This window comes from Cognatundibacterium griseum, assembly GCF_014284195.1.
Taxonomy (GTDB): domain Bacteria; phylum Pseudomonadota; class Gammaproteobacteria; order Burkholderiales; family Burkholderiaceae_D; genus Undibacterium; species Undibacterium griseum.
The window spans coordinates 518,862-864,262 of the sequence record NZ_JACOGC010000002.1 but is presented as its reverse complement, the minus strand read 5'-3'; the positions used below and the strand labels follow the sequence as shown (position 1 = coordinate 864,262).

At 51.3% G+C, this 345,401-nt stretch carries 299 protein-coding genes, 5 tRNA genes and 2 pseudogenes (1 of these 306 only partly in view); 123 read left to right on the top strand and 183 right to left on the bottom strand.

Annotated elements, in window-relative coordinates:
- Positions 1-115: 115 nt before the first annotated feature.
- From H8K27_RS08295 to H8K27_RS08280, 4 genes and pseudogenes are all read right to left on the bottom strand, one after another.
- A pseudogene (locus tag H8K27_RS08295) lies at positions 116-199 on the bottom strand (chromate resistance protein ChrB domain-containing protein); the annotation flags it as partial.
- Between the two features lie 44 nt (positions 200-243).
- Entirely contained in the window at positions 244-987 is a 744-nt protein-coding gene (locus H8K27_RS08290) for a superoxide dismutase (RefSeq protein ID WP_329604363.1), read from the bottom strand.
- Between the two features lie 11 nt (positions 988-998).
- Positions 999-2,162, bottom strand: coding sequence for a chromate transporter (locus H8K27_RS08285; RefSeq protein ID WP_186862660.1), 1,164 nt, complete (start codon positions 2,160-2,162; stop codon positions 999-1,001).
- Entirely contained in the window at positions 2,159-3,115 is a 957-nt protein-coding gene (locus H8K27_RS08280; RefSeq protein WP_186862659.1) for a chromate resistance protein ChrB domain-containing protein, read from the bottom strand. The genes H8K27_RS08285 and H8K27_RS08280 overlap by 4 nt, the downstream gene beginning before the upstream one ends.
- Positions 3,116-3,249: 134 nt before the next feature.
- On the opposite strand from H8K27_RS08280, the gene H8K27_RS08275 reads away from it, so the two are divergent.
- Entirely contained in the window at positions 3,250-4,296 is a 1,047-nt protein-coding gene (locus tag H8K27_RS08275) for a DMT family transporter (RefSeq protein WP_186862658.1), read from the top strand.
- A 97-nt stretch (positions 4,297-4,393) separates the two neighbouring features.
- Entirely contained in the window at positions 4,394-5,374 is a 981-nt protein-coding gene (locus H8K27_RS08270; protein WP_186862657.1) for a site-specific integrase, read from the top strand.
- 66 nt (positions 5,375-5,440) lie between these two features.
- Here the strand turns inward: H8K27_RS08270 and H8K27_RS08265 are convergent, their stop codons facing one another.
- The 8 genes and pseudogenes from H8K27_RS08265 to H8K27_RS08230 all read right to left on the bottom strand — a co-directional run bounded on the left by H8K27_RS08265 (position 5,441) and on the right by H8K27_RS08230 (position 14,682).
- Positions 5,441-6,301: a CopD family protein gene (locus H8K27_RS08265; RefSeq protein ID WP_186862656.1), complete on the bottom strand. Its 861-nt coding sequence runs from the start codon at positions 6,299-6,301 to the stop codon at positions 5,441-5,443.
- 59 nt (positions 6,302-6,360) lie between these two features.
- Positions 6,361-6,711, bottom strand: coding sequence for a copper resistance CopC family protein (locus tag H8K27_RS08260; protein WP_186862655.1), 351 nt, complete (start codon positions 6,709-6,711; stop codon positions 6,361-6,363).
- Between the two features lie 60 nt (positions 6,712-6,771).
- Positions 6,772-9,921, bottom strand: a complete 3,150-nt coding sequence (locus H8K27_RS08255; protein WP_186862654.1) for an efflux RND transporter permease subunit — start codon at positions 9,919-9,921, stop codon at positions 6,772-6,774.
- Positions 9,918-11,441 carry an efflux RND transporter periplasmic adaptor subunit gene (locus H8K27_RS08250; RefSeq protein ID WP_186862653.1) on the bottom strand — a complete coding sequence of 508 codons (1,524 nt, stop codon included), beginning with the start codon at positions 11,439-11,441 and terminating at the stop codon, positions 9,918-9,920. Before H8K27_RS08250 ends, H8K27_RS08255 begins: the two co-directional genes overlap by 4 nt.
- A 2-nt stretch (positions 11,442-11,443) precedes the next feature.
- A complete protein-coding gene (locus H8K27_RS08245) occupies positions 11,444-12,784 on the bottom strand; it encodes a TolC family protein (protein ID WP_186862652.1) in 1,341 nt (446 codons plus the stop codon).
- 66 nt (positions 12,785-12,850) lie between these two features.
- Positions 12,851-13,270, bottom strand: a complete 420-nt coding sequence (locus tag H8K27_RS08240) for a hypothetical protein (protein WP_186862651.1) — start codon at positions 13,268-13,270, stop codon at positions 12,851-12,853.
- 346 nt (positions 13,271-13,616) lie between these two features.
- A pseudogene (locus tag H8K27_RS08235) lies at positions 13,617-13,946 on the bottom strand (Tn3 family transposase); the annotation flags it as partial.
- A 43-nt stretch (positions 13,947-13,989) separates the two neighbouring features.
- Positions 13,990-14,682, bottom strand: a complete 693-nt coding sequence (locus H8K27_RS08230; protein WP_186862650.1) for a hypothetical protein — start codon at positions 14,680-14,682, stop codon at positions 13,990-13,992.
- A gap of 199 nt (positions 14,683-14,881) precedes the next feature.
- Here H8K27_RS08230 and H8K27_RS08225 point away from each other — a divergent pair, with 199 nt between their 5' ends.
- From H8K27_RS08225 to H8K27_RS08205, 5 genes are all read left to right on the top strand, one after another.
- Entirely contained in the window at positions 14,882-15,325 is a 444-nt protein-coding gene (locus H8K27_RS08225) for an MFS transporter (RefSeq protein ID WP_186862649.1), read from the top strand.
- 112 nt (positions 15,326-15,437) lie between these two features.
- Complete coding sequence (locus H8K27_RS08220; RefSeq protein ID WP_186862648.1) at positions 15,438-16,400, top strand: MBL fold metallo-hydrolase; 963 nt, start codon at positions 15,438-15,440, stop codon at positions 16,398-16,400.
- A gap of 283 nt (positions 16,401-16,683) precedes the next feature.
- On the top strand, positions 16,684-16,842 hold the full coding sequence (locus tag H8K27_RS08215; protein ID WP_186862647.1) for a DUF2256 domain-containing protein: 159 nt from the start codon (positions 16,684-16,686) through the stop codon (positions 16,840-16,842).
- Between the two features lie 83 nt (positions 16,843-16,925).
- The gene (locus H8K27_RS08210; protein WP_186862646.1) at positions 16,926-18,455 is read left to right on the top strand and encodes a cryptochrome/photolyase family protein; all 1,530 of its coding nucleotides are present in this window, start codon (positions 16,926-16,928) and stop codon (positions 18,453-18,455) included.
- Between the two features lie 69 nt (positions 18,456-18,524).
- The gene (locus H8K27_RS08205) at positions 18,525-19,076 is read left to right on the top strand and encodes a lipocalin family protein (RefSeq protein WP_186862645.1); all 552 of its coding nucleotides are present in this window, start codon (positions 18,525-18,527) and stop codon (positions 19,074-19,076) included.
- 81 nt (positions 19,077-19,157) lie between these two features.
- Here H8K27_RS08205 and H8K27_RS08200 read toward each other — a convergent pair whose 3' ends face one another.
- Positions 19,158-20,330 carry a CmpA/NrtA family ABC transporter substrate-binding protein gene (locus tag H8K27_RS08200; protein WP_230419016.1) on the bottom strand — a complete coding sequence of 391 codons (1,173 nt, stop codon included), beginning with the start codon at positions 20,328-20,330 and terminating at the stop codon, positions 19,158-19,160.
- Between the two features lie 433 nt (positions 20,331-20,763).
- Positions 20,764-21,420, bottom strand: a complete 657-nt coding sequence (locus H8K27_RS08195) for an ANTAR domain-containing response regulator (protein WP_186862643.1) — start codon at positions 21,418-21,420, stop codon at positions 20,764-20,766.
- A gap of 221 nt (positions 21,421-21,641) precedes the next feature.
- Between H8K27_RS08195 and H8K27_RS08190 the strand changes: the two genes are divergently transcribed.
- The 4 genes from H8K27_RS08190 to H8K27_RS08175 all read left to right on the top strand — a co-directional run bounded on the left by H8K27_RS08190 (position 21,642) and on the right by H8K27_RS08175 (position 24,811).
- Positions 21,642-21,938, top strand: coding sequence for a FeoA family protein (locus tag H8K27_RS08190; RefSeq protein ID WP_186862642.1), 297 nt, complete (start codon positions 21,642-21,644; stop codon positions 21,936-21,938).
- Positions 21,935-23,821 (top strand): ferrous iron transporter B, encoded by a 1,887-nt coding sequence (gene feoB, locus H8K27_RS08185; RefSeq protein WP_186862641.1) that lies wholly within the window; start codon positions 21,935-21,937, stop codon positions 23,819-23,821. Before H8K27_RS08190 ends, feoB begins: the two co-directional genes overlap by 4 nt.
- A gap of 2 nt (positions 23,822-23,823) precedes the next feature.
- Positions 23,824-24,081: a hypothetical protein gene (locus H8K27_RS08180; protein WP_186862640.1), complete on the top strand. Its 258-nt coding sequence runs from the start codon at positions 23,824-23,826 to the stop codon at positions 24,079-24,081.
- Positions 24,082-24,205: 124 nt separating this feature from the next.
- Positions 24,206-24,811, top strand: coding sequence for a hypothetical protein (locus H8K27_RS08175; protein ID WP_186862639.1), 606 nt, complete (start codon positions 24,206-24,208; stop codon positions 24,809-24,811).
- 70 nt (positions 24,812-24,881) lie between these two features.
- On the opposite strand, the gene H8K27_RS08170 is transcribed toward H8K27_RS08175, so the two are convergent.
- Positions 24,882-26,483: an ABC-F family ATPase gene (locus H8K27_RS08170; RefSeq protein WP_186862638.1), complete on the bottom strand. Its 1,602-nt coding sequence runs from the start codon at positions 26,481-26,483 to the stop codon at positions 24,882-24,884.
- 314 nt (positions 26,484-26,797) lie between these two features.
- Between H8K27_RS08170 and H8K27_RS08165 the strand changes: the two genes are divergently transcribed.
- Complete coding sequence (locus H8K27_RS08165) at positions 26,798-28,480, top strand: sensor domain-containing diguanylate cyclase (RefSeq protein ID WP_186862637.1); 1,683 nt, start codon at positions 26,798-26,800, stop codon at positions 28,478-28,480.
- A 160-nt stretch (positions 28,481-28,640) separates the two neighbouring features.
- Here H8K27_RS08165 and H8K27_RS08160 read toward each other — a convergent pair whose 3' ends face one another.
- From H8K27_RS08160 to mltG, 13 genes are all read right to left on the bottom strand, one after another.
- The gene (locus tag H8K27_RS08160) at positions 28,641-30,719 is read right to left on the bottom strand and encodes a 3-hydroxyacyl-CoA dehydrogenase NAD-binding domain-containing protein (RefSeq protein WP_186862636.1); all 2,079 of its coding nucleotides are present in this window, start codon (positions 30,717-30,719) and stop codon (positions 28,641-28,643) included.
- Between the two features lie 151 nt (positions 30,720-30,870).
- A complete protein-coding gene (locus H8K27_RS08155) occupies positions 30,871-31,578 on the bottom strand; it encodes an ABC transporter ATP-binding protein (RefSeq protein ID WP_176801866.1) in 708 nt (235 codons plus the stop codon).
- Positions 31,575-32,342, bottom strand: coding sequence for an ABC transporter ATP-binding protein (locus H8K27_RS08150; protein ID WP_186862635.1), 768 nt, complete (start codon positions 32,340-32,342; stop codon positions 31,575-31,577). Before H8K27_RS08150 ends, H8K27_RS08155 begins: the two co-directional genes overlap by 4 nt.
- Positions 32,339-33,625, bottom strand: a complete 1,287-nt coding sequence (locus tag H8K27_RS08145) for a branched-chain amino acid ABC transporter permease (protein WP_186862634.1) — start codon at positions 33,623-33,625, stop codon at positions 32,339-32,341. Before H8K27_RS08145 ends, H8K27_RS08150 begins: the two co-directional genes overlap by 4 nt.
- 3 nt (positions 33,626-33,628) lie before the next feature.
- On the bottom strand, positions 33,629-34,576 hold the full coding sequence (locus H8K27_RS08140) for a branched-chain amino acid ABC transporter permease (RefSeq protein ID WP_186862633.1): 948 nt from the start codon (positions 34,574-34,576) through the stop codon (positions 33,629-33,631).
- A 95-nt stretch (positions 34,577-34,671) separates the two neighbouring features.
- The gene (locus H8K27_RS08135) at positions 34,672-35,931 is read right to left on the bottom strand and encodes a branched-chain amino acid ABC transporter substrate-binding protein (RefSeq protein WP_186862632.1); all 1,260 of its coding nucleotides are present in this window, start codon (positions 35,929-35,931) and stop codon (positions 34,672-34,674) included.
- A gap of 97 nt (positions 35,932-36,028) precedes the next feature.
- Entirely contained in the window at positions 36,029-37,687 is a 1,659-nt protein-coding gene (locus tag H8K27_RS08130; RefSeq protein ID WP_186862631.1) for a 3-(methylthio)propionyl-CoA ligase, read from the bottom strand.
- A 315-nt stretch (positions 37,688-38,002) separates the two neighbouring features.
- Positions 38,003-38,923, bottom strand: a complete 921-nt coding sequence (locus H8K27_RS08125) for a 23S rRNA (adenine(2030)-N(6))-methyltransferase RlmJ (protein ID WP_186862630.1) — start codon at positions 38,921-38,923, stop codon at positions 38,003-38,005.
- Between the two features lie 79 nt (positions 38,924-39,002).
- On the bottom strand, positions 39,003-39,506 hold the full coding sequence (locus H8K27_RS08120) for a GNAT family N-acetyltransferase (protein WP_186862629.1): 504 nt from the start codon (positions 39,504-39,506) through the stop codon (positions 39,003-39,005).
- Positions 39,507-39,509: 3 nt separating this feature from the next.
- A complete protein-coding gene (locus tag H8K27_RS08115; RefSeq protein WP_408058425.1) occupies positions 39,510-39,890 on the bottom strand; it encodes a PilZ domain-containing protein in 381 nt (126 codons plus the stop codon).
- An 18-nt stretch (positions 39,891-39,908) separates the two neighbouring features.
- Positions 39,909-40,958, bottom strand: a complete 1,050-nt coding sequence (gene holB, locus H8K27_RS08110; RefSeq protein WP_186862627.1) for a DNA polymerase III subunit delta' — start codon at positions 40,956-40,958, stop codon at positions 39,909-39,911.
- Entirely contained in the window at positions 40,955-41,605 is a 651-nt protein-coding gene (gene tmk / locus H8K27_RS08105) for a dTMP kinase (protein ID WP_186862626.1), read from the bottom strand. Before tmk ends, holB begins: the two co-directional genes overlap by 4 nt.
- A gap of 20 nt (positions 41,606-41,625) precedes the next feature.
- Positions 41,626-42,612 (bottom strand): endolytic transglycosylase MltG, encoded by a 987-nt coding sequence (gene mltG / locus H8K27_RS08100; protein ID WP_186862625.1) that lies wholly within the window; start codon positions 42,610-42,612, stop codon positions 41,626-41,628.
- A gap of 249 nt (positions 42,613-42,861) precedes the next feature.
- Here mltG and ygfZ point away from each other — a divergent pair, with 249 nt between their 5' ends.
- From ygfZ to H8K27_RS08085, 3 genes are all read left to right on the top strand, one after another.
- A complete protein-coding gene (gene ygfZ / locus H8K27_RS08095) occupies positions 42,862-43,899 on the top strand; it encodes a CAF17-like 4Fe-4S cluster assembly/insertion protein YgfZ (RefSeq protein ID WP_186862624.1) in 1,038 nt (345 codons plus the stop codon).
- Between the two features lie 113 nt (positions 43,900-44,012).
- Positions 44,013-44,303: a DUF4936 family protein gene (locus tag H8K27_RS08090; RefSeq protein ID WP_186862623.1), complete on the top strand. Its 291-nt coding sequence runs from the start codon at positions 44,013-44,015 to the stop codon at positions 44,301-44,303.
- Positions 44,294-45,040, top strand: coding sequence for an NRDE family protein (locus H8K27_RS08085; protein ID WP_186862622.1), 747 nt, complete (start codon positions 44,294-44,296; stop codon positions 45,038-45,040). Before H8K27_RS08090 ends, H8K27_RS08085 begins: the two co-directional genes overlap by 10 nt.
- A gap of 179 nt (positions 45,041-45,219) precedes the next feature.
- Here H8K27_RS08085 and H8K27_RS08080 read toward each other — a convergent pair whose 3' ends face one another.
- Both H8K27_RS08080 and H8K27_RS08075 read right to left on the bottom strand, forming a co-directional pair.
- Positions 45,220-46,530: a homoserine dehydrogenase gene (locus H8K27_RS08080; RefSeq protein ID WP_186862621.1), complete on the bottom strand. Its 1,311-nt coding sequence runs from the start codon at positions 46,528-46,530 to the stop codon at positions 45,220-45,222.
- A gap of 24 nt (positions 46,531-46,554) precedes the next feature.
- Entirely contained in the window at positions 46,555-47,784 is a 1,230-nt protein-coding gene (locus tag H8K27_RS08075) for a pyridoxal phosphate-dependent aminotransferase (RefSeq protein WP_186862620.1), read from the bottom strand.
- Between the two features lie 341 nt (positions 47,785-48,125).
- On the opposite strand from H8K27_RS08075, the gene H8K27_RS08070 reads away from it, so the two are divergent.
- From H8K27_RS08070 to H8K27_RS08000, 15 genes are all read left to right on the top strand, one after another.
- Positions 48,126-49,877 carry a methyl-accepting chemotaxis protein gene (locus H8K27_RS08070; RefSeq protein ID WP_186862619.1) on the top strand — a complete coding sequence of 584 codons (1,752 nt, stop codon included), beginning with the start codon at positions 48,126-48,128 and terminating at the stop codon, positions 49,875-49,877.
- A gap of 185 nt (positions 49,878-50,062) precedes the next feature.
- Positions 50,063-50,440, top strand: coding sequence for an Mth938-like domain-containing protein (locus H8K27_RS08065; protein WP_186862618.1), 378 nt, complete (start codon positions 50,063-50,065; stop codon positions 50,438-50,440).
- 2 nt (positions 50,441-50,442) lie between these two features.
- A complete protein-coding gene (locus H8K27_RS08060) occupies positions 50,443-52,134 on the top strand; it encodes a glycosyltransferase family 39 protein (protein ID WP_186862617.1) in 1,692 nt (563 codons plus the stop codon).
- Positions 52,135-52,156: 22 nt separating this feature from the next.
- Entirely contained in the window at positions 52,157-52,528 is a 372-nt protein-coding gene (locus tag H8K27_RS08055) for an EamA family transporter (protein WP_186862616.1), read from the top strand.
- Positions 52,529-52,668: 140 nt separating this feature from the next.
- Positions 52,669-53,796, top strand: a complete 1,128-nt coding sequence (locus H8K27_RS08050; RefSeq protein ID WP_186862615.1) for a DegT/DnrJ/EryC1/StrS family aminotransferase — start codon at positions 52,669-52,671, stop codon at positions 53,794-53,796.
- Positions 53,797-53,815: 19 nt separating this feature from the next.
- Complete coding sequence (locus H8K27_RS08045) at positions 53,816-54,781, top strand: glycosyltransferase (protein WP_186862614.1); 966 nt, start codon at positions 53,816-53,818, stop codon at positions 54,779-54,781.
- Between the two features lies 1 nt (position 54,782).
- Positions 54,783-55,691, top strand: a complete 909-nt coding sequence (locus tag H8K27_RS08040) for a formyltransferase (protein ID WP_186862613.1) — start codon at positions 54,783-54,785, stop codon at positions 55,689-55,691.
- A gap of 60 nt (positions 55,692-55,751) precedes the next feature.
- Positions 55,752-56,792, top strand: coding sequence for a bifunctional UDP-4-keto-pentose/UDP-xylose synthase (locus tag H8K27_RS08035; protein WP_186862612.1), 1,041 nt, complete (start codon positions 55,752-55,754; stop codon positions 56,790-56,792).
- A gap of 8 nt (positions 56,793-56,800) precedes the next feature.
- Positions 56,801-57,724 carry a polysaccharide deacetylase family protein gene (locus H8K27_RS08030; RefSeq protein WP_186862611.1) on the top strand — a complete coding sequence of 308 codons (924 nt, stop codon included), beginning with the start codon at positions 56,801-56,803 and terminating at the stop codon, positions 57,722-57,724.
- A 47-nt stretch (positions 57,725-57,771) separates the two neighbouring features.
- On the top strand, positions 57,772-58,248 hold the full coding sequence (locus H8K27_RS08025; protein ID WP_329604360.1) for a peroxiredoxin: 477 nt from the start codon (positions 57,772-57,774) through the stop codon (positions 58,246-58,248).
- A gap of 241 nt (positions 58,249-58,489) precedes the next feature.
- Positions 58,490-60,088, top strand: coding sequence for a PhoH family protein (locus H8K27_RS08020; RefSeq protein WP_408058421.1), 1,599 nt, complete (start codon positions 58,490-58,492; stop codon positions 60,086-60,088).
- A 112-nt stretch (positions 60,089-60,200) separates the two neighbouring features.
- Positions 60,201-60,692, top strand: coding sequence for a MarR family winged helix-turn-helix transcriptional regulator (locus tag H8K27_RS08015; protein WP_186862608.1), 492 nt, complete (start codon positions 60,201-60,203; stop codon positions 60,690-60,692).
- 38 nt (positions 60,693-60,730) lie between these two features.
- The gene (locus tag H8K27_RS08010) at positions 60,731-62,248 is read left to right on the top strand and encodes an efflux transporter outer membrane subunit (RefSeq protein ID WP_186862607.1); all 1,518 of its coding nucleotides are present in this window, start codon (positions 60,731-60,733) and stop codon (positions 62,246-62,248) included.
- Positions 62,248-63,492 carry an HlyD family secretion protein gene (locus H8K27_RS08005; protein ID WP_186862606.1) on the top strand — a complete coding sequence of 415 codons (1,245 nt, stop codon included), beginning with the start codon at positions 62,248-62,250 and terminating at the stop codon, positions 63,490-63,492. Before H8K27_RS08010 ends, H8K27_RS08005 begins: the two co-directional genes overlap by 1 nt.
- A complete protein-coding gene (locus tag H8K27_RS08000; protein WP_186862605.1) occupies positions 63,492-65,045 on the top strand; it encodes a DHA2 family efflux MFS transporter permease subunit in 1,554 nt (517 codons plus the stop codon). The genes H8K27_RS08005 and H8K27_RS08000 overlap by 1 nt, the downstream gene beginning before the upstream one ends.
- Positions 65,046-65,116: 71 nt before the next feature.
- Here H8K27_RS08000 and H8K27_RS07995 read toward each other — a convergent pair whose 3' ends face one another.
- The 5 genes from H8K27_RS07995 to H8K27_RS07975 form a co-directional block, all read right to left on the bottom strand.
- The gene (locus H8K27_RS07995) at positions 65,117-67,003 is read right to left on the bottom strand and encodes an MFS transporter (protein ID WP_186862604.1); all 1,887 of its coding nucleotides are present in this window, start codon (positions 67,001-67,003) and stop codon (positions 65,117-65,119) included.
- Between the two features lie 90 nt (positions 67,004-67,093).
- Positions 67,094-67,840: a polysaccharide deacetylase family protein gene (locus H8K27_RS07990; protein ID WP_186862603.1), complete on the bottom strand. Its 747-nt coding sequence runs from the start codon at positions 67,838-67,840 to the stop codon at positions 67,094-67,096.
- A 7-nt stretch (positions 67,841-67,847) separates the two neighbouring features.
- Positions 67,848-69,164, bottom strand: a complete 1,317-nt coding sequence (locus H8K27_RS07985; protein WP_186862602.1) for a hypothetical protein — start codon at positions 69,162-69,164, stop codon at positions 67,848-67,850.
- 7 nt (positions 69,165-69,171) lie between these two features.
- Positions 69,172-69,870 carry a lipoprotein-releasing ABC transporter ATP-binding protein LolD gene (gene lolD, locus H8K27_RS07980; protein ID WP_186862601.1) on the bottom strand — a complete coding sequence of 233 codons (699 nt, stop codon included), beginning with the start codon at positions 69,868-69,870 and terminating at the stop codon, positions 69,172-69,174.
- A gap of 4 nt (positions 69,871-69,874) precedes the next feature.
- On the bottom strand, positions 69,875-71,131 hold the full coding sequence (locus H8K27_RS07975; RefSeq protein ID WP_186862600.1) for a lipoprotein-releasing ABC transporter permease subunit: 1,257 nt from the start codon (positions 71,129-71,131) through the stop codon (positions 69,875-69,877).
- Between the two features lie 67 nt (positions 71,132-71,198).
- Between H8K27_RS07975 and H8K27_RS07970 the strand changes: the two genes are divergently transcribed.
- From H8K27_RS07970 to H8K27_RS07955, 4 genes are all read left to right on the top strand, one after another.
- Complete coding sequence (locus H8K27_RS07970; protein ID WP_186862599.1) at positions 71,199-72,191, top strand: hypothetical protein; 993 nt, start codon at positions 71,199-71,201, stop codon at positions 72,189-72,191.
- Positions 72,188-73,882, top strand: coding sequence for a single-stranded-DNA-specific exonuclease RecJ (gene recJ / locus H8K27_RS07965; protein WP_186862598.1), 1,695 nt, complete (start codon positions 72,188-72,190; stop codon positions 73,880-73,882). The genes H8K27_RS07970 and recJ overlap by 4 nt, the downstream gene beginning before the upstream one ends.
- A 104-nt stretch (positions 73,883-73,986) precedes the next feature.
- Positions 73,987-75,909 (top strand): M61 family metallopeptidase, encoded by a 1,923-nt coding sequence (locus tag H8K27_RS07960; protein ID WP_186862597.1) that lies wholly within the window; start codon positions 73,987-73,989, stop codon positions 75,907-75,909.
- 219 nt (positions 75,910-76,128) lie between these two features.
- Positions 76,129-78,189, top strand: a complete 2,061-nt coding sequence (locus tag H8K27_RS07955; RefSeq protein ID WP_408058420.1) for a M13 family metallopeptidase — start codon at positions 76,129-76,131, stop codon at positions 78,187-78,189.
- A 251-nt stretch (positions 78,190-78,440) separates the two neighbouring features.
- Here H8K27_RS07955 and H8K27_RS07950 read toward each other — a convergent pair whose 3' ends face one another.
- Together H8K27_RS07950 and H8K27_RS07945 are read right to left on the bottom strand one after the other, a co-directional pair.
- Positions 78,441-80,456, bottom strand: coding sequence for an ATP-dependent DNA helicase (locus H8K27_RS07950; RefSeq protein ID WP_222610619.1), 2,016 nt, complete (start codon positions 80,454-80,456; stop codon positions 78,441-78,443).
- Positions 80,457-80,501: 45 nt separating this feature from the next.
- Complete coding sequence (locus tag H8K27_RS07945; protein WP_186862596.1) at positions 80,502-80,702, bottom strand: YdcH family protein; 201 nt, start codon at positions 80,700-80,702, stop codon at positions 80,502-80,504.
- A gap of 84 nt (positions 80,703-80,786) precedes the next feature.
- On the opposite strand from H8K27_RS07945, the gene H8K27_RS07940 reads away from it, so the two are divergent.
- The gene (locus H8K27_RS07940; protein WP_186862595.1) at positions 80,787-81,587 is read left to right on the top strand and encodes a PP2C family protein-serine/threonine phosphatase; all 801 of its coding nucleotides are present in this window, start codon (positions 80,787-80,789) and stop codon (positions 81,585-81,587) included.
- Positions 81,588-81,639: 52 nt separating this feature from the next.
- Here the strand turns inward: H8K27_RS07940 and H8K27_RS07935 are convergent, their stop codons facing one another.
- From H8K27_RS07935 to H8K27_RS07925, 3 genes are all read right to left on the bottom strand, one after another.
- Positions 81,640-82,287, bottom strand: a complete 648-nt coding sequence (locus tag H8K27_RS07935; RefSeq protein WP_186862594.1) for a glutathione S-transferase family protein — start codon at positions 82,285-82,287, stop codon at positions 81,640-81,642.
- Between the two features lie 74 nt (positions 82,288-82,361).
- Positions 82,362-84,203, bottom strand: coding sequence for a type IV pilus assembly protein FimV (locus H8K27_RS07930; RefSeq protein WP_456243319.1), 1,842 nt, complete (start codon positions 84,201-84,203; stop codon positions 82,362-82,364).
- Between the two features lie 262 nt (positions 84,204-84,465).
- A complete protein-coding gene (locus tag H8K27_RS07925; RefSeq protein WP_186862592.1) occupies positions 84,466-85,233 on the bottom strand; it encodes an RNA methyltransferase in 768 nt (255 codons plus the stop codon).
- Between the two features lie 158 nt (positions 85,234-85,391).
- Here H8K27_RS07925 and H8K27_RS07920 point away from each other — a divergent pair, with 158 nt between their 5' ends.
- Positions 85,392-86,186, top strand: coding sequence for an inositol monophosphatase family protein (locus H8K27_RS07920; protein WP_186862733.1), 795 nt, complete (start codon positions 85,392-85,394; stop codon positions 86,184-86,186).
- An 89-nt stretch (positions 86,187-86,275) separates the two neighbouring features.
- A complete protein-coding gene (locus H8K27_RS07915) occupies positions 86,276-87,631 on the top strand; it encodes a DEAD/DEAH box helicase (RefSeq protein WP_186862591.1) in 1,356 nt (451 codons plus the stop codon).
- A gap of 162 nt (positions 87,632-87,793) precedes the next feature.
- Here H8K27_RS07915 and H8K27_RS07910 read toward each other — a convergent pair.
- Positions 87,794-87,883 (bottom strand) — tRNA-Ser (locus H8K27_RS07910).
- Positions 87,884-88,235: 352 nt separating this feature from the next.
- On the opposite strand from H8K27_RS07910, the gene H8K27_RS07905 reads away from it, so the two are divergent.
- On the top strand, positions 88,236-90,005 hold the full coding sequence (locus H8K27_RS07905) for a GGDEF domain-containing protein (RefSeq protein WP_230419084.1): 1,770 nt from the start codon (positions 88,236-88,238) through the stop codon (positions 90,003-90,005).
- A 90-nt stretch (positions 90,006-90,095) separates the two neighbouring features.
- Here H8K27_RS07905 and serS read toward each other — a convergent pair whose 3' ends face one another.
- The 4 genes from serS to H8K27_RS07885 form a co-directional block, all read right to left on the bottom strand.
- Entirely contained in the window at positions 90,096-91,391 is a 1,296-nt protein-coding gene (serS, locus tag H8K27_RS07900) for a serine--tRNA ligase (RefSeq protein ID WP_186862590.1), read from the bottom strand.
- Positions 91,392-91,548: 157 nt separating this feature from the next.
- Entirely contained in the window at positions 91,549-92,859 is a 1,311-nt protein-coding gene (locus H8K27_RS07895) for a replication-associated recombination protein A (RefSeq protein ID WP_186862589.1), read from the bottom strand.
- Positions 92,860-93,537: an outer membrane lipoprotein chaperone LolA gene (gene lolA / locus H8K27_RS07890; protein WP_186862588.1), complete on the bottom strand. Its 678-nt coding sequence runs from the start codon at positions 93,535-93,537 to the stop codon at positions 92,860-92,862.
- Positions 93,527-95,866, bottom strand: coding sequence for a DNA translocase FtsK (locus tag H8K27_RS07885; RefSeq protein WP_186862587.1), 2,340 nt, complete (start codon positions 95,864-95,866; stop codon positions 93,527-93,529). The genes lolA and H8K27_RS07885 overlap by 11 nt, the downstream gene beginning before the upstream one ends.
- A gap of 236 nt (positions 95,867-96,102) precedes the next feature.
- Between H8K27_RS07885 and trxB the strand changes: the two genes are divergently transcribed.
- Together trxB and H8K27_RS07875 are read left to right on the top strand one after the other, a co-directional pair.
- A complete protein-coding gene (gene trxB, locus H8K27_RS07880) occupies positions 96,103-97,047 on the top strand; it encodes a thioredoxin-disulfide reductase (RefSeq protein ID WP_186862586.1) in 945 nt (314 codons plus the stop codon).
- Between the two features lie 21 nt (positions 97,048-97,068).
- On the top strand, positions 97,069-97,695 hold the full coding sequence (locus H8K27_RS07875; protein ID WP_186862585.1) for a Smr/MutS family protein: 627 nt from the start codon (positions 97,069-97,071) through the stop codon (positions 97,693-97,695).
- Positions 97,696-97,759: 64 nt separating this feature from the next.
- Here the strand turns inward: H8K27_RS07875 and H8K27_RS07870 are convergent, their stop codons facing one another.
- From H8K27_RS07870 to H8K27_RS07860, 3 genes are read right to left on the bottom strand one after another with little or no spacing between them, the layout of a single operon-like run.
- The gene (locus tag H8K27_RS07870) at positions 97,760-98,950 is read right to left on the bottom strand and encodes an ABC transporter substrate-binding protein (RefSeq protein WP_230419014.1); all 1,191 of its coding nucleotides are present in this window, start codon (positions 98,948-98,950) and stop codon (positions 97,760-97,762) included.
- On the bottom strand, positions 98,940-99,278 hold the full coding sequence (locus tag H8K27_RS07865; protein WP_176803902.1) for a P-II family nitrogen regulator: 339 nt from the start codon (positions 99,276-99,278) through the stop codon (positions 98,940-98,942). The genes H8K27_RS07870 and H8K27_RS07865 overlap by 11 nt, the downstream gene beginning before the upstream one ends.
- A 14-nt stretch (positions 99,279-99,292) precedes the next feature.
- On the bottom strand, positions 99,293-100,906 hold the full coding sequence (locus tag H8K27_RS07860) for an NAD+ synthase (protein ID WP_186862584.1): 1,614 nt from the start codon (positions 100,904-100,906) through the stop codon (positions 99,293-99,295).
- Positions 100,907-100,933: 27 nt separating this feature from the next.
- Here H8K27_RS07860 and H8K27_RS07855 point away from each other — a divergent pair, with 27 nt between their 5' ends.
- A complete protein-coding gene (locus tag H8K27_RS07855) occupies positions 100,934-102,130 on the top strand; it encodes a GNAT family N-acetyltransferase (protein WP_186862583.1) in 1,197 nt (398 codons plus the stop codon).
- Positions 102,131-102,202: 72 nt separating this feature from the next.
- Positions 102,203-103,195 (top strand): serine/threonine protein kinase, encoded by a 993-nt coding sequence (locus H8K27_RS07850; protein ID WP_186862582.1) that lies wholly within the window; start codon positions 102,203-102,205, stop codon positions 103,193-103,195.
- Positions 103,196-103,321: 126 nt separating this feature from the next.
- Here the strand turns inward: H8K27_RS07850 and ppa are convergent, their stop codons facing one another.
- The 5 genes from ppa to hemC all read right to left on the bottom strand — a co-directional run bounded on the left by ppa (position 103,322) and on the right by hemC (position 108,040).
- Positions 103,322-103,858 carry an inorganic diphosphatase gene (gene ppa, locus H8K27_RS07845; protein WP_186862581.1) on the bottom strand — a complete coding sequence of 179 codons (537 nt, stop codon included), beginning with the start codon at positions 103,856-103,858 and terminating at the stop codon, positions 103,322-103,324.
- Positions 103,859-103,956: 98 nt separating this feature from the next.
- The gene (locus H8K27_RS07840; RefSeq protein WP_186862580.1) at positions 103,957-105,153 is read right to left on the bottom strand and encodes a heme biosynthesis HemY N-terminal domain-containing protein; all 1,197 of its coding nucleotides are present in this window, start codon (positions 105,151-105,153) and stop codon (positions 103,957-103,959) included.
- Position 105,154: 1 nt separating this feature from the next.
- Positions 105,155-106,318 (bottom strand): uroporphyrinogen-III C-methyltransferase, encoded by a 1,164-nt coding sequence (locus tag H8K27_RS07835; RefSeq protein ID WP_186862579.1) that lies wholly within the window; start codon positions 106,316-106,318, stop codon positions 105,155-105,157.
- On the bottom strand, positions 106,315-107,073 hold the full coding sequence (locus tag H8K27_RS07830; RefSeq protein WP_329604358.1) for a uroporphyrinogen-III synthase: 759 nt from the start codon (positions 107,071-107,073) through the stop codon (positions 106,315-106,317). The genes H8K27_RS07835 and H8K27_RS07830 overlap by 4 nt, the downstream gene beginning before the upstream one ends.
- Before the next feature lie 25 nt (positions 107,074-107,098).
- The gene (gene hemC, locus H8K27_RS07825) at positions 107,099-108,040 is read right to left on the bottom strand and encodes a hydroxymethylbilane synthase (protein ID WP_329604357.1); all 942 of its coding nucleotides are present in this window, start codon (positions 108,038-108,040) and stop codon (positions 107,099-107,101) included.
- A gap of 249 nt (positions 108,041-108,289) precedes the next feature.
- On the opposite strand from hemC, the gene trpS reads away from it, so the two are divergent.
- The 7 genes from trpS to H8K27_RS07790 all read left to right on the top strand — a co-directional run bounded on the left by trpS (position 108,290) and on the right by H8K27_RS07790 (position 114,410).
- The gene (trpS, locus tag H8K27_RS07820) at positions 108,290-109,312 is read left to right on the top strand and encodes a tryptophan--tRNA ligase (protein ID WP_186862577.1); all 1,023 of its coding nucleotides are present in this window, start codon (positions 108,290-108,292) and stop codon (positions 109,310-109,312) included.
- An 87-nt stretch (positions 109,313-109,399) separates the two neighbouring features.
- Positions 109,400-110,620 (top strand): winged helix-turn-helix domain-containing protein, encoded by a 1,221-nt coding sequence (locus H8K27_RS07815; RefSeq protein WP_186862576.1) that lies wholly within the window; start codon positions 109,400-109,402, stop codon positions 110,618-110,620.
- A gap of 145 nt (positions 110,621-110,765) precedes the next feature.
- The gene (locus tag H8K27_RS07810; RefSeq protein ID WP_186862575.1) at positions 110,766-111,221 is read left to right on the top strand and encodes a universal stress protein; all 456 of its coding nucleotides are present in this window, start codon (positions 110,766-110,768) and stop codon (positions 111,219-111,221) included.
- Between the two features lie 104 nt (positions 111,222-111,325).
- Positions 111,326-111,967, top strand: a complete 642-nt coding sequence (locus tag H8K27_RS07805; RefSeq protein ID WP_186862574.1) for a response regulator — start codon at positions 111,326-111,328, stop codon at positions 111,965-111,967.
- Positions 111,968-112,139: 172 nt separating this feature from the next.
- A complete protein-coding gene (locus H8K27_RS07800; protein ID WP_186862573.1) occupies positions 112,140-112,523 on the top strand; it encodes a response regulator in 384 nt (127 codons plus the stop codon).
- Between the two features lie 68 nt (positions 112,524-112,591).
- On the top strand, positions 112,592-113,440 hold the full coding sequence (locus H8K27_RS07795; protein ID WP_186862729.1) for a Crp/Fnr family transcriptional regulator: 849 nt from the start codon (positions 112,592-112,594) through the stop codon (positions 113,438-113,440).
- A 130-nt stretch (positions 113,441-113,570) separates the two neighbouring features.
- Positions 113,571-114,410, top strand: coding sequence for a universal stress protein (locus H8K27_RS07790; RefSeq protein ID WP_186862572.1), 840 nt, complete (start codon positions 113,571-113,573; stop codon positions 114,408-114,410).
- A 227-nt stretch (positions 114,411-114,637) separates the two neighbouring features.
- On the opposite strand, the gene H8K27_RS07785 is transcribed toward H8K27_RS07790, so the two are convergent.
- From H8K27_RS07785 to rpsB, 17 genes are all read right to left on the bottom strand, one after another.
- Positions 114,638-115,939, bottom strand: coding sequence for an ABC transporter ATP-binding protein (locus H8K27_RS07785; protein ID WP_186862571.1), 1,302 nt, complete (start codon positions 115,937-115,939; stop codon positions 114,638-114,640).
- Between the two features lie 95 nt (positions 115,940-116,034).
- Positions 116,035-117,768, bottom strand: coding sequence for an ABC transporter permease (locus H8K27_RS07780; protein WP_186862570.1), 1,734 nt, complete (start codon positions 117,766-117,768; stop codon positions 116,035-116,037).
- Positions 117,769-118,185: 417 nt separating this feature from the next.
- Entirely contained in the window at positions 118,186-118,845 is a 660-nt protein-coding gene (locus H8K27_RS07775) for an ankyrin repeat domain-containing protein (protein WP_186862569.1), read from the bottom strand.
- On the bottom strand, positions 118,845-119,633 hold the full coding sequence (locus H8K27_RS07770) for a TatD family hydrolase (protein ID WP_186862568.1): 789 nt from the start codon (positions 119,631-119,633) through the stop codon (positions 118,845-118,847). The genes H8K27_RS07775 and H8K27_RS07770 overlap by 1 nt, the downstream gene beginning before the upstream one ends.
- A 91-nt stretch (positions 119,634-119,724) precedes the next feature.
- On the bottom strand, positions 119,725-120,882 hold the full coding sequence (gene lpxB / locus H8K27_RS07765) for a lipid-A-disaccharide synthase (protein WP_230419011.1): 1,158 nt from the start codon (positions 120,880-120,882) through the stop codon (positions 119,725-119,727).
- 25 nt (positions 120,883-120,907) lie between these two features.
- Positions 120,908-121,699 (bottom strand): acyl-ACP--UDP-N-acetylglucosamine O-acyltransferase, encoded by a 792-nt coding sequence (lpxA, locus tag H8K27_RS07760; RefSeq protein ID WP_186862727.1) that lies wholly within the window; start codon positions 121,697-121,699, stop codon positions 120,908-120,910.
- Complete coding sequence (gene fabZ / locus H8K27_RS07755) at positions 121,696-122,157, bottom strand: 3-hydroxyacyl-ACP dehydratase FabZ (protein ID WP_176803884.1); 462 nt, start codon at positions 122,155-122,157, stop codon at positions 121,696-121,698. The genes lpxA and fabZ overlap by 4 nt, the downstream gene beginning before the upstream one ends.
- Positions 122,154-123,215, bottom strand: coding sequence for a UDP-3-O-(3-hydroxymyristoyl)glucosamine N-acyltransferase (gene lpxD / locus H8K27_RS07750; RefSeq protein ID WP_186862567.1), 1,062 nt, complete (start codon positions 123,213-123,215; stop codon positions 122,154-122,156). Before lpxD ends, fabZ begins: the two co-directional genes overlap by 4 nt.
- A 3-nt stretch (positions 123,216-123,218) precedes the next feature.
- The gene (locus tag H8K27_RS07745) at positions 123,219-123,743 is read right to left on the bottom strand and encodes an OmpH/Skp family outer membrane protein (RefSeq protein WP_408058424.1); all 525 of its coding nucleotides are present in this window, start codon (positions 123,741-123,743) and stop codon (positions 123,219-123,221) included.
- A gap of 26 nt (positions 123,744-123,769) precedes the next feature.
- Complete coding sequence (bamA, locus tag H8K27_RS07740) at positions 123,770-126,121, bottom strand: outer membrane protein assembly factor BamA (protein WP_186862566.1); 2,352 nt, start codon at positions 126,119-126,121, stop codon at positions 123,770-123,772.
- A 69-nt stretch (positions 126,122-126,190) separates the two neighbouring features.
- On the bottom strand, positions 126,191-127,561 hold the full coding sequence (gene rseP / locus H8K27_RS07735) for an RIP metalloprotease RseP (protein ID WP_186862565.1): 1,371 nt from the start codon (positions 127,559-127,561) through the stop codon (positions 126,191-126,193).
- Positions 127,558-128,736 (bottom strand): 1-deoxy-D-xylulose-5-phosphate reductoisomerase, encoded by a 1,179-nt coding sequence (gene ispC / locus H8K27_RS07730; RefSeq protein WP_186862564.1) that lies wholly within the window; start codon positions 128,734-128,736, stop codon positions 127,558-127,560. Before ispC ends, rseP begins: the two co-directional genes overlap by 4 nt.
- A gap of 29 nt (positions 128,737-128,765) precedes the next feature.
- Complete coding sequence (locus H8K27_RS07725; RefSeq protein ID WP_186862563.1) at positions 128,766-129,581, bottom strand: phosphatidate cytidylyltransferase; 816 nt, start codon at positions 129,579-129,581, stop codon at positions 128,766-128,768.
- Between the two features lie 242 nt (positions 129,582-129,823).
- The gene (gene frr, locus H8K27_RS07720; protein ID WP_186862562.1) at positions 129,824-130,384 is read right to left on the bottom strand and encodes a ribosome recycling factor; all 561 of its coding nucleotides are present in this window, start codon (positions 130,382-130,384) and stop codon (positions 129,824-129,826) included.
- An 83-nt stretch (positions 130,385-130,467) separates the two neighbouring features.
- The gene (gene pyrH, locus H8K27_RS07715) at positions 130,468-131,184 is read right to left on the bottom strand and encodes a UMP kinase (RefSeq protein WP_186862561.1); all 717 of its coding nucleotides are present in this window, start codon (positions 131,182-131,184) and stop codon (positions 130,468-130,470) included.
- Positions 131,185-131,343: 159 nt separating this feature from the next.
- The gene (gene tsf, locus H8K27_RS07710) at positions 131,344-132,225 is read right to left on the bottom strand and encodes a translation elongation factor Ts (RefSeq protein WP_186862560.1); all 882 of its coding nucleotides are present in this window, start codon (positions 132,223-132,225) and stop codon (positions 131,344-131,346) included.
- Positions 132,226-132,356: 131 nt separating this feature from the next.
- Complete coding sequence (gene rpsB / locus H8K27_RS07705; RefSeq protein ID WP_186862559.1) at positions 132,357-133,103, bottom strand: 30S ribosomal protein S2; 747 nt, start codon at positions 133,101-133,103, stop codon at positions 132,357-132,359.
- A gap of 317 nt (positions 133,104-133,420) precedes the next feature.
- Here rpsB and map point away from each other — a divergent pair, with 317 nt between their 5' ends.
- The 3 genes from map to H8K27_RS07690 all read left to right on the top strand — a co-directional run bounded on the left by map (position 133,421) and on the right by H8K27_RS07690 (position 137,612).
- The gene (gene map, locus H8K27_RS07700; protein ID WP_176803875.1) at positions 133,421-134,230 is read left to right on the top strand and encodes a type I methionyl aminopeptidase; all 810 of its coding nucleotides are present in this window, start codon (positions 133,421-133,423) and stop codon (positions 134,228-134,230) included.
- 11 nt (positions 134,231-134,241) lie between these two features.
- Positions 134,242-136,797 (top strand): [protein-PII] uridylyltransferase, encoded by a 2,556-nt coding sequence (locus H8K27_RS07695; RefSeq protein ID WP_186862558.1) that lies wholly within the window; start codon positions 134,242-134,244, stop codon positions 136,795-136,797.
- Between the two features lie 68 nt (positions 136,798-136,865).
- A complete protein-coding gene (locus H8K27_RS07690) occupies positions 136,866-137,612 on the top strand; it encodes a pseudouridine synthase (RefSeq protein WP_186862557.1) in 747 nt (248 codons plus the stop codon).
- Between the two features lie 167 nt (positions 137,613-137,779).
- On the opposite strand, the gene def is transcribed toward H8K27_RS07690, so the two are convergent.
- The 5 genes from def to smc all read right to left on the bottom strand — a co-directional run bounded on the left by def (position 137,780) and on the right by smc (position 146,364).
- Complete coding sequence (def, locus tag H8K27_RS07685; RefSeq protein ID WP_186862556.1) at positions 137,780-138,313, bottom strand: peptide deformylase; 534 nt, start codon at positions 138,311-138,313, stop codon at positions 137,780-137,782.
- Between the two features lie 149 nt (positions 138,314-138,462).
- Positions 138,463-139,338: a UTP--glucose-1-phosphate uridylyltransferase GalU gene (gene galU / locus H8K27_RS07680; RefSeq protein ID WP_186862555.1), complete on the bottom strand. Its 876-nt coding sequence runs from the start codon at positions 139,336-139,338 to the stop codon at positions 138,463-138,465.
- Between the two features lies 1 nt (position 139,339).
- The gene (ligA, locus tag H8K27_RS07675) at positions 139,340-141,727 is read right to left on the bottom strand and encodes an NAD-dependent DNA ligase LigA (protein WP_186862554.1); all 2,388 of its coding nucleotides are present in this window, start codon (positions 141,725-141,727) and stop codon (positions 139,340-139,342) included.
- Positions 141,728-141,742: 15 nt separating this feature from the next.
- Positions 141,743-142,843, bottom strand: a complete 1,101-nt coding sequence (locus H8K27_RS07670) for a cell division protein ZipA C-terminal FtsZ-binding domain-containing protein (RefSeq protein WP_186862553.1) — start codon at positions 142,841-142,843, stop codon at positions 141,743-141,745.
- Positions 142,840-146,364 (bottom strand): chromosome segregation protein SMC, encoded by a 3,525-nt coding sequence (gene smc / locus H8K27_RS07665; protein ID WP_186862552.1) that lies wholly within the window; start codon positions 146,362-146,364, stop codon positions 142,840-142,842. Before smc ends, H8K27_RS07670 begins: the two co-directional genes overlap by 4 nt.
- A gap of 350 nt (positions 146,365-146,714) precedes the next feature.
- Between smc and dapC the strand changes: the two genes are divergently transcribed.
- The 9 genes from dapC (at position 146,715) to H8K27_RS07620 (ending at position 156,850) form a co-directional block, all read left to right on the top strand.
- On the top strand, positions 146,715-147,938 hold the full coding sequence (gene dapC, locus H8K27_RS07660) for a succinyldiaminopimelate transaminase (RefSeq protein ID WP_186862551.1): 1,224 nt from the start codon (positions 146,715-146,717) through the stop codon (positions 147,936-147,938).
- A 72-nt stretch (positions 147,939-148,010) separates the two neighbouring features.
- Positions 148,011-148,838 (top strand): 2,3,4,5-tetrahydropyridine-2,6-dicarboxylate N-succinyltransferase, encoded by an 828-nt coding sequence (gene dapD / locus H8K27_RS07655; RefSeq protein WP_186862550.1) that lies wholly within the window; start codon positions 148,011-148,013, stop codon positions 148,836-148,838.
- Positions 148,839-148,922: 84 nt separating this feature from the next.
- A complete protein-coding gene (locus H8K27_RS07650) occupies positions 148,923-150,065 on the top strand; it encodes a PilT/PilU family type 4a pilus ATPase (RefSeq protein ID WP_230419009.1) in 1,143 nt (380 codons plus the stop codon).
- A 15-nt stretch (positions 150,066-150,080) separates the two neighbouring features.
- Entirely contained in the window at positions 150,081-150,467 is a 387-nt protein-coding gene (locus tag H8K27_RS07645; RefSeq protein ID WP_186862549.1) for an arsenate reductase, read from the top strand.
- 5 nt (positions 150,468-150,472) lie between these two features.
- A complete protein-coding gene (dapE, locus tag H8K27_RS07640; protein ID WP_186862724.1) occupies positions 150,473-151,600 on the top strand; it encodes a succinyl-diaminopimelate desuccinylase in 1,128 nt (375 codons plus the stop codon).
- 45 nt (positions 151,601-151,645) lie between these two features.
- A complete protein-coding gene (gene prmB / locus H8K27_RS07635) occupies positions 151,646-152,548 on the top strand; it encodes a 50S ribosomal protein L3 N(5)-glutamine methyltransferase (protein ID WP_186862548.1) in 903 nt (300 codons plus the stop codon).
- Positions 152,549-152,709: 161 nt separating this feature from the next.
- Positions 152,710-154,692 (top strand): ATP-binding cassette domain-containing protein, encoded by a 1,983-nt coding sequence (locus H8K27_RS07630; protein ID WP_186862547.1) that lies wholly within the window; start codon positions 152,710-152,712, stop codon positions 154,690-154,692.
- A 165-nt stretch (positions 154,693-154,857) separates the two neighbouring features.
- Positions 154,858-155,580, top strand: coding sequence for a polysaccharide deacetylase family protein (locus tag H8K27_RS07625; RefSeq protein WP_186862546.1), 723 nt, complete (start codon positions 154,858-154,860; stop codon positions 155,578-155,580).
- Between the two features lie 157 nt (positions 155,581-155,737).
- A complete protein-coding gene (locus H8K27_RS07620) occupies positions 155,738-156,850 on the top strand; it encodes an NADH:flavin oxidoreductase/NADH oxidase (RefSeq protein WP_186862545.1) in 1,113 nt (370 codons plus the stop codon).
- 92 nt (positions 156,851-156,942) lie between these two features.
- On the opposite strand, the gene H8K27_RS07615 is transcribed toward H8K27_RS07620, so the two are convergent.
- Positions 156,943-157,866 (bottom strand): SPFH domain-containing protein, encoded by a 924-nt coding sequence (locus tag H8K27_RS07615; RefSeq protein WP_186862544.1) that lies wholly within the window; start codon positions 157,864-157,866, stop codon positions 156,943-156,945.
- Between the two features lie 63 nt (positions 157,867-157,929).
- Positions 157,930-158,391 (bottom strand): NfeD family protein, encoded by a 462-nt coding sequence (locus tag H8K27_RS07610; protein WP_230419007.1) that lies wholly within the window; start codon positions 158,389-158,391, stop codon positions 157,930-157,932.
- A 420-nt stretch (positions 158,392-158,811) separates the two neighbouring features.
- Here H8K27_RS07610 and H8K27_RS07605 point away from each other — a divergent pair, with 420 nt between their 5' ends.
- The gene (locus H8K27_RS07605) at positions 158,812-160,908 is read left to right on the top strand and encodes an alkaline phosphatase family protein (protein WP_230419005.1); all 2,097 of its coding nucleotides are present in this window, start codon (positions 158,812-158,814) and stop codon (positions 160,906-160,908) included.
- A 1-nt stretch (position 160,909) separates the two neighbouring features.
- A complete protein-coding gene (locus tag H8K27_RS07600) occupies positions 160,910-161,554 on the top strand; it encodes a hypothetical protein (protein WP_186862543.1) in 645 nt (214 codons plus the stop codon).
- 93 nt (positions 161,555-161,647) lie between these two features.
- On the opposite strand, the gene H8K27_RS07595 is transcribed toward H8K27_RS07600, so the two are convergent.
- Positions 161,648-161,724 (bottom strand) — tRNA-Pro (locus H8K27_RS07595).
- 56 nt (positions 161,725-161,780) lie between these two features.
- Positions 161,781-162,728 (bottom strand): 2-hydroxyacid dehydrogenase, encoded by a 948-nt coding sequence (locus tag H8K27_RS07590; RefSeq protein ID WP_186862542.1) that lies wholly within the window; start codon positions 162,726-162,728, stop codon positions 161,781-161,783.
- A 173-nt stretch (positions 162,729-162,901) separates the two neighbouring features.
- Between H8K27_RS07590 and H8K27_RS07585 the strand changes: the two genes are divergently transcribed.
- The 6 genes from H8K27_RS07585 to H8K27_RS07560 all read left to right on the top strand — a co-directional run bounded on the left by H8K27_RS07585 (position 162,902) and on the right by H8K27_RS07560 (position 170,927).
- Positions 162,902-163,357 carry a ribonuclease HI family protein gene (locus tag H8K27_RS07585; protein ID WP_186862541.1) on the top strand — a complete coding sequence of 152 codons (456 nt, stop codon included), beginning with the start codon at positions 162,902-162,904 and terminating at the stop codon, positions 163,355-163,357.
- Positions 163,358-163,491: 134 nt separating this feature from the next.
- Positions 163,492-165,699 (top strand): YgiQ family radical SAM protein, encoded by a 2,208-nt coding sequence (locus tag H8K27_RS07580; RefSeq protein WP_222610631.1) that lies wholly within the window; start codon positions 163,492-163,494, stop codon positions 165,697-165,699.
- Positions 165,700-165,864: 165 nt separating this feature from the next.
- On the top strand, positions 165,865-166,155 hold the full coding sequence (locus tag H8K27_RS07575; protein ID WP_186862539.1) for a hypothetical protein: 291 nt from the start codon (positions 165,865-165,867) through the stop codon (positions 166,153-166,155).
- 143 nt (positions 166,156-166,298) lie between these two features.
- Positions 166,299-167,403, top strand: a protein-coding gene (gene prfB / locus H8K27_RS07570; protein ID WP_186862538.1) for a peptide chain release factor 2 whose coding sequence is annotated in 2 segments (ribosomal slippage) — positions 166,299-166,379 and positions 166,381-167,403 — 1,104 coding nt in all. Because the reading frame shifts where the segments join, the coding sequence is not laid out codon by codon here.
- A gap of 120 nt (positions 167,404-167,523) precedes the next feature.
- Positions 167,524-169,062: a lysine--tRNA ligase gene (lysS, locus tag H8K27_RS07565; protein WP_186862537.1), complete on the top strand. Its 1,539-nt coding sequence runs from the start codon at positions 167,524-167,526 to the stop codon at positions 169,060-169,062.
- Positions 169,063-169,148: 86 nt separating this feature from the next.
- Positions 169,149-170,927 carry an ABC transporter ATP-binding protein gene (locus H8K27_RS07560; protein WP_222610615.1) on the top strand — a complete coding sequence of 593 codons (1,779 nt, stop codon included), beginning with the start codon at positions 169,149-169,151 and terminating at the stop codon, positions 170,925-170,927.
- Between the two features lie 128 nt (positions 170,928-171,055).
- On the opposite strand, the gene H8K27_RS07555 is transcribed toward H8K27_RS07560, so the two are convergent.
- Both H8K27_RS07555 and H8K27_RS07550 read right to left on the bottom strand, forming a co-directional pair.
- The gene (locus H8K27_RS07555; RefSeq protein WP_186862536.1) at positions 171,056-172,051 is read right to left on the bottom strand and encodes an NAD(P)/FAD-dependent oxidoreductase; all 996 of its coding nucleotides are present in this window, start codon (positions 172,049-172,051) and stop codon (positions 171,056-171,058) included.
- A 76-nt stretch (positions 172,052-172,127) separates the two neighbouring features.
- Positions 172,128-172,577, bottom strand: a complete 450-nt coding sequence (locus H8K27_RS07550; protein ID WP_186862535.1) for a CBS domain-containing protein — start codon at positions 172,575-172,577, stop codon at positions 172,128-172,130.
- 161 nt (positions 172,578-172,738) lie between these two features.
- Between H8K27_RS07550 and H8K27_RS07545 the strand changes: the two genes are divergently transcribed.
- From H8K27_RS07545 to H8K27_RS07535, 3 genes are read left to right on the top strand one after another with little or no spacing between them, the layout of a single operon-like run.
- Entirely contained in the window at positions 172,739-174,049 is a 1,311-nt protein-coding gene (locus tag H8K27_RS07545; RefSeq protein ID WP_186862534.1) for an O-acetylhomoserine aminocarboxypropyltransferase, read from the top strand.
- Position 174,050: 1 nt separating this feature from the next.
- Positions 174,051-174,857 carry an alpha/beta fold hydrolase gene (locus tag H8K27_RS07540; RefSeq protein ID WP_186862533.1) on the top strand — a complete coding sequence of 269 codons (807 nt, stop codon included), beginning with the start codon at positions 174,051-174,053 and terminating at the stop codon, positions 174,855-174,857.
- 57 nt (positions 174,858-174,914) lie between these two features.
- Positions 174,915-175,487 (top strand): LysE family translocator, encoded by a 573-nt coding sequence (locus H8K27_RS07535; protein ID WP_186862532.1) that lies wholly within the window; start codon positions 174,915-174,917, stop codon positions 175,485-175,487.
- A 39-nt stretch (positions 175,488-175,526) separates the two neighbouring features.
- Here the strand turns inward: H8K27_RS07535 and H8K27_RS07530 are convergent, their stop codons facing one another.
- The 4 genes from H8K27_RS07530 to H8K27_RS07515 all read right to left on the bottom strand — a co-directional run bounded on the left by H8K27_RS07530 (position 175,527) and on the right by H8K27_RS07515 (position 180,152).
- A complete protein-coding gene (locus H8K27_RS07530) occupies positions 175,527-176,588 on the bottom strand; it encodes a sulfotransferase family protein (protein ID WP_186862531.1) in 1,062 nt (353 codons plus the stop codon).
- Between the two features lie 69 nt (positions 176,589-176,657).
- A complete protein-coding gene (locus H8K27_RS07525; protein ID WP_186862530.1) occupies positions 176,658-177,653 on the bottom strand; it encodes a DHH family phosphoesterase in 996 nt (331 codons plus the stop codon).
- Between the two features lie 8 nt (positions 177,654-177,661).
- Positions 177,662-178,246 (bottom strand): adenylyl-sulfate kinase, encoded by a 585-nt coding sequence (gene cysC / locus H8K27_RS07520; protein WP_230419059.1) that lies wholly within the window; start codon positions 178,244-178,246, stop codon positions 177,662-177,664.
- A 163-nt stretch (positions 178,247-178,409) separates the two neighbouring features.
- On the bottom strand, positions 178,410-180,152 hold the full coding sequence (locus H8K27_RS07515; protein WP_186862529.1) for a methyl-accepting chemotaxis protein: 1,743 nt from the start codon (positions 180,150-180,152) through the stop codon (positions 178,410-178,412).
- 213 nt (positions 180,153-180,365) lie between these two features.
- Between H8K27_RS07515 and H8K27_RS07510 the strand changes: the two genes are divergently transcribed.
- Positions 180,366-180,593, top strand: coding sequence for a hypothetical protein (locus H8K27_RS07510; protein ID WP_186862528.1), 228 nt, complete (start codon positions 180,366-180,368; stop codon positions 180,591-180,593).
- A gap of 288 nt (positions 180,594-180,881) precedes the next feature.
- Here the strand turns inward: H8K27_RS07510 and H8K27_RS07505 are convergent, their stop codons facing one another.
- The 10 genes from H8K27_RS07505 to H8K27_RS07460 form a co-directional block, all read right to left on the bottom strand.
- Positions 180,882-181,304 (bottom strand): GNAT family N-acetyltransferase, encoded by a 423-nt coding sequence (locus H8K27_RS07505; protein WP_186862719.1) that lies wholly within the window; start codon positions 181,302-181,304, stop codon positions 180,882-180,884.
- 6 nt (positions 181,305-181,310) lie between these two features.
- Positions 181,311-181,745: an acyl-CoA thioesterase gene (locus H8K27_RS07500; RefSeq protein ID WP_186862527.1), complete on the bottom strand. Its 435-nt coding sequence runs from the start codon at positions 181,743-181,745 to the stop codon at positions 181,311-181,313.
- A gap of 6 nt (positions 181,746-181,751) precedes the next feature.
- Complete coding sequence (locus H8K27_RS07495; protein WP_186862526.1) at positions 181,752-182,648, bottom strand: alpha/beta fold hydrolase; 897 nt, start codon at positions 182,646-182,648, stop codon at positions 181,752-181,754.
- A 56-nt stretch (positions 182,649-182,704) separates the two neighbouring features.
- The gene (locus H8K27_RS07490) at positions 182,705-183,604 is read right to left on the bottom strand and encodes an SDR family oxidoreductase (protein WP_186862525.1); all 900 of its coding nucleotides are present in this window, start codon (positions 183,602-183,604) and stop codon (positions 182,705-182,707) included.
- 42 nt (positions 183,605-183,646) lie between these two features.
- A complete protein-coding gene (locus H8K27_RS07485; protein WP_186862718.1) occupies positions 183,647-184,645 on the bottom strand; it encodes an NADP-dependent oxidoreductase in 999 nt (332 codons plus the stop codon).
- Positions 184,646-184,653: 8 nt separating this feature from the next.
- Entirely contained in the window at positions 184,654-185,904 is a 1,251-nt protein-coding gene (locus tag H8K27_RS07480; protein ID WP_230419003.1) for a serine hydrolase domain-containing protein, read from the bottom strand.
- A 100-nt stretch (positions 185,905-186,004) separates the two neighbouring features.
- Positions 186,005-186,466, bottom strand: coding sequence for a PaaI family thioesterase (locus H8K27_RS07475; protein ID WP_186862523.1), 462 nt, complete (start codon positions 186,464-186,466; stop codon positions 186,005-186,007).
- An 8-nt stretch (positions 186,467-186,474) separates the two neighbouring features.
- Positions 186,475-187,266 (bottom strand): SDR family oxidoreductase, encoded by a 792-nt coding sequence (locus H8K27_RS07470; protein WP_186862522.1) that lies wholly within the window; start codon positions 187,264-187,266, stop codon positions 186,475-186,477.
- Positions 187,267-187,431: 165 nt separating this feature from the next.
- Complete coding sequence (locus H8K27_RS07465; RefSeq protein ID WP_186862521.1) at positions 187,432-189,249, bottom strand: acyl-CoA dehydrogenase; 1,818 nt, start codon at positions 189,247-189,249, stop codon at positions 187,432-187,434.
- A gap of 87 nt (positions 189,250-189,336) precedes the next feature.
- Complete coding sequence (locus tag H8K27_RS07460) at positions 189,337-190,515, bottom strand: acetyl-CoA C-acyltransferase (protein WP_186862520.1); 1,179 nt, start codon at positions 190,513-190,515, stop codon at positions 189,337-189,339.
- A 412-nt stretch (positions 190,516-190,927) separates the two neighbouring features.
- On the opposite strand from H8K27_RS07460, the gene H8K27_RS07455 reads away from it, so the two are divergent.
- On the top strand, positions 190,928-192,592 hold the full coding sequence (locus H8K27_RS07455; RefSeq protein ID WP_186862519.1) for an MFS transporter: 1,665 nt from the start codon (positions 190,928-190,930) through the stop codon (positions 192,590-192,592).
- Positions 192,593-192,694: 102 nt separating this feature from the next.
- Here the strand turns inward: H8K27_RS07455 and H8K27_RS07450 are convergent, their stop codons facing one another.
- The 28 genes from H8K27_RS07450 to H8K27_RS07315 all read right to left on the bottom strand — a co-directional run bounded on the left by H8K27_RS07450 (position 192,695) and on the right by H8K27_RS07315 (position 225,855).
- Complete coding sequence (locus H8K27_RS07450) at positions 192,695-193,606, bottom strand: LD-carboxypeptidase (protein WP_408058419.1); 912 nt, start codon at positions 193,604-193,606, stop codon at positions 192,695-192,697.
- Between the two features lie 27 nt (positions 193,607-193,633).
- Positions 193,634-194,164 carry a tRNA adenosine(34) deaminase TadA gene (tadA, locus tag H8K27_RS07445; RefSeq protein WP_230419001.1) on the bottom strand — a complete coding sequence of 177 codons (531 nt, stop codon included), beginning with the start codon at positions 194,162-194,164 and terminating at the stop codon, positions 193,634-193,636.
- Between the two features lie 21 nt (positions 194,165-194,185).
- A complete protein-coding gene (gene queD / locus H8K27_RS07440) occupies positions 194,186-194,629 on the bottom strand; it encodes a 6-carboxytetrahydropterin synthase QueD (protein WP_186862517.1) in 444 nt (147 codons plus the stop codon).
- 7 nt (positions 194,630-194,636) lie between these two features.
- Positions 194,637-195,272 (bottom strand): 7-carboxy-7-deazaguanine synthase, encoded by a 636-nt coding sequence (gene queE / locus H8K27_RS07435; protein ID WP_186862516.1) that lies wholly within the window; start codon positions 195,270-195,272, stop codon positions 194,637-194,639.
- A 392-nt stretch (positions 195,273-195,664) separates the two neighbouring features.
- Positions 195,665-196,033, bottom strand: coding sequence for a hypothetical protein (locus tag H8K27_RS07430; protein WP_186862515.1), 369 nt, complete (start codon positions 196,031-196,033; stop codon positions 195,665-195,667).
- Positions 196,034-196,092: 59 nt separating this feature from the next.
- Positions 196,093-196,935, bottom strand: coding sequence for a hypothetical protein (locus tag H8K27_RS07425; RefSeq protein WP_186862514.1), 843 nt, complete (start codon positions 196,933-196,935; stop codon positions 196,093-196,095).
- Entirely contained in the window at positions 196,926-197,900 is a 975-nt protein-coding gene (locus H8K27_RS07420; RefSeq protein WP_186862513.1) for a hypothetical protein, read from the bottom strand. The genes H8K27_RS07425 and H8K27_RS07420 overlap by 10 nt, the downstream gene beginning before the upstream one ends.
- Positions 197,888-202,624: an AAA domain-containing protein gene (locus H8K27_RS16675; protein ID WP_186862512.1), complete on the bottom strand. Its 4,737-nt coding sequence runs from the start codon at positions 202,622-202,624 to the stop codon at positions 197,888-197,890. Before H8K27_RS16675 ends, H8K27_RS07420 begins: the two co-directional genes overlap by 13 nt.
- A 76-nt stretch (positions 202,625-202,700) precedes the next feature.
- Complete coding sequence (locus H8K27_RS07410; protein ID WP_186862511.1) at positions 202,701-203,840, bottom strand: hypothetical protein; 1,140 nt, start codon at positions 203,838-203,840, stop codon at positions 202,701-202,703.
- A 253-nt stretch (positions 203,841-204,093) separates the two neighbouring features.
- Entirely contained in the window at positions 204,094-205,953 is a 1,860-nt protein-coding gene (locus H8K27_RS07405) for an ATP-dependent helicase (RefSeq protein WP_186862510.1), read from the bottom strand.
- Entirely contained in the window at positions 205,950-207,824 is a 1,875-nt protein-coding gene (locus H8K27_RS07400) for an ATP-dependent nuclease (protein WP_186862509.1), read from the bottom strand. Before H8K27_RS07400 ends, H8K27_RS07405 begins: the two co-directional genes overlap by 4 nt.
- 43 nt (positions 207,825-207,867) lie before the next feature.
- Complete coding sequence (locus H8K27_RS07395; RefSeq protein ID WP_186862508.1) at positions 207,868-209,052, bottom strand: GIY-YIG nuclease family protein; 1,185 nt, start codon at positions 209,050-209,052, stop codon at positions 207,868-207,870.
- Positions 209,045-211,168 carry a DEAD/DEAH box helicase gene (locus H8K27_RS07390; RefSeq protein ID WP_186862507.1) on the bottom strand — a complete coding sequence of 708 codons (2,124 nt, stop codon included), beginning with the start codon at positions 211,166-211,168 and terminating at the stop codon, positions 209,045-209,047. The genes H8K27_RS07395 and H8K27_RS07390 overlap by 8 nt, the downstream gene beginning before the upstream one ends.
- Positions 211,168-213,933 carry a class I SAM-dependent DNA methyltransferase gene (locus tag H8K27_RS07385; protein WP_186862506.1) on the bottom strand — a complete coding sequence of 922 codons (2,766 nt, stop codon included), beginning with the start codon at positions 213,931-213,933 and terminating at the stop codon, positions 211,168-211,170. Before H8K27_RS07385 ends, H8K27_RS07390 begins: the two co-directional genes overlap by 1 nt.
- Positions 213,934-214,090: 157 nt before the next feature.
- The gene (locus tag H8K27_RS07380) at positions 214,091-216,688 is read right to left on the bottom strand and encodes a S8 family peptidase (protein WP_186862505.1); all 2,598 of its coding nucleotides are present in this window, start codon (positions 216,686-216,688) and stop codon (positions 214,091-214,093) included.
- 27 nt (positions 216,689-216,715) lie between these two features.
- Positions 216,716-217,690 carry an AAA family ATPase gene (locus H8K27_RS07375; RefSeq protein WP_186862504.1) on the bottom strand — a complete coding sequence of 325 codons (975 nt, stop codon included), beginning with the start codon at positions 217,688-217,690 and terminating at the stop codon, positions 216,716-216,718.
- Positions 217,691-217,735: 45 nt separating this feature from the next.
- Positions 217,736-218,128, bottom strand: a complete 393-nt coding sequence (locus tag H8K27_RS07370) for a helix-turn-helix domain-containing protein (RefSeq protein WP_186862503.1) — start codon at positions 218,126-218,128, stop codon at positions 217,736-217,738.
- A gap of 84 nt (positions 218,129-218,212) precedes the next feature.
- Positions 218,213-219,439, bottom strand: coding sequence for a nitrilase-related carbon-nitrogen hydrolase (locus H8K27_RS07365; RefSeq protein WP_186862502.1), 1,227 nt, complete (start codon positions 219,437-219,439; stop codon positions 218,213-218,215).
- A complete protein-coding gene (locus tag H8K27_RS07360; RefSeq protein WP_186862501.1) occupies positions 219,436-219,738 on the bottom strand; it encodes a hypothetical protein in 303 nt (100 codons plus the stop codon). Before H8K27_RS07360 ends, H8K27_RS07365 begins: the two co-directional genes overlap by 4 nt.
- A 51-nt stretch (positions 219,739-219,789) precedes the next feature.
- The gene (locus tag H8K27_RS07355; protein WP_186862500.1) at positions 219,790-220,125 is read right to left on the bottom strand and encodes a hypothetical protein; all 336 of its coding nucleotides are present in this window, start codon (positions 220,123-220,125) and stop codon (positions 219,790-219,792) included.
- A gap of 32 nt (positions 220,126-220,157) precedes the next feature.
- Complete coding sequence (locus H8K27_RS07350; RefSeq protein ID WP_186862499.1) at positions 220,158-220,910, bottom strand: ribbon-helix-helix domain-containing protein; 753 nt, start codon at positions 220,908-220,910, stop codon at positions 220,158-220,160.
- 232 nt (positions 220,911-221,142) lie between these two features.
- Entirely contained in the window at positions 221,143-221,430 is a 288-nt protein-coding gene (locus H8K27_RS07345) for a hypothetical protein (RefSeq protein ID WP_186862498.1), read from the bottom strand.
- An 11-nt stretch (positions 221,431-221,441) separates the two neighbouring features.
- Entirely contained in the window at positions 221,442-223,181 is a 1,740-nt protein-coding gene (gene trbL, locus H8K27_RS07340; protein ID WP_186862497.1) for a P-type conjugative transfer protein TrbL, read from the bottom strand.
- Between the two features lie 20 nt (positions 223,182-223,201).
- Complete coding sequence (locus tag H8K27_RS07335) at positions 223,202-223,438, bottom strand: hypothetical protein (protein ID WP_186862496.1); 237 nt, start codon at positions 223,436-223,438, stop codon at positions 223,202-223,204.
- Positions 223,439-223,441: 3 nt separating this feature from the next.
- A complete protein-coding gene (locus tag H8K27_RS07330; RefSeq protein ID WP_186862495.1) occupies positions 223,442-223,693 on the bottom strand; it encodes a hypothetical protein in 252 nt (83 codons plus the stop codon).
- Positions 223,694-223,704: 11 nt separating this feature from the next.
- A complete protein-coding gene (gene trbJ / locus H8K27_RS07325; RefSeq protein WP_186862494.1) occupies positions 223,705-224,631 on the bottom strand; it encodes a P-type conjugative transfer protein TrbJ in 927 nt (308 codons plus the stop codon).
- Positions 224,632-224,744: 113 nt separating this feature from the next.
- Entirely contained in the window at positions 224,745-225,632 is an 888-nt protein-coding gene (gene trfA / locus H8K27_RS07320) for a plasmid replication initiator TrfA (RefSeq protein ID WP_230089629.1), read from the bottom strand.
- Positions 225,633-225,642: 10 nt separating this feature from the next.
- On the bottom strand, positions 225,643-225,855 hold the full coding sequence (locus H8K27_RS07315; protein WP_186862493.1) for a DNA-binding protein: 213 nt from the start codon (positions 225,853-225,855) through the stop codon (positions 225,643-225,645).
- Between the two features lie 93 nt (positions 225,856-225,948).
- On the opposite strand from H8K27_RS07315, the gene H8K27_RS07310 reads away from it, so the two are divergent.
- Positions 225,949-226,872: a MarR family transcriptional regulator gene (locus tag H8K27_RS07310; RefSeq protein WP_186862492.1), complete on the top strand. Its 924-nt coding sequence runs from the start codon at positions 225,949-225,951 to the stop codon at positions 226,870-226,872.
- Between the two features lie 217 nt (positions 226,873-227,089).
- Positions 227,090-227,320: a helix-turn-helix transcriptional regulator gene (locus tag H8K27_RS07305; protein WP_329604355.1), complete on the top strand. Its 231-nt coding sequence runs from the start codon at positions 227,090-227,092 to the stop codon at positions 227,318-227,320.
- On the opposite strand, the gene H8K27_RS07300 is transcribed toward H8K27_RS07305, so the two are convergent.
- The 4 genes from H8K27_RS07300 to guaB form a co-directional block, all read right to left on the bottom strand.
- Positions 227,295-228,503, bottom strand: a complete 1,209-nt coding sequence (locus tag H8K27_RS07300; RefSeq protein WP_186862491.1) for a tyrosine-type recombinase/integrase — start codon at positions 228,501-228,503, stop codon at positions 227,295-227,297. The two genes, H8K27_RS07305 and H8K27_RS07300, sit on opposite strands and share 26 nt — an antisense overlap.
- 308 nt (positions 228,504-228,811) lie before the next feature.
- Positions 228,812-230,404 (bottom strand): glutamine-hydrolyzing GMP synthase, encoded by a 1,593-nt coding sequence (gene guaA, locus H8K27_RS07295; protein WP_186862490.1) that lies wholly within the window; start codon positions 230,402-230,404, stop codon positions 228,812-228,814.
- Between the two features lie 3 nt (positions 230,405-230,407).
- Positions 230,408-231,454 carry a GGDEF domain-containing protein gene (locus tag H8K27_RS07290; protein ID WP_186862489.1) on the bottom strand — a complete coding sequence of 349 codons (1,047 nt, stop codon included), beginning with the start codon at positions 231,452-231,454 and terminating at the stop codon, positions 230,408-230,410.
- Between the two features lie 28 nt (positions 231,455-231,482).
- Positions 231,483-232,943 carry an IMP dehydrogenase gene (gene guaB, locus H8K27_RS07285; RefSeq protein ID WP_186862488.1) on the bottom strand — a complete coding sequence of 487 codons (1,461 nt, stop codon included), beginning with the start codon at positions 232,941-232,943 and terminating at the stop codon, positions 231,483-231,485.
- A gap of 101 nt (positions 232,944-233,044) precedes the next feature.
- Between guaB and H8K27_RS07280 the strand changes: the two genes are divergently transcribed.
- On the top strand, positions 233,045-233,533 hold the full coding sequence (locus H8K27_RS07280) for a DUF4124 domain-containing protein (protein ID WP_186862487.1): 489 nt from the start codon (positions 233,045-233,047) through the stop codon (positions 233,531-233,533).
- A gap of 13 nt (positions 233,534-233,546) precedes the next feature.
- Here H8K27_RS07280 and H8K27_RS07275 read toward each other — a convergent pair whose 3' ends face one another.
- Positions 233,547-233,840, bottom strand: a complete 294-nt coding sequence (locus H8K27_RS07275; RefSeq protein WP_186862486.1) for an RnfH family protein — start codon at positions 233,838-233,840, stop codon at positions 233,547-233,549.
- Positions 233,833-234,264, bottom strand: a complete 432-nt coding sequence (locus tag H8K27_RS07270) for a type II toxin-antitoxin system RatA family toxin (protein WP_186862714.1) — start codon at positions 234,262-234,264, stop codon at positions 233,833-233,835. Before H8K27_RS07270 ends, H8K27_RS07275 begins: the two co-directional genes overlap by 8 nt.
- A 114-nt stretch (positions 234,265-234,378) precedes the next feature.
- Between H8K27_RS07270 and smpB the strand changes: the two genes are divergently transcribed.
- Positions 234,379-234,828 carry an SsrA-binding protein SmpB gene (gene smpB / locus H8K27_RS07265; RefSeq protein ID WP_186862485.1) on the top strand — a complete coding sequence of 150 codons (450 nt, stop codon included), beginning with the start codon at positions 234,379-234,381 and terminating at the stop codon, positions 234,826-234,828.
- A gap of 30 nt (positions 234,829-234,858) precedes the next feature.
- Here the strand turns inward: smpB and H8K27_RS07260 are convergent, their stop codons facing one another.
- On the bottom strand, positions 234,859-235,224 hold the full coding sequence (locus H8K27_RS07260; protein ID WP_186862484.1) for a hypothetical protein: 366 nt from the start codon (positions 235,222-235,224) through the stop codon (positions 234,859-234,861).
- 242 nt (positions 235,225-235,466) lie between these two features.
- Here H8K27_RS07260 and ompR point away from each other — a divergent pair, with 242 nt between their 5' ends.
- On the top strand, positions 235,467-236,234 hold the full coding sequence (gene ompR / locus H8K27_RS07255; RefSeq protein WP_186862483.1) for an osmolarity response regulator transcription factor OmpR: 768 nt from the start codon (positions 235,467-235,469) through the stop codon (positions 236,232-236,234).
- Between the two features lie 17 nt (positions 236,235-236,251).
- Positions 236,252-237,613, top strand: a complete 1,362-nt coding sequence (locus tag H8K27_RS07250; RefSeq protein ID WP_186862482.1) for an ATP-binding protein — start codon at positions 236,252-236,254, stop codon at positions 237,611-237,613.
- Positions 237,614-237,681: 68 nt separating this feature from the next.
- On the opposite strand, the gene H8K27_RS07245 is transcribed toward H8K27_RS07250, so the two are convergent.
- On the bottom strand, positions 237,682-243,114 hold the full coding sequence (locus tag H8K27_RS07245) for a hypothetical protein (RefSeq protein ID WP_186862481.1): 5,433 nt from the start codon (positions 243,112-243,114) through the stop codon (positions 237,682-237,684).
- A 213-nt stretch (positions 243,115-243,327) separates the two neighbouring features.
- On the opposite strand from H8K27_RS07245, the gene upp reads away from it, so the two are divergent.
- Both upp and H8K27_RS07235 read left to right on the top strand, forming a co-directional pair.
- Complete coding sequence (gene upp, locus H8K27_RS07240) at positions 243,328-243,960, top strand: uracil phosphoribosyltransferase (protein WP_186862480.1); 633 nt, start codon at positions 243,328-243,330, stop codon at positions 243,958-243,960.
- A 77-nt stretch (positions 243,961-244,037) separates the two neighbouring features.
- Positions 244,038-245,198 (top strand): pyridoxal phosphate-dependent aminotransferase, encoded by a 1,161-nt coding sequence (locus H8K27_RS07235; RefSeq protein ID WP_186862479.1) that lies wholly within the window; start codon positions 244,038-244,040, stop codon positions 245,196-245,198.
- 122 nt (positions 245,199-245,320) lie between these two features.
- Here H8K27_RS07235 and H8K27_RS07230 read toward each other — a convergent pair whose 3' ends face one another.
- The 13 genes from H8K27_RS07230 to H8K27_RS07170 form a co-directional block, all read right to left on the bottom strand.
- Complete coding sequence (locus tag H8K27_RS07230; protein WP_186862478.1) at positions 245,321-245,728, bottom strand: hypothetical protein; 408 nt, start codon at positions 245,726-245,728, stop codon at positions 245,321-245,323.
- Positions 245,728-246,825 (bottom strand): cell division protein ZapE, encoded by a 1,098-nt coding sequence (zapE, locus tag H8K27_RS07225; RefSeq protein ID WP_186862713.1) that lies wholly within the window; start codon positions 246,823-246,825, stop codon positions 245,728-245,730. The genes H8K27_RS07230 and zapE overlap by 1 nt, the downstream gene beginning before the upstream one ends.
- Before the next feature lie 179 nt (positions 246,826-247,004).
- Positions 247,005-248,432 (bottom strand): dihydrolipoyl dehydrogenase, encoded by a 1,428-nt coding sequence (gene lpdA / locus H8K27_RS07220; protein ID WP_186862477.1) that lies wholly within the window; start codon positions 248,430-248,432, stop codon positions 247,005-247,007.
- A gap of 71 nt (positions 248,433-248,503) precedes the next feature.
- Positions 248,504-248,851 (bottom strand): PspC domain-containing protein, encoded by a 348-nt coding sequence (locus H8K27_RS07215; protein ID WP_186862476.1) that lies wholly within the window; start codon positions 248,849-248,851, stop codon positions 248,504-248,506.
- Between the two features lie 12 nt (positions 248,852-248,863).
- Positions 248,864-250,117 carry a 2-oxoglutarate dehydrogenase complex dihydrolipoyllysine-residue succinyltransferase gene (gene odhB / locus H8K27_RS07210; protein WP_186862475.1) on the bottom strand — a complete coding sequence of 418 codons (1,254 nt, stop codon included), beginning with the start codon at positions 250,115-250,117 and terminating at the stop codon, positions 248,864-248,866.
- Between the two features lie 61 nt (positions 250,118-250,178).
- On the bottom strand, positions 250,179-253,034 hold the full coding sequence (locus tag H8K27_RS07205) for a 2-oxoglutarate dehydrogenase E1 component (RefSeq protein ID WP_186862474.1): 2,856 nt from the start codon (positions 253,032-253,034) through the stop codon (positions 250,179-250,181).
- A 297-nt stretch (positions 253,035-253,331) separates the two neighbouring features.
- Positions 253,332-254,636, bottom strand: a complete 1,305-nt coding sequence (gene gltA / locus H8K27_RS07200) for a citrate synthase (RefSeq protein WP_176801989.1) — start codon at positions 254,634-254,636, stop codon at positions 253,332-253,334.
- Between the two features lie 64 nt (positions 254,637-254,700).
- On the bottom strand, positions 254,701-254,982 hold the full coding sequence (locus H8K27_RS07195) for an FAD assembly factor SdhE (protein WP_186862473.1): 282 nt from the start codon (positions 254,980-254,982) through the stop codon (positions 254,701-254,703).
- A gap of 104 nt (positions 254,983-255,086) precedes the next feature.
- Positions 255,087-255,797 (bottom strand): succinate dehydrogenase iron-sulfur subunit, encoded by a 711-nt coding sequence (locus tag H8K27_RS07190; protein WP_186862472.1) that lies wholly within the window; start codon positions 255,795-255,797, stop codon positions 255,087-255,089.
- A 12-nt stretch (positions 255,798-255,809) separates the two neighbouring features.
- Entirely contained in the window at positions 255,810-257,585 is a 1,776-nt protein-coding gene (sdhA, locus tag H8K27_RS07185) for a succinate dehydrogenase flavoprotein subunit (RefSeq protein ID WP_186862471.1), read from the bottom strand.
- A gap of 2 nt (positions 257,586-257,587) precedes the next feature.
- Positions 257,588-257,956, bottom strand: a complete 369-nt coding sequence (sdhD, locus tag H8K27_RS07180) for a succinate dehydrogenase, hydrophobic membrane anchor protein (RefSeq protein ID WP_186862470.1) — start codon at positions 257,954-257,956, stop codon at positions 257,588-257,590.
- Entirely contained in the window at positions 257,957-258,364 is a 408-nt protein-coding gene (gene sdhC / locus H8K27_RS07175) for a succinate dehydrogenase, cytochrome b556 subunit (protein ID WP_186862469.1), read from the bottom strand.
- Positions 258,365-258,548: 184 nt separating this feature from the next.
- Entirely contained in the window at positions 258,549-259,352 is an 804-nt protein-coding gene (locus H8K27_RS07170; RefSeq protein WP_186862468.1) for a GntR family transcriptional regulator, read from the bottom strand.
- Between the two features lie 322 nt (positions 259,353-259,674).
- Here H8K27_RS07170 and H8K27_RS07165 point away from each other — a divergent pair, with 322 nt between their 5' ends.
- The 5 genes from H8K27_RS07165 to H8K27_RS07145 all read left to right on the top strand — a co-directional run bounded on the left by H8K27_RS07165 (position 259,675) and on the right by H8K27_RS07145 (position 265,502).
- Positions 259,675-260,664 carry a malate dehydrogenase gene (locus H8K27_RS07165; protein ID WP_186862467.1) on the top strand — a complete coding sequence of 330 codons (990 nt, stop codon included), beginning with the start codon at positions 259,675-259,677 and terminating at the stop codon, positions 260,662-260,664.
- A gap of 67 nt (positions 260,665-260,731) precedes the next feature.
- Positions 260,732-261,718 carry an HpcH/HpaI aldolase/citrate lyase family protein gene (locus tag H8K27_RS07160; RefSeq protein WP_186862466.1) on the top strand — a complete coding sequence of 329 codons (987 nt, stop codon included), beginning with the start codon at positions 260,732-260,734 and terminating at the stop codon, positions 261,716-261,718.
- Complete coding sequence (locus H8K27_RS07155; RefSeq protein WP_186862465.1) at positions 261,715-262,188, top strand: hypothetical protein; 474 nt, start codon at positions 261,715-261,717, stop codon at positions 262,186-262,188. Before H8K27_RS07160 ends, H8K27_RS07155 begins: the two co-directional genes overlap by 4 nt.
- A 152-nt stretch (positions 262,189-262,340) precedes the next feature.
- Positions 262,341-265,076 carry an aconitate hydratase AcnA gene (gene acnA, locus H8K27_RS07150; protein WP_186862464.1) on the top strand — a complete coding sequence of 912 codons (2,736 nt, stop codon included), beginning with the start codon at positions 262,341-262,343 and terminating at the stop codon, positions 265,074-265,076.
- Between the two features lie 222 nt (positions 265,077-265,298).
- Complete coding sequence (locus tag H8K27_RS07145; RefSeq protein ID WP_408058418.1) at positions 265,299-265,502, top strand: hypothetical protein; 204 nt, start codon at positions 265,299-265,301, stop codon at positions 265,500-265,502.
- A 50-nt stretch (positions 265,503-265,552) separates the two neighbouring features.
- Here the strand turns inward: H8K27_RS07145 and H8K27_RS07140 are convergent, their stop codons facing one another.
- On the bottom strand, positions 265,553-266,743 hold the full coding sequence (locus H8K27_RS07140; RefSeq protein ID WP_186862463.1) for a cystathionine beta-lyase: 1,191 nt from the start codon (positions 266,741-266,743) through the stop codon (positions 265,553-265,555).
- 412 nt (positions 266,744-267,155) lie between these two features.
- Here H8K27_RS07140 and H8K27_RS07135 point away from each other — a divergent pair, with 412 nt between their 5' ends.
- The gene (locus H8K27_RS07135; protein ID WP_186862462.1) at positions 267,156-268,040 is read left to right on the top strand and encodes a type 2 periplasmic-binding domain-containing protein; all 885 of its coding nucleotides are present in this window, start codon (positions 267,156-267,158) and stop codon (positions 268,038-268,040) included.
- A 29-nt stretch (positions 268,041-268,069) separates the two neighbouring features.
- Here H8K27_RS07135 and H8K27_RS07130 read toward each other — a convergent pair whose 3' ends face one another.
- The 5 genes from H8K27_RS07130 to phaC all read right to left on the bottom strand — a co-directional run bounded on the left by H8K27_RS07130 (position 268,070) and on the right by phaC (position 273,356).
- Positions 268,070-268,492 (bottom strand): hypothetical protein, encoded by a 423-nt coding sequence (locus tag H8K27_RS07130; RefSeq protein WP_186862461.1) that lies wholly within the window; start codon positions 268,490-268,492, stop codon positions 268,070-268,072.
- A gap of 35 nt (positions 268,493-268,527) precedes the next feature.
- Positions 268,528-269,910 (bottom strand): 30S ribosomal protein S12 methylthiotransferase RimO, encoded by a 1,383-nt coding sequence (gene rimO / locus H8K27_RS07125; RefSeq protein ID WP_186862460.1) that lies wholly within the window; start codon positions 269,908-269,910, stop codon positions 268,528-268,530.
- Positions 269,911-270,032: 122 nt separating this feature from the next.
- Entirely contained in the window at positions 270,033-270,590 is a 558-nt protein-coding gene (gene phaR / locus H8K27_RS07120; RefSeq protein WP_186862459.1) for a polyhydroxyalkanoate synthesis repressor PhaR, read from the bottom strand.
- A 263-nt stretch (positions 270,591-270,853) separates the two neighbouring features.
- The gene (locus tag H8K27_RS07115; protein WP_176802005.1) at positions 270,854-271,594 is read right to left on the bottom strand and encodes a 3-ketoacyl-ACP reductase; all 741 of its coding nucleotides are present in this window, start codon (positions 271,592-271,594) and stop codon (positions 270,854-270,856) included.
- Between the two features lie 43 nt (positions 271,595-271,637).
- On the bottom strand, positions 271,638-273,356 hold the full coding sequence (gene phaC / locus H8K27_RS07110; RefSeq protein WP_186862458.1) for a class I poly(R)-hydroxyalkanoic acid synthase: 1,719 nt from the start codon (positions 273,354-273,356) through the stop codon (positions 271,638-271,640).
- Between the two features lie 98 nt (positions 273,357-273,454).
- Here phaC and H8K27_RS07105 point away from each other — a divergent pair, with 98 nt between their 5' ends.
- The gene (locus tag H8K27_RS07105; protein WP_186862457.1) at positions 273,455-273,697 is read left to right on the top strand and encodes a hypothetical protein; all 243 of its coding nucleotides are present in this window, start codon (positions 273,455-273,457) and stop codon (positions 273,695-273,697) included.
- On the opposite strand, the gene pgeF is transcribed toward H8K27_RS07105, so the two are convergent.
- Together pgeF and H8K27_RS07095 are read right to left on the bottom strand one after the other, a co-directional pair.
- Positions 273,691-274,485: a peptidoglycan editing factor PgeF gene (pgeF, locus tag H8K27_RS07100; protein WP_186862456.1), complete on the bottom strand. Its 795-nt coding sequence runs from the start codon at positions 274,483-274,485 to the stop codon at positions 273,691-273,693. The genes H8K27_RS07105 and pgeF overlap by 7 nt on opposite strands.
- Positions 274,482-275,522: an RluA family pseudouridine synthase gene (locus tag H8K27_RS07095; RefSeq protein ID WP_186862455.1), complete on the bottom strand. Its 1,041-nt coding sequence runs from the start codon at positions 275,520-275,522 to the stop codon at positions 274,482-274,484. The genes pgeF and H8K27_RS07095 overlap by 4 nt, the downstream gene beginning before the upstream one ends.
- A 43-nt stretch (positions 275,523-275,565) precedes the next feature.
- On the opposite strand from H8K27_RS07095, the gene H8K27_RS07090 reads away from it, so the two are divergent.
- The gene (locus tag H8K27_RS07090; protein WP_186862454.1) at positions 275,566-276,372 is read left to right on the top strand and encodes an outer membrane protein assembly factor BamD; all 807 of its coding nucleotides are present in this window, start codon (positions 275,566-275,568) and stop codon (positions 276,370-276,372) included.
- 56 nt (positions 276,373-276,428) lie between these two features.
- Here the strand turns inward: H8K27_RS07090 and yaaA are convergent, their stop codons facing one another.
- Positions 276,429-277,208 (bottom strand): peroxide stress protein YaaA, encoded by a 780-nt coding sequence (gene yaaA, locus H8K27_RS07085; protein ID WP_186862453.1) that lies wholly within the window; start codon positions 277,206-277,208, stop codon positions 276,429-276,431.
- Positions 277,209-277,234: 26 nt separating this feature from the next.
- Between yaaA and H8K27_RS07080 the strand changes: the two genes are divergently transcribed.
- The 10 genes from H8K27_RS07080 (at position 277,235) to H8K27_RS07035 (ending at position 286,936) form a co-directional block, all read left to right on the top strand.
- Positions 277,235-277,702, top strand: a complete 468-nt coding sequence (locus H8K27_RS07080; protein ID WP_186862452.1) for a putative toxin-antitoxin system toxin component, PIN family — start codon at positions 277,235-277,237, stop codon at positions 277,700-277,702.
- Positions 277,703-277,981: 279 nt separating this feature from the next.
- Positions 277,982-278,740 carry a protein phosphatase CheZ gene (locus H8K27_RS07075; protein ID WP_186862451.1) on the top strand — a complete coding sequence of 253 codons (759 nt, stop codon included), beginning with the start codon at positions 277,982-277,984 and terminating at the stop codon, positions 278,738-278,740.
- Entirely contained in the window at positions 278,740-280,566 is a 1,827-nt protein-coding gene (locus H8K27_RS07070; RefSeq protein ID WP_186862450.1) for a chemotaxis protein CheA, read from the top strand. Before H8K27_RS07075 ends, H8K27_RS07070 begins: the two co-directional genes overlap by 1 nt.
- Positions 280,567-280,741: 175 nt before the next feature.
- Positions 280,742-282,217: a protein adenylyltransferase SelO gene (locus H8K27_RS07065; RefSeq protein ID WP_186862449.1), complete on the top strand. Its 1,476-nt coding sequence runs from the start codon at positions 280,742-280,744 to the stop codon at positions 282,215-282,217.
- 12 nt (positions 282,218-282,229) lie between these two features.
- Complete coding sequence (gene msrB, locus H8K27_RS07060; protein WP_176802014.1) at positions 282,230-282,628, top strand: peptide-methionine (R)-S-oxide reductase MsrB; 399 nt, start codon at positions 282,230-282,232, stop codon at positions 282,626-282,628.
- An 8-nt stretch (positions 282,629-282,636) separates the two neighbouring features.
- A complete protein-coding gene (locus tag H8K27_RS07055; protein ID WP_186862448.1) occupies positions 282,637-283,257 on the top strand; it encodes a septation protein A in 621 nt (206 codons plus the stop codon).
- Positions 283,257-283,529 carry a BolA family protein gene (locus H8K27_RS07050; protein WP_186862447.1) on the top strand — a complete coding sequence of 91 codons (273 nt, stop codon included), beginning with the start codon at positions 283,257-283,259 and terminating at the stop codon, positions 283,527-283,529. Before H8K27_RS07055 ends, H8K27_RS07050 begins: the two co-directional genes overlap by 1 nt.
- Positions 283,530-283,581: 52 nt before the next feature.
- Complete coding sequence (locus tag H8K27_RS07045; RefSeq protein WP_186862446.1) at positions 283,582-284,355, top strand: peptidylprolyl isomerase; 774 nt, start codon at positions 283,582-283,584, stop codon at positions 284,353-284,355.
- 229 nt (positions 284,356-284,584) lie between these two features.
- The gene (locus H8K27_RS07040) at positions 284,585-286,537 is read left to right on the top strand and encodes an MASE3 domain-containing protein (RefSeq protein WP_186862445.1); all 1,953 of its coding nucleotides are present in this window, start codon (positions 284,585-284,587) and stop codon (positions 286,535-286,537) included.
- A 78-nt stretch (positions 286,538-286,615) separates the two neighbouring features.
- Positions 286,616-286,936 carry a flagellar basal body rod C-terminal domain-containing protein gene (locus H8K27_RS07035; RefSeq protein WP_230418999.1) on the top strand — a complete coding sequence of 107 codons (321 nt, stop codon included), beginning with the start codon at positions 286,616-286,618 and terminating at the stop codon, positions 286,934-286,936.
- Between the two features lie 5 nt (positions 286,937-286,941).
- Here the strand turns inward: H8K27_RS07035 and H8K27_RS07030 are convergent, their stop codons facing one another.
- From H8K27_RS07030 to H8K27_RS06975, 12 genes are all read right to left on the bottom strand, one after another.
- Positions 286,942-287,712 carry a sulfite exporter TauE/SafE family protein gene (locus H8K27_RS07030; protein ID WP_186862444.1) on the bottom strand — a complete coding sequence of 257 codons (771 nt, stop codon included), beginning with the start codon at positions 287,710-287,712 and terminating at the stop codon, positions 286,942-286,944.
- A 92-nt stretch (positions 287,713-287,804) separates the two neighbouring features.
- Positions 287,805-287,984 carry a hypothetical protein gene (locus H8K27_RS07025; RefSeq protein ID WP_223827120.1) on the bottom strand — a complete coding sequence of 60 codons (180 nt, stop codon included), beginning with the start codon at positions 287,982-287,984 and terminating at the stop codon, positions 287,805-287,807.
- A 144-nt stretch (positions 287,985-288,128) separates the two neighbouring features.
- Positions 288,129-288,671, bottom strand: coding sequence for a FixH family protein (locus H8K27_RS07020; protein WP_186862443.1), 543 nt, complete (start codon positions 288,669-288,671; stop codon positions 288,129-288,131).
- Positions 288,672-288,677: 6 nt separating this feature from the next.
- The gene (ccoG, locus tag H8K27_RS07015; protein ID WP_186862442.1) at positions 288,678-290,090 is read right to left on the bottom strand and encodes a cytochrome c oxidase accessory protein CcoG; all 1,413 of its coding nucleotides are present in this window, start codon (positions 290,088-290,090) and stop codon (positions 288,678-288,680) included.
- 73 nt (positions 290,091-290,163) lie between these two features.
- Complete coding sequence (ccoP, locus tag H8K27_RS07010; RefSeq protein WP_186862441.1) at positions 290,164-291,171, bottom strand: cytochrome-c oxidase, cbb3-type subunit III; 1,008 nt, start codon at positions 291,169-291,171, stop codon at positions 290,164-290,166.
- Between the two features lie 2 nt (positions 291,172-291,173).
- Complete coding sequence (locus H8K27_RS07005) at positions 291,174-291,320, bottom strand: cbb3-type cytochrome oxidase subunit 3 (RefSeq protein ID WP_176802025.1); 147 nt, start codon at positions 291,318-291,320, stop codon at positions 291,174-291,176.
- A gap of 42 nt (positions 291,321-291,362) precedes the next feature.
- Positions 291,363-291,980, bottom strand: coding sequence for a cytochrome-c oxidase, cbb3-type subunit II (gene ccoO / locus H8K27_RS07000; RefSeq protein ID WP_176802026.1), 618 nt, complete (start codon positions 291,978-291,980; stop codon positions 291,363-291,365).
- Between the two features lie 26 nt (positions 291,981-292,006).
- Entirely contained in the window at positions 292,007-293,446 is a 1,440-nt protein-coding gene (gene ccoN / locus H8K27_RS06995) for a cytochrome-c oxidase, cbb3-type subunit I (protein ID WP_186862440.1), read from the bottom strand.
- Between the two features lie 197 nt (positions 293,447-293,643).
- Positions 293,644-295,566, bottom strand: coding sequence for a SurA N-terminal domain-containing protein (locus tag H8K27_RS06990; RefSeq protein WP_186862439.1), 1,923 nt, complete (start codon positions 295,564-295,566; stop codon positions 293,644-293,646).
- A gap of 93 nt (positions 295,567-295,659) precedes the next feature.
- Positions 295,660-295,736 (bottom strand) — tRNA-Asp (locus H8K27_RS06985).
- Positions 295,737-295,749: 13 nt separating this feature from the next.
- Positions 295,750-295,825: transfer RNA gene (locus tag H8K27_RS06980), tRNA-Val, on the bottom strand.
- A gap of 51 nt (positions 295,826-295,876) precedes the next feature.
- Positions 295,877-296,149: an HU family DNA-binding protein gene (locus tag H8K27_RS06975; protein ID WP_162018311.1), complete on the bottom strand. Its 273-nt coding sequence runs from the start codon at positions 296,147-296,149 to the stop codon at positions 295,877-295,879.
- Positions 296,150-296,445: 296 nt separating this feature from the next.
- On the opposite strand from H8K27_RS06975, the gene purT reads away from it, so the two are divergent.
- Together purT and nadB are read left to right on the top strand one after the other, a co-directional pair.
- Positions 296,446-297,657 (top strand): formate-dependent phosphoribosylglycinamide formyltransferase, encoded by a 1,212-nt coding sequence (gene purT / locus H8K27_RS06970; protein WP_186862438.1) that lies wholly within the window; start codon positions 296,446-296,448, stop codon positions 297,655-297,657.
- Positions 297,658-297,759: 102 nt separating this feature from the next.
- Positions 297,760-299,367 carry an L-aspartate oxidase gene (nadB, locus tag H8K27_RS06965; RefSeq protein ID WP_186862437.1) on the top strand — a complete coding sequence of 536 codons (1,608 nt, stop codon included), beginning with the start codon at positions 297,760-297,762 and terminating at the stop codon, positions 299,365-299,367.
- A gap of 94 nt (positions 299,368-299,461) precedes the next feature.
- On the opposite strand, the gene nadC is transcribed toward nadB, so the two are convergent.
- The 4 genes from nadC to H8K27_RS06945 form a co-directional block, all read right to left on the bottom strand.
- Entirely contained in the window at positions 299,462-300,328 is an 867-nt protein-coding gene (gene nadC / locus H8K27_RS06960) for a carboxylating nicotinate-nucleotide diphosphorylase (RefSeq protein ID WP_186862436.1), read from the bottom strand.
- Positions 300,329-300,438: 110 nt separating this feature from the next.
- Complete coding sequence (nadA, locus tag H8K27_RS06955) at positions 300,439-301,572, bottom strand: quinolinate synthase NadA (RefSeq protein WP_186862435.1); 1,134 nt, start codon at positions 301,570-301,572, stop codon at positions 300,439-300,441.
- 236 nt (positions 301,573-301,808) lie between these two features.
- Positions 301,809-303,863, bottom strand: a complete 2,055-nt coding sequence (locus H8K27_RS06950; protein WP_186862434.1) for a M13 family metallopeptidase — start codon at positions 303,861-303,863, stop codon at positions 301,809-301,811.
- Between the two features lie 119 nt (positions 303,864-303,982).
- A complete protein-coding gene (locus H8K27_RS06945; RefSeq protein ID WP_186862433.1) occupies positions 303,983-305,929 on the bottom strand; it encodes a CocE/NonD family hydrolase in 1,947 nt (648 codons plus the stop codon).
- Between the two features lie 253 nt (positions 305,930-306,182).
- On the opposite strand from H8K27_RS06945, the gene H8K27_RS06940 reads away from it, so the two are divergent.
- Positions 306,183-306,686, top strand: a complete 504-nt coding sequence (locus H8K27_RS06940; RefSeq protein ID WP_186862432.1) for a hypothetical protein — start codon at positions 306,183-306,185, stop codon at positions 306,684-306,686.
- Positions 306,687-306,803: 117 nt separating this feature from the next.
- Here the strand turns inward: H8K27_RS06940 and H8K27_RS06935 are convergent, their stop codons facing one another.
- Both H8K27_RS06935 and ppnN read right to left on the bottom strand, forming a co-directional pair.
- On the bottom strand, positions 306,804-307,760 hold the full coding sequence (locus H8K27_RS06935) for a chemotaxis protein (protein ID WP_186862431.1): 957 nt from the start codon (positions 307,758-307,760) through the stop codon (positions 306,804-306,806).
- Between the two features lie 161 nt (positions 307,761-307,921).
- On the bottom strand, positions 307,922-309,292 hold the full coding sequence (ppnN, locus tag H8K27_RS06930; protein WP_329604352.1) for a nucleotide 5'-monophosphate nucleosidase PpnN: 1,371 nt from the start codon (positions 309,290-309,292) through the stop codon (positions 307,922-307,924).
- 204 nt (positions 309,293-309,496) lie between these two features.
- Between ppnN and H8K27_RS06925 the strand changes: the two genes are divergently transcribed.
- A tRNA-Met gene (locus tag H8K27_RS06925) sits at positions 309,497-309,573 on the top strand.
- A gap of 133 nt (positions 309,574-309,706) precedes the next feature.
- Complete coding sequence (locus H8K27_RS06920) at positions 309,707-309,934, top strand: hypothetical protein (protein WP_186862430.1); 228 nt, start codon at positions 309,707-309,709, stop codon at positions 309,932-309,934.
- A gap of 69 nt (positions 309,935-310,003) precedes the next feature.
- On the opposite strand, the gene H8K27_RS06915 is transcribed toward H8K27_RS06920, so the two are convergent.
- Complete coding sequence (locus H8K27_RS06915; protein ID WP_186862429.1) at positions 310,004-310,807, bottom strand: LytR/AlgR family response regulator transcription factor; 804 nt, start codon at positions 310,805-310,807, stop codon at positions 310,004-310,006.
- A 5-nt stretch (positions 310,808-310,812) separates the two neighbouring features.
- A complete protein-coding gene (locus H8K27_RS06910; RefSeq protein WP_230418997.1) occupies positions 310,813-311,850 on the bottom strand; it encodes a sensor histidine kinase in 1,038 nt (345 codons plus the stop codon).
- A gap of 101 nt (positions 311,851-311,951) precedes the next feature.
- Between H8K27_RS06910 and argH the strand changes: the two genes are divergently transcribed.
- Entirely contained in the window at positions 311,952-313,349 is a 1,398-nt protein-coding gene (gene argH, locus H8K27_RS06905) for an argininosuccinate lyase (protein WP_186862427.1), read from the top strand.
- 158 nt (positions 313,350-313,507) lie between these two features.
- Here the strand turns inward: argH and H8K27_RS06900 are convergent, their stop codons facing one another.
- Positions 313,508-313,909 (bottom strand): cupin domain-containing protein, encoded by a 402-nt coding sequence (locus H8K27_RS06900; RefSeq protein ID WP_186862426.1) that lies wholly within the window; start codon positions 313,907-313,909, stop codon positions 313,508-313,510.
- Between the two features lie 239 nt (positions 313,910-314,148).
- Here H8K27_RS06900 and H8K27_RS06895 point away from each other — a divergent pair, with 239 nt between their 5' ends.
- The 5 genes from H8K27_RS06895 (at position 314,149) to H8K27_RS06875 (ending at position 318,702) form a co-directional block, all read left to right on the top strand.
- On the top strand, positions 314,149-315,297 hold the full coding sequence (locus tag H8K27_RS06895) for an ABC transporter substrate-binding protein (RefSeq protein ID WP_186862425.1): 1,149 nt from the start codon (positions 314,149-314,151) through the stop codon (positions 315,295-315,297).
- Positions 315,298-315,465: 168 nt separating this feature from the next.
- A complete protein-coding gene (locus H8K27_RS06890) occupies positions 315,466-316,347 on the top strand; it encodes a branched-chain amino acid ABC transporter permease (protein ID WP_186862424.1) in 882 nt (293 codons plus the stop codon).
- Positions 316,348-316,351: 4 nt separating this feature from the next.
- The gene (locus H8K27_RS06885) at positions 316,352-317,230 is read left to right on the top strand and encodes a branched-chain amino acid ABC transporter permease (protein WP_186862423.1); all 879 of its coding nucleotides are present in this window, start codon (positions 316,352-316,354) and stop codon (positions 317,228-317,230) included.
- Positions 317,231-317,992 carry an ABC transporter ATP-binding protein gene (locus H8K27_RS06880; RefSeq protein WP_186862422.1) on the top strand — a complete coding sequence of 254 codons (762 nt, stop codon included), beginning with the start codon at positions 317,231-317,233 and terminating at the stop codon, positions 317,990-317,992. It abuts the gene before it with no gap.
- Positions 317,989-318,702, top strand: coding sequence for an ABC transporter ATP-binding protein (locus H8K27_RS06875; RefSeq protein ID WP_186862421.1), 714 nt, complete (start codon positions 317,989-317,991; stop codon positions 318,700-318,702). Before H8K27_RS06880 ends, H8K27_RS06875 begins: the two co-directional genes overlap by 4 nt.
- Positions 318,703-318,792: 90 nt before the next feature.
- Here H8K27_RS06875 and pmbA read toward each other — a convergent pair whose 3' ends face one another.
- Positions 318,793-320,145: a metalloprotease PmbA gene (pmbA, locus tag H8K27_RS06870; protein ID WP_186862420.1), complete on the bottom strand. Its 1,353-nt coding sequence runs from the start codon at positions 320,143-320,145 to the stop codon at positions 318,793-318,795.
- Between the two features lie 955 nt (positions 320,146-321,100).
- On the opposite strand from pmbA, the gene ltrA reads away from it, so the two are divergent.
- The 5 genes from ltrA (at position 321,101) to cysK (ending at position 326,058) form a co-directional block, all read left to right on the top strand.
- Complete coding sequence (ltrA, locus tag H8K27_RS06865; RefSeq protein ID WP_186862419.1) at positions 321,101-322,801, top strand: group II intron reverse transcriptase/maturase; 1,701 nt, start codon at positions 321,101-321,103, stop codon at positions 322,799-322,801.
- 161 nt (positions 322,802-322,962) lie between these two features.
- Positions 322,963-323,568 carry a ribosome biogenesis factor YjgA gene (gene yjgA / locus H8K27_RS06860; protein WP_186862418.1) on the top strand — a complete coding sequence of 202 codons (606 nt, stop codon included), beginning with the start codon at positions 322,963-322,965 and terminating at the stop codon, positions 323,566-323,568.
- Positions 323,561-324,178 carry a molybdopterin adenylyltransferase gene (mog, locus tag H8K27_RS06855; RefSeq protein WP_186862709.1) on the top strand — a complete coding sequence of 206 codons (618 nt, stop codon included), beginning with the start codon at positions 323,561-323,563 and terminating at the stop codon, positions 324,176-324,178. The genes yjgA and mog overlap by 8 nt, the downstream gene beginning before the upstream one ends.
- A gap of 162 nt (positions 324,179-324,340) precedes the next feature.
- A complete protein-coding gene (locus H8K27_RS06850; RefSeq protein ID WP_186862708.1) occupies positions 324,341-325,021 on the top strand; it encodes an alpha/beta hydrolase in 681 nt (226 codons plus the stop codon).
- A gap of 65 nt (positions 325,022-325,086) precedes the next feature.
- Positions 325,087-326,058: a cysteine synthase A gene (gene cysK, locus H8K27_RS06845; protein WP_186862417.1), complete on the top strand. Its 972-nt coding sequence runs from the start codon at positions 325,087-325,089 to the stop codon at positions 326,056-326,058.
- Positions 326,059-326,153: 95 nt separating this feature from the next.
- Here cysK and H8K27_RS06840 read toward each other — a convergent pair whose 3' ends face one another.
- Together H8K27_RS06840 and purU are read right to left on the bottom strand one after the other, a co-directional pair.
- On the bottom strand, positions 326,154-326,696 hold the full coding sequence (locus tag H8K27_RS06840) for a YaeQ family protein (RefSeq protein WP_186862416.1): 543 nt from the start codon (positions 326,694-326,696) through the stop codon (positions 326,154-326,156).
- On the bottom strand, positions 326,696-327,568 hold the full coding sequence (purU, locus tag H8K27_RS06835; RefSeq protein ID WP_186862415.1) for a formyltetrahydrofolate deformylase: 873 nt from the start codon (positions 327,566-327,568) through the stop codon (positions 326,696-326,698). The genes H8K27_RS06840 and purU overlap by 1 nt, the downstream gene beginning before the upstream one ends.
- Before the next feature lie 250 nt (positions 327,569-327,818).
- Between purU and H8K27_RS06830 the strand changes: the two genes are divergently transcribed.
- On the top strand, positions 327,819-328,193 hold the full coding sequence (locus tag H8K27_RS06830; protein WP_186862414.1) for a nuclear transport factor 2 family protein: 375 nt from the start codon (positions 327,819-327,821) through the stop codon (positions 328,191-328,193).
- 159 nt (positions 328,194-328,352) lie between these two features.
- Entirely contained in the window at positions 328,353-329,378 is a 1,026-nt protein-coding gene (locus H8K27_RS06825) for an NADP-dependent oxidoreductase (protein WP_186862413.1), read from the top strand.
- 85 nt (positions 329,379-329,463) lie between these two features.
- Here the strand turns inward: H8K27_RS06825 and otnI are convergent, their stop codons facing one another.
- The 3 genes from otnI to H8K27_RS06810 all read right to left on the bottom strand — a co-directional run bounded on the left by otnI (position 329,464) and on the right by H8K27_RS06810 (position 333,585).
- On the bottom strand, positions 329,464-330,252 hold the full coding sequence (otnI, locus tag H8K27_RS06820; protein WP_186862707.1) for a 2-oxo-tetronate isomerase: 789 nt from the start codon (positions 330,250-330,252) through the stop codon (positions 329,464-329,466).
- Between the two features lie 9 nt (positions 330,253-330,261).
- Entirely contained in the window at positions 330,262-331,221 is a 960-nt protein-coding gene (locus tag H8K27_RS06815) for a bile acid:sodium symporter family protein (RefSeq protein ID WP_186862412.1), read from the bottom strand.
- 258 nt (positions 331,222-331,479) lie between these two features.
- Entirely contained in the window at positions 331,480-333,585 is a 2,106-nt protein-coding gene (locus H8K27_RS06810; protein ID WP_186862411.1) for a TonB-dependent receptor, read from the bottom strand.
- 277 nt (positions 333,586-333,862) lie between these two features.
- Here H8K27_RS06810 and pepF point away from each other — a divergent pair, with 277 nt between their 5' ends.
- A complete protein-coding gene (gene pepF, locus H8K27_RS06805; RefSeq protein ID WP_186862410.1) occupies positions 333,863-335,725 on the top strand; it encodes an oligoendopeptidase F in 1,863 nt (620 codons plus the stop codon).
- A gap of 181 nt (positions 335,726-335,906) precedes the next feature.
- Complete coding sequence (locus H8K27_RS06800; RefSeq protein ID WP_186862409.1) at positions 335,907-336,506, top strand: hemerythrin domain-containing protein; 600 nt, start codon at positions 335,907-335,909, stop codon at positions 336,504-336,506.
- Between the two features lie 20 nt (positions 336,507-336,526).
- Here the strand turns inward: H8K27_RS06800 and H8K27_RS06795 are convergent, their stop codons facing one another.
- Complete coding sequence (locus tag H8K27_RS06795) at positions 336,527-337,426, bottom strand: DMT family transporter (protein WP_186862408.1); 900 nt, start codon at positions 337,424-337,426, stop codon at positions 336,527-336,529.
- A 29-nt stretch (positions 337,427-337,455) separates the two neighbouring features.
- The gene (gene hrpA, locus H8K27_RS06790) at positions 337,456-341,565 is read right to left on the bottom strand and encodes an ATP-dependent RNA helicase HrpA (RefSeq protein WP_186862407.1); all 4,110 of its coding nucleotides are present in this window, start codon (positions 341,563-341,565) and stop codon (positions 337,456-337,458) included.
- 144 nt (positions 341,566-341,709) lie between these two features.
- Between hrpA and H8K27_RS06785 the strand changes: the two genes are divergently transcribed.
- From H8K27_RS06785 to H8K27_RS06775, 3 genes are all read left to right on the top strand, one after another.
- Complete coding sequence (locus H8K27_RS06785) at positions 341,710-342,882, top strand: tetratricopeptide repeat protein (protein WP_186862406.1); 1,173 nt, start codon at positions 341,710-341,712, stop codon at positions 342,880-342,882.
- Positions 342,883-342,986: 104 nt separating this feature from the next.
- Entirely contained in the window at positions 342,987-344,297 is a 1,311-nt protein-coding gene (gene argA / locus H8K27_RS06780) for an amino-acid N-acetyltransferase (protein ID WP_186862405.1), read from the top strand.
- A gap of 92 nt (positions 344,298-344,389) precedes the next feature.
- Positions 344,390-344,662 (top strand): oxidative damage protection protein, encoded by a 273-nt coding sequence (locus tag H8K27_RS06775; protein WP_186862404.1) that lies wholly within the window; start codon positions 344,390-344,392, stop codon positions 344,660-344,662.
- 262 nt (positions 344,663-344,924) lie between these two features.
- Here the strand turns inward: H8K27_RS06775 and rpiA are convergent, their stop codons facing one another.
- On the bottom strand, positions 344,925-345,401 hold the 3' portion of the coding sequence (gene rpiA, locus H8K27_RS06770) for a ribose-5-phosphate isomerase RpiA (RefSeq protein ID WP_186862403.1). The gene runs 195 nt beyond the window's last position; 477 of the gene's 672 nt are visible here — the last part of the coding sequence; the start codon falls outside the window, past its right edge; it ends in the stop codon at positions 344,925-344,927.

Sequence of the window (345,401 nt, the reverse complement as noted above, 5' to 3'; positions counted from 1 at the left end):
GCAACCGCATCTCGAAGTGCTTGAGCGACTGGCGCCTAGAAACTAACTTCGGTTTTTGCATAAGAGGATCGATCTATATGACTAAATCGCTTATGTGTCATTTCCACCTTTATCCCGGCACACCCTCGATGAAGCGCGCAATCAGCCAAGGGCAAGCGATACGGTCTATCTTCGGGCGTTCGCGGGTGATCCATTGCATGGCGGTCTCCTGATATCTACTTGAAAGGCGTTCGGGCACCCAAACTATGACTTCTTGTCGGCTGCCTCTAACCGGGCTGCCACGGCATCCCATTGGATGTTTTTGAAGAAGGCGTCGATGTACTTGGCTGCTGCTGCACCGTAATCCATCTGGTAAGAGTGCTCGTACATATCCATGACCAAAATGGGTAAGGTCGCTGCGGGGCCATGGGCATGATCGGCCAACCAGTAGTTTTCCAGCTGTCGGGTGTGCGTGTTATAGCCGAGCATAACCCAGCCCGAACCGCCACCCAAGCCAGCACCGATGCGGCGGAACTCGGTTTCCCAGGTGTCGAAGCTGCCGAAAGCATCGGCAATGGTCTTGCGCTCTTTGGCACCAGCTTGGCCATTGCCGCCGAGGTTGTCGAAATAAAATTCGTGAAATACGACAGAGCCGGTGCGCAGTAATTGCTCGCGCTTTAAGTCGTTATAGATGAAGGGCGGCGTGTCCTTATTGGCCAACGCTTCTGCAAGTTGCTTCTTGGCGACGCCCAATGCCTTGACCGAGCCGCCGTAATTGTTTTCCCAATGAGAACGGAGCATGCGCTCTGATAGCCCTGGCAATTTTGCAGGGTCGAAGGAAAGTGGTTTGAGTGAAGATTGACTCTCAAAGGCGGGAATGATGCTCATAATCGTTTTCTCCTGATCCTGAGATGGTTGGGCCAATGCCGCGCCGGAGGCCGCAACAGCAGTCGCAGCAATGGCTGCCTGCAATGCAGAACGACGAGACAAGTCGACGGATTGAGTCATTGGGGGCGTCCTTATACGTGATGCATCAAGGGATACATCGCCAGTCCAATCAGCGCAGCACCGGCAACGATGTAGGGTTCTTGGAGTTTCTTGAACTTCCACAGCAATACTGCCGTTATCAGAGCCAGCGCGGCGGTTGGCACATCCGTGATCGAGCGTTGTGCGAGCACGACCACCGAGCCGGCAATCGCTCCCACTGCGGCGGCCGTAATACCATCGACAAAAGCGATCAACGCGGGTCGCTTACCGTATTTTTTGAAATGTGGCGCCGCAATGACAGTGATCAGGTAACAAGGCAAGAAGGTCGCTCCCGCTGCCATGACTGCACCGGGGAAGCCAGCCACCAAGTAGCCGATGAAGCCCGTCGTGATCACCACCGGCCCCGGCGTAATCATCGCCACGGCTACGGCATCGACGAATTGTTTGTCCGTGAGCCAATGGTGTTCGGTGACGACGCCACCGTACAGAAAAGGAACAACGGCCAGACCCGACCCGAACACGAAGGCGCCGGCCTTGGTGAAGAACAGTAGGATTTGCCACAGCAAGTTCGGATCCCCCCCTAGCCAGCCCGCCAGCGGTAGCGGTGCAAGGCACAGATTCGTCGTCGTGCCCAGGCGCGGCTTTATGCGCACCACCCAGACCAGCACGCCAGCCGCGATGAACAGCCAGGCAATTTCAGATTGAGTGATGATGGTGACTGCAGCTAATGCAACAAAGATCACCCACAAGAGCTTGTCGCTTCCCACGTTTTTGGTAGATAACTTGTGCGCACTGATGGCCATGATACCAATCACGGCCGCACCTACGCCGTAGAACACAGCCTGCATCCAAGCCAAGCCGCCGTAAGAGACATAGGCCCAGCCCAGCCCGACCACCATCAAGAAGGACGGTATGACAAACGCGAAACCGGCCACGGTTGCGCCCCATATGCGGTAGTGCACGTAACCCAGGTAGATGGCCAGCTGCGCCGCCAGCGGTCCTGGAGCGATCTGTGCCAAGGCCAGCCCTTCTTTGTAGTCAGCTTCAGCAATCCAGCCGCGTTGTTCAACCAAATCACGATGCATGTAGCCAACCAGGGCCACCGGACCACCAAAACCTAAGGTGCCCAGACGCAGGAAATACAACAGCAATTGCCACAGGCTGTACCTGGGAGCGGACGATATTGCAGTATTCACTTGGTGTTCTCCACTGGTTTAGATACTAACTCACCTTGAAAGCTGAGCAGGAGGCTGTCAAATACCGCATTAGCCGCTGTGAGCAGTTGGTCATCGTCTTGGATCGCATTACGCAAGCCGGCCAAAATGCTTTCGACACCGACCGCTTCCGGCGGCTGCACTCCGCCCACATCCAGATAGTGAACAAGTTGACCTAGTCGCTGCAGACCGGGCTGTTCCAGTACAAAACTGGTCAGCAACACTTCGAAACTGACCCGGCTGCCGACGTGGCTGAAGGTCGCACCATCAAAATCGAAACCCAACGCATCCATCGGACAATCGGCTGGGCTGGCTAACCACAGAATGTCTGCGTTGGAGTCGATGAAACGACGGATCAGCCAAGCACATGCCAGTCTGTCCACCCAAGGGCGGCGACGCGTAGCCCAGGTACGGCCTTGATAGTCGGCAACCGACAATCGGCCTATCACATGGGAAATCGCATGCGGCTCATCCGGGGCCGAAACGCGGGCGCAGGCCAGCTCCAGCTCCTCTAGCGCCTGATCGGTCTGACGCTGTGCTTCGCCGGGATAAAAATCGATTTCTATCATGCCGCTAAAGGTCTTGCGTAGGCGACGCACCTGTTTGAGTATGTCGGGCAGGCTAGCTTCGGTTAGTTGCGTACGCGCCTGTACCACTTCGACCATCAGTGCTGCATAGTCGTCGCTGCGGTCGAACAGCCGACTGAAGTCGGCACCATTAGTGGGTTCGGCAAGCAACACGTAAGAACTGCCGCCGCTGCCGATTAAGTCAGCAGCGATCGCTTCCAAAGCGCTGCGACAGCCAGGCCGGTCCGGCATCAAGTAAACGCCATCGCGCAGCACTGCAGCACCGGACGCCTTCAAGGCGCGCCAGGCGCGCATGCGTGTTGCAGCATTTTCGGTGGGAAGGGAAAGAATCAGTAGTAGTATGCTCATGGAAGTAAAGATTAATACAAGAAAGTAGTAAACGCTACATAATTTATTGAGCTTATTTCAAAAATTTGATTTGCAGCCGCTACAATGCTGTAACCCCACTCTTTTTATTTACCCTTCCGTTAGAAATCGACACGATGTCGCAATTCCACTCTCATAACACCGGCGTTTCTGCAGCTTTAGGCGCCGCCCTCTTATTTGGTGCCGGCACGCCACTCGCCAAACTTTTACTGGCTGGTATCAACCCCTGGATGTTGGCAGGCTTACTGTATCTGGGTTCAGGCTTGGGCTTGACGCTGTATCGGTTATTCACAGGTGCAGAATCGGCCAAGCTGACCGGTAGCGAAGCATGGTGGTTCGGCGGAGCAGTCGTCAGTGGCGGAGTCATCGCTCCTGTTTTACTGATGATAGGTCTGAGCGGCATGCCTGCTTCGGGTGCATCTCTGTTACTGAATGCTGAAGGCGTCTTTACCGCTTTGTTGGCTTGGTTCGCTTTCAAGGAAAACTTCGACCGGCGCATTGCCTTGGGTATGCTGGTGATTGTGCTTGGGGCGGCAGTACTAAGTTGGCCTGGCCAGGTGGAGTTTTCCAGTATCTGGCCGGCGTTGGCCGTGTTAGGTGCTTGCCTGGCTTGGGGCATCGATAATAATTTGACGCGCAAGGTATCCTTGTCTGATGCTACTTGGATCGCCTCAGTCAAGGGTTTGGTAGCGGGTTCGGTCAATCTGACGCTGGCTTTTTTGGTTGGGGCGGCATGGCCGCACTGGCCTTATGGTCTCGGTGCAATGGTGGTTGGTTTCTTGGCCTATGGCGTGAGCTTGACCTTGTTTGTGGTCGGTTTGCGCCACCTGGGTACCGCACGCACCGGTGCTTATTTTTCAATCGCCCCATTCATCGGTGCCACGCTGGCTGTTCTCCTTGGCGACCCCGTCACGGCCCCCTTACTGTTGGCAGGCTCACTCATGGCGCTCGGCATCTGGCTGCATTTGACCGAACACCACGAACACGAGCATACACATGAGGAAATGGAGCATGAGCACGAACACGTGCATGACGAGCACCATCTTCACGATCATGAATTTCCCGTCGCTGCCGGCACCAAGCATAGCCATCCACACCGACATGAAGCGATCACGCATAGTCACAAGCATTTCCCCGATGCGCATCATCGGCATGAACATTAGGTCGATGAGAGCTTGAATCAATGAGAGACTTCGGTTTGCCTACATAAAATCAAGATAGCATTGTGTATGATCAGGGGAAGGTAGTCCAAAAATCATCATGAACAAACTCGATCAATACGTTCACGCAGCGACCAGGGATAACACGCGCAGCAGCTATCAGTCTGCTGTGCGTCATTTTGAGGTTGAATGGGGTGGCTTTCTGCCGGCAACGGCAGACAGTGTAGCGCGCTATCTGGCAGATCATGCCGAGTCGCTTTCCATCAACACACTGCGTCAACGTCTGGCGGCACTCGCACAGTGGCATATCGCCCAAGGATTCCCTGACCCTACCAAGGCTCCTATTGTGCGCAAAGTGTTTCGCGGTATTCAGGCACTACATCCCGCACAAGAAAAACGCGCCAAACCGCTGCAAATGGAGCAGTTGACCCGAGTCGTCGACTGGCTGGACCAAGCCATCGAGACGTCGCACCTAACCGGCAAGCGTGCCGACGAACTACGCCATGTTCGGAACAAAGCGATTTTGTTGCTGGGCTTCTGGCGCGGTTTTCGCGGTGACGAACTCACTCGAATGCGGATCGAGCACGTCGACGTCGTGTCTGGTGAAGGAATGAGTTGCTACTTTCCGCAAACCAAAGCCGACCGGCAATTCAAGGGCAGCAGCTTCAAGGTACCGGCATTGTCCCAATTATGCCCAGTATCTGCCTATCTGGATTGGATCGAATTGGCCGACCTGAAGGCTGGACCGGTATTTCGCGCAATTGATCGCTGGGGTCATGTCAGCCAGGACGGATTGCATGCGGACAGCTTGATCCCTTTGTTGCGATCGTTGTTTCACCATGCCGGCATTGAATCGCCGACGCAATACAGCGCGCACTCCTTGCGGCGAGGATTTGCAAATTGGGCAACGGCCAATGGCTGGGACATCAAAACACTGATGGAATATGTTGGCTGGAAAAACGTGCAATCTGCTATGCGCTATGTTGAAGGTGCCGACCCGTTCGCTCGGCTTCGTATCGAAACCAGCTTGACCGAACAAGCCGCTATGCCAGCGTGTAAAATCCTACGGAGTACACCGTAGACAACGTACGATTCCTCATCCTGGCTGTAACTAAATCGACGTTTTTGCTATTACCACCATGTGCCGTTATGCCAGCATCGGCGGCCCGGTCAACGTCGTGAAACAAGCTGTCATCAATAAAATCAGTCCAGCTACGACGACCTCGGCGGCAATCGAGCGCCGTAGACGAACTACTGCAGAGGATTCGCCTCGCTGCAACGCTGGCGTCAGGCGCCATTTATTCAGTGCAGCCAATCCCAGCAGCATGCACACCGCCACGAGCTTCACCATCATTAATTGCGCATAATCCGATTGCCACGCACCCGCAGAAAACCCCAGCAGCAGCCATAATAACGACAGCCCGGCAAAAAACAGGAGCGCGACAACGTAGGCAGCCAATTGTCCGAACCGGACAGCGATTCTTGCAATTTTGAGCGTATTGCTTTCGTCGCAGATTTGATAGAGAGGCCAAAGCGCTCCCAACCAGAATGCGACCGCCAATAAATGCAACACGATCAGACATTGTGCAGCGACAGCGCGCAGGCCATTTAATTCGTGCACATGTCCGACCAGTCCAAACGATGCACTCACCAGCACAGATCCAGTCGACACCAGTACAGTGAACTGATCGCTGGTGCGTCGGCCGACCCAACCCCATATCAGTAGCAAGCCCAGCACGCGCAAGCCGAGCGCCGTACCTTCGCTGGAGATCAGCTGCATGCGCAATATTTGAACATCGAACATGCCGCGCCAGTCGTCGCTCAACATACCGCTGGATATGAATATTCGAATCGCAGTCAGCATCAGCGCGAACAGCGCCGCTTTGCCGATGAAGCGACGACTACCAGCCAAATCCGCAGCATCCGACCATCGCCTGAAAAGAAAACTAAAAAATACGCCGCCGCTGGCCGCAAAACATGCGCCATAGGTCAGCGTCTTTGCCAGCACAGCGGCAAGCTGCCAGCCGTCTGCATTCAGCCATAAAGAATACAGCGCATGATTCACGCTTATTTTCCGGTCAAGGTAAAGGTGATGGTTCCCTTCATCGGATGACCGTCGTCGGACAGCGTGCTCCAGGTCGCTGCATATTTACCTGGCCCTAGTGAAGGCAAAGGAATAGAAAATCCTTTCGCGCCGTGCTCACTATCGACGCGCAGCAGAATGACCTCCTCGCCTTTGACGAGTTTGAGCATGATCAATTTGGTTGGATGACCAAAAGTCAAAGAGAAATTTTTGGGCGCAGTCGCCAGCACCGCGTTATTTGCCGGCGACGAGTTTTCCAGCATCGCATGGGCATGCGCCTGTCCGATGAATAGGATGCAGAGAATACCTGCTACCGATAGCATACGTTTGAACATATCTGTTTTCCTTTGAGCTCCAAAAAATTGTCGGTGAATTCTATCGTACGACCAGCGATCTCAGTTGCTTGATTCTTTTGACTTCCCCGGGATTTTCCGTCGCCGCAGCAACAGATACACCGCCGGTACTACGAACATCGAAAGTAAAGGCGCGGTCAGCATCCCGCCGACCATCGGTGCCGCTATTCTCTGCATTACTTCGGATCCGGTCCCGGTACCCAGCATAATGGGTAGCAGGCCAGCGATGATGACGGCGACCGTCATCGCCTTCGGTCGCACGCGCAGCACAGCGCCTTCACGGATCGCCTCCAGCAAGTCATATTCCGTTACTATGCCAGTATTCAGGCGTGCTTCCCACGCATGCTTCAAATACAGCAGCATGATGACACCGAATTCGGCGGACACGCCGGCCAAGGCAATGAAACCGACTCCGCTGGCGACCGACAGATTATGGCCGAGCGCCCACAATAACCACACCCCGCCAGCCAGTGCGAAAGGCAAGGTTGCCATGATCAGTGCCGCTTCATCGATGCGTTTAAAAGTCATGTACAGTAAGACAAAGATGATGAACAAGGTTGCCGGCACCACTATTGTCAATTTAGCGGTTGCACGCTCCAGATATTCAAATTGGCCGGACCAGGTCAGCGAATATGCGGCCGGTAAACGAACTTCCTTCGCAACGCTAATCTGCATATCTTTCACGACCGAGTTCAAGTCTCGGTCGCGAATATCGACATAAATCCACCCAGATAAACGAGCATTTTCGCTTTTCAGCATCGGCGGCCCATCGTTGATACGGATCGTGGCGATGTCGCCCAAACGGATTTGTGCACCGCGCTCGGTCAGCAGCGGCAACTGCCGCAATTTTTCGAGAGAATCGCGCAGTTCGCGCGGATAGCGAACGTTGATGGGGAAACGCTGCAAACCTTCGACCGTCTCGCCGATGTTGTCGCCGGCTATGGCTGCCGAGACGATGCTTTGCACATCGGCGATATTCATGCCATAACGCGCGGCAATGTCACGATTGATGTCGACGTCGATATAGCGCCCGCCATTCAAACGTTCAGCCAATGCCGAAGAAACGCCGGGCACTTGTTTAACGACGTGTTCGATCTGGCTGGCAATGCGGTCGATTTCCTTCAGATCGGTACCAGACACTTTTATCCCTACCGGGCTTTTGATGCCGGTTGCCAGCATGTCGATACGATTCCTGATCGGCGGCACCCAGATATTCGCCAGTCCCGGAACCTTGACGATACGGTCGAGTTCGGCGATCAGTTTTTCGGTCGTCATACCGGCCCGCCATTGCGTACGAGGTTTGAATTGTATGGTCGTTTCAAACATTTCCAACGGTGCCGGATCGGTTGCCGATTCGGCCCGCCCTGCTTTGCCGAACACGCTTTGCACTTCCGGCACGGTTTTGATCAGCCGGTCGGTTTGCTGCAGCAACTCGGAAACCTTACCGGCTGCGATACCAGGCAATGCCGACGGCATATACAGCAAATCGCCTTCATCCAATGGCGGCATGAATTCGCCGCCCAGCCGCGTCATCGGCCACACGGACATCACCGCAACCAATGCGGCTGCCAACAGCGTCAGCTTGGGGAAGCGCAGCACCCAATCGAGTAAAGGGCGATACAGCGCGATCAGAAATCGGTTCAGCGGATTTTTTTGCTCGTCCGGTATCTTGCCGCGTATCAGATAACCCATCAATATCGGAATCAGCGTGACCGCCAACGCTGCGGCTGCCGCCATTGCATAGGTTTTGGTGAATGCCAGCGGAGAAAACAAGCGTCCTTCCTGCGCCTCCAGCGTAAACACCGGAATAAAAGACAGTACGATGATCAGCAGCGAAAAAAACAATGCCGGTCCGACCTCACTGGCCGCATCGCCGATCACTCGCCAATGCGCATCGCCTTGCAAAGCTGCGCCGGGATGGCGATGTTTCCAGGCCTCGATATGCTTGTGCGCGTTTTCTATCATCACCACCGCCGCATCGACCATGGCCCCGACGGCGATCGCTATGCCGCCCAGCGACATGATGTTGGCATTGACGCCTTGATAGTACATCACAGTAAAGGCCATCAAAATGCCGACAGGCAAAGTGATGATCGCGACCAGCGCTGAACGTAAATGGAATAAGAAAATCGCACAGACAATCGCCACGACGATAAATTCCTCAATCAGCTTGTCTTGCAGATTACTCACCGCGCGTTTGATCAGATTCGAGCGATCGTAGGTAGTAATGATTTCTACACCGGGCGGCAGGCTGGATTGAAGCTTTTCCAGTTTTGCCTTGACGGCACCGATCGCTTCCAGCGCATTTTTACCTGAACGCATCACGATGACACCGCCGGCCACTTCCCCTTCGCCATTCAGATCCGCGATGCCGCGCCGCATTTCCGGACCGACCTGGATGCGGGCGACATCGCCCAGTCGCACGCTAATGCCGGCATCGGTCGCCATTAACGGTATTTGGCGGAAATCGTCCAGTGATTTCAGATAGCCGGACGCACGCACCATGTATTCGGCTTCGCCCAGTTCCAGCACCGAGCCGCCGCTCTCCTGATTCGCTTTTTGCACGGCCTCGATAATCTTACTATGCGAAATATTGTATGCACGCAGCTTATCGGGATCGAGCTGAATCTGGTATTGGCGCACCATGCCGCCTATGCTGGCAACCTCAGCGACATTCGGCACCGATTTTAATTCGAACTTCAAAAACCAGTCCTGTAGGGTGCGCAATTGCGACAAATCCATCTTGCCGCTACGGTCCACCAGCGCATACTCATAGACCCAGCCGACGCCGGTCGCATCCGGCCCCAACGAAGTCTTGGCCTGCGGTGGCAAGCGCGACTGCACCTGATTCAGGTATTCGAGCACGCGCGAGCGCGCCCAGTACAGATCGGTGCCGTCTTCAAACAACACATACACAAACGAATCGCCGAAAAAAGAATAGCCGCGTACGGTCTTTGCCCCCGGCACCGACAGCATGGTAGTGGTGAGCGGATAGGTGATCTGGTTTTCGACGATCTGCGGCGCCTGGCCTGGATAACTGGTGCGGATAATCACCTGCACATCGGAGAGATCGGGAATCGCATCGAGCGGCGTACGCGACAACGACCAGATGCCCCAGGTGGCCAGCATCAGCGTCGCTAACAGCACCAGAAAACGGTTAGCGATCGACCAGCGTATCAGTTTGGCGATCATCGCTTGCCTCCAGCTGCATTTTCGGCAGGAACGATCTCCGTGATCTGGAATGCGCCGCCTCTGGTTTGCTGGATTTCGAAATGCACGCTGCTGCCTACCCGAATCGATTGGGGGAGCCCGGCCGGCGGCAGTTTGAAATTCATGGTCATCGCATCCCAATGCAGGCTGGCGATCGCGTCGTGAGAAATTGTGATCTCATCTTGCGCTATCTTTTCCACGATACCGCTAGCATAGTGCAAGACCGGCATGCTTTTCACTGGTTGTGCAGCCGGTTTGCCGGAGACGTCCTGCGTGTCGTTACCTAATCTCGCACTGGTCCCTTTCAGGCTGGCTTCGGAATCGATCAGGAACTGGCCTGAAACGACCACCTTTTGCCCAACGTCGAGCCCCTTCGTGACTTCGGTCCGGCCCTTGCTTTCCATGCCAGTTTCTATTTCAGCCGGAGTGAATCGACCATTTCCCTTATCCAGCATGACCAGCGTGCGCGTACCTGTTTGTATGACGGCTTCGCTAGGGATCAGCAACATGTCTTGACGAGCGAAGGTATTGAAGTTGAGCTTGACGAACATGCCCGGCAACAATTGACGATTGACATTGCGTAGTTCGATGCGCGCTTTCAAAGTACGCGTGCCCGCATCGATTTGCGGTAACACAGCGTCGATTTTTCCTTTGAACAGAACACCGGGTAAGGATGCCGTGCTCGCTTCGACAGCATTCCCGACATGTACTTGCTCCGCCTGGTTTTCTGGAATCTCGGCGTTGACCCAGATCGTTTCCAGTCCATTGATCCGGAACATAGGCGTACCGGTCGCGACGGCCATTCCTTCGCGCACCGCTAATTCAGAAATCACGCCGGCAACCGGCGCTACCACGGTGAGACGGGGATGCACTTTTCCGCTGCTTTCGACCAGGCGAATCTGTTCATCCGTCATGCCGACCAAACGCATTCTTTGTTTTGCCCCATCGAGCAGGCCGTCAATGCCGCCACTTTGCAAGCGTTTTACCGTTAAGAACTCTTCCTGTGCCGCGACCCACTCCGGCATATACAGTTCGGCCAACGCCTGCCCCTTTCGAACCGTATCCAAAGGTGTGCGCACGAAAAGCTTTTCGAGATAGCCGTTATTTCGCGCCTGGACGAACACCATCTCTCGTTCGTTGTAAGCGACATTACCCACCGCGCTGAGTGTGCCGCCCAGACTGCCACGTACCACCTCGGCCGTCCGCATGCCGAGATTCTGCTGGATGCGCGGACTGACCGCAACGGAACCTTCGTCAACCGCGTCGGCATACACCGGCACCAGCGGCATGTCCATGAACGGCGATTTGCCCGGCTTATCGAATTTCTGCGTCGGTACCATTGGATCTTGCCAATACAGGACTTTTTTGTCCGCTTTAACAAGCGGATTCTGGCTCGCCGCTGCTTGCGTACCTTGACGAATTCCCAGTTGATAGAGCGCGTAAGCGCCGCCGGCCAGCAAGCCAGTCGCCACCAGCATTGCGATGATTTTTGTGTTTTTCATGCTTAGTCCTTGTGCTGTGAATTCACGTTGACGGCGGATTGCGTGTCGCTGGGGATCATGAAATTGAGCTGTGCCCAGAGGCGCGCCGTATCGGCGCGCAGTTGCAAGGCTTGCAAACGGGTATCGATCTCATTGCGCCGGGCAGCCAATACCTCGCTGAGGTTCGCCTTGCCGCCGCGATAGGCGCCGAGACTTGCCTGGGTACGTTCTCCCGCCAAAGGGATCAGCTCGCTTTGATACCGGGTGAGCCGTTGCAGGTCGCTTTGCCACTCTTCCGCAACGGCCTGGGTTTCAGCGTTATGCGCTCGCAGAGCTTCATCGCGTTCGGCCTTCGCTTGCTCCAGCAAAGCCAATTTTGCCGATAATTCACGGTCCTGGCGATGTGCTTGATCCCATTGGAAAGGGAGCGAAAAACCGATCGATACCATATTCGAATAAGCAGGACCTCGCTGCTGATAGGCGACTTCAACGCTCCAGTCGGTTTTCTTGTTCGCCTCGGCCAATCTGGCATCGGCTTGCGCTATGTCGATTTGCCGCGTCAATGCCGCTATTTGCGGATGATGCGGCAATGCACTTTCCAGAACAGTCGTCGCCAATGGGATCTGGTCGATACGCGGTTCTTCCGCCAGGCGCTTGTCGTCTGAGCTTCCCGTCCAGCGACGCAATAAAATCTTTGCGTTAGCCAGCTTGCGTTGCGCTTCGCTCATGCGATCGTCGACCATGGCTAAAGCGCTGCGAGCGGCGAAGATGTCCGCCTGCGTACCGCGACCGGCGCGATAGCTGCCTTCGGCAGCTTCGGCTTCCAGCCTGGCCTGCGCCGCTTGCTCTGCAACGATGGCTACCATCCGTTCGGCGTACAGACGATCGAGCCAGGCAATTGCCGTATCGCGTTGCAGCGCCGCAAGTAACACACTTTTTTCGGCGAGCGACCTATCGGCATTGCGATCGTAAATCTCGGCGCGTAATCGACGTTTTTCGCTGCGGGTCAATTCCTGCATGATGCCGACCCGGCGCATGGTCATGAAGTCGCTGGTGAGGCTGCCACGGTCAGGGCCGTTGAGCGGCAAATTATCGACACCGATTTTAAGCACGGGATCCGGTAGTTGGGCAGCGGCGACCGCCATCTCGCGTGCAGCGTTGACGGCCATGTCCTGCGCCGGTAATTGGCGCGAATGCGCAACGGCCAGTTGCAGCGCCTGATTCAAGCTCAGCGCGCTATCTTGCGCATGTGCTGAAAATGAGCCGACAGCCGAAGCGAGAGCGACCGCAAGCAAACTGCCGCGTTTAAATGCAGTATAAGGATGGCGCCCAGTAACAATGGGCGTGCAGAGTGAAAAAGACATAGTGACTCCAGATAGCAAGATGAACTGCCGTCAAAATTTGACGGGAACAGAGAGCAATCTGGAGTATTAAATGCGGAAACAGCAGTGAAGAATGGCGAGCGGCGGAGCTGCAGTGGCAAGATGAAAGCTGAGACCTGACAAGAGGGATTCGTTCAGTTGCACAGGTTCGATCATTTCAACCGTTCGTAAAATCCCGGCGCCAACGAAAGCCGGCACGTCCGGCAATTGCGGCTTATCGAAAGACTGTTTGCTCAACGGATCTTGTGCATGCGTATGACATAGTACCGGTTGTGCCATGTCCATTCCTTCGCAATCGGACATAGCAGCCATCGTCATGCCTTCCATCGACGGATCTGGCGTGCCAACGCTATGGCTCTGAATCTCGCTCGTGCCACGACAGACGTACGAAGCCATCGCAAGCTGCATGAATAACATGCTGAAGAGAGCGAGACTAACGGTAATCAGTTTGGAAAGGCGAAATTTCATCGGCAAATCAAATCAACATGGTCTTTGCAATACCTGAAACGGAACAGAATTCATTATGGCAGAATTGAATTTTCTATTCTACAAAAAAGACTTTCCCAGTCAGTCGCATTTTATTCTCAGTCCGTTAGTGCTTTTTTGAGGCGTATCAAGTTCATTTAAGTGATTATCTCTTTACAAGGCAACTGTTCATGTCGTTTAAAATCACATTGTCATGTCGCCTACTTAGATGCGCAATCGGAGTGCATTACCAATGACGGATACAGAGCTCAAGCTCATCGCGAGTGCTGCAATCAACGGCGACAACAACCACCCGGTTAGCGGATATAAAACACCTGCCGCGATCGGTATTCACAATAATCATGTTCGCCACCAAATGATTATATTTCATTACTTTACGCTGCTCATGGCCCAAATTTCGATAATAATGCTTTCATTGCCAAAGAACGATCATTGTGCAAAATTGTTGAACTGCTCAGATTTATTAGTTGCTGTATGTATCGTTCTTCTCAGTTGAGGATCTCCCACGTAACGAAGCAAGAAAATGGTGCGAATCACTCGTCCGAGTTCCCAAAATGCAAAATAGAGTTTATTTTTACGAATATTTTTACGAATTACTGTCCAGACGGCGCAGGAGTGTCGATGGCACGATTTTTCCGGCTTTTATTGAAACGGCTAAGGGCCGGAATGCAGAAACAAGGAGCGCTTCTCTGCGCATGATTTCAGAAAGCCCAACTGGAAAGCCATCTGAACCCTTCATATTCTTTTGGCTCAAATGATTGTGATCCTGTCCTCGGCCAGTAGGAGCAAGCGGCCTGCATAAGTCGTGCAAGCGCTTCGTAGCGACGAACTTGGACTGTTGTAGCTTTATAAGGAGCATGAATAATTTTTAAAGGCGTGGAGTGGAAGGGGCAACGGGCCAACCAATGATATTCATGTAGGTAGCTGTGATAGCCGATAGACGCACATCGCTCGCAATACCGTACTGAGTCGCCCACCTTCTCTGGCACAATCGAGAGGTCATGCCCCAGCCCCAAATTGATTGTTTCACCGAGGACGCCTTGTACAGTGGTTAAATCTTCATCGAGAGTAGTTGCCAGTCGGTCGATATCCACCCCACTCGGGGTGGAAGTATTCCCTAAAATGTGCTGGAAATACGACTCGCACTCTCGCAACTTTATGCCGTTCAGGTGAGCAAATCGGGTAATCAGTGATAGGCTCGTAATGCGTTTTACATGCTCGGCCGGAAAGCCTTGCAAAAAGAGGGTAACAGCAGATTTTCGAGCGAAATAAAGAACCCGAAGATCACCGCTCAGGGCACCCTCATCCGGGGTTGGCCACGTCGAGACGTCAATGCTACTGCCGCCAATGACACGATTTGAATATTGTGAATGAACATCCGGGCCTTCTTGCATAGTGGCTCCTCAGAACTATATTCATTTAGCAACACTATCATGTCCTTTGATGCGATACAAGTACGCAAAAAAGGAGTTTCGGAATATCTACAATTTGCTGCAAATCGTTCGAGAAAGAGACAATTTTCTGCAATCAAATTTTGCACAAAATTGTACTTTTTAGGAGTATTCCCACAGTGAAACGTTGGAGAACAGTTTTATGCAATCAGACGTCATTGGCGCTCTGATATTTGCAGCCCTGTCGACCGTCATGCGGCCTCGCCTGGCGACGGCATTGATCATGTTCGCGGGCGCCGTTTCGTACGTTCTGTACGCGAATTATTTCCATACGCTGACGCTGGCCTTATCCCTCGCCGTCCTTGTTGGCATTTGCGCCAACGGCGGCATGGCGGCCTTCTATGCGATCAGCCCAAGCATCTATCCTGTCGCAGCGCGCGGCACTGGTGTCGGCCTCATGATTGGCTTCGGCAGGGGTGTAGCAATTCTGGCGCCGATTTTCACGGGATATCTGCTCAAGGCAGGCGCTACCCCGCAATTCGCGTACCAGTTGTTTGGCGGGGTACTGCTGTGCTCGGGCATTCTCACCGTCCTGCTTGACCGGACTTACGCCAAGGATGCCCAAGGTCTGCTGGCCACCGCGTAGCGTAATGCACTGCGATCTGGCGGTTGCTCAAGCTCAGTGAAACCGCAAGTTTTTTTTCCGCCAGCTTCCTCTCGACGCCAGTTCTCGTGGCTTTTTAACCTTTAGGAAAACCATGAACAAGACCTTCACTTCCCTGCTTGCCAGCTGTCTGCTCGTGCTGACGTTCACAGCGCATGCGCAAACCGATTTCAAGGTGACCCTTCTCGGTACTGGCTCACCGAATCCCGATTCGCAGCGATTTGGACCGGCTACGCTCGTTCAGACAGGCAGCCAAACGTTGCTGATCGACGCTGGTCGCGGTGCCTCGATCCGCATGTGGCAGCTCGGTGTACCGCTCAGTCGTCTCAACGCGGTGCTGCTGACGCATTTCCATTCCGACCATACCAGTGGGATTGCCGATATCTGGCTGACCGGTTGGGTTGACACACCGTATGGGCGGCGCAAAACGCCGTTCCAGGTCATTGGGCCGATTGGCACGAAGCGCCTGATGCAGGGCTTGGAGCAGGCCTACGCCGACGACGTAAACATCCGTCTGAAAGATGAGAAAAATCCGCCGGCGGGTATCAAGGTGGCGGTGAAGGAATTCAAATCGGAGGGCGTGGTATACCAGCAGGATGGCGTGGTCGTCACGGCGTTTGAAGTCGATCACGGAGATGCCATCAAACCGGCCTATGGCTATCGCATCGATTACAAGGGCCATTCCGTCGTGGTCTCGGGCGACACCCGTTGTACGGAAAATGTTGTGAAATATGGCAAGAATACCGACCTGCTAATCCATGAAGTAGCAATTGCCAACCTTGACGCCCTTAACGGCAACGAGGGGTTCAGGCGCATCTTCGCGCATCACACTTCACCGCAGCAGGCTGGACGGATTTTCAGTCAGGCTAGGCCTCGCATGGCCGCCTACACCCATCTGGTATTCCTGCCCGACCCGCGCTTTCCGGTGCCATCCGTGGACGATGTCATGCATCAGACCCGCGAAACCTATGACGGTCCCCTGCAGATAGGGGCCGATCTCATGACGTTCAGTATCGGGGAAACCATCGATGTCAAACCGTTTAGTCCTAAGCAATAAGGTCATTCCAAAGCGGTGCGCTTGAATGTAAGGTAAGCAGCAATTTAGGAAACCGCCTTCTCCCCTTCTCTAATAAACGTAATACCCGGGATTGTGCAGATTTATGTCTGAGCCACCTCAATCCTGGCAATACAAAAGTAGGAATTGTTTTAAAATATGACTTTGTAGTCATTTTTCGCACTTTTCGGTCATTTTTTATCGAGGCGATTTTGTCGATCTGGATCGTCAAATGAGTAGTCATGCTATTTGAACGATCAGCTGGCGCATTTTCAGGAGGCAAACGATGCAAGGCAAATTTAAGGGTAATAAATCTTATTTGCCATCCAAGCCTTGTCAAGCTTGCGGCAGAACCATGAGCTGGCGCAAAAAATGGGCGCAGAATTGGGGGCAGGTAAAGTTCTGTTCTGATCGCTGTCGTCAGCAAAGGGAGAGTTCGCAATGAAAATCGATCACCACCTATCAGCCGGGCTCTTCAGCCGTTCCCGGTGCTACCGGATTGTTACTGCTCTTTAAAGGTGTCGACCCATGACAGAATTGCGTTTGATCCTGGGCGACCAGCTGAATCCGCGTCATAGCTGGTTTTCCGAAGTCCGGCCGGATGTGGTCTATCTGCTGCTGGAACTGCATCAGGAAACCAGCTATGTGTTGCATCATGCTCAAAAAATCCTTGGTATTTTTGCAGCCATGCGCAATTTCGCGACAGAACTGCGTCAGGCCGGACACCGGGTTCGTTACGTAAAAATCGATGAGACCAGCAACCGGCCGAGTTTGTGCGCGAATCTGGATGCCCTGATTGCACACTATCAGGCAGATCGTCTGCTGTGGCAGGAGCCAGACGAGTTCCGGCTGGATCAGGCCTTACATCAATGGGCCAGTCAACTGAGTATCCCTGCCGCTGCGGTCGACAGCGAACATTTTTTTACTCAAAGGCAGGATGCGGCGGAATTTTTCAAAGGCAAACGGCAATGGCGGATGGAGTATTTTTACCGTGCGATGCGCCAAAAGCATGCCGTACTGATGACTGCCGATAATAAGCCTGCTGGTGGTCAGTGGAATTTTGACGCGGATAATCGCCGGACATGGAAGGGCCAGCCGCTACCTGCACCGGATCTGCGCCCCTTGCATGACCATAGCGCATTATGGCAAACCATTTGCAATGCGGGCGTGACAAGTTTCGGTGAGGCCTGTGCGAAGAATTTTCGCTGGCCATTGAACCGGGTTGAAGCGCTGCAGCAGCTTGACTATTTTATCGAACACCAACTGCCGTTTTTTGGTGATTATCAGGATGCAATGCATAGCCAACAGCCGTTTCTGTTTCATTCCCTGTTGTCCTTTGGCTTGAATCTGAAAATGCTTGATCCAGCTGAAGTCGTGCAGGCGGCTGCCGCGGCATGGCATGCCGGACGAGTACCGCTGGCGGCAGCGGAGGGATTCATTCGCCAGATACTGGGTTGGCGCGAATATATACGCGGCATTTACTGGGCCAGCATGCCGGAATACGTCAGTCAAAATAGCTTGCAACACCAGTTGCCACTGCCGCCCTGGTTCTGGAACGGCCAAACCCGTATGCGCTGCCTGTCGGCGGTGATCGGACAATCGCTGCAAACTGCTTACGCACATCACATACAGCGCCTGATGGTCACCGGAAATTTTTCCCTGTTGGCCGGGCTTGATCCGCAACAGCTACATGAATGGTATTTGGGTATCTATATCGATGCTTTCGAATGGGTCGAGCTACCCAATACGCTCGGCATGAGTCAGTTCGCCGATGGCGGCAAGCTGGCCAGCAAGCCGTATGTGTCCTCGGCGGCCTATCTGCAGCGCATGAGCAATTACTGCAGTGATTGCGTCTACCAACCCAAACAGCGTACCGGCGAGCATGCCTGCCCGTTCAATGCACTTTACTGGGATTTTTTTGCGCGTCACTTTGAGCGTTTTGAACGTAATCCAAGATTGGCTTTCGTCTACAAGCAGCTCAAGCAATTCAGTCAAACCGAACTGGACGCGATAAAAGAACGTGCGGACTATCTCAAGCAGAATCTGAATACGCTATGAAGCGGCATGTCTGTTAAGTGCTGCGCGGCACCGTGAATCCGACTGACCTATCTACAAAGGAGAAATCAAATGCCCATATTGCGCCGACTGTTTTGTCTGAGCCTGCTAATCGGGCTCGCCGCCTGCTCGACCAACCCTCCTCCCGGCATACATGTCGTGGGTAATTTCGACATTCAGCGTTATGCCGGACGCTGGTATGAAATCGCAAGGCTGGATCATAGCTTTGAACGCGGCATGAGCGATGTCAGTGCCACCTATACCTTGCAACAGGACGGTAGCGTCCAGGTGCTGAATCGTGGCTATCAGGAGTCTGAGTCGAAATGGAAAGAGGCGGTTGGCCGCGCCTTATTCAACAGCACGCCCGATGTGGCTTCGCTCAAGGTATCCTTCTTTGGCCCATTTTATGGTGGCTATCATGTTATTGCGCTGGATCCGGATTATCGCTGGGCGCTGGTGGCCGGTAATGACAATAGCTATTTATGGATACTGGCGCGCGACAAGCAACTGCCGCAGACTACCATAGACCATCTGCTCGACCAGGCCAGACAAGCCGGCTTTGATACTCAGGCTTTGATTTGGATAAAACAAAACAGACAGCAGCCGGTGGAGCGGTCGCAATGAGCATTAAGTCCGTTTTCAGCTGATTCTATAGTTGATCACAGGAGAGCATCGATCAGTTCAGGGGATCGTGTCTGGATGGGATTATCCGGCTCTGATTTTGAAAGAAGCTGCATAGTCTGCTGGATTTTTTCCGTCCCATATCGTGCCATCCATCAGTTTACTGCTGCGCATTTCGTCTTTTGGCACATCCACTTTCGCCATCGCTGCGGCATCTTTATAAATATCGATCCTGTTGACTGATTTGGCAACGGCCAGATAATCCGGATCAGTTTTCAATAAACCCCAGCGTTTATGCTGAGTCAGAAACCACATGCCATCAGACAGGTAAGGGAAATTTACGGCTCCATCGTTGAAAAATTTTATGTGATCAGAGTCATCCCAGACTTTACCCAGTCCATTCTGATAGCGTCCCATGATGCGCTGCCTAATCACCTCCACTGAGGTATTGACATAGGCGTTGTCAGAGATCGTCTCAGCCATTTTGGCTTTATTGGAGAGTGAAGCATCGATCCAGCGCCCCGCCTCGAGAACCGCAGCAGTAACGGCGCGCGCAGTATGGGGATATTTGTGGATAAAATCGGCCGTTGTGCCAAGCACTTTTTCCGGATGGTCATTCCAGATTTCCTGAGATGTTGCTGCAGTAATGCCGATGCCATCGGTAATGGCACGATGATTCCAGGGTTCCCCGGCGCAGTAGCCATCTATATTGCCAACGCGCATATTGGCAACCATCTGCGGCGGCGGAATGGTGGTGACTTTCGCTTCTTTCATAGGGTGAATTCCATGTGCAGCCAGCCAGTAGTAAAGCCACATCGCATGCGTGCCGGTTGGAAAAGTTTGGGCAAAAGTGTATTCACGTTTCTCACTGGCCATCAATTTTGCCAGTCCTGCACCATCGGTAGCCCCCTGCTCTGCCAGTTTCCGGGATAAGGTAATGGCCTGCCCGTTATTGTTGAGCGTCATCAGTACCGACATATCTTTTTTTGCACCACTCACACCCATTTGCACGCCATACAGCAAACCGTACAGCACATGAGCTGCATCCAGTTCTTCGTTGATGAGTTTATCGCGGATACTTGCCCAGGATGATTCTTTGGTCGGGACGATTTTGATGCCGTATTTTTTATCAAATCCCAGCACGGAAGCCATCACCACCGAGGCGCAATCCGTCAATGGAATAAAGCCTATCCTTACCTCTTCTTTTTCGGGTTTATCAGAGCCAGCTACCCATACGCCACCACCTGATAATCCCATGATCCCGGTTCCTGCCAGTGCTCCAGCACTATGAATTATGCTGTGATGCTGCTGATCAATATCCGACAGGTTTGACTGAATATCACTCTGAACAGGATGCTGTGGAGGTAATTTGGGCTTTTTCATTTCTGTACTCTATTTGGATATGCTTTCGAAATACAAAAATGTATTTGTTGATCTGGCATCACCGGTAAACAGACACCTTTGTCTGAATCAGGCTGCCACCGTTAGTCGCGCTGCACATTGACACCATTATTAAGATCAATCCGAGTACTGCAATTGACGTGCCAGCTTCGGGGTGTGAATTTCGAGGCTGACATACCGTGTTTTGTGAGAATCGATTCGGTAATGCGCACCGGAATTGTGCGATGCACTAAATTGCATGCGTTCAGAGTGCGCCCAAAAATGGTGGAGATTTGAGGAGGTAAGCGAATCAACCGAGTAAGTCTGCAATATCCAGAATTCTTTCGGCTACCTGAACCAGTTTCAGGTTTTTTTCCATAGCCTGTTTGCGAAGCCGTTGATAAGCCTCATTTTCAGAGAGCTGATGACGCTCCATCAGGTAGCCTTTGGCGCGCTCAATGGTTTTGCGCTCAGCAAGACGCGCTTTGGTGTCAGATAATTCGTTGCGCAGCTTCTGTTCTGCTTCAAAGCGGGCGATTGCAACGTCTAATACCGGCTTAATGCGTTCAGACTGCAGGCCTGCAACCACATATGCTGAGACACCAGCCCGCATGGCAACAGCCAGTTGTGATGGATTGCCATCTTCGGTAAATAAAACAATAGGACGCGGCGCTTCGCTGGTAATCAGGACCATATGTTCCAGCACATCCCGTGCGTCGGATTCGGCGTCAATAATGATCATGTCGGGCTGCAGTTGTGCAATCCGATCTATCAGATAGATATCTCCGGGAATCGATGCAATGATGTTGTATCCGGCTTCCAGTAAACCAATACGCAATGCCCTTGAACGAGCCAGTTGAGCCTGAACGCTGGAATCATGCTCGTCCTCTTGCGGTGGCAGTGTATTGACGACGACAATCCTCAGGTTTGATGAAGATGATGGCGTCCCTTCTGGTGGTGGTTTCATGTTAGCTACGGTCATTGAGATTGCAATGCACAGACACTGCCAAACATAAGCAAGAATTACACCAGAAGCAGGAATATTATCCTTCAGTGCCTATAGTTTAATCGAGATCAAGAATCCTCTCTCTTACTGATGAGCATTGCTGGTAATGATTGAATCATAATCGATATTGATATATATTCTCATTATCATTCAAGATTCTCTCTTTCACGCATCCATATACTATGTCAGATCTATCCAATCATGCCGACGGATGTACTACGCTGGATCGCCTTCAGGTCGGGGACTCTGCCGAGGTGACTGACGTATCCGGGCGCGGACAGTCTGTTCCCGGCGCCATGGCGGATATCACACGTCGCCTGAAGGAACTCGGGTTTGTGCATGGTGAGAAAATTAAAATACTGCACAAAGGTTACTTTGGCGGCGAACCGGTCGCAGTGCGGGTCGGGCAATCTACTTTTGCTCTCAGGAATTTTGAAGCCGCACTCGTGGGCGTAATCAAGCATGGACGTATCGGATGACTTCGCATTTATCAGTATCCCCAAGAATCGCGCTGGTTGGCAATCCAAACTGCGGGAAAACGGCGCTGTTTAATCGTTTGACAGGGGCAAGGCAGAAAGTTGCTAACTATGCCGGCGTCACCATTGAGCGCAAAGAAGGAAAATTCACCGCGCCGAATGGACGTCACTGGCATGTTCTTGATTTACCCGGAACCTATAGCCTGCATGCGATTACCCCTGATGAAAAAATCACCGAAGAAGTCATTACCGGGCAGCGTGCAGATGAATCCTTACCAGATGCTGTCTTGTGTGTGGTTGATGCCACCAACCTGAAGCGTGGCCTGCGTCTGGTTTTCGAGTTAAAGCAGCTTGATTTACCTGTGATCCTGGCCGTGAACATGATGGATGTTGCCAGGAAGCGCCATATTCACATTGATATCGCCGCCTTGCATCGCCTGTTAGGCATTCCGGTAGTTGAGACAATTGCGGTGGACAGCAAAGGTGTTGATGCTCTGCTGGTGCAACTGGAAAGTCTGGCGCAATCGCTTCCAGTATCGACAGCGCCACAAAAGCGGATGCCGGTGCAGTCTCCGGAAGCAATCCAGACTGCAGTGAATCAGGTTCTGGATGTCTGTGTTACCACGGAAACTCAAGAGACAGTGGAAGCGCTCCCATTAAGTTACCGGATCGACCGCTGGATTTTGCATCCTATATTAGGTCCTGTAATTTTTGCGGCGCTGATGTTCCTGGTATTTCAGGCTGTTTTCGCCTGGGCTCAGCTCCCGATGGAAATCATCAAATCCACGATGGAGCAGCTGGGCAGCCTGGTGGAAGCCAATATGTCGGAAGGTATGCTTCAGGGTTTGCTGGTGAAGGGCGTGATTGGAGGCGCCGGCAGCGTACTGGTATTTTTGCCTCAGATCGTGATTTTATTCTTCTTTATCCTCGTGATGGAAGATTCCGGTTATTTACCGCGTGCAGCGTTTCTGCTTGACCGCATTATGGGCAAAGTAGGTTTATCCGGACGGGCTTTTATTCCTCTGTTATCCAGTTTCGCCTGTGCCATTCCTGGCATTATGGCAACGCGGACGATACAGAATCCCCGGGATCGTCTGGTGACGATCATGATTGCGCCTTTGATGACCTGCTCCGCCAGATTGCCTGTATATGCGCTGGTGATTGCCGCATTTATTCCCGAAAAAACTGTGCTCGGCATACTGAGCCTGCAAGGACTGGTGCTGTTCGCTTTATACATTGCCGGGATCGTTTCTGCGATGCTGGTAGCACTGGTTTTCAAACAAAAATGGGGAAAAGCGGAGCAGCATCCGTTAATGCTCGAATTGCCTGATTATCGCCTGCCAAATTCCAGAAATTTAGTGCTGGGATTATGGGAGCGGGTTAAGATTTTTACGACACGCGTTGGCACCATCATTCTGGCGCTAATGGTCCTGCTTTGGTTCCTCAGCAGTTTTCCGGGCGCCCCGGACAACGCGACGCAACCTGCAATCTATTACAGTATTGCTGGCAGACTGGGGCGCTTATTGGAGGTAATTTTTGCACCTATCGGCTTTAACTGGCAGATCTGTATTGCACTAGTGCCAGGGCTGGCAGCGCGGGAAGTTGCCGTAGCGGCGCTTGGCACTGTCTATGCACTATCGCAATCGGGAGAAGAACTTAATCGCGCACTGGAGCCATTGATTGCGCAGTCCTGGAGTTTACCAACCGCGTTATCCCTGCTGGCCTGGTATGTGTTTGCACCACAGTGTATTGCAACGCTGAGTGTAGTCCGGCGCGAAACCAACACCTTGCGTTACCCTCTGCTGATGGCGGGATATCTGTTCAGTCTTGCTTACCTGGCTTCGTTGCTGACCTATCATCTGGCACGCTATTTTATAGGGAATTAATTATGCAAACAGCTTTCACCCTGATGTTATTGCTGATAGCAGCCGGCTACCTCTTGCTGAAGTGGATGCCGTCGTCTGTTCAGCAAGGCATCATGCACAAGGTGGGACAAAAATACCCGGTCATCGCAGCTCATCTTGCCAGCGCGACCAAAGCGTGCGGCAGCTCATGTTCTTCATCATGCCATGGCTGCGATACGCAAAAAACATCCGAGCAGACAACGGATCAGAAGCCTGTAATATTTATCAGGAAAATGAAATAAATCAATTCCAACGCAACGCTTCCTGTGAATAATTCTAGGCAGCCAGGTAACGGTGATGTATCCTCCAGAGAAAGAATAGTCAGTTTTAATGACATCAAAAATCGTCCGGAGACTCACGCGTAATATGTTGAACAGTATTTATGATAAAACGGATAAAGGCCGGGAAGAAATAGCAACCCGCAAATATCATTTGCCCAGCAGATTGCGCAGCTTGCTGGTAATGGTGGATGGGAAGCAAACGGCCGCAGATCTGCTGAAAAAAGTAGCCACTCTGGGGCTCGATGAAAACAGCATCCAGGATCTGATCGATCAGGAATTAATCGGCATAACTGTCAGCGCAGAGCTCCCCCCTGCGCCATTGGCTGATGCACCGACAGCAGATGCCGCTGTCTCCGTCGCACCTACCAACGATACAGTTTCTGCAACAAATACCAGCCTAGGTATATCTGCATCTGATGCAGAAAAATTTCAGGCGATCTATCACTTCTTTAACGAGACCATCAAAAGCACATTGGGATTACGCGGCTTTGCACTTCAGATGAAAGTGGAGCGCGCTACCACATTAGATGATTTCAAAAACCTCAGACAAGCCTATGTTGAGGCGGTGTTGAAACACAAAGGACGTGAGATGGCGCGCAGTTTGCGCGACCGGCTGGATTTTTTACTCTATGAGGGTAAGCAGCAAACGGATACATTGCTGAATAACAGTGATCTCAATCTGAGTGAGTAAAGCATAGCATCACAATCATTTTATAAAAAAGCCAGGAAAATTCCTGGCTTTTTTATTATGCAGTCTGATTTTATTCGATACCCTGACTGGTCAGGTACTCTTCGTAGCTGCCATGGAAATCAATAATTTCATTTTCTTTGATCTCCAGCACACGGGTCGCCAGCGAAGAGACGAATTCCCGGTCGTGAGATACGAAAATCAAGGTGCCGGCGTACTTTTCGAGCGCGATATTCAGGGATTCAATCGATTCCATATCCATATGATTTGTTGGCTCATCCATCAGCAGTACATTATGCCGCCCCAGCATGAGTTTGCCGTACATCATGCGTCCTTTTTCACCGCCCGACAGGACTTTCACCGATTTTTTCACATCGTCGCCGCCAAACAATAAACGTCCGAGAATCGAACGTACTGCCTGATCGTCATCTCCCTCCTGCGTCCATTGCCCCATCCAGTCAGTCAGATTTTTATCGGCGGAAAATTCTTCCGTCGGATCTTGTGGCATGTAACCGACATTCGCATTTTCCGCCCATTTAACGATGCCGTGATCAGCCTGCAGGTGACAGACATCATTACCGCCAATACAGCGCAGCAAGGTAGTTTTACCGATACCGTTTGCACCGATAATCGCAATCTTTTCACCAGCTTCCACCATCAGATCGATATTCTTGAACAAAGTACGATCATAGGCTTTGGTCAGTCCCTGCACTTCGACAGCAAGACGATGCAACTTCTTTTCACCATCAAAACGAATGAACGGATTCTGCCGGCTTGATGGTTTGAATTCTTCAATCTTGATCTTGTCGATCTGCTTCGCACGGGACGTTGCCTGACGTGCCTTGGATTTATTGGCAGAAAAGCGGCGCACAAAATCCTGCAACTCAGCTACTTTTTCCTTTGCCTTGGCATTATTCGCCATTTGCTGAGCCCGGGCCTGAGAGGATGCCAACATATAGTCATCATAGTTGCCCGGATAAATTTTCAGAGTTCCATAATCCATATCTGCCATGTGGGTGCATACCTGATTCAGGAAATGGCGATCATGAGAGATGATAATCATGGTTGAATTTCGCTGATTCAGAATATCTTCCAGCCAGCGGATGGTATTAATGTCGAGGTTATTCGTCGGCTCATCCAGAAGCAAAATATCCGGATTCGAGAACAATGCCTGCGCCAGAAGGACACGCAGTTTCCAGCCTGGTGCGACAGCACTCATCGTCCCCTGATGCTGATCAATAGGAATGCCGACACCCAACAAGAGTTCACCAGCCCGGGCCTCTGCCGTATAGCCATCATATTCTGCAAACCGGGCTTCCAGATCTGCAGCCTTCATATAATCTTCGTCGGTCGCTTCCGGATTGGCATAAATGGCATCGCGCTCGGACATGGCTGCCCACATCTCGGTATGTCCCATCATGACGACGTCGAGTACACGCATGTCCTCATAGGCAAACTGATCCTGGCGTAATTTACCGAGCCGTTCATTCTGATCCAGCATGACGGTACCGGATGATTGTTCCAGATCGCCGCCCAGAATTTTCATGAAGGTCGATTTGCCGCAACCATTAGCACCAATCAGGCCATAACGATTGCTTTCGCCAAACTTGACAGAGATGTTTTCAAACAGCGGCTTGGGGCCGAACTGCATGGTGATATTTGCGGTCGATAACACTGTGAACCTTTTGTGAAGAGAAATGAATAATTAACCGCACATTATACCATTCAGCACAAACTGAAAAATGACTTACTCAGTCGCCCAGGCAGACAACCTAAGTATTGCAATCAGGGGGATACCGATGAAAAATCAGTTCGGCAGCAAACAATGTGCTTTTTTAAAAAAAAGTTAACCGAAAGATATTTATAAATAAAAAAGAAAGCCGACTTTCCGACCCGACCCATTAATTTTGTTGCAAAATATTAATGTAGTGAAATTTAAATCATATTTTTCGACTATCATAAGACGAGAAAACCATCAGGAGAAATCTGGTGAAGCTGAAGCCGCGCCCTCTGCATACCATCATCGTCAGCTCGTTTATTGCCTTGGTTTTATTGCTTGGCTTTCCGACCTATCTCTATATCAACAAAATTCATACCGATCAGCTGATCAGTGATCGTGGTGCCGTATTGCGCACGCTGGCCAAAGGTACGGCTACCGTTTTGGCGAAAAACATGAAAGAACGCCGCCGGGAAGTCGAACTATTGGCGCAAACCCCATTGTTTGTCCAGGCGTCGCTGGATAGCAAAGAGTTTGATGCCAGTCTGGCACGGCTGCATCGTTCTTACGCCCATTATTCCTGGATCGGGCTGACCGATACGCACGGTAAAGTCTTGCATGCAACGAATGATCATTTACTCGGTACGGACGTCAGTGCAAGGCCCTGGTTTCAGCATGCCAGCCAGGAAGTTTATGTGGGTGATTTACACGAAGCAAAATTGCTTGCAGGCTTACTGCCCAATAAAACCCATGAGTGGCCTGTTCGTTTCATTGACTTCGCCTCTCCGGTTTACGATGAAAGTGGAAAATTGCGGGCAGTGTTGGGGGCTCATGCACATTGGCGCTGGACCGCCGAAGCCGTCAGTGAAGTCATGCCAGAGGGTGCCGCCAAGCGGAAAATAGAGATCTTCATCGTCAATGGCAATAACGAAATCATCTATCCAGATCATCCTGAAAAAATGCCTGGCAATCCAATGGCACCCAAAGAATTGAAAGGTGATGACTCCACTTTTGATAACTGGGGCGGAAAGGATAGTTACCTGACGACTGTTGCAAACGTCGGTGAGCCAGTGGCCGATGGAAAATGGCCTCTAGGCTGGAAAGTCATGGTGCGTCAACCACGGAGCCAGGTCTTGTCTGAGGTGGATAATCTGGAAAAAGATATCACTCTGGGTCTTGTTGCCGTTGGGCTGATATTCATTTCACTGGCTTGGTTACTTGGTCACTTCATCAGCCGTCCAATTATTCAGCTGGCAAAAATAGCCAAGCAAGTATCCGGTGGCGACGAAACAATTCAGTTCAATGTTTCTGCAAACAGTCGTGAACTGAAGGAATTAAATTCTGCCATTGAAAATATGGCCGTCACGCTCCTGGCGCGGAAGCATGCCCTGGAAGATGCCAATCGCGATCTGATGTCGACTGTTGCAGAGCGAACGGCAGAACTGGAAGCCGCTAACAATGAGCTGAGGCAACTAGCCCGGCGCGATACGCTGACTGGTTTGCCGAACCGACTGGCCGCAAAGGAACAGCTCTTGCATGAATTCAACCGGATGATACGCAGTCAGGAGCCTTATGCTGTACTGATGATGGATATCGATTTTTTTAAGCGGGTGAATGATACTTACGGACATGCGACCGGCGATGCCGTGCTGACGCATGTCGCAACGCACATCCAGGCATCGCTGCGTAAAACAGACTTCGTCGGGCGGATTGGCGGGGAGGAATTTCTGGTGATCCTCCCTATGACGAATCATGCCGGCGCAATGAGTATTGCGGAGAAAGTGCGCGCTCATATTGAATCGAGTCCTGTTGATCCGGTAGGCAAGGTCACCGTCAGTATCGGTGTTTCAGTTGCAGCACTGGATCAGTCAGACGCCGAAATGGCAGTCAGACAGGCCGATCAGTACTTGTACAAGGCAAAGCAAGCGGGCAGGAATCAGGTCGCATCGGTGTGAAAATAAAAAAAGCGCAATACTAAATTGCGCTTTTTGACCACACGTTTTTTTATTTTTTGCGTAACGTTCTTATCAGACTAAGCCAATATTCCGCCACTGATTATGATGAATCATCAATAACGGAATATTACTTTGCCCATTTCGTTTGCGAACCCTGCTGTTAGTTAAACGTTTTTCCTTCTGCGGCCAGTTTAGCCAGCAATGGCGCAGGTTTCCAGGCATCGCCATGACGACCCTTGGCATATTTTTCCATTGCCATGACAACGTTAGGAAGCCCGACAGTATCGGCATAGAACATCGGACCGCCAGTGTGCAGTGGGAATCCGTAGCCAGTCAGATAGACCATATCGATATCCGAAGCCCGGGTTGCAATGCCTTCTTCGAGGATATAAGCCGCTTCGTTGACCAAAGCATAAATCAGACGCTCAACAATTTCTTGGTCAGAAATTTTGCGACGTGTGATTCCGAGATCTGCAGAATGCTTCACGATCATATCGTTCACCACGTCAGATGGATAAGCCTTACGATCGCCCGGTTTATAGTCGTACCAGCCTGCACCGGTTTTCTGGCCAAAACGCCCCATTTCACACAGTAAATCGGCTGTTTTGGAGTAAGTGATATGTGGCTTTTCAACATAGCGACGCTTACGGATATACCAGCCAATGTCATTACCTGCCAGATCACCCATCCGGAATGGCCCCATGGCGAAGCCGAGTTTCTCTACCGCTTTATCTACTTGTTCCGGTGTGCAACCCTCTTCCAGCAGGAAACCTGCCTGGCGGCTGTATTGTTCAATCATCCGGTTACCGATGAATCCATCACACACTCCGGAAACCACGCCGGTCTTTTTGATTTTTTTAGAAATCGCCAATACTGTTGCCAGTACATCCTTGGCAGTTTTTTTGCCGCGGACGATTTCCAGCAATTTCATCACATTTGCCGGGCTGAAGAAGTGCATCCCGACGACATCCTGAGGGCGTTGCGTAAATGCGGCAATTTTGTCGACATCCAGTGTCGACGTGTTTGATGCAAGGATCGCGCCCTGCTTCATCACGGAATCCAGTTTTTTAAATACCTGTTCTTTAACGCCCATGTCTTCAAAAACGGCTTCAATCACCAGATCCGCCTGGGCGATATCGTCATAGCTCAGGGAGCCAGTGATCAGGCTGACACGCTGATCAAATTTCTCCTGCGTCAGCTTGCCCTTTTTAAAGGTATTCTCGTAATTTTTACGAATGGTTGCGAGCCCTTTATCCAGCGCTTCCTGTTTCATTTCAAGGATTTTGACGGGAATGCCCGCATTGGCAAAATTCATCGCAATACCACCACCCATCGTACCCGCACCGATCACGGCAACGGATTTAACCGGACGAACTGGCGTATCTTCCGGAACATCCGGCAATTTGCTGGCTGCGCGCTCTCCAAAGAAGGCGTGGCGCAATGCTTTTGATTCGGTGGTTTGCACCAGATTTAAAAACAGGTCGCGCTCAAAACGGATGCCATCATCAAATTTTTTGGTGACTGCTGCAGCAACTGCTTCCACGCATTTCAACGGCGCCGGGAATGGACCAGCCATTGCTGTGACCGTATTCCGGCTGAACTGCAGAAAAGCCTCGTAATTTGGATAATCAATTTTGATATCGCGTACTTTAGGCAAAGGCCGGACATCTGCAACCTGATTTGCAAACGCAATAGCGGCTGTCATCAAGTCACCTTCTGCAAGGTTGTTGAACAGAGCCGTTTTAGCAAGCTTTTCTGATGCCACCGGCGTGCCGGAAACAATCATATTGAGCGCCAGTTCCAGTCCGACGACACGAGGCAGGCGTTGTGTACCGCCGGCACCAGGAAGGATTCCAAGTTTTACTTCAGGCAAAGCGATGTGCGCACCAGGACTAGCAATACGGTAATGGCAGCCCAGCGCCAGTTCAAGTCCGCCGCCCATACAGACAGTGTGAATCGCCGCGATGACTGGCTTGTCTGCCGATTCAATCACATTAATCACCGTGTGCAGACTTGGTTCCGCAAAAGCTTTCGGAGAATTGAATTCTTTGATATCGGCACCACCGGAAAACGCTTTCCCTGCGCCAGTGATGACAATCGCTTTAACTGCCGGATCATTCAATGCCTGCCTGACACCTTCAACGATTGCATGTCTTGTGGCGTGCCCCAAACCGTTAACGGGAGGGTTATTCATGGTAATGACGGCGATACTGCCATCAACTTTGTATTCTGCGCTCATGTCTCTTCCTAAGGTTGAAATACGGATGGAATGATTGTCCGACGCCAGGCGTCAGCCGAGTGGGCGATGTCACACACAAACCTGACTATAACTCAAAAATAGTACGATCGTATTATTTTTTTGAGTTTTCTTGAAAAACCCAACAGCTTCTCTACACCTCCAGCCATTCCTGCCGGATTTTTTCGTTGGCGCGCAAATCGTCCGGCGTACCTTCAAACACGATACTGCCATGTCCCATCACATAAACACGCTGAGAAATTTCAAGTGCAATCGCCAGTTTCTGCTCTACGAGCAAAACCGAAACGCCACGGTTTTTCAGTTCTTTCAGATACTCGCCCACCAGCTCGACGATTTTTGGGGCAAGTCCTTCAGTCGGTTCGTCAATCATGATCAGATCAGGATCTCCCATCAGCGTCCTGCACAGCGTCAGCATTTGCTGTTCCCCTCCTGACATCACTCCTGCCGGAGTATTCCGCCGCTCTTTCAGTCTCGGGAACATCTGGTACATATCCTCCATGCTCCAGCGCGGTGTTCTGTTCTGACCAGACTTTTCTCCGAGAATCAGGTTTTGTTCCACAGTCAACGTGGGGAAAATATCCCTGTTTTCAGGCACGTAACCCAGTCCTTTATGGGCAATCTGGAACGCCTTCAGTCCGATCATTTGCTCACCTTTGAACAAGACAGAGCCGGTTGCATGCACCTGCCCCATTGTTGCCTTAACCGTGGTGGAACGACCAACACCATTGCGTCCGAGCAGACTGACTATCTCACTCTGGTTGACGTGCAAATCCACACCGTGCAACACGTGGCTCTTGCCGTAGAAAGCATTTAAATCCTTAATCTCCAGTAATGCGGTCATGCATTCACCTCCACCGGCGCGTGGCCGCCCAGATAAGCGTCTTTCACTTTTTGATTGTTCCGTATGTTTTGTGGCGTGTCGCAAGCAATGACTTCTCCGTACACGACGACAGCAATTTTATCGGCGAGCCCAAAAACTACGCTCATATCATGTTCAACCATCAGTAAGGTTTTCCCTACAGTCACTTTACGGATCAGTTCAACAGCAGCATCGGACTCCGATCTGCTCATACCGGCAGTCGGCTCATCCAGCAAAATGACATCTGCACCGCCAGCGATCGTGATACCGATTTCCAGTGCCCGTTGTTCCGCATAAGTCAGCAGCCCTGCTGTAACATCCCGGCGACGTTTCAGCCCGATTTGCTCCAATACCGCTTCTGCGCGTTCGTGCGCATCCTTCAGTCCATTGAGTCTCTGCCAGAAGGAGTATTGATATCCGAGAGACCAGAGTACAGCACAACGCAGATTTTCATAGACGCTGAGGCGGTGGAAAATATTCGTAATCTGAAAGCTGCGCGATAATCCACGACGATTAATCACATAGGGGGGGAGATTTCTGATACTTGCGCCATTCAGCAGGATATCGCCTGAGCTGATGCCGAATCGTCCCGAGATCAGATTGAACAAAGTGGATTTTCCGGCGCCGTTCGGACCAATGATCGCAAAGCGCTCGCCTTTCGGAACTTGCAGATTAGCGCCGCGAATAATTTCAGCACTGCCAAAACTTTTTCGGACGTCTTGTAACTCAAGAGAAAAATCACTCATGCCTGCGCCCTCCGCATTGCTTCCTCAATTTCCGTGTTGACTTCACCGGATATTTTTTGAAACGGTGCCTTAAACAGGATAAAACCAATCGCTCCAACCAAAATACATGACAGGGAAATACCCCATGACGCTGGCGCAGCTGAGTTCACCTGGAAACCAAGCAATGTTATCACTGGATTCTGCATCGATTCGAGAGAGAGCTGGTACAACATTTCTATCGACATAATCAATCCCGCCAGAGCAATCAGCGTCGACAGCAACAATTTCCAGAGTGCTGGCCAGACGCGACCAAACTTGGAAAATTTGACCAACCGCACATTCAACATCAGGATGCTGGCAATACCGCCCGGCGCATACATGACGATCAAGATGAAAAAGATTCCCAGATAAAGTTGCCAGGCCTTCGTGAAATCGGACAACATCACGGTCAGGAAAACACCGAGGACCGCACCGATCAGTGGTCCAAAAAAGAACCCGATTCCACCGATAAATGTGAATAGCAATACGGCTCCTGAGCGAATTGCACTGACATTTTCTGCCGTCACAATTTCAAAATTAATCGCCGACAGTCCACCGGAAATGCCGGCAAAAAATGCAGACAGAATCAGTGTCAGATAACGCACCCATTGTGTGTCATAGCCAACGAATTCAGCACGTTCCGGATTGTCGCGCACCGCATTAATCATGCGCCCCAGCGGGGTCTGGGTAAACGCAAACATCGCTGCAGCACTGATAAAAAGCCAGAACGCAATCAGGTAATAAACCTGAATTTGCGGACCATAGCTAATGCCCATGACAGCTTGTCCGATCACGCGATTGGTCGATATGCCACCCTCCCCTCCAAAAAATTTGGGAAACATCAGGGAACAGGCAAACACCAACTCCACCATGCCCAGCGTAATCATTGAAAAGGTTGTTCCTGATTTTTTGGTGGTGACATAACCAAACAGAATGCCAAAACCCATGCCTGCGAGTCCGCCGACCAGTGGAATCAATGTGACAGGAATCGGAAGACTACCATCCGCCGCCAGATTCATCGCATGGATCGCAAAAAAGGCTCCCAGGCCTGAATAAACAGCATGACCAAAAGACAGCATCCCCCCCTGTCCGAGCAGCATATTGAAAGACAGCCCGAATATCATCAGCGTACCCATTTGTGACAACAGGGATAGCGCTGCACCTTCATGAAAAATAACCGGAGCCATGATCAACACCAGAGCAAAACTGCTCCAGACTAACCAGCGGCCAAGATGAAGAGGTTTGTAGTGAAGCGTGTTATTCATTGTTTAGCCCTCACGTGTTCCGAGTAAACCACGAGGTCTGAAAATCAGGATCAGAACCAGCAGCAGATATGGCATGACTGGCGCAATTTGCGCAATCGTGAGCGTCAACAGCGCATACAGTGGTGACGTGGCACTTACCAGCACCCCGAATTGGGACAGCAGGCTGGCAAACGAATAATCCAGTGCAACGGCAAATGTCTGCAAAATGCCAATCAGCAACGAAGCGACGAAAGCGCCGGCCAGAGACCCCATTCCTCCGACAACGACGACGACAAAAATAATGCTGCCTAATGTTGCGGCCATACCCGGTTCAGTGACAAATGCATTCCCTCCCACAACGCCAGCCAGGCCTGCGAGGGCACAGCCACCGCCAAACACCAGCATGAAGACCCGCGGGACATTGTGTCCCAGAGCCTCTACGGCATCCGGATGCGTGAGTGCTGCCTGAATTACCAGCCCAATGCGCGTGCGGGTCAATACCAGATAAATTGACAGGAGCATGATCAGTGCCACCAGCATCATGAATCCCCGGTAAATCGGAAAGGTCGTTGTGTAGAGTGTGAACAGCGGTCCGTCCAGTGACGCAGGTATGGCATACGGTACGCCGGCCCGCCCCCAGATCAGCTGAACCACTTCCACAATCACGTATGACAATCCGAATGTGAAAAGCAGTTCTGGAATATGCCCATATTTATGCACCGAACGCAGACCATATCGCTCGACCAGTGCGCCCAGTATGCCGACCAGCAGTGGTGCCAGGACAAGAGCCGCCCAGAAACCTAAAACACTGCTCAGCATATAGGCGAAATAAGCACCAAGCATATAAAAACTGGCATGAGCAAAATTGAGTACGCCCATCATGCTGAAAATCAGGGTAAGCCCCGATGACAGCATAAACAGCAGCAACCCGTAGCTGACGCCATTCAACAAGGTAATGAGGGTAAATTCCACAGCGAGATCCTTTTCAGCGATTTCTATGAACGACCGTACTATTTTCAGACAAAAAAAGAGAGTCAGTGCAGATTGACTCTCTTTTTAAATACCGATTAACCAGGGCGTTTCATCTGACATGAAGATGGCTGAGAGGCGACAAACGCATCAATTTTTTGATTTGTTTTCCAGCCCAGGCCTGTATTTTCCTGATCGTATTTCACATCTTTACCGTTGACCTTGACCCAGGTTGCGATATACAAAGGTTGCTGCAACTGGTGATCAAGTTTACGCATGACGACCTCGCCGTTCAGGCTCTTGAAGGTGGCGCCTTCGAGTACCGGTGCCACTTTCACGGGGTCTGTCGACTGTGCTTTTTTGACTGCCTGCGACATGGCGGTAATGATGGAATAAGTCGCCATGGAGTAATAATCGTCTTTATATTTGGCTTTAAATCCTTCGACAATATCTTTTCCGGCGAAGGTTTCGTTATTGACATTCCAGTAGCCAACATACTTCACATGATCGATACCGGCACCACCCATTGCCGTCGGGACACCAGTTGTGGAAGCGTAATAAGTATAGAAATTGGCTTTCAGATCGGCATCTTTGGCAGCCTTAATCAATAAAGCAAGATCAGCGCCCCAGTTTCCGGTGATGACCGTATCCGCTCCGGAAGATTTGATTTTCGCGATGTATGGGGAGAAATCTTTAACCTGGCCGATAGGATGCAAATCATCGCCCACGATCTGGATATCAGGACGCTTGCGCGCCAGGTATTCTTTGGCGGCGCGTGTTACCTGATGGCCAAAGGAATAATTCTGCCCAATGATATAGACCTTCTTGATATTCTTATCCGCTGCCATATAGGTGGTCAGCGCTTCCATTTTCATATCCGAATTGGAGTCAAACCGGAAATGCCAGTAGCTGCATTTGCTGTTGGTCATATCCGGGTCTACGGCAGCGTGATTCAGATAAATAATTTCTTTACCGGGGTTGCGCTCATTGTGTTTATTGACCGCGTCCAGCAATGCCAGGCCAACGCCGGACCCATTTCCTTGGGTGATATAACGAAATCCCTTATCAATCACGGTTTTCAATACATTCAGCGATTCCTGTGGACTGCCTTTATTGTCGAACCCCACAACTTCAAATGTATTATTGCCGGCCCATTTTTCATTATTTGCTTTTTCGGCGATATATTGAAATGAATTCAGAATATTTTGCCCAACCGGAGCGAATGGTCCGGACAACGGGTCAATATAAGCAATTTTGATCGTATCCGCCATGGATGCCTGAGCTGTCAGCACGAATGGAATGGCGGATAATGCGGCTGCGACGAAAGATGCACGTAGTGGGGATGATTGGAATTTCATTGTCTCTCTCCATTTTTTGAGTTGGAAATTATGTACCCTGCGAACTTGTCTGGCATTGACCGTCTTATGCGGTCTTCATCATGATCTTGCTGAGTTTTTAGAGCTGGGCTGTCGGCAGTTTGTGCTCCTTAAATTGTTCTCTGAGTTTGTTTTTTAAAATTTTACCTGTCGCCCCTAATGGTAAAGCGTCGATAAACACCACATCATCAGGCAGCCACCACTTAGCTACTTTACCTTCAAAAAAATGTAAAAGCTCTTCTTTTGTGACTTCAGCTCCCTGTTTTTTGACAATCAATAATAATGGGCGCTCATCCCATTTCGGATGGTAGATACCGATACATGCGGCCTGCAACACGGCCGGATGCGATACGGCGACATTCTCCAGATCAATCGTGCCGATCCATTCACCGCCAGACTTAATCACGTCTTTGCTGCGATCAGTGATCTGCATATAACCATCCGCATCAATCGTCGCCACATCTCCGGTTGGAAACCAGCCGTCTTCCAGCACATCGCCGCCCTCACCTTTAAAGTAGGAGCTAATGATCCACGGCCCTTTGACCAGCAAATTCCCGTAGGTGGTGCCATCCCAAGGCAATTCTTTGCCGGAATCATCGACAATTTTCATGTCAACGCCGTACAGTACATGACCTTGCTTGGTCAGGATTTTTTCCCGATCTTCCTCACTCAGCGCATTGTGCCTCGATAACAATGTACAGGCCGTGCCCAGCGGCGACATTTCGGTCATTCCCCAGGCATGTACGACCTCGACGTTGTAGGTATGACGGAAGGTCCGCATCATCGCTGGCGGGCAGGCAGAACCGCCAATCACCGTGCGCCTGAAGCTGGAAAACTTCAGATTGTTCTGCCCTACGTAGGTCAGCAGACCGAGCCAGACAGTTGGGACTCCGGCTGAAAAAGTTACCTGTTCCTGTTCAAATAATTCGTACAAGGATTTACCATCCAGATGAGGGCCGGGAAAAACCAGTTTTGCGCCAGTCAGCGGTGCGGAATACGGTAATCCCCAGGCATTCACATGGAACATCGGCACCACCGGAAGCACTGAATCACGGGCTGAAACATTTAATCCGTCCGGCATAGCCGAAGCATAAGAATGAAGAATCGTAGATCGATGGGAGTACAGGGCGCCTTTCGGATGTCCGGTGGTACCGGATGTGTAGCACAGGCTGGAGGCGGAATTCTCATCAAATTCCGGCCAGATAAACTGATCGGAATTACCTTCAATCAGGTCTTCATAGCACAACAGGTTCGGAATGCCGGAATCAGCAGGAAAATGATCACGACCGCACATCATGATGAATGCTTTGACGGTCGGACAATGTGTTGCGATCGCCTGGATAATTGGCAGGAAAGTGATATCGAACAACAGGTACTGGTCTTCTGCGTGATTGACGATATAGCTGATCTGCTCGGGATGCAACCTGGGGTTGATGGTATGCAGCACAGCCCCGGAACCCGATACGGCGTAATAGGCTTCCAGATGACGGTAACCGTTCCATGCCAGCGTCGCGATCCGGTCACCGATCTGAATACCAAAACCAGCAAATGCATTGGCCAGTTTTTTAGCGCGCCGGTGGCACTCGGTATAGTTGTAGCGGTGAATATCGCCTTCAACACGTCGCGAAACGATTTCATTTTTTCCGAAATAACGATCCGCATGCTGAATAATGCTGGAGATCAGCAAAGGCTTATGCATCATTTGGCCCATTAACGGACTCATCGGGTAAGCTGACATTTGTTCTCCTGAAATTAACTGCCTAGTGATTTATTTGTTTTTTTCAGAGTTTGCTGAATTTTATTCTTGAACGATTTTTGTACGACCGTACTAATCCGTCAATCACTATTTTTCTTGCGGCGCAACATAACGCATTCAAAAAAAGGATTGTCATGACATTTAAGCAGAATGATTAAGGAAAATAAGCGTTATTGCGATGCGCAAAAATGACGTTATGAATGAAGCAACAGAAAGCAAAAAACGGAAACTGGCAGTGTGATTACTATCCAATTCCCGTTCTTTAAAGGGTGACCAACTATCAGGATGATGCCGGGATCAGGACCTTGCCGGTCGACTTCCTCCGGAAGAAACCGGCACACCGGCTTCCAGCGTAAAATGCGCTCCCTTGTCCTTGCCCAATGCGGCAACCAGATAAGGCATCACTTCTTTCAGTGTCGCAGCCAGTGTCCAGGGTGGATTCAGGATGAACATGCCGCTGCTATGCAGGCCAAATCCGTCTGGTGATGGTCCGCTGATTGATAACGTGACATTTAACCAGTCATTACAGTCAATGCGCTTCAACTTTTCTGGCAGTTGGCGTGACTCGGGGCGTTGCAATACCGGATACCAGATTGCATAGGTTCCTGTAGAAAAACGTTTAACTGCGTCTTCCAGCGCCACCCTGACGCGGCGATAATCATCTTTCACCTCATATGGCGGATCGATCAGCACGATTCCCCGACGTGAAGGTGGCGGCAATAAGGCTTTCATACTCTCAAAGCCGTCAGCATCAGAAATGATGATGCGCTTTCCCCGTACTGCCGGCCGGTGCCCCTGCTCGGCTGCATGGGCATCCATTTTCCGGAAATTCTCACTTAAGACCTTAATTTCACTGGGATGCAACTCAAACAGGCGCAAACGATCCTGCTCCCGCATGATTTTGCTGGCGCAATATGGGGAGCCGGGGTAGTAGCGCATCTTTCCACTCGGATTTAACTCTTTGACGAGCGCCATATAATCAGCCAGCGCCGGTGGCAAGTCTTTCTTTTCCCAGAGCGGCCCAATCCCGGTTTCAAATTCGGCGTTTTTGGTGGCATAGCCGCTGTCAAGAGCGTACAAACCGGCACCGGCATGGGTATCGATGTAGGTGTAAGCGGTATCCTTCTGGTTCAGGTACTGGAGCAGCTGGACCAGGACAAAGTGTTTTAATACATCGGCGTGATTGCCTGCGTGAAAACCGTGACGGTAACTCAGCATAGTGAAATTCCTAAAAAATGAAAGGCAACCTGTTTGAGCAGGTTGCCATGTAGATCTGATACCGGACTGTTTGCCGGGTTCAGGCGACGCGTTTGCCGAGAATAATCAGATCGCGCTCTATACCGTCCAGTGTTGCAACTCTGGGCAGATTGGCCCAGGTTTCAAAACCGAAATGCTCGAATAATTTCAGGCTTGGCGTATTGTGCCCAAAGATAAAGCCTAACAGTGTATGCACCTGAATTACCGGGGCATGTACCATTGCCAGCCTCAGAAACTGCTTGCCCAATCCCTTGCCTCTGGCATTTTCATGCAGATAAATCGACAGCTCCGCTGTTCCTGCATATGCCGGACGTCCGTAAAAGTTGGAGAATGACAGCCAGCCAGTGATTTCGCCATCCTGTTCGCTGACCCATAAAGGCCGGCGATCAGGCGTGTGCTCGTGAAACCAGGTGTGACGTGATTCGACGCTGACCGGTTCCGTATCCGCCGTGACCTCACGTGACGCAATGGTCGAATTATAAATCGCCACAATCTGTGGCAAATCTTCAAAACGTGCAAACCGGTATGAAAAATTTTCTGACATAAATTAAATAGTGTGAGTCGCCCGGTTAGAGCGAATTGCAGCACCCAGCGCTTCCTCAATCCGCAAGCGGATGCGGGTGCCGCTTTCATCATCGGGAAAATGAACGCCGATGCCCTGAGATTTGTTATTGCCGGCACCGGGAGGCGTTATCCATGCGACTTTCCCCGCAACCGGATATTTGGCCGGATCATCCAGTAGTGTCAGGATCAGGTAAATTTCTTCTCCCAACCGGTAATTTTTATTCGTAGGAACAAAAATTCCGCCATTTCTTAAGAATGGCATGTACGCAGCAAACAAGGCTGCTTTTTCTTTAATCGCCAGCGACAGAACTGACGGGCGATTGGGGGCGGCAGGAATACCGGATTCGGATGATAACTCTGACATAGTCATGCTTTCGCTGGTTCAGGCGAAGACGGCAGCATACTCAAGCAACATATCTTCTAAGAATAATTTTGGCGATAAAGGATGGCTCGCGACTGCCTGGCGTTCACTCATATTTTTTAACAAGTTTAGCAAGGCATCTGTTCCGATGCGTGCGGCCAGACTCTTCATCTCTTTTTCGTAGCGGGGATAATACCGGATTCTCTGGCTTTGTTTGTAAGAGAATATATCGTATAACCAGCGCTGCATCCAGCCAATTAAGGCGGGCATTTCCATTTTCTGCATTTTGTCAGCCAGTTTCAGACTGCCATCGACTCCTGGCATACTGAGGTGCCGGAGGAAATCCTCCAGATCAGCATGTGTGTCTGATTGAGCCATCATCAGTGCCGCTAATGGCGCCCCTCCCTGTTGTGCCAGCCAGGTTTCTGCATCGCGGATACCTTGCTTTTTCAGCCAATCCAGTGCAATCCGGTACTCCGGCATCCCGAGTGGAAACTTATGACACCGCGACAAAATAGTCGGCAACAACCGGTCCAGACTGTCAGACACAAGAATAAAAACTGTATCTGCTGCAGGCTCCTCCAGCGACTTCAGCAAGGCATTGGCGGCAGGAATATTCAGGGCTTCTGCCGGATATAAGACAATGACTCTTTTACCTTGCCGGTGCGTTGAAATATTCATGAAGTCAGACAGGGCGCGGATCTGCTGAATCACGATTTCTTTCGACGGCGCCTTACTCGCTTTCGATGTTTTCCCAGTACCTGCAGTTGCGTCAGGGGCATTACCGTCTGCTTCTGTGGTGGCATCTTCTTCATCCATCAATTCGGGCCTGACCCGACGATAGTCAGGGTGACTGTACTGGACAAACCATCCGCATGAAGCGCATTGCTGACAAGCGTGGCCATGCGCATCCGGCTGCTCGCATAACAGTGATTGCGCCATATGTTCTGCAAATACTGTTTTTCCGATACCGCGCGGACCATGGATCAGAAATGCATGTGGCATGCGTGTGCGCAGCGCGCGGAATGCCTGCCATGCCTGATCCTGCCAGTCGAACAAAGGATGTGTCATTGAGCAGGTACTCCACCGTTACTCAGCAAGGCATCAATCAGCATATCAATCTGCACGCGTATTTCGTCTATAGAGCGGGTGGAGTCAATGATGCGGAAACGTTGTGGAAATTCAGCGGCGCGACGCAGATATTCATTACGCGTATCTGCGAAAAAAGTGGCTTTTTCCTGTTCGAATTTATCGAGATCGCGGGTTGCATCCAGACGGGCGCGCGCAACTTCCAGCGGCACGTCAAATAACAGTGTGAGATCTGGCTGCAAGTGCGGATGCACCCATTGCTCCAGCACATTGAGTTTTTCCAGCGACAGATGACGCCCTCCGCCCTGATAAGCGAAACTGGCGTCGGTGAAACGGTCCGAAATCACCCAGTCACCGCGCTTTAAGGCAGGCTCAATCACTTGTGCAATATGCTCGCGGCGCACAGCAAACATCAGCAATGCTTCGGTTTCCAGGTGCATTTTCTGTTGCAGTAAAATCTGACGTAAAGTTTCTCCCAGCGGGGTTCCTCCCGGTTCGCGGGAGCAGATGACTTGTTTGTTTTGCGCCGTCAGTGCCGCCTGCAAACGCTCTGCCACATAATCGATATGGGTCGATTTTCCGGCACCGTCGATGCCCTCAAAGCTGATAAATTTTCCTGAAAATGTCATTGTGTTCTGATCTGGCCGTTTTAGCGCTGGAATTGATTGACGGCACGGTTATGCGCATCGAGATTGTCGGAAAAATGGCTGGTACCATCCCCTTTGGCAACAAAATACAAGGCATCGCTTTGTGCCGGATTTAAAGCAGCGGACAGGGACGCCTGTCCAGGCAAAGCAATCGGAGTTGGCGGCAAACCTGCCCGTGTATAGGTGTTGTAAGGCGTATCTGTCTGAAGGTCGCGTTTGTGAATTTTTCCCTGATACTGCTCGCCCATCCCATAAATCACCGTTGGGTCTGTCTGCAGCAACATGCCGGCTTTCAGACGATTCGAAAATACTGCAGCAATCATTGGCCGCTCTGATTTCTGGCCGGTTTCCTTCTCAATGATAGATGCCATAATCAGTGCTTCATACGGATTCTTATACGGAAGATGTCCGGCGCGACCGCTCCAGCTATCCTGCAGGCGCTTTAGTTGCGCAGCATGCGCTTGCTGATAGATCAGCAGATCGCTGCTGCCTTTAGGGAACAGATACGTATCAGGGAAAAACAGACCTTCGGGATTGCTGTAGTCTGATCCGATTTTTTTCATCAGCGCTGCATTACTGAGGTTCTGACTGTCGTGTTTCAACGCAGGTTGCGCGTCAATTGCCTTGCGCATCTGGGAAAAATTCCACCCTTCGATGATAACTACCGATCCCATCGAAAACTCACCGTTGACGACTTTATCCAGCAGCTGCAGGGGTGTTTTCCCCTGCTCCAGTGCGTAAGAGCCGGCCTTGATTTTATTGGCTTTACCGGACAGACGTGCCAATAATTCCATGAGTAAAGGCTGCACCGGAAGTCCGGCATCATGCATCTGCTTCATGGCGCTTCTGACGCTGCTGCCGGGGCGGATGGTAAATTCAACCGGCGTCTCCCCGACTTCAATCACCTGCCCGGTCCAAAATTGAAACCCTGCGCCGGCAGCAACTACCGCCAAAACCAGCAGGACGAATACCAATCGGATGAATCTCATAATGCAGCAAATAAAAAGTCAGTCAGTGATGCGAGCGTCACATCGGCCGAAAAAGACGTAGTGTAGCGCAAGTCGCTGCGTTCCTGACACGCCATGTTGGGCAGAAAACCTGTTCCACACCAGAATCTTCAGAGGCTACTATAATTCTGAACCATTCAGAGGCCATTCCAAAGAACGCATATCCGGCGTCGAATGAAATACGCTTCCCATGATCATCCGGATTAACTGAACCAACAGAAAGTCAGAATTATGTGGCAACAATTTGCAGAGCAGCAGAAACTCACGGTCACACACCATAAACTCAGCGGTTACCCCTCAGCGTGGAACAATGCTGCCTGGGAAAACGGTTACCTCACACTATTGCCGGATGCAGGACTGGCGCTTGCGGATGGTGAGGATGCAGCTCATTTTCTGCATAATCAGCTCAGCAATGACGTGGAAAAACTGAGTGCCAGCGAAGTCAGACGTGCTGCGTACTGCACTCCCAAAGGCCGCATGCTGGCAAGCCTTGAATACTGGAGGACGGACGCAGGAATTTACCTGATGATGTCCGGTTCAATTGAGGCGGTGGTACTGAAGCGGCTCAGTATGTTTATTTTGCGCGCTAAAGCGAAATTGCATGATGTGACCTCGCAATTTGTCGTGTTTGGCCTTGGCGGGCAACAGGCTGGAAAGGCGCTTGCCGCCTGGTTTCCAGAGTTGCCTGCGGCAGCCGGAATGCAGATCAGCAATGCAGCGGGAACCTTAATCCGTTGCAGCGATGTGCGTTCGTCTCCCCGCTATCAGTGGGTCTGCCCGCAAGAACTCGCCGCTCAGACATGGCCGGTCCTCAGTGCGCAATTGCAACTGACGAATACAGCGGACTGGAATCTGGGTGAAATCGAAGCCGGTATCGCGCATATCCACCTTGCAACACAGGAAAAATTTGTGCCGCAAATGATTAATTTTGAACTGATCGGTGGAGTCAACTTTAAAAAGGGGTGTTATCCCGGTCAGGAAATCGTCGCACGCAGCCAGTATCTTGGGAAGCTGAAACGCCGCACTTTTCTGGCATCTATTCCTGCAACGGGAATGGAGGCTGGCATGGATGTCTACCGGGCGGACGATCAGGCGCAGCCATGCGGCGTGATCGTGAATGCGGAGCCTGTCAACGCTGCCAGCAGTCTGGCATTGATCGAAATGACTATTGCCGATCAGGAGCATGGCGTCATTCATTGTGGAGCGCCAGACGGACCGGTTGCACAACTGCTGCCTTTGCCATACCCGATCACCGACATTACTGCCTGATGATCAGATATGCCAATCCCCGGCAGGTTTACGGCTGTATGCGCTTTGGCATACTTTTACAATGATTGATCACGGTCATACGGACTGAAAAAGAGGATGTTTCCCTTACTTAAATGATGAATTGTTATATTTATTTCAAAGCAGACTCAGGCCTGGAAGCGGATATCCTGAAAGCAGAAAAGCAACTGCAGCAATTGCTGATGTCACGGCATCAGATCTGTGGACGGGTGCAGCGTCGTCCGGCCGTGGCAGGTGTGCCGCACACATGGATGGAGGTTTATCATAATGTCCCTTCTGGTTTTGACATCCTGCTGAATCGCGTGCTTGAGCAAACGCTGTTTGCCGATTTGCAGTACAGTGAACGACATATTGAATATTTTCTGGATGTGGATGTATGTGTCTGATTGTTTTTGCCTGGAAGCTGATCCCCGGAACACCTCTGCTGGCGGCCGCTAACCGCGACGAATTTTACGACCGGCCGGCGGCTCCAGCCAGCTGGTGGCCGGAAGCCCCCAGTGTCTATGCAGGGCGGGATTTGCAGTCTGGTGGCACCTGGCTTGGTATTCAGGCAGGAAAAAATACTGACGCACCAGCCAGAAAATTTGCGGCAATCACCAATGTTCGCGCCCCTGGCGACAAGCGGGATGCAGCGCCTTCACGTGGTGAGCTGGTTGCCAATTATCTGCAAAGCGATGTGTCTGCCCAGGACTATATTGCTGGTTTGCGGGATGCTGTCGGTGATTACAACGGCTTTAATCTGCTGGTAGGAGATCAGCAGGATTTGATCTGGTTTTCTAATCGCCATCAGGACAATCCACTCAATGGCGTCTCGCTTCCCGCCGGAATTTATGGATTATCAAATGCCGCACTCGATACCTGCTGGCATAAAGTCGTGAAAACCAAGGCGGAATTTGCCAGCCTGTTGTGCCAGCTGGCACCTGAAGACGCTTTTTTTGAAATGCTGGCGAATACGAATCAGGCACCTGATTGCCGCTTGCCCGATACCGGTGTTTCTTTTGAAATGGAACGGCTGCTGTCATCACCGTGCATTGTTTCCAGCGATTACGGGACAAGAGTTTCAACGCTGGTCAAAGTTCACCAGCATCATGCGGCAGAATTAAAAGAAAAAATATTGCGTTAGACAATTTCCCGACCTCTCCGGAACTGTTGCTGTGTCTATATTCAGCATGTGTTCCCTCGGTCTTTCACCAGTCTCCATTCCCCAAATAGCTGAAATAAAAAACGCGATCAATCAATGATCGCGTTTTTATATTCCTCACGGATCATCCGGCATCGAAATGTCAGATGACAATGCTTCGTTCAGTTCAGATCTTCCAGGCGCAATTTGGTGACATCGCCAGATACCGCATTCAGTGCCTCAATTTTCTGGATTGCGGCAACGATATTTTTTTCTTTCGTCTGATGGGTCAGGATGATGATATCTGTCTGCGTTTCACCCTCACCAGGTTCTTTTTGCAGCATTGCATCAATGGAGATCGAAAAATCAGCCAGAATCCGGGTGACATCAGCCAGTACACCCGGCTTGTCTTCGACATGCATACGCAGATAATAGCTGGTCACGATCTCTGTCATCGGCAGAATCGGCAGGTCGCTGATGGAGCCGGGCTGGAAAGCCAGATGTGGCACACGGTGCTCAGGATCCGCTGTTGCCAGCCGTGTAATATCAACCAGATCGGCAATCACGGCAGACGCCGTCGGCTCGGAACCAGCGCCTTTTCCATAATATAGCGTCGCACCTACAGCATCACCTTGCACCAGTACGGCATTCATGGCACCTTCAACGTTCGCGATCAGGCGTTTTTCGGGAATCAGGGTCGGATGTACGCGCAGCTCAATGCCTTCCGGGGTGCGCTTGGTAATGCCCAGCAATTTTATTCTATAACCCAACTCTTCTGCATAGCGGATGTCGCTGGCTTCCAGACGGGTAATACCCTCGACATAGGCTTTATCGAACTGCATAGGGATACCATAGGCAATCGATGCCATGATCGTCGCCTTATGCGCCGCATCAATACCTTCAATATCAAAAGTCGGATCGGCTTCGGCATAACCCAGTTCCTGCGCCTGTTTCAGCGCGGTACCGAAATCCAGTCCTTTTTCACGCATCTCTGACAAGATAAAATTAGTGGTGCCGTTGATGATGCCGGCAATCCATTGAATCCGGTTAGCGGTCAACCCTTCACGCAGCGCCTTGATAATCGGAATGCCGCCGGCGACAGCAGCTTCAAACGCCACCATCACGCCTTTTTCCTGCGCCGCTTTGAAGATTTCATTTCCATGCGTTGCGAGCAACGCCTTGTTTGCAGTAACGACGTGCTTGCCATTGGCAATCGCTTTTAAAACCAGCTCTCTGGCAATACCGTAACCGCCGATCAGTTCAATCACGATATCGATGTCCGGGTGACTCACCACCAGGTTCGCATCGCTGACGACTTCTACTTCGCCATGCGTTAATTCACGCGCCCGCTCAACATTCAGATCTGCCACCATGGCAATTTCAATAGAGCGGCCCGCACGGCGCGTAATCTCTTCCTGATTGCGCTTTAATACATTGAAAGTGCCGGAACCGACAGTACCTATGCCTAACAGACCTACTTTGATGGGTTTCATATGATTTTTAAACAGTAATTTGGATTAATTGGTGCCGTGACGTTTTCGGTACGCTTCGAGGAAGCGGGAAATCCGTCCGAATGCTTCGGTTAAATCATCCGTATTAGGCAGGAACACCACGCGGAAATGGTCAGGTCTGATCCAGTTAAAACCAGTCCCCTGCACTAACAAAACGCGCTGCTCGGTCAGCAGCTCGTGAATAAATTGCTGGTCGTCCGCGATCGGGTAAATCTTGGGGTCCAGCTTCGGAAACATGTACAGTGCTGCTTTGGGTTTGACGCAGGTCACCCCGGGTATCTCGGTCAGCAGCTGATGGGCCAGATTGCGCTGTTTCAGCAAACGTCCACCGGGACCGACCAGATCCTGAATACTCTGATAGCCCCCCAGTGCGGTCTGAATCGCAAACTGTCCCGGCGCATTGGCGCACAGACGCATGGATGCCAGCATATTCAGACCTTCAATGTAATCTTTAGCATGCCGCTTTTCGCCGGAAACCACCATCCAGCCTGCGCGATAACCGCAGGAGCGGTAATTTTTTGACAGCCCATTCAGTGTCAGAAACAGCACATCATCCGCCAGCGACGCAATCGAGGTATGTTCGGCTTCGTCATACAGGGTTTTGTCGTAGATCTCATCAGCAAAAACAATCAGCTGGTGCTGACGCGCAACCTCAACGATCTGTTGCAGTACCTCCACCGGATAAAGCGCCCCGGTCGGATTGTTTGGATTAATTACGACAATGGCTTTGGTATTCGGTGTGATCTTACTCTTGATGTCATCGATATCCGGCATCCAGTCGGCCGTCTCATCGCAAATATAATGCACTGGCTTGCCGCCGGACAAACTGACCGCCGCAGTCCACAAAGGATAATCCGGGGCCGGGACCAGCACTTCATCCCCGCTGTTGAGCAACGCATTCATTCCCATCACGATCAGCTCGGAAGCGCCATTGCCGATATACACATCCTCAATCGTCACGCCATGGATATGCTTTTCCTGCGTGTAGTGCATGATTGCCTTGCGCGGCGCAAACATGCCTTTGGAGTCAGTGTACCCGGCTGCGTTCTGCATGTTCCGGATCATGTCCTGGACAATTTCATCAGGCGGATCAAAATTAAACACCGCCAGGTTGCCGATGTTTAATTTAATGATCTTGTGCCCTTCGTCCTCCATCTGTTTAGCCTTTTCCATAACAGGCCCACGGATGTCATAACAGACGTCAGCTAATTTCTGTGATTTGAGTATTGGACGCACCAGCAAATTCCCTTAAACGATCGCCTGAAAACGGTCAGCAAATGAAATACCGCCTCTATTTGCTGCACTGCCGAACAGAGCATTTTGCACAAGGAATTGTGTTTAATCAATTCGTTTTCCGTAATTATCGGATTTATGGCGGATTTGTTTGCCGATTCGCACAGCTCGGAGAAATTTTACTTAAGAGAAAAAAAGACTAGTATGGAAAGAAACAATGACAAAAAACAATTTGGCACAAGTGAATAATTTTCCACGTGGAAATATTTCACTATTCAAGCAAATACTTATATGCAAAAATACCTAACAACAATTCACCTATAAAATATAAACTGGAGGCAATCATGTCTGCTTTTCTCGCGCTTCAGAGGCTCAGTATCAGCCGGCGTCTCGGAATTTTAATTTTTGGCGCAGTTATTGGCATCCTTTTATTGACAGCGACTTTCCTGATCTCAGAAAAAGGACTGATTCTGCAGGAAAGGCAGGCCAACGTCAGGCAAACCGTAGAGACTACCGAAAAGCTGGTTGAGTTTTATTATGGCCAGTTCAAGAGCGGCAAGCTGCCGGAGGCGGAGGCGCAGCAGGCCGCCAAAGATGCCGTGCGGGCATTGCGTTACGGTCAGGGTGAATACTTCTGGATCAATGATATGCAGACTGTGATGGTCATGCATCCGATTAAACCGGAGCTGGAAGGAAAGAATCAGTCCGCGACGCAGGATCCGACCGGGAAACATTTATTTTCTGAAATGGTCGACGTCGTCAAAAAAGATGGCGAAGGCTATGTCTACTATATGTGGCCCAAGCCTGGAAATGCAGAGCCGGTACAAAAAGTCTCTTTTGTAAAAGGCTTTGCTCCGTGGGGATGGGTCATTGGATCTGGTGTTTACATCGATTCAATCAATGCCACATTCTACGAGCGGCTGATGGAAGCAACGGCAGGAGCCGCCATTCTGACGGCATTGCTGGTCGCCGTGTCCCTGTTCATTGTCCGGGGGCTGATACGGCAGCTCGGTGGAGAACCTGATTATGCGGCAACCATGACGCGCCACATTGCCGCAGGCAACCTGACAGAGGATATTGTTTTACGTGACAAAGACAATTCCAGCCTGCTGTTTTCAATCAAAACAATGCGCGACAGCATCGCTCACCTGATCGGAGAGGTGAAGACCAGTGCCAATGCCATTTCCGGTGCATCAAAAGAAATCGCCAGCGGTAACATGGATTTATCCAGCCGTACCGAATCCCAGGCCAGTTCGCTGGAAGAAACAGCTTCTTCAATGGAGGAGCTGACCAGCACTGTCCAGCATAATGCAGACAATGCCCGGCAAGCCAATCAGCTCGCGGCTTCGGCAACGGATGTGGCCGTCAAAGGCGGCGCAGTGGTGTCTGAAGTGATTTCAACCATGACCCTGATCAATGCGTCTTCCCAGAAAATTGTCGACATCATCGGCGTCATTGACGGCATTGCTTTCCAGACCAATATCCTGGCACTGAATGCGGCTGTTGAAGCAGCGCGTGCCGGCGAGCAGGGCCGCGGGTTTGCGGTGGTGGCTTCGGAAGTGCGCAATTTGGCGCAACGCTCTGCGACTGCGGCAAAAGAGATCAAGGTTCTGATTAATGACTCGGTGGAAAGCGTCGATCACGGCAGTAAACTGGTGGACAAAGCCGGACAGACCATGACCGAGATATCGGACAGCGTGCGCCGCGTGACCGATGTAATCGCTGAAATTACTGCGGCAACCACGGAGCAAAGCCATGGCATTGGCCAGATCAACCTGGCCATCACCGAAATGGATAATGTGACCCAGCAAAACGCCGCACTGGTCGAAGAAGCCGCCGCCGCGGCAGCGGCGATGCAAGATCAGACGGAACATTTACTGAAAGCAGTCAGTGTATTTAAGCTCAAAGAAAATGACCGGCCGCAGACGACAGCCCCTGAAAAGAAAGCCCTGAGTCCGGTACGGACTGCCGCTACTGCTGCCATTCACGGCAAGCGGGCCATGCAGGCAGCACCCAAAAAAGTCTTGCCTGTCAAAATCAGGGAAATCGATGCCAAGTCTCAGCAAAAAACACAAGACGAATGGGAGGAATTCTGAGATGCGTATCGCAGTCAATCTTTTCTTCAAGGCTCCTGCGGGAGCCTTTTTTATGATCTTGGCTATTCGCTCAACAGAATAATTTCATACCAACGCGAGAGCGGGCATGACATTCATGAAAAAAAAGTTACAATGCCGCACTGAAAGCTCTCCGTCAAAGATACTCCTTTGCATAGAATACCCACATGAAGTTGCACTCCACACCGACCCAGCAATATCAGACCATCACGGCTTACGATGCTGACAGCGTTGAAATTAATGCCATCGCTTTCCGGCACAGTCTGATCGTGCTGCCCGAAACAAAACCAGCCCTCTGGTCGGTAGAGCGTTTTGATAATCTGAACGCAGCAGATTTTGCGCAAATTGAAGCAACCCGCCCGGATGTGGTGATCCTCGGAACCGGGAATCGTCAGCGCTTCATTCATCCAAAACTGATCAGCAGCCTGACTTCCCAAAGAATCGGCGTTGAATGCATGGATAACCAGGCCGCCTGCCGTACCTATAATATTCTGATGGCAGAAGGACGCAAAGTCGCTCTGGCGCTCATTATGGAAACCGCCTGACGATGAATGCACGCTCCCCTTTTGAGTCAACCCGCACGCTGTGGGTGCTGAGTATCGGCTTTTTAGTCGTCTGGCTGGTCATGTTGGGAACCAGAACCCTGGTTCCGACTGATGAGGGCCGCTATGCCGAAATGGCGCGCGAAATGCTCGCCAGCGGCGACTGGATTACCCTGCGTCTGAATGGTATTAAATATTTTGAGAAGCCGCCGCTGCAAAACTGGATGAATGCGCTGACCTTTGCCGTTTTCGGACTCGGAGACTGGCAGGCCAGACTATGGACCGGCTTGTGCGGCCTGATCGGCGTCGCATCGGTCGTGTTTACGGGAATGCGTGTTTTCAGCCGGCGGATTGGCATCATGGCCGGTCTGGTGCTGGCATCCAGTTTTTACTGGGCCGGTATGGGCCATGTAAATTCACTGGATATGGGGCTGTCAGGTATGATGGCCATCTGCATGTGCGGCCTATTGCTGGGCCAGCGCAACGACGCCAGCGAACGGGAACAGCGTAATTTTATGCTGCTGTGCTGGGCGGGCATGGCACTTGCCACCCTGTCTAAAGGATTGATTGGCTTTGTGCTGCCCGGTGCTGTGCTGGTGATTTACACCCTGCTGACGCGTGACTGGAAATTGTGGACACGTCTGCATTTCTGGAAAGGCCTGGCCCTGTTCCTGATCATCACCGCCCCATGGTTCATACTGATTGCCCTGCGCAACCCTGAGCATCCGCATTTTTTCTTCATCCACGAGCATTTCGACCGTTTCACCAGCGGAGTGCATAAACGGGGTGGTGCCTGGTACTATTTTTTTCCTTTCCTGCTGCTGGGCATCGTTCCCTGGCTGGGGTTGCTGCTGCAAGGATTGTGGGCTGGCGTCAGTGAAAAATCACGAGGTTTTCAGCCTCTGAAACTGCTGTTGATCTGGTCTGTTTTCTTTTTCTTCTTTTTCAGCATTTCCGGCTCCAAGCTGCCAGGTTACATTTTGCCGATTTTCCCCGCGCTGGCCCTGCTGATTGCGGTTGCGATTGAAAACAGTACGGTACGCCATATCAGGCTGGCCGCAATTCTGTTCGCCGCAATTGGCCTGACCGGATTGCTGGGTCTGCCTTCTCTGGTGACAAAGCTGGTTCAGAACAAACCGGCAATCGAAGTTCCGCTTTATCAGCACTATCTGCCGTGGCTGCTGGCTGCCAGCGGGCTGACGCTCGCGGGCGGTCTGGCTGCCTGGAGAGTGGCTGCCAGCAGGCAGGCAGGCAAGGACTGGGCCGTCGTCTTGTTGGCGCTAAGTGGTTTTCTGGCCGGTCAAATTGCCTTTCTCGGCCATGATCCGTGGGGGAAATATATTGCAGGAACGGCGCATATTCCGGCCATACAGGCTGAGCTGAAAAATCCGGATACGCCGGTTTATGCGGTAGGCCGCTACGAACAGGCGCTGCCGTTTTATCTGCAGCATCAGCTGATTCTGGTTGAATTTCCAGATGAAATGGAATTTGGCCTCCAGCAACAACCGGAATTATGGATTCCCAAACGGGAGGACTTCGTTACTCGCTGGCTGAAGCATCAGCAAAATGGAGAGACAGCGATGGCTATTCTGCGCACGGATATTTATCACGACTTCCAGAATCAGCATCTCCCGATGCGCGTCATCGGCGAAGACCCCAAACGGGTCATCATCGCCCTACCCGCAGTCACGCAATAAACACTTTTGGCCTGAAATTTTTATGAATCTGAATACTTTTGGTTTTATCATTACCGGCATTTTGCTCAATGCGCTGGCGCAGTTGCTGCTGAAAAAAGGCACCAATGCAGTCGGCGCCATTCATCTGAATGCTGAAAACTGGTTCCACACCGGCGTGCAACTGGCAACCCAGTTGCCGATTATCGGCGGTCTCTCGTGCTATGTAATTTCGGTGGTGGTCTGGATTATCGGTTTATCCCGCGTTGATGTATCAATCGCGTACCCGATGCTCTCGATCGGCTATATCGTGAATGCACTCGGTGCCTGGTATTTTCTGGGGGAGCTGATGTCGTTGCAACGCTTGCTGGCAATCGGCATTATTATCATCGGCGTCGCCCTGCTGGTAAAAAGCTAGAACGCCAAATCCGAAAAAATGGGGGAGTATAGATAAAAAATGCCCTGCTCCCCACTAATTTTAAAGGGGAGTCTTAAATACTCCCCCTGAGTATATGGGGCAGTCAACCCCGACTTATTAACTGTTGATGAAAGATGACCATGAGTGAGTCTTTAAACTTCCTGCCATTTACCAAACCGACCATCGACGAAGAAACCATCGCAGCGGTAGCGGAGGTGCTGCGGTCTGGCTGGCTGACCAGCGGCCCGAAAGTACAGGCGCTCGAAGCGCAGCTGTCTGAATATTTTGGCGGCCGTCCGGTGCGCACTTTCAATTCAGGAACCTGCACCATGGAAATTGCCTTGCGTATCGCTGGCATCGGTGCAGGTGACGAAGTCATCACGACCCCCAATTCGTGGGTGGCAACTGCCAACGTCATTATCGAAACAGGTGCGACTCCGGTCTTCGCCGACATTGATCCCAAAACGCACAATATTGATCTGGATAAAGTGGAAGCGGTCATCACTCCACGCACCAAAGCAATCATTCCCGTGCACATGTGCGGCCTGCCATGCGACATGGACAAGCTGTACGCAATTGCCAGCAAATACAAGCTGCGCGTGATTGAAGATGCGGCTCAGGCGATCGGCTCCAGCTGGAAAGGAAAACGGATCGGTGCATTCGGTGATTTCGTGTCGTTCAGTTTTCAAGTCAATAAAAACATCATGACTGGTGAAGGCGGCTGCCTGGTGCTGAATAATGCAGAAGAAGCCCGTCTGGCGGAAAAATATCGATTACAAGGCGTCACGCGCAGCGGCCTGGATGGCATCGATGTGGATGTATTGGGCGGCAAATACAACATGACGGATATCGCTGCCGCTATCGGTCTGGGTCAGATGAAACGCCTGACCGAATTCAACGCCAAACGGCTGGAGCTGGCGCAGTATTATTTCGAGCAGTTTGGCAGTGATTTTGAAGCCCGGACCGGTGCGGAATTACCAGTGGCGGATTTTGAAAATTCTAACTGGCACATGTTCCATCTGGTCCTGCCGGAACGGATCAACCGCGCTGTATTCATGCAGCAGATGCTGGACGTGCAGATCGGCCTGGGTTATCACTACCGCGCGATTCATTTGTTCACCTATTACCGGAATCGCGGCTTCAAGGAAGGCATGTTCCCGGTTGCCGAACGCATCGGCAAACAAATCGTGACCTTGCCACTGTTCCCGACAATGACAAAAGCAGATATCGAACGCATCGTGTCTGCGGTAAAATCCCGCCTTCTCTGAAACCGGTCAATTAAAAACGATGAAACCCGAACTCTCTGTCGTCATTCCTGTATATAACGAAGAAGCCGGTCTGGCCAAGCTGTTCGCCCGCCTGTATCCCGCACTGGACGCACTCGCCGGGCGCGGCATCAGCTATGAAATTGTATTTGTCAACGATGGCAGCCGGGATAATACGGCGCTGATCCTGTCTGATCAGTTCCGCTTGCGGCCAGATGTGACGCGCGTTGTGCTGTTCAACGGCAATTATGGCCAACATATGGCGATTCTGGCCGGATTCCAGGCCACGCATGGCAATATCGTGGTCACACTGGATGCCGATTTACAGAATCCGCCAGAGGAAATCGGGGCGCTGGTAGACAAAATGCGCGAGGGGTATGACTACGTCGGTTCCATCCGCCGCAAACGCCAGGATTCTGCCTGGCGGACCTATGCCTCCAAAGCGATGAACCGCCTGCGTGAAAAAATCACCCGCATCAAAATCACCGATCAGGGCAATATGCTGCGTGCTTATGGCCGCAACGTGATTGATCTGATCAACCAGTGCAGCGAGGTCAACACTTTCGTGCCGGCACTGGCTTACACTTTTTCACGCAAGCCCACTGAAATCATCGTCGAACATGAAGAACGCTCTGCCGGCGAGTCCAAATATTCTATTTACAGTCTGATCCGCCTGAATTTCGATCTGATGACCGGATTTTCCATCATGCCTTTGCAATGGTTCTCGATGCTGGGCATGATGTTGTCCCTTCTGGCAGGCGGGCTCGTCAGCCTTCTGCTGGTGCGGCGTTTTATATTCGGCGCGGAAGCCGAAGGACTGTTCACCCTGTTTGCGATCGCATTCTTTCTGATGGGCGTCATCCTGTTTGGTATTGGCTTGCTGGGAGAATATGTCGGCCGTATCTATCAGCAAGTCCGGGGAAGACCGCGTTATGTGGTGCAAACCATTCTGGAAAATCATTCCAGCGACGCACCGGAAAGTAACTAAGATGATTTCTGAAAAACCTGTCGCTGTTGTTTTTGCCTATCACAACGTCGGCGTCCGCAGCATCAAGACCTTGCTGGCCAGGGGAATCCATATCGCCCTGGTGGTAACGCATGAAGATAATCCTGCCGAAACGATCTGGTTTGAATCGGTTGCCGACCTCTGCAAAGAGCATGGCATAGAAACGCTCACGCCAGCTGACCCGAAATCGGAAGAGCTATATCAGCGAGTGGCATCTGTTTCCCCCGATTTCATTTTCAGCTTTTATTACCGCCATATGCTGCCAGTCACATTACTGGCACTGGCAAAACGCGGTGCTTATAACTTACATGGTTCGCTGCTTCCCAAATACCGTGGTCGCGTTCCGGTGAACTGGGCTGTGCTGCACGGAGAAACTGAGACCGGTGCAACCTTGCATGAAATGGCCGCCAAACCTGACGCAGGCGGCATAGTCGGACAGACCAGCGTGCCAATCCTGCCGGACGACACTGCTTATGAAGTTTTTGGCAAACTGACCGTGGCTGCAGAGCAGACTTTGTGGCGCGCCCTGCCCGGCCTAATCGCAGGAAAAATTCAGGTACAACCGAATAATCTGGCTGCCGGCAGTTATTTTGGCGGACGCAAGCCGGAAGACGGCCGGATTGACTGGTCACAACCTGCGCAACAAGTCTACAATCTGCACCGTGCCGTCGCACCACCTTATCCGGGCGCTTTTTTCGAGCAATCCGGGCATCATTTTATTATCATAAAAGCACGCTTATCGGATTTGTCGTTTCCGGATTTGCCGCCAGGCTTGCATGTAGTGGATAATGCGATATTTGGCGTATGCGGAGATGGAAGCGCATTGCGTATCATTGAACTGAATCGTGACGGCAAGGCTGTCACAGCGAGCGATTTGCACAACCTGCATTGAATCACGGATATTTCTGCCGCTCATTCAAACTGCAATCCTAATTTTTAAGAAGAACTCATTATGAAAAAAGTCCTCATTCTCGGCGTGAACGGTTTTATCGGCCACCATCTGTCCAAACGCATTCTGGAAACAACCGACTGGGAAGTCTATGGCATGGATATGCAGACAGAACGTCTGGGCGAACTGATCAACCATCCGCGCATGCATTTCTTCGAAGGTGACATCACCATCAATAAAGAATGGGTCGAATACCACGTTAAAAAATGTGATGTAATCCTGCCGCTGGTGGCAATCGCCACACCGTCCACTTATGTCAAACAGCCTTTGCGCGTATTTGAACTGGATTTTGAAGCCAATCTGCCTATCGTGCGCTCTGCTGCCAAATATGGCAAACATCTGGTATTCCCTTCCACTTCCGAAGTTTACGGCATGTGCCACGATGAAGAATTCGATCCGGAAGAATCTGAACTGATCTGCGGCCCGATCAACAAACCGCGCTGGATCTACTCTTGCGCAAAGCAATTGATGGACCGCGTGATCTGGGGCTATGGCATGGAAGGCCTGAACTTCACCCTGTTCCGTCCGTTTAACTGGATCGGTGCCGGCCTGGACAATATTCACACGCCCAAAGAAGGCTCTTCCCGCGTGGTCACTCAGTTCTTCGGCCATATCGTGCGCGGTGAAAACATTTCGCTGGTCGACGGCGGCGCGCAGAAACGTGCCTTCACTTACATCGATGACGGCATCGACGCATTGATGCGCATTATCGATAACAAGAACGGCATTGCTTCCGGCAAAATTTACAACATCGGTAATCCAACCAATAATTATTCGATCCGCGAACTCGCCCACATGATGCTGGATCTGGCAGCCGAATATCCTGAATATGCGGAAACAGCAAAAAAAGTTCAGCTGACCGAGACCACATCTGCCGCCTATTACGGAAAAGGCTATCAGGATGTGCAAAACCGCGTGCCGAAAATTACCAATACCTGCGAAGAGCTGGGCTGGAAACCGGTGACCACCATGAAAGACACCATGCGTAATATTTTTGACGCATACCGTTCTCAGGTTGCGGAAGCACGCGCGTTGATGGATTAAGTCAATCCATGCCATCCATTGTTCTGAAGATCGACGTTGACACTTACCGGGGAACCCGCGAAGGTGTTCCGAACCTGGTTCGACTGCTGAAAAAGCATCATGCCGGCGCGACTTTTCTGTTTTCCCTCGGAAAAGATCATACTGGCTGGGCATTGCGCCGGGCTTTTCGGCCGGGTTTTTTTCAGAAAGTGTCCCGCACTTCAGTTGTCGAGCATTACGGCATTAAAACACTGATGTATGGTGTTTTTTTGCCTGCTCCGGACATTGGCAGCTGTACCAGTGAAATGCGGGCGGTTCAGACAGCAGGCTTTGAATGCGGCATCCACACCTGGGATCATGTAGTCTGGCAGGACAATGTCCGCCAGCGTGGTGAAAAATGGACTCGCAATCAACTGCAGCAGGCATACCAGCGTTTTCAGCAGATTTTTGGAGTTCCGCCAAATACGCATGGCGCTGCCGGCTGGCAAATGAATGAATATGCCTTTCAGCAATTGAATGAGTTCGGTATGCGCTATGCTTCTGATGGCCGGGCAATGCTGAATGAAGATGGCAGCCTGGCGAATCCGGCTGCAGGCCCTTACCGCCTGCAGGACGGTGCATGCATACAAATGCCGACAACATTGCCAACACTGGACGAATTGCTAGGGCGACAGATCAATGGACGGGAAATTACGACCGGCAATATTGCTGCACATATCCTGTCATTGACGCAAACGCACAGAGACCATGTATTTACCCTGCACGCAGAGCTTGAAGGGCAAAAACTCGCCCCCATATTCGAGGAATTGCTGACTGGCTGGATTGGGCAGGGATACGATTGTATTTCGATGGCTGATTTTTATGAGTCGATCAAAGACCAGTCATTGCCTGTTGCACCGCTAACATGGGCAAGCCTGCCAGGACGCTCGGGAGAACTGGTTGCGCTGATGTAAACCTGTGGCAGCAGCATTTTCTCCCTTCACACATCAAGGAGATCGTAGTGGCTGAAACCGCTTCCGCACTTAACTGCCAGGTTCCCGAATTTTCCGCTCCCATGACGGGCGGCAATACCTTTCAACTCAGCAATTTCGCGGGTAAAAATATCGTTCTGTATTTTTACCCAAAAGACAACACCCCTGGCTGCACCACTGAAGGGATCGCCTTCCGTGATCTCCATCCCCGCTTTTCGGCAGCTAATACTGAAATTTTTGGCATCAGCCGCGATAGCCTGCGCTCTCACGAGGGATTTAAAACTAAGCTGGCATTGCCGTTTGACCTGATTTCCGACCCTGACGAAACCTTGTGCCAGTTGTTTAATGTGATGAAAATGAAAAATATGTACGGCAAGCAAGTCCGCGGCATAGAACGAAGCACATTTTTGATTGACGCCAAAGGTAAATTGGTGAAAGAATGGAGAGGCGTCAAAGTCGCAGGTCACGTTGATGAAGTACTTGAATTTGTGAGCGCACAAACATAATTGGACTCAAACGATTTTCTATTTTCAAAGCCGCAGATGGTCAATCCAGCATTAATGCCGGGTAAGCCACAGCGGCTTTTTAATTTTCCAGCTCTCACTTTTTACTGAGGTATTCATGCCATTGCCTAAAATGCCGGCAAAACCAGCCGCCTTACTGTCTCCTAAAGACTATCCAAAAGCAGAAACAGTAAAGAACACCAAAACGACTGCAAAAACAGTCAAAGCGGCGCCCCCGGAGCACATGAAAACATCTTCTGCCGGCAGCGCGATTCCCGCCAGAAGAAAAATGCCCGTTGCAGCGGATAAGGCACCCGTAGTGATTGCCAGAGCAAACTCTGAAAAGTCTGCCAGAACGACTCCTGCCGCTGCGATAGAAAAAAAGGTGCCGGAACATCGCGCCAAATCCAGCACCAGCAAAGCAGCGGATGAATCCGGCACGACCAAGCTGTTTGTACTGGACACCAATGTGCTGATGCATGATCCAACCTCTTTGTTCCGCTTTGAAGAACACGATATTTATCTGCCGATGATCACACTCGAAGAGTTGGACGATCATAAAAAGGGAATGTCAGAAGTGGCGCGCAATGCACGTCAGGTATCACGCTCCCTGGATGCACTGGTCGGTGATATTGATCATCACGCGATTGAAAAAGGGATTCCTTTATCAAAACTGGGTAATAAAGATGCGAAAGGTCATCTTTACTTCCAGACCAAGCTGCACGTCAATGAATTGCCACGCGGCTTACCTCAGGGCAAGGCTGACAATCAGATTCTGGGCGTGGTGCAAGCGCTGGAGCAGGAATTTCCTGGTAGACCGGTTGTGCTGGTGTCCAAAGACATCAATATGCGCATCAAGGCACGTGCCCTGGGTCTGCCTGCAGAGGATTACTTCAATGATCACGTCCTCGAAGACTCCGACTTGCTGTACTCAGGAATTGTGCAATTGCCCGATGATTTCTGGAACCGGCACGGTAAGGGAATTGAAACCTGGCAAGAGAATAAAAATGGTCTCAGCAGCACGTTTTACCGGATTACCGGCCCGGTCATCCCTTCTTTGCTGGTCAATCAGTTCGTGTATCTGGAGCCTAAAAATGGGGAAGCTTCATTTTATGGCCAAGTCAGGCAAATCAACGGTAAAACAGCCGTTTTACAGACACTGAGGGATTACGGACACGTCAAGCATAGCGTCTGGGGCATTACCTCGCGCAACCGCGAACAAAATTTTGCACTGAACTTGCTGATGGACCCTGAATGTGATTTTGTCACCCTGCTGGGTCAGGCCGGTACCGGAAAAACCTTGCTGGCACTGGCCGCGGGTCTTGCACAAGTTTTAGAAAGCAAGACTTACAACGAGATTATCGTAACGCGCGTTACCGTTCCCGTTGGCGAGGATATCGGCTTCCTCCCGGGAACGGAGGAAGAAAAAATGTCTCCGTGGATGGGGGCATTTGACGACAACCTGGAAGTGCTGAATAAGTCTGATAACGATGCCGGTGACTGGGGTCGAGCTGCAACACAGGATTTGATCCGCTCCAAAATCAAGATCAAATCCCTGAACTTCATGCGGGGGCGGACATTCGTCAACAAGTTCCTGATTATTGATGAGGCACAAAATCTGACGCCCAAACAAATGAAAACACTGGTCACCCGTGCCGGTCCGGGCACAAAAATTATCTGCCTGGGCAATATTGCCCAAATTGACACACCTTATTTGACTGAGGGCTCCAGCGGTCTGACTTACGTAGTTGACCGTTTCAAAGGCTGGGCACATAGCGGTCACGTGACGCTGGCGCGCGGTGAGCGTTCTCGTCTGGCAGATCATGCGAGTGAAATTTTGTAATTGATAACTTATTTCACAGATAAAGGCGCTGCAATGCAGCGCCTTTTTTTATCGCCTGCAAAGATTTTTCAGTTGATATAAACTATTGCCTAGTCAATGATTTCTGATTGTCATGAATACTCAAGATTCCTCACTAAAGTTCGATGTTTCCCATCTGGAGGATAGTGTCGGCTATTTACTTGCCAGAGCGCGGACCATGCTATCCAGATCGGTGGATGACTCCTTGCGCTCGCTGGGTCTGACGCATGCCCAGGCCAGTGTCTTTTTGCTGATTAACGTTGGGAAATGCAGCACGGCGGCAGAACTGGCAAGAGATCTGTTCATTGACTCCGCGGCGATGAAACGCACGGTAGACCGGCTGGAGGCGAAAAACTTTATCCGGCGCATCGCTGATCCTGCGGATAAGCGTCTGTTTAAGCTGGAACTGACGGAGACCGGTGAACATCTTGCCGAGCAATTGCCCCCGATTTACCGGGAAGTGCTGAATGTCGGATTTACCGGATTCACTCAGGAAGAAATCGGTTTTCTGAAAAGCCTGTTGCGGAAATTATTGGCCAACCGGCCTTTGCTTGAAGAAAGAAATAATCATTGCCGAGACAATTAAATTATCTTGTTTCATCCTATTTTAAAGATATCGTCCTCATGAAATCCATCTCTAAAAAACACAACGGCACCCCGCGGTTGTTCAGGCGCTTAATGGTAGCCAGTGCTGTCACGATGCTGTCTGCCTGCGTGAGTTACAACGGCATACAAAGCCAGGCGCAATTAAAAACCATCGGTGATCAGGCGAATTCCGGCATCTTCGCCAATCAACACGGGCAATGGCCGACAGCCGACTGGGCGCAGCAAATCGGCGGCAGCGATTTACAGGCCTTGATTCAGGCCGGTTTACGTGACAACCCCAGCCTGCAAGCGGCAGCAGCCCGCATTCAGGCAGCGCAGGCAGCAACCGGGATTACCAAAGCAAATACCCTTCCTTCTGTGAACGGCAGTTACAGCACCACCTACCAACGTTTTACCGAGCATGGACTCGTCCCTCCTCCGCTGGCCGGCACTTACGATACAGATAATCAACTGGCGCTGAGTGCCTCTTACGAGCTGGATTTCTGGGGCAAACATCGTACTGAAATGCGCGCCGCCCTGTCTCAGGAAAAAATTGCAGAAGCAGAACAACAAAGTGCACGCTTAATGCTCGGTAATGCGATTGCCCGCAGCTGGGTACAACTGGTTCGTGACTATCAGCAACTGGCCATCAGTGAACAGCAACTCGCTATCCGGGAAAAACTGGATGTATTAACCAGTCAGCGCGTCAAAGCCGGGCTGGATACCAAATCTGAGATTCAGCAAAGTCTGATACAGATTTCCAACCTCAAAAATGAGATCAGCAACTGGAAAGAAAATATTGTGCTGACCCGTAATCAGCTGGCTGCTCTGATCGGTGCCGATCCTGAACGCGGTCAGCAAATTCCGGTTCCGCAATATCAGCCGCCTGGCGACATCACTGCGCCTGCCAGCCTGCCTCTGGAGCTGATCAGCCGCCGGCCAGACATCACTGCCGCACGCTGGCGTGTGGAGGCGGGGCAAAGTGACATTGAATTATCCAAAATTCAGTTTTATCCGAACGTGAATATTTCCGGTTTCATTGGTCTTTCAAGTCTCGGACTGGATCATTTACTCCAGTCGGGCAGCATGATCAACGGCATTGGTCCTGCAATACATCTGCCAGTATTTGAGGGCGGCCGCTTACGCTCGGAATTAAAAACCCGGGTTGCCGGCTATGATGTCGCAGTCGCCACCTACAATCAAAGCCTGACCGATGCCTTGCACGAAGTGGCGGATCAGATTCAGATTATTCAGGCATGCAATGAACAATCAAAGCAGCAGCAACAGGCCGAACAGGCCGCCAGGACTGCCTTGAAGCTGGCTCAGCAACGTCAGCAGGCAGGTACTGCCAACGTATTGCCAGTGCTGATGGCTGAAAGCGCCCTGCTCTCCCAGCAAAAATTATCGCTGGACATCCATTTACGGCACATAGACAGTCAGATCAATCTGATCAAGGCGCTCGGTGGCGGCTATGACAGTCATACTGTGCCAGACAGCAGCACATCCAGACTCACAACAAAAAATCATTCAGCATCCAACATTCCGGAGGTAGCGTAATGAACGCTCCAGTACAAAATTCCACGCCATCTATTCCTAATGAACCCGCTTCCGACAACAGCAAACGTCGGGGACTGCTGCTGATTGTCTCCGGCGTCATTCTCCTCGCCGCCATCGCCTATGGCGCATGGTGGGCGCTGGTGGCCCGTAACTATGAACACACCGATGATGCCTATGCCGCTGGCAATGTCATTCAGGTCACGCCACAGATTGCAGGCACAGTCGTCGCTATTCATGCGGACGATACAGAACTGGTGCAATCTGGCAAACCACTGATTGATCTGGATAAAACTGACGCCAAAGTTGCCCTGGAGCAGGCAGAAGCGCAACTGGCGCAGACGGTGCGCGAAGTCCGGGTTTTGTTCGCCAATAATGCCAGCCTGCAGGCCAACATCGATGTTCGCAACAGCGACGTTGAGCGTGCCAAGTCTGATCTGGCGCGACGCCAGCAATTACTGAGTACCGGCGCCATCTCTGCTGAGGAACTGGAACACGCAAAGAATGCGCTCAAAACGGCAGAAGCTGCCCAGCTTGCAGCACGTGAGCAGCTCGGCGCCAACCGGGCACTGACTGACAATACCAGCGTCAGCCAGCATCCGAACGTATTGCGCGCAGCCGCAAAATTACGCGAAGCGATGCTGGCATACAGCCGTGCTTCCTTACCTGCACCGGCAACCGGCTATGTGGCCAAGCGCGCGGTACAGGTTGGTCAGCGTGTAGCTCCCGGTGCGCCCCTACTGTCGATCGTACCGCTCAATTCGCTGTGGGTGGATGCCAATTTCAAGGAAGTACAACTGGCGCACATGCGCATCGGTCAGGATGTGACACTGCACTCTGATCTGTATGGCAGCGACGTTGAATACCACGGAAAAATTGTGGGCCTGTCTGCTGGTACAGGAGCAGCATTCGCGCTGCTGCCGGCACAGAATGCCAGCGGTAACTGGATCAAGGTTGTACAACGAGTTCCGGTACGTATTTCCCTTGATCCGAAAGAACTCGAAAGCCATCCTTTGCGTATCGGCGTATCGATGCAGGTACAGGTGAATATCTCTCAGCAACAGGGAGCGCCAGTCACGGCCAGTCAGCCAGCAAGAGCAACGCCGGCATATCAGACGCAGGTATTTGAACAGGCTGCCAAGGATGCCGACCAGCGTATTGCCCAGATTATTCAGATCAACTTATCCACTGCTCAGAACAGTACTGCAGCAACTATGAAAAACACCGCGGATACGAAAGCAAAATAATGAGCACAGCTTCCCGCGCTCCGTATGCGCCATTAAAGGGATCGCAACTGGCTATGGGCACGCTGGCCTTATCGCTGGCGGTATTTATGAATGTCCTGGATTCCTCGATTGCCAACGTTTCGATTCCGGCGATTTCGGGAAATCTGGGTGTTTCTCCGCAACAGGGCACCTGGGTCATCACATCGTTTGCAGTAGCCAATGCGATTTCTGTGCCTCTGACTGGCTGGCTGACAACACAGTTTGGCCAGGTCCGTTTATTTATGGCATCCATTCTGCTGTTCGTCATTTCATCATGGCTGTGCGGGATGGCGCCGAATATCGAAATACTGATCGCCGCCCGTATTTTGCAGGGAGCTGTTGCCGGCCCGATGATTCCCCTTTCGCAATCCCTGCTGCTCGGGAGTTATCCGCCCGCGAAAAGCTCAATGGCGCTGGCCTTATGGGGGATGACAACACTGGTGGCGCCCATCATGGGGCCACTGCTTGGCGGCTGGATTTCGGATAATTATTCCTGGCCCTGGATTTTTTACATCAACATTCCGGTCGGATTATTTACGGCATGGGCGACCTGGTCTATTTACCGGAAGCGTGAGTCTGCGATCAAGGCACTGCCTATTGATAAAGTTGGCTTATTTTTGCTGGTGGTCTGGGTCGGTGCGTTGCAGTTAATGCTGGACAAAGGTAAAGAACTTGACTGGTTCAGCTCCGGGGAGATCATCCTGCTGACAGTGGTTGCCGTGATCGGATTGATTTATTTCGTGATCTGGGAAACAGGACAGGACCATCCGGTCGTTGATTTGTCCTTATTTAAAGGCCGTAATTTTTCTGCCGGCGTCGTCGCTATTTCGATTGGTTACGGGCTGTTTTTTGGCAGTCTGGTCATCATGCCTTTATGGCTGCAGACCCAGCTGTCTTATACTGCGACAGAGGCCGGTAAGGTCATGGCGCCAGTAGGTATTTTTGCGATTTTACTATCGCCCGTGATCGGTAAAATTTTACCGAAAGTCGACGCCCGTAAGGTTGCCTCTGTGGCTTTCCTCGGTTTTGCGCTGGTATTCTTTTTACGCGCCGGATTTACCACCGAAGTCGATACCATCACTCTGCTGATACCTACACTGCTGCAAGGCGCTGCGATGTCGATGTTCTTTATCCCGCTGACATCCATCGTCTTGTCTGGCCAGCCACCCGATAAGATTCCGGCGGCCTCCGGTTTATCGAATTTCGTCAGGATCATGTGCGGCGGTATGGGGGCATCTATCATGACCACCATGTGGGATAGCCGCAGCACCATGCACCATGCGCACATTACAGAGCATACGGGCAGCAGCTCCCAGGCATTCGTGCAGACAGTTCAGGGGCTGAACCAGCAAGGCATCCCTGATGCAGGAGCCTACGCGCTCATCGACAGAATCATCAGCGTACAGGCCAGCACGATGGCGGCAACCGATCTGTTCTATATGGCAGCCTTTATGTTCCTCGGACTGATTGGCCTGGTCTGGCTGACTAAACCCAAAAAATCATCCGTTCCGGCTGATGCCGGCGGTGCGCACTGATCCCGCGCCCTTCTAAAATTAAATCAGACCAGCCTCACGTTACATAAGTTACATAAGGGCTGGTCTTTTTTTCAGCGCCAGTTGCCGCGTAACTGCGTTACTTTTTCCTGCAATACGATTGGAGATACCTGCGATGGCTGCATGACTTCTCCAACGACTAATTCCAGTCTGGAAAAAGGTCTGCGCCGGAATGCCCGTTCAAACGGATTTCCCCCGTCGCGCGTAAAAAAACTGCCCCATAAACCCCGCAGTGCCATCGGATAAACCGGAACCGGCGAGCGCTCCAGTATTTTCATCACACCGCCACGAAACTGATTGATATCGCCGGTGCTGGTTAGTTTTCCTTCGGGGAAGATGCAAACAAGTTCCCCTTCATGCAAAGCCTGCGCAATATCGACATACGATTTTTCGGTCAGCCACGGATCCTCTTTGGCAGGCGCAATCGGAATCGCTTTGGCTGTGCGGAAAATCCAGGACAAAAACGGGATTTTAAAAATGCGGTGATCCATCACAAAGCGGATAGGTCGAGGGCTGCAGGCCATGATGACGATAGCATCCATATAGCTGACATGATTGCAGACCAGTACACCTGCTCCCTCCGCCGGAATACGTTCAGCATTGACAGTCCTGACCTGATGCACGGTATGAATCAGCAGCCAGGCAATGAAACGCATTAAGAATTCAGGAACCAGACTGAAAATATAAAGCGCCACGACGACATTCAGCATCGCGGTAGCCATAAATATCTGCGGGATGGTAAAGCCTTGTTTCAGCATCAGCATGGCAGCGAGTGATGCCACAACCATGAATAAAGCGTTCAGAATATTCATGCCGGCGATAGTGCGGGATAAATGGGCAGGATCGCAACGCGTCTGAATCAGAGCGAATAAAGGTACGATGTACAAACCACCAAAAACACCGATCATCACGATATCCGCCAGGATGTGCACAGCGCCGGCCTGTTGCAGGAATCCCCACAGATCGACTATCTGCGTGTTGATATAAGTATTGCTGGACAAATACAGATCAAAACCAAAGACCGATAAACCGATCGCCCCAAATGGCACCAGACCGATTTCAATTTTATGCCCCGATAATTTTTCACATGCCAGTGAGCCAGTACCAATTCCAAAAGAAAAAACCGTCAGCAGCAATACAAAAACACTATGGTCACCGTGCAGATAATTTTTTGCGTACTGAGGAAATTGAGCCAGAATGATGGCGCCATAAAACCAGAACCAGGAATTTCCCATCAGCGATAAAAACACCGGACGGTTTTTTCTGCTGAAACGAATATTTCGCACCGTCTCACTCAGGGGATTCCAGCTAACCGGCAATGCCGGTTCTGGTGCCGGTGAATAAGGAATCCGCAGGCTGGCAATGTAACCCAGAACCGCGACGATGATGGTTCCGGTAGCGACAAGCTGCAATCCCCACGGCTGGTGCACCACCAGCATCGCTCCGAGAATTTCGCCAGCCAGAATTCCGACAAAAGTTCCCATTTCAATCAGGCCATTGCCACCGATCAGTTCATCTTTTTGCAGATGCTGGGGCAAATATGCGTATTTGACCGGCCCGAATAATGTCGAATGAATCCCCATGCCAGCCACTGCGGCAATCAAGAGCCAGAGCTGATGATTCCACCAGCCATATGCGGCAATCAGCATAATCAGGATTTCCAACAACTTGACCTTACGCGCCATCGCTCCTTTTTCAAACTTATCGGCGAGCTGACCTGCTGTGGCAGAAAACAGGACAAAAGGCAGAATAAATAACCCGGGAATCAGATTATTCAGCAAACCGATGTCCAACTTGGTCCACTCCAGAGTGTTGTAAGTCAGAATCGTCAGCAGTGCTGTTTTAAACACGTTGTCATTGAATGCCCCTAAAAACTGTGTCCAGAAAAACGGTGCAAAGCGGTGTTGTTTTAACAGTCCGAACTGGCTGTGCTGGCGCATAAATCGTATCCGATCTTGAAAATCAAAAAGTGTGGCGGAAATTGTAACTGAAGTCGCCTAGCAAAAATCTGCTGTGGAATCTAGCAGGTGTCAGTCGCCCGCATCTCCATGCTGAAAATAATGTATCGCCTTTTGCACTGTAAGCAGACGGCAGCGGGACTCCGCAGCCAGACGCAATGCGGTTTCCAATTGCTGCGGGCTGGTTCCCCATGGTCCCGGCTGTGCACTGACTTCATGAGAATAGAAAATCAGCCAGCCACGCTGCTGATCTGCCTGCCGGATCAACGCAGCCATCTGTTCCGTAGTCATGGTGTTGGCATACAAGGCCTGCGCCCGCAATGCAGCCAGATCCGCACGCCCGGTTTGCAGTCCGCCGCCGGTGATGCGGCTGTATGCAAACCGGCGCGATGCAGCGATTTTGCTGAGTAAGCCGTAGGCGCCAAAAGGAAATGCAAATCCAGCACCCGGCAACTGATGCGTCTTAAAAAATGCCTGATTACGTTCCCAGTCTGCCTGCAAGGCAGGGATTGCGGTATCAGCGCAGTTTCGGTGCGCATACGTATGACAGGCGATTTCATGTCCGTTGCACGCCAGTCTTTGCAAATCCTGCACGCTATGGCATGGCTGGGATTGTTCGATACCGTCAGTTAAACCACCGCAGACATAGAATGTGCCGCGCGCCTGATATTGCTCAAGCAAGGCGGCTCCCTGGTGACAGGCACTGGCAGGTACATCATCGAATGAAAAACTGATGACGCCGCGCTCCTGTTGTAATGGAATCCAGCGACAGGCCAGATGGCGGGCGGATAAGCGGCTGATTTTCCGGATCAAAGACATGAGCTCATTATTCCCGTATAGGATCGGAAGCGCTCAACGATTGCTGATAACGCAGCAATCCGGTTTTGGCAGCGCTTCCCGGCAGATTTTCAAAAGTGTATTCCAGTCCTAACTTCACTACTGCCTGCTTTAACTGCTGATCATCCGCTTTCCGGGTGGTTCTTTCGTAAAAGCTGTCAAAAAAGACTCTGAAGCCCCGCTCCAGCTGATAGCTTGCTCCGGCGCCGATCCGTTGCAGATTTTCCTGCCGGGAAGTATTCCCGGGCAGCGTCAGGCGTGGAATCAGTTGCTGATCACTGGCCTGCCAGAGTGTTGAGAAATTGAATCTGGTTTTATCTGACCAGTGCCAGAGCGCATCAAAACGAATGCCTTTACTCGTCACGTACAGGACGGCCGGATCGACAATTGAAAATGGCCGGTTATATAACTGCACATCCAGTCTGAGTTTAGGGGAATAGCGATACACGCCACGCCAGATTGCATTAAATAGATTGCTGTTACGTTCATCCAAAACGGTATAACGACGACGAATCATGCCCAGATGCGCGCTGGTGGCAGTTTTGACGCTGTATTGCCATTCTGCGTCCAGAAAAAATTCATTCTCCTGATAATGCCGGTCCAGATCAGCGATCTGTTGCGGTGTGCGGTCCGGATAAGAGACATCGGAATGGCGTATTCCCGCACCAATACTGGAACCCGTTGGCGAGAGGTATAGCGCACCCGCCTGCTGCCCACGTTCTGTTAAGTTGTACAACTGGTTGACCGGCAGATCATACGCCAGCTCTGAGCGGAACCAGCGGCTCCGGAGCTGCCATTCATCGCTGATTTTGAGATTGATATCGGCGCTTCCGGTTGTCTGGTGCGCCAGATCACGCTCGGTCAGCGTACCGTTAATGTATTGAAACAAGCGTTTGTCTTTACCTGCCGCCACCCTGCCGTCGAGCATTTTGCTTGCCTGCCACTCCAGCACCGCATCGCCAGCGGCCTGCTGATGATCGAGCTGGCGGTAGTCTTTATAATGCCGGTTTCCCAGCGATCCGGTCAGGATCAGTCTCGTCTGCTCTGAAAGCAACGGGATGATCGCACCGCCGCGCACATCGGTGGTATTGATCATATCTGTCAGGCGCTGGATTTCAAGGCGCTGCGCATCTGTCTGATGATCATAAAACCGGAAAGGATTACTGTCAGTCAGCAGAGATGTTTCGAGCTGCAAAGCCAGATCATTGCTGGCGCTGGCAGTAGCCGCACAACAGGCCATTCCTCCCAGCAACATAATATGCCGGAATGCAGGTATCAAAAACGGAGGAAAATGCCGGTCAGTCATGCGTCGCCTATTGCTGCAACAGGCCCTGATCAGAGAGTCTGAATATCCGGTCGCAACGACTGGCCAGCTCCGCATCATGAGTCACGATCACAAAAGCCGTGCCAAGCGTTCTGGATAATTCCAGCAGCAATGCAAATACCTGCTGGGCGGTGCCGCCATCCAGATTTCCGGTAGGCTCATCCGCCAGAACGCAGGCTGGCTGGGTCACCAATGCACGTGCCAGGGCGACACGCTGACGCTCGCCACCAGACAGTTCTCCGGGAACGTGTCTGACTCTGTGCCCCAGCCCGACCCTTTCCAGTATTTGCTGTGCCGCTTGCTGCGCTTCTGAGCGGGGAACACGGCGAATCAGTAATGGCATAGCCACATTATCCAGCGCAGAAAATTCAGGCAGCAAATGATGGAACTGATAAACGAAACCCAAGGAGCGATTGCGCATCGTCCCCCGTGAAGACTCGCTCATGTTGCTGATATCCTCACCCTGCAAACAGACTGTGCCTGTAGTCGGCGTATCCAGCCCTCCCAGTAAATGCAGCAAGGTAGATTTTCCGGAGCCGGAAGCGCCGATAATGGCAAGCCGCTCTCCTTTATTCACATTCAGCGTAATGCCTTTCAGCACTGAAACGGCTTCCGCACCTTCGTTAAAGGTTTTTCCGAGATTCTGACAGCTCAGGATCACTTCCTGTCCGTTTGTCTGTGCATTCATCTGATCACTCATAGCGCAATGCCTCCGCTGGTTTCACGCGGGCGGCATGCCAGCTGGGGTAAATCGTTGCGACAAACGCCAGGACCAGGGCCATGATACTGATCTGCCACACATCGGGCCATCGCAGATCCGACGGTAATGCACTGATGAAATACAAATCTTTCGGTAAAAAATCGACTCCCAGTAAGCGTTCAATGAAAGGAACAATCACATCAATATTCAAAGCCACCACGACGCCACCTGCCACACCCAGCCCGGTTCCGATCAGACCGACAAGACCGCCCTGTATCATGAAAATCTTCATGATTGAAGCAGGCGATGCTCCGAGCGTGCGGAGAATCGCAATATCCGCCTGTTTATCCGTAACAGTCATCACCAGAGTCGAGACCAGATTAAACGCAGCCACGGCAACAATCAGTGCCAGAATAATGAACATCATGGTTTTTTCTGTCTTGACGGCTGAAAAATAATTCCGGTTTTGCTGCGACCAGTCGCGAATCAGCAGATCGCCGGATAAGGTACGCGACAATTCAAGCGCAACCTGTGGCGCTTTGAGCATCTCCTTAATCCGCAGGCGCAATCCTGATGGTCCGCTTAACCGGAAAAATTTCTGGGCGTCGGCAATATGCATGAATGCCATGCCAGAATCAAACTCATAATGCCCGGCATCAAAGATGCCAGCCACGGTAAATGCCTTGAGCCGTGGAACGACACCTGCCGGTGTCATCTGTCCTTCTGGCGCCGCCAGCGTGACTTTGTCGCCGACATGCACATGGAGATTGGCTGCCAGTGCAGACCCGAGAATAATATTAAACTCTCCCGGACGCAGATCAACCCATCTGCCTGCTTTAATTTTTTCCGATACCTCCGACACATAACGTTCCTGATCCGGCAATACGCCACGCACAATCACGCCGTGCATCACATCGTCCCGGATAATCATCGCCTGGCCATCCACATACGGCGCAGTACCTGTCACGGCGGGATTTTTCTTTGCCTCCAAGGCTGTTTTCTGCCACTCAACCAGCGTGCCGCTGGCATCAAACACTTCTATATGCGCCAGCACGGAAAGCATGCGATCCCGGACTTCTTTCTGAAAACCGTTCATGACTGACAGAACAATAATCAATGCAGCAACCCCGAGTGCGATACCAGCCATAGAAATCATGGAGATAAAAGAAATAAAACTGTTTCTGCCGCTGCGACGCCCGGCCCGCGTATAGCGCAGACCGACCAACCATTCAAAAGAGAGATTTTTCACCGCAAATTCATTTCAAGTAAATAAGGCAGCCAGAAGTTTGCCACACATTTGCCATACAATGACATCTATGAAGAATTTAGAACTCCTGCTGCCATTCAGCCTCCCCCCCGCAGAACTCAGAAACGACCTGATTAAGGCCATACAGGCTCCGGCATTAGCAAACCTGCTGGCGGCCAGCGCCACCGCAGAATCAGACGCCGCCGATGGGTTTTCCAACGCACTCCCGCATGAATACTGGCTGGCCGGATATCCGGCGCTGCCCAGTTCGGCCAACAGCCCGGCAATCAGCCTGCACCAAATGGCGGCATATAACCTGTCAGCAAACGACGGATATTGGTTCCTGCTGCAACCGGTACATATCCACATCGCCCGCGACCATCTGGTGCTGACTGACCAGCGCAGACTGGATCTCAGCGAGCAGGAATCAAAGGAACTGTTTGACATCGCCAAAACCGTCGCGGCAGACGCTGGATTTTCGCTGATATATGGCGATGCACAGCACTGGTTTTTACGGGCCGACAACTGGTCTGAGCTGCAGACAGCGACACCTGATGCGGCCTGTGGCCACAATATCGATATCTGGATGCCCAAAGGACAGGAAGCCCGTGCCTGGAGAAAATTTCAGAATGAAATCCAAATGTTGTGGTTCACCCACGATATCAACCAGGAGCGGGAAGCCATCGGAAAAAAGGCCGTGAATTCGGTCTGGCTGTCCGGCGGCAGTGACAGCAGACTCAATAGTTTCAAATCAGTACAAAAAACAGCGCGATTCAACCAGCTTCCCGCTGCCACCGGCCAGGCGATCTGCATTCTGGCAGACACGTTGATTGAACCGGCACTGAATAATGACTGGGGTACCTGGCTGCAGGAACTCGGCCGTCTGGAAGAAAACTGGTTTGTGCCTGTTTACGACGCACTCCGGCAGCGTCAGCTGAAACAAGTCACACTGATCTGCTCCGATCACAGACAACTTCTCAGCTATCGCCTTAGCCCCTGGTCACTCTACCAATTCTGGCGTCGCCCGCATCTGCAAAAATTATTTCCATCTGCTCAGCCATGACGCGCATCAGCACCCGCCCCTACTCGCTGAGAGAATCCGAAATGCTGCGGCAAAGCGGCATGCACCCCGTGCTTGCACGCCTGTACGCAGCACGCGGCATCAAGCATGACAGCGAACTGCAAACCGGGCTGAATGCCCTGCTACCGCCTGCCGGGATGCACCAGATGCGCGAAGCTGCACAGTTTCTGGCTGATGCCATCGCTGCTCACAAAAAGATCGTGATCGTGGCCGACTATGATTGCGATGGCGCCACAGCCTGCGCCGTTGGCTTGCGTGGGCTGCGTATGCTTGGTGCGGATGTGGACTATATTGTGCCTAACCGTTTTGAGTATGGATACGGCCTGACCCCGGAAATCGTCGCGCTGACTGTACGCGAAAAAACACCGGATATCATTGTCACGGTTGACAATGGCATTGCCAGCGTGGATGGGGTTGCCGCTGCCGCTGCACAAGGTATTGAGGTACTGATTACGGACCATCATTTACCGGGCGAACAGTTGCCTGCTGCAGCTGTTATTGTGAATCCGAATCAGCCTGATTGTGAATTTCCCAGCAAACATCTGGCCGGAGTTGGCGTGATGTTTTATGTCCTGCTGGCGCTGCGGGCCGAACTGCGGCAACGGAATGTTTTCAGTCTGGAAACGCAACCAAAACTGGACAATCTGCTTGATCTGGTTGCACTGGGCACGGTTGCCGACGTCGTCCGGCTTGATGCCAATAACCGCATCCTGGTGGCACAGGGGCTTAAACGAATGCGGGCTGGCCGGGCCTGCGCCGGAATTGTTGCCCTGTTTCAGGTGGCCGGGCGCGAATTGCGGCTGGCCAGCCCTTTCGATCTTGGCTTTGCTGTCGGCCCACGCTTAAACGCTGCCGGCCGGCTGGCCGATATGCGGCTGGGCATTGAATGCCTGACGACGGATGATGCAGGGAGAGCCTGGCAGATTGCCCAGGAGTTGCACAGTATTAACGCCGACCGCAAAGACATCGAACGTGACATGCAGGATGTCGCCTTACTGCATCTGGATCAGTTTCAGCCGGAGTCCAGCCACACGATTACCGTTTCCGACGAAAGCTGGCATCAGGGCGTCATTGGCATAGTCGCATCGCGCCTGAAGGATAAATTCTACCGGCCTACCATCACATTTGCGCCAGCCGGAGATGGGACATTGAAAGGCTCCGGTCGCTCCATTCCCGGATTTCATTTACGGGATGCGCTGGATCTGGTGTCAAAACACGCACCGCAGCTGATCGAGAAATTTGGCGGACATGCCATGGCAGCCGGGCTGACGATCCGCGCAGAAAACTTTTCCGCTTTTCAGCAGGCATTTGAAGCTGTCGGACAGACATGGTTGCAGCAGAATCAGCTCGAACGGGTGATTGAAACCGATGGTGAACTGGAAAACAGTTATTTCACTACTGACTTCATTCAGCTACTCGATAGCCAGGTCTGGGGTCAGGGTTTTCCTCCTCCCGTATTTTGTGATGAATTTACGGTCATTTCCCAGCGTATCCTCAAGGAGCGCCATCTCAAACTGGTACTGGAAAAGCAAGGCATCCGGTACGACGCGATCTGGTTCGGACATACCGATCAGCTATCGGCCCGCTGCCGGGTTGCCTTCAGGCTCGACGCCAATGAATACAACGGCGTGACCCGGGTGCAGATGCTGGTAGAACATATCGAGAACCAGTAAGCGCAGTTAGCAGATTTTCATCCGGATTAGTGCAACTTAATTCCAGTCAGATTGTCCATCATCCTAAATAAATATTTTTCGATGATATAACGAGACAATCACGGATGAAATCAAGCTTTGCGCGACTCTTTCTCGGCACCGCCCTGCTGAGCCTTCCCCTGTTATCCCTGCCCGCATACAGCATGGGCAGTCCTGCCAGCCCCGTCAGCGCCAGCAATGCGTCGCACTATCCCGGGATGCTCCGGCTACAGGTTGATGCCACGGATGTCGAACGAAAAATATTCCAGGTCCAGGAAAAAATCCCTGTTAGCGCAGGTCAGCTCACTTTATTGTTTCCCGAATGGCTGCCAGGCCGCCATGGCCCCTACGGCCCATTGAATTTACTGGCGGGATTGCGGATTTCGGCCGCAGGCCAGGTCCTGCAATGGCAGCGTGATCCCGTCAATATGTACGCATTTCACCTCAACATTCCTGCCGGAGTCACTGAGATCGACGCGGCATTCCAGTTTCTCTCGCCAACGGAAGAGAAGTTTGGGCGCGTTACCATGACGCGCGACATCGTTGGCGTACAGTGGAATACCGTCCTGCTCTATCCGGCCGGATTTGATGCAAGCGGCATACAGATACAGGCTACTTTACGACTGCCGGATGGCTTTGAATTTGGCAGCGCACTGGAAGTGGCTGAAAGACAGAATACAGAAATTCGCTTTCAGCCCGTCAGTCTTGAACAATTAGTTGACTCACCGGTTTTTGCCGGCAGATACTTCAAACGCATTGATCTTGCCCCCGGCGCAAAGACGACTGCTCACCTCAACATCGTTGCAGATAAACCGGAATCACTGAATGCTTCTGCCGAACAGATTGCGGCGCATCGCACTCTTGTGCAACAGGCTGCACGCCTGTTCGGGTCGCAACATTACCGGCATTATGATTTTTTACTGGCATTAAGCGACAGTTTCTCAGGTATTGGACTGGAGCATCATGAATCCAGCGAAAACGGTCTGCGGCCCGGGTATTTTACGGAGTGGGCCAAAAAACCGGGCGGACGGGATTTGCTGGCGCATGAATACACACATTCATGGAATGGGAAATTCCGCCGTCCTGCTGATCTGATGACGCCGGACTTCAATGTGCCGATGCAGGACAGCCTGCTCTGGATGTATGAAGGCCAGACCCAGTACTGGGGCATGGTGCTGGCGGCGCGCTCAGGCCTGCTCACGCCGGAGCAAATCCGTGACAGCATTGCCAGTCTGGCGGCACATTATGATCAGCAGCAAGGACGGACATGGCGGTCGCTGCAGGACACCACCAACAGCCCCATTTTCATCAGCCGCAGGGCGCAGGCCTGGAGTGACTGGCAACGTGAGGAAGACTATTACCGGGAAGGTTTTTTACTTTGGCTGGAAGTCGATGCCAGACTGCGTCAGCTCTCTGGAGACAAGCGTTCGCTGAATGATTTCGCACTCCATTTTTTCAGTATGCAGGATGGTGAATCCAGACCGCTCACCTACCGCTTCGATGATATTGTTGCCACCCTGCAATCCATTCAGGCAGATGACTGGGCCGGTTTTCTGAAAGCCCGGCTCGACAGCTACCAGCCGGCAACCCCATTATCAGCATTAGAGCTCGCTGGCTGGAAATTGGTATACACCGATAAACTGACTGATTTCGCCAAATCCATGGAAGATAGCCGTCAGGAGAGTGATTTCCGCTATGCGCTTGGTTTCATGAGCGATAAATCAGGAAAAATCAGCCAGATAGTCTGGAACAGCCCCGCCTATCAGGCAAAAATGCTGAGTGGCAGTGTGATCCTGGCCATTAATGGACGGGCTTACCAGACAGATAACCTGAAATCAGCAGTCATCCATGCGAAAACCACACGGCAACCGATAGAGCTGATCGTCCGTCATGGCGATGATTTTCGTACTGTCACCCTGCATTATTTTGAGGGCCTGAGATATCCACGCCTGCAGCGCATTGAAGGCATTCCAGACCGCTTGCAGGGAATCCTGACGCCATTGAAATAAGAACGCAGCCCACGGTGACCCAGTCAAAAAAACCCGCATCGCCCCCATTCACCAACCGGGCAATGCTTGATAAAATGAAAAAATTATTTAATTTATTATGACCAATTTGCCGCTTCCGTTTTCAGAATGGCGAATCCCGTCCATTCCGTTTGTCCCGTCGTGCCGCTTCAATCAGGCGACATGTTAACCAAGCACTTCACACTCAGGAGACCCCAACAAGTGAAAGCCACCGTTTTAAGCGCCATTGCGCTGATGATCGCCGGAACCACCGGCGCGCCCCAGGTTTACGCTGCAGAACCAGCCAAAGCTGCCGCCAGCAGCGTTTTGCTGTCGGGAATTGATACGCAGTACGCCGATAAGTCCGTCAAACCTCAGGAAGATTTCTATCGTCACGTTAACGGTACATGGATGAAAACGGCCCAGATTCCATCGGACCGCTCCTCTGCCGGCGCATTCATGGATTTGCGTGAAGCAGTGGTTCCGCGGCTGCATACAATTATTGAGGGTCTGGCAAAAAATAAAAATGCTGCTGACAGTGATGCTCAAAAAATCAGCGACCTGTATTCCAGTTTCATGGGTACTAAACACATTGAGGCGCTGGGCTTAAAACCGCTGCAGGCGGACTTCGCTAAAGTAGACAGCCTCACGGATAAAAAACAGCTGCCAGCTTTCATGGCCTGGGTCAACCGCATCAGCGTGACGGCACCGTATGATATTCAGGTGCATCAGGACAACAAAGATTCCACCAAATACGTGCTTGACATTGGCCAGTCCGGTCTGGGATTGCCAGACCGCGATTATTACCTGAAAGATGACGATGCCAAGCTGAAAAGCATCCGCGCCGCCTATCTGAAACATATCGAAACCATGCTGGGTATGGCGGGCGACAAAGAGGCCGTCAAAAATGCTTCCGCCATTCTGGCATTTGAAACAGAGCTGGCCAAAGTCCAGTGGACCAAAGTCGAGTTGCGTGATCCGGTCAAAGCCTACAACAAAATTGAATTAAGCAAACTGACTGATCTCATGCCTGGCTATGACTGGGACGCCTATCTGAACGCATTGGGTGTGACCGGCAAAATCAACTATCTGATCGTTGCACAACCCAGTTACCTGAGCAGCATGAACAGCATTCTGCAGGCAACGCCGCTTGATACCATCAAAGCCTATTTCAAATGGCATGTGCTGAGCTCTGCTGCTGGCCAGCTTCCGAAGCAATTCAGCGATGAAAGCTTTGCATTTTTCGGTAAGACACTGCGTGGCGTACCGGAACAGGAAATCCGCTGGAAACGCGGTGTGCGCCTGGTCGATGCCGGCATGGGCGAAAGCCTGGGGAAACTGTATGTTGCCAGATATTTTCCGGCTGACAGCAAAGCGCGGATGGAAAAACTGGTCGCCAATCTGCTGCTCGCCTATCAGAAAAGCATCGACACACTCGACTGGATGAGCCCGGAAACAAAAAAAGAAGCGCAGGCAAAGCTGTCCACATTCATGCCAAAGATCGGTTATCCGAACAAGTGGAAAGACTACTCCGCATTACAGATCACCAAGGGAGATGCCGTTGCTAATCTGCGGGCAATACGCAGTTTTGCAGCGCAAACCGAGCTGAACAAACTGGGCAAGCCAATCGACCGTGAAGAATGGGGCATGACGCCACAGACGGTTAACGCCTACTACAATCCTGAAATGAATGAGATTGTGTTCCCGGCAGCGATCTTGCAGCCGCCCTTCTTTAATCCAAAAGCTGACGATGCCGTGAACTATGGCGGTATCGGTGCTGTGATCGGCCACGAAATCAGCCATGGTTTTGACGATCAGGGCTCGCAATATGACGGTGCCGGTAATCTGCGCGACTGGTGGACCAAGGCAGATCATGAGAAATTCGCCGCCAAGACGGCAGCGCTGGTCAAACAATACAATGCCTTCAGCCCGGTTCCGGGCTACAACGTGAACGGCGAGCTGACACTGGGCGAAAATATTGCAGACAACTCAGGCCTGGCCATCGCTTACAAAGCTTATCGTCTCTCGCTGGGCGGCAAACCCGCGCCGGTCATTGGCGGCCTGACTGGCGACCAGCGCTTCTTCACCGGCTTTGGCCAGGTGTGGCGCGGAAAAATGCGTGAACAGGAGGCGATTGTCCGCATCAAAACCGACCCGCATTCTCCTGGTGAATTCCGGGCCAATGGGTCTTTGCGCAACATGACGCCGTTCTACGAGTCTTTCGGTGTAAAAGCCGGCGACAAGATGTATCTGCCGGCATCGGAACGGGTTTCTATCTGGTAATCAACGCATCCGGAATCAGTTCCGGTACGTAACCCAAAGCTGAATATCGCAGGATATTCAGCTTTTTTTATTTTTTCCGCGTTTCCGGACTGCTCGCCACCGGCTTAAAGATGCAGAAAAGTCTTTCCATGATCATCTGCCTGTTTTGATACTGAAGGGGAGTATATTTTAATGCCTTTTATACCTAAGGAGAACAAGGTGAAAATACCAGATACTCCCCAAAAAATCAGCTGAGAGTGGATACAAACCCTTCATTCCGCCGGCGTGACTTTATCTTGTTTCAGTTGCCGGAAAAATGCCACCACGTCTGCTTCCGCACGCGTTCTGGCGAAACCCGGCAGGCTTTGCCAGATACGCTTGCCATATGGCTTGGAAATAAGACGCGGATCACAAATCATCAGCACTCCGCGGTCCGTTTCATCACGGATCAGACGCCCCGCTCCCTGCTTCAGATTGATGATGGCCTCGGGAAGCTGGTGATGCACAAAACCATTCAGTCCCTTTTTTTCCATGGCGCTGATACGTGCCGCCAGTACCGGATCATCCGGCGGCGAAAAAGGTAGTTTATCGATAATGACCAATGACAATGCCTCGCCACGGACATCGACCCCCTCCCAAAAACTCTGACTGCCGATCAGCACACCATTTCCTGCGGCACGGAAACGATCCAGCAATTCCGTCCGTCCGGCAGTACCCTGCACAAACAAAGGAAAATCCAGACCGCGCTGCTCAAACTCCGACTTCAGACGTTCAGCGCAATGTCTGACGGCCTTTAAGGTCGTGCACAGTAGAAATGTCCTGCCACCGGCAGCAGTCATCACCGGCAAGGCGGCGTCAATCACGGCATCTGTGTAATCGCGCGAATTTGGGTCGGGCATCCGGTCCGGCACATACAGATATCCCTGCTCCTGATAATTAAATGGGCTGGGCCAGGTGTGTGCCGGTTCATTCCATAAGCCCATCTGAGAAACGTAATGGGTAAAATCATTTTTCACCGCCATCGTTGCCGAAGTGAAAATCCAGGCTCTCGGTGTTCCTTCGCGCTGTTTATTGAAAATCGGCGCAATCGACAAGGGCGTACGGTGTAATTGCAAAGACACGGAAAATGCTTCCACCCACAGTACATATTCGCCATCATTGGTTTTAGGATCGGGAGTAGCATTCCATTTCTCAATCTGGTCCAGCAGCAGGATGGCGCGGGCGCGGCACTGCTCCAGTGTCTCCGCACGCTCCGCCTGTTTTTCCAGTACGGCGATCATGTCATCCAGACCGCGCTTCAGTGCTTCCAGCGCCTCAAAAAATGGACTGGATGGCGCGATCTGATCCAGCGACAAACGCACAATATCCTGCGGAAAGGCCAGTCGTAAATCGCGCGCAGCCCGTTCGACCGGCGCAACCAGTTTGGCCCACTCGGCACCATCTCGTGCATGGGACAAACCTTCCGCCAGTACATCACGACATAATTCCAGCACCTGGGATGTAGAAATCGTTTCACCAAAAAACAAAGTCGCCGTTTCCGGTAATTGATGTGCCTCATCAAAAATGACCGTGTTGGCCGAAGGCAGCAACTCGGCAATACCTGTATCTTTCAGCGCAACATCGGCAAAAAACAAATGATGATTCACCACCACCACATCGGCTTGCTGCGCCTCTTTGCGCGCTTTCATCACGAAGCAATCCTGATAGTACTGGCATTCAGAACCGACACAGTTTTCCTTGGTCGATGTCACCAGACTCCAGACTGATGCGCCTTCCGGCACACGCGATAATTCCGCCTTATCACCGCTGGCAGTCGTTTTGATGAAGCGGGAAATATCCCGCAGATAGCCCACATCCTCACGCGAAGTGAGGCGGCCATTTTGCAGGGTGCGCTCCAGATGATAATGGCACAGATAATTCGCACGGCCTTTCAGCAGAGCGACTGAAACAGGGGCTTTAAGTACTTTTCGGATCGTTGGAATGTCACGTAAAAACAACTGATCCTGTAAGTTTTTTGTACCAGTTGAAACAATCGTTTTCCCGCCCCACAACAATGCAGGAATCAGATAGGCGTAAGTTTTCCCGGTTCCGGTACCTGCTTCCGCTAGCAAAGTACCATGTCCGGCAATTGCTCTGGCGATGGCTTTTGCCATGTCAATCTGCGGTGACCGCGGACGATATCCGGGAATGGCCTGACTTAAAGGGCCATCGGAGCCAAACAATTGTGTGACTTCAGTATCGTGCTGACCAGGGGTAATCGTCGTATTCGGAGTGGTTATATCAGTCAAAATCGGGCATTCAAGGACAAAAACAGTTTTTTCCTGTGGGTAATCTCAGGCTGGCACGTCAGGAGTCAGCTGCATTTTGAGTAAAGTGATATGATCTTTCAGCTGTAATTTACGCTTTTTCAGTCTGCGCAATTGCAGTTCATCATGTGCAGGGTCTTTGAGCAGCGCGTTAATCACGACATCAAGATCCCGATGCTCCACTTCCAGCTCAATTATTCGTTGTCGTACTTGTTCAGGATGGCTCATAGCCTTCAGCTTACAGTAGAATAGTGTTAATTTCGGGAAAGTCATGCAAAGCAGACTTTTCATTAGTGTAATCTACCGAGACGTATGAGCCAATATAAGATCGAAGCCGGCACCGGGCAACATATCGGTGACAGGCAAGAACAACAGGACAGGGTCGGGCTTTTTGCCGCCCCCAATGCACCTGGCTATATGATGGCCGTGGTGGCCGACGGCATGGGTGGAAAAAGCGGTGGCGCACTGGCGGCAGAGCAGGTAGTACGTACAGCGAAACAGTTATTTGATGACTTTTACCCTGGCAACGATGTGCGTCATCTGCTCGAATCCATCCTGCAGGAAGCGCACACCGTCATCAAGCTAACCGCCGTCTCGGCGGAAAAAGAACCGCACAGCACATTAGTCGCCATGGTGATTACCCCGCAGCAGCAGGCAATCTGGGCGCATGCAGGCGATTCACGCCTATACCGTTTCAGCGGCCCTAATTTCGCTGAAAGAACCCGGGATCACTCTTACGTTGAAAAACTGGTCAGTGAAGGAAAAATTCAATCGGAAGAAGCCAAAACCCATAAGTTAGCCAATATCCTTGTCAATGTGCTGGGCTCAACCACCTCCCCGCCTTATATTGAATTTGGGCAGCGCGATAATCTTCAGGTCAACGACTGTTTTTTATTATGCTCCGATGGACTCTGGCACTACTTTGACGATGCTGAATTGTCCGCCGCAGTCGCTGCGAATTCACCTCGCCAGGCATCTGAATTACTGATCCGCAAAGCGCGGGATCGCGGTGCTCCGCGTGGCGACAACTGCACATTCGCCATCGTGAAACTGGTTGAGCCGCCGAAAGAAGTGAAAAACTATACCGTGCAAAAAATGCGCCGGGCAGTATAAAAATGGGAAGCACAGCTTCCCATTTTTATTGATACCGCGCTCTGTGCTGATCCTATTTTTTACGGCTCATCATGAGCGCCTGATTTTCTTTCCGGTCGGCATTCACTTTCTGGATATGGGGTCTCGTAGCCAAACGCTCCAGATATTCCTTCACTGGCAACTCTGCCAGAAAATCGCGGCCATAAATAATTTTCGTAGCAAGTGTGATCAAAGGCAAATGCACGACTGCTGCGCAATCCGCCATGCTGAATTCAGAGCCTGCGATAAATGCATCAAATTTCGCCAGCTTTGCAAAAGCTGCGATATTGCGGGTCAGCTGCTTCTCCGTGCGGTTTTTGATCTCATCCGAAATACTGCCGCCAAAGAATGCCTGCCCATACAGTTCGCGCGCAACCAGTTCCAGATGCAATTCCAGAAATACGATCAGCTCACGGACCTTGGCTGCCGCAAAAGCATCCTCAGGAAGTAACGGGCGATCCGGATAAACCTGCTCCAGATATTCCAGAATCACTTGCGACTCACATAAGGCACCGTGTGGAGTTTCAATATACGGCACCTTACCAAGCGGTGATCTGGCGATGAGTTCCGGCGAACGATCCGTCCATACCAGAGCTTCTTCGAACGGAATCTGCTTTTCCAGCAAAGCCAGTTTGACCTTGTTGTAATAATTGCTTACGGCAAAACCACAAAGTTTAATCATGTGTGACGACCTTCCGTTTAATGGAAATTCAGATGTAAAAATGATGACGCTTCATCGGGGTATTCGTATCACTTTCAGGGTTTTGTGTGAAAGTCGATGGCTTCAAAGTTAATGACGTGTGACTGATCTGCCGAATTCGCTTCCGACTCTGCCAACGGAATATCCGTCGCAGCTTTCCAGCCACTGATCTGTTCGCCAAATGACTTCAATCTGTCAAGCTCATTGGCAATCGAAATCAGCAGCAGAATATCCCGATAGACCGGCAAATCAAATCCCATACGCTTACCATCACGATCGTCGATCAGCAGACTTTCCAGGAACGGCAGAATATCATTGCTCGTCCAGAGGCTGCAGATTTTTTGGATCAGATGTTCAAAATCATCCAGATGACGCACCGTCAGACTGGCGGGATCGACTTCAAACTCAGGCACATTCGCATTGAAATAAACGATAAAGCGATCCCTGAGCGCATCGTATTTTTCTTTGTTACCAGTCAAGCGGTAAAGATCTAGCAGATACAGCCAAGGCACCGGGGATTCAGGCTGATTCTGCTCAGCCTGCGGCTCGAGAATTTCAATTGCCCGCTCAGGATCATTCACCGACATCCAGAATTCAGCTTCCTGAGTCACATCTGAAATTTCTTCAACTTTGAGAGAATGTCCGCGTGAAGAGAAAAAGTTAAAAGTGCTGCTGTTGGTGTCTTCCAGTGAAGGTGTGTAGCTGCGGCTGAAAACGGAATTGGCTTCCAGATCTCCCTGTGCTGCCGATTGTCCCCGGCTATTTTTTGGTATAACTGATACGTGCGCCAGGTCACTGGCTGCAAACGATTTTTCCATTAGCTGCGAATGTTCGCTTGTGGTCGTGGTCGGTCCATAAGAAGCCTGAACATGGTCAACCAGTTCCTCGACACTGCGCCGGGTTTCCATATTTTTCGATTCTTTTTGTTCCCACCAGGTAGATGCCGTTTTTTTATGCAGCCGCCGTACGTAGGCGAGCAGCGTCAGCAATACCGCAATGCCGCCCGACATCAGAACCAGCAGAAGGTATAACCAGTTTTTAGAGACTGAAGTGTCTTTTAACTCTTCCACAGCAGCTTTGTCGATTTGAATCTGGCGCTTCAGCTGAATGGCTTCATGTTGCAGGCTTTGTATTTTTTGTTGCTCTGCATTAGTTTTCTCTGCATTTACCACCGGTAATTTTTCATCGCGCAGCATTGCCGCGAACTGGGCCTGCGCCAGTCTGATTGCTTCAATATCCGCGTTAGCAGAGGTAGCGCCTTGTTCAGGGAGTGACAATGTGTCAGATGACCTTAAGCCAAAAACCAGATTCTCCCCACCCCCCGATAATTTAAGCGTATCCTTTCCGGCGCTGGCAGGTCGCGGCAAAAACAGTTCAGGCGATATTTTTTGCTGTGGCGTATTTTTTCTCTTATGAGTAACAGGTTCCTCTGATGCTTGACGCGCCAATGCGGCCGGACGGATTACTTGCCGCCCCTGCTCTTTCTTTGCGAGTTTTTCAGAAGCAGAAACATCTGCTTTGAATGCTGCACTTTCTGGTTGAGTGCGGGGTTGCTCTACTGGAGAAGAAGTCGATAATTCGGGCGGATCCAGTAACACCAGATACTCGCGATGAAACTGAATTTCGCAATTCACCTTCAGCATGACTTTAACGGCCGGTTCCAGTAAATTTTTTCGCGTTGCCAGCGTCAGGAAGCGCCGGTCACCCTGCGAGATAAAATTTAATGCAACAGGCGCCAGTAAAGTGCCATCTGCCGCCTCCACCGACGCTTTGAAGCAATTCAGATCAATATCAAAAGCCTCTGCGCCGGTTACTTCCAGCTGTGCTTTCAGCGGCTGACCAAGTGACGACTGCATACGCAACCCGCCGACACCTAATGCGGCAACGGGACTCGCCAGGCTGATGGCAAACAGACCTGCACATAGTCGGGAAATAACGGATCGTCTGAATAAAACGGAAATAATGACACCCTTTTAATTGTAAAAATTATTTTGAATATGCAATGTATCCTCACTGCAATCTTACTGAGGTTATAACAAATAAGATGTTGCTGAAAATACTAAAGAGGAAAGAAATTAATTTTAATACAATCGATTTCATCATATTTATCAATTTAAACAACAATTCAACAAGGTTTGATACGACAAACCCTTTTTGATGTTATTTACCAGGCATGTCCATGATTTTTTTTGCAATTCCACGCAATATATTGACCTCCTCAGTTTCCAGCTGAGTGCGGGAAAATAAACGCTTCAATCGGGGCATCAATTTCTTCGGCTGATCCGGGTGCAAAAAATCAATTTTGATCAAGGCCTGCTCCAGATGAGCATACATGCCGTCAAGCATCTCGCTGGTTGCCAGCTGCCCGCGGAATCCAATCTGAACGTTCTTTTCAGCATCAGATATTACGCTCTGCCCGGCGGCCATTCTTCCCTCGTAAGCCAATAACTGAACTGCCTGCGCCAGATTCAGTGATGAATACTCAGGATTGGCTGGTATGTTAATCAGCCATTGACAATTCATGACTACTTCGTTGGGTAAGCCATAGCGCTCACTGCCAAATACCAGCGCTGCATTGACCAGACTTCCTGCAGCCTGACTCGCCAGATCCCGCGGTGTGATCAATGGCGGCGAAAACTCACGCAGCCGGGCACTGACTGCGGCCACCAGATCACAGCCCACCAGAGCTTCTTCTACCGTATCAACAATACGGGCATTATCCAGAATATCCTGAGCTCCGCTAGCAAAGGCGATCGCATCAGGGTGTTTGAGTACATCTGCAAACCGTGGCCGCACCAGATAAAGCTGGGAAAACCCCATGGTTTTTAATGCCCGGGCAGCTGCCCCGGCATTCCCCGGGTGGCTGGTTTCCACCAGAACAAATCGCAAGCGATTAAAAAGAGATGTGTCAGTTTGTGTCAAGTTCATTTAAAATAGCGGAATATTTGCGTTGTTTTTTCAGTTACGGGCTGTTCCGGAAAACAGCAGCGCACGCTCTTTATCATTTTTGTCCAGCAATATGATCCGTCACGCGTGAAGCGTGATGATCTGTTTGCCGTCATTTTATCGGAAACCTTATGCACCCAATGCTGAATACTGCGGTCAAAGCCGCTCGTCGTGGCGCGACACTGATTAATCGTGCTTCATTTGACCTTGATCGCGTAAGCGTCACGGAAAAACATTTCAATGACTTTGTCACTGAAGTTGATCAGGCCGCAGAAGCCGCCATTATTGAGGTTTTAAAAACTGCTTATCCAGATCATGCGATTCTGGCAGAAGAGTCTGGCGCATCCGCTAATCTGCATGACGAAAATGATTATGTATGGATCATTGATCCGCTCGATGGTACCACCAACTTCATTCACGGTTTCCCGCAATATTGCGTCTCCATTGCTTTGCAGCACCGCGGAGTCATTACCCAGGCCGTGGTTTATGATCCTACCCGTAATGAAATGTTCACCGCCACCAAAGGAGCCGGCGCATTTCTGAATGAAAAACGGATTCGCGTCACACGTTGCGATAAACTGGCAGACTCTTTGATTGGAACCGGCTTTCCCTCCAGAGACCTGTCGGCGCTTGATCAATATCTGGAAATGTTCAAAGTCATGACCGGTAAATGCCAGGGACTCAGAAGACCGGGCTCTGCGGCACTGGATCTTGCTTATGTGGCGACAGGACGCCTCGATGGCTTTTTTGAAAAAGGCCTGGCACCATGGGATATTGCTGCAGGTTCCTTGCTGATTACAGAAGCCGGTGGCATCGTGGGCAACTTCTCTGGCGATGCTGATTACCTGTATAAGGGTGACGTATTAGCCGGAACACCCAAAGTATTTGCGCAGATGGTCAATGTACTCCAGCCCTTTGCGGCAACAACAAAGTAAGCATCATGGCCTGTCATGCCCCGGCATGCAGGCTCCCTTCCGGATTCACGAAAAATGAATCCGTGTTTTCAGTAATCCAGTAGAAATCCATGTCATCATTTAGCGAACTCGGTTTGTCCGAGGATATTGTTCGTGCAGTCAGCGAACAGGGTTATGTCTCCCCCACCCCAATTCAGCAACAGGCAATTCCTGCCGTCATTCGTGGCGGAGATTTATTGGCTGGCGCACAAACCGGAACCGGCAAAACGGCGGGTTTCACGTTGCCTATCCTGCAGCGTTTAGCCAGCACCACCACACTCAAGGACAAAGCTGCCCGCCGCGTCATTCGCGTTCTGGTGCTGACACCTACCAGAGAACTGGCAGCGCAGGTACAGGAGAATATCGCCTTGTACAGTAAATATCTGCCACTGAATTCCGGCGTTATATTTGGTGGCGTTGGAATTAATCCGCAAATCAAATTATTAAAACATGGCGTGGATATTCTGGTGGCCACTCCGGGACGTTTGCTCGATCATCATCAGCAAGGCACGATTGATTTGCGCCATATTGAAATACTCGTGCTGGATGAAGCTGACCGCATGCTCGATATGGGTTTCATTCACGACATCAAGAAAGTGCTCGCCATTCTGCCGGCCAAACGCCAGAATCTGTTATTTTCTGCAACGTTCTCCGATGACATCAAAGCACTGGCAGACCGCTTATTGAATAATCCTGCGATGATCGAGGTTGCCCGGCGCAATTCAACAGTGGAAGTGATCGCACAGAAAATCCATCCAGTAGACAGAGACAAAAAACACCCATTGCTGGCTCATCTGATCAAAACACACCAGTGGTCCCAGGTATTGGTATTTACCCGAACCAAGCACGGTGCTAATAAGCTGGTAGAGCAACTGGGTAAAGATGGCATTGGCGCCATGGCAATCCATGGAAACAAAAGTCAGTCGGCCCGCACCAAGGCGCTTGCCGAATTCAAGGATGGCAGCCTGCCTGTATTGGTTGCCACAGACATTGCGGCACGCGGTATTGACATTGATCAGCTACCGCACGTTGTAAATTATGACCTGCCGAATGTACCGGAAGACTATGTACACCGCATAGGCCGCACTGGCCGTGCAGGTTCCACCGGAGAAGCAGTATCCCTGGTATGTGTTGATGAATTTAAATTGCTTGCCGATATTGAAAAATTCATCAAACGCCAGATTCCGAAAGAAATTGTCGATGGATTTATTCCGGATCCAAACGCCAAAGCGCAACCGATACAACTTCGTAGTTTTGAAGGACGTCCGCCATCTTCAGGCAAACGACCGCCACGGACACAATCCGGAAACAAGCCAGCACAACCGGCAGCCAACAAAGCACATAATGGAAAGCCCCGTCAAAGCACTAACCGGCAGGCGACAAAACCCGCCCTGACTCACCGCTCGGGAAGTCGCGGCCAAGGCTGAAAGCCATCAGTAAACATTACACGATGGCAATAAGACTCAATGGTATTGATGGATTCGGCAATGACGCCCTCTTAGGAGAAGTCATTCCCCAGATACTCATATTCGTCGAGAATTGAAAATAAAAAAGCCCTTGATTACTCAAGGGCTTTTTTTACGTCATTCTGGCGGAGAGGGGGGGATTCGAACCCCCGATACCTTTTACAGTACGCCTGATTTCGAGTCAGGTACATTCAACCACTCTGCCACCTCTCCGGCTTGGTTGTTCGCTATTAAGAGCGAAGCCTTGGAGTATAGCAAAAAAAAAGTTTCTTTCCTAGCCAGCTGCAGGCAATGATTAAAACAATACTCTCAAAATTTATTGCCGTACTTCAATAATGACATGCGCCTGTCATATCAGGTCACTATATTCGGGATTGTTACTTTTTCTTACCTGCGCACCTCCATTTCCAGAAAAATGACCCCAGGCTGCACGAATTCCGAACTCTGTCCCATGAAAATTGCCACTCTCAGCATGCCGATGCAAGGTCCTGCCAAAATTTCACCGCTGAACGAACCATACATCAGTCTGGTGCACCCTGTATTGCCTGAAGCCGGGGAGTCATCTATGCATTCACAGCTTTTACGCATTATCGAGCAACGCTCGCTGACTGCACGTTTTCAGCCTATCGTGGATATGCAGAATGGCGATATTCTCGGTTACGAAGGTTTGATCAGAGGACCCTCTGATAGCCCACTGCATGCTCCCATCAATTTATTCAAGGCAGCAGCTGACCATCAACTGACTGTAACGGTTGAGCATTTATGCCGGAAAGTCGTGCTGGAACAATTTTCAGCACAAAAACTGCCGGGAAAAATATTTCTGAACGTCAGCCCCGAATCCCTGATTCAGCGCGATACACGTTACGGCGAAACCCTCGACACCGTTCACCAGCTCGGTATTTCTCCGGAGCGGGTCATCATTGAACTGACCGAGTATCAGCCAACGCATGATTATGGTTTACTATGCGATGCTGTTATGCATTACCGTGAGATGGGCTTTGAAATCGCGATCGATGATCTGGGTGAAGGTTTTTCCAGTCTGCGCTTATGGTCTGAATTAAAACCAGATTACGTCAAAATTGATATGCATTTTATTCAGGGAATTGATCATGACCCTGTTAAAGCACAATTTGTCCGTTCGATTCAGAGTATTGCTGAAAAGTCCGGCACCAAGGTCATTGCAGAAGGAATAGAAACACAGGCCGAGCTGATAGCGGTTCGCGATCTGGGAGTAGCGTGTGGCCAGGGTTATCATATTGCACGACCACATCCTGCTCCGGCCAGGATGATTTCTGCCGAAGTCATCAAGCTGCTGAGCTCGGATCATCAACTGATGTTTAAACGCCAGGCAGGAGGTGTTGAGCAAATGACGGCGGTTGAAAAAATACTTAAAACATGTCCTACAGTCCCATCAACGATGCTGAATAATCAGGTGGATGATATTTTTCTGCAAAACCCCAGATTGCAGATTTTACCTGTAGTGGACAACGGTATTCCGGTAGGTATCATCAATCGTTATCACATGATTGACCGTTTTGCCCGCCCCTATCAGCGCGAGCTGTATGGTAAAAAATCCTGTAAGGTTTTTATGGATGTGCATGCAGTAGTCGTGGATAAAAACACGAGCATGCAAGATGTCAGCCATATCATTATTGAAGCCAATCCTGATCATTTGATTAACGGCATTATCATTACTGATCAGGGACAATACATCGGTATCTGCACTGGCCCGGATCTGATGAGAGAAATTACTCAAATGCAGATCAATGCAGCACGTTACGCGAATCCGTTAACACAACTGCCAGGCAATGTTCCGATTAATGAGCATATTGACCATCTGCTTCAGCAACAACAAAATTTCAGCGCCTGTTATTGTGATCTGGATCATTTCAAGCCATTTAACGATGTGTACGGCTACCGGCGCGGTGATGACATCATTCAGATGACCAGTGAAATACTGAAGCAGCATTGCGATCCGCAGCTGGATTTTATTGGTCACATTGGCGGCGATGATTTTATTATTTTGTTCCGGAGCGAGGACTGGGAACAACGTTGCCAGGATATTTTGCAGAATTTTGCTGCCAGTATCGGAGATTTTTACAGTAATGATGACCGTGAACGTGGCGGTTATCTGAGCGAAGACCGGCAGGGGAAAAAAGTTTTCTATCCTTTAGTCAGTCTGTCGTTGGGCGTGGTCAAATCGCGGGCTAACAAATTTTACTCTCATCACCAGATATCCATTGCCGCATCGGAAGCCAAAAAACAGGCCAAGAAAATTCACGGCAACAGCTTGTTTATTGACCGTCGCTCCGAGCTGGATTTGATCATCAGCTAACAGCAACAATTGTCGGTTGACTTGCGACATTACCTGCTGAAGTTCCCTATAAAAAAACCGCATCTGAGATGCGGTTTCTGGGACATCTGATTATGCTGCGGGCACCAGTTTTTCGATGCCGCCCATGTATGGTAGCAGCACTTCAGGAATGATGACCGAACCGTCCGCCTGCTGGTAATTTTCGAGCACGGCAACCAGAGTACGGCCAACAGCCAGCCCCGAGCCATTCAGGGTATGTACCGGTTCCGGTTTGCCCTGCGCATTACGGAATCTCGCCTGCATGCGACGCGCCTGAAATGCTTCCATATTAGAAATGGAAGAAATTTCACGATAAGTATTTTGCGCCGGCAACCAGACTTCCAGGTCAAACGTTTTCATTGCACCAAAACCCATGTCGCCGGTGCACAGACTCATCACGCGGTATGGCAATCCCAGTTTTTGAAGGATTGCCTCAGCGTGACCGACCATTTCGTCCAGCGCTTCCATGGATTTTTCCGGATGAACAATCTGCACCATTTCAACTTTGTCAAACTGGTGCTGACGTATCATGCCGCGCGTATCGCGGCCATAACTGCCAGCCTCAGAACGGAAGCATGGCGTATGCGCAGTCAGCTTCACTGGCAGTGCATCTGCGGCCAGAATTTCATCGCGCACGGTATTGGTCAGAGACACTTCAGAGGTCGGGATCAGATACAGTGTCTCACCCTCACCTTCTTGTCCGCCTTTTTTCACGGCGAATAAATCTTCCTCAAATTTCGGTAACTGCCCGGTACCGCGCATCGAGTCGGCATTCACCATATAGGGTGTGTACACTTCCGTGTAGCCATGCTCCATTGTTTGCGTGTCCAGCATAAACTGCGCCAGTGCGCGGTGCAACCGGGCAATACCTCCTCGCATGACAGAAAAACGCGAACCTGTCAGTTTGACTGCCGTGTCAAAATCGAGCCCCAGTGCGGAGCCAATATCAACATGGTCTTTAACCTCAAAATCAAAAGCCGGTAGCGTACCGACCTTGCGCACTTCCACGTTTGCAGTTTCGTCGTTACCGACAGTCACCGTCTCGTGCGGCAGATTCGGTATCGTTTGCAAAAATGCCGTCATTTGCGTCTGCACTTCAGACAAGCGTACTTCCGATGCCTTCAACTCATCGCCGATTCCGCCCACTTCAGCCATGACCGCAGAAGCATCTTCACCTTTTCCCTTAAGCATACCGATTTGCTTGGACAAGCTATTTCGTTTGCCCTGCAATTCTTCGGTACGGGATTGAATTTGCCTGCGCTCTGCTTCGAGCGCATTAAACGTCGTGACATCCAGCTGGAATTTACGGGTAGCCAGACGGGCCGCCACCGTGTTGATGTCTTTGCGCAGAAGTTGAATATCGATCATGATAATGTTGCCAACAGTAGAAAATAGTCGAGTCTGCTATTGTAACAAGGGAAGCTCAAATTCCCTATTTTTCCTGGTATTTGCCGGTTAAGATTTCGCACCGACGCGAGCTCCCTTCAACGGTTACGACAGGCAAACGTCCGGACTGTATTGCTTTTCATTTTTTGCTTGCCTCAGCATCCAGCTGACGCAGGAAATCTAATTTCTCTGCAATTTTGATTTCCAGTCCGCGTGGCACCGGGTGATACCATGACTGCCCCTCCAGCCCATCCGGCAAATAAGTTTCGCCAGCCGCATACGCACCGGGCTCATCATGGGCATAGCGATACAGTTTGCCGTAGCCGAGTTCCTTCATCAGTTTGGTCGGAGCATTGCGCAAATGTTCAGGAACCACACGCGACTTATCCTTCCCAATCAGTGCCCGTACTGCGTTATACGCTTGATAGACAGCATTTGATTTCGCGGCACAAGCCAGATACACCACCGCCTCAGCCAATGCAAGCTCTCCTTCGGGCGAGCCGAGCCGCTCATAAGTCTCCGCGGCGTCAAGACTGATTCGCAAAGCGCGCGGATCGGCCAGACCTATGTCTTCCGATGCCATGCGTATGATGCGCCGGGCCAGGTAGCGCGGATCAGCGCCGCCATCCAGCATCCTGACCATCCAGTACAACGCCGCATCAGGATTCGACCCACGCACCGATTTATGCAAGGCTGAAATCTGATCATAAAACGCATCGCCACTTTTATCGAAACGCCGCAAGCTATCGCCCAGGCATTCCTTGAGCAACTCGGAGTCGATCAGTGCCAGGTGCTTTGCGATGGCAGCGCGCGCCACGATATCCAGATTATTCAACAGCTTTCTGCCGTCACCATCGGCACTGGCTGCCAGGCTTGCGCGCACCTCCTCCGTCATGTGGATGCCACCCAATTCATGCTCACAGGCACGTTCAGCCATCAATGCCAGGTCTTCATCTGTCAATGATTTCAGAACATAGACCGCAGCACGCGACAGCAGCGCACTATTGACTTCAAAAGACGGGTTTTCGGTAGTTGCGCCGATAAAAGTAAATAATCCACTTTCTACATGAGGCAAAAACGCATCTTGCTGGCTCTTGTTGAAACGATGAACCTCATCGACAAACAGAATGGTTCTGCGCTGAGAGGTGGCACGTAACAACTGCGCGCGTTCGACGGCATCACGAATATCCTTTATACCCGACAACACTGCTGACAAGGCAATGAATTCGCAGTGAAATGCATCGGCCATCAGCCGCGCCAGCGTTGTTTTTCCTACGCCTGGCGGCCCCCATAAAATCATCGAATGCGGCTGACCGGACTCAAAGGCAAGCCGCAAAGGTTTTCCTTCACCCAAAATATGCTGTTGCCCGATAACATCCGCCAGCGTGGCGGGGCGCATGCGCTCCGCCAGTGGAATGAGCGACTTGCCGGAATAACTCATTTCGCTCATTTACTGCCGAAACACATCTGCGCCAGCAGGCACAACAAACTTGAACTGATCAGCCTTGAGAGCAGGATTTTTTTCCAGATTCTTCAGCGTCAGCACCGAAACCTGGCCGAAATGATCCCGCAATTCCAGTGCCACGGGCACGCCGTCTTTCATTCCGATGCCGATATGATCAAATTGACTGTCTTTGCTCTTGGCGGTCGCATCCAGCCACTCCATCCCCTGCTTCGCACCGACATCGCGCAATCCGAAATTTTTCTCCAGATCGGCGGCGCCTGCACTGCCAAATAAGATCGCTGCCGGGCTGGCGCCGAGCGCGTTTCCCAGCTCCTTCACCGTTACCTGATTCAGGTCTTTATCGTAAATAAATAATTTTTCCCCATCTGCCTGCAATGTCTGTTCGTAGGGTTTCTGATATATCCAGATAAACTTTCCTGGTCGCGCAAAGATGAATGTGCCGTGAAAAGTTTTTCCAATTTTCGCAGCACCATCTGTCATCTTGACCTGTTGCTGAACAAATTCGCCTCTGGCACTTTTGGTATTGCTGACAAAAGATTTAAACTGTTCGACGGCTGAGGCCTGTGCCCATACCGGCGCAAGGAGTATCGCCGCAGCTGTCATCAGCCCGCACAGCATTTTGATTTTGCTCTTCACTTGATTTCCTAATTCACTATTCTGCATTTCCCGCCGGCACCAGTATCTCCCGGTTGCCATTGGACTGCATTGATGATACGACGCCGCTTTGCTCCATTTGTTCCAATAGCCGGGCCGCGCGATTATAACCAATCCGCAAATGGCGCTGAACGAGCGATATGGAAGCCCGGCGGTTCTTGAGAACAATCGCCACAGCCTGATCGTACAGTGCGTCGGCCTCACCGCCAGCACCCGCCTCTCCGGCAACACCGCCCTCTGCCCCCTCATCCAGCACGCCCCCCTCCAGGATACCTTCGATGTAGTTCGGTTCGCCTTGCGCCTTCAGATGCTCGACAACCCGGTGTACTTCTTCATCAGAGACGAACGCTCCGTGGACGCGGATAGGCAAACCTGTCCCAGGTGGCATATACAGCATATCCCCCATACCGAGCAAAGTTTCCGCCCCCATCTGATCCAGAATGGTCCGTGAATCAATTTTGCTGCTGACCTGGAATGCAATTCTGGTCGGGATGTTCGCCTTAATCAGACCAGTAATCACATCCACCGATGGGCGCTGCGTGGCCAGGATCAGGTGAATACCGGCAGCCCGCGCTTTTTGTGCAATACGGGCAATCAATTCTTCCACCTTTTTACCAACCACCATCATCAGATCGGCCAGCTCGTCGATGATGATCACGATTGTGGGTAACTTTTCCAGCGGTTCCGGCGCGTCAGGCGTCAGGCTGAAAGGATTGGGAATGTGCTGCTCTTTCCTGGTGGCTTCGGCAATTTTGGTGTTGTAGCCAGCCAGATTACGGACGCCGAGTTTGGACATCAGCTTATATCTGCGCTCCATCTCGGCCACAGCCCAGTTCAGTGCATGCCCGGCCTGGCGCATATCTGTCACAACCGGAGCCAGCAAGTGAGGAATGCCTTCGTAGACGGACATTTCCAGCATCTTGGGGTCAATCAGAATCATGCGGACGTCATTGGGATCGGACTTATACAACAAGGACAAAATCGTGGCATTGATGCCGACAGATTTTCCTGAACCGGTCGTACCTGCCACCAGCAGGTGAGGCATTTTTGCCAGATCGGCAACTACAGGATGACCGGCAATGTCTTTTCCTAAAGCGACTGTCAGGCTTGACGTGCTGTCGTTATAGATTTTTGATCCCAGTATCTCTGTCAGTCGCACAATCTGCCGTTTAGGGTTGGGCAGCTCCAAGCCCATATAATTCTTTCCAGGGATTGTTTCGACGACGCGAATCGAGGTCAGCGACAAAGACCGTGCCAGATCCCGGGCAAGGTTGACGATCTGACTGCCTTTTACACCTGTCGCCGGCTCAATCTCATACCGTGTAATGACCGGCCCGGGATAAGCCGCCACGACTTTGGCGTCGACACCAAAATCGGACAACTTTTTTTCTATCAGGCGGCTGGTGAATTCCAGGGTCTGGACACTGACGGTTTCCTGAGCCGGCGGCGGCTCATCCAGTAAGGACAACGGCGGTAAATTTGTATCTGGCAACTCATTAAACAAAGAAACCTGTTTTTCTTTTTCCACCCGCTCCGAGCGCTGCACAGCCACTACTTGCGGTTCGATGCGGATTGGTGCAGCTTCAACAATTTTCGCCCGCTCCTGAACGACTGCCTCTTCCCGCTTGACAGCGGCACTTTGCCCGACACGACGGTCTTCAGCGGCAGCGTGTTTATGCTGTACAAACACAAAGATTGCCTCAATCGCAGTACCAATCTTTTCTGCGATCGTGAGCCATGACACCTGAAAATACAGGCTGATACCGAGAGCCATTCCCAGCAGCAGCAATAAAGTCGAACCGGTAAAACCCAATGCCGTCAAAGAAAAACGTCCGATCAGCTCCCCCAGTACGCCCCCCGGCGCCAATGGCAACGGAAGTTTCAGGGAATACATCCTCAGGTATTCAATTCCCATGCTGCTGGCGATCAATAATCCAAAGCCGGCTTTCTGTATCAGCAATACAGACTGATGCACCTCTTCTTCTGGCGCGGGCTGGACGGCAAAGCGGTTGGCCAGCAAACGATATGTTTTCCAGACCTGCTTCAATGAGGCAACACACCACCACCAGGCAGATATGCCAAACACATAGAGCAGCACATCAGCCAGCCAAGCACCAAATTTGCCTCCCAGATTGTGGACGCGTGGAACCACGCTCGATTGCGACCACCCCGGGTCTGCCTTTGAATACGTTGCCAGCACCAGTATCAGGCAAATACTGAGAGCAGCAAACAGAATCCAGCGCGCCTCCATCAGTAACACCAGCATTTTTCCCGGCAAAGGCGGGGGCGATGTACTTTTATGATTGCGGGTATAAGCTTCGTTATTACTTGTAGTCATAAATCAGGAATATGTTCATCCAGACAAGCGAAACTGACAAGATAGCACGCCCTGGGTGATGCGCAAAACCCAGATGCCTGTCACGGTGGGTAAGAGGATAGACTATAATCACGGCTAATGCGGGATACAGCTCCAAAATAATGTAAGCACTTGTATTCTGTACCGGCATCTCCATCTCCTGACAATACAGATGGCATTCACCGCTCCACGTTTAACTTTCTTTTTGCAGGTTTTCCATGTCTACATCTAAACACGCTCGAGTATTGATTCTTGGTTCCGGTCCGGCTGGCTATTCCGCCGCTATTTATGCTGCGCGCGCCAATCTGAATCCTGTTCTGATTACCGGTGTTGAACAAGGCGGTCAGCTGATGACGACGACCGACGTGGAAAACTGGCCAGCCGACCCGATGGGCGTACAAGGGCCCGAACTGATGCAGCGTTTCCTGCAACATGCGGAACGGTTTAATACTGAGATTATTTTTGACTACATTCACACCGCAAAGCTCAACGAAAAACCGATTCGCCTGATCGGTGATCAGGCTGAATACACTTGCGACTCCCTGATTATCGCTACCGGCGCCTCAGCACAATATCTGGGGCTGCCTTCAGAGCAGGCATTCATGGGAAAAGGCGTATCTGCCTGTGCGACTTGTGACGGCTTTTTTTACCGCGGTAAAGAAGTGGCTGTCATCGGTGGCGGCAACACCGCTGTGGAGGAAGCCCTGTATCTGTCAAATATCGCCAGTAAAGTGACGGTAATTCATCGCCGCGACAAATTCCGTGCAGAAGCCATTCTGATCGACCGCCTGATGGCTAAAGTCGCAGAAGGTAAAGTTGAAATCAAATGGAATCACACGCTTGACGAGGTAACTGGCGATGACAGCGGTGTCACTGGCATCCGGATCAAATCCGCAGAAGGTACGGTCAGCGCCATTTCGTTACACGGCCTGTTTGTCGCCATTGGTCACAAACCGAATACGGGTATCTTCGAAGGGCAACTTGATATGCACAACGGTTATATCAGGACCCGGACAGGCACCGAAGGCATGGCTACGGCAACAAATATTCCGGGAGTCTTTGCCGCAGGCGACGTTCAGGATCACGTCTATCGTCAGGCAATCACCAGTGCAGGAACCGGCTGCATGGCCGCACTGGACGCCCAGCGCTATCTGGAAGAGTAAGTAAAGATTCAGAGGTGGCAGATGAAGAATTTTGCTGACCTGAAATCCCTGGGGCAACAACTCAGACAGCAGCAGGAAGCAAAACAGCGCGCTGAGGCTGAACGACTGGAACAGGAAAAAAAAGCAGAGGCTGAAGCGAATATTTTCCGCAACAGCATTGGCCATGTTGCCCCCATCAAGACTGCTGCAAAGCATCAGGTGGAACCACAACGTCCGGCGCCGATTCCATTTCAGCACTTAGCGGATGAAAAGGCGGCTTTACAGGAATCTCTCTCTGACGAATTCGATGCCGACTCACTACTTGAAACGGATGAAAATCTCAGTTACACCAGACCGGGCGTCGGCGTTGATGTGGTTCGTAAATTACGCAAAGGTCATTGGGTCATTCAGGCGCAGCTTGATTTACATGGTTATCGCAGGGATCAGGCCAGAGACAGTCTGGGAGATTTTTTAAGAAAATGCGGGCGTAGCGGCATCCGTTGCGTCCGCATCATTCACGGGAAAGGATTGGGCTCCGTCAACAAAGAACCCGTCCTGAAGCATAAGGTCAGAAACTGGCTGATACAAAAAAATGAAGTGCTTGCGTTCAGTCAGGCAACTGCTGCCGATGGCGGTTCCGGTGCATTGATTGTTTTACTGAAAGCCTGATTCCCTGATCTGTGCCATTCGATCAGATGCAAAAACAGGCCTCACCACCGGATTTTCCAGCCAGTTAGTTTTTAAAGCGTCCGTCTTTCCCGATTATGGTCATGTCGACGTAACGGGATCCATTATGATTCGATGGCGAAAAATTGATATCAAATCCACCCGCATCATAATTTTTGACATTGATTGACTCCAGAGCGGCAATCAGTTTTTCGCGTGTCAGGTTTTGCCCTGCTCTGCGCAAGCCCTCCACAAACACTTTCGCAGCAATAAATCCTTCCAGGCTGGAGAAGTTAAGGTCTTTGATACCTGCCTTGTTCATGATCTTGGTATATTCGCCGACAACCATGGCATTGGCGATTGACCACGGAAATGGCACTACCTGGGAAATCACGACTCCCGGACCATCTTTTCCAAGCGTGTCAGCGAGCGCCTGACTACCGACAAAAGACACATTGTAAAACTGACCGGTATATTCCAATTTGCGCATTTCTTTAATAAAAGCAGCGCAGGAGGAATAGGCACTGATCTGAATGATGACATCAGGGCGCTTTGCGATCAGTTTTGCCACTGCCTTTGACACATCCAGACTATTGCGTTCGACAGTCGCAGTATCAATGATCGGCAATTCTTTCTTTTTAAGGGCCCGCTCAACACCCGCCAAACCAGCTTTACCATAAGCATCATTCTGGTAAAACACAGCAATATTTTTCAATCCCGTATTTACCAGCCGGTCGACCAGATGTTCCGTTTCATCAAAATAACTGGCGCGGATATTAAATATTTGCCGGTTAAACGGTTCCCGTAAGGATTGTGCTCCTGTAAATGGCGCAAAAAATGGAATTTTTGCCTGAGTAAATAAAGGCAAGGCGGCATTACTGGTCGGCGTACCTACATAGCCAAACAGGGCAAAAACATCATCATTCTCAATAAACGCCTTGGTATTGACCGCGGCAATTTCCGCTTCGTATTTATCATCCCGCCGGAGTAACTCAATCTTCCGGCCAAATACGCCGCCTGTTGAGTTAATGTAATCAAAGTAGGCCTTTGCACCAGCGTGCAACTGAATCCCCAGTTGCGCAGCAGGGCCAGAAAAAGCAGCGGACTGACCCAGAATAATCTTATGCTCCGTAACGCCGCTATCCGCCAGTGCACTGGCTGCCGGCAAACACCCGGCACCAATTGTCAGCAGGATTGAACTGAAAACTGTTTTTCTTCGTAATGAAAAGAAATCCTGCATCACTGCATCAGACGGCATCCGGGCCCGTCTCTCCTGTTCTGATCCGAATAACCTGCTCTACATTTTGCACAAAAATTTTGCCGTCACCGATTTTTCCGGTATGCGCAGCCTTGATAATCGCATCTACGACATGATCGCAAATCTTGTCATCAATCACGACTTCGACTTTAATTTTTGGCAGGAAATCAACCACATATTCCGCACCACGATATAGCTCGGTGTGCCCCTTTTGCCGTCCGAATCCTTTGACTTCAGTGACGGTTAATCCTGTTACGCCGACTTCTGCCAGTGCTTCGCGCACTTCGTCGAGCTTAAAAGGTTTAATCACAGCGGTTACTTGCTTCATATTGTTTTCCTTTATTAATCTCTGAATTTTGATGTAATAGGATAACGCCAGTCGCGCCCAAAGGCTCTTGACGTAATCTTAATCCCGACAGGTGCCTGGCGGCGCTTATATTCATTAATTTTAATCAATTTCGTAATCCGCTCCACGTCCTCAGCACGATAACCGGCGGAGATAATCTCTTCACGCGACTGGTTCTGTTCCATATATCTCTGCACTATTCCATCCAGTATGTCGTATGGTGGCAAGGAATCCTGATCTTTCTGATCCGGACGCAACTCAGCCGAGGGGGCCCGCGTGAGAATCCGTTCTGGAATAATGTTTTCTATACGGTTTCGGTATTCGCACAAGCGATATACCAGCGTCTTGGGAATATCCTTAATCACTGCAAAACCACCCGCCATATCACCATATAAAGTGCAGTAACCCACAGCCATTTCACTCTTATTCCCAGTAGTCACGACGATAGAACCATATTTATTCGACATCGCCATCAACAAAGTGCCGCGTATCCTGGCCTGTATATTTTCTTCTGTCGTATCTTCTTTCAATCCTGCAAACTCATGACTTAACGCTGATTTAAAAGCGTCAAAACATGGAGCGATTGAAATCTCATCATAGCGGACGCCAATCCGCCTGACCATCTCACGTGAATCCACCAGGGAAATATCCGCAGTATACGGAGATGGCATCATCACCGCCCTGACTTTATCCGCCCCCAGCGCATCCACGGCAATTGCCAGCGTCAGCGCCGAATCAACACCACCGGATAAACCAAGCAGCACACCGGGAAAACCATTCTTATTTACATAGTCACGCAAACCCAATACCAGCGCCTGATAAATCTGTGCTTCGGCGCTGCCATTTTCAGCTAACTCCGCTGGCTGCGGCTGAGATCCGTCAAATTCAATCAGCTGCAGACCGGTTTCACAATGCCCGAGCTGCGCGCACACTTTTCCAGCCTGATCCAGCACAAAAGAATTACCATCAAAAATTAATTCATCCTGCCCACCAACCAGATTGGCATAAACCAATGCCAGTCCTGCAGAAGTGACATTAGCACGCATGACTTGCTGACGCCGGTGCAGCTTGTCCATATAAAACGGAGACGCATTAGGCACCAGCAATACCTGAGCCCCGGTATTCCTGGCTGCGGCTGGAGCATCTGCAAACCAGGTATCCTCGCAGATATTAATCCCAAAACAAATACCCTTTACCGTAAACACGCAGACATCAGATGCGGGGCTGAAATATCTGCGCTCATCAAAAACAGCGTCATTTGGTAAATGACGTTTACGGTAAGTTCCGATAATCTGGCCATTCATCAGGACAGACACTGCATTGAACAGCATGCCATCCTGCGCCAACGGATGCCCCACCAGCACATACAGATCAGGAAATTCACGTAGCTGACCAGCAAGCGCCTGCAAGACATCCTGCGATTGCAGGCAGAATCCTGGGCGCAGCAGCAAATCTTCTGGCGGATATCCGGTCAGCGACAGCTCTGGCGTCACAACAATATCGGCATTTCCAGCAGCTGCCCGACGAACATAGTCTACAATCTGTGCAGCATTTCCGGTCAAATCTCCGACCGTGCAATTCATCTGGGCTATAGCAACTTTAATCGTCATAATCGTGCAATCTCATTTAATTCAATAATGAAATTAATTTCTGAAAACCAGCATTATCGCACGTGCATCGCCAGTTCCTTATCAGATGTAGGACAGCTGCAATGGGAAAATCTCCTTCGATCGACCGGAAACAAAAATCCGTTTCTTTCGTTTTCATTTTTACATGCATTGCATGAATCGGGCAGCGCATGCGCCCAGACCGGCTGGCAACCCCATTTTGTGACTATCTGGGATCGGGAGATTCTGGTAGGCGCCTGCCCGCTATACAAAAAATCTCACTCTTACGGTGAATATGTCTTCGACTGGAGTTGGGCCGAAGCTTATCAGCATCACGGTCTGGCATATTATCCCAAATTACTGGCAGCAATTCCCTTTACCCCCGTAACGGGGAGCAGGCTTATCAGCGCCGTGCCGCAAGTCAGACAACTTCTGATTGATGCATTGAGAGAAATCCTCACAAAAGAACAATTATCGTCCATCCATTTGCTGTTTCCGGATGCATCCGAAATTTCATTACTACAAGAAGCCGGTTTTCTGATCAGGACTGGCATTCAATTTCATTGGCACAATCATCAATATCTCAACTTTGACGATTTTCTCAATACACTGGATCATAAAAAACGAAAAAATATTCGCGCGGAAAGAAGAAAAATCACAGAACAGGGCATTAGTTTCCGGCATATTCCAGGAGAACATATCACCAGAGAAGAATGGGAATTTTTTAAGCACTGTTACGACCTGACCTACCTGAATCATCATTCCCGCCCCTATCTGAATCTGGATTTTTTCCTCCAGATCGGAGCATCCATGCAGAAACAGGTTTACATGATTCTGGCGGTTAAAGATCATCAAAACATTGCTGCCACGCTGCTTTTTCACGATGGACAACACGTCTACGGTCGCTACTGGGGTTGCGTGCAATATTATCCCTGCCTGCATTTTGAAACCGCTTACTATCAGGGAATCGAATTTTGTATTCGCGAAAAATTCCTTACTTTTGAAGGTGGCGCACAAGGCGAACACAAAATGGCGCGCGGTTTTTTGCCGCAAAAAACATACTCAGCCCATTTTTTAAGCCATCCGGAATTTAATCATGCTGTAGCCGCCTTCCTGCTTCGGGAGAAACAGGATATGCAGCTTTACACTGATATGCTGAATGAGCACAATCCTTACAGAAAATTGCCACAAAATAAAATAATTACATCAAGCTCACTTGATATTTGATCTTGTACAAGGCATTCTGCTGACATGGAAAACAAACCAAGCTCCTTTCCCCCACAACCTCAGGCACCACTCATGCATAAGCGCGTGGGCAGATTCTATCTGACGGAACAATTAGGTAACGGTGCGAATGGCTCCGTGTTCCGCGGACATGATCCGGTGATCGACCGCGGCGTCGCTATCAAGCTTCTGAACACCAATACCGGTACGGCTGATAAAAAATCGCGCGAACAGCAGTTTATTAACGAGGCAAGAGCTGCCGGCCGCTTGTCACATCCGAACATCGTGACCATCTTCGATGCCTCTACAGAAGGAGGCATTACATTTATCGCCATGGAACTGTTGCCGGGTGAAGATTTAAAAACCATGCTTGCGAACGGGAAAAATTTTGATATCGTAGAAACGGCTTCGATTATTCAAAAGATTGCGGATGCTCTGTCTTACGCCCATGCACACGGCGTGATTCACCGTGACATCAAGCCAGGTAATATTTTTATCCTCTCCAATAATCAGCCTAAAGTAGTCGATTTCGGAATTGCACGGGCACCAAACCGTTTAATTGATGAAAGCAAGCCTGCCGATGTGACCCTGTTTAACAACAATATTCTGGGAACACCGAACTATATGTCTCCTGAGCAGGCTCTGGGAAAACCAGTCAATGCGCAGACGGATATTTACTCACTCGGGGCGGTAATGTATGAAATGCTGACACTGCAAAAACCCTTTCAGAGTAATAACATCGATAAGCTCTTGCAGCAAATCGCACACAAAACACTGAAACCGCCGTCAGAAATTAATCCGCGGATTCCAAGTTCGCTCTCCAAAATCGTCATGAAAGCGATGGACAAGGATTTGAATGCGCGCTATGCCAATGCAGAAGCCTTATCCTTGGCACTTCATCATTTTATCGAACGGGATAAAAGACTCAAACGCAAACGTAAGCACGCCCAGCGCTCCCCTGCTGCTGTCAGTCAGCGCAGAGAAAAGATCACTTCGTTAACATGGATCAGCCTGATTGCCGTTCTGGTTGGCCTGATCATTGCCGCGACTATGTATTTTCCTCATTAGATAAGTCCAGTAACAGAATAGCCTGCATCAAAAATATCAACGATAAGCAACCCGACTCTTCATTACACAATAAAAAAACGCGGCAAACCTGCCGCGTTTTTTCATGAATCAAAGATGAACTGAGATTTATTTCTCTGCGTTTTTAAAATTCTCAACGCCAGCCAAAATCTCTTTCTTTGCAGCTTCAGGGCCCGCCCAACCTTCAACCTTCACCCATTTGCCTTTTTCCAGATCTTTGTAGTGTTCAAAGAAATGTTGAATTTGCTTCAGACGCAATTCATTCATATCTTCAGGTTTTTGCCAGTGGGTGTAAATCGGCAAAATTTTATCGACCGGCACAGCCAGAACCTTCGCGTCATTTCCGGCCTCATCCGTCATATTCAGAACGCCAATCGGACGGCAACGAACCACGACACCAGGAATCAAAGGGAAAGGTGTAATGACCAGCACATCGACAGGATCGCCATCACCAGCGATTGTTTGCGGCACATATCCGTAATTGCAAGGATAGTGCATGGCAGTACCCATGAAACGGTCAACAAAAATCGCGCCGGTATCTTTATCTACTTCATATTTAATCGGATCAGCATTCATCGGAATTTCGATAATGACATTGAAGTCATTCGGTAAATCACGACCTGCAGGTACATTATTCAAGCTCATGTCAGTCTTTCTTTTCAATATCAGGGAAGTCTATATCACCACTCGGGATTATATCGGCTTTCAGACAAAATTGGTGCAATGCACACAACGCTGAAGCATCACAGCGTGGTCGCAATTGCGCACTGCCGGTAGTGATAGGCTGCCTCGTCACTCTGACCAAGTGCCTCATGTAATTGCGCGAGCTTCAGATTCGACTCTCTGACCGTTCGTCCTGAAATGGCATCAGATAATGCCTGTTCCATATGACGCTGTGCCTTACCCCATAATTTCTGACGCAAACATAAAACCCCAAGCGTCAGGGCTAATTCAGGATCGGTCGGGTGCTCGACTGACCATTTTTCACAATTTTCGATCTGCGACAACAAGGCGGCCGAACCCTCCGGGGCTGCCGCATCGCGGTAATCTCTCAGCAAACGTTCGTCCCACTCTTCCTGCAAGGCTTTTTCGACAATCGTCCGCGCCTCATCAAACAATCCTCTGGCGTTAAATGCCAGGGCTGCCTGATGTGCTACGAAAGCAGATTTCCGGTCGCTTGCGGGAATGTCATACCAGGTGCGGCGCACCGACTCTGCATCATTAGCGCTATCTTTGAGCAGGTCTTCATACGATAATTCTTTTAAACGGCTTGATAATGCGGGATGTAAGGCATGGTGCTTATCCAGCGTGCGTACCAGCTTCAAAACTTCCTGCCATTTTCTCGCCTGTTGATTTGCTTTCAGGGCCCATCGTAATACCTGGATGTGCCGGCTGCCATTTGCCTGAAGTTCACGAACGGACTCCAGCGCCTTTTCTGACTGATGCTGATCAACTAATAGTTCTGTCATACTGACCAAACGCGCCACTTTGTGTGAAGCATCCGCCTCGATTCCGCTCATCCAGCCATCCCGACGCTCAAATTGCCCCATGTGATGCGCAGCGCGCGCACCAATTAATGCAGCAATACTGGCGTTTTCGGGTAATTCCGCGGCACGGATTGCAGCCTTTTCTGCATAACCGAAGCGTCCCTCAAACAGAGTGCGGATTGATTCACGCAATGCTTTATTACTGTCACGTTCTTTCTTGCTATGACGGTATGCAGCGACTTTTTTCGGCATTTTCCGTGCGCTGTTGATGGCCCCAAGCACCAGAAAACAGGCAACAAATAACACCAGTAACAAAAACAGGAACAAATTCAGCGACAAATCCAGACGATAAGGCGGGAAGAACAATACGACATTACCGGGATTAAAACGCGCACCGATCGCCAGCCCCACGGCGAGAGAAAACAGAATCAGAAGCCGGATAAAAATTCGCATATCAGGGCTTCACTTTATAGTTACGCACAGCATTGAGGCTTTCCGACAAAGTCGGCATTTCAATAGACAAATTACTGCCCTGCACCTGGCGCAGCAATGCCTGTACCGTCTGAGTCTGCTTGGCGCGGGTGTCAAAATATTTGCTGATCGCATCCTGCGCTGTGACCAGATCATTACGGAAAATACCTTCATTTCTGGAAAGCAGGGCTAACCGCGCATTCAACAACCGCAACTTCAGATTTTCCCGAGCAAAATAGGCCTGGTTCGGAGCAAGCAACAGTGCATCAGGCGTCTCGACATTCCGGATGCGGATCAATTGCCGGACCTCGCCCCACATTTCACTTGAAAAACTTTGCCACACATCCTGCGCTCGCACAGACCAGCTGACATCGTCGGTTTCCGCAACCGCTTTTTTGTTATCCTGCCTGGTACTAGCCGCTGATTTGGACAATACCCGCAATGGCGCTTTCGGCGCCACTGCGGTAACCACAGACTTTTCATCAGACCATAAAGGAATATGATCAATCTGAGCGATGACGCTATCCAGACGCAAGGCCAGCCCCGGCAAATCCAGCGCAGGCAAAGACTTCAAGCGCTCAATATCTTTTGCAATAGCGCGTCTGATATGGATAAATTGCGGCTTCTCAGACTTAGCTAAGCGATTATCCGCATTTTGCAAGGCAATCAACGCCCCCTGTACATTGCCTGCCAATTGCAATTGCTGGCTGGCAGTAGATAAAACCTGCTCGACCTCCGCCAGCGCCCATTCGTCACGATTCTTGGACAAATCCTGATACAACTGCTCCAGCGCTAATTGCTGACTCTGTGCCTCTGATTGCTTTCCCTCCAGCAAAATTACTTTTGCCTGAATTTCCTTCGTTGTATCCTGAACATTTTTGGCCAGTATTTTCGTTTCGCTGCTATTGGTATCGGCGCTCAGCAAACGACGGGCGACCTCCTCCCTCAGAGCACTGATTTGATTTTGCGAAGACCACCAGTTTGCCGCCAGCAAAACTGCGAGCACGCCAGATATCAGGTAGGCCGGCTGAGTCCAGTTGGGGTTCGCGCCGGAAACGGCTGGCGCAAGCGTCGCCGCTGGTGCGGTGATTGGTTCGTTTTGTTGAGACAAGGAATCACTCCCTGAATTGATAGGCTGTTCGTTCATACGCGTGATTGTAACGCGACAAGCACATTTTCGTCGCCGGTACCTGTTAAAGTAATGTTGCGAAAACCAAGCGCCGTCGCAGTTTCCGCAATGCGGGCATGAGAAACAATCAGATTTTGATGTTGCATTTTTGATACATATTTTCCGTAATCTAATTTTTCCGTCCATCGCATCAGGGTTCGTACGGCTTCCGAACTGGTTATTACCCAGTCGCTATCCATATTCAGCAAATGTCGTAACTGGTCTGCGCATTGAATGGTGAATTCCGGCTCCGAGCTGGAATATGCCACCAGCTGAACCACATCGGCCCCGTGGTTGCGGAACGCATCAGCCAGGAATTCGCGCCCCCGGCTGCCACGAACCACGAGCACTTTCTGCCCAGCCAGCGAAGTCGTGTCCATTTCTGCCATCAGGGCTTCAGAGTCTGTCCGGTCTGAATTACCCGGCTTGCGAATATCAGCATTTTGATGATTCAGACCATGCTTCTCCAATGCCCTGCAGCTCCCTTCCCCCACAACAGCAATCGGAAGCCCAGCAGGCCAAGCAGCAACATGTGGAAAGAAACCATCAATGGCATTCGGACTGACGAAAGCAACCAGGTCGAAGTCCGTCAGCAAGCCCGCAATTCTGATAATTTCCGACTGATCGGTTAGTGGACTGATATCGAGTAATGGAAAGATGACTGCCTGTCTTTGCAAGCGTTTCAATTTTTCCGCAAACTCAAGTGCCTGAATCCGGGGGCGGGTAATAATCACTGGCCGGTAAGACATCCCTGGCCAGTCACTCTGTGATCTGCGCTTTACAAACTGCAAGAATACCGGCTGCGTCCTGCGCAGATAAAGCATCTGCCAGCTGCGCACCCAGCGCTTCAAATTGCTCCGCCAGACCATGCATTTCAGCCTGCGCAATCCGCCCCCCATCCGGTGTCGCAACCATTCCACGCAAATGCATCTGCGATCCACTGACGGTCGCATAGGCAGCAAGTGGAATCTGACAACTACCGCCAAAAGCCCGGGAAACACTGCGCTCGGCACTGACTGCCTGCGCGGTTGGCAGATGATTCAATGGCGCCAGCCATGACATCAAATCAGCACGATGGGCAGATATTTCAATCGCCATTGCTCCTTGTCCTGCAGCAGGCAGACTTTGTTCAGGTGACAGAAAGCTCCGTATGCGCTCCGGTAACCCCAGACGTTTCAACCCGGCCGCGGCCAGAATGATCGCCGCGTAGTCACCATCATCCAGCTTGCGCAGCCGGGTATCCAGATTGCCGCGTAACGGGCGAATCTGCAAATGCGGAAAACGGGCTGAAATTAAGGCCTGCCGGCGCAGACTACTGGTGCCGACTACTGCTCCGGCAGGCAATTCATCTAAGGAAGAGAACTGATTTGAAACGAAAGCATCGCGCGGATCCTCGCGTTCAAGCACGGCTGCCAAAGCAAATCCTTCCGGCAGATCCATCGGCACATCCTTGAGGGAATGGACGGCGAGATCCGCCTGTCCTTCCAGCATGGCGACTTCCAGCTCTTTCACAAACAAACCCTTGCCACCGACTTTGGACAAGGCACGATCCAGTATCTGATCACCACGCGTCGTCATACCGAGGATTTGAATGTCGCAGGACGGATAGAGGGCCGTCAGTTGATCGCGCACATATTCAGCCTGCCACATCGCCAGACGGCTTTCGCGGGAAGCGATAATTAATTTTTCAGGAGTAGTCACTATCAGATTACCTGTTACTTGATCGGAGGCCGACATACAGGCCGGCCAGAATAATTGCTGCGAATTTTACCACCCAACCTCTATTCCGCTGCCAGCGAAACCAGGGAAACTGATCGTATTTTGATGCACATCCACAAACTTGACACATAATCTGCTCTGGCGGCATCATACTGTCCTGACAAGAAGCAATTTTTCCAAAATGCCGCCATCAATGAGCGGCTTTTTTTACGCACCGAGAACGGATTTCCTATGCAAGCAAGTACGAATGACCATAAAAATCATCTTATCCTGACGGGCGACCGTCCTACCGGTCCGCTGCATCTCGGACATTTCGTCGGAAGCCTGCGCAATCGCGTCAAATATCAGCATCAATACGAACAATACATCATGCTGGCAGATGCCCAGGCCCTGACAGACAACATGGATGATCCGGCCAAAGTGCATAACAATGTCCTGGAAGTCGCACTGGATTATCTGGCTGTTGGAATTGATCCTGCAAAATCCACTATTTTTATCCAATCGCAGATTCCCGAATTAACCGAACTCACGTTTTACTACCTGAATCTGGTTTCTGTCGCACGACTGGAACGCAATCCGACGATCAAACAAGAGATCATCCTGCGCAATTTTGAACGGGATATTCCGGCCGGATTCCTGACTTATCCGGTCAGCCAGGCGGCAGACATTACCGCATTCAAAGCCACACTGGTTCCTGTTGGCGAAGACCAGATTCCAATGATTGAGCAAACAAATGAAATCGTCCGGCGCTTTAACCGTTTAGCCAATAAAGATATCCTGGTGGAATGCCAGGCACTGGTGCCGGAAATTGGCCGGTTACCCGGTATTGATGGCAAAGCCAAGATGAGCAAATCTCTGGGCAACACCATTAATCTGGGTGCCTCTCCAGCAGAAATCAAAGCGGCTGTGCGTAATGTTTATACCGATCCTTTGCATCTGCGCGTGAATGATCCAGGCCATCTGGAGGGTAATGTCGCGTTTATTTACCTGGATGCTTTTGATGAGGACAAAGCCGGCCTGCAAGCAATGAAAGACCATTATGTCCGCGGCGGTCTCGGGGACAGTGTCGTAAAAGCACGCCTCGAAGGTATTTTGCAGGATTTGCTGGCTCCGATCCGGGAACGCCGTGAAGAATATGCGAAAGACCGTGGCCAGGTACTGCAAATGCTTAAAGAAGGCACGCGCAAGGCAAGGGAAATCGCCGCCCAGACCACGGACGAAGTCAAGACTGCTATTGGCCTGAAGCATTTCTGAGTACGACAGCAAAACAATGCGGTGCAGCACCATTCTTCTCAACAGAGATCACCGCATCCAGATTATTTGAGGAAGGCGCCTGCACTCATGCCCAGCTCGTACCAGATCAGCCTTGACTCGGCCAGAGCACTGCATCTGAGTGCTCAGGGCTTACTGAAAAATCCGCGCCGGCAGCCGACGAAGGACGACGTGCTGGAATGTATACGCCGCATGTCTGCGCTTCAGATTGATACCATCAGCGTAGTCGCCAGAAGCCCTTACCTGGTTCTGTGGAGCAGACTCGGTGCTTATCCGGCAGTCTGGCTCGATGAACTGCTGGCGGAAAAAAAGCTCTTTGAATACTGGTCACACGAAGCCTGCTTTCTGCCGATTGAAAACTATGGCTTGTACCGACATCAGATGATTTCTCCTGATGGGATGGGCTGGAAATTCAATCACCGGTGGCAACAGGAACATCAGCAGGAAATTATCCATCTGCGCGACTTCATCAGCCAAAATGGTCCGGTGCGCTCTGTCGATTTTGAACGACAGGACGGAAAAGCCGGCGGCTGGTGGGAGTGGAAACCCGAAAAACGTTCATTGGAAGTGCTGTTTACCACTGGGCAGCTCATGGTTGCCCAACGACGCGGCTTTCAACGTGTCTATGATTTGCGTGAGCGTGTGCATCCGGCATGGAATGACGAAATTCACCTGCCAACCCGGCACGATGCAGAGAAAAACAAAATCCTGTTGTCGGTCAAAGCACTCGGCGTAGCGAAAGCAAGCTGGATCAAAGACTACTTCCGGCTGAAAAGTATCAGCCCGGACAATCATCCCGATCAGCTTTGCAGACAAGGTTTGCTCGTAAAAATCAAGGTGGACTCATGGGATCAGCCAGCATACGTGCACCCCGATCATCTAGAGCAACTGGAGCTCGCCGCAGATAAGGCACTGAAAGCAAACAGCACAAGAATTTTATCACCTTTTGATCCGGTGGTATGGGACAGAAAACGCGCAGCAGACTTATTCAGATTTGAATACCGGCTGGAATGCTACACCCCCGCAGCCAAACGGCAATATGGCTACTTTTGCCTGCCTATCCTGCGTAATGGCAAACTGGTTGCAAGAATCGATGCCAAAGCGCACCGCAAGCAACAGATCATGGAAATCAAATCCCTGTTTCTGGAAGTCGATGTCCGCATCAGTGACGCATTGGCGGCTGACCTGATGAAAGTCATCCGTGAATTCGCTGTCTGGCATGCATGCACAGATGTTCGTTTCAGTCCTGCGGATATTACTCCCTTTGTCAGACGGATGCTGGCGTTCTGATACCCCCTTGTTTTCCGATAACCGTACAGCGATACCATCTTTGCAAACCGGATATTTCGCCATAAACTTGTTCAGCATCAAGCTCTGTCTGCATCGAAGATACAAGATAGAATCTGTTTAACACCACCCCAGATCTGGAGAGAAAATGTACAGCAAAATTTTGATGCCAACAGATGGCTCCGAACTGGCCAACGCCAGTGTTCAGGCAGGAATCGATTTCGCCAAACAGCTCAATGCAAAAGTGATCGCCTTATTTGTAGCGAGTAATTATCAGTATCCGATCTATATCGACATCATCCCTCCTAATACGCCAACCGAAGAAGAATATCAATCTGCCATGCGTACGCTTGCCGAATCCTACCTGCAACCTGCCCGCGATGCGGCAAAGCAAGCCGGTGTGGAATTTGAGAGCGTGATTCAGTTCAATGATTCTCCGGCAAAGGAAATTATTCATACAGCGCAGCAATATGGCTGCGATCTGATTTTCATCGGCTCGCATGGCCGGAGCGGCGTCGGTCAGCTTTTGCTCGGCAGCACAACCACCAAGGTTTTATCGCTTTGCAACATTCCCGTATTAGTGCACAGGAAAAAACAGCGCTGAGGACTGCAGGTTCCTCATCGTGCAGTGCCACATCAGGATGGCTTCTACAGTACAATAGCCGGGAGCGTGCTTTCCATGTGCAACCTTTACCCTGAATGTATTGAATGATCCGTATTTTGATTGCAGACGACCACACAATTATGCGCGAGGGACTCAAGCGCATTCTGGATGGCATTGAAGATGTGCAGGTCGTCGGTGAAGCAGTGGACGGATTCGACACACTGGAAAAAGTACGCACCATGGAATTCGACGTACTGCTCATGGATCTGTCGATGCCAGGCAGAAGCGGGGTCGACCTGATCCGGCAAATCAAGGACGAATCGCCCAAGCTCCCGATCCTGATACTGACCATGCACGAAGAGGAGCAGTACGCTGTCAGAGCCATCAGGGCTGGCGCCAGAGGTTATCTGACCAAAGAAAGCGCAGGCACCCAGTTGCTGACCGCCTTGCGTAAAGTGGCTTCCGGCCGCCCCTACATCAGCATCGAAGTGGCAGAACAACTGGCGATGAATGTCATGCCCGCGGATGACAACCTGCCGCATACTGCACTTTCAGACCGTGAGTTTGAGGTTTTCAGTCATCTGGTCAAGGGAAAGTCGATTACAGAAATCGGCGATTTTTTACATTTAAGCGTTAAAACCGTCAGCACCCATAAAATGCGGATTCTCCAGAAAATGAATATGACGAATCTGTCAGACCTGGTGCAATATGCCGTGGCGCATCACTTAATAAACAACGGTTCCTGAAGTTACACCCTCTCCCGCATCCTGCCTGCTCGCCTGGAAGCCTGTAGGAATATTCTTAACCTCCCCTCCACAAATCCGACAAGGCAAATCAGCATCGCCTGATATAAATCAAAGCGCCAATCCGCAATAATGGACACAAGCAAACAAAGCATTGTCCTACGTCAAGCGCATTATGAATTTATATATTGTCGAAGATTCTGTCCTGATTCAGAACCGCCTCATCCGTTTCGTGGAAGAAATCCCGGGGATGCATGTCGTCGGTGTATCCGGAGATGTCGACAGCGCTTACAACGGAGTCATTAACAGCAAGACCGACGCCATCATTCTTGATCTGCAACTGGGAACGGGTAATGGCCTGCAGTTATTAAAAGAAATCAAGCAACACAAACCTGAAATCAAAATTGTGATTCTGACCAATCACTCGACCGAAGATAACCGCCTTCACGCACTCCGCGCAGGTGCCGATGATTTTCTGGATAAGTCCACCGATTTTGAGCAAATTCAGAATATTTTGCACAGCTGGCAGCAACCGCTTGCCCCTCACAGAATTAATTAATCTTTCCTCCCCAGGAGACTTCTATGACTACCGCTCTTCACACATCCCGCCATACGAACCCACATGTTATGGTAAAAAATTTACCCGTCACAGTCTCCAATGAGGCTGGATGGCGTTGCCACGGCAACCTGTGGTCAAATTTGCGCGAGATCTGTGAACTGCTGCACATACCTGCCCCGGCATGTTCAGGCGAAGAAGAAGCACTGTTTCAGCATGTACGTTTCAAAGCCGGTCAACGCGTTCATACTATCGGTCAGGATTTCGACTCACTTTATATTGTGAACTCCGGCTTTTTGAAAACTGTGCTGATTGACGAATATGGTAATGAGCAAGTGCTGAGTTTCCCGATGAAAGGCGACTTACTCGGCATCGACGGCATTCACAATCAGCACCACGCATCAGAGGCAGTGGCCCTATCCGACTGCGACATCATTTTGCTGCCCTACAAAACATTTGCAGCGATGGGGCGCACCTACCCTGAGCTGGAAAATGCGATGTACGGCGTCATGAGCCGGGAACTGGTGCGCGAACAATCCATGATCGGCATGCTGAGCGCACTGAGTGCAGAAGCCAAGGTTGCCCGCTTCCTGACCAGTCTGGGTGAGAGTTTCAGCCAACTCGGCTATTCAGGCAAATGCTTCAATCTGCGTATGACACGTCATGAAATAGGCAGCTACCTCGGTCTGACACTGGAAACCGTCAGCCGTACCTTATCCGCATTTAATGAAATGGGGTTCATCAGCGTAGATCAGCGTGAAATCTGCTTACTGGATACGAATGCGTTAAAGACGCTGCGTCGCCTGCCTCCGGCAAAGGCAAGAAGCAAGGTCACTGAAAAAGTCACTGAAAAGGTATCCGTTCTGGTGGGGAAAAAATTATTGCCTCAATGGAGCAATGAAACTGTTGTCGCGGCATGAGAAAATTAAGCTAAACTCGCTGCTGAAATTTCTCATCAAGAAATAGTCAGAGCAATTTCAGGGAAATCCGCATCTTTCGTTTAGTGAAACAGATTGTTTTCGTAGAGAAAAACTCAACAGGAGCAATGACATGGCATACAAAACCGTACTGGTACACGTAGATGAATCTGCGCGTTCAGAACTCAGAGTCCAAATCGCCGCAGATATAGCAAAAGCAGAGAGCGCCCACCTGATCGGAACTGCTGTGACCGGTGTATCCCGCTTCATTTACCAGGACGGTAACATCAGTGCCAGCGACCCGAATCTGACAATTCACCTGAACTTTCTGAAAGAACGTGCAGAAAAAGCCGTTGCGCAATTTAATGCCAGTGCCGAAAAAATCGGTGTCAGTTCTTATGAAAGTATGATCGCAAACGATGAGGCTGGTGGCGGGATCGGCCTGCAGGCGAGATACAGTGATCTCGTTGTGATTGGCCAGACAAATCGCGAAGAACCTTCGCCATCTGTCCTGCCCGATTTTCCTGAATACATCGTCATGAATTCAGGCCGCCCCGTTCTGATTATTCCTTATGCGGGTGAATTCAAGACGATTGCCAAACGCCCCCTGATTTCCTGGGATGCCAGTCGCGAGGCTACGCGTGCATTAACAGATGCGCTGCCCCTGCTGAAACAGGCAGACCTGGTCCAGATTGCTATTTTCAACCCTAAATCCATTCCTGATGCACATGGTGAACAACCTGGGGCAGATATCGCACTTTATCTGGCAAGACATGGAATCAAGGTGGAAGTATCTGTTCACAAAACATCCACGGACATCGGCAACGCGCTCCTCTCGCTTGCGCACGACCTCGACAGTGATCTGCTGGTCATGGGCGGCTACGGCCATTCACGCTTCAGGGAAATGATCATGGGCGGTGTGACCAGAACCATCCTGGAGAGCATGACCATTCCGGTATTCATGTCCCATTAACACCATATTTTTAATACCGGAAACAATCGAATGGCATCCGCAAGGATGCCATTTTGTTTCAGCATAGTAATCAGCACTCTCCGCTTTGGCCACACCTTCAGAGGAATCCTGACCTGTTTCTGGTATTAGCCAGAACCCAATAGAGATTACAGTTAAAAACTCCTGTCATTTGATTCGACGCCATACGCAGCCGGTCAGAAGAATCATCTCTCCCGAGAGAAACTCACTTACTCTTCGCTGGCTTCCGGCAATTTGAGTCGTCCGGTGTGGTAGTCGTATTCATATACTTCACCATAACGCCCCCACTCAATTGCCACCTCAAGCACACGCTTGGCTTCATCCGCCTTCAGAAACTCCTCCAGCATTTCAAGCAGTGGCTGCTCTGACAGGCTGCCGCTATCTTCGATTTCCAGATTATTTCGGATATGCGATGCCAGTGGCACATGAATCAACAACTGCTGCCCGAATAGCTCCTGCTTCTCAGCCTGTTCCGCCTCATAATATTTTTTACCCAGCGCAGACAGAATAATGTCACCTTTTTCAAGTACCGCAAATCCAAGCAGGCTCAGCGCCTCATAAGTCGGGAACAATTCTTCATCCGATAATTCGGCCTCCTCTGCCAGTTGCGGTAAGTCAGCACGTCCATTGAACGGCGCTTCGGCAATCATGTCCAGCACCGCTTCAATACGACTGACGTCGGTATCAGGCAGGCGATAACCGATATGCCGTGTATTCGGCGCATCCGAAGCCGCTTCATGTGTATGCCGCATTGTCATCAGACCATAAATTTCATCCATCAAGGCACGGACTTCGACAGCTTCAACATGGCGTGGGCGCGGCAAATCAATCTTGACTTCACAGCGGACAGTTCCAGGGTCACTGGAAAGAATAATGATCCGGTCCGCCATCATGACCGCCTCTTCAATATTATGAGAAACGATCAGAATTCCCTTGGTCGAAATCTTTTTCTCTTCCCACAAATCCAGCATGTCATTCCGCAGCGTTTCGCCGGTCAGCACATCCAGTGCGGAAAAGGCTTCGTCCATCAGTAAAATATCCGGATTTGTTACCAGAGCGCGGGCGATACCAACACGCTGCTTCATACCGCCGGATAACTCCCTCGGCAACGCGCCGCCAAAGCCAGCCAGACCAATCAGCTCCAACACAGCATCTGCCCGTTGTTCACGCTCGTCTGCAGGCACGCCCTGCGCCTCCAGTCCAAGCTCCACATTCTGCTGGACAGTCAGCCACGGAAACAAGGCAAAAGACTGAAACACCATGGCCACGCCAGCCACCGGCCCGTAGATATGCTGATCACGATAGGCTACCCGCCCTTTATCGGCAGGAATCAATCCAGCCATGATGCGCAGCAATGTCGACTTACCTGAGCCAGACTTGCCAAGCAGAGCAACAATTTCACCTTCTTTCAGCTGGAAATCCACTTTGTCCAGAATCAGGCGGGATTTGCCATCAGCGGCTTTGAAAGATTTAGCAACCTGATTCAGGTCAATCAGTAAATTCTGTGTCATCGGTATTCTCCAGACTGACTCTGCCGGCTTCGGCCATCGTCAGTCTCATTATTTTGATAATACAATCAGCACGCACTAGCGGGAGGGCATGCCGGTCAGCGAATATGATCCTCTGCCAGCAAATACAGTTTGCGCCAGAAAAAGCGATTCAATAAGGTCACAAAAATACACATGATTCCGATACCCAGTGCAATACGGTGAAAATCTCCGGCCTCGGTCATCTGTTTGATATAACTTCCAAGCCCATCAGCCACCAGAGTCGTTTTACCCCAGGTCACATATTCTGCAACGATACTGGCGTTCCAGGAACCACCGCTCGCTGTGATGGCACCCGTAATAAAACTGGGGAAAATCGCCGGCAGATAAACACGTTTCCATTTCAGCCAGCCACTCAGCCCCAGATTGTCTGCAGCCAGACGAAGCTCATTCGGAATCGTCGATGCCCCGGCAACCACATTAAACAAGATATACCACTGGGTACCAAAAACCATCAACGGGCTGAGCCAGATGTTCGGTGAAAGATCCAGTGCCAGCATCACAAACACTACCAGCGGAAACATGAGATTGACTGGAAAGGCAGCCAAAAACTGCGCAACCGCCTGCACCTGTTGGGAATACTGAGGGCGCAAACCGATCCACACCGCAATCGGCACCCAGACAAGCGATGCCAGTCCGATCAGCAACATTACCCGCAACAATGTGATGAATCCGAGCCCGACGACGTGCAAGGCTTCGTGCCAGCCGACATCACTGTGAATGAAACTTATCAAGCGATAAATAGCCAGCAGCGTTATCAGGATCAAGCCTGTATCCCATAAACGGGACCAGAAAGGACTGACGAGTTTTTTCCTCGCTTTTTCAGAAGTACCGTCATGATGGACACTAAACCAGCCGAGCACACGTCCTAAACGACTCCAGAATTTCTCTGTCCATCCGCGTACCCAGCGGCTGTTGCGCATCCAGTCCAGCAACCACGATTGTTGTGCTGTTTCCCCCTGAGATTCCTCAAAGCGGAATTTATCTGCCCAGGCCAGCAATGGACGGAAAAACAGTTGGTCATACAACAGAATTCCGGTCAGCATGGCGGCGATTGCCCAGGCAATTGCCGGTCCATTTTTCGCTTCAATGGCAACGGCAATATAAGAACCAATCCCTGGCAACTTGATGTCCTGACCAGCGACGGAAATCGCCTCTGCAGCCACCAGGAAAAACCATCCTCCGGACATGGACATCATCATGTTCCATAACAGTCCAGGCATCGCAAAGGGCAACTCAAGACGCCAAAACCGCTGCCATCCCGACAACCGGAAAATATGTGCCGCTTCCGCTAATTCAGAAGGCACATTCCGCATCGACTGGTATAAGCTGAACGCCATATTCCAGGCCTGGGAAGTGAATATCGCAAAAATAGCGGCACACTCCACGCCCAGTAAATTTCCCGGAAACAGCGCAATGAATGGTGCAATCGCAATCGCCTGAAAACCGAGAATTGGGACGGACTGCAAAATGTCCAGTGCAGGAATCATGATCTTTTCAGCTGCGGCATATTTCACAGCCACAGCAGCAAAAATCAGACTGAACAGTAAAGAAAATCCAAGCGCAGTAAACATCCGGAGAATGGTGCGCAGAAGATAATAAGGCAAATGAAACGGATCCAACGACACTTGCAATGCTTCTCCGACCAGAAAAGGCCGACTCATCTGCATTGCTGCAAAGGCAAATACACTCAGCAACGCAAGAATCAAAGGTAATAATGCCCAGTCCCAGCGGTTTGGGCCTGTGTCTTCCCGTGGTTCCTCACCCGTTTGAAGTTTAAATAATTCAAACATTGACGATCTCCCAGGTAACGACTGATCCGGAAATAAATAAAATAAAACTTAACAAACGACCTCCCCTGCTGTTGATGCCTGTCAGGCGAAACAATTGCATACGTCTGCTCACACTCAATGCCGTAATTATTACCTGCATTGAATCTGAAAAGTGATTGGATAAGTAGGAAGTCAGCGAATGCTGTTTGGAACTACTCCCCGCCGTCTGGCAAGGTAGTAGCAGAGTTTCTGCTTTACATTGCCATGTTGTAATTAGAAGATAATCTACAACTATAACTGTCCACAGAATCAACTCCGAAATGATGAAGTCCGCACTCTAACACAGGGAGCTATCTGCTCACAATATGCTGCGTCGCGGAATTTATAAAAAATTTCAGGATGAATGTGTCGGGGCAAAACATCGTGTATCATCGTGTATCAATTACCGGAGGAATGCGTTTTTCCTGCCTTCAAAATATCAATCAGATCACGCCTCTCCTGTTCAATTGCAAAATCCAGTGCCGTCATGCCTTTGTCATTTTTCAGATCCGGGTCAGCACCTTCATCCAGTAACAGATGGAAAACGGCGGCCCGCCCGGAGCGCGCCGCCATCATTAAAGGCGTGGTTTTATTCGGCGACTCCGCATCGATGTAGGCATAATGTTCCAGCAAGATAGCGACTACTTCCGTGTTGCCACTGGCCGCAGCATAATGCAATGCGGTCCATCCCGGCTGATTCACTTCCGCACCTGCGTCAATGAGTTGTGAAACTGCCGCCGCATTCCCTAAAAAACTGGCAATCATTAATGCGGTATCGCCATTTTTTGCTCTCGCTCCCACCCTGATATCCGGTGTGTGCAGCAATACATCAACCACACGCATTGCCTTTTCTCGCAATGCAATCATCAATATTGTTTCGCCGCGCTCGCCTTCCACAGAGTTAACATCCATTCCTTGCTGTAAAAAATTTTTAACAGTTTCTGCATCATTAAAACGGATCGCAAACAAAAAATCTGCATAAGAATCCGCATACGAATCTGTCGGGCAACCCAGCCATAAACAAAAGGTCAGCAATACGCAAGCGATACGGGATAGCATCACAATCCTCGCTGGGCGAACTGAAACAAATCAAAAAAATTCTGCGTTGTCACGGTCTGTACCTGATGCGCCGGAATGCCTTTAAGATCGGCGAGAAATTCACCGACATGGCGCACAAATCCGGGCTCATTCATTTTCCCGCGATGCGGTGCGGGTGCCAAGTAAGGTGAATCAGTTTCAATCAGGATTCTGTTTAAAGGCAAAGCTTTTGCCACTGCCTGTAAATCTTTCGCACTCTTAAAAGTCAGTATGCCGGAAAAAGAAATGTAAAACCCCATCTCCACTGCGGCAAGCGCAACCTCCAGAGACTCTGTAAAACAATGCATGACACCGGCCACACCACCATTATCCGTTCCCGCCCCCTCTTCCTGCATGATGCGGATCGTATCTTCAGCAGCGGAACGGGTATGGATGATCAGTGGTTTCCGACTCAAGCGGGAAGCACGGATATGCTGGCGAAAACGTCCACGCTGCCACTCCAGATCACCCTTCAGGCGAAAATAATCCAGGCCGGTTTCTCCGATTGCGATGATTTTAGGATGCCGGGCCAGTTCGACAAGCTGCTCCGCAGTCGGTTCAGGCGTATCTTCATAATCGGGATGTACGCCGACGGAAGCATAAATGTGAGGATACCGCTCTGCCAGTTCAAGCACTTGCGGGAAATCGGGTAAATCAACCGATACACACAAAGCATGACTGACGCCGTTATCCTGCATTTTCTGCAAAATTTCCGGCATACGGATGGCAAGCTCAGGGAAATTAATGTGGCAATGGGAATCAACGTACATAACGGGCCATTCAGTGTATTCAAAAATTGGTGTGCGCGTGCTCAGACCAAGAAACGATGAGTAGCCGGACAGAAGTCCGGCGAGATGACGATCAGCGTTGACCGATGACGTCCAGCACAGCTTGCGCAGAAACGCCGGCAGTATCTCTCAGCAGGGTATGGTGCATGGCCATAAATCTGTCCTTCAGATTATTTTGCAAGACATCATCATTTAACTGCGTCCAGATTGCCTCTGCCATCGCTTCCGGCGTGGCGGCTGACTGTAAAAATTCAGGAACAACAAATTCACCTTCCAGAATATTTGGCAGCCCGACCCATGGCTGATACCCCATATGCTTGAGAATCTGCCAGGATGCTTCCATCATCTTATACGCAATGACCATTGGCTTTTTAAATAAAGCCACTTCCAGAGATGCCGTACCAGAAGCCACCAACACTGCATCTGCTGCGGCAATCGCCGTATGAGAGCGGCCATCAATCAGCAGTACTGGAACACCCTCCAGTTTCGCTGCCACTACCAGCTGAATGTAATAGCTGCGCTGCGCATTGCCAGCCATCGGCACAACGATCTGTAAGTTAGGTTCACGATCTGTGAGGATTTTTGCTGCACGGATAAAAGCTTCCGTATTGTATTTAATCTCTGACATCCGGCTACCCGGAAGTATCGCCACCACTTTAAATCGCGGATCCAGGCCAAGCTCCTCACGTGCTGCAGCCGTATCTATTTCCAGAGGAATCACCTGAGCGAGCGGATGACCGACATAGGTGACGGGAATACCCGCATTTCGGTAAATTTGTTCTTCAAATGGAAAAACAACCAGCATGTGAGACACTGCTCGGGCGATCTTTTTAATTCGTCCACCACGCCAGGCCCAGATAGACGGGCTAATATAATGCATGGTAGGAATACCAGCCTGACGCAATTCAATCTCCAGATCAAGATTAAAATCCGGCGCATCGACACCGATAAATACGTCGGGCTTCTCATTTAAAAGCTGCTCACGCAGCTGCCTGCGTATACCGCTGATTTCCCGATAGTGACGAAGCACTTCAAACAATCCCCGGACCGACAGCTTCTCCATCGGCCAGTCATTAATAAAACCGTATTCGGCCATGCGCGGCCCGCCAATTCCGTGTATGCGCGCATCGGGTATACGCGGACGCAACCCGGATAGCATCCGGGCAGCGAGCATATCGCCGGATGTTTCGCCGGCGACCATCGCAATGACTGGTTTTTCTGTAAGGGACATGTGATGACTGACTGCCGTCAGATGATTAACGGACAATGCCGCGTGTTGATTCGTTCAGGAATTCACGCATCAACGAGACTTGAGATGCGGCTGCCGGATCCAGCGTTTCCTCATAGCTGTGCAACGCGACTTTGGCTTCCTCCAGCGTCAGTCCTGATTTGTAGGTCAGCTTGTAAGCATGGCGAATTGCATTCAGCTGGGCACGGTCAAAACCTCTGCGTTTCAGACCTTCCAGATTCACGCCATGCGCCTGCGCCGGATTTCCCGACAGCAGGACAAAAGGTGGCACATCTTGCGTCAGGCTGGTATTCATCCCGACAAACGCATGGGCCCCGATCTTGCAGAATTGATGAACAGCGGAAAAACCGCTCATGATCACCCAGTCACCAATCTGCACATGCCCTGCAAGCGCTGCATTATTGGAGAAGATCGTGTGGTTACCGACTGTGCAATCATGGGCAATGTGCACATATGCCAGGAACCAGTTGTCGTTTCCGATTTTGGTGATACCTCTGTCCTGAGCAGTACCGCAATTAAACGTACAGAATTCACGAATTAAATTCCGGTCACCGATTTCAAGATAAGTGATCTCACCGCCATATTTTTTGTCCTGAGGTGGTCCGCCTATTGAAGAAAAAGCATGAAAATGGTTATCCCGCCCAATCGTCGTATGCCCATCAATGACGACATGTGAACCGATCTTTGTCCCCGACGCAATGCGTACATGCGGACCGATAATGGCATAAGGCCCAACCTCAACGGAGCTGTCCAGCTGAGCCTGGGGATCAACCAACGCTGTTGAATGAATTGGCATTATTTCTCCGCGGCATCGTCTGTTGTGCGCATAGTGCACATCAACTCACCTTCGAGGGCAAGCTGTCCATCCACCGTCCCTTTGGCTTTATATTTCCAGATGCCACGGGCCACCTTCAGAATTTCAACTTCCATTTTCAACTGATCGCCAGGTTCAACCGGCCGTTTAAACCGCGCGCCGTCAATTCCAAGGAAGTAAACGATCGTTTTGTCGTCAGGTTTTTGTCCCATAGTCAGGAAAGACAGAATAGCGGCTGTCTGCGCCAGTGCCTCGATCATTAACACACCCGGCATGACCGGTTTATTTGGAAAATGTCCGTTAAAGAACTCTTCATTCGCTGTCACATTTTTGATTGCAGTGATAGTTTTTCCGCTTTCCCAGTTTAATACCCGGTCCACCAGCAGCATCGGATAACGATGTGGCAAATATTCTTTAATTTCGTTAATGCAAAGTGTATTCATGATGTCTTTTCAGTCAATGTTTTGATTGTCTTTTCCAGCTGGCGAATTTTTTCGCGCATACCGGATAAATTACGAACGATAGCAGCAGTTTTTTCCCAATCCGCATTTTTTGCCAAAGGATAAAAACCCGTATATTGCCCAGGTTCGAGAATGGATCTCGATACCATGCTGCCAGAAGAAATGTGAACATGATCAACGATAGTCAGGTGTCCCAGAACCATCGCTGCGCCCCCAAACGTACAGTGTTTGCCAATTTTTGCGCTACCGGCAACACCAACACAGCCCGCCATTGCTGTATGCTCGCCAATATGGCAGTTATGGCCTATCTGAATCTGATTATCAAGTTTGACGCCATTTTCAATAATCGTATCTGCGAGTGCACCACGGTCAATGCTGGTGTTGGCACCTACCTCAACGTCATCACCGATCATGACGCGTCCAGTTTGCGGTATCTTGATCCAGGAACCGCGTTCATTGGCAAAACCAAAGCCATCCGCACCGATCACTGCTCCGGAATGAATAATGCAACGCTGACCAAGCTCGCAATAGCCATAAATACTGGCATTGGCATGAATCACTGTGCCGCGTCCGATGCGAACACCACGACCAATAGACACCCCTGCATGAATCACGACATCGTCTTCAATCACCGCCTCTGCCTCAATACTGACATGCGGGCCAATGCTCGCACTGGGTGCAATCGCTGCGTGCGGGCTCACCCAGGCGGCAGGATGAATGCCTTTTACAGGGGCTAGCGCCGTCAGGGATGCAAAATATTGGGCGGAACGGGCAAAATAAACGTAAGGATTCGAGGTCAGAATGCATACCCCCCGATACTGGGATGATATCTGCGCGTAATCTGTCTCCGTCAGTATCAATGCTGCAGCATGGGTAGACGCTGCCTGCTGACGGAACTTGGGATTTGAAAGGAAGGTGATATGAGATTGGCCGGCATCACTTAAAGGAGCAATGCCGGTTACTGTCAGGTCTGGTGAACCAATTAATTGACCACCGAAGCGATCGACCAATTCTCCCAGCCGAGTGCTTGTCGTGGTCATGGCTTACTTGGCGAGTGCTTTAAGAACCTTGTCGGTAATATCAACGCGAGGATTAAAATAAACAGCATCCTGCAGAACGATGTCGTATTTTTCTGTTTCTGCAATTTGCTTCACAACTTTATACGCTCTGTCGACCAGTGCAGCGATTTCTTCGTTTTTCCGCTGATTCAGATCTTCATTAAAAATCCGCTGTTTGCGTTTGAAGTCCTGATCCAGATCAGCCAGCTCACGCTGCCGCTTGATTCTTTCCGACTCAGACAGGACAGGAGAATCTTTGTCCAGTTTTTCAGCCATCGCTTTGATACGGGTTGCAAGATCCTGCAACTCTTTACCACGCTTGGAAAATTCCTGTTCAATCTTCGCCTCTGCGGCTTTTGCCGGTGCAGATTCGCGGATAACACGCTGTGAATCAAAAATCGCGATTCTGGAATCCTGTGCTTGCGCCTGAGATAAACCCACAAAGCAGGCCGCACAAATCACCAGACGCTGCAACAATTTGAACGGGGTAATATGCTGACTCAAAATAATCTCCGTAACCTCTATGGCAAAACTAATTAAAAACCCGTACCCATCTGGAACTGGAAGGCTTGCTTCTTATCATCCGGTTTTGCATTCAGCGCACGACCAAAACTGAGCTTCAGCGGCCCTACAGGAGATATCCAGCTGATACCGATACCGGCGCCGAAACGCAGGTCGCTCCAACGCATTTTCTGTCCTTCATCAAATACCTGGCCACCATCCAGGAAAGTGAACCAGCGCAAAGATTTATCTGCGCCAGGGAAAGGAATCTGTAATTCTACATTACCCAGAACCCGGCTGGCGCCGCCGGTCGCATTGCCATATGGGTCTTTTGTACCCAGCGATGAAGGCTCATAGCCACGCACAGAACCGATACCACCAGCATAGAAGTTCTTGAAAATCGGGTATGGCTTACTGCCAATTCCATGACCGTAATCAAATTCGCCGTTTAAAGCCAGTGTTACTGAGCGGTAAATAGGCTTGAAATACTGAGCATTGTAAATAGCGCGGTAGTATTTGAAATTACCAATCGCGGCCAACTCCAGATTGGCGCGCTGATAACGGCCAATCGTCGGCGTCAGGACACTGTCGCGGCTATCGCGCTGCCAGGCGACTGTCATCGGGAACGAATTCGTTGTCGCAGTTCCCACGCCATAGTAAGGATCAGTAGGATCTTTGACACCGTCACCATAGGCAGCAACGTAGCGCAAATAAGCCTGCGGACTACCTGTAATATAAGTTTCTACTTTTGTCCGTTCAAAACCCTGGCCAAAGAATACGGTATCCACCTCTGAGAATGGGACGCCAAAACGCAGGTTAGCACCGGTCGTCTGTACCCGGTAATCACCGATACTGCCAATAATCGGACGTGTTGTTCTCAGATAAGCTTCTACGCTGCGGCTAATGCCGTCATCCGTGAAATATGGGTCAGTATGCGCCAGAGCAACCGTGCGGTACTGGCGGCTGGTATTGATTTCAAGACCAATGGTATCACCGCTGCCAAAAGCGTTAGCCTGCTGGATAGCGCCTGTCAGCGTCAATCGTTCCGCGCTGGAGTAGCCTGCACCAAAAGTCAGATTACCGGTCGGTTTTTCTGTGACCGACAAATTCACGTCCACCTGATCCGTACTGGTGGCCACTTCCGGCGTCTCAAGTTTTACGTCACCAAAATAACCAAGACGCTCCACACGGTCTCTGGACGCTTTGATTTTCTCACCGTCATACCAGGAGCTCTCAAACTGACGGAATTCACGGCGGATTACTTCATCCCGCGTACGGGTATTACCAGCCAGATTGATGCGCCGGACATAAACCCGTTTTCCACCATCAACGAAAACGGTGAACGCCACTTCTTTCTTTTCTTTATCCAGAATCGGATTAGCATTCACATTCGCAAAAGCGTAACCAAAATTCCCCATGCGCTCAGAAATCCGTTTAGTGCTCTCGGTCAGACGGGCGGCATTGTAAATATCCCCCTTCTTTAACAACATTAACGATTTCAACTCATCTTCGCGCCCATACATGTCGCCCTCAAGCTTGATGTCGGAAATCGTGTATTTATCACCCTCGGTCAGATTGATGGTGATGTATATATCTTTTTTATCCGGAGTGATCGAGATCTGGGTAGACAGAATCTGCATTTCCAGATAACCGCGGTTCTGATAAAACGAACGCAGCGTTTCAATATCGCCTGATAATTTTTGTTTGGAATACTGGTCAGCTTTGGTGTACCAGGAGAACCAGGTTGGCGTATTCAATGCCATCAGGTCACGCAGCTCGCTATCTGAAAAAGCCTTGTTTCCGATAATATTAATCTGCGCAATACGGGCAATCTCACCTTCATTCACCGCAAAAGTCACTTTCACGCGATTGCGTTCAATCGGCGTGATTGTTGTGGTGATCTGCATCCCGTACAAACCTTTGGACAAGTACTGTCGCTTCAGCTCCTGCTCAGCGCGGTCAACAGTCGCCTTATCGAAAATTCTGGACTCACCAATACCGATATCTTTCAGCGCTTTAACCAGCGCGTCTTTTTCGAATTCTTTTGTGCCGGTAAATTCAACACCTGCAATCGTTGGACGCTCATCCAGTAATACAACCAGAACTCCGTTCTGTTCTTCAATCTGGATATCCTTGAAAAAACCTGTTGCATACAAGGATTTGATCGCAGCCGTACTTTTTGCATCATCAAAAACCTCACCCACTTTCACGGGCAGATAGCTGAATACAGTGCCGGCTTCCGTCCTTTGCAAACCTTCGACACGAATATCCTTGACTGTAAATGGCTGAATGGCAAAGGCACTGCCGGAGCAGACTGCGAATGCGGCCAATGCGATGGAACGAAGGGGGAAATTTGGCAAAGTGAATCGCTCAATATGTAATTTCATTGGGTGTACAGTTCTTTCAATACTCTCAATTATGCTATCTGAAATGAGTCTTTATCATTAAACCGGCTATTATGACATCAGTCTTGCGATGTCATTAAAAAAAGCGATAGCCATGATCGCCATTAATAACGCAATGCCTGCCCGTTGCGCCATTGCACTAAAACGTTCAGATACCGGTTTGCCAGTCAAAACTTCCAGCGAATAATACAACAAATGGCCGCCATCTAACACCGGAACGGGGAGCAAATTCATGACACCCAGACTGATACTGATCAATGCCAGAAAACTGAGAAAACTGATCCACCCGGAGCGGGATGTCTGACCGGCATAGTCTGCGATGGTCAGGGGGCCGGTGATATTTTTTAAGGACGCCTCACCAGTCACCATTTTGCCCAGCATTTTCAGGCTCAAAATACTGGTATCAAACGTCTTTTGCGCACTTTGAGCAATAGCTTCAGCCAAAGTACTGCGCACGGTCAGCATTTCTGGCGTCAGCGTAAGCTGCACTTTCAGACGTCCGATTGTTTTACCATTTACCGTATCGACAACCGGGGTCGCATCGATATCCAATTCCTGAGCCTGCCGCAATACATGCAATTTTAATTTCATCCCGGCAGAGGCATTGATTATTTCCGTCAAAGCGAGACCATCAAGCACCGGACGATTATTGATCTGCGATATGACGTCCCCCTGCTTCAGACCGGCCGCCTGTGCGGGGCCATCAGGCAGGATCTGTCCCAATACTGCTGGTGGCCGCTGAACGGAAAAACCTAACTGGGTCAGAAAATCACCTTCCAAATCCTGATTACTCAGATGAGTGAGTGGCAGCGTGACTATTCGTTCACCAGAAATACTGTGATTGTCGTCGATGATCTGTCGGCTGACCGCAATTTCAGCATCCTTTTTTTCGAGACCGCGTTGCATCAGAATCCAGTGGACATCATTCCAGCTACGCACAGACTGCCCATTAATGCGTTGAATCAGATCGCCCTGCCGCAAACCCGCATGGTAGGCAACCGAATCGGCAGATGGAACACGTATTTTGGCAACCGGTTCAGGAATGCCATGTACGAATAAAACCGTGTAGAGAAAAATTGCCAGCAAAAAATTAGCCACCGGACCAGCAGCAACGATGATGATGCGCCTCCATACCGATTGACTACAAAATTCCCGCGCCATATCGGCGGGAGCAATCGGCACGCCCCCCTGCTCCCGGACATCCAGCATTTTCACATAGCCGCCAAGAGGGAGCATGGAAATCGCCCATTCGGTCTGATCTTTACCCAGTTTCCTCGAATAAATGATTTTTCCCATTCCGACAGAAAACCGCAGCACTTTGACACCGCACAAGCGCGCCGCCAGATAATGACCGAACTCATGAATGGTAACCAGGGTACCGATTGCCACCATGAAGGCAACGATGGTCTGTATCAGTGTCATGATGCGATGAGGTCGCTGGCTACAAGCCGGGTACGGGCATCGGCAGCCAGAATACTTTCGATATCATGTGCCGAATCGATTTCAATCTGATTCAGGCATCGTTCAATAATCTGATCAATCATACGAAAACCAATTTTTCCATCTAAAAACGCTTGGACAGCAACTTCATTACTTGCGTTCAATATCGTTGGCGCAGAGCGACCAGCCCCGAGTGCCTGATAAGCAAGATCCAGACACGGGAAACGCTGAAAATCTGGCGCTTTAAAATTCAGCTGCCCCACCTTAATCAGGTCAAGCGGGCTGACGCCAGAATCAATCCGTTCAGGATAGGCCAGACCATAAGCGATTGGTGTGCGCATATCCGGATTTCCCAGTTGCGCCAAAACCGAGCCATCCGCATAAGACACCATGGAATGAATCACGCTTTGCGGATGAATCACTACCTCAATCGACTCTGCAGGTGCAGAAAATAGCCAGTGCGCCTCGATAACTTCCAGCCCTTTGTTCATCATCGTGGCAGAGTCAATCGATATTTTTTTGCCCATCACCCAGTTAGGATGTGCAATCGCCTCTTCAGGCGTCACCTTGTCCAGACTGGCAATATCCCGTTTCAGGAAAGGGCCACCAGATGCAGTCAGTAAAATTTTACGCACCCCGCGCTGCGCCATCTGGCCATCGTAATTCTCTGGGAGACACTGGAAAATCGCATTATGCTCACTGTCGATAGGCAGCAATACAGCACCGCTGGCTTTTATCGCATCCATGAACAGCGCGCCTGACATCACGAGTGCTTCCTTATTTGCCAGTAAAACCTTTTTACCTGCCCTCGCGGCCGCTAAGGATGCAGGCAAACCTGCAGCACCAACAATTGCCGCCATGACCGTGTCGCATCCTGATGCAGAGGCTACCTCGCACAATGCCTCAGGACCATGCATGATCTGTACACGACCAGCTTCAGTCCCGGCCAACAGTTTGTGCAGCGCATCGGCCGCTTCAGCCGTCCCCACCACAACTACCTCTGGACGATATCCCCGGCATTGCTGCGCCAGTTTCTCTACCTGTGTATGCGCGGTCAGCGCATAAATACTATAACGCTCCGGATGCCGGCCAATGACATCCAGAGTGGAAACACCGATCGACCCTGTCGATCCCAAAATACAAACACGCTGCGTCATCTCTATGCTCACTGCTCTTATTTTTACGATTAATGCCACATTTCCAGCAATACTGCGAGAGGCAGTACCGGTATCAGAGCGTCAATCCTGTCCAACACTCCGCCGTGACCGGGCAAAAGCTGGCTGCTGTCTTTCATTCCGACCCGGCGCTTCAAAAGAGATTCGAACAAATCACCAATGACGCTTGCGGCGCAAAGTAAAGTCATCACGGCAGCAAGCATGATCCAGCCTTTGCGCAACCATATCTGACTGGCGAATGTATCCTGTAATTGTGGAATTTGTGTCGAAATCGCAGACAAGACAAGAACTGCGCACCAGCCGCCAATTGCACCCTCCCAGGATTTCCCCGGAGAAATAGAAGGTGCCAATTTGCGTTTCCCGAAAGCTTTACCGGCAAAATAGGCAGCAATATCAGCAATCCAGACGATACACATCACCGACAGCAGATACAACGGAGACATCCGGAACAATACAGCCATTGCGATGAAACATCCGAATATGCTGATGCCATACAGCGTGCTCAATATGCCATTTGAAAAACCAAAATCCGGCAAGCCCTTAAGTAACAGCGGGGTAAGACGCAACGCCCAAAATGCCACGCATAGGGCAAATAGCAGCAGGGTCGAAAAACTTTCCAGATGAAATAATAAAAAACCAAAGAAACCGGTCCACAGCACCGACATAACAACAGGCGCAGGTTTTTTAAATAAACGCTGACACTCCCAGATTGCCGCTCCGAAAAACAAAACAGCAACGAACGAGAAAGCAATATAGTTGGCCGAATACAGCACCGGCAACAAGATGCCAAGCAGTACCAATGCGGTAATGACGCGGGTTTTTAACATCAGCTACTTTCAAAAAATTATTTTCCGGAACAGGATAGAAAACCCGGCTCCCGGCATTCCGGGATTAAAAATCAATAATCGGCCAATATAATGACACTAAAAAAGAAGCTTAAATCCCAGTGACCCGCCAGCCGACAAAAAATCACCGTTCGTACCCGCCATGCTGAAAACATGTGCGGACAGGAACGGTTGTTTTTTATTTCTGATCGCCTGACTCATGAAGCGATGCGGTACGCAAGGGCTTATACCGTCAATACTTCTTTTTCTTTCTCAGCCAGTAATTTGTCCACTTCGGCAACAAATTTGTCGGTCAATTTCTGGATATCATCCTGCGCGCGGCGCTCATCATCTTCTGAACACTCTTTATCCTTCAACATTTTCTTCAGCGACTCATTGGCATCGCGACGAATATTGCGGATAGCAATCTTGGCCCCCTCGCCCTCGGTCTTGACCAGTTTCACCATTTCTTTACGGCGCTCCTCAGTCAGCGGCGGCGTAGGAACACGAATCATGTCTCCCTGACTGGAAGGATTAAGACCGAGGTCGGAATCACGGATCGCTTTCTCAATGACGCTCAACATCTTTTTTTCCCACGGCTGCACACCGATGGTACGGGCATCAATCAAAGTCAGGTTTGCCACCTGGCTCAGATTGGTCGGCGAACCGTAATAATCCACCATCACATGATCCAAAATACCGGTGTGCGCGCGGCCTGTCCGGACTTTTGCCAGATCAGCCCTCAGAGTCTCAATCGACTTCTGCATGCGCTGATCACTGTTTTTTTTAATTTCTGCTACGGTCATACTGTCCTCCTGTACATCATTCTGGGCATTCTATGCGCCAAAAAATCTTATCAAAATCAACTCATCCAATCGGAAAGGCTGCATTATACGTGGACTAAGGTTCCCTCGTCTGCCCCCATAATGACATTCTTCAGCGCACCCGGCTTCACGATTGAAAATACTTTAATTGGAAGCTTCTGATCCCTGCACAAGGCAAACGCGGTTGCATCCATTACCTGCAAATGGCGGGAAATAGCCTCGTCAAAAGAGATTGTGCTAAAGCGGGTCGCATTCAGATCTTTTTTGGGATCTGCTGTGTAGACCCCATCCACCTTGGTCGCTTTGAGCACAATTTCAGCGCCGATTTCCGAGCCGCGTAATGCAGCGGCCGTATCAGTCGTAAAGAAAGGATTACCCGTCCCTGCCGCAAACACAACAACCTTTCCTTCTTCCAGGTATTGCAGTGCCTTGGGGCGGACATACGGTTCAACAACCTGCTCAATGCCGATTGCAGACATCACACGGGCAGTGATGCCAACCTGGCGCATGGCGTCCGCCAGAGCCAGTGAATTCATGACGGTTGCCAACATTCCCATGTAGTCTGCAGTTGCACGATCCATACCCTGAGCTCCGGGGGCAACACCGCGGAATATATTACCGCCACCGATCACAATGGCCAGCTCAACACCAAGGCGGGATATCTCAGCCACATCCGCAACCATACGCTCAATCGTGGCGCGGTTAATGCCAAACGGATCATCACCCATCAGGGCTTCGCCAGAGAGCTTCAAGAGCACACGCTTGTAAGCAGGTTTTGTCATGACAGGACTCCTTCTGGAAAATTAAAATTAGTAAAACAAAAAATCATTTGATCTGTGCAATCTGCACCAATTACACAAATCGAATAAAACTTCATTTCCTGCTGTTTAGTAAGCACCTTAAAAAAACGGGCCTTTCGGCCCGTTTTCTGTTACGCCTGATTACGCTTGTTTTGCTGCAGCCACCTGAGCTGCCACTTCTGCTGCGAAATCATCCACTTTCTTTTCGATGCCTTCACCAACAACAAACATCGTGAACGCCTTAACAGACGTATTGCATGCTTTCAGCATCTGCTCAACAGTCTGTTTATCGTTTTTAACGAAAGGTTGATTCAGCAAAGAAACTTCTTTCAGGAATTTTTGCACAGAGCCTTCAACCATCTTTGCTGCGATATCAGCTGGCTTACCGGATTCAGCCGCTTTTTGCTCCGCAACAGAACGCTCTTTTTCGATCAGTTCGACAGGAACCTGTTCTGTCGACAGGGAAACCGGTTTCATCGCTGCGATGTGCATTGCCACATCTTTACCAACCTGCTCATCAGCACCATCAAATTCCACGATCACGCCAATACGTGTGCCGTGCAGATAAGACGTCAGTTTTGCCGGTGTTTCGAAACGGGCAAAACGGCGGAAAGACATATTTTCACCAATCTTACCAACCAATGCAGCACGCACTTCCTCAACCGTCTTACCTTCGAGTGGCAACGCACCCAAAGCAGCGACGTCAGCCGGATTGTGTTCAGCAACCAGTTTTGCACAGGCGTTAGCCAGAGCGATGAAATCATCATTTTTGGTCACGAAATCGGTTTCGCAATTAACTTCGATCAGCGCGCCAACATTACCAGCGATATGAGAAGCAACCACGCCTTCTGCAGTAATACGGGAAGAAGCTTTAGATGCCTTGCTACCCAGTTTCACACGCAGAATTTCTTCTGCACGATCCATATCACCATCAGCTTCCGTCAAAGCTTTTTTGCATTCCATCATTGGCGCATCCGTCTTTGCGCGCAACGCGCCAACCATTGCTGCTGTAATCGCTGCCATGTCATTCTCCTAATTCAGTAGTGCCTCAGGCACCGATCATCAAATTTAGTTTAAAAAAAAGGGCGACCACAGTTGCCCCATTTTTCATTCCCGGCTCGCGTCAGCAAGCCGGGTGAGTTACTTCAACAAGATTACGCTTGCTCAACTTCCACAAATTCGTCAGAGCCTGGCTTTACTGCTTCCAGAACTTCATTGACTGCATTTGCGCGACCTTCCAGAATCGCATCTGCAACACCGCGTGCATACAGAGCAATCGCTTTGGAAGAGTCATCGTTACCAGGGATAACATAAGTGACGCCTTCCGGGGAGTGGTTAGTATCAACCACGCCGATCACAGGAATACCCAGCTTGGCCGCTTCAGTGATTGCGCCCTTGTGGTAACCAACGTCAACTACGAAGATTGCATCAGGAATGCCGCCCATATCCTTGATACCACCGATGGATTTTTGCAGCTTGATCATTTCGCGCTGGAACATCAGCGCTTCTTTTTTAGACAGCTTTTCAACAGAGCCGTCTTCGATCGCCACTTCCATGTCTTTCAGACGCTTGATCGATGTTTTGACTGTTTTGAAGTTAGTCAGCATACCGCCCAACCAGCGCTGATCAACGAATGGCATGCCAGCGCGTTGCGCTTCAGCAGCGATGATATCGCGGGACTGACGCTTAGTACCAACCAGCAGGACTGTGCCGCGATTAGCAGACAACTGACGAATGTACTTCATCGCTTCCTGGTACATAGACAATGTCTTTTCCAGGTTAACGATATGAATCTTGTTGCGGTGACCGAAAATGAACGGTGCCATTTTTGGATTCCAAAAACGGGTTTGGTGACCAAAGTGCACACCAGCTTCCAGCATTTCACGCATTGTTACAGACATAATAACTCCAGGGTTAGGTCTTGAATCCAGCCAGTGATCTTCCTGATTAATTTCAGTCAGACACCCTTTTCGACCGGATTCGATTAATAAAAAATGAATTAACTTGAGCAAATTAAACATCAACCACAAGCTAACCATCTATTCTACTATAAATTCAGATGTTTTCTCAAGTCGAAAGTAGGACACCACAGGCAAGAGTACGGTTCCTCGACTATAATTCCAGCTTTATGTGCCTCAGCTCCGAGTAACCCGCTACCAACATCTGCGGGCATGCAGCTCATCCTATAGCTCAAATAGTTAAAATAAAAGAAACAAAAATGGAATCTATCTCAATTAAAACCGCAGAAGATATTGCAGGAATGCGTATTGCCGGCCGCCTGGCCTCCGAAGTTCTCGATTACATCACCCCCTTTGTACAGGTCGGCGTCACGACTGGCGAACTCGATCGCCTGTGCCATGAATACATGGTCAATGTTCAGGGCAGCATCCCTGCGCCGCTGAACTATTGCCCGCCCGGCTATACTCCTTACCCCAAAGCCATCTGCACGTCCGTGAATGACGTCATTTGCCACGGCATTCCTGGCGACAGAGTGCTGAAAAGCGGCGATTCGGTGAATCTGGATATCACGATTATCAAGAATGGTTATCACGGCGATACCAGCAGAATGTTTTTGCTCGGCGAGCCATCCATCATGACCAAGCGTCTGAGTGAGATCACTTATGAGTGCATGTGGCTGGGCATATCCAAAATCAAGCCGGGCGCTCATCTCGGCGATATCGGATATGTCATTCAGCAGCATGCGGAAAAAGCAGGTTACAGCGTCGTACGCGAATTTTGCGGCCATGGAATCGGTAAAATTTTCCACGAGGCGCCACAGGTTATGCACTATGGAAAACCCGGCACGATGGAGAAACTGGAGGCTGGCATGATTTTCACCGTTGAGCCGATGATCAACGCCGGACGTCGTGAAATCCGCGAAATGGGTGACGGCTGGACGATCCGCACCAAAGACCGCAGCCTGTCAGCGCAATGGGAGCATACCGTACTGGTCACTGAAACCGGTTTTGAAGTTCTGACATTATCAGCAGGTTATCCGCCAATTCCTGACTTCATCAAGCTTGCATAAGGCAAAGAATAATGCTTTCACCGGCGCTCGCCTTCAAAGAAGACATTAAAAAAGCACAGGCCGCTGTGATTGATAATTACAGCGACAGTCGCAAAGCAGAAAAATTGCTGCATGACCTGTGCCGTAATGTGGATCACATGCTGGACAGAATCTGGAAGCATTTTCAGATGCCGAAGGACTGCTCCCTGATTGCAGTCGGCGGTTATGGCCGGGGGGAATTATTCCCGCATTCGGATGTCGATGTCCTGATACTGCTCAGTCAGGCTCCGGATGCAGCGCTGAGAGACAAGCTGGAAAATCTGGTGCAGCTGTTCTGGGACATCGGCCTGGATATCGGGCACAGCATCCGCACCGTGGATGAATGTCTGCAAGAATCTGCTGCAGACATCACCGTACAGACCAGCCTGCTGGAAGCCCGCCTCATCACTGGCAGCCGGAAATTATTCTGGGAACTGCAGCAGCGCTATGCGGAAGCAATGAATCCGCAAAAATTTTTCCAGGAAAAGCTGCTCGAATTACAGCAGCGTCATGTCAAATACGAAGACACCCCCTACAGCCTCGAACCCAACTGCAAGGAAAGCCCGGGCGGTCTGCGCGATCTGCAGGTTATTTTATGGGTGGCAAAGGCAGCCAACCTGGGCAATTCGTGGGCTGAGCTGGCTGGCCGCGGGCTGATTACAGATACCGAGGCACGTCAGTTAAAACGCAACGAACGGGCTTTCAAAGACATCCGCATCCGCCTGCATGCCCATGCCGGCCGGCGTGAGGACCGCCTGATTTTTGACGTGCAGACACCAATTGCCGAATCTTATGGTTTTAAAACCACCGATTCGCGCCGTGCCAGCGAATATCTGATGCAACGTTATTACTGGGCAGCCAAAGCAGTCACCCAGCTGAACCAGATTTTGCTGCAAAACATTGAAGCGGTCTTGTTTCCGCAACCCTCCGTCCCGCGGCCGATCAATGAACATTTCAATGAAGTGAATGGCTTTATTGATATTGCGCGCGACGACACATTCGAGTCTGCACCTTCAGCTTTGCTGGAGGTATTTCTGGTCCTCGCCAAACATAGCGAATTGAAAGGCATGACAGCGCGGACCCTGCGCGCCATGTGGCATGCCCGTCTGCTGATGGATGCAGAATTCCGGCACGATATTTTTAACCGTGCCCTGTTTTTACAGATACTGCAGTCGCCGCAAGGGATTACCCATGCGCTGCGCCGAATGAACCAGATGAGCATTCTGGGAAGGTATCTGCCAAATTTCCGTCGCATTATCGGGCAAATGCAGCACGATCTGTTTCATGCCTACACAGTTGATCAGCACATCCTGATGGTCGTACGCAACCTGCGCCGCTTCACGATGGCAGAGCATGCGCACGAATACCCGTTTTGCAGCCAACTGATGGCAAACTTCAACCAGCCCTGGGTGTTGTATATTGCGGCGTTGTTTCATGATATCGCCAAAGGGCGCGGAGGCGATCATTCAGTACTCGGTATGACCGACGCCAAAAAATTCTGCTATGACCACGGCTTGACGAAAGCGAATACCGAACTGGTGGTGTTTCTCGTTAAAAACCATCTGACCATGTCGCATGTGGCACAGAAACAGGATTTATCCGATCCGGATGTCGTCAGAAATTTCGCCGCACTGGTGAAAGATGAACGTCATCTGACTGCCCTGTACCTGCTGACAGTTTCCGATATTCGCGGCACGAGCCCCAAAGTCTGGAATGCGTGGAAAGGCAAACTGCTCGAAGACTTATACCGCATGACGCTCAGAGTGCTCGGCGGTGAAGCGCCTTCCAAAGACCGGGAACTGAAAAACCGCCAGGAAGAGGCGCTCAAAGCATTGCGACTGGCCGGCATCAGCCCCGATGCGCATGAACGCCTGTGGGAACAACTGGATGTCTCTTACTTCCTGCGTCACGATGCCTCGGATATCGCCTGGCAAACAAGGGTCCTGCATGACAAGATCAGCCACCCGACGCCGGTTGTCAAATGCCGTCTTGCACCGATTGGTGAGGGTCTGCAAGTCACGGTCTATGTGAAAGACCAGCCGGATCTGTTTGCACGCATCTGCAACTATTTTGACGGCAAGAATTTCGGTATTCTGGATGCCAAAATTTACACCACCAAAAATGGCTATGCGCTTGATACATTCATGGTGACCGAGCCGACATTCGCTCATCAGTACCGGGACATCATCAATCTGATTGAGCACGAACTGAGCGAAGTCCTGGCGCAGCAGACACCACTGTCCCCGCCGAATTGCGGACGCTTGTCGCGCATGTCGCGCAGCTTCCCGATTGTGCCTACGGTGGATTTACGCCCCGATGAAAGGGGGCAGTATTATCTGCTCTCAATCTCTGCCAACGACAGAAACGGTTTGCTGTATGCGATTGCGACGGTACTGACCAAATATAAAATCAATCTGCATACCGCCAAAGTCATGACTCTTGGCGAACGTGTGGAGGATGTTTTCATCGTGGATGGCGCCGCCCTGCAAGGTGCAAGGACTCAGATACAGTTTGAAACTGAATTACTGGAAGCCTTGCGCGTCGGGTAAACAACGCATCATTTCAATTTTATCGTCACCCCGGCGCCGCTTTACGGCGCTGATGCTTTTATTTTCTTATGACAGAATTAGTACGACTTTCAAAACGCATGTCCGAACTCGGATTATGTTCGCGCCGTGAAGCAGATGAGTGGATTGCCCGTGGCTGGGTACGTGTGGATGGAAAAATTGTTGCCGAACTGGGCAGCAAGGTACTTCCACATCAGCGCGTCAGCGTCGAGCGCCAGGCTGCTGCAGAGCAGTCAAAGCGCGTGACCATACTGATCAACAAGCCAGTCGGTTATGTCAGTGGTCAGGCGGAAGACGGTTATACACCAGCCATAGCGCTGGTAAAGCCGGAAAACCGCTGGCCGGAAGACAAGGTACAGACGACATTTCACCCGACCCAGTTGCGCAGTCTGGTGCCGGCCGGCCGCCTGGATATCGACTCGGTGGGGTTATTGGTATTGACGCAGGATGGACGCATAGCGAAGCACCTGATAGGCGAAACGACTTCCGTCGAAAAGGAATATCTGGTGCGGGTTGCCTACAGCAAACCGGGACGCCTGCCGGATGCCGATCTGCGTCGCTTAAACCACGGTCTGAGCCTGGACGGTAAAAAACTGCTGCCCGCCAGAGTGACCTGGCAAAATGAAGATCAGCTCAACTTCATTCTGCGGGAAGGGAAAAAACGCCAGATCCGCCGCATGTGCGAACTCGTAGGATTGAAAGTCATCGGACTTAAACGCGTTCGCATCGGCAAAGTCAAACTGGGTAAATTACCAGAAGGGCAATGGCGTTATCTGCGGGATGATGAGCAATTTTAATTTCACGCATACTCCCCCTGATTTTCAGAAAAACTGCCCTGTTCCCTGCATTAAATAACGCCCCTGAAACATACTCCCCAGGAGTATGTTTCAGGAATTAGTAATAACTGAGCAAATTCATACATAGCAAACAACCAAGCATTGCAGGCGCAACCGGCATCAGATGCTCAGTCGTCCATGGCAGGATCTAATTCGGGAAACAGGATTTCAGTAAACCCGAACTGGGTCAGGTCCCGGATACGCCGCGGGTACAAAATGCCATCCAGATGATCGCATTCATGCTGCACGACCCGCGCGTGAAAGCCATCCACTTCGCGACTCAAGGAATTGCCGAACTGATCCATGCCCGCATAATGCAAGGCCGACCAGCGCGGCACCAGCCCCCGCATACCGGGCACAGACAAACAGCCCTCCCATGCGTCATCCGTGGCATCCGAAAGTGGTGTCAGCACCGGATTGATTAATACCGTTTCCGGCACCACCGGCGCATCCGGATAACGGGAGTTGGATTGAAAACCAAAAATCACCAGCCGCAGATTAACGCCGATTTGCGGTGCCGCCAGTCCTGCGCCATTGGCTGCCCGCATCGTGTCAAACATATCGCTGATCAGCTCATGCAAGGCCGGGGTATTGAACTCGGTGACCGGCTCGGCAATCCGCAGCAAGCGCGGATCACCCATCTTTAAAATTGGATGAATCATTTCCCTCACCTTTTCTGGCCCGACAGTCAGATTAATTCAGCACCATCAGCATACACTGCACAGCCCAATGATACGTAAAAAAACGGCCCGAAAACTCAGGCCGTCAGTACATTTTTAAAAACAGGCAGGTCCGGATTCCGGATAAAGCCTTATTTAATATTTTTCAGAAATTCAGCGAATTCAACGCTGGTTTCCTTGTGCTTCAGGCCCAGAGCCACACTGGCCTTCAGATACCCCAGCTTGGAACCGCAGTCATAACGGGTCGCAGATGGGCGGTAAGCATAAACCGGAAAATCTTTCAGCATGGCAGCAATACCATCGGTCAGTTGAATTTCTCCTCCGGAGCCTTTGCCCAGATTTTCGAGATAGGAAAAAATCCGGCCGGATAAAATATAGCGTCCCACCACCGCCAGCGTGGACGGTGCCACATCCGGCATCGGTTTTTCAACAATCCCCTGCATGCGTTCCAGCCGGTCTTTATAAGGCGTGCCGCTGACGATGCCGTACTGGCGGGTAAATTCACGCGGCACATCCTGCACCGCGATAATACTGCCGCCCTCCTGCTCGTATTGCTGCGCCATCTGCGCCATCACGGATGGTTGTCCCGGATCGGCATCCATCAGATCGTCCGCCAGCAGTACCGCAAACGGATCATCGCCAATCACAGGCCGGGCGCACAACACTGCATGCCCCAGACCCAGAGCCGCGGGCTGCCGGATATAAATGCAGTTGATATTTTTAGGAATCACATTACGCACCAGATCCAGCAGCGCTTCCTTACCCGCTGCTTCCAGCTCGCTCTCCAGTTCATAGGCTTTATCAAAATGATCTTCGATCGCGCGTTTGTTACGGCCGGTGATGAAAACCATCTCGGTGATACCAGCCTCGACAGCTTCTTCCACCGCATACTGAATCAATGGCTTGTCCACGATCGGCAGCATTTCTTTTGGCTGTGCTTTCGTGGCAGGCAAGAACCGGCTACCCAGACCCGCGACCGGGAATACGGCTTTTTTAATCTTTCTCATTTCAGCTCCTGGAACATAAATGAAGCAAGTCTGCTTCGGTCAATATAGAAATACCCAACTCTTGTGCTTTAACCAATTTGCTGCCCGCTTCATCGCCCGCGACGACATAGCTGGTTTTTCCCGATACCGATCCGGTAACTTTGCCACCCGCTTTTTCGATCAATGCTGTTGCCTGATCCCGGCTCAGGGTTGGCAATGTCCCGGTCAGGACGAATGTTTTTCCTGCCAGCACACCCATTGCAGAAACGTCGTCCGTTTCGGGCGGCAGCAATTCCAGTAAGCGACTACGCCATTGATCCAGCTCCAGCAGACGACTCCGGTGTTCAGGAATAGCCAGCCATTGCTGCAATGCCTGCGTCAGATCCGCCGGAAATCCAGTTACCATAAATCCATCTGCCGGCATCTCTGCCAATGCATTCAGCGACAAACCACGCTCCTGTAATTGCTGGCAGCGCTTCAATGTCAGTTTCGGAATATCCACCGCTGCCAGCAGCGCAGCAGGTTCCAGACGCTGACGCAATTGAGCCGCAGGTGCGTGCTCTCCCGATGGCGCGACACCAGCCTCCAGCAGCTGGCTGATTGCCTGCTGATTTTTCGGCTCCGAAAAAAAATCGGCAATCGATTCCGCCACCGCAGCACCGATATCCGGCAAGATACGAAACAATGTCACCGGCGCGTGACGGATCAGCGCCAGCTGCCCCAGCCAGTCTGCCAGCGTCTTTGCCGTTGATTCGCCGACATGACGGATACCCAGCGCAAACAGCAGGCGCTCCAGTGGCGGCTGTTTGCTGGCCGCAATCGCGGCAATCAGGTTTTCTGCCCACTTGGTAGCGATCTTTCCCTGCTGAACCGTTTCCGGCACTACACCATCACGCTCGTCCGCACGTTGCTTCATGTTCAGTAAATCTGACAGCGTGAGCTGATACAGATCGGCAATTCCATGCACATAGCCCAGCTCTACCAGATGATCAATATACCGTTCACCGAGTCCGTCGATATCCATCATCCGGCGGCCAGCAAAATGCCGCAGAGCTTCTTTGCGTTGCGCCGTGCAGAATAAACCGCCAGAACAGCGCGCAACCGCCTCCCCCGCTTCACGCACCACGTGCGAGCCGCACACCGGGCAATGTTTCACCATCTCAAATGGCGCGGATATGCTGTCGCTTCTTTTTTCCATGACGACGGAGACGATTTCCGGAATCACGTCGCCGGCACGCCGGACGATCACGGTGTCGCCGATCCGCACATCTTTGCGCCTGACCTCATCCTCATTGTGCAACGTGGCATTGGTAATCGTCACTCCGCCGACGAAAACTGGCGCCAGACGCGCCACCGGCGTCAGCGCACCAGTACGTCCCACCTGAATGTCGATGCCCTGCACCACGGTGCTCGCCTCTTCGGCCGGAAACTTGTGTGCGATCGCAAAGCGCGGTGCCCGCGAGACAAAGCCGAGCTGCTGCTGAGACTCTGTATCATTGACTTTATAGACAACACCATCAATTTCATAGCCCAGCGTATTACGGCGAGTCTGAATATTCCGGTAAAAATCCAGCAAACCCTCCGCCCCTCTGACCAATGCGCTTTCCCCGTTCACCGGAATACCCAGCTTCTGATACCAATCCAGCAAAGCGCGATGTGAAGCGGGCAATTCTCCCCCTTCCAGAGAGCCAATGCCATAGGCAAAAAAACGCAGATGCCGCTGAGCAGTGATTTTTGAATCCAGTTGCCGCAAACTTCCTGCTGCCGCATTGCGCGGATTCATGAATTCCTTCCCGCCAGCGTCACGTTGCCGCTGATTCAGCAGATCAAAATCCTTCTTGAACATCAGGACTTCGCCGCGAACATCCAGCACAGCCGGTGGCTGCTCTGTATTTAAACGCAAAGGAATACTGCGGATCGTGCGGATATTTTCGGTGACATCCTCACCAGTGAAACCGTCACCACGGGTGGCAGCCTGCGTCAGCACACCATGCACATAGCGCAGATTAATCGCGAGCCCGTCAAATTTCAGGTCAATCGCATATTCCACTTCCTGCGTCGCTTCCAGCCCCTCTCTGACACGGCGGTCAAACGCAAAAATGTCTTCGTCTTCGAAGCCATTGTTTAAAGACAGCATAGGAATCGCATGCTGCACCTGTCCGAATTCAGGTAAAGCCTGGCCGCCAACCCGCAAGGTCGGAGAGTCTGAAGTTTTGAGTAAGGGGAAATCCTGTTCCAGCTGCTCTAATTCACGAAACAGCTGATCGTACTCAGCATCCGGAATCGTGGGCTGATCAAGTACATAATAAGCATGGCTGTGACGTTCAATATCTGCACGCAACACCGCGGCACGCGCGGCAGCCTGCTGAAACGCAGAGTCTGCCGCGTCATTAAACAAGTCATTTTGCATAATTCAGGCAGACAATCAGCTGAACAGGCGCTGAGCGCGCATAGAGCCGGCAGGAATCCGGGCCTCTGCCATCGCGGTGTAAAACTCATTGACCTGTCCGGCAATTTCATCAATCGCCGCCTTGGAAATCAACTGATTGCCATCATCCACAATCGCGCCGTTCAGACGGGTCGCCAGCGACTTTGCGCACGCCGCCATCGCACCGAAACCATCGCGGGATGGTGCCACGCAAGGAACGTCAAGCAACAGGGTCAGGCGCGATGTCACCGTTTCGCTGACACCGACATTGGTTGATAAAGTGAACAAACTGCCGCCATCACCGTCAGGCATCATCAGGCGGCCATCCGGACGCTGATCGAAACCGAGTTTTTCCAATGCCGGCAACAGTGTATGCAATGCCCAGGTGGTGCCGTTGGCAGCAATGCTGAGGCTTAACTGGGCATCATGCTCGGCAACGAACTGGTGCAGTTCCCGCGCATTGCTGATCACGCTGTTCATATCCGGAATATCAGGATGCGCATTCAGATTATCGGCAATCGCACGTAATTTCATGACGAATTCGGAATACTCCAGTTCCGTGAGCGGACCGCTGCGGCTGACCATCTGAATACCGGCAAACAAAGTGGTGTAAGCCCCCCCGGTGGCAATCACATCGCGCTCACCGGCATGACTCTGCCCGATGAAATGGACAGGCTTTTTACCGACATATTTTAATTCCGAAATTTCAGCCAGAATCTTTTCGCCACGTACCGGAACATCGAACTCCAGCGGAATCACACAATCGATCAGTTCGTCCACCGGCAACTCTTTTTCCGGTTGCTGCACCACACCAGTTACCGCCTCGGCCACTGCCGGCAGCACGCTATCCTCCCCGGAGAGTGCAACCTCGACTGGCTCGATGCTGATGATCTCATCACTGGAAAACACCGGTTCCTGACGCTGCAAAGGAATGGCATCATCCGGTTGCGCCGGATTCAGCAGGACATCATCATGTCCGTCGCCAAATGCATTTTCAACGGTTTTCTTTGCTTTATATTCCTGCCATTTATTGAAAATAAATACGCCGACAACCAAAGTACCACTGACTGCCAATAAACTTAATTGTAGATCTGTCATGCTGCTTGAACCTCAGTAGCAAAATTGACGGCAGATTCCATATCCACCGCCACAATACGGGAAACTCCCTGCTCTTGCATGGTCACGCCGATCAGCTGCTGCGCCATTTCCATCGCAATCTTGTTATGGGAGATAAATAAAAACTGTGTGTTGGATGACATCTGTTTCACCATATTACAGAAACGTTCGGTGTTTGAGTCATCCAGAGGGGCGTCCACCTCATCGAGCAAACAGAACGGTGCCGGATTCAGCTGGAACATAGAAAATACCAGCGCCGTTGCCGTCAGCGCTTTTTCGCCGCCGGACAGCAAATGAATTGTGGCATTCTTCTTTCCTGGCGGCTGCGCCATGACCTGCACGCCAGAATCCAGGATCTCGTCACCAGTCATGATCAGTTTCGCCTGCCCTCCGCCGAACAGTACCGGGAACAGCTCAGCAAAATGGTGATTCACCTTATCAAAGGTGTCCTGCAACAATTCCCGGGTTTCGATATCGATTTTCTGAATGGCATCCTGCAGGGTGGTGATTGCTTCAGTCAGATCAGCATGCTGCGCATCGAGGAAATTTTTCCGTTCTTTTGCCTGCGCCAACTCTTCCAGCGCAGCCATATTCACAGCGCCAAGAGCGGTAATCGCATTCGATAGCCGGGTGACTTCCCCCTGCAGATACGCAGGCTTCAGATCCGGATGTAACTTATCGGATAAAGTCTGCTCATCCACGTCAAAATTACGCAGCTGCTCATCATACTGCTCCTGCGCCAGACGGGCTGCCTGCTCTTTCAACTGTAATTCGACGATACGGTCACGCTGTGGCTGCAGGCCGCGCTCGGTCTGGGTTTTATGATCTTCCGCCTGACGCAATTGCTGCGACAGCTGATCCAGCTCATGGCGCGCATCAGCCAGAGCCCGCTCCTGCTCAGTTCTTTTGTCGAGCAAATCCTGCAAACCTGCCTGAGCAGTCTGGTCATCCATCGACTCTAGTTCCAGCTGCCCCTGTTCCATGCTGGCAAATAACTGCGCCGACTGCTCCAGTGCCGTGGCGATATTTCGCCGCAATTCGTCCATTTTATGACGATGTGATTTTTCGGCAAACGCAGCCTCTTGCGCCGCGAGTTCCAGATCACGCAGCCGCTGACGTGCCTGATTTAACTGCTGCTCTTTTTCCAGATAGACCGTTTGTCCCTGTTCGTGCGCCTCCTGCAATTCAGCCAGTTCGGCATCCAGGATTTCAAATGTCTGCTCAGAAGCCGCACGTGCCTGTTGCTGCTCACTCTCCTGAGCAATGATTTCTGCCAGATCCGTATCAATCTGCGTACTGCGCTGATTGAAGCGCTCCTGAACCTCAGCCAGCTTCATGTATTCAATCTGCAATGCATGCGTGGCCTGCGTGAGCGCGGCAACGCGCTGACGCAATTCCTGCAATTGCACGGACGCCTGACTGTATCCGGCATCAGCCCGGACGGCGCGATTTTTGGCCTCATCAGCCAGCAATTGTCTGGCGCGGCACTGCTTACCAATGTTCTCAATCTCCTGCTGCCGGCCAAGTACACCATCCTGCTCAGAATCTGAAGCATAAAAACGGACACTGGAACGGGAAATCATGTGTCCCTGGCGTGTGACGAACATCGCACCGGCTGGTAACTGATGTCGGCCGGCAAAAGCCGTTGTCACATCCTCCGAGACATAAATCTGGTGCAGCCAGTCCTGCATCAGACCACGAATACCGGGCTCATTCAGTTGCAACAGACTAAAGAAAGGTTTGAATCCATTGAGCGATGCGACCGGTTCTGCATTCACCAGCGGACTATATACGGCCAGCTTGGCTGGCGGCGCGTCATTAAAAAAAGCTTTTGCCCAATCCAGGCTGGACATTTCAAGCGATGTAGTCCGCTCACGCAATACAGCTTCCAGCGCTGTTTCCCAGCCAGTCTCAATGTGTAATTTTTGCCAGAGTTTAGGCAAATTGCCCAGTTCGTGTTTTTCCAGCCAGGGCTGTACTTTCCCCTGAGACTGCACCTTCTCCTGCAGCTGTTTCAGCGCAAGCAGCCTTGCCTCCAGCTGCGCCAGTTCTGCAGCGTCCTGATTGACCTGCTGTTGCGCCTGCTTCCTCTCATCATCCAGCAAAGGCAACCGTTCCTGCGCTTCATCGAGCTGCATATTCAGCTCTTCCAGCATCTGCTTTTTTTCTTCGAGTTGAATGGACAGATGATCCAGATGCACCGAATCGGGCATCACCAGACCTTGCCGCTCCTGCTGCAACCTTTCTTTGCGGGCAGCGAGACTATTCAGGATGTTTGATGCATTACGCTGTTGCGCAGATTCCAGTTCAATCTGCTGCTGCATTTGCATAATCCGGGCACGCGACTCAGTAGTTTTCAGCTGGCACTCCCGCCATTGCTGCTCCATCTCAGGCAAGATATCCTGCTGCGATTGCGCAGTCTCGCTGGCCTGCTCCGCCCGCATCGCCAGTTCTTCGACCTGAATTTCGGCCTCGGACAAGTCGTCCTGCAACTGATGACTTTGCCGCTGCCATTGATCCCGCTGCGCTGTCAGTGAATGCAGCTGGGATTGCAGTCTGCTGCGCGATTCAATGACAAATTTGATTTGCGCTTCCAGGCTGCCAATTTCAGCATTGGTCTGGTACAAATGTCCCTGCGCCTGATGCAGGCGGTCGCCAACGGCATAATGCGCCTGCCGCATCTGCTCCAGCTCCAGCTCGACGTGACGTAACCTGGCAGTCTGCTCTTCCAGATCCAGCTGAGTCTTTTCTATCTCGGCAAAATGTTTTTTCTGTTCCCCGGCAGCTTCATTCCGGCGTAACAGCCAGAGTAATTTTTGCTTTTCTTCCTGATCGGCCTGCAACGTATGAAATTTATTTGCAATCACTGCCTGCGCTTCCAGCTTTTCCAGATTCGCATTCAGTTCCCGCAAAATATCTTCGACCCTGACCAGGTTTTCATGGGTATCGTGAATCCGGTTTTCTGTTTCGCGGCGACGTTCTTTATAGCGGGAAACACCGGCAGCCTCTTCCAGGAAAATTCGCAGTTCTTCCGGCCGGGCTTCAATAATACGGGAAATCATGCCCTGACCAATAATCGCATAAGCACGCGGCCCAAGCCCGGTTCCGAGGAAGATGTCCTGAATATCCCGCCGCCTTACGGGCTGGCCATTGATGTAATAGGTCGACGTGCCATCACGTGTGAGCGTACGCTTGACGGCTATTTCAGCATACTGGCTCCACTGTCCGGCCGCCTTGCCCAGACTGTTATCAAAAACCAACTCTACTGAAGAACGCCCTGCCGGCTTTCTGTGAGTGGAACCATTGAAAATAACATCCTGCATCGACTCACCGCGCAATTCGGATGCCTTGGACTCACCCAGCACCCAGCGTACCGCGTCGATAATATTGGACTTACCACAACCATTGGGACCAACAACGCCGACCAGTTGCCCAGGAACCTGAAAATGGGTGGGATCAACAAATGATTTGAATCCCGACAGTTTAATAGACGTTAATCGCACTTGATGAAATTTTATTATCGTTGACAGTCAGACCCAGGGTACCCGCTTACAGCGGGGAAAATTGCGGCATCCTCTATAGGAACAGCCTTGCATCATACCATTTGAAACAGCAAAAATTCACCTGCAGAGATTGAAAAATGAATAAGCCAGATCATTTCCCCGGAAAAAGAAACCTGTGCAGTGTTGAATTTTCTTCAAAGCCTTTCTTTGAAGAATCCGTCGAACAGCTATAATACGGCAAAGCAGGCCATCATCAGAATTATCGTCAGCTCACTGCCCTGACGGCAGACAAAACTGATACAAGCAAAAGGCAGGCACCAGATTGTCCGGCATGTCTCTTTAATTAAAAAATGACCTTTCACCCTCACCTCAGCAAGTTACAGCCGTATCCTTTTGAGAAACTCAAGCGTCTGTTTGCAGGCGTCCAGCCCAATCCAGCGTATTCGCCCATCAGTCTGGGGATCGGGGAACCGAAACATCCGACACCGGAATTTATCCGGAATGCGCTGATCAGGAATATGGATGGTTTAGCCAGCTATCCGGCAACAGCTGGCTCTGAAGCTTTGCGCAACGCAATCGCCGGCTGGCTGGCGCGACGCTATAACATTCCGGCACTCAATCCGGCAACACAGATTTTGCCGGTCAATGGCTCCAGGGAAGCCTTATTTGCACTGGCTCAGACGATTATTAACCCTTCAGCCTGTCAGGATGGCCCGCCACTGGTGCTGTGCCCCAATCCGTTTTACCAGATTTACGAAGGTGCCGCCTATCTCAGCGGTGCCGAGCCTTATTTTGCCAATGCAGATCCACAGCGCAATTTCGCGCCTGATTATCAAAGCATTCCTGAGGCTGTCTGGCAACGGGTACAGCTTTTGTATATCTGCTCGCCGGGTAATCCTACCGGGGCCGTACTGACATTGAATGACTGGAAAGAACTGTTTGACTTATCAGACCGCTACGGCTTCGTGATTGCTGCGGATGAGTGCTACTCGGAAATTTACTTCAAGCAGGAAGCGCCACTCGGCAGCCTGCAGGCAGCGCATTTATTGGGTCGCGACTATCGACGCCTGATCACACTATCGAGCCTATCGAAACGTTCTAACGTCCCCGGCCTGCGCTCAGGTTTCGTCGCCGGTGATGCAGAGATCATGCAGAAATTTTTGCTCTACCGGACCTACCACGGCAGCGCCATGAGCCCGATGATTCAGGCCGCATCCGTTGATGCATGGAATGATGAAACGCATGTCGAAGAAAACCGGGCAAAATATATCCGGAAATTTGCGCAGATCACTCCCCTTCTGGCGGAAGTGCTGGATGTACAACTGCCGGATGCCGCGTTCTATCTGTGGGCAAGAGTGAATGATCTGAATGGCATCAGTGACACTGAATTCGCCCGCCAGCTGTATGAGCAATATAATGTCACCGTATTACCCGGCAGTTATCTCGCCCGCGAAGCGCATGGCATCAACCCGGGCGAAAACCGTATTCGCATGGCGCTGGTCGCCGAAGTGGAAGAATGCCTTGAAGCGGCACAGCGTATCGTGGCCTTCTGCAAAACACTGACTGACCGCTGACGCGCAATCTGAACAGCGATGGACTGTTCAGGACAATTTATCCTCTCTGTTAATTTATTGGAAGAAGTTACTATGACACAGCAATTACAGCAAATCATCGATCAGGCCTGGGAAAACCGCACTGAGATTTCCCCCAAATCCGCGCCGGCAGAAGTACGCGACGCAGTCGCGCATGTATTGAGCGAGCTTGATGCAGGCAGTCTGCGCGTTGCCGAAAAAGCAGAAGGTCAGTGGCACGTCAATCAATGGATCAAGAAAGCGGTTCTGCTGTCTTTCCGACTCGAAGACAACGTCTGTATGCCATCCGGTGACCACATGCAGTTTTTTGACAAGGTTCCGACCAAATTTGCCAATTACACCGCAGAAGATTTTACCAAAGGGGGGTTCCGCGTGGTTCCTCCTGCCGTTGCACGTCGCGGCAGTTTCATTGCAAAAAATGTGATTCTGATGCCCTCTTATGTCAATATCGGCGCGTATGTTGATGAAGGTGCCATGGTCGACACCTGGGCCACAGTCGGTTCCTGCGCGCAGATTGGGAAAAATGTGCATTTATCTGGCGGCGTCGGCATTGGCGGCGTGCTGGAACCCATGCAGGCGAATCCGACCATCATTGAAGACAACTGCTTTATCGGTGCTCGTTCTGAAATTGTGGAAGGTGTGATCGTCGAAGAAAATTCCGTCATTTCTATGGGGGTGTATATCGGCCAGTCCACCAAGATTTACGACCGCGCAACCGGCGAAGTGACTTATGGACGTGTTCCGGCTGGCTCTGTGGTCGTGTCCGGCAACCTGCCTTCCGCAGATGGCAAATACAGTCTGTACTGCGCCGTGATCGTCAAGCGCGTTGATGCACAGACCCGCTCCAAAACCAGCATCAATGAGCTGTTGCGCGGTGCCTGATTCCGTCACCTGACAAGACCTTACCAATTATCATCAGGCCGGCAATAACCGGCCTGAACTGAACCACAGCGAAGAGGATACATCATGGCAGCAATGGAGCGATTATTTCAGCTCATGAAGGAAAAACATGCCTCCGATATGTTTTTTGCGATGAACTCGCCGGTTCATTTGAAAATTAATGGCAACCTGCTGCCAATTAATCAGCAAAAAATGGATCAGGGAAATATTTTGTCGCTTCTGTCTGAGGTGGTGTCTCCCGAGCATCTGGAAGTGCTGGAACGCGAAAACGAACTCAATATCGGTATCGGCGCTCCTGGCATTGGCCGCTTCCGTCTGTCGGCCTTCCGTCAGCGCGGCTCCATTTCTGCTGTTTTCCGTTATGTACCCGGTGACATCCCGAGAATCGACACACTGAATCTGCCACCGGTTCTGTCTGATCTGATCATGGAAAAACGTGGTCTGATCCTGGTAGTCGGCTCGACCGGTTCAGGAAAATCCACCACCATCGCCTCCATGCTGGATCATCGCAACGGTGTTAAAACAGGCCATATCCTGACACTCGAAGATCCGATTGAATATTTATTCCGCAGTAAAAAATCAATTGTTAATCAGCGCGAAATCGGTAGTGATTCAGAAAGCCTGAAAACAGCGTTGAAAAATTCTCTGCGCCAGGCACCAGACTGCATTCTGATCGGTGAAATCCGTGATCTCGACACCATGATGTCTGCCATTGCGTACGCTCAATCGGGCCATCTTGTGCTGGCAACGCTGCACGCCAATAACAGTTACCAGGCGCTGAACCGCATCATCAGCTTCTTCCCTATGGAAAACCGTACAGCCCTGCTGCTGGATCTGGCGTCTTCGATCAAAGCCATTATTTCTCAGCGTCTGATCAAAGCGGTCGATGGCGGCCGCTGTCCGGCAGTCGAAATTATGCTCAATACCCGCTACGTTTCGGAATTGATTGAACAAGGCGATATTTTCCAGATCAAGGAAGCCATTGAAAAAAGCCTCTCCCCTGGCTCGCAAACCTTTGAGCGGGCACTGTTCACCCTGATTAAAGAAGGTCTTGTCAGCAAAGAAGAAGGCCTGGCGAATGCGGACTCTGCCAATAATCTGCTGTGGCTGCTGAATAATGAAGCTGCCACCACCACAGCGGCCGCTCCCGAACCGGAACCAGAGACCAAAGAAGAAGCCTCGTTTACCGAATTTACCCTGAATGTCTGATAGCAAAACTCCTTCATGACCAGCCGTACCATTCACATCACTGCCTACGGTATCCCCAATTGCGATACCGTCAAAAAAGCCCGCGTCTGGTTGCAAGCGCATCGTCCGGATTTCGTCTTTCATGACTTTAAAAAACAAGGGCTGGATCCGGTTTTGATAGAAAACTGGCTCAAGCATATCGGACCTGACCAATTGATCAATCGCAAAGGAACAAGCTGGCGGGCTCTGAACGATACTCAAAAGCAATCTGCCGATACACGGGCAGGTGCGATAGCGCTGATGCTGAGCAATCCCTCCCTGATCAAACGTCCTGTTCTGCAGATTACCGATGAGGATGGCATACAGCATGTTTCGGTTGGTTTCTCTGACAGCCAGTTCAGCAATATTTTTTCTCAATTCTGATCATGATGAACAAAACCTTAGCACTGACCGAACAACTCATTGCCCTTGATTCGGTCACTCCGGAAGACAAAGGCTGCCAACACACCTTGATCTCCCTGCTGGAACCGCTGGGATTCCAGTGCGAAACCATCCAGTCCGGCGATGTGACCAATTTATGGGCACGTCGCGGTACGCAGCAACCTTTGCTGGTCTTTGCCGGCCATACAGACGTCGTGCCGACAGGGCCTGTCGCGCAATGGCAGTCCGCCCCTTTTACACCGACTCAGCGGGATGGCAAGCTGTATGGACGCGGTGCTGCCGACATGAAAACCTCTATCGCAGCTTTTGTCGTCGCCACCGAGGAATTTGTTACCGCCCATCCTGATCATCATGGCTCTATCGGTTTTCTGATTACCAGTGATGAAGAAGGTCCGGCCACCGATGGCACGGTAGTCGTCTGCAATCAGCTGAAGGCGCGTGGAGAGCAGCTGGATTACTGCATCGTCGGCGAACCCACTTCCACCAGCAAACTGGGGGACACCATTAAAAATGGCCGCCGCGGCACGATGTCCGGCAAGCTGACAATCAAAGGCGTGCAAGGACATATCGCTTATCCGCATCTGGCGAAAAATCCCATTCACCTGTTCGCGCCAGCCATGTCGGAACTGGTGGCGGAAATCTGGGATGAAGGCAACGAATACTATCTGCCGACATCCTGGCAAATATCGAATATTCATGCTGGAACGGGTGCCTCGAATGTCATACCAGGCGAAGCTGTGATTGATTTTAATTTCCGTTTCTCGACAGCCAGTACAGCAGAAGGTTTGCAACAACGCGTGCATGCCATACTCGATAAGCACGGTCTCGCTTATGAACTCAAATGGACTGTCGGCGGCCACCCTTTCCTGACTCCGAAAGGCACCCTCAGTGATGCGCTGGCCGATGCAATCCGGTCAGAAACAGGATTGGAAACCGAGTTATCAACAACCGGCGGCACCTCCGACGGACGATTCATTGCCAAAATTTGCCCGCAAGTGGTAGAGTTCGGCCCGCCGAATGCCAGCATTCATAAAATCGACGAGCATATTGCACTGGCCGATATTGATCCATTAAAGAATATTTACCGCAGGACTTTAGAAAATTTACTGACCTGATGTTTTCAGGCCAGCTTCCCGGTACGTCATTACCAGACTGAAATTATGCCCACACCAGCCACAACCTTTAAAACACTGCGTGACCTGTTACGCTATGCCGTCAGCCGCTTCAATCAGGAAAAACTGTTCTTCGGCCACGGCAGTGCAAATGCGCTGGATGAGGCTGCTTACCTGCTGTTGCATTCCCTGCATTTACCCTTGGATAAAATCGATCCTTTCATGGACGCAAATTTACTGCCCCATGAAATTGATGCCGCATTGCGCATCATTGAACGCCGGGCAACAGATCGCGTGCCGGCATCTTACATCACGCATGAAGCCTGGCTGGGCACCTATAATTTCTACGTCGATGAACGCGTCATCGTACCGCGTTCGTTCATTGCAGAATTAATTCCCGAGCATTTTTCACCCTGGGTCAATGATCCGGACAGCATCAGTAATATCCTCGAGCTTTGCACCGGATCAGGCTGCCTGCCGATTATGCTGGCCGATATGTTCCAGAATGCCCACGTGGATGCGGTCGACATCTCACAAGATGCGCTGGCTGTCGCGCAGATCAATGTCAATACCTACGAACTGCAAGACCGCATCACGCTGATTGAATCCGATTTGTATAACCGGGTTCCCGACAAAAAATACGATCTGATCATCAGCAATCCACCTTACGTGAATTCCGGTTCGATGGCAAAACTGCCGAAGGAATATCTGCACGAACCGCAGATTGCATTGGCTGGCGGCAATGACGGGATGGATCTTGTGCGGAAAATCATCGCCGGCGCAGCCCAACGACTGACCGAAGATGGCATTCTGATGGTAGAGATCGGTAATGAGCGCGCTTTTGCAGAGGCTGCATTTCCAGAACTGAACCTGACCTGGGTTTCAACCAGTGCGGGTGACGACATGGTATTTCTGATTGAAGCCCGGGATTTGATCAATTTTCAGGTCTGAAAACGCCCTTCGGTAACATGACGGGCAACTCTGCGTTTGCCCGTTTTTTTATTGACTCCAACAAACAAACGACCTTCAGGGTCAGATAACGAATCCACGCTGAATTACTGCACTGCTGCGGCAGATTGCTGCATTACAGCCCTCCCCGAATTGAATTTTCTATGATACGTCTGCAGCAAGTCATTCTCGCCCGTGGTACCAAACCATTATTCGACAGCGTCGATGTCACGCTGAATCCCGGCGACAAAATCGGTCTGATCGGCTCAAATGGGGCGGGCAAATCCAGCCTGTTTGCCATGCTGCGCGGCGAATTACACCCGGATCAGGGCAGCATAGAATTTCCGGCTAAATGGCAATTGGCTCATGTCGCTCAGGAAACGCCACCGCTGGAGCGCAGTGCAATTGACTATGCCATCGACGGTGACATTGCCCTGCGCAAACTGGAGGCTGAACTCGCCGCTCTTGAAGCTCAACCGGAAAGTCATGACAATGGCATTGCGATTGGCAATCTGTATGCCGCGCTCTCTGATGCAGATGCCTATACGGTTCGCTCGCGTGCGGAGCAATTACTGATTGGCCTGGGTTTTAAGCTGGAGCAACTGGATCAACCTGTTGCCAGTTTTTCCGGCGGCTGGCGCATGCGTCTCAATCTTGCGCAGGCACTGATGTGCAAATCTGACCTGTTGCTGCTGGATGAGCCGACCAACCATCTGGATCTCGATGCCATCATCTGGCTGGAGGACTGGCTGAAGCGTTATGCAGGAACACTGATCATCATCTCACATGACCGGGATTTTCTCGATGGCGTAGTCAATGTGATTGTCCATATTGACGACAGAAAACTCAAACGCTACTCCGGAAATTACTCTGCCTTTGAACGTCAGCGCGCTGCACAGTTAGAACTAGCCCAGGGCATGATAGAAAAGCAGAACCGCAAGCGTGCGCATCTCCAGTCATTCATCGACCGCTTCAAAGCCAAGGCAACTAAAGCCAAGCAGGCGCAAAGCCGTATCAAGGCATTAGCCCGCATGGAAGAATTGGCACCGTTGCGTGCTGCTGCAGAATTCTCGTTTGAATTCCGTGAACCATTGAGCGCACCAAACCCGATGCTGGTCATGGAAGACGTGGATTGCGGCTACCGCACGGAATCCAAAACAGACCACAGTTTTACTGAAAAGAAAATCGTTGGCGGAGTCAATTTTTCTTTACAGATCGGTCAGCGTATTGGTTTGCTCGGCGTGAACGGCGCAGGTAAGTCAACGTTGATTAAAACCATCGTGGGTGATATTCCTCCGCTGGCAGGCACGATGCAGACAGGTAAAGGGCTGTCGATCGGTTACTTTGCCCAGCATCAGGTAGAAATGCTGCGGCATGATGAATCGCCTTTATGGCATCTGGCACATATCGCGCCGGATGTCCGGGAACAGGAGCTGCGCAATTTTCTCGGCGGTTTCAACTTCCCAGGCACCATGGTCACCAGCCCGATCAAACCATTTTCCGGCGGTGAAAAAGCCCGCCTCGCACTGGCGATGATTGTCTGGCAGCGCCCTAATCTTTTGTTGCTGGACGAACCGACGAATCATCTGGATCTGGAAACCCGCGAAGCACTGACGGAGGCATTGGCGCAATTCGAAGGCACACTGGTCGTCGTTTCCCATGACCGTCACTTGTTACGCGCCACAACAGATCAGTTCATTATCGTTGCCGACGGCAAACTGATGCCTTTCGATGGCGATCTGGATGACTATAAAGACTGGCTGTTTAAAAATAAACTGGAAAATACGGCCAGTCCGGCTTTGCCAGAAAAAAAGAAAGAAAAGAACAGCCTGCCGCAAGTCAGCCCTGTTGCCATCAAAGTCGATGACAAAGAACAGCGAAAACGTGATGCGGAAGAAAGACAGCGCCTGTCAGCATTACGCAAACCCATAGAGAGTCGCATTAAGCGGCTTGAAGAACAGATGGCGAAATTGAATCTGAAAAAAGCGGAAGTGGATCAGCAACTGGCAGACAGTGACATTTACAGTGACCAGAATAAAGAAAAGCTGAAAGCACTACTGCTTGATCAGGCTTATCTGGTTAAAGAACTGGAACAGATGGAAAGCGACTGGCTTGAACAGCAGGAATCCCTGGAAGCTGCGAAATAAATCATGCTGAAATTTTATCTGATGATGAGTCCTGTATTGCGAATCAGCGCTGCAATCACATTCTTGTGGGCTTTGATACCTGCTTCTCTCCATGCGGAAGAACAGTCACTACCGGATTCAGGACACTCCCTGAAAGAGGAAACCACGAAAATAAAAAAGCACCGCATGAAAAAGTTGGAAGAACGGGTCACCGTTGATGAAACCACGTTAAAAGAGCATTGCCGCTTTGTTTCCGAAATTGCTGCTGTACCGCCGGCCGGAGAAGTGGTGCTGACTTTTGATGATGGCCCTGAACCCGGTCAGACAGAGCTGATCTTAGCGTTGCTGAAAAAATACCAGATTCCCGCCACCTTTTTTATGATTGGCCAAAAGGCAGAGGCACATCCAGATCTGGTAAGACAGGTAACCGATACAGAAAACACACTGGTCGCAAGCCATTCCTGGAGCCATCCAAATTTTCACGATATCCCGGTCAGTGAGCAGCAAGAAGAAATCAATAAAGGGCTTGCTATCGTGAACAAGGAAAACGAATATAAGCTGTTTCGTTACCCCTACGGAAACTCCAGTTGCGAATCCAATCAGTTACTCAAGTCCCTTGAATACCGTATCGTTGGTTGGCATGTTGACTCCTGTGACTGGGCATTTGACCATCATGGTGAAGTGGATGCGAAAGAAGCATTGAGCTGCGGCGTGCTCGCCCGCAACCGAAAGGATTATGCGGAGCATGTTTTATCGTCAATACGTGCGCATAATGGCGGAATTATCCTGATGCATGAAATTCATCCCAACACGCTGAAACAGCTGGATGGGATCATCGCCCGTCTGCTGAATGAAGGATATCGCTTCAAAAATCTGAACGATCCCGCATTCCAGAAGGTATTACACTGAACTCCGTTATAGACTGATTCAACAGGGATACCCGTTCGCGTGTATCCCTTTTTTTATTCGCCATTGAATCTGCATCAATACAGTGCGCAGAAGCAGCGTTCATTATTTTGACTTATGATGCCGGGTAAGATTTTTTAATCAAAGAAAGATAGATCAGATGAGCACGCTGTTTTCTCCTATTGACCTTGGTTCATTGCACCTGAAAAACCGCATTATCATCGCCCCCATGTGCCAGTATTCAGCGCAGGATGGCCTTGTCAGTGACTGGCATACCATCCATCTCGGCAACCTGGCATTATCCGGTGCGGGTATGCTGATTATCGAAGCAACGGCGGTCGAGGCAATCGGGCGGATCTCCCCTTACGACGTCGGTCTGTGGTCCGATGCCACAGAGTCCGCATTGAAAAATATGCTGAGTGCGGTCAGGAAATACTCTTCTATGCCGATCGCTATTCAGCTTGCACATGCAGGACGCAAAGCATCCAGCCAGCGTCCCTGGGAAGGTGGACAGCTGATTCCTGTGGCTGAAGGTGGCTGGCATCCTGTAGCACCGTCAGCGATTCCCCATGGAGCCAATGAACCGGCTCCGGCGGCATTGGATCTCGCAGGTATGCAGAGAATCAAACAGGCTTTTGCCGATGCCGCGATTCGCGCCCATCGTCTCGGAATAGATGCCATCGAGATTCATAGTGCACATGGTTATTTGCTGCATCAGTTTTTGTCGCCGCTGTCGAATCAGCGCACTGACCAATATGGCGGCAGCCTTGAAAACCGTATGCGATTTCCACTGGAAGTGATCGATGCGGTAAAAGAGGTGTTACCAGCAGATTACCCGCTTGGTGTGAGAATTTCCGCCAGCGATTGGGTTGAGGGCGGTTGGGATATCCTGCAAAGCATCACCTACACTCAGGCACTGGAGCAAAGAGATTGTGCGTTTATTCATGTGTCCAGCGGCGGTTTATCAACACAACAGAAAATTCCACTGGAATCTGGCTATCAAGTTCATTTTGCCGAAGCGATCAAAAAAATTACCTCTATGCCAGTGATTGCCGTCGGTTTAATCACTGAAGCAGAACATGCCGAACGCATCTTAAATGATGGTCAGGCAGACCTGATCGGTATTGCACGCGGCATTCTTTACGACCCACATTGGCCCTGGCACGCTGCAGCAAAACTGGGCGGAACGGTGGATGCTCCGCCGCAATACTGGCGCTCGCAACCAAGAGAATTGAAAAATCTGTTTGGAGAAATCAGACAAGGCGGTCGCTGAAAACGCTTCGCGCTCCTCCGAAACTGCGCTGCGATTGTTACGTCTGAGGCGCAGTTCCGGACTCGATCGTTAATATTGGCAGAACGTTCAAGTTATGGGGCTGATTTCTGCGATTTCACTACCTGCATCGCAGTTGCGATCAGACCACTCATATCTCCAAGATTGGCCGGAACAATAATCGAGTTATTCGTCTTTGCAAGATTTCCAAAAGCACCGACATATTGCTCAGCCACTTTAAGATTCACGGCATCCTGTCCACCTGGTTCCTGAATAGCGGATGCTGTTTTCCGGATGGCTTCAGCACTGGCCTGTGCAATTGCCAGAATCGCGGCAGCCTGGCCTTCTGCCCGATTAATCGATGCCTGCTTCTCACCTTCTGATTTTGCAATAGCAGCTTCCCGCTCACCATTGGCAATATTAATCTGTTCTTGCTTGCGACCTTCTGATGCGGCGATCAATGCTCTTTTCTCACGCTCCGCCGTAATCTGCGCCTGCATTGCATGCAAAATTTCTTTTGGTGGCGTCAGGTCCTTGATCTCATAGCGCAGCACCTTTACCCCCCAGTTGGCCGCAGACTCATCAATCGCGCTGACAATGGTTGTGTTGATATGATCACGCTCTTCAAAGGTCTTATCAAGTTCCATTTTACCGATGACTGAACGCAGTGTGGTCTGGGCTAATTGAGTAATGGCAGCAATATAGTTGGACGACCCATATGAAGCGCGCATCGCATCGGTAATCTGGAAATACAAAATCCCATCCACCTGCAATTGCGTATTATCTTTGGTAATACAAACCTGAGGCGGCACATCCAATGGGATTTCCTTCAGTACATGCTTGTAAGCAATCCGGTCGATAAACGGAACAACGATGTTCAGACCCGGCCCCAATGTACTGTGATACTTCCCCAGACGCTCAACGACCCAGGCGTGCTGCTGGGGAACAACATTAATTGTTTTAACGACGAAAACAATCGCCAAAATAAAAATTACCAGGGCTACGCTACCTATTTCCATACATTCACCTTATTGTGATTGAAAAACTGACCGGCCAGAACTGAACAGAATAATCAAACTTTCCTATACAGGACGGACGATCAGACGACTGCCTTGAATTTCCTGAATAACATATTCTCCGGGATATCCGGTCACATGCTGCAACTCAACATCCCACATCGCACCACGGTACATCGCGCGGGATGTATACCGGCCTCCACTCTGCTCCTGCCATTCACTGACCGTCAGCGTCTGCCCGATATCCATATTGACGTTCGGATCGCGGGCAGCATCTTTATTACCTTTCCACCCATATTGGCTGTTATGCAAAGCTAATGTCGCAGCAGTTCCGACAAGGGCTGCAGTCAGCAGTTGGACAGAAGTTCCGGCTGACAAAAATGCGGCGACAGCGCCAGCCAATAAACCAAATGAAATCATCAGTAAATAAAATGTTCCCGAGAACAATTCCAGAATCACGACTGCCCCCGCTAACGTCGCCCATACCATCCAAGCATTCATCGGCTTCCTCCTTATGTTTTTTTGCATTGTGATCTAAATTACTACAAATTGCATCGGTAAAATAAATATAAATTTACCCACAAAAACATCTTCCAGCACTTTATGGGTAAAAAGTTTCGATGCTGACCGTCAATTCAATACTGATGTCGCCGGCTCAGAGGACACTCCCCCACAAACTGGTTTTATTGTTTGAATAGCTCAAAACGATTAGCCGTCAAAAATCAATGGGATCAGCATTGAAACCGGAAGAAAAATACGGTGAGAAGTCATGCCAGCGATGCTGATCAATTCTAGCCATTGCGGAATTGGTGAATTAGCGAGCAAAGGCATTTCTTATATACATACTGATACAACTTTCCCCGGGCAGGGTCATTCCGGTGTCATTTTCAATTTCTATAGTAAGCGCGCACGTGAGTTCCGCTAACTTTACTGAAAAGAGACACGAATATGCGCATTTCTCCCCTGTTCCTGAGCATGGCTGCCGCACTGGCGGTTCTGACCGCATGTGGCAGCTCAAGTAACCCTGTATCAACACCGGCTGCAGCGCCAGTCCAGCGCACCATCATTATGGTCTGGGATGGCTTACGTCCTGATTCTGTGAATCCGATCGATACACCAAATCTGTATGCACTGCGTCAGGCTGGCGTACATTTTGTCGACAACCACTCGACTTATCCGACCTTCACGATGATGAATGGTTCGTCGTTCGCCACCGGTTCATTCCCTAAGACCAGCGGATTTTATGGCAACACATTCTGGACTCCGCCACAAGCAGGTGCTGCCCAGCCTATTCCAGTCGGCAAGACTGCGTCAGGCGGCAATCAGGATTATGTCGCCCCGGTATTTACCGAAGATTACGCCGTGCTCACCACACTGAACGACTATTACGGCAGCCAATTGCTGCTGGTTAAGTCCCTGTTCAAAACTGCTCAGGATGCAGGTCTGAAAACCGCTACGATTGGTAAATCCGGTGCTGCGTTCATCCAGGATCTGGGACGCGGCGGAATCTTCCTTGACGAAAATGCGGTGTTGCCTGCTTCACTGGTAACCGACCTTCAGGCAGCCAATTTCGCACTGCCAAAGAATACAACTTACGCCTATCCATCCGGAACAGTCACTCTTGCTGCGACAAATGGCGATCCGACAGCCCGTGCAGGCGCGCTCACATTCGCATTGCCAAACGGCCTGATGGCGAGAGATGCAACTGATACCACACAAGGTAATCCTGAAGATGCTGCCAACAAATACATGATGAAGGTCTATACCGATTTCATCCTGCCGAAAAAATTGCCCGACCTGTCGCTGATCTGGTTCCGCACTCCGGACAATACCGAGCATGCCTACGGACCGGGTTCGGCAAACTACCGTAAGGCACTGGCTTCACAGGACGCACGTCTTGGTGAATTGCAGGCAGCGCTGAAGGCCAATAATATGGATACCAGCACCAACATCATCGTGGTTTCTGATCATGCGCACAGCAATGTTTCCGGACCGACCAGCATCTATCCACTGCGCGCCATCACAGCCAGCACCTCGGTAACCAATGGTGTCACCAACGCCTCTCTGGGTAATCGTGATGCCATCAATGGCTTCTCGGTATCTGGTGACGTGCGCACTGCAGATTTGCTGACCTATGCCGGTTTCAACGCATATGACGGTAATGGCTGCAGCACTTCCGCCATGTACGGGATTAAGGCAGATGGCAGCAACGTTCAGCCAGTCGGCGTAGATGCCGGCGGCACGCTGTGCGGTTCAGCCAATGCTAAGTACCAGGCGATCAGCTCCACCTTGCCAGCACCTGTTGCCAGTTTCAAGGTTCCTGCGACGCTGCCTGCCAAGGGTATCGTGATTGCGGCTAACGGTGGTTCTGACTATCTGTATGTACCTGATCACGATGCTGGCACGATTGCTTCCGTAGTACGCTTCCTGCAGTCACGCGAAGAATACGGTGCGATTTTCGTAGACAGCCGTTATGGCGTCATCCCTGGCACGCTGCCAATGTCCATGATCAATCTGGAAAATGCAGTCCGCTCTGGCAAGGGACAACCAGATATCGTAGTCAGTTTCAACTGGGATGCGCAACAACTGGTTAATGGTCTGCCAGGTACTGAATTTGAAAGTGCAGGCGGTAACCGTGGTATGCACGGCAGCTTCAGTCCGATCGACGTACACAATACGCTGATTGCCACCGGCCCTGCCTTCAAAACATCGACTGTGGTCAGCAACCCATCCGGTAACGTCGACGTGGCACCAACTGTTGCCTACATTCTGGGCCAGTCCATGCCACAAGCCGATGGTCGCGTACTGAACGAAGCACTCGTCAAGCCGGCCAGCAGCAACGCAGCCGTGGTTAAGGCTTCCGTCGTCAACCCAGCTGCACCGGCAACAGGCTTGCTGTTTAAAGTACCAAGCGACCTGACTGGTGCAACTGTCGACACAGCATTGAGCAATGGCAGCTACTCGATCAATCTGATGGTGAAAGACCTGACGGTAGATGGCAAGACCTATCGTTACTTCGATTACGCCCAGCCAGTACGGAATTAAGATGATCAATACCCGGGCTTTACTTCTGACCGGGATCATGGCGGCGGCCAGTACTCAGGCCGCCGACCTGGATTTCGATAAGACTTTCAACGCCAAAGGCGAAACCCGCCAGTTGAATTATCGCGCCACCTATGTGGTCGACGGCAAACAGCACCAGATAGAGATATGGCGTGATCGCGATCAGCGCCTGAAACGGCGGACCGATGACAAATTGGAGACGCATATTTTCAAGTCATCCAATCAGGCCGAGTGGCGAATGGTTGTGCTTGATTTGTCACGCAAAATACGTACTGACATTGATCGCACCAATTTGTATCGCATCGGCCACTTCACTGATTGGTTCAGCATGTCTCACGCACTGGCCCGGCCCACCGGGGCATATCAACTGACAACGCTGAAAACGGCACCCAACAATGACAAACCATTATCAGCTTGCCGCTGGTACGCATTGAGTCGCGATAATGTCACCAGCAACATCTGCTGGAGCACACAATGGCATTTGCCGCTTTTAATCACCGATGCCAAAGGCACGACTCAGTGGAATGTCACAGCCATTAATCCGCATGCCTTGCCTGCCACGGCTTTCGCTCTGGATGACGCCGGCTTTGTTCACAACGATGCCAACGCCGATATTCAGACTGACTAAGGTCTGATACGCAAGCAGACATCGTTGTGATGGTTGATGCTTTTTAAAACAAAAAGGACTTACAAATATAAATTTGTAAGTCCTTGATTTTATTGGTCGGGGCGAGAAGATTCGAACTTCCGACCCCTTGCACCCCATGCAAGTACGCTACCAGGCTGCGCTACGCCCCGACACTGAGCGAAAGATTATAGTGCATACAGGCCAATTTCGCCAGACTTACCAGCACTCAATATCCCTGCGCGACATTCACACTCTCAGGTATTGCTCCGGACTGCATGTAACTGCGCAGACGTGCTGCAACGATCGCAGAAGCGGTTTGCCGGTCTGTCGGTGCAGAGCAATGCGGCAATACAGTGACTCCCGGATGATGCCAATGCCAACTGTCTGCAGGTAATGGTTCATGCTCGAACACATCGAGCACTGCATGTTGTATATGATTGGAATCTAACATGGTGCGTAAATTTTCATCGTGCACAATCAGGCCACGACCAAAATTGATCAGCGAAGCACCCTGAGGCAGTTGTTGCAGTGTTTTACGATTCAGCAAGTGTCTGGTTTCTGCTGTTAATGGAAGCAGGCAAATCAGGATGTCGGTTCTGTTCAGCATGCGGATCAATCCCTCCTCACCATGAAAACAGGTAATGGCATCCAGCGCTTTAGGGTGACGGCTCCAAGCGCATACCTGAAAGCCAGCCAGCTGCAGACGCGTAGCAGCTGCTTTGCCCAATGCCCCCAATCCCAGCAGGCTGACGGTTTTACGTTGCGGCGGGATGTATGCATGGGGCAGCCACTGCCTCGCCTTTTGTTGGCGGGCGTAACGCGGCATGTCACGATGCAGGTACAGGGTCCATGCCAGCACAGCTTCCGCCATGGTATCGGCCAGCTGGGGATCGATCAGTCTGACGATTTTTAATTCAGTGTGCCCGAGATCCGTCAGCAGGCGCTCAACACCGGCCCATACGCTGTGCACCCAGACAAGTTTTGGTAATTGTTGTAAAACGGCAGGATCAGGATTGGCAACAATGGCAACCGTCACTGTCTGCTTTTCTTCAGGCGTTAATGCATCGACAGATGTAATCCTGAATTCAGGCATCTCGGCCTGCAGAGCAGAGCGCCACGCGTCAGTATGAGCGTAATCAGGTGCAACAATGAAAGGAATCACTGGGTTGTTCATTTTTTGATATCAAAGATTAAAAAATAATGTGTGCAACATCAATTTTTGGGTGACAAAAATAAAAAACGCACTATACCTGTTCTGCATCATCCGAAAAACCTCCGGTGTGCCTACGCGATTAAAATAGTGATATGAATTCAGAATTTTTCCGGGACCCTCATTTGATACACAATATGTCCGATACCCTGACCGATGGAGTGCAAACTGACTGGCTCGCATGGTTTGACGGTTCAGCCAAACCTAACCCGGGAGTCTGCAAGATTGCCTGCATCCTGCGCAGCTCAGATGGCGAGGAATTTCAGCACACCTCAACGATTGGACATGGCGACAGCAGCGATGCTGAGTATCAGGCACTGATCATGACATTGAAACTGCTACTGGACACCATTGATCCGCAAGCCACAAAATCCATCCTGATCAGAGGTGATAGCCAGGTGGTGATCTACGATGTTCTGAATAAAGATAATGGAAAATCGGCATTATTAACCCATTACCGCGAACAGGCACAGCATCTGATGCAGGCTTTACCCAATCTTGAACTGAAATGGATACCTCGCCACAAAAATTATGAGGCAGATCTGTTATTAAGAACCGCCACCCACGCGCAAGCAATTGATTATTCAGCATAATTTCAGTCACTCTGCGGCAGGATAAGCGGGTTTCCGGTACAATCGCGCCCATGAATCCTCAGCCTAAAAATTTATTTTCTTTCCCGCGTTACCGCCCGGATGTCGGTGGTGAGCGTACCGCGCCGTTTTTACCTATGTCCCTTGCAGAAATGGATGCCTTGGGCTGGGACAGTTGCGATGTAATCCTGATTACCGGAGATGCCTATATTGATCACCCCAGCTTCGGTATGGCGCTGATTGGCCGTCTGCTGGAGCATCACGGTTTCCGCGTCGGCATTATCAGCCAACCCGACTGGCATTCAGCCGACGCATTTCGGGTACTCGGCAAACCCAATCTGTATTTCGGCGTCACTGCCGGCAATATGGACTCGATGGTCAACAAGTACACTGCTGACCGTAAAATCCGCTCGGAAGATGCCTACACGGCAAACGGTGAAAAAGATAAACGGCCAGACCGGGCTTTGACCGTTTATGCGCAGCGCGCGCGCGAAGCTTTTCCGGAAGCCAATGTCGTCATCGGTAGTATTGAAGCCAGTTTGCGCCGTATTGCGCATTATGATTATTGGTCAGATAAAGTCCGTCGCTCGGTGCTGCCGGATTCCAAAGCAGACATTCTGTTATTTGGCAATGCCGAGCGTGCACTGATTGATCTGACTCACAGGCTCGCTGCGGGTGAGCCAATCAAAAATATCCGGAATCTGCGCGGTACCGCCTTCATGGTGCCACGAGGCTGGCTGCCGGACGCAGAATGGACAGAAATTCATTCCGTCAAAATCGATACGCCGGGCCGGATTGACACGCATACCGACCCGTATGCCATGGCTCCGGAAAAAGAAGCCAAATGCACCACCGACGCCGCACCTGCGATGGATGAAAAAGCAGACGTGGTGCAGCAACAGGCGATCCGCATTATGAGCCGCGAAGAACGTCAGCTGATGCTGAAAAACAAACAGCACAAGAGTGTCATACGACTCCCCTCTTTCGAGGAAGTCAAAGACAATCCTGTCATGTACGCCCATGCTTCACGCGTGTTCCACCTGGAGGCCAACCCCGGCAATGCCAAAGCGCTGGTGCAAACGCACGACAGCAGAGATGTCTGGCTGAACCCGCCACCCCTGCCGCTGGCAATGGATGAGATGGACGGCGTGTATGACCGCGCTTACGCGCGCGCACCGCATCCTTCGTATGGCAATGCACGTATCCCTGCCTGGGAAATGATTCGTTTCTCTATCAACATTATGCGCGGCTGCTTTGGCGGCTGCACTTTCTGTTCCATCACAGAACATGAGGGACGGATTATTCAGAGCCGCTCAGAACCATCCATCCTGCGTGAAATTGAAGACATCCGCGATAAAGTCAAAGGCTTTACCGGCACCATTTCTGATCTTGGCGGCCCCACAGCCAATATGTACCGTCTGGCATGCAAAGATAAAAAAATCGAAGAATCCTGCCGCCGGCTTTCCTGCGTTTATCCGACGATTTGCAACAATCTGGGTACCGACCACAGTAAGCTGATCTCCATATACCGCAAAGCACGCGCAATCCCGGGAATCAAAAAAATCCTGATCAGCTCGGGTCTGCGTTACGACCTCGCGGTGCGCTCGCCGGAATACGTGAAAGAACTGGTCACCCACCATGTCGGCGGTCTGTTGAAAATTGCTCCTGAGCATACCGAGCAAAATACGCTGTCGAAAATGATGAAACCCGGCATCGGCACCTATGATGAATTCAAGGCAATGTTTGACCGTTATTCGAAGGAGGCTGGCAAGGAACAGTACCTGATCCCCTACTTCATTGCGGCCCATCCCGGCACAACGGACGACGATATGGTCAACCTCGCATTGTGGCTGAAGGAAAAGGATTTCCGGCTGGATCAGGTACAGACCTTCATGCCGACACCAATGGCGCTGGCAACGACGATGTACCATTCCCGTAAAAACCCGCTGAAGAAAGTCACGGAAGATTCGGAAGCAGTGGAAACCGCCCGTTCCGGAAAAATCCGGAAATTTCATAAGGCACTGTTACGCTATCACGCACCGGAAAATTGGGAAATTCTGCATGAAGGCCTGCTCCGCATGGGGCGACGCGATCTCATTGGCAATGGTCCCCGGCATCTGATTCCATCACGCCAACCGGCTATCCCTGTTGCGCCAGGTGAAAGTGGCGTCATGAATGGTCGCCGGATTGCCGCACCAAAGGTCAACACGTATGGAAAAAAACCTCAGCCGGCCAGAAACGCTGCTGCCAGCAGCAAAACCAATTCGTCCGCCGTTTCAGCAACGGGACTGTCATACAAAGTCCCGAAAGCAAAATCAGCTTCAGCCAGAAGCCGTAGCCGCTGAATCATACCGGCTGAGCCAGGCAATTCCCCGCCCCGCAAAATCAAAAAGCTGTGTTTGCCACACAGCTTTTTGATCTCCGGTATCCGCACCGGATCAGCTACGGTAAAATGGATTAACCGCTCTAAAATTGGACTTGCATCTGTCATTCACATTTTCGGAGGACGTATGAAGCACATGAAGACTGTATTAATCCTTGAGCATACCGAGGAAGTTTTTGACAAGCTCACCTGCGATGTCTGTGGTGCGGAATCACACTGGGATGAAAACTGGGGTAAAAAAGAACATGAAAAAATTCTCACCACCATCTCAATGGAGGAAGAAGAATCCTTCCCCAACGGCGGTCAGTCACAGTTAATCCAATATCATATCTGCCCGGACTGCTTCAAAGCCCATCTGAGCAAATGGATGGAAAGCCATCGCGGCAACAAACCAACCGTCACCACCTCGGTCTGGTAATCAGGATTGCCTGCTATCAGCTTCACTTTTGGCAGATTACCCACTTATCCTGAGAATATCCGGGCAAAATACAGTGCAAACTGCCTTGCATAAAACCGATCGGGGTATAATGCAAGGTTTTACTGCATTTAAAATGACCCATTATGGAAGCCGAACGCCTCAATAGCCTGTCCTCCCTGCTCGCCGACCTGACCGTCCGCGAAGCCGAACTCCGGAGGTATCTTTGACTTCGATATCAAGTCAGAGAAACTCGAACAAGTTAACGCCGAATTAGAAGACCCATCGGTCTGGAACGATCCCAAGCGTGCGCAGGATCTGGGCAAGGAAAAAAAATCGCTGGAAGCCGTTGTCAACACACTGACTGAAGCCGAATCCGGTTTGCGCGATGCGAACGATCTGTTCGCGATGGCGAAAGAAGAAAACGATGACGATACGCTGGAATCCATCGAAACCGACGTGCAGCATTTGCGCGAACTGGTCGAAGGCATGGAATTCCGCCGCATGTTCAACAATCCAATGGACCCGAACAACTGCTTCATCGATATCCAGGCTGGCGCCGGCGGTACCGAAGCGCAGGATTGGGCGTCAATGCTGTTGCGACAATATCTGCGCTATTGCGAGCGTAAAGGCTTCAAGGTTGAAATTCTTGAGCAATCCGATGGCGACGTGGCCGGCATTAAAACAGCAACGCTGAAAGTCGAAGGCGACTATGCCTATGGTTTCCTGCGCACAGAAACGGGTGTTCACCGTCTGGTGCGCAAATCGCCTTTCGACTCCAACAATGGTCGCCACACCTCGTTTTCGAGCCTGTTTGTGTATCCGGAAGTCGATGAATCGTTTGAGATCGACATCAACCCGGCCGATGTGCGAACCGATACTTATCGTGCCTCCGGTGCCGGTGGTCAGCACATCAATAAAACCGACTCCGCGGTTCGCTTGACGCATGGTCCCTCCGGCATTGTCGTCCAATGTCAGAACGACCGCAGTCAGCATCGCAACCGCGCTGAAGCGTGGGAAATGCTGAAAGCGAAACTGTTTGAACTCGAACTGCGCAAACGCATGAACGAAAAGCAGAACCTGGAAGACTCCAAAACCGACGTCGGCTGGGGTCATCAGATCCGTTCCTATGTGCTTGATCAGTCGCGCATCAAGGATTTGCGTACCGGTTTCGAAACAGGAAATACCAAGGCCGTACTCGATGGCGATCTGGATGAGTTCATCGCAGCCTCGCTGAAGCAAGGCGTTTAAGCGAAACGAGCGCGACAAGCACATACAGCGACGCAACCTCTTATATCTGAAGTTGCGTCGCACACATCCAACAGGCGGGCAGACTGCCCGGACAACTGAGAGAAATCTGAGAGAAATCTTATGTCAGAACTGAATAACCAAAACGCCGCCAGCGAATTGCCGGTCGATGAAAATTCCATCATCGCGGAACGCCGCGCCAAGCTGGATGCGATCCGTGCCAAAGGTGTCGCCTTTCCGAACGACTTCCGCCCTCAGCACAAAGCGGCTGACCTGCAAGCAAAATATGCAGAAATCGGGCGCGAAGAACTGGAAGCCATGAATGTGGAAGTCAGCGTCGCCGGCCGTATGATGCTCAAGCGCGAAGCAGGTAAAAAAGCAGCATTCGCGACCTTGCAAGACGCATCCGGCATGAAAGCCGATGGCCGCATCCAGCTGTACGTGACGCTGGATAAAACCGGTGAGGAAGCAATGGAAGCCTTCCGCCATTACGATCTGGGCGACATCCTCGGCATCGAAGGCGTGTTGTTCAAAACCAAAACGGATGAGCTGACAGTTAAAGTCACGACACTGCGTCTGCTGACCAAATCATTGCGACCATTGCCGGATAAATTCCACGGCCTGGCAAATCAGGAAACCAAATACCGTCAACGTTATGTTGACCTGATCATGAGCGAAGACACGCGCCGCACCTTCAAAGCGCGTACCGCGGCAATGACATCGATCCGCAACTTCATGGCCAGCCATGAATTCATGGAGGTCGAAACACCGATGCTGCATGTAATTCCCGGTGGTGCTGCAGCCAAGCCTTTCATCACCCATCACAATGCACTGGACATGGAAATGTACCTGCGCATCGCGCCTGAGCTGTACCTGAAGCGACTGGTCGTCGGCGGCTTCAACCGGGTGTTTGAAGTCAACCGTAATTTCCGCAACGAAGGTGTGTCACCGCGTCATAATCCTGAATTCACCATGATGGAATTCTATGCGGCTTATGTCGATTACAAATGGCTGATGGACTTCACTGAACAGGTCATCCGCAAAGCCGCAGAAGATGCGCACGGCACCGCAGTGCTGACGTATCAGGGTAAAGAGCTTGACCTGTCAAAGCCGTTTGAACGCCTGACCATCGTCGGCGCGATCAATAAATATGCACCGCAATACACGAATGAACAATTGCACGACGCTGAATTCATCAAGGCTGAATTACTGAAATTCGGTGTCAAACCGTTTGCTACCGCCGGTCTCGGCGCCTTGCAACTGGCGCTGTTTGAAGAAACTGCCGAAGCACAACTATGGAATCCGACTTACATCATCGACTACCCGGTTGAAGTGTCGCCGCTGGCACGCGCTTCTGATACCGTTCCCGGCATCACAGAACGCTTCGAGCTGTTTATGACCGGTCGTGAAATCGCTAACGGTTTCTCCGAGCTGAATGATGCCGAAGATCAGGCTGCACGCTTCCAGGCGCAGGTTGCAGCGAAAGATGCAGGCGACGAAGAAGCGATGTACTACGACGCCGATTACATCCGTGCACTCGAATATGGCCTGCCACCAACCGGTGGCTGCGGTATCGGTATCGACCGTCTGATGATGCTGATTACCGATTCCCCGAATATTCGTGACGTCATTCTGTTTCCGCATCTGCGCCGCGAAGACTGATTGTGATCTGATCAGGTAACACCCTCAGGGACTGTATGATACAGTCCCTTTTTTTATTTTTTTACTATCTGATTGAGCCGCTCACCATGCCAGCAATACATCCGCTTAAAAAATTACTGCACTATGCCAGTGCTTATAAAACTGATTTTCGCCTGGCAACCCTGTATTCCATTCTGAACAAATTTTTTGATGTACTGCCGGAAGTGCTGATTGGTGTGGCAGTCGATATCGTCGTCAATGGCGAAAAAAGCTTTCTTGCCAAACGCGTGCTGGGCGGCTTTGGTATTACGGAAACCTGGCATCAGCTGGTGTTTCTCGGCGTGGTCAACGCGTTTATATGGATGGGTGAATCCTGGTTTGAATATTTACTGTCGCTGAAATGGCGCAAGCTGGCGCAGAATCTGCAACATGATTTGCGGCTGGATACGTATGACCATGTACAAAAACTGGAAATGGCGTATTTTGAAAATCAGCGTACCGGCAATCTGATGTCAGTGCTGAACGAAGACATCAATCAGATGGAACGTTTCCTGAACGGTGGCGCGAATCAGATCATTCAGGTGATCTGCTCTTCCATCATGGTCAGCGCCGTCTTCTTTGCGTTGCAACCTTCGCTGGCAGTCATTGCCCTGCTGCCAGTACCGGCAATTTTATTTGGTGCCTTCTGGTTCCAGAAACGGCTTGCCCCGCGTTACGCCGAAGTCCGCGAAGCCGCTGGTGACGTCAGCGCCCGCCTGAACAACAACCTGCTCGGGCTGGCCACCATCAAAGCGTTTGCCACCGAAGATTTTGAAAAAAATCACATTGCCGAAGCCAGCAATACTTATCGAGAAGCCAATGCACGGGCAATTGCCGTCAGCGCCGCCATCACACCCGTGATCCGGATGGCGATTCTGGCAGGCTTTACCGCGACGCTGGTCTACGGCGGCTGGCTGACCTTACATGATGAACTGGCGGTCGGCGCCTATTCCGTGCTGGTCTACCTGACTCAGCGATTACTGTGGCCAATGACAGGCTTGGCGGAGGTGGCGGATATGTACCAGCGTTCCATGTCAGCGATTGACCGCGCCATGAACCTGCTCGATACACCGATTAACATTCACTACGAAGGCACGCATCTGCCACCGGCTGCCGTCAGAGGCGATCTTCGCTTTGAGCAAGTCAGTTTTGCCTACGGTGAGCAGACCACACTGGCGCACATCAACCTGCACATTCCGGCGGGTAAAACAGTGGCATTTGTCGGCTCTACCGGCTCGGGAAAGTCGACGCTGGTGAAGCTGCTATTGCGCTTTTATACCCCGCAGTCCGGTCACATCCTGCTTGACGGCCAGGCAACCGATACGCTGAACCTGCAAGACTTACGACGCGTGATTGGCTACGTAGCGCAAGACAGTTTCCTGACTGACGGCACGATCGCCGACAATATTGCATACGGCCTCGAAAACATCAGCGAGCAGGCAATTGCCAATGCGGCCCAGGCCGCGGAAGCCATGGAATTCATTCAAAAGCTCCCACTCGGCTTTGCCACACGTATTGGCGAACGCGGGCAAAAGCTGTCTGGCGGTCAGCGTCAGCGTCTTGCGCTGGCACGAGCTATCCTGAAAAATCCGCCTATCCTGATTCTGGACGAAGCAACCAGCGCGATTGACAACGAAACCGAAGCCGCTATCCAACGCAGCCTGGAAGTCGTCAGTCGCGATCGCACCACCATCGTGATTGCGCATCGTCTTTCAACCGTCCGCCAGGCCGATTGTATCCATGTGCTGGAATCCGGCAGCATCGTCGAAAGCGGAACGCATGAGCAGCTATTGCAGCTGAACGGCGCTTACGCTGCATTGTGGCGCCTGCAGACCGGAGAAAAATAAGTCGCTGCGCTGTTGCCTGTGAACGTCACAACACATAACGGGCAACAACGCAGCGATCAGAACAGCCGAAAGACTGATGCCGGGGGCAATAACAGCCTCACGACTGGCTCAGCATAAGAATTACTGAGTCAAGACGTTATTTCTTTCGACAGTGCCAGGCCGCTCAAAAACGCATTTTCGATACGACCAGCACCCTCGAGTCCGTTAGAGAACCAGTCACCGCAAATCCCGATGCCCAGGCTGGCATTCCACAAACAATCCATCTCCAGCGTATGCTCCGCCTGCGCAAAACGCCACAGATGCGTTACCGCATAAATCGGCTGCACCCAGGAATCGGTGGCTTCATGAAAGGCTTTCGACAATTTATCGCGGACACGTTCAGGGTCATCTTCCAGATGCTCCCGGCTCCAGCCGGGCGTTGCATGCAATATCCAGCGGTCACCAAGACGGTGACCGGGCTTGGAGGTATCCCGGGCAATCCAGCTCAAGCGCGAATGCTGTACCCATGCTGCATCAAACGGCAATTCCAGTGAATCCTGAAATCCCAGCATCAGTGCCCAGCATGGCGCCATATTGACCGGCCGGATCTGCTGCTGCAGCTTGGGCGCAATCGCCAGCAAGGTAAAGGCCTGATCCGCAGGCAATGCCATCACGACAGCATCAAACGGACCAGCAGATGCAGGAATGGCGACTTCTGGTGACGCCAGCTTCAATAACCAGCGGCCTTCCCATTTTTCCAGCGCCACGACTCTTTGCTCTTTGCGGATATCCAGACCGTGCGCCAGTTGTCTGCCCAGACCATTCATGGAAGGAACCGCGACGTACCGGTGTGCACTGCGTCCTGCCGGTTTCGCCTCGCCCTGTTCCAGCGTAACCAGCCGCGGATTCCAGGCTGTAATCCAGCCCATTTTCTTCCAGTCGGCAATTTCCTTTTTAAAGCGTTCGCTGGTGCCGGTCATGTATTGCGCGCCATGATCAAAAGCCCCCAGCTCAGTCTGCCTGCTGGCCATACGACCGCTGACATCGGCACTCTTTTCATACACAGTGATGTGATGCCCCTGCGCCTGCAACTGGCGTGCAACTGTCAGACCGGATAATCCGGCACCGATTACAGCAATATTCATATGATTCCTTTCAGAAAAATAAAAACGCCCGCAATCTGGGTGCGGGCGTTTCAGGGCATTAGCGGGCCATCAGCATTTATTCTTCGCTTTCTTCCACAGGCCAGTCGCGAATGTAGGCTTTCAGCATCTTGTTTTCAAAACTCTGTGCTTCCAGCACTGCTTTGGCAACGTCGTAGAAAGAAATGACGCCCAGCAGAGTCTTTGCATCCATCACAGGCAGATAGCGGGAATGCTTTTCCAGCATCATCCGTCGCACTTCATTGACTTCTGTTTCCGGGGTCACGGTCAGCGGATGGTCATCCATGTATTTGCGAACGGTGCCGGTTCCCAGTGAGCCATTGTTTTTATGAATTGCACGGATCACTTCACGGAATGTCAGTATGCCTGCCAGATCCCCGTATTCCATCACAACCAGGGAACCGATATCTTTTTCTTCCATCACGCTGACGGCGTCTGCAATGGCAGTGTCTGGCGTGATCGTAAAAAGGATATTGCCTTTAACCTGAAGTATTTCGGAAACTTTCATGAGCGCCCCCTCCTGAGACCGGTATGATTTGAAACTGTTTTCAATGTATCGCAAGCCATGTAAAAAATCCAGCAAGTTCCTTATTTTCCGGATCAAAACACAATTTCATTTTGTTGCGTTGATGGTAGCATTGCTGCATCACAATATGGAGACTGAATACGATGAGCGCCCCCCGTTATCCCGGTTTTGACACACTCGCGCTGCATGCCGGCGCTGCGCCTGATCCGGCGACCGGAGCCAGAGCCACGCCGATTTATCTGACTTCCTCATTCCGCTTTAAAGACTCCGACCACGCTGCTTCCCTGTTCAACATGGAACGCGCAGGCCATGTTTACTCGCGCATTTCCAATCCGACCAACGCCGTACTGGAAGAGCGGATTGCCGCGCTTGAAGGCGGCGTGGCGGGTATCGCCGTCGCCAGCGGCCAGGCAGCGATGCATCTCGGTCTGGCAACTATTGCCGGCGCAGGATCACATATTGTCGCATCGCGTGCGCTGTATGGCGGCTCGCACAATCTGCTGGCCTATACGATGAAGCGCTTTGGCATAGAAACGACTTTTGTCGACCCGCGCGACCTGAATGCGTGGCGACAGGCTATCCGTCCCGAAACCAAGGTCCTGTTTGCGGAAACACTGGGAAACCCCGGACTGGATGTGTTGAATATACCCGCTGTTGCTGAGATCGCCCACCAGCACTTCCTGCCCCTGATGGTGGACTCGACGTTTACCACACCGTATCTGTTGCGCCCGTTTGATCACGGGGCTGATCTGGTATTTCATTCCGCCACAAAATTCCTGTGCGGTCACGGCACAGCAATTGGTGGCCTGCTGGTCGATGGCGGTACATTTGACTGGCAGCAGGCTTATGAAAAAACCGGCCGGTTTGCCGAATTATGCGAGCCTTATGACGGCTTTCATGGCATGGTGTTCACCGAAGAATCCAGCGTCAGCGCTTTTGCGTTGCGCGCCAGACGCGAAGGCCTGCGCGATTTCGGTGCCTGCATGAGTCCCTACAACGCATTTACCATTCTCCAGGGCATAGAAACTCTGAGTTTGCGCATGGACAGGCATATTGCAAACACCCGTAAAGTGGTTGAATTTCTACTGGCACACCCTGCTGTTGCAACGGTCGCCTATCCCGAACTAGATCATCATCCCGATTATGAACTGGCTAAAAAGTTGCTGCCTCAGGGTTGTGGTGCCGTGATCTCGTTCAATTTAAAGGGCGACCGTGCTGCTGGCCAGCGTTTCGTTGAAACTTTGAAAGTCTTTTCACATCTGGCCAATATAGGTGATGCGAAATCCCTTGTGATTCATCCGGCATCAACCACGCATTTCCGCGTGCCTGCTGCTCAACTGGCCGAATCCGGCATCACCGAAGGCACGATGCGTTTATCGGTCGGGCTGGAAGATAGCAGCGATCTGCTGGAAGACTTGGCCCGCGCATTAAAAGCCGCACAGAAAGGGAGCTGAGATGTTTTTTCAAGTTAACGGACAAGTTGTTTATGCTTATACCGGCAACAAAGCGCTGAATCTGCAACAGCCGACCGTGGTATTTATCCACGGTGCGCAAAACGATCATTCAGTCTGGGCATTACAGAGCCGCTATTTTGCATATCATGGCTACAATGTTCTTGCAGTTGATCTGCCAGGGCATGGTCGCAGTGGTGGCATGGCGCTCAATACAGTCGGGCAAATGGCGAACTGGCTGCTGGCACTACTGGATGCCGCCAAGATAACGAATGCCAGCCTGATCGGGCATAGCATGGGGTCTCTGATCGCTCTCGAAACAGCTCATCAGGCTCCTGCACGCATCGACAAATTGGCTTTATTGGGCACCGCCTATCCCATGAAAGTATCGGATGCGTTACTGGATGCGGCACAAAACGAAGAATACAATGCAATCGACATGGTGAACATCTGGTCACACGTCAATCAATTGCATCAGCCATCCAGTCTTGCTCCTGGTTTCTCGGTACTCGGCGTCAGCCGTCGTCTGATGCAAAGGATTTCACAGATCAATCCTGCCAAGGTGTTCCATACCGACTTTCTCGCCTGCAATACTTATAACAATGGCGAGACCGCAGCGCACAGTGTCGCTTGCCCCACCCTGTTTCTGATTGCCCGCAAAGATATGATGACACCGCCGAAAGCGGCGCAAACCTTAATTAATTCAGTGACCGACAAACAGGTCGAAATACTGGAAAACTGCGGGCATTCTATGATGACGGAACAGGCAGAACTGGTACTCAACAAACTTTACCGTTTTATCAGGGGCTAAAAAAGTATGGCGTTTAATGTGCAAAGCCTGGCTTTATTTACAGCGGCAGAAGCCGCCATGTCCTTATCGCCAGGACCCGCTGTGATGATGGTCGTCACCTGTGGCATCTTGCGTGGCTGGCGCACATCGATCTGGGCCAGCCTCGGCATTTTGTCCGGTAATGCGATTTATTTTGGCTTGTCTGCAACGGGCATAAGCAGTCTGATCCTCGCATCACCCAAAATATTTTATGGTCTCAAATACCTTGGCGCCGCATATCTGGTTTACCTCGGCATATCGGCAATCCTCGGCAGACCATCGCCGATCACGCTGTCACGTCCTGATGACAGTAACGCCAGTCAGCTGAAAATTTACCGCAGCGCGCTGGCGTTGCAGCTTGGCAATCCAAAAACGATGCTGACTTTCGTCGCGATTCTGCCGCAGTTTATCGACCCGACGATAGCGATAGGTTGGCAAATGCTGTTATTAGCACTTTGTTCCATGGTTCCGGAATTTTTTATTTTGCTAGGCTACGGTATGTTGGCCAGCAAGGCCAGTCACTGGGCAACGCAGGAAAGATATGCCGCGATTACAGAAAGAATTGCCGGTAGCCTGGTACTGACCACCGGTATCATGGTTGCGATTATATGATGACAAAACACCTTGTCTCAGTCAGCCTTTAGCCTTTACTCAGGCCGGCGGCGGTAACATCGCCATCAGGCGGCCTAAATAATCAGCCCGGTAACGGCGCAATATATAGTCTTTGAAATTATTTTCCTTCAGATCAGCCCACGCCTGCAAACGGCCTGACAATGATTTTTCTCCTGCCACAGCCAGCATGCTTTGCGTGATGTCAGCATTTGCCGGTGTCATCGCTTCATAGCCATACTTCTGCATAAAGCTTTTGCACAGCGTTTCTATAACCTCGATTTCGTCGAGGCTTAATTGTTGCCTGAATTTATCTTTATTCGCCATTAACGGCGGGAAACGGTTGCTTTCCCATAATGCCGACAACTGGGAAATCTGCAACGCTTCCTGCGAATGCGAAACATCCAGCATCGCCGGCAAAAAACTGATTCCCAAAAATTCGCAAATGCGACGCAATACCAGTTCCTGATTGCTTAAAAAATCTTCATAACGGATAGTCAGCACGCTATCCGGATATTTCTCAATCAATGCACTGGCCATCTTGTGCGCATCAACCCATGCAAGCGCATTCAGCGTCGCATCATATTCGTGAATAATCGCCCGATTCATCGACGCCACCTGCGCACGCGGATCGCGCACGACATTTAAAAACAACATATCGGGAAACAGCTCCAGCAACTCGTCTGCATAGCGCACGCTGTCCAGTGATTTATCCATCACGATGCTGGCATGGTGTAACTCTCCGGCACGTAGCAGCAACTCCCAAAGCACCCGGTGTATGCTGCGCTTTTCCTGTTTGATTGCTTCAAAAATGTCTACCGGATCAAACACGATGTCATTCCACTTCACCATACTGGATGTCTGCAGACCGATCACATCCACAATCAGCCTGAAGTAATTCTGATCAATCCTCAGGTCACCATAACGCGGCAGCAAAGGCATGAAATCAATAATATGCAAAGGGTATGGTGAGTAAAACTCCGGGCTATTATTCAAACGCAGTCGTAATGCATGGCTGCCGCAGCGACGCAGAGGAGTCATCAGCACCGGGCGCGGTCTGGACTGTATTTTTGCTATTGATAACGGTTTTATTTCCTGCTCCATGTCAGCCTCATAAGAAGTCACAAATCAATCAAAACAATACAGTCAATCCAGGACAGGTGAAGATGTGAATCAATGAACATCCGGTGATTCGAAATAATTAAAAAATGCCGCAAAAAAAGCGTCCGCGTCCTGCAACTCAAGATAATTAATGCCAGCCGCCAGCCGCCGGCCGCCGCCGCCGGGAAACATCTCGCAAAAGTGACTGGCTGGTTTTCGTTCAGGATCAGCCGAACGTACACTGACTACGAAACCACCTGTCGCCTTCGGTGTGAGCACGGCAAAAGAAAGGTCGGGATGCTGTTCAGATAACTGATTAGCAAATACCCCCGACAAACGGCGCGCCCACGGCTCTTCCGGCAACAGATAAATCTGACTGGCCTTCCCGGTCTGTACTGGTCGTAAATGATCGATGTGAGAAAAGTCTTCGGCGTAAGCGTATTGCAATGCTAAAAAATGCGATGAATGCCAGATAAAATCGAAAGGGTCGGCATACTGTTGAATCTCGCGATATAACGCAGCGGGATGGATATGCAAATCACTGACATGCTCACCGTAAGCATTAAAATTAATCAGCTTTCCCAGTTCCTGCAAATTGAGCCTCTGAAGCTGCGTCAGGTGCTGACCGGCTGCTATGATATCCGCAGTAGCTATTAAATTATCACCATAAGCAGCGGCGATTGCCCATTTTACGAAACGCCCCTGCAAATAGCGATTGACCAAAATGCTGGTACAAACATCATGTGCTTCACTCCAGTTCCATGTGAGGTGGGTATGATGAAATATCTGTTTGGCCGTATGATGATCAAAATAGAGCACCTCGGCACCAGCGGCGAGATGTTTCTTTAATGGTTCGATGTTTGCGTCCAGCGAGATATCCAGTACAGTCAGTTTATCGCCCGCTTTGGCGTCTACCCTGTCCAGCAAAGTGATGTCGCGTTTGACCCCAGTCACCAGAATCGTTTCAGCAGGAAATGCCAGGCGCAGCTGATGTAAAGCACAAATCCCATCGGCATCACCATTAAAAATATCAAAGCAACGCGGCTGGGTTTGATGTTCGGCAATCATGTCCGGACTCATTTAGGAAAATATTGTCCGGCTAAATGCTGATACAGTTTTTCCGCTACTAACCCGACAGGGTCACTTTCGGAATCGACCTCGAATTCAGGATTATCCGGAACTTCATAGGGAGCAGATATACCGGTAAATTCGGAAATTTCACCACGGCGCGCTTTGACATACAGACCTTTCGGATCACGTGACTCACAAACTGCTGCCGATGCATTAACATACACTTCGAGAAAACGCTGCGCACCGATAATCTCACGTGCCATCTGACGATCTGAGCAAAGCGGTGAAATCAGAGCAGTGATCACAATCAGCCCAGCTTCATTCATCAAATGCGCAACCTCTGCAGTCCTGCGTATATTTTCCTTGCGATCAGCCGCGGTAAACCCCAGATCACTATTCAGATGATGACGCAGATTATCGCCATCAAGAACGAAACTGCACTTCCCCTTCTCAAGCAATAATTTTTCCAAGGCATACGCAATGCTTGACTTGCCTGATGCACTTAACCCCGTCAACCATAAAGTAACAGGCCTTTGCTTTAACAGGCTCTCGCGCACAGCCGACGAAACCGCCCCGAAATGCCAGGTCAGATTTTCCTTCAGTGAGGCATGCTCAACAAAACGGCCAAAATGTAACCGTTTATCATCCCCGCTGACAGGGTACGCCAGGTTCTCAGTATTTTTTGACAGATTCACATGACACCTCCATGCATCCCGGGATTAATCATCGTCAAAACAAACAGACTAAAGCAGTTTAAAATTCCGCCCATTCAGCAGCTTCTTCATTCTTCACGGATGCAGCATTGGCAATTTTTTTTACCGGCATCACATTGTGGGTATTCGTTTTCATCACCGGGTGTTTCTTTGGCAGGGCAACGACTTTACTGTGTACGTGCGGTTGTACTGCTGCATTAGCTTCAGGTGAGGAAGGTTGCAAACGGAAAGTGCTGACCAGATTACGCAACTCATCGGCCTGATCCTGCAATGACGTTGCGGCGGCGGCGGCCTCTTCAACCAAAGCAGCATTCTGTTGCGTCACATCATCCATCTGGACTATTGCTTCATTAATCTGCTCGATACCGGTCGTTTGCTCTTCGGTCGCCAGCATGATTTCGTTCATGATTCCTGTGACTTTTTGAATACTACCGACAATTTCCGCCATCGTAGATCCTGCCTGATCGACCAACTTTGCACCGGTTTCGACTTTGCTGACCGAGTCATCTATCAGCTTCTTGATCTCCCGTGCGGCTTCTGCCGAACGCTGCGCAAGATTCCTGACTTCCGTTGCGACGACCGCAAAACCACGCCCCTGTTCTCCCGCTCTTGCGGCTTCAACCGCAGCATTTAAGGCCAGAATATTCGTTTGGAACGCAATCCCATCGATCACGCTGATAATGTCAACGATTTTGCGGGATGATTCATTGATTGCGCCCATGGTCTGCACAACCTCAGAGACCACCGCGCCTCCCTTCACAGCAACATCAGAAGCAGACAAAGCCAACTGATTAGCTTGCTTTGCATTATCAGAATTTTGTTTAACTGTTGATGTCAGCTCTTCCATCGAGGAAGCAGTTTCCTCCAGTGAACCAGCCTGCTGTTCGGAGCGGGAAGACAAATCCATATTACCCGTAGCAATCTGGGTTGATGCCGATGCGATCGTTTCAGTACCATGCCTGACCTGACCGACAATTTCCGATAACCCATTACGCATATTTTTTAATGCATGCATCAGACTATGTTCATCATCACTTTGGATATGAATATCCACGCTGAGATCACCGTTTGCAATTTTTTCGGCAATTTGTACCGCATAACGCGGCTCACCACCAAGCTGCCTGAGTAAACTGCGAATAATCATCCACGACGCCAGCACCCCGAATAACAATGCAACCGTGCCAAATAGCAGCATCATATTACGTGCATCTTTATAGTCGCTTTCTGCCTGCGCTACCGCTTCTTTATTTTGCTCTGTTTCGTCCTTGATGAATTCATTAATCAAATCCCACCATTTTTTTTGCACTGGTCGGTATTCAAAACGCAATAACTTATACGCTTCATCATTTTTCTTCTGTGTGTACAGATCCAGTGCTTTTACGATATACGGTTCAGCCAGCAACGCCTGCTTTTTGATATCGCCAATCAAACTGAGTTGCATTTGTGTCGGCGTAGGATCGTTGGTCAGCAGCTTTTCTAATTTGTCGACAGCATCCGCATACTTTTTTTTCTGCGCGGCAATCCTGTCAACTTCCATCTGCGACTCTTTTTCATCAGTGAGCAAAATCAGGTTACGCATTGCCAGTGCCCGCTCAGTCACTGTCAGATACATCGTCTGTGCAAGCTTGCTTTCCTCATCATTGAATCGAACGATTTGCTCCATTCGCTGATGCATTTGCTGCAAATAACCAATACCCAAAATAACAACAATGATAAGTAAGCTCAGCACCAGACCAAAACCCAGAATCAGGCGGCTGGAAACTTTAGTATCCTGAATTTTCATGATTCTCTCCTGGTAAATATTGAAATTTCCTCAATTACAGATATCAATCCACTGTTTCAATCACAGATACCCGAGTTAACAAAATGTATATATTGGGCGTAGCTTAATGATAAAAATTCACCCATGAGACAAAGCAACTATTTTCAAAAATTCTACTCTATTTAATAAAATTAGTTTTGAAAAATCCAACATTTTTATTATTTCATGAGAGAAATGTTGGAAAAAGATGGCATGACGACACCATCAAGCCTTGATCGGTTTGTCTTTTTTATTTGCAGTACTGAGCGACATGCCAACCAGACTTACTTCTCCGGGGGCAGGTTGGCTTTACCGCCGACATACCGGGATTGTTTTTGGATACTTTTTGATGTTTTTGAAGGAAAAACCGATGGCAACAAGCTTAGTGGTGGCTGTGGAGCTAACTACCGGAGAAAACGGTGAGTTACGTACGCGAAACCCGTTCCGGCTGGCACTAATTAGTAGCAACGCATCAAAACTGGTGGTGTGAAATTTTCAGCCACTGCATTACGGCAATACTGCGGAGCAACATCTTGTGGAAAGAAGCTATTTTGCAGTCGGTTATCGGCCATGTGCGCCTGCCGACCTTGCCGACAGTCCCGGTTACAGGCAACACAAAGTGGTATTTAGACGTCGTGTCAGACTTTCAATGCATCCTCATCTGCATGGCAAGCAGAAGCTGAGAAATACCGTGTATCTGAACTTTGAGCTTCAAAAAAAACAGTGCATGTGGATATGCGGAATCCCCGCTTCCATGAAGATGTCGCCATCACGGATAAAGCCTTCTTTGAGATAAAAATGCTCTGCACTTTGCTGTGCATTGAGACGGACACAGGCATCACCGCGTTGTTTTGCCTGCTGCATCAGTTGCCTTAAGATCGCAGCGCCCACTCCGACACCGCGAGCCTGAGCCAGCACCGCCATACGGCCAATATGCCCGTCCGGCAACAAACGCCCGGTGCCGATTGCCTGTTGCTGTGCATCGTATGCAACAGCATGCAGACATACGGTGTCGTTAATATCCCATTCAAGCTCGGCAGGAATTTTCTGCTCCACCACGAACACGGCATAACGGACAGGCTGTACATCCTTTTGCAGAGTAGCCCAGTCTCCTAAAACGATGGAAGCGGTCATCATGAATCAATCCGGAGTATTGGTTTGGTCGAAAGCCTGAATTATCGCACGCCAGTTCTCTGGAACCGGCATTCCCTTTCTGAGCGCTGTGTCAGCATATACGTAAGTCAGCTCTCCGCTGACCAGATGTGCATCTTCCTTGAAAATACCGATACTGAACTGCATGGATGAATTTCCGATCCGCTCGCAACGGACCCCGATATCCAGCAAATCATCGAACCTGGCCGGAGCGATATATTCAATACCGGCTTTTCTGGCAAATAATTCTCTGCCCGTTTTGGCCTGCTCTGCCGCATTTGGAAGACCGGTCGCACGCCAGTATTCGGTGAATGCCACATCAAAATACGTCAGGTAATGCCCGTTGAACACAATCGCCTGCATATCCACTTCTGCCCAGCGCACCCGCAGCGTATGAAAAAAAACAAAGTCGGATCTTTTCATGACAGCTCATTCATCCAGGTATTGTCTGATCAGGCCATTAATTCTCTCAGGCTGCTCATGAATCACCCAGTGCGAACCTTCTGCGATTCGCGTAATGCGCAGATCCGGTACAAAATCCTCCATCCCGTCCAGTAAGGATTTCGGCAGGGCTTTGTCGTTTTCACCCCAGATCACACGCGTGGGAACCCTGACACGGAAGTCGTCAGGATTCAGCGCCAGCTGTTGCGGTCCCTGATGGTTCGCTGTCGGGGGATGCAAAGGTGATGCCCGATAATAATTCACCCCGCCAGACAATCCCCTGGCCCAGCAAGCATGGTAAGCAGCGCGTGTGTCCGCATCGAACCAGTGCGCCTCACCCTGCCCCATCCCGTTAAAAAAGCCGTCCATCAGCGCAAAATCATTTTTTTCCAGTGCTTCTTCTGAGCCTGGCTGGCGCAGCCAGTTCATATACTCGCTGGCAGCTCTTTGTGCAGGATCATTCAGCAGTGCCTGCATGAACAGATAAGGATGTGGTGAATTAATGATGATCAGTTTTTCGATCAGTTCAGGCAATGCAATCGCCATATTCCAGCAGACCGCACCGCCCCAGTCATGCGCAACCACAACCACTTTCTGATATCCGAGCTGCTGTATCAGCAGACGCAGATCATCGACGATATGCCTCGCTTTATAGGCACTCAGTTCTGCCGGCATATCCGACAGATTAAATCCCCGCAGGTCAGGAGCCACCGCAAAATGATCCTGTCCGAATTCCGGCAACTGCGCGGACCATTCACCCCAGAATTCAGGAAAACCATGCACAAACAACATCAATGGTTTCCCCGCCTCTCCCGCGCTGGCATAGTGCAGCCGCGTGCCATTATCCAATACGGCAAACTGATTTTGCTGAATACTGACTGACATCCCGTGACTCCTGATTATCTGAGGGTTTTACCGAAAAGCGGATTGAGACGCGGCGCTTATGCTTTCAGTTTTGCGCGCAGCATCTCGCGGATATGCGGCGTCGCCTTGTATGGGTCACCCGGATTACGCTGTAAAACGATATCCTCCATCCGTTCCTGCACATTACTCAGCGCCCCCGGATGCGAGAAAATATAAAACTGTCCGTCCGCAACCGCCTTGAAGGTATTTTCAGCCACCTCCTGCGCCGTCACCTTACCAGAGCTGACCGCTTTGTCTGACATGGCCTGCGCTGCACGCTGGCTGGCAGTCGGCGCTGCGCCCGGCACATCTTCAGGGCGGTTCCGGTGCGACTGTGAAATGCCAGTCGGCACAAAATACGGACAGAGCACAGAAGCGCCAATCGGTGCCTCCACCAGCTGCAAATCCTGATACAACGATTCGGACAAAGAGACGACCGCGTGTTTGGATACGTTATACACGCCCATAGTCGGCGCATTCAGCATACCTGCCATGGAAGCCGTATTGACTATGTGACCTTCATAATGCGGATCTTTTTTCGCGCATTCCAGCATCAGGTTGGTAAAAATCCGCACACCATGAATCACACCCCACAGATTCACGCCCAACACCCATTCCCAGTCTGCCTGAGTGTTTTCCCACACCAGCCCGCCTGAACCGACACCGGCATTATTAAACACCAGATGCACTGCACCGAATTTATCCATTGCAGCAACTGCCAGTGCCTGCACCTGCTCAGCATGACGCACATCGCAACGCAGGGCGATCACGTCAGCCCCCGTCTGCGCCAGCTCGCTGCGGGTGTTTTCCAGCGCATCCTGCTGCACATCAGCCAGCACCAGCCTCATTCCCAGTCGTGCACCGATCAGTGCGAATTCGCGGCCAAATCCACTGGCAGCACCTGTAATAACGGCAACCCGGTCTTTAAATACTTTCATTTGGTCTCCTGATTAAATTTTGTATTTGATGTTTGTGCTGTTTCAGCTCAGTCTGACAAGCTGCTTTCCAAAGTTCTTTCCTTTGAGCAGGCCAATAAATGCGTCCGGCGCGCTCGCCAGTCCTTCCGCAACGGATTCCCTGAATTTCAGTTTTCCTGTTGCAACCAGCGTACCCAGTTCCTGCAAGCCTTGTGGCCATAAGTCCATATGTTCGGACACGATGAAACCCTGCATTTTCAGACGCATGGTCAGAAATACCCGGGCGTTGCGAATGCTGACTGGCTCGCCGTTATAACCGGAAATCATGCCGCATAAGGCAATACGGCCAAATGGATTCATCCGTGCCAGACAGGCATCAAAAATCTCACCGCCGACATTTTCAAAAATGGCGTCAATTCCGTCCGGCGTTGCTGCTGCCAGATCCGCTTCCAGATGACCGGCCTTGTAGTCGATGCAGGCATCAAAACCAAGCTCATTGACGACATAAGCGCACTTCTCAGCACCGCCGGCGATACCGACCACACGGCAACCACGTTGTTTGGCGAGCTGGCCGACGACGCTGCCGACAGCACCACTGGCAGCCGACACCACCACGGTTTCGCCATCTTTCGGCGCCATGATCTGGGTCAGGCCATACCATGCAGTCAAGCCCGGCATACCGACTGCGCCCAAATAAGCGGACAAAGGTATCTGGCTGGTATCGAGTTTTCTCAGCAAGCTGCCATCAGAAACGCCGATTTCCGACCAGCCAAACATGCCCAACACCTGATCACCTGTCTGAAAGCGGGGATGCTTACTGGCGATCACTTCGCCAACGGTACCGCCGATCATGGTTTCATTTAAAGGCTGTGGTGCCGCATAGCTTTTGCTTTCTTCCATCCGGCCACGCATGTAGGGATCAAGCGACAGAAAGCGATTACGGATCAGAATTTCCCCTTCCCGGATTTCAGGAAGCGGCAAAGTCTCCAGGCGGAAATTGTCAGGCGTGACCTGCCCATGAGGACGGGAAGCCAGTACGATACGTTGATAAGTAGCAGTCATCATATTATTCACTTCATCAGATAATTGGCCAGTGCGGAAAATGCACGGTAGGTAACAGGATCGGTGACCGGGTTGGCAGCCAGCGGGTGCGAGGAAAATTTGACGATCACCATCTCAGCCACCGGGTCGATATATATGCGCTGACCATGTATGCCGCGTGCCTCGAAGGTCTGGTGTGCGTTATGTCCTATCCACCACATATTGTGGTAGGAATAGCCGGGTAAAGTGATGTATCCGGCCTTCGCAAACTTGGCAGGATCTGCACCTCTGCGAATATCCTGCACGACGGCCGCCGGAATGATCTGTTGCCCATTCCATCTCCCGTTCAGACGCATCATTTCACCAAACCGGGCCATATCCCGCAGCGTCAGGTTCAGGCCACCGCCACCCTGTTCGGTTCCCAGATGGTCAACAGAGAAATACGCATCATTTTCTGTGCCGAGTTTTTGCCAGATCCGCTCTGACAGCAGATCAGACAGCGATTGCCCGGAAGCGCGGCGCACAATCCAGCCCAAAACTTCCGCGTTCACAGTTTTATAGGCAAACGCCTCACCATGCTCACCTTCTTTTTTCAGCCTGACCAGGAAGTCGTAAAAACTCCGCGGTCCATCATAGGTCGGTGCAACAGGCAGCATGCCGCCGGCACGCGCATAATCCCAGATTTCTGCTTTCGGATCAGCGTAGGCTTCGGAATACTTCACGCCTATCGTCATATCCATGACCTGACGTACAGTGGCATCTCCATAAGCACTATCCTTTAACTCCGGCACATACTGGATGACAGGGGCAGACGGATCCAGCTTCCCTTCTTCTGCCAGAGTTGCTGCCAGTGTGCCGACAAAGGACTTGGTGACAGACATTGCAATATGCGGCAAATACGGTTTGCTGATACCAAAGTATTTTTCATAAATCACTTTGCCTTTGTGCATAACCAGAACACTGTCTGTATAAGTGTTCTGCAGCATGTCTGCCCAGGTTGAGTCTGCCTTATTTTCATCAGTGAAATGCAGCTGCTCAATATCACGGTAGACCGTTGGCAATGCGGACACCGGGCCATTGCCATGCCAGACATTCATGGTGGGTCCCAGCTCGCGACCATGTGAAAACGACCAGCGGGTGCGCGGGAACTGATAATTGCTGCCATTGGCGAATTGAATCAGTTTGTCGGGTGGCGGAGGAAAACCCTGCATCCATCCCAGCTTTTTAGGATCAGTTGAGGCCGGATCGGGAAGGCTGGTCTGCGCTATTGCATGATTCATACTCAATCCACCCAAAACGGTTGTCAGAATAAGGCTGCGTAAAGTTTGCTGCATGTTGTCTCCATCATTATTGTGTTTACATTGCCAGCACTACCTGCACTCAGTCACTTCCATACAGCTTTTTCATGTTCTCCCCGGATTTCAGGCGACGCAGATATTTAAACGTGCCCATCGCCTTGGCGATCAGTCTGTCGCCATTCCAGATTTCGCCCTCGCAAAAACACATGGTGGTCGATTCATGAAAGGCTTTGCCGCGCGCTTCAATCCGTCCACCAGCGACACCGCCGGGCTGCAGGAAGCTGGTTTTCATTTCAACCGTCACCACGCCTTTGAGATCGGCATGCAGCGAACGCCCTGCCATTGCCATGGCAACGTCCAGCATCGTCATGAGGACTCCACCATGCGTGATTTGCCAGCTGTTCATGTGGCGCGCAGTCAGGTCCAGCGAAATGGTTGCCTCACCATTTTCCATGCGCAGAAACTCCACACCCAGATCATGCAGGAAGGGGTTGAGAGTCGCGGTAGGCTGCGGGATGTCTGTGTTGTCTCTGGTCTGAGTCATAGTGGTCCTCAGACAGCAGAAACACCACCATCAACAGCCAGGGTCTGCCCTGTGATGTGTTTGCCGGCATCGGAGGCAAACAACAGAGTGATACCTTTCAGGTCTTCGTCATCGCCAATGCGCTGCAACGGAGATTCTTTTGCCAGCTTTTCTTCACCCAGATGCTCCAGAATGCCTTTGGTCATTTTGGAAGGGAAAAAGCCAGGGGCGATCGCATTCACATTGATGCCATGCACACCCCATTCTCCTGCCAGGGTGCGGGTAAAATTGATCACGGCCGCCTTAGACGTATTGTAGGCAATGGTCTGCATGGTGCCAGGAGCATTACCAGATAACCCGGCAATCGACGCCACATTAATGATGCGACCGGAACGACGTGGAATCATGCTGCGCTTACCCACTGCCTGCGACAGCATGAAAATACTCCGGATGTTCAGATTCATCACCTTATCCCACGCATCTAACGGATGATCTTCCGCCGGCGCCCCCCAAGTTGCGCCGGCATTGTTGATCAGGATATCGATATGACCAAGCCGCTTCAGCGCCTCGTCAACCAGCGGTGTGACTGCGCTTTCTTTTGCCAGATCAGCCGCAATCGCACTGGCATCAATGCCCCGGCTTTGCAGATGGGCGACTGCCTCATCCAGATCAGACTGTTTGCGTGAGGACAGCACAATGCGCGCGCCCTGCTCGCCCAGCGCTTCGGCCATCTGCAGGCCGAGCCCGCGCGAGCCGCCGGTAATTAATGCGGTTTTTCCTTTTAAACTGAATAATTCCTGAACTGTGCGTGCTGTACCCATTGTCGTCTCCGTTGTTGTCGTGTCTGTTGTCGTCGGCTTGCTGCAATGTGCAGTCATTGTTTACCCGGGCCGAAATTGATAAAAATGGGGAGTATCTAAAAAAACAAGGCTGATGTCCTTATTTTTAGTGGATGAAAATATATACTCCCCCTCAGTATATTCAGGTCAAAACCACTGATCCTGCATCTCGTAAGTCGTGCTGTCTATGCTGGCCAGCAAATCCAGTTGCGGATGAACTTTTGGCAGCTCCCAGTGGAAGAAATATTTGCATGCCTGCAATTTACCGGCATAGAAATCAGCATCATGCGCATCCTGTTTATGCAGGCTTAACAAGGCTTGTTCCAGCCAGATCCAGGCAATGACTGCGTGTCCAAACACCTCCAGATACACGGATGCATTCGCCAGCGTCTTGTTCACGTCACCGCAGCCATGCAATTGCTTGGTGACCTGCGCGATACGCTGTAATACGCGTGCCAGCGATTTGCTGTATTCCGCCAGTTCAGGATGATGCGCTGCCTGCAGCATGGCTTTGTGCATGACTTCACCCAGCATTTCGAGTGCGATGCCATTTTCCATCACGACTTTCCGCCCCAGCAAATCGAGCCCCTGAATGCCATGCGTCCCTTCATGGATAGGATTGAGGCGATTATCACGGTAAAACTGCTCGACATTGTATTCGCGGGTATAGCCATAGCCGCCATGCACCTGAATCGCCAGATTATTCGCCTCCAAACACCATTGCGATGGCCACGATTTGGCAATCGGCGTCAGGATTTCCAGCAACAGACTGGCGTGGCGGCGCACCTCAGGCGTCTCGCCTGTGCGCTCATCGTCCACCAGACGGGCGCAATACAGATTCAGCGCCAGCCCCCCTTCCACATACGACTTCTGTGCCAGCAGCATGCGTTTGACATCGGTATGCCGGATGATCGGTAATTGCGGCGCTGCCGGGTCTTTATTCAGCGGGGCGCGTCCTTGCGGGCGATTACGCGCATAGTCGAGTGCATGCAGATAGCCGGTATATCCCAGCATGACCGCACCAAGTCCGACACCGATACGCGCCTCATTCATCATGTGAAACATATTGGCGAGCCCGCGATGTAATGTTCCGACCAGATATCCGATTGCCCCGGCCTTTCCATCCGGACGGAATTTTCCTTCACCAAAATTCAGCAGACAGTTGGTCGTTCCGCGGTATCCCATTTTATGGTTCAGACCGGCCAGCACCACATCATTGCGTTCGCCCAGCGAACCATCAGGATTGACCAGGAATTTCGGTACGATAAACAGACTGATGCCCTTTACTCCGGGTATCAGTTTTCCGTGTTCATCCGGCACTTTAGCCAGCACCAGATGCACAATGTTTTCTGATAACTCGTGCTCCCCTGCGGAAATCCACATCTTGTTGCCGGTCAGCCGGTAAGTACCGTCCGGCTGAGGTTCAGCACGGGTAACGATATCCGACAGGCTGGAGCCAGCCTGTGGTTCTGACAGACACATCGTGCCAAAAAAACGCCCCTCCAGCATCGGCTTGACAAAAGTCTCGATCTGTTCCGGCGTACCGCATTTCATGAGCGTGTTGGCATTGCCGATCGTCAGGAAAGGATAAGATGCAGTGCCGACATTGGCACCTTTAAAGTAAGCAAAACCGGCTTTTTCAACCACACACGGCAACTGCATGCCGCCGACGTCAAAATCCTGTCCGGCTGCCAGCAATCCGGCTTCACAAAATGCATTCAGCGCCGTTTTCACCTCAGGAATAATGTGCACCTTTTCACCATCAAAGTGCGGCTCATTCTGATCGTTCTTTTTATTGTGGGGAGCAAATAAATCGGTCGCAATCTGCTCGCAGGTATCGAGAGCTGCATTGAAAGTTTCGCGGCTGTGCTCAGAAAAACGTGGACGCTGATTCAAAGATTCGACATTCAGCCATTCGTAGAGCAAAAATTCAAGATCGCGGCGGGAAAGGATTTTGGATTGCATGGCAGCACACAGAAAAAGTTGAAGGAAACCAGACGCGTTTCATGCGGTCAGATGAGCCGACCGCATGAAACTGGCCACGAGTGTACGTCAAACAACTTCAAACAGGCCAGCAGCACCCTGACCGCCACCGATACACATTGTCACCACCACGTATTTCGCACCGCGGCGCTTTCCTTCGATCAGCGCATGACCAGTCAGACGGGCACCCGATACACCGTATGGATGTCCCACTGCAATCGCACCACCATTCACGTTCAGACGATCCATCGGAATGCCGAGCTTGTCAGCGCAATACAGCACCTGTACTGCAAACGCTTCGTTCAGTTCCCACAAGCCGATATCCTCCACTTTGAGACCGGCTTTTTTCAACAACTTCGGAATTGCAAAAACCGGACCGATACCCATTTCATCCGGTTCGCAACCGGCAATCGCAAAACCACGGAAAATACCCAGCGGCTGCAAGCCTTTTGCCTCTGCCAGCTTGCTGTTCATCACCACCGCAACCGATGCGCCATCAGAAAACTGGCTGGCATTACCCGCAGAGATCACGCCACCAGGTATCGCGGTACGGATTTTAGACACGCCTTCGAGCGTGGTATCGGCGCGGATACCTTCATCAGCGGAAATGGTCACTTCTTTGCTGACCAGCATACCGGTTGCCTTATCCGCCACGCCCATTACAGTCGTCATTGGTACGATTTCAGCATTGAACAGCCCTGCTGCCTGCGCTGCGGCTGCCCGCAACTGGCTCTGCACACCATACTCATCCTGACGTTCACGTGGAATACCGTAGCGTTTGGCGACTGTTTCTGCCGTCTGCAACATCGGCCAGTAGACTTCCGGCTTGTGCTGTTTCAGCCAGGGCTCGACGATCATGTGCTTGTTGGCTTCGTTCTGAACACAGGAAATAGACTCCACGCCACCCGCCGCATAGATATCGCCTTCACCGGCAATAATCCGCTGTGCCGCCAGCGCAATAGTCTGCAGACCGGAGGAGCAGAAACGATTAACGGTCATGCCTGCTGTGGTGACCGGGCATCCGGCACGCAATGCGATCTGACGCGCGATATTGCTGCCGGTTGCACCTTCCGGCGTGGCACACCCCATGATGACATCCTCGACTTCAGCAGCCTCAATTCCGGCACGCTCAATCGCAGCTGCCAGAACATGACCACCCATCGTGGCGCCGTGCGTCATATTGAAAGCGCCTTTCCAGGATTTTGCTAAACCGGTACGGGCGGTAGAAACGATAACTGCATCATTCATGTGGTGTCTCCTGTGGATGAATTGGAATACTTGAAATACCTGGGTATTTGACTACTTCAGAATACGACTAAAACGCTTTTTCTCAGCAACATCAGTTGTCATCGGCAAACATAAAACTGCAGTTCGGGCTATGCAGATACCTGTCTAGGCTTATCTGCATACCCTGCCATACGCATGACCTGAAAAGCAGAATAGCATAATTTAGTACGACCGTTCGCAAATTTTTAAATCTCATGAGAAATCGTTGCTTTATCGAATAAGACCGACAAATCCGTAAGTTTCTGTAAGTTTCAAGAAAGCATGTTGTAAGGTTCAGCACACACACTCAAGTTGTGCAAAAAATGTCAGAACAACTATTCCTCATACTGACACGCTTTGCCAACACACTTTAAAACATAATCAGGAGACAAGCATGGCGACAGCACCGATTGCAACGTCAAGCGGAATGACTGCGGAAGAACGCAAAGTAATTTTTGCGTCCTCCCTCGGAACCGTTTTTGAATGGTACGATTTTTATCTATACGGCTCTCTGGCAGCCATTATTGCCAAACAATTCTTTGCAGGCACTGACCCGAATACCGCCTTTATTTTTGCTTTGCTGGCATTTGCTGCGGGCTTTATTGTGCGTCCTTTCGGCGCGCTGGTTTTTGGTCGCCTCGGTGACATGATTGGCCGCAAATATACTTTCCTGGTCACGATCCTGATTATGGGTGGTTCGACTTTCTGCGTCGGCATGCTGCCCGGCTATGCCAGCTGGGGAATTGCTTCACCGATCATCCTGATCTCACTGCGGATTCTGCAAGGTCTTGCACTGGGCGGTGAATACGGTGGTGCAGCAACTTATGTGGCAGAACATGCACCGCATGACAAACGCGGTGCTTACACTGCCTGGATTCAGACGACAGCAACACTGGGACTGTTCCTGTCCCTGATCGTGATCCTGAGCACACGTTCCGCTATCGGTGAAGACGAATTCGCGGCCTGGGGCTGGCGCGTGCCATTCCTGGTTTCCGTCTTCCTGCTGGCGATTTCTGTCTGGATCCGTTTGTCCATGAATGAATCTCCTGCATTCGCCAAAATGAAGGCGGAAGGAAAGACGTCCAAAGCGCCGCTGACCGAATCTTTCGGCCAATGGAAAAATCTGAAGATCGTTATTCTGGCGCTGGTTGGCCTGACAGCAGGTCAAGCCGTTGTCTGGTACACCGGTCAGTTCTACGCGCTGTTCTTCCTTCAGCAAACTCTGAAAGTAGATGGCGCAACAGCCAATCTGCTGATCGCTGCATCACTGGTTATCGGCACACCGTTTTTCATCGTGTTTGGTTCGTTATCCGATAAAATCGGCCGCAAACCGATTATTCTGGCAGGCTGCCTGATCGCTGCAGTGACTTACTTCCCGATTTTCAATGCGCTGACACACTATGCTAATCCCGCACTGGAAAACGCACTGAAGAATGCACCGGTTGTGGTGACTGCTGATCCTGCAGATTGCCAGTTCCAGTTCAATCCGACCGGCACCAAAAAATTCACTTCCTCCTGCGACATCGTCAAAGCCAAACTGGCGGCGGCATCGGTCAACTACTCCAATGAAGTTGCTCCCGCCGGCACTGTAACGACAGTCAAAGTCGGTGAAAAAGTCATCACTTCTTTCAATGCAACCGGTTTGCCAAAAGAAGAAGCGGCAGCAAAAGATAAAGCATTCTCCAAAGAACTGGCGGATGCCATCAAAGCTGCCGGTTATCCAGCCAAGGCAGATCCTAAGCAGATTAATCAGCCTATGGTTCTGGTTCTGCTGGTGATACTGGTGATCTACGTCACCATGGTCTACGGTCCGATCGCGGCAATGCTGGTGGAAATGTTCCCAACCCGTATCCGCTACACCTCCATGTCCCTGCCATACCATATCGGCAATGGCTGGTTCGGTGGTCTGCTGCCAACCACTGCATTCGCGCTGGTTGCATTCAAGGGCGACATCTACTATGGCTTGTGGTACCCAATCATCATTGCGCTGGCGACATTCGTTATCGGCGCATTGTTTATCCGCGAAACCAAAGACAATGATATTTATGCTGCAGACTGAAACCTGCCCCAGCGATAGCATCGTCCAATAAGAAAGCCGCCCGATGGGCGGCTTTCTTTATAATGAATTGGCATTTTTGAAATATGCACTACGCATGCATCGCTACCACTGATAACACATCACCAGACTAGCAATACCCTCTTTCGCCGTCAATCTGGCCTGGCTGCCAACAACCAGTGTGGCACGTTCGCGTATATGCCCAAATGGCAAGCCCGTCAGTACAGGACAACGCACGAGACTGCGCAGATAAGTCAGCATCGCCGCAAAGTCATAGCCATTATCATGCTCGGCCAGACGATAACCAGAAAAATCCCCCAACAAAATGGCTTTTTGTTTTTCCAGTATTCCCGCGTAATGGAGTTGCAATAACATCCGCTCAACCCGGTACGGATGCTCGCCGATATCTTCCAGAAAAAGAATCCCATTCTCCGGCGCCGCCGCATAAGGGGTGCCAACAACATGCGCCAGCATCGCCAGGTTCCCACCCCACAACACGCCCTGCACATCAAGCTCCGGCACTGTGTCTGAAGCAAATTCAACCTGATGCCGGCTGGAAGACAGACAATCGGCGAACTGTTTCAACGTGTATTCATCAGGATTATCGCGCGTGTAATCATCGCACAACATCGGTCCGGCAATGCTGCAGACACCCCGCTGAAGCAACAGCTGATGCATCAACGTGAAATCACTATACCCGGTGAATATCTTTCCGCTCTGCGCCAGCAAATCCAGATCAAGATAAGGCAGCAAGCGGGAAAAACCATAACTGCCACGCAAAGCCATCACAACCCGGATTTGAGGGTCAGATGCCGCCGCATGAATCTGACGTACCCGCACTTCATCTGTTGCGCCAAAGCGCTGATATTTATGTTCCGGTTCATAGTAACTATGCACTCTGAATCCCTGCTGCCGCAACAAATCCAGCCCCCGCACTACCGCGGTTTCATTTAACGGTGCACCACTTGGCGCCACCACGGCAATATCAAGCGGTTGCTTCAAAACTGGAAGATTCAATGTCATATCAATCGAAATCGGGAAAAGTCAGAATATATCCGACGGTATGGTGATACCGGCTTTTTTCTGCTGCGCCAGCAACCGGCGTTCCGCAAAAAAATCCCTGAGTAAAGCAGAACACTCTGCTGCCATCACCCCCGTGGTTATACGGGTATGATGATTGAGTTGAGGTTGCTCAAAAATATTCATGACTGAACCAGCCACGCCGGTTTTCGGATCACTGGCACCGAAAATAACCCGTGAAAGCCGGGCATGCATCATCGCACCAGCACACATAATGCAAGGTTCCAATGTCACAAACAACTCACATCCTGGTAACCGGTAGTTTCCCAGCAATGCTGCGGCAGCACGTAAAGCCATGATTTCGGCATGGGCAGTAGGATCATGATTGGCGATCGGACGATTATGGCCTGTCGCAATCACGACACCCTCTTTCACAATCACAGCACCGACCGGTACCTCGCCCAAAGTCCACGCCAGTTTCGCCTGTTCGCAGGCGATTTGCATAAATTCCCGGTCGGAATCCAGAGGCAAAGAAAATTCATTCACGTCGGCCATGGCTGATTTGTGCAGTGAAGATCAGCCGTCAATCTCTGCCCAACAGTTCGGCGTTTCATACAAGGTGACTTTGGTCAGACGCAGACTGCGGCCAAACCGGTCGTGGTACACTTCTTTTAAAATATCGAAAGCAATTTTCGCCAGATTTTCCACTGTCGGTACCCGATCAATGACGACGGTTTTATGTCCTGGCAATTTTTCCAGAAAATTTTTGATGATGTAATCCTTCTCGTAAACGATAAAGGAGTGATCCCAGAGATTGACCAGATGCTGATTCGCCAATGACTTGATATCGCCAAAATCCATAATCATGCCGTTATCGGATTCACCGTCCTGCTGCACCACCTCGCCGGTCAGCGTGATTTGCAAAGTATAGCGGTGACCGTGCAAATTACGACACTGGCTGCTGTGATCGGGAATACGATGACCTGCATCGAACTCCATTTTTCGGGTAATCGTTAACATGTAAAACTTAAGGAATTTGAAGGAGTTTATGTGTCTGCAAACTCAGCTTCCACTGCGGATGCTGTTTGCAGAAATCAATTGCGCGGCGCAGATTATCATCTCGGAATGGGCCATCCATCGCCTGCACGAAGTAATGTTCAAAATCAAGATTGGCATATGTCGCCATGTCCTGCCCGATTTGCGGAATAACAACCTTGAGTTCATTGCCCTTGCGAACCACGAGTTCAGAACCCATTTTGGGACTCACGCATATCCAGTCCACGCCATCAGGTACAGGCAGCGTGCCATTGGTTTCAATCGCAATTTCAAAGCCCACAGCGTGCATAGCATCGATCAAAGCCGTATCGAGCTGCAACAACGGTTCGCCGCCCGTGAACACCACATATTTACTGGCGGTATACGATGCTGGCCAAAGCGCATTAATTGTCGCTGCCAGCTCTTGCGCCTCTTTAAATTTTCCACCACCGATACCGTCAGTACCGACAAAATCAGTATCACAAAACTGGCAAATCGCTGAGGAACGATCTTCTTCTCTGCCAGTCCATAAATTGCAACCGGAAAAACGGCAAAACACCGCAGGGCGACCGGCATGATTGCCCTCGCCCTGCAAAGTATAAAAAATTTCCTTGACGCTATATGTCACGTCTTATTCCCACTCAATTGTAAATGGCATGCAAAGACCCAATACCGGCGCGGGTTTGCTCAAAACCTTTGATTTGAATACCATGATGAATACCATAGAAAATCAGTTTCCCTGATTTAAGAATAAATCAGCCAAACCGCAAATGATACCACAGCCGCTGACTCAGACTAAACAACACATTTTAGTCTGATGCCAGCTCCGCGAGTCAATCAGGATAGCTCTAATTGTTCAGACAGATATCCTTGATCCAGTACCAAGTATGTTGCCTGCTGTTTGAACGCAGGGAAAGAGTACGTCTTTGCTTGGTCATCAAACACCTCTCCATGGCGAGCATTTTCGCCCAAACCAGTTTCCGGGTACATTAAACCATTACAGAATTAATGAGCGCGGGACTATCTCACGCGAAATACTAAAGTCTTACTTGTTCGCATTGCCTCAGAGAGAGTAACTTCAAGGAGGTCAAAAATTGCGAGAACGTAGTCCTCGCTGCCTCCTTTATTTAGAACATCGTCGACCTTGGTATGCAGATCTGCCTGGATTTCAAGTGGAATGAGCGTGCTGAAGTTCGGCTCAAGCGCACCCGCAAAAAATGTGGCATCGAGATTTTCCAATACCGAAAGCGCCTCTGCCGCGATGGCACTGTTGAGTGGTAGCGAAGCGACGGGGGAGCGGCCTTGCAGAATTGAAAGCAGGACATCTCCGGTTGGCTTGCTCGGCACTTGATCGGCAGCTAGCTCGTAGCACTCAATGATAATTCCCATCGTCTCTCCTCTACTCCACGTATTCCCGTATTTTTACAAATGCCTGGCTGGTCCCTGCACTAACGCGGCTTAGACCGCATAGCCGATAGGAGCCAATGGATGTCCGCATAGGAGTTCTCCAACTGTGCCAGACTAAAATAGGGAATGCTCCGATTCGCGGCAAGCAGCAACGCCGTTGTTGCATGATCAAAGAAGTCCAGGGCGAAGAGTTCCGTATTGGCGCTACGCAACCAGCGCTTGAGCTGCTTAGCGATATATTGTGTACAGATCTCGTTGCGGGTAATGATGGCCGACGCCAGTCTCTCTTGATCACCGGAAAGGACAGCGTGCGCAATTCCAGACCAGGCGCCAGCGAATGCCCGGTCTCGTGGAATGAAAGCGTCCGACAGCAGCAGATTATCCAGGTTGGAAAGAGCCGCTTCGTACGCGTTTCGCTTGGCCTGGAGTAGCAGGACGATGGCCTGCCATTGAAATGCTTCGAGACCGGCCTGGGGACGCAGTTCAACCTGCGGCGTGGCCTTGTGCACCAAACGCACGATAGTGTGCTCATCACGTTGCAGTAACGCCAGAACTAGCCGCAAGATCAAGTGGCGCGGCGGGTATACGATGGGTGGAATCGCTTCGACCCCGTCTTCATCATAACGATAGATGAATAAGCGTTGCACGAAATCATCCTTGTTTCTCAACGCATAGGCTGTCGCGATGCCGTTTGCCACTTGGTCGAGTATGGCGAAGTAGGAGTAGTCCTCGGGATTGCTACTGTAATCGACTAAAGCCATGCGAATGCATCGCTGGTAATAGGGTAAATCGACCGGCTGTTGATTCAGAAATTCTGCTACTGCTTCGGTAAGCTTGGCATCCGGGAGCTTGTACCTCATAAAGGTGCTGATGTTTAGATCCATTTGATATGTTCCCTCTCGGACGTAAGGTCTGCTTGAAACGGATTAGTGGAGATGACTTTAACTTGACCACGCGCGGTTATGTACAGGAGCCGTTTGCTAAACGCAGCATTCTGGATCAGGAAGCCGATTTCCTTCCTCAGTTTCTGGACGTCACTTCCGTTGTGGCTCTTTGCATTGGACATGTAAATAGCTCGCGACACAGCATACGCCAAATCGGTCTGACTGATTCGGTTTGCGGTGGTGGCGCCTGCGGCAAGCACATTGGGTTTACTCTGAGTAGGATGCGGATTGGCGTCACCGAAAGTACTGCCCCCACCCTTAGCCTCAGCAACGATGACGATCGGATCGCAGCCTTGAACTTCCACCACCAGGATCTCATTCACGTTGTAAGGTCCGGCGCACCGGGCGTAAAGCAGTTGATTATTGGATCGAGTGACCGAGTATTTGGTGCTGCCGACCGCCGTCGCCGGATTGAAGTGGCTGCCATATAGATCCCGGCCGGCCAAAGCGCACATCTGATAACGCGCAGAGATCGATCCTACCTCCTCCGACGCGCTGCGCTTGTCCCCCAGGGTTGCCAGCGTGCCGGCGCTTTCTAGTGTTTGGGCGCACTTGTTGAAAGCGCTTATATCTTGAGCGGTCCCCGCGATCTGGGCGAATGGAAAGGCCTTGATGAACCAATCCGCTCCAAGCTGCATCGCCTCAAAAAAGGCGAAGCCGTCAAGAACACCGGCTTGCTTTGCCTTAAACAGGCTATCCCTGGCTGCTGTACACAAGTCGACTTTATCCCCCGCACTCGCCTTACCACTGCAATATAAATTCAACTCCCTCATAAGCTGGGTTGCTATGAAACGTCCGTCCTGCAAGGTGGCTGCACTGCCCAAATCGTTGAGCAGTTTGGTGATCTTCACGGCGGGATTGAGCCCACCGGCTCCAGATCGGGGATAGCTGCTCAGTCCTGACATAGCGGATCATACGCTCCGGGCGGGGAAATCAGTTGCGGCGCCTCCGATGCTTCGCTCTGGGCATTTGCCATGGCTCGGTTCAATTCGGTCATATTGGACCAGATTGCATCAGGTAAGACGTGCTTGAAGTGGGACGGACCCAGTAGCTCAACCAGCCACTCAAGTACGTCCCTTGGCGTCGAAAGGCCATTCTCGATCTGGGTCAACGAACGCTCCAGTTGGGTGCTGAAGTCCGCCTTACCGACCTTTCCGACACCTTCGTAGTCGGCGGGGAATTTGGGTAAGCCGAGCAATTCGGCAATCCATACGCCAGCACGACTCAAAGAGAGCGGCTTGCCGGGACCACTAGGCAGCACGATTTCGCGGTCGATGAGGGATTGTAGCGAGGAAGCGAGCGACGAAGGCTTGCCAATACCCATTCTCTGGCAGAGGTAAAGCAGCTCGTCCAAGGTCAGACCTGCTTGCGGCGCTTCGCTGCGGCAATTTCTTGGCTGGACCTGCCGCAACATCGCCAGCTCTTGCAGAACCTCCGGCGAATTGGGCCCTTTGTTCAACTCGCAGAGGAGTAATTCTTCGTTACTAACCCCGTCGAGAGGCTTATAGAACTCAGAGGGAAGCCCTTCAAGAGCCATGCCGGTGAACTCGATGTCGCCATACCCATGAAGCCTTCCGCGTACCGTGATCCGTCTGTAGGTCGCCGAAGTGCATTCCAAGGCTTCGAACCACATCCAGATCAGCCGATAGATATTCGCCGTTTCCACATCCTCGGTGGTCGCGCCAATGAACAAAGTGTCCGGCGTTTTGGCCCGATCCAGCGGCAGGACCGGAGGATGTCCAGCACCTTCATACCGGATTTCGATCGGATCGATCGGGTCGGCTGGAGCCTGCGGACACTGGGCCCAGCTGCCCTCATAGAGCGCCTGCAGCCGTCTCATGGTGGTGCCAGGTGGCATGGCATAGCGCCGCCATGCGCCGGCCAACAGTTCCACTGTGCCTGCCCCAGCGATGTCGGCGGGCAGGCGATCCTCCGTGACATCCAAGACTGTGAACTCAACGTTACAAGAGGGGGATACCTGTCCTACCGTCCATTGCGGGCCCAGCGAACCGAGAATTCGCCCCTCCAGGGACCGCCCACCCAGGTCAATCCTTACCCAATGCGAGTACGGAGCAGCTGCTTTGCGACCTATCTCCCCGGCAACCAGCCCCAGAATTCCTGCCTGTACCCTGCCCAGCGTCTTGCTAGTCGTCTTGAGTTTATTGGTGCCATCCATTGCCCCCAAATTGGACCAGAATTGTTCTCGACTCAACAAGTGGCTGCGCACGCCCTTATGATTCAAAACATTGTCGAGATAGGCGCTCAGGTAGCGTGTCAACATCTGGTCCGCGACCTCGCGAGTGATTTCGGCCAGGACTCTCGCCTCGTCCACTCCCTCCGTGGCACGCGTAATGGCATCCCGGATGCCGCCCGGTGTAATTGCCCCCATGCGCGCCCGCTTAACCGGCAGACCTTTCGCATCAAGGCCCGTAAGCCTGGAAGCCTGCCAGGCTATGTAGTCGCCCATACGATCATCGTCGGTAAGCAACAGCACACTCTCAACAGATTGCGCCGCCTGCGCAATTCGTTTGATCACCGCTTCCGCCCCACTCCGCAATGTCGGACGGGGTGCCAGTCCGGCACGATCGTCAACGCCCTCCTTTAGATCGAGGGACCATAGAGATCCCCCAGTCGCCTCGACGCGGAATTCCTTGCCGAGAACATGCCTCAGAGCCACCAGCTTGCCCGGCGCCTCGATTATTGCTAAGTGCCTTGGATAAAGTGGCTTGGCGACTAACTTGAGGTAGGCACCTAACAGGATAGAGGGCGGCAGCCCTTGTAACGCTAGATCCTTAAGTTGGGTACCCGGCTTGACCTCGGTGACCAAGAATCGATCCCGGTGGCCGAACACAACGAGCGCATGCTTGGCCCGCGAAGCGGCAACGTTAAGCATGGCCCCGTTGCCATCCATGAACTGGCTAGGCATCTGCTCGGGGCCTTCAACGAGGCTAAAGCAGATCACTGGGCGTTCGGCGCCCTGTAATTTATGAACCGTGCCGATCACCACGTCCTTGACATGCTGGGAACTGGGGCAGCACTCGCCTAGGGTTCCCATTCGGCGGGCTCGATCGAACTCCTCCTTGAGCCGCTTGGCCAGATATTCCGATTGCGCTCTATATGGCGTTAGCAAGGCAAGTACAGCATCGATAGTCTTTCCCTCCATGCCGGGGTTACCGGTCAGTTTAGGCCAAGCGCTGAGAACCCATGAAACGATCTCCTCCGCCTCTGCTACGTTGCAGAAGGAGCCGCTGCCCACCTTGCTGGGCCCCTCTTCCAAGGCAACCCACGAAAGCGGTGGTGGCCAGAATCCATCCTTGGTCTTGGTCCGCGTGCGCAGCACCCCGCCATAGGACAGGTAATTGCAGTATTCGATGATGGGCGGCGCGCACCGGTAGTGATAACGCAGTGTCACGCCATCGTCATCAGGGTCCCGCCAGTGAGAAACTAGGCGCGCAGCGCGCAGCATGCTGCCGCCGGCGACGGACCTTCCGGACTGGATCAGGGCATTACGCACCTCAGTGTCCTCAGTGAGGCCGGCCACAATGGCGGACTCCCCGACCACATCGACCGACCAGATAGGATCGAGTTGCTTGATATCCCCGATGAACGCTGTCCGTTGGGCGAGCCCTAACAGGCAGGCTCCCAGTTCGGGCGAAACCATGCCGGCTTCGTCGATCAAGAGCAAGTCAATCAGTCCGATCGCCAAGCACCCGTCCGGCTGATTGCCGCCCGCTGCAGGCTCGGTATTGCACCAAGTCGGCGTCAAATGGCAGGTCGCGACCAGACAGGGCGTCAGCATGCACAAGCGGCGGAGCTGTTCCTCCACATTTTTTGGATGACGAGAGAATAGACGGGTTCGCTGGGCCAGGAGGAACCGCCCCTCCCAATAGCGGGCGGCGAGGTGAAAGGCATCGGCCCGCCACAACAGGTCAATCAGATCATCCAGCGCGTCGATGTCGCACCGCCCATGCTCGGTTGAGGCGCGTTCGAGTGCCGTCAGGCATTTCCCCGCGATCTCCACCCTATCGACATGCCAGTGCTCGGCACACTGGCCGATCCGCGCGCGCGCGCGCTTATGGAAATTTGTCCGCGACTCCGGGTGCTCAGAATAGGCCTTAGCATGAGCAATAACCGTCTCCACATGCGTGTGGAGATCGCCGTGCACGGCGGCCACCGCATCCTCCAGCCGAGTAAGTTGTATATCTGGATATTGCGCCCGGGCACTCTGGAGATAAGACACTTCGAATTCCAGTGCCCTTGCTGGATCGAGGACGTCCGATCTACCGACGAAGGCATACAAGCTACCTGTTGCCGCCTTCTGAAGGCAGATAAACTGCTTGGTAACGTCCTTGCTGTCGTCCTTACCGTCCTTTTTCAGTTGGGACTGAGACGGCAGGTAGGCTCCGTAGCTCGGGACATCCGGAATCCACCGGCGGGCTATCAACAGCTTGTCGTCGAGATGCGGCGCCTCGCCAAAGGCGCCGATCACATTGGTCACGGATTGGTTAGTGGTGCCGCAAGCCAGGACGATTGGACAAGGCGCTTGGTCGAGCGCTGCCTCTACCCACTTGCTGGCGACAACAGCGCGCAACATCGACGTCTTGCCGCTGCCAGGCGGACCGTTGACGGCCTGAACCTGGCCGGACTGCAGGGACAGTATGGCACGGGAGGCACGCCGCTGTGTGGGATCGAGCGGGAACAACTCGCGTTTTCCGCCGCCGTAGGCATCCATATGCCCGAAAGTTTGACGATAGCTGATAGGAATGCGTTCGGGCGCGACGGCCGAATTCCCGGTGCCGCAAAAGGTCGGATAGCATCCAAGTGCCTTGTCCCCCCTCTCAAGACGGCTGATCAGTTCGGCATACACTGCATCCAACTCACGCACTGCGGCATTGGTTGCACCCTCTTGGGCAAAAACTTCGACCCGAAGCGCCCAGGTTTGCTTTTCGTAGGCTGGCAACTGACTGCAGGCCCTTTGTTCGAGCATCGCGAGATCTTCGGCATCAGTCGCCCGAAGTAATGCACCCAAACAGGTATCCCACCAACTTTGCCAGCCTATGTTGAGCTCCTCATCGGCACCGAGCTTGGCAAGGGACTGCAGAAGTTCAGCACTGAACCGGCCAAAGTCACCAACGTCGCAGTCTTCGCCCATGGGGTAGAAGCACCGAGGGTTGGCGATCGGGGCAGTATCCGACGCCGCAGCGAGCCAAAATTGCTTGTCTTCGACGACGGCTTGGGCTGGGACTGCAAGGATCGGGTACCGGCGGCCATCGATCACGTCATTGCGCTTTCTCATAGGCACGGCAGAAAGTACTGCCATGGCGTAAATCGGCTTTGCGCCACCTCCCTCTTCGCTGCTGGTCAACAGATCGATCTGTCTCCTGGGAACCTCGGACGGCTCCAGTCGGCCGATGAGCTTAGGGCCCTTTCCATTTACGATCTTGGCAAAGGTCCCCATGTCCACATGCAGGAAGGCCTGTCGGTAATATCTCGCCAAGAATAGCGGATCCACTGCAGGAGACCTGGGAGCGACGTAGAAATTCGCCGGCGCCGGCTTCGGCAGAGATAGCGACACCGCGGGTTTCACACGTGCGGTGTCGGGCTCCGGCGCCGCAACGATAGAGGACACGGCAGACTCAGAGCACGCCAATGGCCTTCCGATGGAAGATGGAGCTTTGCGCAGGTTGTAGAGAAAGCGCAGAAAACTAGTGATCATCTACTTCCTCATTTCCTCGAAGTGGCGTCGTACGATGCAATCGGCCCGCGCTCCAGACAAACTTCTGGCTGCGGTTTACTTTTATGGACAAGGCGACCTTGGTACCCGGCGTCATGCCGACCGCAACGAGCTGCGTTTCCTTGACGGTGCAGGAGACGTTGTCCCCTTCGTAAGGAGAGGTTGTGAGTATCACTTCCGCTTCATGCTTGTCAAAATAGAGAGTGGGCTGCGAGAGGACCTCCCCTTCCACCCAATCGGCGACAATGATACCGGGATCGCCGGCCACGCCGCGGGGTCGAAGCAAACGGTCGATTCGTAGTTTCGAGTTTTTGTTTTTGCTCAGTACCACTAGGAAGTGGGTAACGCGCGGCTTTTCTCGGTCGATGAGTGCCCCCTCCTGCTCGGTAAAGATTTCCTCGTAATTCCCAGGAATCCATCGGTCTCTTGAGGCGGCCGGCTCAACATGGGGAATACATGCCCGGCGCAGTAAGAGGGCTGGCATAAACACCAGAGCGGACATTGCCGCCCCTGGGTAGCAAACCTCTGTCCAGACACCTTCACCGCCCTCATCTCTTGACCACGCGCCCAGCGAGGCCAATATGACGGGGGCCTGGGTCTCAACCTGCGACTCGAATACATCAGCGGGCGACATCGTCTTCAAAGTCGTCGCCACGTACTCCTTGCCGTCGTGAAGGATGTCGAATTGGATCGGGATTGATGCCAGGATACGACCGATGTTTTGTTTTTTGAGAAGCAAGCGAGGCAGTCTGACGACCTCTACTTTTCCGTCTTCCACGGGGAAGCTGCCATGCTGATCGTCCCTCAGGGGATCGATACTGCCATCGTAGTCAAGGATAGCCTCCCCGTCAACGTGCTCCATCGATTGAGGACGACCATCGATGTGCAACGAATCGACATTGCAGAAGCCTCCCTTGCGAATCAGAGTAGCTTTATGGGGACCTAGGGGAAGCTGGAGATTGCTTGGCGGGTTGAACCAGTTCGCTCCCTTCGGTACGCCGAGCGCCTCGTGATCTTGGACTTCACAGTAGATATAAGGCTTGTCGTTTCTGGTTTGCCGTATCTCCAGTAGCGTCACCAATGCTTCGAACTTATCCTGATTGGCTGCCATCTTCAGACCCGCCGATGTACCAGGAGGGATGGACTGTTCTCGATGGATGTCGGCCAGTCATTACCGACCGAAAAGATCAATTCGGATGGTGCTCCGCCGCCATGGGAACGGTGGCCGATATGGTTGCGGCGGTACTCGCCGCTTATCCCAGCTTTGGTCCGATCAAGTAGGATAAAGCTCCATACCCTCCCAGAGGAGCCCTGAAATGCTTTGCTTTTACTGGCCATGTTAAGAATATCTGTTACCTTTACTCTCATTGATTGAATCCCGCTTCTCGAATAAATCGAGAGGGTAATTGTCTTCTTCGATCACCCCATGGCATCATCCTGGTCACCGGGTAGGAAAGATAAAGTAACCTCTTCGATCGAGTTACCGCCACAAACGCGTTACGGCGCTCTTCGAGAAGTTCGCGCCCCGTCGAGGAACGGTAGTCAGGGAATGAGCCCTCAGCCATTCCCGCAATGAAAACTACGTCGAACTCCAATCCCTTCGACGAGTGCACCGTTAGCAAAGCCACGCCTTCCCGGCTCGCCTTCTGCGTCGCCCCGAGAGCTTTGCTGCTCATGAAGCCGGCGATAGTCTGGGTTGAGGAATCCGAACGAAGATATTGGTCCCACTCCTGCCTGAAAACCTCAACGTCTTCATAGATCAAAAGCTTCTCGCCCTCATCCAATGTGTCGGCATAGCCTGTCAAAACGGCAAAGGCTGGCATCAAGTCTAAACGTGCAGTATTCCGCAAAACGCTGGCAACAGCAGCAACAACAGCGGTGGCCCTGCCACTGACGCTGCCTGTTACGGATGCCATGGAAGCGAGAGCTTTGGTGGCGTCGTTGGTCGCACCAGGCTCGGATACCTTCCACTTCTTCGCCAATGCTGCGAAATGCAAGCGATCCCGCGGATTAGCAACCACGCGCAACGCAAGCTGAAAATCATCAACCACCTCGGATTCGTTCTCATGGTTGGCGGTCAGGCGCTTGTAGAAGGGGATCGACCGCAAGCGCAGCTCTTTTTCGATGGCAAGTAAGGCGAAGCGCGTGCGCCCAAGGATCGCGCACTTCGACGGCTCAATGTCGCCTTCCACATCGGGATGGCCGTTATCAAAGAGGGCCTGAATCTGATCAACGATACGCTTAGCCTCATCTTCCTCATCGTTGCCCACGATCAATTCGGCAAGACCTTGGATGGGCAATTGGGCTGCGACAAGGTAGTTCGAATCCAGCGAGCGTGCCACGTCGACAACAGATTTCGACGAGCGGAAGTTTTCCGTCAGGCCGACAAGCTTAGCGCTGAACTCAGCTTTGAAACGGTCCATGTATTCTGGGCTCGACGTATTGAACCCATAAATGGACTGCTTAGGGTCGCCGACCATCATCACGTTTTTGAACGACTCCCCGCATAACGCGCAAATCACCGCATACTGTGCTTCGTTAAGGTCCTGCGCTTCATCGATGCAGACAAACTTGTAGAGCCGCTGGTAGAACTCGGCGAGCTTGGGATTGCCGCTCAGCAAGCGGTAGGCCAGCAGAAGCAAGTCATCGAAGTCGTAAGCGTTGCTCGCCCTCAGTTCGTTGTCATAGGCCTCCAACACGCGGCGCTCGATATCGTCTTCGATCACAGCGCAGGTAATGGGGTGCGCCTTGATCCACGAAATGCCTTGCAGCCATGCATCGACCCGCTTTCCGCGAGCCTTGGCGTCGCCTTCCTGATCCAACTCAGCCTCCAGGGCTGGGTCTTCCTTGATCGCGCTGAGCAGGATTTCCTTGCGGTCCTTGAACTGCTCGAAAATGTTGGGCATACCTTCGACGCCAACTAGCTTTCCTCGCTCAGTGAGCAAGTCCAGGCAAAAGCTGTGAAGCGTGCCTATGAACGCGCGTTGACGTGCGTCGCCCAAGTCTGCCAATCGTTCCCGCATCTCGTCGGCCGCTTTGTTAGTGAAGGTCAAAGCCAGCACGCGAAAATGACCGGGCACGTTCGACAGGAGAGACCGAATGCGCTCGGTGAGAACTCGCGTCTTTCCAGAGCCGGGGCCAGCAACGACCAGCAAAGGTCCATCTACGTGATCGACGACGGTAGCCTGCTGGCTCGATAGGCGAATATTGCGTTGTATTGTCATGGCTTTGTTCCCCCTGCTTTGACCAGTCCGTGAGCTGCGCCTATGGTCTTAAATAATCTATCAATCGTTGAAGGAAACCTTCTCGATGGGTCGGCATGCCCCACGATCTGATGCGCCAACGGCTTAGCTAGCCGGGTTTTCTGCCCCTTCATGGCATCTGCAGCCGCGCGCTCCCGGCCGCCAGCGCTCTTGTAATCTCGGCTTCCTTTGTCCGTACCGTCTTTGTACTTGCCATAACTGAGCCCGTGATTCTTGGCGATGAACCCATCCAAAAAAGCATCCTCGCCCGATACAGTATTGAGCGCAGCTTCAATTTCGACCATATAGCCTTCGGCAATGAGCTGAGTCTCGAAGTTATTTCCACTAGGAAGAACAACGATGTTTGGCGACTTTGCCGACTCTGGAAGGTTGGCCTTCTTTAACTCGTCTTCGAGATTTTTCAGCGGCTGGACTTCACCATCTGCGATCAGATACCAAGGAATGTCCAAGTTATTCGCAAGCCATATGAACGGGAAGTAGTTCGTGCCGTTTGCCCTGGCAAAACTGAAACCCAGCTCGTGGATGGACGCTCCCCAATACTCTTGAGCCCAAATCGGCAAGGCCTGCTCTTCAGTCTGCCCCTCAAAGAGCACCAACGCCCGAGCGAAGAGGATGTCTCCGCGCGAGTCAATGACTGATTCTTGGACCTTGCGCTTGTCGTCTGCCTTGGTCAGCTTTGACACGTCGAGTTTCGACGCCATTGTGTCGCCGCCCTTCTTGATGAATAGCCGAAGGTCTTCCAATCGCGCCTGGCCTGCGAAATAAGGCGAATGTGTGCTGACCACGCGCTGCCCCGCGATGGCCTTGATGTGACCGAACAACGAGCGTTGCGCTTGAGGGTGCAAATGCGACTCAGGCTCTTCTAGCGCGAGGATTGAATGTACCTTGTCGCCGCCACTGGTAGCGTGTGCGTGACGCCACGAGACGAACGCGCGAAAGACCAGAAGCGAAGCGAGGCTGCGAGTGCCCATACCATGGCGCGCGAGCGGAAATGATTGAGCGCCGGATGTCGAGAACGAAACGTCCACGCCCTTGGATAGATCGCGCAACTTACGGGCAACCGGCGCGATGTCGATCCCCGCACTGTCGGCTGAAACCACCTTCTGCAAGTCCGCCAGATTCGTTTTCAAATGCTGGAGGATTTCGCTTTTTTCCACGATTGTTTGGTTGATCCCCGAGAGAGCCGTTTCGAGGTCGGTCACATCTACCGCCGACAAGCCAAGATCGTCCGTCAACCGCCGCCAGAACGATCCCGGCTTGCGAAGGTCTTCGTCGAGATCGCGCTTTGCGTCGATGAAATGCAAGGCAATCGGTTCAATCTGGGCCGCGCGAACCGGCGTGGCCTGGACTGGCGTATCGATCCAGTTCTTAAACTCGCGCCACTCCTTGAGAAAGTTGCGCTCAACGACATACTCTGCCTTCGAACCGCTCCACGAGAGGCTTGTTCGAATGGGGGCAAACTCATAGAACTCGACCGGATCGAGCGCGATTCCGCTGCCCCACAACGCTGTCCAAAAACTTCCCTCTGGAAACTTGTCCGTCACTGTGCCATCGGCACCTATTGGCCTCACACGAAGATCAATAGTGACTTTGCGCTCTTTAGGGGCAAGCGCCTCGCCATGGGCAAGCCGAACGTCGTCCTGGCCAAGAACTTTGCGCCCCGACCCGATGGCCGCAAATATGGCGTCCAGGAAGCTGGTCTTGCCCGCGTTGTTGGCACCGATGAGCACCGTGAGGTCGCCAAGCTCGACCTCGATATTGGCAAGCGAGCGAAAGTTGCTCACACGAACATCGGTGATTGCAATCTCGCTTTGCGTCGAATAGATCGTCATGATCCGCCCCTGAACATTGTGTTGTCGATATGATTATGTTGAGCTACTGGCTGATCAAGCGAGCAGTCTCCGGGTCGTAGATGACATCGATAATCGAGCCGTCCCGAATGCGCTGAACCGCTTCGTCAATCACATGGAGCGGCACCAGGAACCATTCCCTCGGTTTGACCGGATGTCCGAAGCGGTCTTCGATGGTCAAGTCGAGCTGCGCTGCGCCAAACAAGTGGTGGAAGATGTTTTCTAGCCGGACACGATTCAGGTTATGGAGCTTGTAGGTTGCCACCACCTCCACGCCGGCCAGTAAGTAGGTAGCATCCTTTTCCGCGCCCGCAATACGGGTCTCCACGCTGCCGCCAGTCACGCCAATCTTGTGAATCAGCTCACGATGCTCGGTAACGAATGGATTGCTTGAGAGGCTACGTAGTACGTAGATCGTTCCGGTTTCGATATCGTCAGGCTCTGGCGTATCACCAAAAAGCGGCCCCATGTCATGGTCTGTCAGGCGGCGGCCAGTGTCATCCTTGTAGAGCGCACGTTGTAGCGAGCGACGTAGCAAGTTGCTTTCCGTGCCATTGGCATAGATGACACGCAAACGCGCATCACTCTCGCCGTTCGGAGCCTTGATGGTATCGCCAACTTCGGCGACGTAGGCAAGCTGCCCGCCGACGACAAAGTAGTTTCCGCTTGCAATGCTAGTATCGCGCCCGAAGCGCAATGTTTTGCGCAGGCCAGACTTCAGTTCCCGCTCAATCTGCTCAAACAATGGCTGAAATTTTTCGAAATCAGTGCATCGCGTACGGTCGGCGACTTCCTCGGCTGCACGTTTCTCTACATTAGAACGTACATGGCGCAGCACGGTGATGTCGTTCTGGTCGATGGGTTCATCACCAATACCCAGCTCGGCCAGCAAGGCGTCTTCGTCCAAGTCGTCCACATCGACCGCAATCGAAGCCACGCCAGACAACAGACCTGGGGCATCCAGTCCAGCCAGCAGGGTGTGTGCTTCGGGTAGCTTGCGTAGCTGGTCCAGGCGCACCGCATACAGGCGCTCGAAAATGTCACGGCCCTCACCATGCTGCGGGGCGCGACCATACGCTTGATGGAAGCACAGGATGTCCTCAAAACCAGCAATAATGCGCTCCTCGCGCGGGGTTCGACTTGACGCTTTAAGCGGAGCGACTTCTACCCCGAGTGCATCCAACAGCTCGTCATCGTTAATATCAGCCATTGCTGGACGCCCCCTGACCCTGTGCCGCCTTGGCCCGTGCACGGTAACGCGCCAGCGCAGCCACGCCTTCAGCCATGCGTTTTTCCCACGCATCAGCGGAATTAATGTCCGGCAAGCGGCCACGCTCATTCTTGAACTGCAAGGCGCGTTTTGCCAGCTCACGGGCTTCATCCTCGGGGATGCTGACCTTCTTGGCGGCAATGCTGGCCTGTACCTGGCGCAGCGATTTTTCATCCATCGCTTTCGCCAATACCGCATAGGCAGCTTCGAAAGGATTGATGCGATCAATCAGGTCGATGTCTAAGTCGCGTACATTGACGAACTTACGCACGCCATCCAGCAAGGCTGTACTGCCTTGCGCCATGCCACCACCATTAGCGTCTGCGTGAGCTAAGGCCAATTTGGCCTGCTGGGTAATATTCATGGCAGCGATTGCATGTTGCCGAATCGCTTCCTGATCCGCTTCGTTCAAGTCTGGATAACGCTCGCGCACGATCTTACCCATGCGTAGCTGCGTCAGTTCTTCGGGCAAGGTGTTTTCCTTATCGAACAGGCCGCGCTCCAGTGCGGTCTTGTCTTGCAGAAAACTCGTGACTACTTCGCTCAAGTCCTCTTTACAGATGCGGGTGGCTTCCGCCGTTTCTGGTTTCGCCAACCCGTTAATCTCCACGTGATACTGACCCGTAGCCTCGTTCACGCCAACATTGGTGCGGCCCTCTTGGTAGCCCTCACCGTCGTTGTAGACAAAACCATCTTGGGGTCCAGCATCCTTCGGCGTGAACTCATAGCGCGGTGCCAATACTTGTTCCATCAACAAGCTGGCAGAAATAGCCTTGAGCATGTCGTTCACCGCCTCGGCGACTGCAGACTGATCTGCAGCAGGTTCAGCGATCAAATTGGTGAAGCGCGATCTTTCCTTACCTTGGGCGTCTCGCGTAGCACGACCAATGATCTGCACAATTTCGGTCAAGCTGCTGCGGTAGCCGATGGTCAGTGCATGTTCGCACCATATCCAGTCAAAACCCTCCTTCGCCATACCCAGCGCAATGATGACATCAACGTGATTGCGGTTGTTCTTCTGTGCCGGGTCTTTCAACGCATTGAGTATTTTGGAGCGCTTTGCCGAATCACTGTCGTCCACCAGGTCCGCCACCTTCAGCGTGCCGCCTTCTTTGGTTTCCACCAGATGGAAGCCTGTAGCAGGATCAACCCCTTTCCATTCGCCCAAGCCATGCATGATTTCATTCACTTCACGTTCTTTGTCTTTCAGGCTTTCGCGAGCATTGACGTTGGGAATGTGAACGATAGTTTTTAACGCCGGATCCAACACCTTGGAAATGGCATTAACATAGGGGCCAGTATAGAAGAAGTAACCAATGTCCAGCGATTTGAGCCAGTGATAACCGTTCAACTGTTCGTAATAGGTATATGTAACCGTTTCAAATTTGGCTTCATCTGCAGAGCCTAGCACTGCCTCGCTATCGCCCCGGAAGTAAGAGCCGGTCATCGCGACCAGGTGCACCTTGTCGCGGGCGATAAATGCCCCCAACTGACTACCCAATTTATTGTCCGGATTGCTGGAGACATGGTGAAACTCATCGATAGCGATCAGGCGGTTATCGAACGCTTCGACACCCAGCTCTTCCACCGCAAAGCGGAAGGTGGCATGGGTACATACCAAGACCTTATCCGTACTTTCTAAGAAATGACGTACTGCATCCACTTTGGATTTGGCAACACGTGGCTCGTCAACACCAGGTGCGTTGCATAAGTTCCACTGCGGGGCGACTTGCCAATCCCAGTAAAAGCCGTGCTGACTCAATGCCTCGTCGGCAAAGCTACCGCCAATCGAACGCTCGGGCACTACTACAATGGCTTGCTGCAATCCTTGGTTGTTGAGTTTATCCAACGCAATAAACATTAGCGCACGCGATTTTCCTGATGCTGGTGGCGACTTGATCAACAGGTATTGTTCCCCACGTTTGGCATAGGCGCGCTCCTGCATGGTGCGCATACCCAACACATTGGCTTTACTGGATGCACCAGTGCATGCGGTGGCAATAGATACCGACGGCACGGTATAGGCATTGGTCGGGTTGTTGGCTTGCTCGCTCATTATTTATTCTTCCCTCTTGGTGCTTTCGTGGTGGGCCGAGTCTTAGCTGCCGCTGCCGTCATATTTGTATAAAGTTCAAACAATTTTTCCAGCCGCTCAGTGTCGTTCTTGAAGCGCCGTCCAATGTAAATACGCTCCAGCACTTCGTCGTTACATTCGTGGGCGCGACGCAAGTTGTCCGGCATACTAACTGGATCGTACAAATCGGCAATGGTTGCGGGAAAATGCGCTTCGCGGGCCAGCAGGATGTTTTCGGCGCAGGTGGTCAGATCAGCCTTGTTCAGCTCTGTGAGTAACGGTAAAGGGAAGGTGTTGTAAACAACCGTATTGCCATATCGAATACCATCTCCCAACCGCCCAGCTATCGTTTCAGCCCAGACCTTATGCAAAGTTGAAACAATGATTGAAAATTCAACGAGTGGCGCTCCATACACAACGAACGCATTGTGATTCGAGACGAAGCCACTTTTTTTTATATCAGCAGGAACAAACGCTAATGCTCCCCCAATAGTATTTCCCACTTGAATGAAGTCTCGGTCTTCGTAAGTTGAATAACAAAATGAATGCGGCCGCACTGCAGCTTTGCGTGCATCACGACCAGCACTAATTCGGTAAGTATGACACTCCTCTATTGCATCTCTGATAGGAGGAATACTCTTGGCAACTTCGACCTGTTGATCCTCAATCCAAATGCAACGTCGAGGCGATCCAGAAACCATCTCTTTGGTTCCCCCGTAGAGACGGATAAACATGGATGCCTCCGGGTAATTGGCGACAATTTTCTCTGCCTCTCCGTTTTCGAGAATCAATCTTTTCCCGTCAACACTATTGCTACCCATTTTCATCTGAGAAAGCAAAGAAATTGGCATACTTTCCGGTGAGCAGTAAATTTTAGGACCTGGTATTAGATAAGGAGAAATACTCTCGCACTGTTTGAGGATTTCCCCATCAAATAGACTTTTACTCTTAGTCTCATTTTTAACTAAACCAATGATTGTGCAAAAAACTCCGGCATTGTTGGCAGCGGAATTCGCCCACTTGAATGGCCTATAGGCGAAAGCAATAGCAGCCTTCGCGAATATTTTCGGCCAAATCAATGAGACCTGCTCTCCCTGACATATCGAGCTAGTAGATACCAATGCCATTGCCGTGTTCGTTGCTTCAATTACATCCAGCCCTTTGATAATGAACGCTGCAACATAGTCGAGTAGCTGAGCCTCTCCAAGCCCAACTGCCTCCATGTCATCAGACTGAAGCTTGCTTTTCTTCTTTGCTCCAAGATACGGCGGATTCCCGCAAATATAAGTCTCACCACCTTCGTTCTCGAAGTCAATTTCCGTCTGATTTAACGGCGCGCCAAACAAATCATCAGCGACTATCTTTACCCCTGTCCCGGTGGGTGGACAGATGTTCAACCAATCCAACCGCAACGCATTGCCGCAGACGATCCAGTTTTGCGCATCCAGCGGCAAAAATTCCGCCAGTGCGTCCTTCTGTCCACGATAAAGCACATCACATTGGAACTCAGCAATGATGAGCGCTAAACGCGCAATTTCTGCTGGAAAATCACGTAGCTCGATGCCTCGAAAGTTGGTCAGCGGGATCTCACTACCTAAATGCAACTCACCCCGTCGGCGATTAATTTCCGCTTCAATCTCGCGCATTTGCTTGTATGCGATGACAAGAAAGTTACCAGAGCCACAGGCTGGATCAAATACGCGGATGCGAGCCATACGCTTCCGCAGGTTCAACAGCTTGCGCTCATTATCAGCAGCCTCGTCCAAAGCGGCACGCAGGTCATCCAGGAATAAGGGATTCAATACCTTCAATATGTTCGGCACGCTGGTGTAGTGCATGCCCAATGCGCCACGCTCTTCGTCGTCGGCCACCGCCTGGATCATACTGCCGAAGATGTCGGGGTTAATCTTTTGCCAGTTCAGATTACCAGCATGAATCAAATAGGTGCGCGCCATGCGCGTGAAGCGCGGCGTTTCGGTGCTGCCGGAGAACAGACCGCCGTTCACATAGGGAAAGCCGTTGGCCCAGTTCGGCAGCCTGGGCTGGGCATTCGCACGGTCGGCAACCTTGATATTCATCGCGCGGAAGATTTCTGACAGCACCTCATGGGTGTTAGCGCCATCGCGCTCGCTCATTTGCTCTACAGTCTGGGTGAATAGGCCATTGCCATTGAAGATGTCGGTATCTTCGGCAAAAAAACAGAACACCAGTCGGGCCATGAAGTGGTTCATGTCGGCGCGGCGACCTTCCTTGGCCCACTCCGGGTTTTCGTTCAACAGTTCAACGTACAGCTTGTTCAGACGGCTGGTGGCGCGAACGTCAATGGGGTTGTCCTTGATCTCCTTGATGGTGGAGATACCCGCCAGGGGTAACAGAAAGCCGAAGTGGTTCGGAAAGTCCGCATAGGCGCAGGCGATGGTTTCACCGCTGGCAAGCTCTTCGGCCTCAAGAGTCTGCCCGTCCGTGGCGAGGATAAATTTTGCTTTGGCTTTTGTGGTAGCCGGGCTGGTACGCAAAGCCTTAAGCGTTTCACCCACAGAGTCAGCTTCGCAGACGGCGATGTGGATGTTGTTGCGCTGGAGCACGCCACCAGGCACATCCGAAGTATTGTTGTTGCCTGTACGCAGGCGTTTGAGGGCCGTATCCTTATTGCCGAAAGCGGCCAGGAACGCGAACGGAAACTCCTGCCCATCAAAGGGCTGGAGCGCCAAATCTGATACTGCTGCTTCAATTTCTACTGCATTCATGGGATATCTTATCTATGGGGCATCATTGCTTCTGCGGCAGATTGGACGCAATTGTTTGACTTCGTGTTCGGAAAATTAGCTATTCTCCGAGCGCGCCAAAGCTTGTTTTTGGCTGTTTTCATGGCGTCACACATATTTATTATTTTTCGCTTCACATCTATCCCGCAGCGGGTTGAACAATGACCTGCGGCCTTATTCTGTCGCGAATCTCTTGGTACACCGGAATACCTGAACCAACTCCCACCTCAAGAGAAACACAAACTGCAAACCGAATTTTTTCCGTAAGTTCACCAGCGTCAGCAGCACAATTAACTTTGCACTCGAACCTATTGCCATCAATAAAAGCAACTGCATCCTCTCCCTCAAGAATCTCGTGTTGTACAGAGCCGCGTAGCGCCGCCTTGTCATGCACACTGTTGGTTCGTTTGATTCGAAGTTGGTCTTGCGGCGGCGTCATCCAGAGTTTGGCGCGGCGATACCCCTGATGTGCACAGTTGATCGGAGACATCCATGCCAATGTAACTGTCAAACGACGCCACGCAATCTTGCCGGCCAATGTCGGCGGCAGCGGCGCAGAAAACACAAAGGCCTCATCCGCCCCCAACTCTCCGACACCAAGCAACGTTGCGCGCTCGGCCGCACAGCTAATCGCCCGCTCGACATCAACAGGGCCGTACCCTAGCCATCGCGTCACCAAGTCTTTCTGGGCCGCATGCCTCGCAACGCCATGAGCGATGGACTCGAACTCGGGATGTTCGGCCAGCAGCCGTTCTGGCCAGTCGCCCCATTGCGCACCATGAACCAACAATGCCTTGAGCAACACAGCGTCGTACACACTTGCTGGCGCATCCTCAACCTCGGCTCGCAGCGATTCGAGCATGTCGTAGGCCAGTACTGCAGCCCGGCTAGCAAGTGCAGCTGCGTTGCTGGTGCCCCGCGTATACGCAGTTGCTGCCAACGTTTCACCTGGCAGCGGCGGTACCGCAACGCGATGCCCCGGCGCTACTCCAGCGGTTACAACATCTAACACACTTGCGCTAGGATTGGTCTGAATCCTAGCGCGATAAAGCGCACGCCCTCCTGGCATCAGAATGTCTGGCTTGATGGCTCGACGGAAACCATGCCCGACACGCGACAGTGGACTAAGTCCACCAGCCTCGAAGAGGTCATAGCGCCCGGGCACCACGGGCGGATTTGCCAGATCGGAGTGCAAAGCGCCGACGGTAAGTACGTTCAGCGCCTCAGCAGGAGCCATCAAACGCCGTTCCGCGTGTTCAGTGGTCATCGCAGTAAATGCCAGCGCAGATCGCTGCTCGGAAGTCAGACCATCTAAGGCATGACTTGGTATTGCGAGACTGAGCGGTCGCATGTCGTTGCCAGCACTAACAATAAACAACACTGAATACCTGAACGAGAGCCAATCCAGCAAGCGCGCCCATGGCGACATTTGGCGTTCGAACAAACGTGCTTCGTCGCCGATAGACAAATTAATGACACGCACCGACGGCGCAATTGCAGCTTCTTGACCTTCGCCTTCACAAATACGCTTAACAGCTCGATGAATTAAGTCAATTAACAACACATCATCAGGTGTATGTTCGCGCCGACGCGCGTTGAAATTATCGTTGGAATCAGGGCGCAGGACAGGACGCACATAGAGACGACGCTGTAGAGGAGCGGTCGCACCGTCCAGCTCACCATGCAAGATCAGCGAAGCCATAGCGGTACCGTGAACCCGATCCTTGGCCGCATAGTTTTCTTCCCAGCCATCCGGGTCATCAACCAGCAACCGCCCTTGCAGTTGAGTATGATTCTGTAGAGGCAATCCGTCGAGCAGTGCTACTAGCGGCGGGCGCTCTGAGACACCTGCCGCAGTAGCGTGCGGAAGTACATCGACCTCATTCACACCATCCGAAATTGATTGCGCTTTGGGTCGGAAAAACATGATTCGGTTAGACAACACCAACTCAGGCGTATCACCAGCAATCACACCCGCAACAGCCTGCGCAGGTAATTCGACAAGAAGCCCGTGGTAAGCGATCTCATCAATCAACGCTCGACGTAGAATCTGTCCACCGAGTCCTTGAACAAGAGCTTCGATTTCCGCGCGGGCAGTGTCATTTTTCTGCTGCGAAGCGAAGTACCAAGCATCAATTTCGAACCTGATAACCTGTAAGCCATCGTCGATACAATCCTGCCAATACTGACGAACATCTAAATCGATACGGTCTGCCACACTCCAATGGCGGATGGTGCGTAACTGACCAAACATGTTGCGGAACTTGTTCAGTCCGCGTTCAAACTGAGCGGCAGGATCATTTTGGTAGCGAGTCCAAAGCGCCAGCAACTGCGTGAGCGCCGCCTGATTACTTGCAAGAAGGAACAGGCGTCCCGGAAAAACCTTATTTTCCTTGCCTTCGATGAAAAAATCATCGTCCGGTGCAATCTGGTCTTCAGCCCATTCAACAAGCCATTCCAGCCCTGATATTTTGGCAACAGCCTTGGCAAAGTCCTCTAGCGTGCCTGCAACCTCCAAAACCAAGATTAGCTCCGGATTCTCCATCGGCGCTGTCTGCTGCAACTTCAGACGCTGGGCATCAAAAGCTTGCTGCAGCACGGTAAGTTGCGGTGCGATACGAGCGCGCTGACGAGAAATATCGGGAATGTGGACGGAACCTCCGCCTCCCCCGAGGGAGTTTCGATCAGCCAGAGTAGGCTCGGGAAAGAATAATAGGGGGAAGTTTCCTGTTGCCATCCGTTGAAATTTTCTTTTTATCGTTTGTTATTGATTGATGGTAAAACGAGTCTGCCATTGCTTAAGCCTTGCCGCCACGATGCGCTTCAGATTCGAGTCAGGTAAGGCCAAAACATAGCGACGCTGAATGTCCTCGCAAAACTGTTCCAAATCCGAAAAACTTGTCGCTTGAATCTTTGCAGCCAAAGTTTTCGGGGAGAAACCAAGCGAAGCATCCAGGCGAGACTGAAAGCGCGTAAACCACTCTTCCTTTTGCGCAAGGGTCGGCGCAGGCAATGAGAGTCGCAACTGAAATCGCCGCCAAACAGCTCTGTCAAGCAATTCAGCATGATTGGTTGCGGTCACGACCACAACATGACTAGGCAAAGCGTCGATCTGAAGCAGGAGAGAACTGACAACACGTTTAATTTCCCCGGTTTCGTGAACATCGCCGCGCTCCTTACCGAGCGTGTCGAATTCATCGAAAAACAACACACATTGATGCGTCCGAACAAAGTCAAACAAGCGTTTCAATCGGCCACTGGTTTCACCCAAAAAACTACCAATGACTGCTTCGTAACGCACGACAAAAAGCGGTACGAGCAACTGTGCAGCAATCGCTTCAGCTAGTGAAGTCTTGCCGTTACCTGGGGGGCCCGATAACAACACACGGTGCCTTGGCTCAAGACCATAAGACCGCAGGATGTCCTTCCGATGCTGCTCCTCCACCAATTCGCGACATGCCTCAAGTGCCGAATTTTCGAGGAACAATGCTTCGAGCGCGCGGCGTGGCTCCACTTCGTACAGCAAGCCGCCATGACCGCCATCAAATGAGCGGACAACCTCTGACGTGCGTGGCTGCGAATTTGCAGCACGCAGATTTTTTTCAAGCTTATCGGCAAGCTGGTGATGATGCTTGGCACGCTCTTCCGCAGCCATCGCTTCGACAGTCGTGCGCAGTAGCTGCTGATCGCCCTGACTCCCCGCTTTGACTAGACTAACTATGAGGTCCGCTCGTGACATATGTCCACCTCTCGCAACAATAAATTCATGTATCCCCGTACTTTCTCAGACCGCAACCCGAATTGAACAATGACCAGCTTCTCGACTAGGCTTCACGACGATCTCAACTTGCTGATTTAACGCAAGGAGGGCCTGCATCAGGCGCTCCAGTGAAATCCCGCGAAGCTTATAGTTTCTGATCGCTGAAACCTTCGGCTGAGGCATCCCCAGCAACTGCGCCGCTGCACTTTGGCTCAGCCCACTCTCATCAAGCAGAGCATTGAGCCTTGATGCAAGGGTTGCTTTGGCTGAACCTTCGTGACTTGCATCAGAGAGATCACTAAGCAATTGACCACCACTTGTATCTTCCACTTTCGGAAAAGATGATGAGGGCACGCGGCTTCGAGACACATTCGAGGTACTTTTAGCCCCCTCTTTAACTTGACGGCGAATCGACATGGCTGCAATCACTCCATTAACTAATGACAAATTATACCCATATGGATATGAGCTTCACAAGGAAAATCGCCATACCCTCATCAGTCATAAGTTTGTAGCACTAATGATTGGCAAGCTGAACAGGCGCCCCCACGCCCACAAAGATTGCCTCTGGATAGTTGAAATGCTGGTATCGCGTGCCCACCAGTCGTTTGCAGAGCCCACGATTAAATCTGGGTTATGCGCCATGCTCACCAAAAGCGGAAAGACCAGTAACTGCTCATAACAGATCAAGTAAGCCACCTTGCGGCCGGCAACCAGAGCAATGCCGCTAGCCAGCGGATCGGCCGCGATGGATTCGGCAGACCAGGGCCGCCACATGCCAATCGGCACTGGCACTCGCTGGACCAGTGGCGCGGACTCGTCGCCAAGAACAACCAGGGCATTCTGCAATTGATGCCCTGGGCCAACCACTTCCGCGCCAATCAGGACCGCGCTACCTTTGGCCTTCAGCCGTGCCGACAAATCAGCCAGCATCGAGGCGTTGAAGTCATTGACCTGGCGCACACGCGGCAGGACGGTTTCCGGCATGACCAGAACGCGACCAGGTTGCAGCTGGCCGGCGATCATGAGAACTTGCGCCATGCGCTGACCTTCAGCCAGGAAGTTTGGAGCTGCGGCAGTCTGCAGCCGTGCAAAGGCAGTGTCTTGCCCAGACCAGGCTGAAACCCATGGTTCAGGTTTTGCCTGAAGCGCGACGATGTTGGAGGCCACTGCAACGCTGGCCAGAATTGCGACCGCTGGCCAACGGCGCAACACAGTCAAAACAAGGCCGACCACCAGGCAGGCCAAGCCGACAAAGCCAAGACCGGGAAAGAGAACGCCGGCGGCGGTCAGCGGGTTCACCCAGCCAACAAAACCAACCGGCGGTAAGGCGGTTAAGGCAAGGGCCGCCGGCAACGTCCACGCCTTGCGTCGTGGTGTTTCACTCCAAAGAAGAAGCCACGGCAGTGCGTTGACCAGGCCGGCGGCAAACCACAGCGCCCAGCTGAACCATGCGGGTGCCGATTCAGCGAAAAAGATGCCCGCCCCAAAGGGCAATCCACGGCTGGCCATCAGGTAATAGGCCAACGCGATCATGCCGGCGCACCAGCGAGAACCGGCCAAGCTCCACAGCACTGGCATAGCACCCGCGAGGCAGACAAGCCAGGACAATCCCACATGCCCCCACGCGAAGCCGCACAACGCCCCTTCCACGACTAGGAGCGGCATCCTGCAGCTCAGCGTCGGCCACTGAAATTTCCGTCCAAAAACATAAATTTCGGCGCTCAAGATGGGGCATCCTGGGCAGGCACGCGTATCAGCTTTCGCCGACGCTTACCGCGACTAATGAGGCTATCCACGTCGAGGTTGAGCCAAAGCCACCAACCGCTCTGATAGCCATCGTCTTGCCAGCTCTCAATTTCTGAAGACTTCGGAACAGGTCCTCGGTATTGCTCAATCAGTGCTTTTTGCAGTTGTTCTGGCACATCACAAATCGCATGGGCGAACACGTACAAGTTGAAGTCCGGCAGGGTTGCGCGAATTCCGCCCTGGGCTTCGGTGCGAACATGAGTCACGAAGAAAGCCATCTTCAGCCTCCCCTCTTCTTGGTGTATCTTTGTTGGGTCATGGCAGCTCTCTTAATGGGTCGTCTTGGCAGGCAGTGCGAACGCCGCAATCGTTCGTGCTGCCACCTTTTCCAGAGACTTGCTATCCAGCTCATGAAGCGACAAGACCGACAATGGATCGTCAATTGCTTCCACTAAGTTTTCCAGCTCCCAGCGGTCAACCGGGACAACAATCATTCTCTCGGTGTCATCGTCTCGGCACACCAAGCACAGTCGGCCGTTGAGTTCCAGCGCGTACAGCACCGGACCACAGCCAAGCTCTTCGGCTCCCTCATCGAACACGTGATTGATGGCAGTAGCCTGAGTCAGCATTGCCATGGCCGATTCCATCTTGATTTGCTTTTGCATTTTCAATTCTCCAAGTCGATTAAGTTGAACGTTTACCGGCTGGCTTCTGCACCGGGCAATACGGGCTGTCCTCCAGCATCCTGAAAAGTTGCTTCGCACTTTGGCGAAGCCTTCAAATTGCTGCAGTACCAATAAAGCCCTTTTTTGCCCTCCTTGGGAAACAACGATCCAGTACCGCATGCCGGACACGGGAGTGCCGCTCGCGTCTTTTCTTCCAAAAAAGTTGTCACCTTTGCTTTCGACGTATTTGTGAATTGCAAAGGCAGCCGCTCCCAAAAAACCTTGTCGCGCTCGCGCATAAGGTCATTTGCCTGGTTCTTGTCGGCCGGCGTCGGAAGCGTGAATGCCAGCCACTCCCTCAAGTAGTCCAACATGCCGACAACCATTTGCTGTTCTGCCCGGTCTTTCGCTACCTGACGGGCAAGTCGATCAATCGTGACAGCGATGCGCTTCTCAACCTCCGATAGGTAATCCTTTTCTTCCTGCTGCTTCAGATATGCATCGATGGCCAGGCGTATCAGGCAGCCGACTGGCAACTCCATGCGTTCAGCCCTGGCGTCCAACTGATGCCGTTGATCGGCATCAAGCCGAACGGAATAGGTTTGTTTCGCGGCCATATGGCCTCCTTTCTGTCGTGTTGCGCGGTCTTCCTGCATTCGCAACACATTTTCAAAATACGCAGTACGCATCCAAGCGGCACGCACCAAGGAAAAACACCAAAAACACAGCAGCAGCGCAATACACCCTTTATGTTCCACTAAGGTCTTTGTATTCAGGTCTTGCAACACATTTCCGGGGCATCAAGTCAGGGCGTACCTATCCATCTTTGCGCTGGCTGATGCCTGATTGGTTTGAGACAACCTGCTTGCGCAAAATCACGCCAAAAGAAGGCAGTCCAACGACAATCACGGCAACAGCACTGCATGTTCATTGCTAACAGACTGCGCAAACATGCGACTCAACTGCGCTAACACTTCAACAACACGGCAATATCACTGCACACTGACTGCATGTAGGCTAGAAAATGGGTTTCGACTTCCGATCCGCCAGCCGACGAATCGCGTCAAGAACTCGCTTATTCCCCCTCGGACGGCTTGGTTTCGGTACCGGCACACCAGCCGCCCTGAAAGCTTCTGCTGTTTTTTCCCATTTGATGGCCAGGCGCTCCTTGGCCTCCGGCAAGCTCGCACCAACGGCCCGCACAGAAGGCAGATCACGGAATTGAATAACCCATTCAACCTGCGTGGCCTTCACGTGTGGAAATGCCTCGACCGTAAAACCTGCGATCTTTTCTGGTTTTCTCATTTCACTTGTCCTTATTCATTGCCGTGACTGGTTTGCACAGACCCGCCGCCTGAGCCGCTGGTTTTCTGCACCTCGTTGAGAACTGCCTTGACGGCCAAAGCAGCCTTACTCGATGCACCTGGCGATTCCGCATCCGCTGTGTCGCCCGTTGGCAAAGCTGCGGCAACAGCGACCGGATCGGATGCGTGTACACGCTCTGCATTTGCAACTGGTGCAGCTATCGGCGGTGTGTGTGCAGAAGGTGCCTCTGCAGGCAACCCGTTCTGTGCTGGTGGCGTGGCCAGCGCCGGAGCCGTTACGTCAGTCGAGGTGGCTGCAGGTGCGCCTGGCTGGCCTGTCGCGGTGCTGCTGGTGGTCGGTGCTGCTGGCGTGTCGCGCGTCGGCTCTGGCGGCGTTTCAGTGGGCGCTGCTGCCGACTGGGTGGATTGGCTTCCTTCGGTTGCAGGCGGGGCCTGTGGTGTGGTGGTCGCTGGACTGGATTCGCCGCTGGCAGGCGCTGGCGGTTGGCTACCTGGAACGGAAGGCGCAGACACGCTGGCCGCTGCTTTGCTTTCGCGGATACCAGCTGTTTTGGTGTCGATGCGCCCGGCCAGGCGACCGCCCATGGAATCACCGCCCAAGCCCTTGATGCCCTCCATCGCAGCTTCGCCAACGGCGCTACCGACCGCACCAGCGGCACCTGCAGCCGTACCCATGACACCCGTGGCACCTTTTTCGCGGGCCTGCGTTATCGCAGCTTGACCCGTCTTTATGGCACCGCCTACATCGTTCGCAAGGGTAGACCCAGCGGCATATGCACCTCCGGCCACGGCCGCGACAGCGCCACCAGCTACCAAGCCAGCGCCGACACCATCACCAGCAGACAACGATGCTGTGCCGCCCAACAAATCGGCCGCCAGCGTCGGCACCTTCAACGTGAGCATGAACAACAGTACAGAGCCTGCCAGGATCGTCCAGATCGGCGTCAGGTTGGTCAGCGAGAGGTTTCCAATCTCGGTGCCAAAGTCCTGGGCCAGGGTCGTTCCCACGGCCATGATGAAGTAGATCGCCATAAACCGAACGCCATAGACAAGCGGTGTGGTGATGACCTTCATCGCTATGTCTTTGGTCCACTTCATCGCACCGAATGCCAAGACAATCGGATAGACAGCAAGGTAAAACCAGAGTTGAACCCAGGCCACCGCGAATTGCGCCGCCAACATGGCGTAACAAACGACGATGACGATTAAGGCAATGCCAATCAGGATGGCAGCAAAGGGGTTGGCCATCGCCGCGATCCCTGCCGGAACCGGCACGCCGGCCACAGTGGCATTGTCGGAAAACTTGGTCATCATCATGTTCACCAGGTCAATGCCCTGCCAGAACACGTCGCCGGGACTGATGGCTGATGTGTTCGCGCCAGTCTTGCCCAACTGGATAAAGCCATTGACGAATGCCAGCGGCACGCTGGGGTTGTTGATGACCCACACGACAAGGCCAACCCACATTACCCGCATGATTAGCGCGGAGCCGATTTCCACAATGTCAGAACCCTTGAGAAGTCGGCCGAGAACCGTCCAAGCTAGGTCGATGGCGAATAACGTGTAGCAGAGCTTGAGCGCCACAGCAGTGATGTTCGAGCCGAACTGAGTGGCGGCCGCTTGGTACTTGTCCATGATCGAACCCAAGTCATAGCCGGTGGTGTCGGCGAATGCTGGCGATGCGATCATCAGAAGGCCAAAGGCCAGAAGGAACAGATTACGTTGTTTCATATTTCTTTCTCCCGTCTGAACTATTCGAGGTCAAGCAAGGCACGCTCAACACGCGGCAGCAACGCAATCCATTGCGGCCCTGTGCGGTCGATGGCTTCGGCAAGGGTGTATCCCAGGCTTGCAAGCCATTCGGGCTTGTTGAGCGCGAGCGCTACGGCCACCTTTTCGCCTGTGGATTGCACATCCCATGCGTCCTTTCCGCCCCTTTTGGCGTCCTTGGCCTTGGCGAAGTAATGTCTGAATTCAGCGTCACACATGGATCAGTACCCCTTCATGCCGGATTCGCCAGCTTTGCGCACGGTGTGGCTACCGTCCGGCGCACTGGCCGCTCCGCTTTGTTTCAGCATCTGCTGCATGGCTGCGTCTTGCGCCTTCTGACGCGCAGCGCTTTCTTCCGCCGCCTTGTCACTACATCCGGTCAAAAGCGAAAACAAGGTGAACAGGATCAAGGCAACGCCAAGGGAAAACCAACGCTTTTGACCGTGGCCCATTTGCTTGATGAAATTTTTCATGGCGTCGATCCTCAGAAAGTTTTGTAGCCGCTCTGGCCAGCCTTGCGCACGGTGCCATCACCTTGTTTCAGAAGGGTCTGTGTGGCATCTGTCTGGTCTGCCTGAATCTGCGCCTGCGCGCCCAGGAAGTTCGCTTGCGACTGCGCCTGGCTCGCCAGCAACTGGCGCAATTTCTGCAGCTGGTCCACCGTTTGGCTGGCGATCATGTTGCCGGCCTGAACCGCCTGCAGGGAGCCTTGCGAACCAGCGGAAATGCCCTGAATCTGTTGGATAGCGGCGCGCTCATTCGCAAACTGATTGGCATTCAGTCCTGCTCCTTGCAGCGCCGAACTCAAGCCGTCCATGGCCTTCGTAATGAGCGCGGCGTACTTGGTGCCGTAATTCGTTGCGCCCGCACTTTTTGCATAGCCAGGAAACGCTTGCTTAAACGACTGGTCAATGTTGCCGGCGGCGTAGCTGATGGCGTTGGTCTGCGCAACCAGTTGGGTCAGGCTGGTCAATTCCTGTTGAGCCTGGCCCCACATCTGTTGTGGTGCAGCCATCAAGTTCTTCAGCTGTTGCTGGGCCATCTGTACCTGCTGCAGGGTCTGCTGAACCTGTTGGTACATCTGAGCCGATTGCTGAATCAGCTCGACGTTGTTCAAAATCTGCGTCACTTCCGTAGAGCCACCGTTACCGGCCACGCTCCCCGCGTTAGCGGCGGACACTGCCATGGTGGACACGAGCGCGACCAAAACGGCCTTTCGTGCTGTTGAGTTGTGCATTGCTATTTCTCCTTTTGGCGTCATCAATTGAATTTCCTCAGCAAGTCGATGACGACGACGCTGCCGAAGTGAGGTGAACGGCTGTTGCACCTGGTTGTCCACAGGCACTTCCCGGTAAAGAGAAGGTAAAAAGAAGGTAGAGGGCGGCGAACTGCTCTTAAAGCCAATGCCCATGCGGGTTTGCGGCGATGGGGTGGAACGCAAACACGAAAAAGCGGAATCCAAGCACGAGAAAGCGGAACGCAAACACGACGCCCCCGGAACGCAAACACGATGGGTTGAGCGCATCAAGACTCCTCCCCAGCCAGCTTGGTCCAGGCCGCCTGCTCACGGCCCTTGGTGCTGCGTTCGATGCGGCCGCCGGCGATGACGCCAACACGCTCCAACTCCTGCATGGCAGCGATCAACGATGCCCTGAACTTCCGAATCGGACTGGTGTATTGCAGCTTTTCTTTAAGCCAGTCCAGCGCGTACCGCTGCACAGGGTCAGAGGATGTTGCGGTCAGTCGCTGCAGCGCCTTTGCCATGTCTTGGCCCTGGGCGATCTGCAAACGCTTGTCCCAGTCGATCAGGGCATATTCCCGGCCACCAAACAGTGTTTTCCAACGCGGATCAATGGTGAAGGTGTAGGTTTCAGCATCCGCGTCATATTCAAAATCGGCCAGCATGTGAAATGCCTTGGTGTGCCCCAATCGGTACTTCGGTGCGCCGTCTCGCTTGCGCGTCTCAATGACGATGGTTGCTGCCGTGAACACGAACATCGCTCGATGTAGCCACTCATATTCCCGGCCGCTCGTCCCGCGTCCAATGGCCTGCAGGAATGCAGCTCGATTGATGAGGACAGGCTGACCAAGCGGGGCATCCTTCGCCTCGAACATGAGCTGCATCCATGCATCAGCCTGAGCCTCATCCAGCTGATACCCGGTGTAAGTGATGGTGGCGTCTGCGCGACTCACCAGAACCGTCTGTTCATGCAGAACCTTGCGGCCACGGGCAACAGGCGCAAAAAGCGATGATCGGGCGACATGGTTGGGCATCGCCCTAACTTCGGGGTCAAGCCCTGGTAAGAACATCTGCTGTGGCTCAGGCGATTCGCGGCGCGCTGCAGTGCGGGCCTGCGCCTCTGCCATCCGCGCAACCAACGCGGGATGTTGAGCAAGCAGTGAAGACGTCATGCCGGCCGCTTTACTTGCCGCTCAGAACGAGGGCAATTTCAGCTGTCCGAAAATAGACACGCCGGCCAAGTTTCAACTTGGCGGCATTGATGGACTTGGACCAATCCGAGTCTGTCCGCAGACTGATGCGCAACCCCTCGGCAGAGCGGTCGAGGACTTTTGCCAACTGCGCTACGCTCAACAGTGGGCCGTACTGCTTGGTCAATGCCTCTTCGATTTGCATACGGTGTCATTCCTTCAATTACGTATTTAGTGGTTGAAGGATGACCGGTTAATGCGGTAATATTGCCGTCAAGTGATAGGACTGTTGACAAAAATGGCGCAATCAAAAAGACAGCTCAGAAAAGTATTTGATCCTAGGATTGGCGACCTCGCAGCAGAGTGCGAAACCACGTCGGAGCGCGTGCGCACAAAACTCAATGACCCGATCAGCTGGTGTTTTTGTGAGTTGTGCGGCGAAGTTACCGAGTTCGCACTGGCAACATCGGAGAGAGCCAGAGGCTTCTACAAGCGCAATGGCGAAGCTGTGCCCATGAGCCAAACGATTAGTGCGCAGGCAGAAAAAATCGCTGATGCTGCGGCAAATCGCTTTGCATTGGCGCTTACTGGAGACAGGCCAGACAGCCCAATAAAATTAATCATTGAGTACTGCGGCATAGATGGCTTCCGCAATCTCAAGAGCGATGAGCTGCGCGACAGGGACGGTCAAAACGAAACAGGCTACATTTCCGTCGAACAGTTTCGACTTCAGGTGGAAGGCCAAGCGCGGATGGCATTATGGGCGAAGCGCAGTGATTTCATTGGCGCAAAGCCGCACCCCAAACCGGGTAATGCCCGCGCTGATCTAGCTCAAAAATCAAGTCGGGCCGGAGAACCCAGTCGTCTCTATTGTGAACGCCACAACCAACGTCGCAGCGATGACGCAAGACGCGCATATCAGCGTGACGTCGAGCGGGTGGGCGAATATCACGCTTTGATTAACGAGATTTGGTCAATCAAAGCGGGGCAATGGCCTACTTGGGATATTAAAGCGCACGCCCATGTTCGAAAGGAGGCATATCGACTATTACAAGAGTCAAAGCCAACGATTACCAGAATTTCGGCCGAAATGATCGATGCTTTGACTAGCCGAGGTATTACCAACCAATCTGAAATTGCGAGACAACTTGGCGTCTCACGTCAAGCGGTATCGGCAGCCCTCAAGCGGCGAAAAGGCATGAACACTAACCCGGTCACCTGACTCTGTTCGCATCACCGCTTCAGCTGCAAGAAGTGTGTCAACAAGCCTATCACTTGACGCCCATACAGTTGCGATATTTCGCCATCCTTCAACCACTAAATACGTAATTGAAGGAATGGCACCGTATGCAAACAAGATTGATAGAGAAGCATCAGCGCTCTCTGAAAACAATTAAGGCAGTTCGCGAACGATTGGAGTTTTCACATGGAGATCACCCGTGAAAACTAAAACTCTAATCAACCGCAAAAGCCTGCTGGCAATGATTCCACTTGCTGAGCGCACGATTTTCAACATGGAACAGCGTGGAGAATTCCCGCGCCGCATTGCACTCACCAGCCGTAACGTGGCCTGGGACCTGGCCGAGGTTGAAGAATGGATCGAGGCGCGAAGGACGTCGGGCAACCAGGCCAGCCGCCCTGGCGTCAATCATTCTGTCGCAGCCGCTTAACTGTCCATTCATCAATCATGTCTGCCCAATCCTGCAACATGGCCGTGCGTTGCTCCCGATATTCGGCCTTGTTGTACACCGCCCTTACACCCTTCTGCTCGTGGGCAAGGCACTTTTCAATCCAGTCAGTGTTGTATCCAGCTTCATGTAGCAACGTGCTTGCAGTTCGCCGTAGATCATGCGGCCCGAACTTCGCCAGCGTCTTGCCTTCCTTCTGTGCCAACCTGTAAGTCAGCGTCAGCACCTGGTTGAGCGTGGCACTGCTCATTGGTAAGTCCGAGTCATATCTTGATGGCAGCACGTACTCAGACCCACCGGAAAACGTCTTCAGTGCAATGAAAATATCCAGCGCCTGCCGAGATAGGTAGACGTGATGGGGGTTGCGCCGCTTCATCCGCTCCTTGGGAACCGTCCAAAGGGCCTCGCTGAAATTGACTTCGCTCCAAGTAGCGTTCGTCAGTTCACTCTTGCGAACCATTGTCAGCAGTAGCAACTTGGCCGCAGCCCGAATCGAGGGTGTCGTGCCGATGCGCTCCATATACTGGTACATCAGCCCGATCTCGTCATGCGTCAACGCACGATCACGGGGCTCAAACTTGGCAATGGTGGTTGGCCTGACCATATCCGCCGGATTTTCCACCTTCTGGCCACGCTCGATTGCCCATCGAAAAACCTGCATGACTACTTCGCGCACATGCACCGCCGTAGCTGGCGCGCCGCGCTCAACAATGGTATCGGTCAGCGTCCGCAAGTCCTCATGGGTGATTTCTACCAGCTTCTGGTTGCCGAATTTCGGCTTCAACTCCCGCTCATAGATTGCACGGCGCATATCTCTGGTCGAGTCGGCCATTTGGTAGCCGCGTAACCACTTTTCGGCCCATGCACCGAATGTCTCGGCATCTTTTACGCGGGCTTTGTCTCGCGCCTTCTCCTTGGCCGGTGACTTGCCTGCCGCAATCATCTTCTTGGCTTCACCCAGCTGCTCGCGGGCTTCCGACAAGGTGATGCCTCCGCTGCCGTAGCGACCGAAGGTGATGGTTTCCTGCCTGCCGTTGATCGAGTAGTTGTAGCGGAACGAGATCGCTCCGGCCGGTGTGACGGCCACATAGAGGCCGTCGCGGTCGTTGACTTTATAGAGCTTGTCCTGCGGCTTGATGTTGCGAAGCTTGGTATCGGTGAGCATGGCATTCGTCCTATCTAGGTTCAAAATACCATGATCAAAATCAGCATCAAAAAAGCGACTTTTTTACTTAAAAATCAACACGTTACGAACTTTCAATACCATGCTAAGTCTAAAAATCATGGCATGGTATCGGGCGTCTCTCATGGTATCGAGTGAGATAGTACCACCCGCCGTACCATAAGAAAAGCGTACTTGCCGGTGCTTGAAGATGCCAGTCGATGCCAGACCAAAAAGCAAAAAAGCCCGCAGTGACGCGGGCTTACGGGTGTTTTGGTGCCATCAGCTGCCTGCTGATGCCAGACGTGTGATCATTCCCACTCAATCGTTGCTGGTGGTTTGCCGGAAATATCATAGACAACCCGGTTGATACCACGCACTTCATTAATAATCCGGTTGGACACTTTACCCAGCAACTCATGCGGCAGATGCGCCCAGTGTGCGGTCATGAAATCCTGCGTCTGTACTGCGCGCAATGCCACGACATAATCGTAAGTGCGTCCGTCACCCATCACGCCCACCGATTTCACCGGCAGGAAAACTGCGAATGCCTGGCTGGTGGCATCGTACCAGCTGACTGGTTTTTCAGCCTGCGGATCAACGAAATTACCACGTAATTCTTCAATGAAAATCGCATCTGCCTTGCGCAGCAGATCGGCAAATTCTTTTTTAACTTCGCCGAGAATACGCACACCCAGGCCTGGCCCTGGGAAAGGGTGGCGATACACCATACCGTGTGGCAGACCCAAAGCAACACCGAGCTTACGCACTTCATCCTTAAACAGTTCGCGCAGTGGTTCCAGTAATTTCAGGTTCAGCGTATCGGGCAAGCCCCCTACGTTATGATGACTCTTGATGGTATGCGAACCTTTCTTGCCCTTACCCGCACTTTCGATCACATCGGGATAAATCGTGCCTTGCGCCAGCCATTTAGCATTACTCAATCTAGCTGATTCAGCCTGAAACACCTCGACAAATTCGCGGCCGATAATTTTACGTTTTGCTTCAGGATCGGTAACACCAGTCAGGTGGCCCATGAACTGCACAGTCGCATCCACATGAATCACTTTGACGCCGAGATTTTTGGCGAACATGTCCATCACCATCTTGCCTTCGTCGAGCCGCAGCAAACCGTGATCGACAAACACGCATGTCAGTTGATCGCCGATCGCGCGATGAATCAGCGCTGCAGCCACACTACTGTCGACACCGCCGGACAAACCAAGGATGACTTCGTCGCTACCGACCTGGGCACGAATTGCGGCAACAGCTTCTGCGATGTAATCCGGCATATTCCAGTCTGACTTGCAGCCGCAGATTTCATGCACAAAACGGCCAATAATTGCTTCGCCCTGCAGCGTATGCGTGACTTCCGGATGGAACTGAACCGCGTAAAAGCGACGCTCTTCGTCCGCCATTGCGGCAATCGGACAATTGTCCGTAGACGCCATCAGCTTAAAGCCGGGCGGCATCTCATTGACTTTATCGCCGTGACTCATCCAGACCTTCAGCATGCCATGGCCTTCCGGCGTCACAAAGTCATTGATACCGCTCAATAAGGCTGTATGGCTGCGTGCACGGACTTCAGCGTAACCAAACTCACGCACCAGTCCGTTTTCCACTTTACCGCCAAGCTGCTCAGCCATAGTTTGCATACCGTAGCAAATACCCAGCACCGGCACACCTGCCTCGAATACCGCCATTGGCGCACGCGGAGTATCTCCCTCAGTCACACTGTTCGGACCACCCGATAAAATGATGCCGGCAGCGCCATAATTACGAATAAATTCGTCGCTGACGTCGTAAGGATGAACTTCGGAAAAAACGCCTGCATCACGCACGCGACGGGCGATCAGTTGGGTGACCTGGGAGCCGAAATCTAGGATTAGAATTTTTGAATGCATAAATCAAATCATCATGTCAGGTTGGCCGGGCATTGCCTGAACAACAGTATTGTTTCCCGCATTCTTTGCAGAAAGCAGGGCTTTTTCAGCTAAGCTGATTAATGTTTCCGGATCAGCATCCGGGAAAATATCCGAAGAAACCACGCCGATGCAAACTGTGACTGCAGTTTCTTCACTCTCAACCTTCTCCGGATGCGTCATGATCGACAAACGTATCCGTTCAGCCACTGCCGTGGCCACCAGACGGGATGCACCGGGTAAAACAACCAGCAACTGATCATTACCAAAGCGCCCCAAGGCATCAAATGGCCGTATGCAGGAACGCACCCGGCTCACCATCCGCACCAACAACTGATCTGATGTGATCTGTCCGAGTTGCTGCCGCATTCCAGCCATCTGATCCGGCAGCAAATACAGCAGCGACAAAGGTTTATCCGATCTGGCGCAACGTTCCATCTCAATACCCAGCGATCTGACAATGGCAACCTTATTCCAGGTTCCCAGCAACGGGTCAATCAGGGAATCCCGTTTCAGGCGGCGGTTTTGCTTCACCAGTTCAAGCTGGTGATGACAAATCACATTCAGCGCCAGCTCATGCTCTATCGCTGTCGCCAGATCAGACAGCAGCAAATGCTGCTCTTCATCCAGCGTTCGTGGTTGATAGTCCAGTAAGCGAAAGCACCCAAGCAACGAACCATCCTGCGCCAGGATGGGGAACGAAGCGTAAAACCGGATAAAAGGTGCTCCGGTGACGTGCTTGTGCGTACCGTCACGCGGATCCGCCAGCAAATCGGGAATGACGACAAATGTATCCGTCAGCGGATGCTCATCGGAAAATACAGCTTCCATTTCCGTGATCGAGTGTTCACTCAGCCCCGAACGTCCGCTCACTGAGCCAAAAGTCAGAAAACAATTTGCGACAGAAAACAACTTGATGCCCAGACGCTCAAAGCGGGCGACTTTGGTTTCCATTTTCTCTGCCAGAATCCGGTCGAAACCAGAATTGGCCTGCAATGTTGTTGATCCCAAATCCGCCATACTCATGGGCATAAAGCGCTCCGGACAAATTGTTTAAGAATCAGTCAGCCCGGTAATTAGGTGCTTCCTTCGTGATCTGCACATCATGCACGTGAGATTCGCGCATACCGGCAGAAGTGATTTCCACGAATTCAGCCTTGATATGCAAATCATCGATCGATGCACAACCACAATACCCCATCGAAGACCTGACGCCGCCAACCAGTTGATAAAGAATTGCCAGGACGCTGCCTTTATAAGGCACACGTCCCTCAATACCTTCGGGAACCAGTTTATCGGCATTATTCGCGGAATCCTGAAAATAACGGTCGGCAGAGCCGTCCGCCATCGCACCCAGGCTGCCCATACCGCGATAAGATTTATAGCTGCGGCCCTGAAACAGAATCACTTCACCCGGCGCCTCTTCGGTACCGGCAAACATGCTGCCCATCATGACAGTCGACGCACCGGCTGCCAGCGCTTTGGACACGTCGCCGGAAAAACGCACACCGCCGTCCGCGATACAAGGCACGCCTGTGCCCTTGAGTGCATTTGCGACATTGGCAATGGCAGAAATCTGCGGCACACCGACTCCAGCAACAATGCGCGTGGTACAGATAGAGCCAGGGCCGATACCCACCTTCACTGCATCCGCACCATGTTCAACCAAAGCCAACGCTGCTGCGGCTGTTGCGATATTGCCACCAATGACTTCGATATGCGGATAATTATCTTTCACCCAACGAACACGATCCAGCACGCCTTTGGAGTGGCCGTGTGCCGTATCGACCACGATCACATCCACACCAGCTTTTGCCAGCAAATCGATACGCTCTTCGTTGTCAGGACCAACGCCAACGGCTGCACCGACGCGCAGTTTACCCTGATCATCTTTAGATGCAAAAGGATGCTCGGTCGATTTCTGGATGTCTTTTACAGTAATCAGGCCGCGTAATTCAAACGCATCGTTGACCACCAGCACGCGCTCAAGGCGGTGTTTGTTCATCAGGCGCTTGGCCTCTGCCAGATCAGCCGTTTCATTCACACAAACCAGCTTTTCACGTGGTGTCATCTTGGCGCGGGCTTCCGCATCCAGCTCTTCCTCAAAGCGCAGATCGCGGTTAGTGATAATACCAACCACGGTTTTACCTTCCACAACCGGAAAACCACTGATGCCATACTGCTGCGACAAAGCGATCACTTCACGGATTTTCATGCTCGGCGGAATCGTGATCGGATCACGCAGCACGCCGGACTCAAAACGCTTGACCTTCGCGACTTCGCGAGCCTGCTCCTTGGCAGTCAGATTTTTATGAATAATGCCGATCCCGCCTTCCTGTGCCATCGCAATAGCCAGTCGTGCTTCGGTCACGGTATCCATGGCAGCAGATACCAAAGGTATGCTCAGATGGATATTCCGCGTCAATTTAGTCGCGAGAGAGGTGTCTTTTGGGAGGATGTTCGAATATGCCGGGACGAGTAGCACGTCATCGAACGTGAGTGCTTTTTGAAGTAAACGCATAGTATTTCCTATAGGCGCAAAAGCGAATTATACAGAAAACTTGCGAACTCGTCTCTCTGCATGTAAAACTCTTATTTATTCATTTTCTTTCGAGAACTTATATGCTCACTTACCGGATCACCGCACTGATCATGCTTGGAACGCTTGCCTGCCCTGCAGCCAATGCCCAATATGTATGGGTTGATGAAAAAGGAAACAAGCAGTTTTCAGATACCCCCCCGCCGGTATCCGTCCCTAAAAACCGCATCATCAAAGGGGGCGCGCCGACTCCGAAAACAGAAACTGATAACAGCAACACACAGGATGCTGCCTCGGCACCTGCAAAACCAATGACCACAGCGGAAAAAAATCAGGATTTCAATAAACGCCGCGCAGAGCAGGCAATCAAAGATAAAAAAGCCGCCGACGAACAGCAGGCCAATGCGGACAAAGCCAATAATTGTGAGCGCGCAAAAAATTATCAGAAAATACTGGACTCCGGCGTACGCGTCACCACGACCGATAAAAACGGGGAGCGCAGCTACCTGTCAGACAGTCAGCGGGAAAAAGAAGCTGCTGATATTAAAAAAGCACTCTCTGATTGCAAATAAATTGATACGGCAATCAGATTTTTTCCTGACGATGCTTCTTGGCTCGCCGGCGCCGTGCTTCCATCGGGTCGGCCAGCAAGGGGCGATAGATTTCCACCCTGTCCCCCTCATGCAAAACAGCCGATAATTCTTTTAATTTTCCGAAAACACCCACCTTCAACACGCTGATATCAATTTCAGGAAAAGTCCGGACCACCCCACTCTCCTGTATCGCATCATAAACAGTGGCGCCTGCCGGCAGACAAACATCCAGCACACAAATACCGTCTACAGGGGCATAACAAACCTGCACTGCAATTTCAGGCATAAGTTGCCTCCGCACGTGCGCAAAAAGAATCCACAAAGCTATTGGCAATTTTGCTGAAAACCGGCCCAATTAAATGCTCAAGTAATTTGCTGGAAAACTCGTAATTCAAATCGAATTCAATTTTGCATGCATCCGCACGCAACTCTGTAAATTTCCAGTTGCCGCTCAGATGTCTGAATGGGCCCTCAACCAGATGCATCTGCATTGAATGCGGTGCCTGGTTCACATTACGGGTTGTAAAGCTTTGTTTGATACCGTGATAATTAATGTTCAGTGTTGCCGTCAGATGATTTTCCGAACGTTCCGCCACAGACACATCCCCGCACCAAGGCAAAAAAAGAGGATAATCCTCCACCCGGTCAACCAGCGCGAACATCTGCGCTGCGCTGTATCCGATAAAAACTGTCTTATGCACAACTGCCATTGAGATAAACCATTTGGTAAAATTCCAAGTTCGCATTTTAACTGAGTCATTGTCAGACTGAAATTAGCTTTACCAATTTCGAGACTGAATTGATCAATCTACACCGCCCCATACATGAGCATCGCCGATAACAAAAAAGCATTTCACGATTACTTTATCGAAGAACAGTTCGAAGCCGGCATTGTATTGGAGGGCTGGGAAGTCAAAGCAATCCGTGCCGGGCGTCTGCAACTGAAAGAAGCCTACGTCATCGTTCGCAACGGGGAAATTTATCTGTTTGGCGCACACATCGGTGCATTACCAACCGCGTCAACCCACATTCACCCGGATTCCGTCCGTACCCGGAAACTGTTATTGCACGCCGCTGAAATCAGCAAACTGATCGGAAAAGTGGAACGTTCAGGCTATACGATGGTGCCGCTGAATATGCATTTCAGCCAAGGCAGGGTCAAATGTCAGATCGGATTGGCAAAAGGCAAAAAGCAGCACGACAAGCGGGATGCGGAAAAAGAACGGGACTGGCAGCGCGAACAGCAGAAAATCATGAAGCAACACCGTCGCTGATGCAACTCAGCGACCTCATCACGCCGAGCATTATTTCTTCCCGGGCTGGATTTCACGCTCCATGTCCTGAATCTGCTGCCGCATAGCGCGACGCTCGTCCGGGCTCAGTTTATTTTTCTTCACTTCCTGCAACCGCGAACAACCAGGCATCGTGGCGGCATCACCTTGCTGACACTGTTTATCAATTTCATCTTTTTTGGCAGAACCGGCTGGCCTGGACAGATGCAGCTCGCGCGCTCCGCCTCTTTTCTGAGCATCGGGATGCCCATTTTTCCCCTGAGATAAAGCATTCGGCCAGAAACTGCCTATCCGGAATACGCCATCGCCCGCAATCGCATTGATTTGACATAACAGAATAATGCAGGCGGCGGAGACCCTGACAGCAGTATTGTTCATTCAGGCAATCAAAAATTGATAGTATTATCTGGTAAAGAGCATTGCCGCTTAAAGCACTTTCCTCTGGATTCAAACAAAGGATAATGTGTCGCCGCCGAAGCAGCAATAGCAGCGGATAAGCCTGCTCAGTGTAATGGAGCTTGTCAGAAGTTAATTTTCCCCTTGAGTAAAGTGTGTAACACTTTGTAAGTCAAGCCTTCAACAGGTTTCCAAGCTGCAACGATGCCAGTACCATCAATATTATGAACAATCTCCAATCAAACACTGATACCACTGCTGCCCCCAGCAACCCGCCCAAGGCAAAAATTCTGGTCGTTGATGACGATTTACGGCTGCGTGAGCTGCTGCGACGCTATCTGACCGAACAAGGTTTTTATGTTGTGGGTGCAGAAAATGCACAGACAATGAATAAGTTCTGGATGCGTGAACGTTACGACATGCTGGTGCTTGATCTGATGCTGCCCGGCGAAGATGGTCTCGCTATTTGCCGCCGCCTGCGCGGTGCCGGAGACCGCACGCCGATCATCATGCTCACGGCAAAAGGTGAGGAAGTTGACCGGATTATCGGCCTTGAAATGGGAGCAGACGACTACCTGCCCAAACCGTTTAATCCACGCGAGCTGGTGGCTCGCATCAATGCCGTATTGCGCAGGAAAGTACCGGATGAATTACCGGGAGCGCCATCCGACGGACCGCAGACATTTTCATTTGGCGATTTCGTGCTCGATCTGGGAACCCGCACGCTGAAAAAGAAAAACGAAACAATTTCCCTGACAACCGGTGAGTTTTCCGTCCTCAAAGTTTTTGCACGTCATGCACGCCAGCCGCTGTCCCGCGAAAAACTGATGGAACTTGCCAGAGGCCGGGAGTATGAGGTTTTTGACCGCAGTCTGGATGTTCAGATTTCACGATTAAGAAAACTGATTGAACCGGACCCGTCAAATCCTCTGTACATCCAGACTGTCTGGGGTTTAGGTTATGTTTTCATTCCTGACGGAGCGAAAGAATAAGCCTTCCGGATTTCCGTATGCGCTCTTATCTGAACAGTCTTGAGTGGCTGCGCAGCGGCCTCTTCTGGCGCACTTTCTTTTTACTTGCCATGCTGGTGATGTCGAGCATGGCAATCTGGTTTATCAGTTTCAGAACCCTGGAACGCACGCCGCGGGCAGAACAGCTGACCTCGCAGATCGTATCCATTGCCAATATCACCCGCGCAGCATTAACTCATGCCGCCCCCGAAAAACGCAAAGAACTGCTGCTTGAATTCGCCCATAATCAAGGTATCCGAATCTACACCTTAAAAGACAGCGATGTGGTGGAAGCGCTGGATTCAAGCGCTTTTTTAGCGGAATTCAGCGACCTACTCAAATCCAGGCTAGGCAAAGACACCCGCTTCGCCCGCAACGTTAATGGCATTGAAGCATTCTGGATCAGCATTGACATTGAAGGGGACGCCTACTGGCTGCAACTCGACGAGGATAAGCTGGATCCACCCAGCACACTTCCCGTCATCAGCTGGATCACGTCAACTCTGCTGATTACCTTGCTGGGTGCTGCCGCCATTTCCAAATTTATCAACGAACCTTTGTCACGGCTCAGCAATGCAGCGCGTCTTCTGGCTCAGGGAAAAGAGCCGCCAGCATTACCAGAACGGGGGCCCAAAGAAATTCGAGAAACCAACGCCAGTTTTAATCAGATGGTGGAAGATCTGGCACGCATAGACACGGACCGCACCATCATTCTCGCAGGGATTTCCCACGACTTGCGCACCCCGCTTGCACGCATGCAGCTCGAAGTGGAACTGGCCAATCTGGATGAGGCCGCCCGGGAAGGCATGCAGTCCGATCTATCCCAGATGGATGCCATCATTAATCAGTTCCTGGACTATGCCAAACCGATAGAAAGTCTGCGCTTTGATCCGATCAATGTCAGTGAATTATTAAAGCAGGTGATTCATGAATATGCACGGGTCAATTATCTGCATATCCGCACTTCGATCGCACCAGATCAATACGTGGCAGGAAATGCAACGGAACTGCGACGTCTGTTCAGCAACCTGATTGAAAATGCATGCCGCTACGGAAAAAATCCGGACAAACTCAATACTGTGGTGGAAATCCAGTGCAGCCACAAAAACCGCGGAAAAAAACAGGGCGTATTGATCAGCTTCCGTGATTATGGTGACGGCGCCCCGAGCGATGACCTGAACCGCTTGCTGAAACCATTCACCCGGGCGGATGCCTCCAGGAGTCAGGCCAATGGTTCCGGGCTGGGCCTGGCCATTGTCGATCGTATTATTCGCCGTCACCGCGGCAGATTAAGAATCTACAATCATGAACGCAAAGGATTTGTCGCAGTCATGATTTTCCCTGAAATGAAAACCAAATAAAAATCCCGGTCAGTGCCGGGATTTTTTTCCTGTCAACAACTCTCCTGAACTTGTTCAAATGCGACGACTTATCTGCTGTTATTCATCGCCAGCTGTAACCGTGTCTTTCTGTCCGCATCCTGTGCCGTTTCTGTTTTAACTGCCTGTGGTGACTGGACAGCTGGCTGACGCTTGTCGGCAGGCGCAATCTGCGTCAACTGATAACTCATCTGCAATGCAGGTGCCCCGGCACTGGCTCTGACAGGCAATGTCGGCGGCGCGTGAACAGTGACGGCCGGTGCTGTGGCAGCTACTGCGCTGGCAAACGGCAGATGAACTGACACATGGGTCCATCCGATTGCACCGGATGCTCCGGCGCACAGTACCAGCCCTGCCAGCACAGATGGACGCAGACGGAAACGGAATTTCTCAGCCGCTTTGACTTCTTCCATGGATACTGGCGCCAATTCAGCAGGAACTTCAACTGGTGCGGCTGCCAGCATTTGCTGAGCCTGCAAACGCCATGATTCACTGTCGGACTGATTGCTGCGCAGTTTTTCCATCAATGCCTGAGCCAGGACTCCGGCTTCCCGGTGCTCCGCTTCCAGCTGCTGCTGCAATTGTTCCGCCTCAGACTGCATCGCACTTTCCTGCGATTCCAGTTTCTTTTTTAATTGATCTGCATGTGCCTTGTGCTGCAGCTGACGTTCCGCAAGTTGCTCAATCTGTTGCTGCAACCGGGCATTCGATTCCTGTTGCACCTGTTCCTCGGCAGACATACGCAATACAGTCTGCTGAGCCTGTTCCAGCGCCTGCTGGCTGGCGAAAATTTCAGCTCGTTGCTTCAAAAGCTGGTCTGCGAATCCTGCTTCAGCTTCTTCTTTTTGCTGCAACTCTTCCAGCAGAGACTGCTCAAGCTGAAGACGCGCAGCCAGATCTTTTGCCAGAGCCTGCTCTGCCGCGATCCGCTGCGTCTCAAGCGTCGTTTGTTCCTGCTCTGTCGCCAAACGGTTTTGTAGTTCAGCAATCGCGATTTTTGCCTGTTCTGCACGCGCTTCCTGTGCGGCGGACAATTTCTGCTCCAGGGCCAGTTTTTGCTGTTCCAGCGCAGTAGCTTCCTGCTCTTGTCGGACACGCGCAGCACTCTGTGCCGCCAGTGCCTGTTCTGCCTGCAAGCGTTCGCGGGAAGCCTGCAAAATCAATGCTTCCGCTTCCATTTTTTCATCAATTGCCAACAAAGCCTGCTGCTTCATCTCCATGGCCTGCTGCTCTTGCTGCTGCTGCAACTGCAGCGCCGCAATATGACGCTGGGCCAGCTCAATATTTTGCGCCTCCAGCCTTTGTGCGGCCAACATTTCATCCGCCTGCACCTGCGCAGCAATAGCCGCTTCCTGATGGGTCACCGCCTGCAAGGCCGCCAGTTCTGCAGCTTCTTTTTCTGCTGCAGCTTTCGTTTGCATGGCGACACTGGCATTTTGCTCTGCCTGAGCGCGTAATTCTGCTGCCTGCAGATATTCCCGCTCAGCCAGCTGATGCTGTTCTGCCGCACTCAGCGCCTGCTGTTCAGCGACTGCTTTCCGACGCAGCAGACTCAGCGCTTCCAGTTCCAGCGCCGCACGGCGGTTTTCCATCATCGCCAGCGCCTCAGCTTCCTGCAATTTATCTGCTACTGCCTGCATGGCGATTTTTTGGGCTTCTGCATGTTCGGCTGACTTGGCAAACAATGCCTGCTCAATCTCAGCCTGCTGTGCGGCGGCCTGTTGCGCCCGCTGCTCTTCCTCTGCCCTTAAAATAGCCAGTGCTGCTGATTTTTGCTCATCCTCAAGCCGTTGCCGGGCGGCCAGATCCAAAGCTTGTTCTGCCGCCAGTTTCGCCTTGAGCTCCTGACTCAGCTGTTGCTCGGTTTCCAGACGTTCCTGTTCAAGACGGACTGACTCCTTCAGCAAACCGGTTTTTTGTTCCAGCGCAGCTGCAGCTTCCCTCTTAATCAGTGCTTCTTCAGCGGCTTGCGCCAGCCATTGCTTTTCAGCGGTATTCAGATGGTCAGCGATCTGTTTCGCCTCAGATTCTGCGGCTGAACGTTGCTGCAACAAGAGCAGTTGTTCCTGTTCAGCCTGGATGCGTGCAGCAGCCTCGTCCTTCGCTGCCTGCTCAGCCTGCTGCTTCGCGGTCAGCACTGCCAGTAATTCCTGCTCGGCCTGAATACGCGCCTGTTGCGCCACAACCAGCTGCCGCTCCTGTTCCAGACGCTGGATACTCAGGGTCTCCATCAATTTTGCCGCATCTGCATGGGCCGCCAGTTCCTGATGCAGTGCTTCTTCAGCGGCCAGCGTTGCTTCGGCAGCGAGACGGACAATCTGCTGCGCACGCGCATTCGCCTGTGCAAATTCGCTTGCCTGCTGCTCACTGGCTAAACGGCTCTGCAAATGTTCCTGTGCATTTTTTTCAGCCTCCAGCCTTGCTTCTGTACTGGTAAGCAACTGTGCCTCGTCGGCGGAACGCTGTTGCAGAACGCGATCTAATTCGGCAATTTTGCGATTTTTTTCTACTACCAGCTGATGCGCCTTATGCTGGCTGGCAGCATAAGTTTCTGCCTGTGCATGTAAAGTTTTTTCTGCCTCCAACCGGGCCTGGGCCAGCGCTTCTGCTTCTTTTTCAGCACGCGCACGTGCTGCGGACAGTTTTGCCTGTTCTTGTTCGGCGATGGCTTTGGATTGCGCTGCAGTGTGGGCTGACTGCTCGGCAGCGAGTGATTCCGCCGCCGCCGCTGCGGCCAGTTTATCGGCCTTTACTTTCTGCTCCTGAAGTTCTGCCTGCTGTGCCAGTGCCGCTGCTGCCTGCTGTTGTGCCTGCGCCTTTTCCTGCTCCAGACGCGTCAGCTGGGTTGCGGCCCTGACTCGCTCTGCTGCCGCCTGCGCCGCCTGCTGCTCTGCTGCTGCCTGCGCTTTTTGTTGTTCTGCCAGTTTCTGCTCTTCCGCCAAACGCGCTTCAATAGCGGTGCGCAGCACTTGTTCAGTCTGCACTCGCTGCAGGTGCTGATCACGCTCCATCTGTTCTGCGTGTGCTTTTGCCTGCAGTTCAGCAGTCAGTTGCTTTTCCGCTTCCAGTTTTTGCTGAACCAGTGCCAGTGCCCGTTTTTCAGATTCAGCCCGCTGCCTCAGCACTTTTCCCAACTCTTCCGCTTCTGTCACTTTGGTCTGCGCGGTACTGGCGGCCTGCTTTTGCAGTTCTGCATGTTCCTGTACTTTTTGCAGACGTAACTGTTCGGCCTGTATCAGTGCCATGCGCGATGCACGGACTTCGGCTTCCTGTTGACGACGGCTTTCCAGCACCTGCATATGCTGACGGTCTGCGTGTGCACGTGCGATCACTTGCTCTGCCGTTGCTTTTTCCGCTTCCAGTTTTTCCTGTGCTGCGAGGGCTGCCTGTTTTTCCGCTTCTGCCCTGACCTGCTCAGCTTTTGCGATTTCAGATGCCTGTTTTTCTTTTAGTGCTGCCAGTGCCGCCGCTTTACGCTGCATCTCCTTCTGTAATTCAGCCTGCTGCAATGCCTGACGCTCTGCAGCTGCTTTTTCCTCCTGCGCCAGACGCAGTTCGCGCTCGGCATGTTCTTTGGCGGCTGCCAGCGCTTTCATTTGTTCTTCTGCCTGGAATCTGGCTTCAGCCTCTTTCTGGGCAGCTTGCTCCAATGCCAGTTTCTCCTCGGCAGCTTTCAATGCCAGCTGAACTTTTTCTGCACGACGACGTTCAAGCTCCAGCTTTTCGTCCAGCAGTTCGATGGTTTTCGCTTCATCCTCAGCAAGCTGCTGCTGAACACGCAGTAACTGACTGACGTCGTGGCTTTTCTTGACAGTTGCCTCTGCCATTTTCTGTTGCAGACCAGCTTGCTCAATCGCGGATTGCAGGGCAATTTTCTCAGCTGCACATTCTGTTTCCTGCGCAATTCTGCCTGCACGTTCGGCGGCCTCTTTCATTCGCAGTAATTCTGCATATTCCTGATCTGCCTTTGCGCGGGCTTCCGCCTCTTCAGCATGCTGACGCTCCGCCTGGCATTTCAATTCAAGCGCACGGACGGCGTTCTGCTCAGCTTCGGCACGCATTTTTTCTGCCCGCAGCAATTCCTGTGCTTTTTTAGCCTTCAGTTCCGCAGCAGCGTTAGCACGTTTCAACAACTCTGCCTGGAAAGCACCTGCGCTCAATGCCTGCTGCTCGGCATCAGCCTGCTCGCGTGCCGCCTGCACGGCAACACGCTCCATCTCGGAACGTTCTTTTGCCAGCGCGGCAGCGCGCTGTTCTTCCGCAGCACGTTGCCGTGCTGTCTCGGTCGCTTCCTGTTCTGCGATGCGTCGCTGACGGGCCTCTTCTGCCGCATCTGCCTCTGCCTGCAAACGGATGCGTGCCTGAACATCGGCCTGCTCCTCACTTTCGATACGACTCATCGCCGTCGTTTGCAGTTCACGCTCTGCACGAATGCGAGACTCAGTCACTGCACGGATTTTTTCTTCCGCTTCTTTACGAGCCTGTGCTGTCGCTGCGGCGACTTTTTCAGCCTGCTCCCGTTTTGCTGCGGCCACCTGTAATTCCTGCTCGGCCTGCAAACGCAACTGTATTGCCTCTGCTGCACGGCGCTCCGACTCCATGCGTGCCTGTGCAATCGCCTCCTGTTCCTGCTCAATCGCAACCCGCGCCAAGGCATCTTCTTTAGCGCGTGCCTCAACCGGCGCACGATTGATGGCAAATTCTAGTGCCATCGCCTCTGCCTGCTCCCGCTCTTTTGCCGCCTGCAAACTTTCGTGACGGACTTTCGCCAGCATTTCCGCTGTTTCGCGAGCCTCACGTTCGCGCTTTTCACGCTCCCGCGCCAGTTCAGCAATGCGGGCGTCAGCGCGGGCACGTTCCACGGCCTGCTGCCGCGCTCCCTCGGATGCAGCAAAACGTTCTGCGGCCCAGTTGCGGGCTGTTTCTGTCTGCTGACTCAGTTGCCGGACCTCGGCCTGAGCGCGGGCTGAAATTTCCGACTCTGCTTTCCATTGCATTTCAGCGCGGGCTTTTGCTTCCTGCTCCAGTTTCTGACGCAATTCCGACTGTTCTTTTGCCCGGTTTTCCATCTGCGCCCTTTCTTGCAGATTGCGGGCTTCCTGTTCATTGGCAGCGATTCGGGCGGCTGCGGCTGCCTGGGATTGTTTTTCAGCCAGCAAACGGGCCTGCATGCTGCTGGCAGCGTCCTGCTCCAGCGCCAGTTTTTTCTGTGCCAGTTCGGCAGCTTCCGCTTCTGCCTGAGCGCGGGACTCAGCCAGCACCCTGGCCTGAGTTTCTGCTTTCAGGCGGGTTTCCGAGGCAACTGTTGCCCTGGCTTCGGCTTCCACCCGGGCGATCGCTTCGCGGATACCTTTAACGTCGATACGGGAATTCGACTCCAATACATCAGGCGAGGACGAGTAATCTTCTTTAGCATCGACACCCCTGTCCAGGGTGAGTCCCCCTAAAGAAAACTGATTTAACATTGACTGATGACTGTCCATACCCTGCTCCTGAATTTGAGAGTCGTTCCCCGAAGACACTGGCCTGGCGCTTCCGGAACTTCTTAACCTGAATTATCGGTGAAGGAAAATCAAACAATCCTGCGAGCAAAGGCAGAAAACACCCTTATTTCTACATTCCAGAATCAGCAGGCATCCCAATCCTCGGCTGACGGACGTAAAATACGGGTCACACCAATATGCCGGAGAGAGATCTTGAACGAATTAGTCACTGAAATTAAACACCCGCTGATACAACACAAACTGTCGCTGATGCGGAGTAAAGATACTCCGACGGATAATTTCCGGCGTTTATTGCGGGAAATCAGCCAAATGCTGGCTTATGAAGTCACGCGGGATTTACCGATTGAATTTACCCGGATTGAAACGCCGATCCAGACTATTGACGCACCGACCATCAGTGGCAAAAAACTGTGCGTGATTTCGGTATTGCGCGCCGGCAATGGCATTCTGGACGGCATGCTGGATCTGCTGCCCAATGCACGTGTCGGTCATATCGGCCTGTACCGCGACCCGGAAACACTGGAGCCAGTGGAATACTATTACAAGGTCCCTGAAGACATTGCCGAACGTCTGGTGATCGTGGTTGATCCGATGCTGGCAACTGGTAACTCTGCAGCTGCGGCGATCGAGCGCCTGAAACGCGGTGGCGCCAAAAGCATCAAGTTTGTCTGCCTGCTGGCAGCGCCAGAAGGCATCAAGGTCATGCAGAAAGCCCATCCTGATGTCCCGATCATTACCGCCTCTATCGATCAGTGTCTGAACGAACACGGCTATATCGTCCCCGGTCTGGGTGACGCAGGTGATCGCCTGTTCGGTACCAAATAAACATTTCTGCCGACTCCGGTGCCTGCACCGGAGTGTTCCTCCTGACACCACAGCCTGAACATTAATCTGCACCCACCATGACTGTCAGTTTTCTTCCTCCTTCCAAATTACCAGAAATCGGCACCACAATTTTCTCAGTCATGTCGGCACTGGCGGCAGAGAAAAAAGCCGTTAATCTCGGGCAGGGATTTCCTGATTTTGACTGTGATCCGGCCTTGCCAGCGGCAGTCACGCGGGCCATGCAGGAAGGTCTGAACCAGTATCCGCCTATGCCGGGGCTGCCTGCTTTCCGACAACAGATCAGCGATAAGATCGTCAGCCTGTATGGCCAGCGTTACGATCCTGCCACAGAAATCACAGTGACAGCCGGAGCAACCCAGGCCATCCTGACCACGCTGCTGGCCTGTGTCCATCCGGGTGATGAAGTTATTGTGATTGAACCGGCTTACGACAGTTATATCCCTTCGATCCGGCTGGCTGGTGGTGTTCCGGTACTGGTCAGCATGGAATTAGATGAACAAGGTTATAGCATCCCCTGGGGCCAGATTAAGGCCAAAATCAGTGACAAAACCCGTCTGTTGATGCTAAATTCACCGCACAACCCGACCGGTTCTGTCATGACAGCGGCAGATATCAGCGCACTCTGCGAGATTGTGCGGGGCACCAGGTTACTGATTGCCTCTGACGAAGTGTACGAACACATGGTTTTCGACGGCATGCGTCATGAATCGCTGGCACGCTATCCGGAACTGGCTGAGCGCAGCTACATTATTTCCAGTTTTGGAAAAACTTATCATGTAACAGGCTGGAAAGTCGGTTATGTGGCCGCTCCGGCAGCTTTGATGGCGGAATTCCGCAAAGTCCATCAGTTTAACGTCTTTACCGTCAATACCCCGATGCAGGCCGGACTGGCGCATTACATGCAAAATCAGGCTCCTTATCTGGAACTGTCTGCTTTTTATCAGAAAAAACGGGATTTATTCCGGCAAGGCCTGCAAAAGACTCGTTTCCGCTTATTGCCATGCGCAGGAACCTATTTCCAAAGTGTTGATTACAGCGCGATTTCATCTCTGCCGGAACTGGACTTTGCGCGCTGGCTGACCACTGAGGCCGGTGTTGCAGCGATTCCGGTGTCCGCTTTTTATCGGCAAGGAAAAGAGTCGGGAATTGTGCGCTTCTGTTTTGCCAAGCAGGATGCCACTTTACACGAAGCATTACGTCGTCTGGCAATACTCTGAACAGATTGACTGGTTCAAATACTGGGGGGGAGTATCCTGAAAACCCTGCTATTATCCAGGAGATACAGCCAAAATCAGCAGATACTCCCCCATTTTTAAAAATGGCGGTCAATTCAGACGGATTATTTCGTCTGTTTCTTTGCCAGTTCCTGATCGCGGGCAATGATCCGCAACTGGCGCTGCACGGCCTTCGCTTCGATTTCCATGCGTTGCAGAATCGGCAAATATTCCCGGCGGTCGATTTTAATTTGTTTCAGGCAATTATTTACAAAAAACAAATCGTAGCAATGACGCTCAGCCGATACATACCAGTTTTGTAAACGCTGTTGCAGCCCCTCACTCTGCGCGACAATGGTTTCAGCTTCTTCGTTGGTGTGAATGCTGTTAACGGGGTATTGTGCATCCATGGCACGTACCAGAGTCGCAATGGTTTTCAGCTCGTCCGGCTGCTCCCCGGCATACGACCACTGTGCGGGATAAACAGCGGCACAGCACCATACGGCACGCATTAATAAAGAATTCAGTTTCATCAGGCTATCGCATCGGCTAACTGGCGTTGATCGGCATCCATGTATTCCTTGGACTGCATCTCAATAATGCGTGAAACCGTCCGGTGGAATTCATTCGATAAGGTACCCTGAGTATACAATTCTTCCGGCGCCACTTCCGCTGACATAATCAGTTTGACCTTGTTGTCGTAAAAAACGTCAATCAGCCAGGTGAAGCGACGGGCTTCTGACGACATGGCAGCAGACATGCGCGGCACCGATGACAGAATCACAGTGTGAAAACGGCTGGTAATTTCCAGATAGTCGTTTTGCGAGCGCGGCCCGCCGCACAAAGTATGGAAATCAAACCAGATCACTCCACCCGCGCGGCGCAACGCTTTCAGGGTTCGTCCTTCGATATCGACATGCGGATCTTCATCCTTCGTGTCTGCCACACGTGCAAACGTATCACGCAAGGCTTTATCGGTCTCCGCGCTCAAAGGCGTCAGATATGCCTGCACCTGCTCCAGCGCACGCTTGCGATAATCATTACCGGAATCCACGTTCAGAACATCCAGTTTCTCTTTCAGGAGAGCGATCGTGGGAAGCATCCGGTCACGATGCAAACCTTCCGGATACAACGTATCGGGCTGATAATTGGAGGTCATGACAAAAGACACCCCGTTGTCAAACAAAGCTTTCAGCAAGTTATACAACAGCATTGCATCCGCCACATCGGATACATGGAACTCGTCAAAGCAAATCAACCGGTATTTTTTAGCAATGCGGCGCGCCACTTCATCCAGCGGATCAGCCATGCCTTTAAGTTCATCGAGCTGACGGTGAACGCCGCGCATAAACTCATGAAAATGCAAACGGGTTTTCCGCACTACCGGCACAACGGAATAAAAACTATCCATCAAGAAAGATTTGCCTCGTCCAACCCCGCCCCACATATACACGCCACGCGGCACTTCGGGACGGGTAATCAGTCTGGTCAGTTTATTCGCCCGCTTCCCTTTATAGGCAACCCATGACTCATAAGCGAGCTGCAAGCGGTCAACAGCGCGTTTTTGCGCTTCATCTGCCTTGAATCCGCGTTGGGTCAGGGCCTCCTGATAAAACTGTTGTACATCCATCATTTGTATTTCTCACTGCCACCTGCGGCTAAAAAAACAGCAACAGATAACATGGTTGGGAAAAGGTGATCGCCGGAACAGTCTTTACACCCATCTCCACTATGGAGCACCGGCATTGCCCAAGAAAAAATGGACGAGTATTAACCCGTCCATTAATCCCTGATCGGTCAGAACGTCGCTCAGAAATTCAGCGAACGTTTATCGACTGCCAGTGCCGCCTCTTTGGTCGCTTCCGACAAAGAAGGATGCGCATGGCAGATACGGGCGATATCTTCCGAAGAAGCACGAAATTCCATCGCCACGACCGCCTCGGAAATCAACTCGGAAGCCATAGGGCCAACGATATGCACACCGAGGATTTCATCGGTACTTGCATCGGCAAGGAACTTCACCATACCGGAGGTGTCGCCCAGCGCACGTGCACGGCCATTCGCCATGAACGGGAAAGTACCGGATTTATATGCAACGCCATCTGCTTTCAATTGTTGCTCAGTACGACCAACCCACGCGATTTCAGGAGAAGTGTAGATCACCCACGGAATCGTGTTGAAGTTAACATGGCCATGCTGGCCAGCGATACGCTCAGCAACAGCAACACCCTCTTCTTCTGCCTTGTGTGCCAGCATAGGACCGCGCACGACGTCGCCGACCGCCCAGACGTTAGGCAGATTGGTTTTGCAATCGCCATCAACAGCGATGAAGCCGCGTTCGTCCAGCGCCAGACCAACGCCTTCGGCATTCAAACCGTGGGTGTTTGGTGTGCGGCCGATGGAGATGATCAGCTTGTCGAATACGGCTTTGTGCTCTGCGCCTTTGTCGTCGGTGTAATTGACTGTGACGTCTTTACCACTGTTGACGATTTCGCCGATCTTCACGCCGAGATTGATTTTCAGGCCTTGTTTGTCGAACAGTTTTTTCGCTTCTTTCGCGATTTGTTCATCTACCGCACCGAGGAAAGTCGGCAGCGCTTCCAGTACGCTGACTTCAGCACCAAGGCGACGCCATACGCTGCCCATTTCCAGACCGATGACGCCGGCACCGATAACGCCGAGTTTTTTCGGTGTTTCAGCAATATTTAATGCGCCTTCGTTGGACAAAATGGCTTTCTCATCGAACGGAGCACCAGGCAATGCCCGTGCATTGGAGCCGGTGGCAACGATAATGTGCTTACCAGTGATCGTTTCTTCGGTTTTACCGGCGACTTTGATTTCGTAACCAGCAGCATCCGCTTTGACGAAAGAGCCGTGACCATGAAAGAAAGTGACTTTGTTCTTTTTAAACAGGAACAGAATACCGTCATTATTTTGTTTAACGATGGTATTTTTACGACCCAGCATTTTCGCCACGTCGATACCTAGACCGGATACTGAAATACCGTGGTCAGCAAACGCATGGCCAGCATGTTCGAAGTGTTCAGACGATTGCAACAATGCTTTGGATGGAATGCAACCGACGTTGGTGCAAGTACCGCCCGGCGCCGGACCGCCTTTGTCATTGGTCCATGCATCGATACATGCAGTGGAAAAACCGAGTTGCGCAGCGCGGATCGCCGCGATATAGCCGCCAGGGCCGCCGCCGATCACGACGACATCAAATTGTTTGCTCATGAGCTTATCCTGTTTCTGATTAATTCTGATGATGCGATGGGAACATCCGCTGACAAAACGTCTATTCCGTCTTATTCCTCTTCCGGAACGAAAATCCACGCCATTACATAGACGACCAGACCTGCCCCGAAATAACAAGTAAAAAGAACGAACAGCAGGCGCCATATCCAGGATTCCAATCCTGTAAATTTCCCCAGGCCGCCACAAATTCCGCCGAGCCAGCAATCAGTGGTGGAACGGCGAAAACGGTTTAACTGCTCCAGCGAACTATCCAGACCTGAATATGCAGCATTATGGGTGGATGAAGCCTCTGTCTCTGCGGACAGAAGCTTCGCCTTGGCTTGCGCGAACTCTGCATCAGTCAGCGCGCCGGCCTGATGCAGTTCGTGCAGACGTCTGATCTCGTCAGCGATGTTCATGATGATGGCTGATTACAGATCCAGCAACAGACGGGCCGGATCTTCGAGCGCGTCTTTCATCGCCACCAGACCGAGGACAGCTTCGCGACCATCGATAATACGGTGATCGTAAGACATCGCCAGGTAGTTCATAGGACGAATCACGATCTGGCCATTCTCGACTACAGCACGGTCTTTCGTCGCATGCACGCCCAGAATCGCTGATTGCGGTGGGTTAATGATCGGTGTGGACAACATGGAGCCGAAAGTGCCGCCGTTAGAAATCGAGAAGGTACCGCCAGTCAGATCTTCGAGTGTCAGCTTACCGTCTTTGGCTTTAGCTCCAAATTCAACGATTTTCTTTTCGATATCAGCGATCGTCATCTGATCTGCATTACGCAGGATAGGAACAACCAATCCGCGTGGTGAGCCCACTGCGATACCGATGTCGAAGTAACCATGATAAACGATGTCATTACCATCAACGGAAGCATTGATGATCGGATATTTCTTCAGTGCTGCAACTGCTGCCTTGACGAAGAAAGACATGAAGCCCAGTTTGACGCCATGTTCCTTTTCAAATTTATCTTTGTACTTGTTGCGCAGTTCCATGACCGGGGCCATGTTAACTTCGTTAAACGTCGTCAGAATAGCATTCGTGGATTGAGACTGCACCAGACGTTCAGCGATACGCGCACGCAAACGGCTCATCGGCACACGCTCTTCAGAGCGATCACCCAGACTGGCCATAGCTGGTGCCGCAACTTGCTGCAAGGCAGGTTTCGCTGCAACCGGCGCCGTCAGCGGTGCTACGGCTGGTACAGCTTTACCAGCCACGGCGGCCAATGCGTCACCTTTGGTCACACGACCATCTTTGCCGGAGCCATCCACCTGACCAGCGGATAAACCGTTTTCTGCCAGAATTTTTGCAGCGGCAGGCATCGCCACGCCAGCAGAAGACTTAGCATCTGCAGAAGCTGCAACCGCAGGAGCGGAAGCAACTGCTGCAGGAGCTGCTGCCGGTGCAGCAACTGCACCAGCTGTCGCCGCTGTATCCAGAATTGCAATCACTTCACCGGCAACCACTGTGCTGCCGTCGCCCTTGATAATCTGGGTAATCACGCCTGCATCCGGTGCAGGCAATTCCAGCACAACCTTATCTGTCTCAACGTCAATCAGGTTTTCGTCACGAGCCACTGCTTCGCCGACTTTTTTATGCCAGGTCAGCAAAGTCGCTTCTGCAACAGATTCAGACAGCTGAGGAACTTTTACTTCGATAATTGCCATTTTTTACTCTCCGTTTCGGGTAGCCAAGTGCTGCATCAGCTTCTGATGCAGCACCGCGTCATTATTTGGTCAGGACAAAGCCCTTCAGTTTGGAAAATGCTGTTTCCAGCAGTGCTTTTTGTTGTGCGTAGTGCTTGTCATAGTACCCGACGGCAGGAGACGCGCTGGCAGGGCGGCCTGCATAAGCGAGTTTCTGACCTTCTTCCAGACTTTCAAAAATATTGTGCTGAATCTGGAACCATGGGCCCTGATTTTGCGGCTCATCCTGCGCCCAGACCAGTTCTGTCATGTTCGGGAATTTCTTCAGTTCCGCGACAAAGCTCTTATGCGGGAATGGGTACAGCTGCTCAACACGAATGATCGCCGTATCCGATTGGCCGCGCTCTTTGCGGGAATTCACCAGATCATAGTAAACCTTGCCGGAGCAGGCGATGACGCGTTTGACCTTTTTCGCATCGATTGTTTCATCAACTTCACCGATCACGGTATGGAAGCTGCCCTTAGCCAGTTCAGATAACGGAGAACCTGCATCCTTGTTACGGAGCAATGACTTCGGTGTCATGATCACCAGTGGCTTACGGAACTGGCGGATCATCTGACGACGCAGCAGATGGAAAATCTGCGATGCCGTGGTTGGCTGAACCACCTGCATATTATTGTCAGCACACAATTGCAGGAAACGCTCAGGACGCGCAGAAGAATGTTCCGGTCCCTGACCCTCATAGCCATGCGGCAGCATCATGACCAGACCACAGGCACGTCCCCATTTTACTTCACCGGAGCTGATGAACTGATCGATCACCACCTGCGCGCCGTTGGCGAAATCGCCGAACTGGGCTTCCCAGATAGTCAGTGTGTTAGGTTCAGCACTGGAATAACCGTATTCAAAAGCCAGAACCGCTTCTTCCGACAGAACCGAGTCAATCACCGTGAAAGGTGCCTGCTTATCAGACACATTTTGCAGCGGAATGTAAGTGCCTGAATCCCAGCGCTCACGATTTTGATCATGCAATACAGCATGACGGTGAACGAAAGTACCGCGACCAGCATCCTGACCAGTAATACGAATTGCATAACCGGAAGCCAGCAACGAAGCAAAAGCCAGATGCTCACCCATACCCCAGTCGAGGTTCATATCGCCGCGGCCCATTGCGGCACGGTCACCCAGAACTTTTTCAACGAGACTGTGCGGCTTGAAACCTTCAGGAACAACAGTAATACGGCTCGCCAGACGCTTCAGTTCTGTAACCGGAACAGCTGTATCTGCAGCATCTGTCCACTTACGATTCAGGAAAGGAATCCAGTCGACGGCATACTTGTTCTTAAAGTTGGAGATCACCGGATCGTGAGTATGCTTACCGGCATCCATTGCATCGCGGTACGCTTTTACCATCTGATCGCCGCCGTCGGCAGGAATTGTTCCCTGCGCAGCGAGTTTGTCCGCATACATCTTGCGGGTGCCTGGATGCTGGCCAATTTTCTTGTACATCAGCGGCTGAGTCAGTGCAGGAGTGTCCTGCTCGTTATGGCCCAGCTTGCGGTAGCAGATGATATCAACAACGATATCCTTTTTGAACTCCATGCGGTAGTCCATCGCGATCTGCGTTGCCAGAACAACCGCTTCCGGATCATCCGCATTGACATGCAGTACCGGGGCCTCAATCATCTTGACCACATCGGAGCAATACAGTGTGGAACGGGAATCGCGAGGATCAGAGGTTGTGAAACCAATCTGGTTATTAATCACGATATGCATCGTGCCACCAGTGCCATAGCCACGTGTCTGCGCCAGATTCAGTGTTTCCATCACGACGCCCTGCCCTGCAAACGCTGCATCGCCGTGCACCAGAATAGGCAGTACCTGAGAACCGTCTTTATCACCACGGCGGTCCATACGAGCTTTCACAGATCCTTCAACAACCGGATTTACGATTTCCAGATGGGATGGATTGAATGCCAGCGACAGGTGGACCGGGCCGCCTGGCGTGGAAACATCCGAGGAGAAGCCCTGATGGTATTTCACGTCACCGGCAGGCAAATCATCACCGTGCTTACCTTCAAATTCAGCAAACAGATCCTGCGGCATCTTACCCAGTGTGTTCACTAACACATTCAGACGGCCGCGGTGTGCCATGCCAATCACGATCTCTTCGACACCACGCTCACCGGCGCGCTGGATGGTTTCGTCCATCGACGCGATGAAGCTCTCCCCGCCTTCCAGAGAAAAGCGCTTCTGACCAACATATTTTGTATGGAGATAGCGCTCAAGTCCTTCAGCGGCTGTCAGACGGTCCAGAATGTGTTTTTTCTTTTCTGCAGAAAAAACTGGCGTGGAACGGATGGATTCCAGTCGCTGCTGCATCCAGCGCTTTTCTGCCGGATCGCTGATATACATGAATTCAGCACCGATCGAACGGCAGTAAGTATCGCGCAAAGAGTTGACGAGATCACGCAGCGAAGCATTCTCAGGGCCAAAATAGGTGTTGCTGATGTTGAACTGAATGTCCATATCTGCATCAGTGAAACCGTAAAAACCGGGATCAAGCTCAGGAATCGCCGGGCGCTCCTGACGTTGCAAAGGATCCAGATTGGCCCAGCGGCTTCCCAGGAAGCGGTATGCCGCGATCAGTTGCTGCGCCGCAACGCGTTTACGCGCCATATCGGCATCTGCTGCTGCGCTGACGGTACGGATAGGGCCTTGTTTTGCACGTTCGGCAAACGAAGCAATGACGGGCGCATGCGCCACGTCTGGCTTAGAAGAGCCATCAACGGCAGGAACGTTTTGCATTGCATCGAAATAGGCACGCCAGTTTTCCGGAACGGAACCTGGGTTATTCAGATACGCTTCATACAATTCTTCAACGTACGGAGCGTTACCGCCAAACAAATAAGAGTTGGCGTTATATTGTTGCATCATCTTGCTCACCTTTCTTCGCGTTTCGCGAGATTAGCGGGTTAATCTAACCTTCCGCGACACGGCCTGACCGGTTAGCGGATTGCACATCAAGTTGTGGGGGAAGGGCTGGTTTCAAACTATTTCCATATCAGAGTCGAACAATACATCAGGAACGATCTACTGTTTGAATCTGAAACGGAAAAACATCTAAAATTTACATTCGAGGCGAAGCATAGCATATTTAGCGAATAAAAAAAGCGGGCCTCAAAGACCCGCTTTTCTCATTTCATCCTCGTTCAAACGACTTGGACAGCGAAATTAACGCTTATCCATCGGAGGAACATCACGCTTTGGCGCACCGACAAACAATTGACGTGGACGACCAATTTTTTGCTCAGGATCAGAAATCATTTCTTTCCATTGTGCGATCCAGCCTACTGTGCGGGCCAGCGCAAAGATACCGGTAAACAAGGCTGTCGGGATACCCAGCGCACGTTGCACGATACCAGAGTAGAAATCTACGTTAGGATAGAGTTTGCGGGAAACAAAGTATTCGTCTTCCAGCGCGATTTTCTCCAATGCCATTGCCAGCTTGAACAATGGATCATCTTGCAGACCCAATTCCTGCAGAACTTCATAGCAGGTTTCACGCATCAGTTTGGCACGTGGATCGTAGTTTTTGTAAACACGGTGACCAAAGCCCATCAGCTTGACGCCGGAATTTTTGTCTTTAACCTGTGCAATAAATGCAGGAATGTTGTCGACGCTGCCGATTTCTTCCAGCATGCTCAGTGCTGCCTCATTTGCACCACCGTGAGCAGGACCCCACAGACATGCAATACCAGCAGCGATACAAGCAAACGGATTCGCACCGGAAGAACCTGCCAGACGCACGGTAGATGTGGATGCATTCTGCTCATGATCTGCATGCAGGATCAGGATGCGATCAAGCGCACGAACCAGAACTTCGTTCACTTTATATTCTTCACATGGTGTGGAGAACATCATGTGCATGAAATTTGCGCTATAGGACAAATCATTACGTGGATAAACAAAAGGCTGGCCGATCGAGTACTTATACGCCATGGCTACCAGCGTAGGCATTTTCGCGATCAGGCGAATCGCCGATACTTCGCGGTGATGCGGGTCGTTAATGTCCAATGAGTCATGGTAGAAAGAAGACAAGGCACCAACAGTACCGACCAGCACTGACATAGGATGCGCATCACGGCGGAAACCACGGAAGAAGAACTGCATCTGCTCATGCACCATTGTATGTTTCGTCACGGTGGATACAAATTTCTCTTTTTCTGCAGCATTTGGCAATTCACCGTTCAGCAACAGATAGCAGGTTTCCAGGAAATCGCCGCCATTGACAGCCAGTTGTTCAATCGGGTAACCACGGTATAACAATTCGCCCTTATCGCCATCAATATAGGTAATGGACGAATTACATGCTGCGGTCGACATGAAGCCCGGATCGTAAGTGAATTTACCTGTCGCACCGTACAATTTGCGGATATCAATCACATCAGGACCAATAGATCCTTTATAGATCGGCATTTCCAAAGATGGGGAACCATCAGAGAACGAGAGGGTTGCTTTTGTTTCAGAATTAGTCATGGCTCTTCCTTCTGGTAAGAGGTGATTTGTTAATCAAAAAAACACAAAAAAAATCGTTTCAAAGTCAGGCAGCGCGCAGACGGGCCAATAATGCATGAACCTGCGGCAGGTCGACCTCCGCAGAAGGCTCCTGTTTTCCCATAATCAGATCCATCAGCAGATTATCGGATAACTCCATCAGGCGACTAAACGCGTCAACCTCCTCGTCCGTCATGAATTGCTCATTGGCGTCCAGAAAACGGGTAAGGATCAGATCATTTTCTAACAATCCGCGTCGTGCGCGCCAACGAAGACGTGCGCGCTTCACTGGGTCACTTTGATGGGAATTTACTGCAAGCTCAGACATAGTTACTTTCTTTTTGATGCTTTCTATTTCATGCAATTCTTTAGAAAAACTGCATGAAATAGAAGCGGCACAAGAGCTGTGCCGCCTCCGGGGCAAGACCGTGATTACACGGCCCGGCGCACCATCAATTCCTTGATTTTGCCGATAGCACGTGTCGGATTCAGTCCTTTAGGACAAACGTCCACGCAATTCATGATTGTATGGCAACGGAACAGGCGATACGGATCTTCCAGATTATCCAGACGATCTCCTGTTGCCTGATCACGGGAATCCGCAATAAAGCGATACGCTTGCAGAAGCCCCGCCGGACCAACGAACTTGTCCGGATTCCACCAGAAAGATGGGCAGGATGTCGAACAGCAGGCGCACAGAATGCACTCGTACAGGCCATCCAGCTCCTCGCGCTGCTCAGGAGATTGCAGACGTTCCTTCTCTGGAGGAATTTCATCATTCATCAGATACGGCTTGATCGAATGATATTGCTTGAAGAACTGAGTCATATCCACGATCAGATCACGGATAACAGGTAAACCCGGTAACGGACGCAAGACGATAGGTTCGGTCAGCTCATTCAGATTAGTCGTGCAAGCCAGGCCATTTTTACCATTGATATTCATGGCGTCAGAACCGCAGACACCTTCACGGCAAGAGCGGCGCAGCGCCAGAGAATCATCAACATCTGCCTTAATACGCTGCAATGCGTCCAGCAGCATTTTATCGGTGTCTTGCAATTCAACCGCCAGGTCTTGCATGTAAGGCTTAGCATCCTTATCCGGATCGTAGCGATAAATTTTAAATTTCAGTGTACGTGCCATATCAATATCTCTTTAGAATGTACGAGCTTTAGGCTTGAAGGTCTCTACAGTCAACGGTTTGGTATTGACTGGTTTGTAATCGAGGCGATTGGCTTCCGAGTACCAGAGTGTGTGCTTCATCCAGTTATCGTCGTCACGTTTTTCGTAATCACGATGAGCATGTGCGCCACGGGATTCTTTACGTGCCGCAGCAGAAATAATGGTTGCCTTGGCTGTCTCAATCAGGTTATCGAGTTCCAGCGCCTCAACACGGGCTGTATTGAAAACTTTGGATTTGTCTTTAAACGAGACATGCTTACGACGCTCGTCCAGTACCATGATTTCTTTCACGCCTTCCTGCAGCAACTCATCGGTACGGAAAACGCCGCAATGGTATTGCATAGTTTTGCGGATAGCATTTGCCACATCCTGAACGCGCTCACTACCATTCGATGTTTCCAGCTTAGACAAACGGGACATCGCAACATCCGCCGCATCAGCAGGCAATGGTTTGTGCTCTCTGTTCTTGAGGTGCGTCGCAACGATGTGATTACCGGCAGCGCGGCCGAACACCACCAGATCCAGCAGCGAGTTCGTGCCGAGACGGTTCGCACCATGCACGGACACACAGGCGCACTCGCCAATTGCATACATGCCATTAACAATTTCACTGGAACCATTTTTCGGCGCCACAACCTGCCCGTGAATATTGGTCGGAATACCGCCCATCTGGTAGTGGATCGTCGGCACAACCGGAATTGGCTCTTTAGTTGCATCAACGTTAGCAAATTTATGACCGATCTCGAGAATCGATGGCAAACGTTTCATAATGGTCTCAGCACCGATATGGCGCAGATCCAGCAGAACGTGATCTTTATTCGGACCACAGCCGCGACCTTCTTTAATTTCCTGATCCATGGAGCGGGAAACGAAATCGCGTGGCGCCAGATCCTTCAGAGTCGGTGCATAACGCTCCATGAAACGCTCACCCTGACTATTAATCAGAATCCCGCCTTCACCACGCACACCCTCAGTAATCAGCACGCCAGCACCGGCAACGCCGGTTGGGTGGAACTGCCAGAACTCCATATCCTGCAACGGCAAGCCGGCACGCGCCGCCATACCCATACCGTCACCAGTATTAATAAACGCATTGGTGGAAGCAGCAAAAATACGGCCGGCACCACCTGTAGCGAACAAGGTAGTTTTCGCCTGCAAAATCATCACTTCGCCGGTTTCCATTTCCAGTGCCACGACACCGAGAATATCGCCATCCTGATCGCGGATCAGATCAATTGCCATCCACTCGACAAAGAACTGCGTACGTGCACGTACATTGCGCTGGTACAGCGTATGCAGCAATGCATGTCCGGTACGATCTGCAGCAGCACAAGCACGCTGAACCGGCTTCTCACCGAAATTTGCAGTATGGCCGCCAAATGGACGCTGATAGATTGTTCCATCGGCATTGCGGTCAAAAGGCATACCAAAATGCTCCAGCTCGTAAACCACCTTAGGAGCTTCACGGCACATGAATTCAATCGCATCCTGATCGCCCAGATAGTCGCCACCCTTGACGGTGTCGAACATATGCCAGTACCAGTTATCTTCAGACATATTTCCCAGCGATGCGCCGATACCACCCTGAGCAGCAACCGTATGGGAACGTGTAGGAAATACTTTTGACAATACCGCGACGTTCAGGCCGGCTTCAGCCAGTTGCAACGAAGCGCGCATACCGGAACCACCAGCACCGATAATCACCGCATCAAAACGACGGGTAGGAATTGTGGATTTAATCGCAGCCACTTTTACACTCTCCACAAAATCTGTGCTGCATAACCAGCACTAGCGATCAGCCACAAAATGGTGGCAACCTGAAATACCAGACGCACAAACACGTTGTGCGTTACATAATCCATCCAGACATCACGCATACCTACCCAGGCGTGATACAGCAAGCACAGAACAACAGAAAACGTTGCCAGCTTAAACCATTGGTGAGCGAAAATTCCGGCCCAGCCTTCATAAGTGAAATTACTGCCCGTCAAAAACATCACCAGCAGCAAAACTGTGTATAAGGCCATCACAATCGCCGTGACACGTTGCGCCAGCCAGTCACGCAGTCCGTAATGAGCGCCAACGACTAGACGCTTGGGGCCAATATTGTTATTTGCCATTTAAAATACTCCAAACAATTTCAAGCCAATCAAAGCAGCCAAAGTCAGGCTTACCGCCAGTACACCAACTGCCGATTTACGTGCTGTATGCTTATCCAGGCCATAGTGAAGATCCATAAACAGATGACGGACACCTGCACTGAAGTGATGCAGATAAGCCCATGCCAGCGCGAGAATGACCAGCTTGACGAATACACCCGACGTCAGCGCCTTCAGTTCGGCAAACGAGACTTCCGATGTCAGGCTCTTATCCAGCAAAAACAGGATAAATGGCAACAAGAGGAACATCAACATACCGCTGATGCGGTGCAGTATCGACACGAACCCCGCCAGAGGCAACCGGTAGCCGGTCGCATCTATCAGGCGCATCACACCATAGCGTGGCCTGCTCTTCACTACTTCAGACATAAATAATCTCCCCATTAACTAGTCTGTTCAAAAATCCTGCAATTTTCGCTCATTTTGGTGCGACGCACCAACAAAAATGCACGCCTTTTGCAAAATACGCCTATCTTAATACCAATCCGGAATATACGCAGAGCATTACCAGGCAATTCCGCAGTCCCTCTCAAAGGGATTACAAGTCCTTGACTCAACTCAATTCATTTCGATAATGATGCTGCGACGTCAGATACAAGCCGCGACGCAATTCAACCGGCTTATCGCCATAAGTGAAAGAAACCCGCTCCACATTCAGCAGAGGAGTCCCCTTTTCGATCTGCAACAACTGAGCAACCGTTTCATCCGCGCAGATGGCCCGAATCTGCTCAGAGGCACGAATCATGTGCGTTCCGAATTCAGTCTCAAACAGGCCATACATTGGCCCCTTGTATTCATTCAGCCTTTCCGCCGTCAACCCTTTAAAAATCGAACCAGGCAGCCAGAGATCATCCAAAATGGTCGGTACGCCGGAAAATGACTGCACGCGGCGAATAAAAACGACCGAATCACCCGACTTAATCTCCAGCAGACGCGCCACCTCCGCCGGCGCACGCAAACGACGCACCTCGATAATCCTGTTTTCCGGATAGTGCGGCACACCCTCATCCGGCGCCAGCCGCAAAAAACGGAATTGCGCCCTCGCCTCGTGATGCGTCGCAACAAAGGTTCCCTTACCCTGGCGGCGAACCACAAGATTTTCCGCCGACAACTCATCGATGGCTTTACGCACCGTTCCCTGACTGACCTTAAACCGGCTGGCCAACTCCATCTCGCTAGGGATCAGCTCACCCGGCTTCCACTCGCCCGATTGAAGACTCTGGGTGATCAGTGATTTAATCTGCTGATACAAAGGACTGAATGTCGGGGAAGCGCCAGCAACGGAAGCCGCAACACCGGAGCCGGAACTCATGGCGCTTGCAGGGTAAAGATTGGCATTTGGCGTGATAGAAGTCATAGGCTGCAATTTCACCACAAAAACACCCGCGTCGTCCACAACAAACTGCTAACTGATATGTCTTATATAAGACATAAGATAGTCATTGACACGCGACAGGACAACACCTAAACTCCCGTACGAACAAAACCGGTTGTAAAACAAGACTGATTTTTACACCCATCGAGCAATATAGTCCGAACCTCTGCAATGTAAAGCCCGAACGCATAGATTCATGCAAATTTGGCTGACTGCATGTACTTTCGGCAGTATCATAAGCGTTTATCCGTTGCCGCCATTCATAGCGACAACACTGTTTTTCATACCACTTCGGAGATGCACCATGGCGAAATCCCCTATGCGCGTTGCAGTAACTGGCGCTGCCGGCCAAATCGGCTATTCCCTTCTGTTCCGTATCGCTAACGGCGACATGCTTGGCAAAGATCAGCCAGTTGTTCTGCAATTGCTGGAAATCCCTGACGAAAAAGCACAAAAAGCGCTCAAAGGCGTCATGATGGAAATTGATGATTGCGCATTCCCGCTGCTGGCTGGCATGACTGCACACAGCGACCCGATGACTGCATTCAAAGATATCGACGTTGCCCTGCTGGTTGGCGCACGTCCACGCGGCCCAGGCATGGAACGTAAAGATCTGCTGGAAGCCAATGCGCAGATTTTCACCGTTCAGGGCAAAGCACTCGACGCAGTTGCATCCCGCAACGTCAAAGTTCTGGTAGTTGGCAATCCAGCTAACACCAATGCTTACATCGCGATGAAATCCGCACCGAATCTGCCTGCGAAAAACTTCACTGCCATGCTGCGCCTGGATCACAACCGCGCATTGTCTCAAGTTGCTGCAAAAATCGGTAAGCCAGTTGCTGCGATTGAAAAACTCTGCGTATGGGGCAACCACTCGCCAACAATGTACGCCGACTACCGTTTTGCAACTGCTGATGGCGCATCCGTTAAAGATCTGATCAACGATCAGGTCTGGAACAAAGACGTCTTCCTGCCAACAGTCGGCAAGCGCGGTGCGGCAATTATCGAAGCACGCGGCCTGTCTTCCGCAGCATCTGCCGCGAACGCAGCAATCGACCACGTCCGCGACTGGGTACTCGGCACGAACGGCAAATGGACTACGATGGGCATTCCTTCCGATGGCTCTTACGGCATCCCTGAAGGCACGATGTTCGGCTTCCCCGTGACTACCGAAAACGGCGAATACAAAATCGTCCAAGGTCTGGAAATTGACGAATTTTCCCGTGAGCGCATCAACATCACTCTCAAAGAACTGCAAGAAGAGCGTGATGGCGTTAAGCATCTGGTAGGCTGATCTGCCATTCAGAACAGAATCCGTCTGCACGGATTCTGTTCTTTCTATTTTCCATCATTCCAGACTGATGCATCCTTCCCAAGCCTTATTTCAGGATCACATCCAACCGGTACTGCTGCCGGTATGCGACCATTATGCAGGCTCAGAAAAATTGATGCGCAAGTCAATGCAGTTGCAGGAACAACTGGGTCCACTGTTTGATATCACGTTTGATTGCGAAGACGGCGCGGCCAGCGGCAACGAAGCGCAACATGCCAGATTAGTAGCAGAACTGATCAACAGCGAGCATAACCGCCACCGGCGCATAGGCGTACGGGTCCACGATCTGCGGCATCCCGCCTTTGAACAAGACTTATCACTGATACTCCCTGCAGCGGCCGAACGCCTGGCGTATCTTGTTTTACCTAAAATTGATACGGCAGATCAAATCCGCAAAGCACTTCAACGAATTAATTTTTATGCTGAAATGGGTGGACGGAAAAACCTTCCGGTTCACGTCCTTATAGAGAGTCATGAAGCACTGGCAGACGTTATGGCGATCGCAGCTATTCCGCAAGTGGAATGTCTGTCCTTTGGCATCATGGATTTTGTTTCCGCACACTTTGGCGCAATTCCGGCACAGGCAATGCGCTCACCGGGACAATTTCAACACCCGCTGATCGTACGGGCAAAAGCGAAGATTGCTGCTGCCTGCCATCGCTACGGTAAAGTTCCCTCGCATAATGTCACCACAGAAATCGCTGATCGCAACGTCGCAAGGCAAGATGCCCAACGCGCCAGGGATGAGTTGGGTTATACGCGTATGTGGAGTATCCATCCCAATCAGATTACGGATATCATCGCTGTGATGGCACCGGGTCAGGATGAGATCATGACCGCAGCCCAGATTCTGAAATCGGCGCAGGACAATCAATGGGGTCCCATACAATTTAACGGCCATTTACACGATCGGGCGAGTTATCGTTATTACTGGACAATTTTAAAACGCGCCAAAATGAGCGCAATCACCTTGCCGCCGCTGGCGCAGGAAATCCTGGAAGGAGACCACACATGAAAACATTCATCATCCGCATTGCCGGCCTCTTGGTTGCCGGCGCCGCACTTTGCGCCCCCTTTGCGGCACAGGCTGAAGCACTGCAAGGCAAAGTGAAAGCCAAACAATCACGGCATGCCGCTACTGTAGTCAAAGATGAGGACGAAGCAGAACCGGATATCCACCTTTCCAAAAATTTCGACTATCAGTGCGAACTTGGAAATTCGATCACCATGTACACCAATCAGGATGATCCTCAGCACATGGCCATGCGCTGGAAAAAGCGCCTGTATCGTTTGACCCGCGTGGAAACCACGACTGGCGCCAGCCGTTTTGAGAATCCTAAAGCAGGCTTCGTCTGGATCGGCATTCCGGCAAAAGGATTGTTGCTGGATTCCCATAAAGGTCAGCAACTCGCCAATGAATGCAAGACAGCCGAACCTGTATTGGCGGAAGTCAATGCAGCAGAGGCAGCCACACAAGCCAAATAACAAGGTGCGGTGCAAGTAAATGATCGTTCACCGAAGAGTTTCGCCGCATCGTGAAGATTTATTCCCATCATTTCAGCGTATTGCAAATGTTGAAAAAGGGAAAAGCAGCAAGCATGTTTTTGATCGTTGATTTTTGTAAATAAGGAACAGCCATGAGCCAAAATGCGTACCAAGATGCATTCAAAACCCTGAAAGATTTTAAGATTTCAGACACGAAGAAAGGCAAGTTCTTCTCTTTGCCAGCACTGGAAAAGAATCTGGGCGTGAAAATCTCCCGCTTGCCAGTTTCTATCCGCGTGGTTCTGGAATCTGTTCTGCGCAACTGTGACGGTAAAAAAGTTACCGAAGAACACGTTAAGCAATTAGCGAACTGGGGTGCAACGGCCTCCCGCGTTGACGAGATTCCTTTCGTCGTTTCCCGTGTTGTATTGCAGGATTTTACTGGCGTTCCTTTGCTGGCAGATTTGGCAGCAATGCGTAACGTCGCGGCAAAACAGGGTAAAAACCCAAAAAATATTGAGCCACTGGTTCCAGTTGATCTGGTCGTTGACCACTCTGTACAGATCGATCACTTCCGCGAAAAGAAAGCGCTGGATCTGAACATGAAACTGGAGTTCTCCCGTAACAATGAACGTTATCAGTTCATGAAATGGGGTATGCAGGCATTCGACACCTTCGGCGTGGTTCCTCCGGGCTTCGGTATCGTTCACCAGGTCAATCTGGAATACCTGGCACGCGGCGTACACAAGATCAAAGACGCAAAGAAAAACGAAGTCTACTACCCTGACACACTGGTTGGCACCGACTCTCACACCACCATGATCAACGGCATCGGCGTAGTCGGTTGGGGCGTTGGCGGTATCGAGGCGGAAGCCGGTATGCTGGGCCAGCCAGTATATTTCCTGACACCTGACGTAGTCGGCGTCAACCTGACTGGCGCATTGCGTGAAGGCGTGACTGCAACCGATCTGGTACTGACCATCACTGAAATGCTGCGCAAGGCAAAAGTAGTCGGCAAATTCGTTGAATTCTTCGGCGAAGGCACACGCTCTCTGTCCCTGACAGACCGTGCAACCATCGCGAACATGGCGCCGGAATACGGCGCAACCATGGGCTTCTTCCCGGTTGACGAAGCAACCATTGACTACTTCAAAGGTACAGGCCGCACCAAGGCAGAAATCGACGCATTCGAAGGCTACTTCAAAGCCCAGAAAATGTTCGGCATTCCGAAAAAAGGCGACATCGACTACACCACTGAACTGAGCCTGGATCTGTCTACGGTTGCCCCATCGCTGGCCGGCCCTAAACGCCCACAGGACCGTATTGAAATCGGTAATGTTAAATCTACTTTCGCCGACCTGTTCTCCAAGCCGGTGGCTGAAAATGGTTTCAACAAAAACGCTGACGATCTGAATAAAGAGTACACCAATGCAGACGGCGTCAAAGTCAAAAACGGTGATGTTCTGATCGCTGCCATTACATCCTGCACCAACACATCCAACCCTAGCGTTTTGCTGGCCGCTGGATTGCTGGCGAAAAAAGCAGTTGAAGCTGGTCTGAAAGTACCTACCCATATCAAAACATCGCTGGCGCCTGGCTCCCGCGTGGTCACCAAGTATCTGGAAGCGGCTGGTCTGTTGCCATACCTGGAAAAACTGGGCTTCGGCGTCACAGCTTATGGCTGCACAACCTGTATCGGCAACGCTGGTGATCTGACACCGGCAATGAACGAAGCGATTGTTGCGAACGACATTGTTGCAGCGGCAGTCTTGTCCGGTAACCGTAACTTTGAGGCGCGGATTCACCCGAACATCCGTTCCAATTTCCTGGCGTCCCCACCGCTGGTCGTTGCTTACGCAATCGCTGGCAATGTCACCAAGGATCTGATGACTGAGCCTGTTGGCACAGTTAAGGGCAAAGATATTTATCTGGGCGACATCTGGCCAAGCAGCGAAGAAATCAACAAGCTGATGAAATTCGCGATGAACTCCAAAACGTTCAAAGAGAATTATGCCGATGTCAAAGGTGCGCCAGGCAAACTGTGGGAAAACATCAAAGGCGTGGCAGAAGGCGAAGTCTACAACTGGCCAACTTCCACCTACATTGCTGAGCCACCATTCTTTGCTGACTTTACCATGGAGCCAAAAGCTGCAGCGACCGGCATTACTGGCGCGCGTGCACTCGGCGTATTCGGCGACTCCATCACGACAGATCACATCTCTCCAGCTGGTTCGATCAAAGAATCCAGTCCTGCGGGTAAATGGCTGAAAGAAAACGGCGTTCTGAAAGCGGACTTCAACTCTTACGGTTCCCGTCGTGGTAACCACGAGATCATGATGCGCGGTACATTTGCTAACGTGCGCATCAAAAACCTCATGATCCCTGCACGTGAAGATGGCTCCCGCGTTGAAGGCGGCGAAACACTGTTCCAGCCAACCGGCGAACAGATGTCCATCTACGACGCAGCAATGAAATATGTCGCAGACGGCACACCAACCATGATTTTTGGTGGTGAAGAGTACGGCACAGGATCATCCCGTGACTGGGCAGCAAAAGGTACGCAACTGCTGGGCGTCAAAGCGGTTATTGCACGTTCTTTTGAGCGTATCCACCGCTCTAACCTGGTAGGTATGGGCGTATTGCCACTGCAATTCCTGGCTGGTGATAGTGTCGACTCCCTGGGCATTACAGGCAACGAGTCTTTCGACCTGAAAGGTATCGAAAACGATATCAAGCCACAACAGGAAGTGACTCTGGTGATCCACCGTGCCAACGGTGAAACGAAGGAGGTCAAAGTGCTGTTGCGCATCGATACCCCAATCGAAGTGGATTACTACAAGCACGGCGGCATCCTGCCATTCGTTCTGCGTCAATTGCTGGCAGCCTGATTACCCCCCATTCCCTGAAACGGGAATGGGAAGTCAGTCAAAAACGATCTCTGCGGAGATCGTTTTTTTTTGTAAATCCGATGTTTTTTGGCAGCACATTTCTTCGTCCTGAAAAAATGCAAGGAAGGTGTAAGCGAGGCAGCATAAGCTGAACTCATCACGACAGCGCCAGAGTTGTTTTCCTTCCCGGCTGTCGTCAATCTTTCATTTATTCAGGAGACAATGATGTGGAAAATTCTGGTGGGCTTTATCGTATTCGCTGCTGCGGCACTGTTTTTTATTTTCAAAGCAGGCGATAAAGTCGATATGCAAGGTGAAACCGGTGGCCACAATCAGACTGAAGTGCATTCCTCCGCACCTGCGAGCACAACAGCAGACACGGCAGCGCCGGCACCAGCCAGTGATGCAGCAGCAGGCAGCAAGTAAGTTTTACCCTCCCCTCGATCACGCAATTCAGCCGGCTGGCGCGCTTCCTGTCAGCCGGTTTTTTTCATCCTGTCCAGCGCCTGCTCAATGTCTGCAATCAAGTCTTCAGTTTCTTCCAGTCCTATATTGAAACGAACCAGGTTACCCTGCTCTTCCCACTGAGAACGCATCTGCCGGATACGGTAAGGAACGCACAGGCTATGCGCCCCACCCCAGCTGAATCCAATCTTAAACAAATGCAGGCTCTCGACAAAGCAATCCGTCTGCGCTTCGCTCAGTGCAGGATTAAATAACACCGAAAATAAACCGCCTGCGCCTGTGAAGTCACGTTTCCAGATATCGTGCCCCGGACAATCAGGCAATGCAGGATGCAGCACTTTATGAATTTCCGGACGCGCACTCAGCCAGCGGGCAATCTCTGTGGCACTTCTGTCATGCGCTTCGAAGCGGAGTTTCAGTGTCGGCAAATTACGTAAAATCAGATAGACATCATCCATGCCGACGCCCATTCCCAAGCGCATATGCGCCATTTGCAATCGCTGATTCAAATCTTTGTCACGGGTAATCAACGCCCCCATCAACACATCTGACCCACCGCTCTGGTACTTGGTCAATGCCTGCATGCTGATATCCACCCCATGCTGAAATGCCTGAAACGCGATCCCGCCTGACCAGGTATTATCCAGAGCCACCAGCACTCCACGCGCATGCGCAGCAGCACAGATAGCAGGAATATCCGGCACCTCCATTGATACCGAACCCGGCGCCTCTGTCCAGATCAGCCTGGTGTTTTCCTGAATGAGTCCGGCAATGTCCGCGCCAATGAGCGGGGGATAAAAACGGACGCTGACGCCGAAATTCTGACTGAGCCAGAGGGCCAGTTCCCGGTTCGGACCATAGACATTATCGGGAATCAGCACATCGTCACCACTGCTCAGCAGTGCCATATCCACCAACATGATTGCGGCCAGGCCGCTCGGCGCCAGCAGACAATGTTGTCCACCCTCAATCGCTGCCAGCCGCGCTTCCAGCGTAAAACTGGTTGGCGTGCCATGCAGACCATAGGTATATGCCGATTTGTCCTGCCAGTTTCTGGCGCGCATGGCAGCCACACTGTCGAACAAAACCGTAGAAGCATGGTGAATTGCCTCAGGAAATGCCGAAAAACCTGCCGGTGCCGTGTATGGATGATGCAACAGGCCAGTAGTTAAGCCTGGTAGTTTCTTTGATTCACCGTTCATCCTGATCCCTCGCTGCAATTACATTAAAAATGATTACACAAACAGAACGCCAACATACTCCCCCCAGTATATATTTTCCACCCAATATTCATTAGGACATTCAGTCATTTCATGAAAAATAATGGGGGAGTATATATTTAATTTATATTTTCACTCTGCTCCGGCTTGCCCCGATGTCACGAACAGGTCAAACGCACGCGCTAACATCCTCTGGCATCCAAACACAAAGGTGAAATTCGCTGAACATCAGATAACAAGCAAATGCCCCAGGCCATCTGAATTTTGATACCTTATAGAAAGTAACTCTGCTGCTTATGCAAAAATCAGAATGATTACGCACATCAGCAACTGAAAATAAAGTCTGTTCTTCCAAGTCTCAGACTGATACCCCGGCACACCACTTTATCGACCCATGAGTTTTATCATTCATTGCATCTGCGCCGGACTCCTTGCCACCTTTTTATCCGGCATAACAAATGCGTCGGCTGAAATAACCCGGATCGTTTATTCCCGGGGCGAAGTCGCGAACGATACACGCTACCGGGACGTGATCGAAATTCTGCATACCGCGCTGGAAAAAACACGTCCTCAATGGGGAGATTATACTTGCATGCCGAGCACATTGATGATGCCGGGAAAACGGCTGTTACGCGAACTGGCCCTGCCTGAACATAGCATCAACGTCGCCTGGCATCCTACGTCAAAAGAGATGGAGCAGCGTTTCAGCGCAATCCGCATCCCGCTGCGCAAAGGTATTCTGGGATACCGGGTGGCATTCATTCAGCAGAAGCAGCAAAGCCGAATAGATCAGATCAATACTGCCGAAGATTTAAAGAAACTGCGCTTCGGCCAGGGCTCAGGCTGGAGCGACAATGCCATTTATGAAGCACATGGCATTTCTGTGGTGCAAGGACAATATACGCAATTGTTTAAAATGCTGGCAGCAGACCGTTTTGACCTGTTTCCGCGTGGAGTCGGGGAAATTCTGGCTGAATATCAGCAGCATCAGGCTGATAATCCAGAGCTGGTCATCGAGAAAAACCTGCTGATTTATTACCCGTTTCCCTACTATTTCTTCTTCAATAAAGAAGACCGGGCAATCAAAGACCGAATCGAGGCAGGTTTACGAATAATGAAAAAAGACGGCAGCTTCGATACCATTTTCAAAAAATACCATCAGCAAGCGATCGAAAAACTGAATCTGAAATCCCGCCGCATTATCCGCCTGAGCAATCCGAATCTGCCTCCGGAAACACCATTGAGCGATAGCAGCCTCTGGTATGTGCCTGAAAAATAGCTCGCAGCCCTCAGCAGTAAAAGTTCAGGTTATTTTTTCGCCGGCTGCAGCCCAGACACAGAAATCAGATGCAATTCAAAATGGCGCTGCACACGTTCATCTGCAGAAAGCCAGACCCCGCGGATAACGCCATCCTGCAGCTCACCATCCCATTGGCCCGATACCTCTTTACCGTCATCAGACTCTTCCATACTCAGACGATTGCCGCTCACCTCTCCCGCCAGCAAAACTGGCTTACCGGACAAATGCTGCGCCTTATGAGGCTGCACGCGATAATGACCTTCAACACTGTCCACATCTTCTGTTTTTGGTCGCAAATACATCAGGACAGGGACGTCGCCCAGATAACCGCGCAATTTCAGAGGGTGAGAAAATACCGGATTACCGGGAACATTTTCCGGTTGCTGCGCTGAGGCCACAGCAGCGAGCAACAGCAATAGCAGAGCGGTCATGCATCGCATGACCGAACGAAACACAGGTAATCGCATCAGACTGCTTCACCCCATAAGTCATGGGCATCGGCAGCCGTAATCCGGACATCAATAAATTCGCCAACCTTCAGTTTGCGATGTGGCTCAAAAGGTGGTTTGACGTATACCACGCCGTCGATTTCAGGAGCATCAGCCGATGTCCGGCCAACTCCGCCGCTGCGGTCGAGCGCGTCAATCAATACACGCAATGTCTTTCCTACCTTTGCCTGCAGGCGTTGTTTGGAAATATCTTCCTGCAACTCCATCACGCGGCGGCGGCGATCTTCGCGCACTTCATCCGGCAACTGATTGTCGATTTCATTCGCTGTAGCACCTTCCACCGGAGAATAAGCAAAACAGCCGAGACGATCAATCTGAGCCTCTTTCAGAAAATCCAGCAGATACTGGAATTCCTCCTCTGTCTCGCCGGGAAACCCTGCAATAAACGTCGAGCGTATCGTGATTTCAGGACACATCTCACGCCAGGCCTGAATACGTTCAATATTTTTTTCACCATTTGCCGGACGCTTCATGCGCTTCAAGACATCAGGATGCGCGTGTTGCAAGGGCACATCCAGATAAGGCAGGACATGGCCATTGTTCATGAATGGAATAATCTGATCGACATGCGGATATGGATAAACATAATGCAGCCGAACCCAGGCGTCGTATTGTTTTGCCAGATCGCCGAGCGCCTCGACCAGTTGCGTCATATGGGTTTTAACAGGCTTGCCATTCCAGAAGCCGGTACGGAATTTGACATCCACACCATAGGCGCTGGTATCCTGAGAAATCACCAGCAATTCTTTCACACCGGCCTTGAACAGATTTTCCGCCTCCAGCATCACATCAGCAATCGGGCGGGAAACCAGGTCGCCGCGCATAGAAGGAATAATGCAGAAACTGCAACGATGATTACAACCTTCTGAAATCTTCAGGTAGGCGTAATGTTTTGGCGTCAGCTTAACCCCTTGCGCCGGCACCAGATCAATGAAGGGCTCATGCGGTTTCGGCAAATGCTTGTGCACTGCATCCATCACCTCCCCCAGTGCATGCGGGCCAGTTACTTCCAGCACTTTGGGGTGAATGCTCTGAATCATGTCATTACCATCAGCGTCTTTTTTGGCACCCAGGCAACCGGTCACAATTACCTTGCCATTTTCAGCGAGTGCTTCGCCAATAGCATCCAAGGACTCCTGTACCGCCGCATCGATAAAACCACAGGTATTCACAATCACCAGATCGGCGCCATCATAAGATTTGGCGGTATCGTAGCCCTCGGCACGCAACTGGGTAAGAATTTGTTCGGAGTCCACCAATGCTTTGGGGCAGCCGAGACTGACGAACCCCACTTTAGGATTGGACGGAGATTCCTGACGACGGATTTCAGTAATAGACATAGCAAAAACAAAAAGAGGTACAAAAACGAAGCCGTTATTGTACCTCTTTGAGGTAATCACTACTGGATCAGAGGATTATTTTCCTGAAAAATCAGGGATTTAAAGCCGGTTGCCGATATTTTTTATTTTTTATTCACGTCTTCAGGATTAAATGGAAAGACGTTGAAAATATTTTTAGCCTGACTCTGCATCTGTTCCTGCATCTGAACAAACAGATTCTTACTCTGTTCAATGTAGTTTCCCATCATACCTTGCATCATCGGTCCCTGTACATTCATGAACTGCGTCCACATTTCAGGGCTGAACGGCTTGCCTTCATAAATTCCTTTGGAATTTTCTGCCAGTTTGTTCTGAATTTCGATGAATGCCTGGACATTTTTTTCCAGATACGAACCCATCATGCCCTGCATGGCATGTCCGTAGTAACGAATGATCTGCGACAGAACAGCACTGGAAAACATCGGCGTGCCACCGGCCTCTTCTTCCAGAATAATCTGCAGCAGGATACTGCGTGTCAGATCCTCGCCCGTCTTGGCATCGACAACCGCAAAATCGTCATTCTCCAGAACAAATTGCTTCACGTCGACCAGGGTGATATAGCTGCTGGTCTGGGTATCATACAAACGACGGTTCGGATATTTTTTAATCAGATGCTGTGTTGTTTTTTTTGCGCTATTCATTGAAATCTCAATTGATAACTTCTGCTCCCCGGACACGCCATCAGGCACGGCAGGCTGAGTCCTGGCTTATCAAGCAAACCGGCATTCTGATCCGCTTTGCTTGTCCCCTTTATCTGCATTCTTGACGATGCTATATGTGATATGCCCATCAAACTCACCGAGTTGACGGGCATATTCTACCGCACCGCAGTAAAAAAACAGCAATCGGCAAATCGAAAAACTTGGCTTACAACAATTTCCCTGAAAATACCGGGAACCGGGGATTACCCCATATGCAAACCACCATTGATCGAAAAGTCAGAACCAGTGGCATAACCACCTTCGTCCGATGCAATCCAAGCGACGATAGAGGCGATTTCTTCAGGCTCTGCCAGGCGCTTAACCGGGATACCGGCGACGATCTTCTCCAGCACATCAGGACGGATCGCCTTGACCATATCGGTGCCGACATATCCTGGTGAAACGGTATTGACGGTCACGCCCTTGGTTGCCACCTCCTGAGCCAGCGCCATAGAAAAACCATGGATACCGGCCTTGGCAGTCGAATAATTGGTCTGGCCAAACTGGCCTTTCTGACCGTTCACAGACGAGATATTGATAATCCGTCCCCAACCACGATCAACCATGCCTTCAATCACCTGTTTCGTGACATTGAACAAAGAGTTCAGATTGGTATCAATCACAGCATCCCAGTCTGCCTTGCTCATTTTGCGGAACTGTCCATCGCGCGTAATACCGGCATTGTTGACCAGCACATCAATGTGACCGAATTCAGCCTTCACTTTATCAAAAGCATTTTTGGTCGATTCCCAGTCAGAAACATTTCCCTCTGATGCATGAATATCCAGACCTTCAGCGCGCATATCGGCCAGCCACTTATCTTTACGGGAAGAATTAGGGCCACAACCGGCAATCACGGTATAGCCTTCCTGACACAAACGCCGGCAAATTGGCGTTCCGATTCCACCCATACCACCTGTTACATACGCAACGCGCTTCGTCATACCTGTTCTCCTGTTTAATAATTAAACCCAAACAAAACCTTGATTAACCTGCCCGTACTTTCACATAACGCCCTGGTGCAGCCTCAATCGCCGGATATGCCGCACTTCCCGGCTTGACCGGCGCCTTCACCATTTTCCCTGCATGTTTAGCCAGAAATTCTGCCCAGACCGGCCACCAGCTACCGGGATGCTCAGTTGCTTTGGCCAGCCATTCATCTGCTGTTCTGGCAGTTGCCGCACTCACCCAATAACTTCTTTTTTTCTTGGCCGGAGGATTGACAACTCCAGCGATATGCCCTGAAGCGCCCAGTACAAAAATATTCTGATCTGGTTGCTTCGGATTCAACAGGCGAGTGCTGGCAAATGCTGCCTGCCAGGGAACAATATGATCTTCCCTTGATCCGTAAATAAATGCCGGAGCTTTAATGGCTCCCAGATCCACCGGGTTACCCGCGACGGTCAATGCACGCGGCACCTTCAGTTTATTTTCCAGATAAGTGTTGCGCAGGTACCAGCAAAACATCGGACCGGGTAAATTAGTGCTGTCAGCATTCCAGTACAGCAGATCAAACGGCGGCGGTGCCTCACCTTTGAGATAATTTGACTGCACATAATTCCAGACCAGATCATTTGCCCGCAGACTGGAAAATGTGCTGGCGAGGTCGCGTCCGGGCAACAAGCCTTTGCGGCCGATAGTCTGCTCCCGCATTGTCACGTGCACCTCATCAACAAAAACATCCAGTACGCCGGTATCTGAAAAATCGAGCAATGTCGTCAGTAAAGTCAGGCTGGCTGCCGGAAACAGTCCGCGGTCAGCAAGAACCGATAACGCAGTGGAGATAATCGTTCCGCCAACACAGAAACCGAAAATATTGAACTGGCTTTGTTTGCTGATCTGCGAAACGATCTCGATTGCCTTAATTGCCCCTTCCTCAATGTAATCATCCCAGGTAACTTCGGATAATTGTTCATCGGGATTCGCCCACGACACCAGAAATACGGTATGCCCTTGTTCAACGGCGTAGCGCACAACAGAATTTTCCGGCTGCAAATCCAGGATATAAAATTTGTTGATGCAAGGTGGCACCATGAGCAACGGACGCTGATGGACGGTTTGGGTCAGCGGAGTATACTGAATGAGCTGAAACAGGCGATTTTCATAAATCACTGTTCCGGAAGTGGTTGCCACGTTCTGACCAACTTCAAAAGCGGATTCGTCGGTCTGGGAAATTCTGCCCTTCTGCATATCCGCCAGCATCTGACTGATGCCTTTTGCGAGGCTCTCTCCCTTACTTTCAATCAGACGTGTCTGCGCTTCGGGATTGGTCACCAAAAAATTCGCCGGAGACATGGCATCAATCATCTGCTGCACCGCAAAACCAATTTTTTGTTTGGTCTTTGCCGGTGCTTCGACAGCCTCCGCAATCGACATCAGAAAACGGGCATTCAGCAAATAACATGCTGCACTATAAGAATGCATGGCGTGATTGCGCCAGTCTTCGGATGAGAACCGACGGTCACTCAGAACCGGCAGCTTTGACATTGCAAAGTCCTGCCACAACTTTGCGAATTCCTGGGTATATTCGTTCTGTAAGCGCGCCAGAGCAACGGCATCAATCGTTGCTCCCGCTTCCCTGAGTGTATCAATGAGAGGAATGTCGCTTAATGATGTGGCGGGTTTCATCCATTCCTGCCAGGGTGTCTGATTAATCAGCTGTGACATCCATTCGGAGTACATAGCTTGAGGATCAGTTGTCTTCATGCGTGTCTCCTGATTTTCGCGTATTCTTGCGGATATTTTTTGATTTCCAATCGTCCGGTCTGATTTGCGTTAAGGTTTGAACTAATAAAGAAAACAGTATGTATATCGTTGCTATTGCCTGGGTATATGTGGTCTTGCTCATGGCCATGACCGAACCTTCATTTATCGCTGGATTTATGACGCTGATCATGTATTGCGTTTTTCCTCTTACCATTGTTTTATACCTGATGCGGACCTCGCAACGCAAGCAGAAGCGCATTGAAAAACAAGCTGCACCGCAACAAATTCTATCAATCAATGAATCCGCTTCAGAACAAATTAAAACCGGCGAAAATCACTGATCCGGCTCTATCCAGATCATGCTCGCCATTCTTCCCGTCACACCATCGCGACGATACGAATAAAACTTTTCCGGCTCACTGACTGTGCAATATTGCCCGCCAAATATTTTTGTCACGCCTGCTCCAGTCAGCAACTTCCCTGCCAGTCCATATATATCTGCAAGATATTTAATTTGACTGCTTGATCTTTTTTCCAAAAAACAGTTTGCCGTATTTTCATTTACCGAAACAAACGCATTGAAAACATCTTGACCTACTTCAAACTGCGCCGGCCCAATCGCCGGACCTAGCCATGCCAAAATTTCACCTGCCCCCTGCGAGCGCATCTGATCTACAGTATTTTGCAAAATACCTGCAGCCAGCCCACGCCAGCCTGCATGAGCAGCAGCCACTACCCGCCCGGTCACATCACTGAATAAAACAGGCAGACAGTCAGCGGTCAGCACGGCGCATACCTTACCTGGCTGACTGCTGACAACCGCATCAGCCTCCAGACCAGGGCGCAGATTATTGCTGTTGACGGCTATATTGCCATGGACTTGTGATAAGAATATGACATCAGATGGGAGTAAACGATTTATTTTTTTCCGGTTATATTCCACCGCGACCGGATCATCAGCCACATGATCGCCCAAATTCAAACCACCACCAGAAGCCGCGCCATATACCCCTTGACTGACACCGCCGTCACGAAGAGTGGATACTGCCCTGATGCTCGATGGCAAGCCAGACCAGTCTGGGAAAATGAACGGAATATCCTGTCCGTACAATGAATCTGAAATGGTCATGGCAAATTGATATGGGCGTCTTGCAATAGGCGGGAAAAGTCTTCTGCCAGCGGTACTTCCCATTCCATCAGCTCACCGCTTGCGGGATGCACCAAGCCCAAACGACGTGCCTGCAACGCCTGGCGCGGGAAAAACCGGGCCAGATGCTGCTTGCCATACAAAGGATCTCCCACCAGAGGAAAACCCAGAGATTGCATATGCACCCTGATCTGATGTGTTCTTCCGGTCTCCAGTTTGCACGCCATCAGGCTGACCGGAAATTTTTCCAGCATACCGCTGGCAATCCGTTCGAAATGCGTGATCGCAGACTTTGCCGTCACGCTCCTTGAAACAGCCATCTTGATCCGGTCGCGCGGATGTCTTGCCATCGGCGCATCAACCGTTCCCGATAAATTAGGCGTTCCCCATACCAGTGCATAATACTCGCGCCTGACACTTCTCTCCTGCAACTGGCGCACCAGATCCGTGTGTGCAATCAGTGTTTTTGCTACGACCATCAGACCGGAAGTGTCTTTGTCGAGCCGATGCACAATTCCCGCACGCGGAACACCCGACAGCTCGGGATAACGGTACAACAGACCATTCAGCAATGTTCCGGACCAGTTACCGGCAGCCGGGTGCACCACCATTCCCGGCGGTTTATTGATGATCACGATATCGCGATCTTCATAAACGATATCCAAAGCAATCGGCTCTGGTGCATAAGCCCCCTCATCAGGTGCTGCCTGCGGCTGAATCACGACATGCTCATCGCCAAGCATCGTCATTTTTGCCTTGCCCGGCTGCCCGTCAACATGCACATAACCCGACTCGATCCATTGCCGAATGCGGCTGCGGGAATATTCGGGAACCAGTGTGGAAATAGTCTTGTCCAACCGCTCTCCGCAAAACTGGGAAGTCAGTTTCAGTTCAATACTGTCCGGCGCCGGGGAGAAATCTTCGTCGGTTTCAGCATGCTCAGAAAGTAACTCTGGTAAGGTGTCAAGTTCAGAATCTGACAAAATCGCTGTTGTAGTTGGTTTCACATTTTTTGCCATCGGCTATAATCCGTAAATTGTATTCATGCACTCGCACAAATTTATGTACATTAAATCTTTGAAATTGCTGGTCCTGGCTCTGACCGCGTCGCTCACTTTGAGCGGCTGTGGAGTTTTTGGTGAAAAGGGTGACGAGACCAGAACCTGGTCAGCATCAAAATTATACGCTGAAGCAAAAGACGAAATGTCGAATGGTGCGTATGAAAAAGCGATTCAGTACTTCGAAAAGCTGGAATCCCGCTTCCCTTTCGGAACCTACGCACAACAAGCGCAAATGGAAACTGCCTACGCCTACTACAAGCAGGGTGATCAGGTTCAGGCATTGGCAGCAGTCGAGCGCTTTATTAAGCTGCATCCGAATCACAGCAATGTCGACTATATGTACTATCTGCGCGGCCTGATCAATTTCAACGATCAGTTAGGCTTATTAAACTTCCTTGCCAATCAGGATATTACCGAGCGCGATCCAAAAGCCTCGCGCGACTCGTTTGATGCTTTCAAGCAGCTGGTTACACAATTTCCTGATAGCCAATATACCCCGGATGCACTTTCCCGGATGAAATACCTGGTCAATGCACTTGCACAATACGATGTGCATGTCGCACGTTACTATGTCCGCCGCGGTGCTTACCTGGCAGCAGCAAACCGCGCTCAGGCTGCGATTACTGAATACCCTGATGCACCTTCTATTGAAGAGGCAATGTTTATCCTCGTTAAATCCTATGACGCCATGGGCATGACTGAACTGCGTGATGACGCCAATCGCGTCTTTCTTAAAAATTTCCCGAACAGCGCTTATCTGAATGACGGAAAGAAAAATAAATCATCCTGGTGGAAGTTCTGGTCCTGAGTTCCGTTCACCATAAAAAACCGGCAAATATCTGCCGGTTTTTTACTTCCGTGACCTCATGACTCCACTTTCCGGCGGAATATCCAGCGTTCCCCGGACGACTCTTCCATACAAAACGAATAACCATCCTCATTGAATGATGTCAGGTCAGCCGCATCCTGAATCGCATGCTCTGCGCAATATCGCGCCATCATTCCTCTCGCCCGTTTCGCAAAGAAAGAAATAATTTTATATTGCCCATTTTTCCAGTCCTGAAAAATCGGTGTAACAACCTTAACCGGGAGCAATTTAGGCTTCACCACCTTAAAATACTCCTCCGAAGCGAGATTAATCAACGTGTTGGCATTTATCGCCTCAATTTGCCGGCGCAATAAATGAGTGACCTTCTCACCCCAGAATGCATACAGATTCTTACCATTCGGGTTTTTCAATGCCGTCCCCATTTCCAGCCGGTAAGGCTGCAATTGATCCATAGGACGCAACACACCATACAGACCGGACAAAATCCGGACATGCTTTTGCAGATAATTCAGTTGAAGATCAGACATCTGTCTGGCAGCCAGACCATCATAGACGTCACCATTAAAAGCAAATACGGCTTGCCTGACCGGAGAGCCTCGACGGGGCGTCTTTTTCCACTCCTGAAAACGGGTTGCATTCAATTCCCCAAGTGCAGCCGAAATATCCATCAAATGACTGAGATCCTGTGCAGACAACCTTCCTGCAATTTGCGATAACTGCTCTGCCTCATTCAGAAAATCTGGTACGGTTGAAAATTCAGTAGAAACAGGGCTTTCATAATCCAGACTTTTGGCCGGAGATAATACAATAAGCATCAATTCAATCACCACCACAAAACACAATGGACGCCATCATACCCAAGCGCATCGTTATTGACACCAATGTCTGCCTCGATTTATTCGTTTTTCAGGATCAGCGCTGGAATGTACTGCGTGAAGAATTAAATAATCAACAATTACAAGCCGTGACCCGTTCCGACTGTCGCGATGAATGGCTGGCAGTCTTGAAGTATCCGCATTTGCCAGTCACGCCAGATACACTGGCACCCATCTGCCAGCAGTTCGACGACCTGATCACATGCGTCTCCCCCGTCAGCTTAGGCCACATCAGACTGCCAGTCTGCAGCGATAAGGATGATCAGAAATTTCTCGAAATTGCCCGGGATACGCAAGCGGCAACCTTGATTACCAAAGACAAGGCATTATTAAAGCTAGCAAAAAAAATGCGCAACGCCGGTATGTTTTCCATAGAGACGCCGGAACAATTTTTGACAAATCACAAGCTTTCCAAGAACCAAACAAATACTTAAACTGTCTTTAATCCAGCAAAAAATTAACAAATTTAATGGCCGTCAGCTATTCTTGGACAAACTACTGCTACTATGTAACGAAAATCTGGCCGGCAGTCTGCTCAGCCAATCTTTTCGCAAGTATCAGACATATGCAAAAACTTAATTCGCTCTTTTTTTTACAAAACCAATTGAAGCGCTAAAGGTAAACGCAGATCCTTTATCCAAAATTAACGACAGACCATGATATTTGTGGAAAAATTGCATGAAAGTCACAGTGATTATGGAGAATAAAAAATTATGACCGACTCAGAAGATGATCTGGAAGCATTGTTTGACGAAATGGCTAATCAGCGCCAGGAAGGTAATGCCCCTCCTCCTGCCATAACTGAGCCTGCTGCGGTGCCGAGCAATAACGTACTGACAACAGAGCAACCTGCCAAATTAAATTTTCATAACACTGACGTCGACTCTACCAAACCCATATTTGACCGTTTAGGCAATGTGGTTCGCATGTTGCATGACTCCATGCGACAGTTGGGATATGACCGTTCTTTGTCTGATGTTGCAATCCAGGTTGCTGATGCACAGGACAGACTCGAATATGTCGCCACACTGACAGAACAGGCTGCAAATAAAGTTTTAAATGCCACTGATCTCGGCATGCCAGAACAGGACGAACTGGCAAAGAAAGCCCGGAATATGGACGAACGATGGGATCATCTGTTCGCCGGAAAACTCAGTATCGAAGAATTTAAAGTGCTGGCTTCGGATTCGAAGGCTTTTGCACATACGGTGTTGGCCGCAACAGATGCAGAGAAAGCCCGTCTGCTTGATATTATGATGGCGCAGGACTTCCAGGATCTCACCGGTCAGCTGATCAAAAAAGTGGTTGCTATCAACAAGGCTGTCGAACGTGAACTCGCGCAGATATTGCTCGATAATGCCCCTTCAGATCTCAAAGAAAAAGCAGTTGAACTCATGGAAGGCCCATCGGTTCCTAATGCCGCACTGGAACAGGATGACGTCGATAATCTTCTTGACAGCCTGGGTTTCTAATGGATGACATGCTCAAAGAATTTGTCGTCGAGGCACTCGATCTGGCGACTAATGTAGAGGAACATCTGCTTTCTCTCGAACGTAATCCTCAGGACATGAATACGCTGAATGCGGTATTCCGGTCGTTTCACACGATTAAAGGCGGCGCAGGCTTTATGAACCTGACTGCCATGGTGTCCGCCTGTCATCTGACAGAAAATTTATTCGACGCGCTCCGAACCGGGCAAGTTCCGGTAACACCGGAAGCGATCGAGGCAGCACTGGAAGCGAGTGGTTTTGTCGCAGATCAGCTCACTGCACTCAACAATGGCACCCCTCCTGATCAGCTCTCGACAATGCCGAAAGCATTGGAAACCATGCTGACGGATGCCATTGAAAGCAAAGGCGGCACTGCCGCTAAAGCTTCAGCCCCAACTCCGGCTCCTCAAGTTAAGATCGCAGCACAAGTATCTGCGAGCGAGAACGCCACAGCGATCACACAGCAGGATAGCCTCGATTGGGAAGCCTATTTCAGAGCAGTCACACCGGAAGGCACCTTGCAGGAAGTGGCTGGAACGACAACACAGGTATCTGCAACAAAAGAAGAAAGCGAAGCGGTCAAGTCTTCGCTGCTGAATGCCGATATCAAACAAAATGCGCCGGTCAAAGAAGAAAGCATCCGGATTGATGCCGTCAAACTGAATGCCTTGCTGGAAGTGGCTGGAGAATCCGTGCAGGCGGCTAACCAGGCTGCAGTCCTGCTGGAAAAACTGTCGCAATTCAAATTTGATGGTCAGGCTGCACCTCTGATGTCCGCGCTGACCGAAACACTGACCCGGGCCTCACGCTACTCGACAGAATTGCAGCGCGCCACGCTGGCAACACGCATGCAACCAGTCGGACGGCTGTTTCAGAAATTTCCCCGTTTGGTACGGGAACTGGCGCGGGATCTTGGAAAAGAAGTGGATCTGAATATTTCAGGCGCTGAAACAGAAGTGGACCGTGTCGTCGTCGACAGCCTGTATGACCCGTTGGTGCACATGCTGCGCAATGCACTGGATCATGGCATTGAAACTGGTGAAGAGCGCCTGCAGAAAAACAAATCACAGCGGGCAGCCATTTCTCTGAAAGCCTGGCAGGAGGCCAGTAGCGTCATGATTGAGGTTTCAGACGATGGTAAAGGAATGGATGCCCAGCGTTTGAGAGAAAAAGCTATTTCAAAAGGACTCATCAATTCTCACGATGCACGTACGGATGATGAAGCGTTTCAGCTTGTTTTCCTCCCAGGTTTCTCAACCAAAGAAGTGGCTTCCAGCGTCTCCGGACGCGGTGTTGGCATGGATGTGGTTAAAACTGCGGTTGAACGCCACCGTGGTGCTATTCGTATCGCCTCTGAGTTGGGCAAAGGTACGACCTTCCTGATCCGGTTACCAATCGAACTCTCCATTGTTCCAACCATGCTGGTCAGGACGGACGGTGCCTCACTCGCCCTTCCTATGGCCACAGTACAGCGGGTTGTGGAATTGCCGGAAACATTTGAAAGTGTCGGTGGACAGCCGGTTCTGCGAGATCTGGGACGACCACTACCGGTCCGGTCGCTTGGAAAAATACTGGGCTATACCCCATCATCAGAACGGGTGGGGATCGTGATTGCAGCCCCGAGCCCCTATATCTTATCGGTCGACTCGGTCGACGGTACCGCCGATCTCGTCATTAAACCATTAACCTGTATCACAACACCAGGCATTACCGGCACCGCACGTTCCGCGGAAGGCGAGCTGGTACTGGTCATCAGCTTGTCTTTCCTGATTGATGGCTGCAAAGTGCGGGACCGGCTGACTGCATAACGCCGCCTGCAGCAACAGCTTAAAGGCTCTCCACAGCGAGAGCCTTTTTTTATCGCTCATCGCATTTGCTTTAAAAAGGAAAGGCAAAAAGCACTTAAAACAGAATTTCCAATAGTCTGTCAGAATAGGCGCGAAAGCCCCCCCAATTAATTTCATAAGTCAGATCTACACCGCAATGCAGACCTCCGGATTACATCAAGTTTTACTGCCCAGCCAGTTTTCTTCATTGCCTGCAAGTTTTTTTACCAATCTGCAGCCAACGCCATTACCATCACCTTATCTGGTAGCAGTCAGCGATCAGGCGGCAACGGAATTTCAATTTTCTCCTGAGCAATTTCAGGAACAGGAATTCATTCATGTCTTCAGCGGCAATCAGCACAACAGTCCTCCTGAACCACTGGCTGCCGTATATTCCGGACATCAGTTTGGTGTATGGGCAGGACAGCTCGGTGATGGCCGCGCCATTTTGTTGGGAGATGCCATTCCCAAGAGCGGTGTCCGGCATGAAGTACAGTTAAAAGGTGCAGGCCCGACACCCTATTCCCGCTCAGGTGATGGCCGGGCTGTACTACGTTCCTCTATCCGGGAATTTTTATGCTCAGAAGCCATGCATGCATTGGGAATTCCGACTTCCAGAGCATTATCGATTATGGGGTCAGATCAATATGTAATGCGAGAAACTCCGGAAACCAGCGCAGTGGTTACCCGCCTCTCACCCAGTTTTATCCGCTTTGGTTCGTTTGAGCACTGGTATTACAACAACCGGCCAGACGAACTAAAAACCCTCGCTGATTTCGTCATCACACATTATTTCCCGCAATGCCAGCAGGAAGATAATCCGTATCAGGCTCTGCTGACCTGTATCACCCGGCGCACTGCCGCACTGATCGCACAATGGCAAGCTGTCGGATTCATGCATGGCGTGATGAATACCGACAATATGTCCATATTAGGTCTGACGCTTGATTATGGTCCTTTCGGTTTTATGGAGGCTTACGATGAACGGCATATCTGCAATCACACCGATCAGCAAGGTCGTTATGCTTATCATATGCAACCTAGGATAGGTCATTGGAACACGCATGCTCTGGCACAGGCTATGCTGCCGTTAATTGGGAGTATCGAAGAAACGCAACAGGCGCTGGATGTTTATCCCACAGAATTTGAAAACCGCCGGCAAGACCTGTTCCGTCAGAAACTGGGGCTGCGGCACACAGACCCGGACAACACCGCGCTGCTTGACCGTCTTTTTGAGTTAATGCAGCAAAATCACGCTGATTTCACCCTGACATTCCGGTCACTCAGTCATCTTCGGAATGAGACCAACCACGAAGATGAGCGGTTGCTCGATCTGTTCATTGACCGTGAAAGCATGCATCAGTGGCTGATTACCTATCGGGAATGCCTGTTACTGGAAAAGAGTCAGAATGAAGAACGTCAGTTTCAGATGAAATCAATCAATCCCAAGTATATTTTGCGAAACTATTTAGCCCAGATCGCCATCCAAAAAGCGCAACAAAAAGATTTCAGCGAAATCAAGAAACTGAATACGATTCTCAATCATCCGTACCATGAACAACCTGAACATGATCAGTATGCTGCTCTGCCTCCTGATTGGGCCGAGCATCTCGAAGTCAGTTGCTCATCTTAAGTGAGATTCCATATGAAAAAAATTACTAAATCCGACGCCGAATGGCGCCAGCAACTCGACCCGGTTCAGTATCAGGTCACCCGACACGCGGGGACAGAGCGCGCTTTTACCGGAAAATTCTGGGATCACCACGAAACCGGGATATACACTTGCGTCTGCTGCAATACCCCGTTATTCGCCTCAGACGCCAAATTTGACTCAGGATGCGGCTGGCCCAGCTATTTTCGTGCATTAAATCCTGCTAACGTTCTGGAACGAATTGATACATCTCATGGCATGACGCGCACCGAAATTTTGTGTAACATCTGCGACGCCCATTTGGGACACGTCTTTCCGGACGGTCCCCCTCCTACAGGTCTGCGTTATTGCATTAACTCGGCATCACTGAAGTTTGAACCCTTATCAGCATAAGATTGTTAATGAAATTTTTATTTGATGTATTTCCCGTCATTTTATTTTTTGTGACGTTCAAATGGGGGGAAAGTCACCCTCAGGCAGCCCAAAGCTATACGGCTGAATATCTGTCGTCATTTATTTCAGGCGGAATCAGCTCTGCGGAAATCGCCCCCATCCTGCTGGCTACCGCTGTCACACTGGCAGCATCCATTATCCAGATTACTTCGTTGTTAATCCGGAGAAAAAAGATCGATGCAATGCTCTGGATATCGTTCATCATTATCATGGTGTTTGGCGGGGCAACCATTTACTTCCATAGCGAAACTTTCATCAAATGGAAGCCTACCGTACTCTACTGGTGTTATGCCGGTGCATTTTTTCTGGCACAGTTTATTTTCAAAAAAAATCTAATTCAGACTGCAATGGGATCGCAGATCACACTGCCGGATATCATCTGGTCGCGCCTTAGTCTGGCCTGGATCGCTTTTTTTGTCACCATGGGTCTGGTGAATCTGTTTGTCGCCTTTCAATTTTCAACGTCGGTATGGGCGAATTTCAAACTAATCTCAATGATTGCGATCATGCCGGCATTCATCATTGTTCAAAGTCTGTTTTTATCAAAATACATCGAGGAAACAGAATAATGTCTCGCTTCGAAAAATTACAGCACAGATTGCAGGAAGGTTTGCAGCCCAGTGAATGTTACTTGCAGGATGACTCTGCAGCTCATGCAGGTCATGCTGGCGCCGCTTCGGGAGGTAGTCATTACAGTGTAAAAATAATTTGTCAACAATTTGAAGGTCTAAACCGTATTTCCAGGCATCGACTGGTGTATGATGCCGTTGGCGATATGATGCATACGGAAGTCCACGCATTGGCAATCACTGCGCTGGCGCCGTCAGAGATACCGACCTAAGCAGTTTATTTATATAATCCGTTTTAATTATTTTGTTATTTAGGAACAGACAATGACTTTTAAACCTGCTCATTTGCTGGTAGTACTTCTTGCAACAGCCCTGCCAGCAATGGCTCAAAATCTCGCCGTAGTCAATGGCAAAGCGATTCCTTCTGCACGTGTTGATGCCATGGTCAAACAACTGGCTACGCAAGGCCAACAGGACACTCCGCAGTTGCGCGCTATGGTCAAGCAAGAACTGATCAATCGCGAAGTGCTGATGCAAGAAGCTGAGAAATCCGGCGTTGCATCCAATCCGGAAGTAAAAAATCAGCTCGAAATCGCACGTCAGTCTTTACTGATTCGTGCTTTGATGATTGATTACGTCAAGAAAAATCCTGTTTCTGACGCAGAAATTCAGGCTGAATACGACAAGGCAAAAGCCCAGGCTGGCGACAAGGAATACCACGCTTACCATATCCTGGTAGAAAAAGAAGATGATGCGAAAGCGATCATCTCCAAACTGAAAGCCGGCGCCAAGTTTGAAGAACTGGCAAAGCAGTCCAAAGATACAGGCTCTGCATCCAAAGGCGGCGACCTGGATTGGGCAACACCAGCAACGTTTGTTCCGCCATTCTCACAAGCAATGGTTGCCCTGCAAAAAGGTCAATTCACTGAAACTCCGGTCAAGACTGAGTTCGGCTATCACGTCATCAAACTTGACGATATCCGCGCTGCCAAATTCCCTGCACTGGAAGAAGTGAAACCACAAATCATCGATGGATTGCAACAGCAAAAAGTCCAGGCTTACCAGCAAGCCCTGGTAAAGAAGGCAAAAATCCAATAATTTTGGATTGCTGTCAAAAAAGGGACGCTTTGGCGTCCTTTTTTTATGGTTATCAGATAAAACCGGCTGCACTCAGTCAACCAACGTATACTATCGGGCGAATCATCAGGATATGAGCCCTTATTCATACACCCACATTTCTGCTCACGCTTTGACTTTCCGCACGTTTTCAAAGGTATTCCATCCTTACAACAATATCGTCCGACGTTATCACACGTAAGCCACACCTATGCCACTTCCAACGCACCCAGCATCTGCCAGACTGAACAATACACGCTGGCTTGCATTCGTCCTGTTATTGATTTCCGGTGTTATCTGGTTGAATCAGGACTGGTTATCGGCATTCCAGATTCCTGAGCCGCTGCCGGTACACACACTGCTTGAAACGGTGACGATCATCATTTTTGCATCCGTGTTTATCGTTTGCTGGAATGCGTTTGGAGAAATCAGGAAAAAAAGCAGCGTCATTCTCGCAGTCGCCTTTCTGTGCACGGCGATTCTCGGCTTTCTGCATGCCATTACTTTTCAGGGAATGCCCGGTTTCTCCTCGCCGGAAGACATGCACAAGTCATTAAGCTTCTGGTTGGTATCCCGTTCCATTATCGCAACCACACTTCTGGGTCTGGCACTCGATCCAGAAGACTCTCCGATTACACAACTGCAGTCCTATGGTGTTTTACTCGCAGGATTATTGGCGACCTGCGCATGGGGTATTCTGATTTTCATTTTCCCGGACTGGATACCATTAACTTTTCTTCCCGGAAAAGGGCAAACCGTTTTTAAACTGGGTTGTGAACTTGGCTTAATCGCCATCAACACCCTGACTGCCCTGCTGTTCTATCGGCACTCGCTACGCTTTCAATCGGACAAATCTGCTGAACATCTGCACATAGAACGTACCCCTCTGTTTTTGGCCAGTTCGATGATGGCCATGTCTGAAGTCTATTTTTCTATCTATGCGGAAACCAGTGATGTCAATGTCGTTATCGGGCACGCATTCCAGCTTTTTTCTGCAATTGCGATCTACCGGAGCATGGTTGCTGTCAATATTCATACGCCCTACGCACATCTTGCCGCGACCAGTGCAACTCTGGAAAAATCTGCCGAAGAATTAAAACTCGAACGCCAACGTCTGAGCAGGATGATCGATACGGCAATTGACGGCATCATCACAGTAGATGAACATCAGAACATCATCCTGGCAAATCCGGCCGCAGCATTGATCTTTGGCTATGAACTCGACGATCTGATCGGAAGGTCTTTAAACATCCTGATTCCCGGCCGCCATCGCCACGCCCACCGTAACCATGTTCATCAATTCGGAGAAACCGGAATCACCCGGCGTAAGATGGGAACGCATTTTGAAGATTTCTATGTTACTGGCTGCCGCTCTTCCGGAGAGGAATTTCCGATAGAAGCCTCCATTGCGCATCAATTTGAAAACGGACACCGTTTTTATACCGTTATTTTCCGCGACATTACAGACCGGAAGGTCGCTAAGGAAAAAATGGCGAAATATCACGAGCAACTCAGTCAGTTGTCCGCAACACTCCAATCAATCAGGGAAGAAGAAAGAAAGCATATTGCCCGCGAATTGCATGACGATCTTGGTCAGTTGCTTGCAGCCCTGCGCATGGACTTATCGTTACTCCAGCGTGACGCCATGTTTGCAGACAAGAACAAACAAACCATCCACAGTATGGATCAATTAATACTGACTGCAATCACGACGCTGCGACGTATCGCCACCGATCTGCGTCCCCGGGCACTGGATGAAGGAGGATTATTTTTTGCGCTTCAGACTTTGCAAAAAGATTTTTCCCAGCGACACAAAATTGATTGCGAACTGATCGCCGATGAAACACAACTCATTCTCGATGATGTGAGAAGCACCGCCATTTATCGCATCGTACAAGAATCCCTGACAAATGTTGCACGCCACGCCGAAGCCAGTTATGTGCAAATTGAGTTTCAACGCAATAACGAACAACTGCGTTTTACGATTGCCGATAATGGAAAAGGTATCGATGAGCAGGACATGAGCAAATCCCAGTCTTTTGGATTGGTCGGAATGCGGGAAAGAATTAAAGCAATGAATGGCGAATTCTGCGTATCCAGCCCTGCTGGCGAAGGAACAGTAATAGAAATTCAACTTCCTTTGCACGCTGAGCAATCTGCATAAAATTTAGGCAGACCATCCATTTTAGGTATACACTCTTGCCTTGAGGGAATTAAGTTATTTTGAATGATGAGGTGACGTATGTTAATTTCAGCCTTAAATAGCGGCCTGTCTGGCATGCGCGCTAACGAAACTGCGCTGGATAGCAGCGCTCATAATGTCGCAAATGCTGACACTCAAGGATTCAATCCCCAGCAAGTCAGCTTTCAAGAAAATACAAACGGTGGCGTTATCGTCAATCTCAGCCGGGGATCCGCTATCGCTCAACAAGATAACAGCGGCACTGATCTGGAGAATGAAGTGGTGCAATCGATTCAATACAAAGCTGGTTTCGATGTCAATGCGAAGATGGTCAAAACTGCAGATGAAATGCTGGGAACCCTGATCAATACCAAAGCCTGACTTCCTCAGCCTCCGGGTAATACACACAAAAACCCGGGCATCTTTTCCATATCGAGATACCACAAACCAATCAGCCCAATCACAACCAATGTGGCGGCGCCAATGTACCTGATCAGATGCGGTAGCTGTGTCTGCCTTGCCAGGCGATAGATACCTTGACTGAATAACAGATGTGGCAACGCGCTTAACCCAAAGAGCAACATCAGCAAGGCACCAGAGAATGCATCGCCGGATAACAGGGCAAAAGGTGCGACGCTGTACAGTAGTCCGCACGGTAAACCACCCCATGCCAGCCCTGTCAGATAAGGATGCCGCAGACCTGCTCTGAACGGCTCCAGAAAAGAGAAAGCAGTTTGCTGCAAACTCAGAAAAAAAGAATATCTTCCGCTGAAAGGCATACGGAGTCCGAATATACGCAGCCCCAGTAAAATCAATGCGATGTTACCAAGCACAAATAATATCTGATGCAACATTGCAGAGGGCTTAAATACAATACCAGCGCTACCCAGCCCGCCGAATATCGCTCCCACTATCATATAAGTTGAAATACGCCCCGCATGCAATCTGACTTGATGCTGTAAATATTCACTGCCCGGACTGAATGTTTTTTCCTGCTTGCTGCCGGCAGATACATCGGTATGCAAAGGAATGGTTTTATATTTGGATGACGCCTGCTTCGACAAAATGGAAGATATTCCACCGCACATTCCAACACAGTGAATACCCCCGGCGAGCCCCGCCGTGATTGCAGCAAACGCTAATGGAAATGTCAGCATGAAGATAGTCTGACCGTTAAAACTATATAAAACATTATTCAACGGTCAGGGATTCAGAAGAAACAGAAATGGCTAAGGCTAAGGAACTGGATTTAATGCGCTTTTTGTACCAGCAACGCAGTCAGTCCACTAGATAAAATACCCAGCAGCCAAAAGGCAAAAAAACCAATTGTATATGCACCGGTTATATGTACCTGCAAACGTTGATCGAGAACGATCAATTCCATCGGATCAACCAGACTGAAAAACAATCCTGTGGCGGCACAGGCCATGAGAAACGCCGGCCACAATACTATCATCAGCATTGATCGCAAATTCGGTTTCTGATGTGTTGAACTCGTCTGTTCCAATCTTGTCCCCTTTTATGATCTATCCGATTACTGGTCAATGCACTGGATAAAACTCAGAAAGGCGTGCTACTGAATTGCTGTCAGCTGCGCCACCTTTTGCTCCGGCTCAAACCAATCGCCAGTTAATCTCCAGTCTGTTGTCTCCAACTTGATATGGAACAATTTAACAGAACTGGAAGAAATACTCGATATTATTTTCAGATCACCTTCATACCGTCCGGGGGCAATTTGTTTTAATGGTAAACGCCGAATAATCTCATCCACAGTCGCAGCGCCTTTGGCGGCATTTGCCAGGCTCATTTGCAGGCTATCCGGTAAAGTACCATTTCCTTCCAGATGGACAAGCACCTTATTGCGCGACGCATCCAGGCTGACCTGAGCAGAAAGATGCTGTGCCCGTGCCTTGGCGTCACGCTGAATATCTTTATTAATCATCAGACCTTGTTTGTAATAGTCTTCAGTAATCACTTTATCTGCGCCGGTTAAGGCGATGATTCCGGTAAAGATACTGGCACAAACTACTGTTAAAGGGCCTCCGACAACCAGGATCAGCCAGGGTTCTTTATACCATTTGTCCGCTTTTTTTGGAGTCAGTATTGCATTCATCATATTTCCTCATTTCGGGACAATAAATACGGCTTTTTCAGTCACGGTGACATCTGGCGCATCCACATCTTTAATCATAAAACGGATACGGTTTGATCCATTCTGAAAAACATGGGCAGGCACTCTGACTCGCATAGGGAACGCTTTGGTTGTCGCAGATTTGACATCAATATCCATATTATTCAGGATCATTGCTCCCGGCGCACCGACAATTTCCACTTTATACCGGCGGGCAGATTCCTGAGTATTCATGACCTGCAAACGGTAAACGTTTTCTATGTCGCCATTCTCAGTAATCTTTGGCATACCCCGATCGCGAATCACATCCACCTTTAGTGGAACGTGATAAAACAAGGAAACCGCTGTCACCAGAATAATCAGGGCAAGGATGCCGCTGTAAATCAGCGTACGGAGGCGGAATACCCTCGCCCACATTGCTTTCTGATCCATTTTCCGGGTCAACGCGTGATCAGTGGTATAGCGGATCAGACCGCGCTCATAACCCATTTTATCCATGACCTGATTGCAGCCATCAATGCACAAGCCGCACGCAATACATTCGTATTGCAATCCATTCCGGATATCAATACCTGTCGGGCAGACTTGTACGCAAATGCCACAATCTACACAGGAACCCAGTCCCTCGGCTTTATAGTCGACTTTTTTGTTACGTGCGCCGCGCGGCTCACCCCGGGCTGTGTCATAGGTAACAATTAAAGTATCCTTATCAAACATCGCACTTTGGAAACGTGCATAAGGACACATGTATTTGCAGACCTGTTCACGCATCCACCCTGCATTACCATAAGTCGCAAAACCGTAAAATAACAACCAGAAGGTTTCCCATGGTCCCAGAGTCCAGGACCCAACCGACACAGCAAGTTCACGAATAGGCGTGAAATATCCGACAAAAGTAAATCCCGTCCATAACGCGATTGCGAGCCAGATAAAATGCTTGATAAATTTCAGAGAAAATTTCCGGGTCGTGAGCGGCCCAGAATCGAGCTTGATACGCGCGTTACGGTCCCCCTCAACCTTGCGTTCAACCCATAAAAAGATTTCTGTATATACTGTTTGCGGACATGCATACCCACAAAATAGACGTCCCGCCACCGCAGTAAACAGGAACAGAGATAAAGCCGATATCACCAGCAAAACTGCGAGGTAAATAAAATCCTGAGGCCAGAAAACCAAACCAAAAATGTAAAATTTCCGGGCGACGAGATCAAATAATACGGCCTGCCTGTCATTCCAATTCAGCCAGGCTGCGCCATAAAATAGCAACTGCGTAAAAGCCACCATTACCCAGCGCCAGGAAGCAAACCATCCGCGTTGTGTCCGAGGGTATATTTTTTTCCGCTCTTCAAACAAAGCCAGTTCGGTTTCTTCTATAGGCACTGGAGTAATGGGGATATGCTTCATTTTTACATTATCTTTCTTCTGAACTGCTTAAATACTGCAACTTATTCAGTACATTAGTACTCGTTGATACCTTTTACTTCGCAGACGTTTCTGCTGCCGGGACTACTGCAGAAGCAATCTGTTTGATCGCCTGCGTTTCAGCGTCAGATACCTTGCCTGCTTCAGCATTGTTTGACAAGCCCCAGACATACGCGGCTAACAGATGAATCTTACCCGCAGACAAAATATCCTTATGCGCCGGCATCTGATTATTGCGTCCTTTATTAATCGTCTCCATCACAGTATCAATACCGCCACCATACAACCAGATTTTATCTGTCAGGTTAGGCGCGCCAATGGTCTGATTTCCTTTACCATCCATACCGTGACAAGCAGCACATGCAGCAAACTTTGGCTTCCCAATTGCAGCCTTAATCGGATCGTGCGCTGAATTGGACAAGCTTAATACATAATTTGCCACGTTGCGTACATCATCATCCGTACCAAGCGCAGCGCCCATAGGCGGCATCTGACCATGACGACCTTCGGTAATGGTCGTTTTAATGGTTTGCGGATCACCGCCATACAGCCAGTCATTATCTGTCAGATTAGGATAGCCCTTACCTCCCTGCGCATCTGAACCGTGGCACTGGGCGCATGTATTCAAAAACAAACGCTGACCAATTTCACGTGCCTGGGGATCTTTGGCAACATCTTTAATGTCCATGGACAGATATTTATTAAAGATCGGTCCATACTGTGCCTCACCGTCCTTCATTTCTTTTTCATAGGCACCAATCTGACTCCAGCCAAATGTTCCCTGCCGCGTACCAAAACCTGGATATACCACCAGATAACCAATACTGAAGACGACTGTGAGATAAAACAGCCATTGCCACCACTTTGGCAAAGGATTGTTTTGCTCCATCAGATTGCCATCCCATACATGGCCGGTAGTTTCTGCTGGCAAAGGCTTGCCATCTGCACCAACCTTAACCTTGACCTTAGACTGCGACCATAACAGAGCGACACAGAAAGCCATACTGATTGCTACGATGATAGCAATGCCGATGCCCCACCACTCATTAAAAAAATCTGCCATGACTATTTTCCATTCTCATTATCAATTGGCAAGCGAGCCAGTTCTTCAAAGCGCTCCTTGTTACCGGAGCTGAATGCCCAGTAGACGATGCCCAGAAACACGAACAGACTGATCACCGTCACCACACTGCTCAGGATTGTGAAATTCATTTTTATCCTTTCAAAAAGTGACAATACAAGGAGACACTTCTCTCAATTTTTATTTTTGATTGCAGTTCCAAGCACCTGCAAATACGCAATCAGCGCATCCTGTTCGGTCTTGTTTTCCAATTCTGCAGGACCGGCCTTGATCTGTTCATCTGTATAAGGAACACCCAGCGTTTTCATTGCATTGAGTTTGGGCACAATGCTCGCAGGATCAAGCGGCGTCTTGGCCAGCCAAGGATAAGCAGGCATGTTCGACTCCACCACGACAGAGCGGGGATCATTCAGGTGGTCGCGATGCCAGTTATCGCTGTAACGGCCACCAACACGCGCCAGATCAGGACCGGTACGCTTACTGCCCCACTGAAACGGATGGTCATAAACCGACTCACCGGCAACCGAATAATGACCATAACGCTCTGTTTCTGCGCGGAAGGGACGAATCATCTGAGAATGGCAGCCATAGCAGCCTTCTCTCAGATAGATATCGCGTCCGGCCAGTTGCAAAGGTGTGTATGGCTGCATGCCCTGAACCGGTTGTGTCGTCGATTTTTGGAAAAACAGCGGAACAATTTCTACGAGACCGCCAACACTGATTGTCAGAATAACGAGTACCAACAACAACCCAACATTCCGCTCAATCAGATCATGAGTAAAATTACGCATCAAATTTCTCCTTTTGCCTTACCTGATTATGCATGCGCAGAAGTTGTGGACAGTGCTGGAATGGCATTATTCACAGGTTTCGCAGCCATTAAAGTTTTCGCTACGTTATAGGCCATGATAATCATGCCAGTCAGATACATCACACCACCAGTCATACGAATTACATAGTATGGGAATGTCGCCTTAACAGACTCAACGAAGGTATAAGTCAAAGTACCGTCTTCATTGACTGCACGCCACATCAGACCCTGCATCACACCGGCAATCCACATAGAAGCGATATAAAGAACGACACCGATTGTTGCGACCCAGAAGTGCACTTCAATCAGGCGTTTGCTATACATCTGTGTCTGACCAAACAGACGTGGAATCAGGTAATACAAGCTGCCGATAGTGATAAATCCAACCCAGCCCAAAGCACCCGAATGAACGTGACCGATTGTCCAGTCGGTGTAATGCGACAAGGCATTCACTGTCTTGATCGCCATCATCGGACCTTCAAATGTCGACATACCGTAGAAAGACAGGGAAACAATCAGGAAACGCAGAATAGGATCCGAGCGTAATTTGCTCCAGGCGCCGGATAAAGTCATGATCCCGTTCACCATACCACCCCAGGAAGGTGCCAGCAGAATCAGGGAGAACAACATGCCGATAGACTGCGCCCAATCAGGCAAGGCGGTGTAATGCAGGTGATGAGGACCCGCCCACATGTAAGTGAAGATCAGCGCCCAGAAGTGAACGATAGACAAACGATAGGAGTACACCGGCCGCTCAATCTGCTTCGGAATAAAGTAGTACATCATCCCCAGGAAGCCGGCTGTCAGGAAAAAGCCGACCGCGTTATGACCATACCACCATTGAACCATGGCGTCCTGCACGCCTGAATAGGCTGAATAAGACTTCATGAAAGACACTGGTAACGCAGCGCTGTTCACGATATGCAATACCGCAACAGCAATAATGAACGCCCCGTAAAACCAGTTGGCCACATAAATGTGCTCAACCTTGCGCTTGGCCAGTGTGCCGAAGAATACGATTGCATAGGCAACCCAGACAACAGCAATCAACAAATCAATAGGCCATTCCAGCTCAGCATACTCTTTACCCTGGGTGTAGCCCAATGGCAGAGAAATAGCGGCTGCGACGATAACCAGCTGCCATCCCCAGAAAGTGAATTCAGCCAGGCCATCAGAAAACAAGCGCACGTTAGACGTGCGCTGGACAACATAATAAGACGTCGCCATCAGTGCGCAACCGCCAAACGCAAAAATAACAGCGTTGGTGTGCAGCGGACGCAAACGTCCGTAACTAAGCCACGGGATTCCAGTTAAAAATTCCGGCCAGGCCAGTTGGGTTGCAATCACCACGCCTACCAGCATGCCGACTATTCCCCAAACCACAGCCATGACAGAAAATTGGCGCACAACCCTATAGTTGTATGAGTTTTCTTTAGTTATCGTCATGATCTCACTCTGTTGTAAAAATACACTGAAAGAATAACAACCGCACTGCACAACTACATTGATACACATCAAATATTACCGGAATCCAGTCGTACTAAGCACGATTGACAACAATTGCAAGAATAGCTCCAATTGAGCATTTCCACAAAAAAGAAACGGCACCTGAGGTGCCGTTTCTTTTTGAACTTACGAATAACTTATTGCTGTGCCTGCGATACAGCGGTCAACGCCGCTTTATTGACAGATGTTTTTGCCTTTTTCTTCAATAACTCAAGATAGGCCAACAGATCTTCCTGAGACTGGAGATTAGTGATCTGCTCTTTTTCAGACTGTCTTCTTGCCATATCCGGCGTACCTGCATTTACTTTTGCGATACGGTAAATGGCGTATCCGGCAGCACCCGATGAAACACCGACAAAAGCAGGTAATTTTTGCGTATCTGCTCTCATAATTTGCGCTACAGCCTGTGCCGGGATGTCCTGCGTTTTGGAACGGGATACCAACTTAGGTTCGGCAAATCCGGAAACCGAATCTGCGGCTTTCAGAGCAGCCAGTTTGGCAGCACCTTCCTTCTCAGCCATCGCCTGCGCCTCTGCCTGAGTGACACGCGCCACAATAGCGGCGCGCACATCATCCAGAGGCCGTTTACTAGCCGCCTTGTAGTCAAGAATACGCGCGGAAATCAATGTATTCGGTGCTACCTCAATCGCTTCCGTATTATGCTTTTTCTTGATCGCGTCATCTGAAAAAAGTACCTTCAACAATTTTGCATTATTGACTGGTGCTGCGGGAGGCAAACCTGAATTCCCCTGACGGGTCAGGCCATCCACCACCTCAACTTTCAGCTTCAGCTTATCTGCAACCGCCTTCAGGCTATCGGATTGTTCGTACACTGTATTACCAAAAGTCTCCGCAGCTTCTGCATATGCCTTTGCAGCCTTTTGTTTTTTAATATCAGCGGCAATCTGCCCCTTTACCTCTTCCAGGGGTTTTACACTGGCAGCCTTGATATCCGTTACCTGGATAATGTGATATCCGAAATCGGATTGCACAACGTTACTGATTTCGCTCTTCTGAAGTTTATAGGCAACATCTTCAAATGGCTTCACCATCGCGCCCTTGCCAAAGAAATCAAGATCGCCGCCACGCTCCGCAGAACCAGGATCTTGCGAATTTTCCCTGGCCAGCTTAGCAAATGAAGAAGGATTTTTACGCACCTCAGTTAATAGCGACTCTGCTTTTGCTTTAGCCTTCGCCTTGTCCGCATCGCTCGCATCTTTCTTCACTGCGATCAGGATATGACTGGCGCGCCGCTGTTCATCAACGCTGTAGCTCTTGCTGTTGTTTTTATAGAATTCAGCGATCTCTGAATCACTGGCGCTCAACTGCGCCAACAACGCATCCTGATTCAGAACGACATATTCAGCCTTCACTGTCTCCGGAATTTCAAACTGTGCCGCATTTTTTTCATAATACGACTTGACCATCTCATCCGTTACCTTAACCTGAGCAGTAAAGTCTGCAGGCTTGAATGTGAGGGCCTGAATTTCACGCTCCTGCTCACCAATCATAGCCACCCGCTCGGCAACAGTTTTAGGAATGAAACCTGTATTCTGAACAGCACCAGTCAACTGCTCAACCGACAGATCCTGGCGCAAACGCTGGTCAAAGATTGCCTGATTCATTCCCTGCGAAGCCAGATAATTCAGATATTTTTCTTTATCAAAACTTCCATCTGCCTTCAACAAACCCGGAATGGACAAAATCTGTTTCTGCAACATCTGATCACTAATGGCAATTTTGCTTGCCTTAATTTCCGCACTGACAGCCTTACGGGCAACCAGCTCATCCAGCACGCCCTGCCTCACTTCAGGCGTATTCATCATTTTTGGATCAAATTGCGGACCATACGATTGACGGAAACGCTCCAGCTGATCACGCAGCGCAGCATCCAGCTCCTGCTGGCTGATGGATTGCCCGGCTACCGTTGCCACAGTTGATCCGGAAGCAGCCTGAGATCTCGTGTAGCTCTCGATGCCAAAAAATGCAAACGAAGGGAAAATAATCAGCAGCAATAAAAACTGCATCAATCGCTGATGGGTACGAATATATTCAAACATGTTCAACCGATCGTATGACTAAGGAATCACAAAATTTTGCATAAAACTGCAAATACAAAAAAAGGCGAACTTTCGTTCGCCTTCTCGATTTTCTGGCGGAGCGGACGGGGCTCGAACCCGCGACCCCCGGCGTGACAGGCCGGTATTCTAACCAACTGAACTACCACTCCTTTTTATAAACTCTGGTGGGCGCTGAGAGGCTCGAACTCCCGACCTAAGCCTTGTAAGGGCTCCGCTCTACCAACTGAGCTAAGCGCCCGCACCTTTATTTATGACATCGCGCACTGAAACAGCCGTGCGCGAAAGAGCATTAGTTTACAGCATCTTTCAACGCTTTGCCAGGTTTAAATTTCGGAACCTTGGCAGATTTAATTTTAATCGCTTCACCTGTGCGTGGATTACGGCCTGTTCTGGCAGCACGTTTACCGACGGAGAAAGTGCCGAAACCAACCAGAGTTACTGTACCGTTTTTCTTCAATGTTGTTTTTACCGCACCGATCAGCGCATCCAGGGCGCGGGACGAAGCCGCTTTAGAAATATCCGCTGTTTTCGCAATATGATCGATCAACTCAGTTTTATTCACTTAAAGCCCCCTCACAAAAATTTGAATTTCGCGACGATGTATTCGATTATCTTCTCAGTCGTCCATCTATCACGGCAAGCAGGAAGTCTGCATCCGGTATTAAAACAAGCGGCAAAGCCTTGTGTCAAGCGCTTTCCACGCAATCCCTGTATTCCTAAAGATTAATTTTAACTTTCCTCAGTATAATTTCGGTTTTACACTGAATTCCTCGCCATTCCTTATTCGGGCATCCGTCTGAAATCGGGAAAAACAAAACTGGCGGACATCAGAATCACCTCTATAAAATCATTAACCCCATGAAATCTCTTGAGCCTATCGGCACCCCACTCTCCCCATCCGCAACCAAAGTAATGCTGCTCGGCTCTGGCGAACTGGGAAAAGAAGTCATTATTTCGTTACAGCGTTTAGGTATAGAAGTCATTGCCGTGGATCGCTATCCCAATGCGCCCGGCCATCAGGTAGCTCATCGCTCCCATGTAATTGACATGACCGATGGTACAGCACTGGCGGCACTGATCGAAAAGGAACAGCCGGATCTGATTGTTCCTGAAATTGAAGCAATCGCTACGCCCACGCTGGTTGAACTGGAAAATGCAGGAAAAGTACGCGTCATTCCAACTGCGCGTGCCGCATGGCTGACCATGAACCGTGAAGGCATTCGCCGCCTCGCCGCCGAAACGCTGAATCTGCCCACCTCCCCCTATCGCTTTGCCGACAATCTGGATGAGTTACGTAAAGCATGTGATGAAATCGGCTTTCCCTGCATCGTTAAACCTGTGATGTCCTCCTCAGGCAAGGGGCAGTCAAAACTGAACAGCATTGCCGATGTGGCGCACGCCTGGGAATACGCGGCGGCAGGCGGGCGCGTGAATGCCGGACGGGTGATCGTGGAGGGAATGATTGATTTCGACTATGAGATTACACAATTAACCGTGCGCGCAATGGATGCCGACGGACAAATTGCCACGCATTTCTGCGCCCCTATCGGTCACGTGCAGGTACAAGGGGATTACGTAGAATCCTGGCAACCTCAGGCAATGCCCCCTGTCGCATTGGAACGTGCACGTGAGATTGCGCAGAAAATTACAGACGACCTCGGTGGGCTAGGCCTGTTCGGGGTGGAGTTATTTGTAAAAGGCGAAATGGTGTGGTTTTCAGAAGTCAGCCCGCGTCCACACGATACCGGGATGGTTACCATGTCCAGCCAGATTCAAAACGAATTTGAGTTGCATGCCAAAGCCATCCTGGGTTTACCCGTCGATGTCTCTCTGCGCACACCAGCAGCATCTGCCGTGATTTACGGTCAGCATGAAGCAAAAGCCATTGGATTTGAAGGCGTCGCTGCAGCACTGCAGGTGCCGGGAACAGATATCCGTTTATTCGGAAAGCCGGAATCTTTTGCACGTCGGCGCATGGGGGTGGCGCTGGCATCAGCCGGTGACACCGATACAGCGCGCCGCCTGGCTAAAGAAGCGGCAGGCAAAGTCAGGCCTGTCGTAATAAAATAAAACATTTCAACAAACGATTTCCTGTCAGTCTGATGCTGCCTCAATACGGCCGGCATGTTGAAAATTCAACAGCAAGACAGAACGTTTTTATAAAGCCCACCTATGAAGAATTTTGATGTAGTCATCGTTGGCAGTGGTCTGGCCGGCTTATCCGTTGCCCTGCATCTGGCGCAAACCCGTCAGGTTGCCATTATCTCGAAACGTGAACTGCTGGATGGCGCCAGCAACTGGGCGCAGGGCGGCATTGCTGCCGTACTCGATTCGCACGACAGCCACGATCAGCATATTGCCGACACATTGATCGCCGGAGGTGGGCTGTGTGATGAAGGTGCTACCCGCTATATTATTGAACATGGTCGCGAAGCGATTGACTGGCTGATTGAACAGGGCGTTCCCTTCACCAAAGACGAAGACGCAGAACTCGGTTTCCACCTGACCCGTGAAGGCGGACACAGCCAGCGCAGAATTATCCATGCTGCCGATGCCACGGGGCACGCAGTGCAGGTCACACTGGAACAAAAAGTCCGCAATCATCCGAACATCACCCTGTTTGAGCATCACTATGCCATCGACGTGATCACCTCAGCCAGACTTGGCGATCATTCTCCGACACCTCGCTGTCTCGGTCTGTATGTGCAGGATGTCCGTACTGGCAAGGTCGACACCTTTTCTGCGCAGCATACAGTCATGGCAACGGGTGGCGCAGGCAAGGTTTACCTGTACACGACCAACCCCGACACTGCGACCGGTGACGGCATTGCCATGGCATGGCGGGCAGGCTGCCGTGTCGGCAACATGGAGTTTATTCAGTTCCATCCGACCTGCCTCTATCACCCTTTCGCCAAGTCATTCCTGATTACCGAGGCAGTGCGCGGTGAAGGCGGCATCCTCAAATTACCGGCAGAAGCAGGAGCCGCTGCCGGCAAACGATTCATGACAGAACATGACGAGCGCGCTGAACTGGCGCCGCGTGACGTCGTGGCACGCGCCATTGACTTCGAGATGAAAAAACGCGGTCTTGATTATGTTGAACTCGACATTACGCACCAATCACCGGAATTTTTGAAAGAACACTTTCCAACGATTTACGCTCGCTGCCTGGAGCTGGGGATCGATATCACCAGGCAGGCAATTCCCGTAGTTCCCGCCGTCCATTTCACCTGTGGCGGCATCGTCACCGATACGGATGGCAGGACAGATCTGCCCGGATTGTATGCCGTAGGCGAAACAGCCTACACCGGGTTGCATGGCGCTAATCGTCTTGCCAGCAACTCCTTGCTGGAATGCCTCGTCATCGGACGTGCGGCAGCAAAACATATTGAGTCGCAGGACCGGATCAATCCAATCGCCCTGCCCGACTGGGATGAAAGCCGTGTTTCCGACGCCGATGAAGAGGTCGTGATCGCCCACAACTGGGATGAATTACGACGTTTTATGTGGAATTACGTCGGTATTGTGCGCACCACCAAACGCCTGGAGCGCGCCAAACACCGCATCCGCCTGCTGAAAGAAGAAATTGACGAGTACTACGCCAACTTCCGGATTTCCAATCATTTACTGGAATTGCGCAATCTGGTGGAAGTCGCTTCGCTGATCATCAATAGCGCACTGGCCCGGCGCGAAAGCCGTGGATTACATTTCAGCCGGGATTATCCGGACACCTTGCCCAAAGCACTGCCAACCGTACTGACGCCCAAGCGGAAAAAATAAATTCTGCTGGCATACATCAAAAAGGGCTTCCGCATGGAAGCCCTTTTCTATTTCAGTGCCCGGGAAATATCATCCGACTCTCCCCGAGCTCATTTCAGATAACGCGCAGAGAATAATCTGTCGCCTTAATGTCTTTCGTCAGACTTCCGATAGAGATGCGGTCCACACCGGTTTCAGCAATCGCCCTGACTGAACTCTGGTCAACACCGCCCGAAGCTTCCAGCACAGCACGTCCGGCATTAATTTCAACCGCTTCGCACATCATCGGCGTACTGAAATTATCGAGCAAAATCGACTTTGCGCCGGCCTCTAACGCCGCTTGCAGCTCAGCAATCGATTCAACCTCAATCTGTATGCTGACACCTGCATGCAGGTTGAGCGCCTGCTGCATCGCCGGCGCAATTCCTCCGGCTGCAGCAATATGATTTTCCTTGATCAGGATTCCATCGTACAAAGCGAGACGCTGGTTTTTGCCACCGCCGACGCGGACTGCGTATTTTTGCGCGAGACGAAGACCCGGCAAGGTTTTCCGGGTATCGAGTATCGCTGCACGGGTACCGGTAATTATCTTCACATATTGATGCGTGGCTGTCGCTACCGCCGATAATAACTGCAAAAAATTCAATGCCGAACGTTCTGCCGTCAGCAAGGCCCGTGCCGGTGCTTCGATTTTACAGACCACAGAATTCGCACGCATTACATCGCCTTCGGCATATTGCCATTCAATGCGAATGCTGGCGTCACAGGCTGCCATGACTGCATCAAACCAGGGGGCGCCACACAGTACAGCATCCTCACGAACGGTGACTTGTGCATGAACACGCTCATCGGCCGGAACCAGCAAGCCCGTCAGATCGGCGTTGCCGACATCTTCGGTCAGTGCATCGCGGATATTGCGCTCGAATGCGCTTTGCAGATCTGCGTCAAAAGGGAAATGTTGATTAATTAAATTGCTGGACATGATGATAAAGGTTGAATTCTGAATTTTCTGCGCGGTAACCAGAAGCAGAGTTGTACACCATGTTCCGCGAACTCATACAACAGCTGCGCAGATGGCTATGAAACTCTGCATCATGCCGGGCCAATACCTGCAAACAGCTTTCCTTCTTTGGCAAGGTCAGCAGATGGCCGTACATTAGCCTTTTTGGCGGCAGCAAAATCGAGCATGCGATCAATACACAGTTTTGCTTTTTCTGAGGTGGCGCGCTCCACATGAATTTGATTGTCACCGCTTTCCAGCACATGCAACAGATTACGCAGACCGTTCATTGCCATCCATGGGCAGTGCGCGCAACTCTTACAAGTAGCGCTGTTGCCGGCAGTCGGCGCGACGATAAAGCGTTTTCCCGGCGCAGCCAGCTGCATTTTGTGCAGAATGCCATTGTCGGTGGCAACAATAAACTCCTCGGCATCCATTGTCTGCGCCGCATGAATCATTTGCGAAGTCGAGCCGACCACATCAGCCTGCGCAACCACAGCCGCAGGCGATTCCGGATGCACCAGCACTTTTGCGTGCGGATGTTCGGCTTTCAGCAAATCAAGCTCAATCCCCTTGAATTCATCATGCACGAGGCAGGAGCCCTGCCATAGCAGCATATCGGCACCCGTTTTCTGCTGAATGTAGCTGCCCAGATGTTTATCCGGCGCCCACAAAATTTTCTTGCCCTGTGCATGCAGGTGCGCGACGATATCCAGACCAATACTGGAAGTCACCATCCAGTCAGCACGCGCCTTCACAGCAGCACTGGTATTCGCATACACAACCACGGTGCGGTCTGGGTGCGCATCGCAAAACGCGGTAAATTCATCCGCCGGACAACCCAGATCGAGTGAGCAGGTTGCATCCAGATCCGGCATCAGGATGGTTTTTTCGGGGCTCAGAATTTTAGCGGTTTCCCCCATGAATTTGACACCCGCGACGACCAGGGTTTGCGCCGGATGATCGCGGCCGAATCGCGCCATTTCGAGCGAATCGGAAACACAGCCGCCGGTTTCCTCGGCCAGATCCTGCAATTCGGCATCGACATAATAATGAGCGACCAGCACTGCCTGCTTTTCTTTCAGCAATTGACGAATGCGCGCTTTCAATGCCAGCTTTTCTGTGGCATCCGGCACATCCGGTACCCGCGCCCAGGCATTGTCCACGCAACTGCTTCCGATATCCATTTGCGGACGTTCAAATTCAATGACTTTTGTCGTTTCCATATTTTTTCACACTGACCGGATAAAACTGAATAATCCGAAATCTGAAACCTGTTTTACTCGAAATATACTGGAGGGGAGTATAAAAAACAGCCCGCAATTTACCTGGGCATCAGAGCATTTTTGAAAGATACTCCCCCGCTTTTATCAATGGTGCAGACAAACGATCCATCAAACCGCGCCATACCGCACCATTACATCTCAAGCGACAGTATACCCCATACGCTATGCGCAGACAGTTACCAGATATTGACGCGCTTCCCTTCCGGCCGCAATGGTGAACGGTCGCCCTGACATTGAAACGCCTCTGAAAATTCGGGCATATTCGCAATCGGGGCAATCACCCGGAATTTATCCGGTGCGTGAGGATCGGTTGCCAGCGTCAGGCGCAGCATTTCATCTCTGATCGTGCTGCGAAAACTCTGGGCGTTCGCCACAAAAAAGCGCTGTTCAGGCGTCAGCCCGTCGATCAGCGCGGGTTGTGGCCGGGTCAGCAAGGATTGCCGTAAAGCCTGTAGCGCAATTTTCATGCCGCCCAGATCCGCAATATTTTCACCCGCCGTCAGTTTTCCATTGATGTGCAGATCGTCAATCGGATTAAATTCATTGAATTGCTTCTCAATCGCCTTTGTACGGCGTATAAATTTCTTTTCGTCTGCTCTTTCCCACCAGCTTTTCAGGTTGCCTTCAGCATCAAACTGCCGGCCCTGATCGTCAAACGCATGCGTCAGTTCATGCCCTATGGTGGCGCCCGTATTGCCATAATTTGCGGCCGCATCCGCTTTCACATGATACAAAGGCGGCTGCAAAATACCTGCGGGGAAAACCATTTCATTCATGGTCGGATTGTAATAGGCATTCACGGTTTGCGGAGTCATTCCCCATTCATTACGATCTATCGGTTTACCGAGACGCCCCAGTATCCGCTTAAACTCAAAAGCGGATGCCCGCGCCACGTTATCTGCATAAGAACCTGCATCAATTTGCAAACCTGAATAATCACGCCAGCTATCCGGGTAACCGATTTTTACTGCCAGTGAATCGAGTTTTTTGTACGCCTGTTGTTTGGTGGGTTCAGACATCCACTCAAGACGTCCGATACTGTCGCGCATGGCTGCCTTGATATGATTCACCATATCGAGCACCTCGGCTTTTGCTTCAGGGCCGAAGAACCGTGCCACATATAATTCACCCAATGCCTCACCGGCTTCGGCGTCGATCACAGCCAGCACCCGTTTCCAGCGTGGCTTGAGTTCTTTGGCACCGGCCAGGGTTTTTTCGTAAAAATCAAAATTAGCCTCAACAAACGGATCACTGAGAAAATCGGCGCGACTGTTCAATACTTCCCAGCGCAAATAAAGCTGCCATTGCGCCAGCGGGATCTGGTCAAGCATACGATCTATTTCGGCCATAAACCGGGGATGCGCAATGTTTATTGCTCCGGGCGCATTCAAGCCGATTTCATTGAAATAAGCCTGCCATGGCGTACCGCGTCCGATCTTCTGCAACCCAGCAAGATCCGACAAATGATAACTGGCCTGAGGATCGCGCAACTCCACCTTGGTCAGCGACACCCTGGCGAGCCGGGTTTCCAGCGCCAGTATTTGTCCCGCCATTTGCCGCGCCGCTTCCGGCGCTTCACCCAATAACCCAAACATCCGGGTGATATGCGCCAGATACTGCTGGCGGATTTGCCGGGTTTTCGAGTCGTTTTTCAGATAATAATCACGGTCGGGCAGCCCCAGTCCCCCCTGCAGCATTTGCGGAATATATCTCGTCGCATTTTTCGCATCCTGATCCACACTGAATCCAAACAGGGGCATGATGCCCTGACGGTGCAGGCTTCCGATCACGCGCATCAGCTGACGCTTATCCTGTATCGTTCTGATCTGGGCAAATTCAGGCTCCAGCGGCGTTGCCCCTGCTTTTTCAATCTGCGCCTCATTCATTCCACTCGCATAGAACGCGCCTACCAGCCGGGCTGCCGGCGTGCCGGTCTCTCCTGCGGCGGCTGCTTCTGCAATTTGCCGCAAGGCGCTTAAGTTGCGCTCAGTGACCTCGTCATAGGCGCTGTAGCGGGAACGGTCAGCAGGAATCGGATTGTTTTTCAACCAGATGCCATTGGCATATTCAAAAAAATCCGTACATGGATCTGCTTTCAGATTCATGGTTGATGCTTCCAGCACCCATGCATTGGATGTACTGGCCTGTGCATGAGCCACATAAGTGCTTGCGGTACAGGTTGCGGCAATCAGGGCTGCCAGTGCGCGGCGCTTTATGTCAATGCTGTTCATGATCACTTCCTGTCTTGATTCGGATTTACGCAAGATCGCTCCGGCAGACACTGCACCCGGCACAGTCAGCGACAGTGACGACATCAGGGCAATCTTTCGATCATCCGGTTTATATTCAATTATCTGGGTAATACTGGCAATACGATGCCGGAATATTGTCCCGGGGAGCGATATATACGCTGGGTGGCGGCCTGAAAATCTTCGGCTTTGGCTGTCGCCAGATCCATGAATTTCTGCGGATTCAGATCAATCAGCGGAAACCATGAACTCTGGACCTGAACCATGATCCGGTGTCCGCGCCGGAAAGTGTGCAAAACATCCGGCATCCGGTAACGGATCGCCGCTACTTTTCCGGGAACAAACGGTTCCGGTTTCTCAAAACTGTTACGGAATTTCCCGCGCAAGGGCTCACCGCGCACCAGCTGCTGATAACCTGCCATCGTCATCGCTGGCGGTGGCACATCGTTCATACGATCCCTTCCCATGTTTTTTTCGGGATATTCTGCCGGATATACATCAATCAATTTAACGATCCAGTCTGCATCCGTGCCGGACGTCGATACAAACAGCGCAGGCTCGACTGGTCCGGCGACGGTCACATCTTCCTCCAGTGGCTCAGTCTGGTATGTCAGCACATCTGGCCGGGTTGCAGAAAAACGCTGATCACCAACCATGTATTCGCGTGGAACGCCTGTCGCCGTATAAGAAATAAACGGTACCGGTTTTTTCGGATCGCTGATGTAGCTATCGAAGGTATTGAATTCCTCCTGCGGTTCATTCCAGCTTAACGATCCATTCGCTGAAAAATACAGCGTCTGCTTTTTTGCCTGTTGTGGCGGCCAGCTTGGGTAACTGCGCCAGACATTGGTGCCGGTCTCAAACATAGTTGCTTCTGCGCCGGGTTTATTGCCATTTCCTTTCAGGTAATACTCAAAAAATGGGAACAGAATACGCTTCCGGTAATACTCACCGGTCTTTGAATCGAAACTGACGTGACCCAGAGTTTTCCCATCCGCCATCCCCCAGCCTCCATGCGACCACGGCCCCATGACCAGGCCGTTATAGTGCTCTTTCTGGGAGTTTTTAATCGTCTGATACGTTGTCAGCGGCCCCTGCAGATCTTCGGCATCGTACCAGCCGCCAACTGTCAGGACGGCCGCATGGATATTTTTCAGATGCGCGGCGATATTGCGCGACTTCCAGAAATCATCGTAAGTATTATGCGCAATGGTTGGCAACAACAGCTCGCGTTGTTTTTCATTGAGCTGCGCCGTGATCTGCGACAGATTCTGGTATTTCAGGAAATAGGCGTAACCATCCTGCATGCCATAATCAAACGGATGCCAGGCACCCGGTAAGGTAGTCGGATTTTTTTCTACTGTGAAATTGGAATAAAAATCGAAATTGGCCGCCAGCATAAAAGCGCCGCCATGATAAGAATCGTCCCCCATGAAAAGATCCGTTACCGGAGCCTGCGGTGAGGCTGCTTTAATCGCAGGATGAGAATCAATAATACTGGCCGATGTATAAAATCCCGGATAGGAAATTCCCCAGATTCCGACCTTGCCATTATTGCCGGGAATATTTTTGAGCAGCCATTCGACCGTATCGTGCATGTCCGCACTCTCGGTGCCCTCCCCCGGCTGGCGCAGTGCTTTCAGATGCGGCGTCATTTCCTGCCACACTCCTTCCGACATATAGCGACCGCGCACATCCTGGCTGACGAAAATATATCCGCTGTCTTCCATTTCTTTCGATGGCCCCAGAGCATTCGGATAAAAATCCACGCCGTAGCGGGCTTGCCCACTGTCATGCACACCGCTGCCATACGGAGTCCTGATCATCAGAAAGGGATATGTTTTTGCAGTATCTTTCGGAACATAAACCACGGTAAACAGTCGTGTTCCGTCGCGCATAGGAATCCGGTACTCATATTTCGTGTAGCGTTCCCTGACACCCGGTTTGACAATGGCGTCATCTGCATCTGCCAATACGCTCAAGGGCAATACTGCCGGCGCCAAAGCCAGCAACAGGCAGGCCAGCCTGGAAATTCTTATCCTGATCATCGTTTATCCTTTGTTCTGATCTTTTTTATGTTTATTTTGTCCGGATTTATTCTTGATAAGCCATATATCAGCAATTCGCACGCATCATGTATTCTTTTGCATGCAACATTAAGAAACAACCCATTTTCAAAATACTGCTACCATGAAAAAGAGTCTCTTATCCGCATCAGCCGGGCAACATCGGGCTGAAGCTGATACAGAGTGTTTTTTTGGCATTTAGTTTCACAACCGGGGAAAAACCGGTATTTTTTACATGAACAAATTCAAAATAAAAAACATCCTGGCATTCATCATCAGCGGAATCAGTATTCTCGCTACCGCAGACAGTGAAGCGCAAAGCTGGCTCAGCGCACGCTACGGGGCAGCCAGCCCGGTACGGTCAGGATGGAATATTGGTGTGCATGTCGGGTATCCGATATACCGTCCATACGGTCCTTACGGTCCTTATTTTCACAACCCCTACTACTATGGCGGATACCGCGGTTATTACCCGTATTATCCGGAGGTCGTCCTAGGTACCACCATCAACGCTGGACCGACCGTGATTTACAACACCCCTGCCTACAATACCGTTTATATCCGGGACAACAGCAGCACCTATATCAGTCCGGATCATTACGGCAGCTATAGCAACACCATTTCACCCGACAATAACCCCAGCGGGGACTGGTTGTATTGCAATCAGCCTGATGGCTTTTATCCCGCGATACGGGATTGTCCCGGTGGCTGGCGTGCGGTTCCTGCTCAAAACCGTTGAACCAGTGGTAGAAAATGTAAAAGTGCGCTGCTCCGTAGCGGCTTTTACACTGTTTTTTCCATAAAAAAAGCGCCGTTGCAAAACGGCGCTTTCGATAAGCCCTAAGAATCCGGCTGATTATTTGGCCAAAACTTTTCTGATTGCAGCTGCCAGCTCTTCAGCGACAAATTTTGCGACATAAGCGTCTGCACCAACGGTCTTGATATGCTCTTCATTGGTAGACCCAGACAACGATGAGTGAATGATGACCGGCAAGGCCTTGAAGCGCTCGTCCTGTTTAATTTTTCGGGTCAGGGTAAATCCGTCCATTTCCGGCATTTCCAGGTCAGTCAGCACCATTGCCACCTTATCACTGACCGCCCGCCCCTCAGCCTGTGCTGCCGCAGTCAGCGCCTGCAGCTTCTCCCAGGCCTCTTTACCGGTCTTGGTCATAATGTATGGCGCGCCAATCGCTGACAACGCCTGCTCAATCAGGCTGCGTGCGACACTGGAGTCGTCGGCGGCGAGAATCACAGCGCCATCCCGCATCTTCAGCTTATCACCCATCGTTTCCGGATCGACTTCCTTACTGTCGGATGGCGTAATCTGACGTAAAATCTGCTCAACATCGAGCACCTGGGCAAGCCGGGTATTTTCCGTATCCCCATCCAGACGGGCAATGCTGGTTACCATGCCGCGAACTGCACTGTTTTCAGCTGATAAAACCTGATTCCAGTCCAGGCGGACAATTTCCTCTACCGATTCCACCGCAAAACCCTGGGTGGTACGCGCATATTCGGTCACCAGCATGATGTTCAAACCGGTCTTTGGCGTGCAGCCAACCACGGCAGGTAAGTCGATCACGGGAATGATCTGACCGCGCAGATTCACCACACCCAGCATATGCGGCAAAGAGCCGGCAACTGCAGTAATGGTGGGCATCGCAACGATTTCGCGTACCTTGAATACATTGATACCAAACAGTTCAGAGCGATCGCCATTGGCATCTCCCCCGAGTCTGAACAGCAGCAGTTCAAATTTATTGGAACCAGTAAGGTTGGTACGTTCATCCACTTCTTGCTGCACAGTACTCATGATGATTTCCCTAAAAAGAATGGAACTGACCCGACATATGTTACCAATTCCGGAAGATAAGCCAAGTAAATTTATGTCTCATCAGGAATATTTTGCGACATCCGACAAGGAGACTCAGGCTGTGACGCCGTCTTACTCCTTCCCCCCCGGGATTCAGGATGTCATTTCAGTATCCTGTAACACGGCGCATAAGCCTTGCCGGGAAGTTTCATGCGGTTTTGCGCAACAAACGAGCTTAACAGAGCATCCATGGACTCCATCATTTCCGCATCCCCGGAAATCTCAAAATTCCCGTACTGCTCAATCGCCCTGATCCCCTGGTTTTTCACATTCCCAGCCACCACACCGGAAAAGGCGCGGCGTAAGTTTGCTGCAAGCACATGCACTTCCTGATTTTTGTGCAATGCCAGATTGCGCATATTCTCATGCGTAGGCTCGAACGGATGCTGGAATTCCTGGTCGATTTTAAGCATCCAGTTAAAGTAATAGGCATCCCCTTTTTGCTTGCGGAATTCGCGCACCTTCCTGATCCCGGCTTCGACCTCGATTGCAACCCGGGTCGGATCATTGATGATGATCTGATAGAGTTGCTGAGCGCGCGCGCCCAGCGTGTCACCGATAAAGCGATCAATTTGCCGGAAATATTCGGCAGCGCTCTCAGGGCCGGTAAAAATGAGCGGAAAAGGCAGACCAGTGTTATCCGGATGCAGCAAAATACCGAGCAAATATAAAATTTCTTCTGCAGTACCAGCGCCACCGGGGAACACCACCACAGCATGACCGGTACGGACAAAGGCTTCCAGCCGTTTCTCAATATCCGGCATGATCACCAGATCATTCACAATCGGATTCGGCGCTTCCGCCGCAATAATGCCCGGCTCAGTCAAGCCGATATAACGACCGCTGTTGATGCGCTGCTTGGCATGGCCAATCGTGGCGCCCTTCATCGGCCCTTTCATGGCTCCCGGGCCGCAACCGGTGCAGATATCCATGCCGCGCAAACCAAGCTGGTATCCAACCTGCTTGGTGTAGTCATACTCTGCACCGGAAATCGAATGACCGCCCCAGCAAACCACCAGATTCGGATTCACCTGCGGCCGCAACAGGTTGGCATTCCGCAAAACATGAAACACCACATCTGTCACACCCTCGGTCGAATTCAGATCAAATTTATTCCCCGCCGACATTTCTGCATTGATGAACAGAATATCCCTCAGCACGGCAAACAAATGCTCCTGAATCCCCTTGATCATCACGCCATTCACAAAGGCGCTGGCAGGCGCCCGCTTCACATCCAGCTTGATGCCCCGCTCACGCTGCAGGATGGTGATTTCAAAATCAGGATAACGTTCCAGCAGCTCTTTCCCGTCATCCAGACCGCTGCCGCAATTCAGCACGGCCAGCGCACAATTGCGAAACACCTGATACAGGCCGCCGTGGCTGTTATCCAGCAGCATATTCACTTCGGCCTTCGACAAAACCTCCATTCGCCCTTCCGGCGAAATCTGCGTATCCATTACTTCATATTCCATCACAACGACTTCTCCTGATCTCTTAATAACGGCATTCAGCACATGCAGCTTCATTATGCATGGCTTAATTGCGGCATGCACAGGAACATGCCGGTTCGCGGCCAAAAATCAGTCGCTTTCCTGATTTGCCGAAATGAGGATAAATTATTTTCCATCTTCCCTTGTATATCTGTGGTCAGCCATGTAGAATTCGCCCTCTTCAGACGCGGGGTGGAGCAGTCTGGCAGCTCGTCGGGCTCATAACCCGAAGGTCGTAGGTTCAAATCCTGCCCCCGCAACCAAATTCAAAGTGCGTTCGCACAATCTCAAGTCAGCAGCATTGATCGGCAACATCCCATGGCACAGTTGAAAAACGATGCCGGGTGCCGGTATGCCTGCCGACTCCAGGATCAGCCAACCAGATGAATATGCCCGATGAAAGATTACAAAGATAACGCCACCCTGGAATTACCGGGTTTTGCCGAACCCGCCTTTGCTGAACCTGAAGTCAGGAAAAATTCCGCGCAAACCAAACGTATCAGAACGAGCCGTCAGGAACAGCTGGATTTACTGGAGGCACTGGGGCCGACAGACCTGAGCGGTTTACCTGCCTGGGTCAACGATGACAATACGGACCTCACCGGACTGCCAGTCTGGCGCTGAATAGCACCTCTGCCACGCGCCGTATTTTTAATCCGCATCCTCTGCATCAAACGCACCTCTAGCGCACATCTAGCGCCCCTCGCTTTTCACCAGCACTTTGATGACCGGCCACTGACGACGTGAGACAGGCAAACGCTCAGGGGAGCCGGCAATGATGACTTGCCAGTTTTCAGATACCCGCTCCTGTCCTCCCTCCATATCCGAAGCCTGAACCACCCGCTCCGCTCCTGCAATTGCTGTCCGGGCAACCAGCGCATTGCGGTGCACCCGGACGAAACGCTCACTGAATGCCGCTTCAATCGAAAGCAGGGAGTCCTCCAGCAAATAAGATTTATCGGCAGTATGCAATGACACGTATTTCTGATCCGCCTTCAGATACAAAACATCATCTGCCGGCACCAGCAATATCCGCCCGCGCTCCGGAACTGAAAAATGACTCTTGCGCAGCGCTTCCGGCGGCAGTTCAGAAGTTGCCGGCGCTGATGGCAGACCACGCTGCACAACCCGGGTAATCGCATCCTGCAAACGTGCCACCCGCACCGGCTTGACGAGATAATCACTGGCCTGAACTTCAAACGCCGGGACAGCAAAAGCATCGTAAGCTGTCACATAAATAATCGCGGGAACGCCGTATTCAGATGAATGATCTCGCAAATATTGCGCCATTTGGATGCCATTCATTTCCGGCATCTGCACATCCAGCAGCAGGATATCAGGATGCAACTGCCTCACTTTCAGCAACGCATCCCGGGCATTATCCGCCTCACCCGACAGGATGTGCGGGCATTGCTCACGCAGATCGGACAACAGATCCTTCAGGCGCTGCCGAGCCGGCGCTTCATCATCCACAATCAAGATTGTCGGTTTATTCATCACATTCACCGGCTGACCGGAAAATAAATTCTGACCTCGAAAAAACCATTCTTCTCTGCCGTCTGCAATGCAGCCTCCATATCGTAAAGCAATGCCAGGCGCTGACGGATATTTTCCAGCGCCATCTGGTTACCAGAAATCAGCGCTTCTCCGGATTGCCGGTGCGGATGAACAGGATTCCGGATCAGGATGTCAATCTTATCCAGCGTCCGCTGAATATGGATTTCAATGGTGGCCTGCGCAACGGCAGGCTCCACGCCATAGTGAACGGCATTTTCGAGCAGCGGTTGCAACAATAATGCCGGAATTTCAATCTGCCGCAGATCATTGTCGCTTAACTGCGGCATGTCCCAGACGAGATGCAGGCGGTCTCCAAGCCGCAATGATTCGATCGCCAGATATTGCCGGCACAGCTGTAATTCCTCCAGCAGACTTGTCATGTAACGGGTATCACGCATCAGCACACGAAACAAATCAGACAAATCCTCGAGCACCGTTTCTGCACGACGGGGCTCATGGCGGATCAGCGACAAGGCAGTATTTAAGCTATTGAACAGAAAATGCGGGCGAATACGCGCCTGCAGCGCCTGCAAACGTGCCTCCCCTAACGCTGGAGAATACGCTTTCATCCGCAGCTCAAAATAATGTTGGAAAAGCCCTCCAAGCAATACGCTCAGGGTTACCAGATAAACCCGGTCAAGATGCGGAAACGCCTCTGCGAACCAGGCATTGTCTGCCATGAAGACGAGAGAGAGAAAACTGATCAGCCCCGGAACGGCCATACACAGCAAGCGCTGCGCCCAGGCAGAAAACGGGTGACGGTAAGCATAACGGCGGCCAGCACACAGGATCAGCAATGACAGCAAAACAATCAGGTCAATGAGTATCGAAATCTCAATGAAATTTTGCAGCACCAGATCCCAGCTGTCGCCACGCGCGCCCAGTCCCATCAGAACCATCAGACTGACGCCAAGTAAAACACGGAAAATCACCCCGATATTGCAGCAATCGGGAATCACGGGTTCATCAGTTGTCGCAGGCAAGGCTGGTCTCATCGGGTTTTGCTCAGGCAAAAGCAGCGCGGTGTTTTATAATCGGGGGTAATTTATCGCCAACCGCAGCCAATCACGGCAATCTATCTATTATGACATCACAATTCAACAAAAAGAGCGAGGCATGGTCTGCCCGTTTTTCCGAACCGGTTTCCGATCTGGTGAAACGCTATACGGCCTCCGTTTTTTTCGATAACCGCATGGCAACGGTTGATATTCAAGGTTCACTGGCCCATGCTGAAATGCTGAGCGCGCAAAAAATCATCAGCACTGAAGACTACGCGGCAATACAGAGCGGCATGGCACAAATTCTGTCAGAAATTGAATCGGGTCAGTTCGAATGGCTGCTGGATCTGGAAGACGTACACCTGAATATTGAAAAACGCCTGACCGAGCTGGTTGGTGATGCAGGAAAACGTTTGCATACCGGACGCTCGCGCAACGATCAGGTAGCCACCGATATCCGCCTGTATATGCGCAACGCGATTGATCAGATTGCTGATTTACTGCGCACACTGCGCAGTGCACTGATCGACCTGGCGGAAAAAAATACAGACACAATCCTCCCGGGATTCACCCACATGCAAGTGGCGCAGCCCATTACTTTTGGTCATCACATGCTCGCTTACGTGGAAATGTTCAGCCGCGACACCGAACGTATGCTGGACTGCCGCAAACGTGTCAACCGCCTGCCATTGGGCGCAGCAGCGCTGGCCGGCACCACCTTCCCGATTGACCGCGAACGGGTTGCCCGTACTCTCGGTTTTGATGAGGTCTGCTATAACTCACTGGATGCCGTTTCTGACCGTGACTTTGCGATTGAGTTCTGCGCTGCTGCCGCACTGATCATGACGCATATTTCCCGCATGTCAGAAGAGCTGATTATCTGGATGAGTCCGCGCGTTGGCTTCATCGATATTGCAGACCGCTTCTGTACCGGCTCATCCATCATGCCGCAAAAGAAAAATCCTGATGTACCCGAACTGGCACGCGGCAAAACCGGTCGCGTGAATGGTCACCTGATTGCCTTGCTGACCCTGATGAAAGGCCAGCCGCTGGCGTACAACAAAGACAATCAGGAAGACAAAGAACCACTGTTCGATACGGTCGACACCCTGATTGATACCCTGCGCATTTTTGCGGACATGGCTGGCGGTATACAGGTCAAACCCGAAGCAATGCGTGCTGCAGCACTGCAGGGTTACGCCACAGCAACCGATCTGGCGGACTATCTGGTCAAAAAGGGATTGCCTTTCCGCGATGCGCACGAAGCAGTTGCGCATGCCGTGAAAACCTGCGTTGAAAAAGGCTGCGATCTCAGCGACATGCCACTGGAAGAATTGCAAACTTATTCACCACTGATCGCCGAAGATATTTTCCAGGTTCTGACACTGGAAGGCTCAGTGGCTGCACGCAATCATATCGGCGGTACCGCGCCGGATCAGGTTCGCAGCGCCATCGTTCGCGCACGTCAGAAACTGGCGTTGTAACCCGCCCAACCCGGCTGGTTGCTGGTGTGACGCAAACGCTGCACCAGCAACTTCCGGCGCTTTCAACACCGACAGGTTATCTTCCTCGCCCGGCGCATAGTTAAAATTCTACCTATAAATCCTGCGGCGCAATGCACTTCCCGGCTCTCGCTGACTGTTCAGGCAAACGGCGGGCTGACGATATTTTCCGTATTCTCCCCGGGCGTCACAAACAATATCCGGCAAGGTCCCTGCAACACCTTGGCGGTATGCCAGCAAGCTTGTCTGATAATCATGGCACTGCCCGGTTGCAGCAGGCTTTGCTTCTGCATCCGGCCACCGGCGAGGAAATGAATTTCCGCTGCACCACTGAGCAAATACAGTATTTCGTCGCCATGCGGATGACGCTCCCATGTGCCCCAGTCATCATCAAACACATATTCCGCAATCAGGAGACAGGATTGAAAGCCATCAAAACGGGCATTCAAGTCTTCATATAAAGCCGGCTGTACTTGCGCTGTATGCGCATGCAGCGAGCGGTCCAGCACGATAAATTCCCTGTCCAGCTTAACAGGCAACATGATTAATCTCCTGAAGAATATCAGCCCCGCGTCAGACGTAATCAGGGCAATCCGAAAATCAAACAGTTTTGTTGCAGCGCAGTCAAATCATACGGCAGAATTTTCCACATCAGTAAAACTACTTAAGTGTCTGACATTGCAACGCAACATACAGTTTATATTGCTGTATTAGTTTGCAGCCAATACAATCTTCGGGCAAAGACTTTATTGTCCGACAAAAATCTGAGGAGACCTCCACAATGTCACAACATCTTAAATTGATAATCGCTACCGCTCTCGCAGGATACTCAGCAATCAGCCATGCCGCCGACATCAAAATCGGTATGGCCGAAGCCTTGACCGGCCCCGCCGCCAAATATGGCGTTGCGATTAAAAACGGGTTCACCCTGGCGGCAGAAGGAATCAATGCCAAAGGCGGCATCAATGGCAACAAAATCGTGCTGGTCATTGAAGATGAGCAGGGTAAAAAAGAAGAAGCCATCAATGTTTTCAAAAAACTGATTTTTCAGGATAAGGTGCTGATGATTTTTGGCCCAACTCTGTCCAACTCTGCATTTGCTGCGGATCCGATCGCGAACGCGACTAAAACGGTGGTTTTTGGCACCAGCAATACAGCAGACGGCATCACTGGCATGGGACCATTCACTTTCCGCAATTCCGTTATGGAAGCCGACGTCTTGCCTGTCACCACCCGCGCTGCAGTGAAACATTTTGGCATCAAAAAAGTAGCCGTCCTGTATGGCAATGATGATGCCTTCACCAAGAGCGGTTACGACGTATTCAAATCTGCGCTGGCTGACCAGAAAATTACTGTCACCGATACAGAAACCTATGCCAAAGGCGATGTGGATTTCAAAGCGCAGCTAACGAAAATCAAAGCATCCAATCCGGATGCCATCGTCTGCTCCTGCCTGGCTGAGGAAGCCGCAAACATCATCCTGCAAACACGTTCCCTGGGCATGAAGCAACCATTTATCGGCGGAAACGGCTTCAATTCTCCGAAATTATTTGAAATCGCCAAAGATGCAGCAGACAACACCCTGATGGGCAGTCCATGGTCTGCGGAAAACATGGCGCCTGCCAATAAACAGTTTATTGCCGACTACAAAGCAAAATTCAATACGGATCCGGATCAGTTTGCAGCACAGGCTTATGACGCTATGCACATCGTGACCGAGGCGCTGAAACAGGTCAAACTCAGTGGCAATCCTGAAAAAGACCGTCTGGCATTGCGGGATGCATTACCTGCAGTCAAACACGATGGTGCCACAGGTAAATTTGCCTTCCGCCGTGCGGCACCGAAGGACGGAAAAGAAGCCGGCTATGATGCACAACAGGATGCAATCGTTAACATTGCCAAAGGCGGTAAATTCGTACTCCTGAAATAATCCCGCTTTCTGTACCAGGCTGGTCACCACAGCGATTCGCCAGATATCATCTCCGGGTCGCTGTTTTGTTTTATTGCCGTTTTTTGTTTTATCCTTGAATCTGATCGTTGCTCCGACTCCTGCATTCCGGTGTCGCCCATCCATCCGATGATTTTTGTCTGGATCGTCATGTTTGAACAACAACTCATCAACGCCCTGACGCTTGGCAGCGTGTATGCCTTATTTGCGCTGGGCTTTACGCTGGTATTTGGCGTGCTTGGCGTCATTAATTTATCGCACGGCGCCATCTTCATGCTGGGCAGCTATATTGCCTTATTACTGGTCAGTCAGTTTCAGCTGTCGCTCTGGCTGGCAATGGCAGTCGCCATGCTGGCGTGCGGCGCACTGGGAATGCTTGTCGATTTTCTGGTGCTGCGACCGCTGCGCCGGCGCAATGCACCGCACCTGTCACCGATGATTGCGACTATTGGCGTCGCCATTATGATCACCAATATTTCACAGGGACTGTTTGGCGCCGAAAACAAGCGCTTTCCCTTTGGCACGATTCCGGAAGACAGCATCAGTATTGGCAACCTGCACCTGACTGCAGTCCAGCTCGCCATCGTACTGATCTCTTTCATCCTGATGATTGTATTACTGCTGGTCATGCGCCGCACCCAGCTTGGCCGTGCCTTACGTGCGATTGCCGAATCACCGAAAGCCGCCTATCTGCTCGGCATTAACGTGGAAGGTTTATTTCTTCTGACTTCTTTTGCCGCCGCCGCACTGGGCGGCGCAGCAGGTGTGCTGGTCGGTCTGTCATTTAATGCAATTTCCCCTTTCATGGGGCAGCCAATGCTGCATAAAGGAATTGCCGTCATCATCCTCGGCGGCATGGGCGATATACGCGGCGCCATGATCGGCGGCCTGTTCCTCGGCGTTGCCGAAGTAATGAGCGTGGCGTACCTGTCCAGCGATTTTCGTGATGCAGTCGCCTTCGGTTTGCTGTTTGTGATTTTGCTGGTGCGACCTTCCGGCATGTTTGGCAAGATTTTAGAAAGAAAGGCATAACATCATGCTCGAATGGTGGGAAGGTTTCTGGTCGATATACAGTACCGTTATTTTTGGTGTCGGCATTAATGCCATGCTGGCACTGTCCATTTATCTGACACTCTCCTGTGGGCTGCTGTCGCTGGCGAATGCGGCATTTATGGGCATCGGTGCTTATGCTGCGTCCATGATCAGCATGCAGACAGGGTTATCTTTTCCGGTCGCACTGCTGGCATCTGCATTTGCACCGGCAATCGTTGCCCTGGCGATCGGTATTCCTACCCTGCGCTTATCCGGTGTGTATCTGGCGATGGCAACACTGGGATTCGGTGAAGTAGTACGCGTGATCGTATTGAATCTGGAAATAACAGGCGGACCGATGGGAATCAACGGCATTCCGACAAAAACAGAGTGGTGGCATATCGCACTGCTGTTGGGGCTGACTATATTTGCGCTGGCCAGACTCCGCCGTTCGAAGATCGGACGTGCATTTGAGGCGATCAAGGAAGATGAGACAGCCGCCAGACTGATGGGGGTAAATGTGGCAGGATATAAGCTGCTGGCATTTGTCCTCGGTTCTGTGATTGCCGGACTTGCCGGTGGCCTGAATGCACATTACACCTTCACGATCGGCCCAGGAAATTACGCTTTTGAAAATGCAGTCGATATTCTGACAATGGCCGTATTTGGCGGCACCAACAATCTGCTCGGCCCGCTGATCGGCAGCACTACCCTGACGCTGCTGCCCGAAGTCATGCGTTCTATGAAAGATTTTCGCCTGGCGGCCAATGGGTTGATTTTGATTCTGGTGATCCTGTATCTGCCGAGAGGAATCTGGGACCCGGCGCGACTGCGCGCACTGCGCAACCGATTTATCAAAATATCTTCAGCTAAAGGAAGTTAAATGCTGGAATTACAAGCCATCAGTAAGCGTTTCGGTGGGCTGCATGTTCTGCAGGATGTCAGTTTCACGATGCCAGCCGGCAGTATTTATGGGCTGATTGGTCCCAATGGTGCCGGAAAAACGACGATCGTTAACCTGATCACAGGATTACTGCGTCCGTCCAGCGGTCAGGTACGTTTCAACGGTCAAGATCTGAGCTCGGTTGAACCACATAAAATTACCCAGCTCGGCATTGCCCGCACCTTTCAGAATATCCGCATCTTCAAAGAAATGACTTTGCTGGAAAATGTTGTAGTCGGAATGCATGATCACCTGAATTACAACGTCGCCAGCCTGTTGCTGAATCTGCGCAGTTTCCGCGAAGCCGAACTACAGGCAAAAACCCGTGCCCATGAACTGCTGTCCTGGGTCAGGCTGGACCATAAGGCGCACATGCTGGCCGACAATCTTTCTTACGGTGAGCAGCGCAAACTCGAATTTGCCAGGGCACTGGCAACGCAACCCCAGCTATTGCTGCTCGATGAACCGGTTGCCGGGATGAATCCTTCGGAAAAGACCGAGCTCATGGCGGAAATTAAGAATATCCGTAACCGGGGATTTTCGATCTTCATGATTGAGCATGATATGCGTTTTGTCATGGAACTCTGTGACCGGATCGCCGTACTGAATTTCGGAAAAATTATCGCAGAGGGCACACCGGATCAGGTACGCAGCAATCCAGATGTAATTGAAGCCTATCTCGGTAGGGAGGAAGCCGCATGAGTGCACTGCTGCATATTGAAAATCTGAGTGTCAATTACGGTCACATTCAGGCGGTTAAAAATATCAGCCTTGAATTACAGAATGGCGAAATCACGGCACTGGTCGGGGCAAATGGCGCAGGAAAAAGCACATCACTGCTGGCAATCTCCGGGCTGATCAAAGCAGCATCCGGAACCATCCGTATGGCAGGAGAAGATATCAGCGCTCTGTCACCGCATCAGATCGTGCAAAAAGGTGTCGTACAGGTGGCTGAAGGCCGTGCTATTTTGACGACACTGACAGTGCAGGAAAATCTGGATCTCGGCGCTTATACCCGAAAAGACAAAACACAGATCCACCGCGACCTGGACTATATCTTCACGCTGTTTCCGGTATTAAAAAACCGCGCCACCGGACTGGCGGGCAATTTGTCGGGCGGTGAACAGCAAATGCTGGCAATCGGGCGGGCCTTGATGGCCAAGCCCAGAGTCTTGCTGCTGGACGAACCTTCCATGGGGCTCGCGCCATTGATGGTGCAGGAAATTTTCCGCGTCCTGAAAGAAATTAATCGGTCCGGGCTGACCATCCTGCTGGTGGAGCAGAATGTGCGCCAGGCGCTGAAAATCGCCCAGCGCGGATATGTGCTTGAAAATGGTGAGATCGTCTTGCATGACAGCGGTCAGAATCTTCTGCACAATCCCCAGGTGATTGCCGCCTATCTGGGGGCATAGTCTATCCGGCAGCATCACTCCGCGCCGGCAGTTACCCTTTCTAAAAAAATACCCCCGAATTACTCCGGGGGTATTTTTTTATTTTGAACTTCAGCTTCCGGCGACCATCATGCTTTCTATCAGTATCGAACCGGTCTGCTTCGTTCCCCGGATCAGACTATCAGCACCGACCGCCACTATCTGACGGAACATATCCCGCATATTACCGGCAATCGTGATCTCCTCTACCGGGTACTGGATAACGCCCCGCTCCACCCAATAACCTGACGCACCACGGGAATAATCACCCGTCACATAATTTACACCCTGCCCCATCAACTCGGTTACCAGCAAACCGGTATCCATTTTCCGCAACATCGCAGCAAAATGATCGCTGCGTTTCGTCAAACCGGAACTCAGCGTCAGATTATGCGAACCACCAGCATTGCCCGTTGTTTTCATTCCTAATTTGCGCGCCGAGTAGGTTGACAGAAAATATCCTTGCAATACCCCCTGACTGACAACTTCCCGTCTTTGTGTCCGTACGCCCTCGTCGTCGAATGGCGATGAGCCGATTCCTCCGATAATATGCGGGTCTTCCTCGATCCTGATATGCTCAGGAAAAATCCGGGTACCCAGCGTATCAAGCAAAAAAGAAGATTTACGATACAGCGCACCACCAGACGTTGCCTGTACAAATGCGCCCAGCAATCCTGCCGCCAGCGGAGCTTCGAATAAAACCGGGCATTTACGTGTATCAAGCTGACGCCCGTTCAACCGGGCCAGTGCGCGCTCTGCCGCATAACGCCCGATCGCTTCCGGCTGCGCCAGCTTACGGGGATTGCGTTGCGAGGAATACCAGTCATCGCGCTGCATTTTTGCTCCCTTGCCGGCGATAGGAGCCACAGAAATAGTATGCCGCGAAATTGGATAGCCGCCTGTAAATCCGCGTGAGTTAGCAGCAACGAAATGTGATTGCTGCACGTGGACTCCAGCCCCCTCGCTATTAGTGATACGTGGATCAACGGCAAATGCAGCCGCTTCCGCCCGTTGCGCAAGCGCAATCGCTTCCTCGGCTGAAATCAGCCAGGGATGGCAAAGTTTCAGGTCAGGCGGTGACATTTCAAACATATCGGCATCAGCCAGCCCGGCGCAATCATCTTCCGCAGTAAACCGCGCGATATTGTATGCAGCATCAACCGCATCTTTTAACGCCTGAGTTGAAAAATCCGAAGTACTGGCATTACCGCGCCGCTGACCAAGATACACCGTGATACCGATTCCCTTATCGCGATTCTGCTCAATCGTCTCGACCTTGCCTTTACGCACGCTGACCGACAAACCGCCGCCTTCGCTGATTTCCACCGCTGCGTCACTCGCGCCCCTTAATTTTGCAAAATGCAGCATATCCTGCGCGATTTGCTTTAACTGATCCTGGGAATGGGTAAAAACTGGTTTGCTCATAGAAGGATTTCTCTGGAGATAAACAATATGATGAACTCTCATCATTAAACACACACTTAATGCGGCCTTGCCCTGACAATACAGGGGCAACAGCTGCCCATTTTGTCTATGTTTCGGTTAAAACGAGTATCATATCAGCCGTTGTGCGACACGTGTCCCCCGTGCACAGTTTTTAATTTGCAAACAAGGGGACAAAAGCTCTATTTATCATTGTTCGGTTCGATTTAAATTTTTTAGTCGAATAGTGAACCTGTTATGCGACTAACAGTAGCCTACGAAGACATGCGCGACTGGTAACGGTTACGTGTGAAGCTCTTCTGACAATGTATCTCCCTGTGATTTGGGTATGCTTATATCGCGAGATGAAGTATAGATACTCCGAGCAGTAACGGGGTTGAGAGGCTAGGCTGGCTGGTACGGGTAATGTAAGTGAACTGTTGTTAAACTTCGTAAATATGGAGATGCCAAAACTGCTGTCAGGCATTAACCAAAAGGTGCATGGCCGGTTATTCCGCTAACGACTCGGAATACGTCGTCATCAGGCCACCGGAGAAAAGACAGACCCTAACCCGGTCGTGTGATAAGTGGGGAACGTGGAAAACCCGACTCTCCGCCAATTTCCAGAGTATCTGAAATTGGCAGGTGCCCCGCAAGGGAAACTGTTGGAGGAGCGGGCATGGGAGGATAGAGAAAGCGAATGCCGGGCTGTAATGGTTCGGATAGGGATTCAAGATTTGTCCCGACCTGAAAGGGTGCAGACTTCTATCTGGTCTATCGTCGCAAGACGGCTGACCAACCCTTTACCTTGGATGGGGTGAAGGGTGAGTATCAGGACATGATACTCACCAGACGGATATTTTTACTTGTGGGAGCTATGGACGCTCCCACAAGGAGCGTTATGAGTTTCCACTTGGAAAATTGAAGTTATCTATCAATTTACAAGGAGGAAAGCAGCATGAAAGTGCATATCCAAATGGATGTGTCTGCGCTTTCTCACGCACCGCGCGACTGGCACGCTGTTAACTGGCGGCAAGTAGAGCGAAACGTGAAAGGGATGCAGATACGAATTGCGAAGGCTACAAGGGAAGGCAAATGGCGCAAGGTGAAAGCCCTGCAACGGATGCTAACCCGCACGCTCTCTGCAAAATTATTAGCAGTAAAACGTGTTACTGAGAATCAAGGTAAGCGTACAGCAGGTGTTGATGGTGAGCTATGGGAGTCGCCTGAAACGAAATGGTGGGCAGTTAACAGGATGAAGCCGCGTGGATATAGACCATCTGCTCTGCGGAGAGTCTATATACCGAAAGCGAACGGGAAGAAACGCCCCTTAGGGATACCCACGATGCTTGATCGGGCTATGCAGGCTATGTTTTTGTTGGCATTGGAACCTGTATCCGAATCGACGAGTGACCCGAACTCCTACGGATTTCGGAGCAATCGATCGACTGCAGATGCGATGTCCCAATTGTTTGTTTCCTTATCCAGTAAAGCTTCGGCTCAATGGGTTTTGGAGGCAGATATAGCAGGCTGTTTTGACAACATCAACCATGACTGGCTGATTGAAAATGTTCCCATGGAGCGTTCAATACTGCGGAAATGGTTGAAATCTGGCCTGATAGACCGAGGCCAGTTTCAGGAGACAGAAACCGGTACGCCGCAAGGAGGAATTATTTCCCCCACATTGGCAAATGTGACGCTGAATGGGCTGGAATCGGGTTTAACAAATTACCTAGGTAAGAAGTTAGGCGTGACTAAAGCTCTCAGACTAAAAGTGAATGTAGTTCGGTATGCGGATGACTTTGTAATTACAGGCATCTCGAAAGAGATATTGGAAAACGAAGTCACCCCTTGGGTAGTGGAGTTCCTAGCAACAAGAGGATTAACCCTTTCCGATGAGAAAACGCATATTGTCTGCATTGACCAAGGTTTTAATTTTCTGGGGTGGAATTTCCGTAAGTATCAAGGAAAACTACTCATCAAACCTAGCAAGAAAAACGCGCAAGCGTTTTATCGCAAAGTGAAGGAAATCATCAGCAAACATAAGACGATTAAACAGGAAGAGTTAATTTACCTGTTAAATCCGATCCTTCGGGGCTGGGCGCAGTATCACAGTCCTGTTGTGGCCAAAGCGACGTACAGCCGAATGGAGCACCTGATATTCAAGGCGCTCTGGCGGTGGTCAAAACGGCGACATCCAAATAAGAGCACTGAATGGGTGAAGGAGAAATACTTTCACTCAGTTGGTGATCGGAATTGGGTATTCGCGGTACCTGTAGTGAACGAAGTTGGGGAAACAACGCTGACAGAGCTGTACCAGTTGTCCGGTACAGTCATTAAGCGGCACAAGAAAATCAAAGGGGGGTATAACCCGTTTGCCCCTGAATGGGAAATGTATGGCGAACAATTGCGGCAAGAACGTATGTTGGAAAACATGCGACATCGCAAGCAATTTATTCGGATGTATATTGATCAGAAAGGGCTTTGTGCAGCATGCAATTGCAAGATGACCAAGGCAACAGGCTGGCATGACCATCACATTGAATATCGCGTGAATGGAGGTTCTGATGCTTTGGGAAATCGGGTACTATTGCACCCCAATTGTCACACCCAAGTGCATAGCAAAGGTTTGAAAGTAGTAAAGCCGGCTTCCTTATAGGAAGCTTAGAAAATACGATTTTTTTTCTTTTTTTTAGAAAATAGCGTAATAGGCTTGAGCCGTGTGCGGTGAAAGTCGCAAGCACGGTTCTTAGGGGGGAATGGGTCAGTAATGACCTGTTCCTACCCTCCTCATTTAGTTTACAGTAAAGGCGCAGAATTATGCCAAATCCCAATCGCGGCTCATGTGGCTATCAGTCCAATGAGTTTGAACAAGAATACGATCGTCCATCCAAATCCCAGCTCAAACGTGAAATGACCGCTTTGCAGAAACTGGGCGAAGAACTGGTGGAACAGCCGCGCGACCGCGTTAAACGGGTACCGATGCCAGAAGATGTGCGCGAAGCTATTCTCGAATGCCAGCAGATCAAAAATCACGAAGGACGCCGTCGCCAGCTACAGTTTGTCGGCAAGAAAATGCGCAGCCTCAATGAAGAGGAAGTCGCATTAATCCAAAAAACCATCGACAGCTGGAAAGGTGCATCTAAAGCAGAGACTGCCGCCATGCACGCCCTGGAACGGCGCCGGGAAAAACTGCTGGCTGATGACAATGCGCTGACCGAATTAATGGCTGAACATCCGGAACTTGACGTGCAGCAATTGCGCACCCAGATCCGCAATGCACGCAAAGAACAGGCAGACAACAAGCCGCCCAAGGCTTATCGTGAAATTTTTCAGATACTGAAACAGGTACAGCGCTCCGCCTCTCAGAGCAGCGATACGGATGATACGGATCAGGAAAATGAAGAAGATGACGAATATGAATAATCCTGCTGATCCTGATCGTGCGCTGCGCATTGGCCTGGTATCCGTGTCAGACCGGGCGTCGGCCGGTGTTTATCAGGATCAGGGATTGCCTGCCCTGCAAAGCTGGTTCAGTACAGCACTCAGCAGTGCCTGGGTCATGGAAACCAGGTTGATTCCAGATGACCGGACATCTATCGAACAAGCGCTGATCGGTTTGGTGGATGATGCCCGCTGTGACCTGGTCATTACGACTGGCGGCACAGGGCCAGCCCGCCGCGATGTGACCCCGGAGGCAACACTGGCTGTCGCCACCAAAGAGATGCCAGGCTTTGGCGAACAGATGCGCCAGATCAGCCTGCAGTTTGTTCCCACGGCTATTTTGTCGCGACAGGTGGCCGTTATCCGTGAAACAGCGGATCATGCAGCGCTGATCCTGAATCTGCCGGGACAACCCAAATCGATCAAGGAAACACTGGAAGGTCTGAAAGACACCAATGGTCAGCAGATTGTTTCCGGGATTTTCGCTGCAGTCCCATATTGCATTGACCTGATTGGCGGCCCTTATATTGAAACGCATGAGACAGTGTGCAAAGCTTTCCGTCCCAAATCAGCCATCCGCACCAAAAGCTGATGTTCCCATGCAATCCGAAAGTGCAGCGTGCCGTTATCCATATTATCCTGCTGCAAGATAGTGCTGATGACAAGTGTGCTGCTGCCGGCTGGCGAATTCTCCGGAACCCCCGCCGTTTTAAAAGTCACCTCCCCATTCATTTACCATCATCTGCATGACACTATGAATCAGTTACTCGATACAGTAGAAATTGAAAGCAGCCCGAATCCAGACGTTGCCATTATCTGGATGCATGGCCTCGGTGCTGACGCCAATGATTTTGTACCCATTGTTCAGGAATTGAATCTGCAAGGGTTGCCCGGTATCCGCTTCGTTTTCCCCAATGCGCCTGCGATTCCCGTTACCATCAATGGCGGCTACGTCATGCGTGCCTGGTACGACATTCTGGGTACGGATATCGCACGACGTGAGGATGAAGCTGGCTTGCGCAAATCGCAAGGCGAAATCGAGAAACTGATTGCCCGTGAAATCGCCCGTGGCATCCCTGCACACCGTATTTTCCTGGCCGGTTTTTCTCAGGGATGTGCCATGACCCTGCAGACCGGTCTGCGTTACCCGGAAAAGCTGGCGGGATTGTTGTGCCTCTCCGGCTACGTTCCGTTGCGCGATCAGGTCGCTGCAGAACGCAATGCGGCTAATCAACAGACACCGGTTTTCCTGGTACATGGCCGTGGCGACCCGGTCATCGCTATTCAACGTGCAGAACAATCGCGTGATTTATTGATGGAACTCGGCTATCCGGTTGAATGGCATGAATACATGATGCCGCACTCAGTCTGCGCAGAAGAGATTGACGATATCAGCCACTGGCTCCATCGGGTGCTGACCGGCAACAAAGCCTGAAGGACAACAACAGCTATACGGTCACCCTCATTTCATATTTGTCTCTGTTTTTTTGAAAGTACATCATGGCGATCTTTTCTAATAATGCAGAATCCATTGGCCGCACCCCGCTGGTCAGACTCAATCGCATCACGGCCGGTGCCGGTGCGACTGTACTGGCAAAAATTGAAGGACGGAATCCGGCCTACTCGGTCAAATGCCGTGTCGGCGCCGCAATGGTCGCCGATGCAGAACAACGCGGCCTGCTGACTCCGGGCAAGGAGCTGATCGAACCGACCAGTGGTAATACCGGTATCGCGCTGGCTTTTGTCGCCGCAGCCAAAGGCATACCGCTGACCCTGACAATGCCGGAAACCATGAGCATCGAACGCAGAAAGCTGCTCGCTACATTCGGTGCGAATCTGGTGCTGACAGAAGGAAGCAAGGGTATGAACGGTGCCATTGCCAAAGCTGAGGAAATCCGCGCCAGCGCACCGGAACGCTATATCCTCCTGCAGCAATTCAAAAATCCTGCCAATCCTGCTATTCACGAAAAAACCACCGGCCCGGAGATCTGGGAAGATACCGGCGGAAATATCGACATTTTTGTGTCAGGCGTCGGTACCGGCGGCACCATTACCGGCGTATCACGCTACCTGAAACACACACGGGGAAAGGCTGTCCAGTCAGTCGCGGTAGAGCCTGTTGGCAGTCCTGTACTGAGCCAGCAGCGGGCGGGGCAAACCATACAGCCCGGACCGCATAAGATTCAGGGTATCGGTGCCGGTTTTATACCGGATGTGCTAGACGTATCGCTGATCGATCAGATTCAACAGGTCAGCAATGAAGATGCCGTGCTGTTTGCCCAGAGACTGGCAAAGGAAGAAGGCATCCTGGCAGGTATTTCCTGCGGCGCTGCCGTTGCTGCGGCCACCCGTCTGGCATTCCTGCCGGAAAATGCGGGAAAAACGATCGTAATTATACTGCCGGACTCCGGTGAACGTTATCTGAGTTCGATTCTGTTCGAAGGTTATTTTGATGCAGCAGGCATCGCCTGACTGTTCTGAGCGCCATCTGATCTGATCAAAAAAGGGTTGCCGCAGCAACCCTTTTTAATGCGACAGACGCCGGCTGGCATACCCTGTCACTTTCATCAGCTGAAATCTTTCAGCGTTTCCGGATCAATCTGTACCGACACATCGCCCGCCGATATCCATATCTGGCCGTCCTGTATGGTGCATTGCAACTGCATTGTGCGCTGCGCCAGCTTTTCCAGCGCCTGACTCTGCGCAGCCGGCACATTCAGCACCTTGAGATTTTTAGCACGGTCAAGACGGCTGTTCATCTGCTTCCACCAGACATCGCTGGCGCTGGCATAGCAGATCACCAGCACCTGCTCCGAACGGCCGCAGGCCTTCAGCAAACGCCGGTCGTCCGGCTGGCCAACCTCCACCCAGAGACGGATCGCACCGGTATAGTCTTTTTCCCAGACGTCAGGCTCTTCCGTATCTGAAATACCTTTTCCAAACTCCAGTCGCTCCGATACATACATCGCAAATGCCAGCACACGGATCATCATCCGCTCATCCGTTTCGGATGGATGACGGGCAATCGTCAGCTGGTGGTCGGCATAATAACCGCGATCCATATCTGAGATGTTCAGATCGGCTTTATAAATAATCGATTTCAGCGCCATTACCGGAACACCACTGTTTTATGTCCATTTAACAAAATCCGGTGCTCGACAAACCATTTCACGGCCCGTGCCAGCACCACACATTCCACATCCCGGCCAATCGCCGTCAGTATTTCCGGGTCCATCGCATGATCCACCCGTTCGACATCCTGTTCAATAATCGGCCCTTCATCCAGATCACTGGTGACAAAGTGCGCTGTCGCACCGATCAGCTTCACACCACGCTCATGCGCCTGGTAGTACGGTTTCGCGCCTTTAAAGCTCGGTAAAAAAGAATGGTGGATATTGATTGCCCGGCCTTTCAACGCAGTGCACAGCGCCGGAGACAGGATTTGCATATAACGCGCCAGCACGACCAGCTCGATCTCATTGCTGCTGACGATGTCAAGAATCTTATCTTCCTGCACTTGCTTTGCCTCTGCCGAGGCTCCTGCTGCCAGCGGCAGGTGATGGAACGGAATATTGTAGCTGGCGGCAAGTTGATAAAAATCCGTGTGATTGGAAACGATCGCTTTGATTTCCACCGGCAGCAGGCCGCTCTTATAACGGAACAGCAGATCATTTAAACAATGACCGATTTTCGATACCATCAGCATCACACGGGGTCTGTGGTGCGCGTCATGCAGTTGCCACTCCATCTGCTGCTGGCTTCCCAGTATCGTAAATTCGGCACGCAACACGGCCTCGCTGACCGTGCTGTCTTCGACAGCAAAATGTACCCGCATAAAAAAACTGGCAGACTGCGCGTCGCCAAACTGTGCGGAGTCAATAATATTGCAGCCATGTTGTGCCAGAAACCCGGAAACACTATGGACAATGCCGCGCTGATCCGGGCAGGATAAAGTAAGAATATATTCAGGTCTTAAGGTCATGATTCTGAAAAGACGGACGTACTGATAAAAGACAGACACCCTGGCAAATTAAATTTGGTCAGATAAAATAAAAATGAACTGCGTATTGTCGCACGATCAGCAGTTCAATTCAGCGGGAATACCAGCCATGACCGCATGTTTCAGACTTTTTTTGTGTCGCCGTATATTTTTAGTATGATAAAAAACTGCAGGTGTGGTGCCATGCATCCTGCAGTAAATACATTCTTCCCAGCAAAAAACCAGCACTCCGGTGAGGTACGCATTGAAAGAGTCGGCTATTTCATTTTTACAACTGGCTGCTGCCGGTCATGCCGAACAGGCATTCAGTCAATATTGCGCACCCGGTTTCTGCCACCACAATCCTTTTTTCAGGAGTGACGGGAAGTCTCTGATGACAGCGATGCAGCAAAATGCCATTGCGCACCCGGACAAGATTTTCGAAGTCCAGAGAGCATTACAGGATGGCGAACTGGTGGCCGTGCATTCCAGAATACGTTTTCAGGATGCCGCACACATGATGGCGGTTGTCCACCTGTTTCGTTTTCATGAAGGAAAAATTATCGAATTATGGGATGTGGGGCAAGCTGTACCGGATCAATCCCCGAATGAACTGGGAATGTTTTAAAACACCGGAAAGCTGATACGGCCCGGCGCGACTACCGGACATCGATATTTTCTGGAAATTAAAGTAAAAAGCACGATCGTTCTAATTAGTGTATAGTGGCCCGCAGCAAAAACTTCATACCAATCCAAGCAAGTTTTGCCTTAACTTACCGGAGACAACATGAGCAGCTATCGCAATCAGCAATACCGCCTCGCCGCACGCCCTGTCGGCAATCCCAAACACAGTGACTGGAAATTCGTCAGCGAACCGGTACGGGAAGTCAATGACGGTGAAATTTTGGTGCAGACCATTTATATTTCACTCGACCCGGCAATGCGAGGCTGGATGAATGAAGGAAAATCCTATATCCGCCCGGTTGCGATTGATGAAGTGATGCGCGCTGGCGGCGTTGGTAAAGTCATTGCGTCCAGATCATCCCGGTTTGCTGTCGGTGACTATGTTTCCGGCGGCACCGGTGTGCAGCAGTACTGGGTTGGCGCAGCAGATGATAAAACAGGAGCGTTCTATAAAATTGACCCTCGTCTCGCCCCTTTACCGAAGTACCTGAACGCACTGGGCATGCCCGGCATGACGGCGTATTTCGGATTGCTTGATGTCGGGCAGCCTAAAGCCGGGGAAACGGTCGTGGTTTCCGGTGCCGCTGGCGCCGTTGGCCAGACAGTTGGACAGGTCGCCAAACAAAAAGGCTGTCGTGTCGTCGGTATTGCTGGCGGTAAGGATAAATGCGATTTCGTCGTGAATGAATTGGGTTTTGACGCCTGTATAGACTACAAAAACGATTCCGTCAAAGATGGACTGAAACAGCATTGCCCGAATGGTGTAGACATTTATTTTGACAATGTGGGCGGCGACATTCTCGATACGGTCTTAACCCGCATCAACATGAAAGCACGCATTGTGATCTGCGGCGCGATTTCTCAGTACAACAATACCACCCCGGTCAAAGGCCCTGCAAATTACCTCTCCCTGCTGGTGAACCGGGCACGGATGGAAGGGATTGTTGTTTTTGATTATGCAGCTCGCTATGGTGAAGCAGTTGCACAGATGGGGCAGTGGATGGCCCAGGGTCAGTTCCATACGCGTGAAGATATCGTCAAAGGTATCGAGACCTTCCCGGACACACTGATGATGCTGTTTGAAGGTAAAAATTTTGGCAAACTGATTCTGCAGGTTGCCGACGAATAATCAGCCCTCCCGCCAACCAACCACGCACAGACAAAAAAGGACAACCGCCTGGCTGTCCTTTTTTATTGCGTTTCCGTCAGTTGTTTCAGCGCCACTGCTGCAGCCAGCCCAGCCCTTCTGAAGTACCGGCCCGCGGGCGATATTCACAACCAATCCAGCCGGTATATCCCATACGATCAAGCTGACTGAACAGATAGGGGTAATTCACCTCTCCTTCGGACGGCTCATGTCTGTCTGGCACACCGGCAATCTGGATATGCCCGATCCCTGCCTGTGGCCGGTGCAAGTAGCGCTCCAGTTTGCGTAGAATATCTCCTTCCATGATCTGGCAGTGATAGATGTCAAACTGCGCCTGCAGATGCGCTGTGGCAAGCTCATCACAGATATCCTGTGCCTGCTGCTGATAGTGCAGGAAGTAACCGGGCATATCTCTGGTATTGATAGGCTCAATCAGGACAGTCACCCCTTCTCTGGATGCCAGCAGTGCCGCATGCGCCAGATTGCTCAGATATACGGCATGCTGTTTTGCCTGCTCAATAGCGGGAACTGCCAGCCCTGCCATCACATGAATATGACGGTTTCCCAATATGGCGGCATATTCCAGCGCCTGTTCGAAACCGCGGCGAAACTCCTCTTCACGCCCGGGTAAAGACGCAATCCCGCGCTCACCGGCAGCCCAGTCACCCGGCGGTGCATTAAACAACACCTGCTGCAGCCCATTCTGCTCAAGCAAGGCACGTAATTGCTGTGCCGGATAATCATAGGGAAACAGGTATTCAACTCCGCGAAAACCATCTCTCGCCGCCGCCGCGAAACGATCGGGGAAATCCAGTTCGGTATACATCATGCTGAGATTGGCTGCAAAACGGGGCATCATTTTTCCTTATCTTTTAGCGTAGCGCTGAGCCATGACCGCACAAACCATCAACTGCAACTGATGAAATAACATCAGCGGCAATAACACCATTCCGACAGTATGGCTGGCAAACAGCACTTTTGCCATAGGAACCCCACTGGCAAGACTTTTTTTAGAGCCGCAAAAAAAGATCGTGATTTCATCTTCCTTGTTAAACCCAAAGCGTCTGCTGGCAAACGTCGTCAGAAGCATAATCATCGCCAGCATGACAGCACTGATCACGAGCAGACTCAATAACATTGCCAATGGTAACTGCTGCCACAATCCTTCACTCACAGCTTCACTGAAAGCGACATACACCACCATGAGGATGGAACTCTGATCCAGCATTTTCAGACTGCTGGCACGTTTTTCCATCCAGCTTTGCAACCACGGTCGTGCAATCTGTCCGGCAACAAACGGCAGCAGCAATTGATAAACGATTTTCAGCATGGCCTGCAACGAAGAATGATTTTCTCCTTGCGTTGCGATCATCATACTGACTAACAGCGGCGTCAAAAAAATCCCGATCAGGTTGCTGGCCGAAGCGCTGCAAACCGCAGCAGGCACATTACCTCTTGCCACAGCCGTAAACGCAATCGATGACTGCACAGTCGAAGGCAGCACGCATAAGAATAAAATCCCGGTATATAGCTCCGGAGTCACCAGCCACAACATCATGGGTTTCAGTAATACGCCGATCAGCGGAAAGGCAGCAAAGGTCATCAGCAATACCAGCAAGTGCAGGCGCCAGTGTGTAATCCCTGCAATCACAGCCTGACGCGACAATTTGGCTCCATGCATAAAAAACAGCAATGCAATCATGCCTGTTGATAAATAATCAAAACCAGTGGCAACGCTTCCCCGCGCGGGGAAAATGCTGGCCAGTATCACCATCGTCAGCAACAGCAGCGTCATATTGTCAGGTAAAAAGCGGGGTCGTTTCATGCTCATCAGTGAAATCTGTTAAAAATGATGGGGTTGCAAAAAATGGCAGCACCCAGTATCTGCCCCGATTGTACTAGAGGAATGCTGATCGCTTGATCTGTCATATCGTGACATTCTGCAGCAGAAATGCAAAGTATCTTTAACCAGAAAAGCGGTAATCGCGGATTCGCTGACAATTTCAATCACCGGCCGAATGCAGGAGAAATAAAAAATGCCCCAGAACCAGGGCATCAGTACGACCAACAAAATCTGACTCAGTTAAAAACTGGCATTCAGACTGACTCGCAGGGCGCGCGGTGAGCCGGGAGTGATGTTGTTATTGCTATTTGCGAAAGCATAATATTTTTTATCCAGCAGATTTTCGATATTCAGCTGCATCTTCAGATTTTTACTGATGGTATAAAACAAAGCCGCATCCAGACGTGTGAAGCCGGGAATCGTGACCGTATTATCTGTCGATGCATACAACGCGCTGCGATACACAACCCCCAAGCCAACCCCTACAACCGGGCTGAAATCATAACGATTCCAAAGTGATGCACTATGGCGTGGCACCTGCGCCAGGGTTGCACCTGCCAGCGCCGTTGCCGACTGTGTTTTGGTAATTTTCGCATCCTGATAAGCATAGCCGGCCATCATGCTCCAGTCGCGGCTCAGCTTGCCGCTCAACTCCAGCTCCAGCCCGCGGCTGCGCTGACCATCCACCAGAATCGATTTGCTGGGATCAGACGGATCGCTGACCGCGATATTGCTGCGATCCAGCTGATACAGTGCCGCTGTTGCAGACAATGCAGGGTTGATGTCCCACTTGGCACCCAGTTCCAGATTTTTGAACTCTTCCGGATCCAGCGCCTGATTGGTCAGTGTCAGGGACGAGAGCTGATCACCTGCACGCGGCACAAATGCCTTGCTGTAACTCAGGTACAGGGAAACTTCGGTCAGCGGCTTGAACACCAGTCCGGCACGCGGCGACACGGGTGTATCTGTCGTCCTGATACGGTCACCAGTTCGGTTGTTCGTAAAATCAACATCGAAGTTATCGCGGCGCAAACCCGCAATGAACTGCCATTGCGATGACAACTCGATCTGATCCTGCAGATAAATCGCCTTTGTCGTCACCGTACCGTGATTATTGGCATCTGTTGCTGACTGCCGGAAAGTCACCGGCGTATTGGCCACGGGATTGGTTAAAGCCACATTGATGGAAGTCACCAATCCGCCACCGGTCTGGAAATACGCAGTATTGCGGAAATTATCCGTTTCCTGCCTGCCCAGCTCAATGCCACCCAACAGTTTATGCCGGACAGTGCCCACATTCAGATTCCAGCTGACATCGGTCTGATTAAAGAAATTATTTCTCTGAGTGGCATTGTTGTAACCGGATAGCGCGACCGTGGTGCCTGCGGTATTCACCGCCCCCGGCACAATATTCTGGTAAAACTTGTCGTATTTCGCATAACGAGTCCGGTTAGTCAGACTCACACCCTGTCCGAAATCATGTTCAATCAATGCCGTCAAGGCATTGACTTTCGCCCAGGTCGTATTGATTTCAGGATTACCGAAAAATGCCGATGCATCCGTGCTCAATGGACGTCCCTGAAAAGATGGAATACCGCGGTCAGCAGTCCGCTCATCCTTGAAGTATTCATAGCCGACGACAACACTGGTATCGCTGCCAGCCCGCAACGCCAGCGTAGGATTAATGCCCGAACGCTTCAGATGAAATCCGTTGCGGTAACTGTCGCTGTTTTCATTAACAGCCGCGACACGCGCTGCTGCACTCTCGCTCAATGCCTGGCCGGCATCCATTGTTACACGACGCTGGTTCCATGAGCCGAGTGTGATGCTGGCATCCCTGAGCAGGCGCCAGTCAGGCTGTTTGGTCACACGATTGATCACGCCACCGGAACCACCACGTCCAAAGATCATGGCATTGGAACCTTTAAGCGCTTCAACGCTTTCAATATTATAAAAATCCCGGTAATACTGCACATCGTCACGGATACCATCCACATAGAAATCACCGGTCGAACTGTTGCCACGAAATACCGCAGTATCGCGATTGCCCTCGCCTTGCGCAGCAACGATACCCGGCACATAACGGATAACGTCGGACAGACTCTGCATACTCTGATCGCGGATCAGTTCTTTGCTGATGACTGTCACTGCTTGCGGCGTATCGCGCAGCAGCGTATCGGTTTTGGTCGCGGTGCGGCTGCTGTTAACGGTGTAACCTTTATCGGCAGTACCAGTAACTTTGACTTCAGGTAAAGCACTCTCAGCAGGTGCCGTCTGCGCCCAGGCGGGAAGCACGACGCTATTGAACAATACTGCCAGAGGTGTCAGGCGGCTCAGTTTTATCATAGTCAGATCCTTTTAAAATTCGGAAATCAGATTTCAAAGGCTGGCTGGCTGATAGAAAAACTGACATAGCTGGCTGCGGGAGGCTTACATTATAGATGAGAATGACTATTATTTACAATAATTATCAAGGCAGACATATTTTGAAATATCATGCAAAGAGACACGCGAGTATTCTGCATTTGTCTTTTTAAGAACTTTTTATATAATTTTCACTCCAATCAGCTTCGTTTGACATTCACTTTCCAGCCTCATCCATCTCCAACCCGGACGCTGAATCATGCATAAATACCTTATCCGCAGTTTATTTATCCTCGCTGCCGCCTCCCCGGTCGCCAGTTATGCCGCTCATCCGAATGACACTGAAAACTGGCGCTGGAATCTGCAGGATCTTTACCAGAATCAGGCGGCCTGGGATAAAGATGCCACCAGGCTGGAACAACAATTTCCGGATATGCAAAAATGCAGCGGTCACCTGGCTGATAATGGAAAGCAATTTCAATCCTGCATGGACTTATATGCAGATATCCTGAAACGTTACGCGCGCTTATCCACTTATGCTGCACAATTCCGTGACCAGGATACGGGCAATAATGCGGGACAGGATATTCAGCAGCGATCAGATATTCTGGGAAGCAAACTGGAAGAATCCACCTCTTTCCTGCGCCCCGAAATACTGCTGCTGGGTGCAGCTAAAACAGACCGTCTGCTGACTAAAGCACCAGCGCTGGCCCAGTACCGTTTTCAACTGCACGATATTCTGCGCGGCGCGCCGCATACGCTGGACAAAAAGGGAGAGGAACTGATCTCCGGCTTCAGCATGGCCACCGGCACGGCGAGCGCTGTGTATTCCACTTTATCCAATGCGGACATGCCATGGCCAAAAATCCGCCTGTCCAATGGCGAGGAAGTCGTCATTGATCAGGCTGCGTACACCAAATACCGGGCATCCTCCAATCGTGCAGATCGCAAACTGGTGTTTGATGCTTTCTGGGGAAAGTGGAAGGAATTTGAACGCAGTTATGGCGTACTTTTCTATGAGCAGCTGAAAAAAGACGCCGTGTATGCGAAAGTCAGAAACTATCCGGATTCACTGACCAGCGCGCTTGATGCAAATCATATACCGCGTGCAGTCTATGACACACTGGTGGAACAGACCCGCGCCAACCTGCCCGTACTGCACCGTTATTTCAAGCTGCGCGCCCGGATGTTAGGCGTCAAAGACCTGGCTTATTACGACATTTACCCGCCTCTGGTTTCCGGTGATTTTAAATATCCGATCACGGATGGCATCCAACTCATGCTTGATTCCGTCCAGCCGCTGGGGCAAGACTATGCCAGCGCCATGCGCAAAGCCACCGGAGAACGCTGGATGGATGTGTATCCCCGTCCGCGCAAACGATCCGGTGCCTATATGTCCGGCGTCGCTTATGACGTACACCCCTATCTGCTGCTGAACTACAACGACGACTATGAGTCGGTGTCCACACTGGGACATGAATGGGGTCACGCTATGCATTCGTATCTGGCAAACAAGCACCAGCCTTATATCACAGCAGATTATCCGATCTTCACGGCAGAAATCGCATCCACGACAAATGAAGTGTTTTTACTTGATCACATGCTCAAGATAGCAAAGAGCGACGATGAGCGGCTGCTGTATCTGGGGTCAGCACTGGAAAATCTGCGCGGCACATTTTTCCGGCAAGCGATGTTTGCAGATTTTGAACGGGAAGTACATGCCAAAGTCGATCGTGGAGAATCCCTGACCGGAACAGCGTTAAGCCAGATTTATGGCGACATCCTGAAACGCTATCATGGCGACCGCGAAGGCATCATAAAAATCGACGATACCTATACGACAGAATGGGCATATATCCCGCATTTCTATACCCGTTTTTATGTCTTCCAGTACGCCACCTCCATTGCTGCCGGCTCCATGTTCGCGGACGAAATCCTGAAAATGGAACCCGGTGCACGTGACAAATATCTCGGCATACTGAAAGCGGGCGGATCTGCCTACCCTTATGATCTGGTCAAACAAGCCGGTGTTGACCTCGCCAGCCCGGCACCTTATCAGGCGGTCTTTAAACGGATGAACAGCATCATGGATCAGATCGAAAGCATACTTGCCAAACGGTGATCGACACGACACTACGTTGACCGGCTCAGGTGCTGACTTCATGTCAGCACTTTTTTTGTCCCCGTATCAGAAAACAAGAGGTAACGCATTGCCCTGCCAGCATTATCCGCATCCGGTTTGAGCAGTATCAATAGTGCTTTTACATGCTGAGGTAGAGTAAAAAAAATATCCGGAGATCACTATGGCAGCCCGAAATTTTCACCCTGTATCACTGGACATCATCCGTCAGGAACATGAACATCTGTCCGCAGTTATTCAGGGCATGCTGTATTTCGTCCGTTCAATCGGACAAGGTGGCTCTCCCCCAGATATCAAGGTCTTCCGCGCCATGCTGTACTACATTTCCGAGTATCCGGAAAAAGTGCATCACCCCAAAGAGGATCAGTTTCTTTTTGCCAAAATCAAGGAACGCACGCACCAGCTCGATAATGAACTGGATGCTTTAACTGAACAGCACAGCAAGGGCGCCTATCTGGTGCATAAGCTGCTGGATGCACTCCTGCAATATGAATTCCGGGGTGCAGAAGCCTTTCCCCATTTCCGCGATCTGGTGGAGCAATATGCCCACTTTTATTACTCGCATATGCATACCGAAGAAGAAGTCATCATCCCGGTCGCACGGCAAGTGTTGAATGTACTCGACTGGCATGAAGTAGATCAGGCATTTCTGGAAAATCGTCATCGTCTGGACGACGCGGGAGAGCGTTACCGCTACGAGCAGCTGTTCTCCAAAATCGTACAGATCAGCCCATCCCCTATCGGCGTTGCAGACCCACTCTGAATCCTTGGCAACACTCGCTGTCAGTGACGACGCGAAGACAGGAAAATACCTGTAACTATAAGTACAAATGCTGCGGCATGAAATAACTGTGGCGTATCTCCCAGAAATAATGCAGATAACAGCGCTGCAAATAAGGGCGTCAGATTACTGAAAAATGCCGCAATATTTGGTCCGACCTGCTGTACCCCCGCCCCCCAGCAACGAAAAGCAATCAATGCCGGTCCCACGGCGACAAACACCAGAGCTGCCACCAACGCAAGGTTCCAGTGAATAACTGGTGTGGTCAGCGTCCATTCGGCAAGCGCAAACAGGCCCGACCAGAGCACACCAAAACTGACCTGCGCCAGTAAAAATGTCGCCCAGTGATCCCGCAGATCACCATCATTACCATGCATCAGCAACCAGCTGTACAGCGACCAGGCAATTGCAGCCACCAGCATCAGTAAATCACCGGGGACGAGCCGCAACGTCATGAGATGAGCCGGATCACCACGGCTCAGTACGAGCAATACCCCGGTGATCGATACCAGCACACCCATCACTGCCGAGCGTGAAATCGGTGCAGAAAAAAACAGGCGCCCGATCAGTAACATCCATACTGGCATACTGGCCGCCACCAACGTGACATTAATCGGCGTGGAACTGCGCAGTGCCAGATATTGCAATGCGTTATACATTCCGACACCCAGCAAACCCAACACCGCATAACGGCGCCAGTTTTGCCAAAATAAACTGCCGCGCCGGTAAATCCGAAAGCCAGCCGGCAGCAGAATGCAGAACGCAATCAGCCAGCGAAAAAAATTCAGGGTTGCCGGTGGCAGCAAATCGTTGACCATGCGTCCGACTACGGCATTTCCTGCCCATAGCAAGGGAGGAACCACTAGTAAGGCGATGATTGATGGCGTCAGTTTATGATTCATCTCATCCTATTTCTGCAACCTGACCGTTGTCAGCGCTGCATGCTCTCCCAGACTTTTTGCAGGCGCTTGACCGACACCGGCATCGGCGTCTTCAATTCCTGTGCAAACAGTGAGACGCGTAACTCTTCCAGCAGCCAGCGGTATTCCTGCATTTTCGGATCGATGTCAGAACCAAAACCAGACTTGCGCGGTGCACGTAACCAGCCTTGCGCTGCACTATTCCACTCTGCCTGTTGCCGAGCATCGCGCGCCGGATCAGCGCGCAGCTTATCGATACGCACATTGATGGCTTTCAGATAGCGCGGGAAATGCGCAAGCTGGCTAAACTCATTCTCAGCGATGAAACGCTTGGTAATCAGCGACTGCAACTGACTTTGGATATCGGCCACCGCTTGCGGATGCGCTTTCAAACCCTGCAGTTTTTTAGGCAGGGTGTAATACTCCGCCAGTATTAACCCTGCCAGACGTGCAATTTCATTGGCCAGCAAATTCAATCTGGCCTTACCTTCTTCACGCCGGATATTGAATTCACCGGAATTGGCAGGCAATGGTGTCTGCAGACAGGCACGCTCGATTGCGGTCTGGATAATCTGCTCGCGCAATTCCTCCTGCGAACCCAGCGCCATGAATTGCATGCCCATCTGCTGTAAGCCGGGGATATTTTTTTCTAAAAATTTCACCTGCTCTTTAAGTTGCAAGGCAAACAGGCGACGCAGGCCGATACGATGATAACGGGCGGCCTCATCAGGATCATCAAATACCTCGATATGACAATGCGTGAGCTTATCGACCAGCGCAGGATAACCAATCAGGGTCTGCTTACCCTGCTGCACTTCCAGCAATTCCGGCAGGCTGTCAAAGGTCCAGGCAGTCAGGTTTTCCTGCTGATACAAGGCCGGTGCGGCTGACTGCGTATTGGCCGCCGCCCCCGGTTTGCCGGATGGTGCAGCTGACTGCAGAGCCGGTTTGCCAGCACTCGACATTGCTTGTGGCGCGCTACCTTCTAACAAAGCCAGTTTTTCGGCACTCGCTATCTTTTGAAAACTCTCGCGTGCCTGAGTACCGAACTCTGCCCGTAAATGTGCCAGATTACGGCCCATCTCCAGCTGGCGTCCATGCTCATCCACCACCTTGAAATTCATGGTCAGATGGGCAGGTAATTGTTCAAATTTAAAGTCAGTGGTTTTACACATCAAGCCGGTCTGCTCGCGGATATCCGCAATCACCGCATCGAGGAAATTACCTTTACCCTGCTCAACGCGTTCACAAAATCCGGCAGCATAATCAGGCAAAGGCACGCAGTGACGCCGGATTTTCTGTGGCAGCGACTTGATCAGCAGATGTACCTTTTCTTTCAGCATCCCCGGCACTAGCCATTCCGCACGCTCAGCCGAGACCTGATTCAGCGAAAACAAGGGCACCGTCAGCGTCACTCCATCGCGCGCACTGCCGGGCTCAAAGTGATAGCTGAGCTGCAAAGCAACGCCCGATACCTGCATGCTTTTCGGGAACAGATCGGTCGTGACGCCGGCCGCTTCATGCCGCATCAACTCATCTTTATTAAGATACAGCAGTTTGGGATTGCTGCTGGTCGCTTCTTTGTGCCATTGTTCAAACAAGACCGCGTTCCAGACATCGGCCGGGATATGTTGATCGTAAAACGCGACGATTAATTCATCATCCACCAGCACGTCCAGCCTGCGTGATTTGTGCTCCAGATTTTCAATTTCACGCACCAGTTTCTGGTTGTAGGCAAAAAACGGCGCACGCGTATCGAATTCGCCACCGACCAGCGCTTCGCGGATAAAGATGTCGCGTGCCTCAGCCGGATGATACAGGCCATACTGAATGCGGCGCTGGCTGTAGACCACCAGTCCATACAGGGTGGCGCGCTCAAACGCGCTGACCTGCCCGCTGCGCTTTTCCCAGCGTGGTTCGCCGTAGGATTTTTTGAGCAGATGTCCACCGATTTTTTCCAGCCATTCCGGCTGTATCTGCGCGATGCAGCGGCCATACAGACGCGAGGTATCCACCAGCTCAGCCGACATAATCCAGCGTCCGGCTTTTTTAGCCAGACTGGAACCAGGCCAGATATAAAAGCGGATGCCACGTGCGCCCAGATAATGCGCTTCTTCGTCGGATTTATATCCGATATTGCCAAGCAAACCCGTCAGCAGCGACAAGTGTAGCTGCTCATAGGTAGCCGGTGTTTCATTCAGCCGCCAGCCCTGCTCCTTCACAATCGTCAGCAATTGGGAGTGCACCTCACGCCATTCGCGCAGCCGCATCTGGCTAAGGAAATGGCTGCGGCAATTATCCTGTAACTGACGGTTAGTTTTTTTATGCTCAATCGCGTCTTCAAACCAGTTCCAGATTTTCAGGTACGACAGGAATTCCGATTTTTCATCGGCAAATTTCTTATGCGCCTGATCAGCCGCTGCTTGCGCTTCCATAGGCCGGTCACGCGGGTCTTGTACCGATAAAGCGGAAGCGATAATCAATACCTCGTGCAAGGCCTGATGATCGCGCGCCGCCAGGATCATGCGCCCCACTCTCGGGTCCAGCGGCAGTTTCGCCAGCTGACGGCCCACCGGCGTCAATTGATTGCTTTCATCCATCGCACCCAGTTCTTGCAATAACTGGTAACCATCTGCGATCGCGCGGCCCAATGGCGGCTCGATAAACGGGAAAGTCTCCACATCAGTCAGGCGCAGCGACTTCATACGCAAGATGACTGCGGACAGCGAGGAACGCAAAATCTCAGGCTCCGTAAATGGCGGGCGCTGCTGGAAATCTTGTTCATCGAACAAACGGATACACACACCAGCGGCAACCCGGCCGCAACGACCAGCGCGCTGATTGGCGGCCGACTGCGCAATCGCCTCGACCTGCAACTGCTCGACTTTATTGCGATAACTGTAGCGCTTCACACGCGCCAGTCCGGTATCGACCACAAAGCGTATACCAGGCACAGTCAGCGAGGTTTCTGCCACATTGGTGGCTAACACGATACGGCGTGCATTCGAACTCTTGAACACCCTTTCCTGCTCTTGCGCAGAAAGCCGCGCAAACAGCGGCAGGATTTCCACATGCGGCGGGTGATGCTTACGCAAGGCCTCCGCCGCATCGCGGATCTCGCGCTCACCCGGCAGGAACACCAGCACGTCGCCGGAACCGATACGGCACAATTCATCGACCGCATCAGTAATCGCGGTCATCAGGTCACGTTCTTTATCTTTCTCAGATTGCTGCACCGGGCGATAACGCAATTCGACCGGATACAAACGTCCCGACACCTCGATCACTGGCGCCGGTCTGGCTTCCTGTCCTGCAGCCGCTGGCTCTGCAAAATGCCGCGCAAAACGCTGGGCATCGATGGTGGCGGAAGTAATGATGAGCTTCAGATCAGGACGCTTAGGTAGCAATTGCTTCAGATAGCCGAGCAGGAAGTCAATATTCAGGCTGCGCTCATGTGCTTCATCGATAATGATGGTGTCGTACTGACGCAGCAGCGGATCGGTCTGGGTTTCGGCCAGCAGTATCCCGTCCGTCATCAGCTTGACCGACGCGCCCTGACTCAGGGTATCGGTAAAGCGTACCTTAAACCCCACATGCTCACCCAGCGGTGAATTCAGCTCCTGCGCGATACGCTTCGCGGTGGACGAAGCTGCAATCCGGCGTGGCTGGGTATGGCCGATCAGCCCATGCTGGCCGCGTCCCAGTTCGAGACAGATTTTCGGCAACTGTGTAGTTTTACCGGAGCCGGTCTCACCACAGACGATGATGACCTGATGCTGGCGTAAAGCAGACGCAATTTCTTCACGCTTGCCGGAAACGGGCAATTCCTCCGGAAAGCTAATCGCAGGTAAAGGATTGCGGACAAGCGCAATAGCTTCCTTCCCACGTCCCTTTTGCAGGACAGATTTTGACTGCCTTCCTGGCTCTCGCGGAACAGGTGACTGACCGCCAACATGGGCAGAATCGGGGGCAGATTGTAATTTGGCTGGCTTTTTTTGTTGCTGATCCGCCACTTGCGCCTGCTGGCGCAACTGCTGACGCAAATCACGCAGCCCGGACAAGCCCTCAGAGACAGGCACCGCTTTTGATGTATTTTTTTTAGTAGATAGGTTTGAAGACATAGCGGGACGCATTATCCCAGATTTTTCCATGATCTTGGAGTAGACTAAAACCATCACATGATCATGACACATCCAGATTCCCGACTACCGGTCGCTGACTGACGTTGCACGGTTTCCGGACTCATGCTGACCAGAGGAGTATCCATGCGCCTGCCTTTATTATCTGCGGTATTCATACTTTTGCCTCTGCTGCTGGGCGCCTGCGCCAGCACTCCTCCACTTGCGCGAAACGGTACTGAATTCCAGGATCATCTGTTTCAACCACCGGCACATCCCGTCCGCAGTCAGGATATTCTGTCTGTCAGCCAGGAAATGCAGCACTTCCTGACTCATGAAGTGGCGCACTCCGTTCGCAATAACGGCTTAAGGCGAGGACTATATAACGCCCTGACCAATGGATGGTTAACGATTGATTACGACACTGAAATCACAAAAAATGCGTCTGAAACCTTTCAGACACGCAGTGGTAATTGTTTGTCGCTCGTCCTGATGACCGCTGCTCTTGCTAAACAACTGGATTTGAAAGTCGATTACCAAAATGTTTTCCTGGAAGACTCCTGGACGCAGGCAGACAACCTGTACATCGCAACAGGACATGTCAATGTAATTATTGGCAAAAGACCCAGCCACTACGATGCCGAAATGGATAATTACAATATCCTGATTATCGATTTTTCCCCTGCTCAGCAAGCGATCCGGCAAAAAAGCGAGAGTATTACTGAGGCCCGGGTACTATCCATGTATCTCAATAACCGCGCAGTCGAACTTTTATCGACAGGTAATATCAATGATGCCTATTGGTACATTAAAGAAGCCATCAGACAAGATCCAGCTTTCTATGCCGCATATAACACTTTAGGTGTGGTTTACCGTCGCCATGGTGACATTCTTCAGGCAGAACAAATTTTCAGAGAAATTCTGCAAGCCAGTCCTGACAACGTGATCGCACTCAGCAATTTACAGGAAACATTGGAAAAATCTGCGCATTATGCTGAGGCAGACTCCATTGCTCAACGCCTGCACAAGCTGCAACCGCATCCGCCGTTTTATTTTCTTAACCTGGCGAAAGCAGAAATGCAGCATGGCAATCTGACGCAAGCCAAAAATTTCATCGAAAAAGAAATACAGCGTGATCCTTACAATGATGAATCACACTTTCTCCTCGCCCAGATTCATTATCAGTTAGGTGAAATGTCAAATGTCGAGAAACAACTCCTGCTAGCCAGAGAAAACAGCAGCACGCGAAAAACATACGATTTATACAGTAGCAAGTTAAATTTTCTAAAGGCACAAGCCAGCATCAGTCCAATAAAATAGATAAAAAATCAATCATTTCTTGATGGCTGGGAAAATATTAAATTTTCTTTTCAAGCTCAACAATCCGAGCAACACACACAACTGTCTCCGCTTATAATTTACGGATGGAAAATCCCGTTCAATTCGTACAATGGCTGCGTTCAGTCGCGCCTTATATTCATGCATTCCGTGGCAAGACCTTTGTTGTCGCCTTTCCCGGCGAACTGGTGATGGCGGGAGCTTTGCCTGTACTCGCGCAGGATCTGTCCCTGTTGCATGCACTCGGCATCAAGATTGTGATCGTTCACGGCTCCCGGCCGCAAGTTGCCGAACAACTTGCTTTGCGTAATGTCGAGGGTCGCTTCCACAACGGTATCCGTATTACCGATACAGCAGCTCTGGAATGTTCCAAAGAAGCCGCTGGTGAGTTGCGCCTTGATATCGAAGCCGCGTTCAGCCAGGGCTTGCCAAATACGCCGATGGCGCATTCGGCAATACGGATTATTTCTGGGAATTTTGTGACGGCAAAACCGATTGGCATTGTCAATGGGATTGACTTCGGTCTGACAGGCACTGCGCGCAAAGTCGCCTATGACACCATTGACAGGATTCTGGAAGCAGGAAACCTCGTGCTGCTGGGGCCGCTGGGGTTCTCCCCGACGGGAGAAGCATTTAATCTGACGATGGAAGATGTGGCGGTTTCTACCGCGACGGCATTGCGTGCCGATAAACTGATATTCATCACCGAAACCCCCATGATGGCAGATCAGGATGGCGATGAAATCCGTGAGCTGTCATTTATGCAGGCTGAACAGGAGTTGAATGCCAGCTATTTGCCGCCGGACTCCGCGTTTTATCTGGAACATGCCATCAAGGCTTCCCGCGGAGGGGTCGGACGTATCCATATCGTGCCATACAAAATGGATGGCTCCGCCCTGCTTGAGCTGTTTACACACGATGGCGTCGGTACCATGGTGACATCAGAAAATCTGGAGAGCCTGCGCGAAGCCACGATTGAAGACGTCGGCGGCATCATTAAGCTCATCGAACCGCTGGAAGCCGATGGCACACTGGTCAAGCGCGGACGTGAACTGATCGAACGCGAAATCAATTACTTCTCCGTGATTGAGCATGACGGCGTGATTTTTGGCTGCGCTGCGCTGTATCCGTTCCCATTCGACAAGATGGCTGAAATGGCTTGTCTGACTGTGAATCCGGATGTACAAAGCCAGGGAGATGGCGAGCGAATCCTGAAACACATGGAAAAACGCGCACGGCGCGCCGGTTTTCACTCGCTGTTTGTGCTGACCACACGCACCGAACACTGGTTTCTGAAGCGGGGCTTCGTCAAGGCCAGCGTGGATGACCTGCCCAAAGATCGCCAGAAAATGTATAACTGGCAACGCAAATCTCTGGTTCTGATCAAGCAGCTCTGATCTGATCGTTTTATAATCGGCCACTGACAAGTCATGCTGGCAATCCGGCAGACTTCACGTGATCGTTCTGAGTTTTTCTGAGGAGTAACACCATGGCCCGTATGGTCCACTGCATCAAATTAGACAAAGAAGCCGAAGGGCTGGACTTTCCACCTTATCCCGGCGAATTAGGTAAGCGCATTTATGAAAGCGTCTCCAAAGAAGCCTGGGCTGGCTGGATGAAGCACCAGACCATGCTGGTGAATGAAAACCGCCTGAATCTGGCCGACGTACGCGCACGCAAATACCTCGCCACTCAAATGGAAAAACACTTTTTTGGCGAAGGCGCTGATGCCGCCGCCGGATACGTGCCCCCATCAGCCTGAACCTGATCAGGTATATTGCAAAAAAGCCCGCCAATGCGGGCTTTTTTGCAAGTCGGTCAATTCCACCACTGCTGTTACGCGATAGAGCTTACAGAGATTACGCCCCTGCACTACTTAGAGCGGAACACTGCTCAAACATACTCCCCCTCAGTATCTAAAACTCTCCTTATCCGATAAGGAGGTCAGCGCTGTTTTTCAGAAAATAAAGGGGAGTATGTAGTAATTCAATCTCAAAAAACGTGTCCCGGGTCTTGAGTCCGCTTCAGAACTGCAGTGTTTTCACGCCTGTTTCCGTACCCAGCAGGCAAACATTCGCCCCCTGGCGGGCAAACAGACCTACCGTCACCACGCCGACGATATTATTGATCAACGCTTCCAAGCCTACCGGATCAGCAATCTGCAAACCGTGCACATCGAGAATCATATTGCCGTTATCAGTAATCAGCGGTTGCCCATCTTTCAGGCGCAAGCGGGCTTCGCCACCAATAGCATTCAGTTTGCGAGCCACCACGGTGTGCGCCATCGGAATCACTTCCACCGGCAACGGAAAGCGCCCCAGCTGATCAACCAGCTTGGAACCATCTGCAATGCAGATAAATTTTTCGGCAACCGAGGCAACAATTTTCTCGCGTGTCAGTGCAGCGCCCCCGCCCTTAATCATTGCGCCCTGCGGAGTAATTTCATCGGCGCCATCAATATACACGGGCATGGAAGTGACTTCGTTCAAATCCAGCACGGT

Excerpts from the sequence above, each read along its gene's own strand:
- H8K27_RS08250 (WP_186862653.1), bottom strand. The coding sequence starts at position 11,441 with ATGAAAAACACAAAAATCATCGCAATGCTGGTGGCGACTGGCTTGCTG.
- H8K27_RS07370 (WP_186862503.1), bottom strand. The coding sequence starts at position 218,128 with ATGTCGATTCGCCGTCAAGTTAAAGAGGGGGCTAAAAGTACCTCGAAT.
- H8K27_RS08045 (WP_186862614.1), top strand. The coding sequence starts at position 53,816 with ATGAAACCCGAACTCTCTGTCGTCATTCCTGTATATAACGAAGAAGCC.
- phaC (WP_186862458.1), bottom strand. The coding sequence starts at position 273,356 with ATGAAGACAACTGATCCTCAAGCTATGTACTCCGAATGGATGTCACAG.
- H8K27_RS07990 (WP_186862603.1), bottom strand. The coding sequence starts at position 67,840 with ATGTCTTTGATCCGGAAAATCAGCCGCTTATCCGCCCGCCATCTGGCC.
- H8K27_RS08180 (WP_186862640.1), top strand. The coding sequence starts at position 23,824 with ATGCAAACAGCTTTCACCCTGATGTTATTGCTGATAGCAGCCGGCTAC.
- nadA (WP_186862435.1), bottom strand. The coding sequence starts at position 301,572 with ATGGAAACGACAAAAGTCATTGAATTTGAACGTCCGCAAATGGATATC.
- H8K27_RS06885 (WP_186862423.1), top strand. The coding sequence starts at position 316,352 with ATGCTCGAATGGTGGGAAGGTTTCTGGTCGATATACAGTACCGTTATT.
- rimO (WP_186862460.1), bottom strand. The coding sequence starts at position 269,910 with ATGTCTATTACTGAAATCCGTCGTCAGGAATCTCCGTCCAATCCTAAA.
- H8K27_RS07530 (WP_186862531.1), bottom strand. The coding sequence starts at position 176,588 with ATGGAGCAGGAAATAAAACCGTTATCAATAGCAAAAATACAGTCCAGA.
- H8K27_RS07865 (WP_176803902.1), bottom strand. The coding sequence starts at position 99,278 with ATGAAGCAAGTAACCGCTGTGATTAAACCTTTTAAGCTCGACGAAGTG.
- H8K27_RS07935 (WP_186862594.1), bottom strand. The coding sequence starts at position 82,287 with ATGATTAAACTTTGTGGTTTTGCCGTAAGCAATTATTACAACAAGGTC.
- nadC (WP_186862436.1), bottom strand. The coding sequence starts at position 300,328 with ATGTCCAGCAATTTAATTAATCAACATTTCCCTTTTGACGCAGATCTG.
- H8K27_RS08135 (WP_186862632.1), bottom strand. The coding sequence starts at position 35,931 with ATGAAATTCCAATCATCCCCACTACGTGCATCTTTCGTCGCAGCCGCA.
- H8K27_RS07170 (WP_186862468.1), bottom strand. The coding sequence starts at position 259,352 with ATGACTTCTATCACGCCAAATGCCAATCTTTACCCTGCAAGCGCCATG.
- H8K27_RS07615 (WP_186862544.1), bottom strand. The coding sequence starts at position 157,866 with ATGGAAATAGGTAGCGTAGCCCTGGTAATTTTTATTTTGGCGATTGTT.
- lpxD (WP_186862567.1), bottom strand. The coding sequence starts at position 123,215 with ATGACCACGACAAGCACTCGGCTGGGAGAATTGGTCGATCGCTTCGGT.
- H8K27_RS07535 (WP_186862532.1), top strand. The coding sequence starts at position 174,915 with ATGTCCTTATCGCCAGGACCCGCTGTGATGATGGTCGTCACCTGTGGC.
- purU (WP_186862415.1), bottom strand. The coding sequence starts at position 327,568 with ATGACCTTAAGACCTGAATATATTCTTACTTTATCCTGCCCGGATCAG.
- H8K27_RS07195 (WP_186862473.1), bottom strand. The coding sequence starts at position 254,982 with ATGTCTGAGCTTGCAGTAAATTCCCATCAAAGTGACCCAGTGAAGCGC.
- H8K27_RS07335 (WP_186862496.1), bottom strand. The coding sequence starts at position 223,438 with ATGTGTGACGCTGAATTCAGACATTACTTCGCCAAGGCCAAGGACGCC.
- H8K27_RS07250 (WP_186862482.1), top strand. The coding sequence starts at position 236,252 with ATGCGCTCTTATCTGAACAGTCTTGAGTGGCTGCGCAGCGGCCTCTTC.
- H8K27_RS08050 (WP_186862615.1), top strand. The coding sequence starts at position 52,669 with ATGAGTGAGTCTTTAAACTTCCTGCCATTTACCAAACCGACCATCGAC.
- smpB (WP_186862485.1), top strand. The coding sequence starts at position 234,379 with ATGAGCATCGCCGATAACAAAAAAGCATTTCACGATTACTTTATCGAA.
- H8K27_RS08070 (WP_186862619.1), top strand. The coding sequence starts at position 48,126 with ATGTCTGCTTTTCTCGCGCTTCAGAGGCTCAGTATCAGCCGGCGTCTC.
- H8K27_RS06850 (WP_186862708.1), top strand. The coding sequence starts at position 324,341 with ATGAATCAGTTACTCGATACAGTAGAAATTGAAAGCAGCCCGAATCCA.
- H8K27_RS07315 (WP_186862493.1), bottom strand. The coding sequence starts at position 225,855 with ATGCAAATCGAAGAGGCATTGACCAAGCAGTACGGCCCACTGTTGAGC.
- H8K27_RS08190 (WP_186862642.1), top strand. The coding sequence starts at position 21,642 with ATGTCAGATCTATCCAATCATGCCGACGGATGTACTACGCTGGATCGC.
- H8K27_RS07670 (WP_186862553.1), bottom strand. The coding sequence starts at position 142,843 with ATGACAGATCTACAATTAAGTTTATTGGCAGTCAGTGGTACTTTGGTT.
- H8K27_RS06900 (WP_186862426.1), bottom strand. The coding sequence starts at position 313,909 with ATGTTGCCTGTTAAGCTGGACAGGGAATTTATCGTGCTGGACCGCTCG.
- H8K27_RS07280 (WP_186862487.1), top strand. The coding sequence starts at position 233,045 with ATGCTCACTTACCGGATCACCGCACTGATCATGCTTGGAACGCTTGCC.
- guaA (WP_186862490.1), bottom strand. The coding sequence starts at position 230,404 with ATGCATTCAAAAATTCTAATCCTAGATTTCGGCTCCCAGGTCACCCAA.
- lpdA (WP_186862477.1), bottom strand. The coding sequence starts at position 248,432 with ATGAGCAAACAATTTGATGTCGTCGTGATCGGCGGCGGCCCTGGCGGC.
- galU (WP_186862555.1), bottom strand. The coding sequence starts at position 139,338 with ATGAGAAAGATTAAAAAAGCCGTATTCCCGGTCGCGGGTCTGGGTAGC.
- H8K27_RS07290 (WP_186862489.1), bottom strand. The coding sequence starts at position 231,454 with ATGCCCATGAGTATGGCGGATTTGGGATCAACAACATTGCAGGCCAAT.
- H8K27_RS07040 (WP_186862445.1), top strand. The coding sequence starts at position 284,585 with ATGCCACTTCCAACGCACCCAGCATCTGCCAGACTGAACAATACACGC.
- def (WP_186862556.1), bottom strand. The coding sequence starts at position 138,313 with ATGATTCATCCAATTTTAAAGATGGGTGATCCGCGCTTGCTGCGGATT.
- H8K27_RS07035 (WP_230418999.1), top strand. The coding sequence starts at position 286,616 with ATGTTAATTTCAGCCTTAAATAGCGGCCTGTCTGGCATGCGCGCTAAC.
- H8K27_RS07395 (WP_186862508.1), bottom strand. The coding sequence starts at position 209,052 with ATGGCTGATATTAACGATGACGAGCTGTTGGATGCACTCGGGGTAGAA.
- pyrH (WP_186862561.1), bottom strand. The coding sequence starts at position 131,184 with ATGACAAAACCTGCTTACAAGCGTGTGCTCTTGAAGCTCTCTGGCGAA.
- H8K27_RS07460 (WP_186862520.1), bottom strand. The coding sequence starts at position 190,515 with ATGAATGATGCAGTTATCGTTTCTACCGCCCGTACCGGTTTAGCAAAA.
- ccoG (WP_186862442.1), bottom strand. The coding sequence starts at position 290,090 with ATGAAGCATATCCCCATTACTCCAGTGCCTATAGAAGAAACCGAACTG.
- H8K27_RS07495 (WP_186862526.1), bottom strand. The coding sequence starts at position 182,648 with ATGTCAGTCAGTATTCAGCAAAATCAGTTTGCCGTATTGGATAATGGC.
- lolA (WP_186862588.1), bottom strand. The coding sequence starts at position 93,537 with ATGCAGAATAGTGAATTAGGAAATCAAGTGAAGAGCAAAATCAAAATG.
- H8K27_RS08280 (WP_186862659.1), bottom strand. The coding sequence starts at position 3,115 with ATGAGCATACTACTACTGATTCTTTCCCTTCCCACCGAAAATGCTGCA.
- H8K27_RS06950 (WP_186862434.1), bottom strand. The coding sequence starts at position 303,863 with ATGAACAGCATTGACATAAAGCGCCGCGCACTGGCAGCCCTGATTGCC.
- H8K27_RS06915 (WP_186862429.1), bottom strand. The coding sequence starts at position 310,807 with ATGAATAAACCGACAATCTTGATTGTGGATGATGAAGCGCCGGCTCGG.
- yaaA (WP_186862453.1), bottom strand. The coding sequence starts at position 277,208 with ATGCTTATTGTATTATCTCCGGCCAAAAGTCTGGATTATGAAAGCCCT.
- H8K27_RS07230 (WP_186862478.1), bottom strand. The coding sequence starts at position 245,728 with ATGAAACTGAATTCTTTATTAATGCGTGCCGTATGGTGCTGTGCCGCT.
- H8K27_RS07785 (WP_186862571.1), bottom strand. The coding sequence starts at position 115,939 with ATGACACAGAATTTACTGATTGACCTGAATCAGGTTGCTAAATCTTTC.
- holB (WP_186862627.1), bottom strand. The coding sequence starts at position 40,958 with ATGACACATCCTTTGTTCGACTGGCAGGATCAGGCATGGCAGGCATTC.
- H8K27_RS08225 (WP_186862649.1), top strand. The coding sequence starts at position 14,882 with ATGCAATCAGACGTCATTGGCGCTCTGATATTTGCAGCCCTGTCGACC.
- H8K27_RS08275 (WP_186862658.1), top strand. The coding sequence starts at position 3,250 with ATGTCGCAATTCCACTCTCATAACACCGGCGTTTCTGCAGCTTTAGGC.
- H8K27_RS07885 (WP_186862587.1), bottom strand. The coding sequence starts at position 95,866 with ATGACTACAAGTAATAACGAAGCTTATACCCGCAATCATAAAAGTACA.
- H8K27_RS07205 (WP_186862474.1), bottom strand. The coding sequence starts at position 253,034 with ATGATGCAACAATATAACGCCAACTCTTATTTGTTTGGCGGTAACGCT.
- H8K27_RS07485 (WP_186862718.1), bottom strand. The coding sequence starts at position 184,645 with ATGACTGCTACTTATCAACGTATCGTACTGGCTTCCCGTCCTCATGGG.
- H8K27_RS08035 (WP_186862612.1), top strand. The coding sequence starts at position 55,752 with ATGAAAAAAGTCCTCATTCTCGGCGTGAACGGTTTTATCGGCCACCAT.
- H8K27_RS07260 (WP_186862484.1), bottom strand. The coding sequence starts at position 235,224 with ATGAACAATACTGCTGTCAGGGTCTCCGCCGCCTGCATTATTCTGTTA.
- H8K27_RS07095 (WP_186862455.1), bottom strand. The coding sequence starts at position 275,522 with ATGGCAAAAAATGTGAAACCAACTACAACAGCGATTTTGTCAGATTCT.
- rpsB (WP_186862559.1), bottom strand. The coding sequence starts at position 133,103 with ATGTCTGTAACAATGCGTGAAATGCTGGAAGCTGGTGTGCACTTTGGT.
- H8K27_RS08145 (WP_186862634.1), bottom strand. The coding sequence starts at position 33,625 with ATGAATAACACGCTTCACTACAAACCTCTTCATCTTGGCCGCTGGTTA.
- H8K27_RS07770 (WP_186862568.1), bottom strand. The coding sequence starts at position 119,633 with ATGTACGTTGATTCCCATTGCCACATTAATTTCCCTGAGCTTGCCATC.
- H8K27_RS07580 (WP_222610631.1), top strand. The coding sequence starts at position 163,492 with ATGTCCCTTGCAGAAATGGATGCCTTGGGCTGGGACAGTTGCGATGTA.
- H8K27_RS07630 (WP_186862547.1), top strand. The coding sequence starts at position 152,710 with ATGATACGTCTGCAGCAAGTCATTCTCGCCCGTGGTACCAAACCATTA.
- trxB (WP_186862586.1), top strand. The coding sequence starts at position 96,103 with ATGTCTACATCTAAACACGCTCGAGTATTGATTCTTGGTTCCGGTCCG.
- tmk (WP_186862626.1), bottom strand. The coding sequence starts at position 41,605 with ATGACATTTTCAGGAAAATTTATCAGCTTTGAGGGCATCGACGGTGCC.
- H8K27_RS07585 (WP_186862541.1), top strand. The coding sequence starts at position 162,902 with ATGTCCGATACCCTGACCGATGGAGTGCAAACTGACTGGCTCGCATGG.
- H8K27_RS06800 (WP_186862409.1), top strand. The coding sequence starts at position 335,907 with ATGGCAGCCCGAAATTTTCACCCTGTATCACTGGACATCATCCGTCAG.
- H8K27_RS07855 (WP_186862583.1), top strand. The coding sequence starts at position 100,934 with ATGAAATTAATTTCTGAAAACCAGCATTATCGCACGTGCATCGCCAGT.
- H8K27_RS08120 (WP_186862629.1), bottom strand. The coding sequence starts at position 39,506 with ATGTCAGAAAATTTTTCATACCGGTTTGCACGTTTTGAAGATTTGCCA.
- H8K27_RS07555 (WP_186862536.1), bottom strand. The coding sequence starts at position 172,051 with ATGAATATTGCTGTAATCGGTGCCGGATTATCCGGTCTGACAGTTGCA.
- H8K27_RS07080 (WP_186862452.1), top strand. The coding sequence starts at position 277,235 with ATGGACGCCATCATACCCAAGCGCATCGTTATTGACACCAATGTCTGC.
- ccoP (WP_186862441.1), bottom strand. The coding sequence starts at position 291,171 with ATGGCAGATTTTTTTAATGAGTGGTGGGGCATCGGCATTGCTATCATC.
- ompR (WP_186862483.1), top strand. The coding sequence starts at position 235,467 with ATGAACAATCTCCAATCAAACACTGATACCACTGCTGCCCCCAGCAAC.
- H8K27_RS07470 (WP_186862522.1), bottom strand. The coding sequence starts at position 187,266 with ATGGGTACAGCACGCACAGTTCAGGAATTATTCAGTTTAAAAGGAAAA.
- H8K27_RS08000 (WP_186862605.1), top strand. The coding sequence starts at position 63,492 with ATGAGCACAGCTTCCCGCGCTCCGTATGCGCCATTAAAGGGATCGCAA.
- H8K27_RS06920 (WP_186862430.1), top strand. The coding sequence starts at position 309,707 with ATGAAAGATTACAAAGATAACGCCACCCTGGAATTACCGGGTTTTGCC.
- argA (WP_186862405.1), top strand. The coding sequence starts at position 342,987 with ATGGAAAATCCCGTTCAATTCGTACAATGGCTGCGTTCAGTCGCGCCT.
- H8K27_RS06945 (WP_186862433.1), bottom strand. The coding sequence starts at position 305,929 with ATGATCAGGATAAGAATTTCCAGGCTGGCCTGCCTGTTGCTGGCTTTG.
- gltA (WP_176801989.1), bottom strand. The coding sequence starts at position 254,636 with ATGACTAATTCTGAAACAAAAGCAACCCTCTCGTTCTCTGATGGTTCC.
- ispC (WP_186862564.1), bottom strand. The coding sequence starts at position 128,736 with ATGACGCAGCGTGTTTGTATTTTGGGATCGACAGGGTCGATCGGTGTT.
- H8K27_RS08125 (WP_186862630.1), bottom strand. The coding sequence starts at position 38,923 with ATGCTGAGTTACCGTCACGGTTTTCACGCAGGCAATCACGCCGATGTA.
- H8K27_RS07380 (WP_186862505.1), bottom strand. The coding sequence starts at position 216,688 with ATGGCAACAGGAAACTTCCCCCTATTATTCTTTCCCGAGCCTACTCTG.
- zapE (WP_186862713.1), bottom strand. The coding sequence starts at position 246,825 with ATGGATGTACAACAGTTTTATCAGGAGGCCCTGACCCAACGCGGATTC.
- H8K27_RS07915 (WP_186862591.1), top strand. The coding sequence starts at position 86,276 with ATGTCATCATTTAGCGAACTCGGTTTGTCCGAGGATATTGTTCGTGCA.
- pepF (WP_186862410.1), top strand. The coding sequence starts at position 333,863 with ATGCATAAATACCTTATCCGCAGTTTATTTATCCTCGCTGCCGCCTCC.
- map (WP_176803875.1), top strand. The coding sequence starts at position 133,421 with ATGGAATCTATCTCAATTAAAACCGCAGAAGATATTGCAGGAATGCGT.
- msrB (WP_176802014.1), top strand. The coding sequence starts at position 282,230 with ATGAAAAAAATTACTAAATCCGACGCCGAATGGCGCCAGCAACTCGAC.
- H8K27_RS07475 (WP_186862523.1), bottom strand. The coding sequence starts at position 186,466 with ATGACTCAGACCAGAGACAACACAGACATCCCGCAGCCTACCGCGACT.
- H8K27_RS08290 (WP_329604363.1), bottom strand. The coding sequence starts at position 987 with ATGACTCAATCCGTCGACTTGTCTCGTCGTTCTGCATTGCAGGCAGCC.
- trbJ (WP_186862494.1), bottom strand. The coding sequence starts at position 224,631 with ATGGGCATTGGCTTTAAGAGCAGTTCGCCGCCCTCTACCTTCTTTTTA.
- ppnN (WP_329604352.1), bottom strand. The coding sequence starts at position 309,292 with ATGGAATATGAAGTAATGGATACGCAGATTTCGCCGGAAGGGCGAATG.
- H8K27_RS07400 (WP_186862509.1), bottom strand. The coding sequence starts at position 207,824 with ATGACGATCTATTCGACGCAAAGCGAGATTGCAATCACCGATGTTCGT.
- H8K27_RS07420 (WP_186862513.1), bottom strand. The coding sequence starts at position 197,900 with ATGTCAGGACTGAGCAGCTATCCCCGATCTGGAGCCGGTGGGCTCAAT.
- H8K27_RS07725 (WP_186862563.1), bottom strand. The coding sequence starts at position 129,581 with ATGTTAAAAACCCGCGTCATTACCGCATTGGTACTGCTTGGCATCTTG.
- H8K27_RS07605 (WP_230419005.1), top strand. The coding sequence starts at position 158,812 with ATGCGCATTTCTCCCCTGTTCCTGAGCATGGCTGCCGCACTGGCGGTT.
- H8K27_RS08240 (WP_186862651.1), bottom strand. The coding sequence starts at position 13,270 with ATGAAATTTCGCCTTTCCAAACTGATTACCGTTAGTCTCGCTCTCTTC.
- H8K27_RS08085 (WP_186862622.1), top strand. The coding sequence starts at position 44,294 with ATGTGTCTGATTGTTTTTGCCTGGAAGCTGATCCCCGGAACACCTCTG.
- H8K27_RS07270 (WP_186862714.1), bottom strand. The coding sequence starts at position 234,264 with ATGGCAGTTGTGCATAAGACAGTTTTTATCGGATACAGCGCAGCGCAG.
- mog (WP_186862709.1), top strand. The coding sequence starts at position 323,561 with ATGAATAATCCTGCTGATCCTGATCGTGCGCTGCGCATTGGCCTGGTA.
- H8K27_RS07545 (WP_186862534.1), top strand. The coding sequence starts at position 172,739 with ATGAGCGCCCCCCGTTATCCCGGTTTTGACACACTCGCGCTGCATGCC.
- H8K27_RS07925 (WP_186862592.1), bottom strand. The coding sequence starts at position 85,233 with ATGAACTTGACACAAACTGACACATCTCTTTTTAATCGCTTGCGATTT.
- tadA (WP_230419001.1), bottom strand. The coding sequence starts at position 194,164 with ATGGCCGACGTGAATGAATTTTCTTTGCCTCTGGATTCCGACCGGGAA.
- H8K27_RS08010 (WP_186862607.1), top strand. The coding sequence starts at position 60,731 with ATGAAATCCATCTCTAAAAAACACAACGGCACCCCGCGGTTGTTCAGG.
- H8K27_RS07045 (WP_186862446.1), top strand. The coding sequence starts at position 283,582 with ATGACTTTTAAACCTGCTCATTTGCTGGTAGTACTTCTTGCAACAGCC.
- H8K27_RS07810 (WP_186862575.1), top strand. The coding sequence starts at position 110,766 with ATGTACAGCAAAATTTTGATGCCAACAGATGGCTCCGAACTGGCCAAC.
- H8K27_RS07430 (WP_186862515.1), bottom strand. The coding sequence starts at position 196,033 with ATGGGAATTATCATTGAGTGCTACGAGCTAGCTGCCGATCAAGTGCCG.
- H8K27_RS07690 (WP_186862557.1), top strand. The coding sequence starts at position 136,866 with ATGACAGAATTAGTACGACTTTCAAAACGCATGTCCGAACTCGGATTA.
- H8K27_RS07055 (WP_186862448.1), top strand. The coding sequence starts at position 282,637 with ATGAAATTTTTATTTGATGTATTTCCCGTCATTTTATTTTTTGTGACG.
- H8K27_RS07345 (WP_186862498.1), bottom strand. The coding sequence starts at position 221,430 with ATGAGAAAACCAGAAAAGATCGCAGGTTTTACGGTCGAGGCATTTCCA.
- H8K27_RS07135 (WP_186862462.1), top strand. The coding sequence starts at position 267,156 with ATGAGTTTTATCATTCATTGCATCTGCGCCGGACTCCTTGCCACCTTT.
- H8K27_RS08020 (WP_408058421.1), top strand. The coding sequence starts at position 58,490 with ATGAAAACATCTTCTGCCGGCAGCGCGATTCCCGCCAGAAGAAAAATG.
- H8K27_RS07645 (WP_186862549.1), top strand. The coding sequence starts at position 150,081 with ATGACCAGCCGTACCATTCACATCACTGCCTACGGTATCCCCAATTGC.
- H8K27_RS08090 (WP_186862623.1), top strand. The coding sequence starts at position 44,013 with ATGATGAATTGTTATATTTATTTCAAAGCAGACTCAGGCCTGGAAGCG.
- ccoO (WP_176802026.1), bottom strand. The coding sequence starts at position 291,980 with ATGCGTAATTTTACTCATGATCTGATTGAGCGGAATGTTGGGTTGTTG.
- H8K27_RS06825 (WP_186862413.1), top strand. The coding sequence starts at position 328,353 with ATGAGCAGCTATCGCAATCAGCAATACCGCCTCGCCGCACGCCCTGTC.
- H8K27_RS07425 (WP_186862514.1), bottom strand. The coding sequence starts at position 196,935 with ATGGATCTAAACATCAGCACCTTTATGAGGTACAAGCTCCCGGATGCC.
- H8K27_RS07355 (WP_186862500.1), bottom strand. The coding sequence starts at position 220,125 with ATGCAAAAGCAAATCAAGATGGAATCGGCCATGGCAATGCTGACTCAG.
- H8K27_RS07835 (WP_186862579.1), bottom strand. The coding sequence starts at position 106,318 with ATGAACGAACAGCCTATCAATTCAGGGAGTGATTCCTTGTCTCAACAA.
- fabZ (WP_176803884.1), bottom strand. The coding sequence starts at position 122,157 with ATGAATACACTTTGCATTAACGAAATTAAAGAATATTTGCCACATCGT.
- H8K27_RS07070 (WP_186862450.1), top strand. The coding sequence starts at position 278,740 with ATGGATGACATGCTCAAAGAATTTGTCGTCGAGGCACTCGATCTGGCG.
- H8K27_RS06935 (WP_186862431.1), bottom strand. The coding sequence starts at position 307,760 with ATGAGTACTGTGCAGCAAGAAGTGGATGAACGTACCAACCTTACTGGT.
- acnA (WP_186862464.1), top strand. The coding sequence starts at position 262,341 with ATGAGCCAAAATGCGTACCAAGATGCATTCAAAACCCTGAAAGATTTT.
- H8K27_RS07795 (WP_186862729.1), top strand. The coding sequence starts at position 112,592 with ATGGTAAAAAATTTACCCGTCACAGTCTCCAATGAGGCTGGATGGCGT.
- H8K27_RS07375 (WP_186862504.1), bottom strand. The coding sequence starts at position 217,690 with ATGTCACGAGCGGACCTCATAGTTAGTCTAGTCAAAGCGGGGAGTCAG.
- rseP (WP_186862565.1), bottom strand. The coding sequence starts at position 127,561 with ATGACACTGATACAGACCATCGTTGCCTTCATGGTGGCAATCGGTACC.
- H8K27_RS07145 (WP_408058418.1), top strand. The coding sequence starts at position 265,299 with ATGATGTGGAAAATTCTGGTGGGCTTTATCGTATTCGCTGCTGCGGCA.
- H8K27_RS07550 (WP_186862535.1), bottom strand. The coding sequence starts at position 172,577 with ATGAAAGTTTCCGAAATACTTCAGGTTAAAGGCAATATCCTTTTTACG.
- guaB (WP_186862488.1), bottom strand. The coding sequence starts at position 232,943 with ATGCGTTTACTTCAAAAAGCACTCACGTTCGATGACGTGCTACTCGTC.
- H8K27_RS07075 (WP_186862451.1), top strand. The coding sequence starts at position 277,982 with ATGACCGACTCAGAAGATGATCTGGAAGCATTGTTTGACGAAATGGCT.
- H8K27_RS07025 (WP_223827120.1), bottom strand. The coding sequence starts at position 287,984 with ATGGCCTGTGCCGCCACAGGATTGTTTTTCAGTCTGGTTGATCCGATG.
- H8K27_RS07510 (WP_186862528.1), top strand. The coding sequence starts at position 180,366 with ATGTTGGAAAAAGATGGCATGACGACACCATCAAGCCTTGATCGGTTT.
- serS (WP_186862590.1), bottom strand. The coding sequence starts at position 91,391 with ATGATCGATATTCAACTTCTGCGCAAAGACATCAACACGGTGGCGGCC.
- H8K27_RS06990 (WP_186862439.1), bottom strand. The coding sequence starts at position 295,566 with ATGTTTGAATATATTCGTACCCATCAGCGATTGATGCAGTTTTTATTG.
- prmB (WP_186862548.1), top strand. The coding sequence starts at position 151,646 with ATGCCCACACCAGCCACAACCTTTAAAACACTGCGTGACCTGTTACGC.
- pmbA (WP_186862420.1), bottom strand. The coding sequence starts at position 320,145 with ATGAGCAAACCAGTTTTTACCCATTCCCAGGATCAGTTAAAGCAAATC.
- cysK (WP_186862417.1), top strand. The coding sequence starts at position 325,087 with ATGGCGATCTTTTCTAATAATGCAGAATCCATTGGCCGCACCCCGCTG.
- dapE (WP_186862724.1), top strand. The coding sequence starts at position 150,473 with ATGAACAAAACCTTAGCACTGACCGAACAACTCATTGCCCTTGATTCG.
- otnI (WP_186862707.1), bottom strand. The coding sequence starts at position 330,252 with ATGCCCCGTTTTGCAGCCAATCTCAGCATGATGTATACCGAACTGGAT.
- ppa (WP_186862581.1), bottom strand. The coding sequence starts at position 103,858 with ATGAGCTTGAATAATGTACCTGCAGGTCGTGATTTACCGAATGACTTC.
- hrpA (WP_186862407.1), bottom strand. The coding sequence starts at position 341,565 with ATGTCTTCAAACCTATCTACTAAAAAAAATACATCAAAAGCGGTGCCT.
- H8K27_RS07560 (WP_222610615.1), top strand. The coding sequence starts at position 169,149 with ATGCCAGCAATACATCCGCTTAAAAAATTACTGCACTATGCCAGTGCT.
- H8K27_RS07790 (WP_186862572.1), top strand. The coding sequence starts at position 113,571 with ATGGCATACAAAACCGTACTGGTACACGTAGATGAATCTGCGCGTTCA.
- argH (WP_186862427.1), top strand. The coding sequence starts at position 311,952 with ATGACATCACAATTCAACAAAAAGAGCGAGGCATGGTCTGCCCGTTTT.
- H8K27_RS08205 (WP_186862645.1), top strand. The coding sequence starts at position 18,525 with ATGCCCATATTGCGCCGACTGTTTTGTCTGAGCCTGCTAATCGGGCTC.
- H8K27_RS07065 (WP_186862449.1), top strand. The coding sequence starts at position 280,742 with ATGCAGACCTCCGGATTACATCAAGTTTTACTGCCCAGCCAGTTTTCT.
- H8K27_RS07090 (WP_186862454.1), top strand. The coding sequence starts at position 275,566 with ATGTACATTAAATCTTTGAAATTGCTGGTCCTGGCTCTGACCGCGTCG.
- H8K27_RS07360 (WP_186862501.1), bottom strand. The coding sequence starts at position 219,738 with ATGGCTTTCTTCGTGACTCATGTTCGCACCGAAGCCCAGGGCGGAATT.
- H8K27_RS07945 (WP_186862596.1), bottom strand. The coding sequence starts at position 80,702 with ATGAGCCATCCTGAACAAGTACGACAACGAATAATTGAGCTGGAAGTG.
- H8K27_RS07480 (WP_230419003.1), bottom strand. The coding sequence starts at position 185,904 with ATGAATCATGCAATAGCGCAGACCAGCCTTCCCGATCCGGCCTCAACT.
- H8K27_RS08200 (WP_230419016.1), bottom strand. The coding sequence starts at position 20,330 with ATGGGATTATCAGGTGGTGGCGTATGGGTAGCTGGCTCTGATAAACCC.
- H8K27_RS06775 (WP_186862404.1), top strand. The coding sequence starts at position 344,390 with ATGGCCCGTATGGTCCACTGCATCAAATTAGACAAAGAAGCCGAAGGG.
- H8K27_RS07215 (WP_186862476.1), bottom strand. The coding sequence starts at position 248,851 with ATGAACATCGCTGACGAGATCAGACGTCTGCACGAACTGCATCAGGCC.
- H8K27_RS07800 (WP_186862573.1), top strand. The coding sequence starts at position 112,140 with ATGAATTTATATATTGTCGAAGATTCTGTCCTGATTCAGAACCGCCTC.
- H8K27_RS08210 (WP_186862646.1), top strand. The coding sequence starts at position 16,926 with ATGACAGAATTGCGTTTGATCCTGGGCGACCAGCTGAATCCGCGTCAT.
- H8K27_RS07105 (WP_186862457.1), top strand. The coding sequence starts at position 273,455 with ATGTATATCGTTGCTATTGCCTGGGTATATGTGGTCTTGCTCATGGCC.
- dapD (WP_186862550.1), top strand. The coding sequence starts at position 148,011 with ATGACACAGCAATTACAGCAAATCATCGATCAGGCCTGGGAAAACCGC.
- H8K27_RS07895 (WP_186862589.1), bottom strand. The coding sequence starts at position 92,859 with ATGAGCGAAATGAGTTATTCCGGCAAGTCGCTCATTCCACTGGCGGAG.
- H8K27_RS08195 (WP_186862643.1), bottom strand. The coding sequence starts at position 21,420 with ATGAAACCACCACCAGAAGGGACGCCATCATCTTCATCAAACCTGAGG.
- H8K27_RS07160 (WP_186862466.1), top strand. The coding sequence starts at position 260,732 with ATGCATCCTTCCCAAGCCTTATTTCAGGATCACATCCAACCGGTACTG.
- H8K27_RS07310 (WP_186862492.1), top strand. The coding sequence starts at position 225,949 with ATGGCGCAATCAAAAAGACAGCTCAGAAAAGTATTTGATCCTAGGATT.
- H8K27_RS07940 (WP_186862595.1), top strand. The coding sequence starts at position 80,787 with ATGAGCCAATATAAGATCGAAGCCGGCACCGGGCAACATATCGGTGAC.
- H8K27_RS07020 (WP_186862443.1), bottom strand. The coding sequence starts at position 288,671 with ATGATGAATGCAATACTGACTCCAAAAAAAGCGGACAAATGGTATAAA.
- H8K27_RS07515 (WP_186862529.1), bottom strand. The coding sequence starts at position 180,152 with ATGAAAATTCAGGATACTAAAGTTTCCAGCCGCCTGATTCTGGGTTTT.
- H8K27_RS08150 (WP_186862635.1), bottom strand. The coding sequence starts at position 32,342 with ATGAGTGATTTTTCTCTTGAGTTACAAGACGTCCGAAAAAGTTTTGGC.
- H8K27_RS07405 (WP_186862510.1), bottom strand. The coding sequence starts at position 205,953 with ATGACAATACAACGCAATATTCGCCTATCGAGCCAGCAGGCTACCGTC.
- H8K27_RS07905 (WP_230419084.1), top strand. The coding sequence starts at position 88,236 with ATGCATTCACAGCTTTTACGCATTATCGAGCAACGCTCGCTGACTGCA.
- H8K27_RS07920 (WP_186862733.1), top strand. The coding sequence starts at position 85,392 with ATGCTGAATACTGCGGTCAAAGCCGCTCGTCGTGGCGCGACACTGATT.
- trpS (WP_186862577.1), top strand. The coding sequence starts at position 108,290 with ATGCAAGCAAGTACGAATGACCATAAAAATCATCTTATCCTGACGGGC.
- H8K27_RS07840 (WP_186862580.1), bottom strand. The coding sequence starts at position 105,153 with ATGCGAATTTTTATCCGGCTTCTGATTCTGTTTTCTCTCGCCGTGGGG.
- H8K27_RS07695 (WP_186862558.1), top strand. The coding sequence starts at position 134,242 with ATGCTTTCACCGGCGCTCGCCTTCAAAGAAGACATTAAAAAAGCACAG.
- H8K27_RS06795 (WP_186862408.1), bottom strand. The coding sequence starts at position 337,426 with ATGAATCATAAACTGACGCCATCAATCATCGCCTTACTAGTGGTTCCT.
- H8K27_RS07300 (WP_186862491.1), bottom strand. The coding sequence starts at position 228,503 with ATGCTCACCGATACCAAGCTTCGCAACATCAAGCCGCAGGACAAGCTC.
- H8K27_RS07575 (WP_186862539.1), top strand. The coding sequence starts at position 165,865 with ATGAAGCACATGAAGACTGTATTAATCCTTGAGCATACCGAGGAAGTT.
- H8K27_RS07130 (WP_186862461.1), bottom strand. The coding sequence starts at position 268,492 with ATGACCGCTCTGCTATTGCTGTTGCTCGCTGCTGTGGCCTCAGCGCAG.
- H8K27_RS07525 (WP_186862530.1), bottom strand. The coding sequence starts at position 177,653 with ATGATTGCCGAACATCAAACCCAGCCGCGTTGCTTTGATATTTTTAAT.
- lolD (WP_186862601.1), bottom strand. The coding sequence starts at position 69,870 with ATGAATGCACAGACAAACGGACAGGAAGTGATCCTGAGCTGTCAGAAT.
- yjgA (WP_186862418.1), top strand. The coding sequence starts at position 322,963 with ATGCCAAATCCCAATCGCGGCTCATGTGGCTATCAGTCCAATGAGTTT.
- H8K27_RS06785 (WP_186862406.1), top strand. The coding sequence starts at position 341,710 with ATGCGCCTGCCTTTATTATCTGCGGTATTCATACTTTTGCCTCTGCTG.
- H8K27_RS08060 (WP_186862617.1), top strand. The coding sequence starts at position 50,443 with ATGAATGCACGCTCCCCTTTTGAGTCAACCCGCACGCTGTGGGTGCTG.
- H8K27_RS07245 (WP_186862481.1), bottom strand. The coding sequence starts at position 243,114 with ATGGACAGTCATCAGTCAATGTTAAATCAGTTTTCTTTAGGGGGACTC.
- ygfZ (WP_186862624.1), top strand. The coding sequence starts at position 42,862 with ATGTGGCAACAATTTGCAGAGCAGCAGAAACTCACGGTCACACACCAT.
- H8K27_RS07410 (WP_186862511.1), bottom strand. The coding sequence starts at position 203,840 with ATGGCAGCCAATCAGGATAAGTTCGAAGCATTGGTGACGCTACTGGAG.
- H8K27_RS07500 (WP_186862527.1), bottom strand. The coding sequence starts at position 181,745 with ATGAAAAGATCCGACTTTGTTTTTTTTCATACGCTGCGGGTGCGCTGG.
- H8K27_RS07155 (WP_186862465.1), top strand. The coding sequence starts at position 261,715 with ATGAAAACATTCATCATCCGCATTGCCGGCCTCTTGGTTGCCGGCGCC.
- H8K27_RS07190 (WP_186862472.1), bottom strand. The coding sequence starts at position 255,797 with ATGGCACGTACACTGAAATTTAAAATTTATCGCTACGATCCGGATAAG.
- pgeF (WP_186862456.1), bottom strand. The coding sequence starts at position 274,485 with ATGACCATTTCAGATTCATTGTACGGACAGGATATTCCGTTCATTTTC.
- H8K27_RS08160 (WP_186862636.1), bottom strand. The coding sequence starts at position 30,719 with ATGAGCGCAGAATACAAAGTTGATGGCAGTATCGCCGTCATTACCATG.
- H8K27_RS07385 (WP_186862506.1), bottom strand. The coding sequence starts at position 213,933 with ATGAATGCAGTAGAAATTGAAGCAGCAGTATCAGATTTGGCGCTCCAG.
- H8K27_RS07540 (WP_186862533.1), top strand. The coding sequence starts at position 174,051 with ATGTTTTTTCAAGTTAACGGACAAGTTGTTTATGCTTATACCGGCAAC.
- H8K27_RS07465 (WP_186862521.1), bottom strand. The coding sequence starts at position 189,249 with ATGCAATCCAAAATCCTTTCCCGCCGCGATCTTGAATTTTTGCTCTAC.
- H8K27_RS07870 (WP_230419014.1), bottom strand. The coding sequence starts at position 98,950 with ATGCCGTCTGATGCAGTGATGCAGGATTTCTTTTCATTACGAAGAAAA.
- H8K27_RS08005 (WP_186862606.1), top strand. The coding sequence starts at position 62,248 with ATGAACGCTCCAGTACAAAATTCCACGCCATCTATTCCTAATGAACCC.
- H8K27_RS08230 (WP_186862650.1), bottom strand. The coding sequence starts at position 14,682 with ATGCAAGAAGGCCCGGATGTTCATTCACAATATTCAAATCGTGTCATT.
- H8K27_RS07610 (WP_230419007.1), bottom strand. The coding sequence starts at position 158,391 with ATGCAAAAAAACATAAGGAGGAAGCCGATGAATGCTTGGATGGTATGG.
- H8K27_RS08115 (WP_408058425.1), bottom strand. The coding sequence starts at position 39,890 with ATGTCAGAGTTATCATCCGAATCCGGTATTCCTGCCGCCCCCAATCGC.
- trbL (WP_186862497.1), bottom strand. The coding sequence starts at position 223,181 with ATGAAACAACGTAATCTGTTCCTTCTGGCCTTTGGCCTTCTGATGATC.
- feoB (WP_186862641.1), top strand. The coding sequence starts at position 21,935 with ATGACTTCGCATTTATCAGTATCCCCAAGAATCGCGCTGGTTGGCAAT.
- H8K27_RS08130 (WP_186862631.1), bottom strand. The coding sequence starts at position 37,687 with ATGTCAGCTTACCCGATGAGTCCGTTAATGGGCCAAATGATGCATAAG.
- tsf (WP_186862560.1), bottom strand. The coding sequence starts at position 132,225 with ATGGCAGCGATTACAGCAGCAATGGTTGGCGCGTTGCGCGCAAAGACG.
- H8K27_RS08220 (WP_186862648.1), top strand. The coding sequence starts at position 15,438 with ATGAACAAGACCTTCACTTCCCTGCTTGCCAGCTGTCTGCTCGTGCTG.
- H8K27_RS08080 (WP_186862621.1), bottom strand. The coding sequence starts at position 46,530 with ATGAAACCCATCAAAGTAGGTCTGTTAGGCATAGGTACTGTCGGTTCC.
- H8K27_RS06895 (WP_186862425.1), top strand. The coding sequence starts at position 314,149 with ATGTCACAACATCTTAAATTGATAATCGCTACCGCTCTCGCAGGATAC.
- sdhD (WP_186862470.1), bottom strand. The coding sequence starts at position 257,956 with ATGGCAAATAACAATATTGGCCCCAAGCGTCTAGTCGTTGGCGCTCAT.
- H8K27_RS08015 (WP_186862608.1), top strand. The coding sequence starts at position 60,201 with ATGAATACTCAAGATTCCTCACTAAAGTTCGATGTTTCCCATCTGGAG.
- H8K27_RS07005 (WP_176802025.1), bottom strand. The coding sequence starts at position 291,320 with ATGAATTTCACAATCCTGAGCAGTGTGGTGACGGTGATCAGTCTGTTC.
- ligA (WP_186862554.1), bottom strand. The coding sequence starts at position 141,727 with ATGCAAAATGACTTGTTTAATGACGCGGCAGACTCTGCGTTTCAGCAG.
- H8K27_RS07970 (WP_186862599.1), top strand. The coding sequence starts at position 71,199 with ATGAAGAATTTAGAACTCCTGCTGCCATTCAGCCTCCCCCCCGCAGAA.
- odhB (WP_186862475.1), bottom strand. The coding sequence starts at position 250,117 with ATGGCAATTATCGAAGTAAAAGTTCCTCAGCTGTCTGAATCTGTTGCA.
- H8K27_RS07600 (WP_186862543.1), top strand. The coding sequence starts at position 160,910 with ATGATCAATACCCGGGCTTTACTTCTGACCGGGATCATGGCGGCGGCC.
- H8K27_RS07805 (WP_186862574.1), top strand. The coding sequence starts at position 111,326 with ATGATCCGTATTTTGATTGCAGACGACCACACAATTATGCGCGAGGGA.
- H8K27_RS07780 (WP_186862570.1), bottom strand. The coding sequence starts at position 117,768 with ATGTTTGAATTATTTAAACTTCAAACGGGTGAGGAACCACGGGAAGAC.
- H8K27_RS07030 (WP_186862444.1), bottom strand. The coding sequence starts at position 287,712 with ATGCTGACATTTCCATTAGCGTTTGCTGCAATCACGGCGGGGCTCGCC.
- H8K27_RS08155 (WP_176801866.1), bottom strand. The coding sequence starts at position 31,578 with ATGACCGCATTACTGGAGATTAAGGATTTAAATGCTTTCTACGGCAAG.
- H8K27_RS07140 (WP_186862463.1), bottom strand. The coding sequence starts at position 266,743 with ATGAACGGTGAATCAAAGAAACTACCAGGCTTAACTACTGGCCTGTTG.
- H8K27_RS07995 (WP_186862604.1), bottom strand. The coding sequence starts at position 67,003 with ATGCGCCAGCACAGCCAGTTCGGACTGTTAAAACAACACCGCTTTGCA.
- bamA (WP_186862566.1), bottom strand. The coding sequence starts at position 126,121 with ATGAAATTACATATTGAGCGATTCACTTTGCCAAATTTCCCCCTTCGT.
- H8K27_RS07235 (WP_186862479.1), top strand. The coding sequence starts at position 244,038 with ATGACTGTCAGTTTTCTTCCTCCTTCCAAATTACCAGAAATCGGCACC.
- H8K27_RS07875 (WP_186862585.1), top strand. The coding sequence starts at position 97,069 with ATGAAGAATTTTGCTGACCTGAAATCCCTGGGGCAACAACTCAGACAG.
- H8K27_RS07650 (WP_230419009.1), top strand. The coding sequence starts at position 148,923 with ATGGCAGCAATGGAGCGATTATTTCAGCTCATGAAGGAAAAACATGCC.
- H8K27_RS08260 (WP_186862655.1), bottom strand. The coding sequence starts at position 6,711 with ATGTTCAAACGTATGCTATCGGTAGCAGGTATTCTCTGCATCCTATTC.
- H8K27_RS06840 (WP_186862416.1), bottom strand. The coding sequence starts at position 326,696 with ATGGCGCTGAAATCGATTATTTATAAAGCCGATCTGAACATCTCAGAT.
- H8K27_RS07330 (WP_186862495.1), bottom strand. The coding sequence starts at position 223,693 with ATGAAAAATTTCATCAAGCAAATGGGCCACGGTCAAAAGCGTTGGTTT.
- ccoN (WP_186862440.1), bottom strand. The coding sequence starts at position 293,446 with ATGACGATAACTAAAGAAAACTCATACAACTATAGGGTTGTGCGCCAA.
- H8K27_RS08245 (WP_186862652.1), bottom strand. The coding sequence starts at position 12,784 with ATGTCTTTTTCACTCTGCACGCCCATTGTTACTGGGCGCCATCCTTAT.
- H8K27_RS06880 (WP_186862422.1), top strand. The coding sequence starts at position 317,231 with ATGCTGGAATTACAAGCCATCAGTAAGCGTTTCGGTGGGCTGCATGTT.
- H8K27_RS07165 (WP_186862467.1), top strand. The coding sequence starts at position 259,675 with ATGGCGAAATCCCCTATGCGCGTTGCAGTAACTGGCGCTGCCGGCCAA.
- H8K27_RS08030 (WP_186862611.1), top strand. The coding sequence starts at position 56,801 with ATGCCATCCATTGTTCTGAAGATCGACGTTGACACTTACCGGGGAACC.
- purT (WP_186862438.1), top strand. The coding sequence starts at position 296,446 with ATGAAATCTCTTGAGCCTATCGGCACCCCACTCTCCCCATCCGCAACC.
- H8K27_RS07625 (WP_186862546.1), top strand. The coding sequence starts at position 154,858 with ATGAAAAAGTTGGAAGAACGGGTCACCGTTGATGAAACCACGTTAAAA.
- H8K27_RS07960 (WP_186862597.1), top strand. The coding sequence starts at position 73,987 with ATGAAATCAAGCTTTGCGCGACTCTTTCTCGGCACCGCCCTGCTGAGC.
- nadB (WP_186862437.1), top strand. The coding sequence starts at position 297,760 with ATGAAGAATTTTGATGTAGTCATCGTTGGCAGTGGTCTGGCCGGCTTA.
- frr (WP_186862562.1), bottom strand. The coding sequence starts at position 130,384 with ATGACCGTAGCAGAAATTAAAAAAAACAGTGATCAGCGCATGCAGAAG.
- H8K27_RS08065 (WP_186862618.1), top strand. The coding sequence starts at position 50,063 with ATGAAGTTGCACTCCACACCGACCCAGCAATATCAGACCATCACGGCT.
- mltG (WP_186862625.1), bottom strand. The coding sequence starts at position 42,612 with ATGAGATTCATCCGATTGGTATTCGTCCTGCTGGTTTTGGCGGTAGTT.
- recJ (WP_186862598.1), top strand. The coding sequence starts at position 72,188 with ATGACGCGCATCAGCACCCGCCCCTACTCGCTGAGAGAATCCGAAATG.
- lpxB (WP_230419011.1), bottom strand. The coding sequence starts at position 120,882 with ATGTCCCTTACAGAAAAACCAGTCATTGCGATGGTCGCCGGCGAAACA.
- H8K27_RS07505 (WP_186862719.1), bottom strand. The coding sequence starts at position 181,304 with ATGACCGCTTCCATCGTTTTAGGAGACTGGGCTACTCTGCAAAAGGAT.
- H8K27_RS06815 (WP_186862412.1), bottom strand. The coding sequence starts at position 331,221 with ATGAAACGACCCCGCTTTTTACCTGACAATATGACGCTGCTGTTGCTG.
- H8K27_RS07815 (WP_186862576.1), top strand. The coding sequence starts at position 109,400 with ATGCCCAGCTCGTACCAGATCAGCCTTGACTCGGCCAGAGCACTGCAT.
- H8K27_RS07455 (WP_186862519.1), top strand. The coding sequence starts at position 190,928 with ATGGCGACAGCACCGATTGCAACGTCAAGCGGAATGACTGCGGAAGAA.
- H8K27_RS07050 (WP_186862447.1), top strand. The coding sequence starts at position 283,257 with ATGTCTCGCTTCGAAAAATTACAGCACAGATTGCAGGAAGGTTTGCAG.
- H8K27_RS07620 (WP_186862545.1), top strand. The coding sequence starts at position 155,738 with ATGAGCACGCTGTTTTCTCCTATTGACCTTGGTTCATTGCACCTGAAA.
- H8K27_RS08255 (WP_186862654.1), bottom strand. The coding sequence starts at position 9,921 with ATGATCGCCAAACTGATACGCTGGTCGATCGCTAACCGTTTTCTGGTG.
- H8K27_RS08055 (WP_186862616.1), top strand. The coding sequence starts at position 52,157 with ATGAATCTGAATACTTTTGGTTTTATCATTACCGGCATTTTGCTCAAT.
- queD (WP_186862517.1), bottom strand. The coding sequence starts at position 194,629 with ATGTTAACGATTACCCGAAAAATGGAGTTCGATGCAGGTCATCGTATT.
- H8K27_RS08040 (WP_186862613.1), top strand. The coding sequence starts at position 54,783 with ATGATTTCTGAAAAACCTGTCGCTGTTGTTTTTGCCTATCACAACGTC.
- dapC (WP_186862551.1), top strand. The coding sequence starts at position 146,715 with ATGACCTTTCACCCTCACCTCAGCAAGTTACAGCCGTATCCTTTTGAG.
- H8K27_RS08270 (WP_186862657.1), top strand. The coding sequence starts at position 4,394 with ATGAACAAACTCGATCAATACGTTCACGCAGCGACCAGGGATAACACG.
- lysS (WP_186862537.1), top strand. The coding sequence starts at position 167,524 with ATGTCAGAACTGAATAACCAAAACGCCGCCAGCGAATTGCCGGTCGAT.
- H8K27_RS08175 (WP_186862639.1), top strand. The coding sequence starts at position 24,206 with ATGTTGAACAGTATTTATGATAAAACGGATAAAGGCCGGGAAGAAATA.
- H8K27_RS06890 (WP_186862424.1), top strand. The coding sequence starts at position 315,466 with ATGTTTGAACAACAACTCATCAACGCCCTGACGCTTGGCAGCGTGTAT.
- H8K27_RS07590 (WP_186862542.1), bottom strand. The coding sequence starts at position 162,728 with ATGAACAACCCAGTGATTCCTTTCATTGTTGCACCTGATTACGCTCAT.
- H8K27_RS07850 (WP_186862582.1), top strand. The coding sequence starts at position 102,203 with ATGCATAAGCGCGTGGGCAGATTCTATCTGACGGAACAATTAGGTAAC.
- sdhC (WP_186862469.1), bottom strand. The coding sequence starts at position 258,364 with ATGTCTGAAGTAGTGAAGAGCAGGCCACGCTATGGTGTGATGCGCCTG.
- H8K27_RS07115 (WP_176802005.1), bottom strand. The coding sequence starts at position 271,594 with ATGACGAAGCGCGTTGCGTATGTAACAGGTGGTATGGGTGGAATCGGA.
- H8K27_RS07985 (WP_186862602.1), bottom strand. The coding sequence starts at position 69,164 with ATGACTGACCGGCATTTTCCTCCGTTTTTGATACCTGCATTCCGGCAT.
- phaR (WP_186862459.1), bottom strand. The coding sequence starts at position 270,590 with ATGAATAGCGCAAAAAAAACAACACAGCATCTGATTAAAAAATATCCG.
- H8K27_RS07860 (WP_186862584.1), bottom strand. The coding sequence starts at position 100,906 with ATGACGATTAAAGTTGCTATAGCCCAGATGAATTGCACGGTCGGAGAT.
- H8K27_RS07775 (WP_186862569.1), bottom strand. The coding sequence starts at position 118,845 with ATGCTATCCCGTATCGCTTGCGTATTGCTGACCTTTTGTTTATGGCTG.
- H8K27_RS07390 (WP_186862507.1), bottom strand. The coding sequence starts at position 211,168 with ATGAGCGAGCAAGCCAACAACCCGACCAATGCCTATACCGTGCCGTCG.
- H8K27_RS07275 (WP_186862486.1), bottom strand. The coding sequence starts at position 233,840 with ATGCCTGAAATTGCAGTGCAGGTTTGTTATGCCCCTGTAGACGGTATT.
- H8K27_RS07490 (WP_186862525.1), bottom strand. The coding sequence starts at position 183,604 with ATGAAAGTATTTAAAGACCGGGTTGCCGTTATTACAGGTGCTGCCAGT.
- H8K27_RS06875 (WP_186862421.1), top strand. The coding sequence starts at position 317,989 with ATGAGTGCACTGCTGCATATTGAAAATCTGAGTGTCAATTACGGTCAC.
- H8K27_RS08215 (WP_186862647.1), top strand. The coding sequence starts at position 16,684 with ATGCAAGGCAAATTTAAGGGTAATAAATCTTATTTGCCATCCAAGCCT.
- trfA (WP_230089629.1), bottom strand. The coding sequence starts at position 225,632 with ATGACGTCTTCACTGCTTGCTCAACATCCCGCGTTGGTTGCGCGGATG.
- H8K27_RS06810 (WP_186862411.1), bottom strand. The coding sequence starts at position 333,585 with ATGATAAAACTGAGCCGCCTGACACCTCTGGCAGTATTGTTCAATAGC.
- H8K27_RS06940 (WP_186862432.1), top strand. The coding sequence starts at position 306,183 with ATGAACAAATTCAAAATAAAAAACATCCTGGCATTCATCATCAGCGGA.
- ltrA (WP_186862419.1), top strand. The coding sequence starts at position 321,101 with ATGAAAGTGCATATCCAAATGGATGTGTCTGCGCTTTCTCACGCACCG.